The organism is Ochrobactrum sp. AP1BH01-1, from assembly GCF_018066705.1.
Taxonomy (GTDB): Bacteria; Pseudomonadota; Alphaproteobacteria; order Rhizobiales; family Rhizobiaceae; genus Brucella.
In genome coordinates this window covers 230,687-686,236 of the sequence record NZ_JAGPOU010000002.1, presented here as the reverse complement: position 1 = coordinate 686,236, position 455,550 = coordinate 230,687, and the positions used below count along the sequence as shown (strand labels likewise).

Here is a 455,550-nt window from a genome sequence, read left to right as displayed (position 1 = left end):
AAATTCCAGCCGCGCCGGCAGCCCCTGCCGCTTCTGCCGAACCGGAATTCCGTCCGCAGAGCCGCATCTTCCAGGCTCCGGCACCGGAATCCTTCGAACGCGCTCCGGTCGCTCGTGCACCGATGCCGCAGGCTCCGGCAGCCCATCAGGCAGCGCAGGCCGTGCAGCCGCAGGCCTACCAGCAGCCGCAGATGCATGAACAGCCGGTTCGTGAACCGCGTCCTGCTCCGCGCATGCCGGCCGTTTCGGATTTCCCGCCGGTCGCACAGGCTGAAATCAATGCCCGCCGTGCTTCCCAGCAGCCGGTACAGGAAGAGCCGCGCGGCACCAAGGGTCTGCTCAACCGCCTCATGAGCGGTCTGTCGCGCCGCGAGGACGATCAGCCTGCAGCCCGCCTGGAACCGGCGCAGCACCGTGAGCCGGGCATGCGTCCGGCTGAACGCCGCGCTCCGCAGCAGGACTCGTCTATCTACGCACCGCGTCGCGGCCAGCTTGACGATCAGGGCCGCCCGCAGCCGCGTGCAGCTTCGGAAGAAGATCAGCTCGAAATCCCGGCCTTCCTGCGCCGCCAGTCGAACTGAGCCATTTCGGACAATGAATTTGAAAGCCGCGGGTAATTCCGCGGCTTTTCATTTCTGTAAACAGAAACAGCATGTTCGTAAGAAAGCGTGATTTTGTTCAGGTCGCGCGAATTATTATCTTGATCAAACGGGGTACGGTTGGGGTAGCAAACTTTTGTGAACCCATGCGTATTTCCTGTCGCAATTTTAGCTATATCTATCCATATAGACGCAAGAATTGCGAAATCGGGCCGTGTTGAAACTCCTTTTGGACGGCCTGCACCCATTTTATTCAGCAGATTGGAACTGTCTTGAGCGCTTATCAAAAGACAATTGGTCGTGCGGTCACGCTTTCAGGCGTCGGCGTTCATGGCGGAGCTCCTGCTTCGGCAACATTTTTCCCGGCTGATGCCGATACCGGCATCGTATTCCAGCGTTCCGACCTGAAGGGCAAGGCGCCGGAAGTACGCGCTCATGTTTCGCAGATCGGTGCGACGGACCTCTGCACGTCGCTCGGGCCGAAAGATGCGAAGATCGACACTGTGGAGCATCTGATGGCGGCAATCGCCGCTCTCGGCATTGACAACCTTGTCGTGGAAGTCGACGGCCCGGAAGTTCCCATTCTCGATGGTACGTCGGCGCTTTTTATCGAGGCTTTCGATGAGGCCGGTATCATCACGCAGGAGGCAAAGCGCCGCTTTATCCGTATTCTGAAAACGGTGCGCGTCGAAGCTGGTGGCTCCTGGGGTGAATTCCGTCCCTTTGCCGGCACGCGATTTGAGGTCGAGATCGACTTCGAGTGCCCACTGATCGGTCGGCAGAAGTTTGCGGACGATGTGGACGAAGCGACCTTCCGCAAGGAGCTTTCCACCGCGCGCACTTTCGGTTTCATGAAGGACGTGGAGCGTCTATGGGCGTCTGGCCATGCGCTTGGTTCCTCTCTCGACAATTCGCTTGTCATCGGTGACGACAATTCTGTCATCAATCCGGGCGGTCTGCGTTTCAAGGACGAATTCGTCCGTCACAAGACGCTCGATGCGGTTGGCGATCTGGCGTTGGCAGGTCTGCCGTTCATCGGTTGTTTCCGCTCCTATCGCAGTGGCCACAGGCTGAACGCGGAAACGGTGAAGGCGTTGCTGTCGGACAAGTCGGCATTCGATATTGTCGAGGCGTCCGGTGTCCGCAAGAATTCCAGGTCATCGGATTTCGTTGCCGTGAAGCCAAACATCGCGGCCCCGTGGGCGCTCTAAAAGCTTATCGTGAATCGCGCATCTCGGTTGGAACCCGTTTCAAACTTTTCAGGATGCGCTTTAAAATCGGATGAGAAATAGGTGGGTGTGGACGCATGGCCTTAATTGAGCCGTGTTCGCCAGTTCACCTCGCAATTGAGTCGGTGCGCCGTCCTGCGGTGGATTGATCGGGGAATATCTACCCAAGCGGGTGGTCAATACCGGGGACAATTCACAACGGTTACGCGTTTCGATATGCCGTCCGGCGGATTCGGACCACTAGACGATTGCCGATTTCGCCTGCATGTGGTTTATGGACGGCCAAAACGGCGTCAGCTATGTTCTCGCATTCGCTGAAGCTGAAATGATTTGTATGGATGGAGCAGCCGTGCAGTGATAGAAGCACGCAACTCCAAACAGGGATGACGTTGCCAGAAGGCCGGAGACCGCATGACGAGTTTCAAATTCAAGGGTGTGACGAAAACCGCGCTGCTGACTGGCGCCATCGCCGTTCTTATCCCGCTCGCCGGTTGTGCCAGCAAAAACGACGATATCGATCTCACCAAATATGTCGAGACGATCGATCCTGCCGACAAGCTCTACAATGAAGGTCTCGCCAATCTGGACGCAGGTCGCCTTGATGAGGCCGCGAAGAAATTTGCCGCTGTCGACCGCCAGCATCCTTACACGGAATGGGCGCGCAAGTCGCTTGTGATGGCCGCCTTCACCAACTACCGCAAGGGCAACTACGAAGAAGCGATCTCGATGGCGAAGCGCTACAATACGCTATACCCGACCTCGCCTGAATCGGCTTATGCCTATTACATCATCGGTCTTTCCTACTTCCGCCAGATCCCGGACGTGACCCGCGATCAGGCCGCAAGCCGTCGCGCGATCGCGGCGATGCAGGAAGTGGTCGATCGCTTCCCGGATTCCGAATATACGGATGATGCCAAGGCCAAGATCCGTTTCGCCCGCGACCAGCTTGCAGGCAAGGAAATGCAGGTTGGCCGTTACTATCTGGAACGCAAGGAATATCTGGCCGCTATCAAGCGCTTCCGCGGCGTGGTGGAAGAATATTCCAATACCCGTCAGGTGGAAGAAGCCCTTGCTCGTCTCGTTGAAGCCTATTACGCGCTGGGCCTGACGTCGGAAGCCCAGATGGCCGCTTCGGTTCTGGGCAAGAACTTCCCGGATAGCCAGTGGTACAAGGACAGCTACAAGCTTCTCCAGAGCGGTGGTCTTCAGCCGCGTGAGAATGGCAATTCGTGGCTGGCCAAGGCTTCGGCCCTCATCACCGGCGGCGGCTCATAAGCTGATTCTCACATGCTGTCGCACCTCTCGATCCGTGATATTGTTCTGATTGAAAGGCTCGACATCGAGTTCAGGACCGGCTTGTCCGTGCTTACCGGCGAAACCGGGGCGGGCAAGTCCATCCTGCTCGATTCGCTGTCGCTGGCGCTTGGCGCGCGCGGCGATGCCTCGCTGGTGCGCCATGGCGCGGATCAGGGGCAGGTGACGGCGGTGTTCGACGTGCCGGGCAACCATCCGGCGCGCAATTTTCTGCGTGATAATGGTTTTGACGATGATGGCGACATCATCCTGCGCCGCCTGCAGATGGGTGATGGGCGCACGCGCGTTTTCATCAACGATCAGGCGGCAAGCGTCGCCCTTCTTCGTGATCTCGGGCGCAGGCTGGTGGAAATTCACGGCCAGCACGATGATCGCGCCCTGATTGATACCGATCTTCATCGCACATTGCTGGATGCTTTCGGCGGTCTTGAGCAAGAGGCAGCAGTGGTCCGCGAGCGTCACAAGGCCTGGCGTGACGCGGAAACCGCACTTGCCAAGCATCGCGCCCGTGTCGAGCAGGCCGAGCGCGAAGGCGATTATCTGCGCTCTTCGGTTGAAGAACTGACCAAGCTCGATCCGCAACCCGGCGAGGAAGAAGAACTCGCTGAGCGGCGTGCGATCATGATGAAATCCGAAAAGATCGCTGGCGACGTGAACGAAGCTGGCGAGTTGCTTTCGGGGCAGGGTTCGCCCGTGCCGTCGCTGGCAAGCCTTGTGCGTCGTCTGGAGCGCAAGATTCCGGAAGCGCCGCATCTGCTGGAGCCGGTGTGCAAGGCCATCGACGAAGCGCTCAACAGCTTGGCTCTTGCGCAGGATGGCATTGATCATGCCATGCGTGAAATCGATTTTGATCCCCGCGTGCTGGAACAGGTCGAGGAACGGCTTTTTGCTCTGCGCGCTGCGGCACGCAAATATTCCGTTGCGGTGGAAGGCTTGCCTGCGCTGCGCGATAAGATGGATGCGGACCTTGCCGATCTCGATGCGGGGGCGGAAAAGCTTATCCAGCTTGAGGGCCAGGCGAGCGAAATGCGCGCGGCCTATGATGCGGCGGCGGCTCAGCTTTCCGGTTCGCGCAGGGAAACTGCGGAACATCTGAAGGCTGCGGTGATGGCCGAACTGCCGGCGCTCAAGCTTGAGCGCGCCGAATTCATCGTGGAGATGACAACCGATCCCGAAACCCGCGCGGCGGAAGGCATCGATACGGTGGAGTATTGGGTGCGCACCAATCCGGGCACGCGGGCCGGGCCGATGATGAAGGTCGCTTCTGGTGGCGAGCTTTCGCGCTTCCTGCTGGCGCTGAAAGTGGCGCTTGCCGATCGCGGGTCTGCTCCGACGCTCGTATTCGATGAAATCGATACCGGCGTGGGCGGCGCTGTGGCGGACGCCATTGGCCAGCGCCTTGCAAGGCTTTCCGGGCGCGTGCAGGTGCTTTCGGTTACACATGCACCGCAGGTGGCAGCCCGTGCTTCCACTCATTTCCTGATTGCCAAGTCCGCGACTCATGAAGACCGCATGTCGACATCGATCCGGTCTATCGGCTTGGATGAGCGGCAGGAGGAGATCGCCCGCATGCTGGCCGGTGCGAGCATCACCGATGAAGCGCGCGCCGCAGCGGAACGACTGCTGGCGGAAAATAGCGCGCTGGCCATTTAAAAGCCTGTCAGCAGTCAATGTGCAGTTCGCTGTTTTCGTAGGCGTAGACGTATTTCTTGGTTATGTTGGGCGAAATTGAATCAGCAGGTTTTGCCCCGCCTATGACCGATATTCCCGTCGAAAGACTGACCGAGCATGAAGCCGTTTCCGAATTGGAGCGGCTGTCGCGAGCAATTGCTCACCATGATGAGCTTTATCATGCAAACGACCGACCAGAGATTTCGGATGCCGAGTATGACGCGCTGAAGCGGCGCAATGATGCGATTGAAGCGCGTTTCCCGCATCTGGTTCGGGAAGATAGTCCGTCCTTGCGGGTTGGCACCGCGCCGGTTTCTAAATTCGCACCGATTGTTCATGCGCGTCCGATGCTGTCGCTTGGCAATGCGTTTTCGGATGAAGACGTGCGCGACTTTGTCGGGAGTGTCTATCGCTTCCTTGGGCAATTGCCGGATAATTCCATCGCGTTTACAGCCGAACCGAAGATCGACGGGCTTTCCATGTCGATCCGTTATGAGAATGGTGTTCTGGTCAGCGGCGCGACGCGTGGCGACGGCACGACCGGCGAGAATGTGACGGCGAATATCCGCACCATCGCCGAAATTCCGAACCGGCTTCCGGCGGGAGCGCCTTCCGTCGTGGAAGTGCGCGGCGAGGTCTATATGGCCAAGAGCGACTTCCTTGCGCTCAACGAGCAGATGGCCGCCGAAGGCAAGCAGACCTATGTGAATCCGCGCAACACGGCAGCGGGTTCGCTACGCCAGCTCGATGCAAAGGTAACGGCGAGCCGCAAGCTCAAATTCTTCGCCTATGCTTGGGGGGAAATGTCCGAAATGCCCGCCGACACGCAGATGGGCATGGTCGAGATGTTCCGCGAATGGGGTTTCCCGGTCAATCCGCTGACAAAGCGGCTTCACGGTGCAGACGAACTGCTTGCGCATTATCGCGCCATCGGTCTCGAACGGCCGACGATGGATTATGATATCGACGGTGTCGTGTACAAGGTTGATCGGCTCGATCTGCAGACGCGGCTCGGTTTCCGCTCGCGCAGCCCGCGTTGGGCTATCGCGCACAAGTTTCCGGCAGAACAGGCGCTGACGATCTTGCGAGGCATCGACATTCAGGTCGGGCGCACCGGAGCGTTGACGCCGGTGGCGCGACTGGAGCCGATCACTGTCGGCGGCGTGGTCGTCACCAATGCGACGCTGCATAACGAGGATTACATCAAGGGTATCGGTCAGAAGGGAGAGCGTATTCGCGCGGACGAACATGACATTCGCATCGGCGATACGGTCATCGTGCAGCGCGCAGGCGATGTTATCCCGCAGATTGTCGATGTCGTGCTGGAGAAGCGTCCGGCCGGTGCGGTGCCGTTCCAGTTTCCGCATGAATGCCCCGTCTGCGGCAGCCATGCGGTGCGCGAAGAGGGTGAGGCGGTCTATCGCTGCACCGGCGGGCTGACCTGTGCCGCGCAGGCGGTTGAGCGCATTCGTCATTTCGTATCGCGCAATGCGTTCGACATTGAAGGTCTTGGCGAGAAGCAGGTCGAGTTCTTTTTCCATGCGGAAGATGACAGCCTGAAGATCAAGTCGCCTGCGGATATTTTTACGCTGCAAAGGCGTCAGGCCGAATCGCCTCTCAAGAAGCTTGAGAACATCGAAGGTTTCGGCACGACTTCCGTGAAGAAGCTCTACGATGCGATCAATGACCGGCGCGAGATTGCGCTCAATCGCTTTCTGTTTGGCCTCGGTATCCGTCATGTGGGCGAGGTGAATGCCAAGCGTTTTGCTCGCGCGTACCTGTCTTATGCAGCCTTTGAAAAAGCTGCCCTGGAAGCCGTTCCGCCGAAAGAGGGCGACCGCACCGACAAGGGTAATGAAGCCTGGCAAGACCTGATTGCGGTCGAGGGTATCGGTTCCATCGTTGCCGAAGCGGTCGTGGATTTTTACGCGGAGCCGCATAACCGCGAAGTGCTCGCGGCTCTTCTGGCGGAAGTGACGCCGCTTGATGAGGAGGCGCGTGTCGCCACCGGCTCGCCGGTCGAAGGCAAGACGGTGGTGTTTACCGGCAGTCTGGAACGTATGTCGCGGGATGAGGCGAAGGCCATGGCCGAACGCTATGGGGCAAAGACGGCGGGGTCGGTGTCGAAGAAGACCGATCTTGTGGTGGCAGGACCGGGGGCGGGCTCGAAGCTCGCCAAGGCATCGGAGCTTGGCATCGAAGTCATTGACGAAGATGCCTGGTTCAAGCTGGTCGGAGAAGAATAATGGCCCCGTTCAACGGTTTTGGCGAGAAAGCGATCCCGTTTCTGAAAGCTCTGGATTTTCATCAGAACCGCGAATGGTTTGTCGAGAACAAGGATCTTTTCGAGCAGCAATTGAAGGAGCCGCTTGGCGATCTGGTTGAGGAGTTGACGAGCCGTTTTGAAAAAGCTGGCCTGCCGTTCAAGGGCGACCGGGTTAAATCGCAGTTCCGTATCAAGCGCGACACGCGGTTTTCCAAGGACAAGGCCCCTTATAATCGTCACTTGTCTGCACTGCTGTCGCAATCAGGCACGAAATGGGACGAGAGCGGGTGCTTTTATGTCTGCATTGGCTTGCCGGGTGTTCGCGACAGCTACGCCTGTGTCGCGTGGTGGGGGCCGAAGAAAGAACTGCTTCAGGCCATACGCACTTCTATTGTCGAGAAGCCGGAAGAATTCCGCGCCATGGTTGCGAAACTTAAGAAAAACGGCTTGAAAATCAGCGATTACGACCGGCTGAAACGCACACCACGTGGTTTCGAGGCCGTCACCGACGACGATCTGCTGGAAGCAATTCGCAATCGGCATTTCTCCGTGCGGATGGAAATCGATCCTGAAACGATCACCCGTACCGATCTGGCGGATCGTCTTGTCGATTTCACCGAACGGGCTCGTCCGCTTGTGGACTGGATGCGCAAAATCGAAAAGACCGTTTCGCAACAATCATGATCGTTAATGAATGCATCAGCCAGGCTTATGAGTGATGCGTAAATGCGGCATCCCTATTTATTGGTATGATTTTTTGGGAAATCGTATTCCAACCGGCAGCAGAATTTCATAACTACTCTTCATTCGGAGGAGTGAGTATTCGTGAATCAGACTTTTCGGCCCGGAAGGGCTTCAGCGCGCGCCGATATTATTGACGGTGTCCGGCGCGGACTTCCGCTTGTGGTTGCCGGAGCGCCTTTCGGTCTGCTGTTCGGTGCGCTTGCTGTCGATAACGGATTGTCGCTCGCCGAAGCGGTGTTCATGAGTTCCGTCATCTATGCTGGTGCGAGCCAGATGGTCGGGCTCGACCTTTTCGGCCAGAACATTGCGCCATGGATGATCGTCATGTCGATCTTCGCAGTCAATTTCCGGCACGTGCTCTATTCGGCGACCACGGGTCGGCGCATCCGTCATTTCAAGCTATGGCAAAAGGCACTCGCCTTTTTCGTTCTGGTGGACATCCAGTATGCGGAAGTGGAACAGCGGGCGGAAGCTGGTAAACCCGTCACCTTCGTCTGGTATATGGCGATCGGGCTCACATTCTACCTGACCTGGGTTCTGGAAGCGCTGATCGGCGGGCTTTTCGGCAATCTGATTACCGATCCCTATGCTTTTGGCATCGATTTTCTATTGCCTATCTATTTTCTTGGCATGGTGATGAGCTTCCGCCATCGGGAGAACTGGCTGCCGGTAGTCATCGTCAGCGCGATTTCGGCAGTCGCGGCCTATAAGTTCGTGGGCTCTCCGTGGCATGTTTCTCTGGGTGCGCTGGGCGGCATTGCGCTTGCGGCCATTATCGCCAAGCCACGCGAAGGGGAGGCGTAAATGTCCACAACGATCTGGATCATTCTGGCAGGTGCGCTCTGCACTTATCTGACCCGCATTGGCGGACATCTGGTGCTGTCACGCTTCAGCCGGGTGCATTATCGGGTGGAAGCGGCACTCAATGCCGTACCGGCGGCTGTTCTGACGGCCATTGTCGCCGCGCCCGCTTCGGATCATGGCTGGCGGGAGCTGCTCGTGCTCGCGGTCTGTATCCTGCTTTCGCTGCGGCTCAACCTGATGACAATGTTCTTTGCGGGCGTAGCGCTTTTGATCGCGCTACGCCATTTCACTGTCTGAAGGCATTATCAAAGCGGAGCGGTCGCCGCTTCGAGCCATTTGCGTTCAGCGTCCTTGAGGTGGCCTGACAGTTTCTCACGCACGCGGGCATGGTAGTTGTTCAGCCAGTCGATCTCTTCCTGCGTGAAAAGCGACTTGTCGATCAAGCGTCGGTCGATCGGGCAGAAGGTCAGCGTCTCGAAGCCCATCATCGGAATATCACCGCCTTCCGGCACTTCCGGTTCGGTGACGATGATTAGGTTTTCGATGCGGATGCCGAATGAGCCGGGCTTGTAATAGCCAGGCTCATTGGAAAGAATCATGCCCGGCAGCAATTCCTGCGCGCCCTTCTTGGAAATGCTCTGTGGGCCTTCATGGACCGACAGGTAGGAACCGACGCCATGGCCGGTTCCGTGTGCATAGTCGAAACCATGCTTCCACAGTGCGATGCGGGCCAGAACGTCAATATCCTGTCCGCGCGTGCCTTTCGGGAAGCGGGCGGTCGTAATGGCGATCACGCCTTTCAGTACGAGCGTGAATGCCTTGATCGTCTCAGGCGTTACCTTGCCGATGGGTACGGTGCGGGTGATGTCGGTGGTGCCGTCGCGATATTGTGCGCCGGAATCGACCAGATAGAGTTCGCCGTCTTCAAGCGTTCTGTTGGTATCGGTGTTGACGCGATAATGGATGATCGCCCCGTTCGGGCCTGCGCCGGAAATCGTATCGAAAGAAATATCCTCAAGCGGCATCTGGAAGTCTCGCCCGGCTTCGGCACGCGATTCCTCAAGTTTCTTTGCCGCACTGATTTCATCGATAGTGCCGGGCTTCTGGGCATCGATCCATGAGAGGAAATTGACCATCGCCACGCCGTCGCGCTCATGAGCAGCGCGTGAGCCGTCGAGTTCTGCCTTGTTCTTGATGGCGCGTGGAATGCGGGCCGGGTCCTTGCCTTCGATCACGCCTCCGCCTGAACTGGCGACAATGAGGCGAAGTTTTTCGGCCGCGAGAAGGGGATCGAGAAGGATCGCTTCGCCTTTGGCTGCGCGAGCACTGAGATGCCCTTCCAGATCGGCAGGCGCTGCGAGCTTGGCAAGCTGGGTCAGGTAAGCGCGCGGTTCGATGGCAAGCTTGCGCTCATCAATAAAAAGCTCTGGCTCACCCTGCGCAGGAATGATGGCAAAGCTTAGTGGAAGCGGCGTGTTGGAAACGTCCTTGCCGCGGATGTTGAAGACCCACGCCACCGAGGACGGATCGGTGAGGACAGTCGCGCTGACCCCGCTTGCGGCAACGGCTGCCTGCATATCCCTGATTTTGTCCGCCGCTTCATAGCCTGCGAAACGGGCTGGCTGGATCGTCACTTCCGCCGCCGGCACTTCGGGCTGGTCGTCCCAAATGGCGTCGACAAGATTGATTTCGACCGGAACGAGCTGACCGCCCTGACTTTCGAGCGCTTCGCGCAAAGCGCGGGCTTCCGAAATGGTGTGCAGCCAGGGATCGAAGCCGATAGTCAGGCCTTTGCCGTTTTCCGCCAGCCAGGACGCAGGCGGGTTGGTGACGAGACTTTCATAGGAAAAGACCTTTGGGTCGGTCTGGGCACGGACCTGCAACTCGTAGCGACCATCCACGAAAACATAAGCGCTGTTCTTGAGTATAAGCGCGGCACCGGCTGATCCGGTGAAGCCGGTCAGCCATGCGAGACGTTGCGCATGGGGCGGCACATATTCGCCCTGATGCTCGTCGGCGCGAGGAACCAGAAAGCCGTCAAGGCCGAGTTCGGCCATCTTCGCGCGCAGCTTTGCAACGCGTGGGGCACCGTTGGCCGGATTTGTGGTGACGTCGAAATTCTGAAAAGCCATGAGTTAACTCGCTCAAAACAGGGATACGTCGTGGTTGTAGGAACCTGTTATTTCAGGTGAATCGCCACCCAACCTTCGCGATGCAGCGTCTTCTGATGGGTTAAGCCCTGTGCCTGATAGGCAGCGAGCACTGCATCGTGCTGGCTGTCGAGTATTCCGGAAAGAATGATGGAGCCTCCTGGAGCCAGATGTTCTTTCAGGGAAGGTGCAAGCTCGATAAGCGGATTGGCCAGAATGTTGGCCACGATCAGGTCGAACGGCGAATACGAACGGAATATCGCGTGGCCAAAGCCTTCCGCCGTTGCCGTGATGATATGCTCTGCCACGCCATTCTTGGCAGCATTTTCAGCGGCCACCGTAACGGCAACAGGATCGATATCGGTAGCCAATACCGGAATGGGAGCGAGCTTCGCGATGGCGATGGCGAGAACGGCACTGCCGGTGCCAAGATCGAGCGCATTCGTCGGATGTTCGCTGGTGACGGTTTCCTCGATCAGTTCGAGGCATCCTGCAGTCGTTCCGTGGTGGCCGGTGCCGAAGGCAAGGCCCGCGTCGATTTCGATGGGGATGTCGCCGGCTTCGATCTTGTCGCGGTCGTGCGAACCATGGACGAAGAAACGCCCGGCTCTGACCGGTTTCAGGCCCTCGAGGGAATGCGTGACCCAATCGATGTCCGGCAGTTCTTCGACGGCGAAAAGGCCCGGCCCCACCAGTTCATCGATCCGCCCAGCGACCACTTCGGCATCGTCCTCGACATAGACCGATACCTCAAAAATCTGCCGGTCTTCATCGATCTCGGTGATAGCGATCGGGAAGCCGTCTTCCTCGAAAGCCTGTTCGAGAACATTGTAGACGCGCTCGGCTTCCGCCTTATCCGCCGAAAAGAAAAGTCGTGACTGGGCCATGAAGTAAAAAGCTCTCTATCTTTGATGCATTTCCCATGGAAATGCTCGGGAGCCCTTACTTAGCCGTTTGTCGCGCCTTTGGCCAGATTCTTCAACTTTTCCAGAGCCGTATCCGGGTTTTCCTGATAGGCGATGGTGCTGCGGAAGCGACCGCCCTTGTCGAGCAGGAATACGGATGCGGTATGATCCATCGTATATTCGCCGTCTTCGCCCGGCACCTTCTTGGCATAGACGTGATATGACTTGACCACATCGGCGATATTCTGCGGCGTGCCGGTCACGCCGATGATGCGATCAGAAACATTGCCGACATAGGTTTTCATGACTTCCTGTGTGTCACGTTCCGGGTCGACGGTGATGAAATAGGCCTTGATGGCACTACCTTCAGGTCCAAGCTGCTTCAGCCAGCCGTCCAGTTCATAAAGTGTGGTGGGGCAGACGTCAGGGCAGTGAGTGAAGCCGAAGAAGATGGCCGCTGGCGCGGCGCGCAGGTCGTTCTCGGAGAAAGGCTGTCCGTCCATGGTTACTAGGTTGAGCGGACCGCCGAACGGTTCTTTCGCCGCCTGCTTGTCGCGCAAAAGATTGAGTCCCGCAGCGCCGACAATGACGACGATGAAGGCGATGATGAAGATCGGCAGGAATTTTTTCATGTCCAGTCAGCCTTGAATTTCCGAAATGCGCCTTGTTGCGCTGCTCAACAACCTATCTTTTCTCTATGCATTGCAGAACCGTCGATATAGCCGCATCCTGCTGCCCTGAAGAACTGGCGGCAGTGTACGGTCATTCGTTCAATTTTCAATAATTTCTGAAATTTTTGACTATTTGTCGCGTGGGCGGAATTGATCGGTCGCAGCTTTACAGAACCGGTGCCGTCTCCGTGAGCAAAGTTGAACGACTTATTCGTTCTTTCTTTTTGCACTGGGCAGGTGAGCTGATATATTTCTGTCATAAAACTGCAAACCTTGTGAGAACACTATTGGAAGTCGATTACGTAATCGCCTGGGTCGACGGGCAGGACCCGGCCCATGCAGCCGCCAGAAAAAAATTCGCACCGGAATCCGGGCGTACGCATTTTGAGGCCGTCACCAGTGAACGTTATCTCGATAATGGCGAGATTTATTACAACATCGCTTCCGTCATCAAATTCGCGCCGTTCATCAAGCGTATTTTCATCATCACCGATCATCAGAAGCCGCGTTTTCTTGATGCGTTCGCGCGTGAAGGCAAATGCGACGCGTCTTTTATCCAGATTGTGTCGCATGACGAGATTTTCGACGGCCTGCCTGCGGCCCGTCCTTCGTTCAACGCCCGCGCTATCGAAGGTGCTATGTGGCGGATACCTGGCCTCTCGGAACACTTTATCTATTCCAACGATGATTTCTTCGTGAATGCTCCGCTGACAATTTCCGAGCTTTATGAGAACGACCGTCCTGTTCTGCATGGTGATTGGGTGCGGCCCGAAAACACTCGCTGGAAGTACAAGTTGCGCCGTTTGCTGGGCAGGATAACGCGGTACGAATATACGTTTCCGAAATTCCGTATGGCGCAATGGAAAGGTGCCGTTGCCGCTGGCATGAAGGATCGTTTCATGTCCATCCATCATCATCCGCATCCGTTGCGGCGTAGCACTCTGGCAACTTTTTTCGCGGAACGCCCGGATGTTTTGAACAGGCAGGTCAGTTTCCGTTATCGCGATATCGAACAGTTCAATACGGTTGCTCTCGCCAATCACCTGGAGATTTCACGGCACAAAGCTCCTGTTCGCCCGGCGAGAGAATTGGCCTATCTGGATTTTGTTCAGCCGAAGCGCTGGGCGGAAGAATTGGAGGCGATCAGGTCCGGCTCGGCGCCGTTCGGCTGCGTGCAGGGATTTGAGCGTTTCGATCCTGCGTTTCGCGCCCAAATTCACCAGATGCTGATTGCAAAGTTTGACGATGTTCTACCGAATGTTATCAAGGCTTATCTTTCCAGCAGCGAAGACAGCGCGCAAGACGCGGCATAGGCCGGGTTTGCGAGTCTGGCGGTGTTGCGGGAATGCTTGAGGTGAATTTTCATGACGTCGCCAGATGATCTTCGTTTCCAGAACAGCGAACCCCGCATTCATTCCACAGCCCAGCTGAAATCCGTCAAGCTGGGGCGGTATGCCGATATTGGAGAACGCGTGATTCTGCGTGAAGTCACGGTAGGCGATTTCACCTATTTCGAGCGGAACGGCGAAGGAATCTATGCCGAGATTGGCAAGTTCTGTTCCATTGCCGCGAATGTGCGCATCAATGCGCTAGAACATCCGATGGAGCGTCTGACGACGCATAAGGTCAGCTACCGGCCAAATGAGTATTTTCGTTATCTGGGCGTCGATGGAGAATTCCGGGCAAGGCGTCAGGAGCGGCGCGTGGTCATCGGCAATGATGTATGGATCGGCCACGGCGCGGTCATCACGCCGGGCGTGCAGGTCGGCCATGGTGCTGTGATTGGTGCGAATGCGGTGGTGACGAAGAATGTGCCGCCTTATCACGTGATCGGTGGTGTTCCTGCCCGTTTCATCCGCAAACGTTTCGATAATGCTGTCATAGACCAACTACTGGAACTCGAATGGTGGGACTGGCCGGTGGAAAAACTTTATGAAGCGGTGCCGGACATTCAGACGCTCGAAATCGAGGCATTTCTTGAAAAGTGGAGCGGCTAAATCCGGCCCTTGCAAAGCCGCAATTGTTCACCCACCTTCGCATCACAACAGTTCTGGAGGCTGGAAGATATGGTTGGACTGAAGCGTTTTGCCGGTTTGTTGCTTGCTCCACTGATGGTCGTTGCTGCGTCGGCGGCTCCTGCGGAGGAAGTCGGCAAGGTCGGTGTTGACTGGCTTGGAAACGATATCGTCATCGACGCGGTGCAGGACCCAAAAGTGCAGGGTGTGACCTGTCATCTGGCATCGTTTTCACGTGGCATGATCGATCGGTTGCAAAAGGGCAATTGGTTTGAGGACCCGTCCAATGCTTCCATCTCATGCGAGCAGACGGGGCCGATCACGATCGGTGACATTGATCTGGGCAAGGGCGGAGAGCGGGTTTTCTCCGAACGCACCAGTCTGATCTGGAAGAAACTTGTCATCACGCGCATTTACGACAAGATGAACAATACGCTGCTTTATCTTGCCCACGCGACGCAGGTTCAGGACGGTTCTGCGAAGACCTCGCTTTCAACCGTGCCGCTTTACAAGGGCGATGTTACGTGGACTAAAGGCAAGCCGGAATAAACATTACAGTTGCATTCTTCGTGATGCCGGGCTGCAAAGAGCGATTTGTCTGCGTTCCGGTGCTCACGTACCTTTAAGTACGCTCCGCTCCGGTACTCAAAAATCACTCTTTTCGCCACGGCCTGACGAATTTGCAACCGTAACGCCATCCGGCTTCTTCATTGGCTATAATTCAGATCGGCTGGACGAAACTATCGAGAACACGTTTTTGTCCGGCCTTGTCGAAATCGATGGTCAGCTTGTTGCCATCGATAACCGAAACCGTGCCGTTGCCGAATTTGATATGAAACACGCGGTCGCCAGGTTTGAAGGCCGATGGCTGGTCGGCCACTGATTTGGCTACCAGTTCACCGTCTATTGTGCGTCCCTTCACGGAACCCCGCCCGGCACCGAACCCGGAATCGGTTTCGCCATAGCCGATGCGCTCGACGCGGCTACCGGAGCGTGAGCCCCAGTTGTTCCGTGTGGCTTCCGAGCGGTTTTGCTGCGCACGCTGCCAGCCGGGCGTCGAATAGGAGTTCTGGAACGGATCGGCCTTGTCGAAGCGGGACTGTCCATAGCCACCGCCATAACCGCCGTAATTGCCTTCCAGTTCGGCTACTTCCACATGCGCCTCCGGCAGTTCCTCCAGAAAACGGGAGGGAATGGTCGATTGCCACATGCCGTGGATGCGCCGGTTGGATACGAACCAGATATGCAGGTTCTTCTTGGCGCGCGTCACGCCGACATAGGCGAGGCGGCGTTCTTCCTCAAGGCCGGAACGTCCGCCTTCATCAAGCGCGCGCTGGTGCGGAAACAAGCCTTCTTCCCAGCCCGGAAGGAATACCGTCTCGAATTCAAGGCCTTTGGCCGAATGCAACGTCATAATGTTGACGGCATCCAGGTCCTCGTTCTGCTCGGCATCCATGACAAGGGCGACATGTTCCAGGAAACCACGCAGGCTTTCATACTCCTCCATGGAACGGATGAGTTCCTTGAGGTTTTCAAGCCGTCCGGGGGCTTCGGCAGACTTGTCGTTCTGCCACATGGCTGTGTAGCCGGATTCATCGAGAATGGTTTCGGCCAATTCCGTATGCGGCGTGTTGTCGATCAGGGACTGCCAGCGCAGGAAATTTTCGACCACTTCGCGGAGAGCAGAGCGCGGCTTCGGCTTCAATTCCTCGGTTTCAATGAGATCGCAGGCCGCCGCGAACATGGAAATATCGCGTGCGCGGGCATAGTCATGCACCTGCCGGATGGCGGCTTCGCCCAGACCACGCTTCGGCGTGTTGATGATGCGCTCCAGCGCCAGATCGTCGGCCGGTTGCGCGACCACGCGCAAATAGGCCATCGCGTCGCGGATTTCGAGGCGCTCATAGAAGCGCGGTCCGCCAATGACGCGGTAATTGAGGCCAAGCGTGACGAAACGGTCTTCGAACTCACGCATCTGGAAAGAGGCGCGAACGAGGATCGCCATGTTGTTGAGAAGGTGCCCCTGACGCTGCGCCTGTTCGATGGCTTCACCGACTGCGCGTGCTTCTTCTTCCGAATCCCATGCCGCATGAACTTTTACGCGAGGATCGTCGGGATTGGGCGCTTCGGTAAAAAGCGTTTTGCCAAGGCGACCCTCATTGTGAGCGATCAGGTGGGCGGCTGCACCGAGGATATGTGCCGTGGAGCGGTAATTGCGTTCAAGCTTGATGACGACTGCGCCGGGAAAATCCTTCTCGAAGCGAAGGATATTATCCACTTCCGCGCCGCGCCAGCCATAGATCGACTGGTCGTCGTCGCCGACGCAGCACAAGTTAACTTGTGCTGCATTTTTCTCGGTCACGCCGAGTTCGCTGTGCTCACCGGCTCCCCGGGGGCCTCGCTCGGACGCCCTAGCGGGCTGTATGGGCGCATTTCCGCCCTGGGTGGTATCAGGTGCGGTGTTTCTGGGCCGCGGTCTTTGTGCCAGCAGACGCAGCCAGAGATATTGCGCCGTGTTCGTATCCTGATATTCGTCCACCAGAATATAGCGGAATTTCGCGTGATATTCGCGCAGGATATCGGGATGATTGCGGAAAATGCGGATCGGATGCAGCAGAAGATCGCCGAAATCGCAGGCGTTCAATGTGCGCAGGCGCTCCTGATAGGCCTGATAAAGCTCGCGTCCGCGACCGTTGCCGAATGAGCGTGCATCGCCTTCGGGAATATCGGATGGCCCGAATCCCTTGTTCTTCCAGCCGTCGATCATGTTGGCGAAGGTTCGGGCAGGCCAGCGCTTGTCATCAAGGCCTTCAGCCTGGATGAGCTGCTTGATGAGGCGGATCACGTCATCAGTATCGAGAATCGTGAAATCCGATGTCAGATTTGCGAGCTCCGCATGACGACGCAAAAGCTTGACGCCGATCGAGTGGAACGTGCCAAGCCATGGCATCCCTTCGACTGCACCACCGACCAGATGGCCGATGCGCTCCTTCATTTCGCGTGCGGCCTTGTTGGTGAAGGTCACGGCGAGAATCTGGCTTGGATAGGCAAGACCGGTGGTCAGAATATGCGCGATACGCGTTGTCAGTACGCGCGTCTTGCCCGTGCCCGCCCCCGCAAGCACAAGAACAGGCCCCTCGGTCGTCAGAACAGCCTGGCGCTGTTCCGGATTGAGCCCTTTCAGATAATCGGGCTCGCCGCGCTGCTGATTGCGTGCTGCCATGGCACGTGCGGCAATGCCACCGGGAGCAGGCGTGCGGCCTGCCGGAGCGTCGTCATCGCCGAAAAACGGCATATCGTCGGGAAAATCGGACATTTGACCCGAATGTAATGATTCGTGGCTGAAAGACCAGCGAAAGGGTTAAAATATTCGTTTACTCTAAATGAGTAACACGACGATCCGTGAAATTCAGGCGATGCGAGGCCAGCGCTTCGACAAGCCCGCGCAGTTGGGGTTCGCGTTGCAGAAGATCATCGAGTTCCGTCATCTGGTTCATGGCGATCAGCCGCAAAATGTCGTCGCGGATGGTCCCGTCGGCTCGCCTCGGCAGGTGGGCAACGGGTTGAATCAGTTCGACCTTCTGCCCTTTGAGCCTTGCGCGCAGGCTTTTTTCATCGGCGCTTAACGTTTCCACGAAAGCATAGATGCCGACGCCCTTGGCTGGGAGCGAATAAAGCGCAAGCGCCACGTCGGTCACACGCGGATCGGATTTGAGCGCCGCCTGAATTGCAGGACCCTCATTGTCGATCCGGTCACCAGTGCCTTCACCGTCCGACCAGCTGAAAATGCCACGGGTGATGAAATTGTAGACTTTCTTGCCTGTCGCCAGCCAGATACGCGACGGCAGCGACCGGCGCGCCAGAATGCGTTTTTCCGTCGGCGTCATCCGGTCCTTTGCGAAGGCGCGCTTCTGCTTGAGAAGATGGCGGAAGTCTTCATAAGCCATCAGGCGATAGAGGGCACCGCGACGGCGATGGACGCTTGCAAGCTGGAAATCAATGACCGCTGCCTCACCTTCGGGCGTCATCAGCCAGTTTTGCGGCTTGGCGAGATCGTTGTGGGTGACGCCAAGACGGCGCATGTCACGCAGGATGCGGTGCGCAGTGCGATACCATTTCGGATCGGAAGGGCGCGCAAGGTGCAGCGGCGTTCCCTCTGTCCAGGATCGATAAAGCCCATCCTTGTCAGTGGCGAGGAGTTGCGGGACGCCTTCAATGCCGCGCACCGTCTTGAGGCCGCGGATTTCGCGGCGCGCCAATATCCAGGCCAGCGGTTTCGACCACCAGGGAGCGGCGCTCACCACGCGACGGATGATGCGGGTGTCTGGATCGTTCACGAAATAGCCGGCGTGGGTTTCCGAGAACACGTCGCGCTTGAACACGGCGGTTTCCACAAATTCCGGTATCTGATCGCCTTTCAAAGGCACATCTATATTGGGGTTCTGAACCATAAGGCTCCACTAGTGGATTGCATCCGATCAATCAAGTTTGATGGCTGAGAAGCCTTATTGCAATCACGTGATCGAAGGCGCACAAGGGACGCACAGATTTCGTGCAGTTCATTGGGGAAATGCAGAAAATGGCACAGGGCGAAGACACCAGGCAAACGATTGCGCAGATCATCCGACAGGAACAGGCGCTTATTTTTCCGTCATTTGACGAGAACGGCGCATTTGCACTGGGCGCACGCATTCGCGATATCGCCGTGAAGGAAAAGCTCGGTATTGCCACGGAAATCTCCCTGTGGGACCGGCAGTTATTTTATGCGACGACTGCAGGAAGCACTGTGGACAATCAGGAATGGTTGCGCCGCAAGTTCAATGTCGTGCGCCGCTTTCACGCTTCGACCTATCGTCTTGTTCTGGAGCAGAATCGAGATGATCGCATGTTTGCTCCCCATAAAGCATTGAATGTGGAAGATTACGCCCTCGCAGGCGGTGGATTTCCGATCCGCGTCGCCGGGGCAGGCGTGATCGGCGCCGTTATTGTATCAGGGTTGCCGCAGCGCGACGACCATAATCTCGTGATCCGGGCAGTTGCCGGACACCTTGGACAAGACCCGCTTGCACTGGCTCTGCCTGCCGTTTGAGTATCAGTTTCGGAGAATGAACGATGTCGCTTGAAAATGTTGTCGCGCTGGCACGCAATGAGAACGGTATTGCAGCAGCAGTGGGAATCCTCAAGCAGCGTTTCGGCGAGCGTGCTCAAACCGGTCAGGCTATCCGCGAACAGCACGGCCACACGACGACCTATGTGCCGACGCAAGCGCCAGACATCGTCATCTTTGCGGAGACTGCGCACGAAGTGCAGGATGTTGTCCGCATCTGCGCCGAACATCGTGTGCCGGTTATCGCCTTCGGTGCCGGTTCATCGCTTGAAGGACAGGTTAACGCTCCTGCGGGCGGTGTGTCACTGGATCTCACACGCATGAACAGGGTGATTGCCGTGCATGCGGAAGATCTCGATTGCGTGGTGGAGCCGGGCGTTACGCGCCGGGAACTGAACGAATATCTGCGCGACACGGGGCTGTTCTTTCCGATTGATCCCGGTGCCAATGCAACGCTGGGCGGCATGGCTTCCACCCGCGCCTCCGGCACGAATGCGGTGCGCTACGGGACCATGCGCGAGAATGTTCTGGCATTGAAGGCAGTGATGCCGGATGGCCGCTTGATCGAGACTTCCAAACGGGTGAAGAAAACAGCTGCGGGTTACGATCTCACGAGGCTGCTTGTCGGAGCCGAGGGAACACTTGGCATCATTACCGAACTGACATTGAAACTGCAGGGGATTCCGCAGGCGATCTCCGGCGGCATTTGTCCTTTTCCAGATGTGGACTCGGCGTGCCGCACAGTGATCGAAACCATCCAGATGGGCATTCCCGTTGCGCGTATCGAGCTTGTGAATACGCTTCAGATGCAGGCGCTGATCCTGCATTCCAAGCTGCCTTACGAGGCGCAGCCCTATCTGTTCGTCGAGTTCCACGGCACGGAAAGCGGCGTTGCCGAACAGGCGGAATTGTTTGGAGAGATTGCTGCGGGCAATGGGGGCGGCGATTTCCGATGGACCCACGATGCCGAGGAACGTGACCGGCTGTGGCGCGCACGGCATGACGCCTATCTTGCGTCCTTCCTTCTGAGGCCCGGCTGCAAAGGCGTTTCGACCGATGTCTGCGTGCCGATTTCGCGACTGGCCGATTGCATCGGCGAGACGGAAAAGGACCTTGCCGAAACAGGCCTGATTGCTCCGATTGTCGGGCATGTGGGTGATGGAAATTTCCATCTTCTTCTGCTTCTGGATACGGACGATGAGAGCGAAATGCAGCGTGCCGAAGCTTTCATGGATCGGCTGGCCAAGCGCGCCATTGCCATGGAGGGAACCTGCACTGGCGAACACGGCATCGGGCAGGGCAAGATGAAGTATCTTGCCATGGAGCTGGGTGAAGCGACGGATTATATGCGCGCTATCAAGAAGGCGCTCGATCCCGACAATATCATGAATCCGGGTAAAATCCTGATTTCGTGATTCAAATCAGCCGTTTGGACTGGTTTTCGGAAAGTTTGATTCAGGCAGGCGTGCATATCGGCGTGGCTGCGATGCAATTTGCCTTGTTGTCGCCGGATCGATGCCGTTATGTTGCGCAGATAAAGACAGCGTGATTCACTCTTTGTTTCGCGCTAACTTGCAATCTGTTTGACCGGAGCTGGTTTTTGGGCCGCATATTCGTCATCGTCGGCGGGCTTCTCGTGCTGCTGTTGACGGCAGCACTTGTCGTGCCGCCTTTTGTTGACTGGAGCGGCTATCGCGCCGATTTCGAGCGCGAGGCCAGCCGTGTTCTGGGACGTCCCGTCAAGGTCGCCGGTGATGTCAGTGCGCGGCTTTTGCCTTTTCCTTCGGTCGCGTTTTCCGATGTGCGTGTGGGGGCTGATGCGGCTCATCCTGTAATTACTGTCGATACGTTTTCGATGGATGCCGAACTGATGCCGTTCCTGCGCGGCCAGCTTCTGATTTTCGACATGCGTGTGGACCGTCCGCGCGCGACGATTTCGCTCGACAGGGATGGCAAGGTGGATTGGGCGATCCGTCCGTCAACGCCGCTTGATCCGGCGAAAATCAAACTGGAACGGCTTTCCGTCAAAGATGGAACGATCATCCTTCGCGAAGAGGCAAGCGGTCGCAGTCACACGGCAACCGAACTCAATGCTGTGATTTCTGCAAACAGTTTGGCGGGGCCGTGGCAGGCAAACGGAAGCCTCGTCTTGCGGGGAGAAAGGCTTGCAGTCGACCTGACAAGTGGTGAAGCGAAGCCGGATGGATCGCTGCGCGTTCGGGCTCGAATCTCACCGGAGGCAATCCCGGCTACTTTCGAGACGGATGGCGATGTGACCGTGACTGAAGGCCGGCTCGATTATGCCGGTGACTTTTCGCTCCGCTCTTCCGATGTAATTGCGAAAGCAGGCAAAGACCAGAAGGCACCGACGGAAACGCCCTTTTTCAGTGGCGTGCGTGTAACCGGAAAGTTCAAGGCGGATCGCAGTCGCTTTGATGCCAGTGAATTCCGGATGGAGCAGGGGCCTGCCGACAATCCTTATGTCGTGAACGGGAAGGCGTTCATCGATTATGGCGACAAGCCTCGCTTCGAGGTCAGTGCCGACGGGCAGCAGCTTTTCTGGGGGCCGAATGAAGCCTCCAGCGAAGAACAATCCGGTTCCGCCATGCCGGTTGCGGATCGTATGGCGATAGCGCGCCGTGTTCTAGAACAGTTGCCTATCCCGTCCATACCCGGCAATGTGGATCTGCGCCTGCCTGCAGTTATTGCTGGCGGCACGACGATACGCTCGGTCACGGTGAGTGCGGAGCCCGATGGAAACAACTGGAATATTCGTCAGTTCGCTGCCGATCTTCCCGGGCGAACCAAGGTGGAAGCCAAGGGTACGCTTTCGGTTGGAAAGGATTTCGGTTTCAGGGGCGATATGCTGGTTGCCTCGCGCCAGCCATCGGGGCTCGCTAGCTGGCTCAACGAGACCGTGGATGATTCCGTACGCAAGCTCGACGGTGCAGGATTCTCGGGTCAGGTCGAGCTTCGCGACGGGATGCAGCGGATCGATAATCTCGAAATCGCGTTGGGGAAAACGACGCTCAAAGGCTCTTTCGTTCGCGAAGTGAAGGGGCTGGCGCAGCCCGCAATAACGCTCGCCCTCAATGGCGGGGTGGTGGAAAGCGAAGCCCTGCAAGCCTTTACCGGATTTTTCTCCAGCGGCGACGGCCTCGGTCTGCTTGACGGTCAGTCGCTGAACCTGGCGTTCAAGGCGGGGCCTGTCCGTTATCAGGACATGGAGGCCGGCAATGTCGATATGGCGCTCAGGCTGCATGACGGACGCTTCGATTTCGATCGACTGCTGGTAGGCGACGTGGCGGGGACGACGCTGACCGCAACCGGCACTTACGAGCCTTTTGCCAATACGCCGTCCGGTTCGCTCGATGCGACTATTCTGTCGGCTGACCTTTCACGGTTCCTTTCGCTGATGGCCAATCGCTATCCACAGTTGCCGCTGTTCCATGCGCTTTCGATGCGCGCAGCCAATTTCCCGGGGCTGTTTGAAGAAAGCGAGATCAATCTCATCGCCAACGCAGTTTCTCCTGCCGTGCCGGCAGCTGGCAAGGCGCCGGCAAAAAGTCCGGCCTCCAAGGGCAAGAGCGACCGCCCAGCCGAAGTGAAAACCAAAAATCCTCCCGGTGTTGGCGAATTTTCATTCAGCGTTACTGGCAAAGCGGGCGGAATGAAACTGGATTTGTCTGGAACGGCGAGCGGTGGCGAAGGTGAGAGCGAGCCGTTGCAAATGCAATTGAACGGTACCGCCACATCGGAACAAGGCGAAGCGGTGCTTGCGCTGATTGGTCTGCCCACTCTGCCGCTGGGACTTGCTGGCGAGCTAACCGCCGATCTGAGTATGCAGGGCGCGCCGAGCGCAGGTATGCGGACACTTCTCAAGCTTACGGCACCTGATGGGTCAGCGACGGCTGACGGAGTGATTTCGCTGGTTGGCGGAGATATCGCAGCCAGTGGCAAGGCTCAGTTGAAGTCTGCCGATCTGCAGCCGTTCATCGCTACTGCGGGTTTCGCATTGCCCGGATTTGGCGAGGGGCTTTCAGCAGACCTAGCCAGCGACTTCCAATTTGCAAAAGGTATCTTACGGTTTCCCAATCTGGCAGGGAAGCTGGACGGAGAAGAGGTTTCGGCGCGACTGGAAGCCAATTTTGCAGATAGCGGACTGCCACAGCTCAAGGGTGAAGCAAAGCTCGCGACGCTTGAGGTCGACAGTCTCGCAGCGATCATGCTTGGGCAAGATGCGTTCGAGCCGGCAAAGCCCACCGCAAAGACGATCTGGCCGCGTGGCGCATTCGCTGTTCGACCGTCGCTGCCGCTATTGCTGGATGTAAAACTCAATGTCGCGCAGGCCCACATGGACGGGTTCGGGACCGCTACAGAGTTTTCCACGCGGCTGCTGAAGACCGTCGATGGCCTCCAGATGAACGAATTGACCGGCAATTGGGCAGGTGGTTATCTGGTCGGTAACGTTTCCCTGAGCAACAGCGGCAAGAATGCTCTCCTCTCCACGGAACTTAAGTGGAGCGGCGCAGATCTAAAGGATTTTTACCAGCTGGAGAACGGTGTTGTTCCGATGGGCGGCGGGGTGAAAGCTGCTGTCAATCTGAACGGCAGTGGCGAGAGTGTTGCGGCCCTGATCAGTTCGCTGGCCGGAACGGCAAGTTTCGACATAGAGAATTTCACCCTCAATGGTCTGGATGGGACGGCACTGCCCGCTATGATCGCGGCCGCCGATGCGACCGGCGATCAGTCCTCGGGGCCGGATAAGCTCGCTTCCAGGCAGTTTGTTGGTATTGCCGATAAAGCCACCGGGCAGGGCACATTCGCACCGGGTAACGCGCGGTTTGACTTTACGATCAGCGGCGGTGTGGCCCGTATGGCCGCGGCCAATCTGAATGATGGGAATGCAACCCTTCTCGGTGATCTGCAATTCGATCTGTCTACGCTCGGGATCGGCGGAAACGGCACCCTGACGTTCCAGAGTGATGATAGTGCCGATACTGGCATCTCTCCGCAGGTGGCGTTTTCTGTGAGCGGCACCTACGGCGCCCCAGAGGCGATATTCGATAAGCAGCCCTTGATCCAGTTCCTTACCCAGCGTGCTCTCGAGCGCGAACAGGAGCGTGTAGAATCCATGCAGGCGAGCCTCATGGAGAAGCAGCGTCTTCGCCGCCAGCTTGGGCTTTTTGAGGCGGAAGGAGCAGAACGCGACCGTTCGCAGCGTGAGGAAGAGGCGAGGCGCCGTGCTGACGCCAAGGCACGTGAGGTTGCCCGGAAAGCTGCCGAGGAGGCGCAACAGCTTGAGGCGCAGAAGCCGCAAGCCGCGCCGACGGGAGGGACGAATGCTCCCCTTGCATCGCCAGACGGCGGACAATCCCTCAACGAATTCCTGAAAAGTCTGGAAGAGGTGCCTGCTGTCCCGGCAATCCAGCCTTAAAGCGTGTATTCACCCGACCCGCTTCAAGCTTCTGTTTTCATGCCGGTTCTGGATTTAAGCCAGTTCAGGACATGCAGCCTGAGTGCCGAAGACAGATTAATCGACCTGTCCCGTCTGCTGTCGATTTCAGCAATCAAGGCTGCCACGGAAAGTTCCCGTGCGGCGGCGATTTCCTCAATCAATTCAAAGAATGCATCTTCAAGCGTATAGCTGGTCGCGTGCCCGCGGATACTGACGGAATGTTTGCGTAGCCGGCCCGATACGGTCACTTTTTTTCGTCCGGCTTGTCGTTCTTCTCGAGGCGGTTCTGGTCCAGAAAACGCTGCGCTTTTGTCGTCTCTGCCTGCGCGAACCTCTTTTCAGATTTCGTTCGACCGAAAAGAACGCGATTACGGTCAGCCTGCTGTTCTTTCTCAGCGCGGGCTTTCTGTTTTTTGAACTGCCGAAGGTTGACAATATCGCTCATGGAACCATACGGAAACGTTGAAGGTTTCCGAAAATTACCGCGTTTCGGGCAGGTCCTGCAAGTGCGTAACAGGACTGTGCTATTTCTGCGTGTTTTTCGGATTGGTGAACCACCAGATGGCCAAAGAAACCAGAATCAGGAGTATCAGCCCGACCGTCATTTGCAGAAGAGGGAAATTAGGTTCGTCCTTCGCCACAAAGAAGGCTGCGACGAGACCGCTTACCCACAACACCGCCTGAGCGATTGCACGAATCATCGAATTCAATCCTGAATTGGTTGCCGTCAGGACGAAGTATAAAGTGTCATTCGGTTTTTCACCATTGATTGCAATCAACAGCAAAAACGAAATGTCCAATCAGCAAACGTCATAAGCTGCTGACTGGATGATTTGTGCAGAACTACTTCTTCCGGAATGCATCCAGCGAAACAACATCGGCCGAAGGTTTGGCGTCCTTATCGGCGTCATCTGCATTGCCATCTTTGGGTGCAGTGTTTTCTTTTTCTGCTGCAGATTTGCGTGATTTGGTCTTGGGCTTCTCCGCCTTCTCGACAGGCGCTTCCGTCGAGGCGATCTCGATAGGGGCGACATTGCCACCTTCGTCATTGTCGCTTTCGGGCTGGCTGACAGCGACATCGAATTCGAGTTCGAAATTGACCGAAGGGTCATAGAAACCACGAACCGCTGAAAACGGAACAGTCAGCTTTTCCGGGATATCGCCGAAGGACAGGCCAACTTCGAAAAGCTGGTCAGTTACATGCATGTCCCAGAACTGATGTTGTAAAACGATCGTCATCTGCTCGGGATATTTCTCTTTCAGGCGCGAGGAAATTCGCACACCGGGCGCTCCGGTCAGGAACGTGATGAAGAAATGGTGGTTACCTGGCAAGCCGGCCTTGGCCACTTCCGCAAGAACCTTGCGAATTACGCCGCGTAGGGCTTCCTGAGCTAGAATATCGTAACGGATTAGGTCCTGTACCATGGTTTGCTTATCCCACGGATTCGGAGGCCGATGTCAAGTTCGTTCTCGCAGGATACGATGATATATGACCTGAAAATGTAACAGGGCTATGTGTCTGGGCTCAAGCTGTGCAATTTTTGAACGCCATAGAGCGCTGCGACTCTATCGACGTCCAAAGGCCAGCAGGAAGGTGCGCACCCCATTCACGGCACTTTTCTCGATTATTGCATCATCTATGCAATGGCCGGTCAGCATATGATAGTGGGTGTCGGCGTTGATCAGTGCCATGAAATGGCGCGCGGCCAGATCGGGGTCGTCAACGTGAAGATGACCATCCATCGCAAGGCGGGCCAGACGCGCGGCTATGGCAGGGATAGCCTGTGCCGGGCCTTTCGTATTGCAAATACTGGCGGCAAGCGGCAGGTTGGTCTCATTGGCCTGCATTATCTTGCGCAAAAACGCGCCTGAAGAATCGTAGATGCAGTTCCTGCTCATGCGAATGGAGAATGCCACCAGATCATTTTCCAGATTGTCGCCGGTCTGGGGAAAGGTAGCCAGAACCGCGAACAGGCTCGCATTCATGCGCGCAAGCGCGTCTTCGACCACGGCGGCAAGCAGTGCTTCCTTGTCGCGGTAATGATTATAGATGGTCTGGCGTGAGACGCCCGCTTCGCTGGCAATGAGGTCGATGCTCGCACCCTGAAACCCGTCGCGATTGAAAACGCGCGCTGCAGAACACAAGATGAAGTCACGCTTCATGCATTGTCCGGGCTTTACCGCCGCAGAATTCAGGCCCTTTTCGGATACGGCGCGCTTCTCGGGCAGGACGGCCATGTCGATTATGTCAGTAGGTTTCATAACTCCAACATAAGATAGCTTGACGTTTTGGACAATGGTGTCTAATTTGACATCAGTGTCAAATCTGTTTTGACCATCCGTATAGAATGCCTTTCGCCATAGAGTTTTCGAGCGTCGGCCACAACCGAAAACAGGTCGTCTTCATCAAGAGAACACGAAAACTCAAAGCGAATACAACTATTTATCTGTCCTGTGCCGATTTTGCGAGCCCGATGGCGCCATCCTCCCAAGCAAAACCGGAGATCCGAAATCGGTGCGGGAATCTCACGAAACATTGATGAAAGCGCGTCCCCCATGGCTTCCAGTCTTGTGCGCAATGCCATTGTTCTTGGCCTTCTTTCCGCCATTGGCCCATTTGCGATCGATATGTATCTGCCCGCTTTGCCCACCATTGCCGCCGATCTGCGTGCGGAAACAGGCGCCGTGCAGATGAGCCTTCTGGCCTTTTTCATTGCTCTCGCGGTCGCGCAGCTTTTCTGCGGGCCGCTGTCCGACATGGTCGGGCGTAAACTTCCGCTCTATGGCGGTCTGGTGCTGTTCGGTATCGGCAGCGTCGGTTCCGCCGTTGCGACCGATATAGATGTGCTCGTGCTTTTCCGCTTTGTTCAGGGGCTAGGGGCGGCAGCAGGCATGGTTATTCCACGTGCTGTCGTGCGTGATCTTCACACGGGTATCGAGGCTGCGCGCCTCATGTCGCTCCTGATGCTCGTTTTCTCCATTTCGCCGATTCTGGCTCCCTTGACGGGCTCCGTCATTATCAGTTTCTTCGGCTGGCGCGGCGTCTTCTGGGCCGTTCTGGTTGCGGCTGCTATCGGTATCGTCCTAGTGGCGACTGCGCAGAAGGAGACGCGAACCGCAGAAGCCCGGCTTGAAAGCAATCTGGGTAGCGCTCTGCGCGGGTATGGCCGGCTGCTGAAAGATCGATACTTCCTCGGGCTGGTTTTTGTCGGCGGCTTCGGGATTGCGTCCTTCTTCGTGTACCTTGCCAATTCGTCCTTCGTGCTTATCGACCATTACGGCTTGACGCCGACACAATACGCCATCGCCTTTTCGGCCAATGCCGTATCGTTCTTCGGTGTTTCGCAGCTGAACGGCTGGCTGGGATCGCGCTTCGGGCTGCGTCGGGTCATGCGATTCGCGGTTTCCGGATTCGCCGCGGCAATGCTCGCCATGTTCGCCGCCGCGCTCATGGGGCACCAGTCGCTTTGGCTGATCGCGGGGTTCCTGTTCGTCGGATATGGCTTCCTCGGCCTCGTCATCCCGACAACGGCGGTTCTGGCTCTCGAGGATCACGGTGAAATTGCAGGAACTGCTTCCGCACTGATGGGGACGCTGCATTTCGTGATCGGCGGCGTGGCAATTGGCGTGACCGGTTCGTTCTTTGATGGAACGGCGCTGCCGATGGTCGGCGGGATTGCCGGTTGTGCGCTAATCGCTTTCGTGCTGACGCAAGTTGTTCTGTCGCGCAAGGCAAACGAACTCGATACGGAAGCTGCGGCTGCGTAATCTGTTGGAAAAGGGAAGTGGAGGCTTCCAAGGAAGCCCACTTTACCAATTGAAATAAAAGAGAAAACGTTTTCCAGCGAAACGCAAGAAAACCATGAACAATGCCGGAACAAATCGGACAATTGTAAAGCATTAGCTTCGCCAAATCTCGTTCAAGTTTCCGCTCTATGGCTTGCCACTCACCGCCATGAGTGTGACGGCGCGTTGATCCCATTCATTCGCGAGCGTTTCCCCTTGACAGCGCTGGAGGCTATCGAAGCGGTTAAACTGGGTAACGCTCTGGCGCGTGGTGATCGCCATGAGTGACGATTTCACCCGCTGCCGCATGATGTGGCTCGATCAGGTATATGACGATAAGGACCTGACGATTGCCGTGCGGGATATAGCTTTCCGCCTCAGTCGCTATTTCAATCGCAAGCGCTTCAATGATGTTGGCATTCTGAACGCTTGGCCGTCCTATGAGCTTCTCGCAAGCGAAACGGGCGTGACGGTCAAAACCGTCTATCGTGCTATCTCGCGGCTTCGCGAGCGTAAGCACATCGAAACGACCGAAGGCCGTGGACGCTCCCGCACTTTGCAGTATCACGCCAAAATCAAGCCGGTCGCGGTAGCCAATGCTGTTGAAAGCTCTGTTTCACGACCTGATAAAACTAGACATGAGAGTCCAGTTATTGACGGAAAACCGGACATTTGTGTCCCTAAAACTGGACATTTGGAAACCGTAAAACCGGACACCAATGTCCTACAAACCTCTTTGAAGAAATCTTCGAATAAATCTTCGAGCGAGCCGCGAGCAAAGGACCCGGCATTCGAGCCGTTCAAGGCTGGCTGGTCGCTGATCGTATTCGATGGGCTTTCGAAAGGTCCGGGACCACTGCCGCGACCGGGAAGCGCTCTGATGCGCAAGCTGATCGAGGTTGAGAAGCGGTCTGACATGATCCTCGACCATCAGGCTAAACACGGCTGGCCTGACCTCAATCGACTGTTCGAACGTCCGACTGTGCTTGATCCCTCGGCGCTTGCCCCCGGCGTCGGCAAGATGGCTCTGGAGATGGAGCCTGTCACGGCGGGTAGCGCCCTATGGGCTGATTGGCGGCGCGAGTTTGAGCGTCGGGGCTGGCCGTTCCCACGCGATGCCAAGGCCATGGCTTTCCCAAGGGGTGGCCCCCGTATGCTCGATGCATTCATGGCAGCACTCGCTGCGCGACAGGCAGGAAGTGCAAACGTGATGACGATCACTGCAAAGGCTGTGTGACATGGCTGACTGGCCGTACAATACCGCTGCATGGCAGCGCCTGCGCTCTGCGAAGCTGCGCGAGAAACCACTATGCGAGCCATGCGAGGCACGCGGGCAGATTGCGCAACACGGTTGACCACATCGTGGCGATAGCCAGCGGCGGCGATCCATTCCCGGCATTGAGCGGTCTCATGTCGATGTGCGCACGATGCCACAACGAAAAGACCTCGGCCTTTGATCGCGGGACGCCAAAGCCTTTCGCTCGACGCGTGAAAGGAATCGATCTGAACGGCAATCCAGTCGATCCAGCAGACGGTTGGCATACGGGAGGGGGCATTCAATCACCAGAACCAACGGGGGCAAGGACCGTTGGGGGCATCGGAAAATACTTAGTTTCACAGGGTCAAGTTATTGATCCAGATGATGATTTGGGGTTTGCGTAATGGCGATCAGAGGCATAGGCGCGAAGCCTCTTTCAGAGCGTGGCAAGCTCGACGAACGTCCGGTCAAGCCATGGGAAGAACCGGGGCTGACCCGCGCTGGCCGCGTCATCGCCTTTCTGGAAGATTTGCCGATCACGGCGGGCAAGCTGGCCGGGACAAAAATGCAGCTTCGCCCATGGCAGCGGGATTTTATCGAAGATGTGTACGCAGAAGACGGGGAAGGCCATAGGCCGGTGCGTACGGCGGTTCTGTCGATGGCGCGCAAGAACGGCAAAACGCAGCTTGCGGCTGGCTTGGCGCTCTGTCACCTGATGGGACCGGAAGCCGAACCGCGTGGCGAAGTCTATTCGGCGGCGCTGACCCGCGATCAGGCGGCGAAGCTGTTTCAGGAAATGGTTGCTATCCTGCAAGCGCACCCGGAATTGGATGATCGGGCAAATATCATCCGTTTCAACAAGCAAATTGAAGTCCTGTTCGGTGACGGCGCTGGCTCGATCTATGCCGCCTTGTCGGCGGACGCTGGCTCGAAAATGGGCCTCTCGCCATCATTCGTCGTCTATGACGAACTTGGCAGCGCGCCGAACCGTGATCTGTTTGATGCGCTCGACACGGCGACCGGGGCGCGTGACAACCCGCTTATGGTCTGTATTTCGACGCAAGCCGCCGCCGATCATCATGTATTCTCGGAACTGATCGACTACGGCCAGAAAGTCCAGGCAGGCGATATTGAGGATCCAAGCTTTCATCTGACGCTCTATGCTGCGCCGCAGGATGCGGATCCATGGAGCCGCGAGGCATGGCTTGCGGCCAATCCAGCACTTGGTGACTTCCGCTCGCTCGATGACGTGCAGCGTCAGGCGGCGCAGGCGCGGCTTGTGCCGTCGAAGGAAAGCGCCTTTCGAAACCTGATCCTCAATCAGCGTGTTTCCGCCGTCTCGCGGTTCATCCACAAAGCCGAATGGGACCGCTGCAGGGAAGTGCCTGACCTCAAGGCGCTGGAAGGCCGCGAATGCTATGGCGGGCTTGATTTGTCCGGCTCCCGCGACCTGACTGCCTTTGTGCTGGCGTTTCCGTCCGATGATCGCAGCTTTGATGTTCTGTGTCAGTTTTTCATGCCGGAGGCGAACATTGTTGAGCGTTCGAATGAGGATCGCGTTCCGTATGATCTTTGGGCGCGTCAGGGCTTTATAACGCTCATTCCCGGTTCAACGATCGATCCCAGTTTTGTTGCGCAATACATCATGCAGGCGACACAGAAATATGCCGTGCAGGCCGTCGCCTATGACCGCTGGCGCATTGAGGATTTAAAGCGTGAGCTTGGCCTGTTCGGCGGCGACGTGCCGCTTGAGCCGTTCGGCCAAGGTTTCAAGGATATGTCGCCAGCCGTCGATACGCTGGAACGCCATGTTGCCGAAAAGCTTTTGCGCCATGGCAGTAACCCGGTGCTGAACATGTGTGCGGCCAATGGCGTTGTGACACGCGATCCGGCAGGCTCCCGCAAGCTCGACAAGAGCAAGGCGACAGGGCGCATTGACGGCCTTGTGGCGCTGGCTATGGCGCTCCAGATAGCGGGCCGGTTCGAGCCGGAAGCCATGCCCGCCTGTTTGCTCGAATTGATGGAGGATTGAATTTGTGCGTCATGTCACAGAAATATCAGGATATAACCGCGGTGGCCATCCACCTGAAATGATCTCGAACCCCAAGCTAGACTGTTTCTTCGCCTTCTGAAGCTCATCCGTCAGAATTGAGCTTCTCCGGAGTTTTTCCCGGTCAAAAGTTGTGCTAAATGAGGTGTCCTTAAAATAACTGTTAAGGCATAATGCTAGTTCACCCGATATTGAAATTGCCATTTCGCTATCTTCGATTAGAAATTCTGTGATTTGCAATGCAAGGTCTTGGCATTCTGCCGCAAAAGGAGCCACCCTTTTAAAATCGTCCATGGTGAGTTCTGTTATACCAACCAAACCATTCATTTTAGCTGGCATCATTTCTTTAATTTGGCTCCTTAACTGATTGTATGTTTTGATTGCATCCGTCATTGATATTATCCGCGAATGGAATCTTATCAATTCGTTGGCGACATCCGGTCTTTTCGCTGCGAATAAAAGGCTTAACTCATCTGTTTGAAATGGCGGTAATGCGGGCGGGAGTCCCGTTATAGGTGTAATTTTTTGCCATGTAGCGAGATCGGAATAGCCGTCGTTCTCAGCTTGAGTTAACGAATCTGCCACACGGTTTCTCAAGTCAAGACACAAATTTGAAGCGCTCTGTAAGCGTACAAGGGCACTCAAAGCGCTTGTTTTTTCCGCTGTTCTTTTGCTTTTCTCTTCTTTCGCAATGTCACGGTTGACAGTTGACCTATGAAGATACCACGAAAATCCCGCTGATATGAATGCACCGAGCACTGCACCCCCTAATCCTGAAAGAAGTGCAGTGGTGTCATTACTTACGATGTTGACTAGAATAGTCGGGTCAATTGATGAAATTGAGCCTGGGCTTTTGGGAAGCATCCGATTTAGGGCCTTTTCTTTAATCGTACGCCGGGGCCTTCGCCATTCTCGGCAACAAATATTATACCGGCGCGTTCGAGTGCAGTTCCGATAGCCAATACTGTTTCGTCTTTCAATTTTTCGCCGCGCTCAAGACGAGCAATTGTATCGGGGGACACTCCAGCCAACTTAGCTAGGTCTCGTACTCCAAGCCCTAGCGCGGCGCGGGCCATTCGGCATTGTAGATCGATCATTTTCGGAACACCGTTACGATTTTGATTGACATCGAGTCGATTTATAATAATCGTATCAGTGTTACGATTTTCTATCAATCGAGGAACTAATGCCGAAATCATCAATTCCGGCTAACGCCGAAGGTTTGTCTAAATTATCTCGTCGCTCGATCCTTGTTGGAGGGGCGTCAGCTTGTGTTTCAGCGGTTGCTGTCGGAGCATCAACGACTGCTGAACCCGAAATGACCGCTCTGGAGCGCGTCGATCATCTGCTGGCAGAGTTGAAAGCGGCTGTCGAGAAAGCCAATCCAAGGGTCAGGCTTTCGCATTCCGGCAATTTTCTCAACAATCCAAATTCTCCGCTTCCCGTCCTTATTATCTTTGAATGGGTAACCGGGAAATATGAAGGCGACGGCCTGTATTTTTATGCGCTCGGCGGCAGAAAGAAGCTTTGCGAAGTCGCGCTTCTTGATCACCAGATTGACGGCGAGCGGGGCTTCTCCGTAATTCCCGTGTCTGAGGACGATCCCAAAAAATGGCTGAGGCTACCGGAAAGCCGATTGGAAACGTTCATCGGACAAAAAACCTCGGATGAAACATTTTCGTCGGGTCTCCACGTAAATTAACATTCTTCATTATGTGTAAAACCCGAAATGAATTGACAGTACGTCAATTTCGGGTTAAACGCATAATGAAAGGTGATTTATGGCTAAACTTCCCGCACTCATTGAAAAACTCGCGAGATTTGATCCACGCGGCGTTTCAGCCGTCGAAAACCTATCGCGGGAAATGCGACGGGAAGGCCTGATTACATCAGGGAAACGTGGCGTTGGAGCGCCTGAAATGACCAGTTCGGACGTAACCAATTTGTTGTTCGCTATGGTTGCTCGCCAGTCAAAGGACGCGCCCGCCGCCGTAAAAGCTTTGAGGGAAGCGACCATGGTAGCCACATGGGAAGAGGTGGAAAGTGGTATTGTTGACCAGTTTTGGGATTCCCTTTCCATCAAGGACCGAATTTATGACGGTGACGGGATGTGTCGAGCGGGCACTGTTGTTGACGTCATTATTGATGAATTCATTGAAGATGGCGCAATAGGTGTGGGTGAAGATTTCGAGATTGACGTCAGTCTTGAAATCCATGACCCCGCCACCGGCAATGGTGAAGTGCAAATTTACTTCCGGCGCGGACGGCAAGACGAAAAGATGTATCGGTTTAATGCTGATCATTTAGGCGGATTGTCTTTTGGCATACAGCAAGCCGCGATCATCCCATCCGAGGTAATCCACCAACTCGCAGACACGTTGCGTAAGGAGGATTGATCCAGTTTCCCGCGCCGTCAAACTGAGGCTCCCGCCAGCGAGCCAAAAACGGAAAGCGCCTTTCTGGTGGCGCGGGATGTCCTTCTTGGACCAGTCAAAGGGCGCAAGCTGGCTATAGTTTCCTGCCGATCCCGGCAAGCATGTGAAGACCAAAACCAACGCATACCCTGTTTGACTTCCTCCGGACGGCTTCACAACCACACGGAGTTACCTATGAAAAAGCTAATCGAACTGCGCGAAAAGCGAGCCGCAAAGATCGCTGAAATGCGCACTCTCCATGCAAAGGACAAGCTGGAGAGCAATGAAGAACAGCGTTTTACCGCGCTGGAAGCCGAAGTTACCGAAATAGACGGCCAGATTGCCCGCGAAGAACGCATGTCTGCTTTCGAGCGGGAAGAACAGCGCGGCGAGAACGTGCATGGCGGCGAATTTGACCGTGAGTTGCGCAATTATTCGCTGGCGTCTGCTGTTAGTGGCGCGCTCTCCGGTCGCCTGACAGGCCGCGAAGCTGAAATCGATCAGGAATTGAAGCGCGGGCGTGAAAGCCGTTCTGGTACTTCCGGCATTCATCTGGCCGTGCCTTCCGAAGTGCTTCTCGGTGGCCGCGAGCAACGCAGTCAAACTGTCGGTACGCCTGCCGCTGGCGGCTATACCGTCGCAACGCAGCTTGGCGCGCTCGCTGATCGTTTCCGCCCTGCATTGAAGGTGGAAGGCATGGGCGCAACCGTGTTGCGTGGCCTCTCGGGCTTCCTTGATCTGCCGAACCTGCTTTCCAGTGGTACGGCTACATGGGTTGCGGAAAATGGCAACGCGGAGCGTTCCGCTGCGACCTTCGGCAAGGTTTCCATGGCGCCTCATACCGTGACCGGCGAATATCGCCTTTCGCGCCGTCTTATGCTCCAGTCGAATGAAGCCATTGAAGATGTGCTTCGCCGCGATCTGGGCTATCTGCTCGCGCAGGGCCTCGACCTAGCTGCAATCAACGGCTCGGGCACCGCTCCCGAACCGCTCGGCATTCTCGGCACGGCTGGCGTTGCGAAAGTAACGACAGAAGCGGCGTTTTCCGACACCACAGCCAATCTGATAGCCGAACTGGAACTGGATGACGTGACAGGCACGGCGGCATTCCTCACCAATCCTACGGTGATGAAGGGCGTCCGCAAGACCAAGGATGCAGACGGCAATGTCATTCCCGCTGCCGAACTGTTCCACAATGGCCGTGTGGAAGTTAGCACTCAGGTTCCCGCCAATATCGGTGACGCCGATGACAAGTCTGCCCTGATCTATGGTCAGTGGGGCGAACTCTATCTCGGCTACTGGAGTGCCGTTGATATTCTGATCAATCCGTATCACCCGGATGTGGCTTCGAACGGTGGCGCGCTTCTGCATGCCTTCCTTGATGCCGATGTGGCGGTACGTCATCCGCAGGCGTTCGCTTACGCTGAAATTTAATCTCTGGTTCCTGCCCCGGCGCAAGCCGGGGACGGGACTTTCTGCTTTCGGGAACTGCCTTGATGACAAGTTTTGAAAAACGCGGCTTTGCCGCTGAAATCCGCACCAAAGGCCGTCGCCTCGAAGGCTATGCCGCGACCTTTGGCAATCCTGCCAATATTGGTGGACGATTTAACGAAACCATAGCGCCGGGGGCATTCTCCGGCTCGATCCGTTCCCGCGCCGATGTGCTGGCGCTTGTCGATCACGATCCGGGCCGGGTTCTGGCACGTACCCGTTCGGGAACGCTGCGCCTGTCCGAAGACAGCCGGGGTCTCGCCTTCGATCTCGACTTGCCGGATACACAGGCGGGCCGTGACGTACTGGCATTGGCCGAACGCGGCGACCTTGGCGGCATGTCGTTCGGTTTCACGGCGCTGGATGAACAGCGCGACGGCGACCGGCGCGAGCTGCGGGCGGTTGATCTGCATGAAATCAGCGTTGTGCTTGCTTGGCCGGCCTATGATGGCACCACCATTCAAGCGCGCTCCCTTTCTATCGCTTCGCCTTTTCGCTCCTATGCGGAACGGGCCTTGCGCCTTCTGGAGTTGTCGAAATGAGCTTGCTTGACCGTATCCTTGGGCGTGAAACGCGCTCTGCCGTCAAGTCTGACGATCCATATCTTGCTGAATGGTTTGGCATGCGCGGCGGGATTGGCGGCTATGTCGATCCGAATCGGGCCAGCGGCATTGCTGTGGCGCATGCCTGCATTGCTATCGTGTCGCAGAACCTTGCCGCCATGCCGCTCAATCTCTATCGCCGTAGCGAAAACGGCGGACGCGAGCGGGCAACCGATCATCCGCTTTATTCCGCGCTCCACGACATGCCAAACGCCACCATGACGGCCTTCGAAGTCCGGGAAGCGCTGATTGCTTCCCTGATGGTGGCAGGCAATGCCTTTGCGCGTCTCGACTGGAACGGACGCGGACAGGTGACAGGCCTGCATCCGCTCGATCCCGGCAAGGTTGGTGTTGAGAAGCTGGAAAGTGGGCGGCTTCGCTATCGCGTCTCGACCAATAGCGGGGTGCGGGTTTATCTGCAGGAAGAAGTCCTGCATCTGCGCTATCGTCTCGGCCGGGATGGCGTCATGGGCTTGTCACCTGTCCAGATTGCCCGCGAGACATTCAATCTCGCACTGACGCAACAGGAAACCGCAGGCAAACAGGCGTCGAAAAGCTTCCTGCCGGAAGGCGCTTTGATCTTCCCCAACAAGATATCGATGGAACAGCGCGACAATGTGCTGGAGAAGATGGAGCGTAAGGTCAATTCCGATCTGGCAACGCGGGGCATTCTCGTTCTAGATGGTGGCACCGACTGGAAATCCTTTTCGTTCTCGTCAAAAGATGCGGAGTTTCTGGACAGCCGCAAGCTGACCAATCTGGATATCTGCCGTATCTGGGGCGTTCCGCCGACTGTGGCGGGTATTACCGACAATGCCACCTATTCCAACAGCGATCAGGAAAGCCGCGCCCTTGTGGTGCGTTGTCTGGCACCGATGGCAAAACGCATTGAGCAAGCCATGAATGCAGCGCTGCTGACCACGGAAAGCCGCAAGTCGCTGTTTATTGAGCATGACCTTGCTGGCCTTCTACGCGGCGATATGAAGGCGCGCTATGACGCCTATGCGGTCGGTCGCAACGGCGGATGGCTCAATGTCAATGAAATTCGTGGCTGGGAGAACATGCCGAAAATCGACGGCGGCGACGAATTCTTATCGCCGCTCAATATGACCACCATCAAGGATCGGCCCGATCCTGACAATAAGGGGAGCGGAGAGTGATGGCGAAGACGTTTGCAGTTACCAAGGATATTGTCGCCGTCCCTCGCATCCAGTTGGGCGACCGTCCGCCTTCGTATCTGAGCAAAACACGGTTGGCGACGGAACTGGATATCAGTGAAACGACCGTTGACGATTATGTTCGTCGCGGCCTCCTGCCGAAACCTGTCAGGCTCGGCGGCTCAGTCCGTTGGAGTTGGATACAGGTACAAGCTTTGCTTGAGGCTCATGCCCCTACTGCCCAGTCAGGCGATGCCTTTATGGAGCGTGTGAACAATGTCCCGCAAAACTCGTAAACCGGCCACCGTTTCACTGCCGAAGGGCGTTCATCGTGTTGTTTCTCGTGGCCGGGAATATTTTTATTATCAGACTGGCCGGGGCACAAATCATGTCGGAGAGCGAATCAAGCTTCCGAACGATCCGCATTCGCCGGAGTTTTGGCAGGCAGTCAGACAGGCGCAGGGTATCAATGGCCCGGTCGTTGACGGCACTATAGGCGCATTGATTGATGCTTATCAGGAAGCTTGGCCGGGGCTTCCACGTAAGTTGGCCGATAGCACCTTAGATCAATATCGGCGGCAATTGCGGATTGTGCGCAAGGTCTGGGGCGATCTGCAAGCTGATGCCCTCAGGCCGTCTCATGTACAGGCGCTTATAGAGAAGATCGGTGCGAAAACGCCGGGGGCAGCTAACAATTTGCTCGATGCTTTGCGCGCTATGTGTCGTTGGGCGAGTGGGCCGCGTGAACTGTTGAGCCGGGATCCAACGCAAGGCGTTACCCACTTCCAGCAAGGTGAGGGGCATAAACCGTGGACGCCTGAACAACTTGCTTTCGCGGACGAGAACTTCACCGGAATGCTGCGACGCGCCTATATGCTGGCGCGATATACCGGGCAGCGAATAAGCGACGTTGTAAGGCTCGGTTGGACCGATATTGATGATGGAGGTTTTAGCCTTCCACAGAAAAAGACCGGCGTTCGACCATGGTGTCCAATTTTCCCGGAACTTGAAGCGGAAATGGCGAAATGGGAGAAAAGACCCGGTCCATTTCTCTATCAGGAGAACGGTAAGCCTTTCACCACAAATCTCATGTGGAAGTGGCTGAAAGACGCCCGAAAAGATGAACCAAAAATCCAAGAGGCTGTTTGGCACGGCCTGCGCGCCAATGCCGTCATCCGGCTGCGCCAGCATGGTTTGAGCGTTTCCCAGATTTGCGACGCGGTTGGAATGAGTCCGCAAATGGTCGAACGGTACAGCCGTTACGCTGATCGAAAGATGGGCGGGAAAGCTATTCTGATGGACTTCCAGAAACGGAAACAGAACGAAACTGTAAAACAGTTGAAAACTGGAAAACGAAAATGATGGAAAATCAATCTGTTAAAGACAGGAAAACGAAGTGGAGGCTTCTGTTGCCAGGTGCCTCCGAACCCCGCCTTAAGGGGCTAACCCTAAGGGCTTTAGAGTGGGTTTCCCGCACCGCCATTAGGCAGCGAGAGCGTAACCCTGAGCTTTGTTGTCATTTGCAACTACTCAATTGACCCGATAACGGTGGTATCATGCCGAGTAAAAGAGCGATCTTTACACCCTTGTCGATCCTGTTTCGCCCCCGCCACAATACAAACCACTAGCTGATCTGTATTCTGGTGGAGGCGCCGGGTACCGCCCCCGGGTCCAATGGGTTTATTACACCGTCCGTTTATCACCATAGTCAGCTTGCGCTGACACGCCGTATATAGGCGCGGTTGAACCTGATTGGAAGAGGGGACGCAGTTTTTAACGGGTTTTGCTGATATTCCCGGGCCTGCGGTTCCCGTTCATTTTTCATTGACAGTCTGCTTTCGCTGGTCAATCCTACCAATATATCGGGGGCGGCGAGCGAAATTTCGATGAAGCCGGATTCCGTGAGCTGAAACGGGGTATTTATTCCCCAATCGAAGGAGAGTGGATATATGAGTGAATATCTCGCGGATGTCCGTCGTTATGATGCCGCTGCCGATGAAGCTGTTGTCGACAAAATCGTCAAGCATCTGGGTATTGCACTGCGCAATCGCGATTCCTCGCTCGTTTCGGCAACGGACCCTGAAGAAATGAAGCGTGTCCGCACCAATTGGGTCGCCAAGAAACTTGGCGTCGCTGACGAAGCCAAGGGCGATGAGGTCGTCGCGCATGTTGCTGAAGTCATGAAGGGTGATCGCAACAAACACCGCGTCACCTTCTATTATCTGGTTGCCAAGCAGCTCGGAAAACTCGGCAGCCTCTGATCCACAGCGATCTGATGAATTCAAAGCCCCGGTGCCCGTCACCGGGGTTTTTCTTTATAGTGGGCTCAACCGAATCGGATTCTGGATATCCCTCATGCGCACCTATCTTGATCTTCTTCAACATGTGCTCGACAACGGTGTCGACCGTGGCGACCGCACAGGAACGGGCACGCGGTCGGTTTTCGGATATCAGATGCGCTTCGATCTGGAAGAGGGGTTTCCGGTTCTCACTACCAAAAAGCTGCATCTCCGTTCGATCATTCATGAGCTTCTCTGGTTCCTGAACGGTGATACGAATATCGCCTATCTGAAGGAAAATGGCGTTTCGATCTGGGATGAATGGGCAGACGAAAACGGCGATCTGGGGCCGGTTTACGGTTATCAATGGCGCTCCTGGCCTGCGCCGGATGGCCGTCACATCGATCAGATCGCGAATCTTCTGAAGATGCTGCACGGAAATCCCAATTCGCGCCGCCTCATCGTATCAGCCTGGAATCCGGCACTTGTCGATGAAATGGCGCTGCCGCCATGCCATTGTCTTTTCCAGTTCTATGTCGCCGACGGAAAACTCTCCTGTCAGCTCTATCAGCGCTCGGCTGATATTTTTTTGGGCGTGCCGTTTAACATCGCTTCTTATGCGTTACTGACGATGATGATCGCGCAAGTCGCAGGATTGAAGCCGGGAGAGTTCGTGCACACGCTGGGTGACGCGCATATTTACGCCAATCATTTCGATCAGGCGCGCCTGCAACTCACCCGCACGCCAAAGAAGCTGCCGACAATGTGGATCAATCCGGACGTGAAGGATCTTTTTGCCTTCCGGTTCGAGGATTTCCGGCTTGATGGCTACGAGGCTGACCCGACGATCAAAGCGCCGATTGCGGTTTGAGGGTAGGCCATGTCCGCACACAAGCCGATTGTTTCGATCATTGTTGCTGCCGCAGAAAATGGTGTCATCGGGCGCGATAATGACATGCCGTGGCGGCTTTCGACCGATCTCAAGCGCTTCAAGGCGCTGACACTAGGCAAACCTGTCATCATGGGGCGGAGAACCTGGGAATCCATCGGACGGCCCTTGCCGGGACGGCCCAACATCGTGGTGACAAGAGACAAGGGATTTCGGGCTGAGGGAGCGAGCACGGCTGCCTCTCTGGACGAAGCGATTGCGCTCGGACAAAAACTCGCTGCCGAAGCCGGGGTGGAAGAAGTCTGTGTCATCGGTGGGGGAAAAATCTATGCGCAGGCTCTGCCTCTTGCTGACCGCATCCACCTGACGCGCGTTCTGGCGGAGATCGATGGAGATACGCGTTTTCCCGAAATCGATCCGCAACTGTGGCGAGCGGTTTCGCAGGAAGATGTGCCCGCCGGGGACAAGGACAGCCACCCAACGCGCTATTTCGTGTACGAAAAACGTGCTGTGTAAAGCATAGTTCACGAATTTTGCCGTCTTCGCGTTGAAAGCGGACCTCCCGATGCCTATAAAACGGAAACATTAGTTGATGACGGGAGTGGGTAGCTCGCTTTCCCGTCGCCTGGACGAGAGGTGAGGATGCCCTGGAGTAACCAGAACGGTGGCGGCGGCCCATGGGGCGGTGGCGGCGATAATAACAATAACAACAATAATGGTGGCCCATGGGGACAAGGACCGAAAGGCCCTCGTGGCGGCGGCCAGAACACACCACCCGATCTCGAAGATATTCTGCGCAAGGGCCAAGATCGTCTGAAGCAGGTCTTTCCCGGCGGTGGCGGCAAGGGCGGCAGCAATCGGGGCGTTCTGTTCCTGATCGGTGCAGCCGTTCTCGGCTTCTGGCTTTTCCAGTCGATCTATACCGTGCAGCCAGACGAACTCGCCGTTGAACTGCGCTTCGGCAAGCCGAAGGAAGAAGTATCCGAACCGGGTCTGCATTTCCACTGGTGGCCGATCGAAACCTATGAGAAGGCGCAGATCGTCGAAAAGCAGATCAACATTGGCGGACAAGGCAACCGGGGTGCAACCCAGGGGCTGATGCTGACGGGTGACCAGAACATCGTCAATGTTCAGTTCTCGGTTCTTTACCGCGTATCGGATCCGCAGGCTTATCTGTTCAATGTCGATAATCCCGATGCGATGGTGCAGCAGGTTTCCGAAAGCGCGATCCGCGAAATCGTAGGGCGTCGCCCCGCTCAGGACGTTTTCCGTGACAATCGTTCGGCTATTGCATCGAGCGTTCGCGACATCGTTCAGCAGACTCTCGATACTTACAAGGCCGGTATCCAGATCAATGCCGTTTCCATCGAAGATGCAGCGCCGCCGCGTGAAGTGGCTGACGCTTTCGATGAAGTGCAGCGTGCCGAACAGGACGAAGACCGTTTCGTGGAAGAATCGAACCAGTATTCGAACCAGAAGCTAGGCCAGGCTCGCGGTGAGGCAGCCCAGCTTCGCGAAGAAGCAGCCGCCTACAAGAATCGTGTTGTCCAGGACGCGGAAGGTGAGGCGCAGCGTTTCAGCTCCGTGCTCGGTGAATACCAGAAGGCGCCCGAGGTAACACGCAACCGCCTGTTCCTCGAAACCATGGAACAGGTGCTGAAGAGCACCAAGAAAGTTATTGTCGAACCTGGAAAGGATGTCGTGCCTTATCTGCCGCTGAACGAGCTCATGCGCCAGCCACGCCCCGGCGTGAATGCGACGACGACGACCCCGAGCGGAGGTAACCAGTAATGGCCCAGAACAGGCTTCCAATCATTGGCGGTATCATCGCCGTCATCTCTTTCCTGATCTACTCCGCCACGTTCATCGTATCCGAGCGCCAGCAGGCTATCGTGCTTCGCTTCGGCCAGATTGTCGATGTGAAGACGGACCCCGGCATCTATTTCAAACTGCCTTTCGGCTTTCTTGATGCTGATACTGTGCAACTGATTGATGATCGTTTGCTACGTTTCGATCTCGACGATATCCGCGTTCAGGTTTCGGGCGGCAAGTTCTATGACGTCGATGCCTTCCTCGTTTATCGCATCACCGATGCGCGCAAGTTCCGTGAAACCGTTTCGGGCAGCACGCTTCTTGCCGAGCAGCGTCTTCGTACCCGTCTTGATGCTGCATTGCGTAGCGTTTACGGTCAGCGGGGCTTCGAAGCTGCACTTTCGGAAGAGCGTGGCGACATGATGCGTGAAGTGCGTGATCAGCTTCGTCCCGATGCAACATCGCTCGGCCTCACCATTGCCGATGTGCGTATCCGCCGTACCGACCTGACGGCTGAAGTTTCGCAGCAGACCTATGATCGCATGAAAGCCGAACGCCTTGCTGAAGCGGAGCGCCTGCGTGCGCGAGGCCGTGAAGCGGCCCAGCGTATCCGCGCCGTTGCCGACCGTCAGGTCGTTGAAACGATCGCTGAAGCGCGCAAGGAATCGGAAATCCTTCGCGGTGAGGGCGATGCCCAGCGCAGTGAAATCTTCGCCCGCTCTGCAGGCAAGGATCCTGGCTTCTTCGCCTTCTACCGTTCGATGTCCGCCTATCGTGAGGCGCTTGAAACACCGGATACAACGCTGGTTCTCTCGCCGGACTCGGAGTTCTTCAAGTTCTTCCGTGATGCTGGCGGCAAGCTGGCAACGCCGGCCCAGTAACAGCCGGGTCAAACGCTTATGAGCGATTTTCTAGCCGCCGTAGGTCTTCTCTTCGTTCTCGAAGGGCTGCTCTACGGCGGCTTTCCTTCTTTGGCGAAAAAGCTTGCCCGCGAGGCAAGCGAGACGCCGGAGAACATGTTGCGCATCGCCGGGATAGCAGCGCTTGCTATCGGCGTCGGCATTGTCTGGCTTGTCAGGGGATAAGCCGCTTTCCCTCCGCTATTTATTGTTTGTAGTCTATGCGAGGCCGTAAACAGGCCGTATTTTGCAGCGATCAAGCCTTAGTACATCTATAGCTAATCAAACGACTGCAAGCAGACAGGAACGGAGCAGGGCTTCATGGCAATTGCACCAAAGGCGGGATTTGCTCGCACCCTTTTCGCAACCGTGGCATTGGGAGCGATGACGGTCGGTGGCACTCTTTCGATGGGGACGCCTCCGGCAATCGCAGCTCAGGGGCCGGCTTCCGTCGCTGATCTGGCCGAGGGTCTGCTCGATGCGGTCGTGAACATCTCAACCTCCCAGACCGTCAAGGGAGACGGCGAAGGTGATGGCGCTGTTCCAATGCCGCAGGTGCCCGAAGGCTCTCCGTTCCAGGAATATTTCAAGGACTTCTTTGGGGATAAAGGTGGCGCGCAGGGCGACGAATCGCGCAAGGTCCAGTCACTGGGATCAGGCTTCGTCATCGATGCCGAAAAGGGTTTCATCGTAACGAACAATCACGTCATTGCCGATGCAGATGAAATCGAAGTCAATTTCAACGATGGTTCCAAGCTGAAAGCGGAACTCGTCGGGAAGGACATCAAGACCGATCTGGCAATCCTCAAAGTGGACACGTCCAAGCACAAGCTGAAAGCTGTCGAATTCGGCAATTCGGAAAAGGCGCGTATTGGCGACTGGGTCCTTGCGATTGGCAACCCGTTCGGTCTTGGCGGAACGGTAACCGCCGGCATTATCTCGGCCCGCAAGCGCGACATCAATTCCGGTCCCTATGATGATTTCATCCAGACCGATGCCGCCATCAACCGGGGCAATTCCGGTGGTCCGCTGTTCGATATGGACGGCAAAGTGATCGGCATCAACACTGCGATCATCTCACCATCGGGAGGCTCCATCGGTATCGGTTTTGCCATCCCTGCGGAAATGGCTGTCGGTGTCATCGACCAGCTCAAGGAGTTCGGCGAGGTTCGCCGCGGCTGGCTCGGTGTGCGCATCCAGCCGGTTACTGACGATATCGCCCAGAGCCTCGGACTGAAAGAAGCCAAGGGCGCGCTGATCGCCGGATTGATCGAGAACTCCGGCGTTGACAACAAGGCTATCGAAGCGGGCGATGTCGTGATCCGCTATGAAGGCAAGCCGGTCAACACGGCGCGCGATCTGCCGCGACTGGTTGCGGAAACGCCGGTCGGCAAGGAAGTCGAACTCGTCGTCGTCCGTCAAGGCGAGGAAAAGACGGTGAAGATCAAGCTCGGGCGTCTGGTCGAGGATGACAAGAGCACCGAAGCTGCGACGGAAGATCAGGCTCCCCTTCCTGAAGGTGAGGGTGGTGATCCAGGGACGGAAACACCGGATACGCCGAAAAAGGACCAGAAGAGCGACGCTGCTCCAAGCGTGCTGGGGATGAAGCTCAGTGAATTGAGCGATGAGGTTCGCGGTGAGTTTGGCATTGCCGAAGACGTAGAAGGTGTCGCGGTTCTTTATGTCTCTCCCGGCTCGGCAGCCGGCGAAAAGCGCATCGAAACCGGCGATGTCATCGTCGATATTGGTCAGGTGAAGGTAAAGACGCCGGACGATGTGAAGAAGCGCATCGATGCGCTACGCCGCGAGGGACGCAAGAATGCGCTTCTGATGCTGGCATCCCGCTCGGGTGAACTGCGTTTTGTAACTGTCAGGATCAACTGATCCTTCCATGGTTATCCGCAATGGCAAAGCTTTCTGTTTCATAAGCTTCGGCTGTGCTATGGACCGGCGCCATTCGGAGTAAGGTGAGTTGGAAACAGTCGATATTGTGGTCATAGGCGCTGGCGCGGCAGGTATGATGTGTGCCATCGAAGCGGCTAAACGCGGGCGTTCCGTGCTAGTGGTGGATCACGCAAAGGCCGCCGGTGAGAAAATCCGCATATCGGGCGGTGGACGCTGTAATTTCACCAATCTTCATGCAAGCCCGAAGAATTATCTCTCGCAGAATCCGCACTTCTGTATCTCGGCCCTGAGCCGCTACACGCAGCGCGATTTCATTGCGCTGGTGGAGCGCTTTGGCATCGCCTATCACGAGAAGACGCTGGGACAACTCTTCTGCGATGGTTCGGCGTTGCAGATCATCGAAATGCTGCTGGCCGAGATGAAACGCCATGGTGCGCGACTGAAGCTTGGCTGTAGCGTCAGCTCGGTTGAAAAATCTGCGCAGGGCTTTTCCCTCCAGTTGTCGGATGGACCTGTCCATTGCCGCTCGCTGGTCGTGGCATGCGGGGGCAAATCGATCCCCAAAATGGGTGCAACAGGGTTCGGTTACGATGTCGCAACGCAGTTCGGCTTGCGGATCGTCGAAACAAGACCGGCACTCGTTCCGCTGACGTTTGAACCCAATACGCTGGAACGGTTGAAGCCGCTCGCCGGTGTTGCCGTCGATGCGGTTGTCGTCTGCGGGAAAACGAAGTTTGCCGAGGCTATGCTGTTCACGCATCGGGGGATCAGTGGCCCTTCGATTTTGCAGATTTCTTCCTATTGGCGTGAAGGCGACGAAATCCGCATAGCCATGCTGCCGGAAACGGACATTTTCGATGCACTGCGCGAGCAACGCAAGCAGAACGGCAAGCAGGCATTGCAGACTGCGCTGGCGCTTTATCTTCCAAGAAAGCTGGCACAGACCATAGCCGAGGATGTCGGCGCAACTGGCCATCTGGCGGATATGTCCGACAAGATGTTCCGCCGTGTCGAGGCAGCGATAAATGACTGGCGCATCAAGCCAGCGGGATCGGAAGGTTATCGTACCGCAGAAGTTACGCTTGGAGGGGTCGATACGCGCGAGCTCGATTCCAAGACCATGGAAGCCAAATCCGTTCCCGGCCTGTTTTTCATCGGCGAGGTTGTCGATGTTACCGGCTGGCTCGGCGGTTATAATTTTCAGTGGGCCTGGTCGTCCGGCTGGGTTGCCGGTCAGTCTGCCTGAATGCGATAGACCGCATGACGCTTCAAATGCGGAGTTTCATCCGGCACGCGAGGATGATCAAAATCGCTCGCCGGATCACGGATCATGCCGATGCGCTGCATGACAGCTGTAGACCGCTCGTTATTATGGACGGCGAAGGAAACGATTTCCGAGAGGCCGAGGGTGCCGAAAGCATATTCGATCAGCGCTTTGCCCGCCTCGGTTACGTAGCCCTTGCCCCAAAAGGAAGTGGGCAGCCGCCAGCCGATTTCAACAGTGCCGTCAGGCAGATGAGGTTCAAGATCGGTGCGGGCGAGACCGGCGAAGCCGATGCACTGACCGCTTTCTTTTTCTTCGAGCGCATAGAAACCGAGACCCGTTTCAGAAATCATCTTCTGGAGCCGGTCAAACAGTTCGTCGGATTGCGTGCGGTTCCTGCGAAAGGGAAAGAAACGCATGACCTCATCGTCGGAATTGATGACATGGAACAGATCACGGTCACGATCTTCCCAGTTCCGGATGATCAGGCGTGGCGTTTCCAGAATGATCATTGAACGAAGTCCGTTTTTCGGTAGCCCTGAATATAGAGGAGGGCGGTCAGGTCTCCATGGTCAACCCGCATCCGGGCCTGCGCTGCCACGGCTGGTTTTGCGTGAAGGGCAACGCCGGTTCCCGCAAGCTGGATCATGCCGAGATCGTTCGCGCCGTCACCCACCGCAATTGCATCATCCGGTGTAAGGCCAAGGCGATCGGCGATTTCCACAAGCTTCTCGACCTTGGCTTCCCGACCGAGAATGGGTTCCGTAACCAGGCCGGTCAGATGCTTGCCATCATCGATCAGCCTGTTTGCGCGCTCTTCGTTAAAGCCGATCATCTCGGCAATGCGATGAGTGAAAGAGGTGAAGCCGCCGGAAACCAGAGCCGTGTAAGCGCCATGTTTGCGCATTGTGCGAACGAGTTCCGGTCCGCCTGGCATCAGAGTGATGCGCGTTGAAATGACCTTGTCTATGACGGAAAGCGGCAGGCCCTTCAGCAAGGCCACGCGCTCGCGCAAGGCTGGTTCGAAGGCGATCTCGCCATTCATGGCGCGCGCGGTGATCGCCGCCACATGCTCGCGCAGACCGGCTTCCTCCGCCAGTTCGTCAATGCATTCCTGCTGGATCATTGTGGAATCCATGTCGGCAATCAGAATTTTCTTGCGCCGACGCTCCTGTTCCTGCACCACCACATCGATTGGTGCGCCATCGAGAGTATCGCGCAGCAGGAATTCTGCTTCTTTGCTGCTGATCCCCGTTGGAAGCGCAATGTCGCAGGCAATGTCGTCGGCCAGCCAGTAAAGCCCGGTTGCATTCACCGCTGATGAGGCTTTAATCCCAAGCGCTGATGCAAGCGAGGCCTCGGCCGGATTGGCAATCAAGGTGGCGACGAGAGAAACCTGTTGGGACATGGAGAGCAATTCCGGCGATGAGTGAGGATGCGGTCAAGAATGCAATCCTGATAGCTGGCCCAACGGCCAGCGGCAAGTCGGCACTTGCTATTCGTATGGCTCAAGAGACCGGCGGTTTCATTGTGAATACCGATTCCATGCAGGTTTACGATGTTCTTGATCTTCTGACTGCTCGACCGGGCAAGGCTGATCTGGCTGCGGCGGAACATCACCTCTATGGACACGTCGCGCCTTCGATATCCTATTCGACCGGCCGATGGCTGGACGATGTAGCCGTCCTGCTATCGCAACCCACTATGAAGGAACGGACCCCGATCTTTGTCGGCGGTACGGGGCTTTATTTCCGGGCGCTGCTAGGAGGACTGTCGCAAATGCCGGAGGTGCCGGATGACGTTCGCGCCTATTGGCGAGGGCGGATGGAGACGGATGGACCGGAGTTGCTCCACCGGGTCCTCAGTGAGTGTGACCCGGATATGGCCGCAACGCTTCAGCCTGCCGACAGTCAACGGATCGTTCGAGCACTGGAAGTGCTTGAGGGCACCGGAAAATCGCTTCTCGATTGGCAGCGGACAAAAGGCAGGGCGCTGGTGGATGATGATAGCGCGCGCAAAATCGTATTGGCGCCAGATCGGGCATGGCTTTCCGAGCGCATTGCGAGACGGTTCGCGCTGATGTGGGACAATGGCGCGATTGACGAGGTCAAAGCATTGCTGGCGCTCGATCTGGACCCCCAATTGCCTGCGATGAAAGCCATCGGTGTGCGTGAAATCACTGCATACCTCGGAGGCTCGATGTCGCGAGAAGAAGCAGTTGAACGTTCGGTCATTGCGACCCGGCAATACGCCAAGCGTCAGTCGACATGGTTTCGAAATCAGCTCGATGATAGCTGGTCCGTGTATGCAAATTCCGATGTTGCTTTTGCTTAATTAACGACAACGAAATAACTCGCTGGCACTCTGTGAAACAGGAGAGGCGGGCGCGGATTATGCGGTTTAACAGATCGGAGCGGGCATTTTTTATTCTGATTGTTTTGATGTTCGGTATCGGGCTGTTACTCTATCAGGCCCGTGTCGATATCGGACAATTGCAGACCTTGCCGCTGGATGTGAGTGCCTCCAGCCTGGTGTCGAGGCTGGACCAGCTGAGCTACATCACGATCTGGGTGCTGGTTGCGACCCTCGCTTGCGGGCTGTTCCTGATCTACCCCCAAATTAGAATCGATGCGCTCGACCGCGGCAAGTTGCAGGTCATCACGCAGGATCTTTCCGAACGGTCGCAGACCCTCGAACATGCCGCGCTGACGGACAGCCTGACGGGAATGCAGAACCGGCGTTACTTCGACGAGGCGCTTAAGGAATATCTGGTTCAGTTCGACCGCATTCATCGGCCCGTCGGGCTAATGATTATCGATCTTGATCACTTCAAGTCCGTGAATGATACTTACGGTCATGACGTTGGCGACATCGTGTTGCAGGAGGTGGCGCGGTGTCTCAAGGATTATACGCGGTATCATGATGTTGTCGCCCGTCTGGGTGGGGAGGAATTCGCAGTCCTTGCACCGAACATGAATGCGGAATTGATGATCAAGCTCGCCAATCGAATTCGTAAGGCCATATCGACGCTTGAAATCGATCTTGGCGACGAAAAGCTTGGCGTTACCGTCAGTATCGGTCTTGCGATATGGGACCGGCGCGAGACCTCGAAGGATCTCTATCGCCGCGCAGACAAAATGCTCTATGCCGCAAAGAATATGGGACGCAACCGCGTCTGCGCCTGAAGCTCTGGCTAAAGCGTGTTGCGTTCAATCGTACTCAGGCAACACGTTGAATATGGGACGCAACCGCGTCTGCGCCTGAAGCTCTGGCTAAAGCGTGTTGCGTTCAATCGTACTCAGGCAACACGTTTTGAGTTTTTGTTTTCGCGCATGTCTTGAGGGGAAAACGGTTCCCACTTTTCCGCGACATGCTTTAGCGGTCGCGATCCTTGCGAAAACTGCGCACCAATTCGCCCATCTTCTCAATGCTCTGCTTCGTGTCGAGGCTGAGAGGAGTTTGCGGCTTCAATGACTGTGGCCGATGGAATCCATCTTCGATCGATGCATGGTCGCGGTGAGTGGTAGAAACGGGGCTGCCCCACAGATTGTCTTCGTTTCTAAGCTGGTCCGTAGGTTCCGTCTGTGAGCTGCTTTCAAACGCGCGTAATTTTTCGACGATACGGTCAAGCGATATCTTGCCGTCACTGCGCCAGGCAGAAAGAGCGCTTTCGCTTTTGCTGCGTCCGGGAAGCTGATGAGATGGGATGGTCTCAAATGTAAGCCGCATTGGTGTCGAAAAGGCTTCGCCGAAGGCGATGGCCTCGCGGTTTGCTATTGACGAGAGGAAGCCAGCCATGCTCTGCGCGCCGCCACGAATGGCGCCTTTGATGATTTCCTGGTCGCGTTCATTGCCAAGCCGCATTGCGAAAATGGAATTGCACTGGGACAGGATTGTCGCATCGAGTTCACCGGGCCGCTGGCTGATGACACCAAGATAGGACCCGTATTTCCGGCCTTCCTTGGCAATTCGGGCTATAGCTTGGCGTGTCGGCCAGAAGCCGGCGTCGCGGTCGGCTGGAATGTAGCGGTGAGCTTCTTCGCAGATCACAAGTGTTTGCAGACTGCCCTCGCTCGAAAGGGCGATATCGAACGCCAGTCGGCACAGGACCGAGGCAACAGCATTGACAACCTCCGAGGGTAACCCCGCAAGCTGGAATGTGCAGATGGGCTTTCCGTTTTGGGGGATGCGAAAAATGCGGCCAATTGCCTGCTGCATTGTTTCAGGTCCGCCGGTCACGGCAAACATGAAGCGGAAGCGAGGATCGGCAGAGATCGATTCCAGACGAGCCTTGAGGCTTCGCAAATAGGGACGTTCCGCTTTGCTGTCGAGAAGTCCCATGCGCTGATCGATAAGGGCGATTAGGTCAAGCAGGCGGTAGGCAACCGGTGTATCGGCGCTGACACTTTGACGATCGGCCAGTTGCCGCCGCAATGTTTTCGCGGACAATGTCTCGACGCCCTGCATGTTTTCCCGCGCGAGCTGGACCAGATCGCGCAGTATGTCGAGCTCCATTGGATCCGGTGCCCGGCCACGAAAGATCACGTCTGCAAATTCATCGAGCCGCAGCATCCAGAACGGCAGCTCGATATTCGTTTGATCGACCGCAACTGCCAGGTCCGGAAACGCGCTCGCGAACTCGTTGTGTGGATCAAGAATGAGCACACGCAGATTGGGCTTTTCGGCGACGATGCGGCGCAGGAGCAGCATGACAGCGCTCGATTTGCCGACGCCTGTTGTACCAACGATGGCGAAGTGCCGGGAAATCAGGTCATCGACCGAAATATGAGCGGGAACAGTTGCGTCCTGTGTCAGCGTGCCGACTGAAACGCTGCTATGACCGGTTTGCGCATAAATGGCAGCGAGATCGGTGGCGCGGATACGGTGGGCGACAGCGCCAGGATGGGGAAATTGCGAGATACCGCCGTTGAAGGTGGTTTGCCCATTCGGCTGCACGCGAACCTCGCCGAGAAACTCGACATGAACATGGAGCGTATTGTCGCCACCGCGTATCCAGACATCGCCGGGCACAAGCACATTGCGAATGAGGCCGACAACGCGATTGTCACCGGACCGGATGGATATCAGCTGGCCTACGGCCCAATAATCGTCAGATGCGGCGGAGGAAGGACCCGAAAGTGCCGAGACGATGGCGCCCGCGCCATCGCATTGGATGACATAACCTTCCGTGCGATTACGCTGCACGTAACCGCCTTGTTCTGGTGTGCCGGAATTGCCCCCGATTTCGCTCATGCTGCCCGCTCGCCCCAACTTTCAACAGGAGGTTTTGCGTCAAGGTAAGAGTCTTCGGTTGAAATAAAGTTATCGTTGAGGGCGAATGAGCCTAAGAAAATATCGCGGGCGATGTATTTATGCGTTGACGACGCCAAATCCGGCTATTAGTGTCCGCCACCATGAACACGATTATTATTCTTGTGGTACGGGCGCGCATGGGCAGGATGGTGTAACCATCCGGCGAAAGCTCCCATGCGCGAAAGACAGGCTCCCTCGGGGGCCTTTTTTATTATCCAAATCAGAAATGAAATGCAGACGGGAAGAGAACAATGACTGCAGGTAAACGTGAGGCGGACGCAAACGCCGCAGAAACGCAGGAAGCAAGCAATCCGCGCGAAATGACAGGCGCGGAAATGGTCATTCAGGCTTTGATCGACCAGGGCGTCGAGAGCATCTTCGGTTATCCCGGCGGCGCTGTGCTGCCGATCTATGACGAGCTTTTCCAGCAGGACAAGGTTCAGCACGTTCTGGTGCGTCACGAGCAGGGCGCCGGGCACGCGGCGGAAGGCTACGCGCGTTCGACCGGCAAGGTTGGGGTGATGCTTGTCACATCCGGTCCGGGTGCGACCAATGCAGTCACACCGCTTCAGGATGCCCTGATGGACTCCATTCCTCTGGTTTGCATTTCGGGTCAGGTTCCGACGACCCTGATCGGTTCCGATGCATTTCAGGAATGCGATACGATCGGCATTACGCGCCCCTGCACAAAGCACAACTGGCTGGTGAAAGACGTCAACGATCTGGCGCGCATCCTGCACGAAGCCTTTCACGTCGCTTCCACCGGTCGTCCCGGTCCCGTTGTGGTCGACATTCCGAAGGATATCCAGTTCGCCAAGGGCATTTATACGCCCCCGGAAACCGCGCCGCGCACCAGCTACCGTCCCGTTCTCGACGGCAATGCGCAGGCAATTTCGGAAGCCGTCCGTCTGCTCGTCAATGCGAAGAAGCCCGTTATTTATTCGGGCGGCGGCGTGATCAATTCCGGCCCGGCAGCTTCCCGTCTGCTGCGCGAGCTGGTGGAGATCAGCAATTTCCCGATCACATCCACGCTTATGGGACTGGGCGCTTATCCGGCTTCCGGCAAGAACTGGCTCGGAATGCTCGGTATGCACGGCACCTATGAAGCCAACATGACCATGCATGATTGCGATGTGATGCTGTGCGTCGGTGCCCGCTTCGACGACCGCATCACCGGACGCCTGAATGCATTTTCCCCGAACTCGAAGAAAATCCACATCGATATCGATCCGTCTTCGATCAACAAGAACGTTCGCGTCGACGTCCCGATCATCGGCGATGTTGCCCACGTTCTGGAAGATATCGTTCGTCAGTTCCGCGCTTCTGAAAAGAAGCCGGAAAAGCAGGCAATCGGTTCTTGGTGGGAGCAGATCGACCGCTGGCGCTCCCGCAATTCGCTCGCTTATGCGCCGAACCGGGATGTCATCATGCCGCAATATGCAATTCAGCGGCTCTATGAACTGACGAAGGATCGCAAGACCTACATCACCACCGAGGTTGGACAACACCAGATGTGGGCTGCGCAGTTCTATGGCTTCGAGGAGCCGAACCGCTGGCTGACCTCGGGCGGTCTCGGCACCATGGGCTATGGTCTGCCGGCGGCGCTCGGCGTTCAGATCGCGCACCCTGATGCGCTGGTTATCGATATTGCAGGCGATGCATCGATCCAGATGTGCATTCAGGAAATGTCGGCTGCAATCCAGCACAATGCGCCGATCAAAATCTTCATCCTGAACAACCAGTATATGGGCATGGTGCGCCAGTGGCAGCAGCTTCTGCATGGTAACCGTCTGTCCCACTCCTATACGGAGGCGATGCCGGATTTCGTGAAACTGGCGGAAGCCTATGGAGCGCACGGTATTCGTTGCGAAAAGCCGATTGATCTCGATGCCGCCATTCAGGAAATGATCGATATCGACAAGCCGGTCATCTTCGACTGCCGCGTGGCAAATCTCGCCAACTGCTTCCCGATGATCCCGTCGGGCAAGGCGCATAATGAAATGCTGTTGCCCGACGAAGCCACTGACGAAGCCGTTGCCAATGCCATCGACGCCAAGGGCCGCGCGCTCGTCTGATCCGGAGGAAAAAATCATGAATGCACAAAACCTAGCTTCCGGATCGGCCTATTTTATCGCTGCCGAAACGCAAATGCCGGAAACGCACACGCTTGCCGTCCTCGTTGACAACGAACCGGGTGTTCTTGCCCGCGTGATCGGTCTTTTCTCTGGCCGTGGCTACAATATCGAAAGCCTGACGGTTTCGGAAACCGAGCATGAAAAGCACCTGTCGCGCATCACAATCGTGACACGCGGCACGCCGCATGTGCTCGACCAGATACGTCACCAGTTGGCCCGCATTGTGCCGGTTCACCGCGTTGTCGATCTCAGTCACCGCGCCTCGGAACTTGGTCATGACCGTCCGGTGGAGCGTGAACTGGCCTTAGTGAAGGTCGCCGGCAAAGGCGAGGCGAGGGCGGAGACGCTACGGCTTGCCGACGCGTTCAAGGCCAAGGTGGTTGACGCGACGACAGATCATTTCATTCTGGAAATCACCGGAAAGCCTGCCAAGATCGACCAGTTCATCTCGATCATGAAGCCGCTCGGTCTGGTTGAGACCTGCCGTACTGGTGTTGCAGCCATGAACCGCGGACCGGAAGGCATGTAAATTTCTCGAACAAAATCGATACAATATCATTGAAAACCGGCACAATGTTTCGATTGTGCCGGTTTTCTATTGAGCTAATTTGTCCCTATAAATCGGGGCCATGTTATGTCTATTGAAATTTTTCTGGCGCTTCTCGTCTTCGCCTTCGTCTCATCCGTTACACCGGGACCAAACAATCTGATGCTTCTGGCGTCAGGCGTGAATTTCGGTTTCCGCCGCACAATTCCGCATATGCTGGGAATTGGCGTAGGGTTTTTCGTGTTGCTGCTGTCGGTCGGATTCGGTCTCGGTGCTTTGATTGAAACGGTGCCGTCCTTCTATACCGCGCTGAAGTTCGCCGGCGGCACCTATATGCTTTATCTCGCCTGGAAAATCGCCATGTCGCGTTCCATCGGAGAGGCAAAACACCGCGATAAGAGCGAGCCGATGACTTTTCTTCAGGCGGCAGCGTTCCAGTGGGTCAATCCGAAAGCGTGGGTGATGGCGGTCACAGGGATTGCCACCTATGCCAATCATGACAACTATTACGTTGCCGTGCTTCTGGTCAGTGCTGCCTTCGCGATTGTGAATTTGCCTAGCGTGTCGGTCTGGGCGGGGTTCGGAACGTTGCTGCGCAACTGGCTTTCCGATCCTGTTCGGTTGAAATGGTTCAATCTTGTCATGGCTTTGCTGCTCGTGCTGAGCCTGTGGCCAATGCTGAAATAAAGATGAAGAGGCGCATGATGAACAAGCTTCCAACTTACGATGACGTGGTCTCGGCCGCAAAGCAGATCGAAGGCCACGTCCATCATACACCGGTATTCACATCGTCAACGATCGACCGCGAAACCGGCGCACAGTTCTTCTTCAAATGCGAGAATTTTCAGCGCATTGGTGCTTTCAAATTTCGCGGTGCGTTCAATGCTCTGTCGCGGTTTACGGACGAGCAAAAGGCGCGGGGTGTGCTGGCTTTTTCGTCCGGCAATCATGCCCAGGCGATAGCGCTTGCAGCCAAATTGCTTGGCATCGGCGCGACCATCATCATGCCCGAAGATGCGCCGCGCACCAAGCTTGAAGCGACCCGAGGCTATGGCGCGAAGGTTGTTACCTATAACCGCTATGAAGATGATCGCGATGTGATTTCAAGCCGATTGGCGGAGGAGGGCGGGCTGACTCTCATTCCGCCGTTCAATCATCCCGATATCATCGCTGGTCAGGGAACCGCGGCCAAGGAACTGATCGAGGAAACCGGCCCTCTCGATGCTCTGTTCATCTGCCTCGGCGGCGGTGGCCTGCTTGCCGGTTCGGCGCTGGCGGCGAAAGCCTTGTCGCCGGGTTGCGATGTCTACGGTGTGGAGCCGGAGGCTGGAAATGACGGTCAGCAATCCTTGCGCTCCGGCAAGATTGTACACATAGATGTGCCAAAAACGTTGGCGGATGGTGCGCAGACGCAGGCCCTCGGCGACATGACCTTTGCCATCATTCGCGACACTGTTCGCGATATTCTGGCCGTCAGCGACGATGAACTCGTGCAGGGCATGAAATTCTTCGCTAGCCGGATGAAAATGATCGTGGAGCCTACGGGCTGCCTCGCTTTTGCCGGTGCGCGGCAGATAGCGTCGAAACTGCAAGGCAAGCGGGTAGGCGTGATCGTCAGCGGTGGCAATGTCGATCTCGATCGGTTTGCAACTTTGGTGAGCAAAGGCGTTTGATCACGGTTTGATCTTGTTTTCGGGCGGCGAATCCTGTCTGAAGGGACGATGCAGTTTTCACCGGAACAGGATCAGGCGCTGAAAGCCGTCGGGCATTGGCTCAAGGACGGACGCAGCCCCATTTTCAGATTGTTCGGCTATGCGGGTACGGGCAAGACGACGCTCGCCCGCTATTTCGCCGAGCATGTGGACGGCGACGTGCAGTTTGCTGCCTTTACCGGGAAGGCAGCACAGGTGCTGCGCTCGAAGGGTGCCGGCAATGCCCGCACGCTTCATTCGCTCATCTACCGCCCGCGCGGTGAGGAGGCGATTGAAGACGAAACGACCGGCAAGACTTCCATCGCGCCGACCTTCTCGCTTAACCGTCAAAGCCCTGTCGCCAAAGCAGCGATGATCGTTGTGGACGAATGTTCCATGGTCGATGAAGCGCTGGGTCGGGACCTGATGAGTTTCGGCACGCCTATCCTTGTCCTTGGCGATCCGGGACAGTTGCCTCCGATTTCCGGTGGCGGCTTTTTCACGGAGCACGAACCGGACTATCTTCTGACCGAGATTCATCGTCAGGCGCAGGACAATCCCATCATTCGCATGGCGCTCGACGTGCGAGAGGGAAGGGAACTTCCCTATGGTGACCATGGCGCCGCGAAGGTTATCGGTAAAGGCGACGTCAATCAGGAGATGGTTCTGGCGGCCGATCAGGTGCTCGTCGGCACCAACCGCACGCGGCGCCGCTACAATCAGCGCCTGCGAGAGCTGAAAGGTTTTACCGCGGATTACCCTCAAGCGGGGGACAAGCTGGTATGCCTGCGCAACGATCCCGCCAAGGGACTTCTCAACGGCTCGCTTTGGAAGGTGATGACGTCATCGAAGGAAACTGTAAAGCCCGGGATAAATCTGCTGGTGACACCGGAAGATGACGATCGCGGCGTTGCCAAGATCAAGCTGTTGAAGGCGCAGTTTGAAGACCCCGACAGCGAAATTCCGTGGCAGACAAAAAAGCGCTACGATGATTTCGATTACGGATATGCCTTGACCGTTCATAAAGCGCAGGGTTCCCAATGGGACGAAGTGGTACTTTTCGATGAAAGTTTTGCGTTCCGCGATACGCGTGAGCGCTGGCTTTATACAGCCATTACGCGCGCTGCCGAACGCCTGACTATCGTAAAATAATCATTCTTCGGTCGGTCTCGCGCTGAGCCATTCCCAGGCCTCGTTTTCTTCGTCCGCTTCAAATGCACGGAGCTCTATGGAGAGGAATGGCTGCATGAGAGTTATGCTTGCCTGTATCCACAGGGGACCACCGACGATAGCATAGCGGCGGAGCTTTTTCAGTGATTTGGCCCGCATGGACAACATGCTCTCCGAGAATGCAGCGGTCCAGTCGAACCCTTCATAGCCGGTGAGACGTATCAGAAGATCGATTTCTTCGTGCGTTTCGTAAGCTGCATCGAGAAGCCCGTAGAGGTTCTCCAACGATGCATCGTCGAGGTGCCCTTCGATGGCAAAAGCGAAAACGTCATCCCGGTTTGTTGGAATACGGCGAATGACGGGTATGTCCTCATTTCGCATCATAGATCTCCATCATTGATCGGATTCAAACGTCGAAGCGGGGGCAAAGGTTGCGTCCGCCTGCAAATTGATACGAACTGAAAAGCTCTGCAAACCCAGTTTGTTACAACCAATTTGCGCTGTTGGGGATTGCGGTGTGGTGCGACGGCAAAACACTCACATTTTTTCATGGCAGGCGTTATAAAGCGGAATATTCATCCGGGAGTCTCCAATGCCTGCGAAATTATCGGTCAATCTCAACGCTGTTGCGATGCTGCGAAACCGGCGCGATTTACCATGGCCAAGCGTTACGAGTCTGGGCCGCGCCGCGCTCGCTGCGGGGGCTGCCGGTTTGACGGTACATCCGCGTCCGGACCAGCGTCACATTCGGTTTTCCGATCTGGGTGAAATACGCGCTTTGATCGATGACGAGTTTCCGCAGGCTGAGTTCAACATCGAAGGCTTTCCAAGCGAGGCATTTCTCGATCTCGTTGAAAAGCACCAACCGGAACAGGTGACGCTTGTGCCCGATGATCCGACACAGGCGACGTCTGATCACGGATGGGATTTCGTGTCCACGTCTGATTTCCTGGCGCCGATAGTAGCCCGCCTGAAAGCAGGTGGAATGAGGGTGTCGTTGTTTGCCGATCCTGATCCGCTGGGGTATGAACGCGCAAAGGCTATCGGGGCGGATCGGGTGGAGCTCTATACTGGCCCCTATGGCGCTACCTATGATGACCCGGCTGCGGCAGCGCGTGAACTGGACCGTCTGGAAAAGGCTGCAAATGTTGCCACAGCGTTGGGTCTGGCTATCAATGCGGGGCACGATCTGACAGTAGACAACCTGCCTGCGCTGGTTAAACGTGTTCCTCAGTTAAGCGAAGTTTCCATTGGGCATGGATTGACAGCCGACGCCCTGATGTATGGGATGCCGACGACGGTAAGCCGCTATATCGCGGCCTTGGGCTAGATATGGATTAATGCGCTTTATGCATGGCTGGGATTGGAGCTTTGCAAAAAGCGCATTTGCATTCGGGTGTGACAAGCTATAGGCGTCCGCCACTGTTCAGATGCGCTAGGGACGCGCGGGATCGTATGAGGGAAGCATTGAAGCAGTTCTCCAACGTCTGCTTTGCGCGCTGCGGCAATTGCAATACTGTTGCAGTCACGCAGATCGCTACGTTCAGTCGACGCCATGACCATGATTGAAACTGGTTTGGGCAAGGCTTGGCAGCGATGCCGGAATTCGCAACCTTTTGCGAATACACTCATTATCTCAATTCGATCCCAGTAACTCCAGCCAGAACGTTTTCAGGAAGTTGCGAGGTGCCTGCATATGAGCGGCGAGCTAAATGGCAATGACACGCCGTCACAGGCTGGTGTGCCTGCAGTTGGTGTTCCTGAGGGCGCCGCCTTTGCTGAAGATGCCGCGCAGCATAATGAGAGCATGAAGACGCTGGTGTTGGGAGCGCTCGGCGTCGTCTATGGTGACATCGGCACCAGCCCTATTTACGCTTTTCGTGAAGCGCTTCATGCGGCGGCGAGTGACGGCATTCTTGCGCGCAGCGACATTCTGGGCGTGGTCTCGCTGATTTTCTGGGCGCTGACGCTGGTTGTGACCGTCAAGTATGTGCTGTTTGTTCTGCGCGCTGACAACAACGGTGAAGGCGGTATTCTCTCGCTGATGGCCCTTGTCAGAAGTGCGTTGAAAGGCAGGCCGGACCTTATCCTGGGGGTAGGCATCTGCGGCGCGGCGCTGTTTTTCGGCGATGCGGTGATCACGCCCGCTATATCGGTCCTTTCGGCAATGGAAGGTCTCGAGATTGTCGCTCCCGATCTGACACCTTTCGTGGTCCCCATAACCGTCGTCATTCTTGTGACGCTGTTTTCTGTACAGAAACTCGGTACCGGAAAAGTTGCCATTGTCTTCGGACCAATCATGGCGTTGTGGTTTCTGGCGCTGGGTGCATCGGGCCTATGGCACATTTTCGATGACCCCACCGTTATGGTCGCGCTCAATCCCTATTATGCGGTGCGCTTTCTGACGGTGAGTCCGGGCATCGCCTTCATTACGGTTGGCGCCGTGTTCCTCGCGATGACTGGTGCTGAAGCCCTTTACGCTGATCTGGGACATTTTGGGCGCAAGCCAATTGTTCGTGCTTGGCTTTGGGTCGTATTTCCATGTTTGCTGCTCAACTATTTCGGGCAGGCTGCGTTCATTCTTTCTCACGGTGAAGCGGCCGCTCTGCCGTTCTTCCAAATGATGCCCAGCTTCGCGCTTCTGCCCATGGTTTTGCTTGCCACCGCTGCAACCGTGATAGCGAGCCAGGCGGTTATTACCGGTGCTTATTCGGTGGCGCGTCAGGCGGTTCAGCTCAATATTCTTCCGCGCCTGGAAATCCAGCACACCTCGGAAAAGCTGCACGGCCAGATCTATATTCCAAGGGTCAATCTGCTTTTGGGGCTGGCGGTGGTCATTCTGGTACTGGGTTTCGAGAAGTCCAGCAATCTCGCCGCAGCATATGGCATTGCCGTCACAGGCAATATGCTGGTTACGACGGTTCTGCTCTATATTGTGATGACTCGTATCTGGCATTGGCGGGTGAGCCGCGCCTTGCCGATTATTCTGGGTTTCCTTGTCATCGACATCATGTTTTTCAGCGCCAACATCATCAAGGTTCATGAAGGAGGTTGGGCGTCGATCGGCATCGCTGTGGTGCTCGTCCTCATCATGTGGACCTGGGTACGTGGAACGCGGCATCTCTTTCATAAGACCCGCAAGGCTGAAGTTCCGCTTGATCTCATCGTCCAGCAGATGACCAAGCGTCCGCCGACCATCGTGCCGGGCACGGCCGTTTTTCTGACGGGCGATCCCAAAAGCGCTCCGACGGCGCTCATGCACAGCCTGAAACACTACAAGGTGCTGCACGAAAACAATGTCATCTTGACGGTTGTGACCGCTTCGAAGCCATGGGTTTCGAGCGCCGACAGGGCGCGGGTGTCCCAATATAACGAGCGCTTTATGCAGGTGACGCTCACTTTCGGCTATATGCAGCAGCCAAACATTCCGCGCGCGCTCGGCATCTGTCGCAAGCTCGGCTGGAAATTCGACATTATGACAACGTCATTCTTCCTGTCGCGCCGGTCGCTCAAGGCGTCGGCTCATTCCGGCTTGCCGCTCTGGCAGGACAAGTTGTTTATCCTGCTTGCCCGAACGGCGTCGGACGCGACCGAGTATTTCCAGATTCCCACTGGTCGTGTCGTCGAGATTGGAACGCAGGTAAACCTTTAGCCTGGGACAATCTGCGTCGGCCTCGAAAATCTAAAAACGCTTTCCAGACCCAATATCTGGAGGGCGTTTTTTAGTGCATTCAGCGGGCCGAAATTGGGAGTGCGAGTTTCCGCAATTTGTGAAAACATGCTTGACCTGTGGCGGAACAATAATTATGAAATCACGAACCGTACCGTACGGTACAAGTTGGAGGAAAGGTTTCGTGACCGATACAGGCGCCGAATTGCAGGCTCAAAAGCAGCAGACTCTTTCGCCGCGTCAGAACGATGTTCTGGAGCAGGCGTTGCGCCTTCTAGTGAAGGGCGGGGACCGCGCTTTGACGACGGCAAGTATCGCACGTGCCGCCAACTGCTCGAAGGAAAGCCTCTACAAATGGTTTGGTGACCGCGATGGTCTGTTGACGGCAATGGTTCGCTGGCAGGCATCGAAGGTTCGCGTGGTGCCGCTGACGCGTGAGAAGCTCGATGCGGAATCCCTGTTTTCCAGTCTGGAACATTTCGCGCGCGACTGGCTGCTGGTGCTTTCGGGAAAAACCTCGATTGCGCTGAACCGGCTGGCTGTGAGTCACGCAGCGTCCGCCAAATCGGCATTGGGTGATATCGTTTTGGCCAATGGCCCTGTGGCAATGGCCAAGCGCCTCAAGCCCATCCTGCATATGGGGCAGGAGGCAGGTTTGCTGGCCTTTGACGATATCGACGAAGCATTTCGCACGTTTTTCGGGCTCGTCGTCCGGGACATGCAAATACGGTTGCTTCTTGGCGACCATCTGGAACTGACTGACGACGTGGTCATCCGGGATGGCCGGCGCGCCACCAAGCAGTTTTTTGCTCTCTATGGGGCCTAATCACATCGGCGGACGCAAGAAAGCCGAAGAACAATCTCAACGAAGGGAATAAGGAAATGCGCGTTTACTACGATCGGGATGCAGACGTTAACCTGATCAAGTCGAAGAAGGTGGTTATCGTCGGTTACGGCAGCCAGGGCCGTGCCCATGCGCTGAACCTCAAGGATTCCGGTGCTACTAACGTGCGCGTGGCCCTTCGTGAAGGTTCTGCGACCGCGAAAAAGGCTCAGGCTGATGGCTTTGAAGTCATGAACGTTGCCGATGCCGCCAAGTGGGCCGATCTCATGATGATGGCAACGCCTGACGAGTTGCAGGCTGACATCTACAAGGAACACATTCACGACAATCTTCGTGATGGCGCGGCAATCGCTTTTGCCCATGGCCTCAACGTGCATTTTGGCCTCATTGAGCCGAAGAAGTCGGTTGATGTCGTCATGATCGCACCGAAAGGTCCAGGCCATACGGTGCGCGGCGAATACCAGAAGGGCGGCGGCGTTCCTTGCCTCATCGCCATTCACCAGGATGCCTCGGGCAACGCGCATGATCTGGCTCTCTCCTACGCTTCGGGCGTCGGTGGCGGTCGTTCGGGCGTCATCGAAACGACCTTCAAGGAAGAGTGTGAAACCGATCTGTTCGGTGAGCAGGCTGTTCTTTGCGGCGGCGTGGTCGAACTGATCCGCACGGGTTTTGAAGTTCTGGTCGAAGCTGGCTATGCGCCGGAAATGGCTTATTTCGAGTGCCTGCACGAAATGAAGCTGATCGTGGACCTGATCTACGAAGGCGGCATCGCCAACATGAACTACTCGATCTCGAATACGGCCGAGTGGGGCGAGTACGTGACCGGTCCGCGCATCATCACTGCCGAAACCAAGGCTGAAATGAAGCGCGTACTGAAAGACATCCAGACGGGCAAGTTCACGTCGGACTGGATGCAGGAGTGGAAGGCTGGCGGCGCTCGCTTCAAGGGTATCCGTCGCATGAACGATGCTCACCAGATCGAAGAAGTCGGCGGTAAGCTGCGCGCAATGATGCCGTGGATTGAAAAGAACAAGCTGGTCGACAAGGCTCGCAACTAAGAAGCTTTAGCTTCCGTTAGCCGATAGAGGGGGCGTTTCATGCGCCCCCTTAATAGTTGGTGTCTGAGAAGGTTTGCGCGTTCGTCGCGAACGAAAAGAACTTAAATTCTGCACCAGTTTTTCGTTTCATGCACTTTAGGGCCTAAAACAATTCCGAATATCTTTATTCCATAGAAGCATGGGAAAAGCTGTTCTCGTCTGCCCAAAAGTGCGCTAGAGCTTCACATCGAATAGCCAAGTTTTGAGGAGACTTCGCTATTACAAATTCCGTAAAATGTACGGATAGTCTAATTGAGGAGATTTCCCGTGTTGGACTGGGAAAATGTATTTGCAACGCGCTCGAAACGTATGCGCGCATCGGAAATCCGCGAACTGCTGAAGCTTCTGGAACGTCCCGATATTATTTCGTTTGCGGGCGGAATTCCTGATCCGGCTCTTTTCCCGCACGAAGAATTCCAGGCGGCCTATAAGGATATTCTTACCGGCACAGAAGCCAATGCAGCGCTGCAATATTCCATTTCGGAAGGCTACAAGCCGCTGCGTACGTGGCTTGTCGGTGAGCTCGCCAAGATCGGCATTCCTTGCACGGAAGACAATGTGTTCATCACATCGGGTTCGCAGCAGGCGCTAGACTATCTTGGCAAGCTGTTCCTGTCGCCTGCCGATACGGCGCTCGTGACCGCTCCGACTTATCTCGGCGCGCTTCAGGCTTTCAACGCATATGAGCCGAATTACGATATACTGGCGATCAAGGGCAACCGTACGCCGGAATCCTATGCTCAGTCAGCAAAGAAGGCTGGCGGTCAGGTCAAATTCGCTTATCTGTCTGCCGATTTTAGCAATCCGACAGGTGAAACCGTCGATCTTGCTGGCCGCGAGAAGCTGCTCGCGCAGGCGGATGAACTCGACATTCCGGTGATCGAGGATGCTGCCTACCAGTATCTCCGCTACAATGGCGATGCGATTTTGCCAATCCTGGCACTCGACATTGCCCGTAACGGCGGCGATATCGAGAAGACCCGTACCATCTATTGCGGTTCCTTCTCCAAGACGCTGGCTCCGGGCCTGCGTGTGGGCTATGTGGTGGCGTCGAAGCCGGTTATTCGCAAGCTTGTTCTGATGAAGCAGGCGGCGGACCTTCATTCTTCCACGATCAACCAGATCGCCATTCAGCGCGTTGCCAGCAGCGGCTTTGATGCTCAGGTAGCGAAGCTGCATAAGGTTTATAGGCACCGTCGCGACAAGATGCTTGAGGCGCTGGCGAAGTATATGCCGGAGACCACAAGCTGGACGAAGCCAGAGGGCGGCATGTTCGTCTGGGTCACGCTGCCGGAAGGTATGGACGGCGCCGCACTTCTTGCGGCTTCCATCGATAGCGAGAAAGTTGCATTCGTTCCGGGCAGAGCGTTCTTTGCCGATGGCACTGGAGCCAACACGCTACGCCTCAGCTATTCGTGCGCAAATGACGAGATGATCGATGAAGGTATCAAGCGGCTTGGTCGCCTGATACGCGCTCACACAAAATCTGCCGCTGCCTAAGCCGCAGGTATAAAATAAAAGCCGGGCTCTGACCCGGCTTTTTCCTTATTGGAAGGGCGAATTGCAGCCCGTCCTCGGACCGGCTAATGGCTGGTAGGTATTGTCAGACGTCCTGTAGCTGCGATAGCGGTTTGAACACCACTGGATATGATTGCTGCTGGGTCGTGCACCCGCTGCCGGCGGCTGCACGGTCTGCCTGTATTGCAGTGCGTCGCCATTTTTATAGTTCAACACGCCATGTTCTGTAATATAGGTTCCGCTTTCCCGGCAAAGCGTTGAACCGTAGCAATTGCGGGCGCTCGGGTCAGTGCGGTTGGCACCAGCCTGACCGCCGATAATCAGCGGGCCGCTCGGCTTTAGTGAGGGAAGATACTGGCTGTTGCGCAGTTCGACGGCTGATCCCGCGCTCGCAATGCCGGCGACAAAAAGCCCGGTCAGTATAATCAGGCGCAGTATTTTTCCCATCGTCTCGGCTCGCTTCAATTTCGGTTCTCCCGGTATATGGGTATATTCTATGTCCAAATCACGGTTTCAGCGGAAATTTATTGGTTTCGGAATTCATCCTCTTGCCAATTGCCCGGCAAGCGGAGAGATTGCGCAGGCATGTTTACGATAGCTACCTTCAATGTTGAAAACCTGATGCGCCGGTTCGATTTTTCTGGCTTTCGCAATGAATTGCATCAGGATCGCACCTTGCAACTGTTCGAAATCAGCGATGAGGCACAGTATCGCCTTCTCGAACAGGCACGTGCCATTGCACATGCCGACGATACACGCCAGATGACGGCTCTTGCTATCGCCGAAACGCGCGCCGACATTCTTTGCCTGCAGGAAGTGGACAATCTGGCTGCGCTCAATGCGTTCGAGTATGGCTATCTTTTCAAGATGATAGGCCATGGCTTCCGGCATAAATATCTGATCGACGGAAACGACAGCCGGGGCATCGATGTCGCCGTTATGATGCGCGACACCACAAGGGACGGTCAGCCCATCGAGGTGGATGAGGTTACAAGCTATGCATACGTAACCTACAATGATTTCGGCCTTTACGAGCCTGCCCTCGGCGAACTCGGGCTTGAGCCTCATGACCGCATCTTCAAGCGGGATTGCCTGAATGTGGATATTCGCATTGCCGGAAAGCCGCTATCGCTTTTCGTGACGCATCTGAAATCAATGACGGGTGCGCGTAACGGCTTTGATGGGCGAACTTCATCTTTGCCCGTGCGTCGCGCTGAAACGCGAGCCGTGCGCCGTATCATCGAAGACAAGTTCGGACCGGCCAACGTTGCTGACCGCCGCTGGCTGATTTGCGGTGATTTCAATGACTATCGTGAGCGGATCGTCATAGGGGGAGATGAATGGAATGGCTACCAGTTCACTCCAATGGTCGAAGAGGAAAGTGCGCTCGACCTGCTTCTGGCAGATGGATTTGCAGTCAATCTGGTCGAACGTCGCCCCGTCATGGACCGCTGGACGCTGTATCACACGCGCGGGCCGCAAGAGCGCCATCTTTGCCAACTTGACTACGTCATGGCTTCGCCTTCATTTGCGAAGAAAAACGAGGAGGCGGTTCCGAACATCATCCGGCGTGGGCAGCCGTGGCGCACAATCTTTCCGCCTGACCAGCAGGTTGACCGCTATCCCCGGACCGGATGGGATCGTCCGAAGGCAAGCGATCATTGTCCGGTTGCAGTGACACTGAATATGGTTTGAGTGATGGAACACGTCCGGGAAAACACCGTTCATATTATCGACCGTGCCGATGTGCGGGTGCTGCCCGGTCCCTTGCCGTATGCAATGGAGAACAGGGAGGCGATTGCGTCGAACTGGACGAGAGAACGGGCCGCGAATCCGAGCTTGTTCGACGGTGAGTTTTATTTGGCGCCGCACGCTGAGTTGACAGGCGGCCAATTTAAAGCCGGTTTCCAGCGTACCAGTTTTGCGACGCTGATGCATTGGCGGCGTGACGTGTCGCAAGAACGTCCATGGCATATTTTCGGTATCGGAGTGATCGTCTCCAGTGAGGGACATTTGATTGCAGGACGCATGAGTGCGCAAAATGCGGGAGCAGGCAGGGTTTATTTTCCAGCCGGTTCCATTGACGATAATGATATTGTCGATGGGTATGTCGACTATGATGCCAATCGCAGGCGAGAGGTTCAGGAAGAAACCGGTCTTGATCTTCGTGACGCCAGAGCGGAGCAGCAAATCAATCTTGTAACCGGCAATCGCAGCATTGCGCTTTTCCGCCGTTATTATTTTGACGCGCCATCAGCGGAACTGGTGTCGGGGATTGAACAGCACTTGTCCGAGGAGGCCGAGCCGGAACTGTCGGAGATCATACCGGTGAAGGCAGCAGGAGCGATGGGCGAGGCCACGCCGACTTATGTGCGAGCCTTCGCGGACTGGCATTTCAACAATCTCTAAAACTTGGTCAGACTTGCAGATGACAGCGCTGCGAAATTGTCTATGCTCACAGATAACGCGAAGCATCAAGCATCGGAGTGAAATCGCCTTTGCGGTCTATCTTGTGAGTACGTCGTGGGGAGAATGAGGGATGAGTGAAGCCGCTGTTTCCGGCAGATTTTACGAGGTTTTCGACGTTTTCGCCGACAAGGCTCTGGCTGGAAATCCGCTGGCTGTGGTTCATGATAGCGGAGGTTTGAACGATACGCGTATGCAGGCCATCGCGCGCGAGTTCAATCTTTCTGAAACGGTGTTCATTTTCCCACCGAGCAATCCGGCGCATGAAGCAGCGGTGCGTATCTTCACGCCTGATTATGAGCTTCCCTTTGCCGGACACCCGACAGTGGGGGCGGCGGTGTCGCTCGCCCGACGCCGCAAGACGGGAGATGAGACGGACAGGCTCGTGGCTTTGGAAGAGAAGGTCGGCATTGTTCGCTGTGGCGTCATACTTGGCGAGAACAGCGCATTCGCCGAGTTCGATCTGCCTCGCCTGCCGGAACGGCTGGACGTTAAGGTGGAGAAAGAAGAGGCCGCCGCTGCGATCGGTCTCGGTACTCACGAGATTGGATTCGAGAACCATGTGCCTGCTGTCTGGAGTGCAGGCACACCATATCTGCTTGTGCCTGTTCACAATCTGATAGCAGCGGCGAAAGTGTCCATTGACCCGGTTTACGTCAACGAAAGCCTGCCGCACGTCGATGGCCGGCCCTTGCCAATCTATGTCTATTGCCGGGAAACGATTCTGTTCGACAGCAATTTCCATGCGCGCATGTTTGTAACGGGCGCCAATGTCTATGAGGACCCTGCTACCGGCTCCGCCGTCGCTGCCTTTGCAGGCATGATCCAGAAGAACGACAAGCCGATTGATGGCAGTTCGCAGTGGTGGATCGAGCAGGGGATGGAAATGGGGCGACCATCACGGATTCGCCTTGAACTGGATGTCGCCAAGCAGCAGCTTACAGGCGCCCGGATCGGGGGAACCGCAGTGAAGATCGCGGAAGGGCGCCTTTTCGCCTGATAAAATTACCGCGCCTTGCCATTTGACTACGGTCAAAGCCGGAACGCCGCCCTATGTTAACCTGTCGGAAACTAACAAACGGCAGAGGCGCGCTAATGATGATCAGGGAAATGTCCGAATACGATATCCGGGACATGATACAGCACACCCCACTGGGGCGGCTGGCGTATGTTCTTGATGATCGCCCATATATCGTGCCGCTGAGTTTCAGGTTCAGCGGCGGTTCACTTTATTGTTTTACGACAGAGGGCCATAAGACTGAAGCCTTGCGCAAGAACGATGCGGTTTGCATAATTTTCGATCATATTGAATCCCGGACCAACTGGCGCACCGTGGTGCTGAATGGCCGATATCGGGAAATCGAACGCGAAGACGAGAAAAACTCCATCGTCGCGCTCATGGCCTCGGAGCCGACCTGGTGGGAACCAGCATATACCAAAACGGTTGCGAAGGACGGACACGAACGCAAGCTGGCTCCGGTCTTTTTTCGTGTTGATATCGAAAGTGCGACAGGTCACCAGACCGGCTGAAATCGAGGGTCTGAAATTTCCGGCAGACTCGATCCCGTGTTATTTTACCACTAGAACCGGCGTGTCGCCGCGGGTCAGGACTTCATAGGTCTGACTGCCGAGAAGCATGCCTTTCAGTCCACGACGACCGTGGGATGCCATGACGATCAGATCATTGCGCAGTTCCTTGGCTGTCTCAATGATGGATGTCGCTGGATGCGTAGCGACCTTATGCAGGGTATGAACTTCGACTTCCGCTTCCTCTGCAAGTTCGCGCGCGCGGGCGAGGGATTTATCGGCATATTCGTTCCATTCCTGCTCGAAACGCTCAATGAAGGCAGGGCTATCGGTCCAGCCGCCCGGAAGTCCGGACACGGAATAGGGAGCGGTCACAGTCAGCACGGTAACTTTCGCGCCGACGGCATGCGCCAGCTTGAAGGCGTGCACGAGTCCACGCTCTGCAAACTCTGACCCGTCGGTGGTTACGAGAATATTCTTGTACATGCTGCTGCCCTCGCTGTTGCTTTTCCATCTTTAAGCTAATGCGTTAAAGAGCCATATCAAACCCTTCCCTGACAAGTTGTTTAGACGGAACGATTTCATGCCTCTCGATTGCGATGCATTTCATGCCAGCTGGATAGCGACAGTTCTCAATCTCGATTGGCCGTCGCGCAGTTCTTCCCGCATTGAGGACGATGCCGAACGCATAAAGCGCCAGAAACAGGAACTGGTCAGGCTCTTCGATGAGGCATCCGAGCATGGTATCAATGCGGTGATTTTTCAGGTTTCGCCGACTGCCGATGCGTTTTACAAGTCATCCTATTTGCCGTGGTCGTCCTATCTCACCGGAACGCTCGGCAAAGATCCGGGCTTTGACCCTTTGAAATTTGCCATTCAGGAAGCGCATAAGCGCGGCATTGAACTGCACGCATGGCTTAATCCTTATCGCGTCTCGATGGATACGAAGCCGTCTACCCGCAAGGAATTGCGAAATTCCTCGAAAGAGTCTCCGATCAGTGTTTACAAGTCTCATCCGGATTGGATCGGCGTTTCAGCCGACCGTTATGTGCTTGATCCCGGTATTCCGGCGGTTCGCGATTGGGTGACGAATGTGACGGCAGAAGTCGTGCAGAAATATGATGTCGATGGCGTTCAGTTCGATGATTATTTCTACTACGAAACGGCGACGTCAAAACTTGATGACGATAAATCCTACAAGCAGTTCGGCACGCATTTCTCGAGCAAATATGAATGGCGTCGCTACAATACCCATACGCTGGTGCGACAGATTTCAGACAAGATAAAGTCAATCAAACCAAATGTGCGCTTCGGTATCAGTCCGAGCGGCGTCTGGCGCAATGCTGCTGACGATCCGCGCGGTTCTGCAACCCGCGCCGGAAAAACCAACTACGACGGTGATTTTGCCGACACGCGACGCTGGGTCAAGGAAGGTATGATCGACTATATCGCCCCGCAGATTTACTGGTCCTTCGGACGGAAGGAAGTTTCCTACGGAACGATTGCCAAATGGTGGGCAGAGACGGTTCGCGAAACGAAGACCGACCTCTATATTGGTCTGGCACTTTATCGGGCCGGTTCCGGGACGACGCTTGAACCCGGGTGGCAGGCCGGGGATGGCGTGACAGAAATCAAACGACAGCTTGAGCTCAACGATTCCCTGCCGGAAGTGAAGGGAAGCATTCTATTTCGTCAAGGGTTTCTCTCCGACCCGAAGCTGGCAGCCGTTTCGAACTATCTGAAGAACACGTGGGGCAAATGCAGGCCACGCAAAAAATAACCGCAAAAAAACGGCGATAGTCTGCGGAATCCTCCCTTGTTTGATTGAAATCAAAGAGCTTTGTTTGAGCCGGTGCTAACTAGCCGTCGTTGCCGGTTTCCACCAGAGTCGGTGACCCGGGGTGCCGAGGCCCTACTCGAAAGGCACCCCGGCTAAATCAATCTGTCGAGCGCATGAGCGCGATCTTTCTGCAACGTCGCCTGTCGGCAGCCAGCGGGTGCTGTCGGCGTTGCTCCCCTCTGTTTCAGCAAATCAGCACCCGCGTCTCCAACACATCGATGTTGGCTGTTCTTGATCCTAATCAAAGCGAACAATTGCGATCATGGCTAGAGCGGATCCAACCGGGAGTTTGCGATTCTGAATCGCTTCCCCCAATTCACCGGTTGCTAAATGAGAAGGTAGTTCCATATCCCCTCGAGAAGGTTCCGGCTCAGACCGGCGGCGGGGCGGTGGGGTAACGAAAACCCTTGCAGACAGCGACCGCTTGCCGATGCTTCGTTTGAAGACGGCATTGTGACGATGATGGCAATGAGGGTGTTTCGTTATGGCTTTCAACCGCAAGCAATGGATATTGGCTGGAGCGATTATCGTCCTCGCAGCAGGCGGATATTATGCCTGGAAAGCGCTGAATGGCGACGGATTGCCGGAAGGTATAGCCCGGGGCAATGGCCGTATCGAGGCGGTTGAGATCGATATTTCGACGAAGAGTCCGGGACGTATCCGTGAAATCCTCGTGGATGAGGGCGATTTTGTTCAGGCAAATGACGTCCTTGCACGCATGGACACGGATCAGCTGGAAAGCCAGCTCAAACAGGCGGAAGCGCAGTTGCGACGGGCCGAGATCGGCATCGAGACGGCGCGCAGCCTTGTCACGCAACGCGAAGCCGAGCACACTGCCGCGGAAGCGACCGTGGCGCAACGCGAAGCGCAGCTGGACGCTGCGCAACGCCGTCTGGCCCGATCCCAGCAGTTGACGCAATCGCGCACAGTTTCGCAACAGGTTCTCGATGATGACCGCGCAACCGCGCAGGGTGCGGAAGCGGCCGTCGGCGCGGCCAGAGCGCAGCTTGCTGCGACGGAAGCAGCCATAGGCGCCGCAAAGGCGCAGGTTATTGATGCAGAAGCATCGGTGGAGGCCGCCAAGGCAGCAATTGCCAGCATCCAGGCAGATATCAACGACGCCACCTTGAGAGCTCCGAAACCAGGACGTGTTCAGTATCGTGTCGCCCAGCCGGGTGAGGTGCTTTCCGCGGGTGGACGGGTGCTCAATCTTGTGGATGTCAGCGATGTTTATATGACCTTCTTTCTGCCGACAGCTCAAGCGGGGCGGGTCGCCATTGGTGCTGACGCCCGGATCGTTCTCGATGCGGCACCTCAATATGTCATTCCTGCGAAGATAAGTTTTGTAGCCGACGTTGCCCAGTTCACACCGAAGACTGTGGAAACGGAGGAAGAGCGCCAGAAACTGATGTTCCGGGTCAAGGCGAAGATTTCGCAGGAACTGCTTCAAAAATATATTCAGCAGGTAAAAACGGGGTTGCCGGGCATGGCCTATGTCAAGCTTGATCCCAATGCCGAATGGCCGAAGCATCTCGCGGAAACCGTGAAATGAATGGTAGTTCTGTCAAAGCTGACGCCAATGTCGACGGCTTTGTCGTCCGGGCGCAAGACGTAGGACTGTCCTACGGAAAAACCCGTGCGCTGCGGGAGATCGACCTTGATATTCCTGCGGGTTGCATGGTCGGGCTGATCGGGCCTGATGGAGTGGGCAAGTCGAGCCTCTTATCGCTCATCGCCGGGGCCCGGACGATGCAGCAGGGCCAGATCAAGGTCCTGGGTGGTGATATTTCCGATAAGCGGCATCTCCAGTCTGCTTATCCGCGCATCGCCTACATGCCGCAGGGGCTTGGGAAGAATCTTTATCCGACACTTTCGGTGTTCGAAAATATCGACTTTTTCGGACGGTTGTTTGGACATAACCGGAAAGAGCGTCAGCGTCGTATTGCCGATCTTCTGGGTCGTACGGGCATGTCTCCGTTCGCGGATCGTCCTGCGGGCAAACTTTCCGGAGGTATGAAGCAGAAGACAAGTCTCTGCTGCTCGCTGATCCACGACCCCGATCTGCTTATACTCGATGAGCCAACCACTGGTGTCGATCCGCTGTCCCGCCGTCAGTTCTGGGAATTGATCGACGATATCCGCAGGGATCGTCCGGGAATGAGCGTCATCGTTGCCACTGCCTATATGGAAGAAGCCGAGCGTTTTGACTGGCTCGTCGCCATGAATGACGGGCAGATTCTGGCGACGGGTACGCCGCAGGAATTGCTGCAGCGTACCAATACTCCCAATCTCGATGCCGCCTTTATCGCGCTTCTGCCGGAAGAATTGCGGAAAGGGCATCACGACATCGAAATCCCAAAGCGTGAATTCGGCGACGATGCCGAAATCGCAATCGAGGCGCAAAACGTCACTGTTCGTTTCGGCAATTTCACTGCGGTGAATGATGTAAGTTTTCGAATTCCGCGTGGCGAAATCTTCGGCTTTCTGGGCTCCAACGGTTGCGGCAAGACCACGACCATGAAGGTCTTGACCGGACTGCTGCCTGCCAGTGAGGGAACAGCGCGGCTCTTCGGGCGTGAGGTCGACCCGAAGGATATCGATATACGCCGCCACGTCGGGTATATGTCACAGGCGTTTTCACTTTACTCGGAATTGACCGTTCGCCAGAATCTGGAGCTTCACGCCAAGCTGTTCGAGATGGCGCATGACCTGACTGAACGCCGCATCAGGGAATTGACCGACCGTTTTGATCTTACAGAGGTCATGGATTCCTTGCCCGACGCTTTGCCGCTTGGTATCCGCCAGCGGCTCTCACTGGCTGTGGCTTTGATCCATTCGCCCGATATCCTTATTCTCGATGAGCCGACGTCTGGTGTCGACCCGGTGGCGCGTGACGCATTCTGGCAAATCCTTGCAGACCTGTCGCGCAAGGACAATGTTACCATCTTCGTCTCTACCCATTTCATGAACGAAGCTGAGCTTTGCGACCGCATTTCGCTGATGCACGCGGGCAGGGTGCTGATTAGTGATACGCCGAGGGCGATTACCGAAAGTCGCCGCGCCGCCACTTTGGAAGAAGCATTCGTCGCATATCTTCAGGATGCCATTGGCAAAGCAGAACAGCCCGCGCAATTGCCTGCAGATCTGCCGGATCAAGCGGCAGAGACAGGTGAACAAGGTCCGAAGAATGCTTCAAGCTCGTTGCCGAACCTACGGCGAATGCTGGCTTATACGCAGCGCGAGGCTTTGGAACTGAAGCGCGATCCCATCCGCGCAACGCTCGCAATTCTCGGCAGCGTTATCCTGATGTTCGTCATCGGCTACGGCATCAACATGGATGTCGAGAATCTGAAATTTGCAGTCCTCGACCGTGACGATACGACGATCAGCCGCGATTACGTCCAGCAGATTGCAGGTTCACGCTATTTTTCCGAGCAATCTCCCATAACCGACTATGATGATCTCGACCGGCGAATGCGCGAGGGGGAGATCAGCCTGGCCATCGAGATACCGCCAAATTTCGGCGCAGATGTCACGCGTGGTCGTCCGGTGGAAATCGCTGCGTGGATTGACGGCGCTATGCCCGCCCGTGCCGAGACGATCAAAGGCTATGTTCAGGGTATGCATGCCAATTGGCTGACGCAGAAAGCGCGTGAACTTTATGGTCGCGCGGCGACGGTCGGCAGTTTCAATCTGGAGATACGCTATCGTTACAATCCCGATGTGCAGAGCCTCGTGGCCATGGTGCCGGCGGTCATTCCGCTTCTGCTGCTCATGATCCCAGCGATGCTGGCGGTGCTAAGCGTGGTCCGGGAAAAAGAACTGGGTTCGATCATCAATTTCTACGTGACGCCGGTGACGAAATTCGAGTTTCTGTTCGGCAAGCAATTGCCGTATATCGGGCTGGCGTTTCTCAATTTCCTGATGTTGACAGCCTTTGCGGTTTTCATTTTCCGGGTGCCGTTCACTGGCAGCTTCCCTACCTATGCGCTGGCGGCATTGCTTTATGTCACGATCGCGACCGGCATGGGGCTGGTGCTGTCGACTTTCATGAGCAGCCAGATCGCAGCGATCTTCGGCACGGCTTTGCTGACACTCATTCCGGCTGTGCAATATTCCGGCATCATTGATCCTGTGTCGTCGCTGCAAGGCGCTGGGGCGTTCATAGGCAAAATCTATCCTGCAACGCATTTCGTGACCATTTCGCGCGGGGTTTTCTCCAAGGCACTGGGATTTTCCGATCTCGCAAGTTCGTTTCTGCCGTTAGTCATAGCGGTGCCGGTACTGACGGCGCTCGCCATCGTTCTCCTCAAGAAACAGGCGGGCTGAGATGCGGATATCCAACATAGTCCAGCTTGGCGTGAAGGAACTGCGCGGTCTCGCACGCGACCCGATGCTGCTGATCCTGATTGTTTATGCCTTTACGCTTGCAATCTATACAGCATCGAAGGCGATGCCTGAAACGCTCAACAATGCGGCGATAGCGATTGTCGACGAGGACCAGTCACCGGTTTCGAGCCGGATCACGACAGCATTCTATCCGCCATATTTCGTGCCTCCGCAGCTGATTTCATCCTATGAAATGGATGCGCGGATGGATGAAGGGCTGGATACATTCGCGCTCAACATCCCGCCGAATTTTCAGCGGGACCTTCTGGCGGGGCGTTCACCGACGATCCAGCTCAATGTCGACGCGACGCGGATGAGCCAGGCCTTTACCGGTGGCGGTTATGTGCAGGCGATTGTGACGAGCGAGGTGAACGAATTTCTCAATCGCTATCGCGGCGGCGCACAAACGCCTGTCGAACTCAATCTCAGGGCGAGGTTCAATCAGGATTTGAACAAGGGGTGGTTCGGGGCGATCAACAATGTGATTTCATCCGTCACAATGCTGTCGATTATCCTGACGGGCGCGGCCCTTATTCGCGAGCGTGAACACGGAACCATAGAACATCTGCTGGTGATGCCGGTAACGCCGGTCGAAATCATGGTCAGCAAGATATGGTCGATGGGGCTTGTCGTGCTGGCTGCTTCGGCCTTTGCATTGGTGTTTGTAGTTCAGGGTCTGCTTGCCGTTCCCATCTATGGGTCGGTATTGCTGTTTCTGGTTGGTGCAGCGCTTCAGCTTTTCGCGACCACCAGTCTCGGCATATTTCTGGCGACGGCGGCTGGTTCCATGCCTCAGTTTGGAATGTTGCTGATGCTGGTGCTTCTGCCGTTGCAAGTGCTTTCTGGGGGGACAACGCCGCGCGAAAGCATGCCAGAGATCATCCAGACAATCATGCTGGCAGCGCCGAATACGCATTTCGTCATATTGGCGCAGTCGATCCTGTTTCGCGGAGCAGGCCTTGGTGTCGTCTGGCCGCAATTTCTGGCTCTTATCGTCATCGGCTCGGTGCTGTTCTATTTCGCGCTCCAGCGTTTCCGCGCATTCCTGCGATAGAAAAATCTTTTCAAAACAGGAGGCTGAATCCATTCCTTGCCAATGTGATTCAGTTTTCTGTCCCGGATTGCGCTTCGTCGGAGTTGCGAATCCTTAACCATGTTGCTATCGCAACATCAGGAAACGGTTCCGCTGTTCAGGCGGATGAAAAGGGAACACGGTGAAGCCATTCAGGCCGATGCCGCGACTGCCCCCGCAACTGTAACCGGAGAGCTATCCTCCACAGCCGTGCAAGCGGTGAAAGCCACTGAGAGCTATCGTGCAATCGGGAAGGCGGAGGAAAAGCGATGACCCGGAAGTCAGGAGACCTGCCGTATCTGGTCACCCATGCATGGATACGGGGTGTGTCCAGGCGCGGCTGTCCGTGGCGGTGACATTGTTGAAATGTTGCCGTCGGGACGAAGGGCGTTTAGCGCCAATATCACTTCAACCTGCGGTTCGAGGAAAAGCCGGTATCGGTCTCCGGTCCGGCAGGTTGAGGGAAAAATGCATCTTTTGAAATCATCGGTTCTATTGGTCTCGGCCAGCGTTCTTGCGTTGCCGTCCGCGTCACTTGCTCAAGCATTGCCAGGCAGCGACGGCAGCGTCGTCCTTGATACAATCGTGGTGACGCCTTTGCGCCGCGCGTCTTCGCTGCAGCGTTCGACCTCGTCGGTGACTGTTATCGATTCAGCGGACATCGAGCGATCAGCGGCCCCCGATCTGCAGTCTCTGCTGAAATCCTATAGCGGTATCTCCATCAAGACGAATGGCGGGCAGGGTTCATCATCGGATATTTTTATGCGTGGCATGTCCTCGAAGCAGACGGTTGTTCTCATCAACGGCGTACGCACGGCGTCGGCGACGAGCGGTGCCACCGCACTTGCAAACATTCCTCTGAGTTCCGTTGACCGTGTCGAGATCGCCAAGGGTGCCCATTCGGCGCAATATGGTGCCGATGCCATGGGCGGGGTGATCAATATCATCACCAAGCAGGGGGGCTCTTGTGGCGAACGCTCCTGGTGCGGCAGTCTTTCTACCGGGGTCAGCCATCCATGGGGCGGGTATGCTTCCGGTTCCGTTCAGGGGCGCAGCAATGACGGTGTCGACTATGCTTTCGGCGCAGCCATAATCGGCACGCAAGGATATGACTTCACCACATCGGATGCCTATGGCCATGAGCCGGATCGCGATGGATTTCTACAGGGCTCTTTCAATTTCGCACTGTCGAAAGATTTCGACTGGGGCAAAATCTATGCGGACGGTCTCCTCAGCCGTGGACGCAACCAGTACGACGCGAAGGCGCCGTCCCCGAACCAGGCCGATAGCACGGCATTTACGGGCAAGATCGGAACCCGCATCGATCATACGGCGGACTGGTCATCTACAGTGGAGTTTAGCACCGGTATCGACAGCAGTCGCAATTTCCGGAAAGACGTGAACGGATCTGACCGGTTTGAAACCAAGCGTTATGGAGTGTTTGCCTCGACCGAAAAGAGTTTCGATACCGGCAATGTCAATCATATCGTCACCGCCGGCGTGGAGGCCTATCGCGAGGAGATTAACACCACCATCGCCTATGATCAAACCAGCCGCAATCAGGCTGCAGTATTCGGCCAGTACTCACTGGAGTACGAGGCGCTGCGTTTCGATGGCGGGCTTCGTTATGATCATAACGGGCAGTTCGGCGATGTCGTGACCTATAATCTTGGTGTGAGCTATGAAATTCTGCCCGACCTTGTTTTGCGGTCGTCCTACGCCACAGGCTTCAGGGCGCCGACTTTCAACGAACTTTATTATCCGGGCTTCGCCAATCCTGATCTCCGACCGGAAAAGTCTCGTTCCTTTGAAGTTGGGTTGAACTGGCAGGCAACAGCATCCACAAGCTTCGATATGGCGTTCTACCAGACATGGTTGCGCGATGCGATCATGAGCACCGCGCCATCCTATCTGCCTTACAATGTCGCCAGCGCGAAGGTTACGGGCTTCGAAGCCACGCTGGCGCACCGTTTCGATGATCGTTGGGGTATCAAGGGTTCGGTCGATTTGAAACAGCCCATAGACGAGGATACGGATAAGGATCTTCCCTACCGCGAACGTTTCAAAGCTGTGGCCGAGGTCAATTTTACGCCGATTGAAAAACTCGACCTGACTGCAAGGCTGAACTATGGCGGCTCGCGTTATGCTGATGCCTCGAATAGCAAGAAACTCGGTGACTATGTGACTGCTGATTTCGTTGCACTTTATTCCATCGACAAACAATCGCAGCTGAAATTCTCTGTCGAGAATATCTTTGACAAGGATTATCAGACCAGCTCTGGATATATTGCGCCGGGACGCACTATCAATGTCGGATTGACCCGGAATTTCTGAGGCTGAACAGAGAATGAAATGGGCATCCACAAATTGGACCAAAAGCCTCTGCCTCGCGGCAGGGCTAGCTCTTTTTGTTCAAAACTCAGCAGAGGCGACGGGTATTCCACAGCGCGTTGTTTCCATCAATGTATGTACCGATCAGCTTGCATTGCTGTTGGCCGAGAACGGGCAGCTTAAATCGGTTTCCTATCTATCGCAGGACCCGGAACTATCCGTCATGGCCGCGAAAGCCCGGCAGTTGCCGGTCAACCATGCGCAGGCAGAAGAAGTTTTCCTGATGAAACCTGATCTCGTGCTGGCGGGAACGTTCTCGTCGAGAGCAACGGTTGGGCTGTTGCGGAGGCTCGGCGTCCGGGTAGAAGAGTTCGCGCCCGCCCGTTCGTTCGGCGATATAGAAGATCATCTGCGTCGCATGGGCGAGTTGCTCGGAAGACAGGCGGAAGCCAGCCGGGAAATCGATAAGATGAAAGCTGCTTTGGCGGCTATCCAGCAGCCTGTCCGTCGCAAGACGGTCGCGCTTTATTACGCCAACAGCTACACATCCGGTCGGGGAACGCTGGTCGATGAGGCTGTGCGTCTCGCCGGGCTTGATAATCTGGCCCACAAGGCAGGCGTCAGCGGTTCTGCCCCGTTGCCATTGGAAAAACTTCTACTTGAAAAGCCGGATATTCTGGTGCGCAGTTCCAGAGACCGCGCGCCTGCGCTGGCGTTCGAGAATTTCGAACATCCGGCGTTGCGGATGCTGGAAAAACAGGCGAGGGCGGTGACGATAGCGGACAATCTCACGGTTTGCGGTGGACCGTTCAGCGTAAAAGCTGTGGCAGAACTTGCGGAGGCCGCGCGTGACTGAGCGTAGCCGCTTCTATCTTCTTCTGGTCGGGCTGGCCTTGCTCGTGGCTTTGCTTTTCATCGTTTCGTTGCTGACGGGACCTGCTGTGATCAGTATTTCTGATAGCTTCAAGGCACTTTTCGGCGACGACAGCGAAATGATCGTGCTGGTCATGCGGGAAATCCGGTTGCCTCGGGCACTGCTCGCGCTTCTTATCGGAGCTTCGCTTGGATTATCGGGCGCTGCTCTCCAGGGGTATCTCCGCAACCCGCTTGCAGAGCCCGGCCTGCTTGGTGTGAGCGCATCCGCGTCATGCGGTGCGGTTATTGCTATTTATACCGGTTTGTCGCTTCTGTTTCCGCTGGCTTTGCCACTGCTTGCGCTGACCGGCGCTTTCGCGTCGGTGTTTTTCGTCAAGCTTTTGGCAGGGCGCAATGCCGGTGCGCTCGCCGTCATTCTGGCAGGGGTGGCGGTGACGAGCCTTGCTGGCGCATTGACGGCGCTGGCGCTCAACTTGTCGCCCAACCCGTTTGCCGCAATGGAAATCGTCTTCTGGATGTTGGGATCACTTGCAGATAGGTCAATGACGCATGTGGCGCTGTCCGCACCGTTTATCCTTATTGGCTGGACAATGCTTGTGGCACTGGGACGATCTCTGGATAGCTTGACACTGGGCGCAGACGCTGCCGCCACGATGGGCGTCAATCTCGCTCGGGTTCAGCTTTTTGCGGTACTGGGAACTGCGGCCTGCGTGGGAGCTTCGACCGCTGTTGCCGGTGCAATCGGTTTCGTAGGGTTGGTGGTTCCTCATCTCTTGCGTCCGCTTGTGGGTGCGCGTCCGTCGCGATTGCTGGTCGCAAGCGGCTTCGGTGGGGCCGCTCTCTTGCTGGCGGCTGACATATTAGTGCGCGTCGTCATGCCGGGGCGTGAGCTGAAATTGGGTGTCCTGACGGCCATCATCGGCGCCCCATTCTTCCTGTGGCTGGTTTTCAAATACCGGAGGCAGCTCGTATGACATCGCTTTCAGTAAAAAATCTTTCCGTCACACTCGGTGGGACGGCCGCGCTCAGCGATGCAAGTTTCGATATTCATGGCGGTGAATTCATCGGACTGATCGGGCCCAACGGCGCCGGAAAGACGACATTGTTGCGCGCCATTCTGGGATTGGTAGCGTCCCGTGGCGAAATTTCGCTCGACGGAGATGACTTGCGCCGAATGGCGGCTTCGGAAAAAGCACAAAAGCTTGCATATCTGCCGCAGGAGCGTGATGTCGCGTGGCCGGTCTCAGTGGAGACGCTTGTTTCTTTGGGCCGTTCTTCATTGAAACCGATCTTCGCAAACATGAGTGCGCAGGACGCAGCGCTCATCGAGACTGCAATGCAGCGCATGGACGTTTCCCAGTTCAGGGACAGGTCCGCAATGAAGCTTTCCGGTGGCGAGCGGGCGCGGGTGCTGATCGCGCGTGTTCTGGCGCAGGATACGCCGGTGATATTCGCTGATGAGCCGGTGGCAGGCCTCGACCCTTCTCACCAGCTTGGTTTGATGGAAAGTTTTGCCGAACTTGCGAAAGAGGGGAGGACTGTTGTTGCCTCATTGCATGAACTGAGCCTTGCGGCACAACATTGCACGCGCCTTATTCTGCTCGACAAGGGGCATATCGTTGCGGACGGGGCGCCAACGGAAGTCCTGACACCGCAACTGCTGCATGCTGTCTATGGCATACGGGCTACGATTATGACGGTGGATGGCGACTTCATCGTCCATCCGACCTCACGTGTAGGCTAGATATTTTTCCATTGGCGCTCGCGGGATGAGGCGTAGATCGTTTCCACCGTCTTCTGAACTTCATATCCTTCACGAAAATCGGCGTGATCGTTCGTCTGTCCGACGATGGCAAGCAGGAAGTCGCGGACCTCGATTGTCTTGAGATCGTTGAAGCCGATCTGGTGCCCGCCCGCGACGCAAAAAGCGCCATAGGGTTCGTGCTCAGGTCCCGCAAAAATCTTGCGAAAGCCCTGTTGTCCCTTTTTGTCGGAAAAGAGAAACAGGTCGAGTTCATTGAAGCGTTCCTGTGAAAAGAACACCGAGCCTTTCGATCCGGAAACCTCGAAATCGTGCTGCATCTTGCGGCCGCTGGCGATCCAACTTGCTTCGAGTGTGCCCGTCGCTCCATTTCCGAAACGTATGAAAGCACGCGAAATGTCGTCCACCCCCACGGATTTCGTCTGTGAAGGATTCAAACTATCCGGACGCTCGTTGATGACTGTGACGGCGTCTCCCATGACGGCTGTGATCGGTCCAACGAGATAGCGCGCAGCAGCGATGATATGACTGCCGATGTCGGCCAGTGCTCCACCTCCGCCTGCCGGATCAAGCCTCCATGTCCAGGGGATGCGGGCGTCGGCCATGAAGTCCTCAGCGTGAATGCCGCGAAAATTGCGGATTTCGCCCAGTTCACCGCTTTCGATGATTTCCCTTGCCAGTTTTATCATCGGGTTTTTGAGATAGTTGAAGCCGACAGATGTCTGGATGCCTCTCCGTTCCGCTGCCAGCGTCATCTCGATGCACTCGGAAGCAGTCGGCGCAAGCGGCTTTTCACAATAGACGTGTTTGCCTGCTTCAATAGCTGCGAGCGCCATTTCCTTGTGAAACCGGTTTGGCGTTGTGATGTCGATGAGACTGATATCCGGGTTTGAGATAAGTGTACGCCAATCGCCGGTAGCATTTGCAAAGCCCAGTTGTTTTGCGGCTTTTGTTGCTATTTCCACATTCACATCGGCCAAGGTGTGAAGCTGGACTTCAATCGGCAAGTCGAACACCCGGTTGACGCTTGCGAGCGCAAGGGCGTGCGTCTTGCCCATGAAGCCAGACCCGATCAGGCCGACCGTTAGAAGTTCAGTTCTACCAGCCATGTCATTCCTCCCGAAACGGTGGTCGAGGCGATTGGCGCTGCGCAACTCCTTTGCGAAATAAGCATATCGTCGGCAGCTTATGCGATTGACATGAGCTAACAGAAATGGAATTATAATTCCACGATAATTTGTTATGAATGTTTCATTCTATTGAGTAAGCCCAACATCTGCATGGGTTGCCGGGCGAACGCTTGGAGAAGCGCCGGATACCGCGGACGGAGGCAAAGCGTTAACGCAAACCGGCGGGGAGTGCCGGACAAGGGAGGAGTGAACATGCAATCTCTATTGAAGTCGGCAGTAGCAGGGGTGGCCTTGCTGGCTGCGTCTTTCGCAGCGCATGCAGCCGATATTAATATCGTCGTTGTCAGCCACGGGCAGGCATCCGATCCGTTCTGGTCTGTTGTGAAGAACGGTGTCGCAGAAGCGGCAAAGGATACAGGCGCAAAGGTCGACTACCGCGCACCCGAAACGTTTGACATGGTGCAGATGGCGCAGCTTATCGACGCTGCAATCAACCAGAAGCCGCAGGGAATTGTGGTTTCCATTCCCGATGCCGATGCGCTTGGGCCGTCGATCCAGCGTGCTGTTGCAGCGGGCATTCCTGTGATTTCCATGAACTCCGGCTCCGACGCTTCGAAGAAGCTTGGGGCTTTGCTGCATGTCGGCCAAGATGAATTCGATGCTGGCAAGGTGGCCGGTGAAGCATTGAAGGATGCTGGCGGAAAGAAAGGCATTTGCGTCAATCAGGAAGTCGGAAACGTCTCACTTGATCAACGCTGCGCGGGCTTCAAGGAAGGCTTTGGCGATGTAACGGTTCTGCCGACATCGACCGATCCTGCCGAAAACGAAGCCAAGGTTCGTGCTGCGCTGGCATCCGATGCCACTGTCGACACTATTTTGACGCTCAATGCGACACTTGCGGGCGAGCCTGCCGTGAAAGCTGCTGCCGAAAGCGGCCGCAGCGGAATTCACGTCGCGACATTCGATATGTCGGCTGGCTTCCTGGAAGCCGTCGAAAAGGGACAGGCGGATTTCGCCATCGACCAGCAGCAGTTTTTGCAAGGCTATCTGCCGGTATCATTTCTCGCACTCAATGCGAAATATGGCTTGATGCCGGGCGGCAATGTTCCGTCGGGGCCGAACCTCATCACCAAGGATAAGGCCAAGCAGGTCGTCGAACTTTCGGCCAAAGGTATTCGGTAAGCATCGTTTCGACCAACCAATATCGAGCCCGCCCATGAAAATGGGCGGGAACGGGTCTCTGCGCCCGGAATGCATCAGGAGAAGATCATGAGTGAGCCACTTCCCCATCAAAAGGCCAGTACGGCGGCGCTATCGAAGGATGAGCGATTGCAGTCAGCCAGCCCGTTGCAGCGGCTCCTCAGCAGGCCGGAATTGGGGGCGGTTTCCGGGTTGATACTTATTACGATCTTTTTCGTATCCGTGGCCAATCCAGCTATGTTTACCGCAGCCGGCATCATGAATTTCATGGCCCCCGCTTCGCAGCTTGGCATTCTTGCCGTTGCTGCCGCGCTTCTTATGATCGGCGGTGAATTCGATCTCTCCATCGGGTCGATGGTAGCATTTGCAGGCTTGATCTTTGCCGCTGCCCTTGTCGTGTGGCAGGTGCCACTCGGCATCGCCATCATCGTCACACTGCTTTTTGCAGCTTTCGTAGGTGTGGTGAATGCCCAGATAGTTATTCGTACGGGTCTGCCATCCTTTATCGTAACGCTTGCTTTCCTTTTCATTCTGCGCGGTCTGTCGCTGGTTGGGCTGAAATGGGCTACAGGCGGAGCCACCCAGTTGCGCGGTGTGAAGGAAGCCGTTGCGGGCAGTTATCTTGCAGGGCTCTTTTCCGGCGATGCCTTTCAAGGACTTTTCGCCTGGATGGCTGAGAATGACCTGATTGCCAAGTTTCCCAATGGTGAGCCTTCGGTGAAAGGCGTGCCGGTCGAGGTTCTGTGGTTCATCGCTATTGCCATTATCGCGACCTATGTGCTGGTGCGCACCCGCTTCGGCAATTGGATCTTCGCGGCAGGCGGCGACGCTCTCGCCGCGCGCAATTCCGGTGTTCCAGTACGTCGCGTTAAAACCACGCTTTTCATGTGTACCGCCATGGCCGCAGCTTTGGTGGCCATCCTTACCGTTCTTGATGCCGGCTCAACCGATGCGCGCCGCGGATTTCAGAAAGAATTCGAGGCGATTATCGCCGCAGTGATTGGCGGCTGTCTGCTGACCGGGGGATATGGTTCCGCAATCGGCGCGTTCTTCGGCGCTATCATCTTCGGCATGGTGTTGATCGGGTTGACCTATACCCAGATTGATCAGGACTGGTATCTGGTCTTTCTTGGCGGAATGCTGCTGATCGCGGTGCTCTTCAACAACTTCATTCGCAAGCGCGCGACCGGCGAGCGCTGAGAGGGAGATTTGCCATGACGACACCCATCATCGAAGTTCGCAATCTCGTCAAACATTTTGGTCCGGTCATCGCCTTGAACGGCGTTTCGCTGAGCGTGGAGCCGGGGCAGGTGCATTGTCTCCTTGGCGACAATGGCGCGGGTAAATCGACCCTGATCAAAACGCTTTCCGGCGTGCATAAGCCGACGAGCGGCGACTTTCTGGTCGAGGGAAAGCCGGTCTCCTTCAACAGTCCGCGCGATGCGCTCGATCATGGCATCGCGACCGTCTATCAGGATCTCGCGATGATCCCGTTGATGTCCGTTATGCGCAATTTCTTTCTGGGGCGCGAACCGACAAAGGGTGTCGGGCCGTTCCGCTGGTTTGACACTTTGCAGGCCGAAGAAGTAACGCGCGAGGAAATGCGGAAGATCGGGATTGACGTTCGTGATCCGCAGCAGGCCGTGGGAACGCTATCCGGTGGTGAGCGGCAGTGTGTGGCAATTGCCCGCGCCGTCTATTTCGGCGCAAAGGTGCTCATCCTTGACGAACCGACCTCGGCGCTCGGCGTACGTCAGACAGCGATGGTTCTCAAATATATCAATCTGGTTCGCTCGCGCGGGCTGGGGGTGATCTTCATTACCCACAATGTTCGCCATGCCCATGCGGTTGGCGACAAGTTCACGGTTCTCAATCGCGGCGTAACGCTCGGAACGCGGACGAAGAACGATGTGGACATGGATGAACTGCAAAGTCTCATGGCTGGCGGGCAGGAACTTGCCGATTTGACTGCTGAACTCGGCGGTCGCGTTTGATCGGGCTTTTGGGAGCGCAGAATGAGTGGACAATTCAGCGGCAAAGTTGCTGTCATCACCGGCAGTACGCAGGGGCTTGGAGCGGCAGCAGCGAAGCTGTTTGCTGAAAGAGGCGCTAAAGGTCTCGTGATATGCGGACGTTCGGCTGAGAAAGGACGAGCCCAAGTTGATCAGTTGGCAAATCTCGGAGCTAAAGCCGTTTTCGTACGGGCTGATCTTGAAAAAGTGGACGACTGCCGCAAAATCGTCTCAGAAGCCGACCGTGTTTTTGGAAGGCTCGACGTTCTCGTAAATGCTGCCGGTTTGACGGATCGCGGCACCATTCTGGATACCATCCCTGAACTGTTCGACCGTCTGTTTGCGGTCAATACGCGAGCGCCGTTCTTCCTCATTCAGGAAGCAATAAAGCTATTCCGTCGCGATAAGGTGGAGGGGACGATCGTCAACATTTCTTCGATGTCATCGATGGGCGGCCAGCCATTCATTGCAGCCTATTGTGCATCCAAGGGTGCGCTGGATACGCTGACCCGCAACGTAGCCTATTCGGTTCTTCGCAACCGCATCCGCATCAACAGCCTGAATATTGGCTGGATGGCATCGGACGGTGAAGATCGCATCCAGCGTGAATTCCACAATGCGCCGGAGAACTGGCTGGATGAAGCAGCGCGAAACCAGCCATTCGGAAGGCTGATCGATCCGGCCGAAGTTGCCCGTGCGATAGCTTTCCTGGCTTCGGAAGAGTCCGGCTTGATGACCGGCGCTATCGTGAACTTCGATCAGTCCGTCTGGGGCGCCTACTGCGCATCTCCGCATCCCGATCAGCCGCTTTGAGCGGCGACAGTATCCTTGTGTTTGAATGAGCGGGATAGCTATCGGCTCGGCAACTCAAATGGTTCGACAGATATTTCCATCGAGATTGCGAATGTTTGTATGTTCCTTTGCCTGAGTATTGTTTCAGCAAAGCGTAAAATATTGTGAGAAACTTTTGTGCCCCTGCTTGCGCTTGCAATTTCCGGTAGCTAGAGCATCTGTCTGCCTGACCGATTCAGGCTGTGTGTTTTAAGCAGTTGTTTCAGCCGTATTAACGCAATGTCAAAGCCTCCCTTTCGACTGCGAATTCGTTCTAGACAATAAGCTTGCACAGACACCGTTTTAATTTGCGCTGAAAGGACCAGCATCGTGGAGCAGGCAAAGAACGGAACCCGCAAGGGCGGGCGCAAGGCGCTGTGGGCAGCTGTTGCGGTAATCGCCATCGCTGCCGCCGGTTTGACCGGATACAAGTTCACACTTGAGAAGACGATTACATCGCAGCTTGAAAAGCGTGGCGGCAAGGCCTCTTCTGTTGAAGCGGATTTTCTCGGACGTATCCACCTGCGCGACGTGACGTTGCCGTTGAAGGATGGTTCCAACGTTCGTATCGCTTCGGTTGATGGACGTCCGAAGTTACTGTTCCTCACGGGTATGCTGAACGCGTCGGGCATCGATACGGAGATCGGAAATTACAAGATTTCTATTCCAAGCGTGGTGATCGATGATGCTAACTTCGATAGCACCATGCTGAAGGACACATTCGGCAATAGCGGTCTGACGCTGCCGGAACGTGTTGGTCGTTTCTCGGCAAAGCGCTTGACCGCACAGGAGATCAAGGTCGTCCAGACCGTTGCGAATAACGAACAGAACATCGTCTATAAGGACGTTGCGCTGGAAGATATCACGCTCGGTAAGGTTGCTCGCTATACCGCTGGCGGCACAGATTTCGACTTTACGATCGAAGTGCCCGGCGAAGACGGTGAAAAAGTCACGGACAAAATGACGGGTAGCATGGGGGTCGCAGAGGGCAAAGACATCGATGGTGTCTTCCTTGCGCGTCTCTATACCGAGAAGGCAGGTCCCGACGACAAGGAGGCCAAGCCGGTCTATGGACCGTTCTCGGCGAAAAACATTGTCATGAAGACGAAGGATGTGACCTTCAGTTATGATGAAGTTCGCAGCAACGGTTTTTCAGCTCGTATGCCGGCCGTGCCATTCACCGAAACTTTGCAAAAGCTGCAGGCCCTCGAAAAGGCGGACGAGCTTTCCCCGCCAGAAACGCGTGAGCTTATTCTCCTACTGACTTCACTGTTCGAAACGATTGGCAAGGGTGATGTTGAAATGATCGGCCTGAAGATCGAGCCGACTGATTCCTCGAAGGGCAAGGGGGGCATCGAACATATCGCGGTCGGTTTCGACAATCAGAAGATGGACGCTACCATCAAAGGTTTCGGGTTTGCGGAAGGCCAGGACTACATGAAGATGGAGGAAGCTTCCTTGACGGGCTTCTCCTGGGCGACGTCGATCGAAGCGTTGAAAAAGTTCGCGTCGCTGAGCGACGATCAGGTTGAGAACTTCCCTTATACGACAATGCTCCCGGAATTCGGCACGCTTCGGGTCGTGGGAATCGACGCGGACCTGCCATACGACAAGTCTGAAGATGTCGACGCAGGCGAGGAAAACGCGGACGATGCGGATCAGGCTGCAACGGAAGAAACGTCGGTTCCTTCACTGCCCGAACGCATTCAGTTTGCCATGAAGAGCTACGAAGTCGCGCTAAACAAGCCTTATAACGGCATTCCTACCGACGTACGCGTGGCTTATGAAGATATGTCGCTCAAAGTCCCGGCGCAGGGCAGTGATGAGTTCTACCAGCAGCTCCGGAAACTCGGCTATGATCGTCTTACCATGTCCTCAAATTTCGAGGCGAACTGGGATGAGGCGAACCAGACTCTGAACATCAAGGACATTTCCATCAGTGGCAAGGATATGGGGTCCGTGTCCATGTCTGGCTTGATGGGTGGCTTCACCAAGGAGTTCTTCTCGGGTGACAAGGTGATGACCCAGGTCGCTTTGCTTGGGCTCAAGGCCAAACAGGTGAACCTCAAAATTGAGGAAAAGGGTATCATCGCCAAGGGCATCAAAATGTATGCCGAAGAAAATAATATGTCTGAAGACGAAGTGCGCAGCACGGTGTCTCTGATGGCGGCAGCCGCTCTGCAGGAACTGGCAGCGGACCAGCCACAGTTGCAGGATGTTGCCACGGCGTTTTCTACCTTCCTCGCAAAGCCGAATATTTTCGAGCTCACCGTCAAAGCGAAAGCGGACAAGGGTATTGGGGCTCTAGAAATGGTAGCTGCATCGCAAGATCCGCTCACTCTGCTCGACAAGGTCGATATCGAAGCGAAGGCGGAATAATCGACTATTCCATCGACATATGTGAAACGCCGGCCATGGGTCGGCGTTTCTGTAATCAGAGCTTCACCAAAACATTACACAAGGGTCATGCCCTTGAAATACAAGGGTCCTAGTAAGCCTCGGAAATAACGAGGCCAACATGACCAGAAAAAATGTCCTGCTTATCGTCGTTGATCAATGGCGAGCAGATTTTATCCCTCACCTGATGCGGGCGGAGGGACGCGAACCCTTCCTTACAACGCCCAATCTTGATCGTCTTTGCCAGGAAGGTTTGACCTTCCGCAACCACGTCACGACCTGTGTGCCGTGTGGCCCCGCAAGGGCAAGCCTGCTGACGGGCCTCTATCTGATGAACCACCGGGCAGTGCAGAATACTGTTCCGCTTGATCAGCGTCATTTGAATCTGGGCAAAGCCCTTCGTGCCATTGGCTACGATCCTGCACTCATCGGTTACACGACGACGACACCTGATCCGCGCTCCACTTCTCCGAGAGACCCGCGTTTTACGGTTCTTGGCGATATCATGGACGGATTTCGCTCGGTTGGCGCATTCGAGCCCAACATGGACGGATATTTCGGCTGGGTGGCGCAGAACGGCTTCGAACTGCCGGAGAACCGCGAAGATATCTGGCTGCCGGAAGGCGAGCATTCCGTACCTGGGGCTACCGACAAACCATCGCGCATCCCGAAGGAATTTTCGGATTCGACATTCTTCACGGAGCGCGCGCTGACATATCTGAAGGGCAGAGCTGGGAAGCCGTTCTTCCTTCATCTTGGCTATTATCGCCCGCATCCGCCTTTCGTTGCCTCAGCGCCTTATCATGCGATGTACAAGGCGGAAGATATGCCTGCGCCCGTTCGCGCGGATAGTCCGGATGCCGAAGCGGCACAGCATCCGCTTATGAAGCACTATATCGATCATATCAGGCGCGGTTCGTTCTTCCATGGCGCGGAAGGTTCGGGCGCAACGCTTGATGAAGGTGAAATTCGCCAGATGCGCGCCACCTATTGCGGACTGATCACCGAGATCGACGATTGCCTCGGGCGGGTCTTTGCTTATCTCGATGAAACCGGTCAGTGGGATGACACGCTGATCATCTTCACGAGCGATCATGGCGAACAGTTGGGCGATCATCACCTTCTCGGCAAGATTGGCTACAACGCCGAAAGCTTCCGCATCCCTTTGGTCATAAAGGATGCGGGGCAGAACCGGCACGCCGGCCAGATCGAAGAGGGCTTTTCCGAAAGTATCGACGTCATGCCGACCATCCTTGAGTGGTTGGGTGGAGAAACGCCTCGTGCCTGCGACGGTCGTTCGCTGCTGCCGTTTCTGTCCGAAGGAAAGCCTGCGGACTGGCGCACGGAACTGCATTACGAGTTCGATTTCCGGGATGTCTTCTATGATCAGCCGCAGAACTCGGTCCAGCTTTCCCAGGATGATTGCAGCCTCTGTGTGATCGAAGACGAAAACTACAAGTATGTGCATTTTGCGGCTCTGCCGCCGCTGTTCTTCGACCTGAAGGCAGACCCGCATGAATTCAACAATCTGGCTGACAATCCCGCTTATGCGGTTCTCGTTCGCGACTACGCCCAAAAGGCATTGTCGTGGCGGCTGTCTCATGCCGACCGGACACTCACCCATTACAGATCCGGCCCGCAAGGGCTGACAACGCGCAACCATTGATCTCAGGAGCAACCAATGATCAATCTGACCCGACGCGGGATGCTTGGACTTTCAGCCGGTGCCGCCGGCACACTCATCCTGCCGCGCTTTGCCATCGCACAGGCTGACAATCGCCCGTCGATCACCATTGCTGTGCAGAAGGTGGCGAACAGCAACACGCTGGACGTTCTTCGCGAACAGTCGAATGTCGGCGAACGCGTTTTCTTCTCCAGTATCTGGGAAGCATTGATCGACCGCGATTGGCTTGGCGGTCTTTCGGCTGTGCCTGGCCTTGCTACCGAATGGACCCGTATTGACGACAAGACTGTCGAACTGAAACTCCGTCAGGGTGTGAAGTTCCACAATGGCGACGAGATGACAGCCGAAGACGTTGCCTTCACCTTCGGCAAGGAACGTATGTTCGGTGACACGCAGCCAGCCGAAGGCAAGACGATTTACGTCTCGGAGAAAAATCCGCTTGGTCGCGAAAGCAAGGAACTGCCGCTGGAAGTACCGGCGACGGCCCGCCGTTCCTGGCCGGCCCTGCTGGGTGTCGAAGTGGTCGACAAATATACGGTGCGTTTCAAGAACGGTACGCCAGACGTGACCATGGAAGGCCGTATCTCGCGTTATGGCAGCCAGATCATGAGCCGTCGCGGTTGGGAGGAATCCCCAAGCTACCTCGACTGGGCGCGCAAGCCGATCACCACCGGCCCCTACAAGGTTGTCGAGTTCAAGCCGGACAACATGCTGGTGCTCGAAGCTCATGACGAATATTGGGGTGGACGCCCGCCGCTGAAGCAGATCCGCTTCATCGAAGTGCCGGAAGTTGCTTCCCGCATCAATGGTCTGCTCTCGGGCGAATATCAGTTTGCCTGCGATATTCCGCCGGACCAGATCGAGGGCATTGAAAAGAACGACGCTTTCGAGGTTCAGGGCGGTACGATCCTCAACCACCGTCTGACAGTGTTCGACAAGTTCCATCCGCAGCTGGAAAATCCGTTGGTGCGCCGCGCGTTCACCCATGCGATCGATCGTCAGGCGATCGTGGATTCGCTTTGGGCCGGTCGTACCGTCGTTCCGGCCGGTCTCCAGTGGGACTATTACGGCGATATGTTCGTTCAGGGCTGGAATGTTCCGGAATATAACCCGGATCTCGCCAAGCAGCTGTTGAAAGAAGCGGGTTATAAGGGGGATGCTATCCCTTACCGCCTGCTCAATAACTACTACACAAACCAGACCCCGACGGCGCAGATTCTCGTGGAGATGTGGAATCAGGTGGGCCTGAACGTTGAAATCCAGATGCAGGAAAACTGGCAACAGGTTCTGGAAAAGAGCCCGGGACGTGCCGTGCGCGACTGGTCCAACTCCGCACCGTTCAACGATCCGGTTTCCTCCATCGTCAGTCAGCATGGTCCGAACGGACAGCAGCAGCAGGTCGGTGAATGGACGAACGAGGAAGCAAACAAGCTTTCGGTCATTCTGGAAACAAGCACCGATCACGCCAAGCGCAAGGAAGCATTCAAGCGGATGCTGGAAATCTGCGAACGTGAAGACCCAGCCTACACGGTCCTCCATCAGAATGCGACTTTCACGGCCAAGCCGAAGTCATTGAAATGGAAGGCGGCACCCGCTTTCGCAATGGATTTCCGCAAAAACAACTGGGCCTGATCCATTTGTAGAGGCGAGCCTGGTTCAGCCGGGCTCGCTTTTCCTTTGGGGTTTCAAGCCCCGTGACTGTGAATGAACCAGAAGGATTGCATGATGCCGCTGGTCGAAATTTCCAATCTCAAGGTTGCCTTTGATGGCTTGCCGGTTCTGCATGGTATCGACCTCTCGATCGAGCGAGGCGAAGCTGTCGGGTTAGTTGGGGAGTCTGGTTGCGGCAAGTCTGTGACTTGGCTGGCAGCGCTCGGTCTTCTTCCGAAGAAGGCGACGATTTCCGGCAGTGTTCTCCTAGAAGGAACAGAATTGCTGACCGCATCGCGCAGCACGCTCGAAGGTGTTCGGGGTGGTCGTATTGCGATGATCTTTCAGGACCCGTCGAGTTCGTTGAATCCGGTTATCCGGGTTGGGCGACAGATTGAGGAAGCCGTCCGGCTTCATCGCAGCCTGAGAGGACCGGCAGCCCGGGCAGAAGCTTTGCGATTGATGGAACTGGTCGGGATACCCGATGCAGGCCGACGCATCGATAACTATCCGCACGAATTTTCCGGTGGTCAAAACCAGCGCTTGATGATTGCCATGGCGCTGGCCGGTAATCCCGACATCCTGATTGCAGATGAGCCTACAACAGCACTGGATGCGACGATCCAGGCTCAAATTCTCGATCTACTGGCCGCGTTGCGTGCGGAAACAGGCATGGCTGTGGTCTTTATCAGCCACGATCTTGGGGCCGTATCGCAAATTTGCGAACGGGTTTCGGTGATGTATGCCGGACGTATCGTCGAACAGGCCCGGACCGAAGCGCTTTTTGTCGCTCCGCGCCATCCCTATACGCATGGGTTGTTTGATTCCATTCCGAGCCTCGATGGCGGGCGCAATCGCCTGATCCCCATTGAGGGGACGGTTCCCGAGCCCGGAAAGCTTCCACAGGGCTGCGCATTTTCGCCTCGCTGTCTGAGCGCGAGCGATCTCTGCGCGCGAAGTCTTCCAAGACTTGGGGTTCCCCAGGACGACGCGGGCGAAGGGCGCACAGTCGCCTGCTTTCACCCCTATCCGGCCGCGTCGCATTTGCTGTCATCCATGGGTGCTCATGTTTCAACACAAGCGAATACAAAGGCGATAGCACAGTGACAGCCGCTCTCATTGAAGCCCGCGACCTTGTGAAAACCTACACGTCGCGCAAAGGCCCTTTTGCAAAGGCGGTCGCAGTGCGTGCCGTCGATGGGCTTTCCATATCGGTCGCCCCCGCAACAACGCTGGGCATTGTCGGTGAATCCGGTTCGGGTAAATCCACGACGGGGCGGTTGCTTCTCGGTCTGGAAGATCCCAGCGAGGGAGAAGTCACGTTCGAAGGCTCGGTCCTGCCTCGCCAGAAGACGGCAAGCTGGCGCGCTTTACGAGCACGTATGCAGCTCGTCTATCAAGACCCTCTGGCAGCCTTGGATCGCCGGATTCCGATCGGCCGCCAGATTGCCGAGCCTCTGGAAATCCATGGCATCGGAACGCCAGATGAACAGAAATCACGTGTTACGGAATTGATGCGAGCGGTCGGGCTTCGGCCCGATCAGGCTTCGCGCTATCCGCATGAGCTTTCGGGCGGGCAGCGCCAGCGCGTCGTCATCGCGCGGGCTATCGCGTCCAAACCGCGCCTCGTCGTGTGTGACGAGCCCGTGTCGGCGCTCGATGTTTCCATTCAGGCGCAGGTCGTAAACCTTTTGCGGGATTTGCAGGAACGCGAAGGCATTGCGATGGTTTTCATCAGCCATGATCTGAAAGTAGTGCGCAATATATCGAATCGGGTCGCCGTGATGTATCTGGGCCGTATTGTCGAAGAAGCGTCTTCCGACGAAGTTTTTGCCAAGCCGCTACATCCTTATACGCAGGCGCTTGTGTCCAGCGTCCCGGTTGCCGGAACGCCACTCAGTGATCGCATCATCCTGCAAGGGGAGCCGCCAAACCCTGCAGCACGACCGAGTGGCTGTGCCTTTCATCCACGCTGCCGTTTTGCGGCTCCGCGCTGCAGCAGCGAGACACCTGAACTCCTCGACATGCCAGCGGGGCGCAAAGTGGCCTGCCATTTTGCAGGGACCCTTCAGACGGACGTTATTCATGCTTAGATTTCTGATGGTTCGCGGATTCCGCGCATTTGTGACTATTCTTCTAGTGGTCACATTTGCCTTTGTGGTGTTGCGCATGTCTGGTGATCCAGCCCAGATCATCATGGGCCCGGATGCGCCCCCGGAAGCCATAGCCGCATTTCGGAAGAATTGGGGTCTCGACGATCCGCTCTGGGAGCAATATTTGCGGTATTTCGGAGCCATCGCACGCGGCGATCTTGGAATATCGATGCGCGATGGCCAATCGGCAATCGCACTCGTGGCGGAGCGCATCCCCGCCACGCTTCAACTCACGATACCGGCATTGCTGATCAAGCTTGGGCTCGGCATCCCTGCCGGAATTTATGCGGCGCTGCATCGCAACAGCTTCATTGATCGAGCAGTCATGGCGGCCGCCGTTATCGGCTTCACGCTGCCGAGTTTTGTACTTGGCCTGCTGCTCGTGCTGGTGTTCTCGGTGTCGCTTGGATGGCTACCCTCGGGCGGGCAGGATAGCTGGATGCACGCCATTCTCCCCATCATCACGATGGGACTTGGTGGTGCCGCCATTCTGGCGCGTTTTTCCCGCAGCGCGATGATCGAGATTCTGGGGCAACCTTACATTCGCACGGCGAGCGCCAAAGGCGTGTCGTGGCGCAACGTGGTCTGGCGGCATGCGCTACCTAACGCAGCCATTCCGATCGTCACTATCGTCGGGTTCATGGTGGGCTCACTGATTGCAGGTGCAGTGGTTGTGGAGTCGCTCTTTTCGTGGCCTGGAGTGGGCAGATTACTCGTGGTTTCCGTCGCCAATCGCGATCTCGCAATCGTGCAATGCATCCTGCTTCTCGTAGCCGCGACGATGGTGGTCTCCAACTTCGTCGTCGACCTTCTCTACGGTTATCTCGATCCGCGTCTGCGCCAGGCGCAGGGCAAAGCGTGAGGCTGAACCGATGACGGATATGACCGCCAATACCGCCGCTGTTTCTACGCAGGGCAAAAAGACCGGTAAACGCATTCCGCTGATGGTCATCATCGGCTTCATCTGGATCGCGGCGATGATCCTGATTGCTCTGACTGCGGATTGGATCAGGCCTTACAACATCACAGCTTTCGATCTGAAAAACCGGCTCGCATTGCCGGGTAATCCGCAACATTGGCTTGGTACCGATGAGCTCGGACGTGACGTGCTCTCGCGCCTCATCGAGTCCATTCGCATTTCGCTGCTCATCGCATTCGGTGCGACAGTCATTTCTGCGGTGGTCGGAACGACGCTCGGTTTCCTTGCAGCTTATTTTAGAGGCGCGGTGGAACAGGTAGTAGTCATGCTTGCTGACTTTCAGGCCGCGTTGCCATTCCTCATTCTGTCGCTCGCTGTGCTAGCCTTCTTCGGAAGCTCGCTTCTGCTGCTGACCTGTCTGATGGGCTTCTACGGCTGGGAACGTTATGCCCGTATCGCTCGCGGGCTCGCCGTTTCTGCCAATGCGCAAGGCTATGCAGCGGCGGTTACCCAGCTTGGCGCTACGCCGTCGCGCGTTTATATCAAGCATATTCTCCCGAATATCGCTTCGACGCTGATCGTCTCGATGACGCTGACATTTCCGGAGATTATTCTTCTCGAAAGCAGTCTCTCATTTCTGGGTCTTGGTGTGCAGCCGCCAATGACCAGCCTTGGCAATATGGTTGGTTATGGCCGCGAATATCTCACCCGTGCGCCGTGGATCATGCTCGCGCCGTCATTCGTGATCATGTTCACGACGCTGTCGATCAGTTTTGTGGGCGATTGGCTGCGTGATAAGCTGGACCCGACAACCCGATGAGCCGGTCCCACTTGGACCTTGCGATTTTGAAGGCGGGTTGTTTAGTGTGATCTGTTCGAATTTTTGTAGGAAATGACTTCTTATGTTGAAGAATATCAATCCATTGCTGACCGGCTCGCTGCTGGAGGTTCTTGCAGATATGGGGCATGGCGACGATCTCGTGATTGTTGATGCCAATTATCCGGCGCAGTCTTCCGGTGTACACGTGCTCGATTTTCCGGGAATCACTGCAACGGATATGGCTGAAGCCGTTCTGTCGCTGCTGCCATTGGACGATTTTGTCGACAAGCCAGCTGCCGTCATGCAGGCGCCGAATGAAACACCGCCGATTTTCAAGGAGTTTGAAGCGCTCATTCAAAAGGCGGAGGGGCGAAAGATTTCTGTCGATCCCATGGAGAGATTTGCTTTCTATCACCGTGCCCGTGACGCTTTCGCGATCATTCGGACGGGTGAAAAGAGGCTCTACGGCAATATCATCTTCAAGAAGGGCGTCATCCGCTCCTGAATAAGTTGTTGGTATCTACGTAAAAATAGCCCGGTCAGTGCGCCCGGGCTATTTTGTTTGTGGGTTATTCCTGCGGCTTTTCTGCCTGCCCCTTCATCGGGCTATTGCGCTCTCCGCCCTTGTGGTGACCCATATGGTGGGGCCGCTTGTGATGAGAACCACCGGCGTAGTGCATCTTCGCTGCCCGCATTTCGCTGCGATCAATCTTGCCGTCCTCGTTGCGATCCAGTGCAGCGAATTCTTTCTTGCGCTGGTTTTCAACTTCCGCAAGCGTGACCTTGCCATCGCCATTGACATCAAGCCGACGCTCCATGCGGTCTGCTGCACGGCTCACAATGCGCTTTTGTGCCAGTGCTTCGATTTCAGCTCGGGAAAGTACGCCGTCACCATCGGTATCTGCAGCCTTGAGATCATCCATGCGCGAGAATTTCTCAAGATCGACAGGGCCGCGTTTGCCTTTTATGTCTTTGTTCGGTGCAACAGCCATCTCTGTTGCCGGCTTATCAGTATTTGCGCTGCTGTTTTCTTGTGCAAATGCAGGGGCGACAAGAAAAGATGATGCAATTACAGCGATAAATGCGGTCTTGGATTTCATGGCTATTTCACTCCATTACTCTTATACGGGGCGCCGTTTAATGGCGTGCGAGTAATGTCAGTCATTTTAGATGAACGGCATATGAATATGCGAATTAATTATCGGTAATGTATTGGAGGAAAATAGCGGCTCCAGCGAAAACAACTGCAAAGCCCGGGAGCGTAGGAACCATAGGGAATATTACTCGGACAGGACCAGGTACACCTAACTGTTCAAGACCAGTCAATCAGCGGAAGCGTTTGTTTTCAAAAGAGAAAATGGTGGGTGATGTAGGGATCGAACCTACGACCCGCTGATTAAGAGTCAGCTGCTCTACCAACTGAGCTAATCACCCACTCGCTTTGCCGAGGCAGCGGCCCCGGTGAAGTGAGCGGTTCTATAACGGCCTCTTTTCCACCTGTCCAGCCTTCAATAGCAAAATTTCTGAAAAAAATTACGGACTGCGCAAAAAGCCCGGAAATGCGGGCCTTTCAAATTTCGAATTTTGCGCGCAACCATTGTTCCTTCAAAATGTACACACTCTGGTTGTGTCCATTCAGTGCGTCTTGGAGAATCAAGAATGAGAAATTCTTGATTTGATTCATTTTTTCACGTTCCGGCGTTGTAAGGAGGGCGGGTCGGCTCCATATTCTGGCTTGCTGGCGCAATACTTGCGGCGGGAGGGTTTGTTCAAGGATTAGGGTCACGCTGCAAATGTCGCAGCTATGTCATCAATTATTGATGCTTGTCTGAGAAGCTCCGGCATATAAAAGACTTGATCGGTTGGTAATCGTCCTGAATTGGAAGGTCACCGGCGCCGCTCAAGAATTATTGGAGTAAGGCGCTTCATGCACCGGGGTTGCCCTTACCGAAGAATGAAGGAACGATTCATATCGTTTCGAAATCCGGTTCGCGATATTTGAGGACGGAATGGAAAGCATAATAGGCGATCTCGGACAGTTTATTTCCGATCATCGGGCATGGGCTGGGCCTATCGTGGGTCTCATCGCCTTTGGCGAGTCTCTCGCCATTATAGGAATGTTCATTCCAGCTACCCCGATCATGATCGCCATCGGCGGCCTCGTGGGCGCCGGAATCATCGAGCCAATCCCCGTGATCATCGGCGCAATCATCGGCGCAGTTATCGGTGATATCATCTCCTATTTCCTGGGTTGGTGGCTCGGCCGTAGCATCATTCACAAGTGGCCGCTCAACAAGCATCGCAGTGGCGTCGCGCGGGCACGCCTTCTTTTCCGTCGTTACGGTTTCTCGGCGGTGTTCCTTGGCCGTTTTTTCGGTCCCGTACGCTGTACAGTGCCGATGGTGGCCGGCATGATGTCCATGGATCAGACGCGCTTCCAGACTGCCAATGTGCTCTCTGCGCTGGTGTGGGCCCCGGCCATGTTCCTTCCCGGCTGGCTGGCAGGACGTGGCGCGGGCGTTTTCGCCAGAATGGACGGTGACCATATGTTCTGGTTTGTCGTCGGAATCACCATTGTCACGATTATCGCGACCGTCATTGGCGTTCGTTTTTTCAAAGCTCGTCCGCGCCGTGAGCGTAAGCGTCGCGTTCAAGTGTCACCGGCCGAATAGTAAACTCTTGTGCGTTCGTTTTCGGTCTGCATAATAACGAGCCATATGTTCCCTGTGGCAACTGGTATTGGCTGCGGCTCTGAGCTTCGCATTGCCTGAGATAAGGTTCATCGCGCTTTATGCCCGACGATAGTTCTGACGATTCGTCTTCACGAAGTCCGAATCCCCTGGAGGGAGGTTCGGGCTCTCCGCGTATTGAAAAAATCCCGATAGTATTTGTCCGCCTGGGCTGGACCGCAGAAAAGCGGCCCGGCCACAAACAGCATGCGGTTCAGTTTTCCGATTTCCATTCTTGCTGATCTTTAAAGGAGCCGACATATCATGGACTGGTCCATGGACTGGATTGCCGACCCCAATGCCTGGATAGGTTTGGTGACATTGGTGGTACTCGAGATCGTTCTCGGTATCGACAATCTCGTCTTCATTGCCATTCTGGCCGACAAACTGCCCCCGCACCAACGCAATCGTGCGCGGTTGATCGGCCTTAGTCTGGCGCTTCTGATGCGTTTGGCGCTGCTGGCGTCGATTTCCTGGATCGTCACTCTCCGCGAGCCCTTAGTCTCGCTGGTGGGTATGACCTTCTCGGGACGTGACATCATCATGCTGATAGGCGGTCTCTTCCTCCTGGCCAAGGGCACAATGGAGCTACACGAGCGGCTGGAGGGTGATCACGGGCCTAAAAGTTCCAAGGTTGTGCATGCGGTGTTCTGGCAGGTGATCGTTCAGATAGTCGTTCTGGATGCTGTGTTTTCACTGGATAGTGTCATCACGGCTGTTGGCATGGTTCAGCATCTGCCCGTCATGATGATTGCGGTGATTATCGCCATCGGCGTGATGATGCTTGCCTCGAAGCCATTGATGGATTTTGTCAACAAACACCCCACGGTCGTAATCCTCTGTCTCGGCTTTCTGATGATGATCGGTTTCAGTCTGGTCGTGGAAGGGTTTGGCTTCCATATTCCGAAGGGTTATCTCTACGCAGCGATCGGCTTCTCTGTACTGATTGAAGCGGCCAACCAGATGGCGCGACACAATCGCGAGAAGCTGGTTACTACCAACGATTTGCGAGAGCGTACCGCAGGCGCGGTGTTGCGTCTGCTCGGCGGCAGTCGCGGTGAAAGTCCGCTTTCGGATACAGTTGACGTGATTGCTCAGCAGACAGCGGCCAGTGATGTCTTCCTGCCCGAAGAGAAAGAGATGATCCGGGGGGTCCTCGATCTGGCTGATCGACCGGTGCGCTCCATCATGTCGCCACGCAATGAGATCGAATGGCTCGACCTTGATGAAGACGCAGCAGAACTTGAAGCGGCCATCCGCAAGCTGTCGCATTCACGCGTCATCGTCGCTCGGCGACAGGTGGATGAATTTGTCGGAGTGGCGCTGGTCAGGGACCTTCTGCTCGATATCGGCGACAGGAAGTCCATCGACTGGGACAAGACGATAAAGCAGCCGCTTGTCGTGCATGAAAATGCGAACGTGCTTCGTGTCATGGAGCAGTTGCGCAACTCACCTGTCCAGATTGCGGTGGTGGTGGACGAGCATGGTTCTTTCGAAGGTGTCGTGACACCGACCGACGTTCTGGAGGCCATTGCTGGCGAGTTTCCGGATGAAGACGAAGAGGCGGCTGTCGCTCAGTCGGACGGTAAGGGTGGCTATCTTGTCGATGGCTTCACCGACATTCGCCGCCTGAGCGGACTTCTGGAACGCGACCTGGTGGATGAGGCCGATCGCTACACGACGCTCGCGGGCTATGTTCTCTGGCATCTGGGACACTTGCCCCTGGGCGGAGAGAGCTTCGCTGCTGACGGGCTGGATTTCAAGATCGAGTCGATGAACGGCCGTCACGTCGGCAAGGTCCGCATTACTCCCTCAATCGATTATGAGGTTTAACAGAAATGAATTTGCGGGCCGGTGGGTCTGGCTCGCAAATTATTTCACATTGTTATCTCCCATAAAATAAGTAGGTTATTGACAAAAGCCCAGAAGCCTTCAAAATTAACGTATCGTTCATAGTTGCGGCGAAAGCGCGGCAATATTTGAACGTAAGGCAATGAGGAGGCTTGGCATGAAGCGAACCGTTCGACTGCTCGCTACGAAAATGAAGAATACGTTTTTACGTGTTCCGGCCTTTCTGGAGCAGCCTTGGCGCGAAATGAAGTTGAATGCAGAAGAGATTGCAGCCCGCCGCCGCAGCAGGCTGGAGCGTGGCGAGCATAATTTTCTCTGGTGCTGGCAGCATCGCGGTTTCTGGTAAGTTGAGAAGTCCAAGAAAAGTTTTGAGGGCAGGAGGCGGAAGTCTCCTGCCTTTTGCATTTGATTTTATGGTTTTGCTCTGGATGAGAATTATTTTCTCACACCATCATGGAGTTTGGGTGCAGGTTCCATGAACGGCTTCAAAAGTAGTTTATATATTTAAATCAATGATTTAGATTGATTTTGTTCCCTCTCTCGTTAGATTTGTTTTCCGAAAACAATCCAGTTTAGAGCGCTTTTCGCAAACAGCGCGGTGGGGATGGGTCTCATGAGAAAAATTATTCTATATGCAGCGGTCGCTCTCGGTCTTGGCTCCGCACCGGTTCATGCGCAGGAGCCGAAGGAAATCCTCAACGTTTCCTATGACATCGCGCGAGAACTCTATGAACAGGTGAACAAGGCCTTCGTCGCGGACTGGAAGACCAAGACTGGTGAAGATCTGACTGTCAATCAGTCTCATGCGGGCTCCTCAAAGCAGGCGCGTTCGATTCTGGAAGGGCTTGAAGCTGACGTTGTGACCTTCAATCAGGTGACCGACGTGCAGGTCCTCCATGACAAGGGCAATCTGATCCCGGCGGACTGGCAGAAGCGGTTGCCCAATAACTCGTCGCCCTATTACTCCTTCCCAGCGTTCCTGGTACGCGAGGGCAATCCAAAAAACATCAAGAACTGGGATGATCTGGCGCGTGGCGACGTCAAGGTAATCTTCCCGAACCCCAAAACCTCGGGCAACGCGCGTTATACCTATCTTGCTGCGACCGCTTACGCGAACGAGGTGTTCAAGGGCGATCAGACAAAGGTGCATGAATTCATCGGTAAGATTTTCAAAAACGTTCCGGTCTTCGATACAGGCGGCCGCGGAGCGACAACAACTTTTGCCGAACGTGGCATTGGTGACGTGCTGGTGACTTTCGAGGCAGAAACGCGGGGAACCGAAAAGGTGCTCGGGCCGGACAAATATGATGTTGTCGTACCGGAAGTCAGCCTTCTGGCGGAGTTTCCCGTTACGGTCGTGGATAAAGTCGTGGACAAGCGCGGATCACGCAAGGTCGCCGAAGCTTATCTCGATTACCTCTATTCCCCGGCAGGCCAGGAAATTCTGGCCCAGAATTTCAACCGGGTGCACGATAAAGACGTTATCGCAAAGCACAAGGATGTCTATCCTGATGTGCGCCTCGTAACAGTTGAAGACGCTTTTGGTGGCTGGGAGAAGGTGCAGAAGGAACATTTCGCCGAAGGCGGAGTGCTCGATCAGCTCTTCAAAGGCAAGTAATAAAGCCAACTGGCGATCCCTAGCGGGGTCGCCTTGCATTTTGGAAAATCCAGTGGCGCTTCTAAGCATGAAACGTAATTCGGTGTTGCCGGGGTTCGGGCTGACCCTCGGCTGCACCTTGCTTTATCTGGCCGTGATCGTAGCTTTGCCGCTGCTGGCCATGATCCTGAAAACGGCAAGCCTCGGCTGGAGCGACTTCTGGAGTATCGTGACCTCTGATCGCGCGCTGGCGACTTACAAGATTACCTTGAGTGCTGCCGCAGTGGCGACCGTGTTCAACGGCCTGTTCGGTCTTCTGCTTGCCTGGGTACTGACGCGGTATGAATTTCCGGGAAAACGTTTGATTGATGCCGCTGTCGATCTTCCTTTCGCACTGCCGACAGCCATTGCTGGTCTGGCGCTCGTAACACTGTTTGCCCAGAACGGCTGGTTCGGACGGCTTCTTGAACCGATCGGAATAAAGGTTGCCTATGCACCGCTTGGCATCATGATCGCGATGTTCTTCACCAGCATTCCATTTGTTATTCGCACGGTTCAGCCAGTGCTCGAGGATATGAGTGCCGATGTGGAAGAGGCCGCTCGCAGCCTTGGCGCCAGTTCGTGGCAGACATTCTCCCACATTATCTGGCCGACTATCTTTCCAGCTTTCCTGGCGGGTTCGTCGCTTTCCTTTGCGCGCAGCCTTGGCGAGTTTGGTTCGATCGTCTTTATCTCAGGCAATCTTCCCTTCGAAACCGAAGTGACATCACTGCTCGTTTTCATCCGGTTGGATGAATATGATTATCCAGCCGCGGCTGCTCTTGCATTCGTGATGCTTGTCACGGCTTTTGTCATGCTTCTCGTGACCAATCTCATTCAGGCAAGGCAGCTTCGTTATGCAGAACGCTAGCGCAAGCATGCAGGCGCGAAATTCAGGGCCGGTGCGTAATCTGTTGATCTGGCTCGCGGCACTGTTGTCTGTGATCTGCATCGGGGCGCCGCTTGCCGTCATTTTCTCCTTTGCCTTCAGCAAGGGGGTCGATGTCTTTTTCGGCGAAATATTGAAGCCGGATACGCTCCACGCGGTGTGGCTCACTGTTTTGACTGCCATCGTCGTTGTCCCGATCAACATGGCTTTCGGTGTCTGTGTAGCGTGGCTGGTGACGAAATTCCGCTTTCCGGGCCGCAGGCTTCTCATCACCTTCGTGGAAATACCTTTTTCCGTTTCGCCCATCGTGGCTGGTGTGACCTATCTCTTCCTCTATGGATCGCAAGGTCTGTTGGGGCCATTGCTGGAGGCCTATGACATCAAGATCATGTTCACGGTCCCGGCGATTTTTCTGGTCAGCCTCTTCGTGACTTCGCCCTTTGTGGCGCGTGAACTGATCCCGCTCATGGAAGTGCAGGGAAGCGATGAAGAAGAAGCGGCGCTGACACTTGGGGCCAACGCATGGCAGACCTTTTTCTATGTCACCTTGCCCAATATCAAATGGGCATTGCTATATGGTGCGGTGCTTTGCAATGCGCGCGTGATGGGAGAGTTTGGAGCAACGTCGGTCGTTTCCGGCGCCATCCGGGGCAAGACCAATACACTGCCGCTGCAGGTGGAATTGCTGTTCAATGACTACAATGTTGCCGGTGCATTCGCGGCGGCTTCGACGCTCGCTTTGATCGCTCTTCTGACTCTTGTTTTGAAGGTTCTGCTCGAACGCAGGCAGGGCGCCTGAAATGAAAAGCCGCTCATTCTTTGAATGAGCGGCTTGCGGTCACGCTGCTTGGGAAAGCGTGTTGGTTACTGGTTCTCTGTGAAGAGAGGACGCGAGGATAACCCCCTCTGGCCAGCGGCTGAATCCGCTTGCCACGTTGATATGACCGGCATGGCCAAGGTCGACAAATCCCGAACCCCACACATGCGAGAGAGCCTCAGCCTTGGCAAAGCTCATATACTCATCGTTGCGGCTTGCCACCACGATGGAAGGAAAACCCAGTTCATGACGGGGTAGCGGGGCAAAGCTCTGGAAACGGCTGTCCTTGCGGGCCATGGTTTCTGCGTCGGCCGGGGCAACGAGAAGTGCACCCGCCACATGAGCAGCCGATGGGCGGCTCGCCAGATGGGCGACAAGCGCACAGCCGAGACTATGGGCTACCAGAACCGCGCCGGGATTTTCAGCCAGCTTGGCTTCGAGCGCGTGCATCCAGTCGGATAGCACCGGATAGTGCCAGTCGTCCTGTTCGACGAGCAATGCTGACGGATCGTCATGCAACCATTGGCGCTGCCAGTGGCCTGCTTCCGATCCCTTGTAGCCGGGGATGATCAATGTCGCAGGCATGCGTTTTTCCTCTTGGATAAAGCCTTGGGAGGGGCGTCCAATTTCGCATTATTTACGCTTTGCGAAATCGGTTCCAAGATAGGTGGCTTCTTCTGCCATTTTAAGGAAGATTAATTCAAATAGAGGCGGAGTTTGTGAAAATTATACCCCACCCCTTGTCCGCTGCTATTTCTGCTGTTTTTCGTTCCACCGCAGCAGAAACTGGGACTTCTCGAAAATCAGTACCACAACAAGCGACATTGCGAACGGAATAAGCAGGTAGAGGAGGCGGAATACGATCAGCGCAGCCAGAACGTCGGCCTGATCCATATCCGGCAAACCCGTCAGGAAAACGAGTTCCAGAACACCGAGACCGCCGGGGGCGTGTGATATCAGGGCTGCCGAAAACGAGACCAGAAAAATACCGAGAATAATGAGAAAGCCGGGATTGCCAGCCTCGGGCAGGGCAAAATAGATGATGCCGGCGGCGCCAATCAGTTCCAGCGGCGCGACAATGAGCTGCTGTACAACCACTGACAAGCGCGGATATTCCAGACGGAAGCTGCCGATCTGTAATGGGCGCAGGCGCAACCAGCTGCCAAAGACATAAAGCAGCACGAATGCCAGCATCATAAGCGCGATGACGATGGAGACGGTAGGTGTGAGTTCCTCGTTGAACCGCATCAGAATGTGCGGTTCCAGCAGGAGAACCACGCTGGAGGTTATGATGACACCAAGGATGAACGTAAAAGAGCAGAAGGCGATGAGAACGGCAATTTCACTGCCGGGCATGCCTTGCGAGGAGTAGGCCCGATAACGCACCACGGCGCCGGAGACCACGGACGCCCCGATATTGTGTGACAAAGCGTAGGTGGTGAAGGAACAGAGCGCGATAAACAGCCAGGAAATTTTGCGCTTGAGGTGCAAGAGCGCGATACGATCATAGCCAGCGAGCGAACTGTAGGCGAGAAGCGCGGAGCCCGCCGCCAGCACCCAGTGATGAGCCCGGATCGCATAAAGACTGTCCAGAACGTCATCCAGCGAAATGCTGCGAAGTTCGCGATAAAGAAGCCAGACTGAAACTCCGACTGCACAAATGCCTACGACCGGCCAGATATAATCCTTTGCTTTCATCAACCGGTTACCACGCCTTCATGCTTCATATCATCCCCTTTTTTGCCCATGATATCGGCCGACCCGTCCGATATTATCCCCATTATGTCGGTCTGAGTTTGCCCTTGTTCCGAAATGGCCTCAGCGTTTTTCCTCTTGATCTCGGTTCCGATTGCTTTCGCCATGGCGGATGCAATTTCTTCTTCTCCCAGAATGACAGAATTAGCGCCAAGATCATGCAGATATTGTGCCTCCGCCTTGGAGCAGGCACGCACGACGATGTTGATTTCCGGATTGGCTGCTCGGGCTAGCGCAGTGACCCGCCCGGCCTCAAAGGCGTTGGGTATCGCGATGACCAGGTTTCGAGCAGTTGACGGATTGGCCGCCTCCAGTATTTCTGAATCCGAGGCATTGCCGGTAATCGCCTCAATGCCTTTGTCCTTCAGCGACGCGCTGACTTTTGGCGAATCTTCAATCACGAGAAAAGGCGATGTTTCAGCCTGCAATCCTCCTGCGATCCCCGCGCCGATTTGACCGTAGCCGACGATAATCGTGTGTCCGCTCAGCGATGTCTGCGGCAAAGGCTGGGGCTCGGAAATTCTGGGTTCGACATCGGCGTTTTCACCCGCGGTCATTTCGCCTTTGCTTCGCTTTTCGATCCATGGCCGCATCCGCTCCGCCACGATAAACATGACCGGATTGAGGAAGATCGAGAGGATTGCGCCTGCGAGAATGAGGTCGCGCCCCGCTGGAGGGAGAAGATTGAGACTGACGCCCAACCCTGCAAGAATGAAGGAAAATTCACCGATCTGCGCAAGGCTCGCCGAAATGGTAAGCGCCGTGCTGACCGGACGACGGAAAGCGCGCACGATGAAGAATGCAGCAACCGACTTTCCAACGAGAATAATGGCGAGCGTCCCGAGCAGGGGGAGCGGATCGCGTACAAGGCTCATCGGATCGAACAGCATGCCGACGGAGATGAAGAACAGCACCGCGAAGGCATCGCGCAAGGGGAGGGATTCTTCGGCTGCCCGATGACTGAGTTCGGACTCGCTCATCACCATACCGGCGAAGAATGCGCCCAGCGCGAAGGAAACGCCAAACAGATGGGCCGCACCGAAGGCAACGCCGAGCGCAATGGCGAGCACACCGAGACGAAACAATTCGCGCGAGCCGGTCTGAGCCACAACGTTGAGAAGCCACGGAATGACCTTGCGTCCGACGATCAGCATCAGCGCAACGAACAGAATGACCTTGGCAATGGTGAGAAGAATGATGCCGCCAATGCCAAGGCCAAGCCATGAAACAATGGGATCGCTCGCTGCCGTGCCTTCTGCCCGGCCGGTGACGCTGGCAATTGCCGGAAGCAGCACCAGCGCCATGACCATGGCGAGGTCTTCTACGATGAGCCAGCCAACCGCGATGCGTCCGCGTTCGGTATCGATCAGGCGGCGCTCCTGCATGGCGCGGAGCAGGACGACAGTACTGGCGGTTGAAAGGGCCAGGCCGAACACCAGACCCGCCTGAACATCCCAACCGAGCGCGAGACCAAGTCCTGTGCCAAGTGCGGCGGCGGCGGCAATCTGCGCCAGCGCACCGGGAACCGCGATGGCTTTGACGGAAAGAAGATCCTTGAGCGAAAAATGCAAGCCGACGCCGAACATCAGCAGGATGACGCCAATTTCGGCAAGCTGGAGGATGAGGTCCTGATCTGCGACGAAGCCGGGAGTGTGGGGGCCGGCAATGACACCGGCCAGGAGGTAGCCGACGAGGGGGGAGATTTTCAGACGGGTGGCTATCGCACCGAAGATGAAGGCCAGGCATAACCCGATGACGATTGTCGCTATCAAAGGCGTGTCATGGGGCATCAGGTGCCTTCCCCCTCTGGCTTCTCGGTTTTTGCATGTGGGAGCCGGGCAAGGCGTGAACCTTGCCCGGCGAATGGTTTATTTCTGCGCTGCGGCGCTGTCTTCGATAGCCTGATGGGATTCCTTTCGATGCTGCCACCAGTTGCCCAGCAGAAGCAGAATCGGAGCGGCGATGAAGATCGACGACGATGTAGCGATGAAGATACCGAACAGCATCGGCACGGCAAAATTATGAACCGCGCTGCCGCCCCAGATAGCCATCGGGAGCATACACAGGAACGTTGTCATCGATGTATAAATACAGCGGACGAGCACCTGATTGATGCTCATATCGACGATTTCGCGTAGCGGCTTCGATTTATAGAGGCGCATGTTTTCACGCATGCGGTCATAAACCACGACCTTATCATTTACCGAGTAACCGATAGCGGTCAGAAGCGCTGCGATGGCAGTCAGGTTGAAGTCGAGCTGGAACAGCGCGAAAAAGCCGACCATCTTCGTGGTGTCGAGGATAAGCGTGATGATCGCGCCCAACGCGAAGAACCATTCGAATCGCCACCAGAGATAGACGAGCATGCCGAGTGCCGAAAGGACAACCGCGATGAAGCCGGAGCGGGCCAGTTCGCCGGAAACTTTCGGGCCGACGACTTCCGTCCGCTCGATTTTCACGCCGGGATCAAGCTGGGTTACGGCTTCGCGCATCTTGTTGACGGCAATCGTCTGCGCTTCTTCGCCACCATCCTGACGCTGGACGCGGATCAGAACGTCATTCGGACTGCCTGCAGACTGAAGTGCGACTTCGCCAAGGCCGAGTGAGCCAAGCTTGGCACGCAGTTGCGCCAGATCGGCTGGTTGCGATGTAACGATTTCTGCCTGAATGCCGCCCTTGAAGTCGATGCCGTAATTCAGCCCCGGCTTGAAGAACAGGCCAAGCGAAAGGACCGACAGGACGATCGACACGCCAATGCCGACGAAGCGGGCGTTCATGAAGCTGATATTCGTCTTTTCAGGAACGAATTTCAGGAACGGCTCGATGACGAGCACTTTCAGCTTACGCTTGCGCACATACCAAGCCATGACCATGCGAACCAGCGTCACGTCCGTGAACATGGAGATCGCAATGCCGAGCATCATGGTGATTGCAAAGCCGCGAACCGGACCGGTGCCGAAGGTGAACAGGAGCAAGGTGGAGATAAGTGACGTAACGTTCGCATCCACAATGGTGGAGAAAGCGCTATGGAAGCCCTTGTCCAGAGCGGCCATGGCCCCGAGGCCTCGCCGGGTTTCTTCGCGAATACGCTCGTTGATGAGAATATTGGCGTCAACCGCGATACCAATACCGAGAATGATACCGGCGATACCGGGCAATGTCAGCGTTGCACCGATAAGGCTCAAGGCAGAGAAAGTGAGCAAGGTGTGAAGCAGCAGCGCCACATTGGCGATGGTGCCCCAGACACCATAAAGGAGCTGGATGAAGACTGCGACAAGCACGAAGCCGATGACACCGGTAATCAAGCCCATCTTGATGGCATCGCCGCCAAGATCCGGACCAACCGTGCGCTCCTCGATAACGGTGAGCGGAGCAGGCAGGGCGCCAGCGCGCAGGAGTGCGGACAGAACCACCGTATCCTGAACGGTAAAGCTGCCGGAGATCTGTCCCGAACCACCGGTGATCGGTTCGCGGATGACCGGAGCGCTCAGGACCTTGCCATCGAGTACGATTGCAAACGGGCGATTGACGTTCTTGGTGGTGATGTCCGCGAACTGACGTGCACCGAGGCTATCGAAACGGAATGACACAATCGGCTCGTTGGTGCGCTGGTCGAAACCTGCACGCGCGTCGGTAAGACGTTCGCCGGAGAGCGCGATCTGATCCTCGATCGGGTATTTGATGTTCGGGTCCTTGGAATCCGGCATGATCGTCACGCCCGGAGGCGGTGCGTCGTTCGGATTGGCATCGGCAACCATATGGAAACTCATCTTCGCGGTGCTTCCGAGAAGCTGGCGAAGCTGGGCCGGGTCCTGAAGACCGGGAAGCTGAACGACGATGCGATCCGAACCCACACGCTGGATGGACGGCTCGGCGACGCCGACCTGGTCGACGCGCTGACGGATGATTTCAAGGCTTTGCTGCAGAGCCGCATCGAGCCGGTAATTGAAGCCTGCTTCCGTCAGGGTCAGACGCACCTGATTGTCGGTCGAGGCGACGTCGATGTCATTAATCGCCGTACCGAAACCACTGGTGTTGACCTGCGAGATCAGTGTGCGTAGCGCAGTTTCCGCCTTGGAACGCTGATCGGCATCGGGGATGGTGACGACAACAGCGTCGCCGACAGCCCGGATGGACTGTGGCTGGATGCGCTCCGCGCGCAGCTTGCTGCGGGCATCGTCAAGCAGGGTCCGCAAACGATCTTTTTTCAGACCTGCGGCATCAACTTCAAGCACGAGATAGGAGCCGCCGCGCAGGTCGAGGCCGAGCGTAACCTGACGCTTCGGGAACCAGGACGGCATTGCGTCAAGCTGCTTCTGGGTGAAAAAGTTGGGCAAGGCGATGATTATGCCGATCGCGACGATCAGGCTATACAGCGCAACCACCCATTTCGAAGTACGCATGGATTAATGTTCCGGTTGGTACGCCCCAACTTCCACTCAACAAGTGGCGATGCGGGCTTAGTTTGTAATGGCTTTTGGATTGGTAAGGGCCAATTACCGAAGGTTGGCTATTATGCGCTTTTCGGAGGCGCGCGGGCAGAGCCAAAATGCTTCTGCAGAACTGCGAGGCGCCGAAAACTCTGCGCTGCCTTGGCTGATTCCGTTTTCGGGAAAAGAATCGCTGCCGTCGCAACAAGCAGCGCTGCCCCGGTGCCATCGAGATAAGCGGCTTTGATCTTGGCGGCTATGGCTTCGATCAGGATTGCGCGCATCGGCTGTGGCGAGGGAGCGGATTGCTGACGAACGGGTGTCGTCGGACTGCCTTCGACCTGTCTTGCCAAGATGCGGCCGGACTGATCTTTGGCCGGATCGTCATCAAGCGTCGAAAAATCCACGGCAAACAGAAAAGCCGCAAACGACAGAACGCACGTAACGAACAGCATGAAACCATGCCGCTTGTGCTGTTCCGTGTTTTTCATGCCCTTCATCAAATCGCCAAGACTTTCGTTAGAGTCTATCCTTGGAGTCGAGCCAGCTTTTCACACCCATTGCGAATCCTCATTAATCATTTGTGTTCGCGGGAACAAGGAAATACTGGCACCCGGGCTCGTCTTATACGGTATCTGTCCGCTTCCTACGCGCCATGAAATCTTGTAAACAGCCACGCCTTGCATCCGTTTTAGGGCGCTTTATGTTGAAACCATGTCTTGTTTAACGGCAGAATTGAATTGGCATATTCATCGACGTTTCGTGTTCTTGCATTTTCACTTCTGATCAGCGCCCTGTCGCCGGGAAGCTTTGCGTCCGCCTTCGCGCAGGACAACAAACAGCCAGTGCCCGCCGCGACGCAAGCCGCGCCCGCCGCGGCTCCGCAAGACAGCGCAGCACAGCCAGCCCCCGCTGCCACTGATCAGCCGCAGGCACCAGCGCCCGTTTCCAGCATTATCCAACAGCAAAGGCCCGTCATCGACGATCTGAAGCAGCAGAAGAAGCGGATCAGCGATCAGCTTCCGAAGGCAGCTTCGAATGATGAAACGCTCGCCAATCTCAAGCTCCAGTTGGACTCTCTCTCGAAAAAGCTTCTTGATGCCGGCGTTTCATTCCGTCCGCGTCTCAGCGAAATCAACACGCGGCTGGAACAACTAGGGCCGGCGCCTTCCGGCGATCAACCGCCCGAACCAGCGATCGTCAGCGAGGAACGCACCCGGCTGACCGCCGAAAAGGCCGAAATAAACGCCATCGTCGGCGAGACCGAAGATACATCCCTTTCCGTTAATCAAATGTCCGCGAAAATCGGGGATATGCGCCGGGATCTGTTTGCAAAAACGCTTTCCCAGCGCGTGAACATCGATACGACGCTCGGCACTGAAGTCGCTTCGGCGGCAAGCTCCCAAATGGTTTCGCTCTGGCGCATTGTCCAATCCTGGTGGCGCTTTGTAAGCACGTTCAAACTCAATTCGTTTCTCGCCGCAGCCTTTTTTGCTTTCGTGGCGGCGTTGGTTATCCAGCTGGGTGCGCGGCGCGTTCTCGGAACGCTCTACCAGCGCGATCCAACAGTCGAGTCGCCTTCCTATCTAAGCCGTTTGTCGGTGGCATTCTGGTCTACGGTGATACCGTCGGCAGCTGTGGGTGTATTCCTGGCAACGACTTATTTTTTCCTGAACTATTTCAACGTTCTAAGGACAGATATTGCTTCCCTTCTCCAGTCGCTTTTTTTGGTGCTTGGACTTGTCTTCTTCATTCATCGGCTGGCATCGGCGTGCATCAGTTCGGATATGCCGCAATGGCGGCTGGTTCCGGTGGCCCCGCGGCCGGGACGTGTGCTGGGCTGGCTGATAACGGGAACAGCGCTGACAAGCGGACTCGATTCCTTCTTCGGAACCGTCAATCAGATATTGTCGTCGCCGCTGTCGCTGACGATGGCGAAAAGCTTGCTGGCCACCGTGATGGTCGGTGTGCTTATTCTGGCGATTGCCTTCCTGAAGCCCGTCGAGCGCGAAAAGGATGGCGCTGTCCGGTCGTGGCCGCGTGCGTTCAGGACTTTCCTCATCATATTGGGGCTCCTGCCTATTCTGACTGCGGTGTTCGGCTATATCGGCATGGCGCGTTTCATATCGCAGCAAATCGTGGTGACAGGCGCATTCCTTGTCACCATGTATATGGGTTTCCTGACTGGCCGCGCAATTTCCGAGGAGCAGGCTTTTGCATCCAGCCAGATTGGCAAGGCCATGCGGGAGCGGTTTCATTTCGACGACGCGACGCTGGATCAGCTTGGCCTTCTAGCAGGCATTCTCATCAATCTCGTTGTGGCGCTGATTGGCATCCCGCTCGTTCTGATGCAGCTCGGTTTCCAGTGGGCAGAACTGAAAAGCACTTTCTACCAGCTGATGACAGGCTTCCAGATCGGCAATATTTCGATCTCGCTCATGGGGCTGCTGACCGGTGTGCTGCTGTTCGTGATCGGCTATCTGCTGACGCGCTGGTTTCAGAACTGGCTGGACAACAGCGTCATGGCACGCGGGCGTGTCGATTCCGGCGTGCGCAATTCCATCCGCACGGTCATAGGCTATGTGGGGCTTTGCCTGGCGGCATTGATGGGCGTATCGGCAGCCGGGTTCAATCTGTCGAACCTCGCCCTCATTGCCGGTGGTCTTTCTCTCGGTATCGGTTTTGGTCTCCAGAATATCGTCCAGAATTTTGTTTCCGGCCTCATCCTTCTTGCTGAGCGCCCGTTCAAGGTTGGTGACTGGGTGGAGGCTGGCACGGTCAGTGGCATCGTCAAGAAGATCAGCGTACGCGCGACCGAAGTGGAAACCTTCCAGAAACAGTCGATCATCGTCCCCAATTCCACGCTTATCAACGGTAACGTTGGCAACTGGACCCATCGCAACAAGCTCGGACGCATAGATATCAATGTACAGGCCTCCTATACGGCAGAGCCGCGCAGGGTTCATGCGTTACTGCTGGAAATCGTTCGCGGCCATCCATCTATTTTGAAGAATCCGGAGCCTTTCGTCGCTTTTCAAAGCATGAACGATTCACTGATGGTTTTTGATATCTACGCTCATGTGGCCGACATCACGTCGACCGGTGGTATCAAGAATGAGCTGCGATTCCAGATCGTTGAACGCTTTCATGAAGAGGAGTTACATCTGTCTTCGTCCACGACGGACCTTGTTCTCAGCGTGACGGAAATCGAAAAGTTATCCGGGTTAATGCAGAAGGAAAATGAAATCTCGCCCGCTGCCAGGACAAAAAAGACGTCTGCGGAAAAGCCGGTAGCCAACGAGAAGGATGACGACCGGGCCTGATGAACATTTCGTTCAGTTGCAGTTCAGTTTTGTCCGCTTATAAAGGGTAGTATCTCAGGGCAATTGGGCTCACGCGGCGCAGGATATATGCAGCGGGAGCAATAGAAAGGTCGGGACGGTATGAACACAAATCAGCTCAACAGGTTGACCAAGTTTGTTCTTGTTGCAGCAACCGGTTTGGCGCTCTCGGCTGGCAGCGCTTATGCTGCCCAGATTTCCAACAATGACAGTGGCCCTCAGACAATTGTGGTCACGGAAGGCGCTTCCAAGCGCGAAATGATCGTGGCGCCTGGTGAGACCGTTGAATTCTGCGCTTCGGGCTGTTTCGTGACCTTTCCAAATGGAGACCGTGAAGCGTTGACTGGCGATGAGAAAGTCACGATCAGCGGTGGCAAGGCTACATTAAAATAATCTTGCGAGTTGAACAGAAAAGCCGAGGCATTGCCTCGGCCTTTGCATATAACGGCATTTAACTGCGGGGCTTCAAGTTTTCCGGGTCATAAAGAGGCTTGTAGCCGATAGAGACCACTTCGACCGGATAAGTCTCGCCGAAATATTCCACACTCAGCTTGCGACCCTCCTGACAATAGGCCCAGGGCAGATAAGCGAGCGCGATGTTCTTGCCAATCGTGGGACCATAGGCGACAGAGGTCGTGAAAGACCGGCGGCCAAGCTCGTCGACCAGTGTTTCTCCCGTTTCAGGGTCCTGTACCGGCATGATCCCGACGGGATAGCGAGCTACACCATTCTTGTCGATATTGTCGGTCATGACCAGCGTACAGAGCATGGCGGGCTGATGGTCGCGAGCGCGATATTCGACATGCTTGGCCTTGCCACGGAAATCGGCTTCCTTGACTTTCGGGCGGGCCAGATCGGCTTCCAGAAGATTATACTCGGTTAGCAGATCGGCATTCTGCAGCCGCAGACTCTTTTCCATACGACGAGTGTTGGCGTAGGTCTCGACGCCTACCGCGATCACGCCGGTGGAGCGAAGCGCATCCCAGACGGCAAGGCCGTCTTCGTAACGCATATGCAATTCCCATCCTTGTTCACCGACATAGGAAATGCGGAAGGCGGTGACGTCCTTGCCTGCAATCCTGATCGGCTTGATTGCCGCAAAGGGGAAGTTTTCAGCGTCAAGTCCTTCCGGATCCTCCACGACCTTCTTGAGGTTTTCGCGGGCGTTCGGGCCCCAGATGCCGATGGTGACATACTTCTCGGTTACGTCGGTGATGGTAACGTCAAAGCCCTTATCCTCGGCTACGCGGCGCATGTAATGGAAGTCACGAGGCCCGGCATCGGCGCCATTGATCATGCGTATGCGGTCGGCCATGCGGATTGCCGTGAAGTCGGCGCGCACCATGCCTTCGTCGTCGAGGAAGTGGGTATAGATGCCCTTGCCGATATTGGCATCGCCGCCAATCTTGGCAGCACACAGCCACTCCATCAGTTCGACATGGTCGGGGCCTTCGATGTCATACATGGCGAAGTGAGAAAGATTGATGATGCCGCAATTTTCGGTCAGTTCGAGATGCTCGGCATTGGAGACACGCCAGAAGTGGCGGTTGTCCCATTCGTTTTCGCGTACCGGCACACGGTCGCCGTATTTCTCCAGCAGATGCTCGTTGGCGGCATAGCCATGCGCACGCTCCCAGCCGCCCAATTCCATGAAATAGCCGCCGAGTTCGACTTCGCGTTCGTAGAAGGGCGAACGACGGATGTTGCGGCCCTTGGAGAAAGGTTCACGCGGGTGAACCGCCGGGTTGTAAACCTTCATCGCGGTTTCCGTGCAGCGGTCCCAGATGAACTGTTCCGTCATCTGATGCGGATAAAAGCGCGAATAGTCGATGGCGTGATGGTCGATCGATGTGCGTCCGTCGGTCATCCAGTCGGCGATCAGCTTGCCCATGCCGGGGCCGTCCTTGACCCAGATTGCCACCGCATACCACAGGCCGCGTACCTTCTGGCTTTCGCCCATTGAGGGCCCGCCATCGGTAGTAACCTGCAGGAAGCCGTTGAAGGAGTGGCTTTCATTGTAACCAAGTTCGCCCAAAATGGGCGTCAGTTCGATTGCGCGCTCCAGCGGCTCCAGAATCTGGTCCATTTCAAGGTCGCGCTGCGACGGCGAAAGACGCGCTTCGTGTTTTTCGAGAAGGTCGCGCGGGTGGCACAAGCGCGGGTTCTTTTCTTCGTAATAACCCCACTCGATCTGGCCGCCTTCGGCAGTCTTCGGATCGCCCGTATCGCGCATATAGGCCGAGTTGCCCTGATCGCGTATGAGCGGCCAGCCAATTTCCTTGCCCGTTCCTTCGAACTCGTTATAGGGGCCGAAGAAAGTCAATGGATGGTCGATTGGCATGACGGGCAGGTCTTCGCCGACCATTTCGGCAATCAGGCGTCCCCAAAGTCCTGCACAGACGATGACATAATCGGCCTCGATGGTGCCGCGATGCGTGACAACGCCCTTGATGCGGCCGTTTTCAACGATCAGGGACTGGGCAGGCGTGTTGGCGAAGCTCTGCAGTTTGCCTGCTGCCTCTGCCTGGTCGATCAGTTTGCCGGCAACGGTCTGCGAGCGCGGGATAACCAGGCCGGCGTCCGGGTCCCAAAGGCCACCTTGAACAAGGCTCTCCTCGATCAGAGGGAACTTTTCCTTGATCTCCGCCGGTTCCATCAACCGCGCGCGGGTGCCGAAAGCCTTGCCCGATGCGACCTTGCGCTTGATTTCGTCCATACGCGCATCGTCGCCGACGCGCGCGACCTCAATACCGCCAACACGGGCGTAATGTCCCATCTTTTCATAGAAATCGATGGAATAGAGCGTCGTCCAGCAGGAGAGGAAGTCATGGCTCGTCGCATAGCAAAAGTCTGACGCATGGGCTGTCGAGCCGATGTCCGTCGGAATGCCGGATTTATCGATGCCGACGATGTCGTCCCAGCCGCGCTCGATCAGATGGTGAGCGATCGAGGCGCCGACGATACCGCCCAGCCCGACAATCACAACTTTCGCCTTCTTAGGAAACTCTGCCATTTTATGCGACCCTAGTTGGTATTTTCACAAAACCATAGTCGTTGGCCGGTCGCGACATTTGCCTTTATACGACATATTCGCAGCGTCAGACGACTGCATCAAAGCTTCTGGAAATCACTGTGGAGCGGAGAAATACTGTTCCGTTCACGACATGCCTGTCGATCTGGAGCAGGATACGGTCCGATCTGTGAAACTGATTCCGGCAAGAACTGTAGGGTTTTGATTTTATTCTAAAAGCCGGAAGGGATGGGTTGTTCCATTCAAGGTTCAGCGCCATTCCCTTTCGATATCGCGTTCAGGCGGCGATGAGCATTTTGCGCTCTGCCCGCTCCTGTTGCGGTGAGCGGCCGTATAGTTCCCGATAGCATTTGGAAAAATGCGACGCCGAAACGAAGCCGCAGGCGACCGCAACCTCGACCACCGGCATGGACGACTGCAGCAAAAGATGCCGCGCGCGATCCAGGCGGATTTCGAGGTAATAGCGTGCCGGAGACCGACCCATTTCCTGACGGAAAAGTCGCTCCACCTGGCGGCGCGACAGACCTATCGTATGCGCGACATTGATCAGCGCCTGCGGTTCCGACAGATTGGCTTCCATCATCTCGATGATGGTGAGCACTTTCGAATTCTGAATGCCCAGGCGGGCGCGCAGCGGCAGACGCTGGCGATCCTGCGGGCTGCGGACGCGATCGGTCAGAGCCTGCTCGCAGATCTTGTTGACCAGATTTGCGTCGAAATCGTCCCCGATCAATTTCAGCATCATATCGAGCGAAGCTGTTCCGCCTGCGCAGGTGTAGAGGTTACTGTCAACCTCAAACAGATCGGCATAGACCTCGGCTTTGGGGAATGCCTCCGAGAATCCGGGAAGGTTTTCCCAGTGAATGGCGCAGCGCTTTCCAGACAGAAGTCCGGCTGCCGCCAGTATATGGGCGCCGGTGCAAAGCCCGCCTACCGCGACGCCGCGATTATATTCCTCACGCAGCCAGGCAAAGACCGATTTGTTCCTGAATTCTTCCACGTACACGCCGGAACAGACAAATACCATCGATGGACGCTGTTCGCGCTGCAGAAAGCGCCGTTCGTCTTCCAGCGATGCGTTGACAGCGCATTCCACACCGTTGGAGGCGGTTACCGGCTTTCCGTCAACCGATGTCAGTCGCCATCGATAGGCGTCATAACCCAGCATTCGATTTGCAATACGCAATGGCTCGATGGCCGTTGCGAACGCAATCATCGAAAAGTTTGGAACAAGAAAAAAGACAATAGACCGCTTAACCGATGAAGCCTGGATCATGCCCGATCGTTCCCATTCTCGAAGGTTTTGGCTGCGGTTCCCGACGCAGTCGAACCTTGTGTCTCCGTCACGACTCCGGGTCGTTTTGGGCCCGGCTTTAGCCGGTCGCTTTCAGACCGGTAACCTTGTTGCGCCAACCCGGATTCTCAGGGGGAGGGTGATGGCGCAAACAAGATAGTGTTCTATTGAGACACAGAACGGGTAGGTTGCAAAGTGCGGCTAAATGCCTGCCGCGAAAAGGTATTTTAATGTCGGGAAATTGAGGGCGGGTCGCGCGGTCGCCCTCATTCGATTTCAGTTTCAGCGGTGGAATTCCGCCGGGTTTCGTGGAATGCCGGGCAGACGATCATCTACGTTGGGCCAGCCGATATCGTGCAATATGTGCTCAGGCAACGATTCCAGTACCCGGCGGCTGCGCCTCACGCGGCCTTCGTAAGCCCAGATTTGCAGTTGCTTCCGCACCTTGGCGTGAAGTTCCAGAAGCCATGAGTGTGCATTCACGGCGGACGAAGTTGGCGTAAAGCGAACGGTCGTCGTCCTGCCATCGGAAGCGGATTGGCATTGAACGGTCATTTTTTCTCTCCTCGTTCAGAAAGTTCGGTTGATGCGCTCGCCGCAATTCTGCCTGTTGGTGTTTCGAATATGTATTCCGCTTGACGTTCAATCAAACGAAATATAGAAAGGTTTAAGATCAGAAAATTTGAACAAAGTGCTAAAAAACGGAGTCCGTCATGACAGCGCCGGTTCAACATCCCCTCCCGATGCTTGATATTGATGTGCTGCGCACATTTGTGGCGATCGCCGATACGGGGAGTTTTTCTTCCGCGGCTAACGCGGTGTTTCGCACACCTTCGGCCGTGTCGATGCAAATCAAGAAACTGGAGGAGCAGCTCGGTGTTGCGGTTTTCGACCGTGATGCACGCTCGGTAACATTGACCGGCGACGGGGAGATCCTGCTCGGCTATGCGCGGCGTCTTCTGGCTCTCAATCGGGAAGCGGTATCGAAATTCGTCGCGCCGACAGTGACTGGCGTGGTTCGCCTGGGATCGCCGGATGATATTGGCGAATGCGTGCTGCCGCTTGTATTAAAGCGATTTGCTGACAGCCATCCGGGTGTTACGGTCGACGTGGTGATTGACCAGAGCAGCAATCTGCGCAAACGGCTTGACGAGCGCCGGTTGGATGTGACGCTGATCAACATTTCCCACACTGTGCTCAACAAAGGCGATGTGGAGGTCCTGCTGGACGAAGAACTCGTATGGGCCGGGGCCAAGTGCGGGACGGCTTATCGTCGGGATCCTTTGCCGCTATCCATCTGGGAAGAGGGCTGCGCCTGGCGGGGCAGCGCGCTCGAGGCGCTTGAAAGCAGCGGTCGTCCTTATCGCATCGCCTATATGAGCTCACACTCGACGGGGCAGCGGGCCGCGATCATGGCCGATCTTGCGATCGCCCCTTTCGGTAAAACGCTGTTGAGTGACGGGATCGTGGCTCTTGGGCCGGAACACGGCCTTCCGGCTCTTGGCCGCTATCAGCTTGGCATGGTGGTCAAACCGGAAGCCGGACCGCATATTCAGGTCGTTGCCGACCATCTGCGAAGTGTTTTCGAAGGCTATCGCCGTTCCGGGCGTTTCGAGACGTTTCGCTCCTGCTGATGGCAGATCACAGTTTATTGGGATGGCACTGAATGCATTCACTTGCCAGTGAAAAACGCTGCGCTAGATTTCTTTTGTGACAGCCGAGTGAATCGGCTTCACCGCCAGTTGCCGGACAGGGGCTTTGCATGTGGGGGGAGGCATAACTGGTTTGAATAGACTTGGAACTCTATGCGTCTGTTCCTTCAAAAGAGCAGAAACGCGCATCCCATTGGAGAGACTGTCATGAAGCTGACCCGACTTGTCCCTGTTGCTATCGTTCTCTGCGCATTCACGCTTGCGTCCTGCGCAAATACTGTTCGCGGCGTTGGCCGCGATGTGAAGGGCACCGCCCATGCGGTTCAGGAAACGGTAGAGTAAGCAAACAAAAGGCCCGGATACCCGGGCCTTTTATTTATGGAACCAGAAAATAGCTGACTGTCATGTGTTTTTCTGGGCGGGTTTTGTATTGAATATCGGTGGTGGCGACACCGTTTTGAGGCACAGCGATATTCGCGCTCTGCAATAATGCTGCCATGCGCTCATTGGGTTCAGCTCCGCCAAACCACATCACAAGAACAGGCGGGGTCAAATGCGCCCGCGCATCCGGTGTTTCTGGATGCACCACCCGCAAGGACGAATCAAACAATCTGAAGTTACCTGGTATCTGGGCATTGTCAGTCAGGATCGTCTTGAACGGGCCTTTCGCCTGCACTTCTTCATAAAGATGCCGATAGTCGAGCTGGCCGTAAGGTGGAGAGCTGGAACCGTAAGTCAGGTAATAGCTCAGCACAGGCGGGACGATAAGTGCAAGGACCGCGCTGACGACGGCATAGTCGATTAACGCCCTGTTTCCGATCCGATAGCGCCCCATAAGGCTGGCCATCAGCGCGGGAGTTAGAAACAGGACCGGTTGCAGCCAGCGGTCTTTTACATTGTTCGCGCCGGTCACGACAACGCCAGCAAGCACAATAACCACCCCGACCAAAATGAGAAGGCGCAGAAATTTTTCACCTGTGGTCAGCGGAGTGGGCGGTGCAATCCTTTTCTTCCAGTGAATAAGCGCGATGATGCCAGCGATCGCGAGCGCAAGGATCGAGAATAGAAACGCCGCCTCGACGAGGCTTTCCATACCCATCAATCGGTCGAAGAACAGATTGCCCGAAGCACCGATCTCAAACTTGCTCGCACGGGCTATGACACTCGATTTGTGCGCCAGCATCCAAGTCGCGGTTGGGCCGAAGCAGATCGCGAATGCCAGGAGCGTCACGAGGCTCAGCTTGGAAAGGAGTGTCTGGCGATATTCGGGAATGAGAAGGCCTGTCACGATCAGCATGATCAGGAAGAATGACGCGTTGAACTTGCCGAGAAGCGCCGCTGCCATCGCAGCGCCAAGAGCGGCGGCGGACCCGGCGTGTCGCGCGCGCATATGCCATGCAAAGGCCAGGAATGCCCAGCCGCAACCTGCCGTACCCGCTACTGAATGCGTCAACGCGCGCTGCGATTCCCACGCGATTTGCGGAATGAGAAACAGTCCAAGCATGCTCGCAGATGCAACGATGCGCGAAAAGCCGAGCAGCCTCATTGCACCGTAAACGCTCAGGAACAGGCTTGCCAGAAGGCTGAACTTGACAATCTGCAATGTGAGCATCGATGTGCCAAGCACTGATGCTGTCAGATTGGTTATCCACGTGTAGAGAGGAGGCTGGGATCCGCCATATCCCCAGTCAAGATAGCCGATATTGGCGAGCTGTTCGGCGTCATCGAGACCGGCACCGTTGGAAACAACGGTGACTAGAATGGCCTGGAATGCAAAATAGCACAGCACGAAAATGACAGCCAAAGGCAGGCCGAAAAGCTTCCTGTCTGCGCTGGAAACAGCGGTGGCTGATCGTTGTGCGGTCAAACTCATTGCCCCGAATAAAAAATAGCCTGTGCAGGCGCGCCATGAAAGGACACTGCATTTCACAGGATTATGTCCGGATTTCAATCGGACGGCTCAAAAAGCCTTGTAACAAACGCGTGTGATTTCGCAATCTCGCGGGATCAATGGCTGCGTGCCGGATATGGGCAAAATCTGCCCACCAGAAATGGCAAAAACCGCGCTGCCGAAGGTGCACGGTTTTGCCAATTACGCATGGCATCTCCGCCGAACAATACACTGGCGGGATATACTGAGCTCCGGTACGCAGTACCAGATCCGGAGCGTCGAGCCGGGGTGAACCGTCTCGTGCTCCTTTCTAGCCCAACATCGTTACCGTACGGTTATCAGAGACTTAAGCAAATCTAAACAATGCAAGTTTTTTGCTCCGGCATTTGTTTACTTTGCCCCCGATCTGGCGCGCAGATAATTGATAATGCCTGAAAAATCTTCACCGCCATGGCCTTCGCTGTCAAAAAGACTGTAAAGTTCCTGCGCATGGGCTCCGAGCGGTGTTTCAGCGCCGGCGCTTTGGGCGGCTTCCTGCGATAGTTTGAGGTCTTTCAGCATCAAAGCCGCAGCAAAGCCGGGTTTATAGTCTCTATTCGCAGGCGATGCAGGAACAGGGCCGGGAACAGGGCAATAGGTCGTCAGCGACCAGCATTGCCCCGATGACGTCGAAGCCACATCGAAGAGAGCCTGATGCGAAAGCCCCAGCTTTTCGGCGAGAACAAAGGCTTCGCTGACACCGATCATCGATATGCCCAGAATCATGTTGTTGCAAATCTTCGCCGCCTGGCCCGCACCATCGCCGCCGCAATGTACGATCTTTCCCGCCATAGGTTGAAGGATCGGTTCTCCGCGTTTGAACGCATCATCGCTGCCCCCGGCCATGAATGTCAGCGTACCCGCCGAAGCGCCGCCGGTGCCGCCGGAAACCGGTGCGTCGATGGAAAGATGTCCGTAGCTTGCGGCCAGTTCATGTGCCTTGCGCGCCGAATCCACATCGATTGTCGAACAGTCGATAAAAAGTGAATCTTTGCGTGCCGTTGGTGCAATGTCTTCATAGACGGTGAGAACATGCTTTCCCGCCGGTAGCATGGTGATCACCACATCTGCGTCAGCTACTGCGTTCTGCGCGCTCGAAGCTACCGAGAGGCCATTTGCCTTTGCTTCATCAAGATGTTGCGGCAAAAGGTCGAAACCACGCACGGTGTGACCGGCTTTCACGAGATTTGCAGCCATTGGGCCGCCCATATTGCCAAGGCCGATAAATGCTATTGTGGCCATATTGAATTCCTCCCTTGGCGATTGTTAATTCACTCAGCGCCCGATCATCTGGCGTGCAATGATGACGCGCATGATTTCGTTTGTACCTTCTAGAATCTGGTGCACGCGCAGATCGCGGACAAGCTTTTCGATCCCGTATTCATGTAGGTAGCCATAGCCTCCGAAAAGCTGGAGCGCTTCGTTCGCTATATTGAAGCCCGTGTCGGAGACGAAGCGTTTGGCCATCGCCGACCATTTGCCTGCATCCGGGGATTTACGATCGAGCTTGCTGGCAGCGGCATAAAGAAGAAGGCGCGACGCGGAGAGTTCTGTTTCCATATCAGCCAGGCGGAATTGCAGGGCTTGAAACCGGTCAATCGTCTGGCCGAAAGCCTTGCGCTGGCCACAATATTCCAGCGACTTGTCCAGTGCCGATTGCGCACCGCCCAGCGAGCAGGCGGCGATGTTGAGGCGACCGCCATCAAGGCCCGCCATTGCTATGCGAAATCCACTTCCTTCTTCGCCGAGAAGGTTTTCAACCGGAACCCGGCAGTTATCGAAAATGACGGTTCTCGTTGGCTGCGCGTTCCAGCCCATCTTGAATTCGTTGGCGCCGAAAGAAAGGCCTGGTGCATCTTTTGGCACAACGATGGTGGAAATTCCCTTCGAGCCGTCCTCGCCGGTACGCACCATAGTGACATAAACATCCGTGGCGCCCGCACCGGAAATAAATTGCTTGGAGCCGTTGAGGACGTAATGGTCGCCATCGCGCGTGGCCCGTGTCCTGAGAGCCGCCGCATCCGAACCCGATCCCGGCTCTGTCAGACAATAGCTCCCAAGCGATTCCATCGATGTAAGCTTCGGCAGGAAGCGTTGCCGCTGTTCGTCGTTGCCGAAAGTGTCGATCATCCATGCGGCCATATTGTGAATGGAGACAAAAGCCGAGAATGAAGGGCATGCAGTTGCCAGCGCTTCAAAAATGAGCACCGCGTCGAGCCGTTTCAGCGCCGAGCCGCCCACATCTTCACGCACATAAATGCCGCCCATGCCAAGCGGTCCAGTCTCTTTCAAGACATCGACGGGGAAATGCTTGTCACGGTCCCATTGCAATGCTTGCGGCGCGATACGATCGCTGGCAAAGGCGCGCGCCATATCCTGTATGGCGAGCTGATCTTCGTTCAGTTCAAACTGATTCTGGTCGGCAGCATCCATGGTTTCCTCCCTGTAGCACCGCACCTTTTCCTTCAACTAGATCACAACCTTGGAAGGCTGCCAACGCTCCATTGGAATAATGTTGCTCACATTTGTAATAAACTGATGCGCATTTTTGCATAGATGCTCACGGGTCGGGGGCCCGTTGCCACATGGGAGAGTTTAAGCTACGCACCTCTCCATGGCACGCGCAATCATGTTTCAGGGAACGGGTTCGGACGTCGGCAAAAGTGTTCTTGTCGCCGGATTGTGCCGCGTTGCGCGCAATCGCGGTCTCAAGGTTAGGCCCTTCAAGCCGCAGAACATGTCCAACAATGCTGCGGTCAGTGACGATGGCGGTGAAATCGGACGGGCGCAGTGGCTGCAGGCGCTGGCTTGCGGCGTACCGTCCTCGGTCCACATGAACCCGGTGCTCCTGAAACCGCAGACGGACCTGGGAAGTCAGGTCGTCGTGCAGGGTAAGGTGAGGGGCGAAGCGCGCGGTCGCTATTATCAGGAATTGAAACCGCAGCTTATGGCGGCGGTCATGGAATCATTTGCCAAGGTTCGCGAGGGCGCGGATCTCGTGCTGGTCGAAGGGGCTGGTTCGCCTGCTGAAATCAATCTGCGTGCTGGTGATATTGCCAATATGGGATTTGCGACGCAGGCCGATGTTCCGGTCGTCCTCGTGGGCGATATAGACAGGGGGGGCGTTATCGCTTCTGTCGTCGGCACGCACACTATTCTTCCCGAGCAGGACCGCGCCATGGTTCGCGGGTTTCTCATCAACAAATTCCGGGGCGATATTTCCCTTTTTGACGACGGTTTGGCCGCCATTACCCAATTTACCGGCTGGCGCTCCTTTGGCGTGGTCCCGTGGCTGAAGGCGGTATCCCGCTTGCCCGCTGAGGATTCGGTTGTTCTGGAACGCGCTGTCAGCGGGAACAGGAAGCCGCTGGTGGTCGCAGTGCCGATGCTGCCGCGCATCGCCAATTTCGATGACCTTGATCCACTGAAGGCCGAACCGGACGTGGAAGTGATCATGGTGCCGCCGGGAGCCAGTTTGCCTGGCGATGCAGGACTTGTCGTGCTGCCGGGAACCAAATCTACGATAGCCGACATGCAGGCACTTCGGGACAATGGCTGGGACCGCGAACTGTTCGCTCATGTGAAGCGGGGAGGCCATGTGTTGGGTATCTGTGGCGGGTTCCAGATGCTTGGCCGTCATATCAGCGATCCGGCCGGTATCGAAGGGAATGCGCGCGATATCGATGGTCTGGGGCTTCTCAATATTGAAACGGTGATGGAGGCCGAAAAAGTGGTTCGTAATGTGCAGGCCACGTCGCTTCTCCACAATACGCCGCTCGAAGGCTACGAAATTCACATCGGTCGCACGACCGGCCCAGATATGTTGACGCCATTCGCCCGTATTGGCGAGCATGACGATGGGGCCATTTCGCCTGATGGGCGGATCATGGGAACCTATCTTCATGGTGTATTCAGCGGTGACGAATTCCGCCGGAGATTTTTGCTCAGTTTAGGTATCAAAAGCGGTCAGATGAGTTATCGCGCTGGAGTGGAGACTGCGCTGGATGAACTCGCCGGGGAGTTGGAACGGTGCCTCAATATTGACGCGTTGTTCGGACTTTGCGGTATTTGAGGAAATTCTACTTTACTATTTAGATGTATTGGTGCCAATTTTGTTCGTTTTAAATTAATATATTGCGTTCTGGGTTGTATTAAAATATACTACTATGAGGAAATTAGTTCCTGGATTTTTTATAATTTGAATTTTATTTAAATGTTTATTTCATAGGTGTTTATTGAATACTGTTAAATCGCCCGATTACGCATCTATGGTTTACGAACTTAGGCAGCATGCGGCTTTCCTGTATGCCTTTATGATTATCAATGGCTTTTTTATTATTTTCCCTCAAATTGACTTGATTGTTTCACGATATTTTTTCCAATCAGGAAGTTTTTTTATTTCTCATAATTCATACTGGATTGCATTGCGAGATTTCCACCGGCTCAGCCAGTGGTGCCTGTTGGTATTCATGGTCATCCTTGTGACGTTTTATGCTTTGTGGCGTCGTCCACTTTCAATCATTGCTCCGCATAAGGTTGTCTACATCGTACTTACCTACGTGCTCGGTCCTGGTGCGCTGGTGAATAGTCTGAAACTTCTTATTGGTCGGGCGCGACCGAGGGACATAGTGGAGTTTGGCGGTTCAGCTGATTTTACGCCGGCGTGGCAACTAGCCCGGATGTGTCATTACGGTTGTTCATTTCCATCCGGTGAAACGTCGGCAGCTGCTGCGATGCTGCCTCTCCTGATCCTTGTACCCGGACGCTTTCGATTAAATGCAGCGGTGATCTTTATTCCGATTCTTGCACTGATATCGCTGAACCGCGTATTTATGGGCGCGCATTTCCTATCCGATGTGATGATCACCTGGACACTTATCATTGGTCTTATGATTTGGCTCTGGCCCAGGGTTGTGCGTCATGCCGATGTGATTGATGGCTGGGTGCGATCTAGAAGTGAGAAACTTCGAAAGCGGCTGTATGTTCGCTGATTGACGCCGATGGGGCGAAAGCCTAATGTCCAAGGCGTGCAACAGGTTTTTGCCGGGACGAATCCCGGCGATGCCAAAAAGGGAATGCGACGGACGGACCCAATTCGGGCGTCTTTATCGCAGCCGACCCCGCGACTGTAGAGCGGAGAGGGATGAGGCAAACCGGCCAACCGGTAACCACTGGAAGCAGAAAAGCTTCTGGGAAGGCAGCTTCAATCCCCGCGACCCGTGAGCCAGGAGACCTGCCTGTTGCGTGAGGGTATTGAGCCCGCACCCCATGGGAGGTTTTTCCCTGCTGCCTGCACGGAGGTTGTCATGGCTGCACGTACTCAGAATTCTGTTTCAGGCATACTCGCAATGCCGCTCGCTGCCCGTCTGGGCACAGCTGTGGTTTCACTGCTTCTCGGCGCTTTTCTGATTTACGGTGTTGGGCTTGCCCATTCCGATACGCTGCACGATTCGGCACATGATACGCGTCATTCCTATGGTTTCCCCTGCCATTGAGCAGGCGACCTATTTTCGGAATTGAAGTTGAGCAAGGCTCGATGGCGGACGGCCGGAGCATTTCCTGTTTTGATTGAATCATTGGAAGTGCTCTATCTGTTTGTTTTTTTTACGCGCATCTTGTTCCGAAAACCCTTTCACACTTTTCGGGATGCGCTCCATCGGCGCGAGATTGCTGTTGAGGGACAGAAATGTTGATCCGTTATTTGTTGGCGACGCTTGCCGCCGGTCTTCTGGCCGGGCTGCTGGTTACGCCTGCCATGTATCTGAAGACAGTGCCTTTGATCCTGCAGGCCGAAACTTACGAAGCGGCTGGCGGCGGCCACCGCCATGGCGAGACGGAAGCCGCGCCTCACGATCATGGTGTCGCTGCCGCAGATGCTGAAGAAGAAGGGGCGGGACTGCCTTTTGGGCGGCTGGGCAATACGATTCTTGCCAATCTTGTGGCCGGGGCCGGTTTTGCCTTGCTGCTTGGCGGCGTAGCCTTGCTTCTTGGGCGTCGCATCACGGTGCAGAATGGCATTTATTGGGGCATTTCAGGCTTTTTCGCGGTGGCATTTCTGCCCGCGTTGGGGTTGTCGCCGGCATTGCCGGCAATGCCTGCCGCTGATCTGGCCGAACGCCAGCTCTGGTGGATTGCCGCCGTGGTGCTGAGCGGCCTCGGTATCTATCTCGTTGTGCTGCGCCAGGAAATCTTGGCGAAGATGTTGGGGCTGGTGCTGATCGTGGCGCCGCATCTCTATGGCGCACCGCATCCAGAAGATATTTCGTCTCCCATTCCCTCGCTGCTTGCGTCGCAATATGCGGTCGCATCGCTGGCGACCAACCTGTTCATGTGGGCAGTGATCGGCCTCGCACTCGGCTGGTTCATCCAGCACTATGCATCGTCCGAGATTGAGGGGTGACGAAAATGACTTCGCCGGGAAAATCGGTTCTGGTGCTTGGCGGAGCGCGTTCGGGCAAGTCGTCTTATGCCGAGAGGATGGTCGGGTCCTCGGGGCTCAAGCCGCTTTATCTCGCAACAGGACGCGCCTTCGACACGGAAATGGAAAACCGCATTGCCATTCACCGGGAGCGGCGTGGTCCTGAGTGGCAAACCATAGAGGAGCCGCTTGATCTGGTCGGCGCACTCACACTGCATGCTGCCGAGGATCGGTTCGTGCTGGTGGATTGTTTGACCCTGTGGCTGACCAACCTGATGATGGCCGAACGCGATATAGGTGCGGAGACGGCAAGGCTTGCCGCCATGCTGCCGGACCTTGCCGGACCTGTGGTATTCGTTTCGAACGAAGTTGGACTTGGGATCGTGCCCGAAAATCGCATGGCACGGGAATTTCGCGATCATGCGGGCTTTCTGCATCAGGCAGTGGCCGCGGTTGCGGATGAAGTTTATTTCATGGCGGCAGGGCTGCCGCTCAAGATGAAGGGATAAATCGATGCAGGGACAGAAAATTCCCGCGACCGTCATTACGGGTTTTCTTGGATCTGGCAAAACGACGATGATCCGCAACCTGCTGGAAAACGCCAATGGAAAACGCATTGCGTTGATCATCAATGAATTTGGCGATCTCGGTGTTGATGGTGGCATTCTGAAAGGTTGCGGGATTGAGACCTGCCGCGAAGAAGATGTGATCGAGCTCAACAATGGCTGCATCTGCTGCACCGTTGCCGATGATTTCATCCCGACCATGACCAAGCTTCTCGATCGCGCTGATCGCCCCGATCACATCGTGATCGAGACTTCCGGTCTGGCGTTGCCGCAGCCGCTGGTCGCGGCATTCAACTGGCCCGAAATCAAGACGCAGGTGACGGTCGATGGCGTGGTGACGGTGATTGACGCGGCTGCCGTCGCAGAAGGCCGTTTTGCCGATGATCACGACAAGGTTGATGCGCAGCGGGCAGCGGACGAATCCCTTGATCATGAAAGCCCCTTGGAAGAACTTTTTGAGGATCAGATTCATGCAGCCGACCTTATCGTTCTCAACAAAGCTGATCTGATCGATGCTTCGAGGCTTGATGGTGTGAAAGCCGATGTAGCCGCGCGTTCTCCGCGACGGGTGAATATGGTTCCTGCGAGCTTCGGCAAGCTTGGAACCGATGTTCTGCTCGGCCTCGGTGTCGGCACTGAAGATGACATCGCCAACCGCAAGTCTCACCATGAAATCCATCATGCAGACGGGCACGAACACGATCATGACGAGTTCGAGAGCTTCGTAGTCGAAGCGGGCTCTGTGGGTCATCCCAAGCTGTTCGCCGAAAAGCTGAAGACGGTCATAGCGGAACATGACATTCTTCGTCTGAAGGGCTTTGTCGATGTGCCGGGCAAGCCGATGCGTCTGGTCGTACAGGCAGTCGGTCCGCGCATCGAACATTATTTCGACCGTCCATGGGACAAGGATGAAACGCGCTCCACGCGGCTGGTTGTGATCGGGCTGCATGACATCGATGAAGCAGCCATCGCCAAGGCAGTGAAAGACGCCGTTTCGTAATGCATCTTCTTCTTGCCCAGAAAGGAACAATCAGCGACGGCCATGAGGCCGTCGATCTCGGCCAGACGCCGGGAAAGATATTGTTCCTTTCCGCCGCCGATACCGAACTGGCCAGTCTGGCACAGGCGCACCGGCTTGCGCCGGACTTGCCAAGTTTGCGGCTGGCGAACTTCCTGAGCCTCACCCATCCCATGTCGGTGGACGCTTATGTGGAACGGACAGCCAAGTATGCCAGCCTAATCGTCGTGCGCATTATAGGCGGCGAAACATACTGGCCTTACGGGCTGGAGGCACTCCATGCCTGTGCTATCAATCACGGTATCAAGATTGCCGTATTGCCGGGGGACGACAAACCGGACCATGGGCTGGATCGGTTTTCGACAGTTTCCGCTCAAGAACGAAATGAACTCTGGCAGTATCTGATCGAAGGCGGAGCGGCGAATACAGGTGCATTCCTTCGCTATTGCGCTGCGCTGATCGCAGGTTCCGAGAAGCCGGAAAGTGCAGCACCTCTGCTTAAGGCTGGTCTGTGGTGGCCGGGAGAGCATGCTTCGTCGCTTGACAGCATCAGGACGCACTGGGGCGATGTTTCCGCACCTGTCGCAGGCATCATTTTTTACCGGGCGCTGGTGCAAAGCGGGCAGACCCAGCCCGTCGATGCGCTGATCGCATCGTTGCAGGCAAAGGGTCTCAATCCGCTTCCGATATTCGTTTCGAGCCTCAAGGATCGATTGTCCGCAGCCGTTGTCGACGGTCTGTTTGAGGACTGTCCGCCAGATATTGTGCTGAACGCTACCGGATTTGCGATTTCCTCGCCGGGTGCCGAGCGCAAGCCGACTGTGCTCGACAAGCGCGGCAATATGGTGCTGCAAGTCATCTTTTCCGGTACACCGAAGGCAGTTTGGGAAAGCTCGCAGCAGGGCTTGCTGGCACGCGATCTGGCGATGAATGTCGCCTTGCCTGAAGTGGACGGACGTGTGCTTTCACGCGCGGTTTCATTCAAGTCCGCAAAACAGTTCGACACGGCAGTGGAAGCGAATATCGTTACCCACGAGCCGCATGAAAACCGCGTGGATTTTGTGGCGCAGCTCGCTGCAAACTGGGTGCGGTTGCGGCGGAAACCGCCCGAAGAAAGGCGTGTGGCGCTTATCCTTGCGAATTATCCAAACCGCGACGGGCGGCTTGGCAATGGCGTTGGCCTCGACACACCTGCCGGAACGGTCGAAGTGCTGCGCGCTATGGCGACGCATAACTATCAGGTGGGGGAGGTTCCGGCCAATAGTGATGCGCTCATGCGCAGTTTGATGACAGGTCCGACCAATGCTGCCCGCGACGGGCGCGAAATACGCGAAACGATTTCGCTGAATCAATACAAGGCTTTCTTCAAAAGACTTCCCACCGTGATTCAGAGGGAAATTGATGGCCGCTGGGGTGTGCCGGAAAACGATCCTTATTTTGCGGAGGAACTCTCGGCCTTTGCCCTGCCGTTGATGCGGTTGGGTGAAACCTTCGTCGGTATTCAGCCTGCACGCGGCTATAATATCGATCCGAAAGAAACTTATCACTCGCCTGATCTGGTGCCGCCACACGGCTATATTGCTTTCTATGCCTTTCTGCGCGAGGTCGCAGGCATCGACGCAATTGTACATATGGGCAAGCATGGAAATCTGGAATGGCTGCCGGGAAAGGCGCTCGCTCTGTCCGAAAACTGCTATCCCGAAGCGATGTTCGGTCCCATGCCGCATATTTATCCTTTCATCGTGAACGATCCCGGTGAAGGCACGCAGGCCAAGCGTCGTGCTAGCGCGGTTATTATCGATCATCTGACGCCGCCACTGACACGCGCCGAAAGTTATGGGCCGCTGAAAGATCTGGAAGCGCTGGTGGATGAATATTACGAGGCTTCCGGTGTCGATCCTCGCCGGCTGCTGAAGCTGAAAGGACAGATACTCGATCTTGTGCGCGACATAGGGCTTGATCGCGATGCGGGCATTCACGACCATGATGACGAAGACATGGCACTGCAAAAGCTCGACGCCTATCTTTGCGATCTCAAGGAAATGCAGATACGCGACGGGCTGCATATTTTCGGGCTTGCGCCTGAAGGCAGGCTGCTGACCGATCTTCTTGTCGCGCTGGCCCGTGTGCCGCGTGGTATTCCGGTTTCGCTTGGCGGTGCGCCGGGTGATCAAAGTCTTCAGCGTGCAATCGCTGCGGATTCAGGGCTTGGTGTTTCATTCGACCCGCTCGACTGCAATATGGCAGAGGCATGGACCGGCCCCAAACCGGAACTGTTGCTTGCTGCCAGCCCTGCAATATGGCGCATTGCAGGCGATACGGTGGAACGTATCGAACTGCTGGCGGCGAGTTTTGTCGCAGGCGAAAGGGACTGCCCGGAAGACTGGCCGCAGACGCGGGCGGTGCTCCAATCCATAGAAGAACATCTGCGCCCCATGGTGGTTTCCTGCGGGCCTTCGGAGATAGATGGTTTTCTTGCGGCACTTGGCGGGCGGTTTGTGCCGCCTGGACCCTCCGGCGCACCGACGCGGGGTCGCCCCGATGTACTGCCAACCGGTCGCAATTTTTTCTCTACCGACAGTCGCGCTGTCCCCACGCCTGCAGCATGGGAACTTGGACGCAAATCGGCGGAACTCCTGATCACTCGTTACACGCAGGACCATGGTGAATGGCCGACGTCTTTCGGCCTGACCGCATGGGGCACGTCGAATATGCGCACCGGCGGCGATGACGTTGCGCAGGCCTTGGCGCTGATCGGTGTCAAGCCGGTCTGGGATATGGCATCACGTCGCGTCACCGGATACGAAATTATTCCTATTGCAAAGCTTGGCCGTCCACGCGTCGATGTAACATTGCGCATTTCCGGTTTCTTCCGCGATGCGTTTCCGGAACAGATTGCGCTGTTCGACAAGGCTGTGCGTGCAGTTGGCGCTCTCAATGAGGATGCTGAGGATAATCCAATCGCAGCGCGTATGCGGATCGAGCAGGCGCGTCTTGCGGCAGAAGGGGCAGACGAAAAGACCGCGCAGCGCCGTGCAGGCTATCGCGTTTTCGGATCGAAACCCGGCGCCTATGGAGCGGGTTTGCAGGCGCTGATCGACGAGAACGGATGGACGGGACGCAACGATCTGGCGGAAGCCTGGCTTGTCTGGGGCGGTTACGCCTATGGTACCGGTGAGGAAGGTCAGGCCGAGCGCGGTCTTCTTGAAGAACGGCTTCGGTCTGTTCAGGCCGTGGTGCAGAATCAGGACAATCGCGAGCACGACCTTCTCGATAGCGATGATTACTACCAGTTTGAAGGTGGGATGGCGGCGACCGTTGAAAGCCTGAGCGGTGCAATGCCCGCGGTCTATCACAACGATCATTCCCGGCCGGAAAAGCCGGTGATCAGGGCGCTGGAAGAAGAACTTTCACGCGTCGTGCGCGGGCGCGCAGCCAATCCGAAGTGGATCGCGGGCGTCATGCGTCACGGCTACAAAGGTGCGGCGGAGATTGCGGCAACGGTCGACTATCTGTTTGCCTTTGCGGCGACCACCGGCAAGGTTGGAAATCATCACTTCGAGGCGGTCTATCAGGCTTATATTGCTGACAAGACGGTGCACGACTTCATGGCCGAAAAGAACCCCGCTGCACTTGCCGAGACTGCGGCGAAGCTGAACGACGCCATTGGGCGGGGCTTCTGGACACCGCGTTCCAATTCGGCGCGGTTCGAACTGGAACAACTTGCGACTTTGAATCCGGGAATGAGAACAAATGGCTGAAAAATCTGCAAAACTTCTGTCCATGACGGAAGAGGAACTGAACGCCCGCCATGCGGATAAGATGCGCAAGAAGAAGGCTGCTCGCGACAAGATACAAGCAACCAAGACCGAGGAAAAAGGGCTGGTGATCGTCCATACCGGCAAGGGCAAGGGCAAATCGACCGCCGGTTTCGGGATGGTTTTCCGGGCGCTCGGCCACGGGATGAAGATCGGTGTGGTGCAGTTTGTCAAAGGCTCGTGGGATACGGGTGAGCGCTGGGTACTTGAAAAATTTCCAGAACAGGTGACGATCTCAGCGCTGGGCGAAGGCTTTACCTGGGAAACACAGGATCGCACGCGTGATATCGCCATGGCGCGGGGCGCGTGGGAGCAAGCCAAGGCGCTGATAATGGATGAAAGCTACGATATGGTGCTCTGTGACGAGCTGAACATCGTGCTTCGCTATGATTATCTGCCGGTCGAGGAAGTGATCGAAGTTCTAAAGGCCAAGCCGGAGATGAAGCATGTCATCATCACTGGCCGCAATGCCAAGGACGAGTTGATTGAAGCGGCGGATCTTGTGACGGAGATGGAGATGATAAAGCATCCGTTCCGCTCCGGCGTGAAGGCGCAGAAGGGCATCGAGTTCTAGTTTTTTCTTTTTGCGCATTATCCTGCGTAAAACCGTTTCACACTTTTGCTGGAAATGTTTCAATGTTGGATAGCTGGCAGTTCTGGGCGCTGATGTCGGCAGTGTTTGCCGCTTTGACGGCAATCTTCGCCAAGATCGGTATTCAGGGCATCAATTCGGATTTCGCCACGCTCGTGCGCACGCTGGTGATCATCGGCGCATTGTGCCTGTTCCTGACTGTTACAGGCCAATGGCAGAAACCGGGCGAAATATCCGGAAGGTCGTGGCTGTTTCTGGTGCTTTCAGGTCTGGCGACCGGCGCATCGTGGCTTGCCTATTTCCGTGCCTTGCAGATCGGCGACGCATCGCGCGTCGCGCCAATCGACAAATTATCGGTGGTACTGGTCGCACTGTTCGGCGCGGCATTCCTGGGCGAGCGCATGTCTACCATCAACTGGTTCGGCATTTTGCTGATCGGTTGCGGGGTGGTGCTGGTCGCGCTTCGGATTTAGAAGCCTGCCCACTGGCGCAGGGGATTGGTACCGTCCATCAGGAGGCGAACTGCCAGCGCCAGGCTGACGACGATCAGAAGCGGTTTGATGATGCGCGAGCCGACCTTCATGGCGAGGCTTGCGCCGATCTGCGCGCCGATGAACTGGGCGACGCCCATGCAGATACCAATCTTCCAGTTGATGACGCCGACGGCGGCAAAGGTCGCAAAGCCGCCGATGTTGGACGCGCAGTTGAGAAGCTTCGTGTGTGCCGTGGCTTTCAACACGCCGTAGCCTGCAAGCGCCACGAAAGCGAGCATGAAGAACGATCCGGTCCCGGGGCCGAAAAGACCATCGTAAAAACCGATCAACGGCACCAGCGTCACGCCAAAAAGAAACGGACCGATCCGTCGCGCACGGTCGACATCGCCAAGGCTCGGCTTGACGGCAAAATAGACTGCGATCGCGATGAGAAGAATCGGCAGCGCGGCGCGCATGATATCGACCGGAAGAACCGTTGCGAGCAGGGCGCCAAACACGGAGCCGACAAGCGATGCGAGCGCTTCGGGCCACTGTTCCCTGATATTGACGTGTCCCTTGCGTGCATAGGCGATAGTTGCTGACGAGGAGCCGAACAGGCCCTGCAGCTTGTTTGTGCCCAGGGCTTCAACCGGCGGTATACCAGCCAGCAACAAGGCGGGAATTGTAATCATTCCGCCTCCGCCAGCGATGGAATCGATGATTCCGGCAATGAATGCCGCAGCCGTCAGGAGCAGGGTAAGCGTGTCGAAAAATTCAAGCATCGGGGGGAAGCCTAAAGGAGAGGTTGAGGCAACATAGAGCAGCCGCTTCGCGAACGCCAGCCGAACAAGAATAATCTCTGAAGAAAGCCAAGCATTGAGCGAGATTGTTTTCCAGTGCGTCCGGCGTTATTCATTATAGGCTGACTGACAGTTTTGAGGGGTTCCATGAGCGAGAGCATCTTTGAGCGGGTTACCGCTTTTCTGAGCAAGAAGAGCGCCGTCCAGCGTGTAGCCGACGATCCGGCACTCGCTTCTGAATTGCTTTTGCTGTTGCATGTGGTGTTTGCCGATGGGGATCAGCACCCTGCCGAAATAGCCGCTTTCAAGGAGATTGCCGAAAGGAATTTCGGCATCCTGCCGGAAGAACTTCCGGAAGTTGCGGAATATCTCAAGGACTTCGGTTACGAGACGACGACCAAACAAGCCGCAAACATGCTGGCGGAGATGGCGCCGGAGCGCCGCCTGGCGCTGCTGAGCGACCTCGTGAAGATAGCATGTTCAGATAACCGGCTGGACCGTTCCGAGGCAACGATGATCCAGCGTATTGCGGATACGCTTGGGGTAAAGCCGGAAGAGCTGCACAAAGCACGCCAATCATCTCCCTGTGGGTTCTAGAGCATGTCTCCCAAAAGTGGGAACCCGTTTTGGGATAAAGACATGCTTAAAAGCAATTTCAAGACGGCCCTTGGCATGGGTGGTTCGTCGGGCGTGACGCTCGATGAGCTTCTGGCCTTGGCCAAGCAGGTGCTGGCTCGCGGTTCGTGTTCACGGCCTGATGCTATTGCCACCTCGAGCACGAAGCGCAATGAGCCGGTATGGGCTGAGCTTGCGTCGCATTATGCATGTGCGCTTTGTTTCTTCGATCCCCGGCGGCTGGAGCAGGAAACACCGCGTCTCAAAAATCCGTCGAAGGCCGTTTTTCAGGCAGTCGGATGTCATGGCGTCGCGGAAGCGGCTGCGCTTGCTGCAACTGGCCCGAGGGGTTTTCTTGTGGTCGAGAAAACCGCATCAGCCCGGGTAACTGCCGCCTTTGCGGTGGCCGAGCCAAGCGACATTCAGGGGTACAAGAAGGAAAAATCGTGACTGTTCATTTCATTGGCGCTGGTCCCGGCGCAGCGGACCTTATCACGGTGCGCGGTCTGCGCCTGATCGAGAGCTGCCCTGTCTGCATTTATGCGGGTTCACTGGTGCCGAAGGAACTTGTTGCCGGAGCGCCCGAGGGCGCGCGTCTGGTGGACAGCTCATCCCTTACGCTCGACGAGATTATCGCCGAAATGGAAGCCGGACACGCTAAAGGCTTCGATGTTGCGCGGGTGCATTCAGGCGACCCATCCATCTACGGCGCAATGGCCGAACAGATGCGTCGGCTGGACAGTCTCGGCATTCCCTATGATGTGACGCCGGGTGTGCCAGCCTTTGCAGCCGCCGCCGCCGCCATGAAGCAGGAATTGACCATTCCCGAGGTCAACCAGACTATCATATTGACCCGCACTTCGATGAAATCGTCCGCTATGCCGGAAGGGGAGGACCTCGCCACACTTGGCCGGTCAGGCGCGACGCTGGTGATTCATCTTTCCATTCGCAACCTTACGAAGATCGAAGCCGAACTGACACCTCTTTATGGTGCTGATTGTCCGGTGGTCATCGCCTATCGCGTTGGATGGCCGGACGAGCAGATTTTGCGCGGTACGCTATCGGATATAAGGGAGAAGGTGGCAATGGCGGGTCTGCAACGCACTGCGATGATTTTTGTCGGGCGCGGTCTAGACCCCACAAGTTTTCGCGATTCGGCGCTCTATCACGAGGCGCATAGCCACGCCGGGCGTTCAAAAGCCTAAGCTTATACGGGCGAACGCGATTGCATCTTCCGGCGAGCTGACGATGTTCTGCGCCACAACCGCCGGGCGGGCAATCATCATGACCGGAAGCCCGAGAACGCGAGCGGCCTCGATTTTCCCGTAAGAAACGATGCCACCGGAATTGCGGCTGACGATCAGCCCGATCCTGCGATCCTTCAGAAATTGCTTTTCCGCAGCGAAGTCGGCGGGCCTTGCCAGAACGATCTCGCAATCCGGTGGCAGTGCCACCTCCGCCGGATCGACCATGCGCATGACGAAATGAACGTCAGCGCGCTTGGCAAATGGCGCGATATGCTGGCGACCGAGCGCGAGAAACACGCGCTCTCCGGAAGGAATGGTGCTTGCAGCTTCGGTTTCGTTGGAAATATCGATCCAGCGGTCTCCGTGCCTTTTCTCCCAGGCGGGGCGCTCCAGTCGGACCAACGGAACGCCGCAATTGCTTGCGGCCAGAACCGCATTCTGCGAGATGCGTGCAGCGTAAGGGTGGGTCGCGTCGATGACGAGGTCTATCCCTTCGCTATCGAGATAGTTGGCAAGACCGTCGATGCCTCCGAAGCCGCCACTGCGAACAGCACCAGCCAGTTTGACCGGATTGCTGGTGCGTCCGGCAAGCGAGGTGATGGCTTTGACGGACATTTCCGCAAAAGCCGTTGCAAGCGCTGCTGCCTCGGCGGTTCCGCCTAAAATGAGTATCTTGGGGTCAGACGCGCGCAAGGATATTTCCACTGCGATCAGTCACGATAACCTCGACTTCCACAGGCGCGCCGCGAAGGGTTTCGAGCGCTGTTTTCTTCGCGTTGAGCGCGATCGGCGTGGCCATGTCGATGCCGATTGATTGAGTCAGTTCAAGCACTTCCAGGGCAGTGTTAGCAAAGAGAATCTGATCCTTCATGCTAGTCGGTGCGCCAGCCTGTTCGGCGATGGACCAGAGAAAGTTCTTGTCCACTTGCGACCGTGAAGAATGGAGATCGAGAGCGCCTTGGGCAAGCTTGGTCAGCTTGGCGAAACCGCCAGCGATGGTCAGCTTGTCGATGGGATGCTCACGCAGATATTTGAGCACGCCGCCTGCGAAGTCACCCATGTCGAGAATGGCAAAATCCGGCAGATCATAGAGCGCTTGCGCAGCATCTTCGGACGTAGAACCGGTTGCGCCCAGCACATGTTTTTGTCCGGCAGCACGCGCAACGTCGATGCCGCGATGAATCGAATGAATCCAGGCCGAGCAAGAAAACGGGTGGACGACTCCGGTGGTGCCGAGAATGGAGATGCCGCCTACGATGCCGAGGCGAGGGTTCCATGTCTTCTTCGCGATCTCTTCACCGCCCGGCACCGATATCGTGATGACGAGATCGGCAGGTAAGCCATATTCGGCGCAAATCTGTTCGCAGATTTCCGTCATCATGCGGCGTGGGACCGGGTTGATGGCCGCTTCGCCGGGAGGGATTTGCAGGCCGGCCCGTGTGACTGTGCCAACACCTTCGCCGGCGCGAAAGATGATGCCGGTTCCAGGCGGCGCCGGGAAAACCGTCGAGATGATCGTGGCGCCATGGGTCACGTCGGGATCGTCGCCCGCGTCCTTGACGATGCCCGCCATCGCATAACCTTCGCCCAGTCCTTCATAGGCAAGCTGGAAGTAAGGTACTTCTCCCTTGGGCAGAATTATGCCGACGGGATCGGGAAATTCTCCGGTGATGAGCGCCGTCAACGCGGCTTTGGTGGCAGCGGTCGCGCAGGCGCCTGTCGTCCAGCCGCGGCGAAGCTCGGCCTTTTTCTGACTTTTATTCGTTGGAGCGGTTTCGTCATTCATGGACGCCTTATAATGTATCTGATAGCTGTGCCGCCAGATAGAATAGTGGTTGATGAAAATGAACAAGGCTGAAGAAACCGCAGCATGTGTCATTGCCAAGAGCAAGGTGGCCCTGCCTGTGATGGAGCCCGGCCATGTCTGGCTCGTGGGGGCTGGGCCGGGCGACCCCGGCCTTCTGACGCTTCACGCCGTCAATGCCCTGCAGCAAGCGGATGTCATCGTTTACGATGCACTGGTGGATGATGGCTGTCTTTCTCTCAAAAATGCGGACGCTGTTCTGGAATATGCAGGCAAGCGCGGCGGCAAGCCTTCGCCGAAACAGCGCGACATTTCCCTGCGGCTTGTCGAACTGGCCAAACAGGGCAAGAAGGTGCTGCGCCTGAAAGGTGGCGATCCGTTCGTGTTCGGGCGAGGGGCGGAGGAGGCGCTGACGCTTGTGGAGCATGGCGTTCCGTTCCGTATCGTTCCTGGAGTTACGGCCGGAATCGGCGGCCTCGCCTATGCGGGCATTGCCGCTACACACCGTGATATCAATCAGTCGGTGACGTTTCTAACCGGCCACGATGCCAGCGGATCAATGCCGGATGGGATTGACTGGACCGGCATCGCCAAATCAGCGCCCGTCATCGTGATGTATATGGCAATGAAACATATAGATCTTATTGCCAAGCGACTGATCGAGGCTGGACGTTCGCCCGAGGAACCAGTTGCCTTTGTTTGTAATGCCAGCTTGCCTAACCAGCGCGTGCTTGAGACTACGCTGGCGCAGGCTGCGAAAGATGTTGAAGCGGCGGGGCTGAACCCGCCGGCAGTCGTGGTCGTGGGGCAAGTGGTTCGTCTGCGGGGTGGCTTGGATTGGGTGGGCGCATTGAGCGGTAAAACCCTGTCCAGCGATCCCCTTGGCAGACAAAGCGAAGGTGGGGGAGCGCAAACCGCATGAAGGGTTTCATGATAGCAGCACCGGCTTCCGGGTCTGGCAAGACAACGGTAACGCTGGCTTTGTTGAGGGTTTTGAAACGCCGGGGCCAAGCTCTTGCGCCGGTGAAGGCCGGGCCGGATTATATCGACCCCGCCTATCATAAGGCCGCAAGCGGCGCAGACTGCTTCAATCTCGACCCTTGGGCGATGCGACCTGAACTTATCAGCGCGCTTTCCTCCCGCATGACGGAAAGCGGCGCCAAGCTGCTGGTGGCCGAGGGCATGATGGGGCTCTTTGACGGGGCAATGGACGGAAAGGGGTCTTCCGCCGATCTTGCCCGGCTTCTAGATCTGCCGGTGGTGCTGGTGGTGGATTGTGCCCGGCAATCGCATTCGATTGCTGCGCTTGTCTGGGGCTTCAGCCAGTTTCGCAAGGACGTGCTGATTGCCGGAATCATCCTCAATCGTGTTGGCAGCCCACGGCACGAGGCGATGCTGCGCGGCGCGCTGGAGCCGCTCGGCATTCCGGTTCTCGGTGCCCTGCCTCGCGATACTGCTCTTTCGCTGCCTGAAAGGCATCTGGGACTGGTGCAGGCGGGGGAGCATTCCGATCTTGAAACTTTTCTGGATCACGCCGCCGATGTCATCGAAGCGCATATTGATCTGGATGCTTTGCAGTCAGTCTGGTCACGGCCGAAGCGTTACGATGCGATGGCCAATGTTCCGCGCCTGAAACCGCTTGGCAGCCACATTGCCGTTGCTCGCGACGATGCCTTCGCCTTTGCCTATGCGCATTTGTTTGAAGGATGGCGCCGGCGTGGAGCGGAAATTTCATTTTTCTCGCCGCTTGCCGATGAGGCACCCGGACAGGACGCTGACGCAATCTATCTGCCGGGTGGTTATCCGGAACTTCATGCAGGCCGTCTGGTACAGGCCGGACGTTTTCAAAAGGGTATGCGGGAAGCCGCAACGCGTGGAGCGACGATCTATGGCGAATGTGGTGGCTACATGGTTCTCGGCGAGAGCGTGCAGGATGTCGAGGGCGTCGTTCATCCGATGCTGGACCTTCTGCCGCTCGAAACGAGCTTCGCGAAAAGAAAGCTGCAGCTTGGCTACCGAGTGCTGGAACCGCTGGTAGGTTCGCCGTGGATGCATTCTTTGAGAGCACATGAGTTTCACTATGCAAGCATTTTGCATGAAGGGAAGGCCGATCGTCTTTTCCGTGCGCGTGATGCTGTTGGCGATGATCTGGGCGAGGTGGGGCTGCGGGTCGGCACCGTTTCAGGCTCTTTCATGCATGTGATCGATTTTTGCGGAGAGAAAGCTTGAGTGCAGAAATCGAGCATGGCGGCGCGCTGGATAAGGCCGTCGCACGCTTTGGCGGAAAGCCGCAAGATTGGCTCGATCTGTCGACGGGCATCAATCCAGAGCATTTTCCACTTCCCGAACTGACACCGGAAATCTGGAACCGCTTGCCGGATGAGCGGCTGCTGCGGGAAACGCTACGGCTGGCCCGCAGCTATTATGGGCTGGACGAGAATGCGTCCATTGTCGCAGCCCCCGGCACGCAGGCTTTGATCCAGCTCGTTCCCACGCTGATTGCTCCGTCGACGGTTGCGATCCTCGGACCGACCTATCAGGAACATGCCGCTTCGTTCGCTGCGTGCGGCTGGAAGGTCTTGCCGTGTGCTGCAATCGGCGAAATTCCGGATGAGGCGACGACGGCAGTTATCGTCAATCCCAACAATCCCGACGGTCGTGTGGTTTCAAAAGACGATCTCCTGCATCTGGCGCGAAAACTTGGTGCGTGCGGTGGCTTTCTGATTGTGGACGAGGCTTTTGCGGACGCGCATGAGGACGTCAGCGTTGCAGCGGATGCGGAAGACGTGCCGATGATCGTGCTGAAATCCTTCGGCAAGTTTTTCGGGCTGGCTGGCATTCGTCTCGGCTTTGCAATTGGCGGGATGCGTTTTGTCACGATATTGCAGCAGCGGCTTGGGCCATGGGCGGTTTCCAGCCCGGCGCTTGCAATCGCCAGCCATGCCTTCAGTGATGCCGCCGTGCTTTCCGACTATCGCGCGCGTATCGATCTGCGGCGGCTGGAACTGTCTGCTGTTCTCGAGAAATCCGGTCTCAAGGAAATCGGCGGCACGGCGCTGTTTTCTCTCGTTGAACATCCGGAGGCGCATGAGCTCTATGCCCGGCTCTGTCAGAGACATATTCTGGTCCGGAAATTCGATTATGCCACGCGCTGGTTGCGCATAGGCCTGCCGTTGGATGACGTGGCGCTTGCGCGCTTGGAAAAGGCATTGAAATTTTGATTCAGTTTTTCTGGTCAAGCTTATGGAAATAAAGCTTATTATTCTTTCGCTGGCGCTCCTTCTCGATCGCTTTGTGGGCGATCCGCCGCAGCTATGGCAAAGGATACCGCACCCCGTCGTCTTGTTTGGGAAAGCAATTTTGTGGGGCGAAAAGCGCTGGAACAACCGGAATTTCTCTGCTTCGGCGCTTCGCCGAAATGGCATGTGGCTCACGGTCGGGTTGGTGATGGCCTGCGTGGTTTTGGGGCTTGTCCTCGAGGCTTTGTTGCCATTTGCGGGAACAGCAGGTGCGGTGGCCGAAATCCTGATTGTGACGGTGCTGCTTGCGCAGAAAAGCCTTGCCGATCATGTGCAGGCGGTTGCGCTGGCGTTGCGGGAGGAGGGGATCGAAGGCGGACGCCGCGCAGTGTCGATGATTGTCGGACGCAATCCCGAGCATCTTGACGAAGGCGGCGTCAGCCGAGCAGCGATAGAAAGCCTCGCCGAGAACGCATCAGACGGGATTGTTGCGCCGGCATTCTGGTTTTTGGTCGGCGGGCTGCCGGGACTGTTTGCCTACAAGCTGATCAATACTGCTGACTCGATGATCGGCCATCTGAATGATCGCTATCGTCATTTCGGCCGGTTCGCGGCAAAGCTGGACGATATTGCAAACTACATTCCGGCCCGGCTGACCGGGCTGCTGGCTTCGCTTGCCACTGCAATTGCCAGGGACTGGCTTTCCGGAAAGGAGGCTTTCTCCGTCATGCGCCGCGATGCGCGGCTGCATCGTTCGCCCAATGCAGGCTGGCCGGAATCGGCGTTCGCAGGCGGGCTGGGTCTGGCGCTGGCCGGGCCGCGTCAATATGGGGCGGAAAAAGTTGAAGGTCCCATGCTCAATGCATCCGGCAAACGCGATGCCAACGCGGATGATATCGATGCCGCGCTTCACCTTTTCTGGTCAACCATGAGCCTGATGACCGGGCTGGTGATCGCGGCGAGCGTGATTGGGCTATTTGTCGGCTAGGACGAACCGTTTTCCATCGAAACGCTGCAGGCGGTTGGGATTGTCCGTTCGGATGCCGTTGCCGTCAAACTTCATTGTGCCAAGCACTGTTTCGAAGGAACCATTGCGGAGCGTGTCGATGATTGGCTGCTTCTTCTCTTCAGCGCGCCGGATCACATCTGCCGCGATCTCCGCGCTGGCATAACCGATGATGGCATGGGCATCGGCAAGTTTACCGGCCTGATGCAGCGCATCGTTGGCAGGCTTTGCCGTCGAAAGATCCTGCGGACGGATCGGTGCTATCATCAACGTATCCTGACCCAAGGGCTGTGCGCCGGGCGCCGCTTCCAGCAGACTGCCGCCTGCTATCGTCAGCGGATGATTGAGCGCTGCAGCGCTTGCGCCTATGGCTGCGATATCGTCACGCTCGCCGCCCACATAGACATGGGTAGCGCCTGCGCGCCGCAACCGCGCGACCAGCGCATTCTGATTGTCGAGGCCAGGCCGATAGGTATCGGTGAAAACCGGCTGCAATTGCTGCTCTTTAAGGCTGGCGAGAACTCGTGCAGCGCGTTCGCGCCCCTCAATGGTGCCGTCATCTATGACTGCGAAGGGCTGCGCGCGCCAGAGACTGCCGAGAAAACTCCCTGTCGCCTGCGTTTCCTTGTCGAGACTGGTTGCGAGACGAAATACCGCCATCGGGGCGGGCGCGCGTCTTTCGGTCAGTGTGGGCTCGCTGACGCCGGATGCCACGACGGGTATGTTCACAGCTGCAAGAACAGGAAGCGCTGCCTCAAGGGCTTCGGGGCACAGAAAACCGGTCGCGACCCGGACGTTTTCCTTTACGAAGCGCTCTGCAGCTTCCTTGCCGCCTTCGGCGTCGCAACGGTCATCCGATATGACGAGTTCAGCGCCTTTCGCGGTGGCCGCGATGCGTGCACCTTCGGCCAGCTGATTGCCCAATGGAGCGAACGTTCCTGACAGGGGCGCCGCCAGTCCGATGCGCATATGCTCTGCCTGCGCCAGTACCGAACTGGTCAGCAATGTGAGGATGATGCTTGTCAGCGCTGCAGCAGGACGTTTCCCTAGCTCGATCACGTGATCCGTCTTCATTAAACAATTCGTGGCATTTTCAACGAAAAGTGGGTAGCTGTTTCCTCGCCTTTGTGCAATGCCCGTTTATGGGTCCCTTTCTGGGGGGCGATAATGCGGGCTTGTAATCGATAGCTGGCTCCAGGCAAATACCCTAGGGCGATACGGATTCTGTAGGACGTGCAAACGATTAAGAACATCATTTCCAGTGCAGCTTCGGTGGAATCCAAGTCCTACCGCGATGCCATGAGCCATTATGCTGGCGCAGTACAGATCGTCACGACCGCTGGCAGTGCGGGAAGGCGCGGTCTCACGCTGACGGCGGCCTGTTCGGTGTCGGATAATCCGCCGACGATCCTCATCTGCCTGCAGAAGATCCACGAAGAAAACCGGCTTTTCATCGAAAATGGTGTTTTTGCCGTCAATACGCTCGCAGGTTCGCATCAGCAGCTCGCCGACGCGTTTTCCGGCCGTATCGGTCTGACGCAAGATGAGCGCTTCGAACTGGCGCGGTGGGAAGTTCAGGTGACCGGAGCGCCCATATTGCAGGGAGCGCTTGCCTCTTTCGATTGCCGGGTGGTCAGCGTGCAGGATCATTCCACGCATCATGTGCTTTTCGGCGAAGTGGTGGGCCTGCACTCCATGGCCGAGGAGGAAGCGCTGGTTTATCTCAACAGGCGCTATCATACGCTGGAGCTTTAGTTCGATGAGCCACAGAGTTTCGAAGCAGGGGACACGTGGCTTGCTCGGGGCATTATTTCTGCTTTTGGCAGCGACGGCATCCGGGGCTGCATCGTTGCCGCCCTATAAGGACGATTATTTCGCCTATCCCGCAATTATCAGCAGCGCCGACAATGGCGATTACAAGGTCGTCGATTACAATGAAATGCGCGATATTAACGGGCGCGATGCGGTGCCCGAAAAGCGTGTGAAGGACGCCTATGTCTCGCTGAAAGCCCGCGCTTATCAGAAGGACGTCACCTTTCAGACCGAGGTCGGGCCAGTCAAGGCCATGACAGCAGGCAAGCGGGAAGGCGCGTCCTTCATCGTCATCTATCTGCATGGCCGGGGCGGCAATCGCCTGCAAGGCATGAACGATTTTACGTTCGGCGGCAATTTCAACCGTGTGAAGAATCTCGCGGCATTGAACGGGGGCCTTTATATAGCGCCGGACTTCAAGGATTTTGCCGATACGGGCGAAGCACAGATTGCCGGACTGATCGAAGCTGCCAAGGCTTCCTCGCCAAACGCTCCGTTGATCCTGTCCTGCGGCTCTCAAGGCGGAACGCTGTGCTGGCGTATAGCGGGCAACGACAAGGCGGGTGATCAGCTTGCAGGTCTCATCCTGCTCGGCTCGCTATGGGACGACGGTTTTTTCAAGTCACCTGCATTCAGGAAGCGCGTGCCGATCTTCTTCGGACATGGAAGCCGCGATCCGGTTTTTGCAATCGACAAGCAGGAAGCCTTCTATCGCGAGATACGCAAACGCGCGCCCGGTTATCCGGTTCAGTTTCGACGTTTCGAAAGCGGCAATCACGGCACGCCGATCCGCATGTCTGACTGGCGTGAAATGCTGAACTGGATTCTTGCAAAACAGTGATGCCAGCCTGTGGATGCGAATCGAAATTCTGCCAATGTGACCTTCCTGCCACTCGACAATCGAGCAAAACCGAATAGTTATCGAACTTAAAATTTTACCTACTCAGCAGATCCTATGAGGTAGATCATGTACGGACGCGTCCGGACCGGAGCCCGTTTCCTAGCCATTGCCATGTTGGCCCCGCTTGCCGCTGCCTGCACGACGACTGTACCAACCACGACGGCCACGCCGGGCAAGACCGATGCCCCGATTAGCGCGCCGACGATTTCGATGCCGCGCTTTACGCCGACGGCTTATGTGGATCCGGCGCTCGCCCAGCCTTGCATCACGGCTGCTGCCAACAAGTATTTCCTGCCGGAACGCGTTATCTCCGCAGTCAATTCCCGCCCGGGTGCAGCAGGCGGCACCGATGTCGATCTCAAGGTGGACCTGCGCACGGCTGTTTGTCAGCTGACGGCCAAGGGCGGCGTGCGTGCCGTTATCGATACGTCGCCGAAGAGCGCCGACCAGATTGCCGCCGAGGCCGCAGCAGCCAAGGCCGATGCCGCCGCCGCTACCCAGCCGAAGAAGGCAAAGGCGAAGAAGAGCTGATTCAACAATCAGTATTAACATACGAAAAAGGCAGGGTTTTCCCTGCCTTTTTGTTTGTCATTTCTCCGGTTTTTTTCCGTACCAGCGCGGCGTATAAACCCATTCGCGGCCATCGGACTTCACAAAATGCTGCGTATGCGAGGAGCCGACGATCACAACGGTTCGCATGTCGACGTCATCCGGTGTCAATGTTCCTAGCGTGGTTGTGCGCGTCGTCTCTGCCGGCCTGCCTATGTCCCGCCCGAGAACGACGGGCGTTTCGGAGGACCGATACTGGCGCAAGATTTCCAATGCACGAGCAAGCTGGTGCGGGCGCGCCCTGGAGATCGGATTGTAGAACGCCATGGCGAGATCGGCTTCGGCGGCAAGCGCGAGGCGCTTTTCGATGATCTCCCAGGGCTTCAGATTATCCGACAGTGAAATAATGCAGAAGTCGTGTCCGAGCGGCGCGCCGATGCGCGATGCGGCAGCCATTGCAGCCGAAATTCCGGGCTGGATGACAAGTTCCACGCCGTGCCACGCGGGATTATCTGTTTCGTGCAGTGCCTCGACAACTGCCGCAGCCATTGCGAAGACGCCGGGATCGCCCGACGAAACCATGACGACATGCCGCCCGGAGGCAGCCAGTTCGAATGCATGGCGCGCGCGCTGCATCTCCTCCCGGTTGTCGGTGATGTGCACGGTTTGATCGGCGCGGAAAGGGCGAAGATTCTCCTCGGCCATTCGGACATAGGTTTCATAGCCGAGAATGTCTTCGGCCTGTTCCAGTTCGCGCTGAACGGCGGGCGTCATCAGGTCGCGTGATCCGGGCCCAAGTCCGATAACGACCAGCTTGCCGCGCTTTCGACCGACAAACAGAACATCTGCCGGGGTTGGTGCAACGGCAATGGCCAGCCCCTCAATTTCCGTCAGCTTGACGGGCTGTTCCACCGAACGAAGAACAAGACTGCGGGCATCGGTTGCGTGTGCAACATAGCGCAGCGGAACGTCGAGTTTCTTTGCGGCTTCTTGAAGCTGGGGTGAGGTGCAATCTTTCTCATGGGCAAGAAGCAGCGCCACAGATGCCGGGGCAATGCCTGCACTGGCGAGAGCGGCTTCAATATTGTTCTGAATGCTTTCGTCGATCGTATCGGCGGCAATCGCCACACTGCGCGGATGATAAATCAACTCATCTGGACGCGGTGCATGGTCGTGCGGCGTTATGCTGATCGTCAACGCGCCGTCATCGGCGAAAGGCAGTTTTGAACTCGCAAGCCAGCGCGATTGTCCGTCAAGCCGCAGTTTCTGCCCTGCAAGCAGGTTTGACATGAAGGCTTTCGCGTCGTCAGGATTGGCAAGTGTCAGTTCGGCAGGCGGGTGCAGGAGATTGATCCCGAAGCGCAGTTCGCCGGATGTGGTGATCGCGGGCGCGACCTCAAGTGCAGCCGCAATCTGCCGGGCCATGTCGTTGACCCCGGAGAGGCCGCCCAGAAGCGGCACCACCGCGCTTCCATCCTCGGCAACGGCCAGAACCGGCGGCTCGACACGCTTATTTTGCAAAAGCGGCGCCAGCGCCCGAATGACGATACCGGCGGCGCAAAGCGCAATGATGGGACGACCTTCCTCGTAAAGCGACCTTATCGCATCTCCGAAATGCACGAAGGTGCCGTCAGCCGATGCAACGCGGTTCTGGGGGCCGAGTATTTCGGCACGCCCCAATGCCATTGCGATCTGTTGCGCGGCAGGAACTGCTGCTTCTCCGAGAACCAGAATTGCGGGGATCAAGCGCCGTTCCATTTTTGCCCCGGAACGAGAATGATCGAGAAATAGGGGCAGTCGCTGCTATCGACTTCCGCAAGTGGCACGATGCGCTGGTTGGCCATGGTGGCGCGTTCGACATAGAGCGCCCGGTCCATGAGGCCGAGACCATCCAGCACAGCGCGGACCTTGTCGAGGTTCTTGCCAAGTTTCATGATAGCCGCAGCTCCCGTATCCGCGAGCCTCTGCTTGAGTTCCTCGGCGCTCATGACGCCGGAAAGGACTGACAGCGTCTGGTTGCGATAGACCAGTGGCGCACCCAGCACCGCCGAGGCGCCGAGAACGGAGCAGACGCCCGGCACGACTTGCGTTTCATATCGCTCGGCGAGCCGGTCGTGAATATACATGAACGAGCCGTAGAAGAAGGGATCGCCTTCTGCGATTACTGCCACATCCTGTCCGCTATCAAGGTGGCTCGCTATCGTGCCCGTTATCTCGCCATAGAAGTCACTGACGATCTGCTCGTAATCCATGTGCGCCGGGAGTTTTTCCGTCGTTACCGGATAGATGAGCGGCACCAGAACCTGTTCCGGCGAAAGATATTCTTCGACGATGGCAAGGGCGTTGCCCTTCTTTCCCTTCGCCGCGTGATAGGCTACGACCGGCGCGCTTTTGAGAAGGCGAAGGGCTTTCAGCGTTATCAGTTCAGGATCGCCTGGGCCAACGCCCAGGCCAAACAGTCTGCCTTTTGCTGCCATTATTCGCGCTCCGATGCGAGCGCGTTGATCGCCGCTGCCGTCATGGCGCTGCCGCCGCGCCTTCCGCGGACAATGACATAAGGCACGCCGCGGCTGTTGGCGGCGAGTTCTTCCTTGGATTCCGCCGCACCCACGAAGCCGACCGGCATTCCGATGATCAATGCCGGTTTCGGCGCACCGGCATCCAGCAACTCAAACAGGCGGAAGAGAGCGGTCGGTGCGTTGCCGATTGCAACCACACTGCCCTTTAGATGCGGCAGCCAAAGGTCGAGCGCTGCGGCAGAGCGGGTGTTGCCGATCTTCGCGGCAAGCTCGGGCACCGAGGGATCGCCAAGCGTGCAGATGACTTCATTGTTTGCAGGCAGACGGGAACGGGTAATGCCTTCGGCCACCATGCGTGCGTCGCAGAGAATGGGCGCGCCTGCAAGCAGGGCGTCGCGCCCGGCTTTGCCCGCGCCTTCCGAGAAAGCGAGGTCATTGACCACATCCACCATGCCGCACGCATGAATGACACGGACTGCAAGCTTTTCCAGATCGGCGGGTATGCGGCTCAGATCGGCCTCGGCACGAATGATGGCGAAAGACCGGTCGTAAATGGCCTGTCCGTCGCGGATGTAGTCTGTCATGGTGGGCCACTCTAATCAGGGTCGGGCGTTCAGAAGGCGCGCCGCTTCGTCAATGGTGATATCTGCCGCCAATAGCCGTCCGAAGCGCGATGGTCCAGCCCCGTCTTGCGGAAACGGCTCTTGCGCATAAAGATCGTAGTGGCCTGCTGAACGCGCCAGCAGCGTATGGGGCAACGGTGCAAGTGCTGCGCATGATTTGGCGCATCCCGTGATGTGAACGGATGACCTTCCGGAAGTTAATTGTGCCGCCAGTTTTCTGCCGTCGGCTTGAGTGTCCGCCAGCGCGGAGGCGCATCCATTTGCCCCCGAACAGGCACGAAGCCGCGCGTTTGGGGTTTCGGCTGTTGTTTCGAGGCTGAGCGAACGAAGTTTTTCAGTTACTTCACCGGTTCGGGTTTCGGTCACATAAGGCAGGATAACGCCCTGCCACGGAGTTAGCCGCAGTTCGCGTTTTCCGCTCTCGGAGAGGTCTGCCAGACCCGTTAGTTGGCGTGGCGTCAGCCGTCCCATGAGCGGCATCGCGCCGATATAAATCGACCCATCGCGTTGCCGGTTCGGCCCGAGATGCGAAAAGGGTGTCACTGCCTTGCGTTTCCAGTCTGCGGCAGAACGAATGGGAAAGGGCAGTTCGCTGTTCAAATAGGCCAGAAAGTTCGCTGGCGAAACGACCTCAAACAGATGTTTCATCCGTGCAAAACTGCCATGGCGTAAAAACCGGTGCAGCAACGCTTCGATGAAGGGCAGGGCGTGTCGCTCGTCTATGGCCCCCAGCGCGAATTTATCGGGAGAGGAAGCAAGGCCAAAGGCATAGGTTTCCCGATCGATGGCCGAAAGCCAGATATCGCCCGGATGGGAAACCATTGCGCAGTCCTCGCCGCCGTCAATCTGCAAGGAGAACTTCGGCGACAAGGCATAGAAAGCCTTATTCGCCTGCAGCATGTTCAGCAGGGACGAGGCCAGTTGCGTGACATCGCATATCTGGCCCCGGTCAATGCCCGCCGTGGGACTGACCATCACATTGCGAATATCGTCGGCGCCGGGATTTTCTGCTCCAAGCCCGGCGGCGTGCAGCGCTGTGACAACATCGTCCCAGTGTTTGGGCGCAATCCCGCGCAACTGGATATTGGAGCGAATCGACAGCTCTATCGCGCCTGCATCGAAGCGTTCCGCTATAGCTGCAATCGAACGGGCCTGATCGGCAGACAGGCGGCCTAGCTTCAATTTTATGCGGGCAATCGCGCCGTCTTTCGCCATCACCATGCGTGAAAGGCCGGGACAGGCATTGCGCCTGTCGGTCTGGACTTGCAGCGTTTGAGTGGTTTGCTGGCTCGACATTTCAGCCTTATACGCCTTGCCGCTTGCACTTGCTACTGCCCCGCCATACGAACAGGGAAAAGGAGCATCGCGCATGGCACGCTGGCTGACAGTGATCGGGATCGGTGAGGATGGGTTTGACGGCCTTGGGAAAACGTCCCTCGCGGCTATCGCTTCGGCCAAGGTCATTTTTGGCGGCAAGCGCCATCTGGATTTTCTGAGTGATGAGATCACAGCCGAGCGCGTGACGTGGCCATCTCCATTCGATGAAGCTTTCGCGAAGATCGAGGCGTATCGCGGCCAGCCAGTCGTTGTGCTGGCGAGCGGCGACCCGATGTTCTTTGGAGTAGGCGCAACTTTGGCCCGGCATTTTTCGCCGGACGAAATGCTTGTACTGCCACATCCGTCTTCGCTCTCACTGGCTGCGGCACGGATGGGCTGGCCGCTTCAGGATGTGCGCACAGTCAGCGTGCACGGCCGGCCGTTTGAACTGCTGCTTCCGCATATCCTGCCCCGCGAGAAACTTCTCGTGCTCAGCAATGACGGCTCGACGCCAGCAAAAGCGGCGGCGATCCTCAGGGACAAGGGTTTTGGCCACAGCCTGATGATCGTGCTTGAGCATATTGGCGGCTCCAAGGAACGCCGGATAGAGGACACAGCAGACAGCTGGTCACAGGAGCGATGTGCCGATCTGAATGTTCTGGCGATTGAATGCATCGCTGCGCGGGAAGCGAACGTGTTTTCGCCGGTCGCCGGTCTGCCCGATGAAGCGTTTGAGAATGACGGACAACTGACCAAGCATGACATTCGTGCCGTCACGCTGTCGCGACTGCAACCGTTACCGCGCCAACTGCTTTGGGATGTTGGTGCGGGTTGCGGCTCGATCGGCATCGAATGGATGCGTGCCCATCCCTCATGTCGGGCGATTGCGATCGAGGCCAACGAACAGCGGCAGGCAATGATCGAGCGAAATTGCGCAGCATTGGGCGTTCCCGGTTTGCAGTTGGTCAGGGGAGAGGCCCCTTTTGCGCTGGAAGGGCTGGAAGCGCCGGACGCGATCTTCATCGGCGGCGGCGTAACGGATGACGGCGTGCTAGAAGCCTGCTGGAATGCCCTGAAGCCGGGAGGCAAGCTGGTTGCCAACGCCGTGACCTTGCAAAGCGAAATGCTGCTTTTCAACTGGCGTGAGAAGCGCGGAGGCGAACTGACGCGGCTGTCGGTCGCGCAGGCCGGGGCCCTTGGCTCTTTCGATGTCTGGCGGCAGGCACTGCCCGTCACAATTTATTGCGGGTTCAAGCAAAAATGATGACTTGAATAGTCATGTTATATTCGGGTAAGGCTGGGGAAACTGTTTCCCAAAGGAGGACGGGGCATGTCCGAACTCAACGCCAATACCCGCTTTGCGCTTGCCAATGCCGGTCATGTGCTCAACCAGCTTCTGGATCATTTTGTCGAGCATGCCGACGTGCATCGTCAGGGAAGCACGGCCAAACTGATGCTGAGCTTCGGTCAGGCGGATGTGCAATGGGACGATGAGACGGTCAGCGTCGACGTCACCAGTGAGGACGAAACCGGCCTTGCCTATATGAAATACTCCATCGCCGAGCATGTGCTGGAGTTTCTCGACAAGGGCAGCGCCAAACCCAAGATTGTCTGGGAAGGCGATGTGGCTGCCGGACTGCCGCTACCCTATTTTCGTGAGATGCAGGTCGTTGCGGTGTCGAACGTAACGCCGCATATGCGCCGTGTCCGCTTGAAAGGCGAAAACCTGTCCCGCTTCTCGCAGCTCGGTCTCCATATCCGCCTCCTGTTTCCGCCAGAAGGTCTGGCCAAGCCGCAATGGCCCACGACCGGCGAGGATGGACGTCCGGTCTGGCCGGATGGCGAAGCCAAGCTTGCGACACGTGTCTATACGATCCGCAACATCGATACCGTCGCCGGGTGGGTGGATATCGATATGGTCGTTCACGGCGATGATTGCGACGCTCCGGGTTCCAGTTGGGCTGTCAGCGCCAAGCCGGGGGATATTGTCGGCATGACGGGTCCGGGCGGCGGCGATGCGGGCGATGCGAAGTGGTATCTGCTTGCCGGTGACGAAACTGCTTTGCCCGCTATCGGGCGCATTCTGGAGCGATTGCCGGAAGGCACCAAGGCGGTCGTGCGTGTCGAAATAGGCAACGCTTCGGAACAGCAGGAACTTTTCTCACGCGCCGATGTCGATTTGCAGTGGCTGAACCGCAACGACGCGGAGGCTGGGACGACGACACTGTTGCAGGATGCCGTGCGGGCGGTCGAATTGCCGGAAGACGAAGACGATATTTACGTCTGGGTCGGTTGCGAGTTCAACGCATTCCGGTCAATCCGCACCTATATGCGCAAGGAGCGCAATGTTCCTAAAGACCGCCAGTTGATTGTCGCCTATTGGCGGCGCGGGCAGGATGGCGACTCGCCACGCAAGTCCGAAGATTGATGCAATGAAAAAGGGGACCGAAGTCCCCTTTGTTTTTTGCGTAACTTGAACCCGGCCGCTTCTGCCTACCTGCGGAAGCCTTCGCTCGCCCGCATCAGGTTCTTCGTATAGTCGGCCTGGATATTGCCGCTGACCAGATCATCTGCCTGCAACTGTTCCACAACCTCTCCATTGCGCATGACGGCGAGCCGGTCGCACATGTGGGTGACGACGCCAAGGTCGTGGCTGACCATGACAAAGGTGAGATTGCGGTCGCGGCGAACCTGTTCCAAGAGGTTCAGCACTTCCGCCTGAACCGAAGCGTCGAGCGCCGAGGTCGGCTCATCGAGAAGCAGAATGCTCGGTTCGACGATAAGGGCGCGCGCAATGGCGATGCGCTGGCGCTGCCCGCCCGAAAGCTGATGCGGATAGCGGAAGCGAAAGCCGGAGCCGAGGCCGACTTCGTCCAAGGCCTTCACGATGCGCTGTTCCGTGTCGCCGACGCCGTGGATGGCGAGCGGTTCCAGCAGCAGGCGATCCACGGTCTGACGCGGATGCAGCGAGCCATAGGGGTCCTGAAAAACCATCTGGACATTGCGATAGAATGCCTTGTCACGCGGTGTCTTCAGCAATTGCCCGTCTATACGGATTTCGCCGTCTTCGACAGGCGCCAGCCCCGCAACAGCGCGCAGAAGCGTAGACTTGCCGGAGCCGGACTCACCTACGAGACCGTAGGATTCGCCGCGGGCCACTTCGATGCTGACCGACTTCAGTGCGTGGAAATGATCGAAATAAACGTCGATGTTATCGACGCTCAGTGCAGATGCCGTGCTCATAGCTTTCCCGGTCATAGCTTCCATGCCTCCTCACGCTGCAAGGTTGGCAGGGGATGGCGATCGGCTCCGATTTTCGGCATGCAGTTCAGCAATCCTTGCGTATAGGGATGTTTCGCATTGGCGAGGTCTTTTGCCGCGATTTCCTCCACGATCTTGCCCGCATACATCACGATGACGCGGTCGCAGAAGGAGGAAACGAGGCGCAGGTCGTGGCTGACGAAGATTAGCCCCATGCCGCGTTCGGCCACCAGCTTGTCCAGAATGCCTAGCACTTCCAGCTGAACCGTCACGTCGAGCGCCGAAGTCGGCTCGTCGGCGATCAGCATTTCTGGTTCGGCGACCAGCATCATGGCGATCATGACGCGCTGGCCCATGCCGCCCGAAACTTCGTGCGGATAAAGGCTCATGACGCGTTCAGGATCGCGGATTTGCACGGCCTCAAGCATGGCGATGGAGCGCTTGCGGATTTCCTCGCCGCTGAACTTGCCGTGGGCCTTCAGCGTTTCGGCAATCTGCTTGCCGATGGTCATGACGGGATTGAGCGAATATTTCGGGTCCTGCAACACCATGGCGATGCGGCCGCCGCGCAGGGCACGGCGTTCGCGTGCCGAGGCATTCAGAAGATCAATGCCGTCGAACTCGAGTTTCCTGGCGGTAATCTTCGCATGTGGCGGGGTCAGCCCCATGATGGCGCGGCCGGTCTGGGACTTGCCGGAACCGGATTCGCCCACGATGCCGAGGCGTTCACGGCCAAGCTCGAAGCTGACGCCACGCACGGCCTCGATTGCGCCTGTGCGCGTGGGGAAGGTGACGCGCAGGTCTTCAACGGTCAGAAGCGGCTTCATTGGTTGTTACCCCGCGGATCGAGCGCATCGCGCAGGCCATCGCCCAGAAGATTGAAGCCGAGGCTGACGATGAGGATCGCGATGCCTGGCATGGCGGCTACCCACCATTGGTCGAGGATGAAGCGGCGACCGGAAGCGATCATCGCGCCCCATTCAGGCAGCGGCGGCTGCGCGCCGAGGCCCAGGAAGCCGAGACCGGCGGCGGTGAGGATGATGCCCGCCATGTCGAGGGTCACGCGGACGATCAGCGACGAGGTGCAGAGCGGCATGATGTGGCGCACCACGATGCGGATCGGCGAAGCGCCCATCAGGCGAACGGCGGAGATATAATCCGAGTTGCGCACAGTGAGCGTTTCCGCACGCGCAATACGTGCATATGGCGGCCACGAGGTGATCGCGATGGCGATGATGGCATTTTCGATGCCGGGTCCAAGAGCGGCAACGAAGGCCAGCGCCAGGATGAGCTTCGGGAAGGCAAGGAAGATGTCGGTGATACGCATCAGCACGGCATCGACCCATCCACCAGCATAACCGGCAACGGTGCCGACCAGAAGGCCGATGGGCGCGGCGATGATGGCAACCAGCAACACCACATAAAGGGTGAGGCGGGAGCCATAGATGAGACGCGAAAGAATATCGCGTCCCTGATCGTCGGTGCCGAGCAGATAGCCGGGCGATCCCGGAGGCAGGAGACGAGCATTGGCCAGATCGCCGACGACCGGCGAATGCGGCGCCAGCACATCAGCCAAAGCTGCAACGACAAGAAGGCCGATGATGATGAGCAGACCGAGAACGGCCAGCTTGTTGGCGGTGAAGCGCCGCCAGACCATATAGGCACGGCCGAGGCGGGCTTGGGTGCGTGATTGTGGACGCTCTGTGAGCAGCCATTCGCGCCATGAAAGGTTGGAAGTATCTGTCATTTGGCTCATCGTACGCGCGTCCTTGGATCGAGAAACCGATAAAGAAGATCGGACACGAGGTTGAGCGCGATAAAGACCGACCCGATGACGATGGTGCCACCGAGAACGGCATTCATATCAGCGTTTTGAAGGGAATTGGTGATGTAGAGGCCGAGGCCCGGCCAGGAGAAGATGGTTTCGGTCAGAACCGAACCTTCCAGAAGCCCGGCATAGGAAAGCGCAATCACGGTCACGAGCGGCACGGCGGCATTGCGCAGTGCGTGGCCCCAGATGATGCGGGTTTCGGAAATGCCCTTGGCGCGCGCCGCAACGATATATTCCTGTTCCAGCTCGTTAAGCATGAACGAACGGGTCATGCGGCTGATATAGGCAAGCGAGAAATAGCCGAGCAAGGCCGATGGCAGGATAAGGTGGGAGACAATATCCCTGAGGGCTGCCCAGTCGCGCTGGAGGATTGCGTCGATCACATAGAAACCGGTAATCGGCGTGAAGGTATATTCGAATGTGATGTCGATACGTCCGGGACCGGAGGTCCAGCCCAGTCGCGCATAGAAGATCAGCAGCGCAAGCATGCCGAGCCAGAAGATCGGCACCGAATAGCCGACCAGGCCGATCACGCGCACAATCTGGTCGACGAGGCTGCCGCGCTTGACCGCGGCGAGAACGCCGAGCGGAATGCCGAACAGCGCACCGATGATCGTGCCGACGGTGGCAAGTTCCATCGTGGCCGGGAACACGCGGCGAATATCGGTCATGACGGGGTTGGTCGTCAGCACCGATGTGCCGAAGTCGCCTTGGAGGACGCCCTTCACGTAAAGGAAAAACTGCTGGTAATAGGGCAGGTTGAAGCCCATTTCTTCCCGCACGCGCCCCACGACATGCGCAGGCGCGCGATCACCGACGATGGCCAGCACGGGGTCGATCGGCACGACGCGTCCGATAAAAAAGGTTACGGCCAGAAGGCCGAGATAGGTCGTGATGACGATACCCAGAAAACTGGCTATCGACACGGCAAGGGCCGCTCCGCGCCGTGGCGCCCGCCTTACCTTTTTGGTGGTTCCAGTGTTACTCAATGTTTTGACCGCTTCCGACAGTGAGAGCCTGCTCCAAAAGTCGCGCTTTGAGTGGCTGCAAATGGCGATTTTTTGCGTTCCGGTGCTCATGTACCTTTAAGTACGCTCCGCCCCGGTACTCAAAATCACCATATTCGCACACGTGCCGCCTTTTTGTTTCAGGCTCAGAGAGCGTTTCAGGACATCTGTCGTTCCGGAAAGCCGGATCGGCAGCGCTGAAAATTTCGTGGAGCGGCTTTCTTTTTGATTCAGAAAACCGCTCCATCCTGTTGATTTAAAGCCGTTTCGGCGCGTGGTGATTTCACGCGCCGAAGCAACGCCGATTATTCCTTGCTGACGGGGGCCAGGAAGTTGGAGTCGAATGTCGGGCCGAGCTTGTAGCCCTTCACATTGCCGCCGATGCCGGCAACTTCAACCTGCTGGAACAGCATGACGAACGGGCTCTGGTCGAGCGCTTCCTGCTGGAGCTTCTTATATTCCTCGGCACGCTTGTCGTTGTCGCGTTCCAGAAGAGCGGCCTGCGTCTGCTTGGTCAGTTCCGGAATATCCCAGGCGTTGCGCCATGCAAGCGTCTTGGTCGATGCGTCGTCGCTGTTATCCGGGTTGCTGGTGAAAGCTTCAGCGTTGGAGTTCGGGTCCCAATAATCCATGCCCCACTGGCCGATATACATATCGTGGTTACGGGCACGATATTTGGTCAGTGTCTGCTTGCCGTCGCCGGGGATGATTTCGATCTTCACGCCAGCCTGTGCAGCGGTCTGCTGGAAGGATTCGGCAATGCCGGTGACCGGCTGGCCGTTACGCACGTCGAACGTGACCGAAAGACCGTCCTTCAGGCCAGCCTTGGCAAGCAGTTCCTTCGCCTTGGCTACGTCCAGCTTGTAAGGAGCGGCATCGAGAGCGCCGAGAACGCCCTTGGCCTGATAGGTCTGGCGGATTTCACCAATGCCCTTGATGAGCGTCGAGCCGATCGCATCGTAATCGACCAGATATTTGAACGCTTCGCGAACTTCCGGCTTGGCCAGATTTGCGTTTTTCTGGTTGAGGCTGATGTAATAGACCGTGCCCTTGGCGGCGCTGGCCGTAGTGAGCTTGTCGTTCTTCAGAACGGCTTCATAGTCGCCCGGTTCCAGATTGCGCGCCACATCGACGTCACCGGATTCGAGCATCAGGCGCTGCGTCGCGCTTTCCTTGACGTGGCGATAGAAGACGCGCTTGAGCTTGGCCTTTTCGCCGTAGAAATTGTCGTTGCGTTCCAGAATGACGACTTCATTGGCGCGCCATTCGCGGATCACGAACGGGCCGGAGCCTGCCGACTTGGTTTTCAGCCATGCATTGGCATAATCGGTTTCGTATTTGTAGTCGTCGGTCGGCGTAACCTTCTCGGCATGTTCTTCGAGAAGCTTCTTGTCGACGACTGCGGCGACGGTCGCGGTCAGGCAGTTCAGCACGAAGCTTGGTGCATATGGCTTGTCCACGGTGAAGACGAAGGTGTTGTCATCGACGGCTTTCGCCTTTTCGTTGACGTTATCCTTCGTCAGCCCGAACTGGGTCAGGATGAAGGCCGGGCTCTTGTCGAGACGCACGGCCCGCTCGAAGGAGTATGCCACGTCGGCAGAAGTGACCGGATTGCCGGAAGCGAACTTGATGTCCTTCTTCAGCTTGAACGTATAGGTGAGGCCGTCATCGGAAACGGTCCAGCTTTCGGCGACGCCAGGCACGACTTTTGACGTGTCGTTGATGTCGAGACGAACGAGCATGTCGTAGGCGTTACCGATGAACTCAGCCGGGCTCAGTTCGAAGGATTCGGCCGGGTCCAGCGTGATGGTGTCATCAATGGCCCAGGCCTGGACCAGCGTATCGGCAGGCGTGGCCGACAAGGCCGGATTTGCGGCCAGCACGGCCGCAAGCGCTGCACCTGCGGCCAGAATACGAAAACGTCCGAAATGCATCATGTTAGAGTTCCCTTCCTGTGATTTTGTATGGGATTTTGTCTTTGTTCTTGTGCGTCCTGTTACGAAAACCGTTCACAGTATGCGCTCCAGATCACGCTGCTTCGTGCCAGGCCTGTTTCAAAACACGTATCCAGTTGTCCCGGCAAATTTTTGCCAGCTCTTTTTCACCATATCCCGCTTTCTGCAAAGCGGCGACAAGGTTTTGCGTGCCTGCTGCATCGCCGATTTCGGCTGGAATTGTTGCGCCGTCATAGTCCGAACCGAGCGCAACACAATCGATGCCCATCCGTTCGACCATGTAATCCACGTGGCGAACCACGTCGGAAAGCGGCGTGCTGGCGTCTTCCTTGCCATCGGCGCGCAGCATCGTCGTGGCGTAGTTCAATCCGGCAAGGCCCTTGCTCTCGCGAATGGCGTCAAGCTGACGATCGGTCAGATTACGCGCGACAGGGGTGAGGGCGTGCGCGTTGGAGTGGCTGGCGACCAGCGGTTGATCGCTCAGTTTCGCCACATCCCAGAAGCCTTTTTCGGTAATATGCGCGAGGTCGATCAGAATGCCCTTGGCGTTGCATGCCTTGATCAGACGCTTGCCCGCATCGGTCAGGCCGGGGCCGGTATCCGGGCTCATCGGATAGGCGAATGGAACGCCGTGCGCAAAAATGTTGTTGCGGCTCCAGACCGGCCCCAGCGAACGCAGGCCCGCGGCGTAAAAGACTTCAAGTGCTACCAGATCTTCATCGATGGCCTCGCAGCCTTCCATGTGCAGCACGGCGGCAAATGTGTCGCTGTCCAGCGTCTCGTCGAGGTCGCGACCGTTGCGGCAGAGCTTCCAGCCTCCGGTGGCTTCAAGCCTCAGTGCGATGGCAGCCATATCGAGAGCGATATCAAGGGAAGGGCTGCGTTCCAGCGGTGGCGAAAGCGGCGTTTCGTAATGACCGTTGGCATCGGGTTTGCCCAGTTCGATATGCTCGCCTGAAGGAATGTAGATGGCGCATATTCCGCCGGCGAGACCGCCTTTGCGCGAGCGAGGCAGGTCGATATGGCCGATCTCTGTCCCGTCGATAAATTCCCTGATCGGGTCGTCGCCCTTGCGGGCATTTTCCCAAAGCCGCAGAAGGACATCGTTATGTCCATCAAAAACGCGCTGCATTCTTTCATTCCTGACTGCATGGCCTGCGGAAGCAGAACCACCTATCCAAGTGTTCGGGCGCTGGAGAACGGCAGGTAAGACAACCTCCCGATATGGTGGTTTAGCTTTTGCTCTTATTGTTCCCCGCAATCCACTACCGATTTATAAGCGGTGAGTGCCTGTCGGAGTCAAGCCATCGAATGACGCAGCCAAACTGCGAAATGAAGATAAATTTATGCAAAACGAAAGGGCTGCGCCATGAAACGCAGCCCTTTGTGCAAAAGACGAATTGCTTGATGCGAAAACAGAATGAAGTTTCGCATCCCGTCTGCGGATCTAGAACTTGTAGTTCAAGCCGGCCTTGATTGAATGGTTCTTCAGGTTGTTGCGCTGTTCCACGCCGTTGACGCGGGACTTCACGTCGCCGAAGCGCTGGAAGTCATACTCGGCCTTGACGGAAAGCGGGCCGGTCAGTGCCTGCTCGACACCTGCGCCGATCAGCGCGCCGCCTTCCCAGCCTGGAGCGGAAGTCGTGTTGTCCTTGGCCTTGAAGCGCGTCACGCCGTAGCCAGCCGTGCCATAAACCAGCGTCTTGTCGAAAGCATAGCCGACCTTGCCCTTGGCATTGCCGTTCCAGGACTGCTGGAGGCTGCCGCCATGGCCGATGCGATGCTCCGCTTCGGCGAAGTTGCCTTCGAGTTCTGCACCGAACACGACATTGCCGCTCTGCATGTTCTTGCCGACGACGACACCGCCCAAAGCGCCAGTGCGGTTGGTGAAGGGACCGGGGATCTTGGACGAAGAAGCGCCGATCTGCGCGCCGATATAATTGCCGGACCAGTCATGCGGGCCGCTGGCAACCGGATCGTTATAGGAATAATCGGTTGCTCCCATCATGTCGGCAGCGAAGGCCGAACCTGCAAAAGCAACGATTGCGGCGCCAAGCGCCACTGCGGTGATAGAACGCTTTAACATTTTTTACTCCGATTTTCCCGTCCGAAAACGCTGGCGGGAAACATGCCTGAATTCATTATTGCCATCGAAAGGCCTTGCCTTCGCTCTGGCTTCCGTCTCACCTCTGATTGTGTCCAAATTTAAGAAAATTCGAGCGATTTCCACGCATAGCGCAACCATTCTTTGCGCTATGCTTAACAATCGGTAACTGCTTGGTGCCGGAGTTTGTGTCAGATCAATCCAAGCCCGCGGAAGCTCGCATGGCCGTGCTTCCCGACGATGACATGGTCGTGCACCGTGATGTTGAGCGCCTTGGCGGCATTGACGAGCTGCTTCGTCATGTCGATGTCGGCGCGTGATGGTGTCGGGTCGCCGGAGGGGTGATTGTGCACCAGAATAATGGCCGTCGCAGAAAGTTCCAGCGCCCGTTTGATAACCTCACGCGGATAGACTGGCGTGTGGTCGACCGTGCCGGTCTGCTGCACTTCATCGGCAATCATCTTGTTCTTCTTGTCGAGGAACAGGATTCTGAACTGCTCTCGGGTCTCGTAAGCCATGGCGGTGGTACAATATTCGATCACCTTGTTCCATGAGCCGAGCACTTCCCGCTCCATGACCGTGCTGCGCGCGCTTCGCTTGGCGACGGCTTCCACAAGCTTGAGTTCATGCGCGACGGTGGGACCGGCGCCGGGAACTTCGGCAATCAGCTTCTCGGGTGCGGCCAGCACTTCGGCAATCGTGCCGAACCGGGTCAAAAGCGCCTTGGCAAGCGGTTTGGTGTCGGCGCGGCGAATAGCCCGAAACAGCAGCATTTCGAGCAATTCATAGTCAGCCAGCGCATCGGGAGTTTCCCTGAAGCGCCGTTTGAGACGATCGCGATGTCCGGCGTAATGCGGCTTGTCGATTTTGGGCGCTAATTGCAGCGTGTCGCTGAAGCCGAGCAACTGCGCGTTACCCGGCTCATTCTTGCTCTTTGCCATCCTGTTTAAACCCCCGCAAAAACAGACCAGACAATTATCGATATAATATCACTTCGACATTATCGCATGGAAGGCGGTCCGAAGACATTGGCTGGGGAGAGTGTGAATATCTCACAGCCGTCTTTCGTGACGCCTACCGTATGTTCATATTGTGCCGTCAGCGACCGATCTCGCGTGACCGCCGTCCAGCCATCGGCAAGAACCTTCACATGCGGCTTGCCGAGATTGATCATCGGCTCGATGGTGAAGATCATGCCTTCCTTGATTTCCACACCTTCATTCGGCGTGCCGTAATGAAGGATGTTCGGAGCGTCATGGAAAAGCTGTCCGACGCCGTGACCGCAGAAGTCGCGCACGACGGAACAACGCTCTCCCTCGGCATAGCTCTGGATCGCCGCACCGATTGCGCCGGTCTTGGCGCCCGGCTTGACGGCCGCGATCCCGCGCAAAAGGCTTTCATAGGTAACTTCCAGCAGCCGCTCGGCAGCGCGCTTGATTTCACCGACTGCATACATGCGGCTGGAATCGCCGTGCCAGCCATCGAGGAGGTAGGTGACGTCGATATTGACGATATCGCCTTCGCGCAGCGGCTTGTCGTTCGGAATGCCGTGGCAGACGACGTGATTGATCGATGTGCAGGTCGATTTCGTATAGCCGCGATAATTCAGCGTTGCCGGGAACGCGCCGTGATCCATGCCGAACTCGAACACGAAGCGGTCGATTTCGTTGGTGGTCACGCCCGGCTTGACGATATCGTTGAGGGCATCGAGGCAGCGCGCCGTCAGATTGCAGACCGTGCGCATGCCCTCGAAAGCTTCCGGGCCGTAAAGCCTGATCTGGCCCGTATATTTCATGGGTGCGCTTGTCGCTTCGATATAGGTTACCATCACTCGATCCGTCTCATTTACTCAATTGGCACCAGCTCGGTGGCGTCAATGCTGTTATCCGTTATGTGGCACCGAACGGCCCAGGCCTCAACCCCGGATGAACGAGCACGCTCAAAAGCTCGTGCGTAAGTGGGGTCCAGGTCGCCGGAAATACTGAATCTGCTGCAGTCGTTTCGCTGGATAATAAACAGCATCACGCCCCGATGACCAGCGGCCACGACATCGACAAGTTCATCGAGGTGTTTTGCACCGCGCGCCGTCACCGTATCGGGAAATTCGGCGAGGCCGGGCGTCCGGATGAAATGCACATTCTTGACCTCGACATAGGTCCGCTGCCGGGGACCGTCATCCAGCAGAAGATCAATGCGCGAATTCCGGCCATATTTCTGCTCGCGCTTCAGGCTCACATATCCCGCCAGATCGGGAATGAGGCCTGTCAGGATCGCTTCCTCGGCGATTCTGTTGGGCAAGCCGGTGTTCACGCCGACCAGCGTATTATCCGCTTCGACGATCTGCAGCGTATGGGCATATTTGCGATGGGGGGCATCCGAAACACTCAGCCAGACGCGGGAACCCGGAGCAGTCAGTCCGAGCATCGAACCGGTATTGGGCACGGAAGCTGTGATGAAGCGCCCGTCATCAAGCGTGACGTCGGCAAGAAATCTTTTGTAGCGGCGTTCCAGCCTGCCGGTAATCAGAGGTGTTTGGAAAATCATACGCCGATGTAGAGCAGTTCGGCGCGTATGCGAAAGGATTTTCTGATAGCTTCGCGGAAATAGTCGATAAACCAGGCCCGGGTCAGAACAGGACCTTGATGAGGTCGGCCCAGCTCATATCCGCACTGAGAGCCATTGCCGCAGCAATGAGGCCAGCGCCGAGAAAGGTGAGGGTGGTTCTTGTTTCGCTCGTCATTATTCTTCCCCATCAAATCAGTCATTTGAAACTGGGAGGAATTTCGCGGGAGAATTTGCCCGGAATGTGATGCGATGATGGCTATTCCGGGCAATTTGCGGGCATTTTACAGATAGGGTAAACGCCCGCCGCCTTTGCTAGTTTTTTACCCAGTCGAAGACGAGTTCCTCGCGAAACGCGAAGCGGACGATATGGCTTTCCACTACTTCTTCGAGGCGGGCGAGGTTTTCTTCCGAGGTTTCGACAGTCGTGGTCAGTTTTTCCGCGTCGGCTTCGAGAATCACGAGACGATTCTCGCCTAAATCGATGGTGCCGTGTTCTGGGGTGAATTCGACCGCGAATTTGTGCGCCCAATGCTTGCAAAGCTGCTGCAGATAGCGGCTGGCATGGGCGGTGGGAACGATTGCTGTTGCTTTCGACATCATGCTGTCCTTGCGAAAGGGGTGCAGCCTGGCGCGTAGCAACATCCTGGCAAATCAGCCAGTAATATTTGCGTCAATTCTAAGGGAAAAGAAAAACCAGCAATGGTACGCCCAAGGGGAATCGAACCCCTGTTTCCGCCGTGAAAGGGCGGCGTCCTAACCGCTAGACGATGGGCGCCCGTTGCTGGTGTGGGGCGCTTATAGTCAGGAAATTTCCGACATGCAAGCCCCTTTTTCACCTGTTTGTGAATAAGTTCAGACAGCGCAAAGCGGCGCATATCAAACGCTAACAGATTGAATTGTAAGGGGAAAAGAAAAACCAGCAATGGTACGCCCAAGGGGAATCGAACCCCTGTTTCCGCCGTGAAAGGGCGGCGTCCTAACCGCTAGACGATGGGCGCCCGTTGCTGGTGTGAGTGGGCTTATATTCAGGAAGGTTCTGACTCGCAAGCCCCAAAGAACACTTTTCTGAAAAAAAACGAGGGTACTGCAAAAATGGGGAAATTTTTGCGACCCGTTTTGCTACTGCCTTGAAAAATAAAGGCAAAAGAAAAAGCCGGATCATGCGATCCGGCTTCCGGTATTCCGCAGCGATGGTTCCTCAGCCCTTGCAGCGCCAGTTCCAGTCGCGTTCAGGTCCGACGTCGACGTGAACCGAAGTCGTGTGGCAGTAGGTGCCGACACCGCCGCGCCCCGGCATGGAGCGGGCGAAGCGGGCGATTTCCCATTTGGAAACGCCGTCGATCTGAATGTCGGCTGCGGCGCAGATCATATGGAGTGATTTGCGGGCGCCATTGACCTTGCGATTGTAGGAGGGGCTGCGATAGCCGGACGTCACCATCACCGGACGGCGGAAATGACGCTCCATGGTTTTCAGCATGGACACGAGCTGCGGCTTGAGACAGGCAACGTCCACCGTCTCTCGTTGTACCTTCAGGCCGTTGGGTGCGAGCCGGGCGAGGCCGGGAGCCGAAGCAAGCGTTACGTTTGCAAATTCATCGTCTTCGTTGGCATCGATATCGCTATCGTCATAGAGACTGTTGCGATGCTTGATCTCGATGCCGCCATTGGGGCGCACACCCGGCAGTGAATAATTGTAATCGTGCTTCGCGGAGGGCGAAACCGGCTTCACGACAGCAAGCTTCTTGTTTTCCGTTCTGTCGGAGCGCGTGCCGGTCGATTCGTCGGAGAAAAGCCGGGCAATACTGCCTTGTGAGGCCGTTGGGCGCTGCGGCGAGGCGTAAGCGCTCTTGGTGGAACCAAACAGGGAAGCGACCTGAACCGGCTTTTCAGCCTCGGCAGGCTTTGCAGTTGGTGTCTGCTGCGGTTCCGCTGCCTCGGCTGTCTTTTCTTCCTTTGCCTGTTCCTGCGGCTTCTTCGCGGTTTCGGCTGGAGCCGCTTCCGCGGGCTGTTCCGCAGCTTGAGCCGGTTCCGGCGCTGCGGGCTTGCTGCCGCCAAACATGCCAAAGAGCGATGTGCTCTTCGGCTGTTGCGGGGCGAGGGCGGCGACCTCCGTCGGCTGCTGCTTGGCGGCCGCAGCAGTTTCGGCCAGCTTCGCCTGCACCTTATTATTGGTGTTTGTCGCCTCTGCCACAACGGCAGTCTTTGTTTCGCCGGGCTTTGCTTCCGCTTTTTTCTCTTCCGTGGAGGAGGCCGCCGGAGCCTCGGCGGCGGCTGTCTGGTCAGCGGCGCTTTGCAATGTGTCCGCAATGACGGAGCCATCGGTGGCCGAGGTCATCTGAAGCGGCTTGCCGTCAAGGCCCGTACCCGTTGACGTGCAGGACGTGACAAGAAGCGCGAGCAAAGCCACGCTGCCTGATAGAAACCTGCCGGAGGTCCGGCGTGTAGAATGTGCAAATTTCAACAGTCTGCTCCAGCTCGATTTCCCTGACCAGTTTGGCGACCCGAATTCATCCGGGCTTACCTGGTTTCGGGAGATCGGCTCTCCCGTGCGGGGCTGACGTCACATCCAGTGGCTGATCGTCCCCACAGCTCCCGACTGTTTTTGCCGGGAAAGAAATTCAGAAATATCAGCGTGTTATGATGGTCACTTCAGAGCAATGACGCTCATTCCGCTGTAGTGGACAAATCACCTGTCGGGCAATTCGTTACCAATTTTTAAGTTTTTTAATCGCCGAGCGCAACTATGGATGCGCATATGGTGTTAAATGACTTGGCGTTTCGCGTGGAATATTCGTTTATAACGAAATATTACTTCATGTAACTCTTGGTTACATTCTCTTTCCTGTCTGGCAGGCCGGCTGGCGGCGATGCGCCGCGTCCTTTAAAGGCGAATTTCCGATTTGCGTCACTCACTTGTTGACAGGACGCCTCGACTTGGTGCTATCCCTTGCCAATTGCTTTATCTTTGTCTGGCGCTGCAAGCGACAGCGCCTTATGCGGCATCAACCGGGAACAGAAACATGACCAAGCGCACGCGGCAGATCGCCAACCTTTTGCTGGCAGCAACAGCGGCGGCGATGCTCACGGCATGCGCGGGTGGGAAAGAGTTTCAGGGCACGCCGCAGGAAGGCGCTTCGCGTACCGGTGTTTTCCCGACATTCGGCCATATGCCGAAGGCTGCGACCGCGCAAATCACCGCAGAAGAAAAGCAGCAGCTTACAACGAAGCTTGATGCCGACCGCACGCGTCTGGCGGCATCCAGAACCGGCGGCGCGGGATTCACGCCCGCCGAGGCTGCGGCCCTGCGCAAGCAGGCCCAGCAGGAAACGGACGCTACCCTGAAACAGATCGAAAGCGGGGAAGAGTAAGTCCTCTTCTTTGGTTTTTGGCGCTCATCTTATCCGAAAACCGTTTCACACTTTTCGGGATGTGCTCTAAAGACGAAAACCGCGTTCTTTGACGCGGCAACACGTCTCGACCCGATTCGAGAACAGGTGTATAGCTCCTTTGCGGCGCATACGCGCCATTACGTTCAACCCTCCACTGGAACAGGATCATGTCGGAAGAATTCCATAAAGTCCGTCGTCTGCCCCCTTATGTCTTTGAACAGGTCAACCGTCTGAAGGCATCGGCGCGAGCGGCGGGCGCCGACATCATCGATCTTGGCATGGGCAATCCCGATCTGCCGACCCCGCAGAATATCGTCGACAAGCTGTGCGAAGCAGTTCAGGACCCTCGCGCGCATCGTTATTCGGCGTCCAAGGGCATTCCCGGCCTGCGTCGTGCGCAGGCGCAATATTATGCGCGCCGCTTTGGCGTAAAGCTCAATCCGGATACGCAGGTTGTTGCCACGCTTGGCTCCAAGGAAGGTTTCGCCAATATGGCGCAGGCCATCACCGCGCCGGGCGATGTGGTTCTGTGCCCGGATCCGACCTATCCGATCCACTCCTTCGGCTTCATCATGTCGGGCGGTGTGATCCGCTCGGTTCAGGCCAAGCCGGACGAGAACTTCATCCCGACGCTTGAGCGCGGTGTGAAGCACTCGATCCCGAAGCCGATCGCGCTCATCCTCAATTTCCCGTCCAACCCGACGGCGTATGTGGCGACGCTCGATTTCTATAAAGATGTGGTGGCTTTTGCGCGCAAGCATGACATCGTCATCCTGTCGGATCTTGCCTATTCGGAAATCTATTTCGACGGCAATCCGCCGCCATCGGTGCTGGAAGTGCCGGGCGCCATGGATGTGACCGTCGAGTTTACCTCCATGTCGAAGACATTCTCCATGCCGGGCTGGCGCATGGGCTTTGCGGTCGGCAATGAACGCCTGATCGCCGCTTTGACCCGCGTGAAGTCTTATCTCGATTATGGCGCGTTCACACCGATTCAGGTGGCTGCGACAGCAGCATTGAATGGCGATGGAAGCGACATTTCCTACGTGCGCAATGTTTATAAACAGCGTCGCGACGTGCTGGTCGAAAGCTTTGGCCGTGCTGGTTGGGACGTTCCGCCGCCGGCTGCAACCATGTTCGCCTGGGTTCCGATCCCGGAACGCTTCCGTTCGCTGGGTTCGCTTGAATTTTCCAAGCTTCTGGTCGAGCAGGCCGACGTGGCTGTCGCGCCGGGTATCGGTTTCGGCGAACACGGCGACGATTACGTGCGTATCGCGCTGGTCGAGAACGAGCACCGCATCCGTCAGGCCGCGCGTAACATCAAGCGATTCCTCTCCGCCAAGGACGAGAATCTGCAGAATGTAATTCCGCTCGAAGGCCGTCGCGGATAATTTTTGAGAACGGCTTTGGGCGGCAACTCGCCGCCCGTAGCATCCCACCCGACAAACCACTCCATACAGAAGGTCGAAATAATGAGTGATGCATTACGGATCGGCGTTGCCGGCCTCGGCACCGTTGGTGCTTCGGTGTTGCGTATCCTGCGTGACAAGTCCGAAATGCTCACGCGCCAATGCGGCAAGCCTGTTACGGTTACGGCGGTCAGTGCTCGTGACCGCACAAGGGATCGCGGCATCGACCTTTCCGGCATTGCCTGGTTCGACGATCCGGTCGAGTTGGCCAAATCTGCCGATATCGACGTTTTTGTGGAATTGATCGGCGGCGAGGATGGCCCGGCCAGGGCTTCCGTCGAAGCGGCTCTGCGCGCCGGTCGTCATGTGGTCACGGCCAACAAGGCGCTGCTGGCACGGCACGGCGTTGCGCTTGCCAAGATCGCCGAGGACAAGGGCGTCCTGCTCAATTTTGAAGCCGCTGTTGCGGGCGGCATTCCGGTCATCAAGGCGATGCGTGAATCGCTGACCGGCAACACGGTTTCGCGCGTCTATGGCATCATGAACGGCACCTGCAACTACATCCTGACCCGGATGTGGGAAGAGGGAATTTCGTTCGAAGCCTGCCTCAAGGACGCGCAGCGCCTCGGCTATGCCGAAGCCGATCCGACCTTCGATATTGAAGGCAACGATACGGCGCACAAGCTGGCGCTTCTTACCAGCCTTGCCTTCGGTACGCAGATCGCTGCCGATGACATCTATCTCGAAGGCATCAGCAATATTTCGCTGGCCGATATTCGCGCCGCCGATGAGCTCGGCTATCGCATCAAGCTTTTAGGCGTCGCACAGAAGACCGATACGGGCATCGAACAGCGCGTGCATCCGACCATGGTGCCGACCTCGTCGGTCATCGCGCAGGTGCATGGTGTGACCAATGCCGTGGCAATCGAAACGGATCTTCTGGGCGAGCTGCTGCTTTCCGGTCCCGGCGCGGGCGGCAATGCGACCGCATCTGCCGTCATTGGCGACGTTGCCGATATTGCCAAGAGCCGTCCGGGCTTCCAGCATGGGCCGGTTTTCGGCACGCCCGCCAAGGCATTGCAGCCGTATAAGCGCGCCAAGATGCGCAAGCACGCGGGCGGTTACTTCATCCGCCTGACCGTGCTTGACCGTATCGGCGCTTTCGCGGCCATCGCCAAGCGCATGGCGGAAAACGACATCTCGCTGGAATCGATCGTGCAGCGTCCGCCTATGGACGACGCAGCGAAGGAAGGTATCAAGACGGTCATTCTCGTCACCCATGAGACGACCGAATCGGCTGTCAAAAAGGCGCTGGAGGCGATCCTCAAGGACGACCATCTGGTCGACAAGCCGCAGATGATCCGTATCGAGCGGGCAGGCTGACTACGGATATTCTGCTCCCTTGCGGGTTCGACGCATCCTTGTTATCAAAGCCGGGCCGGAAGCGATCCGGCTTTGATTCATTTAACGAGACAAGAACAGGAAAAGGGGGGCTGTACGATGTATGTGACGCGTCATGATCATCACCGTCAGCACGGCCCCGATTTTGCCCTGCATAAGTAACTTGTGCAGGGCGGAAAAAGACTAGGTGTCTGTTCCAAAAGTCACCATGCCGGTCTGCAAATGGCAATTCCCTACGTTCCGGTGCTCATGTACGCCCAGTACATTGCGCTCCGGTACTCGAAAATCACCATTTTCGCCACGACCTGCTGCTTTTTGATCCAGACATTGAAGCCGCTGTCTTATTCTGCCTTTTCCGGAAGGCGCGGTCATCGACCGCTGCCGGACATTCGCCAGCACATTCATGCGTATCGCGGTTTGGAAACCGGGCGTTCGTGCGTGGCAGAATTGGGCCGATTGCCATGTCTCTTGTTTCTATCCAGAATCTTTCGCTTACCCTTCATGAACCCCTCTTTGCCAATCTCGATCTCGTCATAGGCGAGGGCGAGCGCCTCGGTCTCGTTGCTGCCAACGGGCGCGGCAAGACCAGCCTTCTGCGACTTCTCGTCGGAGAAGGCGAGCCAACGCTCGGCACGATCACTCGTTCGCGTGGATTGAAGATCGGTTATGTCAGCCAATACGTTCCGGAAAGCCTTTTAGACCGCAGTTTCTACGAGGTTGTGCTGGATGGGCTCGACGAAGAAGCCCGCGATTATGAAAGCTGGCGCGCCGATATCGTTCTGGATGATCTGCGCGTGGCCGATGAATTGCGCCAGCTTCCCGTGCGCCAACTCAGCGGCGGCTGGCAGCGGCTTGCGCTTCTGGCCCGCGCATGGGTGTCGGAACCCGATGTTCTCCTGCTCGATGAGCCTACCAACCATCTGGATCTCGAAAAGGTGCGGCTTCTGGAAGACTGGCTGAACGCGCTGCCACGCTCGGTCGCGGTCGTGGTCAGCAGTCATGACCGCGCCTTTCTGGATGCGGTGACGAAGCGCACCCTGTTCCTGAGGGCGGAAAAGTCGCCCGTTTTCGCCTTGCCCTATAGCCAGGCACGGGGTGCGCTCGATGAAATCGACGCGGCGGACGCCCGGCAGTTCGAAAAGGACATGAAGACGGTCCAGCAATTGCGCCGACAGGCGGCGAAGCTCAACAATATCGGCATCAATTCCGGCAGCGACCTGCTCGTGGTCAAGACCAAGCAGTTGAAGGCGCGGGCCGACAAGATCGAGGAAAGCGCCAAGGCCGCGCATGTGGAACGCTCTGCGGGCAAGATCATCTTGAACAGCCGCGGCAGCCACGCCAAGGCGCTGGTTGTTCTCGATCAGGCTGAGATTGCGACGCCGGACGGAAGGCTGCTCTTCAAGACCGGACAGCTCTGGATCAATCCGGGCGACCGTATCGTCCTGCTGGGCGCCAACGGCATGGGCAAGACGCGGCTGCTGACGCTGGTCCGTGGGGCCATTCTTGCCCCCGAACGGGCCCAGACAGGGATCAAGGCGACGCCGTCTCTCGTGCTCGGATATAGCGATCAGGCCCTGTCGGAACTCCGTCCGGACTGGACACCGTTCGAGACGATTGCCAGACGCTTCGATATTGGCGACCAGCGGACGCGCTCCCTGCTCGCCGGTGCGGGCATGACGCTTGAAATGCAGGCCAAGCCGCTTGAACGACTGTCCGGCGGGCAGAAGGCGCGTTTGGCGATGCTGGTCCTGCGGCTGACCAATCCAAACTTCTATATTCTGGATGAACCGACCAACCATCTGGATATCGAAGGCCAGGAAGCGCTGGAGGTGGAACTGCTGCGCAATGAGGCGGCGAGCCTGATCGTCTCGCATGACCGCAGTTTTGTTCGCAATGTCGGCAACCGTTTCTGGGTGATCGAAAGAAAAAGACTGGTCGAAGTGGAAAGCCCGGAGTTTTTCTTCGATGCTATCGGAAGCTGAATAGCTGCAACTTCTTCAGTCGATTTAATAACTTCCGGCCGGGTGAGTGTTCACATCCGGTCGGCGGCGTGAAACGAAGCGTGTATTGCTTAAATCGATTAAGAGTTTGAGCGTACAATGTTTTTAGCTTCTCGCCCTTGCGGGGAACGGGGGACTTTGACAAAAGGTTTTCACAGTGTCGCTATAAAAGGCGGCAATTGCGGGCTTTGTGCTCCGCAACCACGCAATTCGAATTCAGGACTTTGTTCAAATGGCCAAGACCGCAGAGCAGCACCCGCATGGATTAGTCCAGGGACTCGATCGCATTCTCACACTCGAACTGGTCCGCGTGGCCGAGCGTGCAGCAGTGGCGGCGGCGAGGCTGCGTGGCCGTGGCGACGAGATGGCCGCCGATCAGGCCGCCGTTGATGCCATGCGTCAGGAATTGAATCGACTTCCGATTGCCGGCACGGTCGTCATCGGTGAAGGTGAGCGCGACGAAGCGCCGATGCTCTATATCGGTGAAGAGGTCGGCACCAAGCAGGGGCCGGACGTCGATATTGCGCTTGATCCGCTGGAAGGCACGACGATCTGCGCCAAGAACCTGCCGAACTCGCTCGCAGTCATCGCGATCGCCGAGAAAGGCAATCTTCTTTACGCGCCTGACGTCTACATGGAAAAGATCGCCGTCGGTCCGGGCTACTCGAAGGGCGTTGTGGACCTCGATGCCAGCCCGACGGACAACATTATGTCCGTCGCCAAGGCGAAGGGCGTGAAGCCGAATGAAATCACCGCCTGCATCATGGATCGCCCGCGCCATGCGCGTCTGATCGAGGAAGTGCGCGCGACCGGTGCTGCGATCCGCCTCATCGGCGATGGTGACGTGGCCGGTGTCATGCACACGACCAACCCGGACGAAACCGGCATCGACATCTATATCGGCATTGGCGGCGCGCCGGAAGGCGTTCTGGCTGCGGCAGCGCTGCGCTGCATCGGCGGCCAGATGCAGGGCCGTCTCCAGCTCAATACCGATGAAAAGATCGCCCGTGCCGCCAAGATGGGCATTTCAGACCCGAAGAAGGTCTATACGATGGAAGAGATGGCCAAGGGCGATGTGCTCTTCGCCGCGACCGGAGTGACGGACGGCAACATGCTTTCCGGCGTCAAGTTTGCCCGCGATTATATCCAGACGCACACCATCGTCATGCGTTCAAGCTCGCAGACTGTCCGCGAGATCAAGGCGCGCCATCAGGATCTGTCGAAGTTCTAGGATCTGTCGGTCCTCAGGCTTTATCAAAGGCGGCATTGCAAAATGCCGCCTTTGATATGTTCGCGTTCAGATTCAGGTTTTCGGCTTAGTTTGCAACGCCTTCAACACCAATCTTATAATGTCTGCATGAATGTCCGCACGCGGACGACGGACATCATCGCAAACAGGGTCTATCTCTCCTCCGGCTTTCAGTAATGCCGCGGCGCCTTTCTTGCATTCAGGCATGAAGCTGAAATGGTTAGCGCCAGCGATGGCGGCATAAGTTCCCTGCGGTGTGATCGATGCCAGCTTGTCAGCAGCAATTCCCGTAGGAATTGTCCCGACTTCGCCGAGATTGATGAAGTTCATGGGGATTGAAATCGATGCAAGGCTCTGTTCATCGTAGGCTTGTGCAAGTCCGGGATCGATGATTACGGCTGATGCGATGCGGCGGTCGAGATTGGATTGCTCGAAGCGTTTTTTGTCGACCGAGCGCAAATCGACCTTGTCGACCTTGATCCGCTCGTTATTTCGATAGCCGACGCCACCGGCGTACCACGCGCAATCCCACTTGTTGTAGGTATCACAATAGCGGGCATAGGATTCGAGATTGGCCCTAGCGCCAGCAATTTCCATGGCTGCTGCGCCGCCGAGCGAAAAGCCGAGAACGCTGATCCTGTCCTCGTCAATTATCGCGCGCCATTTCGGATCGGTTGTCATCGTATCGATCACCGCCGACAGGTCTCCGGTGCGCTCCCAGATTTTCGGAGTGTCCTGCGGTGTGGAATCGCCACTGGTTGTGCCGGGGTGATTGGGCGCCGCAACGATGAAGCCCGCCTTGGCCAGTTCGGTTGCAAGCCACGCCATGCCCGCAAAACGTCCGCCGGAACCATGTGACATGACGATCAGCGGAAAGCTGCCTTTTTCGGGCGGGGCATCGTTTGCTGCCGGAGCGCCTTTGAACACTTCATTGTCTCCGACAAGGGAAGTTTTGCCGCCGGTTGCGGCTGGATACCATATGCCGACTTCAAGATTGCGGCCTGTTTGCGCGTTGTTGAACCTGATTTCTCGCTGGCCGACCTCGTGCGCCTGAATGGGGGCGGCGATCAGAAGTGTGAGAACAGCAGTTATGATACGACAAGGAAACATGATTATCTCCCGTGGTTGAAAGAACAGGGAGAACGTCATCCGATTTCACGTGAACTGCGTCCTTGATCATGATTCAGGTCGTTTCCGATCGCGATTTGGGCCATGATCTGCTGTCTGCATGTTGGTCGTGTGTGCTTTATGATTTTCATTCCCTTGCCTTTCGTTTCCACACTTTTGCTTCTTCTGCTGATGGCTGTCCTGCTGCATCGGTTCGGCTGGCGCGGAGCGAACCGTTCCTTCCTGCTCGTGTTGGGATTGTGCGCGTTGCAATCACTCATCGTCGGTTTGCGCTGGGGCTATGGCATTACGGAACTGCGCTTTGTTCTGCCTGTTCTGGCCAGTTGCCTGCCGGGGCTGACGCTGATGAGTTTCAGAACCCTCATCCATCAGGCGAAAGCAGACGATAACGTTCTGGTCTGGTTTCACGCATTGCCGCCATTCGTCATTGCCGCAATGGTCTATTTCGCACCTGCTTTGATCGACGTGGCGCTGATTGGGCTTTACGTTGGCTATGCGTTTGCCTTGCTGTTGCTTGGGCGCTCTGGCCCCGATGCCTTGGATGCGGCGCGCCTCGATAGTGCGGTGGCAGCTCATCGGGCTCTTGTCATTGCCGCTGCGTCACTGTGCTTTTCTGCCTTGTTCGATTTGATAGTGGTGCTGGATTTCCAATGGCGGAAAGGCGATTATACGGCTGCGATCATCGGCAATGCCAATCTGCTGGGCCTGTTTCTCATCGGCCTGACCGCACTGGCGGCGGCTCGCGCCAAAGCTTCGCCAGAACCGGATTTCGAAACGACGCCAACGGCGCCCAGTGTCGAAATAGATCGCAATGTTCTGGATAAGGTCGAAGCGCTTTTGACTGAGCAAAAGCTCTTTCTCGATGAAAATCTGACGCTGTCGCGGCTGGCCCGGCGCGCCTCTATTCCGGCGCGCCAGATATCGGGCGCCATCAACCGGCTGACGGGCCAGAATGTTTCCCGTTTCATCAACGATTATCGAATTGCCGAAGCTTGCCGGCGGCTTGAGAAGGACGACATTTCGATAACAACGGTCATGTTCGAATCCGGGTTTCAGACCAAATCGAACTTCAATCGGGAGTTTCGGCGGGTGACGTCGCTTAGTCCGGCCGACTGGCGAGATAAAAATCGTCCGGCTTGACCGTCTGCCGCCTTTTGTGTCTTTAGAATCTCATGACGACAGAGCGCTTTTTCCTCGGAATAAAACAATCCGCAACCGGGCAGAAATGGGTGGACCGGCTTGGCCTGCGTGAGGCCAACACGGCCCTCGCCATTGCGCAGCATCACGGCATTACCGATCTCGTCGCCCGCGTGCTGGCCGGGCGAGGCGTGTCCGTGGAAGGCGCGCCGGAGTTTGTTGATCCGACTTTGCGCAATCTCATGCCCGATCCGGCGACGCTCACAGATATGGAGAATGCGGCAGGCCGCATTGCCGATGCCATTCTGCGCCGCGAGACCGTGGCCATCTTCGGCGATTATGATGTCGATGGGGCCTGTTCTTCCGCTTTAATGGCGCGTTTTCTCAAGCATTACGGCATTCAGCACTCCATCTATATCCCCGACCGGATTTTCGAAGGCTACGGCCCTAACCCCGATGCCATGCGCGATCTGGTCGCCAAGGGCGCAACCCTGATCGTCACTGTGGATTGCGGCACCAACAGCGCGCCTTCCATTACGGCAGCGAAGCAGGCCGGGGCCGATGTGGTCGTGCTCGATCACCACCAGGTTGGCGGCGACCTGCCGGAAGATGCGGTTGCTATCGTCAATCCGAACCGCGAAGACGATATTTCGCAGCAGGGGCATCTCTGCGCGGCGGGCGTGGTCTTTCTGACGCTGGTGCAGGTGGCCAAAATCTTGCGGGAGCGCGGCAAAGGGCCGGGCCCCGATCTGCTTTCCCTGCTCGATCTGGTGGCGCTTGCTACGGTTTGCGACGTGGTGCCACTGACTGGCGTTAATCGGGCTTTCGTCGTCAAAGGACTGGTCGTTGCGCGCTCGCAGAGCAATGTCGGTCTCGCGGCACTGGGACGCGTGGCGCGCATCGGCGAGCCGCTCAATGTCTTCCATCTTGGATATCTCATCGGGCCCCGCATCAATGCGGGCGGACGCATCGGCGACGCGGGACTTGGCGCACGGCTGCTGACGCTGGATGATCCCGCAATGGCGGATCGCATCGCTGTTGAGCTTGACCGGCTCAATCAGGAGCGGCAGGCCATGGAAGCGGAAATGCTCATGGAGGCCGAGGCGGAGGCTTCGCTGGAAATTTCCGGTGGTGCGGGCGCATCGGTGATTGTGACGGCAAGCGACCGCTGGCATCCCGGCATCGTCGGGCTGCTCGCTTCACGGTTGAAAGAAAAAGCGCGGCGACCGGCCTTTGCCATTGCCTTCAACGCCAATGGGGTTGGTTCGGGCTCCGGTCGTTCGATCATGGGGCTCGATCTGGGCAAGCTGGTGCGCGGCGCGATGGAACGCGGGCTGCTCGTCAAGGGCGGCGGCCATGCCATGGCCGCCGGCATCACCATTGAGCGCGGCAATCTGGGCGCTCTGCGTGCCTATCTTGAAGAGGAATCGGCGCACATCGTCTCGCGCCTGCGCGAAAACCAGAGCCTTTCCATCGATGGCGCGCTGGCCGCGTCGGGCGCCACGGTATCGCTCTATGAAGCCTTGCAGAAGGCCGGGCCATATGGCTCGGCGCATCCGCAGCCCATATTGGCGCTGCCGCATCACATACTGGCCGATGTACGCGGCGTCGGGCGCGATCATGTGCGCGTTGCGTTGCGCGGCGCGGACGGAAAGCGCGTCAATGCCATAGCCTTCCGGGCTGCGGAAGGCGATCTTGGGCGGTTCCTGTTCAACAATATCGGCCAGAGCGTGCATGTTGCAGGCAATCTGTCGCTAAACCACTGGAATGGCTCGGTCACTCCTCAGATACAGCTTCTGGACGCGGCTTTGCCCGTTTAAAGTTTCCTGGGCCCGTCTGAAATTTCAGGATTTTTTGTATTCACGCTCTTGTGAGGGGCGGGGGCCAATTCCCATATGAGCACTGATTTAAACATTCAGACATGACTCTAAATGGGAGAAGCCGATGCCGGGTTCCGGAAACCGCCTGACCAAACTGACAGCTGCAATGGTGTTGGGGCTGATTGCCTCCTTTGCTGCAGTCGATTTCGCCGAGGCTCGCCGCGCGGGCGGTGGCGGTTTCGGCAGTCGTGGCGCGCGCACCTATTCTGCGCCGGCGCCGACGCGGACCGCGCCTAACAATGCGGCGCCCATCGAACGTTCCATGACGCCGAACACCGGCGCGACACAGACCACCCGCCCCGCGGCAGGCGCGACGCAGAATGCGGCGCAGGCAACGCGTTCCGGCGGCATGTTCGGCAATTTCGGCCGTTCCATGCTGGGCGGTCTTCTCGTCGGCGGTCTGATCGGCATGTTGCTCGGTAACGGGCTTGGCGGTCTTGCCGGCATGTTCGGCCTGATCCTGCAGGTCGCTGTTATCGCGCTCATTGCCATGTTCGTCATGCGCATGTTCGCAAACCGCCGTCAGCCGGCAGCGGCGGGTGCGGGTAATGCAGGCGCGCAGCCCTTCGGCGCGGCAAAGAGTTCGGCTCCGCAAGCTGGTCCCCTGGCAGGTTTCGGTGGCCGCACGCCGTCGGTCAACCCGTTTGAAACCAAGCAGGAAGCCGCTCCCGCCGCTTCGGCGGTTGAAGACGAACCGATGGATGTCGGTCAGGAAGATCTGGATCGTTTCGAGCAGATGCTTTCCGAGATCCAGACCGCTTATGGCCGTGAGGATTATGCAGCGCTGCGCAAGCTCACAACCCCGGAAGCCATGTCCTATCTGGCTGAAGAGCTGGGCGAAATCGCTTCCAGCGGCATGCGCAACGAAGTGAAGGACGTGAAGCTGTTGCAGGGCGATGTGTCGGAGGCCTGGCGCGAAGGCGATGCCGAATACGCAACCGTCGCGATCCGCTATTCCGCAATCGACGTGATGCTGGATCGCAATACCGGCGCTGTCGTCGAAGGCAATCCCAACGAGCCGGTGGAAAGCGTCGAGCTCTGGACATTTATCCGCAAGGATGGCGGCGAATGGCAGCTTGCAGCCATTCAGGGAACGGAATAACCGCTCGGAATTAAGAAAAGCCCGGTCTCGCGACCGGGCTTTTTGTTTTGCGCATGTCTCTGTTACCAGGTGCCGATGTTTTCGGCGGAGGCCCATGGTTCCTGCGGGGGGAGGCGTTCGCCCTTCTGGATCAGTTCGATGGAAATGCCATCGGGCGACTTGATGAAGGCCATATGGCCGTCGCGCGGCGGACGGTTGATGGTGACGCCCTGGTCCTGCAGCTTCTGGCAGGTGGCATAGATGTCATCGACCATATAGGCCAGATGGCCGAAATTGCGTCCGCCCGTATAGGTTTCCGGGTCCCAGTTGTAGGTCAGTTCCAGTTCCGGCGCACGCTCCGCCTTTGCTCGGTCCGTATCGGAAGGCGCGGCGAGAAAGATCAGCGTGAAGCGGCCTTTCTCATTTTCGGTGCGGCGGATTTCTTCAAGGCCGAGTTTGTTTACATAAAAATCGAGAGATTCATCGATGTCGCGAATTCGGACCATCGTGTGCAGATAGCGCATAATCTTATCCTCGGCTGTTTCGTTCGTGACTGCTGAAGTTCGGAAAACGTATGGAAAACCGTTTGGTTCGCCCAAGACATCGAATCCAATGGCTGGAGCCGAAGGTCAAGCCATTGCGGACTGATCGGCGTTCAAAAATTTTGAGCACCGGACGGCCCCGGAAATGTGCTGCGAACATCATTGTCAAATTGACGGTCGGCCATATTTGAGGTGATGGGCCGGTTTCGAGAGCTGCCGGGCATGAAAAGTAACCATGAAGTTGTGAAGTCTGTGGTCTTCATGGGGACGGACATAAGTTTGGACTTGCCGCCTCCGGTTAAGGAAGTGTTATTCTTTGGACAAGAATCAGGTCGGAATCGCAATGGAAGAACAGAGGAGGGGCGAACGCATGGCGGACAAGTCTGTGTCAAATGACCAGTTTCGCAGCCAGCACGCCTCGGAAGAGCTGGGCGATATCATCGAAGTTTCGGGCCATATCAAATGGTTCGACGTGGCCAAGGGCTACGGCTTCATTGTTCCGGACCAGCCGGGCCTTAATGATATTCTTCTCCATGTGACTTCACTGCGTCGCGATGGCTTCCAGACCGCTCTGGAAGGGGCGCGCATCGTCTGCGAAGTCCGCCAGGGCGAACGTGGCCTGCAATGTTTCCGCGTGCTGTCGATGGATACGTCTACTGCCGTTCATCCGGCGCAGATGCCGCCGCAGCGTACCCATGTCACCGTCACGCCGTCGAGCGGGCTTGAGCGCGTGATCGTCAAGTGGTTCAACCGCACCAAGGGTTTCGGCTTCCTGACGCGTGGCGAAGGCACGGAAGACATCTTCATCCATATGGAAACGTTGCGTCGTTTCGGCATGATGGAACTGCGTCCCGGTCAAGTCGTGCTCATTCGCTTCGGTGAGGGCGACAAGGGCTTGATGGCCGCTGAAATCCATCCGGATATCGGAACCGCGATCCCGGTTTCTCATTAGGGCGGTCCGGTTAATACGAGACCGTCGAACCGCTCTATCTCTTTGTTTCATCGAATTATCCGACGCAAAAACGTTTCGCACTTTTGCTGGAAATGATCGAGAACGCGCCTATTCAAAGCGCGCCTGTTTCACCCGATCATTGTAACAAGCAGGTGAGGGCGCGGCGCGGATCCTCACGCGGTCTTGTGGTGATCCCATCCCGTTGATAGGTTCCCGCCTGGTTTCTTTCTTTGAATAGGCAGGTCATGGGCCGCATTTTTCTCGCTTTTGCATTTGTTTTTCTCGCATTCGCCGCTCAGGCTGATGAAGCGCAACCGATGAGGCTGCCGGTCGACAAGGAGCCGCTGACATTCGTCACCGCCAGTGGCAACAAGTTGAATTTTGCGCTTGAAGTCGCGGATACGGACGAGGCCCGCGTTCGCGGCCTGATGTGGCGCACGGATTTTCCCAAAGACCGGGCGATGATCTTCGTGTTTGGCGAGATGCGCCGCGTCATGATGTGGATGCAGAATACGCCGTCACCCCTCGATATGGTCTTCCTGGATGACAAAGGGCGGGTATCGGCCATTCACGAAAATGCGGTGCCTTTCTCCGAAAATATCATTTCATCCGAAGGTCCGGCGGCGTATGTCGTGGAACTGCTGGCCGGCACGGTCAAACGAACCGGCATAAAGCCTGGCGACAAGGCCATCCACCGCGTGATTTGCGGCGCTTGCCGGTCCTGATCGCCGTCAGGTTTTCAACTAAAACGGAACCGCTCTCCTAACTGGTTTTACGCATTTCCTGACGCCAAACCGCTTTGCACCTTTGGCTCGGAAATGCTCTAAGAGGAATAAACAAGTGAGTGCCTTCGATATCGAATATTTCGAACATGACGGCCTGCGTCTGGCATACCGTCAGGACGGGGAAGGCGATCCTGTCCTGCTCATTCACGGCTTCGCATCGTCAAGTCTCGTCAACTGGGTTTCCCCCGGCTGGTTCCGCACCCTGACCGAAGCAGGATATCGCGTGATTGCAATCGACAATCGCGGGCACGGGCTTTCGGCCAAGCCCCATGATGCGGACGAATACACGCCGACCAAGATGGCGGCGGATGCGGCAGCACTGCTCGATCACCTCGGCATCGAAAAGGCGCATGTCATGGGCTACTCCATGGGCGCGCGCATCACTGCATTTCTGGCGATTGAACACGCCGAACGTGTTCATAGCGCCATCTTCGGTGGTCTTGGCATCGGTATGGTGACCGGCGCGGGTGACTGGGAGCCTATTGGCGAGGCATTGCTTGCCGATGACCCGGCGACGATCACGCATCCGCGCGGTCAGATGTTCCGCAAGTTTGCCGACCAGACCAAGAGTGACCGCATCGCCCTTGCGGCCTGCGTGATCACCTCCAAGGAGCTTGTTCCGGCTGCCGCGATTGCGCGCATCATGCAGCCTGTTCTGGTGGCTGTCGGAACGACCGACGATATTGCCGGCAGCGCGCAGGAACTGGCCGATCTTCTGCCAAATGGACGGGCCGTTGATATTCCGGGCCGCGACCATATGCTGGCGGTCGGCGACAAGGTCTACAAGCAGGCAGTATTGGAGTTTTTGCAAGAAAACCCGCTTTGACGGGCGTTTGATCTATAGCAAAGTGCGCACCTTGCAGCCGCGTCAAATTCGGCGGTGTCAAGGCAAGGCATTTTAAGTTATGCTGCGCGCCGAACTCGTATTGCGGTGCGGGGGTTGAGCGAAAGTACGGCTTTCGTTTCCCTCGCGCGGTGCAAAACTGGAGTATGCATATGTCCGTTCGCACATCAGCGAAAGTGGCCCCAAGTCTGGGGCAGGTCGATCCTATCTGGCATTCCATCCGCGCCGAAGCGGAGGAAGCGGCCAAGAACGATCCCGTTTTGGGTACGTTCCTTTATGCGACGATCCTCAATCAGCCGAGCCTTGAGGATGCGGTCACGCATCGCATTTCCGAGCGTCTCGGCCATGCCGACCTGAGCGCCGACATTCTGCGCCAGACCTTCGATGCGATGCTGGATGCCAATCCGGAATGGTCGCAGATCGTGCGCGTCGATATTCAAGCGGTTTATGATCGCGATCCGGCCTATAACCGCTTCATGGACCCGGTCCTTTACCTGAAGGGTTTCCATGCGATCCAGACCCACCGTCTGGCGCATTGGCTCTACCATGAAGGCCGCAAGGATTTCGCCTATTACCTGCAAAGCCGTTCATCCTCGATATTCCAGACGGATATTCACCCGGCCGCGCGACTCGGCAGCGGCTTGTTCCTCGACCATGCGACCGGCCTCGTCGTGGGCGAAACTGCGCTGATCGAAGACAATGTTTCGATCCTCCATGGCGTCACGCTCGGTGGCACGGGCAAGTCGAGCGGCGACCGCCATCCGAAAATCCGCCATGGCGTGCTGATCGGAGCGGGTGCGAAAATCCTCGGCAATATCGAAGTCGGCCATTGCTCGAAGATCGCAGCCGGTTCGGTGGTTTTGAAGCCTGTGCCGAACAATGTCACGGTTGCCGGCGTTCCTGCCCGCATCATGGGCGACACAGGCTGCGCAGAGCCTTCCCGTGTCATGGACCAGATGCTGGGCGACGGAATCTAGATCCATTTCCATCACTGAGACCGACCGATGCCAGGAAATCGGGCCGCTTGCTGGTTTTCTCCCGCACGCGGCCTATATTGTGGTGCAAGCGGCGATTAGCTGGCTACGCCCTTGGGATAGTCGATGTCAGGGGTTTACATAAGAAAATGCCGGGTGCAATAAACCGGCTCAATTCAATATCAGGAGAAGCCGGTTGAAACCCGAAGAACTCAAAAAACTGGACGCCTATTTCAAACGGACCTTCAACAATCCCGGCCTGCAGGTCAAGGCACGCCCGCGCAAGAACGATTCCGCCGAGCTTTATCTTGAAGACGAATTCCTGGGCCTGATCTACAAGGATGAGGACGAAGGCGAACTCTCCTACAATTTCTCGATGGCCATTCTCGACGTCGATCTTTGATCGGCTGCGGCAATCGCGTCGCTCGGGAGGCTGACGCACGCGGGAATGTTTTTGACGCCCTTTCCACCGGAGAGGGCGTTTTGCTATAAGAGAGGCGCTCCAAGTTTCAGCAACTGGTCGGCAAAAGATCAGTCAATCTTCCCGGTGTCGTTTCCCAGAAGATGCGCGTTCGCGAAATCGATGACCGCCTTGTCGAGTGACTTCCAGTCGCCCAGCATGGAGCGGGGAAATCGATAGAGTATCTGCAAATCGCGTCCGAACTGGACGTCGCGTTCGCATGAATTGAAGCTTTCCGCCGTGCTGTCGGCAAGGCAGCGCGCGACAAATTCCGGCTTGCCGCTGCTTGGATCGGATAGCACCAGTTCCTCGCCCTTGTAGCCGCTGTCTTCCAGAAACCGATGTACCGTGAGGTTTCCGGGCGCCGTTTCCCCCTCGCGCTCTATCAACTCGGCATAGATCGGCAGGTAACGCCCGCTCATATCGCGGGACATGGTGCGCTGTTCGATGGACATGAAAATGAGGTGCCGCTTCGGAGTAAGAAGGTTGAAGATGGCGCGGTCGCGTTCCGTATAGCCGGTAAGCCCCGGCCAGCGCGCATAAAGATCGAGGCGCGCCGTCACCCCATCGCGCCGCTGGTTGGAGAAGCGAATCATATTGGCCGGAACCGACAGGACATTGTTGCCGATGATGATTTCGTAAGTCTGAGTGCTGTCGGAATGTCCGCCCCGGGCAATCAGCGGACCAAGCAGACGTCCGCCGATATTCACCGCGACCGAAAGCAGGACCAGCGCAACGGCGGCCAACAGCAACCAGCCGAAGAGGCGGTTTCCCATTTTCGAGGGGGTGTAATCGGGTGCCGTTTCCATTTGGCCAGAATATCTGTCCTCTATGGTTAACAGAGCGTGAAACCGTGCTTGTCTGGCGGCCTGAAACGGCTTAGCGATTCAATATCGAGTTTGCTGATGGAGGAAAGCACATGCCGATCTTTGCTTATAACGGTCACAAGCCGCAATTCGCGGACCGCAGCAGCAACTGGATCGCGCCGGATGCGACCCTGATCGGCAAGATCGTCGTCGGCGAAAATGCCGGTTTCTGGTTCGGCGCCGTTCTGCGCGGCGATAATGAGCCGATCACCATCGGCGACGACACCAATGTTCAGGAGCATACCATCATGCACACCGATATCGGCTTTCCGCTGACGGTGGGGAAGGGGTGCACGATCGGGCATCGGGCCATTCTTCATGGTTGCACCGTGGGTGAGAACACATTGATCGGCATGGGCGCCATCGTTCTCAACGGGGCGAAGATCGGAAAGAACTGCCTGATCGGGGCGGGCGCGCTTGTGACCGAGGGCAAGGAAATACCGGATAATTCGCTGGTCGTTGGTTCGCCTGCAAGGGTTCTGCGGGAACTGGACGCTGCGGCGGTCGAAAAGCTGAAGGCTTCCGCAGAGCATTATGTCGAGAAGGCCCGGTCCTTCATGCGGGGCCTTGAGCCCGCCTGAAAGGAAAAAGGACGGGGCCAGAGGGAGACTGGCATTCCGTCCTTGTTCTATTGGGAAAATTAGTTCTTGATGCTGCCGACGAGGAGTTCGCGGTCGCTCTTGATCGAGACCCAGCTGCCGGTGTTCGTGGTCGACTGGCGCTTGAGATAGGTGTAGTCGGTCTTGTTCCAGGCGAGAACGCGGGTATCGAGATTGTCGAGAATGAAGTCGCCGCGGTCGGTGCGAACAGTCAGAACCGCATGGCCTTCACCATTCGGCTGGCGGACCACCGTGAAAAGCAGGGTGTTTGCCGGGATGCCGAGCGCCATCAGCTCGCGACGCTTCAGAAGCATATAGTCGTCGCAATCACCGACCGTTGTCGGATATTCCCAATATTCCTCGCGGCCCCAGGCTTCCATGTCGGTCATCGGCGCGATCTTTTCGTTGACGCTCGCATTGACCGTGATGATCTGCTTCCAGATTTCCGGGGTCAGCTTCAGCATGTTGCTGTTGCGGCTGGTGATATTGCATTCGGACCTGTAGCGGTCGCAAAACTCATAATGGCCGATCGGCTGCGAGGTGCGTTCGCCGGTCGTCATCCATGGTGAGTTGGAGGCAGGGCTTGCGGCATCCGCCAGTCCGATTCCAAGCAGCATCAGGATGGCTGCGATGATGGTTTGCTTCGTCATTCTTTTGTCTCCCTGTTGGGGACAAAGATGACTTAGACAATTTGAAGGCAGGCAAATTTGGGCGCGAAAATGCGAGTCAAATTCGATTAAAAGTGCAAATAACGCTGAAACTTTTTGTCAACGAACGGACAAATTCAGGGCAAATCGGGCTGTATTTGTGGCTTTTTTGTGATTCCGGCCTTTTGGCGGTTTGCCATTCCGTAACCTTGACGCGCGTTCATCTTTTCGGGCTGAAGTTTCACCCGAAAAGATTGTCCAGTGTCGTGCTGGTCTGGATGGTGGCAAATTCGATTGCGAAACCATCCTGGAAATGACGGACGACCGTTCCCCGGATAGGCCCGAGCATGATGCTGCTTTTGATCGGGGGCCTGAATTCGCTTTCGATTGCCGCACCGGACAGGGAAAGGTCGGCAATGCGGCACAGCCTTTGCGTGCCGTCGGCAAAAGTGATGTTCTGGCGATTCTTGTGCGGCACGACGCGTTCGTGACGGCGGTCTTCCGGCAGGGCAAGTTCATGCTTGTTGGCAAGCCAGGTCAGCTGTGCCGAAAGCTTGTCTTTCTTCTGTTCGGAGGTTGCCAGGAGAATATGAAAGCCTTCGGATGTGACCTCGTGGGCAATTCCTTCGATCCGTCCGACATGGTCGACATAGGCGATGATGCGCTCGCCGTTGCGAGGTGTCGCAATGCCGCTCATCAGGGCGGTGCCCGGCGACATACGCTTGATAATACAGGGGAACTCGCTGCGATCTTCCAGCATGTAGCGACCGTTGAGATCGACATTCACGGCGTTGAAGTTTTCCTGCCGCACATTGCCGGCAGTGGGTGCCGCAGCAAATCTGTTCATGAATGCCGATCCATTCCGAATTTCATCCCTTACTGCCGCGCACATTACAACACGGGCCGATAAAGAGAAATCGCGATTTCACCCCGCGTCAGGCTTTGCCGCCCTTGATGACGCGTAATTTCGGCGCTGCATGCGGCTCCGTCAGGCGAATATTTGTCCATTGCCGGCCTGTTCCGGGTGCGTTCACGGTTACGGCTGCCGATTGCCGCACGTCGCCCGCGAGAATCAGATCGGGCGCTACCGGCTCGATGGAATTCAAATGGCCGAGTACGATTGGATCGGCTCCGACCCATGTCACCGAATCAAGTACGGCAATGCTGCCGAGAAAGCTGACCTGTCCGTCCTGCGCTTCAAGCGGTGCGAGAAACATTTCCAGATCAAGGCTGCGTCCAGACATGCTTATTCCCACATGAGAGACCAGAGCAGGGATTTCCAGCGCGCTGACATTTTGCGACGTTTCGCGAAGGGCGGCACGGTCGCGTTCGGACCAGAGCGAGAGGAACCGCGTATTCTTCAATTCGCGTCCGAAAAGGGTGCAGATGCGCGTTCCAGCTAGACGGAACGACAGATCGCCGCGCTGTTCAGCTTCGAGGAAGAAGAGATCGGACAGATGACGCCCGAGTTTGCGCGGCTCGATCCGTTCGCGCGTCGGCGCACGAAAGGTGCCGCGTTCCGTGCGGGCCAGTCGCTGCCATTCGCTGAAAATCGCGATCGTACTGCGGTGTTTCATCATGCGCCGTTGGTTCGTCCGTTGCACACGCGGAGGCCGGCTCCGCTGGTGGACGCATTAAAATAGTATTAACGGGGAGGATGCCAGTTTAACCCTTTGTTCATCCACCGGGGTCGTCCATTAAGGTTAACAATAGGTAATGGTTGCACTGCCCTAGAAGACGCGCTTTGATAAGCCATCAGACGAAGCCTTTGACTTGGTTGGCGTTTTTCTGAGCTCCAGATTTAACTTCGCGAGAGACTTCTGTTCGCGTTAAGGCCGACCGGGAACGTCCGTCGGCCTTTATTTTTAACAAATTCTGCCCTATCTAGAGGCTTCCGCTTGGTGCAAACGGCTGATTTGGCCCTTGGCGTCGTGTTAGAGCGGTTCCAGTTAGAAACAGAATCGCGGAATCGCTCTATCTCTTTGTTTTTACGCATTATCCTACGCAAAACCGCGTCGCACTTTTGCTGGAAATGCTTCAGATTGGAAAGCAGCAGTTCATGAGCGTTCCCCAGCCGGAAATGAACGGCAGTAACCGCCGGTCGGGCGGTAGCGAACCGATCTTCAATATCCCCGGCGTCGTTCTAGCGCTCATTGGCCTGTGCGTTGCGGTGTATGTCTACCAGAATTACCTCATCAGCGAGCAGCAGAACTATGAGTTCATGCTGAACTTCGCGCTCATTCCGGCGCGTTTCTCGCTGGCAGGCGGTTTTAGCGACCCGTCCGCGCTTTTCACGCTCATCAGCTATTCCTTCATGCATGGAGGCATGGCGCACATAGTGGTCAACATGATCTGGCTTGCAGCCTTTGGGTCTCCGCTCGCAGGCCGCATCGGTACGGGGCGGATGGTCCTTTTCTGGATATTCACCTCGGTAATCGCCGGCTTGACCCATTATGCGATCTATCCGGACAGCGTTTCACCGCTTGTAGGCGCTTCGGGAGCGATTTCAGGCATGATGGGAGCTGCGGCGCGCTATGGTTTCCGGCGCATCGGCCACGGACGCAGATCGGAATTTGCAGGCCCCGTACTTCCGGTCGGGCTGACCCTGACGCTGAAGCCTGTCCTGACCTTTGTCGGCGTCTGGTTCCTGATCAATATCGTTACCGGCCTTTATTCGACTGGCGGTGCCGATCTTTCCAGCATTGCCTGGGAAGCGCATATAGGCGGCTTCATCGCCGGGTTCTTCGGTATTTCCCTGATGGACCGCCCGCGCAGCTATGATGCCGTGCTGAGACGCTAGGATCTGGTTTCCCCATTTGATGCCACTTGCCAATCGGACGTTGGAAGAGCACCATCATGGAACGTGGTGGGAGGAGCTGCGTTCTGCTTCATATGGCGTTGAAACGCCCGGAGCAGCGAGTGCTAAACCTTGGAGGGACTTTGGCATGACCGTAAGATCGATTCTCGAGACAAAGGGCAGGGATGTGGTGGTTATCGCACCTGCTGACACGCTTTCCCACGCAGTCGCCATGTTGAACAAACACAAGATTGGTGCGCTGGTGGTGTGTGACGAGGCCGGTCGAATCAAGGGCATTCTGTCTGAGCGTGATGTGGTGCGCGCTGTCGCTGCGCAGGAAACCAAGGCCATGAGCATGCCGGTCGCAGAAGTCATGACGGCCAAGGTGCAGGTCTGCCGCGAACACCACACGATCAATCAGGTGATGGAGATCATGACGCGGAGCCGATTCCGCCATATGCCGGTGGAAGAAGGCGGCAAGCTCGTGGGAATCATTTCAATCGGTGACGTCGTGAAGCGGCGCATCGAAGATGTCGAACGCGAGGCGGAAGATATTCGCACCTACATCGCTACAGCATAGATACGCTTCTATCTCCCGGCGGGAAACCAGCCGGGAGTGGCGCGCATGGCCGAATCAACGTGAGCGGAGATACCGTTCCGCGGCGTAAAGCGAGATCGCAGCCGCGTTTGAAACATTGAGCGACTTGATTTCGCCCGGCATGTCGAGGCGGGCCAAGGCAGTGACGGTTTCACGCGTCTTTTGACGTAGACCTTTGCCTTCCGCGCCAAGAACCAGAGCGATTCGTCCGCCGGACAAGGTGGCTTCCATCTCCAGCGGCCCTTCCGAATCAAGCCCGATCGTCTGGAAACCCAGGCTGTGGAGTTCTTCAATCGCTTCGGCCAGATTGCGCACCTCGATATGAGAGATCATTTCGAGCGCACCGGAGGCGGCTTTGGCCAGGACGCCGGTTTCCTGCGGGCTGTGGCGGCTTGTCGTAATCAGCGCGCCGGCCCCGAAGGCGACGGCTGAACGCATGATGGCGCCAACATTGTGCGGATCAGTGACCTGATCGAGCACCAGCAGCAGCGGACTGTCCTTCAGTTCGGACAGTTTTCTGGCGCGCAGCGGTTCCGCCTCGATCATGACGCCCTGATGGACCGCTTCCGAACCGGTTTCCTTGTCGATATTGCGCGGGTCAACGATTTCGACCGGGAAGGGGAGAGATTCGGCTTCTCCGATCTCCAGCCGTGCGAAGCCGTTTCGTGTCGCCAGCATACGTAATATCCGGCGTTCCGGGTTTTCCACGGCAGCACGAACCGTATGCAGTCCATAAAGGCGAACGGTTCCCTCGGTCACGGCGCTTGCCGTAATGGAAGGGCGCTGCGGTTTGCGCGGTGATTTGCCTTCCGCTCCAGCCTTCTGGTCGCGATGCTGGCGGCGCAGGCGCGCATAATGAGAATCTTTTGGTGTGCGGGGTGAATTTTGATCGGTCATGGCGTGCTTATAGCTCTTTAGCCGTACAGAAGATAGCGGCCAGCCCCGCAAATGCTATCAGGCTGTTCTGATTACAGAATAATTTGCAAAGCCCGTCAAACCGGAGCTTTTCTGCCGCCGGAACCGACAGGAAAAGGGGATGTTTTCACGCGGTTGTGGACAGACAAGCATTCTTTTCGCTTTTACCCTGTTGACAGGGGATAAGCTTATCGTCATAAGGCCCCTCGCGGATCGACGGCTGGCCCAACAGTCAGCCAGAAGCCCCGCGGAAATGCCTAGTCGCTCGACTCTGCTGATAGTGATATCTGGAGGGATGCCCGAGTGGTTAAAGGGGACGGACTGTAAATCCGTTGGCTATGCCTACGTTGGTTCAAATCCAACTCCCTCCACCACTGTCGGATCAGAGTTAAGAGTGCGCGGGTATAGCTCAATGGTAGAGCAGCAGCCTTCCAAGCTGAATACGCGGGTTCGATTCCCGCTACCCGCTCCAAATTTTTCCGAGCGGTTTGGCGTGTAAGGAATCATCGACGGGCGGTTCGCCGTTCCGTTTTGGCATAAATGCTGGCCCGGAAGCCAAGAGGCTTTTGTGCTGGCGCTTGAGCGGTTCTAGAACAAAGAGAACAACGGCGATGGCAAAGAGCAAATTCGAACGTACGAAGCCCCACGTTAACATCGGCACGATTGGTCACGTTGACCATGGCAAGACGTCGCTGACTGCAGCGATCACCAAGTTCTTTGGTGAGTTCAAGGCGTATGACCAGATCGACGCGGCTCCTGAAGAGCGCGCCCGCGGCATCACGATCTCGACGGCACACGTCGAGTACGAAACCGCAAACCGTCACTACGCACACGTCGACTGCCCCGGCCACGCCGACTATGTGAAGAACATGATCACCGGCGCTGCCCAGATGGACGGCGCGATCCTGGTGGTTTCGGCCGCTGACGGCCCGATGCCGCAGACCCGCGAGCACATCCTGCTCGCCCGTCAGGTTGGCGTTCCGGCAATCGTGGTGTTCCTCAACAAGTGCGACCAGGTTGACGACGCAGAACTGCTCGAACTGGTTGAACTGGAAGTTCGCGAACTTCTGTCGAAGTACGAATTCCCCGGCGACGAAATCCCGATCATCAAGGGCTCGGCTCTTGCTGCTCTGGAAGACAGCTCGAAGGAACTGGGCGAAGACGCTGTTCGTTCGCTGATGGCTGCTGTTGACGACTACATTCCGACCCCGGAACGTCCGATCGACCAGCCGTTCCTGATGCCGATCGAAGACGTGTTCTCGATCTCGGGCCGCGGTACGGTTGTGACGGGTCGCGTTGAGCGCGGTATCGTCAAGGTTGGTGAAGAAGTTGAAATCGTCGGCATCAAGGCGACGGCGAAGACGACGGTTACCGGCGTTGAAATGTTCCGCAAGCTGCTCGACCAGGGCCAGGCAGGCGACAACATCGGCGCTCTGATCCGCGGCGTTGGCCGTGAAGACGTTGAACGCGGCCAGGTTCTCTGCAAGCCGGGTTCGGTGAAGCCGCACACCAAGTTCAAGGCAGAAGCCTATATTCTGACCAAGGACGAAGGTGGCCGTCATACGCCGTTCTTCACGAACTACCGTCCGCAGTTCTACTTCCGCACGACGGACGTGACGGGTGTTGTCACGCTGCCGGCCGGCACGGAAATGGTCATGCCTGGCGATAACGTCGCCATGGACGTGCAGCTGATCGTGCCGATCGCCATGGAAGAGAAGCTCCGCTTCGCTATCCGTGAAGGCGGCCGCACCGTCGGTGCAGGCATCGTCTCCTCGATCATCGAGTAATGATTTCGACTGGCGGTTACGCCGCCAGTCTGGCATTGTAAATGCCGCATAGGGGTATAGCTCAGTTGGTAGAGCGACGGTCTCCAAAACCGTAGGTCGCGGGTTCGAACCCTGCTGCCCCTGCCATTTCATAACGGGCGCTCATGGCTTGACTATGGGCGCCCGTTTTCTATATGATAGCTTAGGCGGCAATCTATGCCGCCTTACCTTTTCGATGATGGCGCGGGCTTCGGCAGGGCGACATTGTCGAAAATGATATTTCCCTGCGGGAGTTGTTGGCCGGGCAGGGAAGGATCGCCGTTGCACGATTGGATGGTGCGCCGAGTGATATTCGCAAGGATCGGATCTCCGATAAGCCTGTATGGTATTCTTTTAACCTTTGGGCTTGTTTTTTTCGGGAATCGATTCTATGTAGCGTCAACAGACACGCGGCGCGTGGGGCTGAATTTTCAGCTTTGCGTGCCGTATACGCGTGACTTCAGGCTTTTGATTCGTTTTGACGAGCGAGGGTTTTGGGGGTAGCGCTGGATCAATGACAGAGCGGCAGATGGCATCCAAGACGAATCCGATCACCTTTTTTCAGCAGGTTCGCGCCGAAACGGCGAAGGTAACCTGGCCTACACGGCGTGAAACGGTCATCTCCACCATCATGGTGGTGATCATGGCGTTTCTGGCTGCTGCGTTCTTTTTTCTTGCCGACCAGCTTATGGCCTATGGCGTAGAATTTATTCTCGGCCTTGGTCGATAAGTTAGGATTGGGGAGTTTCTAGATGACGGCGCGCTGGTACATCGTTCACGCCTATTCCAATTTCGAAAAGAAGGTCGCCGAGGATATCGAAGCCAAGGCGAAGCAAAAGGGTCTGTCCGAGCTCATCGAGCAGATCGTCGTGCCGACCGAAAAGATCGTTGAAGTGCGCCGCGGCCGCAAGGTCGATGCAGAGCGCAAGTTCTTTCCGGGCTATGTGCTGGTACGCGCTACCCTTACCGATGCCGTATTCTCGCTGATCAAGAATACCCCGAAAGTCACTGGTTTCCTTGGCGATTCCAAGCCGGTTCCCGTGTCCCAGAAGGAAGTCGACCAGATTCTGAACCAGGTTCAGGACGGTGTCGAGCGTCCGAAGACTTCGGTATCCTTCGAGATCGGTGAAAACGTCCGCGTTTCCGACGGTCCGTTCGCTTCGTTCAACGGTATCGTTCAGGAAGTCGACGAAGAGCGTGCGCGTCTCAAGGTTGAGGTTTCCATCTTCGGGCGCGCAACGCCTGTGGATTTGGAATACGGTCAGGTCGACAAGCTCTGATCGTTTGCCCGTGAAGGGCGTTCATCCGGACCGGTTTCCGGTTTGGATGGAAGTGGTGGAAGGGAAGGCGGCTTAGCCGGCCGTCAATCTCCGGACCACCGAACTGCCCGCCAGTTGAACTGGCGTCAGTCGAGAGCCGGGTTTCCGGCATTAATCGAGAAAGCCGGATTTCCGGCAAACTATAAAGGCAGAAAGCAATGGCTAAGAAAGTTGCAGGCCAGCTGAAGCTCCAGGTAGCGGCAGGTGCGGCCAATCCGTCGCCCCCGATCGGTCCGGCCCTGGGTCAGCGCGGCATTAACATCATGGAATTCTGCAAGGCGTTCAACGCTGCCTCGCAGGACATGGAAAAGGGTTCTCCGATTCCGGTCGTGATCACCTATTACCAGGACAAGTCTTTCACTTTTGTGATGAAGACGCCTCCGGTGACCTACTTCCTCAAGAAGGCCGCTAACCTCAAGTCCGGTTCGAAGACCCCGGGCAAGGCAAGCGCCGGAACGATCACCCGCGACAAGGTTCGCACGATCGCTGAAGCGAAGATGAAGGATCTGAACGCCGCTGACGTTGAAGCAGCGATGCGCATGATCGAAGGTTCTGCCCGTTCGATGGGCCTGGAAGTGGTGGGCTGAGACGATGGCGAAGATTTCCAAGCGCATTAACAAGATCCGCGAAGGCGTCGATCGCAACAAGCTGTACGATCTGTCGGCTGCTATCGGCCTCGTCAAGGAACGTGCTGTCGCTAAGTTCGATGAAACCATCGAAATCGCGATGAACCTCGGCGTCGATCCGCGCCACGCCGACCAGATGGTCCGCGGCGTCGTCAACCTGCCGAACGGCACGGGCCGTACGGTTCGCGTTGCTGTTTTCGCTCGCGGCGATAAGGCTGAAGAAGCCAAGAAGGCCGGCGCCGACATCGTCGGTGCGGAAGAACTGTTCGAAATCGTCAATGGCGGCAAGATCGAATTCGATCGCTGCATTGCAACCCCGGACATGATGCCGCTCGTTGGCCGTCTCGGTAAGGTTCTCGGCCCGCGTGGCATGATGCCGAACCCGAAGGTTGGCACCGTCACCACCGACGTTGCGGCCGCTGTTGCTGCTTCCAAGGGCGGTGCAGTCGAATTCCGCGTCGAGAAGGCTGGTATCATCCATGCCGGTATCGGCAAGGTTTCCTTCGACAATGCGAAGCTCGAAGAAAACATCAAGGCTTTCGCTGACGCCGTCATCAAGGCGAAGCCGTCGGCTGCCAAGGGCGAATACGTCAAGCGCGTGTCGATTTCCTCGACCATGGGCGTTGGCGTCAAGGTCGACCCGGCAACCGTCAAGGTCGTCGCCTAAGTTTCAGGGCTCCGGTTCGCCGGGGCCCAAGCCTTTCCGATAGGGGAGGCATGGCTGCCAGCCAGTCCTCGATGCGAGGGCAAAAGGCAAGAATTCCGGATCGCAAGATCCGGATAGCCGGATGAAAATCCGGTTATCCTGTCCGAGATTGCAGGCGGATCATCATCTTCGGATGATTTTCCTTAAACGCAAAGCCTGCATGAGACGTGGAATAACCCTGTTTCGCACGAATGTGCATGCAAGGTTTGAACCGTAGTTGCCTTTGGGCGAAGCCTGCTTGCAGGCGGAGCTGAAGGGGACAGGATCCTCGAACGTCGGACTGACTGTGAAGTTCGTCCGGCAAAGGCAACCCGGCAGGGCATGTGTTGTCCTGTCAACTGGAGAGAGACAGTGGATAGAGCGGAAAAGCGCGAATTTGTCGCGTGGCTGAACGGCGCTTTCAAAGAGTCCGGTTCGGTCGTCGTGGCCCACTATACCGGTCTCACCGTTGCGCAGATGAGCGATCTTCGCTCGAAGATGCGTGATGCAGGTGGGTCCGTTAAAGTCGCGAAAAACCGCCTTGCCAAAATCGCTCTTCAGGGCACGGAATCGGAAGGTATTGCTGACCTGTTTACGGGTCAGACGGTCGTTGCTTATGCAAACGATCCGATCACCGCTCCGAAAGTAGCCGTCGAATTCGCCAAGGCTAACGACAAGCTCGTTATTCTCGGCGGTGCAATGGGCTCGACGACGCTGAACGCCGAAGGCGTGAAGTCGCTCGCATCGCTCCCATCGCTCGACGAACTGCGCGCAAAGCTGGTTGGTATGATTCAGACCCCGGCGCAGCGTCTTGCAGTACTTACCAGCGCTCCGGCGGGCCAGATCGCCCGCGTTATCGGCGCGCACGCCCGGAAGAACGAGGCGGCTTAAGGCCGTTTCTCGCTGTCAACAGTTCAAACCTTTATAATAGGAAGTACAAAAATGGCTGATCTCGCAAAGATCGTTGAAGACCTTTCGGCCCTGACCGTTCTGGAAGCCGCTGAGCTGTCCAAGCTTCTCGAAGAGAAGTGGGGCGTTTCGGCTGCTGCTCCGGTCGCTGTTGCTGCTGCTGGTGGCGCTGCCCCTGCTGCTGCTGCAGAAGAAAAGACCGAATTCGACGTCGTTCTCGCTGACGGCGGCGCTAACAAGATCAACGTGATCAAGGAAGTGCGCGCAATCACCGGTCTCGGCCTCAAGGAAGCCAAGGACCTGGTCGAAGGCGCTCCGAAGGCTGTCAAGGAAGGCGCTTCGAAGGACGAAGCTGAGAAGATCAAGGCACAGCTCGAAGCTGCTGGCGCCAAGGTCGAACTCAAGTAAGTTCGGACTATTCTGGCGGATGGTTTCCCATCCGCCAGTTCCCGCCGGACTTTCCCGGTGGGTCGGATGACTGGAACCCTTTTCCTGAGCGCCGGAACGGCTTTCAGGAAACGGGTTTTAGCCCGTTAGAAGGACCGCTGAAAGGCGGCGATGATAAAGGCCGCAAGGCGTGAGCAAGCCGCAAGGCTATAGAACGAGGAGCGACGATGGCTCAGACCCATTCTTTCAATGGTCGCAAGCGCGTACGCAAATTTTTCGGCAAGATCCCAGAGGTCGCCGAGATGCCGAACCTTATCGAGGTTCAGAAGGCATCTTACGACCAGTTCCTTATGGTTGAAGAACCATCCGGTGGGCGTCCTGACGAGGGTTTGCAGGCGGTTTTCAAGTCTGTTTTCCCAATTCAGGATTTCTCCGGCGCTTCAATGCTCGAATTCGTTCGCTACGAATTCGACGCACCAAAATTCGACGTTGACGAATGCCGTCAGCGCGATCTGACGTATTCGGCGCCACTCAAGGTGACGCTGCGTCTTATCGTGTTCGATATTGACGAAGATACCGGCGCGAAGTCGATCAAGGACATCAAGGAGCAGGATGTCTACATGGGCGATATGCCGCTCATGACCGACAACGGCACCTTCATCGTCAATGGCACCGAGCGCGTGATCGTTTCGCAGATGCACCGTTCGCCGGGCGTCTTCTTCGACCATGACAAGGGCAAGACCCATTCGTCGGGCAAGCTCCTGTTCGCGGCTCGCGTCATTCCTTATCGCGGTTCCTGGCTCGATATCGAATTCGATTCCAAGGACATCGTCTACGCGCGTATCGACCGTCGCCGCAAGCTGCCGGCCACGACGCTGCTCATGGCACTCGGCATGGACGGCGAAGACATTCTGTCGACGTTCTATAACACCGTCACCTATACGCGTGACGGCGACAACTGGCGCATCCCTTATTCGGCTGACCGCTTCAAGGGCATGAAGATCATTTCCGATCTTATCGATGCGGACACCGGTGAAGTCGTTCTCGAAGCGGGCAAGAAGCTGACCGCCCGTTCGGCCAAGCAGCTTGCTGAAAAGGGCCTCAAGGCCATCAAGGCGACTGAAGACGATCTGTTCGGTTCGTATCTTGCGGAAGACGTCGTCAATTACGCAACCGGTGAAATCTATCTCGAAGCCGGCGACGAAATCGACGAGAAGGTCCTCAAGACCCTGATCGATACTGGCGAAACGGAAATCAACGTTCTCGATATCGACCATGTCAATATCGGCGCGTATATCCGCAACACGCTGGCTGTCGACAAGAATGAAAGCCGTCAGGAAGCCCTGTTCGACATCTATCGCGTCATGCGTCCGGGCGAACCGCCTACGATGGATTCCGCCGAAGCGATGTTCAATTCGCTGTTCTTCGATGCTGAGCGTTACGACCTTTCGGCCGTCGGTCGCGTCAAGATGAACATGCGTCTTGATCTCGACGCGGAAGACACCGTGCGCGTTCTGCGCAAGGAAGACATCCTGGCCGTGGTCAAGATGCTGGTGGAACTGCGCGATGGCCGCGGCGAAATCGACGACATCGACAATCTCGGCAACCGCCGCGTGCGTTCGGTCGGCGAACTGATGGAAAATCAGTACCGCGTCGGTCTGCTTCGCATGGAGCGCGCGATCAAGGAACGTATGTCCTCGATCGAAATCGACACGGTCATGCCGCAGGACCTGATCAACGCGAAGCCGGCTGCCGCCGCCGTTCGCGAGTTCTTCGGTTCCTCGCAGCTGTCGCAGTTCATGGACCAGACCAACCCGCTTTCGGAAATCACCCACAAGCGCCGTCTTTCGGCTCTTGGACCGGGTGGTCTGACCCGCGAGCGAGCCGGCTTCGAAGTCCGCGACGTGCATCCGACCCATTATGGCCGTATCTGCCCGATTGAAACGCCGGAAGGCCCGAATATCGGTCTGATCAACTCGCTCGCCACCTTTGCCCGCGTCAACAAGTACGGCTTCATCGAAAGCCCGTACCGCAAGGTTGTCGACGGCAAGGTAACGAACGACGTTGTCTATCTGTCGGCCATGGAAGAAGCCAAGCACTCGGTTGCGCAGGCTAACGTTGAGCTGGACGAGCAGGGCGGTTTCGTTGACGAGTTCGTCATCTGCCGTCATGCAGGCGAAGTGATGATGGCGCCGCGTGAAAACGTGGACCTGATGGACGTTTCGCCGAAGCAGCTCGTTTCGGTTGCTGCGGCTCTGATCCCGTTCCTGGAAAACGACGACGCCAACCGCGCTCTCATGGGCTCGAACATGCAGCGTCAGGCTGTGCCGCTCGTTCGTGCTGAAGCGCCGTTCGTCGGCACCGGCATGGAACCAATCGTTGCCCGCGACTCCGGTGCAGCAATCGCCGCCCGCCGCGGCGGTGTGGTTGACCAGGTCGATGCGACCCGTATCGTTATCCGCGCCACGGAAGATCTCGATCCGTCCAAGTCGGGCGTCGATATCTATCGTCTGCAGAAGTTCCAGCGTTCGAACCAGTCGACCTGCATCAACCAGCGTCCGCTCGTTCGCGTCGGTGACCCGATCGGCAAGGGCGACATCATCGCTGATGGTCCGTCAACGGATCTGGGCGATCTGGCTCTCGGCCGCAACGTGCTCGTCGCGTTCATGCCGTGGAACGGCTACAACTACGAAGATTCGATCCTGCTTTCGGAAAAAATCGTTTCGGAAGACGTGTTCACCTCGATCCATATCGAGGAATTCGAAGTTGCGGCTCGCGACACCAAGCTTGGACCTGAGGAAATCACCCGCGATATTCCGAATGTTTCGGAAGAAGCGCTGAAGAACCTCGACGAAGCCGGTATCGTCTACATTGGTGCCGAAGTGCATCCTGGCGACATTCTTGTCGGCAAGATCACGCCGAAGGGCGAAAGCCCGATGACGCCGGAAGAAAAGCTTCTGCGCGCCATCTTCGGTGAAAAGGCATCCGACGTCCGTGACACCTCCATGCGCATGCCGCCCGGAACCTACGGTACGGTTGTGGAAGTTCGCGTTTTCAATCGCCACGGCGTTGAAAAGGACGAGCGCGCCATGGCTATCGAGCGCGAGGAAATCGAGCGTCTCGCCAAGGACCGTGACGACGAACAGGCCATTCTGGACCGCAACGTCTATGGCCGTCTCGCCGACATGATCGACGGCAAGGTCGCCGCTGCCGGCCCGAAGGGCTTCAAGAAGGGCACGACGATCACCCGCGATCTCATGACCGAGTATCCGCGGTCGCAATGGTGGCAGTTTGCCGTTGAAGACGAAAAGCTTCAGGGCGAGCTGGAAGCTCTGCGCAGCCAGTACGACGATTCCAAGAAGCTGCTCGAAGCACGCTTCATGGACAAGGTTGAAAAGGTACAGCGCGGCGACGAGATGCCTCCGGGCGTCATGAAGATGGTCAAGGTCTTTGTCGCTGTGAAGCGCAAGATCCAGCCGGGCGACAAGATGGCTGGCCGTCACGGCAACAAGGGTGTGGTTTCGCGCATTCTGCCGGTCGAGGACATGCCGTTCCTGGAAGACGGTACGCATGCCGACATCGTGTTGAACCCGCTTGGCGTTCCGAGCCGAATGAATGTGGGCCAGATTCTGGAAACCCACCTCGGCTGGGCATGCGCAGGCATGGGCAGGAAGATCGGTGAGCTCATCGACGTTTATCGCAAGACGGCCAATATCGAGCCGCTGCGCCAGACGCTGGAGCACATCTATCCGGACAACGACCGCAACGAACCGGTCCGGTCTTATGACGACGATTCCGTCCTCATGCTGGCCAACCAGGTGAAGCGCGGCGTGTCGATCGCAACGCCGGTCTTCGACGGTGCGGTTGAAGCCGACATCAACGCGATGCTGACGGATGCCGGACTTGCAACGTCTGGTCAGTCGACGCTTTACGATGGCCGTACGGGTGAGCCGTTCGACCGTCAGGTGACCATGGGCTACATCTATATGCTGAAGCTCCACCACCTGGTTGACGACAAGATCCACGCTCGTTCGATCGGACCTTACTCGCTCGTTACGCAGCAGCCTCTGGGCGGCAAGGCCCAGTTCGGCGGCCAGCGCTTCGGCGAAATGGAGGTCTGGGCACTGGAAGCATACGGTGCAGCCTACACGCTGCAGGAAATGCTCACCGTCAAGTCGGACGACGTTGCAGGCCGTACCAAGGTCTACGAAGCCATCGTGCGCGGAGACGACACGTTCGAGGCAGGCATTCCGGAGAGCTTCAACGTTCTCGTCAAGGAAATGCGCTCGCTCGGTCTCAATGTCGAACTCGACGACACGCGTGACGCTGAACAGCCGGCCCTGCCGGACGCGGCGGAATAAACTTCAAGGCGCGCCATGGTATTGCCGTGGCGCGCCGTTAAACTCGTTTTCGACGACGGCGGGTTTTTCCCGCATGAGGAAACGAGACTACGGCAAGCCAGTTCATAACTGCGTAGTACCGCTATTTCTTTTCAGGATGGCAAGGATTTTCAGCTTGTCATCGACGACACAGGGCGACGGATCGCCCTCAAGGAGAACGGCATGAACCAAGAGGTCATGAATCTTTTCAATCCTCAGGCTCCGGCACAGACGTTCGATTCCATCAGAATCTCGATTGCCAGCCCTGAGAAGATTCTGTCCTGGTCATACGGCGAGATCAAGAAGCCGGAGACGATCAACTACCGTACGTTCAAGCCTGAACGCGATGGTCTCTTCTGCGCGCGCATCTTCGGCCCGATCAAGGACTATGAATGCTTGTGCGGCAAGTACAAGCGTATGAAATACAAGGGCATCATCTGCGAAAAGTGCGGTGTGGAAGTCACGCTCTCGCGCGTTCGTCGCGAGCGCATGGGCCACATCGAACTCGCAGCCCCGGTTGCCCATATCTGGTTCCTGAAGTCGCTGCCGAGCCGTATCGGCACGCTTTTGGACATGACGCTCAAGGATATCGAGCGCGTCCTGTACTTCGAGAACTACATCGTTACCGAACCGGGCTTGACCTCGCTGAAGGAGCACCAGCTTCTTTCGGAAGAGGAATACATGATCGCCGTCGATGAGTTCGGCGAAGATCAGTTCACAGCTCTTATCGGCGCGGAAGCTATCTATGAGCTTCTGGCTTCGATGGAACTCGAAAAAATCGCCGCCGATCTGCGCGTCGAGCTTGCCGAGACCACCTCGGACCTGAAGCAGAAGAAGCTGATGAAGCGTCTGAAGATCGTCGAAAACTTCCTGGAGTCGGGAAACCGCCCGGAATGGATGATCATGAAGATCGTTCCGGTCATTCCGCCGGATCTGCGTCCGCTCGTGCCGCTGGACGGCGGTCGTTTCGCGACGTCGGATCTGAACGATCTCTACCGCCGCGTCATCAACCGTAACAACCGTTTGAAGCGCCTGATCGAACTGCGCGCACCGGGCATCATCATCCGCAACGAAAAGCGTATGCTGCAGGAAGCTGTGGACGCGCTGTTCGACAACGGCCGTCGTGGCCGCGTGATCACCGGCGCCAACAAGCGCCCGCTGAAGTCGCTCTCCGACATGCTCAAGGGCAAGCAGGGCCGCTTCCGTCAGAACCTGCTCGGCAAGCGCGTCGATTATTCCGGCCGTTCGGTCATCGTGACCGGTCCGGAACTCAAGCTGCACCAGTGCGGCCTGCCGAAGAAGATGGCGCTCGAACTGTTCAAGCCATTCATCTATGCGCGTCTCGACGCCAAGGGTTATTCCTCGACCGTCAAGCAGGCAAAGAAACTGGTTGAGAAGGAACGTCCGGAAGTCTGGGATATCCTTGACGAAGTGATCCGTGAGCATCCGGTTCTCCTGAACCGTGCGCCGACGCTGCACCGTCTGGGTATTCAGGCATTCGAGCCCACCCTGATCGAAGGCAAGGCGATCCAGCTGCATCCGCTCGTCTGTACGGCGTTCAACGCCGACTTCGACGGTGACCAGATGGCCGTTCACGTTCCGCTGTCGCTTGAAGCTCAGCTTGAAGCCCGCGTGCTGATGATGTCGACCAACAACATCCTGCATCCGGCCAACGGCGCACCGATCATCGTTCCTTCGCAGGACATGGTTCTCGGTCTCTATTATCTGTCCATCGTGGCGGAGAAGGAGCCAGGCGAGGGCATGATGTTCGCCGATATGGGCGAGCTGCAGCATGCGCTTGAAAACAAGGTCGTCACGCTGCACACCAAGATCAAGGGTCGCTTCAAGACGGTCGATGCCGAAGGCAAGCCAGTGTCGAAGATCTACGACACGACGCCTGGCCGCATGATCATTGGCGAGCTTCTCCCGAAGAACGTCATGGTGCCGTTCGACATCTGCAATCAGGAGATGACCAAGAAGAACATCTCCAAGATGATCGATCACGTCTACCGCCATTGCGGTCAGAAAGAGACGGTTATCTTCTGCGATCGCATCATGCAGCTCGGCTTTGCTCACGCCTGCCGTGCAGGCATCTCCTTCGGCAAGGATGACATGGTCATTCCGGACACGAAGGCGAAGATCGTTGCCGACACCGAAGCTCTCACGACCGAATACGAACAGCAGTACAATGACGGCCTGATCACTCAGGGCGAAAAGTACAACAAGGTCGTCGACGCCTGGGGCAAGGCTACCGACAAGATCACCGAGGAGATGATGGCGCGCCTCAAGGCCGTCGAATTCGATCCGGTGACCGGTCGCCAGAAGCAGATGAACTCGGTCTACATGATGTCGCATTCGGGTGCCCGTGGTTCGGTCAACCAGATGCGTCAGCTTGGCGGCATGCGCGGCCTCATGGCCAAGCCGTCGGGTGAAATCATCGAAACCCCGATCATCTCGAACTTCAAGGAAGGCCTGACCGTTAACGAGTACTTCAACTCGACCCACGGTGCCCGCAAGGGTCTGGCAGACACCGCCTTGAAGACCGCCAACTCGGGCTACCTGACCCGCCGTCTCGTTGACGTTGCACAGGATGCGATCATTTCGGAAGTCGATTGCGGCGCCGAAATCGGTCTCACCATGCAGCCGATCGTCGATGCCGGTCAGATCGTTGCCTCGATCGGCCAGCGCGTTCTGGGCCGTACGGCTCTCGATCCGATCCTGCATCCGGCAACCGGCGAAGTCATCGTCGAAGCTGGCCGCATGATCGAGGAAAAGGACGTCGAGATCATCGAGAAGGCTGGTATCCAGTCGATCCGCATCCGTTCGGCCCTGACCTGCGAAACCCGCAACGGCGTTTGCGCCAAGTGCTATGGTCGCGACCTTGCACGCGGTACTCCGGTCAACCAGGGTGAAGCTGTCGGCGTTATCGCTGCCCAGTCGATCGGCGAGCCGGGCACCCAGCTCACCATGCGTACCTTCCACTTGGGCGGTACCGCACAGGTTGTGGACAGCTCGTATCTCGAAGCTTCGTACGAAGGCACCGTCAAGCTGCGTAACCGCAACGTGGTTCGCAACTCCGATGGCAACCTCGTGGTGATGGGCCGTAACATGGCCGTCCTGATCCTCGACGCAGCGGGCAAGGAACGTGCGGTCCATCGTGTGACCTACGGTTCGCGTCTGTTCGTGGATGAGGGCGATACGGTCAAGCGCGGCCAGCGTATTGCCGAGTGGGACCCGTATACCCGTCCGATCATGACCGAAGTTGAAGGCTACGTTGAGTTCGAAGATCTCGTCGATGGTCTGTCGGTTTCGGAAACGGCTGACGAGTCGACCGGTATCACCAAGCGCGTCGTCATCGACTGGCGTTCGACGCCTCGCGGTTCGGACCTCAAGCCTGCCATGGTCATCAAGGACAAGGCCGGCAAGATCCTGAAGCTGTCGAAGGGTGGCGATGCCCGCTTCCTGCTCTCCGTGGAATCGATCCTTTCGGTCGAACCCGGCGCGCATGTGAAGGCTGGTGACGTTATCGCCCGTCTGCCGATGGAAAGCGCCAAGACCAAGGACATCACCGGTGGTCTGCCGCGCGTGGCCGAACTGTTCGAAGCACGTCGTCCGAAGGATCACGCCATCATCGCCGAGATCGATGGTACCGTCCGCTTCGGCCGCGACTACAAGAACAAGCGTCGCATCATCATCGAACCGAATGACGATACGATCGAGCCGGTCGAGTACCTCATTCCGAAGGGCAAGCCGTTCCATCTTCAGGACGGTGACGTCATCGAAAAGGGTGAGTACATCCTCGACGGCAACCCGGCGCCGCATGACATTCTGGCGATCAAGGGCGTCGAGGCTCTGGCTTCGTACCTCGTGAACGAAATCCAGGAAGTCTATCGTTTGCAGGGCGTTTTGATCAACGACAAGCACATCGAAGTGATTGTCCGTCAGATGCTGCAGAAGGTGGAAATCACGGAATCCGGCGATACCGGCTACATTCCGGGCGACCATGTCGACCGGATCGAGCTGGAAGAGATCAACGAGCGTCTTATCGAAGAAGGCAAGAAGCCGGGCTCCGGCAATCCTGTCCTGCTCGGTATCACCAAGGCTTCGCTGCAGACGCCTTCGTTCATCTCGGCTGCGTCGTTCCAGGAAACGACCCGCGTCCTCACCGAGGCTGCGGTGGCTGGCAAGATGGACACGCTGCAGGGTCTCAAGGAAAACGTCATCGTTGGCCGTCTCATCCCGGCCGGTACTGGCGGCATGACCAACCAGATCCGTCGCATCGCAACTGCTCGCGACGATCTGATCATCGACGAGCGCCGCAAGTCTTCGGGTTCTGCCGAAGCCAATGCGATGCTGGTGGACATGACCAACAACGCCGCCGAATAAAATCGGCGGAACGAAACTGAAAAAGGCCGCCTTTCGGGGCGGCCTTTTTGTATTTCGGCTATTTCGCGATAACGGGACGGCCCGCTTTAACAGAAGAAAAAAAGCGCCGGTTGAAATCGGCACTTTTCATTATGCTTATTCTTCTTCTTCGTCGTCGCCATCGAATTCGATCAGCGCGACTTCGCCGCTGAGCGCGGTGGCCCAGGCGCTCTTATGCGGTTCTTCCTCGGGCTCTTCGGTCAGCGTTCCCATCTCGAGAAGTTCCGCTTCATGATAGCCTTCATCTGCAAGAATGCTGAGAACGGTCTGAACGAGATCTTCATTCTCGTCCGCTTTCAGAAGCAGATGTACTTCGACCGGCGATTCTTCACCCTCGTTCCATACATCGGCGATGACGAGATGAACGGTTGGCGAATCGTCGCCGGTGGATGCGGTAGTGGAAGACATTGAGAAATCCTTAATAATCTGTTGCGTTTCGACTCGGATGTGCTTCAATAGCCTGACCTGAGTGGCTGCGCCATGCTTGCATAGGAAAATGACGGGTTTGATCGCGTAATATTAGCGAATTGACGTCAAATGTGGCGCAATAACCTGTCCGGACGGGACCAAAACGCCGGTTTCAGGTCTTTCAATGAAGAAACTTGAGCCGCTGCCCTTGACGAAACGTCGCTAAAGACGTATCAGCAGCCCATCTGAGCCGATGTGAGACAGGCTTTTTCGGGGCGACGCGTCCTGAAGTTCATCTCAAACAGGGTTCGTTTTACGATCGAAATGCAACTTGCCGTTCGCATGAAGCGTCAGCTTCCTCTGCTTTTGTTCGGGGTGGCCACCGGTTGACGAGGGCTGACTCCGAATTTGCGCATGAGCATGCCGGTGAAGCGGCCCTTTGGGGCGTGGATACGAGATTTTTTAAAGAGGAAGGTTGTATGCCAACCGTAAACCAGCTTATCCGCAAGCCGCGCATTGCGCCGGTAAAGCGTAATAAGGTTCCTGCACTGCAGGCAAACCCTCAGAAGCGCGGCGTTTGCACCCGCGTTTACACGACGACCCCGAAGAAGCCGAACTCGGCTCTGCGTAAGGTTGCCAAGGTTCGTCTGACGAACGGCTTCGAAGTTATCGGTTATATCCCTGGTGAAGGGCATAACCTGCAGGAGCACTCGGTCGTCATGATCCGCGGCGGTCGCGTAAAGGACTTGCCGGGTGTGCGTTACCACATCATCCGCGGCGTTCTCGACACCCAAGGCGTCAAGAACCGCAAGCAGCGCCGTTCGAAGTACGGTGCAAAGCGTCCGAAATAAGATTTTCCGGGGATACCGGCCGCCAGAAGGCGAGCTGAGCCCGATGTAATTGAAAGAAGAGACGAAATGTCCAGACGCCATAAGGCTGAGAAGCGTGAGATCAATCCGGATCCGAAGTTCGGCGATCTCGTTATCACGAAGTTCATGAATGCAGTCATGCTTCATGGCAAGAAGTCGGTTGCTGAAAGCATCGTTTACGGTGCGCTCGATGCAATCGAAGCCAAGGCTAAGTCCGAGCCGGTCGCGCTGTTCCATCAGGCGCTCGACAACGTAGCTCCGCATATCGAAGTCCGTTCGCGCCGCGTCGGTGGTGCAACCTATCAGGTTCCGGTCGATGTGCGTCCAGAACGCCGCCAGGCACTTGCCATCCGTTGGCTCATCAATGCTGCTCGTGGCCGTAACGAGACGACGATGATCGATCGTCTTTCCGGTGAGCTGCTTGACGCTGCCAACAACCGTGGTTCTGCTGTGAAGAAGCGTGAAGACACGCACCGCATGGCTGAAGCCAACCGCGCCTTCTCGCATTACCGCTGGTAATCGTCGAAACCTATTCAAAGAGCAACTATCATGGCCCGCGAATATAAAATCGAAGACTACCGCAATTTCGGTATCATGGCTCACATCGACGCCGGCAAGACGACGATGACCGAGCGCATTCTGTTCTACACTGGTAAGAACCACAAGATCGGCGAAACCCACGATGGTGCGTCGACCATGGACTGGATGGAGCAGGAGCAGGAACGCGGTATCACGATCACTTCCGCTGCTACGACCACGTTCTGGCAGGGCCGTGACGGTAAGAAGCGCCGCTTCAACATCATCGACACGCCCGGTCACGTTGACTTCACGATTGAAGTTGAACGCAGCCTGCGCGTTCTCGACGGCGCAATCGCGCTGCTCGACGCCAACGCTGGCGTTGAGCCCCAGACCGAAACCGTGTGGCGTCAGGCTGAAAAGTATCACGTCCCGCGCATGGTCTTCGTCAACAAGATGGACAAGATCGGTGCCGATTTCTACCGCTGCGTAGAAATGGTCGGTTCGCGTCTCGGCGCAGTAGCACTCCCGGTTCAGCTGCCGATCGGCGCTGAAAACGAGTTCGAAGGCGTCATCGACCTGATCGAAATGAAGGCCCTGACCTGGGACGGCACCATCGGCGCAGCTGCGACGGTTGGTGAAATTCCTGCCCATCTGAAGGACAAGGCTGAAGAGTACCGCGAAAAGCTCATCGAGCTGGCCGTGGAAATCGACGAAGCTGCAATGGAAGCCTACCTCGAAGGTACCATGCCTACGAATGAGGAGCTGCGCGCTCTGATCCGCAAGGGCACCATCGACGTCAAGTTCCATCCGGTTCTTTGCGGCACCGCGTTCAAGAACCGTGGCATTCAGCCGCTTCTCGACGCTGTTGTGGAATTCCTTCCGGCTCCGACCGATGTTCCTGCCATCAAGGGCATCGACGTCAAGACGGAAAGCGAAACCACCCGTGAATCTTCGGATGAAGCACCGCTTTCGATGCTCGCATTCAAGATCATGAACGACCCGTTCGTTGGTTCGCTGACCTTCGCTCGTATCTATTCGGGCAAGCTGACCAAGGGCGTTTCGCTCGAAAACACCGTCAAGGGCAAGCGTGAGCGTATCGGCCGTATGCTGCAGATGCACTCCAACAGCCGTGAAGACATCGAAGAAGCCTTTGCAGGCGACATCGTTGCTCTGGCTGGCCTCAAGGAAACCACCACTGGCGATACGCTCTGCGATCCGCTGAAGCCGGTTATCCTCGAGCGCATGGAATTCCCTGATCCGGTTATCGAAATCGCTATCGAACCGAAGACCAAGGCCGACCAGGAAAAGATGGGCATCGCGCTCAATCGTCTGGCTGCCGAAGATCCTTCTTTCCGCGTCAAGTCGGATGAAGAATCCGGTCAGACCATCATTGCCGGCATGGGCGAACTTCACCTCGACATTCTCGTCGATCGCATGAAGCGCGAATTCAAGGTTGAAGCCAACGTCGGTGCTCCGCAGGTTGCTTACCGTGAATCGATCACCCGTCAGGCTGAAATCGATTACACCCACAAGAAGCAGTCGGGTGGTTCGGGTCAGTTCGCTCGCGTCAAGATCATCTTCGAACCGCATGACGGCGACGATTTCATCTTCGAATCGAAGATCGTCGGCGGCTCGGTTCCGAAGGAATACATTCCGGGTGTCCAGAAGGGTATCGAAAGCGTCATGGGTGCAGGCCCGCTGGCTGGCTTCCCGATGCTCGGCGTGAAGGCCACCCTGATCGACGGCGCGTACCATGACGTTGACTCGTCTGTTCTCGCCTTCGAAATCGCGTCCCGTGCAGCGTTCCGTGAAGGTGCGCAGAAGGCTGGCGCTCAGCTCCTCGAACCAATCATGAAGGTCGAGGTTGTCACGCCGGAAGATTACGTTGGTGACGTTATCGGCGATCTGAACTCGCGTCGCGGTCAGATTTCCGGCACCGAAGCCCGCGGCATCGCCACGGTCGTCAATGCAATGGTTCCGCTCGCCAACATGTTTGGTTACGTGAATTCGCTGCGTTCGATGTCCCAGGGCCGTGCACAGTACACGATGCAGTTCGACCATTATGAGCCGGTTCCGACGGCGGTCGCACAGGAAATCCAGAAGAAGTTTGCGTGATCTAAGGATCACGCTCCCAATTAGAAGAATGCCTGAGCAGGCTAAATTTACGGAGAGCTCAAATGGCAAAGAGTAAGTTTGAACGTACGAAGCCCCACGTTAACATCGGCACGATTGGTCACGTTGACCATGGCAAGACGTCGCTGACTGCAGCGATCACCAAGTTCTTTGGTGAGTTCAAGGCGTATGACCAGATCGACGCGGCTCCAGAAGAGCGCGCCCGCGGCATCACGATCTCGACGGCACACGTCGAGTACGAAACCGCAAACCGTCACTACGCACACGTCGACTGCCCCGGCCACGCCGACTATGTGAAGAACATGATCACCGGCGCTGCCCAGATGGACGGCGCGATCCTGGTGGTTTCGGCTGCTGACGGCCCGATGCCGCAGACCCGCGAGCACATCCTGCTCGCCCGTCAGGTTGGCGTTCCGGCGATCGTGGTGTTCCTCAACAAGTGCGACCAGGTTGACGACGCAGAACTGCTCGAACTGGTTGAACTGGAAGTTCGCGAACTTCTGTCGAAGTACGAATTCCCCGGCGACGAAATCCCGATCATCAAGGGCTCGGCTCTTGCTGCTCTGGAAGACAGCTCGAAGGAACTGGGCGAAGACGCCGTTCGTTCGCTGATGGCCGCTGTTGACGACTACATTCCGACCCCGGAACGTCCGATCGACCAGCCGTTCCTGATGCCGATCGAAGACGTGTTCTCGATCTCGGGCCGCGGTACGGTTGTGACGGGTCGCGTTGAGCGCGGTATCGTCAAGGTTGGTGAAGAAGTTGAAATCGTCGGCATCAAGGCGACGGCGAAGACGACGGTTACCGGCGTTGAAATGTTCCGCAAGCTGCTCGACCAGGGCCAGGCAGGCGACAACATCGGCGCGCTGATCCGCGGCGTTGGCCGTGAAGACGTTGAACGCGGCCAGGTTCTCTGCAAGCCGGGTTCGGTGAAGCCGCACACCAAGTTCAAGGCAGAAGCCTATATTCTGACCAAGGACGAAGGTGGCCGTCATACGCCGTTCTTCACGAACTACCGTCCGCAGTTCTACTTCCGCACGACGGACGTGACGGGTGTTGTCACGCTGCCGGCCGGCACGGAAATGGTCATGCCTGGCGATAACGTCGCCATGGACGTGCAGCTGATCGTGCCGATCGCCATGGAAGAGAAGCTCCGCTTCGCTATCCGTGAAGGCGGCCGCACCGTCGGTGCAGGCATCGTCTCCTCGATCATCGAGTAATGAAGGTTTGTGCAGAAACGCTCGCTCTGGAGCGAGCGTTTCCGCGTAACAAGGAACAGATGAAATGAACGGTCAAAACATCCGCATTCGCCTGAAGGCGTTTGATCATCGGATCCTTGACGCTTCGACGCGGGAAATCGTGTCGACTGCCAAGCGTACCGGTGCAAATGTGCGCGGACCGATCCCGCTTCCAACGCGGATCGAGAAGTTCACGGTTAACCGGTCGCCGCACATCGACAAGAAGAGCCGCGAGCAGTTCGAGATGCGCACGCACAAGCGTCTTCTCGATATCGTTGACCCGACCCCGCAGACGGTGGACGCGCTGATGAAGCTCGATCTGTCCGCCGGTGTCGATGTCGAGATCAAGCTTTAATCGGCTTGAGGACGGAAGGAACGAACCCGATGCGTTCAGGTGTTATTGCACAGAAGCTGGGCATGACCCGCGTCTATAACGACGCCGGCGAGCATGTGCCGGTGACGGTTCTCCGCATGGAGAACTGCCACGTGGTAGCTCAGCGTACAGTTGAAAAGAACGGTTACACGGCTGTTCAGCTTGGCGTTGGTATTGCCAAGGTAAAGAACACGTCCAAGGCTATGCGCGGTCATTTCGCGAAGGCCGAGGTCGAGCCCAAGGCGAAGGTCGCGGAATTCCGCGTTTCGCCGGATAACCTCCTCGAAGTCGGCGCGGAAATCACCGCCGAGCACTTCGTCGCCGGCCAGAAGGTCGACGTGACGGGTACTTCGATCGGTAAGGGCTTTGCCGGTGTTATGAAGCGTCATAACTTCGGTGGCCATCGTGCTTCGCACGGTAACTCCATTACCCACCGCGCTCACGGCTCGACCGGTCAGCGTCAGGACCCGGGTAAGGTGTTCAAGGGCAAGAAGATGGCTGGTCACATGGGCCAGACCCGCGTAACCACGCAGAATATTGAAGTTGTCTCGACGGACAGCGATCGCGGCCTGATCCTGGTTCGCGGTGCGGTTCCGGGCTCCAAGGGCGCCTGGATCATCGTGCGCGACGCGGTAAAGGTTTCGCTGCCTGAGAACGCGCCGAAGCCGGCCGCTCTGCGTGCAGGTGCCGCGAAGGCTGAAGCTGCCGCGACTGAGGGAGCCGAATAATGGATCTCACGATTACCACACTTGAAGGCAAGGATGCCGGCAAGGTCAAGCTGAACGAAGAAATCTTCGGCCTCGACCCGCGTGACGACATTCTTCAGCGCGTCGTGCGCTGGCAGTTGGCTCGCCGCCAGCAGGGCTCCCATAAGGCTCAGGGCCGTGGCGACGTAAGCCGCACTGGCGCCAAGATGTACAAGCAGAAGGGTACGGGCCGCGCTCGTCACCATTCGGCTCGCGCGCCGCAGTTCCGCGGCGGTGGTCAGGCTCACGGACCGGTTGTCCGTTCGCACGATCACGATCTGCCGAAGAAGGTTCGCGCTCTTGGCCTGCGTCATGCCCTGTCTGCAAAGGCAAAGGCATCCGACCTGATCATCATCGATGATCTGGCTGCAACGGAAGCCAAGACGAAGCAGCTTGTTTCGCAGTTCGCCAAGCTCGGTCTTGAAAATGCACTCCTCATCGGCGGTGCAGAGATCGATGCGAACTTCCAGCGCGCGGCTTCGAACATCCCGAACATCGACGTTCTGCCGGTGCAGGGCATCAATGTTTACGACATCCTTCGCCGCGGCAAGCTCGTTCTTTCCAAGGCGGCTGTCGAAGCCCTCGAGGAGCGTTTCAAATGACTGATCTTCGCCATTACGACGTGATCGTCAGCCCGGTTATCACCGAGAAGTCCACCATGGTTTCCGAACACAACCAGGTCGTCTTCAACGTAGCCCGCAAGGCAACGAAGCCGGAAATCAAGGCTGCAGTCGAAGCGCTGTTCGGCGTCAAGGTTACGGCAGTCAACACTGCAGTGCGCAAGGGTAAGGTCAAGCGTTTCCGCGGCCTTATCGGGCGCCAGAGCGACGTCAAGAAAGCGATCGTTACTTTGGCCGAAGGCCAGAGCATCGACGTTTCGACCGGTCTCTGAGAGGCCATGGAGTAAGAGACAATGGCACTCAAGCATTTTAATCCGATCACGCCAGGCCAGCGTCAGCTGGTCATCGTGGACCGTTCGGAACTCTACAAGGGCAAGCCGGTCAAGTCCCTGACCGAAGGTCTGTCCAAGAAGGGTGGCCGCAACAACACCGGTCGTATCACTGTCCGCTTTCAGGGCGGCGGTCACAAGCGTTCGTACCGTTTCGTTGACTTCAAGCGTCGCAAGCTTGACGTCGTCGGCACTGTCGAGCGTCTGGAATACGATCCGAACCGCACCGCGTTCATCGCGCTGATCCGTTATGAAGACGGCGAACTGGCCTACATCCTGGCTCCGCAGCGTCTCGCTGTTGGCGACAAGGTCGTTGCAGGCAACTCCGTTGACGTGAAGCCGGGCAATGCAATGCCGCTCGCTTCCATGCCGGTCGGCACGATCATCCACAATGTCGAGCTCAAGCCGGGCAAGGGCGGTCAGATCGCACGTTCTGCTGGCACCTACGCCCAACTCGTCGGTCGCGATCAGGGCATGGCCATTCTGCGCCTCAATTCGGGTGAACAGCGTCTGGTTCCAGGTGCTTGCTTCGCTTCGGTTGGTGCAGTGTCCAACCCGGATCACGGCAACATCAACGACGGCAAGGCCGGTCGTTCGGTCTGGCGTGGCAAGCGTCCGCACGTTCGCGGCGTTGCAATGAACCCGGTCGATCACCCGCATGGTGGTGGTGAAGGTCGTACCTCGGGTGGTCGTCACCCTGTCACTCCGTGGGGCAAGCCTACGAAGGGCAAGAAGACGCGCTCGAACAAGGCGACCGACAAGTTCATCATGCGTTCGCGCCATCAGCGCAAGAAGTAAGAGAGGTAGTCTGAAGTGGCTCGTTCAGTTTGGAAAGGTCCGTTTGTCGACGGCTATCTTCTCAAGAAGGCTGAGAAGGTACGCGAAGGCGGTCGTAATGAAGTTATCAAGATGTGGAGCCGCCGCTCCACCATCCTGCCGCAGTTTGTCGGCCTGACTTTCGGCGTCTACAACGGCAACAAGCATGTGCCGGTGTCGGTTTCGGAAGAAATGGTCGGACACAAGTTCGGTGAATTCGCGCCTACACGTACCTATTACGGTCACGGCGCGGACAAGAAGTCGAAGAGGAAGTAACGATGGGCAAGGCTAAAGCTCCCCGTCAGCTCAAGGACAACGAAGCGCAAGCTGTTGCCCGCACGCTGCGCGTCAGCCCGCAGAAGCTGAACCTTGTTGCGAGCATGATCCGCGGCAAGAAGGTGAATGCGGCACTTGCCGATCTGACGTTCTCGCGCAAGCGGATCGCCGATACGGTGAAGAAGACGCTTCAGTCCGCAATTGCGAACGCTGAAAACAACCATGACCTCGACGTCGATGCTCTGATCGTCGCCGAAGCTTATGTTGGCAAGTCGATCGTCATGAAGCGCTTCCACGTCCGCGGACGTGGCCGTGCAAGCCGGATCGAGAAGCCGTTTTCGCATCTCACCATTGTTGTCCGCGAAGTCGCGGAAAAAGGGGAGGCCGCATAATGGGTCAGAAGATTAATCCGATTGGTCTTCGTCTCGGCATCAACCGCACCTGGGATTCGCGTTGGTACGCAAATACCGGTGAGTACGGCAAGCTGCTGCATGAGGATGTCAAGATCCGCGAATTCCTCACCGAGGAACTCAAGCAGGCTGCGATCTCCAAGATCGTGATCGAGCGTCCGCACAAGAAGTGCCGCGTGACGATTTACTCGGCGCGTCCGGGCATCATCATCGGCAAGAAGGGTGCAGACATCGAAAAGCTCCGCAAGAAGCTTTCCGACATGACCAAGGCCGATACGTCGCTCAACATCGTCGAAGTTCGCAAGCCGGAAATCGACGCGACGCTGATCGCTCAGTCGATCGCTCAGCAGCTGGAACGCCGTGTGGCATTCCGTCGCGCCATGAAGCGCTCCATGCAGTCGGCAATGCGTCTTGGCGCCGAAGGTATCCGTATCAAGTGCTCGGGTCGTCTGGGCGGTGCGGAAATTGCTCGTGACGAACAGTACCGTGAAGGTCGCGTTCCGCTTCATACGCTGCGCGCCGATATTGACTACGGCACGGCAGAAGCGAAGACCGCTTATGGTATCTGCGGCGTGAAGGTCTGGGTCTTCAAGGGCGAAATCCTTGAGCATGATCCGATGGCTTCCGAGCGTCGTGCGGTCGAGGGTGACAATCAGGGTTCCTCGTCGAACCGCCGCCGCGAAAACGCTTAAAAAGCGGGCCGCGGGCGAGAAATTTGGAGTAGAGAACAATGATGCAGCCTAAGCGCACCAAGTTCCGCAAGCAGTTCAAGGGCCGTATCCACGGCAACTCGAAAGGCGGCACGGATCTGAATTTCGGTGCATTCGGTTTGAAGGCCGTTGAGCCGGAACGCGTCACTGCACGTCAGATCGAAGCGGCCCGCCGCGCGATCACCCGTCACATGAAGCGTGCCGGTCGCGTGTGGATCCGCATCTTCCCTGACCTGCCGGTAACTTCGAAGCCTACCGAAGTCCGTATGGGTAAAGGTAAGGGTTCGGTTGACTACTGGGCATGCCGTGTGGCACCAGGTCGCGTGATGTTTGAGCTTGACGGCGTACCCGAAGATGTGGCACGCGAAGCCCTCAGACTCGGCGCCGCAAAGTTGCCGATCAAGACGCGCTTTATCCAGCGCATTGCTGAATAAGAGAGAGGCAACTATGAAAGCCGCAGACGTTCGGGCGAAGAGCCTCGATCAACTGAATGACGAGCTGGGCACCCTGAAGAAAGAGCAGTTCAACCTGCGCTTTCAGAAGGCCACCGGCCAGCTCGAAAAAACCGCGCGCGTGAAGCAGGTTCGCCGCGACATCGCGCGTATCAAGACTATTGCCCGCCAGAAGGCGGCCGCAAGCAAGGCATAAGGAAGAATATAATGCCTAAACGCGTTCTGCAGGGCGTTGTCGTCAGCGACAAGAATGACAAGACTGTTGTGGTCAAGGTTGAGCGCCGCTATTCGCACCCGCTCCTCCAGAAGACCGTGCGTCAGTCTAAGAAGTACAAGGCGCATGACGAAAACAACCAGTTCAAGGTTGGTGATTTCGTTTCCATCCAGGAATCGGCTCCGATCTCGAAGGACAAACGCTGGGTCGTTCTGACGAACGAAGCAGCAGGCTAAATTATAAACACGCAGCTTAGGTAGGGCAGGAGCCCTTAACCAGCTGAGAGGAAAGAAGGCGGCCAGTCATGATTCAGATGCAAACAAACCTCGACGTGGCGGATAATTCCGGCGCACGTCGTGTCATGTGCATCAAGGTGCTGGGCGGCTCGAAGCGGCGTTACGCTTCCGTTGGCGACATCATTGTGGTGTCGATCAAGGAAGCTATTCCGCGCGGCCGCGTCAAAAAGGGTGACGTGATGAAGGCGGTTGTTGTACGCACCGCCAAGGATATCCGTCGTCCGGACGGCAGCGTTATTCGTTTCGATAACAATGCAGCCGTTCTCATCGATAACAAGAAAGAGCCGATCGGCACGCGTATCTTCGGACCGGTTCCGCGCGAACTTCGCGCAAAGAACCACATGAAGATCATCTCGCTGGCTCCGGAAGTTCTGTAAGGAAGCAAGACGATGCAGAAGATTCGCAAAGGCGACAGCGTTGTCGTGCTGTCCGGTAAGGACAAGGGCCGTAAAGGCGAAGTTCTCAAGGTTATGCCGAAGGATGAGCAGGCGCTCGTTCGCGGTATCAACATTGTAAAGCGCCATCAGCGTCAGACCCAGACCCAGGAAGCCGGCATTATCTCCAAGGAAGCGCCGATCCACCTGTCCAATCTGGCAATTGCTGACCCCAAGGACGGCAAGCCGACCCGCGTCGGTTTCCGCGTAGAGGACGGCAAGAAGGTTCGTGTCGCAAAACGTTCTGGAGCGCTGATCGATGGCTGAAGCTAAGGCACTTCCCCGCTTCAAGAAGCTTTACAATGAAAGCATTCGTAAGGCTCTTCTTGAAGAATTCAAATACGACAACGAGATGCAGATTCCGCGCATCACCAAGGTTGTCCTCAACATGGGCGTTGGCGAAGCCACTGGCGATTCCAAGAAGCCTGCGGTTGCTGCTGAAGACCTCAGCCAGATCGCCGGCCAGAAGGCCGTCGTGACCCGCGCCCGTAACTCGATCGCAACGTTCAAGTTGCGTGAAGGCATGCCGATCGGCACGAAGGTTACCCTTCGCCAGGACCGCATGTACGAATTCCTTGATCGTCTTGTCACGATCGCTCTTCCTCGCGTCCGCGACTTCCGCGGCCTGAATCCGAAGAGCTTTGACGGCCGCGGCAACTATGCCATGGGCATCAAGGAGCACATCGTGTTTCCGGAAATCAACTACGATAAGGTTGATCAGATCTGGGGCATGGACATCATCGTTTGCACGACCGCCAAGACGGATGATGAAGCACGCGCTCTTCTGCGTGCATTCAACTTCCCGTTCCGGCAGTAACGGCAAGCGTAGCGAGGTATATTAATATGGCCAAGACTAGCGCAGTCGAAAAAAACAAGCGCCGCGAAAAGTTGGTTAAGCGTCACGCTGGCAAGCGTGCACGTCTGAAGGCGATCGTTATGGATCAGGGCCTTCCGCTGGAGGAGCGCTTCCGCGCCACTATCCGGCTTGCCGAACTGCCGCGCAATTCGTCGAAGACCCGTATTCGCAATCGTTGCGAAGTTTCGGGCCGTCCGCGTGGTTATTACCGTAAACTGAAGATGTCGCGTATTGCGCTGCGTCAGTTGGGTTCGCTCGGTCAGATTCCGGGCGTCGTCAAGTCGAGCTGGTAAGGAGTAGCATATGTCTGTGTCAGATCCTCTCGGCGATATGCTGACCCGTATCCGCAACGCAGTCGGCCGCAAGAAGACGAAGGTTTCGACCCCGGCTTCCAAGCTGCGCGCCCGCGTTCTCGATGTCCTTCAGGCTGAAGGTTACATCCGCGGATACACGCAGAGCGAATTCGAGAACGGCAAGGCCGAGATCGAAATCGAGCTGAAGTACTATGAAGGTGTTCCGGTTATCCGTGAGATCACCCGCGTGTCGAAGCCTGGCCGTCGCGTTTACGTGTCGGTCAAGTCGATCCCGCAGGTCGCGAACGGCCTTGGCATTTCGATCCTCTCCACGCCGAAGGGCGTGATGGCGGATCATGAAGCCCGTGAACAAAACGTTGGTGGTGAGCTGCTCTGCCGCATCTTCTGATGCGGCTGACAGCGAACAGATAAAAGACAGGTATCAAAATGTCTCGTATCGGTAAAAAACCCGTGCCGGTCCCGGCAGGCGTGACCGCCAGTGTTGATGGGCAGATCGTCAAGGCAAAGGGCGCGAAGGGTGAACTTTCCTTCGTCGTGCACGATGAAGTTCTGGTCAAGATGGAAGAAGGCGCTGTCCGCGTCGATCCGCGCGACCAGTCGAAGGAAGCTCGTTCGAAGTGGGGCATGTCCCGCACGATGATCTCCAACATTTTTGTTGGCGTGAAGGACGGCTTTGAAAAGAAGCTCGAAATCAGCGGCGTCGGTTACCGCGCTGCCATGCAGGGCAAGAACCTGCAGCTTTCGCTCGGCTTCAGCCACGAAGTGGTCTACGACGTGCCTGCTGGCATCACTGTTGCTGTTCCCAAGCCGACGGAAATCGTCGTTTCGGGCATCGACAAGCAGCAGGTCGGTCAGGTCGCGGCTGAGATCCGCGAATATCGCGGCCCCGAGCCTTACAAGGGCAAGGGTGTCAAGTATGCTGGCGAGAAGATCGTCCGCAAAGAAGGCAAGAAGAAGTAAGGGAAGCGCGTCATGGCATCGCCAAAAGAAACTTTGCAGCGTCGCGCTGCTCGTGTACGCCGCCAGGTCAAGGCTGTGGCCAATGGCCGTCCGCGTCTCAGCGTGCATCGTTCTTCCAAGAACATCTACGCCCAGATCATCGACGACGTCCGCGGCGTTACGCTCGCGGCCGCTTCGACCCTCGATGGCGACCTCAAGGGCAAGCTCAAGACCGGTGCCGACTCCGCAGCAGCCGCTGCCGTTGGCAAACTGGTCGCTGAGCGCGCCGTCAAGGCTGGCGTCAAGGACGTAGTGTTCGACCGTGGTGCATTCATCTACCACGGCCGTGTGAAGGCACTCGCCGAAGCTGCTCGCGAAAGCGGCCTCAGCTTCTAATTAGCATTTTGTGCTTCCGGAAAAGAAAAAGGAAATCAGGATATGGCACAGAGAGAACGTAACCGCGAAGATCGCGGCCGTGAGGAGCGCGACAGCGAATTCGTCGATAAGCTCGTTCACATCAACCGCGTTGCCAAGGTCGTCAAGGGCGGCCGTCGCTTCGGTTTTGCTGCGCTCGTCGTCGTTGGCGACCAGAAGGGCCGCGTAGGCTTTGGTCATGGCAAGGCGCGTGAAGTGCCGGAAGCTATCCGTAAGGCTACGGAAGCTGCCAAGCGCGACATGATCTTCGTACCGCTGCGTTCGGGCCGTACGCTGCATCACGATGTTGAAGGCCGTCACGGCGCCGGCAAGGTTCTGCTTCGCGCAGCTCCTGCCGGTAAGGGTATCATCGCCGGTGGCCCGATGCGTGCAGTGTTCGAAACGCTCGGCGTTCAGGACGTTGTTGCCAAGTCGCTCGGTTCGTCGAACCCTTACAACATGGTTCGTGCGACGTTCGATGCTCTGAAGCATCAGATGCATCCGAAGGACATCGCTGCACAGCGCGGCATCAAGTACTCGACCCTTCAGGCTCGCCGCCATGATGTGGTCGGTTCGGAAGAATAGCCGATAGTTTGTGTTCGTCCGGGGCCGTTCAGGCCTCCGGATACGCCATAGACAAGGGATTTGAGTGATGGCTGAGAAGAAGGGCAAGACGGTTACGGTCGAGCAGATCGGAAGCCCAATCCGTCGTCCAGCCGAGCAGCGTGCAACGCTGATCGGTCTGGGTCTTAACAAAATGCACCGCCGCAGCACGCTGGAAGATACTCCGGCAGTCCGTGGCATGATCGCCAAGCTTCCACACCTCGTTCGAGTTGTGGACGAGGCGTGATAGCGCAGGAGATAGAGATATGAAACTCAACGATCTGCGTGACAAGCCAGGTTCGGTCAAGGCGCGCAAGCGTGTTGGTCGCGGTATCGGTTCGGGCACCGGCAAGACCGGTGGTCGCGGCGTCAAGGGTCAGAAATCCCGTTCGGGCGTTTCGATCAATGGTTTCGAAGGCGGCCAGATGCCAATCTACCGCCGTCTGCCGAAGCGCGGCTTCACCAACATCTTCGCAAAGAGCTTCAACGTTGTATCGCTCGGCCGCATTCAGGCTGCTATCGATGCAGGCAAGCTCGACGCCAAGGCTGTTGTGAACCTCGATTCGCTGAAGGCTGCCGGCGTGATTCGCCGCGCCAAGGACGGCGTTCGCATCCTTTCGGACGGCGAACTGAAGGCAAAGGTTGCCTTCGAGGTAGCCGGTGCTTCCAAGGCTGCGGTCGAAAAGATCGAAAAGGCTGGCGGTAGCATCAAGCTTCCTGAAGCCGCTGCCGAATAAGGCTTCGATACAAAAATAAAAAGCGGCGGCCTTAGTGCCGCCGCTTGCACATTTATGCCAATGCGCATATCTGGGTAGGGTCTTTTTAGTCTCGAGGCGCGACCGCTAAAGATTGCGCTGACGGGGGCGGAGGACCGGAGACTTTTCACCGGAGAAATTTAATGGCATCGGCTGCTGAACAGCTAGTTTCCAATCTCAATTTTTCGGCTTTCTCGAAGGCAGAAGAACTCAAGAAGCGCATCTGGTTTACGCTGGGTGCTTTGCTCGTATACCGGTTCGGCACCTATATTCCGCTTCCCGGCATCAATCCTGACGCGCTTGCGCAGGCTTTTCAGCAGCATAGCCAGGGTGTGCTCGGACTCTTCAACATGTTCGCCGGTGGCGCCGTTGGCCGTATGGCCATTTTCGCGCTCGGCATCATGCCCTATATCTCTGCCTCCATTATCGTGCAGCTCATGACGTCGGTCGTTCCGTCTCTTGAAGCGCTGAAGAAGGAAGGCGAGGCGGGCCGCAAGATCATCAATCAGTACACGCGTTACGGCACGGTGCTTCTGGCGCTTGTGCAGGCCTACGCGATTTCGGTCGGTTTGCAATCCGGTAACGGCATCGTCACCAGTCCCGGACCTTTCTTCATCGTTTCGTCGGTGATTACACTTGTCGGCGGCACGATGTTCCTGATGTGGCTTGGTGAACAGATCACGGCGCGGGGTATCGGTAACGGCATTTCGCTGATCATCTTCTCCGGCATCGTGGCGAACCTGCCGCACGCAATTTCCGGTACGCTGGAACTTGGCCGTACTGGCGCGCTGTCGACGGGCCTTATTCTGGGCGTTATCATTCTTGCCATCGTGCTGATCGCGGTCATCGTATTCGTTGAACGCGCGCAGCGTCGCCTTCTGATCCAGTATCCGAAGCGCCAGGTCGGCAATCGCATGTTCCAGGGCGACACGTCGCATCTGCCGCTGAAGCTTAATACCGCAGGCGTCATTCCTCCGATTTTCGCCTCGTCGCTGCTGCTTTTGCCTGCGACTGTCGCAGGCTTCGCCAATACGACGGAAATGCCTGCCTGGGCAACCACCATTCTCAATGCACTTGGTCATGGTCAGCCGCTTTACATGCTGTTCTATGCTGCATTGATGGCATTCTTCTGCTTCTTCTACACGGCCATTGTGTTCAATCCCAAGGACACCGCTGACCAGCTCAAGAAGCATTCCGGCTTTATTCCGGGCATTCGTCCGGGTGAGCGTACCGCCGAATACATAGACTATGTGCTGACACGCATCACTGTTGTCGGCGCCATCTATATCGTGCTTGTCTGTCTCCTGCCGGAATTCCTGATTTCCGCAACCGGTGTGCCGTTCTATCTTGGTGGCACTTCGTTGCTGATCGTTGTGAGCGTGACGCTCGATACGGTTGCGCAAATTCAGGGGCATCTGATCGCCCATCAGTACGAAGGGCTGATCAAGAAGTCCAAACTCAGAGGTGGGAAACGCAATAAATGAGACTGATACTTCTTGGGCCGCCCGGAGCAGGTAAGGGGACGCAGGCTGGACTTCTTACCAAGAAGCATGGAATTCCTCAGCTCTCGACCGGCGACATGCTGCGCGCAGCGGTTGCCCAGCAGAGCGAGATCGGGAAGCGCGCCAAGGCCGTGATGGATGCCGGGCAACTGGTTTCCGACGAGATCGTGAACCAGATCGTGTCTGAGCGTATCGATGCTCCTGATTGCGCGAACGGCTTCATTCTTGACGGCTACCCGCGCACGGTGCCGCAAGCCCAGGCTCTGGGAAGCATGTTGGCGGGGAAGGGCCTCAAGCTCGATGCAGTGATCGAGCTGAAGGTCGACGAGAATGCTCTGGTCAAGCGGATGGAGAGCCGCGTGGCCGAGACGATCGCCAAGGGTGGTCAGGTCCGTTCGGACGACAATCCGGAAGCTTTTCGCAAGCGTCTCGTGGAATACCGCGAAAAGACCGCGCCGCTTTCCAGCTATTATGCCGGAACCGGCGAACTGCGCGTCATCAATGGCATGGCGCCGGTTGAAGAAGTTACCGCCGAAATCGAGAGAATTCTCGTTCCGGCGTGAAAATTGAAAAGGCTTGAAGAAGCCTTGTTCCAATACGGGCAGGGAAAGCGTGAAGCGTTTTCTGCCCGTTTATCGCTTCCAAAAGTTGATTGATTCGTCCGTTGGCCGGGTTTCACGGCTTTGCGGACGTTTAAGAGTTGACTTTTTCGGGCGATTCCGTCAAAGACTGCGCCACTTCAACTGGTTTTGAATGGCGGGTAGCGGCGGAAATCGAAAGAGGCCGGTACCGGTCGTTTAATGCTGTCTGGTTGATCGCATCTGCCAGATGGGAATTTTTATAACTCAAGGAGAACAGACGTGGCACGTATCGCTGGCGTCAACATCCCGACGAACAAGCGCGTTGTTATTGCGCTTCAGTACATCCACGGGATTGGACCGAAATTTGCTCGGGAAATCGTAACGAAGGTCGGCATTGCTGACGATCGTCGCGTCAACCAGCTGTCGGATGCTGAAGTCCTTCAGATCCGCGAAGCAATCGATGCTGACTACCAGGTCGAAGGTGACCTGCGTCGTGAAGTTTCGATGAACATCAAGCGCCTGATGGACCTGGGCTGCTACCGCGGTCTGCGTCATCGTCGTTCGCTGCCGGTTCGCGGTCAGCGCACGCACACCAACGCACGCACCCGCAAGGGTCCGGCGAAGGCAATCGCAGGCAAGAAGAAGTAATTTCGACGGGACGTATGTTCCGTCGAGCCTTTCCGGTGCGCCGGTTGGGTTTGATGCTGGTCCTTTCTTGAGGACCGGTGTAGCCGCTGGAATTACGGCGGTGTAGAGATCGATTGAAAGGACTATCATGGCCAAGGAAGCCACGCGCGTTCGCCGTCGCGAGCGTAAAAACATCTCGTCGGGCGTTGCCCACGTAAATTCGACGTTCAACAACACCATGATCACCATCACGGATGCTCAGGGCAATGCGATTGCCTGGTCGTCTGCCGGTGCTCAGGGTTTCAAGGGTTCGCGTAAGTCGACCCCGTTCGCCGCTCAGATCGCTGCTGAAGACTGCGCCAAGAAGGCTCAGGAACACGGCATGCGCTCCCTCGAAGTCGAGGTTTGCGGACCGGGCTCTGGCCGTGAATCCGCGCTGCGCGCCCTTCAGGCTGCCGGCTTTGTGATCACGTCGATCCGCGATGTTACGCCGATCCCGCACAACGGTTGCCGTCCGCGCAAGAAGCGCCGGGTCTAATCCTCGTTCACATGCCGTAAGAGCCCTGGATTTTATCCGGGGCTCCTCTGCGGTTTCTTCACTTGATCGCTACGATAGGATGGTAGCGACGATTGATAGAGGGATACTCACATGATCCAGAAGAACTGGCAGGAACTGATCAAGCCGAACAAGGTGGAATTTATCACCCACGGCTCTCGCACGCATGCAACCGTCGTCGCTGAACCGCTGGAACGCGGTTTCGGTCTGACGCTCGGCAATGCTCTGCGTCGCGTGCTTCTGTCGTCGCTTCGCGGCGCTGCCGTGACCGCCATTCAGATCGATGGCGTTCTGCATGAATTCTCATCGATCCCGGGCGTTCGCGAAGACGTTACGGATATCGTTCTGAACGTCAAGGAAATCGCCATCCGCATGGAAGGCGAGGGCCCGAAGCGCATGGTCGTCCGTAAGGAAGGCCCAGGCGTCGTTACGGCTGGCGACATTCAGACTGTCGGCGATGTCGAGATCCTCAACCCGGATCACGTCATCTGCACGCTGGACGAAGGCGCTGAAATCCGCATGGAATTCACCGTCAACACCGGCAAGGGCTATGTGCCTGCCGACCGCAACCGCGCGGAAGACGCTCCGATCGGGCTTATCCCGGTCGACAGCCTGTATTCCCCGGTTCGCAAGGTGTCGTACAAGATCGAGAACACCCGTGAAGGTCAGGTTCTCGATTATGACAAGCTGACGCTGAACATCGAGACCAACGGTTCGGTCACGGGTGAAGACGCGGTGGCGTATGCCGCTCGTATTCTCCAGGATCAGCTGGCGATCTTCGTCAACTTCGAAGAGCCTCAGAAGGAAGCTCCGCAGGAACAGGTCGCGGAACTGGCTTTCAACCCGGCTCTACTCAAGAAGGTGGACGAGCTCGAACTGTCTGTCCGTTCGGCAAACTGCCTGAAGAACGACAACATCGTCTACATCGGCGATCTGATCCAGAAGACGGAAGCCGAGATGCTGCGGACTCCGAATTTCGGCCGCAAGTCGCTCAACGAGATCAAGGAAGTTCTGGCATCGATGGGTCTCCATCTCGGTATGGAAATCCCGTCCTGGCCGCCGGAAAACATCGAAGATCTCGCAAAGCGCTACGAAGACCAATATTAAGACCGGCAATCCGGCTAGAACTAATTAAGGAGAAGGCTCATGCGTCACGGTAACGGATACCGTAAGCTGAACCGCACTGCCTCGCACCGCAAGGCGATGTTCGCCAACATGGCTGCTTCGCTGATCGAACACGAGCAGATTGTGACGACGCTTCCAAAAGCGAAGGAAATTCGCCCGATCGTTGAAAAGCTTGTCACGCTCGGCAAGCGCGGCGATCTGCATGCCCGCCGTCAGGCTATCTCGGCTATTCGCGACGTCAAGCTCGTCGCCAAGCTGTTCGATACGCTGGCTGCTCGCTATGCGACCCGCAACGGCGGCTACATCCGCATCATGAAGGCCGGCTTCCGCGCTGGCGACAATGCGCCTCTGGCAGTTGTCGAATTCGTGGAACGCGACGTCGATGCTAAGGGCAAGGCTGACCGCGCCCGCGTCGAAGCCGAACAGGCTGCGGAAGCAGACGCAGCGTAATCTGCGCTGATTTCTGATTGCTGGAAAGGGCCGCCTTGTGCGGCCCTTTTCTATTTTTTCCCGTCATGTTCCAGTCGCGCCGGTGCGGGCCGTTTGGGGAAAATCGCCGGGTTTACGCTTCAAGGTCACAATGTAGCCCTTTATCCTTGCCCTCAGTTGACTACATTCAACACCGAGTCTTGCATCCTTCCTGGAAGCGGCAGAGCTTGATAAGTGCGGAGCATGTGCATGAATTGGCGACGTTTAAGCGTATTGGGCCTTATACTGACTTCCATTGGACTGGCCGTTCCGTCCGCCATGGCGCAAGAAGCGCCCGCGACCCCTCAGAAGCAGATACCGCTCAACCGGGCTGATATGCAGTTGTCCTTCGCTCCGCTTGTGAAGGAAACGACGCCAGCCGTGGTGAATGTCTATGCGGCGCGTCAGGTGCAAGCGCGTTCTCCGTTCGCAGGTGATCCGTTCTTCGAGCAGTTTTTCGGGCGGCAGTTCGGCGAAAGCAAACCGCGCATCCAGCAATCGCTGGGTTCCGGGGTGATCGTCGACAGCTCGGGCATTGTCGTGACGAACAACCATGTCATCAAGGATGCCGATGAAATCAAGGTCGCCTTGTCGGACGGCCGTGAGTTTGAAAGCAAGCTGCTTCTGCGCGATGAAACCACGGACCTTGCCGTTCTGAAAATCGAGGCCAAGGATAAGTTTCCCGTTCTGGGGCTTGGCAATTCCGATGATGTCGAAGTCGGCGATCTGGTGCTGGCCATCGGCAATCCGTTCGGTGTCGGCCAGACCGTGACGAGCGGAATCGTGTCTGCCCAATCGCGCACACAGGTTGGCATTTCCGATTTCGATTTCTTCATCCAGACCGATGCAGCCATCAATCCCGGCAACTCTGGCGGCGCGTTGATCGACATGCGTGGACGCCTGATCGGCATCAATACGGCGATCTATTCGCGTTCGGGCGGCTCGGTAGGTATCGGCTTTGCTATTCCTTCGAATATGGTTCGCGCTGTTGTCGAAGCGGCACGAAACGGCAGCAAAAGTTTCGAACGGCCCTATATCGGTGCCACTTTCCAGGGAGTAACTGCCGATCTGGCCGAAGGTCTCGGCATGGAGAAGCCGTATGGCGCCTTGATTACCGCGATCGCGAAGGGCGGACCGGCTGAGGCCGCCGGACTGAAAATTGGCGACGTGGTTCTTTCCGTTCAGGGCGTCCGGGTCGATAATCAGGACGTGCTTGGCTATCGTCTGTCGACGGCTGGCATTGGTAACACCGTGTCGGTCGAAATCATGCGGAGCGGAAAGAACCAGACCATTCCGGTAAAGCTCTCCAAGGCTCCTGAGGTTAAGGAAACTGCGCCGCAGGTTATCGAAGGCGACAATCCCTTTGCGGGAGCGTCTGTGCTTGAACTCACTCCTTCGACGGCTGCGAAGCTGCGTCTCAAGCGCGACAGCCAGGGCGTGGCGGTCGTCGACATCTATTCCGGATCGCCGGCAGCACGGCTCGGCTTGCGGGCCGGTGATATCATTCGCAGCATAAACGGAAATTCTATCCGTACCGTCGGTGATTTGACTGCGATTCTGGAAGCGGGGCGCGGCCTCGCCTGGCGGCTTGAGGTGGAGCGCAACGGAATGCTGTTGCGCCAGTTTGTGCGTTAAACCGATACCGACGGATCGCTAAAAGTTGCATGCCGCTTCGGGCCGCATTATGCCTGAAGCGGTATAGTCTTTTGATAGAGCAATTGAATGAGCGACCTTTTCTCAGCAGCGGCAGACCCGAACGCGGACCGCAACCGGCCGCTTGCTGATCGTCTGCGCCCGAAACATTTGTCGGAAGTGACCGGGCAGGAGCATTTGACTGGGCCCGAAGGTGTGCTGACGCGCATGATCGCATCCGGTTCGCTCGGCTCCATGATCTTCTGGGGCCCTCCCGGAACCGGCAAGACGACGGTGGCCCGCCTGCTTGCAGGAGAGACCGATCTGGCGTTTGAACAGATATCGGCGATCTTTTCCGGCGTTGCCGATCTCAAGAAGGTTTTTGAAGCTGCGCGCGCACGTCGCATGTCCGGTCGACAGACGCTTCTTTTCGTGGATGAAATTCATCGCTTCAATCGCGCTCAGCAGGATTCGTTTCTTCCCGTCATGGAAGACGGTACCGTTATCCTGATCGGTGCCACGACAGAGAACCCGTCTTTCGAGCTCAATGCCGCTCTTTTGTCCCGGGCAAGGGTGCTGACCTTCCATCCGCATGATGGCGAGAGCATTGCAACGCTTCTTACCCGTGCTGAAGAACAGGAAGAGCGCCCCTTGCCACTCGACGAGGATGCGCGGGCCAGTCTCATCCGCATGGCCGATGGAGATGGACGTGCTGCGTTGACGCTTGCCGAGGAAGTCTGGCGTGCTGCCCGCCCGGACGAAGTGTTTACGGCAGAAAAATTACAGGATGTCGTGCAGCGTCGTGCTCCGGTCTATGACAAGGGGCAGGACGGGCATTACAATCTTATTTCGGCGCTGCATAAATCTGTTCGCGGATCGGACCCTGACGCGGCGCTTTACTATCTTTCCCGTATGTTCGATGCGGGTGAGGACCCGCTCTATCTCGGCCGCCGGCTCGTGCGCATGGCAGTGGAAGACATAGGTCTTGCCGATCCACAGGCCCTTGTCATCTGCAATGCAGCCAAGGATGCCTATGACTATCTGGGTTCACCGGAAGGCGAACTGGCGCTGGCGCAGGCCTGTGTTTATCTTGCGACCGCCCCGAAATCGAACGCGGTCTATGTGGCCTATAAAGCTTCGATGCGCGCAGCCAAGGAAAATGGTTCGCTTCTGCCGCCCAAGCATATTCTCAATGCTCCAACCAAGCTGATGAAGAACGAGGGCTATGGCGACGGCTATGCCTATGACCATGACCAGCCGGATGCTTTTTCAGGGCAGGATTATTTTCCGGAAAGCATGGGCAGGCAGAAATTCTACGACCCACCGGAGCGGGGTTTCGAGCGGGATATTCGCAAGCGTCTGGAATACTGGGCTCGCTTGCGACAGGAGCGTCAGGGGCGCAGATGAAGACGGGTTCTATTTTAACGGAAACGCTCATTTGAAAATGCGCTATCCCCATAGTTATCCACATTCGTCCACAGTTTGAGCCGCTGCCGCATTGGCTGCGGCTTTTGTTTTGCTTCCTCACGCCAGTTTGAAGATCTGGAGAAGGGAGCACCTGCCGTTAGAAAGGTCTTCTTAATCTTTACATTTTATCAATCTTTGCAAAGAGACGAGGTTTTCCATGATGCGCGTTTTGTTTCTCGTCGCGCTCGTGATCCTTGGAGGCTGCGCGACCGCCCCACGGCAGGTCAACAATGTATGCGCGGTCTTCGATCAACGCGACGGTTGGTTCAATAACTGGCAGACGGCTGCCACGCGGGTTTCCCGCGAGTTCGGCGTTCCGGTTCCGGTTCTGATGGCGACGATCTATACGGAATCCGGCTTCCAACCCTATGCGCGCCCGCCGCGCACCAAAATCCTTTGGATCATTCCGTGGAAGCGGCCTTCCAGCGCCTATGGTTATTCGCAGGCGCTGAACGGCACCTGGGATCGTTACAAGCGCGAAACGGGTCGCTGGACGGCATCGCGTACCAATTTTGGGGACGCGATCCATTTCATCGGCTGGTATCACTATCAAAGCTACCTGAAGAACGGCATCAATCGCGCCGATGCCTACAGTCTGTATCTCGCTTATTATTCAGGCCATGGCGGCTATGCACGCGGCGCCTGGCGCGGGAATGCGACGGCGCTCAATGGCGCGAAACGTGCCCAATCAATGGCCAATCGTTATGCCACGCAGTTGCGCGGTTGCGGAGGCTTCAGTTAAAAAGCGAGTGGCCGGATTCAATCTCGTATCCCAAACACTATCCGGCCTTAATCGCTATTATCATGCGAGCGGATTCGCTAATTGAGGATGACCATTTCATGCTGAAAAAGACCGGTATCGCCCTTTTCGCCGCCACATTTCTGGCAGGCTGCACCACTGATCCTTATACCGGGGAACAGAAGATGTCGAACACCGCGGGCGGTGCTGCGATCGGCGCGGCTGTGGGAGCCCTCGGCGGCCTGATGGTCGGCGGTTCCAGCCGGGCACAGCGCAATGCAGTGCTGATCGGTGCCGGTATCGGTGCGCTCGGCGGCGGTGCAATCGGCAATTATATGGATCGTCAGGAAAACGAACTCCGCGCGCAGTTGCAAGGCACCGGCGTATCGGTGACGCGTAATGGCGACCAGATCATCCTGAACATGCCGTCGAGCATCACTTTCGATACCGATCAGGACCAGGTGAAGAGCCAGTTCTATCCGACGCTTAATTCGGTTGCGATCGTGCTGCGCAAGTTCAACCAGACCCTTGTGGACGTTTACGGCCACACCGATTCGACGGGCAGTGCCAGCTACAATCAAGGTCTCTCGCAGCGGCGTGCGGCTTCGGTCGCGAGCTATCTCGGTTCGCAAGGCATCGACCCGCGTCGCTTTGCCGTTATCGGCTATGGGGCCAGCCAGCCGGTTGCCACCAATGCGACACCGGAAGGACGCGCGCAGAACCGTCGCGTGGAAATCCAGATTTCGCCGCTTCGCGCTGCGAGCTGATTCCGTTTCGCAAACTGACTTGCAATGGCGCAGTCCTTCGGAAGATGGGCTGCGTTTTTGTTTGTTCTCGCGAATCGTCGGACCCGCTGATTGGTTTGAATTAAGTTAACTGGTGGATAGCTTTATTATTTTCGCAATCACTTATGTTGAAGAACGATTAAGGAACAAAATTTCAGAATCTTTTATAATCAATAAGTTAGTTCCATTGCCAAATGAGAACAAAACAGATACAAATAGATCATGGCAACGAGCCTGCCGGGCTTCTAGCGAGACAAGAGGATGGTGTAAGATGTCTCAGAATTCATTGCGACTTGTTGAGGAAAATTCAGTGGACAAGACTAAGGCTCTCGATGCGGCTCTGTCGCAGATTGAAAGGGCGTTCGGCAAGGGCTCGATCATGCGCCTTGGCCAGAACGATCAGGTCGTGGAGATCGAAACCGTATCGACCGGATCGCTTTCGCTGGACATCGCGCTTGGCGTTGGTGGCTTGCCCAAAGGACGTATTGTCGAGATTTACGGTCCGGAAAGCTCCGGTAAGACGACACTGGCGCTGCACACGATTGCGGAAGCACAGAAGAAGGGCGGTATCTGTGCGTTCGTTGATGCGGAGCATGCGCTTGATCCGGTCTATGCACGCAAGCTGGGTGTCGATCTCGAAAACCTGCTGATATCGCAGCCGGATACGGGCGAACAGGCACTTGAAATCACTGATACGCTTGTGCGCTCGGGCGCCATCGATGTTCTGGTCGTCGACTCCGTCGCCGCCCTGACGCCGCGCGCGGAAATCGAAGGCGAAATGGGTGACTCGCTGCCTGGTCTTCAGGCGCGTCTCATGAGCCAGGCGCTTCGCAAGCTTACCGCATCAATCTCCCGTTCGAACTGCATGGTGATCTTCATCAACCAGATCCGCATGAAGATCGGTGTGATGTTCGGTTCGCCGGAAACGACGACCGGCGGTAACGCTCTCAAGTTCTATGCTTCGGTTCGTCTTGATATTCGCCGCATCGGTTCGATCAAGGAGCGCGATGAAGTCGTAGGCAACCAGACCCGTGTCAAGGTTGTCAAGAACAAGCTTGCTCCGCCCTTCAAGCAGGTCGAATTCGACATCATGTATGGGGCTGGCGTTTCCAAGACCGGTGAGTTGGTCGATCTTGGCGTGAAGGCTGGCGTTGTCGAGAAGTCTGGCGCATGGTTCTCCTATAATTCCCAGCGATTGGGACAAGGCCGTGAAAATGCCAAGCAGTATCTCAAGGACAATCCGGAGGTGGCCCGCGAGATCGAAACCACGCTTCGCCAGAATGCCGGACTAATTGCCGAGCAGTTCCTCGAAGATGGTGGACCGGAAGACGACGCAGGCGATGCCGCAGAAATGTAAGATCGCCAGTTTTGGTTGAATTATCAAAGCCCCGTGCAATCGCACGGGGCTTTGTTTTGGGCCGATGAATTCTTGCGGCGTGGAAAGTGCCTGCTTCAACGCCTTTCAGCAGAAATTGCTTTTATGGCGCAGCGTACTTATCTGGACAGAAAAGCAAGGCACCGCTAAAAGCGGTCAACCGAAAACTCCACTTCACGTCCTGGCAGTACGGGAGAGCCTCGGGCCTTTGACGGTTGGCGGCTGTGGGAGTTTGAACAGGATAATTGATGCAGCTTTCTGCAAAGCTGTATCCGTGCAGGGCAGTAAAGCCCAAAGGTGACTTATGGCTGGCGTCAACGAGATTAGGTCCACATTCCTCGATTATTTCCGCAAGAACGGGCATGAAGTCGTTCCATCGAGCCCGCTCGTTCCGCGTAACGATCCGACGCTCATGTTCACCAATGCGGGCATGGTGCAGTTCAAGAACGTCTTTACCGGCCTTGAGCACCGCTCTTATAATCGCGCCACGACCTCACAGAAATGCGTACGCGCCGGCGGCAAGCACAACGATCTGGACAATGTCGGATATACCGCGCGTCACCACACTTTCTTTGAAATGCTGGGCAATTTCTCGTTCGGCGACTATTTCAAGGAAGACGCCATCAGCTTTGCCTGGAACCTGATCACGAAGGAGTTCGGTCTTCCCAAGGATAAGCTGCTCGTCACCGTTTATCACACGGACGATGACGCCGCGAATTTCTGGAAGAAGATCGCCGGTCTTTCCGACGACCGTATCATTCGTATCGCTACGAGCGATAATTTCTGGGCCATGGGCGATACCGGTCCTTGCGGTCCTTGCTCTGAAATCTTCTTCGACCATGGCGATCATATCTGGGGCGGACCTCCCGGATCGGCCGACGAAGACGGGGACCGTTTCATCGAGATATGGAACCTCGTTTTCATGCAGTTCGAGCAGATCAGTCCCGAACAGCGTATCGACCTGCCGCGCCCGTCCATCGATACCGGCATGGGACTGGAGCGTGTTGCAGCCGTTCTGCAAGGCGTGCATGACAACTACGATATCGATCTCTTCAAAGCATTGATCCGCGCTTCGGAAGAGGCGACAGGCGTGAAGGCTGATGGCGAATTCCGTGCCAGCCACCGCGTAATCGCTGATCATCTGCGGGCTTCGAGCTTCCTGATTGCCGATGGCGTCCTGCCGTCCAACGAAGGTCGTGGCTATGTGCTGCGTCGCATCATGCGCCGCGCGATGCGCCATGCCCAGCTTTTGGGCGCGAAAGAGCCGCTGATGTGGCGTCTGCTGCCGGCCCTGACCCGTGAAATGGGTCAGGCCTATCCGGAATTGATCCGCGCCGAGGCCCTGATTTCGGAAACGCTCAAGCTTGAGGAAACCCGCTTCCGCAAGACGCTGGACCGCGGTCTTGGCCTTCTGTCGGATGCGACGGAAAACCTTGTTGAAGGTGATCGTCTCGACGGTGAAACCGCTTTCAAGCTTTACGACACCTATGGCTTCCCGCTCGATCTGACGCAGGATGCGCTGCGCCAGCGGGGCATTGCCGTAGATACCGAGGGCTTCAGTGCGGCCATGGAGCGCCAGAAGGCTGAAGCGCGCGCCAACTGGGCCGGTTCGGGTGAAGCTGCAACCGAAACCATCTGGTTCGGCGTGAAGGACAAGGTCGGTGCGACTGAGTTCCTTGGTTATGAAACTGAAAGCGCGGAAGGCGTTATCGCTGCTTTGGTGCGCGACGGCGCTGAAGTGCAGTCGGCGTCCGAAGGCGACGTTGTTTCGGTGGTCGTCAACCAGACGCCGTTCTACGGAGAATCCGGCGGCCAGCAGGGCGATACCGGCACAATTTCCGGTGAAGGCTTTGTCATCGCCATCAAGGATACCCAAAAGAAAGGCGAGGGCGTCTTCGTTCACATCGGCGAAGTTGCCAAGGGCACGGTGAAGACCGGTGACGCGGTTGAACTGAAAGTGGATTCGGCGCGCCGGACGCGCATCCGTTCCAACCATTCGGCGACGCATCTTCTGCATGAGGCCCTGCGCGAAACGCTCGGCAGCCATGTAGCTCAGAAAGGTTCCCTCGTCGCGCCGGACCGCCTGCGTTTCGATTTCTCGCATCCGAAGCCGATTTCGGCGGAGGAACTGGCACAGGTTGAAAGCCTCGCCAACGAAATCATTTTGCAGAACGCTCCGGTCAGCACACGTCTGATGGCCGTTGACGATGCCATTGCCGAAGGCGCAATGGCACTCTTCGGTGAAAAATATGGTGATGAGGTTCGTGTCGTTTCCATGGGCACCGCCAAACACGGCCCGAAAGAAGGCAAAGCCTATTCGGTCGAACTTTGCGGCGGCACGCATGTGCGCCAGACTGGCGATATCGGCTTGGTCCGCATCGTTTCGGAAGGCGCGGTTGCCGCTGGCGTTCGCCGCATGGAGGCGCTGACAGGCGAGGCCGCCCGTCATTACCTCGAAGAGCAGGATGAACGCGTAAAGGCCATTGCCGGTGCATTGAAGACAACGCCGTCCGAAGCGCTGGAACGCGTCAATGCGCTTCTCGATGAACGCAAGAAGCTGGAGCGCGAACTTGCAGAGGCTCGCAAGAAGCTTGCTCTTGGCGGCGGTTCCTCAGATGGCGGCAGCGCCGTCGAAACGGTGAACGGTATCAATTTCCTTGGCAAGATCGTGACCGGCGTTTCTCCGCGTGATCTCAAGCCACTTGCCGACGAAGGCAAGAAGCAGGTCGGTTCCGGCGTGGTGCTGTTTATCGGCGTGGGCGAAGACGACAAGGCGAGCGCAGTAGCAGCGGTCACGGAAGATCTGCTCGGCCGGTTCAGCGCGGTCGATCTGGTTCGCGCCGCTTCCGCAGCCCTTGGTGGCGTAGGCGGCGGCGGTCGCCCGGATATGGCCCAGGCCGGTGGCCCGGATGGTGCAAAGGCTGCGGACGCCATCGCCGCAGTCAAGGCGCTTATCGGTCAAGGCTGAATTCAGAAATGAAAAGCCGGGCTTTGCCCGGCTTTTCATTATGCAGCGTGCGCTGAACGGCTGTCTTCCGGGGCCTCAATGCGATCATTGAGGCCGTAGTCGCGCATGACGCTCGCCACGCGTAAACGGTAGTTCTCGAAAACATCATTGCGGCCTTTTCCCTGTGCCAGCCGATGGGAGGGTAGATTGCGCCATTCGCGCACGGCTTTTTCGTCACGCCAGAAGGAGAGTGAGAGCAACTTGTCGGGATCCGCAAGACTCTGAAAACGCTCGATCGACAGGAAGCCGTCGATTTTGGAAAGGTCGTCGCGCAGACTTGCGGCGATATCGAGATACTGGCCGCGCCTGTCATCGTCAGCCGGCCATACTTCAAATATGACCGCAATCATGGTTTGATAAACTCGCTGTGCGGTGCCGATTGGAGCTTCAGGAAGATGCGATCCTCGGATCGGATAAACTGCTCCCGACGCGCGAATTCATAATTGGAGCGGCCGAGTGGATCGGCGGACAGTCTAGCCCGATAAGCTTCATATGCTGCAAGATTTTCGATCGAATAGACTCCATATGCTGTGGTCGATGACCCTTCGTGCGGTCCGAAATAGCCAATGAGATTTGCGCCGCAACGCGGAATGGCCTGCCCCCAGTTGCGGGCATATTCGGCGAAGGCATCCGCTTTAAACGGGTCGATCTGATAGCGGATGAAACAGGTAATCATGCGTCTCTCCTTCAAATGCATGTCCTTGATGGGGACAATGTAGCAGTTGAATTGCCGCGATAGTTCGGTTAGCATCGAAGTATGAAAAACGGCCCGATCATAGCTTCCGTCGCCGCACTCCTTGGTGATCCCGCGCGTGCAAATATGCTCACGGCGTTGATGGATGGCCGCGCGTTGACGGTCAGTGAACTCGCTTCGGCGGCAGGCGTGACGCTGCAAACAGCCAGCGGACATCTCGCGAAGCTTGATGCTGCCAATCTGCTGGTCGCGGAGAAGCAGGGGAGACATCGCTATTTCCGTCTTTCTGGTGCCGATGTGGCGCAGGTTCTGGAGGGGCTGATGGGGCTTGCGCAACGCACCGGCGCTGTGCGGGTGCGGACGGGTCCGAAAGATCAGGCGCTTCGGAAGGCGCGTATCTGCTATGACCATCTGGCCGGTGAGCGCGGTGTCGAGATGCTTGATGCGTCGCATCGCCTGGGGCTTATTGTTGATGACAATGAACCGGCGCTGACAGAGAAGGGCAAATCGTTCTTCAGCTGCCTTGGTGTGAATGTCTCCATTCTGGAGCAGGGCAAGCGCCCGGTCTGCCGCCACTGCCTTGACTGGAGTGAACGCCGCAATCATCTGGGCGGATCACTTGGTGCGGCACTGTTAAATCATTTTATCTCAAAAGGCTGGGCGCGGCGGCAAGAGGGGCGCGTTATCAGCTTTTCGCCTTCCGGGGCGCAAAAGTTTCAGGATGTGTTTTCCATCCGCTGACCGCCGCCACGGGCAAGAACATGAGGGGACGCCACCTTTCGGTGACGTCCCCGTTCCATGATTATTCGGGTTTCAGTTGCAATGCGTCGCGGATCGTGAAGAACATATCGGTCTGATCGGTGAGGCCGGTGAAATTGGCGGCGCCGGGACCGAAGGCAGCAACCCGCAATTGTGCGCCGGTATGGCCCTGGTCGTCGGCTTCATCGGAATTGCCATAGGTTACGGCCATGATTGTACCGTCGCTGGTTTTCAATGCCTGGCTTAGTCCCGGGGCCTTCGCGTCAGGATAGATGATCTGACTGGCATGGGCATGGTCGGCTGTCACGATGACCAGCGTGTTTCCGTCCTTCCGGGCAAAATCGAGTGCGACCTGCACTGCTTCGTCCAGATCAACTGTTTCTCCGATCTGTCCGCAAGGATTGGCCGCATGATCCTGCTTGTCTATCGACGCGCCTTCCACCTGCAGGAAAAAGCCTTTCTCGTTGGTTTTCAGCAGATTGATGGCTTTTTCGGTCATCTGCGCCAGTGTCGGAATATCGGCAGTGCGCTTTTCATTGACCTTGCACTCGACGGGGGCGTTGTCGATATTGCCGTAATGTACTGCCTGCGGCCCCTGCCAGCGGACCGGCATGTTGCCCGGCGCGAAGAGGCCCAGAACCGGCTTGTCCTGATTGGCGGTTTCGATCCTGCCCAACTCGTCCGCGTTTCCAACGACCTGATAACCGCGTGCTTCCGCCTGAGCGCGCAAGGTCTGGTCCTTCCATTCGCCAGCACGGGCTTTATCGTCGAAATATTTGGCACCGCCGCCCAGCGTCACATCCGGTCGGGTGTTCAGGAGCTGCTCGCTGATCGAACCAGGACCGCCATTTTCAAGCGCATTGTCCTTGCACTTTTCCGCCGTACTGGTTGGGTCATAGCACTTGCGGTGGGTGACGTGAGCGACTTGCACGGCGGGGGTGGCGTCCTGCAACTCGGCGGTGCTGACATTGCCGGTACCGAGACCTTTTTCCTTGGCAATTTCCATGAGCGTCTTATGCGGTGTACCGTGGATATCCACGCCGATCGCACCGTTATAGGTTTTGACGCCGGTTGCCCAGGCGGTGCCGGAGGCCGCGGAATCGGTCACGTAGTCTGGCTTGCCTGTCGCTTTATCCAGGGAATAATGGGTGTATTGCCCGGTGACGGGAAGGGCATCCAATCCCTTGAAATAGTTGCCCGCGCCGACAGCGTAATTGCGGGCCACAGTGATCTCGGAATCGCCCATGCCATCCCCGATCAGCAAGATGACATTCCGGGCAGGGCCACCCTTGATCTGGTCGCGGAACGCTTCGGTGATATCGCTCTGAAGGCGGCGCGCACCGCCTGCTTCCGATAAGTTGCCTTTTGCGTTGCGTTCAAAAAGGCTATCGGCTTGCTCAGCCTGTGCCAGAACGGTGCCCGTGGGAATGGAAAAGGTGATAATCAGTGCGACGCTTGCCAGAAGCGGGCGGGTAAACTTTTTCCGCATGGTAATTTCTCCTTATCGTCCCCCCGGGCTGCACCGGTTGCGCCGGGATCCGGGACGGCGCTTTTATGCGAAAAGGAGATTGCAGGCGTGTGACAGGATGAGGCCGAATTGCCACGAAGCGGGCGCATTAAGCGCCATCGTTTGATATAGCCGCGTCGTCTTTTTCAGTCGCGTTTTTAAATGCCGGGCGATCCTTGAGCCGATCCCAATAGGCAACAAAAGCGCCTCTGGCGGGCAAGGTGCCAAAACGAAGCCCCCAGCCAACGTGCGAGCCTACATAGACATCCGCAGCCGTAAAGCGATCACCGGTTATATAGGGATGACGTGAGACGGCTTTTTCCAGCGTGTCCACCACGGTGTCGTAATTGCCATAGCCGACCATGCCCTGCTTGTCCGCGGGTATTTCGAACCCGAGCGCATGGTTGGAAAGCGCCGCCTCCACCGGACCGGATGTGAAGAACAGCCAGCGGAAGAAGTCTGCGCGCTCGTTTGGATGAGGGGCAAGGCCGACCTCCGGGAAAGTTGTCGCCAGATAGGCACAGATAGCGGCAACCTCCGTTACCACAGCATCGCCATGCCGCAGGGCAGGGACCTTACCCATGGGATTGATCGTGCAGTAGTCTGGCCCCTTCATCGGGGGGCCGAAATCCAGTATTTCCACATCGTAGGGTTTGCCGATCTCTTCCAGCATCCAGCGCGCAATGCGTCCACGCGACATCGGATTGGTGTAGAGTTTCAAATCAGCCATTTCTTCCTCCCTGTACGAGCCGTCAGGATGCGCTTATTTGAGTGAAAAAGAAATGAAAAACCCGGCAGCGATGCTGCCGGGTCCTCATATCGAGACTATGATCGAATATTCAATCAGGCTGCCATGGCCTTCTTGAGGTTCTCGTCGATCTTGTCGAGGAAGCCGGTGGTGGAGAGCCATGGCTGATCCGGGCCGATGAGCAGTGCCAGATCCTTGGTCATGAAGCCGCTTTCAACCGTGTCCACGCAGACCTTTTCCAGCGTGTCGGCAAAACGCTTCAGTTCGGCATTGTCGTCGAGCTTGGCGCGGTGAGCGAGGCCGCGGGTCCATGCGAAGATCGAAGCGATCGAGTTGGTCGAGGTTTCCTCGCCCTTCTGATGCTGGCGGTAGTGGCGGGTCACGGTGCCGTGGGCAGCTTCCGCTTCAACCGTCTTGCCATCCGGTGTCATCAGAACGGACGTCATCAGGCCGAGCGAGCCGAAGCCCTGTGCCACGATGTCCGACTGAACGTCGCCATCATAGTTCTTACAAGCCCAGACATAGCCGCCCGACCATTTGAGCGCCGAAGCAACCATGTCGTCGATAAGGCGGTGTTCGTACCAGATCTTGGCCGCCTTGAACTTGTCGGCAAATTCGGCGTCGAAGACTTCCTGGAAGATATCCTTGAAGCGGCCGTCATAGGCCTTGAGGATGGTGTTCTTCGTGGAGAGGTAGACCGGATAGCCGCGCTGCAGGCCATAGTTGAACGAAGCGCGGGCGAATTCGCGGATCGATTCATCAAGGTTGTACATGGCAAGCGCCACGCCAGCCGACGGAGCCTGATAGACTTCGTGTTCGATGGTCTGGCCATCTTCACCGACGAACTTGATCGTCAGCGTGCCCTTGCCGGGGAACTTGAAATCGGTCGCGCGATACTGGTCGCCGAATGCGTGGCGGCCGACGATGATCGGTTGGGTCCAGCCTGGAACCAGGCGCGGAACGTTCTTGCAGATGATCGGCTCACGGAAGATCACGCCGCCGAGAATGTTGCGGATGGTGCCGTTCGGCGATTTCCACATCTTCTTGAGCTTGAATTCTTCAACGCGCGCTTCGTCGGGCGTGATGGTCGCGCATTTCACGCCGACGCCATGTTCCTTGATGGCATTGGCTGCATCGATGGTGACCTGGTCATTGGTCGCATCGCGGTTCTCAACCGACAGATCGTAATATTTCAGATCGATGTCGAGGTAAGGATGGATAAGCTTGTCCTTGATGAACTGCCAGATAATGCGGGTCATCTCGTCGCCGTCGAGTTCGACGACCGGATTCGCGACCTTGATTTTTGCCATGGATGAAGCCTCTCTTTGAATGCGTCGCGCCCGTATAGCATTCGCTGCGAATAAGGCAAAGCGTAAGAGGCTTATTCTTTGGCCTATAGACTGTTTAGGCAGTCAAAATTTCGGGAGAGATTTGCTGACAGTGCGAAACGGCGAATTATGCCGCACGGTGTGCAGCATGATCGCTATCGCGCGATTTTTCCCATGAGGATTGCCGCTCACGATAGTTTTTCTCTTCGCTCGCCAGAATTGCGTCAGCATCCAGCGTGGAAATGGCAGCCGACTTGTCTGTAGGAACAAGGCCATTCAGCTGCAGCGAAAGATAACGACCGCAACAGACGCGAAGGAACGATGCGAAATTGTCGAGGTCGTGTCCTTCATTCCGGGATTCATCGTAAAGTTTGCCGATCAGTCGGCTGACAGTGAGATCGTCGCGCGCTGCAATATCTTCCAGAGCCCACCAGAAGAAATTTTCGAGCCGAACGCTTGTTACCACGCCATCTATACGCAGCGAACGCGTCACGCTCTGCCAGAGTTCAGGATTGGCGCCGATGAACAGTCTGCACATGGTTTCCTCCGGATCGTTCTCCCAAACTTACTGTCGCGCAGTTTTGCCCCACCTGCAACCTTGTTAGGGAACAGGCGGGGCATTGCGATCAGCCATGTGTGATCCGAGTGCCGAGAACAGCCAGGAACTGGGAAAGCCAAGCCGGATGGGCGGGCCATGCAGGCGAGGTGACGAGATTGCCGTCCGTAACAGCCTGATCCACCGGGATGTCGGCGTATTTCCCACCGGCGAGCTCGACTTCCGGACGGCATGCCGGATAGGCCGAGCAGGTCCGGCCTTCAAGAACGCGCGCTGCGGCCAGCAATTGTGCGCCGTGGCAGACGGCAGCGACGGGCTTGTTCGCCTCGAAGAAGTGCTTCACCACGGCAATAACCTTGTCATCGAGACGCAAATATTCCGGTGCGCGACCACCCGGAATGACAAGTGCATCGTAGTTTTCCGGCTTTACCTCAGCGAATGTTGCGTTGAGAGCGAAGTTGTGGCCCGGCTTTTCCGTATAGGTCTGGTGACCCTCAAAGTCGTGAATGGCTGTCGCAATGTGATCGCCGGCCTTCTTGCCGGGGCAGACGGCATGAACCGTATGGCCAACAGTCAGCAACGTCTGGAACGGGACCATGGTTTCGTAGTCTTCACCAAAGTCGCCGCAAAGCATCAGTATCTTCTTACCGGACATGGTTTCCTCCCTTGAACGCGTATCTGGTGGCAACAGTCTGGCACGAATGAGCGGCGGAGAGGTGTTATCGGGCTACTACACAGGCTTTTCATCCGAACACGTAAGGGGAATCTTTGCGATTGCGCGTCAATTATGTAAGGGAAACGCCACGGTTTTATAGCTAATGCGGAAGAGATCATGGCAGGAACAGATAAACAGCGCCCCATACTCGCGGAAGGACCAGCAATCGTTCTGGTGGAGCCGCAATTGCCGGAAAATATCGGCATGGTGGCGCGCGCCATGGCCAATTTCGGCCTGGCTGAACTGCGTCTGGTCAATCCGCGCGAGGAGTTTCCGAGCGAGAAAGCGCGGGCGGCAGCAAGCAAGGCCGATCACGTGATCGACAATGCGGTGGTCTATGACGACCTTTCGTCTGCTATCGCCGATCTTAATTTCGTCTATGCGACGACGGCTCGCGAGCGCGATGGCTTCAAGCAGGTCCGCAGCGCCGTGGAAGCTGGTGGCGAGCTACGCCGTCGTTTTAGAACTGGCGAGAAGACCGGTATTTTGTTTGGCCGTGAACGCTTCGGGCTCAGCAATGAGGAAGTAGGTCTGGCGGATGAACTGGTGACGTTTCCGGTCAATCCCGCCTTCGCATCGCTGAATATCGCGCAAGCTGTCCTGCTTATGTCCTATGAATGGATGAAATCGGGTCTTGAGAAAGAAACCGAGACGGTTTTCCGCGGGCCGGAACTTGAACTGGCGCCGAAGCAGGAATTGCAGGGGCTCTTCAATCATCTTGAAGAAGCCCTTGATGTCAGGGGATATTTCCGCCCTGAAGCCCGCAAGGAAATCATGGTCAATAATCTTCGCGCCGTGCTGACGCGCGCCGGTTTCGCATCGGCAGAGCTGAAACTTCTGCGCGGCGTCATCACGTCGCTTGATGTGTTTTCGCCAAAAAAGCCTCGTGGCTCTGGCGCGCCGGAAGGACGTGCGCGCAAGCCTGCAACCGAAGCTTCGCCTGCAAAGGACAAGGAAGAATGAAAGACTCACCCGCCGCAAGCTTTTCCGCTCTGCCTTTTGCCGATGCCGAAAGACCCATTCTGGTTTTCGATAGCGGGATCGGAGGGCTGACGGTTTTGCGTGAAGCGCGGGTGCTTATGCCGGACCGTCGCTTCGTCTACGTTGCCGACGATGCGGGATTTCCCTATGGCGGGTGGGAAGAGGATGCGCTGAGAGCCAGGATTGTCGAACTGTTCGGCAGGCTTATTGCGGCTTATGATCCAGAAATTGCGGTCATCGCCTGTAATACGGCCTCTACACTGGTGCTGGATGATTTGCGGCACGCCCATCCCTCGGTCCCATTTGTCGGGACCGTGCCGGCCATCAAGCCTGCGGCCGAAAGAACATCGTCGGGGCTTGTTTCGGTGTTGGCGACCCCCGGCACCGTCAGGCGTGCTTATACGCGCGACCTCATTCAATCGTTTGCTTCCCAGTGTCATGTTCGTCTTGTCGGTGCAGACCAGCTTGCGGCGATGGCGGAAGCGCATATTCGTGGCGAGAAGATCGACGAGGCGCTGGTGGTCGAACAGATCGTTCCCTGTTTCATCGAACAGGACGGCAGCCGTACCGACATTGTCGTTCTCGCCTGCACACATTATCCGTTTCTCGCCAATGTGTTTCGCCGTCTCGCGCCCTGGCCGGTTGACTGGCTCGATCCTGCCGAAGCGATCGCCCGGCGAACCGTTTCCCTGCTGAAACCGCGCCGCGCCGATGAGGAGCTGCACCATCACAACGATCTGGCGGTCGTGACATCACAAAATCCGGATTACGCCATCCGCAGGCTCATGCAGGGTTTCGGCTTACATTTTGCTTGAGCTCTTGCCCGCTGCCTTGAATTTTCCAGCGATGTGGCGATCATGCCAATGATCGTTCGATAAGGGAGGATGCAATGACCGGAACCATACCACTGATCACCCTTCCATCGGGCCGGACGGTTCCTGCGCTCGGGCAGGGCACCTGGTACATGGGCGAGGACAGCACGCAACGCCGCTATGAAGTCGAGGCGCTGAGGAGCGGCATTGATCTCGGCATGACGCTGATCGATACAGCGGAAATGTACGCCGACGGTGAGGCGGAAGACGTTGTCGGCGAAGCCATAATGGGCCATCGCGATGATGTGTTTCTCGTCAGCAAGGTACTGCCGTTCAATGCGTCACGGAAGGACACAATCGAGGCCTGTGAACGGAGCCTGAAGCGGCTTCGCACCGACCGTATTGATCTCTATCTTCTGCACTGGCGCGGGCGACACCCGCTTGAAGAGACTATTGCCGCATTTGAAGAACTGCAGCATGGCGGAAAAATCGGTAGCTGGGGCGTCAGCAATTTCGATACGGACGATATGAAAGAATTGGTTGGCATCGCGGGCGGAAAGGCCGTCGCGACAAACCAGATACTCTACAATCTGACGCGGCGCGGGCCGGAATTCGATCTTATGCCCTGGTGTGCTGAGCGGAAAATTCCGCTGATGGCGTATTCGCCGATTGAACAGGGGCGGTTGCTGGGCAATCCTGTCCTGGCGGAAATTGCCGGGGAGACAGGCGGAACACCAGCCTCGGTCGCGCTTGCATGGACCTTGCGCAGCGGCAATGTCATCGCAATACCGAAGTCGTCCAACCTGCATCATGTGCGGGATAACAGAAAAGCCGCAGATTTGCGGCTTTCCGAAGATCAATCGAAACGTCTGGATCAGGCTTTCGCACCGCCGTCTCGAAAGACGGCATTAGAAATGCTTTAACCGGCTTCCTTCTGACGAGAATCTTTCTTCGCCTGAGCGACACTGGCGGCCTTCCGTAGCCGTCCACGCTCCGCCGGGCGGACGAGGCTGTCATAGTTTTCGTTTGGAATGTTGCGCATGCCTTCCAGTGCATGACGGGTATTGAAATCCTTGCCTTTCTTTTCGTTGGCTTCCTTGGTTGCCAGCGCTTTTCTGGCATTGGCGATCAGTTCGGCGCTGGCGGACATGCGACGCCGACGTTCAACCTCCGTGTTGATGCGACGTACGGCCATGGCCAGAACGGAAACTTTCAGATGCGAACCTCCGTCCGCTTTGGAAGGTGACGCACCTCGAGGGGCTCCTTTCCCGCGCATTTCGCGTCTGCGCTGGTGGGCCTGATCTTTCGCTTTCTTCCGACGTTCGCGTATCAGTTTAGCCAGATGGGAAAGTTCTTCGTCGGGAACGTTTTGTAAAAAAGGATGGTGCGATTTTTCAACCAGTTCTTTCTCATCGGCATTGAGAGCACGGGCTTCCTGCTTTCTGGTGACGGCCATGGGACATCCTTTCTGCTAACAATGAGATACTCCCCGGGGATATAGGCATCCACGCCCTCGTGGAAAGAAGGTCGGCGCCTCAATTTGCCTCTTCGGACTCGACGACTTGGCTTTGCTCTTCAAAGCGCTGCAAGATGACCTTCAGTTCGTTGAGGGGCAGGTGTTCCGCGCCGATGGTCTCGGTCTTCGTCGTCGAGACGATGATCAGAATTTCATCAAGTTTGGCCTGTGTCGCGCTCGCTTCGCGGTTCTGCGCATTCTGGATCAGGAAAACCATCAGGAAGGTGACGATGGTGGTCGATGTATTCACCACGAGTTGCCATGTGTCAGAGAAGTTAAATAGAGGCCCGGTAACGCCCCATATGATGATGAACAAACTCGCCAGCACAAACGCCAGATAATGGCCTGCAAGTTCAGCAGCTTTCTCGCTGAGCTTCGTGAAGAACTGTGACATATAAACCTCCAAAATGGCTGACCTGAAACGCGCGATGGAGGGACGCGGTTCCGTAATCGCATGAAGGCAGGGAACTTTCACGTGCTGGTCTACGTTTGAGCTGCATAGAAGACGCGGAGGTTAGCCGATGGAAATTGTTGAAACCCGCATCAGTTCGGTGGGGGGCTTCAAGCTCTACATGGTGGAGTTCGTCACCGAGGGCGAAGAGAAGATCATCGTAAAGGTGGAGAACGAGACAGACGCAGAACTGGCACGCGATGAAGTACTGCGGCGCGCTGCGGTCAAACTGGGCGAAGCATTGGGGGTAGCATGCACGGAATGCGGTATCGAACCGGGCAGTTTTCTCACACGTCCAAGCGCACGCCGTGCCGGTGATCGTGCGGAGCTTGAGCGTCAGCTGGACGAAGGCCTGGAGGATACGTTCCCGGCCAGCGATCCGGTTTCGGTCACTGGATCGACGATCGCCGGATTTACCGGACCAAAAGATTGAGCGCTGGCTGCAAGCAAGAAGCCGGGATGTTCACCCGGCTTCTCAAGTTGTTCAGAAAATGAGTCTCGTAACGGATCTATCTAACTGACAATATTCAGAGATTTCGACGCTTACCTTCCATCAGGTCAAGCACGGCGCGGGCGCAGTCGAGCACATTCGAGCCGGGCCCGAACACCGCCGCCACGCCGTGATCGAACAGATACTGATAATCCTGACGTGGAACGACACCGCCGCAGACTACGATGATGTTTTCCGCGCCTTTCTTGCGGAGCGTGTCGACCAGCTGGGGCAGAAGCGTTTTGTGGCCGGCAGCGAGCGAGGAAACTCCCAGAACATGGACCTTGGATTTAATCGCCATCTCGGCGGCTTCGTCAGGGGTCTGGAATAGTGGACCGGCCAGGACTTCGAACCCGATATCGCCAAATGCTGACGCAATAATCTTGGCACCGCGGTCATGGCCGTCCTGGCCGAGCTTTGCCACCATTACCTTTGGCGTTTCGCCGATCTGTTTGGAGAAATCGCCAAGCCTCTCAACCAGCGTCTGATATTCCGGCTCGTCCTTGTAGGCAGCGCCATAAACTTTCTTGACGACCTTGGGAACCGCTGCGTGATCGCCGAACGCCCGGCGCATAGCATCGGAAATCTCTCCGACGCTGGCGCGAGCACGGGAGGCTTCAACCGCGGCAGCGAGAAGGTTGCCTTCGCCGGTCCTTGCGACCTTTTCCACCTCGGCGAGCGCAGCTTCCACCTTTGCCTTGTTGCGCGTTTCCTTGATGCGGTTGAGACGTGCAATCTGCGACTGGCGAACGGCGCTGTTGTCAATCTCCAGAATGTCGATTTCGTCTTCCTGCTCCAGCCGGAACTTGTTGACGCCAACGATGACTTCCTCGCCTTTATCGACTGCCGCCTGCCGTTTGGTTGCAGCTTCCTCGATAAGGCGCTTCGGAAGGCCGCTTTCGACGGCCTTTGTCATGCCGCCAAGTTTCTCGACCTCCTCGATCAAGGCCCAAGCCTTTTCGGCAAGCTCATTGGTGAGGTTTTCGATATAATAGGAGCCGGCCAGCGGATCGACCACTTTGGTCACGCCCGTTTCATTTTGCAGGATAAGCTGCGTGTTGCGAGCGATGCGCGCGGAGAATTCCGTCGGCAAAGCAATGGCTTCATCAAAGGAATTGGTGTGCAGCGACTGTGTTCCGCCCAGCGCGGCAGACATAGCCTCGAAAGCTGTGCGGACGATATTGTTATAAGGGTCCTGTTCCTGCAAGGAGACACCGGAAGTCTGGCAATGCGTGCGCAGCATCAGCGAACCGGGTTTCTTCGGATCAAATTCCTTCATGATGCGCGACCAGAGCAAACGTGCAGCGCGCAGCTTGGCGATTTCCATGAAGAAATTCATGCCGATGGCGAAGAAGAAGGACAAGCGTCCGGCAAATTCATCGACATTCAGGCCTTTGTTGAGCGCTGCACGCACATATTCGCGACCATCGGCGAGCGTGAAGGCCAGTTCCTGAACCAATGTCGCGCCCGCTTCCTGCATGTGGTAGCCCGAAATCGAAATCGAATTGAATTTCGGCATTTCCGTAGCGGTATAGGCGATGATATCCGCGATGATCCGCATGGATGGTTCCGGCGGATAGATATAGGTGTTGCGGACCATGAACTCCTTGAGGATGTCGTTCTGGATCGTGCCCGAAAGCTGAGCGCGGGGCACGCCCTGTTCCTCGCCCGCCACGATGAAATTGGCAAGGATCGGGATCACAGCGCCGTTCATGGTCATGGAGACGGAGATTTTCTCCAGCGGTATGCCGTCGAAAAGGATCTTCATATCCTCGACGGAATCGATAGCAACGCCTGCTTTGCCGACATCGCCCTCGACACGCGGATGGTCGCTGTCATATCCGCGATGCGTGGCAAGATCGAAAGCAACCGATACGCCCTGCTGGCCGGCGGCAAGAGCCTTGCGATAGAAGACGTTGGATTCTTCTGCTGTCGAGAACCCGGCATATTGCCGGATCGTCCAAGGACGACCCGCATACATGGTGGCCCGCGGACCGCGCAGGAATGGCTCGAAACCGGGCAGGGTGCCCAGATGATCGATCCCCTGCAGGTCGTCTTCCGTATAGAGCGGCTTTACGTCAATGCCTTCCGGCGTGTGCCAGATCAGGCTGTCGGCTGGCCGCTTCAGTTCCTTCTCAGCCAACGTTTCCCAGTCTGCACGGGTCTTTTTCGTCATTGGCTATTCTCCATCCCGGCTCAGCTCAGCTCTACTCGAATTCCATGATCAGCTCATCGACAGCGAGGCTTGCGCCTGCTTCCGCCGTAATGCGCTTTACGGTAGCACGGCGTTCTGCACGCAGCACGTTTTCCATCTTCATTGCCTCTACAGTGGCGAGTGGTTGCCCGGCTTCGACCGTTTCGCCCTCTTTGACGAGGATTGATGTGATGACACCCGGCATAGGGCAGAGAAGCATTTTCGACGTGTCTGGAGGGAGCTTGACCGGCATGAGCTGTGCAAGTTCTGCGATGCGCGGCTTGCGAACGTGGGCGACAACGTCCATGCCGCGCCAGCGCAGACGCCAACCGGTGCCCGACCGCGAAACCTTGATGGCAATGGGCTTGCCGCCAACGGTGAATGAGCCAAGATGACTGCCGGGATGCCAGTCGCTGGCAACCGGCAGACTGCCGCCGTCCCTGAAATTGATCGTCGTCCCGCCTTCGCCTTCTGCAATGCGAACCGGCAAGGCGAAGCCGCCGAGCGTCGCGACCCAGTCGGCCGCGATAGATTGCTGGTCGCTGGAAATCCGCCCGGAAATCTGCGCGTTGCGCTGTTCGATCGCCAGATTGATCTGGGCAGCTACTGCGGCGAGCACCCGCGCATCGTCTTCCGAAACCGCTACTCCAGCGAAGCCGTCCGGATATTCTTCGGCAATGAAGGCGGTGGTGAGAGCGCCCTCGCGGAAACGCGGATGATCCATTACCGCTGACAGGAAGGGCAGGTTGTGGCCGATGCCTTCAACCTCGAATGCGTCTAGCGCATCTCCCATCGCGTCGACAGCGCTGGCGCGGTCCGAACCCCAGGTGCATAGCTTTGCGATCATCGGATCATAATACATCGAAATCTCGCCGCCTTCGAACACGCCCGTGTCGTTACGCACGATTGTGCCGTCCGGGTTGCGGCCTTCGACCGGCGGACGATAGCGGGTCAGCCTGCCGATAGAAGGCAGGAAGTTGCGATACGGGTCTTCGGCATAAAGACGGCTTTCGATGGCCCATCCGTTGAGCTTCACTTCGCTTTGACCGAAACGGAGTTTTTCGCCGGATGCCACCCGGATCATTTCTTCAACGAGATCGATACCGGTGATGAGCTCCGTAACCGGATGCTCGACCTGCAACCGCGTATTCATTTCCAGGAAATAAAAGTTGCGACTGCCGTCGACGATGAATTCAACCGTACCTGCCGAAAAATAGCCGACAGCCTTGGCCAGCGCCACAGCCTGCTCACCCATGGCTTTGCGGGTGGCTTCATCAAGAAACGGCGAGGGTGCTTCTTCGATGACCTTTTGATTGCGGCGCTGGATCGAGCATTCGCGTTCTCCCAGATAGACGACGTTGCCGTGCTGATCGCCAAGAACCTGAATTTCAATATGGCGGGGCTGGGTGACGAATTTTTCAATAAAGATACGGTCGTCTCCGAAAGAGGATTTGGCCTCATTTCGCGACAGCTGGAAACCTTCGCGGGCTTCATCGTCATTCCAGGCAATACGCATGCCCTTGCCGCCGCCGCCAGCAGAAGCCTTGATCATGACGGGGTAGCCGATACTGCCAGCGATCTTAACCGCTTCATCGGCGTCCCCAATCAAGCCCATATGGCCGGGTACGGTAGAAACACCGGCTTCGGCTGCGAGCTTCTTGGAGGTGATCTTGTCGCCCATGGCGTCGATTGCGTTCACCGGCGGGCCGATGAAGGTGACGTTGGCGGCCTTCAGTGCCTCAGCGAAACGCGGATTTTCCGACAGGAAGCCATAGCCGGGATGTACGGCATCCGCGCCGGTTTCCTGGATCGCCGCGAGGATTTTGTCGATGACGATATAGGACTGGTTGGATGGCGCTGGTCCGATGTGGATCGCTTCGTCGGCCATTTTGACATGGAGCGCATTACGGTCCGCGTCGGAATAAACGGCAACCGTCGCGATACCCATTTTTTTCGCCGTCTTGATGACCCGACATGCGATTTCGCCGCGATTGGCAATGAGAATTTTCTTGATCATTTTTATCGTACCCATAGCAATCTTACAGCGGAATGGTGTCGTGCTTCTTCCACGGCGTGCTTTGGCTCTTGTTGCGCAGACTGGCAAAAGCCCGCGCAATGCGGCGACGCGAGGAGTGCGGCATGATGACTTCGTCGATGAAGCCGCGTTCGGCAGCCACGAACGGATTGGCGAAACGCTCCTCATATTCCTTCGTGCGCGCCGCTATTTTTTCAACGTCGCCCAATTCCGAACGATAGAGGATTTCCGTTGCGCCCTTGGCTCCCATCACAGCGATTTCCGCCGTCGGCCATGCATAATTGATGTCCGCGCCAATGTGTTTCGACGCCATCACGTCATATGCGCCGCCATAGGCTTTGCGGGTGATGAGCGTGACCATCGGGACGGTGGCCTGCGAATAGGCAAAGAGCAGTTTTGCGCCGTGCTTGATGACCCCGCCATATTCCTGTGCCGTGCCGGGAAGGAAGCCCGGGACATCTACAAGGGTGAGGATCGGAATGTTGAAGGCGTCGCAAAAGCGAACGAATCTAGCAGCCTTGCGCGATGAATCGATATCGAGGCAACCGGCGAGCACCATGGGCTGGTTTGCAACGACGCCAATAGTCTGCCCATCGATACGGATGAAACCCGCAATTATGTTTTTTGCAAAAGCTTCCTGAATTTCAAAGAAATCGCTTTCGTCAGCCAGCGCGTGGATAAGCTCCTTCATGTCGTAGGGCTTGGTGGCACTGTCCGGGATCAGCGTGTCGAGCCGCATTTCAAGCCGTGCCGGGTCATCGAATACCGGGCGTACGGGCGGCTTTTCACGATTGTTGAGTGGCAGAAAATCGAACAGAATGCGGACCTGTTCCAGTGCTTCGATATCGTTCTCATAAGCGCCGTCCGCGACAGACGATTTTCTGGTGTGGGTCGATGCGCCGCCCAGTTCTTCGGCCGTGACAATTTCGTTGGTGACGGTTTTCACCACATCGGGGCCCGTCACGAACATATAGGAACTATCCCGCACCATGAAGATAAAGTCGGTCATGGCCGGCGAGTAGACCGCGCCGCCAGCGCAAGGCCCCATGATGACCGAAATCTGCGGCACCACGCCGGACGCGTCCACGTTGCGCTTGAATACGTCGGCATAACCCGCGAGCGACGCGACGCCTTCCTGAATGCGCGCGCCACCGGAATCGTTGAGCCCGATGACCGGCGCGCCATTCTTCATGGCCATATCCATGATCTTGCAGATTTTCTGCGCATGGGTTTCAGACAAGGAACCGCCGAGAACGGTAAAATCCTGGCTGAACACATAAACCTGCCGGCCGTTGATCGTGCCCCAGCCCGTTACCACGCCGTCGCCAGCGACTTTCTGCTTTTCCATGCCGAAATCGGTGCAGCGGTGAGTGACATACATGTCGAATTCCTCGAACGATCCCTCGTCGAGAAGCACTTCGATGCGTTCGCGGGCGGTGAGCTTGCCCTTGCCGTGCTGCGCGTCGATGCGGCGCTGGCCGCCGCCAAGGCGGGCTTCCGCCCGGCGGGCTTCGAGCTGTTCAAGAAGTTCCTGCATAAAGTCCCCACTTTTGGGCGGCCTTCGGAAGGCGTGTTATGAAACTGAAAAGATAGTCTTTTTCTCCTTCCTGCTTAAAATCGGAAGACGTTCCAGAAAAGCTTGAAAAGGTGCGATTGTGTAAGTTATAAATTTGCAAATAGCGAAATGCGAATTTGCAAATGGCGCCCAGAAAACTTTATATCGGCAGAAAGATACGTGAAATCCGGGAGCAGCATCGCGCAACCCAGTCGGGTTTTGCCGAACGGCTCGGTATTTCAACGAGTTACCTCAACCAGATCGAGAATAATCAGCGGCCCGTTTCGGCGGCGGTTCTGCTGGCGCTGGCTGAAAACTACCAGATTGACATCGGTGCCATTTCGCTGGGGGACGATGATCGTTTGCTATCTGCGGTTTCCGAAGCGCTGGCCGATCCGGTATTCGACAATTACAAGCCGAACCTGCAGGAACTGAAGCTTATTACGCAAAACGCGCCGGGGTTGGCGCATGCGCTGATTGCCTGCCATCAAGCTTACCGCCGCAACAGCGAACAGCTTGCAAGTCTGGATAACCAATTGGGCCGCGCGCCGTCTGCCGCCGAGCCCGCGCCTTATGAAGAAGTCCGCGACTTTTTTCATTTTATCGACAATTACGTCCATGAGATTGATATTGCAGCAGAAAAGCTTGCGAGCGAGTTGAGCATTCCAGGGCGAGACATCGGTGTGGCCTTGCCGCAATATATGGGGGAGCGTCACCGTGTGCATATTGCGCGGGCGGCACCGGACGAAGCGGTTTTGCGCCGGTTCGATGCGCAAGCGCGGGTGCTTTATCTCAATCCCTATTCGCCCGCGTCTACCCGCAATTTCCAGATAGCGTTTCAGATCGCCGAACTGGAAATGGAAGAGCTTGTGAGCACGATTGCAAGGCGGGCGGATTTTCGCTCCGCCGAGGCAGTCGAAATTTGTAAGATTGGTTTGCGCAACTATTTTGCCGGCGCGCTCATGCTGCCCTATCAAACCTTTCTTTCGGCGGCGAAGGAGTTGCGACACGATCTGGAGCTCCTTGCGTCGCGTTTCGGGGCCAGTCTGGAACAGGTCGCGCATCGTCTCAGCACGTTGCAGCGCTCGGGCCAGCGGGGTGTGCCGGTGTTTTTTGCTCGCATAGACCGGGCCGGAAATATCACGAAGCGGCACAGTGCCGCCAAATTGCAATTTGCCCGCTACGGTGCGGCATGTCCGCTGTGGAATGTACATCAGGCGTTCGAGACGCCGGGACGGATCATACGCCAATTGGCTGAAACGCCGGATGGCGCACGCTATCTTTGCATTGCGACGGAACTCACCAAGAGCGAAGGGGGCTTCAACGCGCCCCAGCGCCGCTATGCCATCGCCCTTGGCTGTGAGGTGGCCTACGCGCAGGATTTTGTCTATGCGGATGGTCTGGACATTGCGGTGCGCTCCGCCTTCGATCCCATCGGCGTTTCATGTCGCATCTGCGAACGTGCTGAATGTGTGCAACGCGCGGTTCCGCCGCTTAAAAGCAGACTGGCGGTCGATCACGACCGCCGCGGAATTCTGCCCTATCGTTTGTTATAAATCAGAAGCCAGCATGTTCCTTGAGGAATTCGGCTTCCTCATGGGTCGTGTCGCGCCCGAGCACCTTGTTGCGATGCGGGAAGCGCCCAAACCGCTCAATGATATCGTGATGCTGGCGGGCAAAGCCGAGCGAGAACTCGTCGCCGAGCTTTTCGTAAAGATCGACACAACGCTTCTGGTCGCTCAGATGTTCGCTATGCATAAAGGGCAGATAGAAGAACTGGCGCTGGTCGGGCGACAGTTTCCGGTCGAAATCGTGATCAAGTGCCTGCGCAGCCACATCGCGAGCCAGCCCGTCGCTTTCGAAGGAGCGGGGAGACCCACGAAACATATTGCGCGGAAACTGATCGAACAGAATGGTGAGCGCCAGAGCGCTTTCCGGCTGCTGTTTCCACTGCTCCAGCTTGTCAGCACGCGCATCTTCGTAAGCTGTCAGAAACTTCTCGCGAATTTCAGCGTCGATCTCGTCACTTTTGCTGAACCAGTTTTCCCGCATCCGGGGCGAAAACCAGAAATCCAGAACATCCTTGGGTTCGATAGCCATGACAGGCCTCCTCTCTGGTTTTATTGTGCTGGCTGACTTGCGCCTTCCTGTTGCGGGCAGGGCGGCTCTCCCTTGAAATTGCGCGACATGCAGGCGAATCGATCAAAGCTCTTGCCCGTGTCCATCGCGGCCTTGCCTGCTCCCCCGCATCCGGCAAGAACCACCAGAGAAATCAGAATAGCTAGGTTTTTCATGGAAGTCCTTTCACGCGGGCTTTCCGGGGCTTTCGTACGGCCATGTTGCCAGCTTTTATAATAGGGATCGCAACGCTCGGCCACAACCGATATAGGCCGATCAACCTCTGCCGCGATAGTTGGGAACGCCCTGTTCCGGTATCCAGACATTCTGCGGTGCTGCCCCCGTCTGGAAGAAAACGTCAATTGGAATTCCGCCACGCGGATACCAGTAGCCGCCGATCCTGAGCCATTCCGGCTCCAGCAGCTCAACCAGGCGTTTGCCGATGGTCACGGTGCAATCTTCATGAAATGCACCGTGATTACGGAATGAAAACAGGAACAGTTTCAGAGACTTGCTTTCCACCAGCCACTGCGCAGGAACATAGTCGATCACCAGATGGGCGAAATCGGGCTGGCCCGTCATTGGGCAGAGCGAGGTGAACTCAGGTGCGGTGAAGCGGACGCAATAAAGTGTTCCCGCTTGCGGATTTGCAACACGCTCGAGGATAGCATCCTCCGGCTTTTGCGGGACAGAAGCGTGAGAGCCGAGCTGCTTTAGATCGGAATATATCGTCTTTTCAGACATGTACGTGCCTTTGTTTCAAGCCACGTCGCAGTCTTGCAGCGCATGCATTGCGTTAGTCCTTGTTTTGACCGGGTAGGCTGCGACCGGTGGCTATTGCCAATGAACAGGGAGCTAGCAGAGCACGATCGTCCCGTAAAGACCGCAAGCAAAAACCCGCGCCTTGGATAAAGCGCGGGCACGAATATCAGAATAGGTTATTGCAGCTAGCGTCGATCTGAAATGGCGCAGCCAATCGCAACGCCAATGAGAATGCCGATAATTCCGGCAGTTCCAAAAAGGGTAGTGGCCGTACCCGGGTTCTCGCGGACCGTTTCGGCTACCACCTGGCCGCGTTCACGGACCGCCTGCGCCGCGTTACGGAAACGACCGGACGCGTCATCAAAGGCATCTTCCGCACGTTCCCTCAAGTCACCGGACTGTGACGCCAGCGATTTTGAAAGACGCTTCAATTCTGTGCGCATGTCAGCGATCTGCTTTTCGAGAGCTTGCTGGATGTCATTGGTGATCTTTTCGTCAGCCATTTGAAGTCTCCGTTGAATTTATAACGGTACAACGAGCAAAGATGCGTTCGGTTCCATGCTGCGACAACGGGGTTAATAAACATGGTAAACCGCTCGTAAACCATTTTAAATTAATCTTTTCGAATACAAGAACGATCTGGAGCGGGGCCAGAATGTATATCGAAAAAGATGCGCTTTTGGGCCGTTGCGAAACGGTAGTTGCGCGTGTGGCGCGCGCGGCTCATTTGGCCAGACAATGTGTCGACCAGCACCAGCCGGACCATGTGCGCGCGCAGGCAGAAGCGGCTTTGACGCTTTTGCTTGATGATCCCTTCCCCAAAGTTCGCATGGCGATGGCAGACGTGCTCTCGACCAGTGTGCATTCGCCTCCGCATATCGTAACGGCGCTCGCTGCTGACCAGCCGGAGGTTGCGGGCTATATCCTAGCGCGCTCGACGCTTCTCACTGACGCCGATCTGATCGAGCGGGTGGCCTATGCTGTGCCCGCAATGCAGGTTTTGGTCGCTGCACGGCCTCGTGTTTCATTCGCAGTTTCGGCAGCAATAGCCGAAGTTGGAAGTAATGAGGCGGTTGCAGAAATGCTCCTTAACGGTTGCGCCCGGATCGCATCCGTTTCATTCCGCCGCATATGCGAACGCTGCGGGCATGATGCTCTCGTGCGCGAGGCTTTACTGGCTCATCCGCATCTTCCGGCGGAATGCCGTCATCTTCTGGCTGTGAAGGTAGGAGAAGTTCTGCAATCTCTTCCACTGGTGAAGATGTTGCTGGGTGAGCGTCGCGCCGTTAAGGTGGTGGGAGATGCAACGGTTCGTGCTTCCATGCATCTGGCAGAGACCTGTTCACAGGAAGAACTTCCTGCGCTGGTGGAGCACCTGCGTTTGCGCGGCGAGATTACGACCAGCTTTGTTATCCGGGCCGTTGCAGGCGGCCGTATAGATTTCTTCGCGGGCCTGCTGGCTGCGCTTTCCGATCTCGACGATGCGCGGATTTGTGCAATTATTTCCAGCGGCCGCCCTGCGGCTCTTGCCGCGCTGCTGCGCTCCTCTGGATTGAGCGATGCCACGCATGCGCCTTTGATTGTCGCCATCGAAGCATGGCGAGCCGTTGCTGCCGGGCGAAAGCGAATGGGCCCAGCGGAAATATCGGCGCTTATGTGCGAAGTCACACGTTCCAGCCGGTACGCTGCCGCCAATGACGATCTGGCCGCTCTGCTGCGTTCCATTCATCTGGAGTTTATGCGTGACACCGCGCGGGACAGGCTGCAGGCTATTCCCGCAGCCTGATCAGGTTTTCTGTCGAAAGGGCCGGATCAGGCTGAGGCCGTAGCCGACAGCGATGCCGAAGACGGCTCCGGCGGCCTTGAAAAAGAAGTCTATGAACTCCCCATGCCGTCCGGGCGCAAGGCGTTGCATCAGTTCAAAAAGGGCTGCACATCCGACCGTCAGCAGAAGCACGCCCATCCAACGGCGCGGATAGGCGAGGGCAAACAAGGCGCCGACGAGAAAGAAAGCCCCAAACCTTTCGAGATCGACGGGCTCACCTGTGACCGGGCGAAATTGTATTGGGCTGATCGTAACTGCAAGAATGGCCAGAAGTATCGTCCAGGCGCCGATGCGCAAAAATCGCTTCATGAAGAGCGCCTCTATTCATCCGAGTAATCGCCGGGTGGCTCGTCCTGTTTAGGGTCGCCACACCGTTGGTACATCCGGTCGGTTATTGATGTTTTCAGTGCGTTACCGAATGGCAACTCATAATGCGAAATGACATCGACGCCCATACACCATTTAACATCGTGAGGCGACAGGCCATAGTTGGTTTCAAGAAAACCAAGCGCGTAATTCATGCCTTCGTCGCATTGTTCAGTCTTGCAGAAATTGCCATCCTTGGCGAGTTGGCGAATCGAGCCTTCGCCTATCTTGACCACGATTGGTTCGACGGCAAAAGGGCTCGCGCTTATTACGGCGACGACAAAAAGCCCGATCAAAGTAAATTTTATAGAGCGCCGCATGAATCGCCATTCGTAGCTGGTTTCCGCAAGTTCATAACGCATGAGCGGCAACATGATGGCAAGCCGGAAAGGTGTGAAACCACGGCAATTGCGGGATTTTTGTACAATGCTGTTCTTAACCATGCTCATCACTTGGGATGATCGGTCGTGTCGAACGCTCCGGTTTCCGGCTAAATTGTAGCTAACCGTATTTTAGTTTAAATCGGTTTCGTATTGACTTTTACGTAAATGCGGGAGCACAACTTAAGCTCTGAATCCGGTTTGGTTTAGAGCCTGGTCCGCTTGATATAAGGCAGGAATGTTTTGGTGCGCGAATATTATACAATCACGGAGTTGACGCGCGAGTTCGGTATTTCAACCCGTACTTTGCGTTTCTACGAAGACGAAGGTTTGATTGCTCCTGTGAGACGTGGCCGCACGCGACTGTTCCGTCCTGCCGATCGCCATTTGGTAAAGCAGATTCTGCGCGGCAAGAGGCTTGGTTTTTCTATCGCGGAAATTCATGAAATCATCCAGATGTACCGCGAGCCACCTGGGGAAACGGGGCAGTTGAAGCTGCTCATGAAGCGAGTCGAGGAAAAACGGGCCGATCTTCGGCAGAAGCGGCGGGACATTGAGGAAACTCTGGGCGAGCTCGACCAGATCGAAGAGTCCTGCATCGAGCGTCTCGCCGAATTGGGCGTAAATACCTAAGTTGTTCTACTGAGCGTCGGGTACCGGAGAGCACATTTGTGCGATGTCCTGAACCGTGCTGTTGTTCTCTTGGTCGATCTTGCCACTGAAGACATCATCGAACAGTTTTGCCTTGTCCAGTTCCGTTACCACGCAGCCGCAAAACTGCTGGCATAGCTGTTCGCTACCGTTCTGCTGGCATGCAGCCACGCAGGATTGCGTGAAGGCTTCTCGCGGTGTCGGCTGGGTGGGAGGCACGAGTTGCGAGAACAGATAGACCAGTGCGATCAGCACCGGCTGATGAATGAGATAGAAGGCCAGGCTGTGCCTGCCTATGAAGGTCAGCGGCTTGTCTAGAAATTGTGGTTTGATGCCGCCAGCCAGCAATTGAAGCCAGCCGAAACGCTGGAAAACCCGTGCGGCGGCAATCCCGATAAGGACTGCGCCGAACCACGGGAACAGCGGTACATAATCATTGGACCGCGGTGTTACCGTCGAAAGACCAACCCAGCTCAGCACTGGATGATTGAAAATATCGGCTCGAGCAAAAAGCGGAGCGCTGATCACGAATACCGCAACGATCAGGGTTGCGATGGCGGGCAGGCGCAGGAACAGAAGGCCGAGCACGCTCGCCAGTGCAATCTGGTGCAAGATGCCAAAGAAAATGAAACTGTCCGGGGATATATACCACGTGACGGCTGAAATAGCTGCCGCCGCGGCAACGATCTGAGCCAGCCGTTTCGCCATCGGTTTCCCGCGGATTCCGTTGCCATGCGCCAGGACAAGGCTGAAGCCGACCAGAAACAGGAAGCTCGACGCGATACAGCGGGCGAAAAGTTTCCAGCCGCCATGGGCGGTGGTAGCCGGTGCCATATAGCCGAAAAACTCAAGGTCCCAGCCGAAATGGTAGATCGCCATAGCGATCAGCGCGATACCGCGCGCAATGTCGATGCGCCCGAGGCGATTACGGGAAGCGGTATCCTGGTGGATGATGTTAGACATGGTTCCTTCCGGCTGGATAGCAATTGTCCCGCGTTTTCGATTCCCCGGCAAATCTCTAACACAGCCATTTGCAACACTATAGTATGCGGGGCACACGGATTCGTGTCGGCATCGATATGGGGCAAGACCCAAAATTGGAGAGTTGGTTGTTTTATAGTCTTTCAAAAATTTTTTGGCTGTTCTTTCAACCCGTTACAATAATTTTTGTCCTCATTCTGATTGCTTTTCTCGCCACGTGGCGTGGCCTCCGTGGATTCAGTATGTCCGTACTGGGACTGTCAATGGCCATGCTGTTTCTCGCGGCCTTCACCACGCTGGGCGCCGTTTTGCTCGCTCCCCTGGAGGACCGCTTCGTAAAACCTGATGCGATGCCGCAGCACGTAGATGGGATCGTCGTGCTGGGCGGGTATATGAATGGCGAGATCAATGCAGGGCGCAAAGGTTTCGAGTTGAACAGCGCGGCTGATCGCATTTTCGAGACAATGCGGCTGGCTCGGCTATACCCTGACGCCAAGGTCATTATATCTGGCGGCGAGGGCGCTTTCTTCGAAAAATCCGCTAAGGAAGCGGATAGCACCCGGCAGATGCTGGCCGATCTTGGCTTTTCCGGCGAGCGTTACATTTTTGAGAACAAATCTCGAAATACGGTTGAGAATGCGGTTTTCTCGAAGGAACTTGCTCAGCCGAAGCAGGGCGAGGTGTGGCTCCTGGTAACTTCTGCCTATCATATGCCAAGGTCCATCGGTTGTTTTCGCAAGGCAGGCTTCGAGGTTATTGCGTGGCCGGTAGACTATAAGACACGTGCTGACGAGCACTTTGCCCTTTATCTCGAATCCCCGAATGAAGCGTTATCTCGGTTCAGTGTGGCCATGCGTGAATGGGTAGGGCTGGTCTCTTACTGGCTGGCTGACAAGACAGATATGCTCCTGCCTCATAGCTGATGCCGCATTTCTGCCGTCACTTTAAAGGCTTTGTTAAGGTTATGGATTGGTAACTGATTGATACTAAACATATTCCGGTGTCGTCTGTGCGGCGCGGGGAATTGGTTGCCGCAATTCAGCCGTTTTTCGTCGTTGCGTTCTGGTAATCACGAAGCTATATGATCGGTAACAGCGTTGTGAAGGACGCTGTGTAAAAGAGTTGCACAACAAGGTTGCCAAAATTTCCATGGACGAAACCGTTCAAAAATCCTGCTGGGGCGTTACGCTCTGGGCAGTCGTTGGTCTCGCTGCTGTCATTCTCATGGCCTATCTGTTCTCCGTCTAGAAGCCACACGGAGTTGCGTATTCCGGAAAATTGATGCCGCATTTCGGCATTCCGTTTGCGTCGATCCTTTCCTACAACTATCTGATAGGGATACGCGGATTCCGCGTTAGCGACTTTTTGCCCGTTTTTGTCTAGTATAGACGATCGGGCAAATCGCGGGCGGTGCTGCGATCAGGAATCAATCAGCCTTGTGACGGCTGCAGAAGGTGTGGAATGTTTCTGTCGGTTTTCGATCTTTACAAGATTGGCATTGGGCCTTCCAGTTCTCATACGATGGGTCCGATGACGGCTGCGCGCATGTTTCTCAACGAGGTAATCGGTGGAAACTGGCCAAGGCCGGCGCATTCCAAAATCCACCGCCTGAAGGCGAGCCTGCATGGCTCGCTTGCTTATACTGGCGTTGGGCACGCAACGGATCGCGCCGTTATTCTGGGGTTGTGCGGTTATCTGCCGGATACGATTGATCCCGATATTATGGATGTGGAAGTCGAAAAGGTGTTCGCCGAAAAGAAGGTGAAGCCGGAAGGGCATCCAGCCTATCATTTTGATCCGAAGGTCGATCTGGTGCTGGACCGCAAGACGCCGCTGCCGGGACATGCCAACGGCATGGCTTTTTCCGCTTTCGATGCGGATGACAATCTCCTGCTGCGTCGTGCGTATTTTTCCATCGGCGGCGGCTTTGTCGTAACTGAAGAAGAGCTTAGCCGCGTTCAGCGCAGCGGAGCGAAACAGGACGACAAGGCCGACGTGCCATTTCCATTTCGCAGCGCCGCTGAAATGCTTGAGATGGCTCATGATAGCGGATTGTCGATTGCTGAAATGAAACGGGCCAACGAAGAAAAGCATATGGCGCGCGGCGAGCTGGATGACGGTCTTGATCGCATTTGGGGCGCCATGCGCGGTTGCATCGAGCGCGGATTGAGTCGCGATGGCGTCATGCCGGGCGGTCTGAATGTTCGCCGTCGTGCGCGGCAGCTTCACGACAAGCTACAGGATGACTGGCGCAATAACCGTAGCAATCCGCTTCTGGCCAATGACTGGCTTTCCGTTTACGCGATGGCCGTCAATGAGGAAAACGCGTCGGGTGGCCGGGTAGTGACCGCGCCGACCAACGGTGCCGCTGGCGTGGTGCCGGCAGTTTTGCGCTATTACCTGCATTTTCATGATGACGCCGATCAGAAAGGCATCCGGGATTTTCTCCTGACTTCTGCTGCGATTGGCGGTGTCATCAAGCACAATGCGTCGATTTCCGGCGCGGAAGTCGGATGTCAGGGCGAGGTGGGGTCCGCATCAGCCATGGCCGCAGCCGGTCTCGCAGCTGTGCTCGGTGGATCGCCTGAGCAAATTGAAAATGCTGCCGAAATCGCTCTGGAACACCACCTCGGCATGACGTGCGATCCTGTTGCCGGGCTTGTTCAGGTGCCATGTATCGAGCGTAACGCGCTTGGCGCTGTTAAGGCTGTCACTGCTGCTTCGCTCGCTGTAAAAGGCGACGGCAAGCATTTTGTGCCGCTCGACGCTTGTATCGAGACAATGCGCCAAACCGGGCACGATATGAGTGAACGTTACAAGGAAACTAGCCAGGGCGGTCTCGCGGTGAACGTGGTCGCCTGCTGAAAGCAATTCTGGCAGAATGCTATGCTTCAGACTTGAAGCTAGCATTCGTCTTGGCTAAACCACGAGCATGGCTCTCAATCTCGTCAAACTTTGCGTCGGCTGCGACAGTATAGAAGATCTCGCGGCCTGGATCGATTTCCGTCTCGCGGAACAGCGGGCGGCCGGACTGGTGCCGGAACAGTTTCACACAACGAGAATGGTGCCGAAACGGATCGATGAACTGCTGGAAGGCGGTTCGCTCTACTGGGTCATCAAAGGGAATGTCCAGTGCCGTCAGCGCCTGTTGGATGTGCGCCCGTTCACGGATGAGCAGGGCATCAATCGCTGCCACCTGGTTCTGGAGCCTAAGGTCGTCCCGACCGAGTGGCAACCGCGTCGCGCGTTTCAGGGATGGCGTTATCTGAACGAAAATGAAGTCCCGCGTGATGAGGCCGCTGGCAAAGCGGGCAGGGCTGCCTTGCCAGCAGAATTGCGGCAGGAACTGGCGGCGCTGGGATTGCTCTGAAATATTCATGAAAAAGGCCTGCCGTTAATCGGCAGGCCTTTTTTCATTTTATCTGTGATCAGTCACTTTTCTATCGTCAGGCGGACAGAAACCCTGTCGAAGTTCACCGGCAAGGTCATACGCATGGATGCTCGTGGTTGGACGAGCCGCTTGTTTCGTGCCGCATGACAGACGAGCAGTCCGACCAGGTCGCGTGTCTGGAAACCGGTACCGCGCCGTACATCGGCAATTCGCAGAGCCGCCTGCTTGAGACCCTGCACCGAAAACAGTGCGCCGAACGCTGATGTTTTGCCCTCATCCTGTGCCCAATCGGCTGTTTTGAATGGAGGCTGACCGAAAGTTTCTCTCATATTTGACATCTCGAAACCCTCTACGCACTACAAATTCGGGTTTGAAGCTGGCGACGAGGGGCAAACACCCCTCGCAGTCGATTAGTTCGCGACTGCATAGCAGCCGAAGTTTTTCTTCTTCAGCGAGGCGCATGCATCCCACGCAGCCTGCTTGGAAGAGAAGCCGACGAAGCGGGCGCGGTAGAAAGTTGCACTGCCCTTGCTGAACGTCTCGGTATAGGGCGACGCTGCACGCAGGGTGCCGCCTGCCGTGGCAGAAGCCTTGGCCAGCATGTCGCGTGCCTGCCCTTCGCTCGGCAGGGAGCCGATCTGGATAGCCCAGCCACCGGAAGCGGGCGCAGACGCGGTTGTGACCGGATCGACGTCCTGTGCCCGTGCCGAGGGGACAACAGCCTTCGGCGTCGGACGGATCGCCGCCTGTGCGGCCAGTGCTGCCGGGCGCGTGGTTGGTGCCGCAAGCGCCAGGACCTGGGGTTGATCGCTATCGCCTTCACCGCTTTCATTGTTGATGACATCTTCCACAGCAGCGGCTTCACGGTTGACTGGAACAGGTGCGTTTCGTGCTTTTGGTAGATCGACCGAGGCGACGACCTGCGGAGCATCGTTGCGCATAGCTACGAGCGGAGCGGCGTTACGGCTACGTGTCGCCATAGGAAGATATTTGCGAATGAGCTGCGCCATATGGGCGTCGCGGCTTGCGCCCGTATTGCCGCCCATCACAACTGCCACAAGCCTGCGGCCATCCAGGCTGACCGACGATGCAAGATTGTAGCCGGATGCATTTGTGTAACCCGTCTTGATGCCGTCAACGCCTTCAACACGACCAAGCAGACGGTTGTGGCCATTGATGGTCTGGCCGCGGAAAACGAAGCTGCGACGCGAGAAATAGGAGAATTCATTGGGGAAATGCTGACGAAGCGCAATGCTGAGGATTGCCATGTCGCGTGCAGTTGTATGCTGCGCCATATTCGGCAGGCCCGAGGCATTACGGAAAGTGGTGTTGCGCATGCCAAGGCGCCGTGCCTTTGCGGTCATCATCTGGGCAAAGCGCTCTTCCGAGCCGCCGAGATATTCGCCGACGGCTGTCGCCACATCGTTGGCCGATTTCGTGATCATGGCGAGTGCGGCATCTTCGGCACGAATACTCTGTCCAGGGCGGAAGCCGATTTTCGTCGGTGGACGCGCAGCAGCATAAGCAGACACAGGGATACGCGTATCCTTGCTCATGCGCCCAGCCTGCATGGCCTCAAACAGCATGTACAGGGTCATCATTTTTGTGAGAGATGCAGGGTAACGCTGGGCATCCGCATTCGAGGCGAAAAGCGTTTTGCCGGTGTTGGCATCAATTACGATAGCTGCGTACCGGTCGCCCGCCGCTATTGCCGGTATCGTTGTCGAAGCTGTTGAACACCCCGTTACAACTGCAAGAAGAAGGGTGGCTTGTGCCGCTCTTTTCAAGGCATATGCGACTTTACTAAATGCGGTACGCACGATGATGACCTACCTGTATCCCGGATTTTTTAAACTGCGGCACAAAAGGCACACAGCGTCTAATTCGGTGATCCTACTGCCATCAGCGTTACCAATCCGTTTATGGTAACTGCGTTGTTCATAAATTTCGGAAAAAAATTGGCCGGCCTCTGATAGCGCTATGTGTATTTTAGACTGCTCACACATATGTGTGATTGACCTCCGCGGCCAGTTTCGACGGCAGAGAGTCCCGTTCGGTAGCAAAACCCGGTTATCGTTTCTTGGCTTCATCGCTGGCAAAATGCGTGGATAGGAGACGATGCAGCTCCGGCTGAAGCGTACAGGTTATCCAGGTCAGTTTCTATTTTCTGCGTATAATTAGTATTTTTTCCTATTTTCGGAACTGAAATACGGGTTCCATTGTTTTAGGGCGTGCTTCTTGAGATCCAGTTGTCAGGACCTGTATCCAAGGGCCCATAAATGATCCGGCTATTTTACATAAAGCTGTTTTGCCGGAAGTATCGTCCGCGCGATGCCATATAATTGTGTCAAGTCCCGTTATTGCAATAAGTCCCGGTTGCAAGTGCCAATGAAGGGCTTAAAATCACCACATGACGACCTACATAATAAGGCAAGTTGGGTCAGGTATATTGGCATCCGGGTAATAGGTTTCATGAGGCATCTCGATATAGTCATGCAAAGCAAGACCGACGGCGGAAATGGTCCGGAAAACGGCACCGTTGTGGTTACGCGTACGCAGCCGAAGACTAAAAAGCCCAGCCTTTATCGTGTCCTGCTTCTCAACGACGACTACACACCCATGGAGTTCGTCGTTCATGTCCTGCAGCGGTTTTTCCAGAAGAACCGGGATGATGCTACACGCATAATGCTGCATGTACACAATCACGGTGTCGGCGAATGCGGCGTATTTACATACGAAGTCGCCGAAACCAAAGTCAGCCAGGTCATGGATTTCGCCCGCCAAAACCAGCATCCGCTGCAATGCGTGATGGAGAAAAAGTGAGGTCATATGCCATCGTTCTCCCCAAGCCTTGAAAGGGCCCTGCATCAAGCCCTCACAATAGCAAACGAGCGGCATCACGAATATGCGACGCTCGAACATCTTTTGCTTGCCTTGATCGACGATCAGGATGCGGGCGCAGTGATGCGTGCCTGCAGCGTCGACCTTGAGCATCTCAAGCGTATCGTTACCGATTATATTGATCGCGAACTTGATAACCTGGTCACAGGTTATGACGAGGATTCCAAACCGACAGCTGCGTTTCAGCGCGTCATTCAGCGTGCGGTCATTCATGTGCAGTCCTCGAACCGTGAGGAAGTAACAGGCGCTAATGTGCTGGTTGCCATTTTTGCGGAACGGGAAAGCCATGCTGCCTACTTCCTCCAGGAACAGCAGATGACCCGTTATGATGCCGTGAACTACATTTCACACGGCATCTCGAAACGTCCGCAGAGCACCGAAACCCGCCCGCCGCGTGGTGCGGAGAGTGCCAGCGAAGAACGGACAAGCACGGAACAGGAAGAAAGTGCAAAGAAGAAGCAGGACGCGCTGTCTGCCTATTGCATTAACCTGAATGAGAAGGCCAAGGCTGGACGCATCGATCCGCTGATCGGGCGTGACAGCGAGATCAGCCGTACCATTCAGGTGCTCTGCCGCCGTTCAAAGAACAACCCGCTTTATGTGGGCGATCCGGGTGTCGGCAAAACCGCCATCGCTGAAGGTCTTGCCAAGCGGATCGTCGAAGGACAAGTGCCGGAAGCGCTTGCGGATGCGACGATCTTCTCGCTCGACATGGGCACGCTTCTGGCGGGAACGCGCTATCGCGGTGATTTCGAAGAGCGTCTGAAGCAGGTCGTCAAGGAGCTCGAAGAGTATCCGGGCGCGGTCCTGTTCATCGATGAGATTCATACGGTCATTGGCGCCGGCGCTACTTCGGGAGGCGCTATGGATGCGTCGAACCTGTTGAAGCCTGCGCTTTCATCGGGTGCCATTCGCTGCATCGGATCGACGACCTATAAGGAATATCGTCAGTTCTTCGAGAAAGACCGTGCGTTGGTGCGTCGTTTCCAGAAGATTGATGTCAATGAGCCGTCGATCCCGGATGCGATTGAAATCATGAAGGGGCTGAAGCCTTACTTCGAGGATTTCCATAAGGTTAAGTATACGGTCGATGCCATCAAGACGGCGGTGGAGTTGTCCGCGCGTTATATTTCGGATCGCAAACTGCCAGACAAGGCGATTGACGTGATCGATGAGACGGGTGCCAGCCAGATGCTGCTTCCTGAGAACAAGCGCAAGAAGACCATCGGCGTGAAGGAAATCGAGGCGACAATCGCAACGATGGCCCGTATCCCGCCGAAGTCGGTATCGAAGGATGATGAACAGGTTCTGTCGCATCTGGATGCTGAGCTGAAGCGTGTCGTCTATGGCCAGGATCTGGCGATCGAAGCCTTGTCGGCCTCGATCAAACTTGCTCGTGCGGGATTGCGCGAACCGGACAAGCCGATCGGCTCCTATCTGTTCTCCGGTCCAACCGGCGTCGGCAAGACGGAAGTCGCCAAGCAGCTGGCAAGTTCGCTCGGCGTAGAACTCCTGCGTTTCGACATGTCGGAATATATGGAGCGACACACCGTATCGCGACTGATCGGTGCACCTCCCGGCTATGTCGGCTTCGATCAGGGCGGTCTTCTGACCGATGGCGTCGATCAGCATCCGCATTGCGTGCTGCTGCTTGATGAAATCGAGAAGGCACATCCAGATTTGTTCAACATCCTGTTGCAGGTGATGGATCATGGCTCGCTGACCGATCACAACGGCAAGAAGATCGACTTCCGCAATGTGATCCTGATCATGACCACCAATGCTGGTGCATCGGATATGGCCAAGGCAGCAATCGGTTTCGGTTCCACGCGTCGCGAAGGCGACGACATGGAAGCGATCAACCGCCTGTTTACGCCGGAGTTCCGTAACCGGCTGGATGCGATTATTCCGTTCGGCCCGCTACCGGTTCCGGTCATTCATCAGGTTGTACAGAAGTTCGTGCTTCAGCTGGAAGCCCAACTTGCGGAACGCGGCGTGACTTTCGAACTGACCGAAGGAGCAATCGCCTGGCTGGCAGACAAGGGGTACGACGAGCGTATGGGTGCACGTCCGCTTGGCCGGGTTATCCAGGAGCATATCAAGAAGCCATTGGCGGATGAAGTGCTGTTCGGAAAACTCAAGCATGGCGGAACGGTCCGTGTGGATGTCGTGACGAAGCCGGACAGAAAGACCGATCTTTCGCTGGAAAGCGTTGCTGATAAGCCGGTAAACCCGAAAAAGGATATTCCGGCTGAGAAGAAACAGCCGCAACGCAGGAAGGCTGCGCCGAAGAAGGCAGAGAAGGAGAAGGTGCTGGCTGGTAAGGACGAACCCGCACCGAAGTCTTCCTCGCGGACTTCGGCGACCAAGTCTTCGGTGCCGAAAGTGCCACGCAAGAAATAACAATCAATCGAAACGGCCCTCCCTGAGGGCCGTTTTGTTTTGAGCATGGCCGGTGTGAACGAAAACTGAGGTTTTCTGATCTGGTCGGCTAAAAACCGGGTGCAACTTGCTCGAACCTTGCTCTAACGTGGCCCCATGCCACCGATTCATTCCGATAACCCCGAGCAAAATTCAGAAGGCCGTCGTCACATACGGTGGTTTTTACGTGGCTGCACGCGCATTTGCAGTATTCCAGCTCTATTATTGATGAGTTCGTTCGTCGGCTTTGCTGGGCTGGCAATCGAAAGCGGGATCACCGTTGTTCAGGCCGTTTTCATGACGCTGACCATCTGGGCGCTTCCGGCGAAGGTCGTCCTGATTGGTGCGATTAGCGCAGGCGTGGCTTTGCCTGCTGCAGCGCTCGCTGTTGGGCTGTCATCCGTGCGTTTGATGCCGATGGTGGTCGCGCTGCTTCCCGAGTTGCAGGGACCGAAAACGCGGAAAATGACGCTGGCCGCCCTTTGTCATTTTGTTGCCGTCACCGCCTGGGTGATGGCCATGGAAGAGCTTCGCAAGATTCCACGTGACATGCGGACCAGCTATTTTGCCGGGATCGGTGTGGTTCTGGTGGGAACCAATGCGATGGTCGTCGCCATCGTCTATTCGTTGTCGGCGTCTTTTCCGCCAATCGTTTTCGCTGCACTTTTCATGCTGACTCCGATGTATTTCCTGACCTCGCTCTGGCGGTCAGCCAGAGAACGGGCAGGGCAGGCTGCGATGATTTCCGGGATCGTTCTGTTTCCCATATTTCATCATCTGGCTCCGGGATATGATCTGCTGATTACGGGAATTCTCGGCGGGCTGATCGCTTTTGGTTTTCACCGAATGCGTCGCGTGTCGATGGGAGCCGCTGAATGAATTGGGATAGCTTTACGACCTGGTGGTGGCCGTTTCTTTTTATCCTGCTGGCCGGTGCGCTTCCAACCTATCTGTTCCGGCTGATGGGAGTGCTGGTTGGCGGGCGCGTACGGGAGGATTCTGAGGCTCTTGTTCTCGTGCGCTGCGTTGCAACCGCGCTGGTGGCAGGTGTTATCGCGCAGCTTATTCTCTATCCCAATGGAGAGTTGGCCAATTCGCCGCTGTGGCTGCGCGCTGGTTCAGCCGTGGCAGGATTTGCCGCTTTTCTCATCACCGGCAAGCGATTGCTCGTCGGTGTGCTGGTCGCGGAAATCCTGCTGGTTGCTGGTCTGCTTACACTTTGAAAGTGTGAGTCATATCAGAGCGCTGCGCGAATCTTTTCAGCATTTGCTGAAAGAACAGCCGCATCTTCCATCTGTCCGGTATGGGGCTTGAGCGCCACGCCTTCAAAGCGCGGGATCACATGGAAGTGCAGATGATAGACGGTCTGGCCGGATGCCGGTTCGTTGAACTGCATGACAGTTACGCCATCTGCATCGAATGCCTTCTTTACAGCCTGCGCGATTTTCTGCACCGCCTGAACGAGATTCGCGAGCGTTTCCGGCTTCGCGTCGAGCAGATTGCGGGAGGGCGCTTTTGGTACGACCAATGTATGGCCTGCTCCCTGCGGCATCACATCCATGAAGGCAACCACGTCGTCGGTTTCGTAAACACGCGTGGATGGGATTTCGCCGCGTAGAATCTTGGCGAAGATATTATTGTCGTCATAGGTCGCGGACATGCGATTCTCTCCAATGCGAAATGTTTGAACGGATCAGACCGTATCAAGCCGCGTTAGGCAAGACCGATAGGTTCAGGCATCTCTGAAGGGCGAGTGTTCCAGCAAAGCGCTTTGGATTTGTTCAACTTCGCGGCGCTCATGGTCGAGATAGTCGCGCACTGCGTTTCGAAAGCCTTCATGAACAATATAATGCGCCGAGTGGGTCGTGACCGGAACGTAACCGCGGGCGATTTTATGCTCGCCTTGTGCGCCAGCCTCCACGACACTCAGTTTTCGATCGATGGCAAAATCGATTGCCTGATGATAGCAAACCTCGAAATGCAGATAAGGGTGGTCTTCGATACAGCCCCAGTGGCGGCCGAAAAGGGTATCGCCGCCAATGAAGTTGATTGCACCGGCAATATAATGTCCGTTGCGCTTGGCCATGACGAGGAGGATGTCTTCCGCCATGCTTTCGCCGATAAGAGAAAAGAACCGCCTGTTTAGATAGGGGCGTCCCCATTTGCGGCTGCCTGTATCCATATAGAATGCAAAGAAATCGTCCCAGACCGCTTCGGTCAGATCACGCCCGGTCAGCCAATCGATTTCGATGCCGTCTGACAATGCCTCTCGCCGTTCCTTTTTCAGCGCCTTGCGCTTTCTGGACACCAGCTCATTAAGAAAATCATCATAGCTCCTAAAGCCATTGTTTTTGAAATGAAACTGCTGATCCGTGCGGTGGAGAAATCCTGCGCGTTCCAATGCAGATATCTCATCCGGCAACGCAAATGTAACATGCGCTGATGAGACGCCGGATTGATCTGCCAGTTCCCGGAGCCCGCCAGCCAGTGCCAGCCGAACGGTTTCGCTTTCATAGGCAATGTGATTGAGAAGGCGTGGTCCGGTGGCTGGTGTGAAAGGCACTGTGGCCTGAAATTTTGGATAGTATCGCCCGCCGGCGCGTTCGAACGCGTCGGCCCATCCATGGTCGAAGACATATTCTCCCTGACTATGCCCCTTCAGATAGTTCGGCACGGCCCCAATGAGGCGTCCTTTGTCGTCCTCCAGACGCAAATGGCGCGGAAGCCAGCCTGCGTTGCGCGAAACCGATCCCGATACTTCCATAGCGAGCAGGAAGTTGCGGCTAATGAAGGGATTGTAATGCGTGTCCTGCCGGGAAGCCCCGACAAGACTGTTCCATTCGTCTTCCGTGAATTCGCTGATATTCTCAACGACACGGAGAACGAAGCTTTGCTCATTCTGCGGATCTTCGTCGTTCACCGCTATTCCTTTGCCGTTACCACGCATATGTTGCTGCGCTCGGCATGTTGTCGTCAAGCCACGAGGGCGCGCGGATCGAAGCCTTCGAACGTGATCTGGTCGACATTGAGATCGCTATGCTTCTGCATGTCGCGATCTCGAACGGTCCAGCTGATCACGGGCATATGCAGTTTCTCCCGAACGAAGGTGACGAACGGGTTGGGCAGGTGATGCACATTATAGGATACGAAGGAAATGCCATGCGCAAGCATGGAGAAATGCCTTTCAAAATCTTCCGTGCGGGTACCTTCGGCGGTAAGTCCTCCCGGAATACCAGGCGCGTCTGCTGCAAAGCGGCGGACCAGGTGGTGATCGAAAGACATGATCGCGGCTTCGCCCTTATAAGATGCCAGTTCCCTGGCGACAGCGGCAACCAGCCCGTCGTCCTTGCCTTCTATGCCCTTCAACTCGATCACAAGAGGAACACGACCGTTGACCAGATCAAGCATCTGACGAAGCGTCGGCACGTGATCGGCGGTGCCGCCGACCTTGAGCGCGGTCGCTTCGGCAAGCGTCAAATTGCTGATGTAACCTTCGCGACCTGCGAGACGCTTCAACTCGTCGTCATGAAAGACGACCACGCCGCCATCGCGGGTGAGATGAACATCGCATTCAATAGCGAATCCCGCTTTGGCTGCTGCCTCAAACGCCGAAAGGGTGTTTTCCCAGCGTTCCTTGTTAAGATCGTGCAATCCACGATGGGCGACGGGGCGCTTTTTGATCCAGTCGACGGACGTCATGTCATGCAACCTCGATGATTGCTTCTATTTCGACAGGTGCGTTGAGCGGCAGGCTGGCAACGCCAACAGCCGAGCGGGCATGTTTGCCGGCGTCGCCGAGAACCGCCACGAGGAGATCCGATGCGCCGTTGGCAACAAGATGCTGTTCCACAAAGTCGGGGGTTGAGGCTACGAATGCGGTAATTTTTACAACCCGCTTGATGCGGCCGAGGTCGCCAAGCGCCGCCTTTGCCTGTGCAAGAATGTTGATGGCGCAGGCGCGTGCTGCCGCTTGTCCGTGTGCAACTGTCAACTCGTCTCCGATCTGACCCGTGTGCACCAGCTTGCCGCCTTCGAGTGGCAGCTGGCCTGAGGTGAGAAGCAAAGAGCCGCTTTGGGCAAAAGGAACGTAGTTTGCAGCGGGTGCGGCGGCTTCCGGGATGGATATACCCAGATTTTTAAGGCGGCTGTCGATCGTATCGGTCATTATATTAATCCTTGCTTGCAAAGGTACTTCGCGATCTACCTGTAAGCAGAATCGGTGAAGCTTTGGGGAAGGGTGCGTTTTTTGCCTCGCTTCCGCCACGAGTTTTTTTATCATGCTCGTCAACTCATCGGGAGATTCATGTATGCGTTTTTTCAAGAGTGCGGTTGCGGCGAGTGGAACGGCTGCTTGTATTTGGGCCGGATTTGCTGGTGCCGCGCAAGCGGCCTCGACGGTAACGTTGGTTCCACACCGCGCAGTCTATGATCTGACTCTGGATCGAGCTGATGAAAAATCCGGGATCAGCGGTCTGACCGGGCGCATGGTCTACGAGTTCAACGGATCGGCGTGTGAGGGCTACACCACCAATTTCCGTTTCGTGACCCGGATCGACATGGAAGAGCAGCCGCAACGCGTGACCGACCAGCAGACGACCACGTTCGAGGGGGCGGACGGAAAGAATTTCCGCTTCGTCAACAAGACCTTCGTGGATAAGGAACTGGTCAAGGAAGTGCGCGGCGACGCGAAGCTCGAGGGCGACAAGACCGTCGTCGAGTTGAGCAAGCCGAAGGAAAACAAGCTTGACCTCAAGGGAACGCAATTTCCGACCGGTCATATGGAAGAACTGATCGGCAAGGCGGAAGCCGGGCAGAAGTTCTACCAGACATCGCTGTTTGATGCTTCCGAAGATGCCGACCGGGTGGTTGCAACCACCGTTGTCGTCGGCAAGGAACAGGCGCTGCCGGACGATGAGACCAAAGTCATGGGCAAGTTTTCCAAGGATCAGGTCTGGCCGGTAACGATTGCCTATTTCGATGACAAGGAAAAGCAGGACGGCCTGCCGATCTACCGTATCAATTTCAAGCTTTATCGAAACGGGATTACCCGCGACCTCACAATGGATTATGGAGATTTCTCCATGCGCGGCAAGCTGGTGAAGCTTGACGTCTATGATACGGCAAAGCAGGCTGAAACCTGCAAATAGGCACGCTGACCGGCGTGTTTATCCGCCTGTTCGATGCTATATTGTGCGGACGACTTGCAATTTGCGGCGCGATCAGTTAACAGCGCGCCTATTCCACACACGGGATTGGGCTTTTGTCGGGAGAAATCCGGCAAAAACCTCCGGTGGCGAGAAATCGCCTCAGCCCGTGGAGGTTAAACCGGAAAAGGAAAATAAAGATGGCATTGCCTGATTTCAGCATGCGCCAGCTTCTGGAAGCTGGTGTTCACTTCGGCCACCAGACCCATCGCTGGAACCCGAAAATGGCACCATACATCTATGGTGACCGCAACAATATCCACATTCTCGATCTGTCCCAGACCGTTCCTCTGCTGCACAATGCGCTGAAGATCGTTTCGGACACGGTTGCTCGCGGCGGTCGCGTTCTGTTCGTCGGCACGAAGCGTCAGGCTTCGGACATCATCGCCGATGCTGCCAACCGTTCGGCACAGTATTACGTCAATGCACGCTGGCTCGGCGGCATGATGACCAACTGGAAGACGATCTCCAACTCGATCCAGCGTCTGCGCAAGCTCGACGAACTCCTGGCTGGCGAAGCTCAGGGCTTCACCAAGAAGGAACGCCTGAACCTCGAGCGCGAGCGTGAAAAGCTTGATCGCGCCCTCGGCGGTATCAAGGACATGGGTTCGGTTCCGGACCTGATGTTCATCATCGACACCAACAAGGAAGCGATCGCTATTCAGGAAGCCAAGCGTCTTGGTATCCCGGTTGTCGCCGTGATCGACTCGAACTGCGATCCGGACCAGATCGATTACCCGATCCCCGGCAACGATGACGCCGCACGCGCTATCGCTCTTTATTGCGATCTGATTGCTCGTGCAGCTCTTGACGGCATTGCACGTCAGCAGGGCGCAATGGGCATCGACATCGGCGCGCAGGCTGAGGCTCCGGTAGAGCCGGCCCTCGAAGCTCCGGCTGAAGGCGCTTAATCAGCGTATGATATCATCCATCCGTCATATCTGTGATAGGGCGGGTGGATAATCTCGTTTCATCCCGGCGCGAGATTGTGATTCCTGTAGTGCAATGCTCAGGTCAGGTCGCGATCCAGAAAACAAGCGCCGGTTAAATGTTGGCACACCCATCCGGTGTGCCTTCGCTTTCATGAAAGGCGACATCATGAGCATTTCCGCATCTCTCGTCAAAGAACTCCGCGACCTCACCGGCGCCGGCATGATGGACTGCAAGGCAGCACTTGCCGAAACCAATGGCGATATCGACGCCGCCGTTGACTGGCTGCGTGCGAAGGGTATTGCAAAGGCTGACAAGAAGGCTGGCCGTACGGCTGCTGAAGGTCTGGTCGGCGTTGCAGCCTCCGGCAACAAGGCTGTTGTTGTCGAAGTCAATTCCGAAACCGACTTCGTTGCCCGCAACGATGCTTTCCAGGATCTGGTCCGCAAGATCGCCCAGTCTGCTCTGTCGACCGATGGTTCGACCGAAGCTGTGGCCGATGCCAAGATCGATGGCAAGACCGTTACCGAAACGGCAAAGGACGCTGTTGCCACCATCGGTGAAAACATTGGCTTCCGCCGTTCGGCTGCGCTGACCGTCCCGCAGGGCGTTGTCGCGACCTACATCCACAACGGTGTTGCTGATGGCCTCGGCAAGCTTGGCGTTCTCGTTGCAATCGAAACCGCCGGCGACGCAGAAGCTGCAAATGCATTCGGTCGTCAGGTTGCCATGCACGTTGCTGCAATCAACCCGCTGGCTTTGACCGCCGAAGATGTCGACCCGGCTGCTGCCGAGCGCGAAAAGGCGATCTTCATCGAGCAGGCTCGCGAATCCGGCAAGCCGGACAATATCATCGAGAAGATGATCGAAGGCCGCATGCGCAAGTTCTATGAAGAAGTTGTTCTTCTTTCGCAGGCTTTCGTTATCAATCCTGACCTGACGGTCGCAGCTGCCCTCAAGGAAGCTGAAAAGACCATCGGTGCACCGGCCAAGATCACGGGCTTTGTCCGTATCGCTCTCGGTGAAGGCATCGAAAAGGAAGAAACCGATTTCGCTGCTGAAGTAGCTGCTGCTGCCAAGGGCTAAACGACCTGTTTTCAGCGCGATTTGTCCCGAAAGCCGGTTTTGGCTTTTCGGAATGCGCTGATTGCCTGAAAAGGCTTTTGATTGCGAAGGGCATCGCGTGACAACGCGGTGCCCTTCGTGTATCGGAACCCGAACACATCCACTTGATCACAATCTGCGGAGAGCATCCAATGTCAGGTCAACCCGCCTACAAACGCGTCCTTTTGAAAGCCTCGGGCGAGGCATTGATGGGCAGTCAGGGCTTTGGCATCGATGTTTCCGTTGCGGACCGTATAGCAAGCGATATCAAGCAGGCGCGGTCGCTCGGCGTGGAAGTTGGCGTCGTAATCGGCGGCGGCAATATTTTCCGCGGTGTCGCTGTGGCCTCCAAAGGAGGCGACCGCGTGACAGGCGATCACATGGGAATGTTGGCCACGGTCATCAATTCGCTCGCGCTGCGTACCTCCCTGCATAAGATTGGTGTCGATTCTGTTGTACTCTCGGCCATCGCCATGCCTGAAATCTGTGAGAGCTTCTCGCAGAGACAGGCTACGGCCTATATGGATGAGGGTAAGGTTGTGATTTTTGCTGGCGGTACCGGAAATCCTTTCTTCACGACGGACTCGGCTGCGGCTCTTCGCGCTGCGGAAATCGAGGCGGACGCGCTTTTGAAGGGCACGCAGGTCGACGGAATTTATTCCGCCGATCCGAAAAAAGATCCGAACGCAACGCGTTTCGATCGCCTGACCCACAAAGAAGTTCTCGATCGCGGGCTCGCGGTCATGGATACAGCCGCTGTTGCCCTTGCGCGTGAGAACAACATTCCGATAATAGTCTATTCCATCCATGAAAACGGCGGCTTGGCCGAAATTCTGCAAGGCAAGGGGCGCTGCACGATCGTTTCCGATAATTGATCGACCCTTGCTGCGTATCGAAGGAGAAAATGCATGAGTGATGCTTTCGACATCAACGACCTGAAACGCCGCATGGAAGGCGCAATCAACTCTTTGAAGCATGATCTTGGTGGCCTGCGTACGGGCCGTGCTTCCGCAAGTTTGCTGGAGCCGATCGTCATCGAAGCCTATGGCTCGACAATGCCGATCAACCAGGTCGCAAATATTACCGTTCCCGAATCGCGTATGCTTTCGGTTTCCGTCTGGGACAAGAGCATGGTGGGCGCCGTGGAACGCGCAATTCGCGATTCAGGTCTCGGTCTCAATCCTATCACCGATGGGACGACGCTGCGCATTCCACTGCCGGAATTGAACGAACAGCGCCGCAAGGAATTGGTCAAGATCGCGCATCAATATGCTGAGCAGGGTCGCATCGCTGCTCGCCATGTGCGCCGCGACGGCATGGACACGCTGAAAAAGCTGGAGAAAGACAGCCTCATCAGTCAGGATGACAGCCGCGTTCTGTCTGAAAAAGTGCAGAAGCTGACCGACGAAACCATCGCAGAGATGGACAAGATCGTTGCAGTGAAAGAAGGGGAGATCATGCAGGTCTAGGACTTGCATGATTTTCATTGAAGGAGAGCTTCGCCATGTCCGATCCGCGCCACATCGCCATTATCATGGATGGCAATGGCCGTTGGGCGAAGGCACGCAACCTTCCTCGAAGTGCCGGGCACAGGGCAGGTGTGGAAGCTCTTCGCGAGACTGTACGGGCAGCCGGGGATCGTGGCCTCGGCTACCTTACATTGTTTGCTTTCTCTTCAGAGAACTGGTCCCGCCCGAGCGGTGAGGTAAATGACCTCCTGGGTTTGCTGAAGATTTTCATTCGTCGCGATCTCGCGGAGCTCCACCGCAATAATGTGCGGGTCAGCATTATCGGTGAGCGCGAAGAGCTTGCCGCCGATATCCGAACGTTATTGGCCGAAGCGGAAACACTTACCCATCGCAATACCGGCCTCAACTTGATCATAGCGTTCAACTACGGTTCCCGCGACGAGATTGTCCGTGCCGTGCGAAGCCTGGCGCGCGATGTCGCCGCCGGCCTGCTTGATCCGGCTTCTATTTCCGCTGAGCTGATTTCCGCAAATCTTGATACGGCGGGGATACCAGATCCGGATCTTATCATTCGCACGAGCGGGGAAATGCGCCTGTCGAATTTTCTGCTCTGGCAAGCGGCATATTCAGAGTTTCTGTTTCTGCCCATTCATTGGCCAGATTTCCGCTCGTCGGACCTTGATGCAGCCTATGAGGCTTTCCGCCAGCGTGAGCGTCGATTCGGCGGTGTCGAGGTGCGCGCCGCACTTGAACAACTCGAAGAAGAAATCGCATGCCCTTCGACCAAGGGGGCGGCAGTCTAAAGTGGTTCCCAAGAGTCGGAACCACTGAAAATGCTCTGTTAAGGCGCAAGCCGGTCCGTCGAAAGGCCTCAATGTCTAATCTGCAAACCCGTATCATTACCGCTATTGTTCTCGGTGCAGCCGCCTTGTGGTTGACATGGGTGGGCGGTTTGGGTTTCACGCTCTTCTCGATTGCCATTGGATTGGCCATGTTCCACGAGTGGACGAGCTTGACCGCGCCGAAGCAGACATTGTTTTCGCAGGTGTTCGGCTGGGGATGGCTGGCGCTTACCAGCATTCTGCTCGTTATGGACCGAAGCGCATTGTTGACGATTGGCGTTCTGACAGCGGGTGCTCTCGTACTTTTGCTTACCCAATGGCGGGTAGGGCGCGGCTGGTCGGCAGCAGGACTATTCTATGCGGGTTTCTCTGCCGTGTCGCTTTCGCTCCTGCGGGGCGACGAACCGTTCGGCTTCACGGCCATTGTTTTTCTTTTCGCGGTTGTCTGGTCCACCGATATCGCAGCCTATTTTAACGGACGGGCATTGGGCGGGCCGAAACTGGCACCGCGCTTTTCGCCGAACAAAACATGGTCCGGCGCTATTGGTGGTGCCGCTGCTGCCGTGGCGGGGGGAATTTTGGTGGCCTCTCTGGTGGCCGCTCCTGGCAGCTGGCTGCTGCCGCTGCTCGCATTGCTGCTCTCTATCGTTTCGCAGATCGGTGATCTTGCAGAATCATGGGTAAAGCGACAGTTCGGAGCAAAGGATTCAGGGCATCTTCTGCCGGGGCATGGTGGTGTTCTGGATCGCGTTGATGGACTTGTAGCGGCTGCCGCACTTTTGTACCTGTTTGGTGCAATTTTCGCCGAGCCGGACGTACCGTCTGCGATTTTCTTCAGTTTCTAAGGGCGCGAGAGAATTGTTCGATTCAGATGGTTTTTCGGCAGCCCGCTAGTGTTTTGTAAGGAGCAGTGATTTGCAGGAGGCGTTGGCCTTTTTCTTCGGCGGCGAAAGCCTGCTTGTGGGGACCATCATCCCATTTCTCTTTGTTTTGACCGTTGTGGTCTTTGTTCACGAAATGGGCCACTATCTGGTTGCGCGCTGGTGCGGCATCGGTTCACAGGCATTTTCCATCGGCTTTGGGCCGGAGTTGATCGGATTCACGGATAAGCACGGAACGCGATGGAAGATTTCGGCCATTCCGCTTGGCGGCTACGTCAAATTTATCGGTGACGAGAGCGCCACGAGTTCTCCTGTGGACATTAATAATGCAAGCCTGAGCGCGGATGAGCAGCGAAGGGCGTTCCATACCCAACCTGTCTGGAAGCGCGCGGCAACCGTTTTTGCCGGACCTGCTTTCAATATTATTCTGACGATTGTTATTTTCAGCGTTTTCTTCGCACTTTATGGTCGCCAGATTTCCGATCCGCTTATCGCTGGCGTTCAGCCTGGCAGTCCGGCTGCTGAAGCGGGGTTTGAAGCCGGAGATCGCTTTATCAGTGTTGATGGTGAAAAGATCACCACTTTTTCGGACGTGCAGCGCATCGTATCGGGACGAGCCGGCGACAAGCTGAATTTCACTGTCGAGCGTAATGGTAAGATGGTTGACCTCGAGGCCGTTCCAGCAATTGTCGAGCGCACCGACCCACTTGGAAACAAGATCAAGCTTGGCGCTATCGGTGTGGAAACCACTGAAGCTGTAGGCAATTTCCGCCGGATTGAATATGGCCCGCTCGAATCAGTGGGACAAGCTGTCATGGAAACAGGCTATATTATCAGCCGGACGGGAGAGTTCTTTCAGCGTTTCGCGGTGGGACGTGAGGATAAATGCCAGCTTGGTGGCCCGGTAAAGATCGCCAATATGGCCGGCAAGGCGGCTAGCCAGGGCTTTGATTGGCTCGTCCAACTGATGGCGATGTTGTCTGTCGGCATCGGGCTTTTGAACCTGTTTCCGCTGCCTCCGCTGGACGGTGGTCATCTGGTTTTTTATGCGGTAGAGGCCATAAAGGGTAGTCCGGTGTCTGCCGCAGCGCAGGAAATTTTCTATCGTGCCGGCTTCCTACTTGTTATGGGATTCATGGGGTTCGTACTTTTCAACGACCTGTTTGCCTGCTAGATGACTCTCCGGCTGGCTCAGGTGGTGACCTTGGGGATCGGTGCAGGCTGGGAGTTCCAGTCGGTAAACCGCTATGATGCGTTTCTTCTCCGGCGAGGACCGGGGAAGGTGTTAAACAGAAATGAAAGTTGGGAGTGACTGCTGGAAAAGCTAAGCGATTTGTTTACCATAACACCTAAATCGCGTGGCGCGGATGCCACGCTGGTTGCTTAAGTAAACAGAATTTAACCGTGACGCTTGCTTGTATGGAAAAACCGGGTATGACGGTTGTATCTGTACGTGCTTTTCTGGGTTAATCGCCCCGGGGACAGAAAGAAACGAAGGTTCGGAAAGCCTATGACGGCAAGTTCTAAATTCTTTGGCGCCGCTTCTGCGCTCGCCATGTCAGTGGCTCTTGTGGCTTCGGGTACTGCTGCACTCTCGCTGGCTTCGGTCAACGTTGCCGAGGCTGCTGTCGTTAGCCGTATCGAGGTGCGTGGCAATACTCGCGTCGACGCGCAATCCATCCGCGACAATATTGATATTCGTCCGGGCAAGGCCTTCACCAGCGCCGATATTGATGCTGCGGTGAAGCGTCTGTTCGCGATGGGCCTGTTCTCTGATGTTCGCATCAATCAGTCCGGCAGCACGCTGGTTGTGAACGTTACCGAGCGTTCGGTTGTCAATAACGTGCTTTTCCAGGGCAACAAGAAGATCAAGGACCCTGATCTTGCTCGGGCCGTTCAGCTCAAGGCTCGCTCGCCTTACGATGCTGCAACGATGGAGGCCGATGTTGAGGCTATCAAGGGAGCTTACGCACATATCGGGCGCAGCGATGCGACCGTCAATGCGCGTACCGTTGATCTCGGTCAGGGCCGTGTAAACGTTGTTTATGAAATCAACGAAGGTTCCCGCACGAAGATCGCCAATGTCGATTTCGTCGGCAATCAGGCGTTCGGTTCCCGTCGTCTGCGTGATGTGATCTCGACCAAGCGTTCGAATCCGCTTTCGTGGCTGACACGTAATGACGTCTACGACGAAGGTCGTCTTCAGGCTGACGAGGAAACGCTCCGTCGTTTCTATTATAATCGCGGCTATGCAGATTTCCGCGTCGTCTCGTCCAATGCTGTTCTCGATCCTTCGACAAACGAATACACAATCACCATCACGGTTGATGAAGGTCAGCGCTATACGTTTGGCAATGTAAGCGTTGAGAGCAACGTCTCTGGCGTTGATGGACAGGCTCTGGATCATCTGGTCAAGACGCGTTCCGGTAAGCCTTACAGCGCCAAGGAAATCGAAGATTCTGTTCTCGCGGTTACCGAGAATGTTGCCGGCAGTGGTTACGCCTTTGCGAAGGTTGAACCTCGCGGTGATCGCGATTTTGAAAATCACACGATTTCCGTTGTTTATAGCGTCGATGAAGGTCCGCGCGCTTACATTCAGCGCATTGAAATCCGCGGCAACGACAAGACTCGTGATTTCGTGATTCGCCGCGAATTTGACGTGAATGAAGGTGATGCCTTCAATCAGGTCATGGTGCAGCGTGCGAAGCGCCGTCTTGAAGCGCTTGATTTCTTCCAGACGGTCAATATCTCGACCGCGCCTGGCTCCGAGCCGGATCAGGTGATTCTGGTAGTCGATGTCGTTGAAAAGTCGACTGGTGAATTCTCGATTGGCGGCGGCTATACAACGGGTGGTGAATCACCTGGCGCACAGGTCGAAGCTGCTATCACCGAGCGTAACTTCCTCGGGCGCGGCCAGTATATCCGTATCAGCGCTGGTGCCGGTCAGGACGATATGCGCAATTACGGTCTGTCGTTCACGGAGCCTTATTTCCTTGGCTATCGTCTGTCGGCTGGCTTTGACGTCTTCCGTCGCACGTACCGCGTGAATGACGATTACGATGTCGAACAGACTGGTGGAACGATCCGTTTTGGTCTGCCGATTACGGACAACTTCTCCGCAGGTATCGCGTATAACCTCGTTCAGGAAAAGTATGACCTGTTCCGTGCTGATCGGGAGGATTATTACGCACCGGCGTTGTTGGAAGCTGCTGAGCATAGCCCATGGCTCCGTTCGTCGATCAGCTATTCGCTGACCTACAACTCCATCGACGACATGAAGAATCCGCATGACGGTCTTTATGGCAAGTTCACGCAGGAATTTGCTGGTCTCGGTGGTGACGCGAAGTATATCAAGACGACTGCTAAGGCTAACTACTACAAGACGCTTTCTCAGGAAGCCGACATTGTAGGTATGCTGGGCGTTGGCGGTGGTTATATCCACGAGTTTGGCAATGATGGCGTCCGCATCTTCGACTTGTTCAAAAACAATTCGGACATCATTCGCGGCTTCAAGTTCAACGGTATTGGTCCTTACCAGGATTCTGACAGCGGCAAACGTTACTGGCTGGGCGGAACGACCTATTTCAACGGTACTGCTGAAGTTCAGTTCCCGATGCCGCTCGTTCCGGAAAGCCTGGGTATCCGTGGTGCTCTGTTTGCGGATGCGGCAACGCTTTACGGTAATAATACCGATGGCGCTCTTGGCGACGACAAGAAGCTTCGGGCCTCGGCCGGTATCAGCTTGATGTGGGCTTCGCCGTTTGGTCCTCTGCGCTTCGACTATGCGTTCCCGATTGCGAAGGCTGACACCGACAAGGTTCAGAACTTCAACTTCGGTGTTTCGACCAAGTTCTAATAGATTTGCCTTTTCCCGGGGTATAACAACCCCGGGAAAGAAAGTGTTTTGATGGCAGATCCTGTTTTTTTCGCGCCTTCGCGTGAACTCACGATTGGCGATATCGCAGATTATACCGGTGCAAGACTTCGTGATCCGAAGCTTGCGCCGCGTTCTGTTGCGCGCCTATCTTCTCTTAAAGATGCAGATGAGGGTTCTCTTGTCTTCGTTGAAGGCAAAAAGAATGCCGACGGGCTTTCATCGATCAATGCGGCCGGGGTTCTGTGCACGGAAACTGTGGCGGACATCGTACCGTCGCACATAGCTGCACTGGTTACCCGCAATCCTCAGCGAGACTTTGCCTCGGTGGGGCGGATGCTGTTTCCTGCGTCGGTCAGGCCGGTAAGCTGGTTCGGGGAAACAGGTGTTTCTGCGGCTGCGATCATTCACCCAACTGCGCATATCGAGGATGGCGCAACCATCGAAGCCGGAGCCGTGATCGGCAAGGGCGTTACAGTCGGCAGCGGTACGTTGATTGCGTCGACGGCGGTCATCGGCGAAGGCAGCCAGATCGGGCGCAACAGCTATATTGCGCCGGGCGTTACCGTGCAGTGTGCCTTTATTGGCAATCAGGTCTCGCTTCATGCCGGCGTTCGGATCGGACAAGATGGTTTCGGCTACGTTCCGGGTCCTACCGGTCTGGAAAAAGTTCCTCAGCTCGGCAGGGTCATTATTCAGGACAATGTCGAGATTGGCGCCAATACCACGGTGGATCGCGGCTCGTTGAATGACACCGTTATCGGTGAAGGTACCAAGATCGACAACCTTGTCCAGATCGCACATAACGTGCGGATCGGCCGTTTTTGTATCATAGCCGCGCATTGCGGCATTTCCGGCAGTTGCGTCATCGGTGACCAGACAATGCTGGGCGGACGTGTGGGACTGGCCGATCATTTGATTATCGGCTCACGCGTGCAGGTTGCTGCGGCAAGCGGCGTTATGAATGACATACCCGATGGTGAGCGCTGGGGCGGCATCCCCGCGCGGCCTATCAAGCAGTGGTTCCGCGATATTGCGAACATCCGCAGCATCGGGCAATCGAGAAAGGAGCAATCCTCTGATGAGTGATGCAAATCAGACCAAGCTGGAAGCAGCAGATATCCAGGACATTCTGGCAGTTCTGCCGCATCGCTATCCGTTTTTGCTGATTGACCGGATTGTCGACATTGACGGTGACGTTTCTGCGACAGGCATCAAGAATGTGACGATAAACGAGCCCCATTTTACAGGCCATTTTCCTGAAAAGCCGATTATGCCGGGCGTATTGATTGTCGAAGCCATGGCACAAACAGCTGGCGCCATTTCCCTGCTTCAGCGCAAGACCGGGCGTCCCGGTGTGGTCTATTTCATGACCATCGACAATGCGAAGTTCCGTCGTCCAGTCATACCTGGAGACAGGCTTTTGCTTCATGTCAAGAAAATCAAGCAGCGTGCAAATATCTCTAAATATGAATGCGTTGCGGAAGTTGATGGTGTGAAGGTTGCGGAAGCTGAAGTCGCTGCCATGATCAGCACAGCTGAAGAAAACCAGTGAGCATATCAATGAAAGAAACAATCATTCACCCCACCGCTCTCGTAGAGCAGGGCGTGGAACTAGGGCAGGGTGTGTCTGTCGGCCCCTTCTGTCACATTCAGTCTGGCGCCGTCATTGGCGACAATTCGGAATTGATGAGCCATGTCGTGGTAACAGGCGCAACGATGCTTGGTGCGGGCGCTAAGGTCTATCCGCACGCTGTTTTGGGATGCGATCCGCAGAACAACAAGCATAAGGGCGGTCCCACCAAGCTGAACATTGGCGTGAACTGCGTGATCCGCGAAGGTGTGACCATGCACAAAGGGTCGGACAGCGCGCGGGGATATACTTCGGTCGGCGATAACTGTTCGTTTCTGGCTTATGCGCATGTAGCGCATGATTGCGACATTGGCGATTACGTCACATTTTCCAACAACGTGATGATCGGCGGTCACACGACGATCGGGCACCACGCCATTCTGGGCGGCGGGGCTGCTATCCATCAGTTTGTGCGCATTGGTCACCACGCTTTCGTTGGCGGCATGGCTGCTGTCGTAAGCGATCTCATCCCTTACGGCATGGCGATTGGCGTGCATGCTCATCTTGGCGGATTGAATATTGTCGGTATGAAGCGCTCCGGCATGGAGCGCAAAGAAATTCATAATCTGCGCCATGCTGTTCGCATGCTGTTCGACCGTACAAAGCCAATTCGTGACCGTGCCAAGGACGTCCTGATTGCGATACCGGGTTCACCGGCTGTCGTTGACATGATCGACTTCATCAATGTCGATACCAAGCGTGCCTACTGTACACCTCCGCTCGATGCGGTGCATGGCGGGGCCGGACATGACAGCGGCGAAGATTGAGAAAACGCAGCGTCTCGCAGACCATGCGGGGCGCGTTGCCATTATCGCCGGGAATGGCCTGCTGCCGATCAATGTGGCAGAGGCTTTGGCGGCAGCGGGAACCTCTCCCTTCCTCGTGCCGCTGCGAGGAGAGGCAGACCCGATACTTTATAGGTATGAGCATCAGGAAATTTCGATCGTAGAGTTCGCAAAGCTGGTGCGCTCGATGAAAGCCGCGGGAGTGGACCGCGTCGTTCTCGCCGGCGGCGTGACAAGTCGCCCTCATGTCAGTGACCTCAAGCTTGACTGGCCTACAATGCGTGCCGTGCCTTATGTACTGCGCGCGCTAGGACAAGGCGATGACGCGCTATTGCGTGCATTTATAGGCCTGCTGGAATCTTTTGGCTTTAAAGTCGTCGGCGCTCATGAGGTCGTTCCAGATTTGCTTTCCCCTTCACCTGCTCAAATTCTAACTCGAGCAATGCCAGATGCCCGGGAACGCCATAATCTTGAACTAGCGATGGAATCTGCACTTCGCTTGGGCGATCTCGATGTCGGGCAGGGCGCGGTTGCGGTCGGGGGACGTGTTGTCGCTTTGGAAGGAGCGGAAGGCACGGATCAGATGATCGAACGCGTGCGCGAATTGCGTGCAGCTGGCCGCATCCCTCGTCGAGGTGGTGTTCTCGTCAAGATGGCAAAGCCGCAACAGGATGAGAGAGCTGATCTGCCGACCATCGGGATTTCGACCGTCGAGAATGCCGCAAAAGCGGGATTATCGGGAATAGCGGTTGAGGCGGGCAGGACATTCATTCTAGGCTTCGGTGAAACCGTCGCTGCGGCAAACGACAAAGGTCTCTTCATAGAGACAGTCAGTCGCGAGAAAAAGGATGTCAGGAAGTGAGCACCAACAGCCGGCCTCTGAAAATAGCAATCGTGGCCGGGGAAGAATCCGGTGATCTTCTTGGCGCCGATCTGATTGATGCACTGCGAAGCCAGACAGACCGGCTTGTCGATATAGTCGGGGTGGGTGGCGATCATCTCGCAGCCCGGGGCATGAAATCTTTCTTTGACCCGCACGAGATTGCACTTATGGGATTGGGCGCAATCCTGAAGAATTTGCCGGGGCTGATGCGGCGTATCGGCCAGACCGCGCAACGCATCATTGCGGAAAAGCCGGATTGTGTTCTTCTGATCGACAGTCCCGAGTTCACGCACCGTGTTGCCCAAAAGATCAGGGCAGCGAATGCGTCCATTCCCATTGTAAAATATATAGCGCCGAGTGTGTGGGCCTGGCGACCGCAGCGTGCCCGGTCGATGAAAGCCTATTTTGACCACGTGCTGACTATTCTTCCGTTTGAGGCGGATGTCATGCAACAGTTGAGCGGACCGAGCGCGACCTATGTCGGGCACCGCTTGTCCAGTTATAGGCCAATATTGCAGGCACGGGCTGAACAAAAAAATCTGGAACTGCAACGGACTAACGAAACCCGGAAAACGCTGCTTGTTCTACCTGGGTCTCGCCGTACTGAAATCCAGATGCTGATGGAACCGTTCGGCGAGGCCGTTGGCGAGCTTGCTACCCGAACCGAAAAGCTCGATGTGATATTGCCGACGTTACCGCGCATTGAAGAAATGGTGCGGGATCTTTCGAAGAATTGGGCTGTCAAACCGCTTATTGTGCTGGGTGACGAGGAAAAGTGGAAAGCTTTTTCCAAGGCTGATGCGGCGCTTGCCGCTTCCGGAACGGTTTCGCTGGAACTGGCTCTGTCACGTATCCCAACTGTGCTTTCCTACAAGGCGGACTGGTTTGCACGCAAGTTTCTGATGCCCAAGATTACGATCTGGAGCGCAGCGCTGCCCAATATTATCGCCGACGAGCCGGTCGTGCCTGAATATTTCAATGAGTTCGTTCGTCCCGGAATGCTTGCCCGAAATCTTGAGCGGCTGATGCAGCCCGGGTCGGCACGGCAGGCGCAACTCGATGGCTTCGACAAGGTTGCTTCGATTATGGCGACGGAGCGGCCGTCTGGCGAGATTGGTGCCCGGGTAATTCTGGAACTGGCAGGCAATTCAAGGAGCTAACCACAGAGCAGCTCCCGCTTTTGGATGATATACTCAAGGCATGAAAAAACCCGGTTGTTTTGGCAACCGGGTTTTTTTGTGCAGACCTGATACTTATTTGCGCTTGGCGAGCGGCACGTAATCGCGCTCGGCAGCGCCGGTATAAAGCTGGCGCGGACGACCGATCTTCTGCTGTGGATCTTCGATCATTTCCTTCCACTGTGCGACCCAACCGACGGTGCGAGCAAGTGCAAAGAGAACCGTGAACATTTCGGTCGGGAAGCCGAGAGCCTTCAACGTGATGCCGGAATAGAAGTCGATGTTCGGATAAAGCTTCTTCTCAATGAAGTATTCGTCCGTCAACGCGATCTTTTCGAGTTCCATTGCGACGTCGAGCAACGGATCGTCCTTGATGCCGAGTTCGCCCAGAACTTCATGGCAGGTCTTCTGCATGATCTTGGCGCGCGGATCGTAATTCTTGTAGACGCGGTGACCGAAGCCCATCAGACGGAACGGGTCGTTCTTGTCCTTTGCACGGGCGATGAATTCAGGAATGCGATCGACAGAGCCAATTTCAGCCAGCATGTTGAGCGCGGCTTCATTCGCGCCGCCATGGGCAGGGCCCCAGAGGCAGGCGACGCCGGCAGCGATACATGCAAATGGATTGGCGCCCGAAGAGCCGGCAAGACGCACGGTCGAGGTTGAGGCGTTCTGTTCATGATCCGCGTGGAGGATGAAGATGCGGTCCATCGCACGCGCCAGAACCGGATTGACCTTGTAGTCCTCGCACGGAACACCAAAGCACATGTGCAGGAAGTTCGACGCGAAATCGAGGTCGTTCTTCGGGTACATGAACGGCTGGCCAATATGGTACTTGTAGGCCATGGCAGCAAGCGTCGGAACCTTGGCGATCAGACGGATCGATGCGACCATACGCTGATGCGGATCGGTGATATCGGTCGAGTCGTGATAGAATGCCGACATCGCACCGACGCAGCCGACCATTACGGCCATAGGATGAGCATCACGGCGGAAACCCGTAAAGAACTTCGTCATTTGCTCGTGAATCATCGTGTGGCGCGTCACACGATAGTCGAAGTCAGACTTCTGGGTTGCGGTCGGCAGTTCGCCGTACAGAAGCAGATAGCAGGTTTCAAGAAAATCACCATGCTCGGCGAGCTGATCAATCGGATATCCGCGATAGAGCAGGGTACCTTCATCACCATCGATGTAAGTGATCTTGGATTCGCACGATGCCGTGGACGTGAAGCCCGGATCGTAGGTGAACATCTGGGAATTCTTATAAAGTGGACCAATATCAACGACGTCTGGTCCGACAGTGCCTTGTCGCACAGGCAGGTCGAATGTTTTGCCTTCTAGTGTAAAGCTGGCTGTCCTATCTGACATCGTGTTTCCTTTCATGTCCACTTTGCCGCCCGCACGACGGCAGAATTGTAATCGTCGCTATAATTTGTCTTTTATCTCTTGGAATGGCCCCCGCCCCTTAGGGGACCATCAGCGTTCACGCATTATCCTAACGATTTTGCTCGTCAAACTATCCCAAACGGTCTGCGATGCAATGCGTAATTTGAACTATTTACGCCGCTTTTGTCACGTCAGCGTGAATGCTCCCACCTTAAACGATTTGATCGCGAATACGCCCGAGGGACTCTTCCCGTCCAAGAACAAAAAGCACGTCGAACACTCCCGGAGAGGTGGCGCGACCGGTCAGTGCCGCGCGCAAGGGCTGTGCAATCTTGCCGAGTTTCAGACCGGTCTTTTCGGCGTGAGTCCTCACAACGGCGTCGAGAGAATCGACCGTCCAATCGGTCGCTGCTTCCAGATCCGGCAGTACGGATTTGAGTACACCACGACCTTCGTCATTCAGGAGGGAGGCTGCCTTCTCATCAAGGTCTAGGGGACGAGCAGCGAAGATGAACTTCGATCCGTCAGCAAGCTCCACCAGAGTTTTGGCGCGATCCTTCAAGCCAGGCATCGCGGCGAGCAATTGTGCGCTGCGCTTATCGTCCAGCGCATCGGCAATTTCCTGGCCACCCTCGATCTCCGGCAGAACAGCAACAAGTGCATCATAGAGCGCCCGGTCGTCGCTGGCGCGCATATAGACGCCGTTGATCGCCTCCAGCTTCTGAAAATCGAAACGGGCTGCTCCTTTGTTGATGTCTTTCACATCGAACCAGTCGATCATCTGTTCGGTCGACATGATCTCGTCGTCGCCATGGCTCCAGCCGAGGCGCACGAGATAGTTGCGCAGGGCCGCAGGCAGATAGCCCATCGCACGGTAGGCGTCCACACCCAGAGCGCCGTGACGCTTGGAGAGTTTTGCGCCGTCAGCACCATGGATAAGCGGGATATGCGACATCTGCGGCACGTCCCAGCCCATCGCGTTGTAGATGACGGTCTGCCTTGCGGCATTGGTCAGATGATCGTCGCCGCGAATAATGTGCGTCACGCCCATATCGTGATCGTCGACAACGACCGCATGCATGTAGGTGGGCGTGCCATCGGAGCGCAGGATGATGAAATCGTCGAGATCCTTGTTCGGGAAGCGCACATCGCCCTGCACGGCATCCTGCACGAGGGTTTCGCCTTCCTGCGGCGCCTTGATGCGGATAACCGGCTTTACGCCTGCAGGTGCTTCAGACGGATCACGATCACGCCAGCGACCATCATAGCGCGGCGGACGGCCATCGGCCCGCGCTTTCTCGCGCATTTCATCCAGTTCTTCTGGTGTGGCGTAGCAATAATAGGCCTTGCCAAGAGCGACGAGCTCTTCCGCAACTTCTCGGTGGCGAGGCGCGCGCTCGAACTGCGAGATGGCTTCACCATCCCAATCCAGACCCAGCCAGGTCAGCCCATCGAGAATGGCAGCCGTCGCGGCGTCGGTGGAACGTTCCCGGTCGGTGTCTTCGATACGCAGCAGCATCTTGCCGCCGTTGTGCTTGGCATAAAGCCAGTTGAACAAAGCAGTGCGCGCACCGCCAATGTGCAGATACCCCGTGGGCGAAGGGGCAAAACGGGTAACGACCGGTTTCGACATGATAGCTCCACTATGTCGTGCGCCATTCTAAAGCAGCGGCGAATGCCGGAGACACAGGCGCAACTTGAATTCCGATGCCTGCGCGAGACAACCCGGCAGGTAATCGCGGTTCTTTATACGAACTCACTCGATTTCAGCTGCGGTTCATGTAGCATAGGCAGCAATGTGCGCAAGGGCTTCGCACCCCTTTCGCACTGATGTGCTGTCGTTCTTTCGGGGTACTTCGACGGCGTAGGCCAACTTTTGCGGTCAGGCGGGGGCATGACAGGCATCAGGGAAGTGAGCGATGCTAACGAACGGGCGCTTGTCAAAAGCATGCCTGATGGCTCGTTGCGCGCTCTGTTTCCAGAGGCTTGGCCTCTAAGTGAAGCCGAAATCTCAGTAACCTCATTACCGGACAAGCCTCCGGTGATGAGCCTGCGTGAACGGCTTTTGTCTATAGCGTCGGTCACAGGCAGGCAGATCAAGACTGCAGTCGAAACGGAAGCTGGACGTGGCGTATTCTTTCTTTTGCTTCCGGTTTTTGCCGGCATTGGCGCGATTATCTATTTCACACTCTCGTTCGAACCTGCATGGACTCCGCTTCTATCCATGTTCGCGATTGCTCTCATCGTGCGCATTGCGACACGCAGGCATTTCGCGGCCGCCCAAGCCATGACCTTGGCAGTCGCACTGTTAGCAGGGCTTGTGGCTGGAAAATGGGAAACGGAACGTCGCGCCACGCCAATGCTCGGCTCCGATGTGGCGACGCGACTGACAGGCCGGGTTGTTGCCCTTGATTATCAGGATAATGGCAGTTGGCGAATAACGTTAGAGGTGCTCCAAACGGAGCGCCCGAAACTCCGGTTTCCGCCGAAGCGCGTTCGCATCAATGCCAGAGACATACCGGCGACAACAGCAATTGGCAGCGGGTTGACCGGTTTTGCGCGGTTGCGCATCCCTTCAGGTCCGGTTCGTCCCGGCAATTATGATTTCTCTTTTCACGCTTATTTCAATGGCATCGGTGCCAACGGGTTCTTTCTTGGAACCCCAAAAGTGGCGATGGTTCCCCCACCAGCTGAACTGACAGCGGAAATGTCCCAGTGGATCGCAATGCTAAGGGTCCGGGTTTCTGAACGAATCGAGGAGGTGATCGGAGGGGAGGACGGTAGTGTCGCTTCGGCGCTCGTGGCAGGCACCCGTGCAGGGATCAGCGAGCAAACCAATGACGATCTGCGCAAGGCAGGCCTTGCACATATTCTGTCGATCTCGGGTTTGCATATGGCGCTCGCCGCTGGCGTTGTCATGTTGACGCTACGATCCGCTTTCGCGTTGTTTCCTGCTTTCAGCGTTAGGCATCCGGTGAAGAAATACGCGGCATTTCTCTCCCTGCTAAGCTGTACCTTCTACCTTGCCATGTCAGGCGCGGACGTCGCTGCGCAGCGAAGCTATGTGATGATCGCGGTTATGCTTGGAGCCTTGCTGGTGGATCGCGCTGCCATCAGTATGCGCAATCTGGCCATCGCGGCGCTCGCCATGATCGCCCTTTCGCCGCATGAGATATTGGGACCGAGTTTTCAGATGTCGTTCTCTGCCACTGCTGCGTTGATCGCCGGATATGCCTGGTGGAGCGAACGCAATGCACGCAGGCATGTCGTTGCAGAGAAGCGTGAGAAGGCCGCCTATGGCTTTGTTCCACGGATATTGAAACCGGTCGCGGCAGCGGCGGCCACCTCGCTCATTGCCGGGCTGGCGAGCGGAATTTTTGCCGCTTATCATTTCAATAACACTGCACCGTTGGGGCTGGTCGGAAACGTTCTGGCTGAACCCGTAATAGCTCTTCTTGTGATGCCCTTTGCCGTCTTCGGTCTTGTGCTGATGCCTTTGCAGCTCGATTGGGTCCCCTTGCAGATAATGGGGTGGGGTATTTTCGCCGTAAGGCACATTGCTGCCTTCGTCGCGGCGTGGTCGCCGGATGGCAATCCGGGAACCATGCCCGCGCTTGCGCTTGTTTTGTGGACCATTGCGCTGGTTCTCGCGGTCGTGCTTTCCACCAGACTGAAAGCTCTCGCGCTGCCGTTTATCGTTCTTGGGCTGACAGTTTTCATCCGGGAGCCTTTTCCTGACATCGTAATATCTGAAGATGCCAAACTAGTAGGCGTCCGGTTAACGGATGGACGGTTCGCGGTTAATCGAAATCGACCCTCACAGTTCACAAGCGACAATTGGAAAACCGCTTATCTGGTCGAAGAATTCGTCCCCCCGGCTTCGGTTAAAAACAAAAAACAGGCCGGTTTCGATGGTTTCGAGTGTGACGAGGGCGTGTGCACGATTACTTTGCGTGACGGTCGCACGCTTGCCTATACCGGAGAACCCTCAATGCAGGAGATAGCCTGCAACATTGGGGATGTGGTCATTCTCGCTGTTCCGGGCCTGGATGTCGCGTGCCATCGCTCAGTTATTGTCAGCATCAGCAAACGCGATCTGGCGTTGAAGGGAGCCGTGGAAATCAGACTTGGACAACGACGGGATGAGAGTCCCTCTATCGCGGTTGCAATAGGAAAATCGCGTGAATCTTCGAAGTCCAAAATGAGCCAGCAGACGTCCGATTTGCAGCCGCGCGACCGAATTACCTATGCTGTTGATGTACCAAGCCGCCTTTGGCATTTGCATCGCATCCATTCGCGTGCAGCGCGCGGCTTGGCCGAACGCGAGTACAAACCAAAATCCGCAGTTGTTCAAAAGGTGGCGGACTGTTCATCACACGCAGGCGATGAACCAACGCACTGCGATTGATCTAGAGCGGCATCTCGATTCTGTTTCAACCCAACCGCTCCATCTATTATCTTACGCGCGGCCTATCTCTTAAACCGGCTATCACTATTCTAATAACGGCGGATCAGACCGACAAGCTTGCCTTGTACCCGCACTCGATCGGGACCGAATATCCGCGTTTCATAAGCGGGGTTAGCCGCTTCGAGAGCGATGGAGGCACCCTTGCGGCGAAAGCGCTTCAAAGTTGCTTCTTCGTCATCAACCAGAGCTACTACGATTTCACCGGGATTTGCAGAATCTCCGCGTTTGATGATCACCGTGTCTCCGTCGAAGATTCCAGCGTCGATCATTGAATCTCCCTTGACCTCAAGCGCGTAATGCTCGCCCGCGCCAATCATTTCGGGCGGAAGACTGAGGGAATGGGTCTGATTCTGGATAGCCGAAATGGGCACACCCGCAGCAATCCGCCCCATGACCGGTACGGACACGGTGGCGGATGTGTCGTCGTTGATGGCTATAGGGGCAGGGCGAGCCGGCGCAGGCGGTGCTTTGCCCAGACTGCCTTCGATAACGCTAGGCGCAAACTTCTTCTGCGCATTGAGTCCAGGAGCGATTGAATCCGGTAAACGCAGAACCTCAAGCGCACGCGCCCGGTTCGGCAGGCGGCGAATAAAACCACGCTCCTCAAGAGCGGTGATCAGGCGATGGATACCCGATTTTGAAGCCAGATCGAGCGCTTCCTTCATTTCGTCGAAGGAGGGCGGAATGCCCGTTTCTTTCAAACGTTCATGAATGAAAAGCAGAAGCTCGTGCTGTTTACGGGTTAACATGCGCGACACCCTCCCGGCCAAGAATCGAGAAAAACAAAACCAGAACGAACACTATATGTTCCAGTCTTGTTCTGCAATGGTTTTAAAACCGTTAATGCTTCAGGGAAGGAAAGACAGGATGCTCCGACGCCCGATTTCCAATAAGCCGCAGGTCAGACGATATTCTGAAAAATCTATATTATACGTTAACTTAGGATGAGTTCTTAACGTTTAGGTGAGCCCATAACGCGGCGTGGCGCTTATAGCATGAGGATGCGGCAGTCATCGCCGATAGCGGATTCAGGAGCGTTCTCATCTCTGATGAGAAGGGCTTTGGAGCGAACCAGAGCGGACAACATGGACGAATCCTGCACGGGAAAAGGCGATGCGATCAGGGTTCCATCGGGGTGTGATTCGATTGTGGCGCGGATATAGTCGCGGCGGTGATCATTTGCAGGCAGGGAAGTACCCAGCTTTGCGGGCCGGATATCGGCATCGAGGTTAGTTCCAGCAAGCTTGGCGACGAGCGGCCGAAGAAAAACAAGGCTGCAGACCAGGCTCGAAACGGGATTGCCCGGCAGGCCGATGACGTGAACGAGCTTGCCGTTCACTTTGATGCGTCCGTACATCAATGGCTTTCCGGGCCGCATGGCGATCTTCCAGAAATCGAGATCGACTCCAAGTTTTTGCAGCGCGCCATGCACGAAATCCCGGTCACCGACTGAAGCGCCGCCAATCGTAACCAGAATGTCGATGCCGCTTTGCAGGCTATCTTCTATTGCCTGTTCGATTTTCGCGGGATCATCCGGAATGATCCCTTTATCTTGCGAAGTTCCGCCGGCCCGCCTCGCGATCTCGGCAATTCCAACACTGTTCGATGCAACGATCTGGTCCTTCCCGGGTATTTCCCCTGGAGGCACAAGTTCATCACCGGTGGCAATAATTGCTACCTTGGGCTTTTTGAATACGTCGATTTTCGCATTGCCGCTGGCAGCTGCTAGCGAAAGGGCGGCGGCATCCAGTTCGCGCCCTGTTGGAATGACGATGTTGCCGGGCGAAAAATCGAGGCCCGCGCGGCGTATATGCCGTCCCGGCTCTATGCCTTCGCGGACAGTCAACCGGTTGCCCGAGCGCTCGGTGTGCTCCTGAATGACGATTGTGTCGGCGCCTTTGGGTAATGGCGCGCCTGTGAAAATACGGACTGCCTGTCCGATCCCTAATTCGCCGTCGAAACGATTGCCCGCTGCCGATTCGCCGATGATATCGAACTCGATGGGATAAGCGATGCTGTCTGGTGCGATCAGGGCGTAGCCGTCCATCGCTGAACCGTCAAACGGAGGCTGTAGAAAATGGGCCAGCACGGGCGTTGCAACGACACGTCCACCCGCATCTGACAAAGCGACCTGCTCAGTCCCATGCGGCTCTGTGGATTTCAGAATATGGGCCAGTGCTTCATCGACAGGGAGAAGGGACATGGTGTTTCCTCTCGAAGTGAATTGTTGACCCGCTTAGAGCATAAAGCCTGTCTTGAAAAATTGATCCAAAGCAAAGTGCGCTCTACGCTTTCCAGTCACCTGATTTGCCGCCACTCTTTTCGATAACGCGGATGCCGCCGATCTCCATATGCTTGTCGACCGCTTTGGCCATATCATAGATCGTGAGGCAGGTAACTGAAACGGCGGTGAGCGCTTCCATTTCCACACCAGTGCGACCTTTGAGCTTGGCAAGTGCACGAACGTGCAAGCCGGGCAGTGTCTGGTCCGGTTCGATTTCTACAGCGACTTTGGTTAGCATGAGCGGATGGCAAAGGGGGATCAGGTCGGCGGTCTTTTTCGCCGCCATGATGCCGGCCAGACGCGCAGCGCCGATGACGTCACCCTTCGCGGCGTTGCCTTCCAGAATGAGCGCCAGCGTTTCCGGCTTCATTTTGACCGACCCCTCGGCCGTAGCCAGACGTTCAGTCTCGTCCTTGGCGCCAACATCCACCATGTTGGCAGCGCCGGTCTGGTCGATATGGGTGAGTTTGGACGCCATAGATCAGGCCTTGCCGGTCAGGAGCTCACGGGTCGCCGCCGTAACGTCTGCCTTACGCATCAGGCTCTCCCCGATGAGGAACGTTCCAATGCCCGATTGTTCCAGACGCAAGCAATCGTCGTGCGTGAATATGCCGCTTTCGCCAATGAGCAAACGGTCGGACGGAGCCATCTTCGACAAACGTTCTGAAACGGCGAGATCAACGTCAAATGTACGTAGATTGCGATTGTTAACGCCGAGAAGACGCGATGACAGCTTCAACGCGCGTTCCATCTCGGCCTCATCGTGCACCTCAATGAGTGCGTCCATACCCAGTTCGAAAGCGGTTTCTTCCAACGCTCTCGCCAGATCGTCATCGACGCTTGCAAGAATGATCAGAATACAGTCTGCGCCCCAGCTCCGGGCTTCATGCACCTGATAGGTATCGAACAGAAAATCTTTGCGCAGGGCCGGGAGGCCACATGCGTTGCGGGCTGCAGTCAGAAATTCTGGCGCTCCCTGAAAAGATGGCGCGTCGGTCAGCACGGAGAGACATGCCGCGCCACCAGCCTCATAGGCTTTTGCAAGTGCAGGGGGATTGAAATCAGGGCGAATAAGGCCCTTTGAGGGGCTTGCCTTCTTGATCTCCGCTATCAGCGCGAATTCGCCAGCGGCGCGTTTCGCCTCAAGTGCTTTGAGAAAGCCGCGCGGTGCTTCCAGATCAAGAGCGCGTGCTTTTAGATCGGCCACGCTACGCTCGGCCTTGGCAGCGGCGATTTCTTCGCGTTTGTAAGCCTCGATCTTGCGTAGGATATCGGTGGACATAGTTAGATCCTTCCGTCAGGCGGTCTTGTCGTTCGACACGGCAATCACCTTCTGCAAAACACCAAGTGCTGCACCGCTATCGATGGATTGCGCTGCGAGTGCGATGCCTTCTTTCAGGTCTTTCGCCTTGTCAGCTATGACGAGCGCCGCACTCGAATTAAGCAGCACTATCTCCCGATAGGCGTTCTGGGCCCCTTCAAGTACGCTCAGCAGGGCGTTTGCGTTTGCCGTAGCCTCGCCACCCTTCAGTTCCGCCGGGTCACAACGACGAAGTCCGACTTCTTCGGGAGTGATTTCAAACGTACGGATTTGGCCGTTTTCGAGGGCCGCCACCTGTGTCGTGCCAGCGGTGGTCATTTCGTCAAGCCCATCGCCATAGACAACCCAAGCCGCTTCGGAACCCAGTTCCTTAAGCACTTCTGCCAGCGGCACGAGCCATTGCGGCGCAAATACCCCCACAAGCTGGCGCTTGACACTGGCTGGATTGGAAAGGGGGCCAAGCAGGTTGAAGATGGTGCGTGTGCCCAGTTCGACCCGGGAGGGGCCGACATGACGCATGGCGGAATGATGCATCGGCGCGAACATGAAACCAAGACCGGCTTCGGTAATGCTGCGGCCGATCGTGTTAGCATCGGCTTCAATATTGATGCCGAGCGCGGCCAATGCATCGGCTGCACCAGAGCGGGAGGAGAGGGCGCGGTTGCCATGCTTGGCGACAGGAACACCCGCGCCCGCAACGACAAATGCCGAGCAGCTGGAAACATTGTAGGAGCCGGACTGGTCACCGCCGGTTCCAACTATATCGATTGCATTGTCGGGAGCGGATACTCCCAGCATGCGCGAGCGCATGGAGGCAACGGCACCGGCAATTTCCGGTACTGTTTCACCACGAACGCGCAGTGCCATCAGCAGTCCGCCGATCTGCGACGGCGTTGCCTGGCCAGACATCATGATGTCGAAAGCAGCCCTGGAATCCTCGAGCGAAAGCGGCTCTCCAGCAGCAGCTTTCGCAATATAGGGTTTTAGATCAGCCATTTTGGATACCTACCGTCCTTAAAACGCCAAAGCGTTATTGATGGCGGTCTGGTTTATCTTAACAGGATATTGCTTCTGCAATTCACCCACCAACTGTTCGAGAACGTCGTCCGACAGCGACGTCGACAGATATTTCTGCTGCTGTTCCGGGATGGCTTCCGGGCCAGCGGCGGCAGGTTCGGTTACTTCCGTAACCTTGAACAAGATCTGGGCATCATCCGAAGGCGCGGCAGCGCTGCCAGTGAAGCCGTTAGCGCCACGGAAAATCTGCGCTGCGGCAGCAGTTCCGATATCGGCATCGTTGGTCGTGCGAACAACACCGCGCTTGGTCTGCTTTTCAATGCCCAGTTCGGAAGCAATCGTGTCGAGTGTTGCGCCGCCATCCAGACGCTTCTTCAGTTCTTCCACGCGCTGGTTGAGCCGTTTGACAGCCTCTTCGCCCTTCCACGCAGCCACAACCTTATCCTTGACTTCGTCAGGCGTACGGTCACGTGTCGGGGTGATGCCATCAACCTGATACCAGAGATAGCCGACATTGCCCATTGTCAGGGCGTCGTTGTCAAAACCTTGATCTGCCTGGAACGCAGCGGAAAGGAGCGCTTCCGAGTTCGGAAGCTGGACAGGATTGCCGGAAGGATCGTTTCCTTCGGCGTCAATGGCTTCCACGGTGACAGTCTTCAGGCTCAGTTTCTTTGCCACATCTGCCATGGACGCGCCGTCGGAGCGTTCCTGCTCATAGGAGTCATGGATGCCGCTTATGCTGCTTGCTGCGATGTTGTTGGCAAGTGTGGTGCGAATTTCGCTTTCAACTTCTGACAGCGGCTTCACATGAGCTGGCTCGATCTGTGTCACCCGCAGGATGACCGGACCGAAGCTTCCCTTTACGACAGGGCTAACACCATTCTCCGTTAGCGCAAATGCTGCATCGGCCACGGCTTGGTCGGGAATGGCGGATTTTTCAAACGTACCGAGCTTCAGGTCGTCCTCGGTTTTGCCCTGTTCCTTGCCTATGTCAACGAAGCTCGTTCCAGCGGCGATTTTCTGTTGGGCAGCTTCAGCCGCTGCATCATCGGCAAAATTCAACTGCTCGACAGTGCGCTTTTCGATCGTGCTGAAGCGGTCCTTGTTCTTTTCATAATATTCGTTGATTTCATCCTGCGTGACGGCGGATGGATCGGCTATGTCAGCCGGCTCCAGCTTTACATAGGTGATCTTCCGGTATTCCGGCGCCTTGTATTCGTCCTTGTGCGCGTCAAAGTAGGTCTTGAGCGCCTCATCGGAGGGAGCAGGCACAGTATCGGCCTTTTCAGCCTGAATGGTTACATAGTCGACGCTGCGGGTTTCACCCTGATAAAGGGCCAATGCCTTCAATGCCGCGTTCGGAAGCTTGATGCCGTCCGTTGCCGCTTCCACGATCTGCTGGCGGCGAGCCACTTTCGCGCGATTGTCAAGATAATCCTGCGCGCGAATGCCGGACTGACGAAGAACGGCATCGAACTGTGCGCGACTGAAGTTCCCGCTCGCATCATGGAAAGCCGGATCTTCGCCAGTCAGCCGGGCAATTCCGTCCTTGGAAAGACCAAGCTGCATGTTGCGCGCGCCTTCGTCCAGAACCACTCCGGCTGCGAGCTGGGCGAGCACCTGATTTTCGACGCCGAGCGTTTTTGCCTGCTCGCGCGTCAGGCGCTGGCGAAACTGTTGAGACAGGCGCATCATCTGCTGCTCATAGGCAAAGCGATAATCAGTGGCGCTGACTTCGGACCCGCCAGCAGTCAAAGCGGCATTGCCTGACAGGCCACCGCGAAAGACATCTGAGATGCCCCAGATCGCAAAGCTCAGCACAAGCAGGCCAAGCAGAAGTTTGGCGACCCAGGATTGAGCGGCGGAACGCAGGCTGTCGAGCATTGGAAACCCTTCAAGAACAAATCTAAGCTCGGCTTTTATAGATAGAGCCAGTCAGGGGATAACCTCAAGCCAGCCCTATATGCAAGGTCTCATTGCATGAACAAGCCTAAGAACATTTGCATTGCAGAACGAATACGCTTAGTCAGTGGCAAATTTTGGCGCTGGTCCGCTTTTGGGTTGTGATCACGTCAGCTGTTTTGAACAGGCGAGGAGAATGAAATGACTCCGGGAATCCGTCCGCTGGTTGCTGGCAACTGGAAGATGAATGGCACGGGAGAAGCCCTGACCGAACTGCGCGCGATTGCTGCCGGTCTCAGCTCCGATCTCGGACGCAAGCTCGATGCAGTCATCTGTGTGCCTGCGACGCTTCTTTCTCGTGCGGCGGAAACGCTCGAAGGTGAGACCGTTGGTCTTGGCGGCCAGGATGCCCATCATAAAGTATCGGGCGCGCATACAGGCGATATCTCTGCCGAGATGCTCAGGGAAGCAGGCGCCACACATGTCATTATTGGACATTCCGAGCGACGGACCGATCATCATGAAAGCAATGAGATCGTTCGCGCCAAGACCGAAGCGGCCTGGGCTGCAGGATTGATCGCAATCGTGTGTGTTGGCGAGACAGCGGACGAGCGCAAGTCGGAGCGTACGCTGGATGTTATCGGCGCGCAGCTCGCTGGGTCTTTGCCAGACGGCGTCAATGCCGAGAATACGATCATCGCTTATGAGCCGGTTTGGGCGATCGGTACGGGTTTGACGCCGACGGTGCAGGACGTGCGCGCTGCGCATGCGTTCATGCGTGAACAACTGATAGAACGTTTCGGCACGAAAGGTGCGCATCTTCGGCTGCTCTATGGCGGTTCGGTGAAGCCTTCAAACGCGTTGGAGTTGCTCGGCGTCGCGGATGTGGACGGCGCGCTTGTCGGTGGTGCGAGCTTGAAGGCGAATGATTTTCTCGCCATATGCGAAACCTATCGTAATTTGTAACTGGCGTTTCACGTCTGTCTATCTTGGTCTCGGGGCTTGGATTATCGGACAATAGCGTGTAAAGAGCCGCTCTAGTTTTAGGATATAAAGACCGTAACCCATGCAGACCGTACTCATTGTCATTCACTTGTTGATCGTGCTGGCGCTTGTCGGCGTTGTGCTTATCCAGCGTTCGGAAGGCGGCGGCCTTGGCATTGGCGGAGGTTCGGGGTTCATGACGGCTCGCGGCGCAGCCAACGCGCTGACCCGCACGACGGCCATTCTTGCGATCGGCTTCTTTGCCACGTCGCTTATCCTAGGCATCATGGCGCGCTACGGCGAAAAGCCTACCGACATCCTCAACCGTATTCCGGCAGCAACCGGTAGCCAGACGGCACCTGCCGGTGGAAACGGTGGCGGTATTCTTAACCAGCTGGGTGGTGAGTCTTCGCGTCCGGACGCAAATCAGACGGCACCTGCGGTTCCAGGTACTGAGGCGCCGACAACGCAACCTGATGCTACGCAGCCACAGGCACCGGCTGTCCCGGAAACCCCGGCCAATCCGGTTCCAAGCTCGCAGTAAAAAACGCGCAAAATGAATCCAATCTGAAAACCGGCCTTTGCGGCCGGTTTTCTTTTTGTTAACTGTCGCGCTGCAAAGTGTTGCAGGTAGGCAATAGGCGGCCCCGAATCGCATTGCAGAACGGCGGCACCGAATTGAGAACCAGATCGCTTTGCAGTAAGCAGGGCGAAAGTCTGGTCGCAAATGATGCGGCAGACATTTCTCCCTTGTGCTTGATTTTTCGGGAACCGAACATGTTTTCACGCCGTATTCTGATGGCAGGTATTGCAAGTCTCTGCATTGGGGCGACTGCTCCGGCATTTGCAGCTTCGCCGGTAAGCGCTGAAGCGCAGCTCAACGAAGCTGCCGCATCCGTTCAGCAGGTAGCTCTTTCGAGCGATACCAAAGCCAACCCTGAAAAGCCGAAAAAGAAAAAGGCTTCCAAGAGCGGCAATACGGTAAAAGCCAGCAAGTACAACATCGATCCGAAGTTCCGCGCACAGGAAGTAGCTTTTACCGGCTATAAGCCCGGCACAATCGTGATCGACCCGAAACAGCGTTTCCTCTACCTCGTAGAAACATCATCGACGGCGCGTCGCTATGGCATTGCTGTCGGCAAGCAGGGATTGGAATTCAAGGGTACCGGAACAATCAACGCGAAGCGTGAATGGCCTCGCTGGATTCCGACCAAGGAAATGATCGAACGTGATCCGGCTCACTATGGGCGCTTCAAGAACGGTATGGATGGTGGTCCGGGCAACCCGCTTGGTTCTCGCGCCCTTTACCTGTTCCAGGGGAACAAGGACACCTATATCCGCATTCACGGCACTGTTCAGCCCTGGACCATCGGCAGCTCGGCTTCGAACGGCTGTTTCCGCATGATCAATGAGGATGTGATGGATCTTTACGAGCGCGTCGGTCTCGGCACCGAAGTGGTTGTTCTCTGATCTTCAAATGACTATGTGATTGTGGCCGGGCTTCGGGCTCGGCCTTTTCTTTTGCGACCATTCGCCATTTCGGAAGCTGTGGATTTCGAGCTTCGACATGGCTTTATGTGAGGATGGGCGCTAGAGAGTACAAACGTATTCGCTCCGGGGTTTCTGGCTCCGGTTTTTCTTTGTGCAACGACGATTACCGCCTGGCTCCGGTGAAAAAACAGCGCCTGGGTGCATTTTTTTGTGGCGGAATCAATCAAGAAAGTCTAACGAGATAAGCCCATGGCGCGATATGTATTCATCACTGGCGGCGTGGTTTCTTCCCTTGGAAAAGGCATAGCTGCTGCAGCACTGGCTGCACTCCTTCAGGCACGTGGTTACCGCGTGCGTATCCGTAAACTCGACCCTTATCTGAATGTCGATCCCGGCACGATGTCGCCTTACCAGCATGGTGAGGTGTTCGTCACCGACGATGGTGCCGAAACCGACCTTGATCTGGGGCATTACGAACGGTTCACCGGTCGCCCTGCCAACCAGCAGGACAATATCACGACTGGTCGTATCTACCGGAACATCATCGAAAAGGAACGCCGCGGCGATTATCTTGGTGCGACGGTTCAGGTCATTCCGCATGTGACCGACGAGATCAAGAACTTCGTCCTGGAAGGCAACGAAGACTATGATTTCGTTCTTTGCGAAATCGGCGGTACGGTTGGCGACATTGAAGCCATGCCGTTCCTCGAAGCCATTCGACAGCTTGGCAACGAACTGCCACGCGGGACGGCGGTTTACATCCATCTGACCCTGATGCCGTATATCCCGGCGGCGGGCGAATTGAAGACCAAGCCGACCCAGCATTCAGTCAAGGAACTGCGTTCTATCGGCATTGCTCCAGATATCCTTCTGGTTCGTGCTGATCGTGAGATTCCTGAATCGGAACGCCGCAAGCTGTCGCTGTTCTGTAATGTGCGTGAAAGCGCTGTCATTCAGGCGCTCGACGTGGCCACGATTTATGATGTTCCGATTGCCTATCATAAGGAAGGCCTTGATTCGGAAGTCCTGTCGGCCTTCGGTATCGATCCGGCTCCGAAGCCGCGTATGGATCGTTGGGAAGAGGTTTCCAAACGTCTTCACAATCCGGAAGGCGAAGTGACTATCGCCATCGTTGGCAAGTACACGGGGCTCAAGGATGCCTATAAGTCGCTGATCGAGGCGCTTTATCACGGCGGCCTTGCCAACAAGGTGAAGGTCAATCTCGACTGGATCGAGGCTGAAGTCTTCGAAAGCGAAGATCCGGCTCCATATCTGGAAAAAGTTCATGGCATTCTGGTGCCTGGCGGCTTCGGCGAACGTGGCGCGGAAGGCAAGATACTGGCTGCAAAGTTCGCTCGCGAACGCAAGGTTCCTTACTTCGGCATCTGCTTCGGTATGCAGATGGCCTGCATCGAGGCTGCGCGCAATCTCGTTGGCATCGAAAATGCGTCTTCGACCGAATTCGGACCGTCCAAAGAGCCGGTTGTCGGCCTGATGACCGAGTGGCTGAAGGGCAATATGCTTGAAAAGCGTGCAGCGGCGGGCGACCTTGGCGGCACGATGCGTCTCGGCGCATACGAAGCAGCATTGAAACCGGGGTCGAAGATCGCTGAAATCTATGGTTCGACCGATATTTCCGAGCGTCATCGTCATCGCTATGAGGTCAATATCGACTACAAGGAACGTCTGGAAACTGCCGGACTGAACTTTGCAGGCATGTCGCCGGATGGTGTTCTGCCCGAAACAGTCGAATACCCTGACCATCCGTGGTTCATCGGCGTTCAGTATCATCCGGAACTGAAATCTCGGCCGTTCGAGCCTCATCCGCTCTTCGCTTCCTTTATTGAGGCGGCGATTGAACAGAGCCGTCTGGTCTAAAACTTCAACGCGCCTTTCGGGGCGCGTTTTCATTTCGGGTTTCAGGAAGTGGTCTTGTTTTCGACCCGCCTTTAAGCCAGATAAGGTACCTGAAAGGCATTCAGTATTGAGGTTCACGTCATGGCGGCTGCCAATTCATCCGTAAAAATCGGAAACGTTACTTTCTCCAACAGCGCGCCGTTTGCTCTGATCGCAGGCCCGTGCCAGATGGAAACGCGTGAACACGCTTTCGATATGGCTGGCCGTCTCAAGGAAATGACCGACAAGCTCGGGATTGGCTTGGTCTACAAGTCGAGCTTCGACAAGGCCAATCGTACCTCCTTGGAGGCCGAGCGCGGTATCGGTCTCGAAAAGGCAATGGAAGTCTTCACCGATCTCAAGAAAGAGTTCGGTTTTCCAGTGCTGACCGATATCCATACGGAAGAGCAATGTGCCGAAGTTGCTCCCGTGGTTGATGTCCTGCAAATTCCGGCGTTCCTCTGCCGTCAGACCGATCTGTTGATCGCTGCGGCAAGGACTGGACGCGTCGTGAACGTCAAGAAGGGCCAGTTTCTGGCGCCGTGGGACATGAAGAATGTTCTTTCCAAGATCACGGAAAGCGGCAATCCCAATGTGCTGGCGACAGAACGCGGCGTTTCTTTCGGCTATAATACGCTTGTTTCCGATATGCGTTCCTTGCCGATCATGGCAGGACTTGGTTCGCCGGTTGTGTTCGATGCGACTCACTCGGTACAGCAGCCGGGCGGGCAGGGCGGCTCATCGGGAGGTCAGCGCGAATTCGTGGAAACGCTGGCACGTGCAGCTGTTGCCGTTGGCGTCGCCGGGCTTTTCATTGAAACGCATCAGGACCCCGATAACGCGCCATCCGATGGTCCTAACATGGTGCCGGTGGATAAGATGCCGGCACTTCTCGAAAAGCTCATGGCTTTTGATCATATCGCGAAAGGGCTTTAAACAGTTCTCGGAGAATTTAGAAAGGCGGGGGATTTTCCTCCGCCTTTTGTTTCGCTAAGGCTTAAAAACTGGCCCGGTGCATAATCTTTTCTGAAATGTCTGCAAAGTTTCAGGATTATGCGCTAAGGAATGGCCGCATCGGATTTGTTAAGCGCCTCGCGGATATGGCGGGGCAATCTATAGGGAAGGACTGGTTCCTATGACTGCAATCATCGACATCGTCGGCCGCGAAATTCTCGACAGCCGCGGTAACCCGACCGTCGAAGTGGACGTTGTACTTGAGGATGGCTCTTTCGGACGCGCGGCGGTTCCGTCTGGCGCATCCACTGGTGCACATGAAGCCGTTGAATTGCGCGACGGTGGTTCCCGTTATCTGGGCAAGGGCGTAGAAAAGGCCGTTGAAGCGGTCAATGGCAAGATTTTTGACGCTATTGCCGGCATGGATGCTGAAAGCCAGCTGCTTATCGACCAGACGATGATCGATCTTGATGGCTCGGCAAACAAGGGCAATCTCGGCGCGAATGCAATTCTGGGCGTGTCGCTTGCCGTTGCCAAGGCGGCAGCTCAGGCGGCGGGGCTTCCTCTTTATCGTTACGTCGGTGGCGCCAACGCTCATGTTCTGCCGGTTCCCATGATGAACATCATCAATGGTGGCGCACATGCCGATAATCCGATTGATTTTCAGGAGTTCATGATTCTTCCGGTCGGCGCTTCATCCGTTCGCGAAGCCGTGCGTTATGGATCGGAAGTGTTCCACACGCTGAAGAAGCGCCTCAAGGATGCCGGTCACAATACCAATGTCGGTGATGAAGGCGGATTTGCCCCGAACCTGAAGAACGCTCAGGCTGCGCTCGATTTCATCATGGAATCGATTGAGAAGGCTGGCTTCAAGCCGGGTGAAGATATCGCTCTCGGCCTCGACTGCGCGGCAACCGAATTCTTCAAGGATGGCAACTACGTCTATGAAGGCGAACGCAAGACGCGCGATCCAAAGGCCCAAGCCAAGTATCTCGCCAAGCTCGCCAGCGACTATCCAATCGTCACGATCGAAGACGGCATGGCCGAAGATGACTGGGAAGGCTGGAAATATCTGACCGACCTGATCGGCAACAAGTGCCAGCTCGTAGGCGACGATCTGTTCGTCACCAATTCGGCCCGCCTGCGCGACGGCATCCGTATGGGCGTTGCCAACTCGATTCTCGTGAAGGTCAACCAGATCGGTTCGCTGTCCGAAACGCTTGATGCTGTCGAAACCGCTCACAAGGCAGGCTACACGGCCGTCATGTCGCACCGTTCGGGTGAAACCGAGGACTCAACGATTGCCGATCTCGCGGTTGCCACCAACTGCGGACAGATCAAGACCGGCTCGTTGGCGCGTTCCGACCGCACGGCGAAGTACAACCAGCTTATCCGTATTGAGGAAGAACTCGGCAAGCAGGCCCGGTATGCTGGCCGCAGCGCACTGAAATTTCTTTGATCCTATTGTGATTGAATGAGAAACGGCGGCCTGATGGCCGCCGTTTTCGTTTATGAAAGCGCATGAATAAAGTTAATCAGGCTTCACTTTCTTTATGAGAGAGCATGATTACGAGGCACATCATGGAGGGGAGCGCATAAAGAAGGGCGTCCAACTGTGTGTTCAGCGAGTTTTCTTTTGCTTCCCAGGCCATGAACCAATCACCGCCGATAACCATGAAGCCGATGCCCCACACGGCGACAGCGCAGCACGCTCCCAGTATCGCCCAGTTTTTACCGGCCGAGAATTTCGAGTAGCTGCCGCGAAGGTTGAGCAGCATTTTTACAAAACCGATAGTGGCGAGCAGGCCCGCCAACGTTTCCGTGGCTGTGATCGCAGCAAGGGCTGCATAAGGAGCCCAACTGACGGTGATCGCACGCCATGTTTCGCCGGGAATCCCATACGTGTCAGTCATAGCCAGGAGCGGCTTGATTGCATTTTCGGCAGTTCCCGAAAAATCAGCTGTATTGTTAAGAAGACTAAATATTCCCCAAAGGGCGGGAAACAACGACATGATAATGCACGGCAGGCGTTTTATCATAGTTTCGTTCATGATATTATCCTGTAATATAAAAATATCTGATCCTGATATAAATAAAAATTCAGATCGCCATATGATCTATAGATACAGCAATATAATGTTTTTTAAACTACCTTTCTTCAAGTAATAATTCCAAGCTATTGCTTTATAAGTCGCTTATATATTGATGGTGATAATGTACATGCTGGTGAAGCTGTGGGGCGGTTTTTAGTCCGCGGTCATTATCGTATAGCCGTATTCGACTTGGCTATGATGAAAATCTCGGTCTCGGCAGGGAGGTTTAGTTTTCCACCAAAGCGGGGTGGAAATACGCAAATTGACCAATCCGGTTTATATTGATATCAATGTTATTATAAATCTACCGCACGAGCCATGTTGGATCGACAAAGAGGGTTCCGGCGGTAGGCTCGAAACTATGAGCGGAAGTGTCAATGGGAGAGAGAAAAATGGCTTATATTGAAGGATTTGTGGTCGCTGTTCCAAAGGCGAACAAGGAACTTTATCGTAAGCATGCTGCTGAGGCGGCTGCGTTATTCAAAGAATTTGGCGTTACGCGCATGGTCGAAGCGTGGGGAGATGATGTGCCGGACGGCAAGGTCACCGATTTTCGCCGAGCGGTTAAGGCAGAGGCGGATGAGGAGGTTGTGTTCTCCTGGTTCGAATATCCCGACAAGGCGACGCGCGACGCGGCAAACAGCAAGATGATGAGTGACCCGCGTATGAAGGCGATGGGTGAGCAGATGCCATTTGATGGCAAGCGTATGATTATGGGCGGATTTTCTACGATAGTTGACGTTTGAGCTCTTCAAGCAATTTCATGCCGACGCGAGAGAACGGTTTGTCTTTGTGACGAGCCGTTCTCGATTCTTGTTTGAACGGGAACAGCTCCTTCCATGCTGGCCTTACTCGTCCGGCGTTTACAAAATCAGGATACCCGCCTCCGACATCACCCTGTGGTAAACCTCTGTTAAGCAAAATAATGCTTGATGGTGGAATTCGGAACGATGCCCCAAGCAGGATTCGTGGCGGCTCCGGTTATCCGGGAAGGAAGTCGAAATGTGGACCAAGCAGAAACGTAAATCGATCCTTGGGCGTTTTGTATTGCCCATTCTGACAGCCGCGTTTCTGAGCTATTTCGGCTTTCACGCCTACCATGGCGAATATGGTCTTTATTCCCGCATCCAACTGGAAGAGCAGAAAAGCCTGCTGGCCAAGCAGCTTGAACAAGTTACGGCAGATCGCAACGCGCTTGAAAAGCGAGTCACACTTTTACGTGACGGTTCCATCGAGAAGGATATGCTTGACGAGCAAGCGCGCAGGGCGCTTAATCTCTCCCATCCCGACGAAGTGACGATTATCACCTCCCGGGAAGATCGATCGAATTAACTGAAATCCGGTTAATTGTCTTTTTGTGATATGTTTTTAAGGGCTTGGCGGCATAGCAGCTATGCTCTGGGTGCATATTGTATCTTGTGGTATGCCCGTATAACGTCACAATAGAACGACAATTTAGGGAGCGAGAAATGGCACCGAGGGCTAAAAAGTCGCCTGCAAGCAAAACGCAGGCGTCTTCTGTGACTGCACCCAAGGCACCTGCACCTGCGAACTTCGACAAGAAGCAGGAGTTGGACGCTTATCGCGAGATGCTGCTGATCCGGCGTTTCGAAGAAAAGGCCGGCCAGCTTTATGGCATGGGCTTCATTGGCGGTTTCTGCCACCTTTATATTGGCCAGGAGGCCGTGGTGGTCGGCATGCAGATGGCGCTGAAGGAAGGTGATCAGGTTATCACCGCCTATCGTGATCACGGTCATATGCTTGCAGCGGGCATGAGCGCGCGCGGCGTAATGGCTGAACTGACCGGACGTCGCAGCGGCCTTTCCAAGGGCAAGGGCGGCTCCATGCACATGTTCTCCAAAGAAAAGAACTTCTACGGCGGTCATGGTATCGTCGGTGCGCAGGTTTCGCTCGGGACGGGCCTCGCGTTCGCGAATCGCTATCGCGACAACGATAATGTGACGCTGACCTATTTCGGTGACGGTGCTTCCAATCAGGGGCAGGTCTACGAAAGCTTCAACATGGCATCGCTGTGGAAGCTGCCGGTGGTCTACATCATTGAGAACAACCGCTACGCCATGGGCACTTCCGTTTCGCGTTCATCTGCAGAAACGGATTTCTCGAAGCGCGGTCTGTCTTTCAATATTCCTGGTATCCAGGTGGACGGCATGGACGTTCGCGCAGTCAAGGCAGCTGCCGATCTCGCTGTAGAATGGACGCGTTCCGGCAAGGGGCCGATCATTCTCGACATGCAGACCTATCGCTATCGCGGTCACTCGATGTCGGACCCTGCCAAGTATCGCTCGAAGGAAGAAGTGCAGAAGATGCGCTCCGAACACGATCCGATCGAGCAGGTCAAACAGCGTCTGATCGAAAAGGGCTGGGCAACCGAGGAAGAGCTGAAGGAGATCGACAAGGAAGTTCGCGACATCGTCGCCGATTCTGCCGATTTCGCTCAAAACGATCCGGAGCCGGATGCATCCGAGCTCTACACGGATATTCTGCTCTAATTCCAGGAAGGTGTTGTCATGCCCGTAGAAATTCTCATGCCCGCACTTTCCCCAACCATGGAAGAGGGCAAGCTCTCCAAGTGGCTGAAGAAAGAAGGCGACAAGGTTACGTCCGGCGATGTGATCGCTGAAATCGAAACCGACAAGGCGACGATGGAAGTCGAAGCTGTCGATGAAGGTACGATCGGTAAGATCCTTGTGGACGAAGGCACGGAAGGCGTGAAGGTCAATACGCCGATTGCCGTGCTCCTCGGTGACGGCGAAAGCGCTTCCGATATCGGTTCCGCTCCGGCTGCGAAGGCTGAAGCGCCGAAGGCCGAAGCCAAGGAAGAACCCAAGGCCGAAGAAAAGAAGGCTGACGCTGTTCCGGCTGCTCCTAAAGCTCCCGCGCTCGAAGTTGCGTCCGATCCCGACATTCCGGCTGGAACGGAAATGGTCTCCACCACAGTTCGCGAAGCGCTTCGCGATGCGATGGCCGAAGAAATGCGCCGCAACCCGAACGTTTTCGTGATGGGCGAAGAAGTTGCCGAATATCAGGGTGCTTACAAAGTAACCCAGGGGCTGCTTGACGAGTTCGGTTCCAAGCGCGTTGTCGATACCCCGATCACAGAACATGGCTTTGCGGGTGTTGGTGTTGGCGCTGCCTTCGCAGGGCTGCGTCCGATCGTTGAATTCATGACCTTCAACTTTGCCATGCAGGCAATCGACCAGATCGTGAACTCTGCCGCCAAGACGCTTTATATGTCCGGCGGGCAGATGGGCGCTCCGATGGTATTCCGCGGTCCATCCGGTGCGGCTGCACGCGTTGCTGCACAGCATTCGCAATGCTATGCTGCCTGGTACAGCCACATTCCGGGTTTGAAGGTCGTCATGCCGTATACGGCAGCCGACGCCAAGGGTCTGCTGAAGGCTGCAATTCGCGATCCGAATCCGGTGATTTTCCTCGAAAACGAAATCCTTTACGGTCATCATTTCGATGTGCCAAAGCTTGATGATTTCGTTCTGCCGATCGGCAAGGCTCGCATCCACAAGCAGGGCAAGGACGCCACCATCGTTTCGTTCGGCATCGGGATGACCTACGCCGTCAAGGCGGCGGAAGAGTTGGCCGAGCAGGGCATCGATGTTGAAATCATCGATCTGCGCACGATCCGTCCGATGGATATTCCAACGGTAGTCGAATCGGTCAAGAAGACTGGTCGACTGGTGACGGTGGAAGAAGGTTTCCCGCAGTCGTCCGTTGGTACGGAAATCGCCACCCGCGTCATGCAGCAGGCTTTCGATTATCTCGATGCGCCGATCCTCACCATTGCCGGTAAGGATGTTCCGATGCCTTATGCGGCAAATCTGGAAAAGCTGGCGCTGCCGACGGTTGCCGAAGTGGTCGAAGCGGTGAAAGCCGTTACCTATACCGCTTAAACAGAAAGGGTCTGGACATGCCGATCAATATCACCATGCCAGCGCTTTCTCCGACGATGGAAGAAGGCAACCTGTCGAAATGGCTGGTCAAGGAAGGCGACAAGATCGCTCCCGGCGATGTTATTGCTGAAATTGAGACCGACAAGGCCACGATGGAAGTCGAAGCTGTAGACGAAGGCACGATTGCCAAGATCGTGGTTCCCGCGGGCTCCGAAGGCGTCAAGGTCAACGCGCTGATCGCTATCCTCGCGGAAGAAGGCGAGGACGTGGCTGCTGCTGCAAAGGGTGCAGCTTCTGCCCCCCAGGCAGAAGCCAAGACGGAGGCTCCCAAGGAAGAGCCGAAGCCTGCCGAAGCAAAGAAAGAAGCCACTCCTACAACGGCGCCTGTGCCAGCCAAGGCAGAGCAGCCCGCTGCTGTCTCGAATAAGGGCGACCGCGTGTTTGCGTCTCCGCTTGCTCGTCGTATCGCCAAGGAATCCGGTGTCGATATCGCTGCCGTGAAGGGCACCGGTCCCCATGGCCGTGTCGTTCAGCGCGATGTGGAAGCCGCTGTGGCTTCCGGCGGTGCCAAGGCTACTGCGCCGAAGGCGGAAGCTGCGTCTGCTGCCGCTCCAAAGCCGATGTCGGATGATGCCGTTCTCAAGCTCTTTGAAGAAGGCACCTACGAGATCGTTCCGCACGACGGCATGCGCAAAACGATTGCCCGCCGTCTGGTGGAATCAAAGCAGACTGTTCCGCATTTCTATCTGACGATAGATTGCGAACTGGATGCGCTTCTGGCCCTGCGTTCGCAGATCAATGCCGCTTCACCCATGATCAAGACCGAAAAAGGGGAGGTTCCGGCCTACAAGCTTTCGGTCAACGATATGGTCATCAAGGCGGCGGCTCTTGCCCTGCGTGACGTGCCGGATGCAAATGTGTCGTGGACCGAAGGTGGCATGATCAAGCACAAGCGTGCTGATGTCGGCGTGGCTGTCTCGATCCCGGGCGGTCTGATTACGCCTATCGTTCGTCAGTCGGATTCGAAGACATTGTCAGCGATTTCGAATGAGATGAAAGATCTTGCCAAGCGCGCGCGTGATCGCAAGCTGAAGCCTGAAGAGTATCAGGGTGGTTCGACCTCCGTGTCCAATCTCGGCATGTTCGGTGTGAAGGACTTTGCCGCCATCATCAATCCGCCGCACGCGACCATTTTCGCAATCGGTGCAGGTGAACAGCGTGCAGTGGTCAAGAACGGTGAAATCAAGGTTGCGACCGTTATGTCCGTAACCCTTTCAACCGATCATCGTGCCGTGGATGGTGCGTTGGCTGCTGAACTTGCACAGGCCTTTAAGCGTCACATCGAAAACCCGATGGGTATGCTGGTCTGATTGATCAACTTGAAGGGCGTCGCGTTCTGTTGAACTCGACGCCTGAGGTTTTTGAATGGCTGGACAACCGAACCTACGCCCGGCTGAACGCCGCGAAGCCGCAGAGATAGCGATTCTTGTCGATATCTCTTCGCACGGCTTTGCTTCATGGCTCTGGTATGGTGCGGTTCTCGACGAACGGACTGAAACGGCCATGGAACGTGGGCGGCAGTATATGCGCGCCGACGGGACCGAAGGCTGGCAGAGCACGACGATTGCCGAATGGGCTGGCGACATTGCCGGACTTTCGATCGGCTTCACACTCGATGACAGTTTGAACGACGCCCCGCCGCAGCATCCGGTTCTCGATCAGTTGATCGACCTGCAGCGCAAGGTGATAGGCAACCGTTTCATAGACAGCGTTGGCGTTTATCGGGAGTTTCGCGGCAAAGGAATTGGCCGCGCCCTTGTCGCCAACGAAATTGACTTGGCACTCCGGAACGGTAATCCGGGAATCAGCCTGATAACCGAAAGCCACAACGATGTGGCGCTCTCCCTTTACGGCGCCCATGGTTTCAAGGAAATTGAGCGGCTCGAAGCGATAGAACGCATTGGGCAGGACAAAAGACACGACTGGGTGCTGCTCACCCGAGAAGTGAACTGAGCAAAGGCAGGACAATATGGCCGACATTTACGACGTTATTGTTATCGGCTCGGGCCCGGGTGGCTATGTAACCGCAATCCGCGCTGCGCAGCTTGGTCTCAAGACGGCTATCGTCGAGCGCGAGCATCTGGGTGGCATTTGCCTCAACTGGGGCTGTATTCCCACCAAGGCGCTGTTGCGTTCGGCTGAAATTCTGCATTTTGGCGAACACGCCAAGGATTACGGCTTGAAGCTGGAAGGCAAGATCACGCCTGATGTTAAGGCTGTGGTGCAGCGCTCGCGCGGTGTTTCGGCTCGCCTTAACGGCGGCGTCGGATTTCTGATGAAGAAGAACAAGATCGATGTGATCTGGGGCGAAGCGAAGCTCGTCAAGGCTGCTTCGGGCAGCAATCCGGTCGAGATTTCGGTCAGCAAGTCGTCGAAGCAGCCGATGCAGCCGCAGAATCCCGTTCCAAAGGGCGTACTGGGCGAGGGCGGCTACAAGGCGAAGCACGTCATTGTCGCCACTGGCGCACGTCCGCGTTCACTGCCGGGCATCGAGCCGGATGGCAAGCTGATCTGGACCTATTTCGAAGCAATGGTTCCGCAGGAACTGCCGAAGTCCATGCTTGTGATGGGTTCGGGCGCAATCGGTATCGAGTTTGCTTCTTTCTACAATGACATGGGCGTCGATGTGACGGTCGTAGAATTGATGCCGCAGATTATGCCGGTTGAGGATGCGGAAATTTCCACATTCGCTCGCAAGCAGCTTGAAAAGCGCGGCCTGAAGATCATCACCGATGCCAAGGTTACAAAGGTCGAGAAGGGCGCAAACAACGTGACCGCCCACATCGAGACCAAGGACGGCAAGACTCAGTCGCTAACCGTTGACCGCATGATCTCGGCTGTAGGCGTTCAGGGCAATATCGAGAATCTCGGCTTCGAAGCGTTGGGCGTCAAAACCGATCGCGGATGCGTTGTCATCGACGGTTACGGCAAGACCGATGTTGCGGGCATCTATGCTATCGGTGACGTTGCCGGTCCGCCGATGCTCGCGCACAAGGCCGAGCATGAAGGCGTCATTTGCATTGAGAAGATTGCCGGTCTTCCGAACGTGCATCCGCTCGAAAAAAACATGATTCCGGGCTGCACCTATTGTAATCCGCAGGTTGCGTCGGTTGGTCTGACTGAAGCAAAAGCCAAGGAAAAAGGTCACGACATCCGCGTTGGCCGTTATTCGTTTGCCGCAAATGGCAAGGCGATTGCGCTCGGTGAAGATCAGGGACTGGTCAAGACCATCTTTGACAAGAAGACCGGGCAGCTACTCGGTGCCCATATGGTTGGTGCCGAAGTCACGGAGCTTATCCAGGGCTTCGTGATCGCCATGAATCTTGAAACGACGGAGGAAGAACTGATGCATTCGGTCTTCCCGCACCCGACCCTTTCGGAAATGATGAAGGAAAGCGTTCTGGACGCATATGGTCGCGTGCTGAACGCATAATACGGAGAGACGCTCATTCCGCTGATCGAAGAGGGAGGGCCTTGGCGGCGCGCCGCTTGGCCCATCATCAAATGGTGTACCGTAGGAGGACTGGTGCTGGGCTTTGCAGCCGGCACCTTGAGTGTTCTCGGCGGTAACACCATATCGATCAACGGAACGGCCTTAACCGGCTGGTATGGCGTGTGGGTGCTCACATTGGCGCTCGGAACCGCGGGTTTGGTGTTTGGCCTGATATGGGCATTGGTTTTCCGCGCTCTCGGATTGGCTACGCGGCGATGAGTAGCAAATCGCTCAAGTTGACAGGGTAGAGGGCAGGGATTAGGACCAAACCCAATTGGAAAGCATTTCAGGTCCATTCATGAAAATGGACCGGATAGGCAGGAAAAAGCATGGTTACAGTTCTCGATCTGGTGAACCAAGGCAAGCGCGAGCGGCATCCTGAAAAGGCGCATCGTCCAGACAATGTTGTTCTGAAGAAGCCCGACTGGATCCGCGTCAAGGCTCCTGTCTCGCGTGGCTACAGCGAAACGCGCGATATCGTTCGTTCAAACAATCTGGTAACGGTTTGCGAAGAAGCCGGTTGCCCGAATATTGGCGAGTGCTGGGAAAAGAAGCACGCGACCTTCATGATCATGGGCGAGATTTGCACACGCGCCTGTGCTTTCTGTAATGTCTCCACCGGCATTCCGACTGCGCTCGATCCGAATGAGCCCGAAAATATCGCCAAGGCCGTCAAGCAGATGGGGTTGACGCATGTGGTCATCACATCGGTGGATCGCGATGATCTGGCCGATGGCGGAGCGCAGCATTTTGCGGAAGTTATTCAAGCAATCCGCGAAGCCACTCCTGCGACCACGATTGAAATCCTGACGCCGGATTTCCTGCGCAAGGAAGGTGCGCTGGAAGTGGTGGTCAAGGCGCGTCCGGACGTGTTCAACCACAATCTGGAAACCGTGCCTTCGAAATATCTCAAGGTTCGCCCCGGCGCCCGCTATTTCCATTCGATCCGCTTGTTGCAGCGTGTCAAGGAACTTGATCCAACCATTTTCACCAAGTCCGGCATCATGGTCGGTCTCGGCGAAGAGCGGAATGAAATCTTGCAGCTGATGGACGATCTGCGTTCGGCGGATGTGGATTTCATGACCATTGGTCAATATCTCCAGCCGACGCGCAAGCATCATCCCGTCATTCGCTTTGTGACGCCGGACGAATTCAAATCGTTCGAAACAATTGGTCGGACGAAGGGCTTCCTTCTCGTCGCGTCCAGCCCGCTGACGCGTTCGTCGCATCATGCAGGCGACGATTTCGCCAAGCTGAGGGCAGCGCGCGAGGCGCAGATTGCTGCACGGGCCTGAGATCAGACATGCCGCAATTTACTACCGTCAGGCGGGTGCATCACCGGGCAGAGCAGATGTTCGGCCTCGTTGCGGATGTTGAGAAATATCCGCAGTTTCTGCCGATGTGTGAGGCTTTGTCGGTTCGCTCCCGCAAGGAGCGTGACGGCAAGGCCCTTCTCATTGCCGACATGACGGTTGGTTACAAGCTCATACGCGAGACATTCACCAGCCAGGTACTGCTGAAGCCCGAAGACAATGTTATCGATGTGAAATATCTCGACGGGCCGTTTCGCTATCTCGACAATCGCTGGACCTTCAAACCGGTGGGCGATGGGAGTGAGTGCGATGTCGAGTTCTTCATCGATTACGAGTTCAAGAGCCGCACGCTCGGACTTCTCATGGGGACCATGTTCGATCTCGCTTTCAAAAAGTTTTCCGAGGCTTTCGAGAAACGGGCCGATCAAATATATGGCACGGCTTGAATGAACCCCCGGTTTTCCGGCGTGATTTTTATTGCGCCGTATAACCGCCATCGACCAGTATGGATGCTCCGGTGACAAAGGACGCGTCATCGCTTGCCAGAAATAGCACGACGCTGGCGACTTCTTCGGCGCGGCCGAGACGACCTATCGGATGCAAAGCCACGAGCGCCTGTTTCTTGTCGTCCGGAATATCCTTGAGAAGTGGCGTGTCGATGTAGCCGGGGCAGACTGCATTCACCCGAATGTTCTGTGCACCGTAATCAATGGCAAGGGTCTGAGTCAGAAGTTTTACGCCACCCTTTGCTGCCGCATAAGCGGTGACACCTGATTTTCCGACATGGCTGTGGATGGAGCCGCAATTCACGATCACGCCGCCGCCTTGCGAGCGCATCTGGTCGATAGCGTATTTATCGCAAAGATAGACGCCGGTGAGGTTGATATCGATGGTTTTTTGCCAAGCGGTTTCATCCAATTCGTCTATCGGGCCGTCTGCTGCGATGCCTGCATTGGCGAACATGATGTCGAGACGGCCATAGGTTTCGACGGTTTTGGCAACCAGCGCCTGCACGGCTTTTGTATCCGTCACATCGGTCTTGATGAATAATGCGCGCTCGCTGTCGCCTGCAAGCTCGTTGGCCAACTGCTGGCCATGCTCCGAATAGTCGGCGATGACAACATTCGCTCCCTCTCGAATGAAAGCGCGAACGGTTGCTTCACCGATGCCGCTTGCTCCGCCCGTAACGATTGCTACCTTGCCATCAAAACGCATCGCTCTGTTCTCCTTGCCTGATCAAAGACAAGGATAGGGCGCACTAGATAAAAGTATATGCTCTAAATTGATTGAAGGTTTTCCAGAACCAGGTCCAGTGCGGCGAGAACGGTCGCGTGGCGAATTTCTGCCCGGGTTTTTGGCCCGAAACGGTATTCGCGATGAAGGGTCGGTTGGCCTTTTCGCGCTGATGCAATGTGAACGAGACCGACAGGCTTTTCATCGGTACCACCGCCCGGCCCGGCAACTCCCGTGACTGCCACGGTTATCCCTGCGTGGGAACGGGCAAGTGCCCCCTCAGCCATGGAAAGTGCTACTTCCTTCGAAACCGCGCCAAAGCGATTGATCAATTCCATCGAAACGTCGATCATTTCGGCTTTTGCTTCATTGGCATAGGTGACAAAACCACGATCCACGACATCGGATGATCCGGCGATGTCGGTCAAAGCTCCTGCTATCAGTCCTCCGGTGCAGGACTCAGCCGTTGCGATCATCACACCAGCGCGACGGCAAGCTTCCAGCACGGCGATGGCTTTTTCTTCTGCGATGAGTTGGCTCATTCGGGAACCTCGCCGGGGTAGATGACGGTTGCGGTTGCGATTGCTGCGATACCCTCTCGGCGCCCCACAAAGCCAAGCTTTTCGTTGGTCGTAGCTTTGATGGACACGCGGTCTGCGGCAATGCCCAGCATGTCGCAAAGCGCTTCTGTCATTGCTGCGCGATGCGGGCCGATCTTCGGTGCTTCGCTGATAAAAGTCACATCGACATTGGCGATACGACCGCCTGCTTCACGTACGATATTGGCGGCATGTTCGACAAAAATGCGGGAAGCCGCGCCCTTCCATTGGGGATCGGATGGAGGAAAATGCGTGCCAATATCGCCAGCTCCGCGTGTCGCAAGCAAGGCGTCGGTCAGCGCATGAAGCCCCACATCGGCGTCCGAATGGCCATTGAGTTTTGCTTCATGCGGAATTTTCACGCCACACAGCGTCACATGATCTCCGGGTTCAAAGGAATGGACGTCATAGCCATTGCCAGTACGAATATCGGGAAACGAGACGTGGTCTTGCCGCAGGCGCTTGTCAGCCATTTCAATATCCTTTGCCCAGGTAAGCTTTGTATTGTCCGCCGATCCCTCGATAATGCGGACAGCGATACTTTGCCATTCGGCAATAGCGGCATCGTCCGTAAAATCAGACCTGTTGATCGCGAATGCCTTTTCATGCGCAGTGAGGATTGACGAATAGGGGAATGCTTGTGGTGTCTGTGCCGCAAAAAGACCGGCGCGAGGCACCGTCGTCTTTACCGTTCCGTCCGTAGCTGACTGCTTGAGCGTGTCCGAAACGGCCAATGCCGGTAGAACGCCTTCATCAGGCGCGAGATTTTCGACAATACGCTTCAGCAGGTCCTGGCTGACAAACGGTCTCACGCCGTCATGGATCATCACATACTGTGGTGCGTAGTCTCGCAACGCAAGGAGACCAAGACGCGTCGATTCCTGGCGGGTGGCCCCCCCATTCACAACAAGAATGTTGCCGCAGTTTTCCGGAAGGGCGCGTTCGTAGAGCGCATGGTCGTCGGGGTGAATGACGACAACGATGCTATCAACCAACGGGCAGTCGCTGAAAGCGCGCAATGTGCGGGCAAGTACGGCTTCGCCACCGATACGCCGATATTGTTTCGGCCCTTCGACGCTTTGCCCGGCTCGCTCACCGCGGCCGGCTGCCACAATGACTGCTGCTATCTTTGAAATGGTGGTCGCCTCTGCCAAAGGTTGCATCTGTTCAAGTTTGCGTTTTCAAGCCGAATAATGCCTTGCGCAGATAAATGCCAGACGACATTTGATTTATCGCGATTTTGCGCATGCTTTTCCTTGCGTTGAAAAGTGAGGTTGATTAATGTATAAGCTAATTACATTGTGCACATCAAATAGGCATTATCGGTGAGTTTTCTCGAGCAACCTTTGAACATTGGTGGGGTGGCGCTTGCCAACCGTGTCTTTCTCGCACCGATGTCGGGCGTTTCGGACCTTCCCTTCCGTAGGCGTGCTGCATTGGCTGGCGCCGGCATGGTCGTGTCTGAAATGGTCGCCAGTGCTGAACTTTGCAATCGTCATAAGGAAAGCCTTCTCCGCCTTTCGGGTAGGGGACTTGGCACCCATGTCGTGCAGCTTGCCGGGCGCGAAGCGCATTGGATGGGTGAAGCCGCACGAATTGCCGAGGGCGAGGGCGCTGATATCATCGATATCAATATGGGTTGTCCGGCCAAGAAGGTGACTGGCGGTTATTCCGGGTCTGCGCTGATGCGCGATCTCGATCACGCAATGACCCTCGTTGAAGCCACCGTTAATGCGGTCAGCGTTCCGGTTACGCTCAAGATGCGACTGGGGTGGGACGAGAAAAGCATCAACGCGCCTGAACTTGCCAGACGCGCCGAAGGGGCCGGTATCACCATGGTGACTGTCCATGGGCGTACGCGTTGTCAGTTTTATGAAGGCAAGGCGGACTGGAATGCAATTCGCGCCGTTCGTGACGCGATCAGGATTCCTTTGGTTGCCAACGGAGATGTGGCGTGTCGACATGATGCTGAGGAAATTCTGCGTTGCTCCGGAGCGGATGCTGTAATGGTCGGACGTGCCTCTTACGGCCAGCCGTGGTTGGCCGGTGCAATCGCAGGAAGCGATTTTGCTCCACAGTCGAAAAGTGAAATTCTCGATTATATTATAAAGCATTATGAAGATATGCTCGATCATTATGGCAACACGACGGGCATTCGCCATTCCCGCAAGCATCTTGGCTGGTATCTTGATCGTCATGCTGGTGCCACGTGTACGTCCGCCGAGAAGGCAGAAGTGATGACCCTGACAGACAGGCAGGCCGTCATCGACCTTTTGCGTCGTATATTCATGCGCGAAGCTCCTGAAGCCGCGCTCAAAAAGGTTGCCTGATGCGCGAAAGAGCAGAAGTGAGCGGCATTCCCTCTGTGGTGTTAGACGCCATCAGCCAACCGGTTATTATGGTCAGCGTAGAAAATTACATCGCCTATGCCAATCTGGATGCAGAGCAGTTCTTTCGCTCAGGCTCGTCCATTCTGGCGCGTAACCGGCTGGAATCCTTTCTGCCTTTCGGCAGCCCATTACTAGCGCTGGTCGATCAGGTTCGCACCAGCCAGATGCCGGTGAACGAATATCGCGTCGATGTTTCATCACCGCGTCTTGGGGCGGAACGTATCGTCGATGTTTACGTGGCGCCCGTAGCAGAGTTGCCGGGGGCCGTGGTCATCCTTTTCAAGGAAAAGACGATGGCCGAAAAGATCGACCGGCAGATGACGCATCGCGGCGCGGCACGGTCCGTGACCGGACTTGCATCGATGCTGGCCCATGAAATCAAGAATCCTCTCTCCGGTATCCGCGGCGCGGCACAATTGCTCGAACAGGTTGTCAGCGACGAGGATCGCGCGCTTGCGCGTCTTATTACCGATGAAACGGATCGGATCGTTTCACTGGTTGATCGCATGGAGGTTTTCTCGGACGAGCGCCCCATCGAGCGTTCTGCCGTCAATATTCATGCGGTTCTGGATCATGTGAAGGCGATTGCGAAGAACGGGTTCGCACGAAAAATCCGTTTTGTAGAAGATTATGATCCTTCTCTCCCGCCGGTTTTCGCCAATCGTGACCAGCTCGTGCAGGTTTTCCTCAATCTTCTGAAGAATGCCTCGGAAGCCATAGGTGATCGTGAGGGTGGCGAGATCGTCCTCTCCACGGCTTACCGTCCGGGCATCCGTCTACAGGTACCCGGGGCACGAGACAGAGTGGCGCTGCCACTCGAATTCTGCGTGCATGATAACGGACCCGGCGTGCCCCAGGATATGCTGCCGCATCTGTTCGATCCTTTCGTGACAACGAAAACCAATGGCTCGGGACTGGGATTGGCGCTGGTCGCAAAGATCATTGGTGATCATGGCGGCATCATCGAATGTGACAGCCATCCCTCGCGCACAACTTTCCGCGTTCTGATGCCTGCATGGAAAAATGCCGAGAATGCGGCTGGAAATATTGGAGACAACGCATGATCGCAGGACGTCCGACTGGAACCATATTGGTGGCGGATGACGATGCAGCCATTCGGACAGTGCTGAACCAGGCCTTATCGCGGGCAGGCTATGATGTACGCGTGACTTCCAACGCAGCTTCGCTTTGGCGTTGGGTGGCGGCCGGTGACGGCGATCTCGTCATTACTGACGTCAATATGCCGGACGAAAACGCCTTTGATCTTCTGCCGCGCATCAAGAAAATGCGCCCAGACCTTCCGGTCGTTGTGATGAGCGCGCAAAACACGTTCATGACGGCGATAAGGGCGTCAGAGGCCGGAGCCTACGAATATCTGCCGAAGCCATTCGACCTGACGGAACTGATCAATATTGTAGGCCGAGCGCTGTCAGAGCCCAAGAATAAACCTGTGGCAGCTCTTTCCGACGAGCAGGCAGAGAACATGCCACTGGTGGGCCGGTCGCCTGCGATGCAGGAAATCTACCGTTTGCTGGCGCGTATGATGCAGACGGATTTGACAGTCATGGTCACGGGTGAATCCGGCACGGGCAAGGAACTGGTTGCGCGCGCGCTGCACGAATACGGGCGGCGCCGAAAGGGGCCGTTTGTTGCGATCAATATGGCCGCGATCCCACGCGACCTGATCGAGTCTGAACTGTTCGGGCATGAAAAGGGCGCCTTTACTGGCGCGCAAAATCGCTCAAGCGGGCGCTTCGAACAGGCAAATGGCGGAACGCTGTTTCTCGATGAGATCGGCGATATGCCCATGGAAGCGCAAACCCGCCTTCTGCGCGTGTTGCAGCAAGGTGAATATATGACAGTTGGCGGACGTACGCCGATCAAGACCGACGTGCGCATCGTTGCGGCGACCAACAAGGATTTGCGGCAACTGATAGCGCAGGGGCTGTTTCGCGAGGATCTCTATTACCGGCTCAATGTCGTGCCTCTGCGTTTGCCGCCGCTTCGCGAGCGTAGCGAGGATGTAGCCGATCTCGTACGCCATTTTTTCAAGCGGGCTGCTGAAGAGGGTTTACCCGAGAAACGTATCAGCACTGCCGGCTTGGAAATGATGCGCCGGTATCCGTGGCCGGGCAATGTCCGCGAGCTTGAAAATCTTGTGCGAAGGCTTGCAGCGCTTTACCCGCAGGAAGAAATTTCGCCGGAAATTATTGAAACGGAGTTGCGGGCTGAACTGGCCAAGCCGGAAGTCGTTTCCGCAGGCGGTCGCGATATGGAAGACATCTCCATTTCGCAGGCTGTTGAGCAGAATATGCAGCGTTATTTTGCGTCTTTTGGTTCCGACTTGCCTCCGCCCGGGCTCTATCATCGGGTTCTGGCTGAACTGGAATACCCTCTGATACTCGCATGCCTTACGGCGACCCGTGGAAATCAGATCAAGGCGGCCGACCTTCTGGGACTGAACCGCAATACGCTACGCAAGAAAATTCGCGAACTCGGCGTCAATATATATCGCGGAAACAAGGGAAATTAGCGGCAATCAAGCGCTGATAAAGCATTAACTACATTATTTAACTGGCAATTAAGTCTGTCTGGCTACTGTTGGTTGCATGAGAAACGAGCAATCAACGCGAAACAACAAGACCCGCCGCATTCTCGAACCGGCGGTAAGGAGCGGCATTCTCGCCGCGCCATTGATATTGATGCTTGCGATCGTTGTGATCCTATCTGGAGCAGAGCCAAAACTCGCAGCGATGATTGATCAGACCTTCACCGGTTCGATAAGTCCCCTCATAAAGTAATGCTCATTGGCCTTGAAGAGGATGTTTGAACTCCTACTCTTTTAGAATAGCTAAGGAGATCATCATGCGTTTTATCGTTTCGACACTGTTTCTTGGTTTGTCTGTTGCCGCAGCCTACGCCTCTCCGCCGCCGGAAGGGTCTAAGCTTTCAGAAATAATCGCAAAAATCGAACAGAACGCAGATACGGCCTCCGTCGACGAAGTCGACTGGAACGATCGCGGTTATTATGAGATCGAATATGTTACCAAGGCTGGCGCCAAGGTTGAGGTCAAAGTCGATCCCAAAACCGGAGAGAACATCCGGTAATCTCCAGCGTTTGTGCTGGAGCGGGTAGCGGGAATCGAACCCGCGCGTTCAGCTTGGGAAGCTGACAGGCTACCATTACATCATACCCGCAAACTGTAATATGTTTCAGTCAGTTAGCGACAAACTTGACGAAGCCGCATCAGAAAGTTTTACAGCTGATTTCGTTAAACTATGTTCTCTTTCTGGTCTCGTCAAACTGTTTTGTCGCGAGCTACGTCCTGCTATGGCGTTCAATTTATCGGCCTCACGAACCACTACAGGATCGAGACAAATTTTTTATGAACCGTTCCATTGATATCCCGGTTTAAGAAGCCATCTGCAAATGAACTCCGAACCATGCAGCCAGACTGGCAGGCTGTTGCAGATGACAGGGAATCCATGGGTAAGACCACAAAGCGCCGGGCACTTCTTATCGTCAATCCACATGCCCGAAACGGCAGGGGATACGGTGCGGACATTCGTTCCGCGTTGGAACGCGGCGGGCTCCAGCTCACCGAGCGAAATCCGGAGGGCGACGAAACGATTTCGGACGTGATCCTTCGGGAAAGAGATTGCGATCTTGTAATTGTCGGCGGCGGTGATGGGTCCTTGAATGCTGCGGCTAAGGGGGTGATGGAAACGGGATTACCACTTGCGATCCTTCCGCTTGGAACCGCGAACGATTTCGCCCGCACCATCGGCATTCCTGCCGATCCTGTGGAGGCGGCGCGTCACTTCGCAACCTACGACGTTTATCCCATCGATCTGGGTGAAGTGAACGGTCATCTCTACTTCAATGTCGCGAGCATCGGTTTCAGCGCCGAATTGGCGCAGCAGCTCAGTTCCGCCGCAAAGAAGAAGTGGGGAAAGCTCGGTTATGCCATTGTTGCAGCGCGCATCCTCATGCGTTCGGAGCTTTTCACCGCCTATCTGGAGCATGACGGCGTGACGGAAAAAATCCGCACGTTGCAGGTCTCTGTCGGGAATGGAAAATTCTACGGCGGCGGCATGGCGGTCGAGAAAGATGCGACCGTAGACGATGGTAAACTCGATTTCTATAGTCTGGAGGTCGATCACTGGTGGAAACTCTTGCGGCTGCTGCCGAGCCTGCGCCGCGGTACCCAATCCAAATGGGATGACGTACGGGCTTTCCCAACGACAGAAGTGATCGTCCGCACTAAAAAACCGCGTGCCGTGAATACTGATGGCGAACTGTCGACCTGGACACCCGCTCATTTCCGCCTTCTGCGAAAGGCGATCAATGTCTACATGCCGGATCCGGCATTGAGACCCTGATGCCGGCTTAAAAAAAGACCCGCCTTGGTCAAAGCGGGTCTAATCCATGACGTTAGGTGACTGGCTCGGAGGTCATTTGAGCCGTATGAATAACGGTTGAAAGGACCGAACGTTCCACCTTCAAAAGAAAAAATACCAGATAAGCAATACGACAACGAGGGGAACTCCCATCAGCCAAAGGATCATTGCTCTTAACATTTGTGTTCTCCTTCCTGTTGGAAATTCAACGTTTCGAGTGAATGATTGTTCCACCGGGCACACAATCAGTGCGGTTGAAGCGTCGTTGAATGCGACTCAAATGCGCGGAATTCCAAAAGCTTTAATGATCCATCAATGAATCGGTGACATCACTAAATTCTAAAAGGCGCAACCAGCGTTTCCGGTTGTGTTGCTGAGTAACGGACGTGTGGCGTATGGATTCGAAACGAGGGCTGAAACTTTCGGTCAACAGCAAGGCTGCGAATGCGCAAGACAAGCGCGGTTCCGTCGCCATGTTATCGTTCATAGCTATCGCTGTTGCTCTGGCTGGATGCGCATCAGCGCCGCAGCCGCAGTCGAAAACCAAGCGATCCAAGGAATATTTCGCTGAATCCAAATACGGCGTGAAAGCCAGTCCTCGTGTGGCTTTTTCCAAAGGGAAACCCTTGCCGCGTGGCGGCGGGCGAGATCAGACCGGTCAGCCTTACAAGGTTAAGGGACGCTGGTATTACCCCAAGGAAGATAAGAATTACGTCAAGGTAGGCCATGCCTCATGGTATGGCGAAGCTTTCCACGGACGCCTGACTGCCAATGGCGAAGTCTACGACATGACCCATTTGACGGCTGCGCATCCAACCATGCCGCTGCCGAGTTATGCCCGCGTGACCAATCTTGCCAATGGCAGTTCGGTGATCGTGCGCGTTAATGATCGGGGTCCGTATGAATATGATCGCGTGATCGATTTGTCGCAGAAAGCCGCCGAGATGCTGGATTACCAGCACCACGGAACGGCGAATGTGAAGGTCGAATACGTCGGAAGAGCTCCGTTGGATGGCAACGACGATTCATTCCTGATGGCTTCTTATCGCTCTGGTGGTGGAGACGCGATCGGCCAGCCTGCAACTGGCGTTATGATGGCGATGAACGGGCCGACGCCTTCTTCGCCGAAGTCTCGTGTTCCGATGCCGGTGATGGATGCGGTTCCGGTTTCTGCGCCTATACCTGAAAACTCACCTTTTGCCGTCGATCCCGCTTACGGCGATCCGTCGGGTGGGGTAGCGCCATTGCTCCCGGCAAATGTGCCCGTTCCATCGCAACGTCCGGGTTCCAGCTTTGGGGTGGCGAATGCTGCCGGCGTGAGCGGTCTTGCCGGTTATGCCACTGATCGGCTTGCCGCGGCGGCTTATACTGAGGAGCGTGCCTATGGCAGCATCTTGACCAAGGATGCGATCTCAAGCGCGTGGAAGCGCCGCGAGGCTGAAGAACATGGAGAATATGTCGAGCTTGGCACGTTCGATACGCTGGAAGAGGCAAAGCAGATTCAGTCATCCCTGCCTCACTCGACCAGATTTACACTGACCAAGCTTCCGACCGACACCGGCGCAATCTATGAGTTGACGGCCATGGCGACGAACGGTGGAAACGATGCCTTGTTGCGCGAGGCCTGGAAGGCCGGTGCAGTGAATGCGTTTGTCGTTCGCCTCGATTGAGCTCACGATGCGGTGATAAACGCTAGCATATTGATTTTGGTCAGATTCGTTGCGTAAGCTCTAAGACATTGCTCACGTAACGGGGTTTGTATGGGGCTGTTATCAAAAACACTGGTATTCGTGCGTGCCGCTGCCGTTAGCCTTTCGGTCGAGGTTTTCGTGCCAGCTATTTGTTCAGCAGCACCTGTCGAGGCAGCATTTGTTTCAAAGGCTCCGCAGGTATTGCTTGTCGATGATCGAAGCGGAACGGTGCTTCTCTCAAAGAATGCCAATGTTCCTATTCCGCCCGCTTCTCTTGCCAAGCTGATGACGGCGGAAGTGGTCTTCGAGGCCCTCGAGAAGGGTGTCACGACACTCGAAACGCCTTATATCGTCAGCGAGAACGCCTGGAGAACCGGTGGTGCCCCGTCGGGAACGGCAACGATGTTCGCGCGCATCAAGTCAGCACCGACCGTTGCCGATCTGCTCCAGGGAATGATTGTTCAGTCGGCGAATGATGGCGCCATCGTGCTGGCTGAAGGGCTGGCAGGCAGCGAACAGGCATTTGCGAAGCGTATGAATGATCGTGCGCGGGAGCTTGGCTTGACCAACTCCAAATTTGTAAACTCGACAGGTCTCCCCGCTGAAGGGCAGGCAGTCTCACTGCAGGATCTGGTCAAACTGGCGCGACATATACGAACCGCCCATCCTGAATATTATAAATATTATGCCCAGCCAGCGTTTACCTGGAACAACATCATGCAACGCAACCGTAATCCATTGTTGCGGCTTGATGTCGGAGCTGACGGCATGGGAACAGGTTTTACCGAAGCATCGGGCTTTGCGCTGGTCGGGTCGGCGGAACAGAACGGCCGCAGGCTTTATCTGGCGATGAGCGGTCTTGCCAGCATCAAGGAGCGTGAAGAAGAGGCAAAGCGTCTCCTGCAATGGGGGATGACGGCCTTTGACGACGTGCAGCTTTACCCGGCAGACGAAATTGTGGGTGAGGCGCAGGTTTTCGGCGGTGCGCTCACGCATGTGCCGCTGAAAATCAAGGATCGCGTCGAACTGTTGCTGCCGAAGGACGGCCGCGACAAGCTGAAAGCTCGTATTGTCTATAAAGGACCACTTGATGCCCCTGTCGCCGGCAACCAGCAGGTCGGGGTTCTTCAGTTAGAGCTTAATGGCAGCATTCTTCTCGATGTCCCTGTTTTTACGGACCAATCCGTCGAGGAAGGAAGTCTCTCGAAGCGCGCGCTGGGTGCGGCGATGGAGCTTTCCACCGGCTGGCTTCGGAAATATCTTTAGTCTGCGCTACGCGTATTCCAGGCTCGACCTGATAGCCAAAGGCCGATAATAACTTTCACAGAAAGTCCGTTCGGGCATCGATTCAAACGTTTGGAAGTTGGTTTGTCGGGATTGTTCATCACATTCGAAGGCGGCGAAGGAGCGGGCAAATCAACACAGATTGCTTTGCTGGCCAAGCACCTGCGGGCAAGCGGCTTCGATCCTGTCATCACGCGAGAGCCAGGCGGTTCTACCGGGGCGGAAGCAATTCGCCATGTCATTCTGAGCGGCAATGCAGAGCATTATGGTCCAGCGATGGAAGCCCTGCTGTTTGCTGCGGCAAGGGCTGACCATGTTGACCAGCTTGTCCGCCCGGCGTTGAACGAGGGGCGGGTCGTTCTCTGCGACCGTTTCATCGATTCAAGTCGCGCGTATCAGGGCGTGACCGGCAATCTCGACGGTACCTATATGGCCGCCGTGGAGCGCATTGCCATCGACGGCGTCATGCCTGACATGACAATCATTCTCGACATTCCCGCAGAGAAAGGTTTGTTGCGTGCAGGCAAGCGGCGCGGCAGCGAAACCGCAGATCGGTTCGAAAAAGAAGATATTGCGGTGCATGAGGCACGGCGGCAGGCCTTTCTCGCAATTGCTCGAGCGGAACCTTCACGCTGCAAGATATTCGACGCCGACCGCTCGCAAGACGCGATTGCCAGCGATATCGCAAAAGAAGTCGATAGTGTTCTGACGGAAAGGGGGCTGTTGTGATCGAGGAACTCGACATCCCTAAAGCTCACGATTCCATTGAGGGTGTGCCAGAACCATCAGCAAGCGATTATGTCACTGGCCACCGGGAGATCGGTGATTTTCTGGCACAGGCCTATCGCGAGGGACGCATGCATCATGCGCTGCTCTTTGAAGGTGCGCAGGGGATCGGCAAGGCAACGCTCGCCTTTCATCTGGCAGGCCATATGCTGGCGCATGGCAACAATGGCGACGCGCCTGAACATCTTATTGTACCCGACTTTGCGAAACCGCTCTGGCGACAGATCGCAGGCGGCATGCATCCGGCTGTCCTGCATATCAATCGGCCGTTCGATCAGAAAACCGGAAAGTTCAAAACGGGTATCCCCGTGGAGGAAATCCGCCGCGTTACGCATTTTCTGACCAGAACGGCATCGGACCACGCTTGGCGCATCGTTATTGTCGATCCGGCCGATGATATGAACCGCAATGCTGCCAATGCGCTCCTGAAAACTCTGGAGGAACCTCCTGCACGGGCGCTCTTTATCCTGATTTCCCATTCGGCTGGGCGCTTGCTCCCGACAATTCGGTCGCGCTGCCAGAGCATCGGCTTCAAGCCGCTTGACGATGGATCGCTCAGGGATGCTTTGATCCATGCAGGCCGCAGTATCGGAATGGAGCCGGAAACCGTAACACAAACGCTGCTCCAGCGATCAGAAGGCAGTGTGCGCAAGGCCCTCTTGCTGGCGGCAAATGGCGGCATTGAAATTTCCGACACAGTCGATTCTCTTCTCGAAGGACAAAATTTCGATTTGCCGAAAGCACAGGCGCTGGCTGGTATCTTGAACGGTCGCGAGTCGGAGGTTCAGTATGAACTGTTCCGTGACCATCTCCTGGGAAGGGTGGCAGCGGAAGCTCGGCACCGCGCCGAAGCCGGGCAACTGCATGATGCGGAGCGGTGGTCGCATTTCTGGAGCGATCTCGTGCGCGAAACCGTGGATGCCGAAACCTACAATCTCGACCGTCGGCAAGCGGTGATAATCCTTTTGGAAAAAACGCATCGCGCTTTTCGTTCCGGTCTCCCTCCACTTGCGTGACATGGCCGCTGACATGCGTTATGTCACCGCTGATAATTTTCTCCTCGTGTGTCTGCTAGTCGTTCAGACGCGCTTTCAAACTTCGAAAGACCGGGTCCATAATGAGCCGTGAAAAATATTACATCACTACCGCGATCGCTTATCCAAACGGAAAGCCGCACATCGGCCATGCGTATGAACTTATCGCGACCGATGCCATGGCGCGTTTTCAGCGACTGAATGGCAAGGATGTTTTCTTTCTGACCGGTACGGACGAACACGGTATCAAGATGCTGCAGAGCGCGCGCAAGGAAGGCATCACGCCGCGGGAGCTTGCAGACCGCAATACGGCTGCCTTCCGGCAGATGGCAGATGTGCTGAACAGCTCCAACGATGACTATATCCGCACGTCGGAAGAGCGCCACTACAAGGCAAGCCAGGCTATCTGGAAAGCGATGGCTGATAACGGCGATATCTACAAGGGTGGGTATGCCGGTTGGTACTCCGTGCGTGACGAGGCCTATTACGGCGAAGAGGAAACAGAAGTTCGCGAGGACGGCGTTCGTTACGGCCCGCAGGGGACGCCTGTCGAGTGGGTCGAGGAGGAAAGCTATTTCTTCCGTCTTTCATCCTATCAGGACAGGCTGCTCGATCTTTACGAGCAAAACCCCGGCTTCATCATGCCTGCGGAACGTCGCAATGAGATCGTGAGCTTCGTCAAGTCCGGGCTGAAGGACCTGTCGATTTCGCGCACGACCTTCGATTGGGGCATTCCGGTGCCGGGTGACGAAAAGCATGTCATGTATGTCTGGGTCGACGCCCTGACAAACTACATCACGGCCCTCGGCTATCCAGACACTACGGACGGCAAATGGGGCTATTGGCCTGCCGATGCGCACATCATCGGCAAGGACATCTCGCGCTTCCATGCGGTCTACTGGCCAGCATTCCTGATGTCCGCTGGTATCCCTCTGCCTAAGCGGGTTTTTGCTCATGGTTTCCTGTTCAACCGCGGCGAGAAAATGTCGAAGTCCCTCGGCAATGTGATCGATCCATTCAGTCTCGTTGAGCGTTATGGGCTCGATCAGTTGCGCTACTTCCTGATGCGTGAAGTACCGTTTGGTCAGGACGGCAGCTACAGCCATGACGCTATTGTCAATCGCACCAATGCCGACCTGGCGAATGATCTCGGCAATCTTGCCCAGCGCTCGCTGTCGATGATCGCCAAGAATTGCGAAGGCAAGGTCCCGGTTCCAGGTGAATTTTCAGAGGCGGATAGAGCCATTTTGGATCAGGCCGATGCGGCGCTCCATACCGCACGCAAGGCAATGGACGATCAGGCGCTGCATCTTGCACTGGGAGCGATTTTCGCTGTTGTTGCCGAAGCCAACCGCTATTTTGCGGGGCAGGAGCCTTGGGCGTTGCGCAAGACCGATGCAGCGCGCATGGGTACCGTTCTCTATGTGACGGCCGAAGTCATTCGCCGTGTCGGCATCATGGTGCAACCGTTCATTCCGCAGTCGGCGGAAAAGCTTCTCGACATACTGGCTATTCCTGTCGACAAGCGTCAGTTCTCTGACGTTACAGCAAGCCAGCTTGTCGGCGGGAGCGATCTGCCAGCTCCGCAGCCGATATTCCCGCGCTACGTGGAAACAGAAGAAAAAAACTGAGTTCGATGATGCTTGTCGATAGTCATTGCCACCTCGACTTTGCCGATTTCGAGCCGGAGCGCGATAATGTCGTTCAGCGCGCTCTGGATGCCGGGGTCACGCGCATGGTGACGATTTCCACGCGGGTCAGGAAATTCGACACGATCCGTGCGCTCGCTGAAACTTATGATTCCGTTTATTGTTCGGTTGGAACTCATCCAAACAACGCGCATGAGGAACTGGACGTGACCGCCGACGATCTCGTGCGTCTGGCTGAACACCCGAAAGTGGTGGCCATCGGCGAGGCGGGTCTCGATTATCATTATGATTATGCGCCACCGGAAGCACAGAGGCAGGGTTTTCTCGTCCACATCGAGGCAGCGCGCCGTACCCAATTGCCGCTGGTCATTCATGCCCGCAGCGCGGATGAGGACATGGCCGAGATTCTGGAGCAGGAAACGGCGAAAGGGGCCTTTCCTTTCATCTTGCATTGCTTCTCATCCGGCCGCTTGTTGGCGGAAAAGGGCATTGAACTCGGTGGTTATATTTCCTTTTCCGGTATCCTGACCTTCAAAAACTCGCCGGAAATCCGCGAGGTCGCGACCATTGTTCCGCGTGATCGCTTGCTGGTGGAAACGGATGCGCCTTTCCTCGCGCCGCTGCCGCATCGTGGCAAGCGCAACGAACCATCCTTTGTTCAGCATACGGCTGCCGTGCTTGCCGATACGATCGGTGTGAGCAGGGAAGAGATTGCGCAGATTACCAGCGAAAATGTCTTCCGGTTGTTCTCAAAGATGCCCAAACCAGCAGAGTTGACCACAAAAGGAAGTTGATTGTGTCAGTGCCGCGTAACTGCCTGCGTTTTACGCTTTTGGGCTGCGGGTCGTCCCCCGGTGTGCCGCGTATCAATGGCGACTGGGGCAGTTGCGATCCGAAGAACCCGAAAAACAGGCGTCGTCGAGCATCGCTCCTGGTCGAGCGATTTGACGATGCGGGTCACAGCACAACGGTTGTGATTGATACGGGACCGGATTTCCGCGCACAGATGATAGATGCAGGAGCGCACAGCCTCGATGCGGCGGTTTATACCCATCCACATGCAGATCATATTCACGGTATCGATGATTTGCGTACGTATGTCGTCGAAAATCGCCGTCTCATGGATATTTACGCCAATCGGCTGACGCGTAACCGGCTCTTCGAAGCCTTCGGCTATTGTTTTGAGACACCCGCTGGATCGAGCTATCCGCCGATCCTCAGCATGCACGACATAGCTCCTGAAACGCCGTTTTCCATATCGGGAGCGGGGGGTGCAATTCGTTTTGAGCCTTTCAGTCAGGTGCACGGCGATATTGAATCGCTCGGCTTTCGCCTTGGTTCCGTGGTCTATTGCACCGATGTGAGCGCATTTCCCGAACAAAGCCGCAAATATTTGGATGGAGCCGAAGTGCTCATCATCGATGCGCTGCAATATCGTCCGCATCCAAGCCATTTCTCGCTCAGTGAAGCGCTCGAATGGATTGAGAAGCTGGCACCCAAGCGCGCTGTTCTCACGCATATGCATGTCCCGCTCGATTATGAAACCGTCATGCGCGAGACACCTGACAATGTCGAGCCCGGATATGACGGGCTCCGCTTTGAGGTGCCGCTTTAAATTCAGATTTGTTGATAAAAAGAAAAAGCCCGCGATGAGATCATCGCGGGCTTTTTGTTTACAATTTCTCTGATTAGCCAACCGCGCCTTTGGTCGGGAAGGGCATTACGTTGCTACCCTCAATGACTTTGGTTGCCTTATCTTCGAGTTTGAGACCACCAGCGCGGAGCAGGTCGGTAAAGCGACCGCCACGTGCGGCAAGTTCATCGAAGCTGCCGCTTTCGACGAGATGGCCCTTGTCCATGAACAGGACCAGATCGGCTGAGCGGACCGTTGAAAGCCGGTGCGCGATGATAAAGGTCGTGCGGTTGTGGCTCAAATCGTCAACCGCCTGCTTCACCTTCTCCTCGGTTTCGACGTCGAGTGCGCTGGTGGCTTCGTCCAGAACGAGGATAGGCGAATCCTTCAGAATTGCACGCGCAATCGCGAGACGCTGACGTTCGCCGCCTGAAAGCTGCGAGCCACGTTCGCCGACAACGGTATCGTAACCGTCGCTTTTGGCCAAAATGAAGTCGTGGGCGGCAGCAGCGCGAGCGGCAGCGTGGACTTCTTCGGATGTGGCGTCTTCACGACCAACACGAATATTCTCTTCCACAGAGCGATTGAACAGTCCGGCGTCCTGAAAAACGGTCGCAATAGCATGACGCAGGGAGCGACGGCTGACCGTACGCGTATCGGTTCCATCGATGGTGATGCGACCGGCTGCCGGATCGAAGACACGTTGCAGCAGATTGATGAGCGTGGTCTTACCCGCACCGGTCGGACCGACAATAGCCACCGTCTGCCCCGGCTTGATCTCGAAGGACACGTCATAGACGCCCTGACCGGAGTTCGGGAACTCGAAAGTGACATTATCGAATACAATGTCGCCCTTTACGTCGGTGAGGTCAGAAACGTCCTGCGGTTCCTGACGGTCGGCAGTCGCATCTTCCATCTGGAAGAATTCTTCAAGCTTGGCACGTGCGGTAACGGTCTGATTGATGAAGGCACTGATCTGATCGAGACGGCCGATCATCAACTGCGCAAAACCGATAAAGGCAATCACGTCGCCGACGCGCATCTGGCCTTTCGTGACGAAGTACGCGCCCAGAACGAGAACAACCACCATTGAGAAGGTCGATGCCATGCGGTTCAGGCCACTGGCAAGTGCCCACCAGTTAAGGACAGGGAACTGTGCCTTCTCGAGATTCTTGGCATAATTGCGCAGGGATTGCGTTTCCGACGCGATACGGTTGTAGCTCTGCACGACCGAGACGTTGCTGATCGTATCGCTGACATGCTCGAAAAGCTTGTGGTGATGCTTTTCGACGGCGGTCTGGCCGTCCTTCGTTTTGCGCATGACAAGCTGCCCGATCATCACATAGATGACGCCGAGCACGATAAGCACCAGCGACATGCGCATATCCATGTTCATTGCAACAGGGATAAGCGTTGCCAAGGCAACGATTGTCGTCAGATGCTGGCGCATGAACTCGAGCCAGAGGGTGAAGAGCGAGTCCGTCGCGCGGATCAGCGTATGGAGCGCGTTGGACGTGCCGCGCTTCTGGTGCCATGAAAGCGGCATCGTGATGAGGCGCTCATAGGAATCGATCATCACGCCCAAACGGCGGCGGTGTGCAAGACGGTCGGCTCCGCGAGCCACAAAGACTGCGGCTACAATATTGAAGCCGCCGAGTGCAGCCCACATCGCCAGGGGCGAGAAAATGTCACCCTTGTCGGAGATAGCCTGAATGACCCGACCGAACAGAATTGGTTCGGCAAGTGTGACCAGGGCAACCAGCACGCTGGCCACGCACATGGTTATCGTTGCAGCCTTCTCGACCGCAAGATATTCCATGGCTCGCCAGTAGATTTTGAGCAATGACACTTTCGCACTCCCGCTCGTCTATTCACGGGGCTAAATGGTATAGCCCGCTTGTTCTATCAATATCAGATGGCGACAAGAAGTGGCGATTGGGTGTCAAGACCGACCATAAATTAAAAACGTATGTAACCGAGCGTGAAGTTTATGCGTGGAAATCAAACTCTTTGGAGAAAGAGAACCGGTTTCCTTCAAAGCAGCCAAATTTCGGTTTTCGGGAATTCCGCCTAGCAATCCGCGAAACTCGCGTCTATTGAGATGACTAAATGACCGGCGGGCGAGTACACGCCGTATTAGGAAGAGTTGATCGGGTTTCTCCATGGCAGTCGTTGAACAGAAGATTGTGGATGCAGGCGAGGCGGGCATGCGGCTCGACCGCTGGTTCAAGGTCCATTATCCAGGTCTGGGTTTCGGTCACCTGCAAAAACTTCTGCGGTCAGGCCAGATCCGTATCGATGGCTCCCGGGCCAAGGCCGATACACGTGTTCAAGCCGGGCAGACTGTTCGCATTCCGCCGCTCGGCGTCGATGAGAAAGCCACCGGGCCGGTTACGGCGCGAACAATCCGCAGCCAGCAGGACGGTGATGTGCTTTCGCAGATGCTTCTGTACGAAGACCCGAAAGTGTATGTTTTCAACAAGCCGGCAGGTCTCGCTGTGCAGGGCGGGTCCGGCGTAACGCGACATATCGACGGTATGCTGGAGGCGTGGCGCAACAAAAAGGGCGAAAAGCCGCGTCTAGTGCACCGCATCGACCGCGACACGTCAGGCGTGCTGGTTGTGGCCCGTACACGCGGCGCGGCACAGGCATTAACCGCCGCTTTCCGTGAACGCGATACCAAGAAGACCTATTGGGCCTTGGTAAAAGGTGTTCCACGCAAGCGCGAGGACAAGATTTCCACGTGGCTGGTCAAGGAACAGACGCCTGACGGGGACAAGATGCGGGTATGTCAGCATGGCGAACCGGACTCCGATCATGCGGTCTCTTATTATCGCATCATCGAGAAGGCGGGGAACAACCTGACGTGGCTTGAGATGGAACCATATACCGGCAGAACCCATCAGCTGCGCGTTCATGCGGCTTATATCGGTCATCCAATTATCGGTGATCCCAAATATTTTGAAGCTGACCAGAATTGGGAGTTTCCGGGCGGGATACAAAAACGGCTGCATCTTCATGCACGCCGCATTCGCATTCCGAACCCGTCGGGCGGCATTATCGATGTGACGGCGCCTTTGCCGCCGCACATGGTGCAATCGTGGAATCTGCTCGGCTTCGACGAGGAAAGCGCGGAAGATTAAAAATGTCAGGCGAAGCGGGGGGATCGTCCGAAGGACGAGTTTCGTTCGATGGGCTGGCCATCATGCTGGTCATGTTCATCATGTTCAGTTGGGGGCTCAATCAGGTTGCAATCAAGATCGGCAATCAAGGTTTCAACCCGATGCTGATGGCAGCAGGGCGTTCCGCGCTCGGCGGCATGTGCGTCTTTCTATGGTGTTATTGGCGTCGCATTCCGCTTTTCAAGCGTGATGGCACGCTCTGGGCCGGGATAGCTGCTGGATTGCTATTCGGGACAGAGTTCGTTCTGATTTTCCTGGCGATGGAGCTGACGAGCGTGGGACGCGTAACGCTCATGATGAATGTCATGCCGTTCTGGGTCGCTATCGGCAGTCATTTCCTTTTAGGCGAACGCATGTCTGTTCGCGCCTTCATCGGCATGTGTATCGCCTTTCTGGGCGTGTTTCTCGTCTTCTCCGACCATGTTAGTCGGCCAGGACCGCACGCTGTCTATGGCGATATGCTTGCGCTTGTGTCAGGTGTGTTGTGGGGACTTACCACACTGGTCATCAAGCGGACCCGGCTTGCCTATACGGCGCCGGAAAAGACACTCCTCTACCAGTTGGTGGTTGCAACTCTGGTGCCGCTGCCGTTCATTTCGTTGAGCGGTCCGCTGCTTCGTAGTCCGGATGCCTTGTCCATATCGGCCTTCCTGTTTCAGGCGATATTCGTGGTCGCATTCACCTATCCGCTCTGGTTCTGGATGGTGCGCCGTTATCCCGCTTCTAAACTGTCGAATTTCGCCTTCCTCACGCCTGCTTTCGGCGTGTTATTGAGCGGTCTCATCCTGAGCGAGCCTTTGAGCTGGAAAATATTCGCGGCTCTTGCGCTGATTGGTTGCGGACTGATGATTATCAACAAGCCGGCAAAGGTCTCCAACGCCCGATGAAACTTGTACTCTTCGATTGCGACGGAACGCTGGTCGATAGCGGTGATTTCATTCACAGGTGCATGGCAACCAGTTTTGCTGACGCTGGTCTGGAACCTCCTGCAATCGAGGAAACGCATTCGATCATCGGTCTGTCGCTGCATCTGGCTATTGCGAAGCTGCTGGACCGGGAACCGGACGAGCAGGTCCACTGGCTGACCCAACGCTACAAGGAAAACTTTGTGATGTTGCGACAGGCGCCGGACTTCGCAGAGCCGCTCTATGATGGAATTCTGCCGCTCCTGAGCGAGCTTGGCGCGAGGGATGATCTTCTGCTCGGTATCGTAACCGGCAAGTCCCAGCGCGGTGTGCGCTCTGTTTTCGAACGTCACGATATAGGGCATCATTTCGTGGTAACGCGTACCGCCGACGATTGTCCGTCGAAGCCGCATCCGGCCATGGTGCTTGAATCTTGTGCGGAAATGGGGATAGAACCCAACCGAACGATCGTCATCGGTGATGCTGTCTATGATATGCAGATGGCCCGCTCGGCGGGCGCTATGGCGGCGGGTGTTTCCTGGGGTTATCATAACAGGCAGGGACTGATAGAAGCTGGCGCCCATCACATTCTGGAAACACCATCCGAACTCCATGCATTGCTGCAAGGTATGGATGAGCAGGTCCTCTAGTTGTTGAGCCTTCCGCCACGTCAGCGATACAGAACTGGATAAATCTATGCGTGATATTTTGAGTGATCTTGAAGCGGGAAAGCAGCTTTCCGACGAGAACCCAATCGTGCGTGCGCAAAAGCAAATGCTGGCGCAGCTGCCCAAACGCTTCTACGAGAAAGCAGAAGTAGCGGAAGTTGAAGGCGGTTTTGCCGTCCATCTGGACGGTCGCCCGGTCAAGACGCCAGCGCGCAGCCTGCTGAGGTTGCCGACGAAGGCAGCTGCCGAGATCGTGGCGGACGAATTTGCTGCTCAGGAAAAGGTCATCGATCCCGGCAAAATGCCTGCGACCCGCCTCGTCAACACGGCGATTGATGGGATTGCACAGGACCCGCAAGCGGTTTTCGAGGATATTCTACGTTTTGCGGGTACGGATATGCTTTGCTATCGCGCTGACAGTCCGCAGGAACTCGTTTCTCGTCAAACTCAGCAATGGGACCCGCTGATCGATTGGATGGAAGGGTTAGGTGCCCGGTTTTCGCTTGCCGAAGGTGTGACGCATATCGAGCAGCCGCGTGAAGCCATCACAGCCTTTGGTGTCCATCTATCTGCTTTCAAAGATCCAGTTGCGCTGGCGTCATTGCATACAATGACTACGCTGACGGGATCGGCGATTATCGCACTTGCCGTCGCAAAGGGGGAAATAACGGCGGAACAAGGCTGGAGTCTGGCCCACCTCGATGAGGATTGGACTATCGAACATTGGGGATCCGATGCGGAAGCGATAGAGCGCCGCAGGAACCGTGAAATCGAAATGATGATGGCTGCTCGCATGCTTGCAGCGCTTTAAATATCAGAACTATCGCATTGATCTAATAAATAAACCCCGGCATTGCCGGGGTTTATTTATGCACGCAATCATCAAATGTTGCGCATCGTTCCCCTCGGTGAAAACAAGAGAAACAGCGCAGACGGATTAGCGCCTGCGCGGTGTTCTTAAACTGAGTAATACATGTCGTACTCGACCGGATGCGGCGTTGTCTCATAACGCATTACTTCGGCCATCTTGAGCTCGATGAAGCTGTCGATCTGATCGTCGTCGAACACACCGCCAGCCTTCAGGAACTCACGATCCTTGTCGAGCGACTGCAGGGCTTCGCGCAGCGAACCGCAGACGGTCGGGATTTTCTTCAGTTCCTTGGCCGGCAGATCGTAAAGATCCTTGTCCATGGCCTGTCCCGGATGAATCTTGTTCTTGATGCCGTCAAGACCAGCCATCAGCAGGGCAGCAAAGCACAGATAAGGGTTGGCGGCCGGGTCAGGGAAGCGAACTTCCAGACGCTTGGACTTCGGTGAATTGCCGAACGGAATACGGCAGGAAGCCGAGCGGTTGCGAGCCGAATAGGCAAGCAGAACCGGAGCTTCATAACCTGGAACCAGACGCTTGTAGGAGTTGGTCGACGGATTGGTGAATGCGTTCACGGCCTTTGCGTGCTTGATGACGCCGCCGATGAAATAGAGGCAGTTTTCCGACAGGCCGGCATATTCATTGCCAGCGAAGGTCGGCTTGCCTTCTTTCCAGATCGAGAAGTGGACATGCATGCCCGAGCCGTTGTCACCGAAGATAGGCTTCGGCATGAAGGTCGCCGTCTTGCCATAAGCATTCGCAACCTGATGCACGACATACTTGTAGATCTGCATCTTGTCGGCATTGCGAACCAGCGTGTCAAACTTCACGCCAAGTTCATGCTGCGCGGAGGCAACTTCGTGGTGATGCTTTTCGACCGTGACGCCCATTTCGGTGAGAACGGTCAACATTTCCGAGCGCATGTCCTGCGCGCTGTCGATTGGCGGAACCGGGAAATAGCCGCCCTTGACGCGCGGACGGTGGCCGAGGTTGCCAGTTTCGTAATCGGTGTCGTCGTTCGACGGCAGTTCGGTTGAATCGAGCTTGAATCCGGTATTGTACGGATCAGCCTTGTATTTCACGTCATCGAAGACGAAGAATTCGGCTTCCGGGCCAACATAGACGGTATCGCCGATGCCGAGCGACTTCATATAGGCTTCGGCCTTCTTCGCGGTCGTGCGCGGATCGCGGCCATAGGCCTCGCCCGAAACAGGGTCGAGAATGTCGCAAAGGATGACGAGCGTAGATTGGGCGAAGAACGGATCGATATGGGCGGTTGTCGGATCCGGCATCAGAACCATGTCGGATTCGTTGATTGCCTTCCAACCGGCGATGGAAGAGCCGTCGAACATCACGCCATCGACGAACATATCTTCGTCGACGAGGCCGATATCCATCGTAACGTGCTGCAGCTTGCCCTTCGGATCGGTGAAGCGAAGGTCGACAAACTTGATGTCGTTGTCTTTGATTTGTTTGAGAATATCGTTGGCAGTCGTCATATTAATTCCCTGTTTGCACGACGATGGATTGTACGCAGGTATGTCAGATGGCATCCACGCCGGATTCACCAGTACGGATACGGATAACTTCTTCGATGTTGGAGACGAAAATCTTGCCATCGCCGATGCGTCCCGTTTGGGCAGCCTTGCGGATGGCTTCGATAGCGCTGTCCACGGTTTCGTCTGCAACGATGACCTCAACTTTCACCTTGGGAAGAAAGTCGACGACATATTCGGCGCCGCGGTAAAGCTCGGTATGACCTTTCTGTCGTCCAAAACCCTTGGCTTCGATGACAGTGATCCCCTGCAAGCCGACTTCCTGAAGTGCTTCCTTCACTTCATCCAGCTTGAAGGGCTTTATGATGGCTTCGATCTTTTTCATCAGAGAATGGTCTCCGCTCTTCTTCGGAAATGAGCATTGTGCCCGCTTCACCCATAGAGAAGCATGAATTATGCCAATTGCAGGTGGGTGTGAAAATTTTCTTCAACTTCCTTCACCCTCAGGCAGATTGGCACTAATTGTGATGCTTGTGCAAGCGGCACTCGGGCGACAGGCAAGAAACACATTCTATCAATCTCGCTTTTCTGGCTAAAAATTAGTCATCTTGCCTCAAAGGAGGGCAAACTTGCATAAAGCCCGGCGCCGCGTATTTAATCACCCCCCTAATCCGTGTTTAAAAGGTACGCGATGTACGAGCTGTTGACCCCGCAGGAAATGACAGAAGCGGATCGCCGGACGATCAAGACTGGGATCAAGGATGGCTTTTCGTTGATGCTTGCTGCAGGGCGTGCCGTTGCGGAGGTCGCCCGAGGGATGTTCCCTCGTAACTCGCCGGTCGCAGTTCTGTGCGGGCCTGGCAACAATGGCGGTGACGGCTATGTCGCGGCGCAGTTTCTGCTGGAAGCAGGCCTGGAAGTCGTCTGTTTTACCTCGGCTCCTCCGCAAAAAGGTTCAGATGCGATGCGTGCATCGCTTTTTTACAAAGGGCCAGTCTCGAACCTCGCCGAGTTTTCAGTTGCCAGTTTCGGGGGCGTAATCGATGCTTTATTCGGTGCGGGGCTCACTCGCGATATTCGTGGAGCCGAAGCGGTTGCGATTGACGCGCTGCACAGTTCGGATGTGCCGGTGGTGGCGGTTGATTTGCCAAGCGGCATATCGGGTGAGAGTGGGGAAGTGCTGGGAACAGCGGTCCGTGCGCGCGCCACAGTTACGTTCTTTCGAAAGAAACCTGGCCATCTGCTACAGCCTGGAAGGGCGCATTGCGGGGTGCTTCACGTCGCGGATATCGGGATTCCTGATCACATACTCGCAGCCATCGAACCCCATAGTTTTGAAAATGCTCCCGATCTTTGGGAAGGTACCCTTCCTGTGCTTGGCGTGGAGGCTCACAAGTATAGTCGCGGCCATGCCGCCGTGTTTTCGGGCGGCGCTCATTCGACTGGCGCTGCGCGCCTTTCGGCACTCGCCGCGGCTCGCATTGGAGCAGGGGCGGTTACGCTTTTATCTCCGCCCGATGCGACGGGGATTAATGCAGCTCATCTGACCAGCGTCATGGTCCGCGAAACGCGGGGCTTGAGGGATGTCCGGCAGTTTTTTACCGAGCGCAAGGTTGGAGCAGCGGTACTCGGTCCGGGATATGGAAATTCGGCATTCGCGCGCGAGCATGCCCTGTTTCTTGCCAACAGCGGACTTGAGGGATTTCACGGTCTCGTTCTCGACGCGGATGGAATTACTGCTTTTGAGCAGAATCCAAACGAGCTTTTCAACCAGCGGCAGGACGCCAAGACTGCGCTTGTGCTGACGCCACATGAAGGCGAGTTTCGGCGGCTTTTCCCGGATATTGCAAAGGGTGCGGTTTCGAAGATCGAAAAAGCTCGTGAAGCCGCAAAGCGGACCAACGCGGTCATTATATATAAGGGGCCTGATAGCGTGATTGCTGAACCGGGCGGGCTGGCAGTGGTGAACGCCAATGGAACCCCTTTGCTCGCGACGGCTGGCTCAGGTGATGTTCTGACCGGAATTGTTTGCGGACTGCTTGCGCAGGGCATGCCCGCATTCGCGGCGGCCTGTGCTTCCGTGTGGATGCATGCGGACGCAGCTCGCCGTTTCGGTCATGGGCTTATCGCCGAAGATTTGCCAACTGAACTGCCTGCCGTCCTATCGACGCTGGCCCGGGGCTCCCGAAATTAGCGGCGGGATGTGCGGCTGTTTCCAGAGCCGACATCAACAGTTATGCTCCCCGAGATCGACACGTCGGTATTACCGACACGAAAATTTCTCCAATTGCCACTTCGCGCCTGATCCGGTTCGGGAGCGGGCGGCGGAGTGGACACGATTGGTTTTTGCGGTTGTACGCCGGGCAGACCCGGCGATCCATCATTCGCAGACGCTGTTGATATTGCGGCTAAGAAAATCGTGCCCAATACTAGAAAACGCAGCGTAGCCATTTCCAATTTCCGTTACACTGGATCGGTTACGGCAGCGATAAGTTCACCGGCCATTTCGAGTGTGAATTCATCGAAATGCGAGATGACGCGGCTGGGACCATAATGCTGCACTGGCAGATCGGTGTACCCGAAATCAACGGCAACGACAGGGATGCCGGCTGCTTTCGCGGTATCTATGTCCGTTCGGCTATCGCCAACCATGATGGCTCGTTCGCGATTGCCGCCTGCACGTGCGATGGTGTCAGTAAGGTGACGCGGGTCGGGCTTGCGATAAGCGAAGGTATCTGCCCCGCAGATCGCTGCAAATCGCGCGGCCTCGCCCATCGAGGTCAAAAGTTTTACCGACAAGGCCTCGAACTTGTTCGTGCAGACCGCCAGTTCGTAACCGCTCGCCGAGAAGCGGTCCATTGCATCCAGAACGCCTGGAAAGAATGTGGAATGCCCTGGCATATTATTCGCGTAATGCTCGCGGAATTCTTCCACGAGATTGTCGAGTTGTGCTTCATCTGCCTGTTTCTGCTGCGCGGCAAACGCGCGTTCGATCATGACGCGCCCGCCTTGTCCCACGAATCTCCGCAACGATTCACGGTCTGCTGTTTTCAGTCCGGATATTGCCAGGCAGTGATTGAGGCTATCGAGAAGGTCTGGTGCTGTATCGACGAGGGTTCCGTCGAGATCGAAAACGATGATGGGCTTGGGATTAGCAGCAGACATTAGCTTCTCATATGTGAAAATAGGGAATAAAGAACTCCTATCTGATTGTCGTCCTCGGCTCAACCTCGCGATCAGATTTGCTTAAAATCCGAAATTCTGCGTCATAGTTCGAATAGAAGCTTTGTTGCGCCGCACCCGCATGCTAGAGGCGAACCGGATGACAATGAGAATCCGCTGGGATTTCGGGGAACTTGGGTATGGATGAAGCTCGCAAGTTAAAAATTGCAGCCGCCGCGGAAGCACTCACACACGTCAAGGACGGAATGCGTCTGGGAATCGGTACCGGTTCAACTGCCGAGGAATTTGTGCGACTGCTTGCTGAAAAGGTAAGTGGCGGCTTTAAGATCGTTGGCGTTCCCACTTCCGAGCGTACCGCCAAGCTTTGCGAGGAACTCGGAGTTCCGCTTACAACGCTTGACGAAACGCCTCATCTCGATCTCACGATTGATGGTGCGGACGAAGTCGATATCCATCTTTCGCTCATCAAGGGCGGCGGTGGGGCGCTCCTTCGCGAAAAGATCGTTGCTGCCGCTTCTGATGCGATGATTGTCATCGCCGACAGTTCCAAGGTGGTCGAGACGCTCGGACGTTTTCCTCTGCCAGTGGAAGTCAACCGCTTCGGTCTCGGCGCAACCATGCGCGCTATCGAAGAAGCAGCTGCAAAGTGTGGTCTTGCAGGCCCACTGGCACTGCGTTTAAAAGATGGCTCACCCTTCGTAACAGATGGTGGGCATTATATCGTGGATGCATCTTTTGGCCGCATTCCCGATCCAAAGACACTATCTGACGCTCTCTTCGCAATTCCAGGCGTTGTCGAGCACGGACTTTTCATCGGACTGGCGCGTGCGGCAGTGATTGCCGGCAACGACGGCATCCGCACCATGAACCGGTCTTGAACTGATTGAACGGAGTACTGACCTTATGATCCCGGCAACTGGCTTTCGCCGTCTGATTGCACCGTTTTCCGCGCTCGTACTGATGTCGGGCATTCACGCAGCATCGGCACAGGAAATCACTGAAGCTCATCTGGAAGCTGCCCGCGCTGCTATTTCTGCAATTAATGCTACCGAGCAGTTCGACGAAATTCTGCCGAATGCGGCGCGCTCCCTGAAGGGCGAGCTGATCCAGAAGGACCCGAATCTGGAAGCCCTCATTACCAAGACGGTCGATGACAAGGCTTTGTCTCTTGCTTCCCGCCGCGCAGATCTTGAAACCGAATCCGCTCGCGCTTACGCGAAGGCTTTTTCGGAAGACGAACTGAAGGCTATCGCAGCATTCTATACCTCGTCTGCTGGCAAGAAGCTTTTGTCGGAAGGTCCGATTGTAACGCGTGAAGTCGTTAAGGCTGCCAACATCTGGCAGAATGGCATTGCTCGCGATCTGGCAACCAGCGTGGCTGAAGTTCTGGCCGCGCAGGCTGGCGCTGCTGCTGCACCGGCACAGCCAGCGCAACAGTAATCAGCGGTAACGTGCAATTTGAAAGCCCGGTCACTTGGCCGGGCTTTTTATTTTGCCTACATATCGGTCAACCTAATATTTTATTGGAGAATCCCATGTCCGGCTTCGACTATGATCTTTTTGTTATCGGCGGCGGGTCCGGCGGGGTCCGGGCTGCACGTCTTGCCGGAGCGATGGGTAAGAAAGTCGGTCTTGCAGAAGAATATCGCATGGGTGGAACCTGCGTTATCCGCGGTTGTGTGCCGAAGAAGCTCTTCGTCTATGCTTCGCAGTTTCCCGAACATTTCGAGGATGCTGCCGGATACGGTTGGAATGTTGGTTCGTCGGCATTCGATTGGGAAAAGCTGATCGCTGCCAAGGACAACGAAATTGCCCGGCTTGAGGGGCTTTACACCAAGGGGCTCCAGAATTCGGAAGTCGAGATTTTCGCCAGCCGCGCCGAATTAGTCGATGAACATACTATCGAGCTGAAGTCTGACGGTCGCCGCGTCACGGCCGATCAAATACTGATCGCCACGGGCGGCCATCCTACGATGCCAGAAACCATGCAAGGGCATGAGTATTGCATCAGCTCCAACGAGGCGTTTCATCTCGCTGAACTACCGAAAGCGATCGCCATTGCGGGCGGCGGATATATTGCGGTCGAGTTTGCGAACATATTCCACGGGCTTGGCGTCGAGACAACTCTGGTCTACCGGGGAAAGGAGATTCTCTCCCGTTTCGATCCGGACCTGCGGCATCTTTTGCACGAAACGATGGAAGCGAAGGGTATCCGCATCGTTTGTGAAGCAGTTTTCGAGAAAATCGAGAAGCAGTCCGACGGCAAACTGAAAATTTCGCTCAACAATGGCGAAACATTGGAAGTCGGCCAGGCAATGATGGCTATCGGGCGGAGGGCCAACACGACTGGTCTGGGGTTGGAGAAAGCTGGCGTGAAGACCGACGAACTCGGTGCCATCCCGGTGGATGATTATTCGCGCACCAATGTAGCGAATATCTGGGCGGTGGGAGATGTCACGAACCGCGTTCAACTGACGCCCGTGGCAATCCATGAAGCCATGTGCTTCCTAGAAACCGCTTTCAAGGGCAATCCGACGAAGCCGGATCATGAGTTAATCGCGACTGCCGTGTTCTCGCAGCCAGAAATCGGCACTGTTGGCTTGCCGGAAGATGAAGCTGCGAAGAAGTATCCGGAACTTGAGGTTTACAGAGCTCTGTTCCGCCCGATGAAGAACACGCTCTCCGGTCGTAATGAGAAAATGCTGATGAAGCTCATCGTGGACGCAGCAAGCCGCCGTGTGATCGGCGCTCATATCATGGGGCCAGATGCCGGTGAAATGGCCCAGCTTCTCGGTATCTCCTTGAAGGCTGGCGCGACCAAGGATGACTTCGATCGCACGATGGCGGTTCATCCAACTGCGGCCGAGGAACTGGTTACGATGTACAAACCGACCTATCGCGTCGTGAATGGTGAGAAAGTCGACGGATAAATCTTTCGTAGGCGGTTTGTTCGGTTAACGAATATTGCTGGCATAAAGTTTCAGCCTGCATTATATCAGCGCGATCACGCACGCCGGTTTTCCGGGGCATGCTGTCATCTTTGTCAGATGGGGCTGTCTGTTAAGGGATTCCGGCTTTCGTGCAAGGAGGATACAATCCGAGAGAAATCGAGCGGATAGAAGCAAACAGGTGCTCAAATGACGAAGAACTGGACCCCGCATTCCTGGAGAAACAAACCGATCAAGCAAGTGCCGTTTTATCCGGACGCACAAGCTCTGAACGACGTTGAGGCCCGTCTTCGTACCTATCCGCCGCTGGTTTTTGCAGGTGAAGCGCGCAAGCTTAAGCAGCAGTTGGCTGAGGTTGCGGAAGGCAAGGCATTTCTGCTTCAGGGCGGCGATTGCGCCGAAAGCTTCGCGGAACATGGCGCAGACAATATTCGCGACTTTTTCCGTGTATTCCTTCAGATGGCCGTCGTGCTTACATTCGGCGCATCGAAGCCTGTCGTGAAGGTTGGCCGTATCGCCGGTCAGTTCGCCAAGCCGCGCTCATCCGACATGGAAGCGCTGAATGGTGTGGAACTGCCGTCCTACCGCGGCGACATCATCAACGGTATCGAATTTGATGCGGCCTCGCGAACGCCCGATCCCCAGCGTCAGGACATGGCATATCGCCAGTCGGCGGCAACGCTCAATCTTCTGCGCGCTTTCGCTCAGGGCGGTTACGCAAATCTGGAAAACGTTCACCAGTGGATGCTCGGCTTTGTCGGCAAGAGTCCGCAGGCAGAACGCTATGCAGCCTTGGCGCAACGTATTTCCGAAACCATGAACTTCATGCGTGCAATCGGGATTACGGCTGACAGCAATCATTCGCTGCGTGAAACCGATTTCTACACCAGCCATGAGGCGCTGCTTCTGGGATATGAAGAAGCGCTGACCCGCGTAGACTCGACTTCCGGCGACTGGTATGGCACGTCGGGCCATATGATCTGGATCGGCGACCGCACCCGCCAAGCTGACCATGCGCATATTGAATACTGCCGCGGCATCAAGAATCCGCTCGGTCTCAAGTGCGGTCCATCTTTGCAACCGGATGACCTCATCCGTCTGATCGATCTTCTGAACCCGGAAAACGAAGCAGGACGCCTGACGCTGATTGCACGCTTTGGCTATGACAAGGTTGGCGATCACCTGCCGCAGCTCATTCGGGCTGTCGAGAAGGAAGGCCGGAAGGTCGTGTGGTCATGCGATCCGATGCATGGCAACACGATTACGGCCGGTGGCTACAAGACGCGCCCGTTCGACCGTATCCTCAAGGAAGTCGAATCCTTCTTCGCTATTCATCGCGCCGAAGGTACGCATCCTGGTGGCATCCACGTCGAAATGACCGGCAAGAATGTAACGGAATGCACAGGCGGTGCGCGTGCGATCTCTGCAGAGGATCTGCATGATCGTTACCACACGCATTGCGATCCGCGTCTCAATGCCGATCAGGCGCTGGAACTGGCGTTTCTGTTGGCTGAATTGCTGAAGAAGGAGCGTGATGCTGGCGTTGACAAGCAGGTCGCGAGCGCCTGATCTGTTTAGGGTGTTATAGAGCTTACAGGGCGGAGGTTTCGATCTCCGCCCTGTTGCTTTTCGAGAAAACTCGCCTATTGATTGCCGTGACCAATCTGTTTTGGGGTATTATTTATGCAGCGCATTTTTCTGGCTTTTCTTAATTCCATGCGGGCATTGAAGTATCTCGCAGGGCATGAAAAAGCCGTCCAACAGGAATTGGTGCTGTTTCTTCTATCCCTGCCGGTCGCGTTCATTCTTGCACCGACCTGGCTAACTTTCCTCTTCATGACCGGCTCGATCCTGTTCCTTATCCTCGTGGAAGTGCTGAACACCGGTATCGAGGCGACGTGTGATGCTGTCTCGCGGGATTTTCACAAGGAAATTCAGATCGCAAAGGACTGCGGCTCACTCGCCGTCCTGATTTCCATCGTGTTCGTCGTCGCGGTCTGGGGCTATATCCTCGTCAATACATATCTGGCCTGACAAACAAAGCGGTCGATTGATTGCATCCGTTGCATTTGCTTGCCCAAGCGCGTTAAAGCTTGAGCATGTTAGCCTCTTACGAGAATCTTGCCATGCTCCGTATTGCCGTTGCACAGCTTAACCCCATCATGGGCGATATCGCCGGAAACCTGACCAAGGCACGCGCCGCTCGCGCCGAGGCAGCCAGAATGAAAGCCGATCTCATTCTGTTTACGGAATTGTTTATCTCGGGCTATCCGCCGGAAGATCTGGTTCTCAAACCATCCTTTCTTGCTGCATGCGAAAAAGCGGTGCGCGAGTTGGCGAACGACACGGCCGACGGCGGGCCAGGAGTTATCATCGGGACACCGCTTAGCCGTGAAAGTGGTCTGCATAATTCCATTGCAGTTCTGGATGGCGGCGAGGTTATCGCGGAACGGTTCAAAGTCGATTTGCCAAATTATGGAGAGTTTGACGAGAAGCGCGTGTTTCAGGCTGGCCCAATGCCGGGACCGGTCAATTTTCGCGGCGTTCGCATCGGGATTCCCATCTGCGAAGACGTTTGGGGTGAGCTTGGTGTAGCGGAAACACTGGCTGAGAGCGGTGCAGAAATTCTGCTCGTTCCCAATGGATCGCCCTACCATCGCGCCAAGATGGATCGCCGTCATCAGGTGGTGATGAAGCAGGTGATCGAAACCGAATTACCGATGGTATATGTAAATCAGGTCGGCGGGCAGGATGAGTTGGTATTCGATGGCGGATCGTTCGTCTTCAATGCCGACCGGTCGCTCTGTTTGCAAATGCCGCAGTTTGTGGAGCAGATCGCACTCACCGTATGGCACAGGGAAAATGATGGCTGGCGTTGTGAAAAAGGAGAGAAAGCTACTCTTCCAGAAGGGCTCGAAGCTGATTATTCCGCCTGCATGCTCGGTTTGCGGGATTATGTGAACAAGAACGGTTTCAAGGATGTCGTGCTTGGACTTTCGGGTGGAATCGACTCGGCAATCTGCGCGGCACTGGGCGTAGACGCCTTGGGCAAAGATCGTGTGCGGTGCATTATGCTGCCTTACCGTTATACGTCTGACGAATCTCTGAAAGACGCTGCCGATTGTGCAAAGGCGCTCGGCGTCAGATACGACGTTGTTCCCATCTCTGCGCCGGTAGAAGGCTTTCTCGAAGCACTGCATCCGTTATTCGAGGGAACCGAGAGCGGCGTCACGGAAGAGAATCTGCAGAGCCGAGCACGCGGGACCATTCTGATGGCGGTTTCGAACAAGTTTGGTTCGATGGTCGTTACCACCGGCAACAAGTCCGAAATGTCGGTCGGCTATGCTACGCTTTATGGCGATATGAACGGCGGGTTCAATCCGATCAAGGACGTCTACAAAATGCAGGTTTATGCGATGTCGGAATGGCGTAACAGCCATGTACCGAGCGGCGCGCTTGGACCGTCAGGAGAGGTGATCCCTCTGAATATCATTTCCAAGGCACCCTCGGCTGAACTGCGCGAGAACCAGACGGACCAGGACAGTTTGCCGCCTTATCCCGTTCTGGACGATATTCTTGAATGCCTTGTCGAAAACGAAATGAGCAATACCGAGATTGCCGCTCGGGGCCATCCGCTCGAAACCGTCCAACGGATCGAACATTTGCTCTATCTCGCTGAGTACAAGCGCCGGCAATCGGCACCCGGTGTCAAAATTACCAAGAAGAATTTCGGGCGCGATCGCCGATACCCTATAACGAACCGCTTCCGCGATCGCTGAAAGACAATAAAATGACTGTGACCGTTCGTTTTGCTCCGTCACCGACGGGCTATATCCATATTGGCAACACGCGCACAGCGCTTTCCAACTGGCTTTTCGCACAGAAAAACGGCGGTAAGTTCATTCTGCGCTATGACGACACTGATGTTGAACGCTCCAGAGAGGAGTATGCACAGGCAATTGCAGTCGATCTCGATTGGCTGGGAGTCAAACCTGATCGCGTGGAATATCAGTCGAAACGTTTCGATGTTTATGGCAGGGCGGTCGAAAAGCTCAAGCAGGCTGGCCTGCTTTATGCCTGCTATGAGACGGCGGATGAACTGGAGCGTCGTCGTAAGTTGCGCCTCGCACGTCGCTTGCCGCCCGTATACGGCCGCGAAGGCTTGAAGCTCACTGACGAAGAGAAAGCAGCTTTCGAGGCAGAGGGGCGCAAGCCGCATTGGCGCTTCCTGCTGCCTAATTTCGATACCGATCCGTTTACTACCAAGCGTACCGAGGTGCATTGGGACGATCTGGTCCGTGGGCCGCAGACTGTGGATCTGGCCTCCATGTCCGATCCGGTGCTGGTGCGGGAGGATGGCACCTATCTCTACACGCTGCCATCTGTGGTCGATGATATTGATCTCGGTGTTACTCACATCATTCGAGGCGACGACCATGTGACCAATACGGGTGTGCAGATTGCCATTTTCGAAGCTCTCGGAGCTAGGGCGCCGGTTTTTGGGCACCATAATCTGCTGACGACGATTTCGGGCGAGGGGCTTTCAAAGCGGACCGGCGCTCTGTCTGTCGGATCATTGCGCGAAGCTGGCTTCGAGCCCATGGCTGTCGCCTCGCTGGCGATACTGATTGGTACATCGGAAAGTGTATCGGCCGCGCCCGGTATGGAAAGCCTGGCCGAACGTTTCGATCTGGCATCCATATCAAAGTCATCGGCAAAGTTTGATCCTGCGGAGCTGGATACACTCAATCGCGCCCTGCTGCACGAGATGCCGTTTTCAGAAGCCAAGTTGCGCTTGGCGGCATTGGGTATTTCCGGCGACAAGGCCGAACCCTTCTGGCTCGCGGTACGGGGGAATCTCGACCGCTTCAAGGATGCGGCTCATTGGTGGTCTATCGTTGATGGCGAGTTGCCAGAAACGCCGGATTTCTCGGAAGAAGATCGCGCTTTCCTGAGAGAGGCTTTCACTCTTCTGCCGCCAGCGCCCTGGGATCATCAAACCTGGAAAATCTGGGCTGATTCCGTGAAGGCAGCAACAGGTCGCAAGGGCAAGAATCTTTTCATGCCGCTACGCCTGGCACTCACGGGGCAGGCGCATGGTCCGGAGTTGGCTGACTTGCTAGTGCTGCTTGGTCCGGAAAGAACTCTGAGCCGACGACCCTGACTTTTGTGTTTGCGGTATAGGCGCGCTCAGCAGGCGGGGTGGATGTGACCGGCGCAACATAGGTCGGTGCGTTTGACGTTTGCGTTATCAGGGAGGGCTTATAGTTCACTTCCTCGGCTTTGACGGGAGCGACCGTTTGATAGACCGGTAATGTAACCGTGGCGACGGATTTGGTGATCGGCCTGGCGGGGGTCTTGATCTTCCGCTGCGGAATGTAGGCAGCTTTCGACTGAACTTTCTTGGGGACGACGACCCAGGAGGCTTTGCATGATTTGACATGCTTGGACGGCGATGTGCGTCCGGCAAGTGCCATATTCAACTCGTGAACGCGCTCGTGCAAAGTTCTTGTTTCCGCTGTCAGCCGATCCATCTTTGTCAGCAATTTGGTGCACTGGGCTGATTTTGCCGCTGGAGCAAACAAAGTTCCCAGGCAACGATCCTGAGTTGCTGTCTTTCGCAAAACCGAGAGATTGGTTTCGTTTCGATCCAGAAGTGACTGGGTAATGAGAAGTTGCTTTCTAAGCTGTTTCTGTTCCTTGGGCGAGCACAATTCTGCGGGAGGTACCGTCGTGCAGCCGGCCAACGCTCCCGAAACTATCAAAAGTACTGAGTAAAACAAATTTCTATTAGAACACTGTGAAATAATAGACATGATTTCCTCGTGTGTGATAGCGATGAAAACATGGTTGAAGAATATAGTAAATTAAATATTAATGGCGAGTATACCTAAATATACTCGCCACCAACTATACTTATATTAAGTAACTCTAACTTAGTTTTGGATGATTAACCTCTTTTACGGAGAGTTTCACCTGATTTTTGCAAGGCTTCGACAACTGCCAAGGCAGTCATGTTGACGACGCCACGCGAGGTGACGGATGGCGTCAGAATGTGTGCCGGACGGGCTGCGCCGAGCAAAATCGGTCCCACGTGCAGGGCGTCTGTAACCATCTTGACCACGTTCAGGGTGATGTTTGCTGCGTCGAGGTTCGGGAAGACAAGGAGATTGGCTTCACCTTTCAGACGCGAATTGGGGAAGACGCGATCACGCAGGGCCTGCGAGAGAGCAGAATCGCCATGCATTTCGCCGTCCGACTCGAGTTCCGGTGCTTTTTCAGCGAGAATTGCAGCTGCTTCGCGCATTTTCTCTGCGCTGGCGGATTCTTTCGATCCAAAATTCGAATGCGACACCAGCGCAGCCTTTGGCTCAATACCAAAGCGGCTGATCTCCTTTGCGGCAAGAATTGCCATTTCGGCGACTTCGTTTGCGCTCGGCTCAACGTTGACATAAGTGTCCGTGAGGAAGAGGGCGCCTCGCTGCGAGATGAGCAGGCTCAAAGCAGAATAATCGCGGATGCCCGGAACCTTGCCAATGATCTGGCGCACCACGCGGAGATGTCGCTCAAAACGTCCCTCAAGACCGCATATCATGGCATCGGCTTCGTCGCGCATTACTGCCAGAGCAGCGATCGCAGTTGAATTCGTGCGCACGATGGTGCGTGCTGCTTCTGGTGTCACACCCTGTCTGCCGGTATAGGACAGGTAGAGGTCGACATAGTCGCGATAACGCGGGTCGTCTTCGGGATTGATGAGTTCGAAATCCGTTCCCGGTCGGATCTTCAGGCCATAGCGACGCAGCCGCGTTTCGATAACTTGCGGGCGCCCGACGAGAATCGGGGCAGCAACGCGCTCTTCGATCACCACCTGGGCCGCACGCAACACGCGTTCATCTTCACCATCGGCATAAATGACGCGCTTTGGCTTCTCCTGCGCACGTGCGGCAGCAAAGACCGGTTTCATGATGAGGCCAGACCGGAAGACGAAGCGATTGAGGCGATCAAGATAGGCTTCCATGTCCTCGATCGGACGCGTTGCCACACCTGTCTCCATCGCTGCCTTGGCCACTGCCGGGGCGATGCGGAGAATCAGGCGCTGATCGAATGGCGACGGAATGATGTAGTCCGGTCCGAAAGTCGGTGTATCGCCGGAATATGCGCGTGCGGCGACATCCGAAGGCTCTTCGCGGGCGAGCGCGGCAATCGCACGAACCGCCGCGAGCTTCATTTCTTCGTTGATAGCAGTGGCACCCACATCGAGCGCGCCACGGAAGATATAAGGGAAGCAGAGGACGTTGTTGACCTGGTTCGGATAATCCGAACGTCCGGTGCAGATCATGGCATCGGCGCGGGCCGCACGGGCCTCTTCCGGCATAATTTCCGGCTTCGGGTTGGCGAGTGCCATGATGAGAGGCTTTTCGGCCATCTGCTTGAGAAGTTCGGGCTTCAGCACGCCAGCGGCTGAAAGGCCGAGGAAAACGTCGGCTCCGCCGATAACGTCGGCCAGAACGCGCGCGTCGGTCTTCTGCGCGTAAACTTCCTTCCAGCGATCCATCAGCGTGTTGCGGCCTTCGTAGACGACACCTTCGAGATCGCAGACCCAGATGTTTTCGCGTTTCGCCCCGAGATTGACTAGGAGATTAAGACAGGCAAGAGCTGCTGCGCCTGCGCCGGATGTAACAATCTTGGCGTCGCTGATTTTCTTGCCTGCGAGTTCCAGACCGTTCAGCACAGCGGAAGCAACGATAATCGCCGTGCCGTGCTGGTCGTCATGGAAGACAGGGATGTTCATTTTTTCACGAAGCTGTTCTTCAACTTCGAAGCACTCAGGTGCCTTGATATCTTCAAGATTGATGCCGCCGAAAGTCGGCTCCAGAGCAGCCACAACATCGACGATGCGATCGATTTCATGCGCATCAATTTCAATGTCAAAAACGTCTATATCGGCGAATTTCTTAAAAAGGACGGCCTTGCCTTCCATAACCGGTTTGGAAGCAAGTGCACCAATATTGCCAAGGCCGAGAACCGCGGTTCCGTTCGATACGACGGCAACGAGATTGCCCCGGGCGGTGTATTCGGCGGCGGTTGCGGGATCTTCGTGGATCGCGAGGCAGGGGGCGGCTACGCCGGGCGAATAGGCGAGCGCCAGATCTCGCTGATTGCCAAGGGGCTTTGTCGCCTGAATTTCCAGCTTTCCGGGCTTCGGATAACGGTGAAAGAACAACGCTGCTTCATCGAAATCCGAACGGGAAGTGGAAGGTGTTTTCTTGGTCATGGTCGCATCGCTTTCCAAAATCTTTTGTGCAGGGCAAAAGCCTGTTCGCACGTGGATGCTACGGTAACATCCCGTTTCCGCACGCAGCTTTCGCGCACAAGTTCCGCACGCTGGGCCATTATTGTTCTTAGGCTATCGGCTCAAATCTCAGTAGGCCCGTTTTCGAGAATGAGTTTTTCCAAATTTGCAGATCTTATCGTTTGGTGCTGTTAAAAGGCACTCTGATACGCGCCGCCATCGATAATGAGATTCTGCCCGGTAATGAACCCGGAATGTTCCGAGCAAAGGAAGGCGCAGGCCTGACCAAACTCCTTCGGCTGGCCAATTCGCCCGGCGGGAATTGCCGCTGCTCGCTTCGCAGCCTCCGCCTCGGGCGTTGTGCCGTTCTTCTGGGCAGTGAACGCGAAGCCGCTACGAAGCCGATCTGTGTCGAACGCACCGGGAAGGATGTTGTTGATCGTGACGTTGGAGGCCGCGACGGTGCGAGCAACGCCTGCAAAAAAAGCCGTCAGACCGGCGCGCGCTCCAGAGGAAAGATCAAGGCCGGGAATGGGCGCATATACAGACGTTGATGTGATGTTGACGATACGGCCGAACCGGCGCTCGACCATTCCGTCAATCACGGCTTTGATCAGCTCTATCGGCGTAACCATATTCTGCGTCACGCCTTGAAGGATCGCTTCGCGATCGAGAAGGCGGAAATCCTTGAAGGCCGGCCCTCCGTTATTGTTTACCAGAATGTCCGGCGCAGGACAGGCGGAAAGCAACTCAGCCTGTCCTTCAGCGGTGGATACGTCCGCAGCGATGGCGTCAACCTTCACGCCAAATGTCTGCCGAATTGCCTCTGCTGCTTCCGCGAGGGTTTCTTCATTTCGTCCGTTGAGAACCAGATCGCACCCGGCCTCGGCAAGTGCCTCTACACAGGCTCGTCCAAGCCCCTTGCTGGAAGCACACACAATTGCTTTTCGACCTTTCAGGCCCAACTCCACGGCTTGATCCTCGCATTTGGTTCAGTTCTCAAGACATGCCACCAACGACGCAGTCTGATCAACCGGATTTTGGTTCACCGCGACATATGTCCACCTTTTAGGGTAGAAACTGCACCAACCGGAAACAAAATTTGGTGAGTTTCGCTATTCAAGCGGAGATGTAAACTCTGCTCTTGGCCGTATCAAAGACCCACTAGCCACCTGTTCGAGCGCATGCGCAAGCCAACCTGCGATACGCGCAAGCGCAAACAGGAACAGTGGCGCATCTGAAGGCAGCTCATAGATTTCCGTCATTGCAGCGAGTGCGAAATCGACGTTCGGTTTCTCACCAAGGATGTCTGCGGCACTTCGCTCCAAATCGCCGTAAGGGGCGGGCAGGTCCAGATGTTCCAGCAGGGCCGAAGCGCGAATATCACCCGTTTCGCGGTAAAGCGGGTGACCGAACAAGTGAAATTGGGCGCCTTGCCTGAGCTGGTCCTTGATGGCGGCTTCGGCACCTAGTTGCCGGGCCTGCGCAATAATTGCAGTCGCAGCAGTTGCGGCACGTCCATGCCGGGGACCTATCAATGTTGATAATCCGGCGAGAATTGCTGCGGAAAGCGGCGCGCCTGTCGACGCCGCAACGCGGGTGGCAAATGCCGATGCGTTGAGTTCGTGATCGGCCAGAAGCACCAGAACACGCCGGATCACGTCGCTAGCCTGTGGCTTTTGCCAGGCCGATGCAATGCGTTCATGTAACGGTACATTGGACGAAGAAACGTCAAGAACGGTATTGTGGAACAACTGTAGCAGACCAAAAGCCTCTTGCTGCAGGATTGTCGGGGATCTTCCCGAACTGGGCAGATCGTTCGCGGCCCGAACGGCAAAGGCAGTAAACAGCCGTTCCAGCGGCGCTGAGTGCGGCTGATGACTTTCCAATTTTGTCTTATCGTCGCTGCTGGCCGTAATGTCGAAATTTACGTGCCATAGCAAAGCGGCCGCTTCTTCCAGCGTTGCTGTTTCGGACAGCTCAACCGCGTCGCAACCGCGATAGAGCAGGCGGCCATCGATAATGGTCGAGATGCCCGAACGCATGATCGGAAGCCCCCAACGAATAGTATCGGCGGCTACAGCGCTATCTCGTTTACGACCGGGGCGTCTGTCAGCCAGTCGATGAACGTCCTCCGATCTATAAAGGCTTCGTCTGGGATCGTTGGGCAACGGTTTGGAACGAATGCGACCCCGACTCACATTGGCATAAAGAGTCTGTGGCTTCGTCTGAAGAACGGCGAGTGCTTCTTCCGTTGTCAGCCAGTCCATTATTGCTCCCTACATTGATCGATTTCATCAAGATTGACGTCAACTATACTTGGTTTCAATGTCGAAAGGCAAACAAGGAGAATGATCATGAATAGCGGACTTGAGGATGTGATTGCTGCCGAAACTGTGTTGTCTGACGTCGATGGGCTGGCAGGCAGGCTGGTTATTCGCGGTCGGTCACTGGATGATCTGGTTCCGCACAGTAGCGTCGAAGATGGAATAGAACTTCTGTGGGAAGGCTTTTTCAACGACCTTCCCAAAGGGGCCGAGCTTCAAGAAGCGCTCGGCGAGGCGCGTGTGCAGGTATTTCATCATACGGATGCGCTTGATAGCAGCTTGATGGAAATGGCTCCCATAGAGGCGCTTCGCGCATTGATGGCCCGTATTCCCGACGATGATGACCTGACGGCGGCACTGCATTTGATGGCGGCGCCAGCAGTATTCACGGCAGCCATTCTCCGAGCGCAAAAGGGACGGCTCCCAATTCGTCCTGATCCGACGCTTCCGCATAGCGCGGACATCCTTCGTATGACGAACGCGGCTATGCCTGCCGAAGCCGAAGTTGCCGGGCTGAACACCTATCTTATAGCGGTTTCGGACCACGGATTGAATGCCTCGACGTTCGCCGCGCGTGTCGTGGCATCGACGCGGGCGGGATTGACCTCTTCTCTGCTAGCTGCCATCAGCGCATTGAAAGGGCCGTTGCATGGTGGGGCGCCTGGGCCCGTTCTCGATATGTTGGACGCAATAGGCAGACCCGACAACGCGGAAAGGTGGCTGGAATCCGCTGTTGCCGACGGAGAAAGGCTGATGGGATTCGGTCATCGAATTTATCGCGTCCGCGATCCACGCGCCGACGCCTTGAAAACTGCCTTGAAGAACGTTGAAGCGCTTGAGCATCAGCGTGGAAAACCCCGCGTTGAATTGGCTGAGGCCGTGGAAAAAGCCGCCATCGCGGTTCTCAGGCGCCATAAGCCGGACCGCTCCCTTGAAACGAATGTCGAGTTCTATACCGCCCTGTTGCTTGAGCAATTAGGTTTCCCACGTGACGTGTTTACATGTGTATTCGCGATGGGACGAACCATGGGGTGGGTGGCGCACTGTCGTGAACAGATGGCAGCGAACAAGCTCATTCGTCCGCAATCGCGCTATATCGGTCCCAAAGCAGAACTCGTCGCTTAAAACGGATGGCGGAAGAGGCGCGGAAGCTTGTTTTCCGCGCTTCAAAATAGCCGTCATATCTCTGTGACATGAATCGGGTTCTCTGCGCTCAGATCAGGTTGCCATTGAAGGGGACAACCAAATGAGCACCGACGCTCCGCAGTCCAGAAAACTCCGAACCCTTTTTATTTCGGACGTCCATCTCGGTTCCAAGGCCGCTCAGGCCGAACTGCTTCTGGATTTTCTTCGTTACCATGAGGCTGAGACGATCTACCTCGTCGGCGATATTGTCGATGGTTGGCGTCTGCGGCGTAACTGGCATTGGCCTCAGGAACACAATGATGTGGTCCAGAAGCTGCTTCGCAAGAGCCGCAAGGGCGCCAATATCATCTACATTGCCGGTAATCACGACGAATTCCTGCGAAATTTCCAGGGGACACATTTCGGCGGCATCGAGGTGATGAACCGGGCGATCCATGAAACGGCGGACGGCCGCAAATTTCTGGTCATACATGGTGATCAGTTCGATGTGGTGGTGCGCAATGCACGCTTTATCGCCTATCTGGGCGATTGGGCGTATGACACGGCAATCTGGATAAACACAGTTATGAGCAGGGTCCGTTCGCTCTTTGGCATGCGCTACTGGTCGTTTTCAGCGTGGGCGAAATTCCGCGTCAAGAAGGCGGTCAATTTCATCGGTCAGTTCGAGAATGTGGTCTCGGAAGAAGCGCAACGTATCGGGGTTGACGGCGTTATTTGCGGCCATATCCATCATGCTACGATCGAAAGCATGAATGGTGTCGAATACATCAATACGGGCGACTGGGTGGAAAGCTGTACGGCTGTTATCGAGCATTTCGATGGCCGGATGGAACTCATCGAATGGACCGAACGCCGTGATCGTTCTTCAGTGGCAGGGGGCGTCAGTTCCGATAGTGAGGAGCAGGACGAAGGCAGGATTATTCAACTTCCACGACCCGTTCGTGATCTGGTGAATTCCCGCAGATGAAAAAAATCGTCATCGTCACCGACGCCTGGCATCCTCAGGTCAACGGTGTCGTGCGCACGCTGACCAAATGTCGTGATCTGATGATCGAACGGGGTTATGACGTAACCGTCATATCCCCGCTAGATTATAGATCGATTCCCTGTCCGACATATCCCGAAATCCGGCTCGCCTTGACGACACCGGGCGCGCTTAGACGACGCTTGACGGCTCTGAAACCAGATTACGTGCATATCGCAACGGAAGGGCCACTCGGATTCATGACGCGGCGTGCCTGTAGGAAAATGGGGTGGGCGTTCACCACAAGTTTTCACACGCGGTTTCCGGAGTATCTGCGGGAACGCTTTCCTATTCCTCCGGAATGGACTTACGCCTTTCTGCGGCGTTTCCACAATGCAGCTCAGCATACGCTCGTGCCGACCCAGTCCATTCTTGAAGATCTCAAGGCCCGCGGTTTTACGCAGCTGGATCTCTGGACGCGCGGTGTTGATCGCACACTCTTCTACCCTCGGCCCGAAGTGCCGAAGGAATTGCCCCGACCGGTATTTATCTGTGTGGGTCGAGTGGCCACGGAAAAGAACCTGCCCGCATTTCTGGAACTCGATCTCCCCGGCACAAAGCTAATCGTCGGAGACGGACCATCCCTGAATGAGTTGCAAACGAGGTTTCCAGAAGCGGTGTTCGTTGGAAAACGAGAAGGCGAAGCCCTGGCTAAGACCTACGCCGCAGCCGATGTGTTTGTCTTTCCAAGCCGAACGGATACGTTCGGTCTCGTTTTGCTCGAAGCCATTGCATCTGGGCTGCCGGTGGCAGCCTATCCGGTACCTGGGTCGCGGGACGTTGTCGGAGCGACCGGCGCGGGCGTTCTTTCCGAAGATCTCAGAGAGGCCTGTCTGGCGGCGCTGGAAATGGAACCGTTCGAGCCAGCACAAGTGCTTAAACAATTCACCTGGGATGCCTGCGCCGATATTTTCGAAGGTGCTCTCGCTCCTATCAACAGGACTGCGGGCGAGAGCTATCAACGCGCAGCTCAGCCCCAGACGGCAGCTTCCGGCGGATAGACCAGAGCACCTTCATAACGCAGCCCGGGATTACGGTCATGGGCGAGAAGCAGCGGTCCATCCAGGTCGACCACATTGGCCTTCTGGGCGAGCAGGACAGCAGGTGCCATACCGAGCGACGTGCCGACCATGCAGCCAACCATGATCCGAAGTCCCAGTTCGGTTGCCTTGTCCCGCATGATGAGCCCCTCGGTCAATCCACCCGCTTTATCGAGTTTGATGTTCACGGCGTCGTAGCGCTGGGCCAATTCCTCAAGGCCAACCGATGTATGAACGCTTTCATCAGCACAGATAATGACGGGGCGATCGATTTCGCTGAGAATGTGATCGTTGTTGGCCGGCAACGGTTGTTCGATGAGAATAACGCCTGCGTCGGCGGCGGCGCGCATGTTTTCGGCAATATTGTCCGCCGTCCATCCCTCATTCGCATCGATGATGATGCGGCTGTTAGGAGCAGCACTAGTGACGGCGCGGATTTTTTCGATATCGTTTTCCCCACCCATTTTCACCTTGATAAGGGGATAGTGAGCGACTTTCGCGGCCGATTCCGCCATTTCGAAAGGTGTGCCGAGCGAAACGGTGATTGCCGTTTCAAGTGGCCGGGGTAAGATACCGAGTATATCGGCGACACTCTTGCCTGATTGCTTTGCTTCGAGGTCCCACAAGGCGCAATCGACTGCATTGCGGGCAGCACCAGCAGGCATTAACGATTGGATATCCTGTCGCGTGGCGCCATTTTCGATAGCTGAGCGGGCGGCCTCAATCTGCGCGCTAACGCTTTCGATGCTTTCGCCATAACGCGCATAAGGAACGCATTCGCCGCGTCCTTGATGAGAACCGTTGCTGATCGCACACACAACAACGGCAGCCTCTGTCTTGGAGCCTCTGGAGATTGTGAATTTTCCGGCGATAGGATAGCGTTCTACAGTGATATTCAAGGTATTGTGCATAGAGATGCCCTCTGGGACGCAGTATTTCGGTCGTTCAGCGACTCGTATATGAGGTAGGCCATGTTGACCGACACTGCCGACAAAGCAATAGCTACCGACAATTCTGCGCCGAAGATTGATCTCGTGGAGCACGACGGCGTGCGCCATATACGGATGAACGGTCGCTGGGTATCTCAGAGCGTCAATCTTGTCGATGATAAGATGCGTGGCATTGAGAAGGCGGGTCGGGGAGAGGCAACAGTCATCGACATTTCTGGTGTGTCCAGTCTCGATACAGCGGGGGCCTGGCTGATTGAACGCCTGCGGCAGCGCCTTGTCGCGCAGAAAGTGGAAGTGCAGCTGGAAGGAGTGCGTCAATCCTGGCTTCCTCTGATGGAGGAAGTAGGGCAGGCCGTCGAGCGTACCCTGGATATCCCGCGTCAGAAAAAGCCGTTCTTTTTGATTTCGTTTCTGGCCGCGCTTGGGGGAGGCGTTGTCTCTGTGGGTAGCGACTTCAAGATGGCGATGCACATTCTTGGTGCTACCATCCGCGGAGCCCAGTTGAAGTATGGACGCGGTAGCGGCATTCCCTTCGCCGCGATTGTCACGCAGATGGACCGCATGGGCGTGGGCGCCATTCCCATCATCATCCTTATGTCAACGATTGTTGGTGCAATCATTGCTCAACAAGGCGCATTTCAATTGCGTTATTTCGGTGCGGAAATCTTTGTCGTCGATCTGGTCGGTATTCTGGTATTGCGTGAGCTTGGCGTACTTCTCACTGCGATCATGATCGCCGGGCGCTCGGGAAGCGCCATCACAGCCGAAATCGGCTCCATGAAAATGCGTGAGGAAACCGACGCTCTGACAGTTATTGGTCTCAATCCGGTGGGCGTTCTGGTCTTTCCCCGTCTCGTAGCGCTGGTTATAGTCTTGCCATTGCTCACCATCATTTCCGATCTCGCCGCATTGATCGGGGCAGGTGGTGTTGCGTGGTTCTATTCCAATATTTCACCTGATGCTTTTATCAGCCGTCTGCATGATGCAGTCGCGTTGAACACTTATTTTGCGGGTCTTATCAAGGCTCCGTTCATGGCCATGATCATCGGGATTCTCGCTTCGGTAGAAGGTATGAAGGTCGGAGGCAGCGCGGAATCACTGGGCCGTCGTGTTACGGCGTCGGTCGTGAAGGCGATTTTCGTGGTTATTGTCGTGGATGGTTTGTTCGCGATGTTCTACGCGGCTATCAATTTTTAGAAACCGCATATGTTCTTTGTTTTTAATGGGTTCTTTGAGACACAGTTGCACAAAAAATTGACCCTTCAATCGTGTTCGATGGTTCAGTCGAAAGCCAAGCTCAGTTAAAGAATGATTATGGAGAACTGCATCGACTCTCGGTCGCAACCGCAGGACGAAGATAAGCGCCAGACGGCCGTGCCGATGATCTCGGTGCGCGACGTGACGGTTTCGTTCGGGCGTCAAACGGTGCTCGATAAGTTGTCCCTCGAGATTTACCAGGGAGAAGTGCTGGGGTTTATCGGCCCATCCGGCTCGGGCAAATCCGTGCTGATGCGGACCATTCTGGGTCTCAATAAAAAGCAGTCTGGTCAAATTGAAATTCTGGGCCGCAATATTGATCAGTTGAACGAGCTGGAAAAGATGTCCATCGATATGCGTATGGGCGTTCTGTTCCAGCACGGAGCGTTGTTTTCCGCGCTGAATGTTCTTGAAAATATTCAGGTTCCGATGCGCGAATACCTCGATCTTTCGCCGAAATTGATGGACGAGCTGGCGCGACTGAAAATTGATCTCGTCGGCCTGAAGCCGGACACGGCAGAAAAATTTCCGTCCGAACTTTCCGGTGGCATGATCAAGCGCGCTGCGCTGGCCCGTGCGCTGGCTTTGGACCCCGACATTCTCTTTCTTGATGAGCCCACGTCGGGACTGGATCCTATTGGAGCAGCCGAGTTCGATGACTTGATAGCCAATCTGCGGGATACGATGGGTTTGACCGTCTATATGGTCACTCATGATCTCGACAGTCTTTTTGCGATTTGCGACCGGATCGCTGTTCTTGGAGGCAAGAAAGTGCTCGTCAGTGGCACTATTGAAGACATGCTGACGGTGGACGATCCGTGGGTTAAATCCTATTTTCGGGGCAAGCGCGCGCGCCAGATCGATCCGTCGGCGCCAACGAGACGGCGGCCTGGCAGCCGCTTGCAGACTGGATAAAATATGGAAACTAAAGCCAATTACGTACTGGTGGGTGTCTTCACGCTGATCGTCAGCCTATTGGCTTTCGCTTTCGTGTTCTGGATTGCCCGTTTCGGAGAAGCACGCGATTCTCTGGAACTCGACGTTCGTATTCCCGGCTCCGTTACAGGTCTTTCGATAGGAAGTCAGGTCCTGTTCAACGGTATCAAGGTCGGCGATGTCCGGGCGTTGCGTCTTGATCCCACCAACCCGGAAATGGTGATCGTCAAAACGCGGGTCAACGCGACAACGCCGATTACCCGTTCGACTACGGCCACGCTTGGTTTTCAAGGGCTGACAGGGCTGGCCTATATCGAGTTGAAGGGCGGTCGTCTCGACGAACCCAATCTCTTAACGGAAGCCGAAAAGGGTGAGACCGTTGCCCGCATCGACGCCGATCCTTCTGCGGTCAACAATCTTCTCGCTACAGCCCAGGATATTGCAGCGCGAGCCAACGCTGTGCTCGGACAGTTGGAAGGTTTTGTGAAGGACGCCCGCGGGCCGCTCACGGATACGATCAATAACACGAAGATATTTACCGATGCTCTGGCGAAGAATGCCGACATCATTGAGGAACTTGGTGAGAATACAGGGAATATCAGCCAGATCGTTACCGACGCAAAGGACATGATGGCTCGCCTGAACGCCGCGTCCGTGCGCGTTGATGCCATTCTGGCCAAGACAGACAAGCTTTTGTCCAGCGACGACAAGGATGGCGTGGTGGCTCAAGCAAAGGCAACGCTTGAATCGATTCGGCAGACGTCAGACAATCTCGACAAGCGACTGGCACCTATTGCGGACAATCTTCAGCGGTTCTCCGGGCAGGGGCTGCGCGATGTGCAATCCGTCGTGGTGGACAGTCGCCGTTCCATTCAGCGCATAGAACAAGCTATCACCGATCTTGAGCGCAATCCTCAGCGTCTTATTTTTGGCGGTCAGGGGAATGTGCCTCGGTATGACGGGAGGACGCGTCATTGATTTCCAAAGCCAGCCTTATTGACATGAAATCACGTCGTGTTCTGCTCCGTGCAGCTTCGGTTCCGGTTGCTTTGGGTCTGCTCCTCGCCGGCTGCGGGACGACAAAGCCGCTGGACACATTCAATCTATCGGCGCCCCAGTCAGGTGTGACTTCACCAAGCCGCAAGAATATACAGTTGCTGGTTCCGACACCCACAGCACTCAAGGCGCTCGATAGCGAGAATATTGTCGTCAGCTCTGCACCCGGTTCTATCGAGTATCTGAATGGCGCTCAATGGGGGGACAGGCTGACAAACATCGTGCAGTCCCGTCTGGTGCAGGCTTATGAGAATACGGGCGCGTTTGGCGGGATTGGCCGGCCAGGAGATGGTCTTGCGATCAACTATCAGATCCTGACTGATCTTCGCATGTTCGGCATCCAGGCTTATGCTTCGCCAAAGCTTGCAGTCGTGGAATTGGCCGTCAGGCTGATGAACGATAAGAACGGGGAAGTTCGTGCGACCCGCGTGTTCCGTACGGCCATTCCCGTCAGCGGGACGACAAATGCGGCCTATGTGAAGGCGCTTAACGCAGCCTTCGAGCGGACTGCCAGCGAAATCGTAAGCTGGACGGTAACGGCGCTCTGAACCCGTAGAAAATTGATTGACAAAGGAAGGTCGGTGGTCAGTCGCCGACCCTTTTTTTTGATTGCTGCAGCGTGCTGCTGGCCGATAGTCCCAACAAACAAAAACGCGGCCCGAAGGCCGCGTTTTCTTTGTTTTCAGTTTTTTAGCGGAGGCGACCGCTTGCATGAGCAAGCATGGTGTAGACCTTGCCGGTATCTGAAGTGAGGTAAGTCCGCGTTACCATGTTGTCACGGTCGTTGCGGGCGACATCCTCAAGAAGACGCTGGAAGTCATCCATGTAGCGGTCAACGGCGCGGCGGAATTCCCCATCCGTTTGATACTTGCGTTTGATATCGTCGAAGGTCTGCTGACCTTTCAGCGTATAAAGACGACGGGTGAAGACGTTCCGTTCGCCGCGACGGTAGCGATCCCACAGTTCAACCGAAGCTTCATGGTCGATAGCGCGGGCAATATCCACTGAAAGCGAGTTCAGCGATTCAACGACATGGCTTGGCGAACGAGGCGTCGCGGTCGGCTGAGCCTTTGGCTGTGCTGCTTCTTCTTCCTCACGGGATGCGCGGGCGAGAAGATCGGACACCCATCCACGTGGCTTTTCTGCCTGGGCAGGTGTATTCGGCGCAGGTTGAGCTGCTGGCGCGTCATAGGCACGCTGCCGGCTTGCGACTTCCACCTGTGCTACCGGTGCCTGAACCGGCGTCGGACGGGGTGCGGTCGGTGCAGGGCGCGAAACCTGGCGGTCAGCACGGCTTTCGCCGACATCCACCAGACGTCCGGACTTATTGACGATCTCGGCCAGTTCCTTGAGCGCATTGATTTGCTCGCTCACGGCTTTGCGCATTGCAGTCGTCGTTTCCTTGGCTTCGGCGGGCATGTCGAGCACGCCACGCTTCAGTTCGCCACGGGTCGTGTTGAGCTCATTACGGATTTCGCTTGCGGTGCGACGGATATCGTCCGTTGCTGCAGAGAATTTCTGTGCGGCCTGTTCGACGATTTCCGAAACGCTTTCGCGCATTTTTTCGGCAGATGAGCGGGTCTGGCCTTCAGCGCGCTGGAATGCGGAGGTCACGAGCTCTTCGAAAGACCGCATCAGCTTTTCCACGCCTTCTGACTTTTCCGCCAGGCCGGATGCCAGCTTGTCGAGTGCCTGGTGGCGGTCCTCAAGCGTGCTGACAAGGCCGTTCTGTGCCGAATTGATCATTTCGGAAGCCGAGGAGAGAACCTTTCCGTGTTCTTCGAACCGGTCGGCAATGTCTGCAATCTGCGACAGGGTGCTGTCGGAGATGGCGCGCAAAGTGCCGATATTGCCGTCGATCAGACCGGTGGAAGCCTGAAACATCTGCGCGGCGCGGTTGGTGTTCTCGACGAAGCTTGATGTCGTGTCGACAAGGCGACCATCGATGTCCGTAAGATTGCGCGTTGCAGCATCGATCAGCTTGCCGAGTTCACCGTTCGATGCGGCAAGACGGTCGATCAGCTCGCTTACATTATCGGAAAGACCGGCCTTGGCCTGCTGAACGGCGGCAATCGTTTCAGCGGTCCGGCTTGCGAGCGCATTGACCAGAGCGGCATTTTCCGAACGAAGTCTGTCTGTTGCGGCATGGGTTGCTTCTTCAAGCTGTTGTGCCAGCCCGCGACCGCTATCGGCCAGTCGCTGTACGAGCGGTTCTGCCGTATCATTGAGAATCTTGGTGATTTCCTGTGAACGGGCAGCAAGAACGGCGTTGAGTTCGCGGGTGCGTTCCTCCAGCGTAACCGCAGTCGTATCGGTTACCTGTGCAATGCGTGCCTCAACGGAACCGAGTTCCATCGTGATACGCGAACCGATGTCGCCCAGACGGGTAGCGATCGCATCGGCGCGCTCTGCAAGGCGGGCTTCGGTGCCAGCAAGATTGTCGGCAACGCTGGCCGAGAAAGATTCGCTGTGACCTGCAAGCGTTTCACTCGTCTTTGAAGCCGTATCTGCGATACGAGCCTCGATCGTGCTGAGCTCACCGGTGAGGCGGCTTTCGATGGCTTCGAGACCGCTCGCAATGGCGTTAGCGCGTTCGTTGAGGCGGCTTTCCGTTCCAGCCAGATTGTCGGCGACGCTCGCAGCAAAGGCTTCGCTATGGCCGGCAAGCGTTTCGCTTGTTCTGCTGGCCGTGTCGGCGATGCGGGCTTCGATCGACCCGAGCTCGCCAGTGAGGCGGCTTTCGATCTCTCCGAGGCGACCTGCAATCGCATCGGCGCGGTCGCCCAGACGAGCTTCTGTGCCAGACAGATTGTCGATCAGGCGGGCGCTGAATGCTTCGCCGAAACCGTCCAGAGCTTCGCCGGCCTTGGCCGCTTCAGCAGAAAGCGTGCTTGCCGCTTCACCGATCTTCTCACGCAGCGTGCCGGCAACGATGCCCGCGCTCTGTTCCAGCGCCCGACGGACATTGTCGACGCCGATGGTGAGCGCCTTTTCCATTGTCTGCGTGCGTTCTTCGATGATGCCGGTCTGGCCTTCGAAAGCACGGCTGATAGCGGAACTGCTGTCCGCGATTGCGTTGTGCAAGTTGGTCGTTCGCTGTTCCAGTATGTCGCTGTGATCCTGCAGCGTCTGGCTCAGCGATGCCGTGCTTTCGCTCAGCGTCGAGCGGATTTCGGCGGCACGGGTTTCAATCGTGCGCTCATGACCGTCAAGAATCCCGGAAAGGGCATTGTTGTGATCGTTCAAGACCGTGTGCAGACCGCTTGTGCGCTCTTCAACCTCACGAATATGTTCACCCAGTGCAGCGACGAACGTGTCGCGGCTGGCACCGATGGACGCATTCATGCTGCTTGCTCGCTCATCAAGAATACGCGCGAGCGTGTCCTGATTTTCTGCAATAAGTGCCTGAAGCGAATTTACGCGTTCATCGAAGGTACGCGCAAGAACTTCACGGTTTTCGTTGAAGTTATCTCGCATCGCAGCGGCGCGCTCATCCATAAGCTGAGCAAGCATAGCCTGATTGCCTGCGATGATGCCATGGAGCGTGGTGGCACGTTCTTCCAGGGAGCGGGCGTGGTCTGCAAAGCTCGCATCCAGCAGCGCCGAGTGGCTTTCCATGGTCTGGCGGAGCGCGTTGGTTCGTTCTTCCAGAATTGCCGCGTGGTTGTCTGCAACGGAATTGAGGGCCGATGCACTGGTGTTAACAGCATTTTCGATGTCACTTGTGCGTGCAGCAAGCGTGTCGGCGTGTCCGCGGATAACCGCCGAAACGCGTTCCGTTTCGCCTTCCAGTGACGCAGCAAGAATGTCCCGGCTTTCAGCAAGCTTGCCGGCAAAGGCATTGGCTTTTTCGCCGAGAATGTTGCCGACGCTTTCACCGATTGACGTCAGATCTTCACCGATCTTCGTCTTGGTTTCGTCAATCATCGTGCTCAGAGAAGTGCGACCGCTGGAGAACGTCTCCGCGATTTCGCGAGTGCGGGCGATGAGATTTTCATTAATCTGGCGGGAACGGGTTTCAAGAGCCGCATTGAGTTTCTCGGTGCTGCTGTCCAGAGCATGGGCGCGGGCTTCGAATTCGGACAGGAGCGACCGGCCACGCTCGGAAAGTGTGCTTTCGAGATTGGCAAGACGAGTGTCGAATTCGCTGACCATGGACTGCGTTGCGCCGCCGAGCAGATTGGCAATGCCGGTCGTTCGTTCGTCCAGAGCTTCAGCCAGACGGTCCGATACAGTGCGGGATTGCTCATCAAGTGTCGCGATACGCGTGTCCAGCAGGTTGGCAAAAGCTTCACCGGAAGTCGTGATGCGCGAGCCAATGTCTCCTGTGCGGGTTTCGATGGCTTCGGCAATAGCGCCGCCGCTTTCATTGATGCTGCCGATCAGGCGCTCGCCGGATTCGCTGAGGAGCGTGCTCAATTGTTGTGAAGCGGAAAGCACATTGTCGCGAATGATGTTGGAAGCGCTCGAAAGTTCTTCCTTGAGCTGTTCATGCGCGCCCGAGATTGAAGAACGTACGCGCTCGGCATGGCTGACTACGGCTTCGCGCTCGTTGCCGAGGTCGCTGACGAGCGAACGAATGCGGACTTCATTATCGCTATAGGCGCGTTCAAGCTGATTGACTTCCGACTGAACGAGCGTTTCCAGTTCCACGGCCCGCGCCAAAGTGCGTTCGATGCCCTCATTCATTGCGGCGACTTCGCGACGCACAGCCTGTCCAAGGGTCGATACGCGGTCTCCGGATACAGCTTCCGGCTGAAGGAGACGCATGGCCGCTTCCGACATGCTGCGCGCAGCCAAATGCATTTCCTGCGCGCGCTTTACGAGCTGCGCAAATCCCCAGAACATGGCGACCGGCAACGCGACACCAGCAACAACGCCAAGACCGGCGGGCGAGGTGAAGAAGTCCTTGGTAGCCTGCATGCTTGAGAAGACATCAGGATTGATAGCCTTGCTCAGCGCGACGCCGCCAGCGGCCCAAAGCACGCTGATTGCCGTCGTTGTCCAGAAAAGCTTCGAAGAGTTTTCCGTCGCGCGGCGTGGGGCTGCGATTATTGCTTTTTCACTGCGGGAATCGTCATTTGCCGGCGTGAAGGTAGAGGAGGCGATGTTGGCGGCGGCAACAGGTGCGGCGGAGACGGGCTTGCTGACAGGCTCGGGCGCTGGCGTTGCTGCCTTTGAGCTGTTGGCAGGCTGGTGCTGAACACTGGCCGTGGCGTGGGAAACCGGTCCGGCAGCTTTCACGACCGGTGGAACCGGCGGCGCTGCTGGCGTTGCAATAACGGAGGCTGTGGTGATGGTGGCGGCTTTCGCTGTCGTTTCCACTGGAGAGGTGGCAGCGGGCTCGACCGTCTTTGTCTTCTGCTCGGCAACCAGCTCTTCGGCCGCACGCGAAATCTGCTCCTCCAGATCATCGACCGAGAAGCCTTCATCGAACGCACTCAAATCCATGTCGATATCAAGATCGTCACCGAAATCGATATCGAGTGCCTGTTCCAGTGCCTTTTCAACCTCAAGGTCGAGCTTCTGTGCCTTGGATTTGGAAGCCATTGTTTGCCTACCTCGTACTCATTACTGCGACGGCCGGACCACGAAAGAGCCGCTACAAAACTTTCTCCGCCATTTTGCATCGTATCGGCTCATGCCTGTTAAGGAAATAGGCGTCTTTTGCCGATAGCTAAAACTTTAAATACAAGGTTAACGGAAACCGGCTCAAATCATGAAAATTCGACATTTCCGGGCTTCTGGCATTTACCAGCAAGTTGTGGAAATCAATTCGGGCCGTTTCGATTGTACGAAAGAGCACCGTGAGTTCATTAACAAAATTGCTCTCATTGCGTGCGCTTGATTTGCCGATCAATCTCGTGATTGCATGGGCCCGGCAGGGGATTCTATCTGTTGGTCCTCACACCCACTACCTCTGATCATATGATGCACTTTCGACTGACGGCAAGGAAGAGTTTTCCAATTGTAAGTGCAACTGTCGGATTTGTCAGGCAAGGAATTCATTCGTCGATGCACGGCATATTGGCGCAGTTGCAGACAAGCGCGCGGTCAAGGTTGAAACTATCTGCAGAACGCCGTATCTGCCATCCTCGGCTTATTTGCGTTTTGCGCCGAGACAGCGACAAACGCCAAAAACAAAGATCGCGCGGAACTTGCGTGTTTCAAGGAATGAAAATGACGAAGATCGTATTCGTATCAGCTGACGGCGCGACCCGGACCGAAGTCGAAGCCGACAATGGGTCCAGTGTGATGGAAGCTGCCATTCGCAATGGTGTTCCCGGCATCGATGCGGAATGTGGTGGTGCCTGTGCCTGTGCAACCTGCCACGTCTATGTGGACGAGGACTGGACGGATACCGTCGGCGGGCCTGACGCAATGGAAGAGGATATGCTGGACTTCGCTTATGAAGTTCGCCCCACCTCGCGCCTATCGTGTCAGATTCGGGTGTCGGACGACCTTGACGGCCTTGTCGTACAGGTACCGGAGCGTCAGAACTGAGCGTCCGCAGAACGGTGATGTGATGGGGGCGGAGCCGCAGAGCGATATTGTCATCATCGGCTGCGGGCCTGTCGCACTCTTCTCTGTTTTTCAGCTCGGGCTGTTTGGTTTCAGATGTCACCTTCTAGACGCCTGCGACCGGCCTGGTGGTCAATGCACGGCACTCTATGCTGACAAGCCAATTTACGACATACCCGGATTTCCTGAAATCATAGGAGAGGAGCTTGTCGAACGGCTTTTGAAACAGATCGCGCCATATGATCCGGCTTTTTGCTTCAATCGGATTGTGGACGACATCTCCATCCATCAAGAGGGCGTCACTGTCGCTACCCGCAATGGGGACAAGCTTGAAGCGCGCGCTGCGGTGATTGCATCCGGTCTCGGAGCATTTACCGGTAATGGACAGGTCGTCCGTCCTGATCCGCTTGCAGAGCTTTCACTAGTGAAAACGGGCAATACGCTGGCCGTAAGTTCCGAGACCTTCAAAACTTCAAGTCCGAAGGTCTACGCTATCGGGGACGCCTGTCACTATCCGGGGAAGCTGAAGCTCATCCTGTCGGGGTTTCATGAAGCTGCCTTGATGACGCAGGCCATACGGCGCGAATTGCGCTAGTCACTTCACTTCTATTTGGAAGCCTGTTGGGCGCGCTCCATGCGATAAGTCAGCAGGCGTGCAAAGCGGTTCTCGAAATTGATCGTTTCAACCCGGTCAAACCGTTGCTGCTCCTTGTCATGCGCTTCCATGAGGCGAGCAGTCACTTTATCGATATCAGCGCGAAGAACAGAACAATCCGTGCGACTGCGCAGGCCGCGTATTTCCCGTTCCATCCGGCTTGCAAAGCTTCGCGCGATGACGATGTGGCTTTCTTCGTGACGGCGAATATCCTGCACCAGCGTATCCCAGATCAACGCCAGTTCCGGCGTAGCCTTGCGACGCTGTTTCCAACGGGGCAGGGAGACCTTTGCGTGAACATTCACATAGACATCCTGAACCTTGCAGGCTTTCCCGGATGCGCGACCATAGCGAACCTTCGCATCGAAACGGATTTCAGCAGCACCGGGATGATGCTGGCCGGTCTTCTTGAGGAAGGGTCCATTGCGGGAAAGCGCCTTGTCGAGGTCGGCTGCGGTTTTGCCGCTCACAGTATAATAGCTGAATTCGCGAAAGATTGATGCGGCTTCGGCCTGAGGAGCTAAGATGGCAAGAACTGCACTGAGAGCCAGAACCTTCTTCGTCAAATTCATGTCCTGGGCACCTCTTTCTAAGACCAGTAAGAAATTCGCTTTTTGCTGCCGCAAGCATGGCATGCAATCGTCAAGAGAACTATAACGCCCTTCACAAAATTACTTCAGGCGAGGTTGGTTGCAACCTCGCTGCAATGAAAAGTGGCACGGAGAATGGCACAGGAACATTTCGCTATGACGAAAGAATGGCACCTCGCTCATGGAAGAAGCCTCCAGGTGAGAGAGAAAGCCGTCATCATGGGCATATTGAATGTTACGCCCGACTCGTTTTCCGATGGCGGCCAGTACAACGAGTTAGAAAGGGCCGTCGAAGTAGCCGGGCGGATGCTCGCCGAGGGCGCGACAATCATTGATGTGGGAGGGGAATCGACACGGCCTGGGGCCGCTGCCGTCGATGTCAAAACGGAAATTGCGCGAGTGGTGCCCGTCATTGAGGCATTGGCACAGAAATACGATTGCATCATTTCCATCGACACTTATCGCGCAGCAACCGCGCAGGTCGCCGTCAATGCCGGGGCGCATATCGTCAATGACGTCTGGGGGCTCCAGCGCGAACCGGAAATTGCTCATGTAGCCCAAAAAAGCGGGGCAGGATTGGTCATCATGCACACCAGCCGGGACCGACAGGTTCTTGACGATGTCATCGAAGATCAGTTCTCGTTCCTGAATGTTTCTCTGGATATTGCGCAAAAAGCAGGCATCGAAGAATCCCGTATTGTGCTTGATCCCGGTTTTGGCTTCGGCAAAAACAAGGACGAAGATGTTGCGCTGTTGGCCAGAGCGGATGAATTACAGAAATTCGGGTTTCCCTTACTGGTCGGTACATCGCGCAAACGTTTTGTTGGCGGTATGACGGGAAGGGATAATCCGCTTGACCGTGACATAGGAACTGCAGCAACGTCGGTGGCACTGCGCTTGGCGGGTGCCGACATCTTCCGTGTTCACAATGTCGCTTTTAATAGAGACGCACTTGCCGTTGCAGATGATATCCTGCAATCAAGACGCAGTGAAAACAGAAAGTGAAGCCGTGTACACGATCCGAATGATGAATTGCGCGTTTTTTGCGCACCACGGCGTTTTCGATGAAGAGCACAAGCTCGGCCAGCGTTTTTATGTCGATGCCATTCTTGATGTCGATCCGGGCAACGCGCTGGAGAATGACGATATTGATGGCACCGTGCATTACGGTATCGCATTCGCTGTCATTCAGGACATCATCACGGGCCGTCAACGCTATCTGATCGAAACGTTGGCTCTCGACGTTGCTAAAGCGCTGGCGGCTCGGTTTCCGCAGGTAAAGCGCGCGGAAATCACGGTGCGCAAGCCGAACGCGCCGGTGCCTGGCGTGCTGGATCATGTTGAAGTTACCGTGGTCTACCCGCAGTGAACACGGGCGGAACTTACCGCGCCTGGTTGGGGCTCGGCGGAAATATCGACGATCCTGTCGCTTCAATGGGCAAGGCATTGCGCATGCTGGACGAACGGATCGACACGACTGTCGTGGCTGTTTCAGCAGTTTATCGCACACCGCCGTGGGGGAAGACGGATCAGGCGTGGTTCCACAATGCCTGCGCTGAAGTCGAAACGTCCTTGCAGCCATTGGAGTTGATTGGGACCTGTCTTGATGTGGAACGCTCCTTGAAGCGTGTCAGGCTCGAGAGGTGGGGGCCACGCATCATCGATATCGATATATTGGCAATGGAGGATGAAGCGGGGCGGGCTGTCATTATGACGGATGCCGCCTTGGAACTGCCGCATCCGCGTATGCACGAGCGGGCTTTCGTTCTCGTGCCACTGAACGATATCGCGCCGTGTCTGAAAATCGCAGGCCGGACGGTTGCGGAGTGGAATGCCGGGATCGAGCAGTCCGGAATAGAAAAAGCCCGCACGAAGGCGGGCTGGTGGCGCGAATAGGGTTCCGGTCAGTTCTTGGCGATGCTGCCGACTGCGATATTATCGATCCGCTTCAGGTTCATGCCGATGACCGGAACAAGCTCCTTGTCGACGCGAACAGAAACCGTCACGTTCATCGTATTTGGATCAGAGATGCGCGCCAGCATCGCACCGTTGAGCTGCTTGCGGTTCAGGCCAAAAACGACCTTGTTGCCGCTGACGGAACCCGATGTAACGTCGAGCCCCTTGCCCTCGGCGCCATCGTTGAATTTTCCGGAATAAGCGGAGCCAACGCGGGTGACGGTCGCCTTCATCGGTTGCGAGAAGACGCCCACGCGGCAAGTGCCGTCGAGTGTCATTCCGACGCTTTCATCCGGTGTCGATCCGGCGAGATTGCAAACGAACTTCGTGCCTTTGTATTTCCCGGCAACGATTTCGCCTGGACCCGACCATTGGCCTTCTATCGTCTGAAAGAACTGCTTGTCTTTATCAGCGGCCAGAACCGGCGCGGCAGAAAATGACACGGGCAGCAGCGTCAGGCAGGCGGCGATGCAATTCTTCATATTCAGCTCTGTCCCGGATTCACGACCTTGATCGGACGTCATTCCTATTCGTTGTTTCTAAGCATGTCACGACCAAAAGCTGGTCGCGTCTTGCAAACTGTCGGATTTTCCGACTCTGCCATAAGCCGATTGATGGAGACGTGTACAGGTTCAGGGGGATGTGCCTATACACCGGATCGCTCGATTCTAGCGCAGATTTCTATCTGCCCATAATCGTTGCGAATGGTTAATGCTTCGGAAATAAATCGCTATTTTCCAGAATGCTTTCTATCGTTTCGCTCGCCGCTTATCCGCGCAAGATCGCCGATGAAATCTCCGATTCCGGGGCGTTTTTCTGCATTGAATGGAAATGGACGCACCACATCCATGGCCGCAATCCCGATGCGCGCCGTCATGAGACCGTTGACCACACCTTCACCCAATTTGGCTGACAGCCGGGAGGCAAGGCCATGGCCGACAAGCTGCTGGATCACACTGTCTCCCATGGCTAATGTGCCCGTCACGGCAAGATGGGCAACAACCCGGCGAGCAAGTTTCAGAAAGCCAAGCGTACCGGGACGACCGCCATAGAGTTGTGAAAGCCTGCGGATCAGCCGAGCCGATTCAAAAATGACGTAGCCGATGTCGACGAGTGCACGCGGGCTGATGGCTGTGACAATCGAAACGCGTTTTGAAGCATTCAGAATAAGTGCGCGTGCTTCGCGGTCGAGGGGCCGGAGAATTTCCGTTTCAGCAAGCTGGATCAGGTTCCGTCCGTCAATAATATCGTCGGTCAGACCGTCCAGAAGCTGGCGTCCGCGGGCTGTCTCAGGCAGACCTGAAGCGATCGAACGCAGGGCGTCCACCGCTTTTCTAGCTGCGGCCATATCATCCCGCTCAGCCGCATCAGCCGCATCCTTGCGAAGATGCTGCACGGAAGCGAGGCGGCGCAGGGCAATCAACTCACGGATGATGATGGCAATAAAGGCGGCGAGGGCGATGATAGCGACGGCCAAAGCGGTCCAACCCAACCAATCCGCGCGAGAAAACAGTGACCGGATTAGATCTTCGGTCCAAATGCCCACGGCGAAGGAGACAAGTATGCCGAGCGCACCGAATAATATTTTGCTGAGCGACCAGCCCTTGCGTTCGGGCGCTTCAAACGAAGGATCCAGGATTTCAAGCTCTGCCGCTTCTTCCTCACTCAAAGCGAAAATATCCGGTTGTGTTGTAATCTCGTCAAGGTCTCGGACCGCACGCGGGCGGCGCGGCGCTTCGTCCGTTGTTTCTGTGCGGGCGGAGGGTTGGCTTACCGTGAATGAAGCGGGCTTGCGCGGTGTCTTCTCTGTCATGCAAGACGATCCCCAATTAGAAACTGCAAGGCGCGATCCAGCCTTATATGAGGCAGGGACAACGTAATGCCTTCCACAGTCCGCTCCAGCTTGGGCGGACGGAAGCGGACGAAACGGATCGCTGGCTCATCCTGCGCAAAAGACTCTTCAAAAATTGCATTGGGATTTTTCGGTAAGTCGCCGGGAAATATAGCCGTTTCTGTTTCACCATCGAACACTTCACCATCGATCTTCTCGCCTTTCAATGGTGTGCCAACGATGACGGGGAGGGTTTCCTTGCCCTGTGTCACCGTTGCTTCACGGGTGGCGCGAACCGCGGCCATTGCGAGGACATCAATATCCGCACCGGAAAAATCAGCCCGCTCTATGGCCCGCTCCACGAGACGCCGCACGATGGCTTGCAGACGGTCATGACTTTCATGGTGCAGATGATCGGCCTTCGTCGCTGCAACAAGGATGCGTCCGATCCGGCGCTGGATCAGGCCGGTCAGGAGGTTCGAGCGTCCCGGACGGAAGCAGGAGAGGATATCGGTGAGCGCGCGCTCCAGATCGGCAACGACCGCGCCTCCTGCATTCATCGCCTGCATGGCATCAATAAGCACGATCTGCCGGTCCAGCCGCGCAATGTGTTCGCGAAAGAAGGGTTTGATGACATAGGTTTTATAGGCCTCGTAGCGCCGTTCCATCATTGCGCCCAGCGAGCCAGCCTTGAGATCGTCCGGCTTAAGGTCGGGAAGCGGAGCGAATGTCAGCGCGGGTGAACCCTCGAGGTCGCCCGGCATCAGGAAGCGTCCCGGCGGCAAGGTCGACAGAGCGCGTTCGTCGGCTTTGCCTGCGCGCAAATAAGCCGTGAAGCTCTTTGCCAGTCGTTGTGCGGTCAGTTCGTCTGCCTTTTCGGAAACCGTGACTAGCGACGCTTCGGCGATCCACTGCTGAGCCAGGTCCTTGTGTGTCGGCTCATGGGCCAGAGCAAAAGAATCCGCACTGAATTCAGCATAGGATTTGCCGAGCAAAGGCAAATCCAGCAGCCATTCTCCGGGATAATCTACAATATCGACCGAAAGCTTGCCTGGTGACAGCCAGCGCCCCCATGCGGAAGCGGATTCATATTCGATTGTCAGGCGCAATTGGGAAATAGCGCGAGTGGAGTCCGGCCAGATGCGCTCATCGATCAATGCCGACAGGTGCTCTTCATACTGAAAGCGGGGGACGGCATCATCCGGCTGCGGTTCGAGCAGCGCGCGCGAAATGCGGCCCGATTTATAGGCTTCGAACATGGGAAGCCTGCCGCCGTGCAGCATATTGTGAACGAGAGCTGTGATGAAGACCGTCTTTCCGGCCCGCGACAAACCGGTCACACCGAGCCGCAATGATGGAGACAATAACCCGGTCGCACGATCTGCTAGCGTATCGAGTGCGATCTTCGCTTCGTCGCCAATACTTGTCAGCTTAGCCAATTAACCCTCGCGGAAATCACTGATCTGTCAGCGGTATAGATAGGGTTGCCTCTGATGTCTTGGCAAGGAATGTCATTGTACTTAAGGAAAATCTGTAGCGTTGGCCAGAAAATCGGGTCCATTTTCGCAAGGCGCAATTCTTCGATTAGAGCGTCCTTTGTGTGTCCCACAGCGCGCGCGGCGCTCTAATGGCTCTGGATAAAGCTATCGAGATAACCGGCGCCGCGCTCGAGCTCCTGCAGCGAAGCGGGAAACGCGATATTCGCGAGAGCGGCCGTTGGAAAGCCTGCGCGGAGCTTCAAAAGACCGTCCTTGTTGCCATCGCCACACAAGGCGAGCGCCAGATCTTCTATGTTGGGATTATGCCCCACGAGCATCAGCGTCTGCACATTGCCATGTTTGCGTATGGCTTGCATATAGTCAGCCGCGCCGCCGCTATAGATTGTGTCATCGATAATGGTTTCGATCTCTATCTCCAGACGATCAATAATGCCATAAGCGGTTTCCTTGGTTCTGCACGAACTGGAAAGAACCACCTGATCGGGATAAAGCTCGATTGATTTCATCGCCCTTGCAAGGCGGTCGAGCGAAGCTTTCCCCTCCTGATCGAGCGGTCGATCGAAATCCCTCATTCCGGGTTTTGCCCACGCGGCTTTGGCATGTCTTAGGAGAAGCAAACGACTCATCTGTAACGTTCCAAGCTATTTTGAAGAGTGCTTTCGGCCATAATTGGAGCGCAATTGAGCAGTCCGGCAGCCCATTCTCCCGATTTTTTGATGTCTGTCAGCATTATTTACAGGGGATAGATGCTCAATTATTGGGCAGGCAATTCCACCCCAGGTTAATGGCGTCGGAGACAGGAAAATATACCCGCTTTAGCAGCAATCAATTGAAGTTCTTCTGAAAGTCTAAAAAACAACTTTTTACGTCCAATTTCGAGTTGCATAATTTTAGTGCAAAATCATACAAAATCGATGCACTAAAAAGTAGTGGGATACGGTTGTTTGATATTGTGTCCTTGTTGCTATGGAACTATATAACCGCTCGCGTCTCCTAGATGTGGGGTAATTCAGAATGAGTGAATTGATTGACCTTGACTATAGGCCCACTGAAGACGAGCCGTTCATGAATGAGCGGCAGAAGTCTTACTTCCGTGCGAAGCTGATCGCGTGGAAAAACGATATTCTGCGAGAAGCGCGCGAAACGCTTGAGGCGCTACAGCAGGAAAATGCAAACCACCCCGACCTGGCGGATAGGGCATCCTCCGAAACGGATCGGGCAATCGAGCTGCGAGCTCGCGACAGACAGCGCAAACTGATCTCAAAAATTGACGCGGCCCTGAGCCGTATTGATGAAGGAACATACGGCTTCTGCGAGGAAACGGGAGAACCTATCAGCTTGAAGCGGCTTGATGCGCGTCCGATCGCTACGCTTTCAATTGAAGCACAGGAGCGCCATGAGCGCCGGGAAAAAGTTTATCGCGACGACTAGGCTCGAGGCGGTTTGAAAAAATTATAGGCTGCGTTTCCGCAGCCTATTTTTTTATCGCGATAACTTTGGCAGGAAATCAATTTCTATGAATTCCGTCCTTGGCCAATTCGCCGAGAAGCTTTTCCATTTCGTCCTCGATATCGTCTTTGGCCTTGTCTTCCAGCGCATCGTCCGTTGCCGAAATATCAAGCGAACTCAGAAGCTCATTTTCGAAAAATTCAGTATCGAACGAGGTCGTTTCCATGGCGTCATCGCTGGACGGGCTCTGCGAATTGATGTCTGCAGTGATCGCGTCGTGCAACGCACTGCCGAGGTCCGCCAGGTCGTCGCCGGGTGTTTGTGCTGAGGCTGCCTCGGAACCTACCGGCTTTGACGTCGTACTCGTGATTTCAGGTTCGACGCGCTTTGGTTCAGAAGGTGTCGTGAACGCCGGGGTTGCTGTCGCAGACACCGTAGGTCCGGTTACGTCAAGCGGAGATTTCTCCGTGGTCGTTGTTTCCCGCTCGGGCACAATACTTCCTAGATTTGCAGAGGCAACCGATGCGGCGGCAGCAACATTGGCAGTGGCTCCGCCTGAAGATGTTGAGCTGACCACACCGCGCGAAACCTGGCTTAATGGATAAGCCGGGTGGGCGCGTGTTGATTGTGACTGCATTGGCGCGGGGCGGGGAGGCAGTACTGTGCGAGGCTGTGACGGAAAATTGGGTGCTGGACGTGGTTGTGGCCGAGCCGGTGCAGGTTGAGCCGATTTCGGTTCGGCAGGCGGTTGCGGCGGGCTAGGTGTAACAGTAGGGGCTTGCGGTGGAACACGAGCAGGCGTAACAGCCTCTCGAACAGGATCTTCTCGTGCCGGTTCGGGTTTGCGATAGGCCGGTGTTTCGATTGCCGAGCTGATCTGGATCGCTTCGTCCTTCTCGTCTGCCAGCGGCGTTTGCAGCGAAAGAGCGGGGCGCTCCGCCTTTTCATTGGTCAGTGCTTCGTGCTGTTTGAAGCGTTCAATGTGTTCTGGCTCTATCCGCGAAGGCTGCACACGCGCATGGGCCCGAGATTCCATGACGATATTCTGCTCCACCACCACGTCGGTTGGCCCGCCGATGAGCAGCAGGTGTTCCACATCATCGCGGCGAATAAGGACCAGTTTGCGTCGGCTGTCGACGGCTGCCGCATCCATCACAGAAAGACGCGGTTGCCGCGTACGCCCGTTGGAGACGTAAGTACCGCCGCCGAAACGGCGGATAATACTGAGAACAACGAAAATTCCGCAAAGAATGATCGCAAATATTAGGATGAAGCCAACAATATTAGCCGCGCTCTCTCCAACGATGCCGCTGAGCCATTCCTTCATGCGGATACCCTCTTATACAATAAACGAAAACATGCGACGAATGGAGACTGCGCTTCCCCCGACCTCCACATCATCACATAGTTCATACAGTAGTTGAATTTCTAAGCCTTGGGAATGTTTGTTGGAAATGCGGGAAATATATGATCCCCAGGCAAAACGGTGCAAAAAAGTCCAATTTGCACCGTTTCAGTGCGCCAATGCTTGTACTGCTCGCGGATTAAAGCATTCTGCGAATCGGGTATACCCTGACATATTGGCTGCGCGTTCCCACGCGATAGCTGAACTGCGCGAAAAAGTGCATTCGAGAAAATCGGATATGCGGATGATTGAAATGACGTCTTGGCTGATCAAAACGATGCATGGCACCCCAATGCCCGTTGATGTTCAGCCACGCAACATGGAAGGGCAGCTGGCTTGATGTCGCGACAGACGGAAAACGCCTACCCGAAACCGCTCGTCATGCCAAAGCGCAATCGCAGCGGAGCCGTTCGCCTGCTGGCTGCAGGCATTTTTCTGACGGTCGCTGCTATCGCCTATTTTGCGTTTCGCGACCAACTTGGAGATGGATTTGCCCTTGTCCTCATGGGCATTCTGTCGATGGTGGGCGTGTTCTACCTTTTTGGCGCAGCGACAGGTCTCATTCAATTCAGCCAGAAGAACGGCGAGCAGGACCTCGCACATTCCTTCATGGATTCGCAGCCCGAGGGGACAGTCATTTCCGACGCGCGTGGTCAGATCGTTTACGCCAACCAGGCCTATGCTTTGATGACGGGCGTCGCGAATGCGGAAGGCGTTCGCTCGCTCGATAATGTGCTGACGGCGGAACCGGCGGCATCCGACGCCATATACCGCTTGACGAATGCCGTGCGCGATGGCCTGTCGGCGCAAGAAGAGGTGCGCATTTCGGGCGGTCTTTCCCGTGAAGGGGCAGGGGCCCTCGCACCAGTCTGGTACCGTATCAAGGCACGCCCCATTGAAGCGGGGCAGGAATTCAAAAGCCCGCTCGTTGCCTGGCAGATCGCCGATATTTCGGACGAACGTGCCGAACAGGAGCGCTTTTTTCAGGAGTTGCAGGAGGCGATCAATCACCTCGATCACGCGCCGGCAGGCTTTTTTTCCGCCGACCCTTCCGGTCGGATTATCTATCTCAATGCGACACTTGCCGAATGGCTAGGCGTAGACCTCACCCAGTTCACTCCGGGGTCGTTGACACTCAACGACATTGTGGCGGGCAGTGGAATGGCGCTGATCAAGGCCGTAAAGGCCGAACCGGGTACAAGCCGCAACACTGTTATTGATCTCGATCTCATCAAGCGTAATGGGCAGAGCCTTGCTGTTCGCTTCTATCACCGAGTGCAGGCTGCGCGCGATGGAACACGCGGTACGAGCCGCACTATCGTATTGGATCGCGCGGAGGGAGAAGATTCGTCGATGGCGTTGCGTTCCGCGGAAGTGCGCTTCACACGCTTCTTCAATTCGGCTCCGATGGCCATCGCTGCGGTTGATTCCGCCGGACATATATTGCGCACCAATGCTCGTTTCCTTGATATTTTCGCTCCGGTCGTTGATCGTGACGCGATCGACGGAAATGCGAAGCTTGAGATTGTGGTGCATGAGCGTGACCGGGAGACATTCAACAGGGCACTTGCGGCTGCCTTCGCAGGGCAGGCAAGCATTTCGCCCGTTGATACGGTGCTGCCGGGCAATGAGGAACGGCATATCCGTTTCTATATGAGTCCTGTTACCGATCTGGGTGGCGAGCGCGCCGAAGAAGCAGCGATTATCTCAGCCGTCGAGACGACCGAGCAGAAGGCACTCGAAAACCAGATGGCGCAGAGCCAGAAGATGCAAGCCGTCGGACAACTCGCAGGCGGCATAGCACACGACTTCAACAACGTTCTGACAGCAATCATTATGTCGTCGGATCTGCTGCTGACCAACCACCGTGCGTCCGATCCGTCTTTCCCCGACATCATGAACATCAAGCAGAACGCCAATCGCGCCGCTTCGCTTGTACGCCAGTTGCTGGCCTTCTCCCGCCGTCAGACGCTGCGTCCGGAAGTGCTCGACCTGACCGATGTTCTGGCCGACCTTCGGATGCTTTTGGCGCGCCTCGTCGGCAAGGACATCGAACTGAAGATCGATCATGGACGCGATCTATGGCCAGTCAAGGCCGATCTCGGGCAGTTCGAGCAGGTGGCGGTCAATCTGGCGGTGAATGCACGTGATGCCATGCCGGAAGGTGGTGAAATTACGCTGCGCACCCGCAACGTCCCGGTTCAGGAAGCTGCGAAGCTTCACTATCGCGATTTGCCGGAAGCGGATTATGTGGTCTTCGAGGTCGAAGATACGGGAACCGGTATTCCCGCAGATGTGCTCGAGAAGATTTTTGAACCATTCTTTACCACGAAGGAAGTCGGCAAGGGCACTGGCCTCGGCCTGTCGATGGTCTATGGCATCATCAAGCAGACGGGCGGCTTCATCTATTGTGATTCCGAAGTCGGAAAAGGTACGACGTTCAAGATCTTTCTGCCGCGTCACATAGAGGAAAAGCGTGCAGACGATGCGCCTGTCGTCGTGAAGGAAAAGAAAGTCGAGAAAGCCACGGATCTTTCCGGTTCCGCGACGGTTCTTCTGGTGGAAGACGAGGATGCAGTCCGCATGGGCGGGGTGCGCGCGCTCCAGTCGCGCGGCTACACGGTGCATGAAGCGGCGTCGGGTGTCGAAGCGCTGGAAGTGATGGAAGAGCTGGGCGGTGAGGTCGATATTGTCGTATCGGACGTGGTCATGCCCGAAATGGACGGCCCGACATTGCTGCGGGAATTGCGAAAGACGCATCCGGATATAAAGTTCATCTTTGTATCGGGGTACGCTGAGGACGCCTTTGCGCGCAATCTTCCTGCTGATGCCAAGTTTGGATTCCTGCCGAAGCCGTTTTCGCTCAAGCAATTGGCGACGACAGTTAAGGAAATGCTGGAGAAGCAGGATTGATGCTTCATTGGCTTTGAACATGAAGGGCAATATCGTCATTCTCGGAGGCGGTCCATCCGGTCTGATGGCCGCCGAAAGATTGTCGGCTCTGGGATACTGCGCTACGATTTACGAGCAGATGCCCACGGTCGGACGCAAGTTTCTGCTTGCCGGAAAGTCCGGCCTGAACATCACGCATTCGGAAGATTTTCCAACATTCACCCAACGCTTCGGCGCAAGCCGTGAACGCCTGTTGGCAGCCTTGACTGCTTTGGGACCGACCGAATTGCGTGCTTGGGCAGACGAATTGGGAGCCGACACGTTCGTCGGTTCGTCGGGCCGGGTTTTTCCAAAAGCGATGAAGGCGTCGCCGCTTTTGCGTGCATGGGTAAAACGTCTGGAAGATCAGAAGGTTCGTATTCTTACCCGGCATCGCTGGCTCGGTTTCGAAGGCAACGGCCTGCGAATTGAAAACCCGGACGGCGTTGAGGTGATTACATGCGATGCTGCGCTCTTTGCCTTTGGCGGCGGCAGCTGGCCAAAGCTGGGTTCGAACGCGTTCTGGATCGATGAGTTTCAGCGCAAATCGATTGACGTTGCGCCCTTTCGCCCTGCCAACTGTGGTTTTGATGTTGCCTGGAGCAATTTGTTTGCCGAACGCTTTGCGGGTGAACCGGTAAAGTCTGTCACTGCAACGTCCGATGCGGGTACAACACAAGGCGAGTTTGTCATTACACGCGGCGGCGTCGAGGGAAGCCTTATCTATGCGCACGCGGCAGCTCTGCGCGATAGTTTACGGGACAACGGCAGCGCGTTTCTGAGGCTTGATCTTGTTCCCGGACGAACTCTCGAGCGGCTGGAAAATGATATCGCCCGGCAGGATGCAAAAATGAGTTTCACCAACCTGTTGCGCAAGGCAGCAGGTCTCACCGGCGTGAAGGCCGCTCTCCTCACCGAGTTTACGCGTGACAGAAACCCCAAAGCGCTGGCCGCTGCAATCAAGGCGCTTTCCATCCCGCTCATTCGCCCGCGCCCGCTAGAGGAAGCGATTTCGTCGGCTGGCGGTATTCGGTGGCATGAAATCAACGAAAACTACATGCTGCAGAAGCTTCCCGGCATTTTCGTTGCTGGAGAAATGATCAATTGGGAGGCGCCCACTGGTGGTTATCTTCTGACGGCCTGTTTCGCGATGGGGCGTGCGGCCGCCGACGGAATCGACGCATGGATCAAGGCGGGTAACACGCTTGGCGTGAGATGACGCAATACCGACTTCTTCAAGTGGAAATCAGCATATCCGGATATGCTCGCCGTTGGTTTAATTGGTTTTGCATTAAGCGTGCTGTTGGCGGTGGCCGCTAACAGCCGGTTTGCGGAGCTTGTTGAGCGGCTTCCCATGCAGTGGGGGCTGTCAGGCCAGGTTAACTGGACGGCACCGCGCGTTTTGGGTCTAGCCTTTGCCCCTGTGCTTTACGCCGTGCTGGCCGGTATACTCATTTGGGCTGCAGAGCAGGATCCCGAAAAATACACTGCAAAATCGGTGGGCATAGTGCTGATCGCACTGATTGCGGTACAGATCCTCCACTTGTGGATGATTGATCGATATCGGTTAAAGCTGCTCAAATAACGGAATCCGGAAGCATTTCGCAGCCAAAAGGATACGGCTCTCTCACTGAGTGTCCTGCTGTGGACATCGCGCCATAATCAAAACCGTGTCTGGAGAGCGAATGAGCAGCATATCGTCATAGGGGCGCGTAATGGTCACAACACCGTTATTCCTCTGCAATATCGCGGATATCATTCGCTTCTCCGCCGGAGAAACAGCGTCCCCATCAGCAATTCCCAGCCTGCGCACAAGCGGCTGAACGTCAGTATATGAACCGAACTGGTTTTCAGAGCGGGCCGTATAAATGGTGGATGACGGGTTTTTGCTGGCGGGCGCGGTGGTCGCTTCGAATGAATACGGGTTCAGAACCCGCACAGCTATTCTTCCAAGACTCGAGGATTTGCAAAACAGATCAAGTTTTGCTGGATCGATTTCGGCTGGCTGCAATGTGCTGATCGCAAACCAGTCTCCATCAAGACCGTCGAAAATCTTCTTGCGATTTGCTTCTGGGTTGGTGAGGTCGCCCACCAGAATTTCCATGGTGGCTTTGTAGTGATCAAGAATGTTGGCCGTGTCAGCAAAAAGCGGCGTAGCAGTGAGCGCCAGTACTGGACAAACGACCAGGCTAAGAATGCTGTGCCGCATGTCTATCCCCATCGGTAAGATTGTTTGCACCTTATCCCACACGTGGCGATAAAAAGGGCCAGCCATGTTGGCAAGAGCAAAAAAACCGTGGGGATAGGTATCAACGGGGGCGGCTTCTACATAGGTGAAGCCATTCCTACTCCGCAGCCTCTGAATCGCGCTTGGGGCGGCGCTCAAGCAGTTCCTTGAGGAAGTGGCCCGTGTAGGAGCGCTTCTCCTGCACGATATCTTCCGGACGGCCCACCGCGACGATTTCGCCACCGCCATCGCCACCTTCCGGTCCAAGGTCGATCACCCAGTCGGCGGTCTTGATGACTTCCAGATTATGCTCGATCACCACGACCGTGTTGCCCTGTTCGACCAGCTCATGCAGCACTTCCAAAAGCTTCGCCACGTCATGGAAGTGCAGGCCGGTTGTCGGCTCATCCAGAATATAGAGCGTGCGGCCCGTCGCGCGGCGCGACAGTTCCTTGGCAAGCTTCACGCGCTGCGCTTCGCCGCCCGAAAGCGTCGTTGCCTGCTGCCCGACCTTGATATAGCCAAGGCCCACCTTGACGAGCGTTTCCAGCTTGTCGCGCACCGCAGGCACGGCAGAGAAGAACTCCGCGCCTTCCTCGACAGTCATATCCAGCACATCGGCGATGGACTTGCCCTTGAACAGCACTTCCAGCGTTTCGCGGTTATAGCGCTTGCCGTGGCAGACATCGCAAGTCACATACACATCCGGCAGGAAGTGCATCTCGATCTTGATGACGCCATCGCCCTGGCACGCCTCGCAGCGTCCACCCTTCACGTTGAACGAGAAGCGGCCCGGCTGATAGCCGCGTGCCTTGGCTTCCGGAAGGCCCGCGAACCAGTCGCGGATCGGGGTGAAGGCGCCGGTATAGGTTGCCGGGTTGGAGCGCGGCGTGCGGCCAATCGGCGACTGGTCGATGTCGATCACCTTGTCGAGAAATTCCAGCCCTTCGATACGGTCATGTTCTGCCGGATGCTCGCGTGAACCCATGATGCGGCGCGAAGCCGCCTTGAACAGCGTTTCAATAAGGAAGGTGGACTTGCCGCCGCCTGAAACGCCGGTAACGGCAGTGAACGTGCCGAGCGGAATATCCGCCGAGACATTTTTCAGGTTGTTGCCGCGCGCGCCCACCACACGAATGCGCTTGGACTTCGAAATCTTGCGCCGTTCCGCCGGAACAGCAACCTCCATCGCGCCCGACAGATATTTGCCGGTGAGCGAGTTCGCATTGGACATCACGTCCTGCGGCGTCCCCTGAGCGATGATCTTGCCGCCATGGACCCCCGCCGCCGGGCCGATATCCACCACATAGTCGGCGGTCAGGATCGCATCTTCGTCATGCTCGACCACGATGACCGTATTGCCGAGATCGCGCAGATGGCGCAGCGTGTCGAGCAAACGGGCATTGTCACGCTGATGCAGGCCGATGGACGGCTCGTCCAGCACGTAAAGCACGCCCGTCAGGCCGGAACCGATCTGCGAAGCCAACCGGATGCGCTGGCTTTCGCCGCCCGACAGCGTGCCGGAATTGCGCGCCAGCGTCAGATAATCCAGGCCGACATCGTTGAGGAATTGCAGGCGCTCGCGGATTTCCTTGAGGATGCGCGCGGCAATCTCGCGCTGCTTGTCGTTGAAGCTGCCATCAATGTCGCGGAACCAGGCATCGGCCTTGCGGATCGACATTTCGGTGATTTCACCGATGTGCTTCATGCCGACCTTGACCGCCAGCGCTTCCGGCTTCAAACGATAACCGTTGCAGGCAGGGCAGGGCGTCGAGGCCATGAAGCGCTCGATTTCCTCGCGCGACCAGGCCGAATCGGTCTCTTTCCAGCGGCGTTCCAGATTGGGAATCACGCCTTCAAAGGGCTTTGTCGTCTGATAGGAGCGCAAGCCGTCATCGTACTGGAAGGTGATTTCCTTGCCCTTGGTGCCATAAAGAATGGCCTGCCGGGCTTCTTCTGAAAGATCAGCCCATTTTGCGCCGATCTTGAAGCCGTAAGCTTTGCCAAGCGCTTCCAGTGTCTGGTTGTAGTAGGGCGAAGAGGAGCGCGCCCATGGAGCAATCGCGCCATCCTTCAAGGCGGCCGTTTCGTCGGGAACGATCAGGTTCGGATCGATAGCCTGCTGCGTGCCGAGACCATCGCAGGTCGGACAGGCGCCGAACGGATTGTTGAACGAGAACAGGCGCGGCTCGATTTCCGGAATGGTGAAACCGGAAACCGGGCAGGCGAACTTTTCCGAAAACAGAATGCGCTCATGGGTTTCGTTGGCTGACTTGTTGGCAGCGCCGCCTTCCGCCGTTTCTTCGGGTGGCAGCGGCTTGTCGGCAAACTCGGCAACCGCCAGACCTTCGGCAAGCTTGAGGCAGGTTTCAAGGCTGTCGGCTAGGCGGGTCGAAAGGTCCGGGCGCACGACAACACGGTCGACCACCACATCGATATCGTGCTTGTATTTCTTGTCGAGCGCCGGAACATCGGCGATTTCATAGAACGTGCCGTCGACCTTGACGCGCTGAAAGCCCTTTTTCTGAAGCTCCGCCAGCTCCTTCCTGTACTCGCCCTTGCGGCCGCGAACGATGGGCGCGAGGATATAAAGGCGTGTGCCTTCCTCCAGCGCCATGACGCGGTCGACCATCTGGCTGACCGTCTGGCTTTCAATGGGAAGGCCGGTCGCCGGTGAATAGGGCACACCGACGCGCGCAAAGAGCAGGCGCATATAGTCGTAGATTTCGGTGACGGTGCCGACCGTCGAGCGCGGATTGCGGCTCGTCGTCTTCTGCTCGATGGAAATGGCGGGCGACAGGCCGTCGATCTGGTCGACATCCGGCTTCTGCATCATTTCGAGGAACTGGCGCGCATAGGCCGAAAGGCTTTCGACATAGCGGCGCTGGCCTTCCGCATAGATCGTATCGAAGGCAAGCGAAGATTTGCCCGAACCGGACAAGCCTGTCATCACGATCAGCTTGTCGCGAGGCAGATCGAGATCGACATTTTTCAAGTTGTGTTCGCGCGCGCCACGTATGGAAATGAATTTCTGATCGCTCATTCCGCGTCCTGCCTGCTCATGATGCCATGGATAAACGGGCGCCGAACGGTGAAAAACGTCGCGCCGGTCTTTAATATGGGGTGAAACCCTCCAATAAGAAGGGGGCTCCGGTCATTCATCGGTGCACTCTTATCATTGGAACAAATATCGAACAACCAGCCTTCTGATAGGCGATACGAAATGTGAACGCAAGAGCGTTGACTGTCACTCCTGACAGGAGCAGACTACCCCTACTCGCTGACAGCGGAGAGGTGCCGCGGTGGGATGACACGGCATCGGCAAGAGGTCCGCAGGAGGCGGGAGACCCAGTAGGGAGGTAAGGAGCATGAGTCCACCTGACTACGTTGCCTAGCTTTCACAACGATGAAAGCACAATCCATTTCGGTCGCGGCAGCATCTTTTCGCAAGGAATGGTGCATCGTTGATTGAAACTGCGATTGCCGAAAATTTGAATTTGCGCGGAATTTTGATGGTTGCATGCCATCGCTTTCCGAAAAGATCTGTCGGCGAATTATTGTCGGCACACGAGCACTGCTCAAAACCCAAGCCCTGCGCGCCAAAGATACAGTGAGCGGCAGGGCTTTTCCTTGGATATATAACTGCGTTGCGGAGCGCATACGGCTATCGCGTCGTGAGGTGCGCGCGACGGCTGTTTTGAAATTAAGGCAGATGCGGTTTTTAGCGCTGAATTGAGGCAAACTCCATTTTCAGCCCAGGAAGTGGTGCAAAAACCCCTGAAAATTTGTGGCGAACGCATGTCTTTTTCGTGTAGAAGGTTGCATTTTGAACAAAACAAGAACATAAACTCTGTGGACATTGACAAATTCGCCGCGCCGGATTGAGCGCTCATTGAGCCAGTCCTGTAAGGTGAGCATATGAGTTTCTGGTGATGGCGCATCGTTGCGCCTGAGCTTTCATTTGGAAAGTGCCTCTTGTCCGTGCGAAGCTGTGCGGAAAGAGTGTGCGTGCGAGACCCGGAGTAATTTTTCGATGGCTGGTAGCGTCAACAAAGTCATTCTGGTCGGCAATCTTGGTGCCGATCCGGAAATTCGTCGTCTGAACTCGGGCGATGTGGTTGCCAATCTGCGCATTGCAACGTCGGAAAGCTGGCGCGACCGTCAGACCGGCGAACGCAAGGACCGCACCGAATGGCACAGCGTCGTCATTTTCAACGAAAACCTTGCCAAGGTCGCGGAACAATATCTGAAGAAGGGCGCCAAGGTTTATATCGAAGGCGCGCTCCAGACCCGCAAATGGCAGGACCAGAACGGCAATGACCGTTACTCGACGGAAGTCGTGTTGCAGAAGTTCCGCGGCGAGTTGCAGATGCTCGACAGCCGCGGTGAAGGCGGCGGTGAGGGCCGTTCGTTCGGCGGCGGCGGCAATCGCAACCAGATGTCGGATTACTCCGGCGGCGGCGGTGATTTCGGTTCGTCCGGCCCGTCTTCGGGCGGCGGCAGCGGCGGCGGCTTCTCCCGTGATCTGGATGACGAAATTCCGTTCTGAGAACGCGTGTAAATCAGTTTATAAGTGAAATGCGATAAGGCGCTGTTTTGCAGCGCCTTTTCTATTGCAGTCGTGTGTCAGGGAGCACTGGCCCGAGTAGCGGTTCCGCTGGCTGAAACCGTCAGCGTGATTTGTCCTCATATGTGACCTGCTCGCCATCTTCCTTGGTGAAGGAAGCAACCGGGGTTGCCAGAAGAGGCAGAACCAGTTCGGAAGGACGGCAAAGCCGGGTGCCGCGCGGTGTTTCGACGATAGGCCGGTTGATCAGAATCGGATGGGCCATCATGAAGTCGATCAGCTCGTCGTCGGTCCATTTCTGATCGGACAGGCCGAGTTCGGCATAGGGCGTGCCCTTCTCGCGTAGTAGTTCACGCGGCGTCAAATTCATTGCCGCCAGCAGCCCGACCAGACGCTCCCGCGTAGGTGGATTCTGTACATATTCGACAATGACAGGCTCTTCGCCGCTGGCCCGGATCATCGCCAGCGTATTGCGTGAGGTGCCGCATTTCGGGTTGTGAAAAATAGTAACGGTCATCAGGGTACCCCTGTCTGGATTGGAGGCGTCGTATATGTTTGGCGCTGGCTCGGTTCAGTTCATGTCATTCATCTGCGGATCGCCAGAATAGGTGTCGATCAAGAATTCCATATTGTCGGCAGAGAATCGCGTGAGCGAATATTGGATCGGCGCGCCATGCGTGTTCACATTGATTGCCCTTGCGGTCAGCACGATTGCGCCCGGCGAAAGTTTCAGATGTTTCAGATCGTCCGAATCCGCATGACGGGCGGATATGATTGTGGACTTGCGGAAGTAATCGGCAATCCCTGCTTTTCTGAAAGCCACTGTAATGGAACCGCTTTCGGCATAGGCTTGTGCAATTTCCGGGAATTGTTCGGCACTGATCCACAGCGTTGCGCGGGAAACCGGACGCCCGTCAGCGCTGTGCAAGGTCTCCAGCCGCGTCACAGGCGAACCGGTTTCGATCCCGAGAGCCTCAGCCACATCGGAAGAGGCGGGCACTATGCCGGAAGCGAGCAGCGTGCCCTTCATGTCGCTCACCTGCGAAGCGAGCGATTGTGAAATGCGGGTGCGGCGCCCGATCTGATAGGTGAGCCGCTTCGCGTTGGCGACGAAAGTGCCGCGACCCTGTTCGGCGCGCAGCACGCCTTCCTGCGTCAGCGCTGCGATGGCGCTGCGCACCGTATGCCGGTTGACCCCGAACCGGTCGGCCAGTTCCATCTCGGCGGGCATGCGTGCGCCCGTTGCAAGCTTCCCCGCCCTTATATCGCCGCGTATCTCATCGGCAATCTGCCGCCAGATAGCCACGCCGCTGTTTCTCTCAATTCGCCTGGTCTTTGTCATCAACTGTCATCGTCCTGTCATTGGCAGGGTGTATTCATTCTGGTATTGTATAGTTGTCTATATAACTAGACAATATGAGAGATCAAGTCAACGAGCGTGCATCCCGAAACGGCAGGAAACCATTTTCAGGCCCGATGTACCTCAAAGCAAACTCCAGAGCGCCGGTCCGATGCAATCGGGTCGAAGCGTACTCTGGAACTAACAGGGCAGGGAAGCTCATGTACGGTACGGAGCAAAATGCGAAGGGAGGCGGAACCGGTTCCGCCACTGAAAGCGACAAGGCGCCGGATGCAGTGCAGATTGCGCGGCAGGCAAGCATGGCAGTTCTTGCGCGTGCGAGCGGCGAAGAATTGGAAGCCTTCTGGCAAGCATGGTCCGACAAGCCTGAATTTGAAGTTCTGCGTGGGCCGGAAACCGGCCTCGTGATGCTGCGCGGTCGCATCGGTGGTGGCGGCGCTCCCTTCAATGTGGGCGAAGCCACGGTAACGCGCGCTACGGTACGGCTCTCCGATGGTTCGGTCGGTCATTCGTATGCGCTTGGCCGCGATCAGGAAAAGGCCCGCCTTGCCGCTCTTTTCGATGCGCTGTGGCTGGATGAGAACCACCGCGACGCGGTTGAAAAGCAAGTGCTGAACGTTCTGCGCAAGCAGCAGGACGATGCCGACGCCACGCTGCGCGGCGAAGCTGCCGCTACCAAGGTCGATTTCTTCACAATGGTCCGGGGAGACAATTGATGCTGCCTTCACCTTCTGTAAATGGTGCCTCATCGGCGTTCGAGGGCGGTTTTGCCGATCCGGTAACCGATGCCCAGTCGGCTTTTCACGCCGTCATGCACGCCATGGCTAATCCCGGCCGCATCTATCCGCTTGCCCGTGCAGCCACACCGCCACAGCCGTTGACCCCGGAACTGGGTGTTATTGCAGCCACCTTGCTTGATCACGATGCGACGGTCTGGTGCGATGCAGCTATAACGGCCCAGGAAAGCGCAACTGCGTGGCTTACTTTCCACACCGGCGCGCCACGTATCGATAATGCTGGTGCCGCGCAATTCGCCCTGATCAGCAATGTATCGCTACTGCCGTCCCTGGTTGAGTTTTCTCAGGGCGATGCCGAGTTTCCCGACCGCTCAACGACCGTGGTTCTCGCCGTTGCATCGCTGAACAACGGGCAGGGCTATGTGCTGAAAGGCCCCGGCATCGATGGTGAGCGTGTGCTCCACGTCGACGGGCTGCCGAAAGACTTCGTCAAACAATGGCGCGAGAACGGTGCGCAATATCCGCTCGGCGTTGATCTTGTTCTGGTCAGCGACGGCGCCGTCGCAGCACTTCCCCGCACAACCCGGATTTCTGCTCTGGAGGGCTGATCATGTATGTTGCCGTAAAGGGTGGCGAAACGGCCATCCGCAATGCCCACCGTCTTCTCGATGATCGCCGTCGCGGTGACCGTTCGGTCCCGGCGCTGCGTCTCGACCAGATCGCGGAACAGCTTGCGCTGGCGGTCGATCGCGTCATGGCCGAAGGTTCGCTCTATGACCGTGAATTGGCCGCGCTCGCCGTTCGCCAGTCGCGTGGCGATCTGATCGAGGCGATTTTCCTCGTGCGCGCCTATCGAACCACCTTGCCGCGCTTCGGCTATTCCCGTCCGATGGAAACGGCGCAAATGCTGATCGAGCGCCGCATTTCGGCGACTTACAAGGATCTGCCGGGTGGCCAGCTCCTGGGGCCGACCTTCGATTACACGCACCGGCTGCTTGATCCGGAACTGGCCGGGGATGTGGCTGTGCCGGAGCCGGAAACGCGCCCTGCCGAACCGGAAGAAACGCCCCGCGTGACCGATATTCTCGGCGTCAACGGGATGATCGAGGACGATGGTGCGTTGCCCGAAGGTCATGAGCCGGGCGACCTGACCCGTGAACCGTGGACATTTCCGATGGAGCGCGACTTACGCCTTCAGGCATTGGCGCGTGGCGATGAGGGCTTCCTGCTGGCGCTCGGCTATTCCACTCAACGCGGCTATGGCAACAACCACCCATTCGTTGGCGAAATCCGCATCGGCGAAGTCGAGGTCGAGTTCGACGTGCCGGAACTTGGCTTTGCTGTTTCGCTCGGTCGCGTGCAGCTGACCGAGTGCCAGATGGTCAACCAGTTCAAGGGTTCAGCCAAGCAGCCTCCGCAGTTTACACGCGGTTATGGGCTGGTGTTCGGCCAGAGCGAACGCAAGGCGATGTCGATGTCGCTTTGTGACCGCGCTCTGCGCGTGCGCGAATTCGATACGGATGTGACCGCGCCCGCGCAGGACGAAGAATTCGTCATTTCCCATTCCGACAACGTGCAGGCGACGGGCTTCGTCGAACATCTGAAACTGCCGCACTACGTGGATTTCCAGGCAGAACTCGATCTCATCCGCCGCATGCGTGCGGAATATGAGCAAGCGAACAACGATACCGAAAGTTCGGCAAAGGAGGCCGCAGAATGAGCGATCTGGCCAATTACAATTTTGCCTATCTGGACGAACAGACCAAGCGGATGATCCGCCGCGCTATCCTGAAGGCCATTGCCATTCCCGGTTATCAGGTGCCGTTTGCCAGCCGTGAAATGCCGATGCCTTATGGCTGGGGCACGGGCGGCGTGCAGGTGACAGCTTCGATCCTCGGGCCGGACGATGTGCTGAAGGTCATCGATCAGGGTGCCGACGACACGACCAATGCCGTCTCCATCCGCGCCTTCTTCCAGAAAACCGCCAATGTCGCCGTCACCACCCATACGGGTGAGGCGACGATCATCCAGACCCGTCACCGCATTCCGGAATATCCGCTGACCGAAGGGCAGGTGATCGTCTATCAGGTGCCGATCCCGGAGCCGCTGCGTTTTCTGGAGCCGCGTGAAACCGAGACCCGCAAGATGCACGCGCTCGCTGAATACGGCCTCATGCATGTGAAGCTTTATGAAGATATTGCGCGGCACGGCCATATCGCCAAGACCTACGATTATCCGGTGATGATCGAGGGCCGCTATGTGATGGCGCCTTCGCCGACGCCGAAATTCGACAATCCGAAAATGCATATGTCGCCGGCATTGCAATTGTTCGGCGCCGGTCGCGAAAAGCGCATCTATGCCGTGCCGCCCTATACGCAGGTGGTGAGCCTCGACTTTGAGGACCATCCGTTTGAAGTGCAGAAGTTCAAGGAACCCTGCGCGCTTTGCGGGGCGAAGGGCGTCTATCTGGATGAAGTCGTGCTGGATGATCGCGGCGGCTCGATGTTCGTTTGTTCCGACACCGATTTTTGCGAAGACCGGCAGGCCAACGGCCATTTCGGTCATCTGGCTGCAAACAAGGAGGCCGCACAATGAGCGAGCAACCCCTGCTGAGAGTGAACAGCCTGTCGAAATTCTACGGCAATCGCCGTGGCTGTGCCGATATTTCCTTCAATCTGTGGCCGGGCGAAGTGCTGGCCATCGTCGGCGAATCCGGTTCCGGCAAGACGACGCTCCTGAACAGTCTGGCAACCCGTCTGGAACCGACTTCCGGCACGGTTGAATACCGGATGCGCGACGGTGAATTCCGCGATCTCTACAGAATAGGCGAGGCGGAACGCCGCTTCCTGATGCGGACCGACTGGGGTTTTGTGCATCAGAACCCGGCAGATGGATTGCGCATGACGGTTTCGGCTGGCGCCAATGTCGGCGAACGTCTAATGGCCGTCGGCGAACGCCATTACGGCAATATCCGCAACACAGCCACCGAATGGCTGGGACGCGTCGAAATCGCCTCCGACCGCATTGATGATCAGCCACGCGCCTTTTCCGGGGGTATGCGCCAGCGCTTGCAGATTGCACGCAATCTGGTGACGGCACCGCGTCTTGTCTTCATGGATGAACCGACCGGCGGTCTCGATGTGTCAGTGCAGGCGCGTCTCCTCGACCTTCTGCGCGGTCTCGTCAGCGATCTCGGCCTTTCGGTGGTCATCGTGACGCATGATCTCGCCGTGGCCCGGCTTCTGTCCCATCGCATCATGGTCATGAAAGACGGCCATATTGTCGAGCAGGGCCTGACGGATCGCGTGCTGGATGACCCGCAAGCGCCTTATACGCAGCTGCTTGTGTCCTCTATTCTGCAAGTTTAGTAAATCAAAACAGATGTTTATTGCATGTTGTTCCTAAATTAGCGGAACTTCATGCGTGAGGTGAAAAATGCCTATGTTGCAAACATCAGCCCCGCTTGCCGTCACCGATGTGACGAAAACCTTCGTCATGCATTTGCAGGGCGGCATCGAACTTCCGGTCGTTCGCGGCGTGAATTTTGAGCTCCGTGCCGGTGAATGCGCGGTGCTTGGCGGACCTTCGGGCGCGGGCAAGAGCTCGATCCTGAAAATGGTCTATGGCAATTACGCGGTCAATGGCGGCTCGATCATGATCCGCCATGCCGACACGGTTGTCGATCTTGCCACTGCCGATCCGCGTGAGGTGCTGGCGGTGCGTCGCGATACGATTGGCTATGTCAGCCAGTTTCTGCGCACGCTGCCGCGTGTTGCGGCAATCGATGTGGTTGCCGAACCGTTGGTTGCGCGTGGCGTTGAACGTGAAGCGGCGCTGAACCGCGCCCGCGAGCTTCTCGCAAAGCTCAATCTGCCGGAAAGGCTTTGGGCCTTGCCGCCTGCGACCTTCTCCGGCGGTGAACAGCAGCGCGTTAATATCGCGCGCGGCTTCATCACGGATCATCCGGTATTGCTGCTCGATGAGCCGACCGCATCGCTCGACGCGAAGAACCGCGCGGTCGTGGTCGATCTCATCAAGGCCAAGAAGGAGCAGGGCGTTGCCATGCTCGGCATCTTCCACGACGAAGATGTGCGCGGCGAAGTTGCCGACCGGATCATCGACGTGACGGCTTTTTCTCCGAGGGGGCAAGCATGACCAAACTCTCGGCGGAACCGCTGGTTCACGAAACGGCCATCGTCAGCGGCTGCACGCTCGGGCGCTATACCGAGATTGGCGAGCGCAGCCGCGTTTCGGAAACCGTGCTGGACGATTATTCCTATCTCGGTGTCGATTGCGAAATCTGGTGCGCGGAGATCGGCAAGTTTTCCAATATCGCCAGCCATGTGCGCATCAACGCCACCAACCATCCGACATGGCGTCCGACACTGCATCATTTCACCTACCGCGCCGGCGATTACTGGCCGGAAGAAAAGGATGAGACGGAGTTCTTCGAGTGGCGGCGCGGCAATGCGGTGAAGATTGGCCACGACACATGGCTTGGCCATGGTTCCACCATTTTGCCGGGCGTGACTGTCGGCAATGGTGCGGTTGTCGGTGCCGGAGCCGTGGTCAGCAAGGATGTGGCGCCCTACACGATTGTGGGCGGCGTGCCTGCGCGCCTCATCCGCGAACGCTTCGATGCTGCGACCGGCAATCGCCTCGACCGGCTGGCCTGGTGGGACTGGAGCCATGAACACCTGCGCGATGCGCTCGATGATTTCCGTACGCTCGATATCGAAGCCTTCCTCGCAAAATATGAAACACCCGCCAACACGAATGCGGTCATGAAAGAGCTATCCAATGGCTAATGAAATCGTTCTCAAAAACGCGCGGATCGTGCTCGCTGACGAGATTGTTTCCGGTTCCATCCTGATCCGTGACGGCAAGATTGCAGCGATCGATCAGGGCAATAGCAATGGCGGCGACGATATGGATGGCGATTACGTCATTCCGGGCCTCATTGAGCTCCACACCGACCAGCTGGAAAGCCACTATGCGCCACGCCCGAAGGTGCGCTGGAATGTCGATGCTGCCGTGCAGGCGCACGATGCGCAGGTGGCGGCATCGGGCATCACGACGGTTTTCGATGCGATGCGCGTCGGTTCGGACTATGACCGCGATTTCGTCGGCAAGGATATGCGAATGCTTGCGGATGCGATTGAAAGCGGCGTGCGCGAAAATCGCCTGCGTGCCGATCACTTCCTGCATCTGCGCTGTGAGGTTTCCTCGGCAGACTGCCTTGAGACATTCGAGCTTTTCGCAGGCGACGACAGGGTAAAACTTGCATCGCTCATGGATCATGCGCCGGGGCAGCGGCAATTCGTTGATCTTGAGACCTATCGCACCTATTACATGCGCAAGATGAAGCTCACGGATGAGGAGTTCCGGGTGCATTGTGAAAAGCGTATGGCGGATTCGGACACCTATTCTGCCAGACACCGCCGTTCCATCGCCGAACTGGCGGCAGAGCGGGGCATCGTTCTGGCCAGCCATGACGATGCAACCAGTGCGCATGTCGATGAATCGCTCGACCATGGTGTGCGGATTGCCGAGTTCCCGACCACGATGGAAGCCGCCAATGCTTCGAAAGGCGCGGGCCTTTCGATCCTGATGGGCGCACCGAATATCGTTCGCGGCGGCTCGCATTCCGGCAATATCGCCGCGCGCGATCTCGTCGACAATGGCAGCCTCGACATTTTGTCGTCGGATTACATTCCATTCAGCCTCATTCAGTCGGCTTTCGGTCTGGCTTCCGGTGAACGTCCGATTGCGCTGCCTGACGCAATCCGGCTTGTGACCAAGAATCCTGCTGATGCCATGGCCATGGATGATCGCGGCGAAATCGCTATCGGTAAGCGCGCCGATCTGGTCCGCGTGCGTCCGAAAGGCGCGATCCCGGTCGTCCGCACGGTCTGGCGCGAAGGCGAGCGGGTGTTGTGATGCTGAACAGCAGGCCGAAAGGCTGTTTCGTCGCCGTTGTCGGCCCCAGCGGGGCCGGCAAGGATACGATCATGGATGCGGCGCGTGTGGCTCTGACGGGCGACACGCGTTTTCACTTTGTGCGCCGCATCATCACCCGCCCGCAAATGCCGGGGACGGAAGATCACGACAGTCTGGACGAAGCGACATTTACAAGATCGGCGGGCGAGGGTGCTTTCGCCCTGCACTGGCAGGCGCATGGCCTGAGCTACGCGTTGCCGAAATCGCTTGATGAGGAAATCGCGGACGGAACAGTGGTAATCGCCAATGTTTCGCGCCGGGTTCTCGGCGATGTTCGCAGGCTGTACGCCGAACGCTCGGTGGTTGTCATTTCGGCAAGACCCGAAGTGCTTGCGGAACGGCTTGCATCCCGCGGCCGCGAGAGCCGCGAGGAAATCGCTTTGCGACTTAAGCGCGAAGTGAATTTCGATGACGGGGCCGATGATGTTGTCACAATAGACAATTCGGGTGAAGTCGCTGCTTCCACAGATGCGTTCCTCCGCCATCTGCAGAAAGTTTGTTATAAAACAACTTGCTAAGAAATAAACTTAAAGCGGAATAGAAGTTTACACAAACGTCATGGTCCGTTCATTGCAGTGTCATTGAACGGACCGATAGTGAGCATGAATGGAGACGAATTCATGCTTCAACTAAAAAACATAACGCGCCGCTACAATGACAAGGTGGCGGTTTCGGGCGTGGACCTCGAAATCGAACCCGGCACGTTTGTGGGAATTATCGGGCGCTCCGGCGCAGGCAAGTCGACGCTTCTGCGCATGATCAACCGCCTGGTCGAACCTTCGGAGGGAACCATTCACTGGGATGGCCGCGATGTTACCGGGCTGAAAGGCTCGGGCCTGCGGGACTGGCGCGCACAATGCGCGATGATTTTCCAGCATTTCAATCTGGTTGACCGTCTGGATGTCCTGACTAACGTCCTGATGGGCCGTCTGAACTATGTTTCGACACCGAAATCGCTCCTGCGTATCTGGAGCGATGAGGAGCGCCTGATTGCGCTTTCGGCCTTGCAGCAGTTCGACATTGCGCATCTTGCAGCGCATCGCGCCGATGAGCTTTCGGGCGGCCAGCAGCAGCGCGTGGCGATTGCCCGCGCGCTCGTGCAGCAGCCGCGCATCATCCTCGCCGACGAGCCGATTGCATCGCTCGATCCGCGCAACACCCGCAGCGTCATGGACGCCCTGCGCCGCATCAACCGCGAATATGGCATTACGGTTCTCTGCAATCTGCACTCGCTCGATATTGCGCGCAGCTATTGCGACCGTCTCGTCGGCATGTCCGCCGGCAAGATCGTATTCCGCGGTACACCGTCGATGCTGACCGATATGGCATCGCGTGATCTTTACGGCATGGAAGCTGCCGACGTCATTGACGCCGATGAGCAGCAGGACGAAGCAATGCCGATGCCAACGCCAGTTCCGCAGTCGGCTGAAGCCATTCTGCGCCAGCTTTCCGCCTAGAGCATGATTCCGAAAAGTGGGAACCGGTTTTCGGATTAAATCATGCTCAAACAAAACTTGGAGCGAGATGACGTTTCAACTTCAAAACATCCCGCTCTGAACGTCGGAAAAATACACTCCAATCGGGGATTAACAGGAGATACCTATGCTTAACCGTAGAAACTTTCTGGCGGCTGCTGCGCTTACCGCAACGCTGACCATGCCAATGATGGCCTCCACCGTTCAGGCTGCTGACTGGAGCAAGGATTACCCGGAAATCGTTCTGGGCGTGATCCCGGCTGAAAACGCCTCGACGACTTCCGACCGTTATGCGCCGCTCGCCGCCTATCTCGGCAAGGAACTCGGCACGAAGGTCACGCTCCGCGTCGCCAACGACTATGCAGCCGTTATCGAAGGCCAGCGCGCCGGTAACATCCAGATCGCATTCTATGGCCCGGCGTCTTACGCCCGCGCCGTCATGACCGGCGTTGAAACCACGCCGCTCGTCAACCAGCGTCACGATACCGGCGTCAATGGCTATTATTCGGTCGTTTACGTTCGCGCCGACAGCCCCTACCAGAAAATGGACGACCTGAAGGGCAAGACCATCGCTCTGGTCGATCCGAACTCGACCTCGGGCAACAATGCTCCGCGCTTCTTCCTCAACCGCGAAGGCTATAGCGTCGATACGTTCTTCGGTAAGAACTTCTTCGCCGGCAGCCACGAAAACGCAGTTCTCGCTCTGGCGCAGGGCACCGCTGATGCCGCTGCGAATTCCTGGAACTCGGAAAACGATTCCAACCTGACCCGCATGGTCAGCCGCGGCGTTCTGAAGGATGCCAACGGCAAGGAACTGACGAAGGACGACTTCCGCATCATCTTCAAGTCGGACTTCCTTCCTGAAGGTCCGTTCGCCGTTCTCAGCACCCTGCCGGACCAGCTGAAGGCCGACATCAAGCAGGCTTTCCTCGACATGCCGAAGAAGGACAAGGCTGGCTTCGACGCGCTTTCCGACGGTAAGGATCAGGAATTCGTTGCCACCGAAGCCAAGGACTACGAGCCGATCATCGAGATGCTCAAGTTCAACGACAAAGCTCGCAAGTCCTGATCCGTGAGAAGTTGAAGTGCCCGGAACGTAACCCGTTCCGGGCACTTTTTTAGAGCATGTTTCCGAAAAAATCCTCGGGATCAGGCTTGATCAAAGGAATTTCGCATGACGGTATCCTCATTCGACGGCAGTGGAGCAAAAAGTCTGCTTGCCGATTATCGCAGGGAAGTCGGCAAACGACGTCTCTACGGTATCGCGCTTCTCCTTGCGCTTGTCCTTGTCGCCATTGCTGCCTCCGTCGTTGCCGATGTTCGGCCCGGCACACTGGTCGAAAATCTCTTTCGCTTCACTAGCTATCTCGGACGCATTCTGCCGGATCTGACGATCGCCAATTTCTGGGGCGATCTTGCTGCCTGGTACTGGAACCTCGGCGGCTGGCTGAAGATGCTGTTCGAAACGCTGCTGATCGCCTATCTGGCGACATTGATCGGCGCAGTCGTCGCTTTTGCTGCATCCTTTGCAGCCTCATCCAACATGGCCCCCAATTCGACGGTGCGCTTCATCGTCCGTCGCGGGCTGGAACTGCTGCGCACCGTTCCTGAAATTGTCTTCGCGCTGCTGTTCGTCATCGCCTTCGGCCTCGGGCCGATGGCCGGTGTGCTGGCGCTGATGCTTCACACGACAGGTGCGCTGGGCAAGCTGTTCTCGGAAGTGGTCGAGAACATCGACATGCGTCCGGTGGAAGGCATTCGTGCATCGGGTGGTTCCGGCCTGCAGGTCATCCGCTTTGCCGTGCTGCCGCAGGTGGCCGCGAATTTTGCTTCCTATGGCCTGCTGCGCTTTGAAATCAATGTGCGCGGCGCGTCGGTCATGGGGTTTGTGGGGGCAGGCGGCATCGGGCAGGAACTGCTCACGTCAATCCGTCAGTTCTATTACAGCGATGTGAGCGCCATCCTGCTTCTGATCATCGTGACGATCTTCGTCATCGATCTTGTCACCCAGCGGGTTCGCCACGCGCTTCTTGGCCGTATTGGCTAGACCGGGAGATTACCATGACTGATGTAGCACAAAGTCTCTCCCGCGAAGCACACGCGCATGAAAAGGAACTGAGGGCCGAATATGCCGATCTGTTCGGCAATGGCCGCACATGGCGCAATCTGGCGATTTTTACCGTAGCCCTTATCGCCTCGGTCTGGTTCGCCTTTTACTGGCTCGATTTTTCGCTGCTGCGCATTCTGAATGGCCTCGGTCGCCTCGGTGATTTCGCGCTGATGATGATGCCGCCATCGTCAGGCGGGCGTTTCAGCCTTTATCTGTGGTCGATGATGGAAACGCTGGCAATTGCCTATCTTGGCACGTTGCTGGCCGCCATCCTGGCCTTTCCATTCGGTTTTCTGGCGGCGAAGAACATCATTCCCAATGTGTTCCTGCATTTTGGCATTCGCCGCTTCCTCGATACTATTCGCGGCGTCGACACGCTTATCTGGGCTCTGATCTGGGTATCGGTCGTGGGGCTTGGACCGTTCGCAGGCATTCTCGCGATTGCCTGCTCGGATTTCGGCGCATTCGGCAAGCTGTTCTCGGAAGCTATTGAGGGAGCCGACAAGAAACCGGTCGAAGGTGTTGTGTCATCCGGCGGCGGCAGGCTGCACGGCTATCGCTTCGGGGTTTTGCCGCAGGTTCTGCCGCTGATCGGCAGTCAGGTGCTTTACTTCTTCGAGTCGAATACCCGTTCGGCGACGATCATCGGTATTGTCGGGGCAGGCGGCATCGGCGCGCATCTGGCGGAACAGATCAAAGTCCTGAACCTTCAGGATGTTTCCTTCCTGATTATCATGATCCTGATTGCTGTTGCCGTGATTGACTGGTTCTCGTCAAAACTGCGCCATGCGATGATCGGCAAGAAGGCACAGAAATCGGCCTAACCGTTGATGAGCGTCTTGATGCCATCGGCTACGAACTGAACGGCAAGCGCAGCCAGAATGACGCCGAGAAGGCGGGTCAGGATGGAACGACCGGTTTCGCCCAGAAACCGGTCGACTCGTTCTGCAAGAAGCAGCACGAGATAGGTGATCAGCAAACAAACGAAGATAACGCCGAGAAGGGCCGCTTTCGGTCCCACGCCTTCGAAGGAGTTCGAGGTCAGCACGATAGCGGAGATAGCGCCCGGTCCGGCAATCAGCGGAATGGCCAGCGGGAAGGCCGCTATATTGCGGATATGGTCCTTGGTGATGGCGACCTCGGCGCTCTTTTCCTTGCGCTCTGTCCGCTTCTCGAAAATCATCTCGAATGCGATCCAGAACAGGAGCAGGCCACCGGCCACGCGGAACGCGCCGATGGTAATGCCGAACATGCCGAGGATTTGCGCCCCCGCAATGGCAAACAGCGCCATCACGATGAAACCGATGATGGAGGCGCGCAGCGCCACCTGTCCGCGGTGGCTGCGTTTCATGCCCGGCGTCAGTGCCAGAAACAATGGCGCCAATCCGGGCGGATCGATTGTAACCAGCAGGGTGACGAACGCGCTGAAAACCGTATCGTAGAACCCCATGCTGCGCGCGCCCTTCTTGTTGGCATGTTATGCTCAATCGGATACACGGATTGTAGACGATCAGGAGCACATGGTCGATGCAAAGCGCGAGGTCGGGCAACATCGTTGCTCAATCTTTATGTGAATATCTTTTAAGTCATTGAATTGAAAGCCGGAAATAGCCCACCGAAACGGTCGTGAAATTGGCGTTTTTTGCTGGTTTCCGTTATAAAGTGACTTTATCGATTCTGTTGAGAAAGAAATCTGAATAGTGTCAGATCAAACGCCTCCACCCGGTTCCGACGATATGAATGGTGGCCCAAACGGCGGCCCTAGCGGTATCGAACCGATTTCCATTATCGAGGAGATGCAGCGCTCCTATCTCGATTACGCGATGAGCGTTATCGTGAGCCGTGCGCTGCCCGATGTGCGCGACGGCCTGAAGCCCGTGCATCGCCGCATTCTCCATGCCATGAACGAGATGAGCCTCGCCTATAACCGCCCATACCGCAAGTCGGCGGGTGTGGTCGGTGAGGTGATGGGTAAGTACCACCCGCATGGCGATGCATCTATTTATGACGCCCTCGTGCGTATGGCGCAGGATTTTTCCATGCGCGATCCGCTGGTCGACGGGCAGGGCAATTTCGGCTCCATCGACGGCGATCCGCCGGCGGCGATGCGTTACACCGAATGCCGTCTGGAAAAGCTTACCGAAACCATCCTGTCGGACATCGACAAGGATACGGTCGACTTCCAGGACAACTATGACGGCCGCGAGAAAGAGCCGGTTGTCATGCCTGCGCGCTTTCCGAACCTGCTCGTCAACGGTTCGGGCGGTATTGCGGTCGGCATGGCGACCAATATTCCGCCGCACAATCTCGGCGAAGTCATCGACGGCTGCATTGCGCTGATCGACAATCCGGCTATCGAACTTGCCGAACTGATGGATATCATTCCGGGTCCGGATTTCCCGACCGGCGGCATTATTCTCGGTCGCTCCGGCATCAATTCCGCCTACACGACCGGACGCGGTTCTGTTGTCATGCGCGGACGCGCCACCATCGAGCCGATGCGCGGCGACCGTGAAGCCATCATCATCACCGAGATCCCGTATCAGGTGAACAAGGCTTCGATGATCGAAAAGATGGCCGAACTGGTGCGCGACAAACGCATCGAGGGCATTTCCGATCTGCGCGATGAATCCGACCGCGAAGGCTATCGCGTCGTGGTGGAACTCAAGCGTGACGCCGTTGCCGACGTTGTGCTGAACCAGCTCTACCGCTACACGCCGCTGCAGACCTCCTTCGGCTGCAACATGGTGGCGCTGAACGGCGGCAAGCCGGAACAGCTCAACCTGCTCGACATGCTGCGCGCCTTCGTCGTCTTCCGCGAGGAAGTCGTGACGCGCCGCACCAAGTTCCTGCTCAACAAGGCGCGTGACCGCGCGCATGTGTTGGTCGGTCTTGCGATTGCCGTTGCCAATATCGATGAGGTGATTGCACTTATTCGCCGTGCGCCCGATCCGACGACGGCACGCGAGCAGTTGATGGAACGCCGCTGGCCGGCCGTTGATGTGGCACCGCTGATCCGTCTCATTGACGATCCGCGCCACACGCTGAACGACGACAACACCTACAATCTCTCCGAGGAGCAGGCTCGCGCCATTCTCGATCTGCGTCTGCAGCGCCTGACCGCGCTCGGTCGCGACGAAGTGGCGGACGAGTTGAACAAGATCGGCGAGGAAATCCGCGATTATCTCGACATTCTCGGTTCGCGCCTGCGCGTGATGACCATCGTCAAGGACGAGATGATTGCGGTTCGCGACGAGTTCGCAACCCCGCGCCGCACCGAAATCGGTTTCGGCGGCGCCGAAATGGATGACGAAGACCTGATCGCCCGTGAGGATATGGTCGTTACCGTCAGCCATGCAGGCTATATCAAGCGTGTGCCGCTGACGACCTATCGTGCGCAGCGCCGTGGCGGCAAGGGCCGCTCCGGCATGGCGACGAAGGACGAGGATTTCGTCACGCGCCTGTTCGTGGCCAATACGCATACGCCGGTTCTGTTCTTCTCCTCGCGAGGCATCGTCTACAAGGAGAAGGTCTGGCGCCTGCCGGTCGGCACGCCGCAGTCGCGCGGCAAGGCGCTCATCAACATGCTGCCATTGCAGCAGGGCGAGCGCATCACCACCATCATGCCGCTGCCTGAGGATGAAGAATCCTGGGCAAATCTGGACGTCATGTTCTCGACCACACGCGGTACGGTTCGCCGCAACAAGCTGTCGGACTTCGTTCAGGTCAACCGCAACGGCAAGATCGCGATGAAGCTCGAAGACGAGGGCGATGAAATCCTCTCGGTCGATACCTGTACGGAATTCGACGACGTGCTTCTGACCTGCGCCGGCGGCCAGTGCATTCGCTTCCCCGTCACCGATGTGCGCGTCTTTGCAGGCCGCAACTCCATCGGCGTGCGCGGCATCAATCTGGCCGATGGCGACAAGGTCATCTCCATGGCGATCCTGCATCACGTCGATGCCGACGCGGCTGAACGTTCGGCCTATCTCAAGCGTTCGATTGCCGAGCGCCGTGCGCAGGGCGCCGATGACGCGGATGATATCGTGGTGGTTGGCGAAGAAGTCGGAAACGAAACCGAGCTCAACGACGAACGCTATCAGGAACTGAAAGCGCGCGAACAGACGGTGCTGACCGTCAGCGAGTACGGCTATGGCAAACGTTCCTCGTCCTACGAGTTCCGCGTTTCCGGTCGTGGCGGCAAGGGCATTCGCGCTACCGATACGTCGAAGACCGACGAAATCGGCAAGCTCGTCGCCCTGTTCCCGGTCGAGGCAAGCGACCAGATTCTGCTCGTTTCGGACGGCGGACAGCTCATTCGCGTACCGGTCGACGGTATCCGTATTGCCGGACGTTCCACCAAGGGCGTCACGATCTTCAACACGGCGGACGGCGAAAAGGTCGTTTCGGTCGAACGCATATCCGAAACGGATAGCGATGAAGAAAACGGCGGTGAGGGCGATGCGGCGCCGGAAGGTGAAGCACCGATCGCGGACACCGAAGAATAATCGGGAAGCCAGGTTGATCTGGCTTTTCGTACCGATCAATGAAAAAGGCCGATGGCGGGAACCATCGGCCTTTTTCAGATGCCAAGACTGGAGGAATTGGCGATCACGGAAACTCTTTGACAGCAGCTCCAACGCTTTTGCGTGAGCCCGGCTGTCAAGGCCTAGCGCGAACGCATGTTGCGCAGGCTGTTGATGTCGAATGCGACCTGACGCACGCGCTGACGTTTGGCTTCGTTCTCTTCGAGAAGCAGTATGATTGCCGAGGCAGCCATCGCGACCATCATGGATAATGCCAGAAGAAAGATCATCATCGTGTTATCCTTTCGACATACATACGCTTCAGAAGCGAAAAGGTTGCACCAAACCTGCGCCTATTCTGGTAAATCGGTTGTGAACATGTCGTGAAATCGTCGTTCATGTCGCGTTAATCTGCTTTCTTGGTTTCCGTTTTCTTATCGCTGTTGTTCTTGTTGAAAAACCTGTCAGAAAAGGCTAGCTGGAAGAAATGACGATTGCGATCTATGCGGGCTCCTTCGACCCGGTGACAAACGGCCATATGGATGTGCTTAAAGGTGCTCTGCGCCTTGCCGATGAGGTTATTGTCGCGATTGGCGTTCACCCCGGCAAAAAGCCCCTGTTCACCTTTGAGGAACGCGTGGCCCTCATCGGCGAAAGCAGCAAGGCTATCCTGGGCAAGGATGCAGGCCGGGTTTCTGTCATTTCCTTCGACGGGTTGGTCATCGATGCAGCGCGCAAACATGCCGCACAATTGATGGTCCGCGGTTTGCGCGATGGCACCGATCTCGACTATGAAATGCAGATGGCAGGCATGAACGGCACCATGGCGCCGGAATTGCAGACCGTGTTCCTCCCGGCAGACCCGGCAGTGCGCACGATTACCGCCACATTGGTTCGCCAGATTGCCTCCATGGGCGGCGATATAAAACCCTTCGTTCCGGCGGCGGTCGCTGCCGCTTTGAACGCCAAATTCAAATCCTGACCACAGGGAGTTTTTCAATCATGTCTTTCGTTCGCTCAGTGCTCGCCGCTGCTGCTTTCTTCGCGCTGTCACAAGGCGCGGTCCACACCGCTGCCGCCGCCAATGCCGAAAACACCGTGGTTCTCAAGCTGAAAGATGGCGACGTGGCTATCCAGCTTCGTCCCGATCTGGCGCCAAAGCATGTGGCGCAGATCGAAAAGCTGGTCGGTGAGGGCGCTTATGACGGCGTTGCCTTCCACCGCGTCATTCCGGGTTTCATGGCACAGACCGGCGACGTTAAGTTCGGCAATGTGGACAAGGGCTTCGATGCCTCGCGCGTCGGCACCGGTGGCTCGGACTATCCGGATATTCCTGCGGAATTCTCGAAGGAACCCTTCGTGCGCGGCACCGTGGGCATGGCCCGCAGCCAGAACCCGAACTCTGCCAATTCGCAATTCTTCATCATGTTTGCCGACGGCTCGTTCCTCAATGGCCAGTACACGGTGGTCGGCAAGGTTGTCAGCGGCATGGATGTCGTCGACAAGATAAAGAAGGGCAGCGAAGCCGAAAACGGCGCCGTGACAAACCCTGACAAGATCATCAAGGCCACGCTTCAGGCCACCAAGAAGTAAATACAAGGAGAGGCCCAATGGCTTACAAAGACCCTGAAAACACGCTCGTTCTGGAAACCACCAAGGGCAATGTCGTTCTGGAACTCTATCCGGACCTCGCGCCGGATCATGTGGCGCGTATCAAGGAACTGGCTCGCGAAGGCGCATATGACGGCGTGGTGTTTCACCGCGTGATCGATGGCTTCATGGCACAGACCGGCGACGTTAAGTTCGGCAAGACGGGCGGCGCTCATTTCAACGGCTCGCGCGCCGGCATGGGCGGTTCGGACAAGCCGGACCTGAAGGCCGAATTCTCCAACACGCCGCACAAGCGCGGCACCGCTTCGATGGCGCGTTCCGCCAACCCGAATTCAGCCAACTCGCAGTTCTTCATCTGCTTTGCCGATGCTCCATGGCTCGACCGCCAGTACAGCGTCTGGGGTCAGGTCATCGAAGGCATGGACAATGTCGACAAGATCAAGCGCGGCGAACCGGTGTCCGATCCAGACCAGATCGTAACGGCGCGTATCGCTGCCGACATCTGATCCTGTAATTTCTGTCCAGCTATTGCGGCTCCGGTATTGCCGGGGCCGTTCTTGCTTTGACGCATTTCCACACACGGCCATTCTGCGGAAATGCTCTCACGAGGTTCATAATGCGTGTTGATCTTTTCGATTTCGATTTGCCGGAAGAGAGCATTGCCCTGCGCCCGGTCGAGCCACGCGACCACGCCCGGCTGTTGCGTGTCCGCCCCGGCCAGCCATTCGAGGATCGACAGGTATTCGAGCTGCCGGACCTGCTGCAGCCGGGCGATGCTCTTGTTTTCAATGATACCAAGGTAATACCGGCGCAGCTTGAAGGCATGCGCGAGCGGGAAGGCAATATTTCGCAGGTCAGCGCCACGCTGCATATGCGCACCGGGGCCGATCGCTGGAAGGCTTTTCTGCGTCCGGCCAAGCGCGTGAAGGAAGGCGATCGCATCCGGTTCGGCCATTCTGGTTCGAGCTGCTTCCTCGGCACGCTTGATGCCACTGTGGCGGAAAAGGGCGACGCAGGCGAGGCGCTTCTGGTGTTCGATCTTTCCGGCGCCATGCTGGATGAGGCTATCGCCTCGGTCGGGCACATTCCGCTGCCGCCTTACATCGCATCGAAGCGGGCTGAAGACGAACGCGACCGCAAGGACTATCAGACGGTCTATGCCCGCGAGGAAGGCGCCGTCGCAGCGCCCACCGCCGGTTTGCATTTCACGCCGGAGCTTCTGGAAAAGATCAAGGCCAAAGGCGTTGAGGAACATTTCGTAACGCTGCATGTGGGCGCGGGGACTTTCCTGCCGGTCAAGGCCGACGACACGGCCGACCACAAGATGCATTCCGAAATCGGTTATGTGTCGCAGCGCACTGCCGATGCGCTCAATGCCGTTCACGAGCGGGGCGGCAGGATCGTCTGCGTCGGCACGACATCCCTGCGCTTGATCGAGAGTGCGGCAGGTGAGGACGGTATCATCCGTCCATGGTCCGGTGCGACCGATATTTTCATCACCCCCGGCTACAAGTTCCGCGCAGTCGATGTGCTCATGACCAATTTCCACCTGCCGCGCTCGACGCTGTTCATGCTGGTATCGGCATTCAGCGGACTTGAGACGATGCGCGCCGCCTACAACCATGCCATCGGCAACGGCTACCGCTTCTATTCCTATGGCGACGGCAGCTTGCTAGAGCGAGCCGACAAAGCTAAAGACACCGCATGACAACCGAAAACTTCGAATTCAAGGTGCTGGCAACAGACGGCGCTGCTCGTCAGGGTGAGATTTCCATGCCGCGCGGCGTGGTGCGCACACCTGCCTTCATGCCGGTCGGCACGGCTGGCACGGTCAAGGCCATGTATATGGACCAGGTGAAAGAGCTTGGAGCCGATATTATCCTTGGCAACACCTATCATCTGATGCTGCGTCCGGGGGCAGAACGCGTGGCGCGCCTCGGCGGTCTGCATGAATTCGGCGGCTGGAAAGGCCCAATCCTGACCGATTCAGGCGGGTTTCAGGTCATGTCGCTGGCGCAATTGCGCAAGCTCGACGAAAACGGCGTGACATTCCGCTCGCATATCGACGGCAAGCCTTATGAAATGACGCCGGAGCGCTCCATCGAGATACAGGGCCTGCTCGATAGCGATATCCAGATGCAGCTCGACGAATGCGTGGCGCTGCCTTCGCCGGAAAAGAACACCGAGCGCGCCATGGAACTGTCGCTGCGCTGGGCCGAGCGCTGCAAGGTGGCTTTCGGCAATCAGCCGGGCAAGGCGATGTTCGGCATCGTGCAGGGCGGCGACGTGGCACGCCTGCGCGAAAAATCGGCGGAAGCGCTGAAGGCGATGGACCTAAAGGGCTATTCGGTTGGCGGTCTGGCAGTGGGCGAACCGCAGCAGGTCATGCTCGACATGCTGGAAGTGGTCTGCCCCATCCTGCCATCGGAAAAGCCCCGCTACTTGATGGGTGTAGGCACGCCGGACGATATTTTGAAATCGGTTGCCCGCGGCATCGACATGTTCGATTGCGTTATGCCGACGCGAGCAGGTCGCCACGGCCTTGCGTTTACGCGGTTCGGCAAGGTGAACCTGCGCAATGCGCGCCACGCGGACGATCATCGCCCGCTCGATCCGGAATCGGATTGCCCGGCATCGCGCGACTACAGCCGCGCCTATCTGCATCATCTGGTGAAATCTGGTGAAGCGCTCGGCGCAATGCTGCTTACCTGGAACAATCTCGCCTACTATCAATATTTGATGAAGGGCATCCGCGCGGCAATCGCTGATGGCCGCTTTACCGATTTCGCCGCCGAAACCTCGGAAGGATGGGCGAAGGGCGATATTCCGGCCCTTCTGTAGCATCTGTCAATCAAAAGTAAGGGGAGGGGTCTGGTGTCTCGCTCTGAACGTCTCCTCGCGCTTTTGCAGTTGCTTCGGACCCATCGCCGTCCTGTGAGTGGGACAACACTGGCGCAGCAACTCGGTATCAGCATTCGCACGCTGTACCGCGATATTGCCAGCCTTCAGGCGCAGGGTGCGGATATCGAGGGGGAGGCGGGATTGGGATATATCCTGCGTCCCGGCTTCACGTTGCCGCCTATCATGTTCAATCAGGAAGAAATTGAGGCTCTCGTTCTGGGCGCACGCTGGGTTGCGGACAGAGGAGATGCCGAACTCGGCACGGCGGCACGCAACGTTCTGGCCAAAGTTGCAGCGGTAATGCCCGATGATTCACGCATTGCCCTCGAAACCGTCAACCTCCTTGTCGGGCCGGGCGGGTCCGGTACGGTCGATGTGGTGGACATTGCCCCTCTTCGCGGCGCTATTCGGACAGAGAGAAAAATTCGCATTCTCTACAAGGATGCGGCAGGCGTACCTACCGAGCGCCTGATCTGGCCGTTCGCGCTGACTTTCTTCGAGCAAGTGCGGGTGGTGCTCGCCTGGTGCGAAATGCGACAGGACTTCAGGCATTTCCGTACAGATCGTATCGCCAACATGAATGTGGAAGACGAACGATATCCAAAGCGACGTTCTGCGCTTCTTAGAGAGTGGAAGGCACGCCAGGGAATCATACGGGACTTCGACTGATACTGCCGGAAACTGACAGTGTATCTCCTTAGTGTTGCTCACATTCAACCAAGGAGCCACAACAATGATCCACGCGAATTTTACAATTCTCTATGTCGACGATCCGCAGTCGAGCAGGCGCTTCTATACCGATTTGCTGGCAGTTGAGCCCGTCGAGGCCTCATCGACTTTTGTACTATTCCTGTTGAACAACGGGCTGATGCTGGGACTGTGGTCCAGGCACACAGTCGAACCGGCAGCTGATTCCGGCGCTTTTGGCGGGGAAATTGCCTTCCGTTACGCGAGTTATGAAGAGATCGACAAGGTGTATGGAGAGTGGACCGCGCGCGGGATATCCATCTTGTCCAAGCCCCAAACACTGGAGTTCGGGCGCTCTTTTGTGGCAACTGATCCGGACGGACACCGCCTGCGCGTATTTTCTCCAGCTGGAAGATAATACGAATCACAGGAACGTAAACCGGGACGCATCCCGCAGATGCGTCCCGAGCCCGAGCCTATCCGACCGTCAGCATGTTCTCCAGACGACACAGGACGGCGCGCTGTTCCTCATCATTCAGAATTTCACATTCCAGCAATTTCGAGCATTCCAGACCTGCGACAGCCAGATAGACGATCAGCGCCGTGTCGGAATCGGTTGTGTCCTTGATCATGCGGTCGAGGAAAGCCCTGTGATATTGCCGGACCGGCACCATGAACCCCGGGTCTTCGGCAAGCGCGGCGAGAACGCCGCAGGCGGGCGGCTCGTCATCGGCCTGAACGCGGTAAACGTCCAGAAAAGCTCGCGCCACCCGGTTTTTATCGCCTTTCTGGAGTGTCTCCTGAACCTCCATGGCGTGTTCATGCTCTTTCATGTATTCTTCGACCACGGCTTCGAGCAGTTTGGCCTTTGTCGGAAAAGTATAAAGCAATCCGCCTTTTGAAAGCCCCGCACGGGCTGCTACGGCATCGAGAGAGAGGTGAGCAGGGCCGATCTCTCGGGCGAGCTCGATAGCAGCGCGCAAAATACGTTCGCGCGACGAGACCTTCTTTTTAGTTGGCAACTTACAGGTGTCTCCTGACAGTTCGAGTGTTGACAATACCGTCCGGACGGTACAGTTATTCGCCACTTTCATTCAAGTAAAATACGCGCGACCTTTGCGTGAAAGCGAAGAAGGCGCCGCGGCCAATCCCCCAACCCCTGATCGATCAGGGAGCCATCTGGAGTGCATCCGCAATGATCAAGCGCCTTATACTGGCAATACTATTCCTCGTGATCGTCGTCGGAGGCCTCGTTGGCTTTAACCTGTTCCGATCACAGGCCATCAAAGACTTTTTCGCCAACATGCAGCAGCCTGCCCAGACGGTTTCGACCGTCACGGTGGAGCCGGGCGAGTGGAAGCCGGGTATCGAAGCCATCGGTACGGCCAATGCGCTCAATGGTGTTGACCTGACCGTGCAGCTCGACGGCGTCGTGCAGAAGATCAATTTCAAGGCCAATCAGGAAGTCAAACAGGGCGACCTGCTGCTTCAGATGGAAGACAGCATTCAGAAGGCTGACCTCGCTGCCGCCGAAGCCGAAGCCGTTCTTGCCAGGCAGAACCTGAAGCGCGCCGATACGCTGCGCACGCGCGGTGTTGGCGCTGTGTCGAATGTCGATACAACGGCTTCTGCTGCCGATGCCGCAAGCGCGCGTGTTGAAAAAATGCGCGCAACGCTGGCCCAGAAGTCCGTCAAGGCTCCATTCTCCGGCGTGATCGGCATTTCCAAGGTCGATCTCGGCCAGTATCTGACGCCCGGCACGGTCATCGCCACGCTGCAGAACACGGATGTGATGCGTATCGACTTCACGGTTCCAGAACAGTCCCTCGCGTCCATCAAACTCGGGCAGACCGTCAAGGTCGGTTCGGCAGCGGAAGCGCTTGATTTTACCGGCAAGATCGTCGGTATCGATCCCAAGATCGATCCCGCGACCCGACTGGTCTCGGTACGCGCAGAGGTGCAGAATCCGGATCACAAGCTGACGCCTGGCCAGTTTGTGCAGGTTCGCGTGGAACTGCCGGAAGAAAACAACGTCATTGCCCTGCCGCAGACCACGATTATTTCCAGCCTCTACGGCGACTATGTCTATGCGGTCCGTCCGGAACAGAAGCCGGAGGGCGCGAAGGCTGCCGAAGGCGACGACACCGCCAAGGCTCCTGCAGCCGATGCCAAGCCGGAAGAAGGCGAAAAGCAGGTGGCGCAGCAGGTATTCATCAAGCTTGGACGCCGTTATTCCGGTCTCGTCGAGGTGACGAGCGGTCTGAAGGCTGGCGATATCGTCATCACCGCAGGCCAGAACAGGCTTTCGCCCGGTGTTCCGGTGAAAATCGACAACACCGTCAATCCGATACCGGCCGGCCAACCGGCTGGCAAGCAATAGGCGATCAAGATGAGCTTTTCCGATATCTTCATCCGGCGCCCCGTGCTTGCCACGGTGGTCGCCCTCATGATCATCCTGTTAGGCCTTCAGGGCATCGCGCAGCTGACAGTGCGCGAATATCCGAAGGTCGACGAAACCGTCATCACGGTTACAACCACCTATGCCGGCGCCAGTGCTGATCTTATTCAGGGCTTCATCACCGCTCCGATTGCAGAAGCGGTCGCGACCACCGAAAACATCGATTACGTGACCTCTTCGAGCCGTCCATCGTCAAGCACCGTGACGGTGCAGATGAAGCTTGGCGCAAACCCGGATGCGGCGCTGACGGAAGTCATCGCCAAGGTCAATCAGGTTCGCGGCGACCTGCCGGACGAATCCGACGATCCGGTCATCGTCAAGGGCACGGGCCAGAACTTCGCCACCATGTATCTGGCGGCGCAGAACCCGAATATGACGAGCGAGCAGATCACCGAATATCTGGAGCGCGTCATCCAGCCGCGCATGTCCACAATTCAGGGCGTTGCAAAGGCTGAAATTCTGGGCGGCCAGGTTTATTCGATGCGCGTCTGGCTGGACCCGATCCAGCTTGCGGCCCGCCAGATCACCGCACCGGAAGTTCTGGCGGCAATCAAAGCCTCCAACTTCCTGTCGGCACCCGGCACGACGAAGAACGAATATGTTGCGTCTTCGATCACGTTGAAGTCGACCTTGCAGACCCCGGAAGCCTTCGGCGCGATGCCGATCAAGGCGTCGGGCGACGACGTCGTTCGCCTGCGTGACGTCGCGCGGGTCGAACTGGCTGCAAAAAGCACGGACACCATCGTTTCGTTCAACGGCTCGGCGGGTACATTCCTCGGCGTCTTCCCGACACCGGCGGCAAACCCCATCGACATGGCGGCGGCTGTCCGCAAGGAACTTCCGTCCATTCAGGCGTCGCTGCCGGAAGGCATGTCGCTTGTTCTGGTTTACGACGCGACGGAACAGATCAGCTCGTCGATCAAGGAAGTCTTCACGACCATCGGCGAAGCTGTGGCCATCGTCATTCTGGTCATCATCGTCTTCCTCGGTTCGTTCCGTTCGGTCCTGATTCCGATTGTGACGATCCCGATTTCACTGATCGGCGTGTGCTTTTTCCTTTATGTGCTCGGTTTCTCGATCAACCTCCTGTCGCTGCTTGCGATGGTTCTTGCCATTGGTCTTGTGGTCGATGACGCCATCGTGGTGCTGGAGAATATCCACCGGCATATTGAAGAGGGCCTCCGGCCCATGGATGCCGCGTTCAAGGGCATGAAGGAAATCACCGGCTCGATCATCGCAATGACGATCACGCTGGCGGCGGTGTTCGCACCGCTCGGTTTCACGGGCGGTCTGACGGGCGCTCTGTTCCGCGAATTCGCATTCACGCTGGCCGGTGCCGTTATCATCTCGGGCATTGCCGCATTGACGGTTTCTCCCATGATGTGTGCGCGCATGCTCAAGCATGGGGAACAAACCCGCTTCCAGCAATTGATCGACCGAACCTTCTCGCGCTTCGAGAAGTGGTATCACCGCCGCGTTTCCAACTCGCTTAACTATCGCGGCATTACGCTGATGATCGTTATAGCGTTGATGGGCCTGACGGGTTTCCTGTTCATGAACACCTCGAGCGAACTGGCACCGGAAGAAGATTCCGGCGCGCTGTTCTCGATGTTTCAGGCTCCGCAATATGCGACTTCGGCCTATACCAATCTCTACGCCGAACAGATCGATGAACTGACAAAAGATCTTCCAGAACTGAAGACCCGCTTCCAGATCGTCGGCATGGACGGCGGTACGACATCGGGTATCGCGCTCTGGGTTCTGAAGGACTGGAACGAGCGTACCCGCTCGCAAAAGCAGATACAGGAAGACCTGACCGCACGTATATCCAAGGTGGCCGGTGTACAGGCCTTCATCTTCGCGCCTCCGTCCCTGCCGGGAACGGGCGGCGGGTTGCCGATATCGATTGCCTTGCAGTCGACCGGCCCGGCCGATCAGGTGTTCGAACTTGCTGAAGAGATCAAGAACGAAGCGCAGGCTTCCGGCCAGTACATCATCGTGCAGAATTCGCTCTCCTTCAACGCACCGCAGATCACGATCACCATCGACCGTGACCGCGCGGCGACGCTCGGCGTGCAGATCAGCGATATCGGTTCGACGCTGGGTCTTCTGACCGGTGGCGCGTCGGTCGCGAAGTTCGACCGCGATTCGAACAGCTATGACATCATCACACAGGTGCCGGATGTCTACCGTTCGAACCCGGAAAAGCTGGGCGACTTCTATGTGCGCAGCGTCTCCGGCTCGATGATCCCGCTGTCTTCGGTCATCAAGGTCAGCCAGAACGCATCGCCTGCTGCAATCGAACAGTTCAACCAGCTGAATTCGGCCACGATTTCAGCATTGCCGCTACCGGGCGTCACCACCGGGCAGGGCCTGCAAACTCTGGTCGATCTGGCCAAGTCCAAGATGCCGGAAGGCTTCTTCCTGGATTATTCCGGCCAGTCGCGTCTGGAAGTAGAGCAGGGCAACACCATCCTGATCGCCTTCGGCCTCGCCGTCATCGTGATCTATCTGGTGCTTGCGGCACAGTTTGAAAGCTTCCGCGACCCGTTCATCATCATGATGTCGGTTCCGCTGTCGATCTTCGGCGCCATCGTGCCGCTCAATATCGGCCTCGGCACACTCAACATCTACACGCAGGTCGGTCTCATCACCCTTGTCGGGTTGATAACCAAGCACGGCATTCTGATGGTGGAATTCGCCAATCAGCAGCGCCGCCTGCATGGTCTTTCACGCCGGGATGCGATCGTCGTCGCGGCTGAAACCCGTCTGCGCCCGATCCTGATGACCACTGCGGCCATGGCGCTCGGCGTTGTGCCGCTCATCATTGCGACCGGAGCGGGTGCGGCAGCTCGTTACTCGATGGGTCTGGTGATCTTCACCGGCATCGTGATCGGCACCATCTTCACGCTGTTCGTGGTGCCCATGTTCTACACCTTCATCGCGAAGAAGGATGTGGAAGGGGAGTATGTCGCGTCCTCCGAAGCGGGTGGCGAACCGGCTCCAGTGCAACATCACTGAAACTTGCGTTGAACCAACGACAAGGGGCGGCCTAGAAATAGGTCGCCCTTTTTTGTTTTGCTAACGTTGCGAATGCGGCGTTCCAACCCATATGAGCCAGTATGATACCTTTGTCCGTTCTAGATCTTTCGCCCGTTCCCGAAGGCAGTGATGCAGCGCAATCGCTGCACAACACGCTGGAACTTGCGCAACATGCCGAACGGCTCGGCTTCCATCGTTATTGGCTCGCCGAGCACCACAATATGCCGGGCATCGCCAGCGCGGCGACATCCGTGGTTATCGGTTACGTCGCCAACGGCACCTCGACGATCCGCGTCGGCGCGGGCGGCGTCATGCTGCCCAACCATTCGCCGCTGGTGATAGCCGAACAGTTCGGCACGCTTGCCTCGCTGTTTCCGGGCCGTATCGATCTTGGGTTGGGCCGCGCTCCCGGCGCCGACCAGATCACCGCCCATGCGCTTCGACGCAATCTCGACAACGATGCAAACGCTTTTCCGCAGGATGTGGTCGAGTTGCTCAACTATTTCAAACCAGCCGAGCCGGGCCAGCGTGTGCGCGCAGTGCCGGGCGAGGGATTGAATGTGCCGGTCTGGATTCTCGGCTCCAGCCTGTTTGGCGCGCAGCTTGCAGCCATGCTTGGCCTGCCATATGCATTCGCCTCGCATTTCGCACCTGTGGAGATGGAACGTGCCATTGCGCTTTATCGTGAGCGGTTCGAACCATCGGAATATATGCAGAAGCCCTACGTCATGCTGGGCCTTAACGTCATTGCTGCCGATACGGACGAGGAAGCCAACTATCTTTTCACGTCGCAGTTGCAAGCTTTCGTGAACCTGCGTAGCGGTCGCCCCGGCAAGCTTCCCGCTCCGGTCGAGGGTTATGCGGAACGGCTTGATCCGGCAGCACAAGCGCTCGTCCGTCAGATGCTGTCATGCCGCGTGGTCGGCGGACCGGAGACAGTCGCGAAGGGCATCAAAGCCTTTGCCGAAAGCACCGGAGCCGACGAGTTGATGTTGACCGGCATGATCCACGATCACAAGAAGCGCCTGCATTCCTATGAGATCGCAAGTCGATCAATCACCTGACTTGACTGTCTCCATATCCGCATAGACCAGATAGCGAAGGGGGCCAGGAGTAATCGCATCGAATGGGTAGCAGGTCGCCAGGACGAGGTGGCGGCCTTCGCGCTCCGGCGCGATCTTCGCCTCATCCCACCGTGCTATGGTCATGTGGCTGACGCGATAGGAAACCGTCTTTCCGTCGCTGCGAGTGACGAGTATCTGGTCGTTCTTCTCGATATTCTTCAGAAATGCAAAATGCGTGTCGCGATGCGCAGCATAGACGGCCGTCCCCCGTTCCCCCGCCATCGGCGTATTGTCCAGATGGCCGGGACCGAAAGCCAATGCCTGACCGCTGGCACCTTTCAGGGCAATGGCTGATTCATCAAGCCGTGGGACTTCGATACGGGCAACCGGCCAGGTATCGGCCCAGTCCCAGGGTTTGACCGGAGCGCCCGTTTCAATGCTCTCCGAAAAGGCTCTTTCAAGCAGGATCTGCGCCGCAAACGCTTTCGCATGTATCCAGATTCCCTGACCGGAAAGTGCCAAACCCATCGCAATCAGCACCATTCCCACCGTAGGGAGAAGGGAGCGCTTCAATGCGCTCCCTGTAACAACCTGATTAATACGCATCACACATTCTCCTTGCGGCGGAAGAACCAGACGACGAACAGGCCAGCCAGCACCAAACCCAAGCCTTGAATGAGCAGCATCGTTGCTGGCGTTGCCGTCTGCGGCAGCGGGATCGACTGCGACGGCGATGATGGTGATGCGGGGCTTTCATGGCTGCGAACAGTGTCGCTTACACCATTCATATCCATGCTAGCGCGATTCTCGACATTGCGATCCGCACGGATGCCGAACAGCTTGTCATAATCCCAGCCAGCCGGCAGTTGCAGCGGAATATCGGCGCGGGTCAGCGGCGCATTTGCCTGTCGCGAGGGTGTCTTGTCCACAGCCACGAGGCTCGTCAGCCGGCTGACCAGATGATGTTCCAGTGCGAGGCGAAGAATGCGCGCATCGGCGGCGTCCTGAGAAATCTTGCCAAGGGTAAGTTCCACTTCGGCATCATCAATCTTGCGACGCGCCCACAACTTTGAAATGCCTTCGGCATTGATTGCCTGATCGAGCGGCAGTTCGACTGTCCACGGACGGCCGTCAATCTGGCCTTCGATAACAAGGTTTCCCGTCGCTTTACCCATTCGTGCCGCGATGACAAGTGGTTCGCCACGATAAAGATCGGGCAGAAGGGAAGGCGTCATGCTCACATTCTTTTCGGAAAAATTAGCCTTCAGATCGGTAACAGCCGGGTTTTCAAGCTTGTCGAACAGAGCCCGCATGCGGTCATCCACTTCAGCCGCCGACCCGATATGCGTGAAGGTTCCGCGTCCAAGTTCCGCCGCGCGATTCATCAGATAGGAGTTCGGGGCAGAGCCAATGCCGACCATGAAAATACGCGAACGTCCTCGACGTGCCGCCACGGCATCCAATAATTGCTGCTCATTGCTGATCTCGCCGTCGGTAAGAAACACGATCTGCCGCAATCCGCTGCTCTGATGGCTGTCATCAAGCGCAGCATGAAGGGCTGGCAGCATTTCCGTGCCGCCTTGCGCTTCAAGGTTCATTACGAAACGGCGGGCGGAGGCGATATTCTGCTGATTGGCCTCGACCGAATCCTCGAAGAACCTCGTCAATGTGTCATCGAAACGGATCACATTGAAACGGTCTCCGGGATGAAGTTTTGACAATGCGTAATCCAGGCTGGCCTTCGCCTGTTCCATGGATGTGCCGCCCATTGATCCGGAATTATCGATCACGAAGATGACTTCACGCTGCGCCTTCTTCATGCCGGCAACAGACGGTGGCGTAACATAGGCAACCACATAGTCATCCTTGCCGATATGTTCGCGGAACAGTCCGACCTGCGGCGCATCATTTTCGACAGCACTCCATTCCAGAACGAAATCGCGGTCCGCAGCAGCGGCTCCGTCCAGCGTGATTTCACGCGTGGCGTCATTCGTCGTATCGATCCTGACCTTGTGGTAAAGGCTTTCAACCTTTCCAAGCGGGAAGCCAGCCTTCAGATTGACCGAGATGCTCACAGGATTTGTCCGCAGGTCAGCCGGTGGGGCCAAAGGTGTTACAATCGGTGCGTTATAAGTATCGGCCTTGCCAGTATCGCTCGTCATACCCCAGCCGTTTTTCATTTCGACTTCCTGGACAATGGGCGAGGCGTTGTCTGGATTATAACGTGGTGCGACGACCAACGGCACACGCAGCGAAAAACGCCCACTGGAAAGTCGCACCGCCTGCTGATACTCGATCTGGATGACGACTTTTTCGTGCGGGCCGATATTGGCGACCGCATTGGTAAACACATTGGGCCCCTGCTGTTCGATCAGCGTGGCTTTTTTGCCTTCGCTTTTCGCCTTTTCATATATTTCGCGAGCTGCCTGCTTCTCCTTGATGTCAGCGACAATCACGCGATCGCCGATAACCATTTTCAGCGAATAAACTGCACTTTCTTCGGGCAGTGGAAAAACATAGAGGGCTTCGACGAAACCGTCGGTCGGGTTCTCGAATACCTGCGTCATCCGGGCTCGGGCCGTCGGCCCGCTCACATCGAGATTGACGTCCGTCGCAATCCGGGGCGCTTCGGCGTAACGCCCGGCTTCGCTTGTTTCCAGCAGAAGGCTGCCGGATTGAACCTCGTTCGGGGTAACCAAAGCGGGTGTTTCGGCGCGGGCCTGAACGATCTGCAACAGACAGAAAACGACAGCCAATGCCGGCAGCAACGCCATGTTGCAGAACCAGACGAACGAACAGAAGTGGGAAACTAACCGGCCTCTGTTGCCATGATTTGAAAGACTTGTCGCGGGTGACATGACATGCTCCTTGTTCACCTCGAAGAACTGGAGCCATTGTCGCTGGAGCGACTGTTTCCACTCCAGCGTAAGCTTTGCCAAGTTTCAGCCGTCCCTTTCCGCAAACCGCCTTGCCGGTTACGCATATGTGTGGAATTGTGAAGAAAAGTACGCAATTCAGGATAAGCCATGTCCGATCAGGACTCTCACCTTCCCGACCAGATCAATACCCGCGTTGCCGTTCGGGTTCGTGAGGAAATCGCTCGGCGGCGTATTTCGCGCCAGCATCTGGCCGATGAAGCGCGAATCAGTCTTTCGACATTGGAAAAAGCGCTGTCCGGACACAGGCCCTTCACACTCGCAACCATCATCCGGCTTGAACAGGCAATGGGTATCGCCCTGCGCGAGCAGGCGGGGGAAGCTCCCCCCGCGCTTGCCAGGAATGGCAACAGCCACGCAGCGGAAGAACTTGGCGCCTATTCGCGTGCCTCGGTTTCATGGCTCGAAGGCGACTACCTCACCTTGCGTCCTTCGTTCGGCGAGGACAGTGCCATCTTCGCGTATATCACGGAAATCGGTTGGAATTTCGATGCCGGGCATCTCAGTTTTCGTGAGCGTGAACGTTCCGACGTTTCGTTCTCGCAACAGGGGGCCGTTTCCGTTCCACATCTTTCGGGACATATCTATCTCGTGACGAATACGTCCGGCCAGTACCGTATGGCCGTGCTCTCCCGCCCAAGCATCACAGGCGAAATGTTTGGTGTCCTAACGACATTGCGCGCCGGGCAGGGCGCACATCTGACCCCGGTTTCAACGCCACTTGCGCTCGTACCCATGAGGCAATTTGCCGGTCCGTCATTCGGGCGTATAAGGCCTGACGATCAGTCCTTCGCCGATTATTCGGCGATCCTGTGCAAGACTCTGAGCGACGGCTATGCGGGTTTCGTGACTGGTTGAGTCACACTCTCGCTTTTGATTTCCATCAGCAGCCAATCTCGGAAGGCTGATACCGCCGGGGTGCTCGAACGAGCCTTAGGCGTCACAAAGTAATAGCTGCTCGGACTTTTGACCGTGTGCGGACAAGCGACCACAAGCTGTCCGCTTTCAATCTCGGCGCGAATGAGGAATAGCGGCATCAGAGCAACGCCGAGACCGGCAATGCAGGCCTGTGAGACATTTGAAAACTGCTCGAAGCGCATTCCCGGAGAAACCGGGGCGGCGATGTCGAGACTTTTGAACCAGTGATCCCACGCACCGGGGCGCGAAGCCATGTTGAACAGCGGAAGCGGCAGAAGATCGGAAGGTGCGTGAACCGGGTTCCGCTGAAGAAAAGCCGGGCTGCACACGGGCGCAACAGTTTCGTCCATCAGGAACACACTATCGGCATTGGGCCAGTCCGGCTGGCCGATATGGATCGCCGCATCCAGCCCTTCGCGATCGAAATCGAACTGGCCGATACGGGTCGCAAAATTGAGGATAATATCCGGATACTTCGCCACGAAATGCGGTATGCGCGGTATCAACCAGCGCGTTCCGAATGTCGGAAGGAAGGCCAAATTGAGCGTGGTGCCGCGCATCTGTGACATGACCTGTAGCGAGGCGGCGCGGATAGACGCCAGCGCCGGGCCCACTGCCTTCAGATAGGCACGTCCCGCGTCGGAAAGTACGACATGGCGGCTGGTGCGGTCGAAAAGCGCGGTCCCAAGCTGTTCTTCAAGCGTTGCAATCTGTCGGCTCACCGCGCCTTGCGTCAGTGACAGTTCCTCGGCGGCCGCCGAAAAGCTTTCATGCCGCGCAACGGCATCGAAGGCGGCAAGCGCACTGGTGGAAGGAAGCAGGCGGCGTGATATCGAGATCATGATCCATTACTAAATGGAATAGATCGATGAGTAAACGTCGATTGCACGGAACTCCGGCACGGTCCATATTTCCTGCAAATTTTCATTGAGGAGAATACACTGATGTCACGTGCGGCTTTTAGCTGGGAAGACCCGTTTCTGCTGGATGATCAGCTGACCGAAGACGAGCGCATGATCCGCGACTCGGCCAAGGCTTTCGCGACGGACGTTCTGCTGCCCCGCGTTGAAAAGGCCTATCTGGATGAGACGACCGATCCTGAACTGTTCCGCCTGATGGGGCAGGCCGGTCTCCTTGGCGTGACGCTGCCAGAAGAGTACGGCGCAGCCAATGCGGGCTATGTTGCATATGGTCTGGTGGCGCGCGAGGTCGAGCGCGTCGATTCCGGTTATCGTTCGATGATGAGCGTACAGTCGTCGCTCGTGATGTATCCGATCTATGCTTATGGCTCCGACGAACAGCGCAAGAAATACCTTCCGGGTCTCGTTTCCGGCGAGCTCATCGGCTGCTTCGGCCTGACCGAGCCCGATGCGGGCTCCGATCCGGCAGGCATGAAGACCCGCGCCGAAAAGATCGACGGCGGCTATCGCCTCACCGGTGCGAAGATGTGGATTTCGAATTCACCGATCGCCGATGTGTTCGTCGTCTGGGCAAAGTCTGCCGCGCACGACAACGCAATTCGCGGCTTCGTGCTTGAAAAGGGCATGAAGGGTCTTTCCGCACCGAAGATCGGCGGCAAGCTTTCGCTACGCGCTTCGATCACCGGCGAAATCGTCATGGACGGCGTTGAAGTTTCGGAAGATGCGCTTCTGCCGAACGTATCGGGCCTCAAGGGTCCGTTCGGTTGCCTCAATCGCGCCCGTTACGGGATTTCCTGGGGCGTGCTGGGCGCTGCGGAAGATTGCTGGTTCCGCGCCCGTCAGTACGGTCTTGACCGCAAGCAGTTCAACAAGCCGCTTGCTGGCACGCAGCTTTACCAGAAGAAGCTGGCTGACATGCAGACCGAAATCGCTCTCGGCCTACAGGCAAGCTTGCGCGTCGGCCGCCTGTTCGACGAAGGCCAGATGGCGCCTGAAATGATTTCCATCGTCAAGCGCAACAATTGCGGCAAGGCGCTCGATATTGCCCGTCAGGCACGCGACATGCACGGCGGCAATGGTATCCAGATTGAATACCACGTCATGCGCCACGCGCAGAATCTGGAAACGGTGAACACCTATGAAGGCACGCATGACGTTCATGCGTTGATCCTTGGCCGCGCCCAGACCGGCATTCAGGCTTTCTTCTGATCACCACGCCATAAGCCTTCCATTCGGGCCCGTTCGCAGTTCGCGGGCGGGCTCTTTTATTTTTCATACGGGATTGCTGAAAATGCAGAACACGCCGCTTGACGGTCTCAAGGTGGTAGAACTGGCCCGCATTCTGGCCGGGCCATGGGTGGGACAGACGCTCTCCGATCTGGGAGCCGATGTCATCAAGGTTGAAAGCCCCGAGGGTGACGATACGCGCAAATGGGGTCCGCCATTCATCGATGTGGACGGCGAACGGTCTGCTGCCTATTTCCACGCCTGCAATCGCGGCAAGCGCTCGATTACCGCGGATTTTCGCACCGAAGAGGGCAGGGAACTGGTCCGCCAGCTTGTCGCTGATGCCGATGTCGTCATCGAAAACTTCAAGCTTGGCGGGCTCGACAAATACGGCCTCGACTATGAGAGTCTGAAGGCCATCAATCCACGCCTGATCTATTGCTCGATCACCGGTTTCGGCCATACCGGCCCTTATGCAGAGCGCGCAGGCTATGATTTCATGATCCAGGGCATGGGCGGCATCATGGATCTCACGGGCGAGCCCGACGGGGAGCCGCAGAAGATCGGCGTGGCTTTCGCCGATATTTTTACCGGCCTTTACAGCGTGATTGCGATCCAGTCCGCACTCATCATGCGCGAGCGCACCGGCACCGGCCAGCATATCGATATGGCGCTGTTCGACTGCATGTCGGCGGTGCTCGCCAATCAGGCGATGAACTATCTGGCGTCAGGTGTTTCACCAAAGCGCATGGGCAACGCGCATCCGAACATCGCGCCCTATCAAACGCTCCCCGTTTCCGATGGCTATTTCATCATCGCCTGCGGCAACGACGGACAGTTCGGGAAACTGACTTCATTGCTCGGCATTGGCGATCTCGCGGCCGACGAGCGTTTTGTCAGCAATTCGGCGCGTGTGGCCAACCGTGCCGCTCTGACAGCACTTCTGGAAGAAAAGACGAAAGCGTGGAAGCGTGACGATCTTCTGGCCGAGCTTGCCAAAATCGGCGTGCCTGCTGGCCCGATCAACACGGTGGCCGATGTGTTCGCAGACCCGCAATTCGAGGCGAGGGGGATGAAAATAGACCCGCAAGGGGTCCCCGGCTTGCGGACGCCCATTCGCTTCTCGAATGCCGAACTGAAGCTCGACAACCGCTCCCCAAAGCTTGGTGAACACAGCGGCGCGATCCTATCGGAGATCGGAAAAAGCTGAACCAAAAACCCGACATTCTATCGGCGCGCTCTTCCTTGAAGGGCGCGTTTTTGTTTGCAATGCATTGGAGATAAGTGAAAGGCTCTAATCAAGAAACAACTTTAACCCCTTGCGGGGAAAGTATTTTAAATTGTTCTTGAGAGAAGATGGTGCGGTCGAGAAGACTCGAACTTCCACGGGTTGCCCCACAGCGACCTCAACGCTGCGCGTCTACCAATTCCGCCACGACCGCCCGTGGTAGGAGCCGAACTCCGTCGGCGAGTGGGCATTTAGCAAATCACTTTGGGGTGCACAAGCCCCATCTGCATCTTCCGGCAATCTTTTTGAAAAAGAATGTGAAAAAGCTTGTGCTCAATCACGACAGGAAGGAAAGAAACCCAGAAATTCCGGGCTTTTTCAAAGACTTCCACAAATCAGAAAAATTTCTGAAAAACGTCATCAAGCGGATGGGTGGAGGTCGGAGACCAAGCTGGAGGTAGCAAAGGGAAACGAATCCGGTGAGTCCGATTCCCCCGGATTCGTTTCGGCTGTCGAAAATCAGCCGGCGATGCCCTGCAGGCGCTTGATATCCTCAAGGCGCTTCAGCGTTTCTGTATATCCGGCATCGATGGCTTCGGATGCGCGATGGAAATCGGCAAGCCCGATCTGTCCCACGATCGGCATAAGCGTGACATCCGGCGGGTCGCCAGCCATGCGGGCGCGCGATATACGATCCTGAATGATGTTGAAGGCTTCCATCATCACGCCGGTAATGCCGAGACGTGCTTCCTTCTCGCCGTGAATTGCATCGCCGAGGCTGTCCTGATGTGTTTGCGCATGTTTGATGACCGCAGCGCGGCCATACTGGTCGTAATGAAGATTTACCGCCAGAACGAGCCGCTGCTCATAAGCACGGCAAACGGATACGGGCACGGGATTGACGAGCGCGCCGTCGACCAGCACACGCTCTTGCCAGCGCACAGGCTCGAAAACACCGGGCAGGGCATAGGAGGCGCGCATCGCCTCCACCAGAGGGCCGGAAGATAGCCAGATTTCGTGACCGGTGCGCAACTCCGTGCAGATCGCGACGAAGGGACGATCCAGTTCCTCGATGCGCAGCCCATCCAGATGTTCACGCAGGCGACCGTCCAGTTTCATGCCGCCGAACAGTCCGCTGCCGCGAAATGTAATGTCGAGGAGATTGAACATGCGCCGCCGTGTTAGGCTGCGGGCGAATTCTTCCAGCTCGTCCAGCTTTCCGGCCAGATAACAGCCACCCACAAGCGCGCCGATCGACGTGCCGGCAATCATCTCGATATCGATATTGGCTTCATCCAGCGCGCGCAGAACGCCGATATGCGCCCAACCGCGCGCGGCTCCACCGCCCAGCGCCAAGGCTATCCGGCGGGGCTCACGCTTGATTTCAGGCGTTTCGGCGATTTCATCCGTCGGCTGTACAAGGTCGTTATTCGCTGCCTTGCGCCGCTGCCCCCATGCGAGCATCACGATGGACACCTCTTCGTTTCGATCTGGAGCATTTCCGGCAAAAGACTAAAGCGGCTTGCGTCAGGAAATGCACAGACAAATGGCTAAAACGATCAGACAGTTCCGTGTCACGAGAACCGCTTCAGGTTAGTGAAACATAGTATCCAAAGAATAAATGCTGCGAATTGATGGCGCGACTCATATTCGCGCCATCACATCCTTTTGACCGAGGTTAATGCTCGTGATCGCAGGCCGTTCCCATGGTCAGGGATATTTTTCCGTCATCAGACAAGACCTGCCGATAAAAGCACGAACGGCGGCCCGTATGGCAGGTAGGACCATCACCCGCTACGCGCACTTTGAGCCACAGCGCGTCCTGATCGCAATCCGTGCGCAACTCGACTACGCTTTGCAGGTTGCCCGACGTCTCGCCCTTCTTCCAGAGCGTGGCCCGTGAGCGAGACCAGTAATGGGCAATTCCCGTTTCGAGCGTAAGGCGCAATGCCTCCTCATTCATGTGGGCGACCATCAGCAATTCGCCGTCACGCGCATCGGTAACGACAGCGGTGATGAGGCCCGATGCATCGAAGCGCGGCATAAATGCCGCGCCTTCTTCAATGGCCTTCTTGTCGGAAGGCTGAGTGGGAAAGAAGCTCATCGTCTGCCGCTTATCTGCGGGTCAGGGTCATGAAGCGAACCTGCTCCTCCGCATTGACCTGCATTTCGCCGGTAAATGTGGTGGTGATGGTCGTCGAACCCTGCTTGCGAATGCCGCGCATGGCCATGCACATATGTTCCGCCTCGATCATGACAGCAACGCCGCGAGGCTTCAAAATGCGCTGGATGCTGTCGGCGATCTGCGCAGTAATGCTTTCCTGCGTCTGAAGGCGACGCGCAAAAATATCCACGACGCGGGCGATCTTGGAAAGGCCAACCACCTTGTGATCGGGCAGATAGGCGACGTGCGCCTTGCCGATGATCGGCACCATGTGGTGCTCGCAATGCGAATGGAACGAAATGTCCTTCACGAGGACGAGATCGTTATAGCCTCCGACTTCCTCGAACACCGTCCCGAGAACTTCTTCCGGGCTTTCCGTATAGCCTGCGAACAGTTCCTTATAGGCCTTGGCCACGCGCTTCGGCGTTTCCAGAAGACCCTCACGCTCCGGGTCGTCACCGGCCCAGAGCAAAAGCGTACGTACAGCGGCTTCTGCATCGGCCTGCGTCGGCTTGCCATGCAAAAGAGTTACGTCTGCCTGCTTGTTCGGCAGGCCGGATTCGTCATCTTCTTTGAGGATGCGAGCGTCCATCAGTATTCTCCAGTAGTCTCCTTCAAGGAGGAGACGAGTTAAACGGACAATACAACGATGCGCTTTGCGAGCGGGCGATGTATTGATCCGGCGCTTACGGTCACCGGACAGGTTTTCGTGCGACTGCCCCCGGGGTCTGTGCTATTGTTACCCATGGCGCAGACGCTACTTGCCTATTATATAGACAATAAATTGCAACTTCAAACCGCAGCCGAGCGACAAAATTATGTTTTTCTCCGGCATCGCGGAAGGTTCGCCTCTATGATCGATGATATTTATAACAAACGTATCCTGGAGTTCGCAGGAAACCTCGAACGCCTCGGGCGTATTCCAGAGCCGGATGCGGTTGCCAAGGTGCACTCCAAGCTGTGCGGATCGACCGTTACGGTCTACCTGAAAATGGCTAACGGCATTGTGACGGATTTCGCGCATGAAGTGAAAGCCTGCGCGCTTGGTCAGGCTTCTTCCTCCGTAATGGCGCGCAATATCGTCGGCGCTTCGGCCGAGGAACTGAAGGCCGTTCGCGATCAGATGTACAAGATGCTGAAGGAAGAAGGTCCGGCACCGGAAGGGCGCTTCGCGGACCTCAAGTATTTCGAGCCGGTGCGCGAATACAAGGCGCGTCACGCCTCCACCCTGCTTACCTTCGATGCGGTTGTCGATTGCATACGTCAGATTGAGGAAAAGGCCAAAGCTGCCTGATGTGTTCTTGCGGCAAAGATCATGCGGGCGAGGGAGCGCCCGAACGCTATAGCCGGAACTTTACCGATCCCTGGCGCAAGACGCCAGGAAGAGTGTTGGGTACGGCATTCGTGCGATTCTATCAGGTGACATTCTCGTCCCTTATCGGCAATTCCTGCCGGCATCTGCCAACCTGTTCCGAATACGCCTATGAAGCCATCGCCCGTCACGGATTGTGGAGTGGCGGCTGGATGGGGCTGTTTCGCATCATGCGCTGCGGGCCATTCGGCACACATGGATTCGATCCTGTACCGCGAATATTGCCCCATGACCTGAAATGGTATCTGCCCTGGCGCTACTGGCGGTGCTCGTCGCCCGGCCGGGATTTCTGACAGTTTTTTGTTAGCTGATTATAATTCATTAAGGATATCAACGTTTCATTGAGAATTGGAATTTAAGGCAGTGCTGTGGTCTTTTTCGGGCCGCAATTTGCCTGCATGTCCCCTCGGCGTTCATATTCCTGCGAGCTATTATGCTGAAATCATCGTCCCGCCTTTCGCGTCTCATTGCCTCCTTTGCACTTGGTGCGAGTGTGCTTTGTACATCCGCGTCCATGGCGAGCACCTCCTGGGTGGTTTTCGACGCCGATAGCGGACGGATTCTCGGTCAGGATGACGCGAATCTTCAGCATGCGCCCGCTTCGCTGGCGAAAATGATGACGCTTTACCTCGCATTTGAAGCGCTCAAGACCGGCAGGCTGCATTGGGACGATGAGATGCCGATCTCAAAGAACGCCGCTTCGAAGGTTCGCATGAAGCTTTGGCTGAAGCCGGGCGAAACGATCACCGTTCACGACGCCATCTATGGCATGATCGTGATATCCGCCAATGACGCGGCAACGGTAATGGGTGAATATCTGGCCGGATCAGAAGCCGCTTTCGGTCGGCTGATGACGCAGCGCGCGCGCCAGATTGGTATGAAAAGCACTTTCTTCGTCAATCCGTCGGGTCTGACGGCAAAGGCCACCCAGCTCACGACTGCCCGCGACATGGCGATCCTCGGCATGAGCCTGCGTCGCGATTTTCCAGAACAGTATGCGCTTTTTTCGACACGCTCCTTTACGTTCCGCGATCGCGTCCTGAACGGTCACAACACCCTGATGTACCGCTATCAGGGCGTGGACGGCATCAAAACCGGTTACACGGATGTGTCCGGCTATAATCTCGTTTCGTCGGCCGTTATCAACGACAAGCACCTGGTTGGCGTTGTTCTTGGCGCTGGATCGGCGCGGCAGCGCGACGACCAGATGGCGAAGCTGCTGACACGATTCAGCAAGGAAGACACAGATACCAAGGGGCAACTCGTTGCAATGGCCAAGCCGCAGCCTGTCGCGAAGCGAGCAACTGTCGTCCAGCCGAAAGCTGACGCAGTAGCCGATCTGATCGACGATTCCCGCATCGAGCAGGGCGATGGCGGTTTCCTGATCGCTTCTGCATCCGGCGCATCGGCCTGGACGATCCAGCTTGGCGCTCCTCCGACGCTCGCTGGAGCAAAGGAGCTGTTGGCCAAATATCGTCCGGCGGTCGACAAGGTAGTGCCGGGTCTGAAGGCTGAAATTTCTCCAGCGGAAAAGCGCCGCAAGGTCTATCGCGCACGGTTTTCGGGTTTCAAGGATTCTGCGTCCGCCAAAAAAGCATGCGTTCAGCTGAAACAGCAGAAGATCGATTGCCTCCCGATCCGTAACTGATTTTATTCTTTTTTAGTTCGACAAGCGCGACCTGGCACTGTCAGCGTGTCGCGCTTTACTGGCTGGACGAAAAAGACTAGAAACCAACCTTCATTTCATACGCATGAACCCCACCCGCAATCGTTGGCGGGACTGGATAAGGATGATTAGAATGTCGAATACTGTTTCCATGCAATTTCCCGATGGCTCTGTGCGCGAATACGATGCGTCAATGACCGGCGCAGGCCTTGCGGAATCGATTTCCAAATCACTCGCCAAAAAAGCTGTTGCCTATGCCGTCGATGGCACCGTGCGCGATCTTTCCGATCCGCTGGGCGCTTCCGGCAAGGTGGAGATTTTGACCCGTGAAGATCCGCGCGCGCTCGAACTGATTCGTCACGATACGGCGCACGTGCTTGCGGAAGCCGTGCAGGAGCTTTTCCCCGGCACGCAGGTCACGATCGGCCCGGTGATTGAAAACGGCTTCTATTACGATTTTGCCCGAAATGAACCATTCACCCCGGATGATCTGCCGGTGATCGAAAAGAAGATGCGCGAGATCATTCAGCGCAACAAGCCTTTCACCAAGGAAATCTGGTCGCGGGAAAAGGCCAAGCAGGTTTTCGCCGATAAGGGCGAGAGCTACAAGGTCGAGTTGGTGGATGCCATTCCTGCCGGGCAGGACCTCAAGATTTATTATCAGGGCGACTGGTTCGATCTCTGCCGCGGCCCGCATATGGCGTCCACAGGCCAGATCGGCAATTCGTTCAAGCTGATGAAGGTTGCCGGGGCCTACTGGCGCGGCGATGCCAACAACCCAATGCTGACCCGTATCTACGGCACCGCCTTTGCCAACGATAACGATCTTCAGGCCTATCTCCATATGCTTGAAGAAGCCGAAAAGCGCGATCACCGCCGCCTTGGCCGTGAAATGGACTTGTTCCATTTTCAGGAAGAAGGGCCGGGCGTCGTATTCTGGCACGCCAAGGGCTGGAAGATGTTCCAGAATCTGGTGAGCTATATGCGTCGCCGCCTCGACAGCCATGGCTATCAGGAAGTGAACGCGCCGCAGGTGCTAGACAAGTCGCTCTGGGAAACCTCGGGCCATTGGGGCTGGTATCGCGACAACATGTTCAAGGTGACTGTCGCCGGTGAAGAAACCGACGATGACCGCGTGTTTGCGCTAAAGCCGATGAATTGCCCCGGCCATGTGATGATCTTCAAGCACGGCCTCAAGTCCTATCGCGACCTGCCGATCAAGCTCGCGGAATTTGGCAATGTGCATCGCTACGAACCCTCGGGCGCCTTGCATGGCCTGATGCGCGTGCGCGGCTTCACGCAGGATGACGCGCACATCTTCTGCACGGAAGAGCAGATGGCGGCGGAATGCCTGCGGATCAACGATCTCATCCTGTCGGTCTACAAGGATTTCGGTTTTGAGGAGATCACCATCAAGCTCTCGACCCGTCCTGAAAAGCGCGTCGGTTCGGATGAGCTCTGGGATCGCGCCGAAAGTGTGATGATGGGTGTTCTGGAAAAGATTCAGCAGCAGTCTAACAACATCAAGACCGGCATTCTGCCGGGCGAGGGCGCTTTCTACGGTCCGAAGTTTGAATATACGCTGCGGGACGCTATCGGCCGTGAATGGCAGTGCGGCACCACCCAGGTCGATTTCAACCTGCCGGAACGCTTTGGCGCTTTCTATATCGACAAGGATTCGGAAAAGCGCCAGCCGGTCATGATCCATCGCGCCATTTGCGGCTCCATGGAGCGTTTCCTCGGCATCCTGATCGAGAATTTCGCCGGTCACATGCCGTTGTGGTTCGCGCCGGTGCAGGTCGTGGTCGCGACGATCACCTCCGACGCCGACGAGTACGCTGCCGAAGCGGCAGCCAAGCTGAAGGCGGCGGGTCTGCAGGTAACCACGGATCTGCGCAACGAGAAGATCAACTACAAGGTCCGCGAACATTCGCTTCAGAAGGTTCCGGTCATCCTCGTTTGCGGCAAGCGCGAAGCGGAAGAAAAGACCGTGAACATGCGCCGTCTCGGTTCGCGGGATCAGGAATCGATGACGCTGGATGAAGCCATTGCGCGGCTGGTTGAAGAGGCGACCCCGCCTGACCTGCTGCGTCTCAAGAATGGTGCTTGATAAAGGAAGGGCCGCGCACTGCGCGGCCCTTCTGCTTTCATGCAAGTCGAGCGCTTAATCCATACTGTCTTCAGCTGGTTCGGATTCGCCGTTGGCGACGACCTCGACTTCTTCCTTCTGGCCGGATGAAACCTTGAAATCCCGCTGATAGATGCGGTCCTTGTTCTTGGCGACTGCGACGTAGTCGCCTTCGATAAGAACCATTGATGAGTAGGCGCCAGCGCTTTCGCGCACCACGTCGCCGGAAGCGTTCAGGATAGACCAGGACGTATCGGCGAGTGCCTCACCGCCGCGCTCGCGCACGAGTTTCAACGTCACTTCCGCAGCGCGGTGCTGAACGGTCGCTTCAGTGAGCTTGCCGGCTTCCACGCGAATATCCGCACGGATGATGGCGTTTGCCGAACCGTAGTTGGAAACAACATGATAGGTGCCGCTGTTAAGGCGAATGATCGTGTTCGGCTTGACGTCGGGGACGATCAGCGAACGGTCATTATTGTCCTCGTCGGCATAGATAGAGAAGCGCAGGAGGTCATCATTGATCTTGCCGCCATCCGGCAGAATCGCACTGAGCTTCATCCCGCCTGCATCCAGCATCATCACTTCATGGCGCGTCGCATTTCCGATGGTGATCCGCTTCGTGGCACCCGCGCGGCCATAGGCGACATGCACCAGATAACTGCCTTCCGGCAGATTGAAAACTGCACCGCCGCCCTGTGCGCTCGCGATAAGCGGCAGTTGCCCGTCAGGCCCGACATCGGGCCGGAATACGCGCCATACAAGTCCTGCGGGAATGTCTCCGCCGCCTTCGCTCAATCGTGCCTTGAGATCGAGTTCACGCGTCTGGATCAGCGGATTGTTCTCCGGGCTTGAGGGAGAAGCGTAATTGTTCAGCGTCGGCAGATTGAGTGCAGGCTGTGGCAACTCCGGCAGGCGGGTCGTGTTGCTCTCCAACAGGGAAGAGTTCGGTTGAGGATCAAGGCCCTGAGCCGTCGACGGCATCACACCAAGGGCAAGCATGGTCACAGCAAACAGTGGCCCACCGCACAGAACAATTTTTCTCTTATGATTATACAGCTTCAAACGATCCCACATGCTGTATTTTTGAGCCCATGCGGGTGGCGAATTCAAGGCCAAATCGCTTTCAGCGCCCGCATTTTTCCAAATTCCCGCAATTGTTCCATTCCTGAATTTTGACTTTACAGTTGGGATGCAACGGGCGAGAAGAGGCAGCCCCAATAAGTGGAGCAATATAAGCAGCATTTTAGCAATGAGGTTATCCGTGGCCCACCCGGTGTTCGATTTTCTGGCGCAGCGCAGTTCCACCCCCATTTCGGCTATTTCCGAACCGGCACCCGAGGGCGAGGAACTTGCAGCGCTGTTGAAAGTCGCCGCGCGCGTGCCTGACCACGGACGCCTGACACCGTGGCGTTTCATTCTCTATCGCGGCGATGCACGCGTCAAGGTTGGCGAATACCTGGCCACACGTGCCGAAGAAATCGAAGGCCTGCTGCCGGAAGGGCGGAAGGAAAAAGAACTGACGCGTTTTTCCCGCGCACCGCTCGTCGTCGGCGTCGTATCATCGCCTGTTGCCCATGAACGCATCCCGGAATGGGAACAATTCCTGTCCGCCGGGGCCGTGGCTATGAACCTTTGCACCGCGGCCAACGCGCTCGGTTACGCTACCAACTGGATTACCAACTGGTATGCCGACGATGCGCCCGCCCGTGCTTTTCTGGGGCTGGCTCCCAATGAACGTATTGCAGGGTTCGTGCATATCGGAACGGCCGCAAACAAGATGCCGGAACGCCCGAGAGCCGATATGGACAAGATCGTGAGCGACTATTCCGGCCCATGGGCGCAAGCTTAGAACCTGCTTCAACAAGCTTTGCTAATCAACGGACAGACATATGTTTTATGAACCGAGAGAAGGGCATCCGCTCCCCCATAATCCGTTCAAGGCAATCGTGGCCCCACGCCCAATCGGCTGGATAGGGACGCAATCGAAGGAGGGATCGGTCAATCTCGCGCCCTATTCCTTCTTCAATGCGATCTGCGACACGCCGCCTATGGTCATGTTTTCGTCGAACGGCGCGAAGGACAGCGTTTCTTTCATCGAGCAAACGGGCGAGTTCACCGCAAATCTGGTGAGCGATCATTTGAGAACGCAGATGAATGCTTCATCTGTCAATGCGCCTCGCGGCGTCAGCGAGTTTGAATATGCCGGTCTCTCCCGGGCCGCTAGCAGGCTTATCGCGGCACCGCGTGTCAGGGAAGCCTACGCCGCGCTTGAGTGCGTCGCGGTGGAAATCAAGAGATTGCAGGACAAAGAGGGCAGGGCAACCGACAATTACATGGTGATTGGTGAAGTCGTCGGTGTCCATATCGACGAACAGGTTCTGACTGACGGTCTCATCGATATTGCGAAAGCTCGGCCTGTCAGCAGGCTTGGTTATATGGATTTTGCGACAACGGAAAGCGTCTATCAGATGTTCCGCCCAAAATGGGAAGATGAGAAATAGAGGGCCTGAGAAAGCATTTCCAGCAAAAAGTGTGAAACGGTTTTGCGTTCGGAAATACTTAAAACAAACAGTTAGAGGCCCTTTTTCTTGGCTTCAACCCAGATTGCTTCCATCTCATCAAGGGACGCAGCGTTGAGATTGCTGCCGGCTTCGCCAAGCGTCTTTTCGATGAAATGGAACCGTCGCTTGAATTTTTCGTTGGCGGCGACGAGCGCGGTTTCTGCATCGATTTCAAGGTGCCGGCCCAGATTGACCATGGCAAACAGCAGGTCGCCATATTCCTCTTCGATATTGGCACGTTTTCTTGCCGTCATTGCTTCCTTGAGCTCTGCGGTTTCTTCGGCAATCTTGTCGAGAATCGGTGCAGCCTCGGACCAGTCGAAGCCGACTTTCGCGGCTTTCTGCTGAAGTTTCAGCGCGCGGAGCAGGGCAGGGAAGGCTTGGGGAATATCATCCAGAAAACCGTCCTTCTCGGTCGTTTCGAGCCCGAGTTTAGCGCGCCGCTCGGCGCGCTCGGCTTTTTCTTCGGCCTTGATGCGATTCCACGAGCCCTTGGCCATGCCCGCGCTTCTGGCTTCCGCGTCGCCAAAGACATGCGGATGCCGCCTGATCATTTTATGCGTGATAGCTTCGACGACATCGCCGAATGCAAAGCTGCCCTGTTCTTCGGCCATCCGGGAATGGAACACCACCTGTAACAGCAGATCGCCAAGCTCCTCGCGCAGATCGTCCATATCGTTACGCTCTATGGCGTCGAGGACTTCATATGTTTCCTCAAGCGTATAGGGCACAATTGACTGGAAATTCTGTTCCACATCCCACGGACAGCCGGTTTCGGGGTCGCGAAGCGCTGCCATGATTTCCAGAAGACGATCGATATTGCGGGATGGTTTCATCATCGCTCCGTCAAATTTGGCTGATCTACTGCAACCATTCAAGAGAATCGTACGGGAGGGTTGAAGTCTGTTACCGATTTTGCATAGTCAGCCGGGGATCGCACATCGGGGCGGTATGTTCAACAAGCGGATACATAAACGATGACAATTCTTGTGACTGGCGGTGCCGGCTATATTGGTTCGCACACCTGCGTTCAGCTCATCGAGGCAGGCCACGATGTCGTTGTGGTCGACAATTTTGATAACAGCCACCCGGAAGCCCTGCATCGCATCGAACAGATTACCGGGCGCACGCCGCGCCGCGAAGCAGGTGATATTCGTGACCGCGCTTTTCTGGAACAGGTGATCAGGCATCATAAATGCACCGCCGTCATTCACTTCGCCGGTCTGAAGGCTGTGGGTGAATCGAGCGAAAAGCCAATGCTCTATTATGATTGCAACGTTGTCGGCACGCTCCGCCTGCTGCAAGCCATGGAAGCGACCGGCGTCAAGACTCTGGTTTTCAGTTCGTCAGCCACTGTCTACGGCGATCCGCAGAAATTGCCGATCACCGAAGACCAGCCGCTATCCGCGACGAACCCCTACGGTCGTACCAAGCTCGTCATCGAGGACATGCTTCGCGATATTTATAACGGCGACAATAGCTGGAAGATCGCCATCCTGCGCTATTTCAACCCGGTCGGCGCACACGAAAGCGGCCTGATCGGCGAAGATCCGAAAGGCATTCCGAACAACCTGATGCCGATCATCGCTCAGGTCGCGACTGGTCGTCGCGAAAAACTGAATGTCTGGGGCAATGACTATCCGACGCCGGATGGCACCGGCGTTCGTGACTATATCCACGTGGTCGATCTGGCTGCGGGTCACCTGAAGGCCCTCAAGAAGCTTGATGAGCCGCAATGCTTCTCCGTCAATCTCGGAACAGGGCAGGGCTACAGCGTTCTCGATGTGGTCAAAGCGTTCGAGCATGTTTCAAACCGCGAGATCAAATACGAGATTGCGCCCCGGCGTCCGGGGGATGTGGCTGAATGCTATGCCGACCCGACCTTTGCCCGCGACTTTCTTGGCTGGTCGGCAGAAAAGAACCTGCGCGAAATGTGCCAGGATATGTGGCACTGGCAATCGAAGAACCCCAACGGCTATGAATGAACCAACGCTTCCATCTTCTGGCAGCATCCCCAAAAGTGTGAGCCTTTTCCCCTCAAGGAAGATTGAAACTCCTCTTGATAGGTTTATGAACCAGATAAACTGAACAGCCTTACGATTGAAAAGGGCATCGCGTTCCGCGATGTCCGCAAGATTGGACGATATGAAGCGTTTCCTGCCTGACAAATTCACCAGCATGCTGATCGTGACTATTCTGCTTGCGTCCGTCCTTCCCGTGCATGGTGAATTTGCGGAATGGTTTGCACTCGCGACGAAACTCGCGGTGGGGCTGCTGTTCTTTCTGCATGGTGCCCGGCTCTCACGTGAGGCTGTGATTGCAGGCATAACGCACTGGAGACTGCATCTGGCCGTGCTTTCCTCCACCTTCGTCCTGTTTCCGATCCTTGGGCTGGCGGCGGGCTGGAGCATTCCGGGATTGTCGCAATCAGCCTTTTACACAGGCATCCTCTTTCTTTGCATTCTGCCGTCGACGGTCCAGTCGTCCATCGCCTTTACCTCAATTGCGGGCGGCAATGTTTCGGCTGCGATCGTGTCGGCGTCAGCATCGAACATTTTCGGCATGTTTCTCACCCCGTTGCTGGTCGGCCTGCTGTTCGCGGTCAAAGGCGGCGGCGGCATATCGGTCGACGCGCTCGAATCCATCCTGTTGCAGCTGCTCGCGCCATTCGTGCTCGGGCAAATTCTACAGCCTTGGATCGGCAGTTTCATGCGCCGCCACAGCAAGGCGCTCGGTTTCGTTGATCGCGGCTCGATCCTGATGGTGGTCTATCTGGCTTTCAGCGAGGCTGTGGTTGAAGGTCTTTGGCGCACCGTTTCCTGGGCCGATCTCGGCATGATGGTGGGCGTCAATATCGTCCTGCTGGTCGCTGTACTGCTTGCCACCTGGTACGGCAGCAAATGGCTGGGCTTCAACCGCCCGGATCGCATCACGATCATGTTCTGCGGTTCAAAGAAGAGCCTTGCCAGTGGGGCTCCAATGGCAAGCGCAATTTTCGCTGGCGCAAATGTCGGCAGCATCGTTTTGCCTCTGATGCTCTTCCATCAGATCCAGCTCATGGCTTGTGCCGTGATTGCGCGAAAGCTCGGCGATCGTAAGGGCCATGACGAGCGCGTGACCGCCGCCGCCGAGTAGGTTTCCAGGGCACCCTTATTTTTCGGGGAACAGGAATGTAGTCACAAATCGAGCTCCCCATTTAGGGCCGCTTGATGGTGCTTCGGCATAGTATCGCCCCACCACGCCAATGCTGACCCGCTGTTCTCCAAACTTGAAGACCTTCGATATGCCAGCGTTGATCGGAACGGTCCACTGTCCTGAGGTCCAGTCATAAGACGTTTCCGACGATAAATTCAGGGCTGTGGTATCGGGAAACGTGTAGGTGAGAAACGGCTGCATAAAGCTCTGGCTGACGGCATCCCTATCGCTGCGCCCGGCATACGACCAGATATGATTGGCCAACGCGCCATAGGTCCAGCCGCCATGTTGCTTTAGAACGACGCCCGTAGGGCCGGCGCCCCATTTTCCAGTCCCCAGCTCGCTGTTGGTAGCTGTCGGCCACAGAAACACCGGGCCCACGCCCCAGGTCAAACCGCCTACAGATTGGGCAGGCGAAAAGAAGAAACTCTGTTCCGTGTCACTCAGCCCGAAACGATTGTCGAAGCCAGCCGCCGGAGCCTGCTGGTAAACGACGGGAACAATCGTGCGGACGATAAGGTTCCAATCTCCGTTCAACGAAAAGGGAACAACCGGCTGAATATTAAGTGAGTACCGATAAGCATCCTTTGGACCGAAACAGCAATCATAATTGCTCTGGAACGGAACGCTGATAAGGCTCGATATAGGATTGGCAAGCTTTTTGGCCAGATCCTGATCTGCATCAGCATGCGCATAGGTAACACCGGCCGTAATAGCCATCAAAAAGGAGAATAGCTTCAAAATTGTACCTTGCATCCCACCCTCATTATAATTGCAGAATATACAATTTTAAACGTTCAAAGATCATCCATACGCTATCAATGATCCCGCATCATTCAATTGAATACTTAGATTATTCACAACAATAATTATAATATTAGCAATTTCTACTTAAACATTAGATTGAATAACCATCATACACAGCGCTTGCGGGAGCGAGGGGTTCGGCGTAGGAGAGGGGCAACACTTGAAAGGCAGATACAATGGCTGAGGACAATAGCCGCGCTTTTGATCAGGAAGCGCTCGCAGAAGCCTATAATCGGGCGCTGGCGCTTGAAAAAGCGGGCGATTTTGACGCGGCTGCCAAGGCCTATGAAGATGTGCTGCGGATTGATCCTGATGACCATGGCGGTGCCGCTGTGCGGCTTGCCAGCATGGGCCGCGGTGCAGTGCCGCTGAAAGCTCCTGACGCCTATGTATCGACGCTTTTCGACCAGCACGCCGAAATGTTCGATACGATTCTTGTTGATCAACTCGGTTATGACGTTCCGCTGCAATTGCGGGAAATGCTTCTTGTCATGAATGATGAGTTTTTCGCGGAACGCATGCTTGATCTGGGCTGCGGCACCGGCCTGTCCGCCGACGCACTTGATGACATGGCGGGGCATAAGACCGGTGTCGATATTTCCGAGAACATGATCGAAGTCGCTTACGAGAAAGGCGATTATCAGGCGCTTTTTGTCGGCGAAGCCGTGCGATTTCTCGAAACCACTGACGAACCACATTGGGATTTGATCGTCGCAACTGATGTCCTGCCTTATATGGGCGAACTCGACAAATTCTTCGCAGGCGTTGCCGCGCATCTGTCGCCGGGTGGACATTTCGGCTTCTCTAGCGAGACGCTGGACGATACGCGACTTGCCGGGCGGGCCTTCATGGTCGGGGATTATCAGCGTTTTGCACATTCGCAATCCTATGTGCGTGCAATGCTCGACAAACACGAAATGAATTGCGTGCGTTGCGAAGATATTGTCGTGCGCAGTGAACAGGGAGCGCCAGTTCCGGGACATCTTTATATCGCGCAGTGTCGCTGATATTCGGGACGGCATGAGCTTGAAGCAAGTTCGGCTCTTCACAAATGGCACCGGCTTCCAAGACGACTTTCATACAGCACTCACGCTCGTGAGTTCCATAATCTATCTTATGCGATCAATATGTATAACAGCAATATGGCGCTAGCACGTATGGAAGCGGCAGAATAATCGTCCCCTTCGGGACCCATTGCGGATATCCATACCAGGTTGGTAGCGTTACTTCTGTCGTTGTGACAGACACACCACCTTCGTCGCCTGCTCATATCTCCCGAAAGGATACCCTCAATGAAGTGCCTGCGCATATACGCCTCGCCGGATGGGGAATCTCATTTCGATGAGATTGATTTGCCGACCACTAAGAGGTCAGTGCATCCGGAAGCGGTTCCCTTTGATGTGACCGCCAGCTACCCAGCCTCTCGCGTGCGCATCGCTCACATCCCAGCGGGGATGCGAGAAGTGGCGTGGCATAAGGTGCCGGAACCAGTTCTGACTGTTAGACTTGATGGCTCAGTTGAATACGAGACGAGTGACGGCGAAATACGACATGTCTCGGCTGGCAGCTTTGTGTTAGTCACCGACACACATGGTAAAGGCCATCTGTCACGTCACTCTACCGAAGCGCAAACGGTAATCTGGATTTCGTTACCCGATGGCCTTGAATTACCTCTCTCGCAATGATCCGCATTAGCGTAATGTCGACGTGCCGCACAGTCGCCTGTTAGTGAGGAAGCTAAAGCCGGAGAGATGGTACTCATCCGCTCCCGATCTTGGCCTTGCAAACCCGACCGGCTCGCCAGATCGAGAGCTGGACCACGGTGCGTCATCGACCGCCTGTCGCATCTCTATCTTGCTGAAAACGTCGCATCCTTAACTTGCAAAACAATATGTATTGTTAGGTACTGGTCTTTTGTCTCATGCTTCTTGTAGCGGTCAACCGTGCGCCTGCCCGCGCTACGTCTTGATTTCAATCATTTTGTCGAATCGCGTGCTATGAGAAATACGGCTCGCGTCACAGCAAATCTGTCTCGCCATCTAAGACCAAAGCATGCGTGTACTGCCCGTCCATATGCGCTAATACGCGTGCGGCGCCGTAACCGCGAATGGAACGGTGGCAGTATCTTGCTTTGAACGCAGCGAGCGCCATTTCCGGTTCAGGTCCCGGATGGCGAGGAAGGTAGATTTAAAGATGTTGGAAGCACGTATTCGCAACACTTCGCTTCGGGACAAGATCATTACCGCGGAACAGGCCGCCAGCCTGATTCAAGACGGCATGATCGTCGGCATGAGCGGTTTCACCCGCGCCGGCGACGCCAAGGCCGTGCCGGTGGCGATGGCTGCGCGCGCTGCGACGGACCCTTTCAAGATCACGCTGATTACCGGTGCATCGCTAGGGCATGATGTCGATAAACTGCTCACCGAAGCCCATGTGCTTTCGCGCCGCATGCCATTTCAGGTCGACAGAACCCTGCGGGCCGCCATCAATCGCGGCGAAGTGATGTTCATCGACCAGCATCTTTCCGAAACCGTCGAGCAATTGCGTTCGAACCAGATCGGCCCCATCGATTATGCCGTCGTCGAAGCGCTTGCCATTACCGAGAGCGGCGGCATCATCCCCACGACATCGATCGGCAATTCGGCGAGCTTTGCCATCCTGGCCGAAAAGGTCATCGTGGAAGTGAATCTCAATCAGCCCATGGCGCTTGAAGGGCTGCACGACATCTATATTCCGACGAAGCGCCCTTCCCGCGACCCGATACCGGTCACGGCCTGCGACAGCCGCGTAGGCCTGTCCTACATTCCGATTCCCCCGGAAAAGATCGCGGGCATCGTCATCACCAAGGAAAATGACAGCGCATCGACCGTAGAACCGGCTGACAGTGAAACCATTGCAATCGCTGGTCATCTCATCGAATTCCTGATGAAGGAAGTGGCCGCCGGGCGCCTCGACCTGACACTTAATCCGCTTCAGGCCGGTATCGGCACCATCGCCAATGCGGTATTGAACGGTTTTGCCGAGAGCCCGTTTCACAATCTGCGCATGTATAGCGAAGTGTTGCAGGACAGCACCTTCGATCTCTTCGATGCCGGAAAGCTGGACTTTGCATCGGGATCGTCCATCACTCTCAGCCCCGTTTGCGGAGAGCGTGTGTTCAACAACATCGACCGTTACCGCGACAAGCTCATTTTGCGGCCGCAGGAAATCAGCAATCATCCTGAAGTCATCCGCCGTCTCGGCATTATCGGCATCAATACCGCGCTGGAATTCGACATTTACGGCAATGTGAACTCCACACATGTGGACGGCACCCATATGATGAATGGAATCGGCGGTTCAGGTGACTTTGCCCGCAACGCCTTCATTTCGATCTTCGTGAGCAAATCCGAAGCCAAGAACGGCGCCATATCGTCTGTCGTCCCGATGGTCACCCATGTCGATCATACAGAACACGATGTGGATATTCTCGTGACTGAGCAGGGCCTCGCCGATCTGCGCGGCCTCGCTCCACGCGAGCGGGCGCGGATGATCATAGATAATTGCGCGCATCCGGACTATCGTGGCCAGCTCAACGATTATTTCGACCGGGCCTGTGCGCGTGGCGGACACACCCCTCACCTGATCGAAGAAGCTTTCAGCTGGCATCAGCGCCGCCGTGAAACGGGCAGCATGCGCAGATAACGATCTGGAAACTCCAGCGCCCTGTGTTTTAAGTTCTTGCTTATAAAGTGGAACCTTCTTTTCCTTGGAACGTTAACCGGCACATTGTTTTTGGATTGGAAACGATGTGCCGGCAGCAAGGGGCCTGCTCCTTCTTCCGGTTCGAACGGGCTCCATCGGACGACGCGGAGGAACGGTCGTCGGGTGAGCAACGCAACCCCAAGTTCCGGGAAGGATCAGACCGCCCATGTCCATCCTCATCAGCCTGCTGATAACAATTCTAGTTATCTTCCTCATACTTTATCTCATTAATATGCTGCCTCTGGATGCCAAGGTCAAACAGATCGCTCAAGTTGTCGTGATCATCATCGGCATTATTTCGCTTTTGAAATATCTGGCTGTCTTCTGATCCAGGCTATTTGCACTCGCAATCCCGGAGCAACAAGCCCTTCGCCGCTCCGGGATTTCCATTGAGCTGAGCGGACTTCCAGTATATTAGTAACTTATAATTTATTTCCCGTTGGAGCCGCTTCTTTAAACATAGTTGTGCTTAATTATATTTCCACGTAATATATAACCGCCGTGCTACCTGTGATTGTGTCATTAATGGCACTTATAGACAGAAAATTGCGACGGCACATGCTGATATCTTTCCCCTCTCCAGCGTTCCTTTTATAAGGCCCGCAAATATGCCCGTTCATTAGGGTTCAGGCGGGGTCGTTGATCATCCTCACTCAGGGTTGGGAGTTCGAGGGAATGAAGAAGACTGCTCTTTTGAAAGCAGCACTGATAACGCTGTCTGTCGTGTTTTTCTCGGTGGCGGCAACGTCGATAGTAGCCTTTTCTGCGGGAGCTACTCCGGGCATCATCGCGCTCAGCCTCAGCGCCGGCATTCCTGCAGCAACGGCCTTCCCTTCCCTAGCCTATATTTTCCATCAGCATGGCAAGCTTAAAGACGCCTATTTTCAACTGGAGAAGGCTCACATTGAACTGCAGGCGCGATCACGGATCGACCATATGACCGGTCTCCTCAACCGCGAGGCGCTGTTTGAAGCCATGAAGATCAGCCGCTCCCGTATCGAAACCGGCACCTTGCTCGTTATCGATGCCGACCATTTCAAAGCTATCAACGATACGTTCGGCCACGGCGTTGGCGACCGCGCTTTAAAGCTGATCGCTTTCGCGCTTCAAAACGTGACGCGAAAGGGCGATCTGGTCGGCCGGATTGGCGGCGAAGAATTTTGTGTATTCCTCCCCGGCGCAAGCGGAGAAACCGGTATGCGCGTTGCACAACGCATACGTGCCGAAGTCGAGAATACACCGTTTCACACGACCGAGTATCAGGTCTATCCGTTGACGATCAGCATCGGTGTTGCCTCGGCCCCGAAAAACGAGACGAACTCGCAAGTGCTCAGCCGCGCAGACCGTTGTCTCTATATGGCAAAGCAGCGCGGGCGCAATTGTGTGGTCTTTGATGAGGAAAGCGGCCGTCTGGCCAGCGCGTCAGTGGTTTCTATCGCAAGCGCTCGTGAGGTGGCGCGCGGATAGCGCCAGCCTTATTTCCAGGGCTCGATGATCTCTTCCGACCACCCGACCGGAACAAATCCCATCTTTTGGTAGAGCTGCAATGCGCGCGGGCTGTCGAGCGTATTGGTATGGATCGTCACCTTTTGCGGTCCATGCGCCCAGGCGGCTGAAATAGCCTCACTTAAAAAGAACTTACCCAGTCCCCGCCCCTGGAAATCGCCTACGAGACCGAAATAGACAATTTCCACAGTTTCCGGTAACGCCGACAGGTCAAGCTCTGCAAATCCTGCCGGGCAACCTTCCGCATAGAGGACATGGATTTCGGTGGTGTCGGCATGGATCGCCGCTGCAACCTCGGCGTCCGTCTGGACACGGCGCATCATCCAGTGATGCTTTCGCCCCACCTGTTCATAGAGATAGCGGTAATAATGGACGGGCATGTCGCCCGCCCGCATGATCGCCAGCCGGATGCCGGAAGGGACAGGGACCGCAACCGCCTGTCGGGCCGACATTTCCAGATGCGTGATACGGGCTGTCAGCTTTTCAGACATGCCTATTCGGCTTCGCCGGTCACGACAGGTGTATCCTGCCTGCTGCCCCATTCGCTCCAGGAGCCATCATAAAGACGGTTATCCCTGTGACCGAGCGACGTCAGCGCCAAGGTTATGACTGCAGCGGTTACGCCCGAACCACAGCTGGTGACGACCGGTTTGGAAAGATCGATACCCGCCTCATCAAAGATCGTCCGCAGGCTTTCCAAATCCTTCAGCTCACCGTTTTCAGACAAGGTGCTGACTGGAACGTTGCGTGCGCCGGGCATATGGCCGGAACGCATTCCGGCGCGCGGTTCCGCATCGCGACCTGTGAACCGTCCGGCAGCACGTGCATCGGCAATCTGCGAACGCCGTTCGTCAACGATATCGCGCATTTCGGCGAAATCGACCACAGCGGCTTTGTTGAAGGATGGTGTGAAAAGCGTCGATGCAATCTTTGTGGCTTCATCGGTAACCGGATATCCAGCCTTTTTCCAGCCATCAAAGCCGCCATCGAGCACAAAGACATTCTTCACGCCCATGACACGGAACATCCACCAGACGCGGGGCGCGGAAAACATGCCCGGCCCGTCATAGACAACGACGGTCTCGTCGGCCGTGATTCCCATGGCGCCGACATGCTGGGCAAAAAGCTCTGGCGATGGCAGGGTGTGCGGCAGGCCGGATTCCTTATCGGCGATTTTGTCCTGATCGAAGAAAACAGCGCCCGGAATATGCGCCGCGTTGTATTCTTCCTTCCCGTTGCGCCCAGCAGCGGGAAGATACCAGGATGCATCGACAATCGCGATGCCCGGCTTGTCGAGCCGTTCTTTCAACCAGTCGCGCGAAACGACGAAAGCACTTTTCTCAGCCATGGATCAACACTCCTGCAGCATGCCGCCCGTGTGTCGGGAACATGCGGAAAACGATAGAATTCAAGCCTCTGGCAAAGAGCCGAAACGGATGCGGAAACGGCGGTTTTCCTTGCCCTTCTTTTCAATCTTGCCTATGTGGATTTCACCCACTTCCTGCGTTTCGGAAACGTGTGTGCCGCCGCAAGGTTGCGAATCCACCGCGCCGTTTTCACCAATGAGAACAAGACGTATGCGGCCAAGTCCCACCGGCGGGCGCACATTCTTCGACTTCACGATGTCCGGATTTGCAAGAAACTCTTCATCGCTGATCCAGCGAATAGCGACAGCATCGTTGGCGTTCACCCGCTCCATGAGCTTTTCGGTCACGAATTCCTTGGTGTAGGTCGGATCGGGAAGATCGAAATCGACGCGGCTTTCATCCTCGCCGACAGCAGCGCCGGTAATCGGGAAGGGGCAGACGACGGAAAGCAGGTGACAAGCCGTATGCATGCGCATCAGCTTGTAGCGGCGCGGCCAGTCGACATGCAGAACGAGTTTTTCGCCGATTGTGGGCGAAGCCTGCCCTTCTGCCGGAACGTGAATGATTTCGTTCTTGTTTTCGCCGGTAACGGTCGCCGCAATCTCGATACGAGAGCCGTCAGCGCGTTCAAAGAAGCCGATATCCCCCGGCTGACCGCCAGAGGTTGCGTAGAAATTGGTCCGGTCGAGAATAATCCCGCCCGTTTCAGTAATGGCTAGCACCGTGCCCTCCGCCGTCGAAAGATAGGAATCTTCTCGGAAAAGCGCTTCGGTCTCGTATGCCATGATTATCCCTCGAACGGTATGTCTATCTCGGTCTTCTTCTCAAGCCATCCCGGTACAGGCAGGTTCTTGCCGCGCAGGAAAGCAGGATTGAACAGCTTGGACTGGTAACGATTACCATAGTCGCAAAGCACCGTCACAATTGTGTGGCCCGGCCCGAGATCTTTTGCAAGTCGGATTGCGCCTGCAACGTTGATGCCAGATGAACCGCCGAGGCAAAGCCCCTCATTTTCCACGAGATCGAATACGATATCGAGCGCTTCCGCATCGGAAAGGCGGTAGGAGAAATCGGGGGTGAAACCTTCGAGATTGGCGGTGATACGCCCCTGCCCTATGCCCTCGGTAATCGAGTCGCCCTCTGCTTTCAGCTCGCCCGTCGTATAAAAGGAATGGAGCGCAGCTCCATACGGATCGGCAAGTGCGATCTTGATATCGGCATTGTGGTCCTTCAGACCGAATGCCGTACCGACAAGCGTTCCGCCCGACCCGACTGCCGCGACAAATCCATCGACCTTGCCATTGGTATCGCGCCAGATTTCCTGTGCCGTCGTTTCAATATGGGCTTGCCGATTAGTAGGATTATCGAACTGATTGGCCCATACAGCGCCGTTCGGATCACTTTTGGCGAGTTGCTCGGCCAAGCGTCCAGACAGACGCACATAATTGTTCGGGTTGCGATAGGGCGCGGCTGGAACTTCGATCAGTTCGGCGCCAAGCAGACGCAGGGCGTCCTTCTTTTCCTGGCTCTGCGTCTCAGGAATAACGATGACCGTGCGATAGCCAAGCGCTTTTGCAACCATTGTGAGGCCAATGCCGGTATTGCCAGCCGTGCCTTCAACAATAACCCCGCCCGGTTTCAACAGTCCGCGCTTTTCCGCATCGCGAATAATATAGAGCGCTGCCCGGTCCTTCACCGACTGGCCGGGATTGAGAAACTCGGCCTTGCCGTAAATTGCGCAGCCGGTGAGTTCGGAAGCCTTCTTCAAATGGATCAGTGGCGTGTTGCCGATTGCGTCGAGCACCGATTGGAACATGGCGTCCGTCCTTCCTGTTTCGCACAGGAAACTATGAGGAACGGCCCTTGCCTTCAAGCAAGCAGGGAATATTTTTCCCCACCATTACGCAAAGCGAAACCTGTTTCACGACCATAAATAGAAAAGCCGCCCGAAATGGGCGGCTTTTTGGAAAAATGTTTGAAGAGCGGAATTATGCCGCGCGCTGCCCGCCGCTGGCGTTGCGGCGCTTGCGCCGGAACGGACGCTTAGCCTTCGGAGCGGCTTCGCCGGCTGCATGAGCACTTCCGCGATGATCGCCAGCCTTCGGAGCGGCGCGGCGCGGCTTCTGCGGCGTTCCGCCTTTGCGATGCTGGGTCTTCTGTGGACGTTCACCCGGCACGGAAGCGCGGGGAGCTGGAGCCGGTGCAAGTTCAACCGGGGCATCCTTGATCGGAAGCTTGCTGCGCGTCACACGCTCTACCGCTCTCAACTTGGATTCTTCCGCCGCCGGATCATAGAGTGTGATCGACGCGCCGCTGGCCCCGTTACGACCAGTACGGCCAATACGGTGCACATAGGTTTCCGGTTCGTCAGGCAGGTCGTAATTCACGACATGGCTGATACCCGGCACGTCGATGCCGCGCGCAGCAATATCGGTTGCGATCAAAATCCGCAGCGATCCATCACGGAACCCGTTCAGCGCGCGCTGACGTGCATTCTGCGACTTGTTGCCGTGAATGGCAGCGACTTCATAGCCGTCGCGCTCCAAATGGCGGACCACCGCGTCGGCGCCGTGCTTCGTGCGGGTGAAGACGATGACCGAACGCATCGCCTTGTCACCCAGCAGCGCGGATAGAAGACGGCGCTTCTCCTTGGTGTGCACGGGATGCACAACCTGCGTAATTTCAGCAGCCGTCGTTCCCTGCGGAGCAACTTCGACGCGGACCGGATCACGCAGCAGGCTTCCTGCAAGCGATGCGATTTCTTTTGGCATCGTGGCTGAAAACAATGCGGTCTGACGGTCAGCGTGCGTCGCCTTCGCGATGCGCTTCACATCGTTGATAAAGCCCATATCCAGCATACGGTCCGCTTCGTCGAGGACGAGCCAGCGCGTCTGCGAAAGGTCTACCAAACCGTCACGCATCAGGTCGGTCAGGCGACCCGGCGTGGCGATCAGAACGTCGATGCCCGGTGCAATACGCTTGATCTGCGAGAGCTTGGAAACGCCGCCCAGCACAAGCGCGGTCGAGATATGCGCGTGTTTGGAAACGTTGCGGATCGTCTGCTCGATCTGCACCGCGAGTTCCCGCGTCGGTGCCAAAATCAGCGCACGTGCGGTCTTCGGACGGCGTTTATCGCCGAGACCAATGATCTTTTGCAGGATTGGCAGGCTGAAAGCCGCCGTCTTGCCGGAGCCGGTCTGCGCGATGCCCAGAATATCGCGGCCTTCAAGCTGGTGCGGGATCGCCTGCAACTGGATCGGCTTCGGCTCGGTCATGCCTGCGGCTTCAACGCCCTTGAGCAAAACGCCGGTAACGCCAAGAGCGGCAAAGCCATTCGTAATTTCTTTTGTCAATTCAATCTCTTTCGGCGGCGTCATGATTTCATGGTCCGCATACAAATGCCGGTCAAGCGCAACTTGCCGAACTCTATCTGTTCAATGATAACGACGGGACGCCGGAATTTTTAAACCCCTGGCGACTTGCGCTGCCGTGCCCGAACATTTCTCGGGTCTCCCCGCTTCCGGACCATTCCGGAACACAGAGGCGAGACGCAACAAGTCCAATGCCGGGAAAGCCGACGAACACGTCGGCCCATGCGCCTGACGCGGCATATGGGGTGTTTTCGTCGAAAAAGCAACCGATTTTGCTTAAACCACCAAAATCAGATTATGAAGTCGGCAAGCACCTGATTATCCGTGATGTCCTGATAGGACCAGCCCGCTTCCGCAAACTTCTTTTCCAGAAGTTTGAAGTTCGACGCATCCTTCGTTTCGATGCCAATCAACACTGAACCGAAATTGCGCGCGGATTTCTTCAGATATTCGAAACGCGCAATATCATCCTCGGGTCCCAGAAGATCAAGAAACGAGCGCAGCGCGCCCGGCCTCTGCGGGAAGCGGAAGATGAAGTACTTCTTCAAGCCTTCAAATCGAAGCGCACGCTCGCGAACATCCGGCAGGCGTTCGAAATCGAAATTACCGCCTGAAACGACAATGACGATCCGCTTGCCCTTGAGATCGCTCTTCTTGAAATCCTTGAGCGCATCGATGCCGAGTGCGCCGGCCGGTTCAAGGACGACACCCTCGATATTGAGCATCTCGATGATGGTCGCGCAAAGCCGGTTTTCCGGAACCGTTATGACAGTTTTCGGATCAAAGCCTTTCAGAAGCTTGAAGTTTTCCTTGCCAATCTCCGCAACAGCCGCGCCGTCGACGAAATTGTCAACATGGGAAAGCTTGATACGCTTGCCTGCCTCAAGGCTCCCTTTCAGGCTCGCTGCGCCCTGCGGCTCGATGAAGCGGAAATTCGTTTTCCAACCCAGATCGGAAACATATTGCGTAACGCCGCCGGACAGCCCGCCGCCGCCGACAGGCAGCAGGATGAAATCGGGTTTCTTTCCTTCGGGCAACTGCCGCTCAATCTCCAGCGCAACTGTCGCCTGTCCTTCGACAATGCCGGGATGATCGAAAGGCGGCACCATCACGCCTTTATTGCTTGCTGCAAATTCCTGCGAAGCGGCGTAGCAGACGTCGAAAATATCGCCTACCAGCTTGATTTCGATAAATTCGCCGCCAAAAGCTCGGGTTTTGTCGATTTTCTGCTGCGGCGTCGTAACCGGCATAAAAACCACACCCTTGCGGCCAAAATGACGGCAGACAAATGCAAAGCCCTGCGCGTGATTGCCTGCGGAAGCGCATACGAACACCGCATTCCTGTCGGTTGTTTCGACAGCCTTGGAAATGAAATTGAAGGCCCCGCGAATCTTGTAGGAGCGGACGGGTGTGAGGTCTTCGCGCTTCAGCCAAATCTCCGCACCGTATTTCCGCGACAGGTAATCGTTAAGCTGCAACGGAGTTTCAGGAAACAGCGCGCGCATTGCCTTCTCGGCCTGGGATACGGATTTGACGAAGGCGGACATTATTCGACTTTCTGCATTTCCAACTGAATTTGCCCATCGCTACATGGGTTTGACAATGCAGACAAGGTTGAAGCTCGCCGGACCGTTAAATCAACGATTTGGAACAGGCATATATTCAGCAATTCTAACTGTTGATGTTGACAGGCTTTGTGGCTTGAAATCGTGATACAAATCATGACATAGACAATGAGAATTGCTGCGGTCGTGGCGAAATTGGTATACGCAACGGACTTAAAATCCGTCGTCTTTTAGACTTGCGGGTTCAAGTCCCGCCGACCGCACCACCCTTTCTTGTTTGTTCCCTGTTCATGAAGAAGCCGCAGGCTTGAACTGCGGCTTCTAAACATTTCTCACATGCTTAGCCGTGCAGCCTGGTGGTGATCTCGGCAACGCGCTTCCCCTGGAAACGGGCTCCGTCCAGTTCCTGTTCCGAAGGCTGGCGTGAACCGTCGCCATCGGCCGTCGTCGTCATCCCATAAGGAGCACCGCCACGCACGACGTCGTTGCCCATCTGCCCCTGATAGGCATAGGAAAGCGGAACGATGATCATGCCGTGGTGCTGCATCTGCCACTGCGTGGAAATCAGCGCCAGTTCCGCACCGCCATGTTGCGTGGCTGTGGAAACCATCACGGACCCGACCTTATTGACGAGAGCGCCCTTCGCCCAAAGACCACCTGTCTGATCGAGGAAATTTTTCATCTGCGCTGCCATCATGCCGTAACGGGTGGCAGTAGCGATGATAATGGCGTCGTAATCTGCAAGCTCCGCAGGCGTAGCGATCGGCGCGTCCTGATCGACCTTATAGTGCGAGGCTTTCGCGACATCGGGCGGCACCAGTTCAGGCACTCGCTTGAGAGTAACCTCCGCCCCGCCTTCCCGCGCCCCTTCTACAGCAGCCTTGGCCATTTTCTCCGTATGACCATAGGCCGAATAATACAACACCAGCACTTTAACCATGTCACTCTCCATATCCCGATTTGCGAGGGCCACCCTCGAAGGCTTCAATTAGGGGAGCGACCTTGTTTGGAAAGGCGCAACTTCACCAAAGGAATGAAATGCTGAAATAAAGCTGTTGCAGCCTTGTCCCGCTGGCGCTTAACTGAAGCCAAAAATGGAGTCTGGATATGACCAACAATCCGCAGCAAGCCGTCAAAGCCGCAATGCTGGCAATTGGCGACGAGCTTCTCTCGGGCCGCACCAAGGACAAGAATATCGGGCATCTTGCTGATGTATTGACAGCAGCTGGCATTGATCTGAAGGAAGTACGGATTGTCCCGGACGAAGAATCTGCCATTGTAGCCGCACTCAATGCACTGCGCCCGCATTTTGACTATGTATTCACGTCCGGTGGGATAGGTCCTACTCATGACGACATCACCGCGGATGCTGTTTCTGCGGCGTTCGGCGTACCTTGCATCTATGACGAGAAAGCCATGAAGCTGCTCGGTGACAATTATGCCAAGCGCGGGCTCGAATTCACCGACTCACGCAAGCGCATGGCGCGCATGCCGCAAGGGGCGGAGCATATCGAAAATCCGATTTCGGCCGCGCCCGGTTTTCACATCGGCAATGTCTATGTAATGGCTGGCGTCCCATCAGTGTTCCAGGCGATGCTTGATAATGTGCTGCCCACGTTGAATACCGGACGAAAACTTCTGTCCAGATCTGTGCTTTGCCCCTTCGGCGAAGGCGTGATCGGCGCTCCCCTGACAGAAATCCAGAAAGAAAACCCGGATACGATCATCGGTTCCTATCCAAAATTCGAGAATGGCCGCTTCAGCACCGAACTGGTAGTTCGCGGCAGCGATCCTGCGAAAATTGATACAGCGATCGATGCAATCGAGAAAATGATCTCGTCACTCGAAAAGATGGGCGCTGCTTGATCGCCTGCAACCTTTTGCCAGCGCAACTCGTTGCATTATATGCTAAAATAGAAACACAACCGGAAGGAGTTCTGTCATGTCCTACAAGACGGTGGTTGCCTATTCTCGCAGTGAATCCGAGTTGAAGCGGGTTTTATCCGCCGTTGGACTTTTGAAGCAGAAGTTGCCCGATATTCACGTCATCGGGCTATATGCCACTCCCTCGCCCATCGTCTATGCCGACCCGAACGGCTTCATCGATCCCGGAATGTTCGAACTGCACGACAAGCAGCACAAGGAGCTTTCCGAAAGATTGAAACATGTGTTCGAAGAGGAAATGCGCCGGCAGGGAGCCAGTCATGAGTATCGCATCACGCGTTCGGAGACCGGCACAGCCGCAGACGGTGTGCTGACCGCTTGTCTTGGCGCTGAACTGCTGATCGCCGGGCAACCAGACCCGGACGATCCGTCCACCAACGACGAGACGGCCGATACGATCGTTTTCAATTCAAGCTGCCCCGTTCTGCTGGTTCCCTACGCACCGGTGCTGCCTATGGTTTCGCTGGATCGTATCGTCGTCGCCTTTAACGGCAAGCGGGAAGCCGCCCGAGCCGCATTCGATGCCTTGCCTTTGATGAAACATGCGGACAGGACCGAAATCGTCTGGGTTGATCCGCCGGAAATTGAGGGCGAGGATCAGGCGTTGGCCAGCCACGACATTGCAGAATCAATATCGCGCCATGGCATTGAAGTAACCCCAACGGCGATCGCCTCCAACGGACGCTACGCTCAAGATGCGTTGCGGGAACACATCATCGCCCAACGCACCGATCTTCTGGTGATGGGTGCTTACAGCCACTCGCGGCTACGGGAGCTTGTCTTCGGCGGCGTGACGCGTTCCATGCTGAACGAGTTGCCAATCCTCACGCTTTTCTCACGGTAGAACCCAGTTTCCCTCAACAACCGGCGCCTAATCGCACGACACGCTTGCAAGAACGACATTTTTGCGGTTATCAGCATCACCCGGCGCCGACTGTGCCGGGTGGAGAGCCTTTTCCTTCCCCGCTGCCTGCCTGAATGGGCGCGGGTGGAAAAGCCGCAGATCCTGACAGTTACAGCGCTTGGCAATCCGTCACAGCGCATTTTTGGTTTTAAAAGGTCCGGAGTACGAACTCCGGATCGTTCCATGGAGCGTTTTGATGTCCTTGCCAGATAAAGCCTTTCCCGTTTCCTGGGATCAGTTCCACCGCGATGCCCGCGCCCTCGCTTGGCGTATTGCCGGCATGAACCGCGATTGGCACGCAATTGTAGCCATCACCCGCGGCGGTCTGGTTCCCGCGGCCATCGTCTGCCGCGAACTTGGCATTCGCCTCATCGAAACCGTCTGCATCGCCTCCTATCATGACTACACGTCGCAGGGTGACATGCAGATCCTCAAGGGCGTAAGTGAAACGCTTCTGGAAAACGGCGGCGAAGGCGTCATCGTCGTCGATGATCTGACCGACACCGGTAAAACCGCGGCCATCGTTCGCGAAATGATGCCGAAAGCCCACTTTGCGACCGTTTATGCCAAGCCGAAGGGCCGCCCTTTGATCGATACTTTCGTGACCGAAGTATCCCAGGACACCTGGATCTACTTCCCCTGGGATATGGGCTTTACCTATCAGGAGCCGATTGCCGGCGGAAAGCGCGGCTAAAGCCCAAGCGAACCGACTATTAATCCATCGGAATACGCTTCCGTAGGAGTGAGTGGGCTCTTCTTGTTTATCGGATCAGAACACTACAAAACGAAAATAAACGAATGCGGTTGCGGGGATATTTTCGCCGCAATCGCACCTTATAGAAAGCGCATCGAAATAAAGCCAATCAAGGCCGGAGCGCCTTTCCAAAGCTGCTATTTCGTCCAGTGATTTTAGTAATGCCTTTAAAATAAAAGATTTTTTGGAACATTTTCGACGGTCCGCAGTCTAACTAACCAGTTGTTATTTTGACGAATCGGATCATGCTGTAAAGAAAGAGGGGATTTTCGCGGTGAAGTCGCAGGCAAGCCAACTTATTGCAACTGAAAAGCGTATCCTTACGCCTTCGGGTCGTTTGCAGCAGGTGGCGGCGCTTGTTCATCGTCGCGAGATGGGGGCGCTCAAGGTTCTCGTCATCACGAGCCGCGGCACGGGACGCTGGATCATTCCCAAGGGGTGGCCGCAAGTCGGTCGTACTCTTGCGGAAACTGCTCTTTGCGAAGCCTATGAAGAAGCCGGCATTCGGGGTGAAGTCTCCCCATCACCGATCGGTAGCTTCTGCTACTGCAAGACGGACTTGCCGCCCGAGCGTATCAATCAGTTCATAGCGGCAGTATTCCCGGTGCAATTCACAAGTCAGGAAAAAGACTGGCCTGAACGGGACCAGCGCATCTGCGAGTGGGTATCCCCGCAGGAAGCTGCATGTCGGGTCGAAGAAACCGAATTGAAGCAAATATTGAACCAGTTTGGTGATTCGGGAATCGCTGCGGCCGCCGAGTAGGCAGCGCGCAGCCCCACCTACTCCGTAATTTATTCCGGGTTACGATCCGTTTACAGGGATTTCCCCTGCCACTGGAGAACTCCGCCGAACTTACTCCTTTAGAGGACGCTAAAATGTGGCTTTCGTAGCCGCAAAATCTTATAGCCGGCTTGGTTCGCAAAAGTGTCGCTTCTCCCCGTTATCCACATTTGCCGCAAGAGGTTGCGCACAATATCTAGATGCTGAAGCGTTGCAGCAAACCATTGCTTGACGCTCGAAGCCGAGTCGTTTTTTATGGGGTTATCGTTGCGTAAGTGGCGTGGTCGGGCGTTGTAAATCCGTCGATCTTTTTTCGGTCAAGTTGAGTATCGAACGAGCGTCGCGCTTTGGAAGTGTGGTTTTCGCTCGGTGCTTTCTTGCGCCCGTATTCTGGGCATTCCGGTCTCTGGAGAAGCAGATGCAGCGTCAGAAAGAAACAGCGTTAACACTAGATTTAGTATTTGCGCTCATGCTTCTTACAAGATAAGGTATTTTTCGTTCCGCTGATTTTTGATCGCGATAGCGTCAGCAAGGTTGCAATTGTGCTCCCCTGAGGCGTTTTTTCGTGGGCTTTGATGAGACGGAGCGGATTTCAGGGAGTTTTCTCCCCAACAAGACGCTCCTCCCCGCAGAAGAGCTGTTTTGACAGAGACGCGATACAGACAGGCCGTGGCTGAAAACCGTCACTAAAGCTACTATATATAGAACGTTTGGATGGGACAGATGAAGATCGAACGCCGTTTCACGAAAGAGAATCAGTCGGCCTATGCGGACATCGCGTTCCGGACTGCGACCAGCGAGATCAAGAATCCCGATGGGTCCATCGTATTCCGTCTCGAGAACATCAATGTACCCGCGCAGTTCAGCCAGGTTGCCGCTGATATTCTCGCCCAGAAATATTTTCGCAAGGCTGGAGTCCCCGCACAGCTGAAGAAGGTCGAGGAGAACGATGTTCCCTCTTGGCTGTGGCGCTCAGTCGCCGATGAGGAAGCGCTCGCCAAGCTGCCGGAAAACGAACGCTACGGCTCTGAAATGGATGCCTGCCAGGTCTTCGACCGTCTCGCCGGCACCTGGACCTACTGGGGCTGGAAAGGCGGCTATTTTGCCTCCGAAGAAGATGCCCTCGCCTTCCGCGACGAACTTGCCTATATGCTCGCAACGCAGCGTGTGGCGCCGAACAGCCCGCAATGGTTCAACACCGGCCTGCACTGGGCCTATGGCATCGACGGTCCCGGCCAAGGCCATTTCTACGTCGACTGGCAGACTGGCAAGCTGACCAAGTCCAAGTCGGCCTACGAACATCCGCAGCCGCATGCCTGTTTCATTCAGTCGGTTGGCGACGATCTGGTCAATGAAGGCGGCATCATGGACCTTTGGGTCCGCGAGGCGCGCCTGTTCAAATATGGTTCGGGCACTGGTTCCAACTTCTCCTATCTGCGCGGCGAAGGTGAAAAGCTTTCTGGCGGCGGCAAGTCCTCCGGCCTCATGAGCTTTCTCAAGATCGGCGACCGCGCCGCGGGCGCCATCAAATCTGGCGGCACGACCCGCCGCGCAGCCAAAATGGTGGTCGTTGATATCGATCACCCGGATATCGAGGAATATATCGACTGGAAGGTCAAGGAAGAGCAGAAGGTTGCTTCGCTCGTCACCGGTTCCAAGATCGTCAAGCAGCATCTGACCGCCATCATGAAGGCATGTGTCAACTGCGAAGCAGATAATGACGATTGCTTCGACCCGGCGAAGAACCCTGCCCTGAAGCGTGAAATCAAGGCCGCGAAGAAGAATCAGGTCCCGGAAAACTACGTCAAGCGCGTGATCCAGTTTGCGCGTCAGGGCTACACTGACATTCAGTTCAAGACCTACGACACGGACTGGGATTCGGAAGCCTATCTCACTGTCTCCGGCCAGAACTCCAACAACTCCGTCTCGCTGAAGGACGAGTTCCTGCGCGCTGTCGAAAATGACGGCGACTGGAATCTGACCGCACGCCGCGACGGTCGCGTCATGAAGACGCTGAAGGCACGCGATCTTTGGGAAAAGATCGGTTATGCCGCCTGGGCATCGGCTGATCCGGGCCTGCACTACAACACGACCATGAACGATTGGCACACCTGCCCGACGGCTGGTCCGATCCGCGCCTCCAATCCGTGCTCGGAATATATGTTCCTTGACGATACGGCGTGCAACCTGGCGTCGATCAACCTGCTCACCTATCGCAACAAGGACGGTTCGTTCGACATTGCGGCTTATGAGCATACGGCCCGCCTGTGGACTATCGTTCTCGAAATCTCGGTGATGATGGCGCAGTTCCCATCCAAGGAAATTGCCCGCCTCTCCTATGAATACCGCACGCTCGGCCTCGGCTACGCCAATATTGGCGGCCTGCTGATGACTTCCGGCATTCCTTACGACTCCGATGAAGGTCGCGCTATTTGCGGCGCGCTGACCGCGATCATGACCGGCGTGGCTTATGCCACCTCCGCCGAAATGGCGAAGGAACTGGGCACTTTCCCGAGCTACGAACCGAACGCACAGCACATGCTGCGCGTCATTCGCAATCATCGTCGTGCCGCACATGGTGAAACGCAAGGGTACGAAGGTCTCGCTGTTAACCCGGTCGCGCTGATTGCCGAGGATTGCCCGGATCAGGATATGATCGTCCATGCCCGTGCGGCCTGGGATAAGGCGCTGGAACTGGGCGAAAAGCATGGCTACCGCAATGCACAGGCAACTGTTATCGCGCCCACCGGCACGATCGGCCTCGTCATGGACTGCGACACGACTGGCATCGAACCGGACTTCGCTCTGGTGAAGTTCAAGAAGCTCGCCGGTGGCGGCTACTTCAAGATCATCAACCGCGCCGTGCCGGAAGCACTCCGCACGCTCGGCTATTCGGAAAGCCAGATCGCCGAAATCGAAGCCTATGCAGTCGGCCATGGCAACATCAATCAGGCTCCGGGCATCAACCCGTCTTCCCTGAAGTCCAAGGGTTTCACCGATGAGAAGATCGAAGCCCTGAATGCGGCTCTGAAAAGCGCATTCGACATCAAGTTCGCTTTCAACAAGTGGACGCTGGGCGAAGATTTCTGCAAGGATGTGCTGAAGCTCACCGACGAGCAGCTCAACGATTTCTCGTTCGAGATGCTGCCTGCCCTTGGCTTTACCCGCAAGGAAATTGAAGCAGCCAACATCCATGTTTGCGGCGCAATGACCCTCGAAGGCGCTCCTTTCCTGAAGGAAGAACACTACGCCGTGTTCGATTGCGCCAACCCGTGCGGCAAGATCGGCAAGCGTTATCTCTCGGTGGATAGCCACATCTGCATGATGGCAGCCGCGCAGCCGTTCATTTCGGGCGCGATCTCCAAGACGATCAACATGCCGAACGACGCAACGGTCGAGGACTGCAAGGACGCATACATGCTGTCCTGGAAGCTGGCGCTCAAGGCTAACGCGCTTTATCGCGATGGTTCCAAGCTTTCGCAGCCACTCAATGCATCCCTGATTGCCGATGACGAGGATGAAGATGACGCAATCGAGGCGCTGATCGAAGCACCGGCAGCAGCCCGCGCCGTTCAGGTGACAGAGCGGATCGTTGAGAAAGTGGTCGAAAAGATCGTGCATGAGCGCGAAAAGCTTCCGAACCGCCGTCAGGGCTATACCCAGAAGGCCGTCGTCGGCGGACACAAGGTCTATCTGCGCACTGGCGAATTCGGTGACGGACGCCTCGGTGAAATCTTTATCGACATGCATAAGGAAGGCGCCGCTTTCCGCGCAATGATGAATAACTTCGCCATTGCCGTGTCACTTGGCCTGCAGTACGGCGTGCCGCTTGAAGAATATGTGGAGGCTTTCACCTTCACGAAATTCGAACCAGCCGGCATGGTCATCGGCAACGATGCCATCAAGACCGCCACATCGATCATCGATTACGTCTTCCGCGAACTGGCTGTGTCCTATCTCGGACGCAACGACCTCGCCCATGTCGATACCAGCGATTTCGGCAATACGGCGCTCGGCAAGGGCATCAAGGAAGGCAAGACCAATCTCGTTTCCACCGGATGGACACGCGGTTACAAGCCCACTTTGGTGACAAACACGGGTAACGAAGCCAAGGGATCGACGGGATCGACGAGTTCTGCGCCGCAGGCCTCCAACGTCACGACCTTGAAGTCGACCGCTCCGGCGGGCAGTCGCCCGGCGACAATCGGTCTGGTGACGGATGGCGCTACGGCGTTCAAGCGCGAATTCGAGGAACAGCCCGCACCGGCGCAACAGCAGGAGAGCACATCGGCAACTGAACTGTTCTCGGACAAGGCTGCTGCAGACGCTGCCTCGGCTCGTGCGGAAAGCGCAAATGCGGCCAAGAAGCTGGAGGCCGATCGCCGCATCAAATCAATGATGCAGGGCTATACGGGCGACAGCTGCACCGAGTGCCAGAACTTCACCATGGTGCGCAACGGCACCTGCCTGAAGTGCGACACCTGCGGCGCAACGAGCGGCTGCAGCTAAAGCTAAATCGTCGGTAAAACAGCAATACTAAAAGCCCGCCTCGCGCGGGCTTTTTGTTTGTCGAATGGTAGCGGAGGAGATATTCCCCCATAAGCGCAGAACTGTAACGCGCCGCGGATTGGAATGAATTTGGGAACGAAGTGACTATTTCAGCGTTCGGTTCATATAACCGGAACGTATCAAGGAGATAGTTATGTTCAAAACTACACTTCTGACGACGACCTGTGCATTGCTAATCGGGGGATCGGCTTTGGCGCAAACGACGGCTCCTTCGTCTGCCCCGGCGCAAGCGCCCGCGGCGACGCAAGACATGCCGGTTTCATCCAAGGACATGTTCGGCAAGCCCATGACTGGAGAAACTGGTAAGATCGGTTTTGTAGAACCCAAAGAAGGCCAACTCCTTGTCTCCTCATTTATCGGGCAAAGCGTCTATGAGAGCGATGCACCCGACGCTCAATCAGTAGGCAAGCTGAATGACCTGATCGCCAGCCCTGATGGACAGATCGAAGCCGCTGTCATCGGTGTGGGCGGTTTCCTCGGCGTTGGCGAAAAAGATGTGGCGGTTAGCCCTGACCAGCTTCAACTTGCGACGCGCAGCGACGGAAAAACCTGGCTGGTCATCAAGGCAAACAAGCAGCAATTGAATGACGCACCGGCTTTCGACCGCTCGAAGTTCTTTGCTGATGGCGTAGCTGACCCGGCTGCTGCAACCGGGAGCAACGCTCCGGCCACGGATGCGCCCGCAAACGGCACAACGCCGACACCGGCATCGCCAGCGCCAGCACAGTAGGAAACTGGCAAATTCCGCTACACAGGTTAAAACGAAAATTCCCCCGGCGCTTCAGCCGGGGTTTTCGCGTGAACAAAACGTATCCCTATGGTTGAATTAAGCGCGCAACCACGCTACGCACAATAAAAGTCCGTATCGAAATCATATAA

At 56.3% G+C, this 455,550-nt stretch carries 432 protein-coding genes, 9 tRNA genes, 1 other RNA gene, 1 pseudogene and 2 riboswitches (1 of these 445 running past the window's edge); of the genes and pseudogenes, 299 read left to right on the top strand and 144 right to left on the bottom strand.

Translation table 11 applies throughout. From position 1 onward, the window contains the following. The 8 genes from ftsZ to J9800_RS08650 form a co-directional block, all read left to right on the top strand. Positions 1–581, top strand: the end of a protein-coding gene (ftsZ, locus tag J9800_RS08685; RefSeq protein WP_114216811.1) for a cell division protein FtsZ. It extends 1,126 nt beyond the left edge of the window; only the last 581 of its 1,707 coding nucleotides appear in the window; its start codon lies beyond the left edge, outside the window; it ends in the stop codon at positions 579–581. Between the two features lie 290 nt (positions 582–871). After that, a complete protein-coding gene (gene lpxC / locus J9800_RS08680; protein ID WP_112592564.1) occupies positions 872–1,810 on the top strand; it encodes a UDP-3-O-acyl-N-acetylglucosamine deacetylase in 939 nt (312 codons plus the stop codon). 429 nt (positions 1,811–2,239) lie between these two features. Further along, on the top strand, positions 2,240–3,103 hold the full coding sequence (locus J9800_RS08675) for an outer membrane protein assembly factor BamD (RefSeq protein WP_112592563.1): 864 nt from the start codon (positions 2,240–2,242) through the stop codon (positions 3,101–3,103). Positions 3,104–3,115: 12 nt separating this feature from the next. Then, the gene (gene recN / locus J9800_RS08670) at positions 3,116–4,795 is read left to right on the top strand and encodes a DNA repair protein RecN (RefSeq protein WP_114216810.1); all 1,680 of its coding nucleotides are present in this window, start codon (positions 3,116–3,118) and stop codon (positions 4,793–4,795) included. 101 nt (positions 4,796–4,896) lie between these two features. Then, on the top strand, positions 4,897–7,059 hold the full coding sequence (ligA, locus tag J9800_RS08665) for an NAD-dependent DNA ligase LigA (RefSeq protein WP_114216850.1): 2,163 nt from the start codon (positions 4,897–4,899) through the stop codon (positions 7,057–7,059). Further along, positions 7,059–7,763, top strand: coding sequence for a DUF2461 domain-containing protein (locus J9800_RS08660; RefSeq protein ID WP_114216809.1), 705 nt, complete (start codon positions 7,059–7,061; stop codon positions 7,761–7,763). The genes ligA and J9800_RS08660 overlap by 1 nt, the downstream gene beginning before the upstream one ends. Positions 7,764–7,904: 141 nt before the next feature. Further along, positions 7,905–8,627 carry an AzlC family ABC transporter permease gene (locus tag J9800_RS08655; RefSeq protein WP_114216808.1) on the top strand — a complete coding sequence of 241 codons (723 nt, stop codon included), beginning with the start codon at positions 7,905–7,907 and terminating at the stop codon, positions 8,625–8,627. Further along, positions 8,628–8,924 (top strand): AzlD family protein, encoded by a 297-nt coding sequence (locus J9800_RS08650; protein WP_114216807.1) that lies wholly within the window; start codon positions 8,628–8,630, stop codon positions 8,922–8,924. A gap of 8 nt (positions 8,925–8,932) precedes the next feature. Here J9800_RS08650 and J9800_RS08645 read toward each other — a convergent pair whose 3' ends face one another. Genes J9800_RS08645 through J9800_RS08630 form a run of 4 tightly spaced genes read right to left on the bottom strand, consistent with a single transcriptional unit; the run spans position 8,933 to position 12,613 of the window. Further along, positions 8,933–10,759: an aminopeptidase P family protein gene (locus tag J9800_RS08645; RefSeq protein WP_114216806.1), complete on the bottom strand. Its 1,827-nt coding sequence runs from the start codon at positions 10,757–10,759 to the stop codon at positions 8,933–8,935. A gap of 47 nt (positions 10,760–10,806) precedes the next feature. Further along, positions 10,807–11,664, bottom strand: coding sequence for a 50S ribosomal protein L11 methyltransferase (locus J9800_RS08640; RefSeq protein WP_114216805.1), 858 nt, complete (start codon positions 11,662–11,664; stop codon positions 10,807–10,809). A 59-nt stretch (positions 11,665–11,723) separates the two neighbouring features. Next, positions 11,724–12,314 (bottom strand): SCO family protein, encoded by a 591-nt coding sequence (locus J9800_RS08635; RefSeq protein ID WP_114216804.1) that lies wholly within the window; start codon positions 12,312–12,314, stop codon positions 11,724–11,726. Positions 12,315–12,358: 44 nt separating this feature from the next. Next, positions 12,359–12,613 carry a hypothetical protein gene (locus J9800_RS08630; protein WP_162792698.1) on the bottom strand — a complete coding sequence of 85 codons (255 nt, stop codon included), beginning with the start codon at positions 12,611–12,613 and terminating at the stop codon, positions 12,359–12,361. Between the two features lie 27 nt (positions 12,614–12,640). On the opposite strand from J9800_RS08630, the gene J9800_RS08625 reads away from it, so the two are divergent. The 3 genes from J9800_RS08625 to J9800_RS08615 all read left to right on the top strand — a co-directional run bounded on the left by J9800_RS08625 (position 12,641) and on the right by J9800_RS08615 (position 14,917). Continuing rightward, positions 12,641–13,666 (top strand): stealth family protein, encoded by a 1,026-nt coding sequence (locus tag J9800_RS08625; RefSeq protein WP_114216803.1) that lies wholly within the window; start codon positions 12,641–12,643, stop codon positions 13,664–13,666. A gap of 51 nt (positions 13,667–13,717) precedes the next feature. Beyond that, positions 13,718–14,350 (top strand): DapH/DapD/GlmU-related protein, encoded by a 633-nt coding sequence (locus J9800_RS08620; protein WP_114216802.1) that lies wholly within the window; start codon positions 13,718–13,720, stop codon positions 14,348–14,350. Positions 14,351–14,419: 69 nt separating this feature from the next. After that, positions 14,420–14,917, top strand: coding sequence for a CreA family protein (locus J9800_RS08615; RefSeq protein WP_114216801.1), 498 nt, complete (start codon positions 14,420–14,422; stop codon positions 14,915–14,917). Positions 14,918–15,089: 172 nt separating this feature from the next. Here J9800_RS08615 and J9800_RS08610 read toward each other — a convergent pair whose 3' ends face one another. Next, positions 15,090–17,684, bottom strand: coding sequence for an ATP-dependent helicase (locus J9800_RS08610; RefSeq protein WP_114216800.1), 2,595 nt, complete (start codon positions 17,682–17,684; stop codon positions 15,090–15,092). A gap of 58 nt (positions 17,685–17,742) precedes the next feature. Continuing rightward, complete coding sequence (locus J9800_RS08605) at positions 17,743–18,819, bottom strand: serine/threonine protein kinase (RefSeq protein WP_112592550.1); 1,077 nt, start codon at positions 18,817–18,819, stop codon at positions 17,743–17,745. 128 nt (positions 18,820–18,947) lie between these two features. On the opposite strand from J9800_RS08605, the gene J9800_RS08600 reads away from it, so the two are divergent. The 3 genes from J9800_RS08600 to J9800_RS08590 all read left to right on the top strand — a co-directional run bounded on the left by J9800_RS08600 (position 18,948) and on the right by J9800_RS08590 (position 24,912). Beyond that, complete coding sequence (locus J9800_RS08600; RefSeq protein WP_114216799.1) at positions 18,948–19,457, top strand: heme-degrading domain-containing protein; 510 nt, start codon at positions 18,948–18,950, stop codon at positions 19,455–19,457. Positions 19,458–19,480: 23 nt separating this feature from the next. Beyond that, a complete protein-coding gene (locus J9800_RS08595; RefSeq protein ID WP_114216798.1) occupies positions 19,481–20,890 on the top strand; it encodes an FAD-binding oxidoreductase in 1,410 nt (469 codons plus the stop codon). Positions 20,891–21,075: 185 nt separating this feature from the next. Further along, positions 21,076–24,912: an AsmA family protein gene (locus J9800_RS08590; RefSeq protein WP_114216797.1), complete on the top strand. Its 3,837-nt coding sequence runs from the start codon at positions 21,076–21,078 to the stop codon at positions 24,910–24,912. Between the two features lie 23 nt (positions 24,913–24,935). Here J9800_RS08590 and J9800_RS08585 read toward each other — a convergent pair whose 3' ends face one another. From J9800_RS08585 to J9800_RS08565, 5 genes are all read right to left on the bottom strand, one after another. Beyond that, positions 24,936–25,181 (bottom strand): ribbon-helix-helix domain-containing protein, encoded by a 246-nt coding sequence (locus J9800_RS08585; RefSeq protein WP_112592544.1) that lies wholly within the window; start codon positions 25,179–25,181, stop codon positions 24,936–24,938. After that, positions 25,178–25,378 carry a DUF4169 family protein gene (locus J9800_RS08580; protein ID WP_114216796.1) on the bottom strand — a complete coding sequence of 67 codons (201 nt, stop codon included), beginning with the start codon at positions 25,376–25,378 and terminating at the stop codon, positions 25,178–25,180. The genes J9800_RS08585 and J9800_RS08580 overlap by 4 nt, the downstream gene beginning before the upstream one ends. A gap of 79 nt (positions 25,379–25,457) precedes the next feature. Beyond that, entirely contained in the window at positions 25,458–25,718 is a 261-nt protein-coding gene (locus J9800_RS08575) for a hypothetical protein (RefSeq protein ID WP_162758803.1), read from the bottom strand. Positions 25,719–25,776: 58 nt separating this feature from the next. Further along, positions 25,777–26,358 carry an SspB family protein gene (locus tag J9800_RS08570; protein WP_114216795.1) on the bottom strand — a complete coding sequence of 194 codons (582 nt, stop codon included), beginning with the start codon at positions 26,356–26,358 and terminating at the stop codon, positions 25,777–25,779. 141 nt (positions 26,359–26,499) lie between these two features. After that, a complete protein-coding gene (locus J9800_RS08565; protein ID WP_112592537.1) occupies positions 26,500–27,195 on the bottom strand; it encodes a TetR/AcrR family transcriptional regulator in 696 nt (231 codons plus the stop codon). A 294-nt stretch (positions 27,196–27,489) separates the two neighbouring features. Here J9800_RS08565 and J9800_RS08560 point away from each other — a divergent pair, with 294 nt between their 5' ends. The 4 genes from J9800_RS08560 (at position 27,490) to J9800_RS08545 (ending at position 32,009) form a co-directional block, all read left to right on the top strand. Continuing rightward, positions 27,490–28,701: a multidrug effflux MFS transporter gene (locus J9800_RS08560; RefSeq protein ID WP_112592535.1), complete on the top strand. Its 1,212-nt coding sequence runs from the start codon at positions 27,490–27,492 to the stop codon at positions 28,699–28,701. 298 nt (positions 28,702–28,999) lie between these two features. Next, positions 29,000–29,956 (top strand): helix-turn-helix domain-containing protein, encoded by a 957-nt coding sequence (locus tag J9800_RS08555; protein WP_210845694.1) that lies wholly within the window; start codon positions 29,000–29,002, stop codon positions 29,954–29,956. A 101-nt stretch (positions 29,957–30,057) separates the two neighbouring features. After that, entirely contained in the window at positions 30,058–30,381 is a 324-nt protein-coding gene (locus J9800_RS08550; protein ID WP_205315972.1) for an HNH endonuclease, read from the top strand. Then, complete coding sequence (locus tag J9800_RS08545) at positions 30,381–32,009, top strand: terminase large subunit (RefSeq protein WP_114216793.1); 1,629 nt, start codon at positions 30,381–30,383, stop codon at positions 32,007–32,009. The genes J9800_RS08550 and J9800_RS08545 overlap by 1 nt, the downstream gene beginning before the upstream one ends. 9 nt (positions 32,010–32,018) lie before the next feature. On the opposite strand, the gene J9800_RS08540 is transcribed toward J9800_RS08545, so the two are convergent. Continuing rightward, positions 32,019–32,891 (bottom strand): hypothetical protein, encoded by an 873-nt coding sequence (locus J9800_RS08540; protein WP_153527231.1) that lies wholly within the window; start codon positions 32,889–32,891, stop codon positions 32,019–32,021. Positions 32,892–32,896: 5 nt separating this feature from the next. Continuing rightward, the gene (locus tag J9800_RS08535) at positions 32,897–33,103 is read right to left on the bottom strand and encodes a helix-turn-helix domain-containing protein (protein ID WP_114216849.1); all 207 of its coding nucleotides are present in this window, start codon (positions 33,101–33,103) and stop codon (positions 32,897–32,899) included. Between the two features lie 110 nt (positions 33,104–33,213). On the opposite strand from J9800_RS08535, the gene J9800_RS08530 reads away from it, so the two are divergent. From J9800_RS08530 to J9800_RS08500, 7 genes are all read left to right on the top strand, one after another. Then, complete coding sequence (locus tag J9800_RS08530) at positions 33,214–33,729, top strand: hypothetical protein (protein ID WP_162792697.1); 516 nt, start codon at positions 33,214–33,216, stop codon at positions 33,727–33,729. Positions 33,730–33,808: 79 nt separating this feature from the next. Further along, on the top strand, positions 33,809–34,423 hold the full coding sequence (locus J9800_RS08525) for a hypothetical protein (RefSeq protein ID WP_114216790.1): 615 nt from the start codon (positions 33,809–33,811) through the stop codon (positions 34,421–34,423). A gap of 213 nt (positions 34,424–34,636) precedes the next feature. Then, positions 34,637–35,875 carry a phage major capsid protein gene (locus tag J9800_RS08520; protein WP_114216789.1) on the top strand — a complete coding sequence of 413 codons (1,239 nt, stop codon included), beginning with the start codon at positions 34,637–34,639 and terminating at the stop codon, positions 35,873–35,875. A gap of 62 nt (positions 35,876–35,937) precedes the next feature. Beyond that, positions 35,938–36,474, top strand: a complete 537-nt coding sequence (locus J9800_RS08515; protein ID WP_114216788.1) for an HK97 family phage prohead protease — start codon at positions 35,938–35,940, stop codon at positions 36,472–36,474. Continuing rightward, positions 36,471–37,694 carry a phage portal protein gene (locus J9800_RS08510; protein WP_114216787.1) on the top strand — a complete coding sequence of 408 codons (1,224 nt, stop codon included), beginning with the start codon at positions 36,471–36,473 and terminating at the stop codon, positions 37,692–37,694. The genes J9800_RS08515 and J9800_RS08510 overlap by 4 nt, the downstream gene beginning before the upstream one ends. Then, complete coding sequence (locus J9800_RS08505) at positions 37,694–37,987, top strand: helix-turn-helix transcriptional regulator (protein ID WP_205315971.1); 294 nt, start codon at positions 37,694–37,696, stop codon at positions 37,985–37,987. The genes J9800_RS08510 and J9800_RS08505 overlap by 1 nt, the downstream gene beginning before the upstream one ends. Continuing rightward, positions 37,968–39,053 carry a tyrosine-type recombinase/integrase gene (locus J9800_RS08500; protein ID WP_286167624.1) on the top strand — a complete coding sequence of 362 codons (1,086 nt, stop codon included), beginning with the start codon at positions 37,968–37,970 and terminating at the stop codon, positions 39,051–39,053. Before J9800_RS08505 ends, J9800_RS08500 begins: the two co-directional genes overlap by 20 nt. A gap of 33 nt (positions 39,054–39,086) precedes the next feature. On the opposite strand, the gene ssrA is transcribed toward J9800_RS08500, so the two are convergent. After that, positions 39,087–39,453, bottom strand: a transfer-messenger RNA (tmRNA) gene (gene ssrA / locus J9800_RS08495). Positions 39,454–39,640: 187 nt separating this feature from the next. Here ssrA and J9800_RS08490 point away from each other — a divergent pair. The 8 genes from J9800_RS08490 (at position 39,641) to J9800_RS08455 (ending at position 46,721) form a co-directional block, all read left to right on the top strand. Continuing rightward, positions 39,641–39,952, top strand: coding sequence for a DUF2853 family protein (locus J9800_RS08490; RefSeq protein ID WP_112592533.1), 312 nt, complete (start codon positions 39,641–39,643; stop codon positions 39,950–39,952). 94 nt (positions 39,953–40,046) lie between these two features. Further along, a complete protein-coding gene (locus J9800_RS08485) occupies positions 40,047–40,841 on the top strand; it encodes a thymidylate synthase (RefSeq protein WP_114216786.1) in 795 nt (264 codons plus the stop codon). Between the two features lie 9 nt (positions 40,842–40,850). Further along, positions 40,851–41,375, top strand: coding sequence for a dihydrofolate reductase (locus J9800_RS08480; protein WP_114216785.1), 525 nt, complete (start codon positions 40,851–40,853; stop codon positions 41,373–41,375). 126 nt (positions 41,376–41,501) lie between these two features. Then, positions 41,502–42,650: an FtsH protease activity modulator HflK gene (gene hflK / locus J9800_RS08475; RefSeq protein ID WP_112592529.1), complete on the top strand. Its 1,149-nt coding sequence runs from the start codon at positions 41,502–41,504 to the stop codon at positions 42,648–42,650. Beyond that, positions 42,650–43,552: a protease modulator HflC gene (hflC, locus tag J9800_RS08470; protein WP_114216784.1), complete on the top strand. Its 903-nt coding sequence runs from the start codon at positions 42,650–42,652 to the stop codon at positions 43,550–43,552. Before hflK ends, hflC begins: the two co-directional genes overlap by 1 nt. Positions 43,553–43,570: 18 nt before the next feature. Then, the gene (locus J9800_RS08465; protein WP_006467185.1) at positions 43,571–43,756 is read left to right on the top strand and encodes a DUF2065 domain-containing protein; all 186 of its coding nucleotides are present in this window, start codon (positions 43,571–43,573) and stop codon (positions 43,754–43,756) included. Positions 43,757–43,891: 135 nt separating this feature from the next. Beyond that, positions 43,892–45,454, top strand: a complete 1,563-nt coding sequence (locus J9800_RS08460) for a DegQ family serine endoprotease (protein ID WP_114216783.1) — start codon at positions 43,892–43,894, stop codon at positions 45,452–45,454. Positions 45,455–45,542: 88 nt separating this feature from the next. Beyond that, entirely contained in the window at positions 45,543–46,721 is a 1,179-nt protein-coding gene (locus tag J9800_RS08455; protein ID WP_114216782.1) for a BaiN/RdsA family NAD(P)/FAD-dependent oxidoreductase, read from the top strand. Here J9800_RS08455 and J9800_RS08450 read toward each other — a convergent pair. Further along, positions 46,709–47,251: a GNAT family N-acetyltransferase gene (locus J9800_RS08450; protein ID WP_114216781.1), complete on the bottom strand. Its 543-nt coding sequence runs from the start codon at positions 47,249–47,251 to the stop codon at positions 46,709–46,711. The two genes, J9800_RS08455 and J9800_RS08450, sit on opposite strands and share 13 nt — an antisense overlap. Further along, the gene (gene serB / locus J9800_RS08445; RefSeq protein WP_114216780.1) at positions 47,248–48,147 is read right to left on the bottom strand and encodes a phosphoserine phosphatase SerB; all 900 of its coding nucleotides are present in this window, start codon (positions 48,145–48,147) and stop codon (positions 47,248–47,250) included. The genes J9800_RS08450 and serB overlap by 4 nt, the downstream gene beginning before the upstream one ends. 17 nt (positions 48,148–48,164) lie before the next feature. Here serB and miaA point away from each other — a divergent pair, with 17 nt between their 5' ends. Together miaA and J9800_RS08435 are read left to right on the top strand one after the other, a co-directional pair. After that, positions 48,165–49,073: a tRNA (adenosine(37)-N6)-dimethylallyltransferase MiaA gene (gene miaA, locus J9800_RS08440; RefSeq protein ID WP_114216779.1), complete on the top strand. Its 909-nt coding sequence runs from the start codon at positions 48,165–48,167 to the stop codon at positions 49,071–49,073. Between the two features lie 59 nt (positions 49,074–49,132). Further along, complete coding sequence (locus tag J9800_RS08435; RefSeq protein ID WP_112592517.1) at positions 49,133–49,924, top strand: GGDEF domain-containing protein; 792 nt, start codon at positions 49,133–49,135, stop codon at positions 49,922–49,924. A 190-nt stretch (positions 49,925–50,114) separates the two neighbouring features. On the opposite strand, the gene J9800_RS08430 is transcribed toward J9800_RS08435, so the two are convergent. Next, positions 50,115–51,992 (bottom strand): ATP-binding protein, encoded by a 1,878-nt coding sequence (locus J9800_RS08430; RefSeq protein WP_114216778.1) that lies wholly within the window; start codon positions 51,990–51,992, stop codon positions 50,115–50,117. A 311-nt stretch (positions 51,993–52,303) separates the two neighbouring features. On the opposite strand from J9800_RS08430, the gene J9800_RS08425 reads away from it, so the two are divergent. The 5 genes from J9800_RS08425 (at position 52,304) to J9800_RS08405 (ending at position 57,577) form a co-directional block, all read left to right on the top strand. Next, positions 52,304–54,127, top strand: coding sequence for an acetolactate synthase 3 large subunit (locus J9800_RS08425; RefSeq protein ID WP_114216777.1), 1,824 nt, complete (start codon positions 52,304–52,306; stop codon positions 54,125–54,127). 16 nt (positions 54,128–54,143) lie between these two features. Then, positions 54,144–54,716 (top strand): acetolactate synthase small subunit, encoded by a 573-nt coding sequence (gene ilvN / locus J9800_RS08420; protein ID WP_112592513.1) that lies wholly within the window; start codon positions 54,144–54,146, stop codon positions 54,714–54,716. Positions 54,717–54,821: 105 nt separating this feature from the next. Next, entirely contained in the window at positions 54,822–55,421 is a 600-nt protein-coding gene (locus J9800_RS08415) for a LysE family translocator (protein ID WP_114216776.1), read from the top strand. A gap of 17 nt (positions 55,422–55,438) precedes the next feature. After that, the gene (locus J9800_RS08410) at positions 55,439–56,407 is read left to right on the top strand and encodes a threo-3-hydroxy-L-aspartate ammonia-lyase (protein ID WP_114216847.1); all 969 of its coding nucleotides are present in this window, start codon (positions 55,439–55,441) and stop codon (positions 56,405–56,407) included. Positions 56,408–56,455: 48 nt separating this feature from the next. Then, on the top strand, positions 56,456–57,577 hold the full coding sequence (locus J9800_RS08405) for an ATP-dependent DNA helicase (RefSeq protein ID WP_114216775.1): 1,122 nt from the start codon (positions 56,456–56,458) through the stop codon (positions 57,575–57,577). Here the strand turns inward: J9800_RS08405 and J9800_RS08400 are convergent, their stop codons facing one another. Further along, positions 57,578–57,976 (bottom strand): SpoIIAA family protein, encoded by a 399-nt coding sequence (locus J9800_RS08400; protein WP_205315976.1) that lies wholly within the window; start codon positions 57,974–57,976, stop codon positions 57,578–57,580. Between the two features lie 211 nt (positions 57,977–58,187). Between J9800_RS08400 and J9800_RS08395 the strand changes: the two genes are divergently transcribed. The 5 genes from J9800_RS08395 to J9800_RS08375 all read left to right on the top strand — a co-directional run bounded on the left by J9800_RS08395 (position 58,188) and on the right by J9800_RS08375 (position 64,706). Next, positions 58,188–58,925 (top strand): pyridoxine 5'-phosphate synthase, encoded by a 738-nt coding sequence (locus J9800_RS08395; RefSeq protein WP_114216773.1) that lies wholly within the window; start codon positions 58,188–58,190, stop codon positions 58,923–58,925. A 366-nt stretch (positions 58,926–59,291) separates the two neighbouring features. Continuing rightward, a complete protein-coding gene (locus J9800_RS08390; RefSeq protein WP_112592506.1) occupies positions 59,292–61,247 on the top strand; it encodes a potassium transporter Kup in 1,956 nt (651 codons plus the stop codon). A 202-nt stretch (positions 61,248–61,449) separates the two neighbouring features. Next, a complete protein-coding gene (locus tag J9800_RS08385; RefSeq protein WP_114216772.1) occupies positions 61,450–62,091 on the top strand; it encodes a TetR/AcrR family transcriptional regulator in 642 nt (213 codons plus the stop codon). Positions 62,092–62,147: 56 nt separating this feature from the next. Then, positions 62,148–63,167, top strand: a complete 1,020-nt coding sequence (ilvC, locus tag J9800_RS08380) for a ketol-acid reductoisomerase (protein ID WP_114216771.1) — start codon at positions 62,148–62,150, stop codon at positions 63,165–63,167. Positions 63,168–63,473: 306 nt separating this feature from the next. Further along, positions 63,474–64,706, top strand: a complete 1,233-nt coding sequence (locus tag J9800_RS08375; protein ID WP_114216770.1) for an aminotransferase-like domain-containing protein — start codon at positions 63,474–63,476, stop codon at positions 64,704–64,706. A 45-nt stretch (positions 64,707–64,751) separates the two neighbouring features. Here the strand turns inward: J9800_RS08375 and J9800_RS08370 are convergent, their stop codons facing one another. Beyond that, positions 64,752–65,171 carry a BA14K family protein gene (locus tag J9800_RS08370; protein WP_114216769.1) on the bottom strand — a complete coding sequence of 140 codons (420 nt, stop codon included), beginning with the start codon at positions 65,169–65,171 and terminating at the stop codon, positions 64,752–64,754. A gap of 138 nt (positions 65,172–65,309) precedes the next feature. Between J9800_RS08370 and J9800_RS08365 the strand changes: the two genes are divergently transcribed. The 4 genes from J9800_RS08365 to J9800_RS08350 all read left to right on the top strand — a co-directional run bounded on the left by J9800_RS08365 (position 65,310) and on the right by J9800_RS08350 (position 68,720). Further along, a complete protein-coding gene (locus tag J9800_RS08365; protein ID WP_114216768.1) occupies positions 65,310–66,419 on the top strand; it encodes an endonuclease/exonuclease/phosphatase family protein in 1,110 nt (369 codons plus the stop codon). Positions 66,420–66,422: 3 nt separating this feature from the next. Beyond that, positions 66,423–67,133, top strand: coding sequence for an NUDIX hydrolase (locus tag J9800_RS08360; protein WP_114216767.1), 711 nt, complete (start codon positions 66,423–66,425; stop codon positions 67,131–67,133). Between the two features lie 130 nt (positions 67,134–67,263). Beyond that, positions 67,264–68,190 (top strand): PhzF family phenazine biosynthesis protein, encoded by a 927-nt coding sequence (locus J9800_RS08355; protein ID WP_114216766.1) that lies wholly within the window; start codon positions 67,264–67,266, stop codon positions 68,188–68,190. A gap of 95 nt (positions 68,191–68,285) precedes the next feature. Then, positions 68,286–68,720, top strand: coding sequence for a pyridoxamine 5'-phosphate oxidase family protein (locus J9800_RS08350; protein WP_112592494.1), 435 nt, complete (start codon positions 68,286–68,288; stop codon positions 68,718–68,720). Positions 68,721–68,759: 39 nt separating this feature from the next. Here J9800_RS08350 and J9800_RS08345 read toward each other — a convergent pair whose 3' ends face one another. After that, complete coding sequence (locus J9800_RS08345; protein WP_114216765.1) at positions 68,760–69,203, bottom strand: universal stress protein; 444 nt, start codon at positions 69,201–69,203, stop codon at positions 68,760–68,762. A 97-nt stretch (positions 69,204–69,300) separates the two neighbouring features. On the opposite strand from J9800_RS08345, the gene J9800_RS08340 reads away from it, so the two are divergent. The 8 genes from J9800_RS08340 to J9800_RS08305 all read left to right on the top strand — a co-directional run bounded on the left by J9800_RS08340 (position 69,301) and on the right by J9800_RS08305 (position 80,969). Beyond that, a complete protein-coding gene (locus tag J9800_RS08340) occupies positions 69,301–70,497 on the top strand; it encodes a glycoside hydrolase family 10-like protein (protein WP_114216764.1) in 1,197 nt (398 codons plus the stop codon). 544 nt (positions 70,498–71,041) lie between these two features. Continuing rightward, a complete protein-coding gene (locus J9800_RS08335) occupies positions 71,042–72,109 on the top strand; it encodes an HlyD family secretion protein (protein WP_114216763.1) in 1,068 nt (355 codons plus the stop codon). Continuing rightward, the gene (rbbA, locus tag J9800_RS08330) at positions 72,106–74,886 is read left to right on the top strand and encodes a ribosome-associated ATPase/putative transporter RbbA (RefSeq protein WP_114216762.1); all 2,781 of its coding nucleotides are present in this window, start codon (positions 72,106–72,108) and stop codon (positions 74,884–74,886) included. The genes J9800_RS08335 and rbbA overlap by 4 nt, the downstream gene beginning before the upstream one ends. A 1-nt stretch (position 74,887) precedes the next feature. After that, complete coding sequence (locus J9800_RS08325) at positions 74,888–76,000, top strand: ABC transporter permease (protein ID WP_114216761.1); 1,113 nt, start codon at positions 74,888–74,890, stop codon at positions 75,998–76,000. Between the two features lie 107 nt (positions 76,001–76,107). Then, a riboswitch (cobalamin riboswitch) is annotated at positions 76,108–76,330 on the top strand. A gap of 156 nt (positions 76,331–76,486) precedes the next feature. Beyond that, positions 76,487–78,352: a TonB-dependent receptor domain-containing protein gene (locus tag J9800_RS08320; RefSeq protein WP_114216760.1), complete on the top strand. Its 1,866-nt coding sequence runs from the start codon at positions 76,487–76,489 to the stop codon at positions 78,350–78,352. Between the two features lie 13 nt (positions 78,353–78,365). After that, a complete protein-coding gene (locus tag J9800_RS08315) occupies positions 78,366–79,205 on the top strand; it encodes an ABC transporter substrate-binding protein (RefSeq protein WP_114216759.1) in 840 nt (279 codons plus the stop codon). Continuing rightward, positions 79,198–80,199 carry a FecCD family ABC transporter permease gene (locus tag J9800_RS08310; RefSeq protein WP_114216758.1) on the top strand — a complete coding sequence of 334 codons (1,002 nt, stop codon included), beginning with the start codon at positions 79,198–79,200 and terminating at the stop codon, positions 80,197–80,199. The genes J9800_RS08315 and J9800_RS08310 overlap by 8 nt, the downstream gene beginning before the upstream one ends. Next, entirely contained in the window at positions 80,196–80,969 is a 774-nt protein-coding gene (locus tag J9800_RS08305; protein ID WP_114216757.1) for an ABC transporter ATP-binding protein, read from the top strand. Before J9800_RS08310 ends, J9800_RS08305 begins: the two co-directional genes overlap by 4 nt. Here J9800_RS08305 and J9800_RS08300 read toward each other — a convergent pair. Beyond that, positions 80,966–82,096 (bottom strand): Gfo/Idh/MocA family protein, encoded by a 1,131-nt coding sequence (locus J9800_RS08300; protein ID WP_114216756.1) that lies wholly within the window; start codon positions 82,094–82,096, stop codon positions 80,966–80,968. The genes J9800_RS08305 and J9800_RS08300 overlap by 4 nt on opposite strands. Before the next feature lie 273 nt (positions 82,097–82,369). On the opposite strand from J9800_RS08300, the gene J9800_RS08295 reads away from it, so the two are divergent. The 12 genes from J9800_RS08295 (at position 82,370) to J9800_RS08240 (ending at position 96,288) form a co-directional block, all read left to right on the top strand. Then, positions 82,370–83,299 (top strand): sugar ABC transporter substrate-binding protein, encoded by a 930-nt coding sequence (locus tag J9800_RS08295; protein WP_114216755.1) that lies wholly within the window; start codon positions 82,370–82,372, stop codon positions 83,297–83,299. A gap of 87 nt (positions 83,300–83,386) precedes the next feature. Then, positions 83,387–84,517, top strand: a complete 1,131-nt coding sequence (locus J9800_RS08290) for an ABC transporter permease (protein ID WP_112592587.1) — start codon at positions 83,387–83,389, stop codon at positions 84,515–84,517. Positions 84,518–84,531: 14 nt separating this feature from the next. Next, entirely contained in the window at positions 84,532–85,311 is a 780-nt protein-coding gene (locus tag J9800_RS08285) for an ATP-binding cassette domain-containing protein (RefSeq protein WP_112592476.1), read from the top strand. Positions 85,312–85,332: 21 nt separating this feature from the next. Next, positions 85,333–86,142 (top strand): SDR family oxidoreductase, encoded by an 810-nt coding sequence (locus J9800_RS08280; protein ID WP_114216754.1) that lies wholly within the window; start codon positions 85,333–85,335, stop codon positions 86,140–86,142. 348 nt (positions 86,143–86,490) lie between these two features. Continuing rightward, positions 86,491–88,539: an aq_1923 C-terminal domain gene (locus J9800_RS08275; RefSeq protein WP_114216753.1), complete on the top strand. Its 2,049-nt coding sequence runs from the start codon at positions 86,491–86,493 to the stop codon at positions 88,537–88,539. 139 nt (positions 88,540–88,678) lie between these two features. Continuing rightward, positions 88,679–90,223 (top strand): phosphoric/sulfuric ester hydrolase PehA, encoded by a 1,545-nt coding sequence (pehA, locus tag J9800_RS08270; protein WP_114216752.1) that lies wholly within the window; start codon positions 88,679–88,681, stop codon positions 90,221–90,223. Between the two features lie 15 nt (positions 90,224–90,238). Beyond that, on the top strand, positions 90,239–91,873 hold the full coding sequence (locus J9800_RS08265) for an ABC transporter substrate-binding protein (protein ID WP_114216751.1): 1,635 nt from the start codon (positions 90,239–90,241) through the stop codon (positions 91,871–91,873). A 90-nt stretch (positions 91,874–91,963) separates the two neighbouring features. Beyond that, complete coding sequence (locus J9800_RS08260; RefSeq protein ID WP_114216750.1) at positions 91,964–92,998, top strand: ABC transporter ATP-binding protein; 1,035 nt, start codon at positions 91,964–91,966, stop codon at positions 92,996–92,998. Then, entirely contained in the window at positions 92,995–93,984 is a 990-nt protein-coding gene (locus J9800_RS08255; RefSeq protein ID WP_114216749.1) for an ABC transporter ATP-binding protein, read from the top strand. The genes J9800_RS08260 and J9800_RS08255 overlap by 4 nt, the downstream gene beginning before the upstream one ends. Next, positions 93,977–94,906, top strand: coding sequence for an ABC transporter permease (locus J9800_RS08250; protein WP_114216748.1), 930 nt, complete (start codon positions 93,977–93,979; stop codon positions 94,904–94,906). The genes J9800_RS08255 and J9800_RS08250 overlap by 8 nt, the downstream gene beginning before the upstream one ends. Before the next feature lie 10 nt (positions 94,907–94,916). Beyond that, positions 94,917–95,783, top strand: coding sequence for an ABC transporter permease (locus J9800_RS08245; protein WP_210845692.1), 867 nt, complete (start codon positions 94,917–94,919; stop codon positions 95,781–95,783). An 82-nt stretch (positions 95,784–95,865) separates the two neighbouring features. Beyond that, positions 95,866–96,288, top strand: coding sequence for an RbsD/FucU family protein (locus tag J9800_RS08240; protein WP_114216746.1), 423 nt, complete (start codon positions 95,866–95,868; stop codon positions 96,286–96,288). 64 nt (positions 96,289–96,352) lie between these two features. Here J9800_RS08240 and J9800_RS08235 read toward each other — a convergent pair whose 3' ends face one another. Together J9800_RS08235 and J9800_RS08230 are read right to left on the bottom strand one after the other, a co-directional pair. Continuing rightward, positions 96,353–96,883, bottom strand: coding sequence for an EF-hand domain-containing protein (locus J9800_RS08235; RefSeq protein WP_114216745.1), 531 nt, complete (start codon positions 96,881–96,883; stop codon positions 96,353–96,355). 258 nt (positions 96,884–97,141) lie between these two features. Further along, positions 97,142–97,217: transfer RNA gene (locus J9800_RS08230), tRNA-Lys, on the bottom strand. Positions 97,218–97,792: 575 nt separating this feature from the next. Here J9800_RS08230 and J9800_RS08225 point away from each other — a divergent pair. From J9800_RS08225 to cysW, 6 genes are all read left to right on the top strand, one after another. Next, positions 97,793–98,455 carry a DedA family protein gene (locus J9800_RS08225; protein WP_114216686.1) on the top strand — a complete coding sequence of 221 codons (663 nt, stop codon included), beginning with the start codon at positions 97,793–97,795 and terminating at the stop codon, positions 98,453–98,455. Positions 98,456–98,776: 321 nt separating this feature from the next. Next, positions 98,777–100,345 (top strand): TerC family protein, encoded by a 1,569-nt coding sequence (locus J9800_RS08220; RefSeq protein WP_114216685.1) that lies wholly within the window; start codon positions 98,777–98,779, stop codon positions 100,343–100,345. Positions 100,346–100,520: 175 nt separating this feature from the next. After that, positions 100,521–100,709: a hypothetical protein gene (locus J9800_RS08215; protein ID WP_112592458.1), complete on the top strand. Its 189-nt coding sequence runs from the start codon at positions 100,521–100,523 to the stop codon at positions 100,707–100,709. A gap of 267 nt (positions 100,710–100,976) precedes the next feature. Beyond that, positions 100,977–101,981, top strand: coding sequence for a sulfate ABC transporter substrate-binding protein (locus J9800_RS08210; RefSeq protein ID WP_114216684.1), 1,005 nt, complete (start codon positions 100,977–100,979; stop codon positions 101,979–101,981). A 67-nt stretch (positions 101,982–102,048) separates the two neighbouring features. Further along, on the top strand, positions 102,049–102,870 hold the full coding sequence (gene cysT, locus J9800_RS08205) for a sulfate ABC transporter permease subunit CysT (RefSeq protein WP_210845690.1): 822 nt from the start codon (positions 102,049–102,051) through the stop codon (positions 102,868–102,870). Then, positions 102,857–103,687, top strand: a complete 831-nt coding sequence (gene cysW / locus J9800_RS08200; RefSeq protein WP_114216682.1) for a sulfate ABC transporter permease subunit CysW — start codon at positions 102,857–102,859, stop codon at positions 103,685–103,687. Before cysT ends, cysW begins: the two co-directional genes overlap by 14 nt. A gap of 39 nt (positions 103,688–103,726) precedes the next feature. Here cysW and J9800_RS08195 read toward each other — a convergent pair whose 3' ends face one another. The 5 genes from J9800_RS08195 to J9800_RS08175 form a co-directional block, all read right to left on the bottom strand. Beyond that, a complete protein-coding gene (locus tag J9800_RS08195) occupies positions 103,727–104,290 on the bottom strand; it encodes an alpha/beta hydrolase (RefSeq protein WP_114216681.1) in 564 nt (187 codons plus the stop codon). Between the two features lie 165 nt (positions 104,291–104,455). Then, positions 104,456–105,403: a lysylphosphatidylglycerol synthase domain-containing protein gene (locus tag J9800_RS08190; protein ID WP_112592453.1), complete on the bottom strand. Its 948-nt coding sequence runs from the start codon at positions 105,401–105,403 to the stop codon at positions 104,456–104,458. Continuing rightward, positions 105,403–107,250: a YbaL family putative K(+) efflux transporter gene (gene ybaL / locus J9800_RS08185; protein WP_114216680.1), complete on the bottom strand. Its 1,848-nt coding sequence runs from the start codon at positions 107,248–107,250 to the stop codon at positions 105,403–105,405. The genes J9800_RS08190 and ybaL overlap by 1 nt, the downstream gene beginning before the upstream one ends. 78 nt (positions 107,251–107,328) lie before the next feature. Beyond that, the gene (gene secD / locus J9800_RS08180) at positions 107,329–109,863 is read right to left on the bottom strand and encodes a protein translocase subunit SecD (protein ID WP_114216679.1); all 2,535 of its coding nucleotides are present in this window, start codon (positions 109,861–109,863) and stop codon (positions 107,329–107,331) included. A 110-nt stretch (positions 109,864–109,973) separates the two neighbouring features. After that, positions 109,974–110,390, bottom strand: a complete 417-nt coding sequence (locus tag J9800_RS08175; RefSeq protein ID WP_114216678.1) for a hypothetical protein — start codon at positions 110,388–110,390, stop codon at positions 109,974–109,976. 240 nt (positions 110,391–110,630) lie between these two features. Here J9800_RS08175 and J9800_RS08170 point away from each other — a divergent pair, with 240 nt between their 5' ends. Together J9800_RS08170 and J9800_RS08165 are read left to right on the top strand one after the other, a co-directional pair. Next, a complete protein-coding gene (locus tag J9800_RS08170; RefSeq protein WP_114216677.1) occupies positions 110,631–113,213 on the top strand; it encodes a mechanosensitive ion channel family protein in 2,583 nt (860 codons plus the stop codon). A gap of 120 nt (positions 113,214–113,333) precedes the next feature. After that, positions 113,334–113,624 (top strand): hypothetical protein, encoded by a 291-nt coding sequence (locus tag J9800_RS08165; RefSeq protein ID WP_114216676.1) that lies wholly within the window; start codon positions 113,334–113,336, stop codon positions 113,622–113,624. Between the two features lie 58 nt (positions 113,625–113,682). On the opposite strand, the gene J9800_RS08160 is transcribed toward J9800_RS08165, so the two are convergent. The 3 genes from J9800_RS08160 to J9800_RS08150 form a co-directional block, all read right to left on the bottom strand. Further along, positions 113,683–116,244 (bottom strand): GcvT family protein, encoded by a 2,562-nt coding sequence (locus J9800_RS08160; RefSeq protein WP_114216675.1) that lies wholly within the window; start codon positions 116,242–116,244, stop codon positions 113,683–113,685. Positions 116,245–116,539: 295 nt separating this feature from the next. Beyond that, positions 116,540–117,538, bottom strand: coding sequence for a GlxA family transcriptional regulator (locus J9800_RS08155; protein ID WP_021586008.1), 999 nt, complete (start codon positions 117,536–117,538; stop codon positions 116,540–116,542). Between the two features lie 300 nt (positions 117,539–117,838). Further along, positions 117,839–118,111, bottom strand: a complete 273-nt coding sequence (locus tag J9800_RS08150; protein ID WP_112592442.1) for a DUF1127 domain-containing protein — start codon at positions 118,109–118,111, stop codon at positions 117,839–117,841. A 158-nt stretch (positions 118,112–118,269) separates the two neighbouring features. Here J9800_RS08150 and J9800_RS08145 point away from each other — a divergent pair, with 158 nt between their 5' ends. Next, positions 118,270–119,190 (top strand): LysR family transcriptional regulator, encoded by a 921-nt coding sequence (locus J9800_RS08145; RefSeq protein ID WP_112592441.1) that lies wholly within the window; start codon positions 118,270–118,272, stop codon positions 119,188–119,190. A gap of 225 nt (positions 119,191–119,415) precedes the next feature. After that, a complete protein-coding gene (locus J9800_RS08140; protein ID WP_012091850.1) occupies positions 119,416–119,550 on the top strand; it encodes an entericidin A/B family lipoprotein in 135 nt (44 codons plus the stop codon). A gap of 34 nt (positions 119,551–119,584) precedes the next feature. Here the strand turns inward: J9800_RS08140 and J9800_RS08135 are convergent, their stop codons facing one another. The 3 genes from J9800_RS08135 to J9800_RS08125 form a co-directional block, all read right to left on the bottom strand. Continuing rightward, on the bottom strand, positions 119,585–121,081 hold the full coding sequence (locus J9800_RS08135; protein ID WP_114216674.1) for a glycosyltransferase family protein: 1,497 nt from the start codon (positions 121,079–121,081) through the stop codon (positions 119,585–119,587). 408 nt (positions 121,082–121,489) lie between these two features. Then, positions 121,490–122,380: a 3-hydroxyisobutyrate dehydrogenase gene (mmsB, locus tag J9800_RS08130; RefSeq protein ID WP_114216673.1), complete on the bottom strand. Its 891-nt coding sequence runs from the start codon at positions 122,378–122,380 to the stop codon at positions 121,490–121,492. A gap of 33 nt (positions 122,381–122,413) precedes the next feature. Then, positions 122,414–123,571 carry an isobutyryl-CoA dehydrogenase gene (locus J9800_RS08125; RefSeq protein WP_114216672.1) on the bottom strand — a complete coding sequence of 386 codons (1,158 nt, stop codon included), beginning with the start codon at positions 123,569–123,571 and terminating at the stop codon, positions 122,414–122,416. Positions 123,572–123,752: 181 nt separating this feature from the next. Here J9800_RS08125 and J9800_RS08120 point away from each other — a divergent pair, with 181 nt between their 5' ends. The 9 genes from J9800_RS08120 (at position 123,753) to J9800_RS08080 (ending at position 134,023) form a co-directional block, all read left to right on the top strand. Beyond that, positions 123,753–125,210 (top strand): cobyric acid synthase, encoded by a 1,458-nt coding sequence (locus tag J9800_RS08120; RefSeq protein ID WP_114216671.1) that lies wholly within the window; start codon positions 123,753–123,755, stop codon positions 125,208–125,210. 196 nt (positions 125,211–125,406) lie between these two features. Beyond that, the gene (locus J9800_RS08115; RefSeq protein WP_114216670.1) at positions 125,407–126,129 is read left to right on the top strand and encodes a phosphatase PAP2 family protein; all 723 of its coding nucleotides are present in this window, start codon (positions 125,407–125,409) and stop codon (positions 126,127–126,129) included. 26 nt (positions 126,130–126,155) lie between these two features. Next, positions 126,156–126,393: riboswitch (cobalamin riboswitch) on the top strand. A 51-nt stretch (positions 126,394–126,444) separates the two neighbouring features. After that, entirely contained in the window at positions 126,445–126,633 is a 189-nt protein-coding gene (locus tag J9800_RS08110; RefSeq protein WP_112592432.1) for a CbtB domain-containing protein, read from the top strand. 191 nt (positions 126,634–126,824) lie between these two features. Continuing rightward, positions 126,825–127,538 carry a CbtA family protein gene (locus tag J9800_RS08105; protein ID WP_114216669.1) on the top strand — a complete coding sequence of 238 codons (714 nt, stop codon included), beginning with the start codon at positions 126,825–126,827 and terminating at the stop codon, positions 127,536–127,538. 5 nt (positions 127,539–127,543) lie between these two features. Further along, on the top strand, positions 127,544–128,065 hold the full coding sequence (gene cobU, locus J9800_RS08100) for a bifunctional adenosylcobinamide kinase/adenosylcobinamide-phosphate guanylyltransferase (protein ID WP_114216668.1): 522 nt from the start codon (positions 127,544–127,546) through the stop codon (positions 128,063–128,065). Between the two features lie 4 nt (positions 128,066–128,069). Then, the gene (gene cobW, locus J9800_RS08095) at positions 128,070–129,122 is read left to right on the top strand and encodes a cobalamin biosynthesis protein CobW (RefSeq protein ID WP_114216667.1); all 1,053 of its coding nucleotides are present in this window, start codon (positions 128,070–128,072) and stop codon (positions 129,120–129,122) included. Continuing rightward, complete coding sequence (cobN, locus tag J9800_RS08090) at positions 129,122–132,901, top strand: cobaltochelatase subunit CobN (protein ID WP_114216666.1); 3,780 nt, start codon at positions 129,122–129,124, stop codon at positions 132,899–132,901. Before cobW ends, cobN begins: the two co-directional genes overlap by 1 nt. Continuing rightward, positions 132,894–133,532 (top strand): cob(I)yrinic acid a,c-diamide adenosyltransferase, encoded by a 639-nt coding sequence (gene cobO, locus J9800_RS08085; protein WP_112592424.1) that lies wholly within the window; start codon positions 132,894–132,896, stop codon positions 133,530–133,532. The genes cobN and cobO overlap by 8 nt, the downstream gene beginning before the upstream one ends. Before the next feature lie 62 nt (positions 133,533–133,594). Next, positions 133,595–134,023: an EamA family transporter gene (locus tag J9800_RS08080; RefSeq protein WP_006467107.1), complete on the top strand. Its 429-nt coding sequence runs from the start codon at positions 133,595–133,597 to the stop codon at positions 134,021–134,023. Here the strand turns inward: J9800_RS08080 and J9800_RS08075 are convergent. After that, positions 134,020–134,805 carry a TSUP family transporter gene (locus J9800_RS08075; RefSeq protein WP_114216665.1) on the bottom strand — a complete coding sequence of 262 codons (786 nt, stop codon included), beginning with the start codon at positions 134,803–134,805 and terminating at the stop codon, positions 134,020–134,022. The genes J9800_RS08080 and J9800_RS08075 overlap by 4 nt on opposite strands. A gap of 165 nt (positions 134,806–134,970) precedes the next feature. Between J9800_RS08075 and J9800_RS08070 the strand changes: the two genes are divergently transcribed. Genes J9800_RS08070 through cobM form a run of 3 tightly spaced genes read left to right on the top strand, consistent with a single transcriptional unit; the run spans position 134,971 to position 136,643 of the window. After that, the gene (locus J9800_RS08070; RefSeq protein WP_114216664.1) at positions 134,971–135,420 is read left to right on the top strand and encodes a tellurite resistance TerB family protein; all 450 of its coding nucleotides are present in this window, start codon (positions 134,971–134,973) and stop codon (positions 135,418–135,420) included. Between the two features lie 42 nt (positions 135,421–135,462). After that, on the top strand, positions 135,463–135,888 hold the full coding sequence (locus tag J9800_RS08065; RefSeq protein ID WP_286167621.1) for a cobalamin biosynthesis protein: 426 nt from the start codon (positions 135,463–135,465) through the stop codon (positions 135,886–135,888). Further along, entirely contained in the window at positions 135,885–136,643 is a 759-nt protein-coding gene (gene cobM / locus J9800_RS08060; protein ID WP_114216663.1) for a precorrin-4 C(11)-methyltransferase, read from the top strand. The genes J9800_RS08065 and cobM overlap by 4 nt, the downstream gene beginning before the upstream one ends. On the opposite strand, the gene J9800_RS08055 is transcribed toward cobM, so the two are convergent. Both J9800_RS08055 and J9800_RS08050 read right to left on the bottom strand, forming a co-directional pair. Then, a complete protein-coding gene (locus J9800_RS08055) occupies positions 136,632–137,378 on the bottom strand; it encodes a cobalt-precorrin-6A reductase (protein ID WP_114216662.1) in 747 nt (248 codons plus the stop codon). The two genes, cobM and J9800_RS08055, sit on opposite strands and share 12 nt — an antisense overlap. Further along, positions 137,365–138,471, bottom strand: coding sequence for a cobalt-precorrin-5B (C(1))-methyltransferase (locus tag J9800_RS08050; RefSeq protein WP_114216661.1), 1,107 nt, complete (start codon positions 138,469–138,471; stop codon positions 137,365–137,367). Before J9800_RS08050 ends, J9800_RS08055 begins: the two co-directional genes overlap by 14 nt. Positions 138,472–138,529: 58 nt before the next feature. Here J9800_RS08050 and cobA point away from each other — a divergent pair, with 58 nt between their 5' ends. The 4 genes from cobA to cbiB are packed head-to-tail and all read left to right on the top strand — an operon-like array spanning position 138,530 to position 142,716. Continuing rightward, positions 138,530–139,411, top strand: coding sequence for a uroporphyrinogen-III C-methyltransferase (gene cobA / locus J9800_RS08045; protein ID WP_114216844.1), 882 nt, complete (start codon positions 138,530–138,532; stop codon positions 139,409–139,411). After that, a complete protein-coding gene (locus J9800_RS08040) occupies positions 139,408–140,718 on the top strand; it encodes a cobyrinic acid a,c-diamide synthase CobB (protein WP_114216660.1) in 1,311 nt (436 codons plus the stop codon). The genes cobA and J9800_RS08040 overlap by 4 nt, the downstream gene beginning before the upstream one ends. After that, a complete protein-coding gene (cobD, locus tag J9800_RS08035) occupies positions 140,715–141,710 on the top strand; it encodes a threonine-phosphate decarboxylase CobD (RefSeq protein WP_114216659.1) in 996 nt (331 codons plus the stop codon). The genes J9800_RS08040 and cobD overlap by 4 nt, the downstream gene beginning before the upstream one ends. A gap of 22 nt (positions 141,711–141,732) precedes the next feature. Next, positions 141,733–142,716 carry an adenosylcobinamide-phosphate synthase CbiB gene (gene cbiB, locus J9800_RS08030; protein ID WP_114216658.1) on the top strand — a complete coding sequence of 328 codons (984 nt, stop codon included), beginning with the start codon at positions 141,733–141,735 and terminating at the stop codon, positions 142,714–142,716. On the opposite strand, the gene J9800_RS08025 is transcribed toward cbiB, so the two are convergent. Continuing rightward, entirely contained in the window at positions 142,702–143,793 is a 1,092-nt protein-coding gene (locus J9800_RS08025) for a branched-chain amino acid ABC transporter substrate-binding protein (protein WP_114216843.1), read from the bottom strand. The genes cbiB and J9800_RS08025 overlap by 15 nt on opposite strands. A gap of 174 nt (positions 143,794–143,967) precedes the next feature. Between J9800_RS08025 and J9800_RS08020 the strand changes: the two genes are divergently transcribed. The 3 genes from J9800_RS08020 to J9800_RS08010 all read left to right on the top strand — a co-directional run bounded on the left by J9800_RS08020 (position 143,968) and on the right by J9800_RS08010 (position 145,978). Then, positions 143,968–144,489 carry a flavin reductase gene (locus J9800_RS08020; protein ID WP_112592409.1) on the top strand — a complete coding sequence of 174 codons (522 nt, stop codon included), beginning with the start codon at positions 143,968–143,970 and terminating at the stop codon, positions 144,487–144,489. A 4-nt stretch (positions 144,490–144,493) separates the two neighbouring features. After that, positions 144,494–145,387 (top strand): alpha/beta hydrolase, encoded by an 894-nt coding sequence (locus J9800_RS08015; RefSeq protein WP_114216657.1) that lies wholly within the window; start codon positions 144,494–144,496, stop codon positions 145,385–145,387. Positions 145,388–145,513: 126 nt separating this feature from the next. Continuing rightward, on the top strand, positions 145,514–145,978 hold the full coding sequence (locus J9800_RS08010; protein WP_112592406.1) for a hypothetical protein: 465 nt from the start codon (positions 145,514–145,516) through the stop codon (positions 145,976–145,978). A gap of 57 nt (positions 145,979–146,035) precedes the next feature. Here J9800_RS08010 and cobJ read toward each other — a convergent pair whose 3' ends face one another. The 4 genes from cobJ to cobG are packed head-to-tail and all read right to left on the bottom strand — an operon-like array spanning position 146,036 to position 150,434. After that, a complete protein-coding gene (gene cobJ, locus J9800_RS08005) occupies positions 146,036–147,754 on the bottom strand; it encodes a precorrin-3B C(17)-methyltransferase (protein ID WP_114216656.1) in 1,719 nt (572 codons plus the stop codon). Then, positions 147,739–148,473, bottom strand: coding sequence for a precorrin-2 C(20)-methyltransferase (locus J9800_RS08000; protein WP_114216655.1), 735 nt, complete (start codon positions 148,471–148,473; stop codon positions 147,739–147,741). Before J9800_RS08000 ends, cobJ begins: the two co-directional genes overlap by 16 nt. Further along, complete coding sequence (locus J9800_RS07995) at positions 148,473–149,099, bottom strand: precorrin-8X methylmutase (protein WP_114216654.1); 627 nt, start codon at positions 149,097–149,099, stop codon at positions 148,473–148,475. Before J9800_RS07995 ends, J9800_RS08000 begins: the two co-directional genes overlap by 1 nt. Before the next feature lie 15 nt (positions 149,100–149,114). Next, positions 149,115–150,434 carry a precorrin-3B synthase gene (gene cobG, locus J9800_RS07990; RefSeq protein ID WP_286191615.1) on the bottom strand — a complete coding sequence of 440 codons (1,320 nt, stop codon included), beginning with the start codon at positions 150,432–150,434 and terminating at the stop codon, positions 149,115–149,117. 73 nt (positions 150,435–150,507) lie between these two features. Here cobG and cbiE point away from each other — a divergent pair, with 73 nt between their 5' ends. Next, positions 150,508–151,719: a precorrin-6y C5,15-methyltransferase (decarboxylating) subunit CbiE gene (gene cbiE / locus J9800_RS07985; RefSeq protein WP_114216652.1), complete on the top strand. Its 1,212-nt coding sequence runs from the start codon at positions 150,508–150,510 to the stop codon at positions 151,717–151,719. Positions 151,720–151,785: 66 nt separating this feature from the next. Beyond that, positions 151,786–152,883, top strand: a complete 1,098-nt coding sequence (locus J9800_RS07980; protein WP_114216651.1) for a siderophore-interacting protein — start codon at positions 151,786–151,788, stop codon at positions 152,881–152,883. A gap of 65 nt (positions 152,884–152,948) precedes the next feature. Here the strand turns inward: J9800_RS07980 and J9800_RS07975 are convergent, their stop codons facing one another. The 14 genes from J9800_RS07975 to J9800_RS07910 all read right to left on the bottom strand — a co-directional run bounded on the left by J9800_RS07975 (position 152,949) and on the right by J9800_RS07910 (position 165,639). Further along, entirely contained in the window at positions 152,949–153,698 is a 750-nt protein-coding gene (locus J9800_RS07975; RefSeq protein ID WP_286191614.1) for an ABC transporter ATP-binding protein, read from the bottom strand. Between the two features lie 11 nt (positions 153,699–153,709). Further along, complete coding sequence (locus tag J9800_RS07970) at positions 153,710–154,543, bottom strand: ABC transporter ATP-binding protein (RefSeq protein WP_114216650.1); 834 nt, start codon at positions 154,541–154,543, stop codon at positions 153,710–153,712. Continuing rightward, positions 154,540–155,472, bottom strand: a complete 933-nt coding sequence (locus J9800_RS07965) for an ABC transporter permease (protein ID WP_112592393.1) — start codon at positions 155,470–155,472, stop codon at positions 154,540–154,542. Before J9800_RS07965 ends, J9800_RS07970 begins: the two co-directional genes overlap by 4 nt. Beyond that, complete coding sequence (locus tag J9800_RS07960; protein ID WP_114216841.1) at positions 155,469–156,536, bottom strand: ABC transporter permease; 1,068 nt, start codon at positions 156,534–156,536, stop codon at positions 155,469–155,471. The genes J9800_RS07965 and J9800_RS07960 overlap by 4 nt, the downstream gene beginning before the upstream one ends. 323 nt (positions 156,537–156,859) lie before the next feature. Continuing rightward, entirely contained in the window at positions 156,860–158,491 is a 1,632-nt protein-coding gene (locus J9800_RS07955) for an ABC transporter substrate-binding protein (protein ID WP_114216649.1), read from the bottom strand. Positions 158,492–158,582: 91 nt separating this feature from the next. Further along, the gene (locus tag J9800_RS07950) at positions 158,583–159,641 is read right to left on the bottom strand and encodes a dipeptidase (protein WP_114216648.1); all 1,059 of its coding nucleotides are present in this window, start codon (positions 159,639–159,641) and stop codon (positions 158,583–158,585) included. A 315-nt stretch (positions 159,642–159,956) separates the two neighbouring features. Continuing rightward, positions 159,957–160,595 carry an outer membrane protein gene (locus tag J9800_RS07945; RefSeq protein WP_114216647.1) on the bottom strand — a complete coding sequence of 213 codons (639 nt, stop codon included), beginning with the start codon at positions 160,593–160,595 and terminating at the stop codon, positions 159,957–159,959. 209 nt (positions 160,596–160,804) lie between these two features. After that, positions 160,805–161,554 (bottom strand): RadC family protein, encoded by a 750-nt coding sequence (gene radC / locus J9800_RS07940; RefSeq protein WP_114216646.1) that lies wholly within the window; start codon positions 161,552–161,554, stop codon positions 160,805–160,807. A 59-nt stretch (positions 161,555–161,613) separates the two neighbouring features. Further along, the gene (gene map, locus J9800_RS07935) at positions 161,614–162,441 is read right to left on the bottom strand and encodes a type I methionyl aminopeptidase (protein WP_114216645.1); all 828 of its coding nucleotides are present in this window, start codon (positions 162,439–162,441) and stop codon (positions 161,614–161,616) included. A 17-nt stretch (positions 162,442–162,458) separates the two neighbouring features. After that, positions 162,459–163,157, bottom strand: coding sequence for a DNA/RNA nuclease SfsA (gene sfsA, locus J9800_RS07930; protein ID WP_114216644.1), 699 nt, complete (start codon positions 163,155–163,157; stop codon positions 162,459–162,461). Positions 163,158–163,490: 333 nt separating this feature from the next. Then, positions 163,491–163,775 (bottom strand): DUF2218 domain-containing protein, encoded by a 285-nt coding sequence (locus J9800_RS07925; RefSeq protein ID WP_114216840.1) that lies wholly within the window; start codon positions 163,773–163,775, stop codon positions 163,491–163,493. A 103-nt stretch (positions 163,776–163,878) separates the two neighbouring features. After that, positions 163,879–163,953 (bottom strand) — tRNA-Glu (locus J9800_RS07920). Between the two features lie 148 nt (positions 163,954–164,101). After that, positions 164,102–164,176: transfer RNA gene (locus tag J9800_RS07915), tRNA-Glu, on the bottom strand. Positions 164,177–164,376: 200 nt separating this feature from the next. Further along, the gene (locus J9800_RS07910) at positions 164,377–165,639 is read right to left on the bottom strand and encodes a YcbK family protein (protein ID WP_210845685.1); all 1,263 of its coding nucleotides are present in this window, start codon (positions 165,637–165,639) and stop codon (positions 164,377–164,379) included. Positions 165,640–166,198: 559 nt separating this feature from the next. Here J9800_RS07910 and J9800_RS07905 point away from each other — a divergent pair. The 5 genes from J9800_RS07905 (at position 166,199) to glpX (ending at position 172,608) form a co-directional block, all read left to right on the top strand. After that, entirely contained in the window at positions 166,199–166,546 is a 348-nt protein-coding gene (locus J9800_RS07905; RefSeq protein ID WP_114216642.1) for a hypothetical protein, read from the top strand. A 188-nt stretch (positions 166,547–166,734) separates the two neighbouring features. Then, a complete protein-coding gene (locus tag J9800_RS07900) occupies positions 166,735–167,958 on the top strand; it encodes an LL-diaminopimelate aminotransferase (protein WP_112592380.1) in 1,224 nt (407 codons plus the stop codon). An 81-nt stretch (positions 167,959–168,039) separates the two neighbouring features. Next, positions 168,040–169,359, top strand: coding sequence for a homoserine dehydrogenase (locus J9800_RS07895; RefSeq protein WP_114216641.1), 1,320 nt, complete (start codon positions 168,040–168,042; stop codon positions 169,357–169,359). A 479-nt stretch (positions 169,360–169,838) separates the two neighbouring features. Next, a complete protein-coding gene (locus J9800_RS07890) occupies positions 169,839–171,359 on the top strand; it encodes an ABC-F family ATP-binding cassette domain-containing protein (RefSeq protein ID WP_114216639.1) in 1,521 nt (506 codons plus the stop codon). 250 nt (positions 171,360–171,609) lie between these two features. Continuing rightward, complete coding sequence (gene glpX / locus J9800_RS07885; RefSeq protein WP_114216638.1) at positions 171,610–172,608, top strand: class II fructose-bisphosphatase; 999 nt, start codon at positions 171,610–171,612, stop codon at positions 172,606–172,608. A gap of 72 nt (positions 172,609–172,680) precedes the next feature. Here the strand turns inward: glpX and J9800_RS07880 are convergent, their stop codons facing one another. Further along, positions 172,681–173,736, bottom strand: a complete 1,056-nt coding sequence (locus J9800_RS07880; protein WP_114216637.1) for an alpha/beta hydrolase family protein — start codon at positions 173,734–173,736, stop codon at positions 172,681–172,683. Positions 173,737–173,874: 138 nt separating this feature from the next. Between J9800_RS07880 and J9800_RS07875 the strand changes: the two genes are divergently transcribed. From J9800_RS07875 to J9800_RS07865, 3 genes are all read left to right on the top strand, one after another. Continuing rightward, positions 173,875–174,894: a helix-turn-helix domain-containing protein gene (locus J9800_RS07875; RefSeq protein WP_205315968.1), complete on the top strand. Its 1,020-nt coding sequence runs from the start codon at positions 173,875–173,877 to the stop codon at positions 174,892–174,894. A 32-nt stretch (positions 174,895–174,926) separates the two neighbouring features. Continuing rightward, positions 174,927–176,711 (top strand): single-stranded-DNA-specific exonuclease RecJ, encoded by a 1,785-nt coding sequence (gene recJ, locus J9800_RS07870; RefSeq protein WP_114216635.1) that lies wholly within the window; start codon positions 174,927–174,929, stop codon positions 176,709–176,711. A 124-nt stretch (positions 176,712–176,835) separates the two neighbouring features. Further along, the gene (locus J9800_RS07865) at positions 176,836–177,873 is read left to right on the top strand and encodes a Tim44 domain-containing protein (RefSeq protein ID WP_114216634.1); all 1,038 of its coding nucleotides are present in this window, start codon (positions 176,836–176,838) and stop codon (positions 177,871–177,873) included. 62 nt (positions 177,874–177,935) lie between these two features. Here J9800_RS07865 and gloA read toward each other — a convergent pair whose 3' ends face one another. Next, on the bottom strand, positions 177,936–178,376 hold the full coding sequence (gloA, locus tag J9800_RS07860; RefSeq protein ID WP_112592368.1) for a lactoylglutathione lyase: 441 nt from the start codon (positions 178,374–178,376) through the stop codon (positions 177,936–177,938). Between the two features lie 388 nt (positions 178,377–178,764). Here gloA and J9800_RS07855 point away from each other — a divergent pair, with 388 nt between their 5' ends. The 5 genes from J9800_RS07855 (at position 178,765) to J9800_RS07835 (ending at position 182,352) form a co-directional block, all read left to right on the top strand. Further along, complete coding sequence (locus J9800_RS07855; RefSeq protein WP_112592578.1) at positions 178,765–179,346, top strand: cold-shock protein; 582 nt, start codon at positions 178,765–178,767, stop codon at positions 179,344–179,346. Between the two features lie 245 nt (positions 179,347–179,591). Continuing rightward, positions 179,592–180,071, top strand: a complete 480-nt coding sequence (locus tag J9800_RS07850) for a DUF192 domain-containing protein (RefSeq protein WP_114216633.1) — start codon at positions 179,592–179,594, stop codon at positions 180,069–180,071. A gap of 115 nt (positions 180,072–180,186) precedes the next feature. Next, complete coding sequence (locus J9800_RS07845) at positions 180,187–180,957, top strand: alpha/beta fold hydrolase (RefSeq protein WP_114216632.1); 771 nt, start codon at positions 180,187–180,189, stop codon at positions 180,955–180,957. A 170-nt stretch (positions 180,958–181,127) separates the two neighbouring features. Continuing rightward, positions 181,128–181,952 (top strand): serine O-acetyltransferase, encoded by an 825-nt coding sequence (gene cysE, locus J9800_RS07840; protein WP_114216631.1) that lies wholly within the window; start codon positions 181,128–181,130, stop codon positions 181,950–181,952. Positions 181,953–182,145: 193 nt separating this feature from the next. Then, positions 182,146–182,352, top strand: a complete 207-nt coding sequence (locus J9800_RS07835; protein ID WP_006467055.1) for a DUF3126 family protein — start codon at positions 182,146–182,148, stop codon at positions 182,350–182,352. A gap of 128 nt (positions 182,353–182,480) precedes the next feature. Here the strand turns inward: J9800_RS07835 and J9800_RS07830 are convergent, their stop codons facing one another. After that, a complete protein-coding gene (locus J9800_RS07830; RefSeq protein WP_114216630.1) occupies positions 182,481–183,218 on the bottom strand; it encodes a hypothetical protein in 738 nt (245 codons plus the stop codon). 110 nt (positions 183,219–183,328) lie between these two features. Between J9800_RS07830 and J9800_RS07825 the strand changes: the two genes are divergently transcribed. Next, entirely contained in the window at positions 183,329–183,856 is a 528-nt protein-coding gene (locus J9800_RS07825; RefSeq protein WP_114216629.1) for a gamma carbonic anhydrase family protein, read from the top strand. 59 nt (positions 183,857–183,915) lie between these two features. On the opposite strand, the gene J9800_RS07820 is transcribed toward J9800_RS07825, so the two are convergent. From J9800_RS07820 to J9800_RS07810, 3 genes are all read right to left on the bottom strand, one after another. Beyond that, complete coding sequence (locus J9800_RS07820; protein WP_114216628.1) at positions 183,916–184,524, bottom strand: transglutaminase-like cysteine peptidase; 609 nt, start codon at positions 184,522–184,524, stop codon at positions 183,916–183,918. 238 nt (positions 184,525–184,762) lie between these two features. Further along, complete coding sequence (locus J9800_RS07815) at positions 184,763–185,368, bottom strand: PilZ domain-containing protein (RefSeq protein WP_112592357.1); 606 nt, start codon at positions 185,366–185,368, stop codon at positions 184,763–184,765. 88 nt (positions 185,369–185,456) lie between these two features. Next, positions 185,457–186,098 carry a PAS domain-containing protein gene (locus tag J9800_RS07810; protein WP_286167628.1) on the bottom strand — a complete coding sequence of 214 codons (642 nt, stop codon included), beginning with the start codon at positions 186,096–186,098 and terminating at the stop codon, positions 185,457–185,459. A gap of 482 nt (positions 186,099–186,580) precedes the next feature. Here J9800_RS07810 and J9800_RS07805 point away from each other — a divergent pair, with 482 nt between their 5' ends. Together J9800_RS07805 and J9800_RS07800 are read left to right on the top strand one after the other, a co-directional pair. After that, the gene (locus tag J9800_RS07805) at positions 186,581–187,321 is read left to right on the top strand and encodes a rhomboid family intramembrane serine protease (RefSeq protein WP_114216626.1); all 741 of its coding nucleotides are present in this window, start codon (positions 186,581–186,583) and stop codon (positions 187,319–187,321) included. A 145-nt stretch (positions 187,322–187,466) separates the two neighbouring features. After that, a complete protein-coding gene (locus J9800_RS07800) occupies positions 187,467–187,898 on the top strand; it encodes a CBS domain-containing protein (RefSeq protein ID WP_112592353.1) in 432 nt (143 codons plus the stop codon). A 54-nt stretch (positions 187,899–187,952) separates the two neighbouring features. Here the strand turns inward: J9800_RS07800 and rlmB are convergent, their stop codons facing one another. Then, complete coding sequence (rlmB, locus tag J9800_RS07795) at positions 187,953–188,813, bottom strand: 23S rRNA (guanosine(2251)-2'-O)-methyltransferase RlmB (RefSeq protein WP_114216625.1); 861 nt, start codon at positions 188,811–188,813, stop codon at positions 187,953–187,955. Between the two features lie 307 nt (positions 188,814–189,120). Between rlmB and J9800_RS07790 the strand changes: the two genes are divergently transcribed. From J9800_RS07790 to rpoC, 12 genes are all read left to right on the top strand, one after another. Next, positions 189,121–189,205, top strand: a tRNA-Tyr gene (locus J9800_RS07790). 24 nt (positions 189,206–189,229) lie between these two features. After that, positions 189,230–189,303, top strand: a tRNA-Gly gene (locus tag J9800_RS07785). Positions 189,304–189,442: 139 nt separating this feature from the next. Then, positions 189,443–190,618: an elongation factor Tu gene (gene tuf, locus J9800_RS07780; RefSeq protein ID WP_006467031.1), complete on the top strand. Its 1,176-nt coding sequence runs from the start codon at positions 189,443–189,445 to the stop codon at positions 190,616–190,618. Positions 190,619–190,668: 50 nt separating this feature from the next. After that, positions 190,669–190,744, top strand: a tRNA-Trp gene (locus J9800_RS07775). Between the two features lie 421 nt (positions 190,745–191,165). Beyond that, positions 191,166–191,366, top strand: a complete 201-nt coding sequence (gene secE / locus J9800_RS07770; protein ID WP_002964376.1) for a preprotein translocase subunit SecE — start codon at positions 191,166–191,168, stop codon at positions 191,364–191,366. Positions 191,367–191,388: 22 nt separating this feature from the next. After that, a complete protein-coding gene (gene nusG, locus J9800_RS07765) occupies positions 191,389–191,916 on the top strand; it encodes a transcription termination/antitermination protein NusG (protein WP_006467043.1) in 528 nt (175 codons plus the stop codon). 197 nt (positions 191,917–192,113) lie between these two features. Beyond that, positions 192,114–192,542, top strand: coding sequence for a 50S ribosomal protein L11 (gene rplK / locus J9800_RS07760; RefSeq protein WP_112592840.1), 429 nt, complete (start codon positions 192,114–192,116; stop codon positions 192,540–192,542). A gap of 4 nt (positions 192,543–192,546) precedes the next feature. Beyond that, positions 192,547–193,248 carry a 50S ribosomal protein L1 gene (gene rplA, locus J9800_RS07755; RefSeq protein WP_006467041.1) on the top strand — a complete coding sequence of 234 codons (702 nt, stop codon included), beginning with the start codon at positions 192,547–192,549 and terminating at the stop codon, positions 193,246–193,248. Between the two features lie 390 nt (positions 193,249–193,638). After that, positions 193,639–194,157 carry a 50S ribosomal protein L10 gene (rplJ, locus tag J9800_RS07750; RefSeq protein WP_112592842.1) on the top strand — a complete coding sequence of 173 codons (519 nt, stop codon included), beginning with the start codon at positions 193,639–193,641 and terminating at the stop codon, positions 194,155–194,157. A 51-nt stretch (positions 194,158–194,208) separates the two neighbouring features. Further along, entirely contained in the window at positions 194,209–194,583 is a 375-nt protein-coding gene (rplL, locus tag J9800_RS07745) for a 50S ribosomal protein L7/L12 (protein ID WP_006467038.1), read from the top strand. A gap of 206 nt (positions 194,584–194,789) precedes the next feature. Beyond that, entirely contained in the window at positions 194,790–198,923 is a 4,134-nt protein-coding gene (rpoB, locus tag J9800_RS07740) for a DNA-directed RNA polymerase subunit beta (protein WP_112592843.1), read from the top strand. A 201-nt stretch (positions 198,924–199,124) separates the two neighbouring features. Next, positions 199,125–203,327, top strand: coding sequence for a DNA-directed RNA polymerase subunit beta' (gene rpoC / locus J9800_RS07735; RefSeq protein WP_112592845.1), 4,203 nt, complete (start codon positions 199,125–199,127; stop codon positions 203,325–203,327). Between the two features lie 135 nt (positions 203,328–203,462). Here rpoC and J9800_RS07730 read toward each other — a convergent pair whose 3' ends face one another. Beyond that, entirely contained in the window at positions 203,463–203,774 is a 312-nt protein-coding gene (locus tag J9800_RS07730; RefSeq protein ID WP_112592846.1) for a hypothetical protein, read from the bottom strand. 479 nt (positions 203,775–204,253) lie between these two features. On the opposite strand from J9800_RS07730, the gene rpsL reads away from it, so the two are divergent. The 37 genes from rpsL to alaS all read left to right on the top strand — a co-directional run bounded on the left by rpsL (position 204,254) and on the right by alaS (position 231,915). After that, positions 204,254–204,625 (top strand): 30S ribosomal protein S12, encoded by a 372-nt coding sequence (rpsL, locus tag J9800_RS07725; protein WP_006471111.1) that lies wholly within the window; start codon positions 204,254–204,256, stop codon positions 204,623–204,625. Between the two features lie 66 nt (positions 204,626–204,691). After that, complete coding sequence (rpsG, locus tag J9800_RS07720) at positions 204,692–205,162, top strand: 30S ribosomal protein S7 (RefSeq protein WP_006467033.1); 471 nt, start codon at positions 204,692–204,694, stop codon at positions 205,160–205,162. Positions 205,163–205,192: 30 nt separating this feature from the next. Next, complete coding sequence (gene fusA / locus J9800_RS07715; RefSeq protein WP_112592848.1) at positions 205,193–207,277, top strand: elongation factor G; 2,085 nt, start codon at positions 205,193–205,195, stop codon at positions 207,275–207,277. Between the two features lie 62 nt (positions 207,278–207,339). Then, positions 207,340–208,515, top strand: coding sequence for an elongation factor Tu (tuf, locus tag J9800_RS07710; RefSeq protein WP_006467031.1), 1,176 nt, complete (start codon positions 207,340–207,342; stop codon positions 208,513–208,515). 64 nt (positions 208,516–208,579) lie between these two features. Further along, a complete protein-coding gene (gene rpsJ / locus J9800_RS07705) occupies positions 208,580–208,888 on the top strand; it encodes a 30S ribosomal protein S10 (RefSeq protein ID WP_002964363.1) in 309 nt (102 codons plus the stop codon). Positions 208,889–208,917: 29 nt separating this feature from the next. Further along, positions 208,918–209,634: a 50S ribosomal protein L3 gene (rplC, locus tag J9800_RS07700; protein WP_112591561.1), complete on the top strand. Its 717-nt coding sequence runs from the start codon at positions 208,918–208,920 to the stop codon at positions 209,632–209,634. Continuing rightward, positions 209,634–210,254 (top strand): 50S ribosomal protein L4, encoded by a 621-nt coding sequence (gene rplD, locus J9800_RS07695; protein WP_006467029.1) that lies wholly within the window; start codon positions 209,634–209,636, stop codon positions 210,252–210,254. The genes rplC and rplD overlap by 1 nt, the downstream gene beginning before the upstream one ends. Continuing rightward, positions 210,251–210,544: a 50S ribosomal protein L23 gene (locus J9800_RS07690; protein ID WP_006467028.1), complete on the top strand. Its 294-nt coding sequence runs from the start codon at positions 210,251–210,253 to the stop codon at positions 210,542–210,544. Before rplD ends, J9800_RS07690 begins: the two co-directional genes overlap by 4 nt. A 21-nt stretch (positions 210,545–210,565) precedes the next feature. Next, positions 210,566–211,399 (top strand): 50S ribosomal protein L2, encoded by an 834-nt coding sequence (gene rplB, locus J9800_RS07685; protein ID WP_112591563.1) that lies wholly within the window; start codon positions 210,566–210,568, stop codon positions 211,397–211,399. Between the two features lie 15 nt (positions 211,400–211,414). Further along, a complete protein-coding gene (gene rpsS, locus J9800_RS07680) occupies positions 211,415–211,693 on the top strand; it encodes a 30S ribosomal protein S19 (RefSeq protein ID WP_006467026.1) in 279 nt (92 codons plus the stop codon). Between the two features lie 2 nt (positions 211,694–211,695). Continuing rightward, positions 211,696–212,085, top strand: coding sequence for a 50S ribosomal protein L22 (rplV, locus tag J9800_RS07675; RefSeq protein WP_006467025.1), 390 nt, complete (start codon positions 211,696–211,698; stop codon positions 212,083–212,085). Beyond that, positions 212,085–212,795, top strand: coding sequence for a 30S ribosomal protein S3 (gene rpsC, locus J9800_RS07670; protein ID WP_112591565.1), 711 nt, complete (start codon positions 212,085–212,087; stop codon positions 212,793–212,795). The genes rplV and rpsC overlap by 1 nt, the downstream gene beginning before the upstream one ends. 38 nt (positions 212,796–212,833) lie before the next feature. Continuing rightward, on the top strand, positions 212,834–213,247 hold the full coding sequence (gene rplP / locus J9800_RS07665) for a 50S ribosomal protein L16 (protein ID WP_006467023.1): 414 nt from the start codon (positions 212,834–212,836) through the stop codon (positions 213,245–213,247). A gap of 13 nt (positions 213,248–213,260) precedes the next feature. Next, on the top strand, positions 213,261–213,461 hold the full coding sequence (gene rpmC / locus J9800_RS07660; protein ID WP_006467022.1) for a 50S ribosomal protein L29: 201 nt from the start codon (positions 213,261–213,263) through the stop codon (positions 213,459–213,461). Between the two features lie 11 nt (positions 213,462–213,472). Continuing rightward, positions 213,473–213,715 (top strand): 30S ribosomal protein S17, encoded by a 243-nt coding sequence (gene rpsQ / locus J9800_RS07655; protein WP_006467021.1) that lies wholly within the window; start codon positions 213,473–213,475, stop codon positions 213,713–213,715. Positions 213,716–213,783: 68 nt separating this feature from the next. Next, on the top strand, positions 213,784–214,152 hold the full coding sequence (gene rplN, locus J9800_RS07650; protein ID WP_004683923.1) for a 50S ribosomal protein L14: 369 nt from the start codon (positions 213,784–213,786) through the stop codon (positions 214,150–214,152). Between the two features lie 12 nt (positions 214,153–214,164). Beyond that, entirely contained in the window at positions 214,165–214,476 is a 312-nt protein-coding gene (gene rplX / locus J9800_RS07645) for a 50S ribosomal protein L24 (RefSeq protein WP_006467020.1), read from the top strand. Further along, positions 214,469–215,026 carry a 50S ribosomal protein L5 gene (gene rplE, locus J9800_RS07640; protein ID WP_112591567.1) on the top strand — a complete coding sequence of 186 codons (558 nt, stop codon included), beginning with the start codon at positions 214,469–214,471 and terminating at the stop codon, positions 215,024–215,026. The genes rplX and rplE overlap by 8 nt, the downstream gene beginning before the upstream one ends. 26 nt (positions 215,027–215,052) lie before the next feature. Next, a complete protein-coding gene (gene rpsN / locus J9800_RS07635) occupies positions 215,053–215,358 on the top strand; it encodes a 30S ribosomal protein S14 (protein WP_112591569.1) in 306 nt (101 codons plus the stop codon). A gap of 10 nt (positions 215,359–215,368) precedes the next feature. Beyond that, the gene (gene rpsH / locus J9800_RS07630) at positions 215,369–215,767 is read left to right on the top strand and encodes a 30S ribosomal protein S8 (RefSeq protein WP_004683921.1); all 399 of its coding nucleotides are present in this window, start codon (positions 215,369–215,371) and stop codon (positions 215,765–215,767) included. A 38-nt stretch (positions 215,768–215,805) separates the two neighbouring features. Beyond that, positions 215,806–216,339: a 50S ribosomal protein L6 gene (gene rplF / locus J9800_RS07625; RefSeq protein ID WP_112591571.1), complete on the top strand. Its 534-nt coding sequence runs from the start codon at positions 215,806–215,808 to the stop codon at positions 216,337–216,339. Between the two features lie 12 nt (positions 216,340–216,351). Then, positions 216,352–216,714 (top strand): 50S ribosomal protein L18, encoded by a 363-nt coding sequence (gene rplR / locus J9800_RS07620; protein ID WP_006467011.1) that lies wholly within the window; start codon positions 216,352–216,354, stop codon positions 216,712–216,714. Between the two features lie 42 nt (positions 216,715–216,756). Next, positions 216,757–217,317 carry a 30S ribosomal protein S5 gene (gene rpsE, locus J9800_RS07615; RefSeq protein WP_006467009.1) on the top strand — a complete coding sequence of 187 codons (561 nt, stop codon included), beginning with the start codon at positions 216,757–216,759 and terminating at the stop codon, positions 217,315–217,317. A 67-nt stretch (positions 217,318–217,384) separates the two neighbouring features. Then, the gene (gene rpmD, locus J9800_RS07610; RefSeq protein ID WP_002967737.1) at positions 217,385–217,582 is read left to right on the top strand and encodes a 50S ribosomal protein L30; all 198 of its coding nucleotides are present in this window, start codon (positions 217,385–217,387) and stop codon (positions 217,580–217,582) included. Between the two features lie 19 nt (positions 217,583–217,601). Next, positions 217,602–218,072, top strand: a complete 471-nt coding sequence (gene rplO, locus J9800_RS07605; RefSeq protein ID WP_002964343.1) for a 50S ribosomal protein L15 — start codon at positions 217,602–217,604, stop codon at positions 218,070–218,072. A gap of 161 nt (positions 218,073–218,233) precedes the next feature. Then, positions 218,234–219,574 carry a preprotein translocase subunit SecY gene (secY, locus tag J9800_RS07600; protein ID WP_112591573.1) on the top strand — a complete coding sequence of 447 codons (1,341 nt, stop codon included), beginning with the start codon at positions 218,234–218,236 and terminating at the stop codon, positions 219,572–219,574. Next, on the top strand, positions 219,571–220,155 hold the full coding sequence (locus J9800_RS07595; protein ID WP_112591575.1) for an adenylate kinase: 585 nt from the start codon (positions 219,571–219,573) through the stop codon (positions 220,153–220,155). The genes secY and J9800_RS07595 overlap by 4 nt, the downstream gene beginning before the upstream one ends. Positions 220,156–220,452: 297 nt before the next feature. Further along, complete coding sequence (gene rpsM / locus J9800_RS07590) at positions 220,453–220,821, top strand: 30S ribosomal protein S13 (RefSeq protein ID WP_006467002.1); 369 nt, start codon at positions 220,453–220,455, stop codon at positions 220,819–220,821. A gap of 127 nt (positions 220,822–220,948) precedes the next feature. After that, positions 220,949–221,338 (top strand): 30S ribosomal protein S11, encoded by a 390-nt coding sequence (gene rpsK, locus J9800_RS07585; RefSeq protein ID WP_002964339.1) that lies wholly within the window; start codon positions 220,949–220,951, stop codon positions 221,336–221,338. A gap of 111 nt (positions 221,339–221,449) precedes the next feature. Then, positions 221,450–222,463, top strand: a complete 1,014-nt coding sequence (locus tag J9800_RS07580; protein ID WP_112591577.1) for a DNA-directed RNA polymerase subunit alpha — start codon at positions 221,450–221,452, stop codon at positions 222,461–222,463. Between the two features lie 39 nt (positions 222,464–222,502). Continuing rightward, entirely contained in the window at positions 222,503–222,931 is a 429-nt protein-coding gene (gene rplQ / locus J9800_RS07575; protein WP_006467000.1) for a 50S ribosomal protein L17, read from the top strand. A 228-nt stretch (positions 222,932–223,159) separates the two neighbouring features. Next, positions 223,160–224,584 (top strand): DegQ family serine endoprotease, encoded by a 1,425-nt coding sequence (locus J9800_RS07570; RefSeq protein WP_114215246.1) that lies wholly within the window; start codon positions 223,160–223,162, stop codon positions 224,582–224,584. 87 nt (positions 224,585–224,671) lie between these two features. Continuing rightward, positions 224,672–225,988 carry a replication-associated recombination protein A gene (locus J9800_RS07565; protein WP_114215247.1) on the top strand — a complete coding sequence of 439 codons (1,317 nt, stop codon included), beginning with the start codon at positions 224,672–224,674 and terminating at the stop codon, positions 225,986–225,988. 217 nt (positions 225,989–226,205) lie between these two features. Further along, entirely contained in the window at positions 226,206–226,790 is a 585-nt protein-coding gene (locus J9800_RS07560) for a transglycosylase SLT domain-containing protein (RefSeq protein ID WP_114215248.1), read from the top strand. Between the two features lie 98 nt (positions 226,791–226,888). Continuing rightward, positions 226,889–227,554, top strand: coding sequence for a YiaD family glycine zipper/OmpA-like lipoprotein (locus J9800_RS07555; RefSeq protein ID WP_104756400.1), 666 nt, complete (start codon positions 226,889–226,891; stop codon positions 227,552–227,554). Between the two features lie 289 nt (positions 227,555–227,843). After that, complete coding sequence (gene recA / locus J9800_RS07550) at positions 227,844–228,929, top strand: recombinase RecA (RefSeq protein ID WP_112591587.1); 1,086 nt, start codon at positions 227,844–227,846, stop codon at positions 228,927–228,929. A 322-nt stretch (positions 228,930–229,251) separates the two neighbouring features. Beyond that, positions 229,252–231,915 carry an alanine--tRNA ligase gene (alaS, locus tag J9800_RS07545; RefSeq protein ID WP_114215249.1) on the top strand — a complete coding sequence of 888 codons (2,664 nt, stop codon included), beginning with the start codon at positions 229,252–229,254 and terminating at the stop codon, positions 231,913–231,915. A gap of 38 nt (positions 231,916–231,953) precedes the next feature. Here the strand turns inward: alaS and J9800_RS07540 are convergent, their stop codons facing one another. Together J9800_RS07540 and J9800_RS07535 are read right to left on the bottom strand one after the other, a co-directional pair. Then, entirely contained in the window at positions 231,954–232,304 is a 351-nt protein-coding gene (locus J9800_RS07540; protein WP_114215250.1) for an antibiotic biosynthesis monooxygenase family protein, read from the bottom strand. After that, the gene (locus J9800_RS07535) at positions 232,301–232,630 is read right to left on the bottom strand and encodes an NIPSNAP family protein (protein ID WP_114215251.1); all 330 of its coding nucleotides are present in this window, start codon (positions 232,628–232,630) and stop codon (positions 232,301–232,303) included. The genes J9800_RS07540 and J9800_RS07535 overlap by 4 nt, the downstream gene beginning before the upstream one ends. Before the next feature lie 81 nt (positions 232,631–232,711). Between J9800_RS07535 and J9800_RS07530 the strand changes: the two genes are divergently transcribed. Then, positions 232,712–233,389, top strand: coding sequence for an ArsR/SmtB family transcription factor (locus J9800_RS07530; RefSeq protein WP_114215252.1), 678 nt, complete (start codon positions 232,712–232,714; stop codon positions 233,387–233,389). A gap of 61 nt (positions 233,390–233,450) precedes the next feature. On the opposite strand, the gene phoA is transcribed toward J9800_RS07530, so the two are convergent. The 5 genes from phoA to J9800_RS07505 all read right to left on the bottom strand — a co-directional run bounded on the left by phoA (position 233,451) and on the right by J9800_RS07505 (position 238,201). After that, a complete protein-coding gene (phoA, locus tag J9800_RS07525; protein WP_114215253.1) occupies positions 233,451–234,896 on the bottom strand; it encodes an alkaline phosphatase in 1,446 nt (481 codons plus the stop codon). A 127-nt stretch (positions 234,897–235,023) separates the two neighbouring features. Beyond that, a complete protein-coding gene (locus J9800_RS07520; protein ID WP_112591596.1) occupies positions 235,024–235,644 on the bottom strand; it encodes a glutathione S-transferase family protein in 621 nt (206 codons plus the stop codon). Between the two features lie 113 nt (positions 235,645–235,757). Beyond that, positions 235,758–236,972, bottom strand: coding sequence for an NADP-dependent isocitrate dehydrogenase (locus J9800_RS07515; protein ID WP_114215254.1), 1,215 nt, complete (start codon positions 236,970–236,972; stop codon positions 235,758–235,760). Positions 236,973–237,117: 145 nt separating this feature from the next. Further along, on the bottom strand, positions 237,118–237,528 hold the full coding sequence (locus J9800_RS07510; protein WP_112591598.1) for a ribbon-helix-helix domain-containing protein: 411 nt from the start codon (positions 237,526–237,528) through the stop codon (positions 237,118–237,120). Positions 237,529–237,616: 88 nt separating this feature from the next. Then, the gene (locus tag J9800_RS07505) at positions 237,617–238,201 is read right to left on the bottom strand and encodes a DJ-1/PfpI family protein (protein ID WP_112591600.1); all 585 of its coding nucleotides are present in this window, start codon (positions 238,199–238,201) and stop codon (positions 237,617–237,619) included. Positions 238,202–238,378: 177 nt separating this feature from the next. Here J9800_RS07505 and J9800_RS07500 point away from each other — a divergent pair, with 177 nt between their 5' ends. The 3 genes from J9800_RS07500 to J9800_RS07490 all read left to right on the top strand — a co-directional run bounded on the left by J9800_RS07500 (position 238,379) and on the right by J9800_RS07490 (position 240,977). Next, positions 238,379–239,224: an RNA methyltransferase gene (locus J9800_RS07500; protein ID WP_112591602.1), complete on the top strand. Its 846-nt coding sequence runs from the start codon at positions 238,379–238,381 to the stop codon at positions 239,222–239,224. Next, on the top strand, positions 239,221–240,057 hold the full coding sequence (gene murI / locus J9800_RS07495) for a glutamate racemase (protein ID WP_114215255.1): 837 nt from the start codon (positions 239,221–239,223) through the stop codon (positions 240,055–240,057). The genes J9800_RS07500 and murI overlap by 4 nt, the downstream gene beginning before the upstream one ends. Positions 240,058–240,131: 74 nt before the next feature. Further along, positions 240,132–240,977, top strand: a complete 846-nt coding sequence (locus J9800_RS07490) for an aldo/keto reductase (RefSeq protein ID WP_210845683.1) — start codon at positions 240,132–240,134, stop codon at positions 240,975–240,977. On the opposite strand, the gene J9800_RS07485 is transcribed toward J9800_RS07490, so the two are convergent. Together J9800_RS07485 and J9800_RS07480 are read right to left on the bottom strand one after the other, a co-directional pair. Next, the gene (locus J9800_RS07485) at positions 240,974–241,510 is read right to left on the bottom strand and encodes a hypothetical protein (RefSeq protein ID WP_114215257.1); all 537 of its coding nucleotides are present in this window, start codon (positions 241,508–241,510) and stop codon (positions 240,974–240,976) included. The two genes, J9800_RS07490 and J9800_RS07485, sit on opposite strands and share 4 nt — an antisense overlap. Positions 241,511–241,589: 79 nt before the next feature. Next, positions 241,590–241,964 carry a low affinity iron permease family protein gene (locus tag J9800_RS07480; RefSeq protein ID WP_114215258.1) on the bottom strand — a complete coding sequence of 125 codons (375 nt, stop codon included), beginning with the start codon at positions 241,962–241,964 and terminating at the stop codon, positions 241,590–241,592. A gap of 127 nt (positions 241,965–242,091) precedes the next feature. Between J9800_RS07480 and J9800_RS07475 the strand changes: the two genes are divergently transcribed. Then, positions 242,092–242,454, top strand: coding sequence for a hypothetical protein (locus tag J9800_RS07475; protein WP_114215259.1), 363 nt, complete (start codon positions 242,092–242,094; stop codon positions 242,452–242,454). Between the two features lie 94 nt (positions 242,455–242,548). Here J9800_RS07475 and scpA read toward each other — a convergent pair whose 3' ends face one another. The 3 genes from scpA to J9800_RS07460 are packed head-to-tail and all read right to left on the bottom strand — an operon-like array spanning position 242,549 to position 248,277. Further along, positions 242,549–244,687, bottom strand: a complete 2,139-nt coding sequence (gene scpA, locus J9800_RS07470) for a methylmalonyl-CoA mutase (RefSeq protein ID WP_114215260.1) — start codon at positions 244,685–244,687, stop codon at positions 242,549–242,551. A gap of 31 nt (positions 244,688–244,718) precedes the next feature. Beyond that, positions 244,719–246,722 carry an acetyl-CoA carboxylase biotin carboxylase subunit gene (locus J9800_RS07465; RefSeq protein WP_114215694.1) on the bottom strand — a complete coding sequence of 668 codons (2,004 nt, stop codon included), beginning with the start codon at positions 246,720–246,722 and terminating at the stop codon, positions 244,719–244,721. A gap of 22 nt (positions 246,723–246,744) precedes the next feature. Continuing rightward, a complete protein-coding gene (locus tag J9800_RS07460) occupies positions 246,745–248,277 on the bottom strand; it encodes an acyl-CoA carboxylase subunit beta (protein WP_114215261.1) in 1,533 nt (510 codons plus the stop codon). 161 nt (positions 248,278–248,438) lie between these two features. Here J9800_RS07460 and J9800_RS07455 point away from each other — a divergent pair, with 161 nt between their 5' ends. Then, the gene (locus tag J9800_RS07455; RefSeq protein ID WP_112591616.1) at positions 248,439–249,851 is read left to right on the top strand and encodes a helix-turn-helix domain-containing protein; all 1,413 of its coding nucleotides are present in this window, start codon (positions 248,439–248,441) and stop codon (positions 249,849–249,851) included. A 1-nt stretch (position 249,852) separates the two neighbouring features. On the opposite strand, the gene J9800_RS07450 is transcribed toward J9800_RS07455, so the two are convergent. The 4 genes from J9800_RS07450 to J9800_RS07435 form a co-directional block, all read right to left on the bottom strand. Next, positions 249,853–250,395 carry a DUF924 family protein gene (locus J9800_RS07450; protein ID WP_114215262.1) on the bottom strand — a complete coding sequence of 181 codons (543 nt, stop codon included), beginning with the start codon at positions 250,393–250,395 and terminating at the stop codon, positions 249,853–249,855. A gap of 20 nt (positions 250,396–250,415) precedes the next feature. After that, positions 250,416–250,589: a hypothetical protein gene (locus tag J9800_RS07445; protein WP_205315905.1), complete on the bottom strand. Its 174-nt coding sequence runs from the start codon at positions 250,587–250,589 to the stop codon at positions 250,416–250,418. 100 nt (positions 250,590–250,689) lie between these two features. Continuing rightward, positions 250,690–251,157 (bottom strand): preQ(1) synthase, encoded by a 468-nt coding sequence (gene queF, locus J9800_RS07440; protein WP_114215263.1) that lies wholly within the window; start codon positions 251,155–251,157, stop codon positions 250,690–250,692. A 203-nt stretch (positions 251,158–251,360) separates the two neighbouring features. Continuing rightward, positions 251,361–251,678 carry an ElaB/YgaM/YqjD family protein gene (locus J9800_RS07435; protein ID WP_112591622.1) on the bottom strand — a complete coding sequence of 106 codons (318 nt, stop codon included), beginning with the start codon at positions 251,676–251,678 and terminating at the stop codon, positions 251,361–251,363. 152 nt (positions 251,679–251,830) lie between these two features. Between J9800_RS07435 and J9800_RS07430 the strand changes: the two genes are divergently transcribed. After that, a complete protein-coding gene (locus tag J9800_RS07430; RefSeq protein WP_114215264.1) occupies positions 251,831–252,961 on the top strand; it encodes a DUF2336 domain-containing protein in 1,131 nt (376 codons plus the stop codon). Here the strand turns inward: J9800_RS07430 and J9800_RS07425 are convergent, their stop codons facing one another. Both J9800_RS07425 and J9800_RS07420 read right to left on the bottom strand, forming a co-directional pair. Then, complete coding sequence (locus J9800_RS07425) at positions 252,962–253,309, bottom strand: VanZ family protein (RefSeq protein ID WP_112591625.1); 348 nt, start codon at positions 253,307–253,309, stop codon at positions 252,962–252,964. 11 nt (positions 253,310–253,320) lie between these two features. After that, positions 253,321–253,686 (bottom strand): hypothetical protein, encoded by a 366-nt coding sequence (locus J9800_RS07420; protein ID WP_114215695.1) that lies wholly within the window; start codon positions 253,684–253,686, stop codon positions 253,321–253,323. A 306-nt stretch (positions 253,687–253,992) separates the two neighbouring features. On the opposite strand from J9800_RS07420, the gene J9800_RS07415 reads away from it, so the two are divergent. Further along, entirely contained in the window at positions 253,993–254,379 is a 387-nt protein-coding gene (locus J9800_RS07415; RefSeq protein WP_006471625.1) for a MerR family transcriptional regulator, read from the top strand. Positions 254,380–254,385: 6 nt separating this feature from the next. Here the strand turns inward: J9800_RS07415 and J9800_RS07410 are convergent, their stop codons facing one another. Continuing rightward, positions 254,386–255,360, bottom strand: a complete 975-nt coding sequence (locus J9800_RS07410; RefSeq protein WP_114215265.1) for a heparan-alpha-glucosaminide N-acetyltransferase — start codon at positions 255,358–255,360, stop codon at positions 254,386–254,388. Between the two features lie 146 nt (positions 255,361–255,506). Between J9800_RS07410 and J9800_RS07405 the strand changes: the two genes are divergently transcribed. The 3 genes from J9800_RS07405 (at position 255,507) to J9800_RS07395 (ending at position 258,748) form a co-directional block, all read left to right on the top strand. After that, on the top strand, positions 255,507–256,301 hold the full coding sequence (locus J9800_RS07405; RefSeq protein WP_114215696.1) for a YdcF family protein: 795 nt from the start codon (positions 255,507–255,509) through the stop codon (positions 256,299–256,301). 538 nt (positions 256,302–256,839) lie between these two features. Then, positions 256,840–258,243: an L-serine ammonia-lyase gene (locus tag J9800_RS07400; RefSeq protein ID WP_114215266.1), complete on the top strand. Its 1,404-nt coding sequence runs from the start codon at positions 256,840–256,842 to the stop codon at positions 258,241–258,243. Positions 258,244–258,310: 67 nt separating this feature from the next. Then, complete coding sequence (locus tag J9800_RS07395; RefSeq protein ID WP_112591631.1) at positions 258,311–258,748, top strand: DUF1489 family protein; 438 nt, start codon at positions 258,311–258,313, stop codon at positions 258,746–258,748. Between the two features lie 62 nt (positions 258,749–258,810). Here the strand turns inward: J9800_RS07395 and J9800_RS07390 are convergent, their stop codons facing one another. Together J9800_RS07390 and J9800_RS07385 are read right to left on the bottom strand one after the other, a co-directional pair. Beyond that, positions 258,811–259,107: a hypothetical protein gene (locus J9800_RS07390; protein WP_112591633.1), complete on the bottom strand. Its 297-nt coding sequence runs from the start codon at positions 259,105–259,107 to the stop codon at positions 258,811–258,813. A 72-nt stretch (positions 259,108–259,179) separates the two neighbouring features. Further along, positions 259,180–260,589: a D-alanyl-D-alanine carboxypeptidase family protein gene (locus J9800_RS07385; RefSeq protein WP_114215267.1), complete on the bottom strand. Its 1,410-nt coding sequence runs from the start codon at positions 260,587–260,589 to the stop codon at positions 259,180–259,182. A 673-nt stretch (positions 260,590–261,262) separates the two neighbouring features. Between J9800_RS07385 and clpS the strand changes: the two genes are divergently transcribed. The 4 genes from clpS to J9800_RS07365 all read left to right on the top strand — a co-directional run bounded on the left by clpS (position 261,263) and on the right by J9800_RS07365 (position 265,314). Further along, positions 261,263–261,592, top strand: a complete 330-nt coding sequence (clpS, locus tag J9800_RS07380; RefSeq protein WP_036565154.1) for an ATP-dependent Clp protease adapter ClpS — start codon at positions 261,263–261,265, stop codon at positions 261,590–261,592. A 6-nt stretch (positions 261,593–261,598) separates the two neighbouring features. Beyond that, positions 261,599–264,073, top strand: coding sequence for an ATP-dependent Clp protease ATP-binding subunit ClpA (gene clpA, locus J9800_RS07375; RefSeq protein ID WP_114215268.1), 2,475 nt, complete (start codon positions 261,599–261,601; stop codon positions 264,071–264,073). Between the two features lie 135 nt (positions 264,074–264,208). Continuing rightward, a complete protein-coding gene (locus J9800_RS07370) occupies positions 264,209–264,970 on the top strand; it encodes an AzlC family ABC transporter permease (protein WP_114215269.1) in 762 nt (253 codons plus the stop codon). Continuing rightward, positions 264,967–265,314, top strand: coding sequence for an AzlD domain-containing protein (locus J9800_RS07365; RefSeq protein WP_112591641.1), 348 nt, complete (start codon positions 264,967–264,969; stop codon positions 265,312–265,314). The genes J9800_RS07370 and J9800_RS07365 overlap by 4 nt, the downstream gene beginning before the upstream one ends. Positions 265,315–265,328: 14 nt before the next feature. Here the strand turns inward: J9800_RS07365 and J9800_RS07360 are convergent, their stop codons facing one another. The 4 genes from J9800_RS07360 to J9800_RS07345 all read right to left on the bottom strand — a co-directional run bounded on the left by J9800_RS07360 (position 265,329) and on the right by J9800_RS07345 (position 268,256). After that, positions 265,329–265,751, bottom strand: a complete 423-nt coding sequence (locus J9800_RS07360; RefSeq protein WP_112591643.1) for an HIT family protein — start codon at positions 265,749–265,751, stop codon at positions 265,329–265,331. A gap of 72 nt (positions 265,752–265,823) precedes the next feature. Then, positions 265,824–267,011, bottom strand: coding sequence for a GNAT family N-acetyltransferase (locus J9800_RS07355; protein ID WP_114215270.1), 1,188 nt, complete (start codon positions 267,009–267,011; stop codon positions 265,824–265,826). A 53-nt stretch (positions 267,012–267,064) separates the two neighbouring features. After that, complete coding sequence (locus J9800_RS07350) at positions 267,065–267,790, bottom strand: glycerophosphodiester phosphodiesterase (protein ID WP_114215271.1); 726 nt, start codon at positions 267,788–267,790, stop codon at positions 267,065–267,067. A 1-nt stretch (position 267,791) separates the two neighbouring features. Further along, the gene (locus tag J9800_RS07345; protein WP_114215272.1) at positions 267,792–268,256 is read right to left on the bottom strand and encodes a RidA family protein; all 465 of its coding nucleotides are present in this window, start codon (positions 268,254–268,256) and stop codon (positions 267,792–267,794) included. Positions 268,257–268,398: 142 nt separating this feature from the next. Between J9800_RS07345 and eipB the strand changes: the two genes are divergently transcribed. The 14 genes from eipB to lpxB all read left to right on the top strand — a co-directional run bounded on the left by eipB (position 268,399) and on the right by lpxB (position 282,856). Next, positions 268,399–269,238 carry a cell envelope integrity protein EipB gene (gene eipB / locus J9800_RS07340; protein WP_114215273.1) on the top strand — a complete coding sequence of 280 codons (840 nt, stop codon included), beginning with the start codon at positions 268,399–268,401 and terminating at the stop codon, positions 269,236–269,238. A 197-nt stretch (positions 269,239–269,435) separates the two neighbouring features. Beyond that, positions 269,436–270,206: a 30S ribosomal protein S2 gene (gene rpsB / locus J9800_RS07335; RefSeq protein WP_006466952.1), complete on the top strand. Its 771-nt coding sequence runs from the start codon at positions 269,436–269,438 to the stop codon at positions 270,204–270,206. Between the two features lie 187 nt (positions 270,207–270,393). Next, a complete protein-coding gene (tsf, locus tag J9800_RS07330) occupies positions 270,394–271,311 on the top strand; it encodes a translation elongation factor Ts (protein ID WP_114215697.1) in 918 nt (305 codons plus the stop codon). A gap of 170 nt (positions 271,312–271,481) precedes the next feature. Then, complete coding sequence (pyrH, locus tag J9800_RS07325) at positions 271,482–272,204, top strand: UMP kinase (RefSeq protein WP_114215274.1); 723 nt, start codon at positions 271,482–271,484, stop codon at positions 272,202–272,204. 33 nt (positions 272,205–272,237) lie between these two features. Further along, a complete protein-coding gene (frr, locus tag J9800_RS07320; RefSeq protein ID WP_006466949.1) occupies positions 272,238–272,798 on the top strand; it encodes a ribosome recycling factor in 561 nt (186 codons plus the stop codon). A gap of 35 nt (positions 272,799–272,833) precedes the next feature. After that, positions 272,834–273,601 carry an isoprenyl transferase gene (locus tag J9800_RS07315; protein ID WP_112591656.1) on the top strand — a complete coding sequence of 256 codons (768 nt, stop codon included), beginning with the start codon at positions 272,834–272,836 and terminating at the stop codon, positions 273,599–273,601. A gap of 71 nt (positions 273,602–273,672) precedes the next feature. Next, complete coding sequence (locus tag J9800_RS07310) at positions 273,673–274,485, top strand: phosphatidate cytidylyltransferase (RefSeq protein ID WP_114215275.1); 813 nt, start codon at positions 273,673–273,675, stop codon at positions 274,483–274,485. 70 nt (positions 274,486–274,555) lie between these two features. Beyond that, on the top strand, positions 274,556–275,695 hold the full coding sequence (gene rseP, locus J9800_RS07305; RefSeq protein ID WP_114215276.1) for an RIP metalloprotease RseP: 1,140 nt from the start codon (positions 274,556–274,558) through the stop codon (positions 275,693–275,695). A 336-nt stretch (positions 275,696–276,031) separates the two neighbouring features. Further along, positions 276,032–278,377, top strand: coding sequence for an outer membrane protein assembly factor BamA (gene bamA, locus J9800_RS07300; RefSeq protein WP_114215277.1), 2,346 nt, complete (start codon positions 276,032–276,034; stop codon positions 278,375–278,377). A gap of 51 nt (positions 278,378–278,428) precedes the next feature. Next, positions 278,429–279,484, top strand: a complete 1,056-nt coding sequence (lpxD, locus tag J9800_RS07295; RefSeq protein WP_114215278.1) for a UDP-3-O-(3-hydroxymyristoyl)glucosamine N-acyltransferase — start codon at positions 278,429–278,431, stop codon at positions 279,482–279,484. Next, a complete protein-coding gene (gene fabZ, locus J9800_RS07290) occupies positions 279,477–279,950 on the top strand; it encodes a 3-hydroxyacyl-ACP dehydratase FabZ (protein ID WP_112591665.1) in 474 nt (157 codons plus the stop codon). The genes lpxD and fabZ overlap by 8 nt, the downstream gene beginning before the upstream one ends. Positions 279,951–279,958: 8 nt before the next feature. After that, complete coding sequence (lpxA, locus tag J9800_RS07285; RefSeq protein ID WP_114215279.1) at positions 279,959–280,795, top strand: acyl-ACP--UDP-N-acetylglucosamine O-acyltransferase; 837 nt, start codon at positions 279,959–279,961, stop codon at positions 280,793–280,795. Next, positions 280,776–281,675, top strand: coding sequence for an LpxI family protein (locus J9800_RS07280; protein WP_114215280.1), 900 nt, complete (start codon positions 280,776–280,778; stop codon positions 281,673–281,675). The genes lpxA and J9800_RS07280 overlap by 20 nt, the downstream gene beginning before the upstream one ends. After that, on the top strand, positions 281,672–282,856 hold the full coding sequence (lpxB, locus tag J9800_RS07275) for a lipid-A-disaccharide synthase (RefSeq protein WP_114215281.1): 1,185 nt from the start codon (positions 281,672–281,674) through the stop codon (positions 282,854–282,856). The genes J9800_RS07280 and lpxB overlap by 4 nt, the downstream gene beginning before the upstream one ends. A gap of 93 nt (positions 282,857–282,949) precedes the next feature. Here lpxB and gltA read toward each other — a convergent pair whose 3' ends face one another. Both gltA and gltX (J9800_RS07265) read right to left on the bottom strand, forming a co-directional pair. After that, on the bottom strand, positions 282,950–284,242 hold the full coding sequence (gene gltA, locus J9800_RS07270; protein ID WP_061346486.1) for a citrate synthase: 1,293 nt from the start codon (positions 284,240–284,242) through the stop codon (positions 282,950–282,952). 229 nt (positions 284,243–284,471) lie between these two features. Continuing rightward, positions 284,472–285,893, bottom strand: a complete 1,422-nt coding sequence (gene gltX / locus J9800_RS07265; protein ID WP_114215282.1) for a glutamate--tRNA ligase — start codon at positions 285,891–285,893, stop codon at positions 284,472–284,474. Between the two features lie 261 nt (positions 285,894–286,154). Between gltX (J9800_RS07265) and J9800_RS07260 the strand changes: the two genes are divergently transcribed. Continuing rightward, complete coding sequence (locus J9800_RS07260; protein WP_114215283.1) at positions 286,155–288,668, top strand: ComEC/Rec2 family competence protein; 2,514 nt, start codon at positions 286,155–286,157, stop codon at positions 288,666–288,668. An 89-nt stretch (positions 288,669–288,757) separates the two neighbouring features. Here J9800_RS07260 and lexA read toward each other — a convergent pair whose 3' ends face one another. The 6 genes from lexA to J9800_RS07230 all read right to left on the bottom strand — a co-directional run bounded on the left by lexA (position 288,758) and on the right by J9800_RS07230 (position 295,234). Beyond that, the gene (lexA, locus tag J9800_RS07255) at positions 288,758–289,477 is read right to left on the bottom strand and encodes a transcriptional repressor LexA (RefSeq protein ID WP_114215284.1); all 720 of its coding nucleotides are present in this window, start codon (positions 289,475–289,477) and stop codon (positions 288,758–288,760) included. 239 nt (positions 289,478–289,716) lie between these two features. Beyond that, positions 289,717–290,931 carry a molybdopterin molybdotransferase MoeA gene (locus J9800_RS07250; RefSeq protein WP_210845681.1) on the bottom strand — a complete coding sequence of 405 codons (1,215 nt, stop codon included), beginning with the start codon at positions 290,929–290,931 and terminating at the stop codon, positions 289,717–289,719. Positions 290,932–291,013: 82 nt separating this feature from the next. Then, the gene (gene moaC, locus J9800_RS07245; RefSeq protein ID WP_114215286.1) at positions 291,014–291,490 is read right to left on the bottom strand and encodes a cyclic pyranopterin monophosphate synthase MoaC; all 477 of its coding nucleotides are present in this window, start codon (positions 291,488–291,490) and stop codon (positions 291,014–291,016) included. Positions 291,491–291,493: 3 nt separating this feature from the next. After that, positions 291,494–292,294: an indole-3-glycerol phosphate synthase TrpC gene (trpC, locus tag J9800_RS07240; RefSeq protein ID WP_114215287.1), complete on the bottom strand. Its 801-nt coding sequence runs from the start codon at positions 292,292–292,294 to the stop codon at positions 291,494–291,496. Positions 292,295–292,309: 15 nt separating this feature from the next. Continuing rightward, positions 292,310–293,329, bottom strand: a complete 1,020-nt coding sequence (trpD, locus tag J9800_RS07235) for an anthranilate phosphoribosyltransferase (protein ID WP_112591679.1) — start codon at positions 293,327–293,329, stop codon at positions 292,310–292,312. Positions 293,330–293,347: 18 nt separating this feature from the next. Then, complete coding sequence (locus J9800_RS07230) at positions 293,348–295,234, bottom strand: peptidyl-prolyl cis-trans isomerase (protein WP_114215288.1); 1,887 nt, start codon at positions 295,232–295,234, stop codon at positions 293,348–293,350. A gap of 219 nt (positions 295,235–295,453) precedes the next feature. Here J9800_RS07230 and tpiA point away from each other — a divergent pair, with 219 nt between their 5' ends. The 6 genes from tpiA (at position 295,454) to eno (ending at position 302,036) form a co-directional block, all read left to right on the top strand. After that, a complete protein-coding gene (tpiA, locus tag J9800_RS07225; protein ID WP_114215289.1) occupies positions 295,454–296,218 on the top strand; it encodes a triose-phosphate isomerase in 765 nt (254 codons plus the stop codon). Positions 296,219–296,318: 100 nt separating this feature from the next. Further along, positions 296,319–296,780: a preprotein translocase subunit SecG gene (secG, locus tag J9800_RS07220; protein WP_114215290.1), complete on the top strand. Its 462-nt coding sequence runs from the start codon at positions 296,319–296,321 to the stop codon at positions 296,778–296,780. Positions 296,781–297,013: 233 nt separating this feature from the next. Next, positions 297,014–297,706 carry a L,D-transpeptidase gene (locus J9800_RS07215; protein WP_112591686.1) on the top strand — a complete coding sequence of 231 codons (693 nt, stop codon included), beginning with the start codon at positions 297,014–297,016 and terminating at the stop codon, positions 297,704–297,706. A gap of 270 nt (positions 297,707–297,976) precedes the next feature. After that, entirely contained in the window at positions 297,977–299,605 is a 1,629-nt protein-coding gene (pyrG, locus tag J9800_RS07210) for a CTP synthase (protein ID WP_114215291.1), read from the top strand. A 120-nt stretch (positions 299,606–299,725) separates the two neighbouring features. Continuing rightward, complete coding sequence (gene kdsA / locus J9800_RS07205) at positions 299,726–300,559, top strand: 3-deoxy-8-phosphooctulonate synthase (protein WP_114215292.1); 834 nt, start codon at positions 299,726–299,728, stop codon at positions 300,557–300,559. A gap of 199 nt (positions 300,560–300,758) precedes the next feature. Further along, a complete protein-coding gene (eno, locus tag J9800_RS07200) occupies positions 300,759–302,036 on the top strand; it encodes a phosphopyruvate hydratase (RefSeq protein ID WP_112591690.1) in 1,278 nt (425 codons plus the stop codon). A 76-nt stretch (positions 302,037–302,112) separates the two neighbouring features. Here the strand turns inward: eno and J9800_RS07195 are convergent, their stop codons facing one another. Beyond that, positions 302,113–302,628, bottom strand: coding sequence for a DUF2165 family protein (locus tag J9800_RS07195; RefSeq protein ID WP_114215293.1), 516 nt, complete (start codon positions 302,626–302,628; stop codon positions 302,113–302,115). Positions 302,629–303,062: 434 nt separating this feature from the next. On the opposite strand from J9800_RS07195, the gene J9800_RS07190 reads away from it, so the two are divergent. From J9800_RS07190 to J9800_RS07145, 10 genes are all read left to right on the top strand, one after another. Next, on the top strand, positions 303,063–303,416 hold the full coding sequence (locus J9800_RS07190; RefSeq protein ID WP_114215294.1) for a DUF1428 domain-containing protein: 354 nt from the start codon (positions 303,063–303,065) through the stop codon (positions 303,414–303,416). Positions 303,417–303,672: 256 nt separating this feature from the next. Continuing rightward, complete coding sequence (locus J9800_RS07185) at positions 303,673–304,002, top strand: FtsB family cell division protein (RefSeq protein WP_114215295.1); 330 nt, start codon at positions 303,673–303,675, stop codon at positions 304,000–304,002. A 137-nt stretch (positions 304,003–304,139) separates the two neighbouring features. Beyond that, positions 304,140–305,180 carry a pyruvate dehydrogenase (acetyl-transferring) E1 component subunit alpha gene (gene pdhA, locus J9800_RS07180; RefSeq protein ID WP_112591695.1) on the top strand — a complete coding sequence of 347 codons (1,041 nt, stop codon included), beginning with the start codon at positions 304,140–304,142 and terminating at the stop codon, positions 305,178–305,180. Positions 305,181–305,198: 18 nt separating this feature from the next. Then, the gene (locus J9800_RS07175; RefSeq protein ID WP_114215296.1) at positions 305,199–306,596 is read left to right on the top strand and encodes a pyruvate dehydrogenase complex E1 component subunit beta; all 1,398 of its coding nucleotides are present in this window, start codon (positions 305,199–305,201) and stop codon (positions 306,594–306,596) included. Positions 306,597–306,613: 17 nt separating this feature from the next. Beyond that, entirely contained in the window at positions 306,614–307,966 is a 1,353-nt protein-coding gene (locus J9800_RS07170) for a pyruvate dehydrogenase complex dihydrolipoamide acetyltransferase (RefSeq protein ID WP_114215297.1), read from the top strand. 55 nt (positions 307,967–308,021) lie between these two features. Next, complete coding sequence (locus J9800_RS07165; RefSeq protein WP_114215298.1) at positions 308,022–308,609, top strand: GNAT family N-acetyltransferase; 588 nt, start codon at positions 308,022–308,024, stop codon at positions 308,607–308,609. 16 nt (positions 308,610–308,625) lie between these two features. Then, positions 308,626–310,089 (top strand): dihydrolipoyl dehydrogenase, encoded by a 1,464-nt coding sequence (lpdA, locus tag J9800_RS07160; RefSeq protein WP_114215299.1) that lies wholly within the window; start codon positions 308,626–308,628, stop codon positions 310,087–310,089. A gap of 93 nt (positions 310,090–310,182) precedes the next feature. After that, the gene (locus J9800_RS07155) at positions 310,183–310,368 is read left to right on the top strand and encodes a hypothetical protein (RefSeq protein WP_114215300.1); all 186 of its coding nucleotides are present in this window, start codon (positions 310,183–310,185) and stop codon (positions 310,366–310,368) included. A 110-nt stretch (positions 310,369–310,478) separates the two neighbouring features. Beyond that, a complete protein-coding gene (gene lipA, locus J9800_RS07150) occupies positions 310,479–311,444 on the top strand; it encodes a lipoyl synthase (protein ID WP_114215301.1) in 966 nt (321 codons plus the stop codon). A gap of 8 nt (positions 311,445–311,452) precedes the next feature. Beyond that, positions 311,453–311,908: a type II toxin-antitoxin system RatA family toxin gene (locus J9800_RS07145; RefSeq protein WP_112591706.1), complete on the top strand. Its 456-nt coding sequence runs from the start codon at positions 311,453–311,455 to the stop codon at positions 311,906–311,908. Positions 311,909–311,936: 28 nt separating this feature from the next. Here J9800_RS07145 and J9800_RS07140 read toward each other — a convergent pair whose 3' ends face one another. From J9800_RS07140 to J9800_RS07130, 3 genes are all read right to left on the bottom strand, one after another. Further along, a complete protein-coding gene (locus tag J9800_RS07140; protein ID WP_114215302.1) occupies positions 311,937–312,677 on the bottom strand; it encodes an SDR family NAD(P)-dependent oxidoreductase in 741 nt (246 codons plus the stop codon). Positions 312,678–312,739: 62 nt separating this feature from the next. Further along, complete coding sequence (locus J9800_RS07135; RefSeq protein WP_114215303.1) at positions 312,740–313,237, bottom strand: CinA family protein; 498 nt, start codon at positions 313,235–313,237, stop codon at positions 312,740–312,742. Continuing rightward, on the bottom strand, positions 313,234–314,457 hold the full coding sequence (locus J9800_RS07130; RefSeq protein WP_114215304.1) for a bifunctional 2-C-methyl-D-erythritol 4-phosphate cytidylyltransferase/2-C-methyl-D-erythritol 2,4-cyclodiphosphate synthase: 1,224 nt from the start codon (positions 314,455–314,457) through the stop codon (positions 313,234–313,236). Before J9800_RS07130 ends, J9800_RS07135 begins: the two co-directional genes overlap by 4 nt. 162 nt (positions 314,458–314,619) lie before the next feature. On the opposite strand from J9800_RS07130, the gene dusB reads away from it, so the two are divergent. From dusB to J9800_RS07110, 4 genes are all read left to right on the top strand, one after another. Then, positions 314,620–315,624: a tRNA dihydrouridine synthase DusB gene (gene dusB / locus J9800_RS07125; RefSeq protein WP_114215305.1), complete on the top strand. Its 1,005-nt coding sequence runs from the start codon at positions 314,620–314,622 to the stop codon at positions 315,622–315,624. After that, entirely contained in the window at positions 315,624–316,748 is a 1,125-nt protein-coding gene (locus J9800_RS07120) for a two-component system sensor histidine kinase NtrB (protein WP_114215306.1), read from the top strand. The genes dusB and J9800_RS07120 overlap by 1 nt, the downstream gene beginning before the upstream one ends. After that, positions 316,745–318,217, top strand: coding sequence for a nitrogen regulation protein NR(I) (ntrC, locus tag J9800_RS07115; protein WP_112591715.1), 1,473 nt, complete (start codon positions 316,745–316,747; stop codon positions 318,215–318,217). The genes J9800_RS07120 and ntrC overlap by 4 nt, the downstream gene beginning before the upstream one ends. Before the next feature lie 332 nt (positions 318,218–318,549). Continuing rightward, positions 318,550–318,792: a PepSY domain-containing protein gene (locus tag J9800_RS07110; RefSeq protein WP_114215307.1), complete on the top strand. Its 243-nt coding sequence runs from the start codon at positions 318,550–318,552 to the stop codon at positions 318,790–318,792. Between the two features lie 16 nt (positions 318,793–318,808). Here J9800_RS07110 and J9800_RS07105 read toward each other — a convergent pair. Beyond that, positions 318,809–318,882, bottom strand: a tRNA-Gly gene (locus tag J9800_RS07105). A gap of 288 nt (positions 318,883–319,170) precedes the next feature. Here J9800_RS07105 and J9800_RS07100 point away from each other — a divergent pair. From J9800_RS07100 to J9800_RS07065, 8 genes are all read left to right on the top strand, one after another. Next, entirely contained in the window at positions 319,171–320,067 is an 897-nt protein-coding gene (locus tag J9800_RS07100; RefSeq protein WP_114215698.1) for a lipid kinase, read from the top strand. A 413-nt stretch (positions 320,068–320,480) separates the two neighbouring features. Further along, positions 320,481–321,755, top strand: coding sequence for a septal ring lytic transglycosylase RlpA family protein (locus tag J9800_RS07095; RefSeq protein WP_114215308.1), 1,275 nt, complete (start codon positions 320,481–320,483; stop codon positions 321,753–321,755). A gap of 90 nt (positions 321,756–321,845) precedes the next feature. After that, entirely contained in the window at positions 321,846–323,042 is a 1,197-nt protein-coding gene (locus tag J9800_RS07090) for a D-alanyl-D-alanine carboxypeptidase family protein (RefSeq protein WP_114215309.1), read from the top strand. A 102-nt stretch (positions 323,043–323,144) separates the two neighbouring features. Next, positions 323,145–323,789, top strand: a complete 645-nt coding sequence (tmk, locus tag J9800_RS07085; protein WP_114215310.1) for a dTMP kinase — start codon at positions 323,145–323,147, stop codon at positions 323,787–323,789. Further along, positions 323,786–324,862 carry a DNA polymerase III subunit delta' gene (locus J9800_RS07080; RefSeq protein WP_114215311.1) on the top strand — a complete coding sequence of 359 codons (1,077 nt, stop codon included), beginning with the start codon at positions 323,786–323,788 and terminating at the stop codon, positions 324,860–324,862. The genes tmk and J9800_RS07080 overlap by 4 nt, the downstream gene beginning before the upstream one ends. Before the next feature lie 101 nt (positions 324,863–324,963). Next, on the top strand, positions 324,964–326,511 hold the full coding sequence (metG, locus tag J9800_RS07075) for a methionine--tRNA ligase (protein ID WP_114215312.1): 1,548 nt from the start codon (positions 324,964–324,966) through the stop codon (positions 326,509–326,511). Between the two features lie 8 nt (positions 326,512–326,519). After that, complete coding sequence (locus J9800_RS07070) at positions 326,520–327,323, top strand: TatD family hydrolase (protein WP_114215699.1); 804 nt, start codon at positions 326,520–326,522, stop codon at positions 327,321–327,323. 2 nt (positions 327,324–327,325) lie between these two features. Beyond that, positions 327,326–328,144, top strand: coding sequence for an MBL fold metallo-hydrolase (locus tag J9800_RS07065; RefSeq protein ID WP_114215313.1), 819 nt, complete (start codon positions 327,326–327,328; stop codon positions 328,142–328,144). A gap of 73 nt (positions 328,145–328,217) precedes the next feature. Here the strand turns inward: J9800_RS07065 and J9800_RS07060 are convergent, their stop codons facing one another. Further along, the gene (locus J9800_RS07060; protein ID WP_114215314.1) at positions 328,218–330,011 is read right to left on the bottom strand and encodes a glucan ABC transporter ATP-binding protein/ permease; all 1,794 of its coding nucleotides are present in this window, start codon (positions 330,009–330,011) and stop codon (positions 328,218–328,220) included. Between the two features lie 313 nt (positions 330,012–330,324). Between J9800_RS07060 and J9800_RS07055 the strand changes: the two genes are divergently transcribed. The 4 genes from J9800_RS07055 to J9800_RS07040 are packed head-to-tail and all read left to right on the top strand — an operon-like array spanning position 330,325 to position 333,728. Continuing rightward, a complete protein-coding gene (locus J9800_RS07055; RefSeq protein ID WP_114215315.1) occupies positions 330,325–331,305 on the top strand; it encodes an RluA family pseudouridine synthase in 981 nt (326 codons plus the stop codon). A gap of 2 nt (positions 331,306–331,307) precedes the next feature. Continuing rightward, a complete protein-coding gene (locus tag J9800_RS07050) occupies positions 331,308–332,231 on the top strand; it encodes a DMT family transporter (protein WP_210845679.1) in 924 nt (307 codons plus the stop codon). Continuing rightward, positions 332,228–332,899: an HAD-IA family hydrolase gene (locus tag J9800_RS07045; protein ID WP_114215317.1), complete on the top strand. Its 672-nt coding sequence runs from the start codon at positions 332,228–332,230 to the stop codon at positions 332,897–332,899. Before J9800_RS07050 ends, J9800_RS07045 begins: the two co-directional genes overlap by 4 nt. Before the next feature lie 46 nt (positions 332,900–332,945). After that, a complete protein-coding gene (locus tag J9800_RS07040; protein ID WP_114215318.1) occupies positions 332,946–333,728 on the top strand; it encodes an ATP12 family chaperone protein in 783 nt (260 codons plus the stop codon). A gap of 146 nt (positions 333,729–333,874) precedes the next feature. On the opposite strand, the gene glnA is transcribed toward J9800_RS07040, so the two are convergent. Both glnA and J9800_RS07030 read right to left on the bottom strand, forming a co-directional pair. Continuing rightward, positions 333,875–335,284 carry a type I glutamate--ammonia ligase gene (gene glnA, locus J9800_RS07035; protein WP_006466891.1) on the bottom strand — a complete coding sequence of 470 codons (1,410 nt, stop codon included), beginning with the start codon at positions 335,282–335,284 and terminating at the stop codon, positions 333,875–333,877. 43 nt (positions 335,285–335,327) lie between these two features. Beyond that, positions 335,328–335,666 (bottom strand): P-II family nitrogen regulator, encoded by a 339-nt coding sequence (locus J9800_RS07030; protein ID WP_002964122.1) that lies wholly within the window; start codon positions 335,664–335,666, stop codon positions 335,328–335,330. A gap of 306 nt (positions 335,667–335,972) precedes the next feature. On the opposite strand from J9800_RS07030, the gene J9800_RS07025 reads away from it, so the two are divergent. Further along, positions 335,973–337,475, top strand: coding sequence for an NAD(P)H-hydrate dehydratase (locus J9800_RS07025; protein WP_114215319.1), 1,503 nt, complete (start codon positions 335,973–335,975; stop codon positions 337,473–337,475). Here the strand turns inward: J9800_RS07025 and J9800_RS22060 are convergent. After that, the gene (locus J9800_RS22060; protein WP_114215320.1) at positions 337,472–337,732 is read right to left on the bottom strand and encodes a hypothetical protein; all 261 of its coding nucleotides are present in this window, start codon (positions 337,730–337,732) and stop codon (positions 337,472–337,474) included. The two genes, J9800_RS07025 and J9800_RS22060, sit on opposite strands and share 4 nt — an antisense overlap. 12 nt (positions 337,733–337,744) lie before the next feature. Next, positions 337,745–338,446, bottom strand: a complete 702-nt coding sequence (locus J9800_RS07020) for an HAD family hydrolase (protein WP_112591740.1) — start codon at positions 338,444–338,446, stop codon at positions 337,745–337,747. Positions 338,447–338,643: 197 nt separating this feature from the next. Between J9800_RS07020 and rpiA the strand changes: the two genes are divergently transcribed. From rpiA to gltX (J9800_RS06985), 7 genes are all read left to right on the top strand, one after another. Beyond that, on the top strand, positions 338,644–339,342 hold the full coding sequence (rpiA, locus tag J9800_RS07015) for a ribose-5-phosphate isomerase RpiA (RefSeq protein WP_114215321.1): 699 nt from the start codon (positions 338,644–338,646) through the stop codon (positions 339,340–339,342). Positions 339,343–339,367: 25 nt separating this feature from the next. After that, complete coding sequence (locus J9800_RS07010; RefSeq protein ID WP_114215322.1) at positions 339,368–339,904, top strand: DUF2059 domain-containing protein; 537 nt, start codon at positions 339,368–339,370, stop codon at positions 339,902–339,904. Between the two features lie 95 nt (positions 339,905–339,999). Next, positions 340,000–341,394 (top strand): glutathione-disulfide reductase, encoded by a 1,395-nt coding sequence (gor, locus tag J9800_RS07005; protein ID WP_114215323.1) that lies wholly within the window; start codon positions 340,000–340,002, stop codon positions 341,392–341,394. Positions 341,395–341,601: 207 nt separating this feature from the next. Next, positions 341,602–342,981, top strand: a complete 1,380-nt coding sequence (locus J9800_RS07000; protein WP_114215324.1) for a class II 3-deoxy-7-phosphoheptulonate synthase — start codon at positions 341,602–341,604, stop codon at positions 342,979–342,981. A 114-nt stretch (positions 342,982–343,095) separates the two neighbouring features. Continuing rightward, positions 343,096–343,446, top strand: a complete 351-nt coding sequence (locus J9800_RS06995) for a diacylglycerol kinase (protein WP_114215325.1) — start codon at positions 343,096–343,098, stop codon at positions 343,444–343,446. Positions 343,447–343,511: 65 nt separating this feature from the next. Next, a complete protein-coding gene (locus tag J9800_RS06990; protein WP_114215326.1) occupies positions 343,512–345,191 on the top strand; it encodes an NAD+ synthase in 1,680 nt (559 codons plus the stop codon). 11 nt (positions 345,192–345,202) lie between these two features. Beyond that, complete coding sequence (gene gltX / locus J9800_RS06985) at positions 345,203–346,576, top strand: glutamate--tRNA ligase (protein WP_114215327.1); 1,374 nt, start codon at positions 345,203–345,205, stop codon at positions 346,574–346,576. Here the strand turns inward: gltX (J9800_RS06985) and J9800_RS06980 are convergent. The 4 genes from J9800_RS06980 to J9800_RS06965 form a co-directional block, all read right to left on the bottom strand. After that, positions 346,494–347,228, bottom strand: a complete 735-nt coding sequence (locus tag J9800_RS06980; RefSeq protein WP_114215328.1) for a hypothetical protein — start codon at positions 347,226–347,228, stop codon at positions 346,494–346,496. The genes gltX (J9800_RS06985) and J9800_RS06980 overlap by 83 nt on opposite strands. A 134-nt stretch (positions 347,229–347,362) precedes the next feature. Then, a complete protein-coding gene (locus tag J9800_RS06975) occupies positions 347,363–349,687 on the bottom strand; it encodes an NADP-dependent malic enzyme (RefSeq protein WP_114215329.1) in 2,325 nt (774 codons plus the stop codon). A 209-nt stretch (positions 349,688–349,896) separates the two neighbouring features. Further along, entirely contained in the window at positions 349,897–350,676 is a 780-nt protein-coding gene (locus J9800_RS06970; RefSeq protein WP_114215330.1) for an SDR family oxidoreductase, read from the bottom strand. Positions 350,677–350,820: 144 nt separating this feature from the next. After that, a complete protein-coding gene (locus J9800_RS06965) occupies positions 350,821–351,975 on the bottom strand; it encodes a citrate synthase (protein WP_114215331.1) in 1,155 nt (384 codons plus the stop codon). Positions 351,976–352,062: 87 nt separating this feature from the next. Here J9800_RS06965 and J9800_RS06960 point away from each other — a divergent pair, with 87 nt between their 5' ends. From J9800_RS06960 to J9800_RS06950, 3 genes are all read left to right on the top strand, one after another. Continuing rightward, positions 352,063–353,157 (top strand): citrate synthase/methylcitrate synthase, encoded by a 1,095-nt coding sequence (locus J9800_RS06960; RefSeq protein WP_112591759.1) that lies wholly within the window; start codon positions 352,063–352,065, stop codon positions 353,155–353,157. 121 nt (positions 353,158–353,278) lie between these two features. After that, entirely contained in the window at positions 353,279–354,145 is an 867-nt protein-coding gene (locus J9800_RS06955) for a UDP-2,3-diacylglucosamine diphosphatase (RefSeq protein WP_114215332.1), read from the top strand. Further along, the gene (locus J9800_RS06950) at positions 354,142–355,203 is read left to right on the top strand and encodes a glycosyltransferase family 4 protein (RefSeq protein ID WP_114215333.1); all 1,062 of its coding nucleotides are present in this window, start codon (positions 354,142–354,144) and stop codon (positions 355,201–355,203) included. Before J9800_RS06955 ends, J9800_RS06950 begins: the two co-directional genes overlap by 4 nt. Here the strand turns inward: J9800_RS06950 and dgcA are convergent. Continuing rightward, on the bottom strand, positions 355,173–356,153 hold the full coding sequence (dgcA, locus tag J9800_RS06945; protein WP_114215334.1) for an N-acetyl-D-Glu racemase DgcA: 981 nt from the start codon (positions 356,151–356,153) through the stop codon (positions 355,173–355,175). The genes J9800_RS06950 and dgcA overlap by 31 nt on opposite strands. A 60-nt stretch (positions 356,154–356,213) precedes the next feature. Here dgcA and J9800_RS06940 point away from each other — a divergent pair, with 60 nt between their 5' ends. The 4 genes from J9800_RS06940 to J9800_RS06925 all read left to right on the top strand — a co-directional run bounded on the left by J9800_RS06940 (position 356,214) and on the right by J9800_RS06925 (position 359,989). Beyond that, positions 356,214–357,389, top strand: coding sequence for an ABC transporter permease (locus tag J9800_RS06940; protein ID WP_112591765.1), 1,176 nt, complete (start codon positions 356,214–356,216; stop codon positions 357,387–357,389). A 111-nt stretch (positions 357,390–357,500) separates the two neighbouring features. Beyond that, positions 357,501–358,364, top strand: coding sequence for an ABC transporter ATP-binding protein (locus J9800_RS06935; protein WP_210845677.1), 864 nt, complete (start codon positions 357,501–357,503; stop codon positions 358,362–358,364). 3 nt (positions 358,365–358,367) lie between these two features. Continuing rightward, positions 358,368–359,363 carry an MlaD family protein gene (locus J9800_RS06930; protein WP_112591767.1) on the top strand — a complete coding sequence of 332 codons (996 nt, stop codon included), beginning with the start codon at positions 358,368–358,370 and terminating at the stop codon, positions 359,361–359,363. A 23-nt stretch (positions 359,364–359,386) separates the two neighbouring features. Then, positions 359,387–359,989, top strand: a complete 603-nt coding sequence (locus tag J9800_RS06925) for an ABC-type transport auxiliary lipoprotein family protein (protein ID WP_502696714.1) — start codon at positions 359,387–359,389, stop codon at positions 359,987–359,989. Between the two features lie 142 nt (positions 359,990–360,131). On the opposite strand, the gene J9800_RS06920 is transcribed toward J9800_RS06925, so the two are convergent. Further along, positions 360,132–364,991: an apolipoprotein A-IV repeat region-like domain-containing protein gene (locus tag J9800_RS06920; RefSeq protein ID WP_210845675.1), complete on the bottom strand. Its 4,860-nt coding sequence runs from the start codon at positions 364,989–364,991 to the stop codon at positions 360,132–360,134. 630 nt (positions 364,992–365,621) lie between these two features. On the opposite strand from J9800_RS06920, the gene J9800_RS06915 reads away from it, so the two are divergent. Then, on the top strand, positions 365,622–365,945 hold the full coding sequence (locus J9800_RS06915; RefSeq protein ID WP_114215336.1) for a 2Fe-2S iron-sulfur cluster-binding protein: 324 nt from the start codon (positions 365,622–365,624) through the stop codon (positions 365,943–365,945). A gap of 22 nt (positions 365,946–365,967) precedes the next feature. Further along, entirely contained in the window at positions 365,968–366,558 is a 591-nt protein-coding gene (locus J9800_RS06910) for an NAD(P)/FAD-dependent oxidoreductase (protein ID WP_112591772.1), read from the top strand. An 11-nt stretch (positions 366,559–366,569) separates the two neighbouring features. Here J9800_RS06910 and J9800_RS06905 read toward each other — a convergent pair whose 3' ends face one another. Continuing rightward, on the bottom strand, positions 366,570–367,190 hold the full coding sequence (locus J9800_RS06905) for a DUF922 domain-containing Zn-dependent protease (RefSeq protein WP_114215337.1): 621 nt from the start codon (positions 367,188–367,190) through the stop codon (positions 366,570–366,572). Between the two features lie 174 nt (positions 367,191–367,364). Between J9800_RS06905 and folP the strand changes: the two genes are divergently transcribed. The 3 genes from folP to folK all read left to right on the top strand — a co-directional run bounded on the left by folP (position 367,365) and on the right by folK (position 369,104). Continuing rightward, entirely contained in the window at positions 367,365–368,213 is an 849-nt protein-coding gene (gene folP, locus J9800_RS06900; RefSeq protein WP_114215700.1) for a dihydropteroate synthase, read from the top strand. Positions 368,214–368,217: 4 nt separating this feature from the next. After that, the gene (gene folB, locus J9800_RS06895; RefSeq protein WP_006470502.1) at positions 368,218–368,577 is read left to right on the top strand and encodes a dihydroneopterin aldolase; all 360 of its coding nucleotides are present in this window, start codon (positions 368,218–368,220) and stop codon (positions 368,575–368,577) included. A gap of 65 nt (positions 368,578–368,642) precedes the next feature. Further along, positions 368,643–369,104, top strand: a complete 462-nt coding sequence (folK, locus tag J9800_RS06890) for a 2-amino-4-hydroxy-6-hydroxymethyldihydropteridine diphosphokinase (protein ID WP_286167508.1) — start codon at positions 368,643–368,645, stop codon at positions 369,102–369,104. Between the two features lie 8 nt (positions 369,105–369,112). Here the strand turns inward: folK and J9800_RS06885 are convergent, their stop codons facing one another. From J9800_RS06885 to J9800_RS06870, 4 genes are all read right to left on the bottom strand, one after another. Then, entirely contained in the window at positions 369,113–369,646 is a 534-nt protein-coding gene (locus J9800_RS06885; RefSeq protein WP_114215701.1) for a hypothetical protein, read from the bottom strand. A 248-nt stretch (positions 369,647–369,894) separates the two neighbouring features. Then, positions 369,895–370,977 (bottom strand): YcjF family protein, encoded by a 1,083-nt coding sequence (locus J9800_RS06880; protein ID WP_114215339.1) that lies wholly within the window; start codon positions 370,975–370,977, stop codon positions 369,895–369,897. Then, the gene (locus J9800_RS06875; protein ID WP_114215340.1) at positions 370,974–372,434 is read right to left on the bottom strand and encodes a YcjX family GTP-binding protein; all 1,461 of its coding nucleotides are present in this window, start codon (positions 372,432–372,434) and stop codon (positions 370,974–370,976) included. Before J9800_RS06875 ends, J9800_RS06880 begins: the two co-directional genes overlap by 4 nt. 185 nt (positions 372,435–372,619) lie before the next feature. Further along, the gene (locus tag J9800_RS06870) at positions 372,620–373,120 is read right to left on the bottom strand and encodes a SixA phosphatase family protein (protein WP_114215341.1); all 501 of its coding nucleotides are present in this window, start codon (positions 373,118–373,120) and stop codon (positions 372,620–372,622) included. A gap of 388 nt (positions 373,121–373,508) precedes the next feature. Here J9800_RS06870 and dksA point away from each other — a divergent pair, with 388 nt between their 5' ends. Beyond that, on the top strand, positions 373,509–373,925 hold the full coding sequence (gene dksA, locus J9800_RS06865; protein WP_006466858.1) for an RNA polymerase-binding protein DksA: 417 nt from the start codon (positions 373,509–373,511) through the stop codon (positions 373,923–373,925). Positions 373,926–374,001: 76 nt separating this feature from the next. Here the strand turns inward: dksA and J9800_RS06860 are convergent, their stop codons facing one another. Next, positions 374,002–375,270, bottom strand: a complete 1,269-nt coding sequence (locus J9800_RS06860) for a flagellar biosynthetic protein FliO (RefSeq protein WP_114215343.1) — start codon at positions 375,268–375,270, stop codon at positions 374,002–374,004. Between the two features lie 417 nt (positions 375,271–375,687). Between J9800_RS06860 and cckA the strand changes: the two genes are divergently transcribed. The 3 genes from cckA to J9800_RS06845 are packed head-to-tail and all read left to right on the top strand — an operon-like array spanning position 375,688 to position 379,864. After that, positions 375,688–378,261, top strand: a complete 2,574-nt coding sequence (cckA, locus tag J9800_RS06855; RefSeq protein ID WP_114215344.1) for a cell cycle histidine kinase CckA — start codon at positions 375,688–375,690, stop codon at positions 378,259–378,261. Positions 378,262–378,280: 19 nt separating this feature from the next. Next, positions 378,281–379,498 (top strand): TIGR03862 family flavoprotein, encoded by a 1,218-nt coding sequence (locus J9800_RS06850; RefSeq protein ID WP_114215345.1) that lies wholly within the window; start codon positions 378,281–378,283, stop codon positions 379,496–379,498. A gap of 42 nt (positions 379,499–379,540) precedes the next feature. Next, positions 379,541–379,864 carry a hypothetical protein gene (locus tag J9800_RS06845; RefSeq protein WP_114215346.1) on the top strand — a complete coding sequence of 108 codons (324 nt, stop codon included), beginning with the start codon at positions 379,541–379,543 and terminating at the stop codon, positions 379,862–379,864. Between the two features lie 42 nt (positions 379,865–379,906). Here the strand turns inward: J9800_RS06845 and J9800_RS06840 are convergent, their stop codons facing one another. The 3 genes and pseudogenes from J9800_RS06840 to J9800_RS06830 form a co-directional block, all read right to left on the bottom strand. After that, complete coding sequence (locus J9800_RS06840) at positions 379,907–380,665, bottom strand: hypothetical protein (protein WP_162792630.1); 759 nt, start codon at positions 380,663–380,665, stop codon at positions 379,907–379,909. Then, positions 380,625–383,549: an excinuclease ABC subunit UvrA gene (gene uvrA, locus J9800_RS06835; RefSeq protein ID WP_114215348.1), complete on the bottom strand. Its 2,925-nt coding sequence runs from the start codon at positions 383,547–383,549 to the stop codon at positions 380,625–380,627. Before uvrA ends, J9800_RS06840 begins: the two co-directional genes overlap by 41 nt. A 115-nt stretch (positions 383,550–383,664) precedes the next feature. Further along, positions 383,665–383,876: pseudogene (locus J9800_RS06830) on the bottom strand (hypothetical protein). Between the two features lie 663 nt (positions 383,877–384,539). On the opposite strand from J9800_RS06830, the gene ssb reads away from it, so the two are divergent. Then, a complete protein-coding gene (gene ssb, locus J9800_RS06825; protein ID WP_006470425.1) occupies positions 384,540–385,055 on the top strand; it encodes a single-stranded DNA-binding protein in 516 nt (171 codons plus the stop codon). 121 nt (positions 385,056–385,176) lie between these two features. Here ssb and arsC read toward each other — a convergent pair whose 3' ends face one another. Both arsC and phnF read right to left on the bottom strand, forming a co-directional pair. Continuing rightward, positions 385,177–385,590 (bottom strand): arsenate reductase (glutaredoxin), encoded by a 414-nt coding sequence (arsC, locus tag J9800_RS06820; RefSeq protein ID WP_112588248.1) that lies wholly within the window; start codon positions 385,588–385,590, stop codon positions 385,177–385,179. A gap of 54 nt (positions 385,591–385,644) precedes the next feature. Next, entirely contained in the window at positions 385,645–386,418 is a 774-nt protein-coding gene (gene phnF, locus J9800_RS06815; protein WP_205315906.1) for a phosphonate metabolism transcriptional regulator PhnF, read from the bottom strand. A 215-nt stretch (positions 386,419–386,633) separates the two neighbouring features. Between phnF and phnG the strand changes: the two genes are divergently transcribed. The 13 genes from phnG (at position 386,634) to phnE (J9800_RS06750) (ending at position 397,579) form a co-directional block, all read left to right on the top strand. Beyond that, on the top strand, positions 386,634–387,149 hold the full coding sequence (gene phnG / locus J9800_RS06810; protein WP_114215349.1) for a phosphonate C-P lyase system protein PhnG: 516 nt from the start codon (positions 386,634–386,636) through the stop codon (positions 387,147–387,149). Continuing rightward, positions 387,149–387,778 carry a phosphonate C-P lyase system protein PhnH gene (gene phnH, locus J9800_RS06805; RefSeq protein WP_114215350.1) on the top strand — a complete coding sequence of 210 codons (630 nt, stop codon included), beginning with the start codon at positions 387,149–387,151 and terminating at the stop codon, positions 387,776–387,778. The genes phnG and phnH overlap by 1 nt, the downstream gene beginning before the upstream one ends. A gap of 2 nt (positions 387,779–387,780) precedes the next feature. Beyond that, the gene (locus tag J9800_RS06800; protein WP_114215351.1) at positions 387,781–388,890 is read left to right on the top strand and encodes a carbon-phosphorus lyase complex subunit; all 1,110 of its coding nucleotides are present in this window, start codon (positions 387,781–387,783) and stop codon (positions 388,888–388,890) included. Further along, positions 388,887–389,765, top strand: coding sequence for an alpha-D-ribose 1-methylphosphonate 5-phosphate C-P-lyase PhnJ (locus J9800_RS06795; protein ID WP_114215352.1), 879 nt, complete (start codon positions 388,887–388,889; stop codon positions 389,763–389,765). The genes J9800_RS06800 and J9800_RS06795 overlap by 4 nt, the downstream gene beginning before the upstream one ends. Continuing rightward, positions 389,762–390,538 (top strand): phosphonate C-P lyase system protein PhnK, encoded by a 777-nt coding sequence (gene phnK / locus J9800_RS06790; protein ID WP_114215353.1) that lies wholly within the window; start codon positions 389,762–389,764, stop codon positions 390,536–390,538. Before J9800_RS06795 ends, phnK begins: the two co-directional genes overlap by 4 nt. Before the next feature lie 73 nt (positions 390,539–390,611). After that, the gene (phnL, locus tag J9800_RS06785) at positions 390,612–391,325 is read left to right on the top strand and encodes a phosphonate C-P lyase system protein PhnL (RefSeq protein WP_114215354.1); all 714 of its coding nucleotides are present in this window, start codon (positions 390,612–390,614) and stop codon (positions 391,323–391,325) included. Beyond that, on the top strand, positions 391,322–391,978 hold the full coding sequence (locus tag J9800_RS06780) for a DapH/DapD/GlmU-related protein (RefSeq protein ID WP_114215355.1): 657 nt from the start codon (positions 391,322–391,324) through the stop codon (positions 391,976–391,978). The genes phnL and J9800_RS06780 overlap by 4 nt, the downstream gene beginning before the upstream one ends. Next, positions 391,971–393,110, top strand: coding sequence for an alpha-D-ribose 1-methylphosphonate 5-triphosphate diphosphatase (locus tag J9800_RS06775; protein ID WP_114215356.1), 1,140 nt, complete (start codon positions 391,971–391,973; stop codon positions 393,108–393,110). Before J9800_RS06780 ends, J9800_RS06775 begins: the two co-directional genes overlap by 8 nt. Beyond that, the gene (phnN, locus tag J9800_RS06770; protein ID WP_114215357.1) at positions 393,110–393,688 is read left to right on the top strand and encodes a phosphonate metabolism protein/1,5-bisphosphokinase (PRPP-forming) PhnN; all 579 of its coding nucleotides are present in this window, start codon (positions 393,110–393,112) and stop codon (positions 393,686–393,688) included. The genes J9800_RS06775 and phnN overlap by 1 nt, the downstream gene beginning before the upstream one ends. 102 nt (positions 393,689–393,790) lie before the next feature. Continuing rightward, positions 393,791–394,627, top strand: coding sequence for a phosphonate ABC transporter ATP-binding protein (gene phnC / locus J9800_RS06765; protein ID WP_114215358.1), 837 nt, complete (start codon positions 393,791–393,793; stop codon positions 394,625–394,627). A gap of 145 nt (positions 394,628–394,772) precedes the next feature. Further along, positions 394,773–395,714 (top strand): phosphonate ABC transporter substrate-binding protein, encoded by a 942-nt coding sequence (gene phnD, locus J9800_RS06760; RefSeq protein ID WP_114215359.1) that lies wholly within the window; start codon positions 394,773–394,775, stop codon positions 395,712–395,714. 105 nt (positions 395,715–395,819) lie between these two features. Beyond that, complete coding sequence (phnE, locus tag J9800_RS06755; RefSeq protein WP_114215360.1) at positions 395,820–396,692, top strand: phosphonate ABC transporter, permease protein PhnE; 873 nt, start codon at positions 395,820–395,822, stop codon at positions 396,690–396,692. 14 nt (positions 396,693–396,706) lie between these two features. Further along, positions 396,707–397,579 carry a phosphonate ABC transporter, permease protein PhnE gene (phnE, locus tag J9800_RS06750; RefSeq protein ID WP_114215361.1) on the top strand — a complete coding sequence of 291 codons (873 nt, stop codon included), beginning with the start codon at positions 396,707–396,709 and terminating at the stop codon, positions 397,577–397,579. Here the strand turns inward: phnE (J9800_RS06750) and J9800_RS06745 are convergent. Then, entirely contained in the window at positions 397,576–398,205 is a 630-nt protein-coding gene (locus J9800_RS06745) for a MarC family protein (protein WP_112588276.1), read from the bottom strand. The two genes, phnE (J9800_RS06750) and J9800_RS06745, sit on opposite strands and share 4 nt — an antisense overlap. A gap of 286 nt (positions 398,206–398,491) precedes the next feature. Here J9800_RS06745 and gyrA point away from each other — a divergent pair, with 286 nt between their 5' ends. Then, on the top strand, positions 398,492–401,263 hold the full coding sequence (gyrA, locus tag J9800_RS06740; RefSeq protein WP_114215702.1) for a DNA gyrase subunit A: 2,772 nt from the start codon (positions 398,492–398,494) through the stop codon (positions 401,261–401,263). A 161-nt stretch (positions 401,264–401,424) separates the two neighbouring features. On the opposite strand, the gene J9800_RS06735 is transcribed toward gyrA, so the two are convergent. Next, a complete protein-coding gene (locus J9800_RS06735; protein WP_162929761.1) occupies positions 401,425–401,574 on the bottom strand; it encodes a hypothetical protein in 150 nt (49 codons plus the stop codon). Between the two features lie 194 nt (positions 401,575–401,768). On the opposite strand from J9800_RS06735, the gene coaD reads away from it, so the two are divergent. The 7 genes from coaD to J9800_RS06700 all read left to right on the top strand — a co-directional run bounded on the left by coaD (position 401,769) and on the right by J9800_RS06700 (position 406,898). Continuing rightward, positions 401,769–402,263, top strand: a complete 495-nt coding sequence (coaD, locus tag J9800_RS06730) for a pantetheine-phosphate adenylyltransferase (protein ID WP_112588280.1) — start codon at positions 401,769–401,771, stop codon at positions 402,261–402,263. A gap of 20 nt (positions 402,264–402,283) precedes the next feature. Continuing rightward, on the top strand, positions 402,284–402,874 hold the full coding sequence (locus J9800_RS06725; protein ID WP_112588283.1) for a peptidylprolyl isomerase: 591 nt from the start codon (positions 402,284–402,286) through the stop codon (positions 402,872–402,874). A gap of 17 nt (positions 402,875–402,891) precedes the next feature. Continuing rightward, positions 402,892–403,398, top strand: a complete 507-nt coding sequence (locus J9800_RS06720; protein WP_006466795.1) for a peptidylprolyl isomerase — start codon at positions 402,892–402,894, stop codon at positions 403,396–403,398. Between the two features lie 110 nt (positions 403,399–403,508). Next, on the top strand, positions 403,509–404,600 hold the full coding sequence (gene queA, locus J9800_RS06715) for a tRNA preQ1(34) S-adenosylmethionine ribosyltransferase-isomerase QueA (protein WP_114215362.1): 1,092 nt from the start codon (positions 403,509–403,511) through the stop codon (positions 404,598–404,600). After that, the gene (tgt, locus tag J9800_RS06710) at positions 404,597–405,733 is read left to right on the top strand and encodes a tRNA guanosine(34) transglycosylase Tgt (protein ID WP_114215363.1); all 1,137 of its coding nucleotides are present in this window, start codon (positions 404,597–404,599) and stop codon (positions 405,731–405,733) included. Before queA ends, tgt begins: the two co-directional genes overlap by 4 nt. A 33-nt stretch (positions 405,734–405,766) precedes the next feature. After that, entirely contained in the window at positions 405,767–406,462 is a 696-nt protein-coding gene (locus J9800_RS06705; protein ID WP_114215364.1) for a helix-turn-helix transcriptional regulator, read from the top strand. Positions 406,463–406,526: 64 nt separating this feature from the next. Then, complete coding sequence (locus tag J9800_RS06700) at positions 406,527–406,898, top strand: VOC family protein (RefSeq protein ID WP_114215365.1); 372 nt, start codon at positions 406,527–406,529, stop codon at positions 406,896–406,898. Positions 406,899–406,956: 58 nt separating this feature from the next. Here the strand turns inward: J9800_RS06700 and J9800_RS06695 are convergent, their stop codons facing one another. Beyond that, complete coding sequence (locus tag J9800_RS06695; protein WP_112588293.1) at positions 406,957–407,502, bottom strand: TetR/AcrR family transcriptional regulator; 546 nt, start codon at positions 407,500–407,502, stop codon at positions 406,957–406,959. A 173-nt stretch (positions 407,503–407,675) separates the two neighbouring features. Between J9800_RS06695 and J9800_RS06690 the strand changes: the two genes are divergently transcribed. From J9800_RS06690 to J9800_RS06680, 3 genes are all read left to right on the top strand, one after another. Beyond that, positions 407,676–408,860: an efflux RND transporter periplasmic adaptor subunit gene (locus J9800_RS06690; RefSeq protein WP_114215366.1), complete on the top strand. Its 1,185-nt coding sequence runs from the start codon at positions 407,676–407,678 to the stop codon at positions 408,858–408,860. A gap of 9 nt (positions 408,861–408,869) precedes the next feature. Continuing rightward, positions 408,870–411,959, top strand: coding sequence for an efflux RND transporter permease subunit (locus J9800_RS06685; RefSeq protein ID WP_114215367.1), 3,090 nt, complete (start codon positions 408,870–408,872; stop codon positions 411,957–411,959). A 101-nt stretch (positions 411,960–412,060) separates the two neighbouring features. After that, the gene (locus J9800_RS06680; RefSeq protein ID WP_114215368.1) at positions 412,061–413,044 is read left to right on the top strand and encodes an LLM class flavin-dependent oxidoreductase; all 984 of its coding nucleotides are present in this window, start codon (positions 412,061–412,063) and stop codon (positions 413,042–413,044) included. Here J9800_RS06680 and J9800_RS06675 read toward each other — a convergent pair. Further along, a complete protein-coding gene (locus J9800_RS06675; protein WP_114215369.1) occupies positions 413,033–413,650 on the bottom strand; it encodes a class GN sortase in 618 nt (205 codons plus the stop codon). The genes J9800_RS06680 and J9800_RS06675 overlap by 12 nt on opposite strands. Next, positions 413,650–415,818, bottom strand: coding sequence for a marine proteobacterial sortase target protein (locus J9800_RS06670; RefSeq protein ID WP_286191601.1), 2,169 nt, complete (start codon positions 415,816–415,818; stop codon positions 413,650–413,652). Before J9800_RS06670 ends, J9800_RS06675 begins: the two co-directional genes overlap by 1 nt. A gap of 252 nt (positions 415,819–416,070) precedes the next feature. Between J9800_RS06670 and J9800_RS06665 the strand changes: the two genes are divergently transcribed. Continuing rightward, entirely contained in the window at positions 416,071–416,838 is a 768-nt protein-coding gene (locus tag J9800_RS06665; RefSeq protein ID WP_114215370.1) for a helix-turn-helix domain-containing protein, read from the top strand. On the opposite strand, the gene J9800_RS06660 is transcribed toward J9800_RS06665, so the two are convergent. Continuing rightward, positions 416,814–417,740 carry a LysR family transcriptional regulator gene (locus tag J9800_RS06660; RefSeq protein ID WP_114215371.1) on the bottom strand — a complete coding sequence of 309 codons (927 nt, stop codon included), beginning with the start codon at positions 417,738–417,740 and terminating at the stop codon, positions 416,814–416,816. The two genes, J9800_RS06665 and J9800_RS06660, sit on opposite strands and share 25 nt — an antisense overlap. A gap of 102 nt (positions 417,741–417,842) precedes the next feature. Between J9800_RS06660 and J9800_RS06655 the strand changes: the two genes are divergently transcribed. Both J9800_RS06655 and J9800_RS06650 read left to right on the top strand, forming a co-directional pair. Further along, a complete protein-coding gene (locus J9800_RS06655) occupies positions 417,843–419,027 on the top strand; it encodes an acyl-CoA dehydrogenase (RefSeq protein ID WP_162792631.1) in 1,185 nt (394 codons plus the stop codon). An 82-nt stretch (positions 419,028–419,109) separates the two neighbouring features. Beyond that, positions 419,110–420,255 (top strand): CaiB/BaiF CoA transferase family protein, encoded by a 1,146-nt coding sequence (locus J9800_RS06650; protein WP_114215373.1) that lies wholly within the window; start codon positions 419,110–419,112, stop codon positions 420,253–420,255. Positions 420,256–420,402: 147 nt separating this feature from the next. Here the strand turns inward: J9800_RS06650 and J9800_RS06645 are convergent. The 4 genes from J9800_RS06645 to folE form a co-directional block, all read right to left on the bottom strand. Then, positions 420,403–420,487: transfer RNA gene (locus J9800_RS06645), tRNA-Leu, on the bottom strand. A gap of 305 nt (positions 420,488–420,792) precedes the next feature. Further along, positions 420,793–421,740 (bottom strand): patatin-like phospholipase family protein, encoded by a 948-nt coding sequence (locus J9800_RS06640; protein WP_114215704.1) that lies wholly within the window; start codon positions 421,738–421,740, stop codon positions 420,793–420,795. A gap of 211 nt (positions 421,741–421,951) precedes the next feature. Beyond that, positions 421,952–422,377 (bottom strand): phosphoribosyl-AMP cyclohydrolase, encoded by a 426-nt coding sequence (gene hisI / locus J9800_RS06635; protein WP_112588311.1) that lies wholly within the window; start codon positions 422,375–422,377, stop codon positions 421,952–421,954. A gap of 10 nt (positions 422,378–422,387) precedes the next feature. Continuing rightward, positions 422,388–423,029, bottom strand: a complete 642-nt coding sequence (folE, locus tag J9800_RS06630; protein ID WP_006466810.1) for a GTP cyclohydrolase I FolE — start codon at positions 423,027–423,029, stop codon at positions 422,388–422,390. 261 nt (positions 423,030–423,290) lie between these two features. Between folE and J9800_RS06625 the strand changes: the two genes are divergently transcribed. The 4 genes from J9800_RS06625 to thrS all read left to right on the top strand — a co-directional run bounded on the left by J9800_RS06625 (position 423,291) and on the right by thrS (position 427,585). Continuing rightward, the gene (locus J9800_RS06625; protein ID WP_112588315.1) at positions 423,291–423,731 is read left to right on the top strand and encodes an iron-sulfur cluster assembly scaffold protein; all 441 of its coding nucleotides are present in this window, start codon (positions 423,291–423,293) and stop codon (positions 423,729–423,731) included. Then, complete coding sequence (gene yidD / locus J9800_RS06620) at positions 423,731–424,102, top strand: membrane protein insertion efficiency factor YidD (protein WP_114215374.1); 372 nt, start codon at positions 423,731–423,733, stop codon at positions 424,100–424,102. Before J9800_RS06625 ends, yidD begins: the two co-directional genes overlap by 1 nt. A 140-nt stretch (positions 424,103–424,242) precedes the next feature. Beyond that, entirely contained in the window at positions 424,243–425,457 is a 1,215-nt protein-coding gene (locus J9800_RS06615; protein WP_114215375.1) for a D-alanyl-D-alanine carboxypeptidase, read from the top strand. 151 nt (positions 425,458–425,608) lie between these two features. Then, positions 425,609–427,585 (top strand): threonine--tRNA ligase, encoded by a 1,977-nt coding sequence (gene thrS / locus J9800_RS06610; protein WP_112588321.1) that lies wholly within the window; start codon positions 425,609–425,611, stop codon positions 427,583–427,585. A gap of 54 nt (positions 427,586–427,639) precedes the next feature. Here the strand turns inward: thrS and J9800_RS06605 are convergent, their stop codons facing one another. Beyond that, on the bottom strand, positions 427,640–428,602 hold the full coding sequence (locus J9800_RS06605) for an RgsD C-terminal domain-containing protein (protein ID WP_502696719.1): 963 nt from the start codon (positions 428,600–428,602) through the stop codon (positions 427,640–427,642). A 262-nt stretch (positions 428,603–428,864) separates the two neighbouring features. On the opposite strand from J9800_RS06605, the gene J9800_RS06600 reads away from it, so the two are divergent. Together J9800_RS06600 and J9800_RS06595 are read left to right on the top strand one after the other, a co-directional pair. Beyond that, on the top strand, positions 428,865–429,452 hold the full coding sequence (locus J9800_RS06600; protein ID WP_114215377.1) for a nitroreductase family protein: 588 nt from the start codon (positions 428,865–428,867) through the stop codon (positions 429,450–429,452). 40 nt (positions 429,453–429,492) lie between these two features. After that, the gene (locus tag J9800_RS06595; protein WP_114215378.1) at positions 429,493–430,104 is read left to right on the top strand and encodes a flavin reductase family protein; all 612 of its coding nucleotides are present in this window, start codon (positions 429,493–429,495) and stop codon (positions 430,102–430,104) included. A gap of 71 nt (positions 430,105–430,175) precedes the next feature. Here J9800_RS06595 and mazG read toward each other — a convergent pair whose 3' ends face one another. Beyond that, positions 430,176–431,000: a nucleoside triphosphate pyrophosphohydrolase gene (gene mazG / locus J9800_RS06590; RefSeq protein WP_114215379.1), complete on the bottom strand. Its 825-nt coding sequence runs from the start codon at positions 430,998–431,000 to the stop codon at positions 430,176–430,178. Between the two features lie 141 nt (positions 431,001–431,141). Here mazG and galE point away from each other — a divergent pair, with 141 nt between their 5' ends. Next, positions 431,142–432,149 (top strand): UDP-glucose 4-epimerase GalE, encoded by a 1,008-nt coding sequence (galE, locus tag J9800_RS06585; RefSeq protein ID WP_114215380.1) that lies wholly within the window; start codon positions 431,142–431,144, stop codon positions 432,147–432,149. 160 nt (positions 432,150–432,309) lie between these two features. After that, complete coding sequence (locus tag J9800_RS06580) at positions 432,310–433,299, top strand: bile acid:sodium symporter family protein (RefSeq protein ID WP_112588385.1); 990 nt, start codon at positions 432,310–432,312, stop codon at positions 433,297–433,299. Positions 433,300–433,314: 15 nt separating this feature from the next. Here J9800_RS06580 and J9800_RS06575 read toward each other — a convergent pair whose 3' ends face one another. Beyond that, positions 433,315–434,115: a hypothetical protein gene (locus J9800_RS06575; protein ID WP_114215381.1), complete on the bottom strand. Its 801-nt coding sequence runs from the start codon at positions 434,113–434,115 to the stop codon at positions 433,315–433,317. 227 nt (positions 434,116–434,342) lie between these two features. On the opposite strand from J9800_RS06575, the gene J9800_RS06570 reads away from it, so the two are divergent. The 5 genes from J9800_RS06570 to J9800_RS06550 all read left to right on the top strand — a co-directional run bounded on the left by J9800_RS06570 (position 434,343) and on the right by J9800_RS06550 (position 439,377). After that, a complete protein-coding gene (locus J9800_RS06570) occupies positions 434,343–435,173 on the top strand; it encodes a class I SAM-dependent methyltransferase (RefSeq protein ID WP_114215382.1) in 831 nt (276 codons plus the stop codon). 285 nt (positions 435,174–435,458) lie between these two features. Next, positions 435,459–435,851, top strand: coding sequence for a cupin domain-containing protein (locus J9800_RS06565; protein WP_114215383.1), 393 nt, complete (start codon positions 435,459–435,461; stop codon positions 435,849–435,851). A gap of 508 nt (positions 435,852–436,359) precedes the next feature. Further along, positions 436,360–437,850, top strand: a complete 1,491-nt coding sequence (scpC, locus tag J9800_RS06560; protein ID WP_114215384.1) for a succinyl-CoA:acetate CoA-transferase ScpC — start codon at positions 436,360–436,362, stop codon at positions 437,848–437,850. Positions 437,851–438,076: 226 nt separating this feature from the next. Next, positions 438,077–438,238, top strand: a complete 162-nt coding sequence (locus J9800_RS06555) for a Thivi_2564 family membrane protein (protein ID WP_112591830.1) — start codon at positions 438,077–438,079, stop codon at positions 438,236–438,238. Between the two features lie 347 nt (positions 438,239–438,585). Further along, a complete protein-coding gene (locus J9800_RS06550) occupies positions 438,586–439,377 on the top strand; it encodes a GGDEF domain-containing protein (protein ID WP_114215385.1) in 792 nt (263 codons plus the stop codon). An 8-nt stretch (positions 439,378–439,385) separates the two neighbouring features. On the opposite strand, the gene J9800_RS06545 is transcribed toward J9800_RS06550, so the two are convergent. The 6 genes from J9800_RS06545 to ilvA all read right to left on the bottom strand — a co-directional run bounded on the left by J9800_RS06545 (position 439,386) and on the right by ilvA (position 445,704). Continuing rightward, on the bottom strand, positions 439,386–439,907 hold the full coding sequence (locus tag J9800_RS06545) for a GNAT family N-acetyltransferase (RefSeq protein ID WP_112591828.1): 522 nt from the start codon (positions 439,905–439,907) through the stop codon (positions 439,386–439,388). Between the two features lie 2 nt (positions 439,908–439,909). Beyond that, entirely contained in the window at positions 439,910–440,764 is an 855-nt protein-coding gene (gene sseA, locus J9800_RS06540) for a 3-mercaptopyruvate sulfurtransferase (protein ID WP_114215386.1), read from the bottom strand. A gap of 60 nt (positions 440,765–440,824) precedes the next feature. Then, entirely contained in the window at positions 440,825–441,568 is a 744-nt protein-coding gene (locus tag J9800_RS06535) for an alanyl-tRNA editing protein (RefSeq protein WP_114215387.1), read from the bottom strand. Positions 441,569–441,570: 2 nt separating this feature from the next. Next, positions 441,571–442,599 (bottom strand): cysteine synthase A, encoded by a 1,029-nt coding sequence (locus J9800_RS06530; protein ID WP_114215388.1) that lies wholly within the window; start codon positions 442,597–442,599, stop codon positions 441,571–441,573. Between the two features lie 172 nt (positions 442,600–442,771). Further along, complete coding sequence (locus J9800_RS06525; RefSeq protein ID WP_114215705.1) at positions 442,772–444,160, bottom strand: DEAD/DEAH box helicase; 1,389 nt, start codon at positions 444,158–444,160, stop codon at positions 442,772–442,774. Between the two features lie 284 nt (positions 444,161–444,444). Then, positions 444,445–445,704: a threonine ammonia-lyase IlvA gene (gene ilvA / locus J9800_RS06520; protein ID WP_114215389.1), complete on the bottom strand. Its 1,260-nt coding sequence runs from the start codon at positions 445,702–445,704 to the stop codon at positions 444,445–444,447. 195 nt (positions 445,705–445,899) lie between these two features. Here ilvA and J9800_RS06515 point away from each other — a divergent pair. Beyond that, positions 445,900–445,985: transfer RNA gene (locus J9800_RS06515), tRNA-Leu, on the top strand. 74 nt (positions 445,986–446,059) lie between these two features. Here the strand turns inward: J9800_RS06515 and wrbA are convergent. Next, on the bottom strand, positions 446,060–446,659 hold the full coding sequence (gene wrbA / locus J9800_RS06510; protein WP_114215390.1) for an NAD(P)H:quinone oxidoreductase type IV: 600 nt from the start codon (positions 446,657–446,659) through the stop codon (positions 446,060–446,062). A 167-nt stretch (positions 446,660–446,826) separates the two neighbouring features. On the opposite strand from wrbA, the gene J9800_RS06505 reads away from it, so the two are divergent. The 6 genes from J9800_RS06505 (at position 446,827) to J9800_RS06480 (ending at position 455,401) form a co-directional block, all read left to right on the top strand. Continuing rightward, positions 446,827–447,585: a competence/damage-inducible protein A gene (locus tag J9800_RS06505; RefSeq protein WP_114215391.1), complete on the top strand. Its 759-nt coding sequence runs from the start codon at positions 446,827–446,829 to the stop codon at positions 447,583–447,585. 76 nt (positions 447,586–447,661) lie between these two features. Continuing rightward, a complete protein-coding gene (locus tag J9800_RS06500; protein ID WP_114215392.1) occupies positions 447,662–448,507 on the top strand; it encodes a universal stress protein in 846 nt (281 codons plus the stop codon). Positions 448,508–448,763: 256 nt separating this feature from the next. Beyond that, positions 448,764–449,261, top strand: a complete 498-nt coding sequence (gene gpt / locus J9800_RS06495; protein WP_006470476.1) for a xanthine phosphoribosyltransferase — start codon at positions 448,764–448,766, stop codon at positions 449,259–449,261. A 334-nt stretch (positions 449,262–449,595) separates the two neighbouring features. Beyond that, positions 449,596–450,084: an NUDIX hydrolase gene (locus J9800_RS06490; RefSeq protein ID WP_114215393.1), complete on the top strand. Its 489-nt coding sequence runs from the start codon at positions 449,596–449,598 to the stop codon at positions 450,082–450,084. 741 nt (positions 450,085–450,825) lie between these two features. Continuing rightward, positions 450,826–454,611, top strand: coding sequence for a vitamin B12-dependent ribonucleotide reductase (locus J9800_RS06485; protein ID WP_114215706.1), 3,786 nt, complete (start codon positions 450,826–450,828; stop codon positions 454,609–454,611). A gap of 193 nt (positions 454,612–454,804) precedes the next feature. Then, complete coding sequence (locus tag J9800_RS06480; RefSeq protein ID WP_114215415.1) at positions 454,805–455,401, top strand: PRC-barrel domain-containing protein; 597 nt, start codon at positions 454,805–454,807, stop codon at positions 455,399–455,401. Positions 455,402–455,550 lie beyond the last annotated feature (149 nt).

What these genes read in the sequence shown, in the direction of transcription:
- J9800_RS08675 (WP_112592563.1), top strand. Translation starts at nt 2,240, where the DNA reads ATGACGAGTTTCAAATTCAAGGGTGTGACGAAAACCGCGCTGCTGACT.
- recN (WP_114216810.1), top strand. Translation starts at nt 3,116, where the DNA reads ATGCTGTCGCACCTCTCGATCCGTGATATTGTTCTGATTGAAAGGCTC.
- ligA (WP_114216850.1), top strand. Translation starts at nt 4,897, where the DNA reads ATGACCGATATTCCCGTCGAAAGACTGACCGAGCATGAAGCCGTTTCC.
- J9800_RS08660 (WP_114216809.1), top strand. Translation starts at nt 7,059, where the DNA reads ATGGCCCCGTTCAACGGTTTTGGCGAGAAAGCGATCCCGTTTCTGAAA.
- J9800_RS08650 (WP_114216807.1), top strand. Translation starts at nt 8,628, where the DNA reads ATGTCCACAACGATCTGGATCATTCTGGCAGGTGCGCTCTGCACTTAT.
- J9800_RS08645 (WP_114216806.1), bottom strand. Translation starts at nt 10,759, where the DNA reads ATGGCTTTTCAGAATTTCGACGTCACCACAAATCCGGCCAACGGTGCC.
- J9800_RS08640 (WP_114216805.1), bottom strand. Translation starts at nt 11,664, where the DNA reads ATGGCCCAGTCACGACTTTTCTTTTCGGCGGATAAGGCGGAAGCCGAG.
- J9800_RS08635 (WP_114216804.1), bottom strand. Translation starts at nt 12,314, where the DNA reads ATGAAAAAATTCCTGCCGATCTTCATCATCGCCTTCATCGTCGTCATT.
- J9800_RS08630 (WP_162792698.1), bottom strand. Translation starts at nt 12,613, where the DNA reads ATGACAGAAATATATCAGCTCACCTGCCCAGTGCAAAAAGAAAGAACG.
- J9800_RS08620 (WP_114216802.1), top strand. Translation starts at nt 13,718, where the DNA reads ATGACGTCGCCAGATGATCTTCGTTTCCAGAACAGCGAACCCCGCATT.
- J9800_RS08615 (WP_114216801.1), top strand. Translation starts at nt 14,420, where the DNA reads ATGGTTGGACTGAAGCGTTTTGCCGGTTTGTTGCTTGCTCCACTGATG.
- J9800_RS08610 (WP_114216800.1), bottom strand. Translation starts at nt 17,684, where the DNA reads ATGTCCGATTTTCCCGACGATATGCCGTTTTTCGGCGATGACGACGCT.
- J9800_RS08605 (WP_112592550.1), bottom strand. Translation starts at nt 18,819, where the DNA reads ATGGTTCAGAACCCCAATATAGATGTGCCTTTGAAAGGCGATCAGATA.
- J9800_RS08600 (WP_114216799.1), top strand. Translation starts at nt 18,948, where the DNA reads ATGGCACAGGGCGAAGACACCAGGCAAACGATTGCGCAGATCATCCGA.
- J9800_RS08595 (WP_114216798.1), top strand. Translation starts at nt 19,481, where the DNA reads ATGTCGCTTGAAAATGTTGTCGCGCTGGCACGCAATGAGAACGGTATT.
- J9800_RS08580 (WP_114216796.1), bottom strand. Translation starts at nt 25,378, where the DNA reads ATGAGCGATATTGTCAACCTTCGGCAGTTCAAAAAACAGAAAGCCCGC.
- J9800_RS08570 (WP_114216795.1), bottom strand. Translation starts at nt 26,358, where the DNA reads ATGGTACAGGACCTAATCCGTTACGATATTCTAGCTCAGGAAGCCCTA.
- J9800_RS08565 (WP_112592537.1), bottom strand. Translation starts at nt 27,195, where the DNA reads ATGAAACCTACTGACATAATCGACATGGCCGTCCTGCCCGAGAAGCGC.
- J9800_RS08560 (WP_112592535.1), top strand. Translation starts at nt 27,490, where the DNA reads ATGGCTTCCAGTCTTGTGCGCAATGCCATTGTTCTTGGCCTTCTTTCC.
- J9800_RS08555 (WP_210845694.1), top strand. Translation starts at nt 29,000, where the DNA reads ATGAGTGACGATTTCACCCGCTGCCGCATGATGTGGCTCGATCAGGTA.
- J9800_RS08545 (WP_114216793.1), top strand. Translation starts at nt 30,381, where the DNA reads ATGGCGATCAGAGGCATAGGCGCGAAGCCTCTTTCAGAGCGTGGCAAG.
- J9800_RS08540 (WP_153527231.1), bottom strand. Translation starts at nt 32,891, where the DNA reads ATGCTTCCCAAAAGCCCAGGCTCAATTTCATCAATTGACCCGACTATT.
- J9800_RS08535 (WP_114216849.1), bottom strand. Translation starts at nt 33,103, where the DNA reads ATGGCCCGCGCCGCGCTAGGGCTTGGAGTACGAGACCTAGCTAAGTTG.
- J9800_RS08530 (WP_162792697.1), top strand. Translation starts at nt 33,214, where the DNA reads ATGCCGAAATCATCAATTCCGGCTAACGCCGAAGGTTTGTCTAAATTA.
- J9800_RS08525 (WP_114216790.1), top strand. Translation starts at nt 33,809, where the DNA reads ATGGCTAAACTTCCCGCACTCATTGAAAAACTCGCGAGATTTGATCCA.
- J9800_RS08520 (WP_114216789.1), top strand. Translation starts at nt 34,637, where the DNA reads ATGAAAAAGCTAATCGAACTGCGCGAAAAGCGAGCCGCAAAGATCGCT.
- J9800_RS08515 (WP_114216788.1), top strand. Translation starts at nt 35,938, where the DNA reads ATGACAAGTTTTGAAAAACGCGGCTTTGCCGCTGAAATCCGCACCAAA.
- J9800_RS08510 (WP_114216787.1), top strand. Translation starts at nt 36,471, where the DNA reads ATGAGCTTGCTTGACCGTATCCTTGGGCGTGAAACGCGCTCTGCCGTC.
- J9800_RS08505 (WP_205315971.1), top strand. Translation starts at nt 37,694, where the DNA reads ATGGCGAAGACGTTTGCAGTTACCAAGGATATTGTCGCCGTCCCTCGC.
- J9800_RS08500 (WP_286167624.1), top strand. Translation starts at nt 37,968, where the DNA reads ATGTCCCGCAAAACTCGTAAACCGGCCACCGTTTCACTGCCGAAGGGC.
- J9800_RS08490 (WP_112592533.1), top strand. Translation starts at nt 39,641, where the DNA reads ATGAGTGAATATCTCGCGGATGTCCGTCGTTATGATGCCGCTGCCGAT.
- J9800_RS08485 (WP_114216786.1), top strand. Translation starts at nt 40,047, where the DNA reads ATGCGCACCTATCTTGATCTTCTTCAACATGTGCTCGACAACGGTGTC.
- J9800_RS08480 (WP_114216785.1), top strand. Translation starts at nt 40,851, where the DNA reads ATGTCCGCACACAAGCCGATTGTTTCGATCATTGTTGCTGCCGCAGAA.
- hflK (WP_112592529.1), top strand. Translation starts at nt 41,502, where the DNA reads ATGCCCTGGAGTAACCAGAACGGTGGCGGCGGCCCATGGGGCGGTGGC.
- hflC (WP_114216784.1), top strand. Translation starts at nt 42,650, where the DNA reads ATGGCCCAGAACAGGCTTCCAATCATTGGCGGTATCATCGCCGTCATC.
- J9800_RS08465 (WP_006467185.1), top strand. Translation starts at nt 43,571, where the DNA reads ATGAGCGATTTTCTAGCCGCCGTAGGTCTTCTCTTCGTTCTCGAAGGG.
- J9800_RS08460 (WP_114216783.1), top strand. Translation starts at nt 43,892, where the DNA reads ATGGCAATTGCACCAAAGGCGGGATTTGCTCGCACCCTTTTCGCAACC.
- J9800_RS08450 (WP_114216781.1), bottom strand. Translation starts at nt 47,251, where the DNA reads ATGATCATTCTGGAAACGCCACGCCTGATCATCCGGAACTGGGAAGAT.
- serB (WP_114216780.1), bottom strand. Translation starts at nt 48,147, where the DNA reads ATGTCCCAACAGGTTTCTCTCGTCGCCACCTTGATTGCCAATCCGGCC.
- miaA (WP_114216779.1), top strand. Translation starts at nt 48,165, where the DNA reads ATGAGTGAGGATGCGGTCAAGAATGCAATCCTGATAGCTGGCCCAACG.
- J9800_RS08435 (WP_112592517.1), top strand. Translation starts at nt 49,133, where the DNA reads ATGCGGTTTAACAGATCGGAGCGGGCATTTTTTATTCTGATTGTTTTG.
- J9800_RS08430 (WP_114216778.1), bottom strand. Translation starts at nt 51,992, where the DNA reads ATGAGCGAAATCGGGGGCAATTCCGGCACACCAGAACAAGGCGGTTAC.
- J9800_RS08425 (WP_114216777.1), top strand. Translation starts at nt 52,304, where the DNA reads ATGACTGCAGGTAAACGTGAGGCGGACGCAAACGCCGCAGAAACGCAG.
- ilvN (WP_112592513.1), top strand. Translation starts at nt 54,144, where the DNA reads ATGAATGCACAAAACCTAGCTTCCGGATCGGCCTATTTTATCGCTGCC.
- J9800_RS08415 (WP_114216776.1), top strand. Translation starts at nt 54,822, where the DNA reads ATGTCTATTGAAATTTTTCTGGCGCTTCTCGTCTTCGCCTTCGTCTCA.
- J9800_RS08410 (WP_114216847.1), top strand. Translation starts at nt 55,439, where the DNA reads ATGAACAAGCTTCCAACTTACGATGACGTGGTCTCGGCCGCAAAGCAG.
- J9800_RS08405 (WP_114216775.1), top strand. Translation starts at nt 56,456, where the DNA reads ATGCAGTTTTCACCGGAACAGGATCAGGCGCTGAAAGCCGTCGGGCAT.
- J9800_RS08400 (WP_205315976.1), bottom strand. Translation starts at nt 57,976, where the DNA reads ATGCGAAATGAGGACATACCCGTCATTCGCCGTATTCCAACAAACCGG.
- J9800_RS08395 (WP_114216773.1), top strand. Translation starts at nt 58,188, where the DNA reads ATGCCTGCGAAATTATCGGTCAATCTCAACGCTGTTGCGATGCTGCGA.
- J9800_RS08390 (WP_112592506.1), top strand. Translation starts at nt 59,292, where the DNA reads ATGAGCGGCGAGCTAAATGGCAATGACACGCCGTCACAGGCTGGTGTG.
- ilvC (WP_114216771.1), top strand. Translation starts at nt 62,148, where the DNA reads ATGCGCGTTTACTACGATCGGGATGCAGACGTTAACCTGATCAAGTCG.
- J9800_RS08370 (WP_114216769.1), bottom strand. Translation starts at nt 65,171, where the DNA reads ATGGGAAAAATACTGCGCCTGATTATACTGACCGGGCTTTTTGTCGCC.
- J9800_RS08365 (WP_114216768.1), top strand. Translation starts at nt 65,310, where the DNA reads ATGTTTACGATAGCTACCTTCAATGTTGAAAACCTGATGCGCCGGTTC.
- J9800_RS08360 (WP_114216767.1), top strand. Translation starts at nt 66,423, where the DNA reads ATGGAACACGTCCGGGAAAACACCGTTCATATTATCGACCGTGCCGAT.
- J9800_RS08355 (WP_114216766.1), top strand. Translation starts at nt 67,264, where the DNA reads ATGAGTGAAGCCGCTGTTTCCGGCAGATTTTACGAGGTTTTCGACGTT.
- J9800_RS08350 (WP_112592494.1), top strand. Translation starts at nt 68,286, where the DNA reads ATGATGATCAGGGAAATGTCCGAATACGATATCCGGGACATGATACAG.
- J9800_RS08345 (WP_114216765.1), bottom strand. Translation starts at nt 69,203, where the DNA reads ATGTACAAGAATATTCTCGTAACCACCGACGGGTCAGAGTTTGCAGAG.
- J9800_RS08340 (WP_114216764.1), top strand. Translation starts at nt 69,301, where the DNA reads ATGCCTCTCGATTGCGATGCATTTCATGCCAGCTGGATAGCGACAGTT.
- J9800_RS08335 (WP_114216763.1), top strand. Translation starts at nt 71,042, where the DNA reads ATGGCTTTCAACCGCAAGCAATGGATATTGGCTGGAGCGATTATCGTC.
- rbbA (WP_114216762.1), top strand. Translation starts at nt 72,106, where the DNA reads ATGAATGGTAGTTCTGTCAAAGCTGACGCCAATGTCGACGGCTTTGTC.
- J9800_RS08325 (WP_114216761.1), top strand. Translation starts at nt 74,888, where the DNA reads ATGCGGATATCCAACATAGTCCAGCTTGGCGTGAAGGAACTGCGCGGT.
- J9800_RS08320 (WP_114216760.1), top strand. Translation starts at nt 76,487, where the DNA reads ATGCATCTTTTGAAATCATCGGTTCTATTGGTCTCGGCCAGCGTTCTT.
- J9800_RS08315 (WP_114216759.1), top strand. Translation starts at nt 78,366, where the DNA reads ATGAAATGGGCATCCACAAATTGGACCAAAAGCCTCTGCCTCGCGGCA.
- J9800_RS08305 (WP_114216757.1), top strand. Translation starts at nt 80,196, where the DNA reads ATGACATCGCTTTCAGTAAAAAATCTTTCCGTCACACTCGGTGGGACG.
- J9800_RS08300 (WP_114216756.1), bottom strand. Translation starts at nt 82,096, where the DNA reads ATGGCTGGTAGAACTGAACTTCTAACGGTCGGCCTGATCGGGTCTGGC.
- J9800_RS08295 (WP_114216755.1), top strand. Translation starts at nt 82,370, where the DNA reads ATGCAATCTCTATTGAAGTCGGCAGTAGCAGGGGTGGCCTTGCTGGCT.
- J9800_RS08290 (WP_112592587.1), top strand. Translation starts at nt 83,387, where the DNA reads ATGAGTGAGCCACTTCCCCATCAAAAGGCCAGTACGGCGGCGCTATCG.
- J9800_RS08285 (WP_112592476.1), top strand. Translation starts at nt 84,532, where the DNA reads ATGACGACACCCATCATCGAAGTTCGCAATCTCGTCAAACATTTTGGT.
- J9800_RS08280 (WP_114216754.1), top strand. Translation starts at nt 85,333, where the DNA reads ATGAGTGGACAATTCAGCGGCAAAGTTGCTGTCATCACCGGCAGTACG.
- pehA (WP_114216752.1), top strand. Translation starts at nt 88,679, where the DNA reads ATGACCAGAAAAAATGTCCTGCTTATCGTCGTTGATCAATGGCGAGCA.
- J9800_RS08265 (WP_114216751.1), top strand. Translation starts at nt 90,239, where the DNA reads ATGATCAATCTGACCCGACGCGGGATGCTTGGACTTTCAGCCGGTGCC.
- J9800_RS08260 (WP_114216750.1), top strand. Translation starts at nt 91,964, where the DNA reads ATGATGCCGCTGGTCGAAATTTCCAATCTCAAGGTTGCCTTTGATGGC.
- J9800_RS08250 (WP_114216748.1), top strand. Translation starts at nt 93,977, where the DNA reads ATGCTTAGATTTCTGATGGTTCGCGGATTCCGCGCATTTGTGACTATT.
- J9800_RS08245 (WP_210845692.1), top strand. Translation starts at nt 94,917, where the DNA reads ATGACGGATATGACCGCCAATACCGCCGCTGTTTCTACGCAGGGCAAA.
- J9800_RS08240 (WP_114216746.1), top strand. Translation starts at nt 95,866, where the DNA reads ATGTTGAAGAATATCAATCCATTGCTGACCGGCTCGCTGCTGGAGGTT.
- J9800_RS08235 (WP_114216745.1), bottom strand. Translation starts at nt 96,883, where the DNA reads ATGAAATCCAAGACCGCATTTATCGCTGTAATTGCATCATCTTTTCTT.
- J9800_RS08225 (WP_114216686.1), top strand. Translation starts at nt 97,793, where the DNA reads ATGGAAAGCATAATAGGCGATCTCGGACAGTTTATTTCCGATCATCGG.
- J9800_RS08220 (WP_114216685.1), top strand. Translation starts at nt 98,777, where the DNA reads ATGGACTGGTCCATGGACTGGATTGCCGACCCCAATGCCTGGATAGGT.
- J9800_RS08215 (WP_112592458.1), top strand. Translation starts at nt 100,521, where the DNA reads ATGAAGCGAACCGTTCGACTGCTCGCTACGAAAATGAAGAATACGTTT.
- J9800_RS08210 (WP_114216684.1), top strand. Translation starts at nt 100,977, where the DNA reads ATGAGAAAAATTATTCTATATGCAGCGGTCGCTCTCGGTCTTGGCTCC.
- cysT (WP_210845690.1), top strand. Translation starts at nt 102,049, where the DNA reads ATGAAACGTAATTCGGTGTTGCCGGGGTTCGGGCTGACCCTCGGCTGC.
- cysW (WP_114216682.1), top strand. Translation starts at nt 102,857, where the DNA reads ATGCAGAACGCTAGCGCAAGCATGCAGGCGCGAAATTCAGGGCCGGTG.
- J9800_RS08195 (WP_114216681.1), bottom strand. Translation starts at nt 104,290, where the DNA reads ATGCCTGCGACATTGATCATCCCCGGCTACAAGGGATCGGAAGCAGGC.
- J9800_RS08190 (WP_112592453.1), bottom strand. Translation starts at nt 105,403, where the DNA reads ATGAAAGCAAAGGATTATATCTGGCCGGTCGTAGGCATTTGTGCAGTC.
- ybaL (WP_114216680.1), bottom strand. Translation starts at nt 107,250, where the DNA reads ATGCCCCATGACACGCCTTTGATAGCGACAATCGTCATCGGGTTATGC.
- secD (WP_114216679.1), bottom strand. Translation starts at nt 109,863, where the DNA reads ATGCGTACTTCGAAATGGGTGGTTGCGCTGTATAGCCTGATCGTCGCG.
- J9800_RS08175 (WP_114216678.1), bottom strand. Translation starts at nt 110,390, where the DNA reads ATGAAGGGCATGAAAAACACGGAACAGCACAAGCGGCATGGTTTCATG.
- J9800_RS08165 (WP_114216676.1), top strand. Translation starts at nt 113,334, where the DNA reads ATGAACACAAATCAGCTCAACAGGTTGACCAAGTTTGTTCTTGTTGCA.
- J9800_RS08160 (WP_114216675.1), bottom strand. Translation starts at nt 116,244, where the DNA reads ATGGCAGAGTTTCCTAAGAAGGCGAAAGTTGTGATTGTCGGGCTGGGC.
- J9800_RS08155 (WP_021586008.1), bottom strand. Translation starts at nt 117,538, where the DNA reads ATGATCCAGGCTTCATCGGTTAAGCGGTCTATTGTCTTTTTTCTTGTT.
- J9800_RS08150 (WP_112592442.1), bottom strand. Translation starts at nt 118,111, where the DNA reads ATGACCGTTCAATGCCAATCCGCTTCCGATGGCAGGACGACGACCGTT.
- J9800_RS08145 (WP_112592441.1), top strand. Translation starts at nt 118,270, where the DNA reads ATGACAGCGCCGGTTCAACATCCCCTCCCGATGCTTGATATTGATGTG.
- J9800_RS08140 (WP_012091850.1), top strand. Translation starts at nt 119,416, where the DNA reads ATGAAGCTGACCCGACTTGTCCCTGTTGCTATCGTTCTCTGCGCATTC.
- J9800_RS08135 (WP_114216674.1), bottom strand. Translation starts at nt 121,081, where the DNA reads ATGAGTTTGACCGCACAACGATCAGCCACCGCTGTTTCCAGCGCAGAC.
- mmsB (WP_114216673.1), bottom strand. Translation starts at nt 122,380, where the DNA reads ATGGCCACAATAGCATTTATCGGCCTTGGCAATATGGGCGGCCCAATG.
- J9800_RS08125 (WP_114216672.1), bottom strand. Translation starts at nt 123,571, where the DNA reads ATGGATGCTGCCGACCAGAATCAGTTTGAACTGAACGAAGATCAGCTC.
- J9800_RS08120 (WP_114216671.1), top strand. Translation starts at nt 123,753, where the DNA reads ATGGCACGCGCAATCATGTTTCAGGGAACGGGTTCGGACGTCGGCAAA.
- J9800_RS08115 (WP_114216670.1), top strand. Translation starts at nt 125,407, where the DNA reads ATGGTTTACGAACTTAGGCAGCATGCGGCTTTCCTGTATGCCTTTATG.
- J9800_RS08110 (WP_112592432.1), top strand. Translation starts at nt 126,445, where the DNA reads ATGGCTGCACGTACTCAGAATTCTGTTTCAGGCATACTCGCAATGCCG.
- J9800_RS08105 (WP_114216669.1), top strand. Translation starts at nt 126,825, where the DNA reads ATGTTGATCCGTTATTTGTTGGCGACGCTTGCCGCCGGTCTTCTGGCC.
- cobU (WP_114216668.1), top strand. Translation starts at nt 127,544, where the DNA reads ATGACTTCGCCGGGAAAATCGGTTCTGGTGCTTGGCGGAGCGCGTTCG.
- cobW (WP_114216667.1), top strand. Translation starts at nt 128,070, where the DNA reads ATGCAGGGACAGAAAATTCCCGCGACCGTCATTACGGGTTTTCTTGGA.
- cobN (WP_114216666.1), top strand. Translation starts at nt 129,122, where the DNA reads ATGCATCTTCTTCTTGCCCAGAAAGGAACAATCAGCGACGGCCATGAG.
- cobO (WP_112592424.1), top strand. Translation starts at nt 132,894, where the DNA reads ATGGCTGAAAAATCTGCAAAACTTCTGTCCATGACGGAAGAGGAACTG.
- J9800_RS08080 (WP_006467107.1), top strand. Translation starts at nt 133,595, where the DNA reads ATGTTGGATAGCTGGCAGTTCTGGGCGCTGATGTCGGCAGTGTTTGCC.
- J9800_RS08075 (WP_114216665.1), bottom strand. Translation starts at nt 134,805, where the DNA reads ATGCTTGAATTTTTCGACACGCTTACCCTGCTCCTGACGGCTGCGGCA.
- J9800_RS08070 (WP_114216664.1), top strand. Translation starts at nt 134,971, where the DNA reads ATGAGCGAGAGCATCTTTGAGCGGGTTACCGCTTTTCTGAGCAAGAAG.
- J9800_RS08065 (WP_286167621.1), top strand. Translation starts at nt 135,463, where the DNA reads ATGCTTAAAAGCAATTTCAAGACGGCCCTTGGCATGGGTGGTTCGTCG.
- J9800_RS08050 (WP_114216661.1), bottom strand. Translation starts at nt 138,471, where the DNA reads ATGAATGACGAAACCGCTCCAACGAATAAAAGTCAGAAAAAGGCCGAG.
- cobA (WP_114216844.1), top strand. Translation starts at nt 138,530, where the DNA reads ATGAACAAGGCTGAAGAAACCGCAGCATGTGTCATTGCCAAGAGCAAG.
- J9800_RS08040 (WP_114216660.1), top strand. Translation starts at nt 139,408, where the DNA reads ATGAAGGGTTTCATGATAGCAGCACCGGCTTCCGGGTCTGGCAAGACA.
- cbiB (WP_114216658.1), top strand. Translation starts at nt 141,733, where the DNA reads ATGGAAATAAAGCTTATTATTCTTTCGCTGGCGCTCCTTCTCGATCGC.
- J9800_RS08015 (WP_114216657.1), top strand. Translation starts at nt 144,494, where the DNA reads ATGAGCCACAGAGTTTCGAAGCAGGGGACACGTGGCTTGCTCGGGGCA.
- J9800_RS08010 (WP_112592406.1), top strand. Translation starts at nt 145,514, where the DNA reads ATGTACGGACGCGTCCGGACCGGAGCCCGTTTCCTAGCCATTGCCATG.
- cobJ (WP_114216656.1), bottom strand. Translation starts at nt 147,754, where the DNA reads ATGGAACGGCGCTTGATCCCCGCAATTCTGGTTCTCGGAGAAGCAGCA.
- J9800_RS08000 (WP_114216655.1), bottom strand. Translation starts at nt 148,473, where the DNA reads ATGGCAGCAAAAGGCAGACTGTTTGGCCTGGGCGTTGGCCCAGGCGAT.
- J9800_RS07995 (WP_114216654.1), bottom strand. Translation starts at nt 149,099, where the DNA reads ATGACAGACTACATCCGCGACGGACAGGCCATTTACGACCGGTCTTTC.
- cobG (WP_286191615.1), bottom strand. Translation starts at nt 150,434, where the DNA reads ATGTCGAGCCAGCAAACCACTCAAACGCTGCAAGTCCAGACCGACAGG.
- cbiE (WP_114216652.1), top strand. Translation starts at nt 150,508, where the DNA reads ATGGCACGCTGGCTGACAGTGATCGGGATCGGTGAGGATGGGTTTGAC.
- J9800_RS07980 (WP_114216651.1), top strand. Translation starts at nt 151,786, where the DNA reads ATGTCCGAACTCAACGCCAATACCCGCTTTGCGCTTGCCAATGCCGGT.
- J9800_RS07975 (WP_286191614.1), bottom strand. Translation starts at nt 153,698, where the DNA reads ATGAGCACGGCATCTGCACTGAGCGTCGATAACATCGACGTTTATTTC.
- J9800_RS07970 (WP_114216650.1), bottom strand. Translation starts at nt 154,543, where the DNA reads ATGAAGCCGCTTCTGACCGTTGAAGACCTGCGCGTCACCTTCCCCACG.
- J9800_RS07965 (WP_112592393.1), bottom strand. Translation starts at nt 155,472, where the DNA reads ATGAGCCAAATGACAGATACTTCCAACCTTTCATGGCGCGAATGGCTG.
- J9800_RS07955 (WP_114216649.1), bottom strand. Translation starts at nt 158,491, where the DNA reads ATGATGCATTTCGGACGTTTTCGTATTCTGGCCGCAGGTGCAGCGCTT.
- J9800_RS07950 (WP_114216648.1), bottom strand. Translation starts at nt 159,641, where the DNA reads ATGCAGCGCGTTTTTGATGGACATAACGATGTCCTTCTGCGGCTTTGG.
- J9800_RS07945 (WP_114216647.1), bottom strand. Translation starts at nt 160,595, where the DNA reads ATGTTAAAGCGTTCTATCACCGCAGTGGCGCTTGGCGCCGCAATCGTT.
- radC (WP_114216646.1), bottom strand. Translation starts at nt 161,554, where the DNA reads ATGGCAAAGAGCAAGAATGAGCCGGGTAACGCGCAGTTGCTCGGCTTC.
- map (WP_114216645.1), bottom strand. Translation starts at nt 162,441, where the DNA reads ATGGTAACCTATATCGAAGCGACAAGCGCACCCATGAAATATACGGGC.
- sfsA (WP_114216644.1), bottom strand. Translation starts at nt 163,157, where the DNA reads ATGATTTTCCAAACACCTCTGATTACCGGCAGGCTGGAACGCCGCTAC.
- J9800_RS07925 (WP_114216840.1), bottom strand. Translation starts at nt 163,775, where the DNA reads ATGTCGAAAGCAACAGCAATCGTTCCCACCGCCCATGCCAGCCGCTAT.
- J9800_RS07905 (WP_114216642.1), top strand. Translation starts at nt 166,199, where the DNA reads ATGACCAAGCGCACGCGGCAGATCGCCAACCTTTTGCTGGCAGCAACA.
- J9800_RS07900 (WP_112592380.1), top strand. Translation starts at nt 166,735, where the DNA reads ATGTCGGAAGAATTCCATAAAGTCCGTCGTCTGCCCCCTTATGTCTTT.
- J9800_RS07895 (WP_114216641.1), top strand. Translation starts at nt 168,040, where the DNA reads ATGAGTGATGCATTACGGATCGGCGTTGCCGGCCTCGGCACCGTTGGT.
- J9800_RS07890 (WP_114216639.1), top strand. Translation starts at nt 169,839, where the DNA reads ATGTCTCTTGTTTCTATCCAGAATCTTTCGCTTACCCTTCATGAACCC.
- glpX (WP_114216638.1), top strand. Translation starts at nt 171,610, where the DNA reads ATGGCCAAGACCGCAGAGCAGCACCCGCATGGATTAGTCCAGGGACTC.
- J9800_RS07880 (WP_114216637.1), bottom strand. Translation starts at nt 173,736, where the DNA reads ATGTTTCCTTGTCGTATCATAACTGCTGTTCTCACACTTCTGATCGCC.
- J9800_RS07875 (WP_205315968.1), top strand. Translation starts at nt 173,875, where the DNA reads ATGATTTTCATTCCCTTGCCTTTCGTTTCCACACTTTTGCTTCTTCTG.
- recJ (WP_114216635.1), top strand. Translation starts at nt 174,927, where the DNA reads ATGACGACAGAGCGCTTTTTCCTCGGAATAAAACAATCCGCAACCGGG.
- J9800_RS07865 (WP_114216634.1), top strand. Translation starts at nt 176,836, where the DNA reads ATGCCGGGTTCCGGAAACCGCCTGACCAAACTGACAGCTGCAATGGTG.
- gloA (WP_112592368.1), bottom strand. Translation starts at nt 178,376, where the DNA reads ATGCGCTATCTGCACACGATGGTCCGAATTCGCGACATCGATGAATCT.
- J9800_RS07855 (WP_112592578.1), top strand. Translation starts at nt 178,765, where the DNA reads ATGGCGGACAAGTCTGTGTCAAATGACCAGTTTCGCAGCCAGCACGCC.
- J9800_RS07850 (WP_114216633.1), top strand. Translation starts at nt 179,592, where the DNA reads ATGGGCCGCATTTTTCTCGCTTTTGCATTTGTTTTTCTCGCATTCGCC.
- cysE (WP_114216631.1), top strand. Translation starts at nt 181,128, where the DNA reads ATGTCCGTTCGCACATCAGCGAAAGTGGCCCCAAGTCTGGGGCAGGTC.
- J9800_RS07830 (WP_114216630.1), bottom strand. Translation starts at nt 183,218, where the DNA reads ATGGAAACGGCACCCGATTACACCCCCTCGAAAATGGGAAACCGCCTC.
- J9800_RS07825 (WP_114216629.1), top strand. Translation starts at nt 183,329, where the DNA reads ATGCCGATCTTTGCTTATAACGGTCACAAGCCGCAATTCGCGGACCGC.
- J9800_RS07820 (WP_114216628.1), bottom strand. Translation starts at nt 184,524, where the DNA reads ATGACGAAGCAAACCATCATCGCAGCCATCCTGATGCTGCTTGGAATC.
- J9800_RS07815 (WP_112592357.1), bottom strand. Translation starts at nt 185,368, where the DNA reads ATGAACAGATTTGCTGCGGCACCCACTGCCGGCAATGTGCGGCAGGAA.
- J9800_RS07810 (WP_286167628.1), bottom strand. Translation starts at nt 186,098, where the DNA reads ATGAAACACCGCAGTACGATCGCGATTTTCAGCGAATGGCAGCGACTG.
- J9800_RS07805 (WP_114216626.1), top strand. Translation starts at nt 186,581, where the DNA reads ATGAGCGTTCCCCAGCCGGAAATGAACGGCAGTAACCGCCGGTCGGGC.
- J9800_RS07800 (WP_112592353.1), top strand. Translation starts at nt 187,467, where the DNA reads ATGACCGTAAGATCGATTCTCGAGACAAAGGGCAGGGATGTGGTGGTT.
- rlmB (WP_114216625.1), bottom strand. Translation starts at nt 188,813, where the DNA reads ATGACCGATCAAAATTCACCCCGCACACCAAAAGATTCTCATTATGCG.
- tuf (WP_006467031.1), top strand. Translation starts at nt 189,443, where the DNA reads ATGGCAAAGAGCAAATTCGAACGTACGAAGCCCCACGTTAACATCGGC.
- secE (WP_002964376.1), top strand. Translation starts at nt 191,166, where the DNA reads ATGGCATCCAAGACGAATCCGATCACCTTTTTTCAGCAGGTTCGCGCC.
- nusG (WP_006467043.1), top strand. Translation starts at nt 191,389, where the DNA reads ATGACGGCGCGCTGGTACATCGTTCACGCCTATTCCAATTTCGAAAAG.
- rplK (WP_112592840.1), top strand. Translation starts at nt 192,114, where the DNA reads ATGGCTAAGAAAGTTGCAGGCCAGCTGAAGCTCCAGGTAGCGGCAGGT.
- rplA (WP_006467041.1), top strand. Translation starts at nt 192,547, where the DNA reads ATGGCGAAGATTTCCAAGCGCATTAACAAGATCCGCGAAGGCGTCGAT.
- rplL (WP_006467038.1), top strand. Translation starts at nt 194,209, where the DNA reads ATGGCTGATCTCGCAAAGATCGTTGAAGACCTTTCGGCCCTGACCGTT.
- rpoB (WP_112592843.1), top strand. Translation starts at nt 194,790, where the DNA reads ATGGCTCAGACCCATTCTTTCAATGGTCGCAAGCGCGTACGCAAATTT.
- rpoC (WP_112592845.1), top strand. Translation starts at nt 199,125, where the DNA reads ATGAACCAAGAGGTCATGAATCTTTTCAATCCTCAGGCTCCGGCACAG.
- J9800_RS07730 (WP_112592846.1), bottom strand. Translation starts at nt 203,774, where the DNA reads ATGTCTTCCACTACCGCATCCACCGGCGACGATTCGCCAACCGTTCAT.
- rpsL (WP_006471111.1), top strand. Translation starts at nt 204,254, where the DNA reads ATGCCAACCGTAAACCAGCTTATCCGCAAGCCGCGCATTGCGCCGGTA.
- rpsG (WP_006467033.1), top strand. Translation starts at nt 204,692, where the DNA reads ATGTCCAGACGCCATAAGGCTGAGAAGCGTGAGATCAATCCGGATCCG.
- fusA (WP_112592848.1), top strand. Translation starts at nt 205,193, where the DNA reads ATGGCCCGCGAATATAAAATCGAAGACTACCGCAATTTCGGTATCATG.
- tuf (WP_006467031.1), top strand. Translation starts at nt 207,340, where the DNA reads ATGGCAAAGAGTAAGTTTGAACGTACGAAGCCCCACGTTAACATCGGC.
- rpsJ (WP_002964363.1), top strand. Translation starts at nt 208,580, where the DNA reads ATGAACGGTCAAAACATCCGCATTCGCCTGAAGGCGTTTGATCATCGG.
- rplC (WP_112591561.1), top strand. Translation starts at nt 208,918, where the DNA reads ATGCGTTCAGGTGTTATTGCACAGAAGCTGGGCATGACCCGCGTCTAT.
- rplD (WP_006467029.1), top strand. Translation starts at nt 209,634, where the DNA reads ATGGATCTCACGATTACCACACTTGAAGGCAAGGATGCCGGCAAGGTC.
- J9800_RS07690 (WP_006467028.1), top strand. Translation starts at nt 210,251, where the DNA reads ATGACTGATCTTCGCCATTACGACGTGATCGTCAGCCCGGTTATCACC.
- rplB (WP_112591563.1), top strand. Translation starts at nt 210,566, where the DNA reads ATGGCACTCAAGCATTTTAATCCGATCACGCCAGGCCAGCGTCAGCTG.
- rplV (WP_006467025.1), top strand. Translation starts at nt 211,696, where the DNA reads ATGGGCAAGGCTAAAGCTCCCCGTCAGCTCAAGGACAACGAAGCGCAA.
- rpsC (WP_112591565.1), top strand. Translation starts at nt 212,085, where the DNA reads ATGGGTCAGAAGATTAATCCGATTGGTCTTCGTCTCGGCATCAACCGC.
- rplP (WP_006467023.1), top strand. Translation starts at nt 212,834, where the DNA reads ATGATGCAGCCTAAGCGCACCAAGTTCCGCAAGCAGTTCAAGGGCCGT.
- rpmC (WP_006467022.1), top strand. Translation starts at nt 213,261, where the DNA reads ATGAAAGCCGCAGACGTTCGGGCGAAGAGCCTCGATCAACTGAATGAC.
- rpsQ (WP_006467021.1), top strand. Translation starts at nt 213,473, where the DNA reads ATGCCTAAACGCGTTCTGCAGGGCGTTGTCGTCAGCGACAAGAATGAC.
- rplN (WP_004683923.1), top strand. Translation starts at nt 213,784, where the DNA reads ATGATTCAGATGCAAACAAACCTCGACGTGGCGGATAATTCCGGCGCA.
- rplX (WP_006467020.1), top strand. Translation starts at nt 214,165, where the DNA reads ATGCAGAAGATTCGCAAAGGCGACAGCGTTGTCGTGCTGTCCGGTAAG.
- rplE (WP_112591567.1), top strand. Translation starts at nt 214,469, where the DNA reads ATGGCTGAAGCTAAGGCACTTCCCCGCTTCAAGAAGCTTTACAATGAA.
- rpsN (WP_112591569.1), top strand. Translation starts at nt 215,053, where the DNA reads ATGGCCAAGACTAGCGCAGTCGAAAAAAACAAGCGCCGCGAAAAGTTG.
- rpsH (WP_004683921.1), top strand. Translation starts at nt 215,369, where the DNA reads ATGTCTGTGTCAGATCCTCTCGGCGATATGCTGACCCGTATCCGCAAC.
- rplF (WP_112591571.1), top strand. Translation starts at nt 215,806, where the DNA reads ATGTCTCGTATCGGTAAAAAACCCGTGCCGGTCCCGGCAGGCGTGACC.
- rplR (WP_006467011.1), top strand. Translation starts at nt 216,352, where the DNA reads ATGGCATCGCCAAAAGAAACTTTGCAGCGTCGCGCTGCTCGTGTACGC.
- rpsE (WP_006467009.1), top strand. Translation starts at nt 216,757, where the DNA reads ATGGCACAGAGAGAACGTAACCGCGAAGATCGCGGCCGTGAGGAGCGC.
- rpmD (WP_002967737.1), top strand. Translation starts at nt 217,385, where the DNA reads ATGGCTGAGAAGAAGGGCAAGACGGTTACGGTCGAGCAGATCGGAAGC.
- rplO (WP_002964343.1), top strand. Translation starts at nt 217,602, where the DNA reads ATGAAACTCAACGATCTGCGTGACAAGCCAGGTTCGGTCAAGGCGCGC.
- secY (WP_112591573.1), top strand. Translation starts at nt 218,234, where the DNA reads ATGGCATCGGCTGCTGAACAGCTAGTTTCCAATCTCAATTTTTCGGCT.
- J9800_RS07595 (WP_112591575.1), top strand. Translation starts at nt 219,571, where the DNA reads ATGAGACTGATACTTCTTGGGCCGCCCGGAGCAGGTAAGGGGACGCAG.
- rpsK (WP_002964339.1), top strand. Translation starts at nt 220,949, where the DNA reads ATGGCCAAGGAAGCCACGCGCGTTCGCCGTCGCGAGCGTAAAAACATC.
- J9800_RS07580 (WP_112591577.1), top strand. Translation starts at nt 221,450, where the DNA reads ATGATCCAGAAGAACTGGCAGGAACTGATCAAGCCGAACAAGGTGGAA.
- rplQ (WP_006467000.1), top strand. Translation starts at nt 222,503, where the DNA reads ATGCGTCACGGTAACGGATACCGTAAGCTGAACCGCACTGCCTCGCAC.
- J9800_RS07570 (WP_114215246.1), top strand. Translation starts at nt 223,160, where the DNA reads ATGAATTGGCGACGTTTAAGCGTATTGGGCCTTATACTGACTTCCATT.
- J9800_RS07565 (WP_114215247.1), top strand. Translation starts at nt 224,672, where the DNA reads ATGAGCGACCTTTTCTCAGCAGCGGCAGACCCGAACGCGGACCGCAAC.
- J9800_RS07560 (WP_114215248.1), top strand. Translation starts at nt 226,206, where the DNA reads ATGATGCGCGTTTTGTTTCTCGTCGCGCTCGTGATCCTTGGAGGCTGC.
- J9800_RS07555 (WP_104756400.1), top strand. Translation starts at nt 226,889, where the DNA reads ATGCTGAAAAAGACCGGTATCGCCCTTTTCGCCGCCACATTTCTGGCA.
- recA (WP_112591587.1), top strand. Translation starts at nt 227,844, where the DNA reads ATGTCTCAGAATTCATTGCGACTTGTTGAGGAAAATTCAGTGGACAAG.
- alaS (WP_114215249.1), top strand. Translation starts at nt 229,252, where the DNA reads ATGGCTGGCGTCAACGAGATTAGGTCCACATTCCTCGATTATTTCCGC.
- J9800_RS07540 (WP_114215250.1), bottom strand. Translation starts at nt 232,304, where the DNA reads ATGATTGCGGTCATATTTGAAGTATGGCCGGCTGACGATGACAGGCGC.
- J9800_RS07535 (WP_114215251.1), bottom strand. Translation starts at nt 232,630, where the DNA reads ATGATTACCTGTTTCATCCGCTATCAGATCGACCCGTTTAAAGCGGAT.
- J9800_RS07530 (WP_114215252.1), top strand. Translation starts at nt 232,712, where the DNA reads ATGAAAAACGGCCCGATCATAGCTTCCGTCGCCGCACTCCTTGGTGAT.
- phoA (WP_114215253.1), bottom strand. Translation starts at nt 234,896, where the DNA reads ATGCGGAAAAAGTTTACCCGCCCGCTTCTGGCAAGCGTCGCACTGATT.
- J9800_RS07520 (WP_112591596.1), bottom strand. Translation starts at nt 235,644, where the DNA reads ATGGCTGATTTGAAACTCTACACCAATCCGATGTCGCGTGGACGCATT.
- J9800_RS07515 (WP_114215254.1), bottom strand. Translation starts at nt 236,972, where the DNA reads ATGGCAAAAATCAAGGTCGCGAATCCGGTCGTCGAACTCGACGGCGAC.
- J9800_RS07510 (WP_112591598.1), bottom strand. Translation starts at nt 237,528, where the DNA reads ATGTGCAGACTGTTCATCGGCGCCAATCCTGAACTCTGGCAGAGCGTG.
- J9800_RS07505 (WP_112591600.1), bottom strand. Translation starts at nt 238,201, where the DNA reads ATGTCCGGTAAGAAGATACTGATGCTTTGCGGCGACTTTGGTGAAGAC.
- J9800_RS07500 (WP_112591602.1), top strand. Translation starts at nt 238,379, where the DNA reads ATGGCAGGAACAGATAAACAGCGCCCCATACTCGCGGAAGGACCAGCA.
- murI (WP_114215255.1), top strand. Translation starts at nt 239,221, where the DNA reads ATGAAAGACTCACCCGCCGCAAGCTTTTCCGCTCTGCCTTTTGCCGAT.
- J9800_RS07490 (WP_210845683.1), top strand. Translation starts at nt 240,132, where the DNA reads ATGACCGGAACCATACCACTGATCACCCTTCCATCGGGCCGGACGGTT.
- J9800_RS07485 (WP_114215257.1), bottom strand. Translation starts at nt 241,510, where the DNA reads ATGGCCGTCACCAGAAAGCAGGAAGCCCGTGCTCTCAATGCCGATGAG.
- J9800_RS07480 (WP_114215258.1), bottom strand. Translation starts at nt 241,964, where the DNA reads ATGTCACAGTTCTTCACGAAGCTCAGCGAGAAAGCTGCTGAACTTGCA.
- J9800_RS07475 (WP_114215259.1), top strand. Translation starts at nt 242,092, where the DNA reads ATGGAAATTGTTGAAACCCGCATCAGTTCGGTGGGGGGCTTCAAGCTC.
- scpA (WP_114215260.1), bottom strand. Translation starts at nt 244,687, where the DNA reads ATGACGAAAAAGACCCGTGCAGACTGGGAAACGTTGGCTGAGAAGGAA.
- J9800_RS07465 (WP_114215694.1), bottom strand. Translation starts at nt 246,722, where the DNA reads ATGATCAAGAAAATTCTCATTGCCAATCGCGGCGAAATCGCATGTCGG.
- J9800_RS07460 (WP_114215261.1), bottom strand. Translation starts at nt 248,277, where the DNA reads ATGCAGGAACTTCTTGAACAGCTCGAAGCCCGCCGGGCGGAAGCCCGC.
- J9800_RS07455 (WP_112591616.1), top strand. Translation starts at nt 248,439, where the DNA reads ATGGCGCCCAGAAAACTTTATATCGGCAGAAAGATACGTGAAATCCGG.
- J9800_RS07450 (WP_114215262.1), bottom strand. Translation starts at nt 250,395, where the DNA reads ATGGCTATCGAACCCAAGGATGTTCTGGATTTCTGGTTTTCGCCCCGG.
- J9800_RS07445 (WP_205315905.1), bottom strand. Translation starts at nt 250,589, where the DNA reads ATGAAAAACCTAGCTATTCTGATTTCTCTGGTGGTTCTTGCCGGATGC.
- queF (WP_114215263.1), bottom strand. Translation starts at nt 251,157, where the DNA reads ATGTCTGAAAAGACGATATATTCCGATCTAAAGCAGCTCGGCTCTCAC.
- J9800_RS07435 (WP_112591622.1), bottom strand. Translation starts at nt 251,678, where the DNA reads ATGGCTGACGAAAAGATCACCAATGACATCCAGCAAGCTCTCGAAAAG.
- J9800_RS07430 (WP_114215264.1), top strand. Translation starts at nt 251,831, where the DNA reads ATGTATATCGAAAAAGATGCGCTTTTGGGCCGTTGCGAAACGGTAGTT.
- J9800_RS07425 (WP_112591625.1), bottom strand. Translation starts at nt 253,309, where the DNA reads ATGAAGCGATTTTTGCGCATCGGCGCCTGGACGATACTTCTGGCCATT.
- J9800_RS07420 (WP_114215695.1), bottom strand. Translation starts at nt 253,686, where the DNA reads ATGCGGCGCTCTATAAAATTTACTTTGATCGGGCTTTTTGTCGTCGCC.
- J9800_RS07410 (WP_114215265.1), bottom strand. Translation starts at nt 255,360, where the DNA reads ATGTCTAACATCATCCACCAGGATACCGCTTCCCGTAATCGCCTCGGG.
- J9800_RS07400 (WP_114215266.1), top strand. Translation starts at nt 256,840, where the DNA reads ATGTTTCTGTCGGTTTTCGATCTTTACAAGATTGGCATTGGGCCTTCC.
- J9800_RS07395 (WP_112591631.1), top strand. Translation starts at nt 258,311, where the DNA reads ATGGCTCTCAATCTCGTCAAACTTTGCGTCGGCTGCGACAGTATAGAA.
- J9800_RS07390 (WP_112591633.1), bottom strand. Translation starts at nt 259,107, where the DNA reads ATGTCAAATATGAGAGAAACTTTCGGTCAGCCTCCATTCAAAACAGCC.
- clpS (WP_036565154.1), top strand. Translation starts at nt 261,263, where the DNA reads ATGCAAAGCAAGACCGACGGCGGAAATGGTCCGGAAAACGGCACCGTT.
- clpA (WP_114215268.1), top strand. Translation starts at nt 261,599, where the DNA reads ATGCCATCGTTCTCCCCAAGCCTTGAAAGGGCCCTGCATCAAGCCCTC.
- J9800_RS07370 (WP_114215269.1), top strand. Translation starts at nt 264,209, where the DNA reads ATGCCACCGATTCATTCCGATAACCCCGAGCAAAATTCAGAAGGCCGT.
- J9800_RS07365 (WP_112591641.1), top strand. Translation starts at nt 264,967, where the DNA reads ATGAATTGGGATAGCTTTACGACCTGGTGGTGGCCGTTTCTTTTTATC.
- J9800_RS07360 (WP_112591643.1), bottom strand. Translation starts at nt 265,751, where the DNA reads ATGTCCGCGACCTATGACGACAATAATATCTTCGCCAAGATTCTACGC.
- J9800_RS07350 (WP_114215271.1), bottom strand. Translation starts at nt 267,790, where the DNA reads ATGACGTCCGTCGACTGGATCAAAAAGCGCCCCGTCGCCCATCGTGGA.
- J9800_RS07345 (WP_114215272.1), bottom strand. Translation starts at nt 268,256, where the DNA reads ATGACCGATACGATCGACAGCCGCCTTAAAAATCTGGGTATATCCATC.
- eipB (WP_114215273.1), top strand. Translation starts at nt 268,399, where the DNA reads ATGCGTTTTTTCAAGAGTGCGGTTGCGGCGAGTGGAACGGCTGCTTGT.
- rpsB (WP_006466952.1), top strand. Translation starts at nt 269,436, where the DNA reads ATGGCATTGCCTGATTTCAGCATGCGCCAGCTTCTGGAAGCTGGTGTT.
- tsf (WP_114215697.1), top strand. Translation starts at nt 270,394, where the DNA reads ATGAGCATTTCCGCATCTCTCGTCAAAGAACTCCGCGACCTCACCGGC.
- pyrH (WP_114215274.1), top strand. Translation starts at nt 271,482, where the DNA reads ATGTCAGGTCAACCCGCCTACAAACGCGTCCTTTTGAAAGCCTCGGGC.
- frr (WP_006466949.1), top strand. Translation starts at nt 272,238, where the DNA reads ATGAGTGATGCTTTCGACATCAACGACCTGAAACGCCGCATGGAAGGC.
- J9800_RS07315 (WP_112591656.1), top strand. Translation starts at nt 272,834, where the DNA reads ATGTCCGATCCGCGCCACATCGCCATTATCATGGATGGCAATGGCCGT.
- J9800_RS07310 (WP_114215275.1), top strand. Translation starts at nt 273,673, where the DNA reads ATGTCTAATCTGCAAACCCGTATCATTACCGCTATTGTTCTCGGTGCA.
- bamA (WP_114215277.1), top strand. Translation starts at nt 276,032, where the DNA reads ATGACGGCAAGTTCTAAATTCTTTGGCGCCGCTTCTGCGCTCGCCATG.
- lpxD (WP_114215278.1), top strand. Translation starts at nt 278,429, where the DNA reads ATGGCAGATCCTGTTTTTTTCGCGCCTTCGCGTGAACTCACGATTGGC.
- fabZ (WP_112591665.1), top strand. Translation starts at nt 279,477, where the DNA reads ATGAGTGATGCAAATCAGACCAAGCTGGAAGCAGCAGATATCCAGGAC.
- lpxA (WP_114215279.1), top strand. Translation starts at nt 279,959, where the DNA reads ATGAAAGAAACAATCATTCACCCCACCGCTCTCGTAGAGCAGGGCGTG.
- J9800_RS07280 (WP_114215280.1), top strand. Translation starts at nt 280,776, where the DNA reads ATGACAGCGGCGAAGATTGAGAAAACGCAGCGTCTCGCAGACCATGCG.
- gltA (WP_061346486.1), bottom strand. Translation starts at nt 284,242, where the DNA reads ATGTCAGATAGGACAGCCAGCTTTACACTAGAAGGCAAAACATTCGAC.
- gltX (WP_114215282.1), bottom strand. Translation starts at nt 285,893, where the DNA reads ATGTCGAAACCGGTCGTTACCCGTTTTGCCCCTTCGCCCACGGGGTAT.
- J9800_RS07260 (WP_114215283.1), top strand. Translation starts at nt 286,155, where the DNA reads ATGACAGGCATCAGGGAAGTGAGCGATGCTAACGAACGGGCGCTTGTC.
- lexA (WP_114215284.1), bottom strand. Translation starts at nt 289,477, where the DNA reads ATGTTAACCCGTAAACAGCACGAGCTTCTGCTTTTCATTCATGAACGT.
- J9800_RS07250 (WP_210845681.1), bottom strand. Translation starts at nt 290,931, where the DNA reads ATGTCCCTTCTCCCTGTCGATGAAGCACTGGCCCATATTCTGAAATCC.
- moaC (WP_114215286.1), bottom strand. Translation starts at nt 291,490, where the DNA reads ATGGCGTCCAAACTCACCCATATCGACCAGACCGGCGCTGCCAACATG.
- trpC (WP_114215287.1), bottom strand. Translation starts at nt 292,294, where the DNA reads ATGTCCACCGATATCCTACGCAAGATCGAGGCTTACAAACGCGAAGAA.
- trpD (WP_112591679.1), bottom strand. Translation starts at nt 293,329, where the DNA reads ATGGCTGATCTAAAACCCTATATTGCGAAAGCTGCTGCTGGAGAGCCG.
- J9800_RS07230 (WP_114215288.1), bottom strand. Translation starts at nt 295,234, where the DNA reads ATGCTCGACAGCCTGCGTTCCGCCGCTCAATCCTGGGTCGCCAAACTT.
- tpiA (WP_114215289.1), top strand. Translation starts at nt 295,454, where the DNA reads ATGACTCCGGGAATCCGTCCGCTGGTTGCTGGCAACTGGAAGATGAAT.
- secG (WP_114215290.1), top strand. Translation starts at nt 296,319, where the DNA reads ATGCAGACCGTACTCATTGTCATTCACTTGTTGATCGTGCTGGCGCTT.
- J9800_RS07215 (WP_112591686.1), top strand. Translation starts at nt 297,014, where the DNA reads ATGTTTTCACGCCGTATTCTGATGGCAGGTATTGCAAGTCTCTGCATT.
- pyrG (WP_114215291.1), top strand. Translation starts at nt 297,977, where the DNA reads ATGGCGCGATATGTATTCATCACTGGCGGCGTGGTTTCTTCCCTTGGA.
- kdsA (WP_114215292.1), top strand. Translation starts at nt 299,726, where the DNA reads ATGGCGGCTGCCAATTCATCCGTAAAAATCGGAAACGTTACTTTCTCC.
- eno (WP_112591690.1), top strand. Translation starts at nt 300,759, where the DNA reads ATGACTGCAATCATCGACATCGTCGGCCGCGAAATTCTCGACAGCCGC.
- J9800_RS07195 (WP_114215293.1), bottom strand. Translation starts at nt 302,628, where the DNA reads ATGAACGAAACTATGATAAAACGCCTGCCGTGCATTATCATGTCGTTG.
- J9800_RS07190 (WP_114215294.1), top strand. Translation starts at nt 303,063, where the DNA reads ATGGCTTATATTGAAGGATTTGTGGTCGCTGTTCCAAAGGCGAACAAG.
- J9800_RS07185 (WP_114215295.1), top strand. Translation starts at nt 303,673, where the DNA reads ATGTGGACCAAGCAGAAACGTAAATCGATCCTTGGGCGTTTTGTATTG.
- pdhA (WP_112591695.1), top strand. Translation starts at nt 304,140, where the DNA reads ATGGCACCGAGGGCTAAAAAGTCGCCTGCAAGCAAAACGCAGGCGTCT.
- J9800_RS07175 (WP_114215296.1), top strand. Translation starts at nt 305,199, where the DNA reads ATGCCCGTAGAAATTCTCATGCCCGCACTTTCCCCAACCATGGAAGAG.
- J9800_RS07170 (WP_114215297.1), top strand. Translation starts at nt 306,614, where the DNA reads ATGCCGATCAATATCACCATGCCAGCGCTTTCTCCGACGATGGAAGAA.
- J9800_RS07165 (WP_114215298.1), top strand. Translation starts at nt 308,022, where the DNA reads ATGGCTGGACAACCGAACCTACGCCCGGCTGAACGCCGCGAAGCCGCA.
- lpdA (WP_114215299.1), top strand. Translation starts at nt 308,626, where the DNA reads ATGGCCGACATTTACGACGTTATTGTTATCGGCTCGGGCCCGGGTGGC.
- lipA (WP_114215301.1), top strand. Translation starts at nt 310,479, where the DNA reads ATGGTTACAGTTCTCGATCTGGTGAACCAAGGCAAGCGCGAGCGGCAT.
- J9800_RS07145 (WP_112591706.1), top strand. Translation starts at nt 311,453, where the DNA reads ATGCCGCAATTTACTACCGTCAGGCGGGTGCATCACCGGGCAGAGCAG.
- J9800_RS07140 (WP_114215302.1), bottom strand. Translation starts at nt 312,677, where the DNA reads ATGCGTTTTGATGGCAAGGTAGCAATCGTTACGGGCGGAGCAAGCGGC.
- J9800_RS07135 (WP_114215303.1), bottom strand. Translation starts at nt 313,237, where the DNA reads ATGAGCCAACTCATCGCAGAAGAAAAAGCCATCGCCGTGCTGGAAGCT.
- J9800_RS07130 (WP_114215304.1), bottom strand. Translation starts at nt 314,457, where the DNA reads ATGCAACCTTTGGCAGAGGCGACCACCATTTCAAAGATAGCAGCAGTC.
- J9800_RS07120 (WP_114215306.1), top strand. Translation starts at nt 315,624, where the DNA reads ATGCGCGAAAGAGCAGAAGTGAGCGGCATTCCCTCTGTGGTGTTAGAC.
- ntrC (WP_112591715.1), top strand. Translation starts at nt 316,745, where the DNA reads ATGATCGCAGGACGTCCGACTGGAACCATATTGGTGGCGGATGACGAT.
- J9800_RS07110 (WP_114215307.1), top strand. Translation starts at nt 318,550, where the DNA reads ATGCGTTTTATCGTTTCGACACTGTTTCTTGGTTTGTCTGTTGCCGCA.
- J9800_RS07100 (WP_114215698.1), top strand. Translation starts at nt 319,171, where the DNA reads ATGGGTAAGACCACAAAGCGCCGGGCACTTCTTATCGTCAATCCACAT.
- J9800_RS07095 (WP_114215308.1), top strand. Translation starts at nt 320,481, where the DNA reads ATGGATTCGAAACGAGGGCTGAAACTTTCGGTCAACAGCAAGGCTGCG.
- J9800_RS07090 (WP_114215309.1), top strand. Translation starts at nt 321,846, where the DNA reads ATGGGGCTGTTATCAAAAACACTGGTATTCGTGCGTGCCGCTGCCGTT.
- metG (WP_114215312.1), top strand. Translation starts at nt 324,964, where the DNA reads ATGAGCCGTGAAAAATATTACATCACTACCGCGATCGCTTATCCAAAC.
- J9800_RS07070 (WP_114215699.1), top strand. Translation starts at nt 326,520, where the DNA reads ATGCTTGTCGATAGTCATTGCCACCTCGACTTTGCCGATTTCGAGCCG.
- J9800_RS07055 (WP_114215315.1), top strand. Translation starts at nt 330,325, where the DNA reads ATGGCAGTCGTTGAACAGAAGATTGTGGATGCAGGCGAGGCGGGCATG.
- J9800_RS07050 (WP_210845679.1), top strand. Translation starts at nt 331,308, where the DNA reads ATGTCAGGCGAAGCGGGGGGATCGTCCGAAGGACGAGTTTCGTTCGAT.
- J9800_RS07045 (WP_114215317.1), top strand. Translation starts at nt 332,228, where the DNA reads ATGAAACTTGTACTCTTCGATTGCGACGGAACGCTGGTCGATAGCGGT.
- J9800_RS07040 (WP_114215318.1), top strand. Translation starts at nt 332,946, where the DNA reads ATGCGTGATATTTTGAGTGATCTTGAAGCGGGAAAGCAGCTTTCCGAC.
- glnA (WP_006466891.1), bottom strand. Translation starts at nt 335,284, where the DNA reads ATGACGACTGCCAACGATATTCTCAAACAAATCAAAGACAACGACATC.
- J9800_RS07030 (WP_002964122.1), bottom strand. Translation starts at nt 335,666, where the DNA reads ATGAAAAAGATCGAAGCCATCATAAAGCCCTTCAAGCTGGATGAAGTG.
- J9800_RS07025 (WP_114215319.1), top strand. Translation starts at nt 335,973, where the DNA reads ATGTACGAGCTGTTGACCCCGCAGGAAATGACAGAAGCGGATCGCCGG.
- J9800_RS22060 (WP_114215320.1), bottom strand. Translation starts at nt 337,732, where the DNA reads ATGGCTACGCTGCGTTTTCTAGTATTGGGCACGATTTTCTTAGCCGCA.
- J9800_RS07020 (WP_112591740.1), bottom strand. Translation starts at nt 338,446, where the DNA reads ATGTCTGCTGCTAATCCCAAGCCCATCATCGTTTTCGATCTCGACGGA.
- rpiA (WP_114215321.1), top strand. Translation starts at nt 338,644, where the DNA reads ATGGATGAAGCTCGCAAGTTAAAAATTGCAGCCGCCGCGGAAGCACTC.
- J9800_RS07010 (WP_114215322.1), top strand. Translation starts at nt 339,368, where the DNA reads ATGATCCCGGCAACTGGCTTTCGCCGTCTGATTGCACCGTTTTCCGCG.
- gor (WP_114215323.1), top strand. Translation starts at nt 340,000, where the DNA reads ATGTCCGGCTTCGACTATGATCTTTTTGTTATCGGCGGCGGGTCCGGC.
- J9800_RS07000 (WP_114215324.1), top strand. Translation starts at nt 341,602, where the DNA reads ATGACGAAGAACTGGACCCCGCATTCCTGGAGAAACAAACCGATCAAG.
- J9800_RS06995 (WP_114215325.1), top strand. Translation starts at nt 343,096, where the DNA reads ATGCAGCGCATTTTTCTGGCTTTTCTTAATTCCATGCGGGCATTGAAG.
- J9800_RS06990 (WP_114215326.1), top strand. Translation starts at nt 343,512, where the DNA reads ATGTTAGCCTCTTACGAGAATCTTGCCATGCTCCGTATTGCCGTTGCA.
- gltX (WP_114215327.1), top strand. Translation starts at nt 345,203, where the DNA reads ATGACTGTGACCGTTCGTTTTGCTCCGTCACCGACGGGCTATATCCAT.
- J9800_RS06980 (WP_114215328.1), bottom strand. Translation starts at nt 347,228, where the DNA reads ATGTCTATTATTTCACAGTGTTCTAATAGAAATTTGTTTTACTCAGTA.
- J9800_RS06975 (WP_114215329.1), bottom strand. Translation starts at nt 349,687, where the DNA reads ATGACCAAGAAAACACCTTCCACTTCCCGTTCGGATTTCGATGAAGCA.
- J9800_RS06965 (WP_114215331.1), bottom strand. Translation starts at nt 351,975, where the DNA reads ATGGACTGGCTGACAACGGAAGAAGCACTCGCCGTTCTTCAGACGAAG.
- J9800_RS06960 (WP_112591759.1), top strand. Translation starts at nt 352,063, where the DNA reads ATGAATAGCGGACTTGAGGATGTGATTGCTGCCGAAACTGTGTTGTCT.
- J9800_RS06955 (WP_114215332.1), top strand. Translation starts at nt 353,279, where the DNA reads ATGAGCACCGACGCTCCGCAGTCCAGAAAACTCCGAACCCTTTTTATT.
- J9800_RS06950 (WP_114215333.1), top strand. Translation starts at nt 354,142, where the DNA reads ATGAAAAAAATCGTCATCGTCACCGACGCCTGGCATCCTCAGGTCAAC.
- dgcA (WP_114215334.1), bottom strand. Translation starts at nt 356,153, where the DNA reads ATGCACAATACCTTGAATATCACTGTAGAACGCTATCCTATCGCCGGA.
- J9800_RS06940 (WP_112591765.1), top strand. Translation starts at nt 356,214, where the DNA reads ATGTTGACCGACACTGCCGACAAAGCAATAGCTACCGACAATTCTGCG.
- J9800_RS06935 (WP_210845677.1), top strand. Translation starts at nt 357,501, where the DNA reads ATGATTATGGAGAACTGCATCGACTCTCGGTCGCAACCGCAGGACGAA.
- J9800_RS06930 (WP_112591767.1), top strand. Translation starts at nt 358,368, where the DNA reads ATGGAAACTAAAGCCAATTACGTACTGGTGGGTGTCTTCACGCTGATC.
- J9800_RS06925 (WP_502696714.1), top strand. Translation starts at nt 359,387, where the DNA reads ATGAAATCACGTCGTGTTCTGCTCCGTGCAGCTTCGGTTCCGGTTGCT.
- J9800_RS06920 (WP_210845675.1), bottom strand. Translation starts at nt 364,991, where the DNA reads ATGGCTTCCAAATCCAAGGCACAGAAGCTCGACCTTGAGGTTGAAAAG.
- J9800_RS06915 (WP_114215336.1), top strand. Translation starts at nt 365,622, where the DNA reads ATGACGAAGATCGTATTCGTATCAGCTGACGGCGCGACCCGGACCGAA.
- J9800_RS06910 (WP_112591772.1), top strand. Translation starts at nt 365,968, where the DNA reads ATGGGGGCGGAGCCGCAGAGCGATATTGTCATCATCGGCTGCGGGCCT.
- J9800_RS06905 (WP_114215337.1), bottom strand. Translation starts at nt 367,190, where the DNA reads ATGAATTTGACGAAGAAGGTTCTGGCTCTCAGTGCAGTTCTTGCCATC.
- folP (WP_114215700.1), top strand. Translation starts at nt 367,365, where the DNA reads ATGACGAAAGAATGGCACCTCGCTCATGGAAGAAGCCTCCAGGTGAGA.
- folK (WP_286167508.1), top strand. Translation starts at nt 368,643, where the DNA reads ATGGGCAAGGCATTGCGCATGCTGGACGAACGGATCGACACGACTGTC.
- J9800_RS06885 (WP_114215701.1), bottom strand. Translation starts at nt 369,646, where the DNA reads ATGAAGAATTGCATCGCCGCCTGCCTGACGCTGCTGCCCGTGTCATTT.
- J9800_RS06880 (WP_114215339.1), bottom strand. Translation starts at nt 370,977, where the DNA reads ATGACAGAGAAGACACCGCGCAAGCCCGCTTCATTCACGGTAAGCCAA.
- J9800_RS06870 (WP_114215341.1), bottom strand. Translation starts at nt 373,120, where the DNA reads ATGAGTCGTTTGCTTCTCCTAAGACATGCCAAAGCCGCGTGGGCAAAA.
- dksA (WP_006466858.1), top strand. Translation starts at nt 373,509, where the DNA reads ATGAGTGAATTGATTGACCTTGACTATAGGCCCACTGAAGACGAGCCG.
- J9800_RS06860 (WP_114215343.1), bottom strand. Translation starts at nt 375,270, where the DNA reads ATGAAGGAATGGCTCAGCGGCATCGTTGGAGAGAGCGCGGCTAATATT.
- cckA (WP_114215344.1), top strand. Translation starts at nt 375,688, where the DNA reads ATGTCGCGACAGACGGAAAACGCCTACCCGAAACCGCTCGTCATGCCA.
- J9800_RS06850 (WP_114215345.1), top strand. Translation starts at nt 378,281, where the DNA reads ATGAAGGGCAATATCGTCATTCTCGGAGGCGGTCCATCCGGTCTGATG.
- J9800_RS06845 (WP_114215346.1), top strand. Translation starts at nt 379,541, where the DNA reads ATGCTCGCCGTTGGTTTAATTGGTTTTGCATTAAGCGTGCTGTTGGCG.
- uvrA (WP_114215348.1), bottom strand. Translation starts at nt 383,549, where the DNA reads ATGAGCGATCAGAAATTCATTTCCATACGTGGCGCGCGCGAACACAAC.
- ssb (WP_006470425.1), top strand. Translation starts at nt 384,540, where the DNA reads ATGGCTGGTAGCGTCAACAAAGTCATTCTGGTCGGCAATCTTGGTGCC.
- arsC (WP_112588248.1), bottom strand. Translation starts at nt 385,590, where the DNA reads ATGACCGTTACTATTTTTCACAACCCGAAATGCGGCACCTCACGCAAT.
- phnG (WP_114215349.1), top strand. Translation starts at nt 386,634, where the DNA reads ATGTACGGTACGGAGCAAAATGCGAAGGGAGGCGGAACCGGTTCCGCC.
- phnH (WP_114215350.1), top strand. Translation starts at nt 387,149, where the DNA reads ATGCTGCCTTCACCTTCTGTAAATGGTGCCTCATCGGCGTTCGAGGGC.
- J9800_RS06800 (WP_114215351.1), top strand. Translation starts at nt 387,781, where the DNA reads ATGTATGTTGCCGTAAAGGGTGGCGAAACGGCCATCCGCAATGCCCAC.
- J9800_RS06795 (WP_114215352.1), top strand. Translation starts at nt 388,887, where the DNA reads ATGAGCGATCTGGCCAATTACAATTTTGCCTATCTGGACGAACAGACC.
- phnK (WP_114215353.1), top strand. Translation starts at nt 389,762, where the DNA reads ATGAGCGAGCAACCCCTGCTGAGAGTGAACAGCCTGTCGAAATTCTAC.
- phnL (WP_114215354.1), top strand. Translation starts at nt 390,612, where the DNA reads ATGTTGCAAACATCAGCCCCGCTTGCCGTCACCGATGTGACGAAAACC.
- J9800_RS06780 (WP_114215355.1), top strand. Translation starts at nt 391,322, where the DNA reads ATGACCAAACTCTCGGCGGAACCGCTGGTTCACGAAACGGCCATCGTC.
- J9800_RS06775 (WP_114215356.1), top strand. Translation starts at nt 391,971, where the DNA reads ATGGCTAATGAAATCGTTCTCAAAAACGCGCGGATCGTGCTCGCTGAC.
- phnN (WP_114215357.1), top strand. Translation starts at nt 393,110, where the DNA reads ATGCTGAACAGCAGGCCGAAAGGCTGTTTCGTCGCCGTTGTCGGCCCC.
- phnC (WP_114215358.1), top strand. Translation starts at nt 393,791, where the DNA reads ATGCTTCAACTAAAAAACATAACGCGCCGCTACAATGACAAGGTGGCG.
- phnD (WP_114215359.1), top strand. Translation starts at nt 394,773, where the DNA reads ATGCTTAACCGTAGAAACTTTCTGGCGGCTGCTGCGCTTACCGCAACG.
- phnE (WP_114215360.1), top strand. Translation starts at nt 395,820, where the DNA reads ATGACGGTATCCTCATTCGACGGCAGTGGAGCAAAAAGTCTGCTTGCC.
- phnE (WP_114215361.1), top strand. Translation starts at nt 396,707, where the DNA reads ATGACTGATGTAGCACAAAGTCTCTCCCGCGAAGCACACGCGCATGAA.
- J9800_RS06745 (WP_112588276.1), bottom strand. Translation starts at nt 398,205, where the DNA reads ATGGGGTTCTACGATACGGTTTTCAGCGCGTTCGTCACCCTGCTGGTT.
- gyrA (WP_114215702.1), top strand. Translation starts at nt 398,492, where the DNA reads ATGAATGGTGGCCCAAACGGCGGCCCTAGCGGTATCGAACCGATTTCC.
- J9800_RS06735 (WP_162929761.1), bottom strand. Translation starts at nt 401,574, where the DNA reads ATGATGATCTTTCTTCTGGCATTATCCATGATGGTCGCGATGGCTGCC.
- coaD (WP_112588280.1), top strand. Translation starts at nt 401,769, where the DNA reads ATGACGATTGCGATCTATGCGGGCTCCTTCGACCCGGTGACAAACGGC.
- J9800_RS06725 (WP_112588283.1), top strand. Translation starts at nt 402,284, where the DNA reads ATGTCTTTCGTTCGCTCAGTGCTCGCCGCTGCTGCTTTCTTCGCGCTG.
- J9800_RS06720 (WP_006466795.1), top strand. Translation starts at nt 402,892, where the DNA reads ATGGCTTACAAAGACCCTGAAAACACGCTCGTTCTGGAAACCACCAAG.
- queA (WP_114215362.1), top strand. Translation starts at nt 403,509, where the DNA reads ATGCGTGTTGATCTTTTCGATTTCGATTTGCCGGAAGAGAGCATTGCC.
- tgt (WP_114215363.1), top strand. Translation starts at nt 404,597, where the DNA reads ATGACAACCGAAAACTTCGAATTCAAGGTGCTGGCAACAGACGGCGCT.
- J9800_RS06700 (WP_114215365.1), top strand. Translation starts at nt 406,527, where the DNA reads ATGATCCACGCGAATTTTACAATTCTCTATGTCGACGATCCGCAGTCG.
- J9800_RS06690 (WP_114215366.1), top strand. Translation starts at nt 407,676, where the DNA reads ATGATCAAGCGCCTTATACTGGCAATACTATTCCTCGTGATCGTCGTC.
- J9800_RS06685 (WP_114215367.1), top strand. Translation starts at nt 408,870, where the DNA reads ATGAGCTTTTCCGATATCTTCATCCGGCGCCCCGTGCTTGCCACGGTG.
- J9800_RS06680 (WP_114215368.1), top strand. Translation starts at nt 412,061, where the DNA reads ATGATACCTTTGTCCGTTCTAGATCTTTCGCCCGTTCCCGAAGGCAGT.
- J9800_RS06675 (WP_114215369.1), bottom strand. Translation starts at nt 413,650, where the DNA reads ATGCGTATTAATCAGGTTGTTACAGGGAGCGCATTGAAGCGCTCCCTT.
- J9800_RS06670 (WP_286191601.1), bottom strand. Translation starts at nt 415,818, where the DNA reads ATGGCGTTGCTGCCGGCATTGGCTGTCGTTTTCTGTCTGTTGCAGATC.
- J9800_RS06665 (WP_114215370.1), top strand. Translation starts at nt 416,071, where the DNA reads ATGTCCGATCAGGACTCTCACCTTCCCGACCAGATCAATACCCGCGTT.
- J9800_RS06660 (WP_114215371.1), bottom strand. Translation starts at nt 417,740, where the DNA reads ATGATCTCGATATCACGCCGCCTGCTTCCTTCCACCAGTGCGCTTGCC.
- J9800_RS06655 (WP_162792631.1), top strand. Translation starts at nt 417,843, where the DNA reads ATGTCACGTGCGGCTTTTAGCTGGGAAGACCCGTTTCTGCTGGATGAT.
- J9800_RS06650 (WP_114215373.1), top strand. Translation starts at nt 419,110, where the DNA reads ATGCAGAACACGCCGCTTGACGGTCTCAAGGTGGTAGAACTGGCCCGC.
- hisI (WP_112588311.1), bottom strand. Translation starts at nt 422,377, where the DNA reads ATGAGCTTCTTTCCCACTCAGCCTTCCGACAAGAAGGCCATTGAAGAA.
- folE (WP_006466810.1), bottom strand. Translation starts at nt 423,029, where the DNA reads ATGGACGCTCGCATCCTCAAAGAAGATGACGAATCCGGCCTGCCGAAC.
- J9800_RS06625 (WP_112588315.1), top strand. Translation starts at nt 423,291, where the DNA reads ATGATCGATGATATTTATAACAAACGTATCCTGGAGTTCGCAGGAAAC.
- yidD (WP_114215374.1), top strand. Translation starts at nt 423,731, where the DNA reads ATGTGTTCTTGCGGCAAAGATCATGCGGGCGAGGGAGCGCCCGAACGC.
- J9800_RS06615 (WP_114215375.1), top strand. Translation starts at nt 424,243, where the DNA reads ATGCTGAAATCATCGTCCCGCCTTTCGCGTCTCATTGCCTCCTTTGCA.
- thrS (WP_112588321.1), top strand. Translation starts at nt 425,609, where the DNA reads ATGTCGAATACTGTTTCCATGCAATTTCCCGATGGCTCTGTGCGCGAA.
- J9800_RS06605 (WP_502696719.1), bottom strand. Translation starts at nt 428,602, where the DNA reads ATGCTTGCCCTTGGTGTGATGCCGTCGACGGCTCAGGGCCTTGATCCT.
- J9800_RS06595 (WP_114215378.1), top strand. Translation starts at nt 429,493, where the DNA reads ATGTTTTATGAACCGAGAGAAGGGCATCCGCTCCCCCATAATCCGTTC.
- mazG (WP_114215379.1), bottom strand. Translation starts at nt 431,000, where the DNA reads ATGAAACCATCCCGCAATATCGATCGTCTTCTGGAAATCATGGCAGCG.
- galE (WP_114215380.1), top strand. Translation starts at nt 431,142, where the DNA reads ATGACAATTCTTGTGACTGGCGGTGCCGGCTATATTGGTTCGCACACC.
- J9800_RS06580 (WP_112588385.1), top strand. Translation starts at nt 432,310, where the DNA reads ATGAAGCGTTTCCTGCCTGACAAATTCACCAGCATGCTGATCGTGACT.
- J9800_RS06575 (WP_114215381.1), bottom strand. Translation starts at nt 434,115, where the DNA reads ATGCAAGGTACAATTTTGAAGCTATTCTCCTTTTTGATGGCTATTACG.
- J9800_RS06570 (WP_114215382.1), top strand. Translation starts at nt 434,343, where the DNA reads ATGGCTGAGGACAATAGCCGCGCTTTTGATCAGGAAGCGCTCGCAGAA.
- J9800_RS06565 (WP_114215383.1), top strand. Translation starts at nt 435,459, where the DNA reads ATGAAGTGCCTGCGCATATACGCCTCGCCGGATGGGGAATCTCATTTC.
- scpC (WP_114215384.1), top strand. Translation starts at nt 436,360, where the DNA reads ATGTTGGAAGCACGTATTCGCAACACTTCGCTTCGGGACAAGATCATT.
- J9800_RS06555 (WP_112591830.1), top strand. Translation starts at nt 438,077, where the DNA reads ATGTCCATCCTCATCAGCCTGCTGATAACAATTCTAGTTATCTTCCTC.
- J9800_RS06550 (WP_114215385.1), top strand. Translation starts at nt 438,586, where the DNA reads ATGAAGAAGACTGCTCTTTTGAAAGCAGCACTGATAACGCTGTCTGTC.
- J9800_RS06545 (WP_112591828.1), bottom strand. Translation starts at nt 439,907, where the DNA reads ATGTCTGAAAAGCTGACAGCCCGTATCACGCATCTGGAAATGTCGGCC.
- sseA (WP_114215386.1), bottom strand. Translation starts at nt 440,764, where the DNA reads ATGGCTGAGAAAAGTGCTTTCGTCGTTTCGCGCGACTGGTTGAAAGAA.
- J9800_RS06535 (WP_114215387.1), bottom strand. Translation starts at nt 441,568, where the DNA reads ATGGCATACGAGACCGAAGCGCTTTTCCGAGAAGATTCCTATCTTTCG.
- J9800_RS06530 (WP_114215388.1), bottom strand. Translation starts at nt 442,599, where the DNA reads ATGTTCCAATCGGTGCTCGACGCAATCGGCAACACGCCACTGATCCAT.
- J9800_RS06525 (WP_114215705.1), bottom strand. Translation starts at nt 444,160, where the DNA reads ATGACGCCGCCGAAAGAGATTGAATTGACAAAAGAAATTACGAATGGC.
- wrbA (WP_114215390.1), bottom strand. Translation starts at nt 446,659, where the DNA reads ATGGTTAAAGTGCTGGTGTTGTATTATTCGGCCTATGGTCATACGGAG.
- J9800_RS06505 (WP_114215391.1), top strand. Translation starts at nt 446,827, where the DNA reads ATGACCAACAATCCGCAGCAAGCCGTCAAAGCCGCAATGCTGGCAATT.
- J9800_RS06500 (WP_114215392.1), top strand. Translation starts at nt 447,662, where the DNA reads ATGTCCTACAAGACGGTGGTTGCCTATTCTCGCAGTGAATCCGAGTTG.
- gpt (WP_006470476.1), top strand. Translation starts at nt 448,764, where the DNA reads ATGTCCTTGCCAGATAAAGCCTTTCCCGTTTCCTGGGATCAGTTCCAC.
- J9800_RS06485 (WP_114215706.1), top strand. Translation starts at nt 450,826, where the DNA reads ATGAAGATCGAACGCCGTTTCACGAAAGAGAATCAGTCGGCCTATGCG.
- J9800_RS06480 (WP_114215415.1), top strand. Translation starts at nt 454,805, where the DNA reads ATGTTCAAAACTACACTTCTGACGACGACCTGTGCATTGCTAATCGGG.